General features: G+C 67.1%; 433 protein-coding genes, 5 tRNA genes, 2 other RNA genes, 2 pseudogenes and 2 riboswitches (2 of these 444 only partly in view). Of the genes and pseudogenes, 235 read left to right on the forward strand and 207 right to left on the reverse strand.

The features are described 5' to 3' along the window. Together PGN16_RS01780 and PGN16_RS01785 are read left to right on the forward strand one after the other, a co-directional pair. On the forward strand, window positions 1–1,824 hold the 3' portion of the coding sequence (locus PGN16_RS01780; protein ID WP_335307686.1) for an efflux RND transporter permease subunit. It extends 1,404 nt beyond the left edge of the window; the window shows 1,824 of its 3,228 coding nt (coding positions 1,405–3,228); its start codon lies beyond the left edge, outside the window; the stop codon is at window positions 1,822–1,824. Between the two features lie 140 nt (window positions 1,825–1,964). After that, window positions 1,965–3,872 carry a sensor histidine kinase gene (locus tag PGN16_RS01785; RefSeq protein ID WP_335307688.1) on the forward strand — a complete coding sequence of 636 codons (1,908 nt, stop codon included), beginning with the start codon at window positions 1,965–1,967 and terminating at the stop codon, window positions 3,870–3,872. Window positions 3,873–4,480: 608 nt separating this feature from the next. Here the strand turns inward: PGN16_RS01785 and PGN16_RS01790 are convergent. Further along, a complete protein-coding gene (locus PGN16_RS01790) occupies window positions 4,481–5,377 on the reverse strand; it encodes an AraC family transcriptional regulator (RefSeq protein ID WP_335307690.1) in 897 nt (298 codons plus the stop codon). Between the two features lie 149 nt (window positions 5,378–5,526). Here PGN16_RS01790 and PGN16_RS01795 point away from each other — a divergent pair, with 149 nt between their 5' ends. Next, window positions 5,527–6,252, forward strand: coding sequence for an SDR family oxidoreductase (locus tag PGN16_RS01795; RefSeq protein WP_335307691.1), 726 nt, complete (start codon window positions 5,527–5,529; stop codon window positions 6,250–6,252). Between the two features lie 47 nt (window positions 6,253–6,299). On the opposite strand, the gene PGN16_RS01800 is transcribed toward PGN16_RS01795, so the two are convergent. After that, entirely contained in the window at window positions 6,300–7,034 is a 735-nt protein-coding gene (locus PGN16_RS01800) for an SDR family oxidoreductase (protein WP_335307692.1), read from the reverse strand. Window positions 7,035–7,165: 131 nt separating this feature from the next. Here PGN16_RS01800 and PGN16_RS01805 point away from each other — a divergent pair, with 131 nt between their 5' ends. Next, complete coding sequence (locus PGN16_RS01805) at window positions 7,166–7,477, forward strand: ArsR/SmtB family transcription factor (protein ID WP_335307693.1); 312 nt, start codon at window positions 7,166–7,168, stop codon at window positions 7,475–7,477. Here PGN16_RS01805 and PGN16_RS01810 read toward each other — a convergent pair whose 3' ends face one another. Then, on the reverse strand, window positions 7,478–8,341 hold the full coding sequence (locus PGN16_RS01810) for an aldo/keto reductase family oxidoreductase (protein ID WP_335307694.1): 864 nt from the start codon (window positions 8,339–8,341) through the stop codon (window positions 7,478–7,480). 92 nt (window positions 8,342–8,433) lie between these two features. On the opposite strand from PGN16_RS01810, the gene PGN16_RS01815 reads away from it, so the two are divergent. From PGN16_RS01815 to PGN16_RS01840, 6 genes are all read left to right on the forward strand, one after another. Next, the gene (locus PGN16_RS01815; protein WP_335307695.1) at window positions 8,434–9,363 is read left to right on the forward strand and encodes a LysR family transcriptional regulator; all 930 of its coding nucleotides are present in this window, start codon (window positions 8,434–8,436) and stop codon (window positions 9,361–9,363) included. 79 nt (window positions 9,364–9,442) lie between these two features. Further along, complete coding sequence (locus PGN16_RS01820) at window positions 9,443–10,030, forward strand: RNA polymerase sigma factor (RefSeq protein WP_335307696.1); 588 nt, start codon at window positions 9,443–9,445, stop codon at window positions 10,028–10,030. Beyond that, window positions 10,027–10,965 carry a FecR family protein gene (locus tag PGN16_RS01825; RefSeq protein WP_335307697.1) on the forward strand — a complete coding sequence of 313 codons (939 nt, stop codon included), beginning with the start codon at window positions 10,027–10,029 and terminating at the stop codon, window positions 10,963–10,965. Before PGN16_RS01820 ends, PGN16_RS01825 begins: the two co-directional genes overlap by 4 nt. 80 nt (window positions 10,966–11,045) lie before the next feature. Then, a complete protein-coding gene (locus PGN16_RS01830; protein ID WP_335307698.1) occupies window positions 11,046–14,024 on the forward strand; it encodes a TonB-dependent receptor in 2,979 nt (992 codons plus the stop codon). After that, on the forward strand, window positions 14,024–15,136 hold the full coding sequence (locus PGN16_RS01835; RefSeq protein ID WP_335307700.1) for a glycoside hydrolase family 53 protein: 1,113 nt from the start codon (window positions 14,024–14,026) through the stop codon (window positions 15,134–15,136). Before PGN16_RS01830 ends, PGN16_RS01835 begins: the two co-directional genes overlap by 1 nt. Window positions 15,137–15,905: 769 nt before the next feature. Beyond that, window positions 15,906–19,073, forward strand: coding sequence for an alpha-L-rhamnosidase (locus PGN16_RS01840; RefSeq protein WP_335307701.1), 3,168 nt, complete (start codon window positions 15,906–15,908; stop codon window positions 19,071–19,073). A gap of 160 nt (window positions 19,074–19,233) precedes the next feature. Here the strand turns inward: PGN16_RS01840 and PGN16_RS01845 are convergent, their stop codons facing one another. Continuing rightward, the gene (locus tag PGN16_RS01845) at window positions 19,234–20,643 is read right to left on the reverse strand and encodes an ROK family transcriptional regulator (protein WP_335307702.1); all 1,410 of its coding nucleotides are present in this window, start codon (window positions 20,641–20,643) and stop codon (window positions 19,234–19,236) included. 185 nt (window positions 20,644–20,828) lie between these two features. After that, window positions 20,829–21,710 (reverse strand): DUF6528 family protein, encoded by an 882-nt coding sequence (locus tag PGN16_RS01850; RefSeq protein ID WP_335307703.1) that lies wholly within the window; start codon window positions 21,708–21,710, stop codon window positions 20,829–20,831. Window positions 21,711–21,817: 107 nt separating this feature from the next. On the opposite strand from PGN16_RS01850, the gene PGN16_RS01855 reads away from it, so the two are divergent. Further along, window positions 21,818–24,475, forward strand: a complete 2,658-nt coding sequence (locus PGN16_RS01855) for a TonB-dependent receptor (protein WP_335307704.1) — start codon at window positions 21,818–21,820, stop codon at window positions 24,473–24,475. A 219-nt stretch (window positions 24,476–24,694) separates the two neighbouring features. Here the strand turns inward: PGN16_RS01855 and PGN16_RS01860 are convergent, their stop codons facing one another. Further along, window positions 24,695–25,393, reverse strand: coding sequence for a FadR/GntR family transcriptional regulator (locus PGN16_RS01860; RefSeq protein ID WP_335307705.1), 699 nt, complete (start codon window positions 25,391–25,393; stop codon window positions 24,695–24,697). 106 nt (window positions 25,394–25,499) lie between these two features. Here PGN16_RS01860 and PGN16_RS01865 point away from each other — a divergent pair, with 106 nt between their 5' ends. From PGN16_RS01865 to PGN16_RS01880, 4 genes are read left to right on the forward strand one after another with little or no spacing between them, the layout of a single operon-like run. Next, entirely contained in the window at window positions 25,500–27,464 is a 1,965-nt protein-coding gene (locus tag PGN16_RS01865; protein ID WP_335307706.1) for an FUSC family protein, read from the forward strand. Further along, a complete protein-coding gene (locus tag PGN16_RS01870; protein WP_335307707.1) occupies window positions 27,458–27,652 on the forward strand; it encodes a DUF1656 domain-containing protein in 195 nt (64 codons plus the stop codon). The genes PGN16_RS01865 and PGN16_RS01870 overlap by 7 nt, the downstream gene beginning before the upstream one ends. An 8-nt stretch (window positions 27,653–27,660) precedes the next feature. Further along, window positions 27,661–28,578, forward strand: coding sequence for an efflux RND transporter periplasmic adaptor subunit (locus PGN16_RS01875; protein WP_335307709.1), 918 nt, complete (start codon window positions 27,661–27,663; stop codon window positions 28,576–28,578). After that, complete coding sequence (locus tag PGN16_RS01880; protein ID WP_335307710.1) at window positions 28,578–29,999, forward strand: efflux transporter outer membrane subunit; 1,422 nt, start codon at window positions 28,578–28,580, stop codon at window positions 29,997–29,999. The genes PGN16_RS01875 and PGN16_RS01880 overlap by 1 nt, the downstream gene beginning before the upstream one ends. A gap of 47 nt (window positions 30,000–30,046) precedes the next feature. On the opposite strand, the gene PGN16_RS01885 is transcribed toward PGN16_RS01880, so the two are convergent. Together PGN16_RS01885 and PGN16_RS01890 are read right to left on the reverse strand one after the other, a co-directional pair. Beyond that, window positions 30,047–30,205, reverse strand: coding sequence for a hypothetical protein (locus PGN16_RS01885; RefSeq protein WP_335307711.1), 159 nt, complete (start codon window positions 30,203–30,205; stop codon window positions 30,047–30,049). 94 nt (window positions 30,206–30,299) lie between these two features. After that, window positions 30,300–32,561 carry an endo-beta-N-acetylglucosaminidase gene (locus tag PGN16_RS01890; protein ID WP_335307712.1) on the reverse strand — a complete coding sequence of 754 codons (2,262 nt, stop codon included), beginning with the start codon at window positions 32,559–32,561 and terminating at the stop codon, window positions 30,300–30,302. A gap of 318 nt (window positions 32,562–32,879) precedes the next feature. Here PGN16_RS01890 and PGN16_RS01895 point away from each other — a divergent pair, with 318 nt between their 5' ends. The 8 genes from PGN16_RS01895 (at window position 32,880) to PGN16_RS01930 (ending at window position 44,180) form a co-directional block, all read left to right on the forward strand. Further along, a complete protein-coding gene (locus tag PGN16_RS01895) occupies window positions 32,880–33,869 on the forward strand; it encodes a LysR substrate-binding domain-containing protein (protein ID WP_335307713.1) in 990 nt (329 codons plus the stop codon). Between the two features lie 227 nt (window positions 33,870–34,096). Continuing rightward, window positions 34,097–36,385, forward strand: a complete 2,289-nt coding sequence (locus PGN16_RS01900; protein ID WP_335307714.1) for a TonB-dependent siderophore receptor — start codon at window positions 34,097–34,099, stop codon at window positions 36,383–36,385. Beyond that, the gene (locus PGN16_RS01905) at window positions 36,385–38,193 is read left to right on the forward strand and encodes an ABC transporter ATP-binding protein/permease (protein ID WP_335307715.1); all 1,809 of its coding nucleotides are present in this window, start codon (window positions 36,385–36,387) and stop codon (window positions 38,191–38,193) included. Before PGN16_RS01900 ends, PGN16_RS01905 begins: the two co-directional genes overlap by 1 nt. Before the next feature lies 1 nt (window position 38,194). Then, the gene (locus tag PGN16_RS01910; protein ID WP_335307716.1) at window positions 38,195–38,512 is read left to right on the forward strand and encodes a thioredoxin family protein; all 318 of its coding nucleotides are present in this window, start codon (window positions 38,195–38,197) and stop codon (window positions 38,510–38,512) included. After that, window positions 38,509–39,393 carry a hypothetical protein gene (locus tag PGN16_RS01915; RefSeq protein WP_335307718.1) on the forward strand — a complete coding sequence of 295 codons (885 nt, stop codon included), beginning with the start codon at window positions 38,509–38,511 and terminating at the stop codon, window positions 39,391–39,393. Before PGN16_RS01910 ends, PGN16_RS01915 begins: the two co-directional genes overlap by 4 nt. 20 nt (window positions 39,394–39,413) lie before the next feature. Continuing rightward, window positions 39,414–41,297, forward strand: a complete 1,884-nt coding sequence (locus PGN16_RS01920; RefSeq protein ID WP_335307719.1) for an Svx/AvrXca family virulence/avirulence protein — start codon at window positions 39,414–39,416, stop codon at window positions 41,295–41,297. Between the two features lie 100 nt (window positions 41,298–41,397). After that, the gene (locus PGN16_RS01925) at window positions 41,398–42,726 is read left to right on the forward strand and encodes a TldD/PmbA family protein (protein WP_335307720.1); all 1,329 of its coding nucleotides are present in this window, start codon (window positions 41,398–41,400) and stop codon (window positions 42,724–42,726) included. Beyond that, window positions 42,723–44,180, forward strand: a complete 1,458-nt coding sequence (locus tag PGN16_RS01930; RefSeq protein ID WP_335307721.1) for a metallopeptidase TldD-related protein — start codon at window positions 42,723–42,725, stop codon at window positions 44,178–44,180. Before PGN16_RS01925 ends, PGN16_RS01930 begins: the two co-directional genes overlap by 4 nt. Window positions 44,181–44,458: 278 nt before the next feature. On the opposite strand, the gene PGN16_RS01935 is transcribed toward PGN16_RS01930, so the two are convergent. Beyond that, entirely contained in the window at window positions 44,459–45,376 is a 918-nt protein-coding gene (locus tag PGN16_RS01935) for a LysR family transcriptional regulator (RefSeq protein ID WP_335307722.1), read from the reverse strand. 91 nt (window positions 45,377–45,467) lie between these two features. On the opposite strand from PGN16_RS01935, the gene PGN16_RS01940 reads away from it, so the two are divergent. After that, on the forward strand, window positions 45,468–46,502 hold the full coding sequence (locus PGN16_RS01940) for an aldo/keto reductase (RefSeq protein ID WP_335307723.1): 1,035 nt from the start codon (window positions 45,468–45,470) through the stop codon (window positions 46,500–46,502). A gap of 13 nt (window positions 46,503–46,515) precedes the next feature. Further along, the gene (locus tag PGN16_RS01945) at window positions 46,516–47,679 is read left to right on the forward strand and encodes an MFS transporter (protein ID WP_335307724.1); all 1,164 of its coding nucleotides are present in this window, start codon (window positions 46,516–46,518) and stop codon (window positions 47,677–47,679) included. Window positions 47,680–47,825: 146 nt separating this feature from the next. Here the strand turns inward: PGN16_RS01945 and PGN16_RS01950 are convergent, their stop codons facing one another. The 3 genes from PGN16_RS01950 to PGN16_RS01960 form a co-directional block, all read right to left on the reverse strand. After that, window positions 47,826–50,516, reverse strand: a complete 2,691-nt coding sequence (locus PGN16_RS01950; protein ID WP_335307725.1) for a TonB-dependent receptor — start codon at window positions 50,514–50,516, stop codon at window positions 47,826–47,828. A 101-nt stretch (window positions 50,517–50,617) separates the two neighbouring features. Beyond that, the gene (locus PGN16_RS01955) at window positions 50,618–51,715 is read right to left on the reverse strand and encodes an ABC transporter ATP-binding protein (protein ID WP_335307726.1); all 1,098 of its coding nucleotides are present in this window, start codon (window positions 51,713–51,715) and stop codon (window positions 50,618–50,620) included. Beyond that, a complete protein-coding gene (locus tag PGN16_RS01960; protein ID WP_335307727.1) occupies window positions 51,712–52,764 on the reverse strand; it encodes a LacI family DNA-binding transcriptional regulator in 1,053 nt (350 codons plus the stop codon). The genes PGN16_RS01955 and PGN16_RS01960 overlap by 4 nt, the downstream gene beginning before the upstream one ends. Before the next feature lie 153 nt (window positions 52,765–52,917). On the opposite strand from PGN16_RS01960, the gene PGN16_RS01965 reads away from it, so the two are divergent. From PGN16_RS01965 to PGN16_RS01990, 6 genes are read left to right on the forward strand one after another with little or no spacing between them, the layout of a single operon-like run. Then, the gene (locus PGN16_RS01965) at window positions 52,918–54,204 is read left to right on the forward strand and encodes a hypothetical protein (RefSeq protein WP_335307728.1); all 1,287 of its coding nucleotides are present in this window, start codon (window positions 52,918–52,920) and stop codon (window positions 54,202–54,204) included. Continuing rightward, window positions 54,201–55,484: an ABC transporter substrate-binding protein gene (locus PGN16_RS01970; RefSeq protein ID WP_335307729.1), complete on the forward strand. Its 1,284-nt coding sequence runs from the start codon at window positions 54,201–54,203 to the stop codon at window positions 55,482–55,484. Before PGN16_RS01965 ends, PGN16_RS01970 begins: the two co-directional genes overlap by 4 nt. After that, the gene (locus PGN16_RS01975) at window positions 55,481–56,374 is read left to right on the forward strand and encodes a carbohydrate ABC transporter permease (RefSeq protein ID WP_335307730.1); all 894 of its coding nucleotides are present in this window, start codon (window positions 55,481–55,483) and stop codon (window positions 56,372–56,374) included. The genes PGN16_RS01970 and PGN16_RS01975 overlap by 4 nt, the downstream gene beginning before the upstream one ends. Further along, window positions 56,371–57,222, forward strand: coding sequence for a carbohydrate ABC transporter permease (locus PGN16_RS01980; protein WP_335307731.1), 852 nt, complete (start codon window positions 56,371–56,373; stop codon window positions 57,220–57,222). Before PGN16_RS01975 ends, PGN16_RS01980 begins: the two co-directional genes overlap by 4 nt. A gap of 5 nt (window positions 57,223–57,227) precedes the next feature. Beyond that, complete coding sequence (locus tag PGN16_RS01985) at window positions 57,228–58,310, forward strand: glycoside hydrolase family 130 protein (protein WP_335307732.1); 1,083 nt, start codon at window positions 57,228–57,230, stop codon at window positions 58,308–58,310. A 34-nt stretch (window positions 58,311–58,344) separates the two neighbouring features. Then, on the forward strand, window positions 58,345–59,331 hold the full coding sequence (locus tag PGN16_RS01990; RefSeq protein ID WP_335307733.1) for a DUF1861 family protein: 987 nt from the start codon (window positions 58,345–58,347) through the stop codon (window positions 59,329–59,331). 280 nt (window positions 59,332–59,611) lie between these two features. On the opposite strand, the gene PGN16_RS01995 is transcribed toward PGN16_RS01990, so the two are convergent. From PGN16_RS01995 to PGN16_RS02010, 4 genes are all read right to left on the reverse strand, one after another. Then, window positions 59,612–60,082, reverse strand: a complete 471-nt coding sequence (locus PGN16_RS01995; RefSeq protein ID WP_335307734.1) for a class I SAM-dependent methyltransferase — start codon at window positions 60,080–60,082, stop codon at window positions 59,612–59,614. 250 nt (window positions 60,083–60,332) lie between these two features. Next, a complete protein-coding gene (locus tag PGN16_RS02000) occupies window positions 60,333–63,191 on the reverse strand; it encodes a TonB-dependent receptor (RefSeq protein WP_335307735.1) in 2,859 nt (952 codons plus the stop codon). Between the two features lie 79 nt (window positions 63,192–63,270). Beyond that, window positions 63,271–64,293 (reverse strand): ferritin-like domain-containing protein, encoded by a 1,023-nt coding sequence (locus PGN16_RS02005; protein WP_335307736.1) that lies wholly within the window; start codon window positions 64,291–64,293, stop codon window positions 63,271–63,273. Between the two features lie 23 nt (window positions 64,294–64,316). Then, complete coding sequence (locus tag PGN16_RS02010; RefSeq protein WP_335307737.1) at window positions 64,317–65,174, reverse strand: ferritin-like domain-containing protein; 858 nt, start codon at window positions 65,172–65,174, stop codon at window positions 64,317–64,319. Window positions 65,175–65,860: 686 nt separating this feature from the next. On the opposite strand from PGN16_RS02010, the gene PGN16_RS02015 reads away from it, so the two are divergent. Both PGN16_RS02015 and PGN16_RS02020 read left to right on the forward strand, forming a co-directional pair. Next, the gene (locus PGN16_RS02015; protein WP_335307738.1) at window positions 65,861–66,919 is read left to right on the forward strand and encodes an AAA family ATPase; all 1,059 of its coding nucleotides are present in this window, start codon (window positions 65,861–65,863) and stop codon (window positions 66,917–66,919) included. Then, window positions 66,828–69,347, forward strand: coding sequence for a S8 family peptidase (locus tag PGN16_RS02020; RefSeq protein WP_335307739.1), 2,520 nt, complete (start codon window positions 66,828–66,830; stop codon window positions 69,345–69,347). The genes PGN16_RS02015 and PGN16_RS02020 overlap by 92 nt, the downstream gene beginning before the upstream one ends. A gap of 355 nt (window positions 69,348–69,702) precedes the next feature. On the opposite strand, the gene PGN16_RS02025 is transcribed toward PGN16_RS02020, so the two are convergent. Then, the gene (locus tag PGN16_RS02025) at window positions 69,703–71,208 is read right to left on the reverse strand and encodes an MFS transporter (protein ID WP_335307740.1); all 1,506 of its coding nucleotides are present in this window, start codon (window positions 71,206–71,208) and stop codon (window positions 69,703–69,705) included. A gap of 131 nt (window positions 71,209–71,339) precedes the next feature. Here PGN16_RS02025 and PGN16_RS02030 point away from each other — a divergent pair, with 131 nt between their 5' ends. Then, entirely contained in the window at window positions 71,340–72,245 is a 906-nt protein-coding gene (locus PGN16_RS02030) for a LysR substrate-binding domain-containing protein (protein ID WP_335307741.1), read from the forward strand. 126 nt (window positions 72,246–72,371) lie between these two features. Further along, entirely contained in the window at window positions 72,372–74,438 is a 2,067-nt protein-coding gene (locus PGN16_RS02035; protein ID WP_335307742.1) for a DNA/RNA non-specific endonuclease, read from the forward strand. A gap of 389 nt (window positions 74,439–74,827) precedes the next feature. Here the strand turns inward: PGN16_RS02035 and PGN16_RS02040 are convergent, their stop codons facing one another. Next, window positions 74,828–75,679, reverse strand: coding sequence for a hypothetical protein (locus tag PGN16_RS02040; RefSeq protein ID WP_335307743.1), 852 nt, complete (start codon window positions 75,677–75,679; stop codon window positions 74,828–74,830). 304 nt (window positions 75,680–75,983) lie between these two features. Here PGN16_RS02040 and PGN16_RS02045 point away from each other — a divergent pair. After that, window positions 75,984–76,478, forward strand: a pseudogene (locus PGN16_RS02045) (DUF2493 domain-containing protein); the annotation flags it as partial. A gap of 757 nt (window positions 76,479–77,235) precedes the next feature. Here the strand turns inward: PGN16_RS02045 and PGN16_RS02050 are convergent. From PGN16_RS02050 to PGN16_RS02100, 11 genes are all read right to left on the reverse strand, one after another. Next, the gene (locus tag PGN16_RS02050) at window positions 77,236–77,733 is read right to left on the reverse strand and encodes a PIN domain-containing protein (RefSeq protein ID WP_335307744.1); all 498 of its coding nucleotides are present in this window, start codon (window positions 77,731–77,733) and stop codon (window positions 77,236–77,238) included. A 3-nt stretch (window positions 77,734–77,736) separates the two neighbouring features. Beyond that, a complete protein-coding gene (locus PGN16_RS02055) occupies window positions 77,737–78,228 on the reverse strand; it encodes a hypothetical protein (RefSeq protein ID WP_335307746.1) in 492 nt (163 codons plus the stop codon). 65 nt (window positions 78,229–78,293) lie between these two features. Next, window positions 78,294–78,965, reverse strand: a complete 672-nt coding sequence (locus PGN16_RS02060; protein WP_335307747.1) for a hypothetical protein — start codon at window positions 78,963–78,965, stop codon at window positions 78,294–78,296. Between the two features lie 105 nt (window positions 78,966–79,070). Next, window positions 79,071–80,246, reverse strand: a complete 1,176-nt coding sequence (locus PGN16_RS02065) for a DNA methyltransferase (RefSeq protein WP_335307748.1) — start codon at window positions 80,244–80,246, stop codon at window positions 79,071–79,073. Further along, a complete protein-coding gene (locus PGN16_RS02070; RefSeq protein ID WP_335307749.1) occupies window positions 80,243–80,785 on the reverse strand; it encodes a hypothetical protein in 543 nt (180 codons plus the stop codon). Before PGN16_RS02070 ends, PGN16_RS02065 begins: the two co-directional genes overlap by 4 nt. A 154-nt stretch (window positions 80,786–80,939) precedes the next feature. Beyond that, window positions 80,940–81,890, reverse strand: a complete 951-nt coding sequence (locus tag PGN16_RS02075) for a DNA/RNA non-specific endonuclease (protein ID WP_335307750.1) — start codon at window positions 81,888–81,890, stop codon at window positions 80,940–80,942. Continuing rightward, on the reverse strand, window positions 81,887–84,868 hold the full coding sequence (locus tag PGN16_RS02080) for a hypothetical protein (protein WP_335307751.1): 2,982 nt from the start codon (window positions 84,866–84,868) through the stop codon (window positions 81,887–81,889). Before PGN16_RS02080 ends, PGN16_RS02075 begins: the two co-directional genes overlap by 4 nt. Then, window positions 84,865–86,682, reverse strand: coding sequence for a serine protease (locus PGN16_RS02085; RefSeq protein ID WP_335307752.1), 1,818 nt, complete (start codon window positions 86,680–86,682; stop codon window positions 84,865–84,867). Before PGN16_RS02085 ends, PGN16_RS02080 begins: the two co-directional genes overlap by 4 nt. Then, window positions 86,679–89,396, reverse strand: coding sequence for a S8 family serine peptidase (locus tag PGN16_RS02090; RefSeq protein ID WP_335307753.1), 2,718 nt, complete (start codon window positions 89,394–89,396; stop codon window positions 86,679–86,681). The genes PGN16_RS02085 and PGN16_RS02090 overlap by 4 nt, the downstream gene beginning before the upstream one ends. A 62-nt stretch (window positions 89,397–89,458) precedes the next feature. Beyond that, window positions 89,459–91,141 carry a hypothetical protein gene (locus PGN16_RS02095; protein ID WP_335307754.1) on the reverse strand — a complete coding sequence of 561 codons (1,683 nt, stop codon included), beginning with the start codon at window positions 91,139–91,141 and terminating at the stop codon, window positions 89,459–89,461. Then, window positions 91,114–91,545, reverse strand: coding sequence for a hypothetical protein (locus PGN16_RS02100; protein ID WP_335307755.1), 432 nt, complete (start codon window positions 91,543–91,545; stop codon window positions 91,114–91,116). Before PGN16_RS02100 ends, PGN16_RS02095 begins: the two co-directional genes overlap by 28 nt. 109 nt (window positions 91,546–91,654) lie before the next feature. Between PGN16_RS02100 and PGN16_RS02105 the strand changes: the two genes are divergently transcribed. Together PGN16_RS02105 and PGN16_RS02110 are read left to right on the forward strand one after the other, a co-directional pair. Then, window positions 91,655–91,783 (forward strand): hypothetical protein, encoded by a 129-nt coding sequence (locus PGN16_RS02105; protein WP_335307756.1) that lies wholly within the window; start codon window positions 91,655–91,657, stop codon window positions 91,781–91,783. Between the two features lie 184 nt (window positions 91,784–91,967). Beyond that, on the forward strand, window positions 91,968–92,411 hold the full coding sequence (locus tag PGN16_RS02110) for an HNH endonuclease (protein ID WP_335307757.1): 444 nt from the start codon (window positions 91,968–91,970) through the stop codon (window positions 92,409–92,411). Between the two features lie 391 nt (window positions 92,412–92,802). Here PGN16_RS02110 and PGN16_RS02115 read toward each other — a convergent pair whose 3' ends face one another. Next, complete coding sequence (locus tag PGN16_RS02115; RefSeq protein WP_335307758.1) at window positions 92,803–93,084, reverse strand: hypothetical protein; 282 nt, start codon at window positions 93,082–93,084, stop codon at window positions 92,803–92,805. Window positions 93,085–93,749: 665 nt separating this feature from the next. Here PGN16_RS02115 and PGN16_RS02120 point away from each other — a divergent pair. From PGN16_RS02120 to PGN16_RS20175, 3 genes are all read left to right on the forward strand, one after another. After that, window positions 93,750–95,216 (forward strand): 5'-methylthioadenosine/S-adenosylhomocysteine nucleosidase family protein, encoded by a 1,467-nt coding sequence (locus tag PGN16_RS02120; protein ID WP_335307759.1) that lies wholly within the window; start codon window positions 93,750–93,752, stop codon window positions 95,214–95,216. 30 nt (window positions 95,217–95,246) lie between these two features. Beyond that, entirely contained in the window at window positions 95,247–95,726 is a 480-nt protein-coding gene (locus PGN16_RS02125) for a toll/interleukin-1 receptor domain-containing protein (protein WP_335307760.1), read from the forward strand. A 177-nt stretch (window positions 95,727–95,903) separates the two neighbouring features. Beyond that, the gene (locus tag PGN16_RS20175; RefSeq protein ID WP_443019564.1) at window positions 95,904–96,248 is read left to right on the forward strand and encodes an ATP-binding protein; all 345 of its coding nucleotides are present in this window, start codon (window positions 95,904–95,906) and stop codon (window positions 96,246–96,248) included. A gap of 53 nt (window positions 96,249–96,301) precedes the next feature. Here PGN16_RS20175 and PGN16_RS02130 read toward each other — a convergent pair whose 3' ends face one another. From PGN16_RS02130 to PGN16_RS02180, 11 genes are all read right to left on the reverse strand, one after another. Further along, window positions 96,302–96,886, reverse strand: coding sequence for a response regulator transcription factor (locus tag PGN16_RS02130; protein ID WP_335307761.1), 585 nt, complete (start codon window positions 96,884–96,886; stop codon window positions 96,302–96,304). Between the two features lie 153 nt (window positions 96,887–97,039). Further along, complete coding sequence (locus tag PGN16_RS02135) at window positions 97,040–98,029, reverse strand: aldo/keto reductase (protein ID WP_335307762.1); 990 nt, start codon at window positions 98,027–98,029, stop codon at window positions 97,040–97,042. Between the two features lie 2 nt (window positions 98,030–98,031). Further along, on the reverse strand, window positions 98,032–98,259 hold the full coding sequence (locus PGN16_RS02140; protein WP_335307763.1) for a hypothetical protein: 228 nt from the start codon (window positions 98,257–98,259) through the stop codon (window positions 98,032–98,034). A gap of 41 nt (window positions 98,260–98,300) precedes the next feature. Further along, window positions 98,301–98,789 carry a (R)-mandelonitrile lyase gene (locus tag PGN16_RS02145; protein WP_335307764.1) on the reverse strand — a complete coding sequence of 163 codons (489 nt, stop codon included), beginning with the start codon at window positions 98,787–98,789 and terminating at the stop codon, window positions 98,301–98,303. Next, on the reverse strand, window positions 98,789–100,012 hold the full coding sequence (locus PGN16_RS02150) for an MFS transporter (protein ID WP_335307765.1): 1,224 nt from the start codon (window positions 100,010–100,012) through the stop codon (window positions 98,789–98,791). Before PGN16_RS02150 ends, PGN16_RS02145 begins: the two co-directional genes overlap by 1 nt. A gap of 130 nt (window positions 100,013–100,142) precedes the next feature. After that, a complete protein-coding gene (locus tag PGN16_RS02155) occupies window positions 100,143–101,051 on the reverse strand; it encodes a LysR family transcriptional regulator (RefSeq protein WP_335307766.1) in 909 nt (302 codons plus the stop codon). Between the two features lie 287 nt (window positions 101,052–101,338). Beyond that, complete coding sequence (locus PGN16_RS02160; RefSeq protein ID WP_335307767.1) at window positions 101,339–102,100, reverse strand: SDR family NAD(P)-dependent oxidoreductase; 762 nt, start codon at window positions 102,098–102,100, stop codon at window positions 101,339–101,341. A gap of 82 nt (window positions 102,101–102,182) precedes the next feature. Continuing rightward, window positions 102,183–103,268 (reverse strand): catalase family protein, encoded by a 1,086-nt coding sequence (locus PGN16_RS02165; RefSeq protein WP_335307768.1) that lies wholly within the window; start codon window positions 103,266–103,268, stop codon window positions 102,183–102,185. An 11-nt stretch (window positions 103,269–103,279) separates the two neighbouring features. Beyond that, complete coding sequence (locus tag PGN16_RS02170) at window positions 103,280–105,310, reverse strand: L-dopachrome tautomerase-related protein (RefSeq protein WP_335307769.1); 2,031 nt, start codon at window positions 105,308–105,310, stop codon at window positions 103,280–103,282. 172 nt (window positions 105,311–105,482) lie between these two features. Continuing rightward, on the reverse strand, window positions 105,483–106,565 hold the full coding sequence (locus tag PGN16_RS02175; protein WP_335307770.1) for a catalase family protein: 1,083 nt from the start codon (window positions 106,563–106,565) through the stop codon (window positions 105,483–105,485). A 60-nt stretch (window positions 106,566–106,625) separates the two neighbouring features. Then, window positions 106,626–107,717 carry an alpha/beta hydrolase gene (locus PGN16_RS02180; protein ID WP_335307771.1) on the reverse strand — a complete coding sequence of 364 codons (1,092 nt, stop codon included), beginning with the start codon at window positions 107,715–107,717 and terminating at the stop codon, window positions 106,626–106,628. 117 nt (window positions 107,718–107,834) lie between these two features. Here PGN16_RS02180 and PGN16_RS02185 point away from each other — a divergent pair, with 117 nt between their 5' ends. From PGN16_RS02185 to PGN16_RS02195, 4 genes are all read left to right on the forward strand, one after another. Beyond that, entirely contained in the window at window positions 107,835–108,467 is a 633-nt protein-coding gene (locus PGN16_RS02185; protein ID WP_335307772.1) for a Crp/Fnr family transcriptional regulator, read from the forward strand. Beyond that, window positions 108,394–108,600 (forward strand): helix-turn-helix domain-containing protein, encoded by a 207-nt coding sequence (locus tag PGN16_RS20180; RefSeq protein ID WP_443019565.1) that lies wholly within the window; start codon window positions 108,394–108,396, stop codon window positions 108,598–108,600. The genes PGN16_RS02185 and PGN16_RS20180 overlap by 74 nt, the downstream gene beginning before the upstream one ends. A gap of 465 nt (window positions 108,601–109,065) precedes the next feature. Further along, window positions 109,066–109,428 (forward strand): hypothetical protein, encoded by a 363-nt coding sequence (locus tag PGN16_RS02190; protein WP_335307773.1) that lies wholly within the window; start codon window positions 109,066–109,068, stop codon window positions 109,426–109,428. Then, window positions 109,428–109,721 carry a hypothetical protein gene (locus tag PGN16_RS02195; protein WP_335307774.1) on the forward strand — a complete coding sequence of 98 codons (294 nt, stop codon included), beginning with the start codon at window positions 109,428–109,430 and terminating at the stop codon, window positions 109,719–109,721. Before PGN16_RS02190 ends, PGN16_RS02195 begins: the two co-directional genes overlap by 1 nt. Window positions 109,722–109,762: 41 nt before the next feature. On the opposite strand, the gene PGN16_RS02200 is transcribed toward PGN16_RS02195, so the two are convergent. The 4 genes from PGN16_RS02200 to recJ all read right to left on the reverse strand — a co-directional run bounded on the left by PGN16_RS02200 (window position 109,763) and on the right by recJ (window position 113,845). After that, complete coding sequence (locus PGN16_RS02200; RefSeq protein WP_335307775.1) at window positions 109,763–111,496, reverse strand: hypothetical protein; 1,734 nt, start codon at window positions 111,494–111,496, stop codon at window positions 109,763–109,765. Window positions 111,497–111,586: 90 nt separating this feature from the next. Beyond that, complete coding sequence (locus tag PGN16_RS02205) at window positions 111,587–111,886, reverse strand: DUF6538 domain-containing protein (protein ID WP_335307776.1); 300 nt, start codon at window positions 111,884–111,886, stop codon at window positions 111,587–111,589. Window positions 111,887–111,965: 79 nt separating this feature from the next. Continuing rightward, window positions 111,966–112,040 (reverse strand) — tRNA-Glu (locus PGN16_RS02210). Window positions 112,041–112,099: 59 nt separating this feature from the next. After that, the gene (recJ, locus tag PGN16_RS02215) at window positions 112,100–113,845 is read right to left on the reverse strand and encodes a single-stranded-DNA-specific exonuclease RecJ (protein ID WP_335307777.1); all 1,746 of its coding nucleotides are present in this window, start codon (window positions 113,843–113,845) and stop codon (window positions 112,100–112,102) included. A 96-nt stretch (window positions 113,846–113,941) separates the two neighbouring features. Between recJ and PGN16_RS02220 the strand changes: the two genes are divergently transcribed. The 12 genes from PGN16_RS02220 to PGN16_RS02275 all read left to right on the forward strand — a co-directional run bounded on the left by PGN16_RS02220 (window position 113,942) and on the right by PGN16_RS02275 (window position 123,431). After that, entirely contained in the window at window positions 113,942–114,331 is a 390-nt protein-coding gene (locus tag PGN16_RS02220) for a MerC domain-containing protein (RefSeq protein ID WP_335307778.1), read from the forward strand. Between the two features lie 168 nt (window positions 114,332–114,499). Then, window positions 114,500–114,994, forward strand: coding sequence for a Fur family transcriptional regulator (locus PGN16_RS02225; protein WP_335307779.1), 495 nt, complete (start codon window positions 114,500–114,502; stop codon window positions 114,992–114,994). A gap of 23 nt (window positions 114,995–115,017) precedes the next feature. Then, a complete protein-coding gene (gene dxs / locus PGN16_RS02230) occupies window positions 115,018–116,937 on the forward strand; it encodes a 1-deoxy-D-xylulose-5-phosphate synthase (RefSeq protein ID WP_335307780.1) in 1,920 nt (639 codons plus the stop codon). After that, window positions 116,934–117,323 (forward strand): hypothetical protein, encoded by a 390-nt coding sequence (locus tag PGN16_RS02235; RefSeq protein ID WP_335307781.1) that lies wholly within the window; start codon window positions 116,934–116,936, stop codon window positions 117,321–117,323. Before dxs ends, PGN16_RS02235 begins: the two co-directional genes overlap by 4 nt. Before the next feature lie 168 nt (window positions 117,324–117,491). Further along, window positions 117,492–117,728, forward strand: coding sequence for a ribbon-helix-helix protein, CopG family (locus tag PGN16_RS02240; protein ID WP_294197657.1), 237 nt, complete (start codon window positions 117,492–117,494; stop codon window positions 117,726–117,728). Further along, on the forward strand, window positions 117,719–118,069 hold the full coding sequence (locus tag PGN16_RS02245; RefSeq protein WP_335307782.1) for a type II toxin-antitoxin system PemK/MazF family toxin: 351 nt from the start codon (window positions 117,719–117,721) through the stop codon (window positions 118,067–118,069). The genes PGN16_RS02240 and PGN16_RS02245 overlap by 10 nt, the downstream gene beginning before the upstream one ends. Before the next feature lie 22 nt (window positions 118,070–118,091). Next, window positions 118,092–119,000, forward strand: a complete 909-nt coding sequence (locus PGN16_RS02250) for a class I fructose-bisphosphate aldolase (RefSeq protein ID WP_335307783.1) — start codon at window positions 118,092–118,094, stop codon at window positions 118,998–119,000. 325 nt (window positions 119,001–119,325) lie between these two features. Beyond that, on the forward strand, window positions 119,326–120,006 hold the full coding sequence (gene thiE, locus PGN16_RS02255; RefSeq protein WP_335307784.1) for a thiamine phosphate synthase: 681 nt from the start codon (window positions 119,326–119,328) through the stop codon (window positions 120,004–120,006). Between the two features lie 153 nt (window positions 120,007–120,159). Beyond that, a complete protein-coding gene (locus PGN16_RS02260; RefSeq protein WP_335307785.1) occupies window positions 120,160–121,161 on the forward strand; it encodes a L,D-transpeptidase family protein in 1,002 nt (333 codons plus the stop codon). A gap of 1 nt (window position 121,162) precedes the next feature. Then, window positions 121,163–121,750, forward strand: a complete 588-nt coding sequence (locus PGN16_RS02265; protein WP_335307786.1) for a M23 family metallopeptidase — start codon at window positions 121,163–121,165, stop codon at window positions 121,748–121,750. 66 nt (window positions 121,751–121,816) lie between these two features. Next, window positions 121,817–122,380: an elongation factor P gene (gene efp, locus PGN16_RS02270; protein WP_335307787.1), complete on the forward strand. Its 564-nt coding sequence runs from the start codon at window positions 121,817–121,819 to the stop codon at window positions 122,378–122,380. 238 nt (window positions 122,381–122,618) lie between these two features. Beyond that, window positions 122,619–123,431, forward strand: a complete 813-nt coding sequence (locus PGN16_RS02275) for an inositol monophosphatase family protein (protein ID WP_335307788.1) — start codon at window positions 122,619–122,621, stop codon at window positions 123,429–123,431. 103 nt (window positions 123,432–123,534) lie between these two features. On the opposite strand, the gene PGN16_RS02280 is transcribed toward PGN16_RS02275, so the two are convergent. The 4 genes from PGN16_RS02280 to PGN16_RS02295 all read right to left on the reverse strand — a co-directional run bounded on the left by PGN16_RS02280 (window position 123,535) and on the right by PGN16_RS02295 (window position 126,925). Continuing rightward, on the reverse strand, window positions 123,535–124,881 hold the full coding sequence (locus PGN16_RS02280) for a sensor histidine kinase (RefSeq protein ID WP_335307789.1): 1,347 nt from the start codon (window positions 124,879–124,881) through the stop codon (window positions 123,535–123,537). Between the two features lie 8 nt (window positions 124,882–124,889). Next, window positions 124,890–125,612 (reverse strand): response regulator, encoded by a 723-nt coding sequence (locus tag PGN16_RS02285; protein ID WP_028966399.1) that lies wholly within the window; start codon window positions 125,610–125,612, stop codon window positions 124,890–124,892. A 42-nt stretch (window positions 125,613–125,654) separates the two neighbouring features. Then, on the reverse strand, window positions 125,655–126,167 hold the full coding sequence (locus PGN16_RS02290; protein ID WP_335307790.1) for a ca2+ sensor protein: 513 nt from the start codon (window positions 126,165–126,167) through the stop codon (window positions 125,655–125,657). 119 nt (window positions 126,168–126,286) lie between these two features. After that, window positions 126,287–126,925 (reverse strand): glutathione S-transferase N-terminal domain-containing protein, encoded by a 639-nt coding sequence (locus tag PGN16_RS02295; RefSeq protein WP_335307791.1) that lies wholly within the window; start codon window positions 126,923–126,925, stop codon window positions 126,287–126,289. A 180-nt stretch (window positions 126,926–127,105) separates the two neighbouring features. On the opposite strand from PGN16_RS02295, the gene PGN16_RS02300 reads away from it, so the two are divergent. Further along, the gene (locus tag PGN16_RS02300; protein ID WP_335307792.1) at window positions 127,106–127,933 is read left to right on the forward strand and encodes a helix-turn-helix domain-containing protein; all 828 of its coding nucleotides are present in this window, start codon (window positions 127,106–127,108) and stop codon (window positions 127,931–127,933) included. A gap of 15 nt (window positions 127,934–127,948) precedes the next feature. Here the strand turns inward: PGN16_RS02300 and PGN16_RS02305 are convergent, their stop codons facing one another. Continuing rightward, window positions 127,949–129,184, reverse strand: coding sequence for a TetR/AcrR family transcriptional regulator (locus tag PGN16_RS02305; protein WP_335307793.1), 1,236 nt, complete (start codon window positions 129,182–129,184; stop codon window positions 127,949–127,951). Between the two features lie 135 nt (window positions 129,185–129,319). On the opposite strand from PGN16_RS02305, the gene PGN16_RS02310 reads away from it, so the two are divergent. The 4 genes from PGN16_RS02310 (at window position 129,320) to PGN16_RS02325 (ending at window position 133,609) form a co-directional block, all read left to right on the forward strand. Continuing rightward, entirely contained in the window at window positions 129,320–130,555 is a 1,236-nt protein-coding gene (locus tag PGN16_RS02310; protein ID WP_335307794.1) for an acyl-CoA dehydrogenase family protein, read from the forward strand. Further along, a complete protein-coding gene (locus PGN16_RS02315) occupies window positions 130,552–131,571 on the forward strand; it encodes a phosphotransferase family protein (RefSeq protein ID WP_335307795.1) in 1,020 nt (339 codons plus the stop codon). The genes PGN16_RS02310 and PGN16_RS02315 overlap by 4 nt, the downstream gene beginning before the upstream one ends. Further along, entirely contained in the window at window positions 131,568–132,368 is an 801-nt protein-coding gene (locus PGN16_RS02320; RefSeq protein WP_335307796.1) for an SDR family NAD(P)-dependent oxidoreductase, read from the forward strand. The genes PGN16_RS02315 and PGN16_RS02320 overlap by 4 nt, the downstream gene beginning before the upstream one ends. A 173-nt stretch (window positions 132,369–132,541) precedes the next feature. Beyond that, entirely contained in the window at window positions 132,542–133,609 is a 1,068-nt protein-coding gene (locus PGN16_RS02325) for a catalase family protein (RefSeq protein WP_335307797.1), read from the forward strand. A 6-nt stretch (window positions 133,610–133,615) separates the two neighbouring features. Here PGN16_RS02325 and PGN16_RS02330 read toward each other — a convergent pair whose 3' ends face one another. The 4 genes from PGN16_RS02330 to PGN16_RS02345 all read right to left on the reverse strand — a co-directional run bounded on the left by PGN16_RS02330 (window position 133,616) and on the right by PGN16_RS02345 (window position 139,080). Next, window positions 133,616–134,503 carry an acyl-CoA thioesterase gene (locus tag PGN16_RS02330; RefSeq protein WP_335307798.1) on the reverse strand — a complete coding sequence of 296 codons (888 nt, stop codon included), beginning with the start codon at window positions 134,501–134,503 and terminating at the stop codon, window positions 133,616–133,618. Then, complete coding sequence (locus PGN16_RS02335; RefSeq protein ID WP_335307799.1) at window positions 134,500–135,627, reverse strand: acyl-CoA dehydrogenase family protein; 1,128 nt, start codon at window positions 135,625–135,627, stop codon at window positions 134,500–134,502. The genes PGN16_RS02330 and PGN16_RS02335 overlap by 4 nt, the downstream gene beginning before the upstream one ends. A gap of 241 nt (window positions 135,628–135,868) precedes the next feature. After that, window positions 135,869–137,047: an acyl-CoA dehydrogenase family protein gene (locus tag PGN16_RS02340; protein WP_335307800.1), complete on the reverse strand. Its 1,179-nt coding sequence runs from the start codon at window positions 137,045–137,047 to the stop codon at window positions 135,869–135,871. Beyond that, on the reverse strand, window positions 137,044–139,080 hold the full coding sequence (locus tag PGN16_RS02345; protein WP_335307801.1) for a 3-hydroxyacyl-CoA dehydrogenase NAD-binding domain-containing protein: 2,037 nt from the start codon (window positions 139,078–139,080) through the stop codon (window positions 137,044–137,046). The genes PGN16_RS02340 and PGN16_RS02345 overlap by 4 nt, the downstream gene beginning before the upstream one ends. 219 nt (window positions 139,081–139,299) lie before the next feature. Here PGN16_RS02345 and PGN16_RS02350 point away from each other — a divergent pair, with 219 nt between their 5' ends. From PGN16_RS02350 to PGN16_RS02365, 4 genes are all read left to right on the forward strand, one after another. Then, window positions 139,300–140,034, forward strand: a complete 735-nt coding sequence (locus tag PGN16_RS02350) for a Crp/Fnr family transcriptional regulator (RefSeq protein ID WP_335307802.1) — start codon at window positions 139,300–139,302, stop codon at window positions 140,032–140,034. A gap of 53 nt (window positions 140,035–140,087) precedes the next feature. Continuing rightward, complete coding sequence (locus tag PGN16_RS02355; protein WP_335307803.1) at window positions 140,088–141,278, forward strand: AI-2E family transporter; 1,191 nt, start codon at window positions 140,088–140,090, stop codon at window positions 141,276–141,278. Window positions 141,279–141,324: 46 nt separating this feature from the next. Next, window positions 141,325–141,401 (forward strand) — tRNA-Asp (locus PGN16_RS02360). Window positions 141,402–141,497: 96 nt separating this feature from the next. Then, window positions 141,498–141,574, forward strand: a tRNA-Asp gene (locus PGN16_RS02365). Between the two features lie 19 nt (window positions 141,575–141,593). Here the strand turns inward: PGN16_RS02365 and PGN16_RS02370 are convergent. The 4 genes from PGN16_RS02370 to PGN16_RS02385 form a co-directional block, all read right to left on the reverse strand. Next, window positions 141,594–141,800, reverse strand: coding sequence for a DUF2842 domain-containing protein (locus PGN16_RS02370; protein WP_335307804.1), 207 nt, complete (start codon window positions 141,798–141,800; stop codon window positions 141,594–141,596). Further along, window positions 141,797–142,339, reverse strand: a complete 543-nt coding sequence (locus PGN16_RS02375; RefSeq protein ID WP_335307805.1) for a 5-formyltetrahydrofolate cyclo-ligase — start codon at window positions 142,337–142,339, stop codon at window positions 141,797–141,799. Before PGN16_RS02375 ends, PGN16_RS02370 begins: the two co-directional genes overlap by 4 nt. Before the next feature lie 186 nt (window positions 142,340–142,525). Beyond that, window positions 142,526–142,831 (reverse strand): cell division protein ZapA, encoded by a 306-nt coding sequence (locus PGN16_RS02380; protein ID WP_335307806.1) that lies wholly within the window; start codon window positions 142,829–142,831, stop codon window positions 142,526–142,528. Continuing rightward, window positions 142,831–143,019, reverse strand: coding sequence for a hypothetical protein (locus tag PGN16_RS02385; protein ID WP_335307807.1), 189 nt, complete (start codon window positions 143,017–143,019; stop codon window positions 142,831–142,833). Before PGN16_RS02385 ends, PGN16_RS02380 begins: the two co-directional genes overlap by 1 nt. 141 nt (window positions 143,020–143,160) lie before the next feature. Here PGN16_RS02385 and gap point away from each other — a divergent pair, with 141 nt between their 5' ends. Genes gap through PGN16_RS02400 form a run of 3 tightly spaced genes read left to right on the forward strand, consistent with a single transcriptional unit; the run spans window position 143,161 to window position 145,824 of the window. Continuing rightward, window positions 143,161–144,162 carry a type I glyceraldehyde-3-phosphate dehydrogenase gene (gap, locus tag PGN16_RS02390; protein ID WP_335307808.1) on the forward strand — a complete coding sequence of 334 codons (1,002 nt, stop codon included), beginning with the start codon at window positions 143,161–143,163 and terminating at the stop codon, window positions 144,160–144,162. Between the two features lie 16 nt (window positions 144,163–144,178). Further along, entirely contained in the window at window positions 144,179–144,637 is a 459-nt protein-coding gene (locus PGN16_RS02395; protein WP_335307809.1) for an MOSC domain-containing protein, read from the forward strand. After that, window positions 144,634–145,824 (forward strand): phosphoglycerate kinase, encoded by a 1,191-nt coding sequence (locus tag PGN16_RS02400; RefSeq protein ID WP_335307810.1) that lies wholly within the window; start codon window positions 144,634–144,636, stop codon window positions 145,822–145,824. The genes PGN16_RS02395 and PGN16_RS02400 overlap by 4 nt, the downstream gene beginning before the upstream one ends. 122 nt (window positions 145,825–145,946) lie before the next feature. Here the strand turns inward: PGN16_RS02400 and PGN16_RS02405 are convergent, their stop codons facing one another. Next, the gene (locus PGN16_RS02405) at window positions 145,947–146,609 is read right to left on the reverse strand and encodes an RBBP9/YdeN family alpha/beta hydrolase (RefSeq protein WP_335307811.1); all 663 of its coding nucleotides are present in this window, start codon (window positions 146,607–146,609) and stop codon (window positions 145,947–145,949) included. A 200-nt stretch (window positions 146,610–146,809) separates the two neighbouring features. Between PGN16_RS02405 and PGN16_RS02410 the strand changes: the two genes are divergently transcribed. From PGN16_RS02410 to PGN16_RS02430, 5 genes are all read left to right on the forward strand, one after another. Continuing rightward, entirely contained in the window at window positions 146,810–147,553 is a 744-nt protein-coding gene (locus tag PGN16_RS02410; protein WP_335307812.1) for a TlyA family RNA methyltransferase, read from the forward strand. A gap of 65 nt (window positions 147,554–147,618) precedes the next feature. Further along, a complete protein-coding gene (locus PGN16_RS02415; protein WP_335308371.1) occupies window positions 147,619–148,173 on the forward strand; it encodes a TspO/MBR family protein in 555 nt (184 codons plus the stop codon). Between the two features lie 28 nt (window positions 148,174–148,201). Beyond that, window positions 148,202–148,462 (forward strand): accessory factor UbiK family protein, encoded by a 261-nt coding sequence (locus PGN16_RS02420; protein WP_335307813.1) that lies wholly within the window; start codon window positions 148,202–148,204, stop codon window positions 148,460–148,462. A 64-nt stretch (window positions 148,463–148,526) separates the two neighbouring features. After that, window positions 148,527–149,033: a YbjN domain-containing protein gene (locus PGN16_RS02425; RefSeq protein WP_335307814.1), complete on the forward strand. Its 507-nt coding sequence runs from the start codon at window positions 148,527–148,529 to the stop codon at window positions 149,031–149,033. A 19-nt stretch (window positions 149,034–149,052) separates the two neighbouring features. After that, entirely contained in the window at window positions 149,053–149,826 is a 774-nt protein-coding gene (locus PGN16_RS02430; RefSeq protein WP_335308372.1) for a pyrroline-5-carboxylate reductase family protein, read from the forward strand. Between the two features lie 72 nt (window positions 149,827–149,898). Here PGN16_RS02430 and PGN16_RS02435 read toward each other — a convergent pair whose 3' ends face one another. Further along, entirely contained in the window at window positions 149,899–150,387 is a 489-nt protein-coding gene (locus PGN16_RS02435; RefSeq protein WP_335307815.1) for a MarR family transcriptional regulator, read from the reverse strand. A gap of 94 nt (window positions 150,388–150,481) precedes the next feature. Here PGN16_RS02435 and PGN16_RS02440 point away from each other — a divergent pair, with 94 nt between their 5' ends. Together PGN16_RS02440 and PGN16_RS02445 are read left to right on the forward strand one after the other, a co-directional pair. Next, window positions 150,482–151,561, forward strand: a complete 1,080-nt coding sequence (locus PGN16_RS02440) for a branched-chain amino acid aminotransferase (RefSeq protein ID WP_335307816.1) — start codon at window positions 150,482–150,484, stop codon at window positions 151,559–151,561. 36 nt (window positions 151,562–151,597) lie between these two features. Then, window positions 151,598–151,672 (forward strand) — tRNA-Gln (locus PGN16_RS02445). Between the two features lie 148 nt (window positions 151,673–151,820). On the opposite strand, the gene PGN16_RS02450 is transcribed toward PGN16_RS02445, so the two are convergent. Further along, window positions 151,821–152,423: a TetR/AcrR family transcriptional regulator gene (locus PGN16_RS02450; RefSeq protein ID WP_335307817.1), complete on the reverse strand. Its 603-nt coding sequence runs from the start codon at window positions 152,421–152,423 to the stop codon at window positions 151,821–151,823. A 96-nt stretch (window positions 152,424–152,519) separates the two neighbouring features. Between PGN16_RS02450 and PGN16_RS02455 the strand changes: the two genes are divergently transcribed. Continuing rightward, window positions 152,520–155,312 (forward strand): DUF2339 domain-containing protein, encoded by a 2,793-nt coding sequence (locus PGN16_RS02455; RefSeq protein WP_335307818.1) that lies wholly within the window; start codon window positions 152,520–152,522, stop codon window positions 155,310–155,312. Between the two features lie 43 nt (window positions 155,313–155,355). Here PGN16_RS02455 and rtcR read toward each other — a convergent pair whose 3' ends face one another. After that, the gene (gene rtcR / locus PGN16_RS02460) at window positions 155,356–156,978 is read right to left on the reverse strand and encodes an RNA repair transcriptional activator RtcR (RefSeq protein WP_335308373.1); all 1,623 of its coding nucleotides are present in this window, start codon (window positions 156,976–156,978) and stop codon (window positions 155,356–155,358) included. A 220-nt stretch (window positions 156,979–157,198) separates the two neighbouring features. Between rtcR and PGN16_RS02465 the strand changes: the two genes are divergently transcribed. The 4 genes from PGN16_RS02465 (at window position 157,199) to PGN16_RS02480 (ending at window position 162,501) form a co-directional block, all read left to right on the forward strand. Further along, window positions 157,199–158,425, forward strand: a complete 1,227-nt coding sequence (locus PGN16_RS02465; RefSeq protein ID WP_335307819.1) for an RtcB family protein — start codon at window positions 157,199–157,201, stop codon at window positions 158,423–158,425. 53 nt (window positions 158,426–158,478) lie between these two features. Beyond that, window positions 158,479–159,276: a nucleotidyltransferase domain-containing protein gene (locus tag PGN16_RS02470; RefSeq protein ID WP_335307820.1), complete on the forward strand. Its 798-nt coding sequence runs from the start codon at window positions 158,479–158,481 to the stop codon at window positions 159,274–159,276. Then, a complete protein-coding gene (gene rtcA, locus PGN16_RS02475; RefSeq protein ID WP_335307821.1) occupies window positions 159,273–160,286 on the forward strand; it encodes an RNA 3'-terminal phosphate cyclase in 1,014 nt (337 codons plus the stop codon). Before PGN16_RS02470 ends, rtcA begins: the two co-directional genes overlap by 4 nt. A gap of 256 nt (window positions 160,287–160,542) precedes the next feature. After that, window positions 160,543–162,501 (forward strand): AAA family ATPase, encoded by a 1,959-nt coding sequence (locus PGN16_RS02480; protein ID WP_335307822.1) that lies wholly within the window; start codon window positions 160,543–160,545, stop codon window positions 162,499–162,501. Between the two features lie 235 nt (window positions 162,502–162,736). Here the strand turns inward: PGN16_RS02480 and PGN16_RS02485 are convergent, their stop codons facing one another. Continuing rightward, window positions 162,737–163,516, reverse strand: coding sequence for a helix-turn-helix domain-containing protein (locus PGN16_RS02485; protein ID WP_335307823.1), 780 nt, complete (start codon window positions 163,514–163,516; stop codon window positions 162,737–162,739). Between the two features lie 87 nt (window positions 163,517–163,603). Next, window positions 163,604–164,779 carry a helix-turn-helix transcriptional regulator gene (locus PGN16_RS02490; protein ID WP_335307824.1) on the reverse strand — a complete coding sequence of 392 codons (1,176 nt, stop codon included), beginning with the start codon at window positions 164,777–164,779 and terminating at the stop codon, window positions 163,604–163,606. Window positions 164,780–165,101: 322 nt separating this feature from the next. On the opposite strand from PGN16_RS02490, the gene PGN16_RS02495 reads away from it, so the two are divergent. From PGN16_RS02495 to PGN16_RS02515, 5 genes are all read left to right on the forward strand, one after another. Next, a complete protein-coding gene (locus PGN16_RS02495; RefSeq protein ID WP_335307825.1) occupies window positions 165,102–166,625 on the forward strand; it encodes a beta strand repeat-containing protein in 1,524 nt (507 codons plus the stop codon). Between the two features lie 73 nt (window positions 166,626–166,698). Then, window positions 166,699–167,058 (forward strand): hypothetical protein, encoded by a 360-nt coding sequence (locus PGN16_RS02500; RefSeq protein ID WP_335307826.1) that lies wholly within the window; start codon window positions 166,699–166,701, stop codon window positions 167,056–167,058. 2 nt (window positions 167,059–167,060) lie between these two features. After that, the gene (locus tag PGN16_RS02505; RefSeq protein ID WP_335307827.1) at window positions 167,061–167,771 is read left to right on the forward strand and encodes a C39 family peptidase; all 711 of its coding nucleotides are present in this window, start codon (window positions 167,061–167,063) and stop codon (window positions 167,769–167,771) included. A gap of 1 nt (window position 167,772) precedes the next feature. Beyond that, a complete protein-coding gene (locus PGN16_RS02510) occupies window positions 167,773–168,465 on the forward strand; it encodes a hypothetical protein (RefSeq protein ID WP_335307828.1) in 693 nt (230 codons plus the stop codon). A 27-nt stretch (window positions 168,466–168,492) separates the two neighbouring features. Then, complete coding sequence (locus PGN16_RS02515; RefSeq protein WP_335307829.1) at window positions 168,493–169,824, forward strand: hypothetical protein; 1,332 nt, start codon at window positions 168,493–168,495, stop codon at window positions 169,822–169,824. A 78-nt stretch (window positions 169,825–169,902) separates the two neighbouring features. On the opposite strand, the gene PGN16_RS02520 is transcribed toward PGN16_RS02515, so the two are convergent. After that, window positions 169,903–170,664, reverse strand: coding sequence for an SDR family NAD(P)-dependent oxidoreductase (locus PGN16_RS02520; RefSeq protein ID WP_335307830.1), 762 nt, complete (start codon window positions 170,662–170,664; stop codon window positions 169,903–169,905). A 324-nt stretch (window positions 170,665–170,988) separates the two neighbouring features. Here PGN16_RS02520 and PGN16_RS02525 point away from each other — a divergent pair, with 324 nt between their 5' ends. Together PGN16_RS02525 and PGN16_RS02530 are read left to right on the forward strand one after the other, a co-directional pair. Continuing rightward, entirely contained in the window at window positions 170,989–172,185 is a 1,197-nt protein-coding gene (locus PGN16_RS02525) for a glycosyltransferase family 4 protein (RefSeq protein WP_335307831.1), read from the forward strand. Between the two features lie 35 nt (window positions 172,186–172,220). Further along, on the forward strand, window positions 172,221–172,499 hold the full coding sequence (locus tag PGN16_RS02530; RefSeq protein WP_335307832.1) for a UvrB/UvrC motif-containing protein: 279 nt from the start codon (window positions 172,221–172,223) through the stop codon (window positions 172,497–172,499). A gap of 103 nt (window positions 172,500–172,602) precedes the next feature. Here PGN16_RS02530 and PGN16_RS02535 read toward each other — a convergent pair whose 3' ends face one another. After that, entirely contained in the window at window positions 172,603–173,445 is an 843-nt protein-coding gene (locus PGN16_RS02535) for a LysR family transcriptional regulator (protein WP_335307833.1), read from the reverse strand. Between the two features lie 93 nt (window positions 173,446–173,538). Here PGN16_RS02535 and PGN16_RS02540 point away from each other — a divergent pair, with 93 nt between their 5' ends. The 7 genes from PGN16_RS02540 (at window position 173,539) to PGN16_RS02570 (ending at window position 181,383) form a co-directional block, all read left to right on the forward strand. Then, window positions 173,539–174,705, forward strand: coding sequence for an isovaleryl-CoA dehydrogenase (locus PGN16_RS02540; RefSeq protein ID WP_335307834.1), 1,167 nt, complete (start codon window positions 173,539–173,541; stop codon window positions 174,703–174,705). After that, complete coding sequence (locus PGN16_RS02545) at window positions 174,702–176,297, forward strand: carboxyl transferase domain-containing protein (RefSeq protein ID WP_335307835.1); 1,596 nt, start codon at window positions 174,702–174,704, stop codon at window positions 176,295–176,297. The genes PGN16_RS02540 and PGN16_RS02545 overlap by 4 nt, the downstream gene beginning before the upstream one ends. Window positions 176,298–176,314: 17 nt before the next feature. Next, the gene (locus PGN16_RS02550) at window positions 176,315–176,785 is read left to right on the forward strand and encodes a hypothetical protein (protein ID WP_335307836.1); all 471 of its coding nucleotides are present in this window, start codon (window positions 176,315–176,317) and stop codon (window positions 176,783–176,785) included. After that, window positions 176,782–178,635 carry an acetyl/propionyl/methylcrotonyl-CoA carboxylase subunit alpha gene (locus tag PGN16_RS02555; RefSeq protein WP_335307837.1) on the forward strand — a complete coding sequence of 618 codons (1,854 nt, stop codon included), beginning with the start codon at window positions 176,782–176,784 and terminating at the stop codon, window positions 178,633–178,635. The genes PGN16_RS02550 and PGN16_RS02555 overlap by 4 nt, the downstream gene beginning before the upstream one ends. Beyond that, on the forward strand, window positions 178,635–179,087 hold the full coding sequence (locus PGN16_RS02560) for a MaoC family dehydratase (RefSeq protein ID WP_335307838.1): 453 nt from the start codon (window positions 178,635–178,637) through the stop codon (window positions 179,085–179,087). The genes PGN16_RS02555 and PGN16_RS02560 overlap by 1 nt, the downstream gene beginning before the upstream one ends. Beyond that, window positions 179,084–179,923, forward strand: coding sequence for an HpcH/HpaI aldolase/citrate lyase family protein (locus PGN16_RS02565; RefSeq protein WP_335307839.1), 840 nt, complete (start codon window positions 179,084–179,086; stop codon window positions 179,921–179,923). The genes PGN16_RS02560 and PGN16_RS02565 overlap by 4 nt, the downstream gene beginning before the upstream one ends. A 131-nt stretch (window positions 179,924–180,054) precedes the next feature. Continuing rightward, complete coding sequence (locus tag PGN16_RS02570; protein WP_335307840.1) at window positions 180,055–181,383, forward strand: ABC1 kinase family protein; 1,329 nt, start codon at window positions 180,055–180,057, stop codon at window positions 181,381–181,383. Between the two features lie 108 nt (window positions 181,384–181,491). Here the strand turns inward: PGN16_RS02570 and rnhA are convergent, their stop codons facing one another. Genes rnhA through ispH form a run of 3 tightly spaced genes read right to left on the reverse strand, consistent with a single transcriptional unit; the run spans window position 181,492 to window position 183,891 of the window. Then, on the reverse strand, window positions 181,492–181,953 hold the full coding sequence (gene rnhA / locus PGN16_RS02575) for a ribonuclease HI (protein WP_335307841.1): 462 nt from the start codon (window positions 181,951–181,953) through the stop codon (window positions 181,492–181,494). Next, a complete protein-coding gene (thrB, locus tag PGN16_RS02580; protein ID WP_335307842.1) occupies window positions 181,950–182,903 on the reverse strand; it encodes a homoserine kinase in 954 nt (317 codons plus the stop codon). The genes rnhA and thrB overlap by 4 nt, the downstream gene beginning before the upstream one ends. A gap of 10 nt (window positions 182,904–182,913) precedes the next feature. Next, the gene (gene ispH / locus PGN16_RS02585; RefSeq protein ID WP_335307843.1) at window positions 182,914–183,891 is read right to left on the reverse strand and encodes a 4-hydroxy-3-methylbut-2-enyl diphosphate reductase; all 978 of its coding nucleotides are present in this window, start codon (window positions 183,889–183,891) and stop codon (window positions 182,914–182,916) included. Window positions 183,892–183,996: 105 nt separating this feature from the next. Here ispH and PGN16_RS02590 point away from each other — a divergent pair, with 105 nt between their 5' ends. The 3 genes from PGN16_RS02590 to ruvB all read left to right on the forward strand — a co-directional run bounded on the left by PGN16_RS02590 (window position 183,997) and on the right by ruvB (window position 186,143). After that, window positions 183,997–184,653: a hypothetical protein gene (locus PGN16_RS02590; RefSeq protein ID WP_443019579.1), complete on the forward strand. Its 657-nt coding sequence runs from the start codon at window positions 183,997–183,999 to the stop codon at window positions 184,651–184,653. Between the two features lie 175 nt (window positions 184,654–184,828). Then, on the forward strand, window positions 184,829–185,065 hold the full coding sequence (locus PGN16_RS02595; protein ID WP_335307845.1) for a hypothetical protein: 237 nt from the start codon (window positions 184,829–184,831) through the stop codon (window positions 185,063–185,065). A gap of 55 nt (window positions 185,066–185,120) precedes the next feature. Next, window positions 185,121–186,143: a Holliday junction branch migration DNA helicase RuvB gene (ruvB, locus tag PGN16_RS02600; RefSeq protein WP_335307846.1), complete on the forward strand. Its 1,023-nt coding sequence runs from the start codon at window positions 185,121–185,123 to the stop codon at window positions 186,141–186,143. 8 nt (window positions 186,144–186,151) lie between these two features. Here the strand turns inward: ruvB and PGN16_RS02605 are convergent, their stop codons facing one another. Further along, a complete protein-coding gene (locus tag PGN16_RS02605; RefSeq protein WP_335307847.1) occupies window positions 186,152–186,997 on the reverse strand; it encodes a PEPxxWA-CTERM sorting domain-containing protein in 846 nt (281 codons plus the stop codon). A 149-nt stretch (window positions 186,998–187,146) separates the two neighbouring features. Between PGN16_RS02605 and ptsP the strand changes: the two genes are divergently transcribed. From ptsP to ftsH, 5 genes are all read left to right on the forward strand, one after another. Next, the gene (ptsP, locus tag PGN16_RS02610) at window positions 187,147–189,414 is read left to right on the forward strand and encodes a phosphoenolpyruvate--protein phosphotransferase (RefSeq protein ID WP_335307848.1); all 2,268 of its coding nucleotides are present in this window, start codon (window positions 187,147–187,149) and stop codon (window positions 189,412–189,414) included. 110 nt (window positions 189,415–189,524) lie between these two features. Continuing rightward, window positions 189,525–190,412: a helix-turn-helix domain-containing protein gene (locus PGN16_RS02615; protein ID WP_335307849.1), complete on the forward strand. Its 888-nt coding sequence runs from the start codon at window positions 189,525–189,527 to the stop codon at window positions 190,410–190,412. An 85-nt stretch (window positions 190,413–190,497) separates the two neighbouring features. After that, the gene (locus PGN16_RS02620) at window positions 190,498–191,376 is read left to right on the forward strand and encodes a tetratricopeptide repeat protein (protein ID WP_335307850.1); all 879 of its coding nucleotides are present in this window, start codon (window positions 190,498–190,500) and stop codon (window positions 191,374–191,376) included. Beyond that, the gene (gene tilS / locus PGN16_RS02625; RefSeq protein ID WP_335307851.1) at window positions 191,339–192,385 is read left to right on the forward strand and encodes a tRNA lysidine(34) synthetase TilS; all 1,047 of its coding nucleotides are present in this window, start codon (window positions 191,339–191,341) and stop codon (window positions 192,383–192,385) included. The genes PGN16_RS02620 and tilS overlap by 38 nt, the downstream gene beginning before the upstream one ends. 64 nt (window positions 192,386–192,449) lie before the next feature. After that, window positions 192,450–194,432 carry an ATP-dependent zinc metalloprotease FtsH gene (gene ftsH, locus PGN16_RS02630; RefSeq protein ID WP_335307852.1) on the forward strand — a complete coding sequence of 661 codons (1,983 nt, stop codon included), beginning with the start codon at window positions 192,450–192,452 and terminating at the stop codon, window positions 194,430–194,432. Between the two features lie 306 nt (window positions 194,433–194,738). On the opposite strand, the gene ligA is transcribed toward ftsH, so the two are convergent. After that, window positions 194,739–196,880, reverse strand: coding sequence for an NAD-dependent DNA ligase LigA (gene ligA / locus PGN16_RS02635; protein ID WP_335307853.1), 2,142 nt, complete (start codon window positions 196,878–196,880; stop codon window positions 194,739–194,741). 40 nt (window positions 196,881–196,920) lie between these two features. Further along, complete coding sequence (locus PGN16_RS02640) at window positions 196,921–197,352, reverse strand: RrF2 family transcriptional regulator (protein WP_028966173.1); 432 nt, start codon at window positions 197,350–197,352, stop codon at window positions 196,921–196,923. 45 nt (window positions 197,353–197,397) lie between these two features. On the opposite strand from PGN16_RS02640, the gene ssrA reads away from it, so the two are divergent. After that, window positions 197,398–197,744, forward strand: a transfer-messenger RNA (tmRNA) gene (gene ssrA, locus PGN16_RS02645). A gap of 53 nt (window positions 197,745–197,797) precedes the next feature. Here ssrA and PGN16_RS02650 read toward each other — a convergent pair. The 3 genes from PGN16_RS02650 to PGN16_RS02660 form a co-directional block, all read right to left on the reverse strand. Then, window positions 197,798–197,962, reverse strand: coding sequence for a hypothetical protein (locus PGN16_RS02650; RefSeq protein WP_184504532.1), 165 nt, complete (start codon window positions 197,960–197,962; stop codon window positions 197,798–197,800). A gap of 225 nt (window positions 197,963–198,187) precedes the next feature. Beyond that, window positions 198,188–198,976, reverse strand: coding sequence for an SDR family oxidoreductase (locus PGN16_RS02655; protein ID WP_335307854.1), 789 nt, complete (start codon window positions 198,974–198,976; stop codon window positions 198,188–198,190). Window positions 198,977–198,990: 14 nt separating this feature from the next. Next, window positions 198,991–200,136, reverse strand: coding sequence for an acyl-CoA dehydrogenase family protein (locus PGN16_RS02660; RefSeq protein ID WP_335307855.1), 1,146 nt, complete (start codon window positions 200,134–200,136; stop codon window positions 198,991–198,993). A 411-nt stretch (window positions 200,137–200,547) separates the two neighbouring features. Between PGN16_RS02660 and PGN16_RS02665 the strand changes: the two genes are divergently transcribed. Next, window positions 200,548–201,045: a CHAP domain-containing protein gene (locus PGN16_RS02665; RefSeq protein ID WP_335307856.1), complete on the forward strand. Its 498-nt coding sequence runs from the start codon at window positions 200,548–200,550 to the stop codon at window positions 201,043–201,045. A gap of 7 nt (window positions 201,046–201,052) precedes the next feature. Here the strand turns inward: PGN16_RS02665 and msrB are convergent, their stop codons facing one another. Then, window positions 201,053–201,550: a peptide-methionine (R)-S-oxide reductase MsrB gene (msrB, locus tag PGN16_RS02670; RefSeq protein WP_335307857.1), complete on the reverse strand. Its 498-nt coding sequence runs from the start codon at window positions 201,548–201,550 to the stop codon at window positions 201,053–201,055. 77 nt (window positions 201,551–201,627) lie between these two features. Here msrB and PGN16_RS02675 point away from each other — a divergent pair, with 77 nt between their 5' ends. The 10 genes from PGN16_RS02675 to PGN16_RS02720 all read left to right on the forward strand — a co-directional run bounded on the left by PGN16_RS02675 (window position 201,628) and on the right by PGN16_RS02720 (window position 208,867). Beyond that, complete coding sequence (locus PGN16_RS02675) at window positions 201,628–201,900, forward strand: hypothetical protein (protein WP_335307858.1); 273 nt, start codon at window positions 201,628–201,630, stop codon at window positions 201,898–201,900. Window positions 201,901–201,943: 43 nt separating this feature from the next. Continuing rightward, window positions 201,944–203,200: a glutamate-5-semialdehyde dehydrogenase gene (locus tag PGN16_RS02680; RefSeq protein ID WP_335307859.1), complete on the forward strand. Its 1,257-nt coding sequence runs from the start codon at window positions 201,944–201,946 to the stop codon at window positions 203,198–203,200. Window positions 203,201–203,202: 2 nt separating this feature from the next. Further along, a complete protein-coding gene (locus tag PGN16_RS02685; protein WP_335308374.1) occupies window positions 203,203–203,847 on the forward strand; it encodes a nicotinate-nucleotide adenylyltransferase in 645 nt (214 codons plus the stop codon). Between the two features lie 2 nt (window positions 203,848–203,849). After that, window positions 203,850–204,242 (forward strand): ribosome silencing factor, encoded by a 393-nt coding sequence (gene rsfS / locus PGN16_RS02690; protein ID WP_335307860.1) that lies wholly within the window; start codon window positions 203,850–203,852, stop codon window positions 204,240–204,242. 179 nt (window positions 204,243–204,421) lie between these two features. After that, entirely contained in the window at window positions 204,422–204,844 is a 423-nt protein-coding gene (locus PGN16_RS02695; RefSeq protein WP_335307861.1) for a 23S rRNA (pseudouridine(1915)-N(3))-methyltransferase RlmH, read from the forward strand. Beyond that, window positions 204,844–205,914 carry a murein hydrolase activator EnvC family protein gene (locus PGN16_RS02700; protein WP_335307862.1) on the forward strand — a complete coding sequence of 357 codons (1,071 nt, stop codon included), beginning with the start codon at window positions 204,844–204,846 and terminating at the stop codon, window positions 205,912–205,914. Before PGN16_RS02695 ends, PGN16_RS02700 begins: the two co-directional genes overlap by 1 nt. 105 nt (window positions 205,915–206,019) lie before the next feature. Then, complete coding sequence (locus PGN16_RS02705) at window positions 206,020–207,396, forward strand: S41 family peptidase (RefSeq protein WP_335307863.1); 1,377 nt, start codon at window positions 206,020–206,022, stop codon at window positions 207,394–207,396. Then, a complete protein-coding gene (locus PGN16_RS02710; RefSeq protein ID WP_335307864.1) occupies window positions 207,393–207,878 on the forward strand; it encodes a disulfide bond formation protein B in 486 nt (161 codons plus the stop codon). The genes PGN16_RS02705 and PGN16_RS02710 overlap by 4 nt, the downstream gene beginning before the upstream one ends. After that, window positions 207,875–208,408 carry a demethoxyubiquinone hydroxylase family protein gene (locus PGN16_RS02715; protein WP_335307865.1) on the forward strand — a complete coding sequence of 178 codons (534 nt, stop codon included), beginning with the start codon at window positions 207,875–207,877 and terminating at the stop codon, window positions 208,406–208,408. The genes PGN16_RS02710 and PGN16_RS02715 overlap by 4 nt, the downstream gene beginning before the upstream one ends. A 12-nt stretch (window positions 208,409–208,420) precedes the next feature. Continuing rightward, window positions 208,421–208,867, forward strand: a complete 447-nt coding sequence (locus tag PGN16_RS02720; RefSeq protein ID WP_335307866.1) for a hypothetical protein — start codon at window positions 208,421–208,423, stop codon at window positions 208,865–208,867. Window positions 208,868–208,897: 30 nt separating this feature from the next. Here PGN16_RS02720 and PGN16_RS02725 read toward each other — a convergent pair whose 3' ends face one another. Continuing rightward, the gene (locus PGN16_RS02725; RefSeq protein WP_335307867.1) at window positions 208,898–209,530 is read right to left on the reverse strand and encodes a DedA family protein; all 633 of its coding nucleotides are present in this window, start codon (window positions 209,528–209,530) and stop codon (window positions 208,898–208,900) included. A gap of 80 nt (window positions 209,531–209,610) precedes the next feature. Here PGN16_RS02725 and PGN16_RS02730 point away from each other — a divergent pair, with 80 nt between their 5' ends. Further along, entirely contained in the window at window positions 209,611–210,405 is a 795-nt protein-coding gene (locus PGN16_RS02730) for an aldo/keto reductase (RefSeq protein WP_335307868.1), read from the forward strand. Between the two features lie 103 nt (window positions 210,406–210,508). Here PGN16_RS02730 and PGN16_RS02735 read toward each other — a convergent pair whose 3' ends face one another. From PGN16_RS02735 to PGN16_RS02745, 3 genes are all read right to left on the reverse strand, one after another. Continuing rightward, the gene (locus PGN16_RS02735) at window positions 210,509–211,906 is read right to left on the reverse strand and encodes a UdgX family uracil-DNA binding protein (protein ID WP_335307869.1); all 1,398 of its coding nucleotides are present in this window, start codon (window positions 211,904–211,906) and stop codon (window positions 210,509–210,511) included. Between the two features lie 9 nt (window positions 211,907–211,915). Continuing rightward, complete coding sequence (locus PGN16_RS02740; RefSeq protein ID WP_335307870.1) at window positions 211,916–212,401, reverse strand: hemerythrin domain-containing protein; 486 nt, start codon at window positions 212,399–212,401, stop codon at window positions 211,916–211,918. Window positions 212,402–212,462: 61 nt separating this feature from the next. Then, on the reverse strand, window positions 212,463–213,716 hold the full coding sequence (locus PGN16_RS02745) for a putative DNA modification/repair radical SAM protein (RefSeq protein ID WP_335307871.1): 1,254 nt from the start codon (window positions 213,714–213,716) through the stop codon (window positions 212,463–212,465). Between the two features lie 52 nt (window positions 213,717–213,768). On the opposite strand from PGN16_RS02745, the gene PGN16_RS02750 reads away from it, so the two are divergent. After that, the gene (locus PGN16_RS02750) at window positions 213,769–215,025 is read left to right on the forward strand and encodes a hypothetical protein (protein WP_335307872.1); all 1,257 of its coding nucleotides are present in this window, start codon (window positions 213,769–213,771) and stop codon (window positions 215,023–215,025) included. On the opposite strand, the gene PGN16_RS02755 is transcribed toward PGN16_RS02750, so the two are convergent. The 4 genes from PGN16_RS02755 to PGN16_RS02770 all read right to left on the reverse strand — a co-directional run bounded on the left by PGN16_RS02755 (window position 214,970) and on the right by PGN16_RS02770 (window position 220,450). Continuing rightward, the gene (locus tag PGN16_RS02755; protein WP_335307873.1) at window positions 214,970–218,362 is read right to left on the reverse strand and encodes a chromosome segregation SMC family protein; all 3,393 of its coding nucleotides are present in this window, start codon (window positions 218,360–218,362) and stop codon (window positions 214,970–214,972) included. The genes PGN16_RS02750 and PGN16_RS02755 overlap by 56 nt on opposite strands. A gap of 138 nt (window positions 218,363–218,500) precedes the next feature. Further along, window positions 218,501–219,259 carry a thioredoxin domain-containing protein gene (locus PGN16_RS02760; RefSeq protein ID WP_335307874.1) on the reverse strand — a complete coding sequence of 253 codons (759 nt, stop codon included), beginning with the start codon at window positions 219,257–219,259 and terminating at the stop codon, window positions 218,501–218,503. Window positions 219,260–219,275: 16 nt separating this feature from the next. Further along, window positions 219,276–219,938, reverse strand: coding sequence for a DsbA family protein (locus PGN16_RS02765; RefSeq protein ID WP_335307875.1), 663 nt, complete (start codon window positions 219,936–219,938; stop codon window positions 219,276–219,278). After that, on the reverse strand, window positions 219,935–220,450 hold the full coding sequence (locus tag PGN16_RS02770; protein WP_335307876.1) for a DUF721 domain-containing protein: 516 nt from the start codon (window positions 220,448–220,450) through the stop codon (window positions 219,935–219,937). The genes PGN16_RS02765 and PGN16_RS02770 overlap by 4 nt, the downstream gene beginning before the upstream one ends. 26 nt (window positions 220,451–220,476) lie before the next feature. On the opposite strand from PGN16_RS02770, the gene mutY reads away from it, so the two are divergent. The 3 genes from mutY to nudC are packed head-to-tail and all read left to right on the forward strand — an operon-like array spanning window position 220,477 to window position 223,732. Further along, window positions 220,477–221,517 carry an A/G-specific adenine glycosylase gene (mutY, locus tag PGN16_RS02775; protein ID WP_335307877.1) on the forward strand — a complete coding sequence of 347 codons (1,041 nt, stop codon included), beginning with the start codon at window positions 220,477–220,479 and terminating at the stop codon, window positions 221,515–221,517. Next, window positions 221,514–222,866, forward strand: coding sequence for a serine hydrolase domain-containing protein (locus tag PGN16_RS02780; protein ID WP_335307878.1), 1,353 nt, complete (start codon window positions 221,514–221,516; stop codon window positions 222,864–222,866). The genes mutY and PGN16_RS02780 overlap by 4 nt, the downstream gene beginning before the upstream one ends. Next, window positions 222,863–223,732 (forward strand): NAD(+) diphosphatase, encoded by an 870-nt coding sequence (nudC, locus tag PGN16_RS02785; RefSeq protein ID WP_335307879.1) that lies wholly within the window; start codon window positions 222,863–222,865, stop codon window positions 223,730–223,732. Before PGN16_RS02780 ends, nudC begins: the two co-directional genes overlap by 4 nt. A gap of 336 nt (window positions 223,733–224,068) precedes the next feature. On the opposite strand, the gene gyrB is transcribed toward nudC, so the two are convergent. The 4 genes from gyrB to recF all read right to left on the reverse strand — a co-directional run bounded on the left by gyrB (window position 224,069) and on the right by recF (window position 230,226). Further along, window positions 224,069–226,561 carry a DNA topoisomerase (ATP-hydrolyzing) subunit B gene (gene gyrB / locus PGN16_RS02790; protein WP_335307880.1) on the reverse strand — a complete coding sequence of 831 codons (2,493 nt, stop codon included), beginning with the start codon at window positions 226,559–226,561 and terminating at the stop codon, window positions 224,069–224,071. A 42-nt stretch (window positions 226,562–226,603) separates the two neighbouring features. Then, on the reverse strand, window positions 226,604–227,830 hold the full coding sequence (locus PGN16_RS02795) for an MFS transporter (protein ID WP_335307881.1): 1,227 nt from the start codon (window positions 227,828–227,830) through the stop codon (window positions 226,604–226,606). Window positions 227,831–227,840: 10 nt separating this feature from the next. Beyond that, entirely contained in the window at window positions 227,841–229,037 is a 1,197-nt protein-coding gene (locus PGN16_RS02800; protein WP_335307882.1) for an MFS transporter, read from the reverse strand. A 103-nt stretch (window positions 229,038–229,140) separates the two neighbouring features. Then, window positions 229,141–230,226 (reverse strand): DNA replication/repair protein RecF, encoded by a 1,086-nt coding sequence (gene recF, locus PGN16_RS02805; RefSeq protein WP_335307883.1) that lies wholly within the window; start codon window positions 230,224–230,226, stop codon window positions 229,141–229,143. Between the two features lie 114 nt (window positions 230,227–230,340). Here recF and rarD point away from each other — a divergent pair, with 114 nt between their 5' ends. Continuing rightward, entirely contained in the window at window positions 230,341–231,207 is an 867-nt protein-coding gene (rarD, locus tag PGN16_RS02810) for an EamA family transporter RarD (protein ID WP_335307884.1), read from the forward strand. Here the strand turns inward: rarD and PGN16_RS02815 are convergent. Beyond that, window positions 231,197–232,426, reverse strand: a complete 1,230-nt coding sequence (locus PGN16_RS02815; RefSeq protein ID WP_335307885.1) for a dicarboxylate/amino acid:cation symporter — start codon at window positions 232,424–232,426, stop codon at window positions 231,197–231,199. The two genes, rarD and PGN16_RS02815, sit on opposite strands and share 11 nt — an antisense overlap. Window positions 232,427–232,494: 68 nt before the next feature. Here PGN16_RS02815 and glmM point away from each other — a divergent pair, with 68 nt between their 5' ends. After that, the gene (gene glmM, locus PGN16_RS02820) at window positions 232,495–233,832 is read left to right on the forward strand and encodes a phosphoglucosamine mutase (protein WP_335307886.1); all 1,338 of its coding nucleotides are present in this window, start codon (window positions 232,495–232,497) and stop codon (window positions 233,830–233,832) included. A gap of 219 nt (window positions 233,833–234,051) precedes the next feature. Here glmM and gpmA read toward each other — a convergent pair whose 3' ends face one another. Beyond that, entirely contained in the window at window positions 234,052–234,738 is a 687-nt protein-coding gene (gpmA, locus tag PGN16_RS02825; RefSeq protein ID WP_335307887.1) for a 2,3-diphosphoglycerate-dependent phosphoglycerate mutase, read from the reverse strand. A 13-nt stretch (window positions 234,739–234,751) separates the two neighbouring features. Continuing rightward, complete coding sequence (locus PGN16_RS02830; RefSeq protein ID WP_335307888.1) at window positions 234,752–235,207, reverse strand: GNAT family N-acetyltransferase; 456 nt, start codon at window positions 235,205–235,207, stop codon at window positions 234,752–234,754. A gap of 74 nt (window positions 235,208–235,281) precedes the next feature. Here PGN16_RS02830 and PGN16_RS02835 point away from each other — a divergent pair, with 74 nt between their 5' ends. Together PGN16_RS02835 and PGN16_RS02840 are read left to right on the forward strand one after the other, a co-directional pair. Continuing rightward, window positions 235,282–236,037, forward strand: coding sequence for a dienelactone hydrolase family protein (locus PGN16_RS02835; protein WP_335307889.1), 756 nt, complete (start codon window positions 235,282–235,284; stop codon window positions 236,035–236,037). A gap of 83 nt (window positions 236,038–236,120) precedes the next feature. Further along, entirely contained in the window at window positions 236,121–236,648 is a 528-nt protein-coding gene (locus PGN16_RS02840; protein WP_335307890.1) for a GAF domain-containing protein, read from the forward strand. A gap of 4 nt (window positions 236,649–236,652) precedes the next feature. Here the strand turns inward: PGN16_RS02840 and PGN16_RS02845 are convergent, their stop codons facing one another. After that, the gene (locus tag PGN16_RS02845) at window positions 236,653–236,934 is read right to left on the reverse strand and encodes a chorismate mutase (protein WP_335307891.1); all 282 of its coding nucleotides are present in this window, start codon (window positions 236,932–236,934) and stop codon (window positions 236,653–236,655) included. A gap of 82 nt (window positions 236,935–237,016) precedes the next feature. On the opposite strand from PGN16_RS02845, the gene PGN16_RS02850 reads away from it, so the two are divergent. After that, window positions 237,017–238,027, forward strand: a complete 1,011-nt coding sequence (locus tag PGN16_RS02850) for a polyprenyl synthetase family protein (protein ID WP_335307892.1) — start codon at window positions 237,017–237,019, stop codon at window positions 238,025–238,027. A gap of 206 nt (window positions 238,028–238,233) precedes the next feature. Here PGN16_RS02850 and lepA read toward each other — a convergent pair whose 3' ends face one another. Beyond that, window positions 238,234–240,045, reverse strand: a complete 1,812-nt coding sequence (gene lepA / locus PGN16_RS02855) for a translation elongation factor 4 (RefSeq protein ID WP_335307893.1) — start codon at window positions 240,043–240,045, stop codon at window positions 238,234–238,236. Between the two features lie 260 nt (window positions 240,046–240,305). Between lepA and PGN16_RS02860 the strand changes: the two genes are divergently transcribed. Beyond that, on the forward strand, window positions 240,306–241,214 hold the full coding sequence (locus PGN16_RS02860; RefSeq protein ID WP_443019580.1) for a CsgG/HfaB family protein: 909 nt from the start codon (window positions 240,306–240,308) through the stop codon (window positions 241,212–241,214). A 160-nt stretch (window positions 241,215–241,374) separates the two neighbouring features. On the opposite strand, the gene PGN16_RS02865 is transcribed toward PGN16_RS02860, so the two are convergent. Together PGN16_RS02865 and pnuC are read right to left on the reverse strand one after the other, a co-directional pair. Next, window positions 241,375–241,890, reverse strand: a complete 516-nt coding sequence (locus PGN16_RS02865; RefSeq protein WP_335307895.1) for an AAA family ATPase — start codon at window positions 241,888–241,890, stop codon at window positions 241,375–241,377. Further along, window positions 241,887–242,465 carry a nicotinamide riboside transporter PnuC gene (gene pnuC, locus PGN16_RS02870; RefSeq protein ID WP_335307896.1) on the reverse strand — a complete coding sequence of 193 codons (579 nt, stop codon included), beginning with the start codon at window positions 242,463–242,465 and terminating at the stop codon, window positions 241,887–241,889. Before pnuC ends, PGN16_RS02865 begins: the two co-directional genes overlap by 4 nt. Before the next feature lie 118 nt (window positions 242,466–242,583). Between pnuC and PGN16_RS02875 the strand changes: the two genes are divergently transcribed. The 5 genes from PGN16_RS02875 (at window position 242,584) to PGN16_RS02895 (ending at window position 245,933) form a co-directional block, all read left to right on the forward strand. Beyond that, window positions 242,584–242,660: transfer RNA gene (locus PGN16_RS02875), tRNA-Pro, on the forward strand. 77 nt (window positions 242,661–242,737) lie between these two features. Next, window positions 242,738–243,859, forward strand: coding sequence for an NADH:flavin oxidoreductase/NADH oxidase (locus PGN16_RS02880; protein WP_335307897.1), 1,122 nt, complete (start codon window positions 242,738–242,740; stop codon window positions 243,857–243,859). 40 nt (window positions 243,860–243,899) lie between these two features. Further along, a complete protein-coding gene (modA, locus tag PGN16_RS02885; RefSeq protein WP_335308375.1) occupies window positions 243,900–244,658 on the forward strand; it encodes a molybdate ABC transporter substrate-binding protein in 759 nt (252 codons plus the stop codon). Further along, entirely contained in the window at window positions 244,655–245,338 is a 684-nt protein-coding gene (gene modB / locus PGN16_RS02890) for a molybdate ABC transporter permease subunit (RefSeq protein WP_443019567.1), read from the forward strand. The genes modA and modB overlap by 4 nt, the downstream gene beginning before the upstream one ends. Then, entirely contained in the window at window positions 245,328–245,933 is a 606-nt protein-coding gene (locus PGN16_RS02895) for an ATP-binding cassette domain-containing protein (protein ID WP_335307898.1), read from the forward strand. Before modB ends, PGN16_RS02895 begins: the two co-directional genes overlap by 11 nt. Window positions 245,934–246,026: 93 nt before the next feature. Here PGN16_RS02895 and mtgA read toward each other — a convergent pair whose 3' ends face one another. From mtgA to PGN16_RS02910, 3 genes are all read right to left on the reverse strand, one after another. Continuing rightward, window positions 246,027–246,701, reverse strand: a complete 675-nt coding sequence (gene mtgA, locus PGN16_RS02900) for a monofunctional biosynthetic peptidoglycan transglycosylase (protein WP_335307899.1) — start codon at window positions 246,699–246,701, stop codon at window positions 246,027–246,029. Between the two features lie 62 nt (window positions 246,702–246,763). Further along, complete coding sequence (rpoH, locus tag PGN16_RS02905) at window positions 246,764–247,666, reverse strand: RNA polymerase sigma factor RpoH (protein ID WP_335307900.1); 903 nt, start codon at window positions 247,664–247,666, stop codon at window positions 246,764–246,766. Between the two features lie 71 nt (window positions 247,667–247,737). Continuing rightward, on the reverse strand, window positions 247,738–248,685 hold the full coding sequence (locus tag PGN16_RS02910; RefSeq protein ID WP_335307901.1) for an RluA family pseudouridine synthase: 948 nt from the start codon (window positions 248,683–248,685) through the stop codon (window positions 247,738–247,740). An 11-nt stretch (window positions 248,686–248,696) separates the two neighbouring features. Between PGN16_RS02910 and PGN16_RS02915 the strand changes: the two genes are divergently transcribed. From PGN16_RS02915 to PGN16_RS02965, 11 genes are all read left to right on the forward strand, one after another. Beyond that, a complete protein-coding gene (locus tag PGN16_RS02915; RefSeq protein ID WP_443019568.1) occupies window positions 248,697–249,158 on the forward strand; it encodes a Mov34/MPN/PAD-1 family protein in 462 nt (153 codons plus the stop codon). Between the two features lie 8 nt (window positions 249,159–249,166). Continuing rightward, window positions 249,167–249,814 (forward strand): histidine phosphotransferase family protein, encoded by a 648-nt coding sequence (locus PGN16_RS02920; protein ID WP_335307902.1) that lies wholly within the window; start codon window positions 249,167–249,169, stop codon window positions 249,812–249,814. Window positions 249,815–250,086: 272 nt separating this feature from the next. Beyond that, window positions 250,087–252,375: a chemotaxis protein CheA gene (locus PGN16_RS02925; RefSeq protein WP_335307903.1), complete on the forward strand. Its 2,289-nt coding sequence runs from the start codon at window positions 250,087–250,089 to the stop codon at window positions 252,373–252,375. Continuing rightward, window positions 252,372–252,806: a chemotaxis protein CheW gene (locus PGN16_RS02930; RefSeq protein ID WP_335307904.1), complete on the forward strand. Its 435-nt coding sequence runs from the start codon at window positions 252,372–252,374 to the stop codon at window positions 252,804–252,806. Before PGN16_RS02925 ends, PGN16_RS02930 begins: the two co-directional genes overlap by 4 nt. Window positions 252,807–252,876: 70 nt before the next feature. Continuing rightward, window positions 252,877–253,242 carry a response regulator gene (locus tag PGN16_RS02935; RefSeq protein ID WP_028966122.1) on the forward strand — a complete coding sequence of 122 codons (366 nt, stop codon included), beginning with the start codon at window positions 252,877–252,879 and terminating at the stop codon, window positions 253,240–253,242. A 28-nt stretch (window positions 253,243–253,270) separates the two neighbouring features. Continuing rightward, window positions 253,271–254,332, forward strand: coding sequence for a chemotaxis protein CheB (locus tag PGN16_RS02940; RefSeq protein WP_335307905.1), 1,062 nt, complete (start codon window positions 253,271–253,273; stop codon window positions 254,330–254,332). Further along, window positions 254,329–255,156 (forward strand): CheR family methyltransferase, encoded by an 828-nt coding sequence (locus PGN16_RS02945; RefSeq protein WP_335307906.1) that lies wholly within the window; start codon window positions 254,329–254,331, stop codon window positions 255,154–255,156. The genes PGN16_RS02940 and PGN16_RS02945 overlap by 4 nt, the downstream gene beginning before the upstream one ends. 83 nt (window positions 255,157–255,239) lie before the next feature. Next, window positions 255,240–255,929 (forward strand): N-acetylmuramoyl-L-alanine amidase, encoded by a 690-nt coding sequence (locus PGN16_RS02950; protein ID WP_335307907.1) that lies wholly within the window; start codon window positions 255,240–255,242, stop codon window positions 255,927–255,929. Between the two features lie 147 nt (window positions 255,930–256,076). Next, window positions 256,077–256,472: RNase P RNA component class A (gene rnpB / locus PGN16_RS02955), an RNA gene on the forward strand. 55 nt (window positions 256,473–256,527) lie between these two features. Then, window positions 256,528–257,076 (forward strand): J domain-containing protein, encoded by a 549-nt coding sequence (locus PGN16_RS02960; RefSeq protein WP_335307908.1) that lies wholly within the window; start codon window positions 256,528–256,530, stop codon window positions 257,074–257,076. After that, window positions 257,052–257,387 carry a (2Fe-2S) ferredoxin domain-containing protein gene (locus tag PGN16_RS02965; RefSeq protein WP_335307909.1) on the forward strand — a complete coding sequence of 112 codons (336 nt, stop codon included), beginning with the start codon at window positions 257,052–257,054 and terminating at the stop codon, window positions 257,385–257,387. Before PGN16_RS02960 ends, PGN16_RS02965 begins: the two co-directional genes overlap by 25 nt. A gap of 99 nt (window positions 257,388–257,486) precedes the next feature. Here PGN16_RS02965 and paoC read toward each other — a convergent pair whose 3' ends face one another. Genes paoC through paoA form a run of 3 tightly spaced genes read right to left on the reverse strand, consistent with a single transcriptional unit; the run spans window position 257,487 to window position 261,267 of the window. Next, the gene (gene paoC / locus PGN16_RS02970; protein ID WP_335307910.1) at window positions 257,487–259,682 is read right to left on the reverse strand and encodes an aldehyde oxidoreductase molybdenum-binding subunit PaoC; all 2,196 of its coding nucleotides are present in this window, start codon (window positions 259,680–259,682) and stop codon (window positions 257,487–257,489) included. Continuing rightward, window positions 259,679–260,632: an FAD binding domain-containing protein gene (locus PGN16_RS02975; protein WP_335307911.1), complete on the reverse strand. Its 954-nt coding sequence runs from the start codon at window positions 260,630–260,632 to the stop codon at window positions 259,679–259,681. Before PGN16_RS02975 ends, paoC begins: the two co-directional genes overlap by 4 nt. Further along, the gene (paoA, locus tag PGN16_RS02980; protein WP_335307912.1) at window positions 260,629–261,267 is read right to left on the reverse strand and encodes an aldehyde dehydrogenase iron-sulfur subunit PaoA; all 639 of its coding nucleotides are present in this window, start codon (window positions 261,265–261,267) and stop codon (window positions 260,629–260,631) included. The genes PGN16_RS02975 and paoA overlap by 4 nt, the downstream gene beginning before the upstream one ends. A 157-nt stretch (window positions 261,268–261,424) precedes the next feature. Between paoA and PGN16_RS02985 the strand changes: the two genes are divergently transcribed. Then, window positions 261,425–262,195, forward strand: coding sequence for a class II aldolase/adducin family protein (locus PGN16_RS02985; protein WP_335307913.1), 771 nt, complete (start codon window positions 261,425–261,427; stop codon window positions 262,193–262,195). A gap of 30 nt (window positions 262,196–262,225) precedes the next feature. Then, the gene (locus PGN16_RS02990) at window positions 262,226–264,196 is read left to right on the forward strand and encodes a sialate O-acetylesterase (RefSeq protein WP_335307914.1); all 1,971 of its coding nucleotides are present in this window, start codon (window positions 262,226–262,228) and stop codon (window positions 264,194–264,196) included. A 48-nt stretch (window positions 264,197–264,244) separates the two neighbouring features. On the opposite strand, the gene PGN16_RS02995 is transcribed toward PGN16_RS02990, so the two are convergent. From PGN16_RS02995 to PGN16_RS03020, 6 genes are all read right to left on the reverse strand, one after another. Further along, window positions 264,245–265,648: a peroxidase family protein gene (locus PGN16_RS02995; RefSeq protein WP_335307915.1), complete on the reverse strand. Its 1,404-nt coding sequence runs from the start codon at window positions 265,646–265,648 to the stop codon at window positions 264,245–264,247. A 329-nt stretch (window positions 265,649–265,977) separates the two neighbouring features. Then, window positions 265,978–268,302, reverse strand: a complete 2,325-nt coding sequence (pnp, locus tag PGN16_RS03000) for a polyribonucleotide nucleotidyltransferase (protein WP_335307916.1) — start codon at window positions 268,300–268,302, stop codon at window positions 265,978–265,980. Window positions 268,303–268,502: 200 nt separating this feature from the next. Further along, window positions 268,503–268,772 carry a 30S ribosomal protein S15 gene (gene rpsO, locus PGN16_RS03005; protein ID WP_294195780.1) on the reverse strand — a complete coding sequence of 90 codons (270 nt, stop codon included), beginning with the start codon at window positions 268,770–268,772 and terminating at the stop codon, window positions 268,503–268,505. Between the two features lie 20 nt (window positions 268,773–268,792). Continuing rightward, window positions 268,793–269,725: a tRNA pseudouridine(55) synthase TruB gene (gene truB, locus PGN16_RS03010; RefSeq protein ID WP_335307917.1), complete on the reverse strand. Its 933-nt coding sequence runs from the start codon at window positions 269,723–269,725 to the stop codon at window positions 268,793–268,795. After that, window positions 269,689–270,381 carry a site-2 protease family protein gene (locus PGN16_RS03015; RefSeq protein WP_335307918.1) on the reverse strand — a complete coding sequence of 231 codons (693 nt, stop codon included), beginning with the start codon at window positions 270,379–270,381 and terminating at the stop codon, window positions 269,689–269,691. The genes truB and PGN16_RS03015 overlap by 37 nt, the downstream gene beginning before the upstream one ends. A gap of 155 nt (window positions 270,382–270,536) precedes the next feature. Next, window positions 270,537–271,121, reverse strand: a complete 585-nt coding sequence (locus PGN16_RS03020; RefSeq protein ID WP_335307919.1) for a thymidine kinase — start codon at window positions 271,119–271,121, stop codon at window positions 270,537–270,539. A 28-nt stretch (window positions 271,122–271,149) separates the two neighbouring features. Between PGN16_RS03020 and PGN16_RS03025 the strand changes: the two genes are divergently transcribed. Beyond that, entirely contained in the window at window positions 271,150–271,338 is a 189-nt protein-coding gene (locus PGN16_RS03025; RefSeq protein ID WP_335307920.1) for a hypothetical protein, read from the forward strand. Between the two features lie 205 nt (window positions 271,339–271,543). Here PGN16_RS03025 and PGN16_RS03030 read toward each other — a convergent pair whose 3' ends face one another. From PGN16_RS03030 to rimP, 7 genes are all read right to left on the reverse strand, one after another. Then, window positions 271,544–271,795 carry a hypothetical protein gene (locus tag PGN16_RS03030; RefSeq protein WP_335307921.1) on the reverse strand — a complete coding sequence of 84 codons (252 nt, stop codon included), beginning with the start codon at window positions 271,793–271,795 and terminating at the stop codon, window positions 271,544–271,546. Window positions 271,796–271,806: 11 nt separating this feature from the next. Then, window positions 271,807–272,193 carry a 30S ribosome-binding factor RbfA gene (rbfA, locus tag PGN16_RS03035; RefSeq protein WP_443019569.1) on the reverse strand — a complete coding sequence of 129 codons (387 nt, stop codon included), beginning with the start codon at window positions 272,191–272,193 and terminating at the stop codon, window positions 271,807–271,809. 126 nt (window positions 272,194–272,319) lie between these two features. Further along, complete coding sequence (gene infB / locus PGN16_RS03040; RefSeq protein ID WP_335307923.1) at window positions 272,320–275,124, reverse strand: translation initiation factor IF-2; 2,805 nt, start codon at window positions 275,122–275,124, stop codon at window positions 272,320–272,322. Further along, window positions 275,125–275,859, reverse strand: coding sequence for a DUF448 domain-containing protein (locus tag PGN16_RS03045; RefSeq protein ID WP_335307924.1), 735 nt, complete (start codon window positions 275,857–275,859; stop codon window positions 275,125–275,127). After that, the gene (locus PGN16_RS03050; RefSeq protein WP_184039508.1) at window positions 275,840–276,070 is read right to left on the reverse strand and encodes a tautomerase family protein; all 231 of its coding nucleotides are present in this window, start codon (window positions 276,068–276,070) and stop codon (window positions 275,840–275,842) included. Before PGN16_RS03050 ends, PGN16_RS03045 begins: the two co-directional genes overlap by 20 nt. Then, window positions 276,070–277,689, reverse strand: a complete 1,620-nt coding sequence (gene nusA, locus PGN16_RS03055) for a transcription termination factor NusA (protein ID WP_335307925.1) — start codon at window positions 277,687–277,689, stop codon at window positions 276,070–276,072. Before nusA ends, PGN16_RS03050 begins: the two co-directional genes overlap by 1 nt. Next, on the reverse strand, window positions 277,689–278,261 hold the full coding sequence (gene rimP, locus PGN16_RS03060; protein WP_335308378.1) for a ribosome maturation protein RimP: 573 nt from the start codon (window positions 278,259–278,261) through the stop codon (window positions 277,689–277,691). Before rimP ends, nusA begins: the two co-directional genes overlap by 1 nt. Window positions 278,262–278,593: 332 nt before the next feature. Here rimP and PGN16_RS03065 point away from each other — a divergent pair, with 332 nt between their 5' ends. Beyond that, window positions 278,594–279,655, forward strand: a complete 1,062-nt coding sequence (locus PGN16_RS03065; RefSeq protein WP_335308379.1) for a PQQ-dependent sugar dehydrogenase — start codon at window positions 278,594–278,596, stop codon at window positions 279,653–279,655. A 344-nt stretch (window positions 279,656–279,999) separates the two neighbouring features. After that, window positions 280,000–281,184: an MFS transporter gene (locus tag PGN16_RS03070; protein ID WP_335307926.1), complete on the forward strand. Its 1,185-nt coding sequence runs from the start codon at window positions 280,000–280,002 to the stop codon at window positions 281,182–281,184. Here PGN16_RS03070 and PGN16_RS03075 read toward each other — a convergent pair. After that, window positions 281,177–281,440: a hypothetical protein gene (locus PGN16_RS03075; protein WP_028966099.1), complete on the reverse strand. Its 264-nt coding sequence runs from the start codon at window positions 281,438–281,440 to the stop codon at window positions 281,177–281,179. The genes PGN16_RS03070 and PGN16_RS03075 overlap by 8 nt on opposite strands. Before the next feature lie 117 nt (window positions 281,441–281,557). After that, a riboswitch (glycine riboswitch) is annotated at window positions 281,558–281,660 on the forward strand. Continuing rightward, a riboswitch (glycine riboswitch) is annotated at window positions 281,661–281,764 on the forward strand. A 59-nt stretch (window positions 281,765–281,823) separates the two neighbouring features. On the opposite strand from PGN16_RS03075, the gene gcvT reads away from it, so the two are divergent. The 4 genes from gcvT to gcvPB all read left to right on the forward strand — a co-directional run bounded on the left by gcvT (window position 281,824) and on the right by gcvPB (window position 286,526). Then, window positions 281,824–282,972 carry a glycine cleavage system aminomethyltransferase GcvT gene (gene gcvT / locus PGN16_RS03080; RefSeq protein WP_335307927.1) on the forward strand — a complete coding sequence of 383 codons (1,149 nt, stop codon included), beginning with the start codon at window positions 281,824–281,826 and terminating at the stop codon, window positions 282,970–282,972. A 2-nt stretch (window positions 282,973–282,974) separates the two neighbouring features. Beyond that, a complete protein-coding gene (gene gcvH / locus PGN16_RS03085; protein ID WP_335307928.1) occupies window positions 282,975–283,346 on the forward strand; it encodes a glycine cleavage system protein GcvH in 372 nt (123 codons plus the stop codon). 148 nt (window positions 283,347–283,494) lie between these two features. Then, a complete protein-coding gene (gene gcvPA, locus PGN16_RS03090; protein WP_335307929.1) occupies window positions 283,495–284,853 on the forward strand; it encodes an aminomethyl-transferring glycine dehydrogenase subunit GcvPA in 1,359 nt (452 codons plus the stop codon). After that, window positions 284,850–286,526: an aminomethyl-transferring glycine dehydrogenase subunit GcvPB gene (gene gcvPB / locus PGN16_RS03095; protein ID WP_335307930.1), complete on the forward strand. Its 1,677-nt coding sequence runs from the start codon at window positions 284,850–284,852 to the stop codon at window positions 286,524–286,526. Before gcvPA ends, gcvPB begins: the two co-directional genes overlap by 4 nt. A gap of 94 nt (window positions 286,527–286,620) precedes the next feature. Here gcvPB and PGN16_RS03100 read toward each other — a convergent pair whose 3' ends face one another. Then, on the reverse strand, window positions 286,621–287,520 hold the full coding sequence (locus tag PGN16_RS03100) for a DMT family transporter (RefSeq protein ID WP_335307931.1): 900 nt from the start codon (window positions 287,518–287,520) through the stop codon (window positions 286,621–286,623). 88 nt (window positions 287,521–287,608) lie between these two features. On the opposite strand from PGN16_RS03100, the gene proS reads away from it, so the two are divergent. Next, window positions 287,609–289,138 carry a proline--tRNA ligase gene (gene proS, locus PGN16_RS03105; protein ID WP_335307932.1) on the forward strand — a complete coding sequence of 510 codons (1,530 nt, stop codon included), beginning with the start codon at window positions 287,609–287,611 and terminating at the stop codon, window positions 289,136–289,138. Window positions 289,139–289,278: 140 nt separating this feature from the next. Here proS and PGN16_RS03110 read toward each other — a convergent pair whose 3' ends face one another. The 4 genes and pseudogenes from PGN16_RS03110 to thrS all read right to left on the reverse strand — a co-directional run bounded on the left by PGN16_RS03110 (window position 289,279) and on the right by thrS (window position 295,412). After that, window positions 289,279–292,095, reverse strand: coding sequence for a TonB-dependent receptor (locus PGN16_RS03110; RefSeq protein ID WP_335307933.1), 2,817 nt, complete (start codon window positions 292,093–292,095; stop codon window positions 289,279–289,281). Window positions 292,096–292,290: 195 nt separating this feature from the next. After that, window positions 292,291–292,824, reverse strand: a complete 534-nt coding sequence (infC, locus tag PGN16_RS03115) for a translation initiation factor IF-3 (RefSeq protein ID WP_335308380.1) — start codon at window positions 292,822–292,824, stop codon at window positions 292,291–292,293. Window positions 292,825–293,046: 222 nt separating this feature from the next. Further along, window positions 293,047–293,319 carry a hypothetical protein gene (locus tag PGN16_RS03120; RefSeq protein WP_335307934.1) on the reverse strand — a complete coding sequence of 91 codons (273 nt, stop codon included), beginning with the start codon at window positions 293,317–293,319 and terminating at the stop codon, window positions 293,047–293,049. Between the two features lie 106 nt (window positions 293,320–293,425). Beyond that, window positions 293,426–295,412: pseudogene (thrS, locus tag PGN16_RS03125) on the reverse strand (threonine--tRNA ligase). A gap of 286 nt (window positions 295,413–295,698) precedes the next feature. On the opposite strand from thrS, the gene PGN16_RS03130 reads away from it, so the two are divergent. Then, window positions 295,699–296,346 (forward strand): retropepsin-like aspartic protease family protein, encoded by a 648-nt coding sequence (locus PGN16_RS03130; RefSeq protein WP_335307935.1) that lies wholly within the window; start codon window positions 295,699–295,701, stop codon window positions 296,344–296,346. Window positions 296,347–296,449: 103 nt separating this feature from the next. Here the strand turns inward: PGN16_RS03130 and PGN16_RS03135 are convergent, their stop codons facing one another. Further along, complete coding sequence (locus tag PGN16_RS03135; protein WP_335307936.1) at window positions 296,450–297,265, reverse strand: LD-carboxypeptidase; 816 nt, start codon at window positions 297,263–297,265, stop codon at window positions 296,450–296,452. Window positions 297,266–297,315: 50 nt separating this feature from the next. Here PGN16_RS03135 and PGN16_RS03140 point away from each other — a divergent pair, with 50 nt between their 5' ends. The 7 genes from PGN16_RS03140 (at window position 297,316) to PGN16_RS03170 (ending at window position 304,010) form a co-directional block, all read left to right on the forward strand. Next, entirely contained in the window at window positions 297,316–298,725 is a 1,410-nt protein-coding gene (locus tag PGN16_RS03140) for a glutamate ligase domain-containing protein (RefSeq protein WP_335307937.1), read from the forward strand. A 286-nt stretch (window positions 298,726–299,011) separates the two neighbouring features. Continuing rightward, the gene (locus tag PGN16_RS03145; protein ID WP_335307938.1) at window positions 299,012–299,737 is read left to right on the forward strand and encodes an alpha/beta hydrolase; all 726 of its coding nucleotides are present in this window, start codon (window positions 299,012–299,014) and stop codon (window positions 299,735–299,737) included. 17 nt (window positions 299,738–299,754) lie between these two features. Continuing rightward, entirely contained in the window at window positions 299,755–300,189 is a 435-nt protein-coding gene (locus tag PGN16_RS03150) for a VOC family protein (protein ID WP_335307939.1), read from the forward strand. A 1-nt stretch (window position 300,190) separates the two neighbouring features. Further along, entirely contained in the window at window positions 300,191–300,907 is a 717-nt protein-coding gene (gene gloB / locus PGN16_RS03155) for a hydroxyacylglutathione hydrolase (protein WP_335307940.1), read from the forward strand. Between the two features lie 57 nt (window positions 300,908–300,964). After that, entirely contained in the window at window positions 300,965–301,372 is a 408-nt protein-coding gene (locus tag PGN16_RS03160; RefSeq protein ID WP_335307941.1) for a hypothetical protein, read from the forward strand. 11 nt (window positions 301,373–301,383) lie between these two features. Continuing rightward, window positions 301,384–302,703, forward strand: coding sequence for a cystathionine gamma-synthase family protein (locus PGN16_RS03165; RefSeq protein ID WP_335307942.1), 1,320 nt, complete (start codon window positions 301,384–301,386; stop codon window positions 302,701–302,703). Window positions 302,704–302,846: 143 nt separating this feature from the next. After that, a complete protein-coding gene (locus tag PGN16_RS03170; protein ID WP_335307943.1) occupies window positions 302,847–304,010 on the forward strand; it encodes an NAD(P)/FAD-dependent oxidoreductase in 1,164 nt (387 codons plus the stop codon). 87 nt (window positions 304,011–304,097) lie between these two features. On the opposite strand, the gene PGN16_RS03175 is transcribed toward PGN16_RS03170, so the two are convergent. Further along, window positions 304,098–305,225 (reverse strand): zinc-binding dehydrogenase, encoded by a 1,128-nt coding sequence (locus PGN16_RS03175; RefSeq protein ID WP_335307944.1) that lies wholly within the window; start codon window positions 305,223–305,225, stop codon window positions 304,098–304,100. 95 nt (window positions 305,226–305,320) lie between these two features. On the opposite strand from PGN16_RS03175, the gene PGN16_RS03180 reads away from it, so the two are divergent. Continuing rightward, window positions 305,321–306,154 (forward strand): arylamine N-acetyltransferase family protein, encoded by an 834-nt coding sequence (locus tag PGN16_RS03180; RefSeq protein ID WP_335307945.1) that lies wholly within the window; start codon window positions 305,321–305,323, stop codon window positions 306,152–306,154. Window positions 306,155–306,265: 111 nt separating this feature from the next. On the opposite strand, the gene PGN16_RS03185 is transcribed toward PGN16_RS03180, so the two are convergent. Next, window positions 306,266–308,305 carry an amidohydrolase family protein gene (locus PGN16_RS03185; RefSeq protein ID WP_335307946.1) on the reverse strand — a complete coding sequence of 680 codons (2,040 nt, stop codon included), beginning with the start codon at window positions 308,303–308,305 and terminating at the stop codon, window positions 306,266–306,268. A gap of 263 nt (window positions 308,306–308,568) precedes the next feature. On the opposite strand from PGN16_RS03185, the gene PGN16_RS03190 reads away from it, so the two are divergent. The 3 genes from PGN16_RS03190 to PGN16_RS03200 all read left to right on the forward strand — a co-directional run bounded on the left by PGN16_RS03190 (window position 308,569) and on the right by PGN16_RS03200 (window position 313,908). After that, window positions 308,569–310,350, forward strand: coding sequence for a glycoside hydrolase family 127 protein (locus PGN16_RS03190; protein ID WP_335307947.1), 1,782 nt, complete (start codon window positions 308,569–308,571; stop codon window positions 310,348–310,350). A 181-nt stretch (window positions 310,351–310,531) separates the two neighbouring features. Continuing rightward, window positions 310,532–312,748, forward strand: coding sequence for a S9 family peptidase (locus tag PGN16_RS03195; RefSeq protein WP_335307948.1), 2,217 nt, complete (start codon window positions 310,532–310,534; stop codon window positions 312,746–312,748). A gap of 89 nt (window positions 312,749–312,837) precedes the next feature. After that, window positions 312,838–313,908: an aspartate-semialdehyde dehydrogenase gene (locus tag PGN16_RS03200; RefSeq protein ID WP_335307949.1), complete on the forward strand. Its 1,071-nt coding sequence runs from the start codon at window positions 312,838–312,840 to the stop codon at window positions 313,906–313,908. A 96-nt stretch (window positions 313,909–314,004) separates the two neighbouring features. On the opposite strand, the gene PGN16_RS03205 is transcribed toward PGN16_RS03200, so the two are convergent. After that, the gene (locus tag PGN16_RS03205; RefSeq protein WP_335307950.1) at window positions 314,005–314,613 is read right to left on the reverse strand and encodes a YitT family protein; all 609 of its coding nucleotides are present in this window, start codon (window positions 314,611–314,613) and stop codon (window positions 314,005–314,007) included. A gap of 82 nt (window positions 314,614–314,695) precedes the next feature. On the opposite strand from PGN16_RS03205, the gene PGN16_RS03210 reads away from it, so the two are divergent. Continuing rightward, a complete protein-coding gene (locus PGN16_RS03210; RefSeq protein WP_335307951.1) occupies window positions 314,696–315,142 on the forward strand; it encodes a GFA family protein in 447 nt (148 codons plus the stop codon). Beyond that, a complete protein-coding gene (locus PGN16_RS03215; RefSeq protein ID WP_335307952.1) occupies window positions 315,123–315,884 on the forward strand; it encodes an alpha/beta fold hydrolase in 762 nt (253 codons plus the stop codon). Before PGN16_RS03210 ends, PGN16_RS03215 begins: the two co-directional genes overlap by 20 nt. Window positions 315,885–315,937: 53 nt before the next feature. On the opposite strand, the gene PGN16_RS03220 is transcribed toward PGN16_RS03215, so the two are convergent. The 3 genes from PGN16_RS03220 to PGN16_RS03230 all read right to left on the reverse strand — a co-directional run bounded on the left by PGN16_RS03220 (window position 315,938) and on the right by PGN16_RS03230 (window position 318,469). Continuing rightward, the gene (locus tag PGN16_RS03220) at window positions 315,938–316,423 is read right to left on the reverse strand and encodes a hypothetical protein (protein ID WP_335307953.1); all 486 of its coding nucleotides are present in this window, start codon (window positions 316,421–316,423) and stop codon (window positions 315,938–315,940) included. A gap of 65 nt (window positions 316,424–316,488) precedes the next feature. Beyond that, window positions 316,489–317,919, reverse strand: a complete 1,431-nt coding sequence (locus PGN16_RS03225) for an AMP nucleosidase (protein WP_335307954.1) — start codon at window positions 317,917–317,919, stop codon at window positions 316,489–316,491. Window positions 317,920–317,989: 70 nt separating this feature from the next. After that, window positions 317,990–318,469 (reverse strand): peroxiredoxin, encoded by a 480-nt coding sequence (locus tag PGN16_RS03230; protein WP_335307955.1) that lies wholly within the window; start codon window positions 318,467–318,469, stop codon window positions 317,990–317,992. 97 nt (window positions 318,470–318,566) lie between these two features. Between PGN16_RS03230 and PGN16_RS03235 the strand changes: the two genes are divergently transcribed. The 10 genes from PGN16_RS03235 (at window position 318,567) to PGN16_RS03280 (ending at window position 332,737) form a co-directional block, all read left to right on the forward strand. Further along, window positions 318,567–319,127, forward strand: a complete 561-nt coding sequence (locus PGN16_RS03235; RefSeq protein ID WP_335307956.1) for a YqgE/AlgH family protein — start codon at window positions 318,567–318,569, stop codon at window positions 319,125–319,127. A gap of 185 nt (window positions 319,128–319,312) precedes the next feature. Further along, window positions 319,313–320,734: an adenosylhomocysteinase gene (gene ahcY / locus PGN16_RS03240; protein ID WP_335307957.1), complete on the forward strand. Its 1,422-nt coding sequence runs from the start codon at window positions 319,313–319,315 to the stop codon at window positions 320,732–320,734. 133 nt (window positions 320,735–320,867) lie between these two features. Then, complete coding sequence (locus PGN16_RS03245; protein ID WP_335307958.1) at window positions 320,868–323,204, forward strand: sensor histidine kinase; 2,337 nt, start codon at window positions 320,868–320,870, stop codon at window positions 323,202–323,204. Beyond that, window positions 323,201–323,656, forward strand: coding sequence for a tRNA (adenosine(37)-N6)-threonylcarbamoyltransferase complex ATPase subunit type 1 TsaE (gene tsaE, locus PGN16_RS03250; protein WP_335307959.1), 456 nt, complete (start codon window positions 323,201–323,203; stop codon window positions 323,654–323,656). Before PGN16_RS03245 ends, tsaE begins: the two co-directional genes overlap by 4 nt. Beyond that, a complete protein-coding gene (locus tag PGN16_RS03255; RefSeq protein ID WP_335308381.1) occupies window positions 323,653–324,636 on the forward strand; it encodes an aminoglycoside phosphotransferase family protein in 984 nt (327 codons plus the stop codon). Before tsaE ends, PGN16_RS03255 begins: the two co-directional genes overlap by 4 nt. Beyond that, window positions 324,633–325,388, forward strand: a complete 756-nt coding sequence (locus PGN16_RS03260) for a nucleotidyltransferase family protein (protein ID WP_335307960.1) — start codon at window positions 324,633–324,635, stop codon at window positions 325,386–325,388. The genes PGN16_RS03255 and PGN16_RS03260 overlap by 4 nt, the downstream gene beginning before the upstream one ends. Continuing rightward, a complete protein-coding gene (gene addB, locus PGN16_RS03265) occupies window positions 325,381–328,356 on the forward strand; it encodes a double-strand break repair protein AddB (protein ID WP_335307961.1) in 2,976 nt (991 codons plus the stop codon). The genes PGN16_RS03260 and addB overlap by 8 nt, the downstream gene beginning before the upstream one ends. Before the next feature lie 117 nt (window positions 328,357–328,473). Next, window positions 328,474–331,923 carry a double-strand break repair helicase AddA gene (gene addA, locus PGN16_RS03270; RefSeq protein WP_335307962.1) on the forward strand — a complete coding sequence of 1,150 codons (3,450 nt, stop codon included), beginning with the start codon at window positions 328,474–328,476 and terminating at the stop codon, window positions 331,921–331,923. A gap of 47 nt (window positions 331,924–331,970) precedes the next feature. After that, a complete protein-coding gene (trxA, locus tag PGN16_RS03275; RefSeq protein ID WP_335307963.1) occupies window positions 331,971–332,294 on the forward strand; it encodes a thioredoxin TrxA in 324 nt (107 codons plus the stop codon). Further along, window positions 332,294–332,737, forward strand: a complete 444-nt coding sequence (locus PGN16_RS03280; protein ID WP_335307964.1) for a hypothetical protein — start codon at window positions 332,294–332,296, stop codon at window positions 332,735–332,737. Before trxA ends, PGN16_RS03280 begins: the two co-directional genes overlap by 1 nt. Before the next feature lie 184 nt (window positions 332,738–332,921). Here PGN16_RS03280 and PGN16_RS03285 read toward each other — a convergent pair whose 3' ends face one another. Both PGN16_RS03285 and argJ read right to left on the reverse strand, forming a co-directional pair. Further along, complete coding sequence (locus tag PGN16_RS03285) at window positions 332,922–333,533, reverse strand: glutathione S-transferase family protein (protein ID WP_335307965.1); 612 nt, start codon at window positions 333,531–333,533, stop codon at window positions 332,922–332,924. Between the two features lie 8 nt (window positions 333,534–333,541). Then, window positions 333,542–334,768 (reverse strand): bifunctional glutamate N-acetyltransferase/amino-acid acetyltransferase ArgJ, encoded by a 1,227-nt coding sequence (gene argJ, locus PGN16_RS03290; RefSeq protein WP_335307966.1) that lies wholly within the window; start codon window positions 334,766–334,768, stop codon window positions 333,542–333,544. Window positions 334,769–334,819: 51 nt separating this feature from the next. Between argJ and PGN16_RS03295 the strand changes: the two genes are divergently transcribed. The 7 genes from PGN16_RS03295 to egtD all read left to right on the forward strand — a co-directional run bounded on the left by PGN16_RS03295 (window position 334,820) and on the right by egtD (window position 342,258). Next, a complete protein-coding gene (locus PGN16_RS03295) occupies window positions 334,820–335,683 on the forward strand; it encodes an energy transducer TonB (protein WP_335307967.1) in 864 nt (287 codons plus the stop codon). Window positions 335,684–335,741: 58 nt separating this feature from the next. Next, entirely contained in the window at window positions 335,742–335,996 is a 255-nt protein-coding gene (locus tag PGN16_RS03300; protein ID WP_335307968.1) for a hypothetical protein, read from the forward strand. A gap of 90 nt (window positions 335,997–336,086) precedes the next feature. Further along, on the forward strand, window positions 336,087–338,822 hold the full coding sequence (gene secA / locus PGN16_RS03305; protein ID WP_335307969.1) for a preprotein translocase subunit SecA: 2,736 nt from the start codon (window positions 336,087–336,089) through the stop codon (window positions 338,820–338,822). Between the two features lie 360 nt (window positions 338,823–339,182). Next, window positions 339,183–339,410 carry a twin transmembrane helix small protein gene (locus PGN16_RS03310; RefSeq protein ID WP_335307970.1) on the forward strand — a complete coding sequence of 76 codons (228 nt, stop codon included), beginning with the start codon at window positions 339,183–339,185 and terminating at the stop codon, window positions 339,408–339,410. Beyond that, window positions 339,410–339,967: a cob(I)yrinic acid a,c-diamide adenosyltransferase gene (locus PGN16_RS03315; protein ID WP_335307971.1), complete on the forward strand. Its 558-nt coding sequence runs from the start codon at window positions 339,410–339,412 to the stop codon at window positions 339,965–339,967. The genes PGN16_RS03310 and PGN16_RS03315 overlap by 1 nt, the downstream gene beginning before the upstream one ends. A 54-nt stretch (window positions 339,968–340,021) precedes the next feature. Continuing rightward, window positions 340,022–341,281, forward strand: coding sequence for an ergothioneine biosynthesis protein EgtB (gene egtB / locus PGN16_RS03320; protein WP_335307972.1), 1,260 nt, complete (start codon window positions 340,022–340,024; stop codon window positions 341,279–341,281). Further along, window positions 341,281–342,258, forward strand: a complete 978-nt coding sequence (egtD, locus tag PGN16_RS03325; protein WP_335307973.1) for an L-histidine N(alpha)-methyltransferase — start codon at window positions 341,281–341,283, stop codon at window positions 342,256–342,258. The genes egtB and egtD overlap by 1 nt, the downstream gene beginning before the upstream one ends. A gap of 190 nt (window positions 342,259–342,448) precedes the next feature. On the opposite strand, the gene PGN16_RS03330 is transcribed toward egtD, so the two are convergent. Both PGN16_RS03330 and sppA read right to left on the reverse strand, forming a co-directional pair. After that, the gene (locus PGN16_RS03330; RefSeq protein ID WP_335307974.1) at window positions 342,449–343,012 is read right to left on the reverse strand and encodes a GNAT family N-acetyltransferase; all 564 of its coding nucleotides are present in this window, start codon (window positions 343,010–343,012) and stop codon (window positions 342,449–342,451) included. Beyond that, window positions 343,012–344,880, reverse strand: coding sequence for a signal peptide peptidase SppA (sppA, locus tag PGN16_RS03335; RefSeq protein WP_335307975.1), 1,869 nt, complete (start codon window positions 344,878–344,880; stop codon window positions 343,012–343,014). The genes PGN16_RS03330 and sppA overlap by 1 nt, the downstream gene beginning before the upstream one ends. Window positions 344,881–345,374: 494 nt before the next feature. On the opposite strand from sppA, the gene PGN16_RS03340 reads away from it, so the two are divergent. The 5 genes from PGN16_RS03340 to PGN16_RS03360 all read left to right on the forward strand — a co-directional run bounded on the left by PGN16_RS03340 (window position 345,375) and on the right by PGN16_RS03360 (window position 350,141). Further along, entirely contained in the window at window positions 345,375–346,778 is a 1,404-nt protein-coding gene (locus PGN16_RS03340) for an MATE family efflux transporter (protein ID WP_335307976.1), read from the forward strand. Window positions 346,779–346,924: 146 nt separating this feature from the next. Then, a complete protein-coding gene (gene groES / locus PGN16_RS03345; RefSeq protein ID WP_028966046.1) occupies window positions 346,925–347,212 on the forward strand; it encodes a co-chaperone GroES in 288 nt (95 codons plus the stop codon). Between the two features lie 53 nt (window positions 347,213–347,265). Then, window positions 347,266–348,909 carry a chaperonin GroEL gene (gene groL, locus PGN16_RS03350; RefSeq protein WP_335307977.1) on the forward strand — a complete coding sequence of 548 codons (1,644 nt, stop codon included), beginning with the start codon at window positions 347,266–347,268 and terminating at the stop codon, window positions 348,907–348,909. Between the two features lie 100 nt (window positions 348,910–349,009). Next, a complete protein-coding gene (locus PGN16_RS03355) occupies window positions 349,010–349,663 on the forward strand; it encodes a Uma2 family endonuclease (protein ID WP_335307978.1) in 654 nt (217 codons plus the stop codon). A 25-nt stretch (window positions 349,664–349,688) separates the two neighbouring features. After that, window positions 349,689–350,141: a DUF3429 domain-containing protein gene (locus PGN16_RS03360; RefSeq protein WP_335307979.1), complete on the forward strand. Its 453-nt coding sequence runs from the start codon at window positions 349,689–349,691 to the stop codon at window positions 350,139–350,141. 151 nt (window positions 350,142–350,292) lie between these two features. Here the strand turns inward: PGN16_RS03360 and PGN16_RS03365 are convergent, their stop codons facing one another. Next, window positions 350,293–351,354, reverse strand: coding sequence for a mannose-1-phosphate guanylyltransferase/mannose-6-phosphate isomerase (locus PGN16_RS03365; protein ID WP_335307980.1), 1,062 nt, complete (start codon window positions 351,352–351,354; stop codon window positions 350,293–350,295). A 106-nt stretch (window positions 351,355–351,460) separates the two neighbouring features. On the opposite strand from PGN16_RS03365, the gene PGN16_RS03370 reads away from it, so the two are divergent. Continuing rightward, window positions 351,461–352,273, forward strand: coding sequence for a DUF815 domain-containing protein (locus PGN16_RS03370; protein WP_335307981.1), 813 nt, complete (start codon window positions 351,461–351,463; stop codon window positions 352,271–352,273). Window positions 352,274–352,283: 10 nt separating this feature from the next. Here PGN16_RS03370 and PGN16_RS03375 read toward each other — a convergent pair whose 3' ends face one another. From PGN16_RS03375 to PGN16_RS03385, 3 genes are all read right to left on the reverse strand, one after another. Continuing rightward, window positions 352,284–353,126, reverse strand: coding sequence for an alpha/beta hydrolase family protein (locus tag PGN16_RS03375; RefSeq protein ID WP_335307982.1), 843 nt, complete (start codon window positions 353,124–353,126; stop codon window positions 352,284–352,286). A 263-nt stretch (window positions 353,127–353,389) separates the two neighbouring features. Next, window positions 353,390–354,841: a globin-coupled sensor protein gene (locus PGN16_RS03380; protein ID WP_335307983.1), complete on the reverse strand. Its 1,452-nt coding sequence runs from the start codon at window positions 354,839–354,841 to the stop codon at window positions 353,390–353,392. 66 nt (window positions 354,842–354,907) lie between these two features. Further along, the gene (locus PGN16_RS03385; RefSeq protein ID WP_335307984.1) at window positions 354,908–356,689 is read right to left on the reverse strand and encodes an ABC-F family ATP-binding cassette domain-containing protein; all 1,782 of its coding nucleotides are present in this window, start codon (window positions 356,687–356,689) and stop codon (window positions 354,908–354,910) included. 115 nt (window positions 356,690–356,804) lie between these two features. Between PGN16_RS03385 and PGN16_RS03390 the strand changes: the two genes are divergently transcribed. The 3 genes from PGN16_RS03390 (at window position 356,805) to PGN16_RS03400 (ending at window position 359,228) form a co-directional block, all read left to right on the forward strand. Next, on the forward strand, window positions 356,805–357,098 hold the full coding sequence (locus tag PGN16_RS03390) for a hypothetical protein (RefSeq protein WP_335307985.1): 294 nt from the start codon (window positions 356,805–356,807) through the stop codon (window positions 357,096–357,098). A 98-nt stretch (window positions 357,099–357,196) separates the two neighbouring features. Then, window positions 357,197–357,862: a response regulator transcription factor gene (locus PGN16_RS03395; protein WP_028966034.1), complete on the forward strand. Its 666-nt coding sequence runs from the start codon at window positions 357,197–357,199 to the stop codon at window positions 357,860–357,862. 58 nt (window positions 357,863–357,920) lie between these two features. Then, window positions 357,921–359,228, forward strand: coding sequence for a sensor histidine kinase (locus PGN16_RS03400; protein WP_443019570.1), 1,308 nt, complete (start codon window positions 357,921–357,923; stop codon window positions 359,226–359,228). Window positions 359,229–359,346: 118 nt separating this feature from the next. On the opposite strand, the gene PGN16_RS03405 is transcribed toward PGN16_RS03400, so the two are convergent. The 9 genes from PGN16_RS03405 to PGN16_RS03445 all read right to left on the reverse strand — a co-directional run bounded on the left by PGN16_RS03405 (window position 359,347) and on the right by PGN16_RS03445 (window position 362,503). Further along, window positions 359,347–359,766: a SufE family protein gene (locus PGN16_RS03405; RefSeq protein WP_335307986.1), complete on the reverse strand. Its 420-nt coding sequence runs from the start codon at window positions 359,764–359,766 to the stop codon at window positions 359,347–359,349. 40 nt (window positions 359,767–359,806) lie between these two features. Beyond that, window positions 359,807–360,040 (reverse strand): hypothetical protein, encoded by a 234-nt coding sequence (locus PGN16_RS03410; RefSeq protein WP_335307987.1) that lies wholly within the window; start codon window positions 360,038–360,040, stop codon window positions 359,807–359,809. Window positions 360,041–360,069: 29 nt separating this feature from the next. Continuing rightward, entirely contained in the window at window positions 360,070–360,285 is a 216-nt protein-coding gene (locus PGN16_RS03415) for a hypothetical protein (protein ID WP_335307988.1), read from the reverse strand. Window positions 360,286–360,345: 60 nt separating this feature from the next. After that, window positions 360,346–360,627 (reverse strand): hypothetical protein, encoded by a 282-nt coding sequence (locus tag PGN16_RS03420; protein WP_335307989.1) that lies wholly within the window; start codon window positions 360,625–360,627, stop codon window positions 360,346–360,348. Between the two features lie 11 nt (window positions 360,628–360,638). Further along, complete coding sequence (locus tag PGN16_RS03425; RefSeq protein ID WP_335307990.1) at window positions 360,639–360,929, reverse strand: hypothetical protein; 291 nt, start codon at window positions 360,927–360,929, stop codon at window positions 360,639–360,641. A 24-nt stretch (window positions 360,930–360,953) separates the two neighbouring features. Then, complete coding sequence (gene pspC / locus PGN16_RS03430; protein ID WP_335307991.1) at window positions 360,954–361,334, reverse strand: envelope stress response membrane protein PspC; 381 nt, start codon at window positions 361,332–361,334, stop codon at window positions 360,954–360,956. Beyond that, window positions 361,334–361,615 carry an envelope stress response membrane protein PspB gene (gene pspB, locus PGN16_RS03435; RefSeq protein ID WP_159759638.1) on the reverse strand — a complete coding sequence of 94 codons (282 nt, stop codon included), beginning with the start codon at window positions 361,613–361,615 and terminating at the stop codon, window positions 361,334–361,336. The genes pspC and pspB overlap by 1 nt, the downstream gene beginning before the upstream one ends. 1 nt (window position 361,616) lies before the next feature. After that, window positions 361,617–362,279, reverse strand: a complete 663-nt coding sequence (gene pspA, locus PGN16_RS03440) for a phage shock protein PspA (RefSeq protein WP_335307992.1) — start codon at window positions 362,277–362,279, stop codon at window positions 361,617–361,619. An 86-nt stretch (window positions 362,280–362,365) separates the two neighbouring features. Next, entirely contained in the window at window positions 362,366–362,503 is a 138-nt protein-coding gene (locus tag PGN16_RS03445; protein ID WP_335307993.1) for a hypothetical protein, read from the reverse strand. A gap of 155 nt (window positions 362,504–362,658) precedes the next feature. Between PGN16_RS03445 and pspF the strand changes: the two genes are divergently transcribed. From pspF to PGN16_RS03470, 5 genes are all read left to right on the forward strand, one after another. Next, a complete protein-coding gene (pspF, locus tag PGN16_RS03450) occupies window positions 362,659–363,708 on the forward strand; it encodes a phage shock protein operon transcriptional activator (protein WP_335307994.1) in 1,050 nt (349 codons plus the stop codon). Window positions 363,709–363,769: 61 nt separating this feature from the next. After that, window positions 363,770–364,381 (forward strand): superoxide dismutase, encoded by a 612-nt coding sequence (locus PGN16_RS03455; RefSeq protein WP_335307995.1) that lies wholly within the window; start codon window positions 363,770–363,772, stop codon window positions 364,379–364,381. Window positions 364,382–364,607: 226 nt separating this feature from the next. Continuing rightward, window positions 364,608–366,731 (forward strand): TonB-dependent siderophore receptor, encoded by a 2,124-nt coding sequence (locus PGN16_RS03460; RefSeq protein WP_335308383.1) that lies wholly within the window; start codon window positions 364,608–364,610, stop codon window positions 366,729–366,731. 134 nt (window positions 366,732–366,865) lie between these two features. Next, window positions 366,866–367,288: a DUF2231 domain-containing protein gene (locus PGN16_RS03465; RefSeq protein WP_335307996.1), complete on the forward strand. Its 423-nt coding sequence runs from the start codon at window positions 366,866–366,868 to the stop codon at window positions 367,286–367,288. Continuing rightward, window positions 367,285–368,613 (forward strand): PQQ-dependent sugar dehydrogenase, encoded by a 1,329-nt coding sequence (locus PGN16_RS03470; RefSeq protein WP_335307997.1) that lies wholly within the window; start codon window positions 367,285–367,287, stop codon window positions 368,611–368,613. Before PGN16_RS03465 ends, PGN16_RS03470 begins: the two co-directional genes overlap by 4 nt. Window positions 368,614–368,716: 103 nt before the next feature. Here the strand turns inward: PGN16_RS03470 and PGN16_RS03475 are convergent, their stop codons facing one another. The 3 genes from PGN16_RS03475 to PGN16_RS03485 are packed head-to-tail and all read right to left on the reverse strand — an operon-like array spanning window position 368,717 to window position 371,525. Beyond that, complete coding sequence (locus PGN16_RS03475; RefSeq protein ID WP_335307998.1) at window positions 368,717–369,421, reverse strand: inner membrane-spanning protein YciB; 705 nt, start codon at window positions 369,419–369,421, stop codon at window positions 368,717–368,719. Further along, on the reverse strand, window positions 369,418–370,350 hold the full coding sequence (gene ftsY, locus PGN16_RS03480; protein WP_335307999.1) for a signal recognition particle-docking protein FtsY: 933 nt from the start codon (window positions 370,348–370,350) through the stop codon (window positions 369,418–369,420). Before ftsY ends, PGN16_RS03475 begins: the two co-directional genes overlap by 4 nt. Next, a complete protein-coding gene (locus PGN16_RS03485; protein ID WP_335308000.1) occupies window positions 370,347–371,525 on the reverse strand; it encodes a MiaB/RimO family radical SAM methylthiotransferase in 1,179 nt (392 codons plus the stop codon). Before PGN16_RS03485 ends, ftsY begins: the two co-directional genes overlap by 4 nt. Before the next feature lie 16 nt (window positions 371,526–371,541). Between PGN16_RS03485 and PGN16_RS03490 the strand changes: the two genes are divergently transcribed. The 5 genes from PGN16_RS03490 (at window position 371,542) to rimM (ending at window position 375,219) form a co-directional block, all read left to right on the forward strand. Beyond that, window positions 371,542–372,096, forward strand: coding sequence for a DUF924 family protein (locus PGN16_RS03490; protein ID WP_335308001.1), 555 nt, complete (start codon window positions 371,542–371,544; stop codon window positions 372,094–372,096). Between the two features lie 420 nt (window positions 372,097–372,516). Beyond that, window positions 372,517–374,025, forward strand: coding sequence for a signal recognition particle protein (gene ffh, locus PGN16_RS03495; protein WP_335308002.1), 1,509 nt, complete (start codon window positions 372,517–372,519; stop codon window positions 374,023–374,025). Window positions 374,026–374,147: 122 nt separating this feature from the next. Then, on the forward strand, window positions 374,148–374,561 hold the full coding sequence (rpsP, locus tag PGN16_RS03500; RefSeq protein WP_335308003.1) for a 30S ribosomal protein S16: 414 nt from the start codon (window positions 374,148–374,150) through the stop codon (window positions 374,559–374,561). Window positions 374,562–374,618: 57 nt separating this feature from the next. Next, window positions 374,619–374,756 (forward strand): hypothetical protein, encoded by a 138-nt coding sequence (locus tag PGN16_RS03505; RefSeq protein WP_335308004.1) that lies wholly within the window; start codon window positions 374,619–374,621, stop codon window positions 374,754–374,756. 1 nt (window position 374,757) lies between these two features. Further along, on the forward strand, window positions 374,758–375,219 hold the full coding sequence (gene rimM, locus PGN16_RS03510; protein WP_335308005.1) for a ribosome maturation factor RimM: 462 nt from the start codon (window positions 374,758–374,760) through the stop codon (window positions 375,217–375,219). A gap of 125 nt (window positions 375,220–375,344) precedes the next feature. Here the strand turns inward: rimM and PGN16_RS03515 are convergent, their stop codons facing one another. Beyond that, window positions 375,345–376,253, reverse strand: coding sequence for an NAD(P)/FAD-dependent oxidoreductase (locus PGN16_RS03515; RefSeq protein ID WP_335308006.1), 909 nt, complete (start codon window positions 376,251–376,253; stop codon window positions 375,345–375,347). A gap of 63 nt (window positions 376,254–376,316) precedes the next feature. Here PGN16_RS03515 and PGN16_RS03520 point away from each other — a divergent pair, with 63 nt between their 5' ends. The 5 genes from PGN16_RS03520 to rplS are packed head-to-tail and all read left to right on the forward strand — an operon-like array spanning window position 376,317 to window position 378,412. After that, window positions 376,317–376,604 (forward strand): AbrB/MazE/SpoVT family DNA-binding domain-containing protein, encoded by a 288-nt coding sequence (locus tag PGN16_RS03520; protein WP_335308007.1) that lies wholly within the window; start codon window positions 376,317–376,319, stop codon window positions 376,602–376,604. Between the two features lie 5 nt (window positions 376,605–376,609). Beyond that, window positions 376,610–376,978, forward strand: coding sequence for a type II toxin-antitoxin system VapC family toxin (locus PGN16_RS03525; protein ID WP_335308384.1), 369 nt, complete (start codon window positions 376,610–376,612; stop codon window positions 376,976–376,978). Continuing rightward, window positions 376,975–377,301 (forward strand): hypothetical protein, encoded by a 327-nt coding sequence (locus tag PGN16_RS03530; RefSeq protein ID WP_335308008.1) that lies wholly within the window; start codon window positions 376,975–376,977, stop codon window positions 377,299–377,301. The genes PGN16_RS03525 and PGN16_RS03530 overlap by 4 nt, the downstream gene beginning before the upstream one ends. Next, a complete protein-coding gene (gene trmD, locus PGN16_RS03535) occupies window positions 377,298–378,032 on the forward strand; it encodes a tRNA (guanosine(37)-N1)-methyltransferase TrmD (protein WP_335308009.1) in 735 nt (244 codons plus the stop codon). The genes PGN16_RS03530 and trmD overlap by 4 nt, the downstream gene beginning before the upstream one ends. Next, a complete protein-coding gene (rplS, locus tag PGN16_RS03540; protein ID WP_335308010.1) occupies window positions 378,029–378,412 on the forward strand; it encodes a 50S ribosomal protein L19 in 384 nt (127 codons plus the stop codon). Before trmD ends, rplS begins: the two co-directional genes overlap by 4 nt. 337 nt (window positions 378,413–378,749) lie before the next feature. Here rplS and PGN16_RS03545 read toward each other — a convergent pair whose 3' ends face one another. The 4 genes from PGN16_RS03545 to PGN16_RS03560 all read right to left on the reverse strand — a co-directional run bounded on the left by PGN16_RS03545 (window position 378,750) and on the right by PGN16_RS03560 (window position 382,999). Then, complete coding sequence (locus PGN16_RS03545) at window positions 378,750–379,826, reverse strand: NAD(P)/FAD-dependent oxidoreductase (protein WP_335308011.1); 1,077 nt, start codon at window positions 379,824–379,826, stop codon at window positions 378,750–378,752. Then, window positions 379,808–380,491, reverse strand: coding sequence for a methyltransferase domain-containing protein (locus PGN16_RS03550; RefSeq protein ID WP_443019571.1), 684 nt, complete (start codon window positions 380,489–380,491; stop codon window positions 379,808–379,810). The genes PGN16_RS03545 and PGN16_RS03550 overlap by 19 nt, the downstream gene beginning before the upstream one ends. Next, complete coding sequence (locus PGN16_RS03555; protein ID WP_335308013.1) at window positions 380,491–381,546, reverse strand: type III polyketide synthase; 1,056 nt, start codon at window positions 381,544–381,546, stop codon at window positions 380,491–380,493. Before PGN16_RS03555 ends, PGN16_RS03550 begins: the two co-directional genes overlap by 1 nt. A 124-nt stretch (window positions 381,547–381,670) precedes the next feature. Next, window positions 381,671–382,999 (reverse strand): replication-associated recombination protein A, encoded by a 1,329-nt coding sequence (locus PGN16_RS03560; protein WP_335308014.1) that lies wholly within the window; start codon window positions 382,997–382,999, stop codon window positions 381,671–381,673. 125 nt (window positions 383,000–383,124) lie between these two features. Here PGN16_RS03560 and PGN16_RS03565 point away from each other — a divergent pair, with 125 nt between their 5' ends. Together PGN16_RS03565 and PGN16_RS03570 are read left to right on the forward strand one after the other, a co-directional pair. After that, window positions 383,125–383,763 carry a PadR family transcriptional regulator gene (locus PGN16_RS03565; RefSeq protein WP_335308015.1) on the forward strand — a complete coding sequence of 213 codons (639 nt, stop codon included), beginning with the start codon at window positions 383,125–383,127 and terminating at the stop codon, window positions 383,761–383,763. Next, window positions 383,760–384,050: a DUF2218 domain-containing protein gene (locus tag PGN16_RS03570; protein ID WP_335308016.1), complete on the forward strand. Its 291-nt coding sequence runs from the start codon at window positions 383,760–383,762 to the stop codon at window positions 384,048–384,050. The genes PGN16_RS03565 and PGN16_RS03570 overlap by 4 nt, the downstream gene beginning before the upstream one ends. 68 nt (window positions 384,051–384,118) lie before the next feature. Here PGN16_RS03570 and PGN16_RS03575 read toward each other — a convergent pair whose 3' ends face one another. Together PGN16_RS03575 and PGN16_RS03580 are read right to left on the reverse strand one after the other, a co-directional pair. Further along, complete coding sequence (locus PGN16_RS03575) at window positions 384,119–385,270, reverse strand: glycosyltransferase family 4 protein (RefSeq protein ID WP_335308017.1); 1,152 nt, start codon at window positions 385,268–385,270, stop codon at window positions 384,119–384,121. Window positions 385,271–385,318: 48 nt separating this feature from the next. After that, window positions 385,319–387,100, reverse strand: a complete 1,782-nt coding sequence (locus PGN16_RS03580) for a cation:proton antiporter domain-containing protein (RefSeq protein ID WP_335308018.1) — start codon at window positions 387,098–387,100, stop codon at window positions 385,319–385,321. Between the two features lie 143 nt (window positions 387,101–387,243). On the opposite strand from PGN16_RS03580, the gene PGN16_RS03585 reads away from it, so the two are divergent. The 6 genes from PGN16_RS03585 (at window position 387,244) to PGN16_RS03610 (ending at window position 393,875) form a co-directional block, all read left to right on the forward strand. Further along, complete coding sequence (locus PGN16_RS03585; RefSeq protein WP_335308019.1) at window positions 387,244–389,055, forward strand: DUF885 domain-containing protein; 1,812 nt, start codon at window positions 387,244–387,246, stop codon at window positions 389,053–389,055. Window positions 389,056–389,195: 140 nt separating this feature from the next. Then, window positions 389,196–390,176 carry a zinc-binding alcohol dehydrogenase family protein gene (locus PGN16_RS03590; RefSeq protein WP_335308020.1) on the forward strand — a complete coding sequence of 327 codons (981 nt, stop codon included), beginning with the start codon at window positions 389,196–389,198 and terminating at the stop codon, window positions 390,174–390,176. A 49-nt stretch (window positions 390,177–390,225) separates the two neighbouring features. Continuing rightward, window positions 390,226–391,530 carry an L-fucose:H+ symporter permease gene (gene fucP / locus PGN16_RS03595; protein ID WP_335308021.1) on the forward strand — a complete coding sequence of 435 codons (1,305 nt, stop codon included), beginning with the start codon at window positions 390,226–390,228 and terminating at the stop codon, window positions 391,528–391,530. Between the two features lie 5 nt (window positions 391,531–391,535). Continuing rightward, the gene (locus PGN16_RS03600; protein WP_335308022.1) at window positions 391,536–392,354 is read left to right on the forward strand and encodes an IclR family transcriptional regulator; all 819 of its coding nucleotides are present in this window, start codon (window positions 391,536–391,538) and stop codon (window positions 392,352–392,354) included. A gap of 10 nt (window positions 392,355–392,364) precedes the next feature. Further along, entirely contained in the window at window positions 392,365–393,222 is an 858-nt protein-coding gene (locus PGN16_RS03605; protein ID WP_335308023.1) for an amidohydrolase family protein, read from the forward strand. A gap of 47 nt (window positions 393,223–393,269) precedes the next feature. Further along, a complete protein-coding gene (locus PGN16_RS03610) occupies window positions 393,270–393,875 on the forward strand; it encodes a DsbA family protein (RefSeq protein WP_335308024.1) in 606 nt (201 codons plus the stop codon). Between the two features lie 7 nt (window positions 393,876–393,882). Here PGN16_RS03610 and PGN16_RS03615 read toward each other — a convergent pair whose 3' ends face one another. After that, a complete protein-coding gene (locus PGN16_RS03615) occupies window positions 393,883–394,821 on the reverse strand; it encodes a cation diffusion facilitator family transporter (protein WP_335308025.1) in 939 nt (312 codons plus the stop codon). A 302-nt stretch (window positions 394,822–395,123) separates the two neighbouring features. Next, window positions 395,124–397,217, reverse strand: coding sequence for a hybrid sensor histidine kinase/response regulator (locus tag PGN16_RS03620; protein WP_335308026.1), 2,094 nt, complete (start codon window positions 397,215–397,217; stop codon window positions 395,124–395,126). A 221-nt stretch (window positions 397,218–397,438) separates the two neighbouring features. Between PGN16_RS03620 and PGN16_RS03625 the strand changes: the two genes are divergently transcribed. After that, window positions 397,439–398,212 (forward strand): SDR family oxidoreductase, encoded by a 774-nt coding sequence (locus tag PGN16_RS03625; RefSeq protein ID WP_335308027.1) that lies wholly within the window; start codon window positions 397,439–397,441, stop codon window positions 398,210–398,212. A 48-nt stretch (window positions 398,213–398,260) separates the two neighbouring features. Here PGN16_RS03625 and PGN16_RS03630 read toward each other — a convergent pair whose 3' ends face one another. After that, on the reverse strand, window positions 398,261–398,455 hold the full coding sequence (locus tag PGN16_RS03630) for a hypothetical protein (protein ID WP_335308028.1): 195 nt from the start codon (window positions 398,453–398,455) through the stop codon (window positions 398,261–398,263). Window positions 398,456–398,753: 298 nt separating this feature from the next. On the opposite strand from PGN16_RS03630, the gene PGN16_RS03635 reads away from it, so the two are divergent. The 4 genes from PGN16_RS03635 (at window position 398,754) to PGN16_RS03650 (ending at window position 401,943) form a co-directional block, all read left to right on the forward strand. Continuing rightward, a complete protein-coding gene (locus tag PGN16_RS03635) occupies window positions 398,754–399,311 on the forward strand; it encodes a gluconate 2-dehydrogenase subunit 3 family protein (RefSeq protein WP_335308029.1) in 558 nt (185 codons plus the stop codon). Between the two features lie 69 nt (window positions 399,312–399,380). Further along, complete coding sequence (locus PGN16_RS03640; RefSeq protein WP_335308030.1) at window positions 399,381–401,057, forward strand: GMC family oxidoreductase; 1,677 nt, start codon at window positions 399,381–399,383, stop codon at window positions 401,055–401,057. 578 nt (window positions 401,058–401,635) lie between these two features. Next, window positions 401,636–401,791, forward strand: coding sequence for a hypothetical protein (locus PGN16_RS03645; protein ID WP_335308031.1), 156 nt, complete (start codon window positions 401,636–401,638; stop codon window positions 401,789–401,791). Window positions 401,792–401,802: 11 nt separating this feature from the next. Beyond that, window positions 401,803–401,943 (forward strand): hypothetical protein, encoded by a 141-nt coding sequence (locus PGN16_RS03650; protein WP_335308032.1) that lies wholly within the window; start codon window positions 401,803–401,805, stop codon window positions 401,941–401,943. A gap of 30 nt (window positions 401,944–401,973) precedes the next feature. Here the strand turns inward: PGN16_RS03650 and PGN16_RS03655 are convergent, their stop codons facing one another. The 13 genes from PGN16_RS03655 to PGN16_RS03715 form a co-directional block, all read right to left on the reverse strand. Further along, window positions 401,974–402,522: a hypothetical protein gene (locus tag PGN16_RS03655; RefSeq protein ID WP_335308033.1), complete on the reverse strand. Its 549-nt coding sequence runs from the start codon at window positions 402,520–402,522 to the stop codon at window positions 401,974–401,976. 75 nt (window positions 402,523–402,597) lie between these two features. Next, on the reverse strand, window positions 402,598–402,948 hold the full coding sequence (locus tag PGN16_RS03660; protein ID WP_335308034.1) for a hypothetical protein: 351 nt from the start codon (window positions 402,946–402,948) through the stop codon (window positions 402,598–402,600). A gap of 1 nt (window position 402,949) precedes the next feature. After that, window positions 402,950–403,798 (reverse strand): hypothetical protein, encoded by an 849-nt coding sequence (locus PGN16_RS03665; protein WP_335308035.1) that lies wholly within the window; start codon window positions 403,796–403,798, stop codon window positions 402,950–402,952. A 113-nt stretch (window positions 403,799–403,911) separates the two neighbouring features. Continuing rightward, window positions 403,912–405,336, reverse strand: coding sequence for an SGNH/GDSL hydrolase family protein (locus PGN16_RS03670; RefSeq protein ID WP_335308036.1), 1,425 nt, complete (start codon window positions 405,334–405,336; stop codon window positions 403,912–403,914). A 2-nt stretch (window positions 405,337–405,338) separates the two neighbouring features. After that, the gene (locus tag PGN16_RS03675; RefSeq protein ID WP_335308037.1) at window positions 405,339–406,124 is read right to left on the reverse strand and encodes a hypothetical protein; all 786 of its coding nucleotides are present in this window, start codon (window positions 406,122–406,124) and stop codon (window positions 405,339–405,341) included. A gap of 184 nt (window positions 406,125–406,308) precedes the next feature. Next, on the reverse strand, window positions 406,309–406,758 hold the full coding sequence (locus tag PGN16_RS03680; protein WP_335308038.1) for a hypothetical protein: 450 nt from the start codon (window positions 406,756–406,758) through the stop codon (window positions 406,309–406,311). After that, entirely contained in the window at window positions 406,755–407,261 is a 507-nt protein-coding gene (locus tag PGN16_RS03685; protein WP_335308039.1) for a TIGR02594 family protein, read from the reverse strand. The genes PGN16_RS03680 and PGN16_RS03685 overlap by 4 nt, the downstream gene beginning before the upstream one ends. 17 nt (window positions 407,262–407,278) lie before the next feature. Continuing rightward, entirely contained in the window at window positions 407,279–407,731 is a 453-nt protein-coding gene (locus PGN16_RS03690) for a hypothetical protein (RefSeq protein WP_335308040.1), read from the reverse strand. Continuing rightward, the gene (locus tag PGN16_RS03695; RefSeq protein ID WP_335308041.1) at window positions 407,728–408,300 is read right to left on the reverse strand and encodes a hypothetical protein; all 573 of its coding nucleotides are present in this window, start codon (window positions 408,298–408,300) and stop codon (window positions 407,728–407,730) included. Before PGN16_RS03695 ends, PGN16_RS03690 begins: the two co-directional genes overlap by 4 nt. A 5-nt stretch (window positions 408,301–408,305) precedes the next feature. After that, window positions 408,306–408,461 (reverse strand): hypothetical protein, encoded by a 156-nt coding sequence (locus PGN16_RS03700; RefSeq protein ID WP_335308042.1) that lies wholly within the window; start codon window positions 408,459–408,461, stop codon window positions 408,306–408,308. An 18-nt stretch (window positions 408,462–408,479) separates the two neighbouring features. Beyond that, window positions 408,480–409,043, reverse strand: coding sequence for a hypothetical protein (locus tag PGN16_RS03705; RefSeq protein ID WP_335308043.1), 564 nt, complete (start codon window positions 409,041–409,043; stop codon window positions 408,480–408,482). Continuing rightward, window positions 409,040–413,014, reverse strand: a complete 3,975-nt coding sequence (locus tag PGN16_RS03710) for a hypothetical protein (protein WP_335308044.1) — start codon at window positions 413,012–413,014, stop codon at window positions 409,040–409,042. The genes PGN16_RS03705 and PGN16_RS03710 overlap by 4 nt, the downstream gene beginning before the upstream one ends. Further along, a complete protein-coding gene (locus PGN16_RS03715) occupies window positions 413,011–418,455 on the reverse strand; it encodes a phage tail length tape measure family protein (protein ID WP_335308045.1) in 5,445 nt (1,814 codons plus the stop codon). Before PGN16_RS03715 ends, PGN16_RS03710 begins: the two co-directional genes overlap by 4 nt. A gap of 78 nt (window positions 418,456–418,533) precedes the next feature. Here PGN16_RS03715 and PGN16_RS03720 point away from each other — a divergent pair, with 78 nt between their 5' ends. Beyond that, window positions 418,534–418,854 (forward strand): hypothetical protein, encoded by a 321-nt coding sequence (locus PGN16_RS03720; RefSeq protein ID WP_335308046.1) that lies wholly within the window; start codon window positions 418,534–418,536, stop codon window positions 418,852–418,854. A gap of 6 nt (window positions 418,855–418,860) precedes the next feature. Here PGN16_RS03720 and PGN16_RS03725 read toward each other — a convergent pair whose 3' ends face one another. From PGN16_RS03725 to PGN16_RS03860, 28 genes are all read right to left on the reverse strand, one after another. Further along, window positions 418,861–419,328, reverse strand: coding sequence for a phage tail assembly chaperone (locus PGN16_RS03725; RefSeq protein WP_335308047.1), 468 nt, complete (start codon window positions 419,326–419,328; stop codon window positions 418,861–418,863). Further along, window positions 419,292–419,732: a hypothetical protein gene (locus tag PGN16_RS03730; protein WP_335308048.1), complete on the reverse strand. Its 441-nt coding sequence runs from the start codon at window positions 419,730–419,732 to the stop codon at window positions 419,292–419,294. The genes PGN16_RS03725 and PGN16_RS03730 overlap by 37 nt, the downstream gene beginning before the upstream one ends. Window positions 419,733–419,842: 110 nt before the next feature. After that, on the reverse strand, window positions 419,843–420,292 hold the full coding sequence (locus PGN16_RS03735; RefSeq protein ID WP_335308049.1) for a phage tail tube protein: 450 nt from the start codon (window positions 420,290–420,292) through the stop codon (window positions 419,843–419,845). Window positions 420,293–420,355: 63 nt separating this feature from the next. After that, window positions 420,356–420,625 carry a hypothetical protein gene (locus PGN16_RS03740; protein ID WP_335308050.1) on the reverse strand — a complete coding sequence of 90 codons (270 nt, stop codon included), beginning with the start codon at window positions 420,623–420,625 and terminating at the stop codon, window positions 420,356–420,358. Window positions 420,626–420,646: 21 nt separating this feature from the next. Beyond that, a complete protein-coding gene (locus PGN16_RS03745; protein ID WP_335308051.1) occupies window positions 420,647–421,036 on the reverse strand; it encodes a hypothetical protein in 390 nt (129 codons plus the stop codon). Window positions 421,037–421,044: 8 nt separating this feature from the next. Next, entirely contained in the window at window positions 421,045–421,560 is a 516-nt protein-coding gene (locus PGN16_RS03750) for an HK97 gp10 family phage protein (RefSeq protein ID WP_335308052.1), read from the reverse strand. Then, window positions 421,560–421,919: a phage head closure protein gene (locus tag PGN16_RS03755; RefSeq protein ID WP_335308053.1), complete on the reverse strand. Its 360-nt coding sequence runs from the start codon at window positions 421,917–421,919 to the stop codon at window positions 421,560–421,562. The genes PGN16_RS03750 and PGN16_RS03755 overlap by 1 nt, the downstream gene beginning before the upstream one ends. Further along, entirely contained in the window at window positions 421,916–422,446 is a 531-nt protein-coding gene (locus PGN16_RS03760) for a phage head-tail connector protein (protein WP_335308054.1), read from the reverse strand. The genes PGN16_RS03755 and PGN16_RS03760 overlap by 4 nt, the downstream gene beginning before the upstream one ends. A gap of 64 nt (window positions 422,447–422,510) precedes the next feature. Further along, the gene (locus tag PGN16_RS03765) at window positions 422,511–422,807 is read right to left on the reverse strand and encodes a hypothetical protein (RefSeq protein WP_335308055.1); all 297 of its coding nucleotides are present in this window, start codon (window positions 422,805–422,807) and stop codon (window positions 422,511–422,513) included. Between the two features lie 46 nt (window positions 422,808–422,853). Beyond that, a complete protein-coding gene (locus tag PGN16_RS03770; RefSeq protein WP_335308056.1) occupies window positions 422,854–424,113 on the reverse strand; it encodes a phage major capsid protein in 1,260 nt (419 codons plus the stop codon). A 10-nt stretch (window positions 424,114–424,123) separates the two neighbouring features. Then, window positions 424,124–424,993, reverse strand: coding sequence for a head maturation protease, ClpP-related (locus PGN16_RS03775; RefSeq protein WP_335308057.1), 870 nt, complete (start codon window positions 424,991–424,993; stop codon window positions 424,124–424,126). Beyond that, window positions 424,983–426,323, reverse strand: a complete 1,341-nt coding sequence (locus tag PGN16_RS03780; protein ID WP_335308058.1) for a phage portal protein — start codon at window positions 426,321–426,323, stop codon at window positions 424,983–424,985. The genes PGN16_RS03775 and PGN16_RS03780 overlap by 11 nt, the downstream gene beginning before the upstream one ends. A 10-nt stretch (window positions 426,324–426,333) precedes the next feature. Further along, a complete protein-coding gene (locus PGN16_RS03785; protein ID WP_335308059.1) occupies window positions 426,334–428,151 on the reverse strand; it encodes a terminase large subunit in 1,818 nt (605 codons plus the stop codon). After that, the gene (locus tag PGN16_RS03790) at window positions 428,144–428,281 is read right to left on the reverse strand and encodes a hypothetical protein (RefSeq protein ID WP_335308060.1); all 138 of its coding nucleotides are present in this window, start codon (window positions 428,279–428,281) and stop codon (window positions 428,144–428,146) included. The genes PGN16_RS03785 and PGN16_RS03790 overlap by 8 nt, the downstream gene beginning before the upstream one ends. 71 nt (window positions 428,282–428,352) lie before the next feature. Beyond that, window positions 428,353–429,558, reverse strand: a complete 1,206-nt coding sequence (locus PGN16_RS03795) for a site-specific integrase (protein ID WP_335308061.1) — start codon at window positions 429,556–429,558, stop codon at window positions 428,353–428,355. A gap of 71 nt (window positions 429,559–429,629) precedes the next feature. Next, the gene (locus tag PGN16_RS03800; RefSeq protein WP_335308062.1) at window positions 429,630–429,818 is read right to left on the reverse strand and encodes a hypothetical protein; all 189 of its coding nucleotides are present in this window, start codon (window positions 429,816–429,818) and stop codon (window positions 429,630–429,632) included. Continuing rightward, window positions 429,815–430,081, reverse strand: coding sequence for a hypothetical protein (locus PGN16_RS03805; protein ID WP_335308063.1), 267 nt, complete (start codon window positions 430,079–430,081; stop codon window positions 429,815–429,817). The genes PGN16_RS03800 and PGN16_RS03805 overlap by 4 nt, the downstream gene beginning before the upstream one ends. Window positions 430,082–430,375: 294 nt before the next feature. Next, entirely contained in the window at window positions 430,376–434,293 is a 3,918-nt protein-coding gene (locus PGN16_RS03810; protein WP_335308064.1) for a hypothetical protein, read from the reverse strand. A gap of 129 nt (window positions 434,294–434,422) precedes the next feature. After that, window positions 434,423–435,643: a phage major capsid protein gene (locus PGN16_RS03815; RefSeq protein WP_335308065.1), complete on the reverse strand. Its 1,221-nt coding sequence runs from the start codon at window positions 435,641–435,643 to the stop codon at window positions 434,423–434,425. Between the two features lie 237 nt (window positions 435,644–435,880). After that, complete coding sequence (locus tag PGN16_RS03820) at window positions 435,881–436,135, reverse strand: hypothetical protein (protein WP_335308066.1); 255 nt, start codon at window positions 436,133–436,135, stop codon at window positions 435,881–435,883. Then, a complete protein-coding gene (locus PGN16_RS03825) occupies window positions 436,122–436,301 on the reverse strand; it encodes a hypothetical protein (protein ID WP_335308067.1) in 180 nt (59 codons plus the stop codon). Before PGN16_RS03825 ends, PGN16_RS03820 begins: the two co-directional genes overlap by 14 nt. A 186-nt stretch (window positions 436,302–436,487) precedes the next feature. Further along, entirely contained in the window at window positions 436,488–436,679 is a 192-nt protein-coding gene (locus PGN16_RS03830) for a hypothetical protein (RefSeq protein WP_335308068.1), read from the reverse strand. Then, window positions 436,676–437,395: a phage antirepressor gene (locus PGN16_RS03835; protein WP_335308069.1), complete on the reverse strand. Its 720-nt coding sequence runs from the start codon at window positions 437,393–437,395 to the stop codon at window positions 436,676–436,678. The genes PGN16_RS03830 and PGN16_RS03835 overlap by 4 nt, the downstream gene beginning before the upstream one ends. Before the next feature lie 362 nt (window positions 437,396–437,757). Next, window positions 437,758–438,099, reverse strand: coding sequence for a hypothetical protein (locus PGN16_RS03840; RefSeq protein ID WP_335308070.1), 342 nt, complete (start codon window positions 438,097–438,099; stop codon window positions 437,758–437,760). Beyond that, the gene (locus tag PGN16_RS03845; protein ID WP_335308071.1) at window positions 438,096–438,296 is read right to left on the reverse strand and encodes a hypothetical protein; all 201 of its coding nucleotides are present in this window, start codon (window positions 438,294–438,296) and stop codon (window positions 438,096–438,098) included. The genes PGN16_RS03840 and PGN16_RS03845 overlap by 4 nt, the downstream gene beginning before the upstream one ends. Beyond that, entirely contained in the window at window positions 438,293–438,520 is a 228-nt protein-coding gene (locus PGN16_RS03850; RefSeq protein WP_335308072.1) for a hypothetical protein, read from the reverse strand. The genes PGN16_RS03845 and PGN16_RS03850 overlap by 4 nt, the downstream gene beginning before the upstream one ends. Next, entirely contained in the window at window positions 438,513–438,722 is a 210-nt protein-coding gene (locus PGN16_RS03855; RefSeq protein WP_335308073.1) for a DNA-binding protein, read from the reverse strand. Before PGN16_RS03855 ends, PGN16_RS03850 begins: the two co-directional genes overlap by 8 nt. Before the next feature lie 163 nt (window positions 438,723–438,885). Next, window positions 438,886–439,167 carry a hypothetical protein gene (locus PGN16_RS03860; protein WP_335308074.1) on the reverse strand — a complete coding sequence of 94 codons (282 nt, stop codon included), beginning with the start codon at window positions 439,165–439,167 and terminating at the stop codon, window positions 438,886–438,888. A gap of 355 nt (window positions 439,168–439,522) precedes the next feature. On the opposite strand from PGN16_RS03860, the gene PGN16_RS20185 reads away from it, so the two are divergent. Further along, window positions 439,523–439,720 (forward strand): YodC family protein, encoded by a 198-nt coding sequence (locus tag PGN16_RS20185; RefSeq protein ID WP_443019573.1) that lies wholly within the window; start codon window positions 439,523–439,525, stop codon window positions 439,718–439,720. On the opposite strand, the gene PGN16_RS03865 is transcribed toward PGN16_RS20185, so the two are convergent. The 7 genes from PGN16_RS03865 to PGN16_RS03895 all read right to left on the reverse strand — a co-directional run bounded on the left by PGN16_RS03865 (window position 439,717) and on the right by PGN16_RS03895 (window position 443,449). Then, window positions 439,717–440,034, reverse strand: a complete 318-nt coding sequence (locus PGN16_RS03865) for an HNH endonuclease signature motif containing protein (protein WP_335308075.1) — start codon at window positions 440,032–440,034, stop codon at window positions 439,717–439,719. The genes PGN16_RS20185 and PGN16_RS03865 overlap by 4 nt on opposite strands. 99 nt (window positions 440,035–440,133) lie before the next feature. Continuing rightward, window positions 440,134–440,589, reverse strand: a complete 456-nt coding sequence (locus PGN16_RS03870) for a hypothetical protein (protein ID WP_335308076.1) — start codon at window positions 440,587–440,589, stop codon at window positions 440,134–440,136. Window positions 440,590–440,901: 312 nt separating this feature from the next. Beyond that, window positions 440,902–441,342, reverse strand: coding sequence for a hypothetical protein (locus PGN16_RS03875; RefSeq protein ID WP_335308077.1), 441 nt, complete (start codon window positions 441,340–441,342; stop codon window positions 440,902–440,904). A gap of 82 nt (window positions 441,343–441,424) precedes the next feature. Further along, window positions 441,425–442,180 carry a helix-turn-helix domain-containing protein gene (locus PGN16_RS03880; RefSeq protein ID WP_335308078.1) on the reverse strand — a complete coding sequence of 252 codons (756 nt, stop codon included), beginning with the start codon at window positions 442,178–442,180 and terminating at the stop codon, window positions 441,425–441,427. Continuing rightward, entirely contained in the window at window positions 442,177–442,503 is a 327-nt protein-coding gene (locus PGN16_RS03885; RefSeq protein ID WP_335308079.1) for a hypothetical protein, read from the reverse strand. The genes PGN16_RS03880 and PGN16_RS03885 overlap by 4 nt, the downstream gene beginning before the upstream one ends. Continuing rightward, entirely contained in the window at window positions 442,500–442,808 is a 309-nt protein-coding gene (locus PGN16_RS03890) for a hypothetical protein (RefSeq protein WP_335308080.1), read from the reverse strand. The genes PGN16_RS03885 and PGN16_RS03890 overlap by 4 nt, the downstream gene beginning before the upstream one ends. Continuing rightward, window positions 442,805–443,449 (reverse strand): hypothetical protein, encoded by a 645-nt coding sequence (locus PGN16_RS03895; protein WP_335308081.1) that lies wholly within the window; start codon window positions 443,447–443,449, stop codon window positions 442,805–442,807. Before PGN16_RS03895 ends, PGN16_RS03890 begins: the two co-directional genes overlap by 4 nt. A gap of 38 nt (window positions 443,450–443,487) precedes the next feature. On the opposite strand from PGN16_RS03895, the gene PGN16_RS03900 reads away from it, so the two are divergent. Further along, a complete protein-coding gene (locus PGN16_RS03900; protein ID WP_335308082.1) occupies window positions 443,488–443,664 on the forward strand; it encodes a hypothetical protein in 177 nt (58 codons plus the stop codon). 188 nt (window positions 443,665–443,852) lie between these two features. Here PGN16_RS03900 and PGN16_RS03905 read toward each other — a convergent pair whose 3' ends face one another. After that, entirely contained in the window at window positions 443,853–444,332 is a 480-nt protein-coding gene (locus tag PGN16_RS03905; protein WP_335308083.1) for a hypothetical protein, read from the reverse strand. A 338-nt stretch (window positions 444,333–444,670) separates the two neighbouring features. Here PGN16_RS03905 and PGN16_RS03910 point away from each other — a divergent pair, with 338 nt between their 5' ends. Beyond that, a complete protein-coding gene (locus PGN16_RS03910) occupies window positions 444,671–444,937 on the forward strand; it encodes a hypothetical protein (protein ID WP_335308084.1) in 267 nt (88 codons plus the stop codon). 81 nt (window positions 444,938–445,018) lie between these two features. On the opposite strand, the gene PGN16_RS03915 is transcribed toward PGN16_RS03910, so the two are convergent. After that, window positions 445,019–445,252, reverse strand: coding sequence for a helix-turn-helix domain-containing protein (locus PGN16_RS03915; RefSeq protein WP_335308085.1), 234 nt, complete (start codon window positions 445,250–445,252; stop codon window positions 445,019–445,021). 94 nt (window positions 445,253–445,346) lie between these two features. On the opposite strand from PGN16_RS03915, the gene PGN16_RS03920 reads away from it, so the two are divergent. The 11 genes from PGN16_RS03920 to PGN16_RS03970 all read left to right on the forward strand — a co-directional run. Continuing rightward, the gene (locus PGN16_RS03920) at window positions 445,347–445,685 is read left to right on the forward strand and encodes a helix-turn-helix domain-containing protein (RefSeq protein WP_335308086.1); all 339 of its coding nucleotides are present in this window, start codon (window positions 445,347–445,349) and stop codon (window positions 445,683–445,685) included. After that, window positions 445,682–446,200, forward strand: a complete 519-nt coding sequence (locus tag PGN16_RS03925; protein WP_335308087.1) for a hypothetical protein — start codon at window positions 445,682–445,684, stop codon at window positions 446,198–446,200. Before PGN16_RS03920 ends, PGN16_RS03925 begins: the two co-directional genes overlap by 4 nt. Before the next feature lie 317 nt (window positions 446,201–446,517). Continuing rightward, window positions 446,518–446,886, forward strand: coding sequence for a DUF968 domain-containing protein (locus PGN16_RS03930; RefSeq protein ID WP_335308088.1), 369 nt, complete (start codon window positions 446,518–446,520; stop codon window positions 446,884–446,886). Continuing rightward, on the forward strand, window positions 446,883–447,347 hold the full coding sequence (locus PGN16_RS03935; protein WP_335308089.1) for a hypothetical protein: 465 nt from the start codon (window positions 446,883–446,885) through the stop codon (window positions 447,345–447,347). The genes PGN16_RS03930 and PGN16_RS03935 overlap by 4 nt, the downstream gene beginning before the upstream one ends. Further along, window positions 447,334–447,753, forward strand: coding sequence for a hypothetical protein (locus tag PGN16_RS03940; protein WP_335308090.1), 420 nt, complete (start codon window positions 447,334–447,336; stop codon window positions 447,751–447,753). The genes PGN16_RS03935 and PGN16_RS03940 overlap by 14 nt, the downstream gene beginning before the upstream one ends. Continuing rightward, window positions 447,753–447,950 carry a hypothetical protein gene (locus tag PGN16_RS03945; RefSeq protein WP_335308091.1) on the forward strand — a complete coding sequence of 66 codons (198 nt, stop codon included), beginning with the start codon at window positions 447,753–447,755 and terminating at the stop codon, window positions 447,948–447,950. Before PGN16_RS03940 ends, PGN16_RS03945 begins: the two co-directional genes overlap by 1 nt. After that, window positions 447,947–448,135 (forward strand): hypothetical protein, encoded by a 189-nt coding sequence (locus PGN16_RS03950; protein WP_335308092.1) that lies wholly within the window; start codon window positions 447,947–447,949, stop codon window positions 448,133–448,135. The genes PGN16_RS03945 and PGN16_RS03950 overlap by 4 nt, the downstream gene beginning before the upstream one ends. Beyond that, the gene (locus PGN16_RS03955) at window positions 448,125–449,054 is read left to right on the forward strand and encodes a phosphoadenosine phosphosulfate reductase domain-containing protein (RefSeq protein WP_335308093.1); all 930 of its coding nucleotides are present in this window, start codon (window positions 448,125–448,127) and stop codon (window positions 449,052–449,054) included. Before PGN16_RS03950 ends, PGN16_RS03955 begins: the two co-directional genes overlap by 11 nt. A 29-nt stretch (window positions 449,055–449,083) precedes the next feature. After that, entirely contained in the window at window positions 449,084–449,803 is a 720-nt protein-coding gene (locus tag PGN16_RS03960; RefSeq protein WP_335308094.1) for a DNA methyltransferase, read from the forward strand. Beyond that, on the forward strand, window positions 449,800–450,222 hold the full coding sequence (locus tag PGN16_RS03965; RefSeq protein WP_335308095.1) for a DNA methyltransferase: 423 nt from the start codon (window positions 449,800–449,802) through the stop codon (window positions 450,220–450,222). The genes PGN16_RS03960 and PGN16_RS03965 overlap by 4 nt, the downstream gene beginning before the upstream one ends. A gap of 52 nt (window positions 450,223–450,274) precedes the next feature. Beyond that, window positions 450,275–450,557, forward strand: partial view of a DNA-methyltransferase gene (locus PGN16_RS03970; RefSeq protein ID WP_335308096.1) — the 5' end (the start) only. It continues 395 nt past the right edge of the window; only the first 283 of its 678 coding nucleotides appear in the window; its start codon is at window positions 450,275–450,277; the stop codon falls past the right edge of the window.

The following is a 450,557-nucleotide window of genomic DNA, read 5'->3' on the forward strand; positions in this document are numbered from 1 at the left end:
GAGATGATCCGCCCGTCCGTCTATGGGCAGGCAATCATCATCCTCGTCTACGCGCCGCTGCTCACCTTCTCCGGCGTCGAGGGCAAGATGTTCGAGCCGATGGCGCTCACCGTCATCATCGCGCTCGTGTTCGCCTTCATCCTCTCGCTCACCTTCGTGCCCGCGGCCATCGCGATTTGGCTCAGCAAGCGCATCGACGAGAAGGAAAGCCGGATCATCGGGTGGCTGCGGCGCCGCTATGCGCCGGGTCTTGGCAAGGCGATACGGCGCCCGACCATGACGGTGGGCGTCGCGATCGGGGCGCTGGCGCTGGCGGCAGCGGCCTTCACGACGCTCGGACAGGAGTTCCTGCCGCAGCTCGACGAGGGCAACATTCTCGTTCAGGCGGTGCGCATCCCCGGAACGTCGGTCGACCAGAGCCAGGCCATGCAGTTCCAGGTCGAGAAGATGCTGGCGCGGCAACCGGAGGTCCGGTTCGCCTTCTCACGGACCGGCACCTCGGAAATCGCCAGCGATCCGATGCCGGCGAACGCGACCGACACTTTCGTCATCATGAAGCCGAGGAGCGAATGGCCGAATCCGGGTCTGCCCAAGGAAGAGCTGATCGAGCGCATGGAGAAGCGTCTGTCGACGCTCCCGGGCAACGCCTACGAAATCACCCAGCCCATCCAGATGCGGTTCAACGAGCTGATCGCGGGCGTGCGCGGCGACATCGCCGTGAAGGTGTTCGGCGACGACTTCGGCGCCATGAACGCGACCGCCGATCGCATCGCCGACGTGTTGCGCAACACCGCAGGCGCGGCGGATGTGAGGGTCGAACAGACCGAAGGTCTGCCGATGCTCGATATCCGCCCCAATCGCATGGCGATGGCGCGGATCGGGGTCACGGCCGGCGACGTGCAGGACACCGTGGCGGCAGCGATCGGGGGCCGTGAGGCGGGCGTGATCTTCGAGGGCGACCGGCGCTTTCCCGTCGTGATCCGCCTTGCCGAAAGCGCGCGATCGGACCTGACGGAGGTGGCCCAGGTGCCGGTGCCGACATCGAGCGGCGCCTTCGTGCCCCTCTCGACGGTCGCGGACATCGCCGTTGTCGACGGCCCCAACCAGATCAGCCGGGAGAACGGCAAACGTCGTGTGGTGGTGCAGGCCAACGTGCGGGACCGCGACGTGGCGAGCGTCGTCGCCGATGCGCAGGCGACGATCGCGGCCAAGGTGAAGCTGTCGCCGGGCACCTATCTGGAATGGGGCGGCCAGTTCGAGAACCTGGCATCGGCACGCGACCGGCTCATGATCGTCGTGCCGATCTGCTTCGCGGTCATCATGCTCCTGCTCTACGGGGCACTGGGATCGGTCCGCGACGCGGCGCTGGTGTTCACGGGCGTTCCGCTGGCGCTGGTCGGCGGTGTGCTGGCACTGTTCCTGCGCGGCATGCCCTTTTCCATCTCCGCGGCAGTTGGCTTCATCGCTTTGTCGGGTATCGCCGTCCTCAACGGGCTGGTGATGGTGTCCTCCATCCATGACCTGATGCGTCAGGGCATGGACCGGGCGCGGGCGGCGCATGACGGGGCACTGGCACGCCTACGGCCGGTGGCCATGACGGCACTGGTCGCATCGCTCGGCTTCGTACCGATGGCGCTTGGCCACGGTGCCGGCGCCGAGGTGCAGAAGCCGCTGGCGACCGTCGTGATTGGCGGACTCATTTCAGCGACGTTGCTGACGCTGTTCGTCCTACCCACCCTCTATGCCCGCTTCGGCGGGTGGATACCGGCAGATGGGGAGCTGCCGGTATCGAATGACTCTCGGTTTCAGGACAAGCCAGCATGAGCAGACGCGATCACGCCCGCCGCAAGGATGGCACAAGCAATGTCGATCCAAGTCAGCGGCTTGAAGCTAATCCGCTCGACAATAGATGTGTATCATTGTGCCGGTCCACGCCGATTGAGTAGCGCGGGCCGAAGGGGGGCTTGACGTTCGAGATGAAGATTGCGGTCGCCGCGGACCGGCCGGGCGTGCCGGTGCCGGGACAGTCCAGCGCCGCATCGCGCTTGCACATCGTGGCCACGGTGGGGGCTATGCTGGCGGCCGCAATCGGCGCGACCGCGCTGATCGGCTGGGCGGTCGACCTTCCCACCCTCACCAGGGTTTATGCCGCCGGTAGCGCGATGCAACCCATCACCGCCCTGACGGCCATTCTGGCCGCGATGGGCATTCTGCTTGCCAACCATCGTGCGAGATTTGTCGGGGCGACGCGATCGATCGCCGCTCTCGTGCTCGCCATCGTGCTGCAAACCTTGCTCCAGCACTGGACCGGTCATGATCTCGGGACGGACCACCTCCTGTTCGGGGCCGCCGTCGACCGGCAGCCCGCCACCTATGCGCATCCCGGACGCATGGCGGAGCCGACCGCCTTTGCCTTCCTCCTGATTGCGATCGCGCTTCTGTCGTTGCGATCACCGAGCCGTGCCGCAGGTCGGGTTCTGTCCGCGTGCGCGACCACGGTCCTTCTCCTCGTCACGGTGACGCTGCTCAGTCATCTCTACGGTGTCGCGCCGCTGACGGGGGTCCTCGGCTTCACGCAGATGTCGATACCGACGGCGTGCGGCCTGGGCGGCTTGTCGGTCGCCGCCCTGGCGCTGCGGCCGGGGGGCGGTTGGGTCAGCCTGCTGATCGGCCGCAGCATTGCCGCTTCGGCCGCGCGCTGGCTTCTTCCCGTCGTCGTCGTCGTGCCGGTCGTCGTGGCCGCGCTCGCGCTGCGCGGCTCCGAGATCGGCCTGTATCCCGCAGATTTCCGTATCGCGTTTACCACAGCAGTAACGGTGGTGCTGCTCGCCGCGCTGGCGCTTTGGGGCACACGCCAGCTCGACGGCTTCGTCTCCGAGCGCGAAGCCGCCGAAGCATTGCGCGAGAGCGAGGCGACGCTCCGTGCGTTCTTCGACACCGAGGGCCTGTTCGCCTCGATCATCGAACGGCGCGAGCCTTCCTTCCGGTATGAGAATGCCAATGCCGCGCTCGCCCGGCTGCTGGGCCGCGCCGATCTGATCGGCGTGGACGTGCGCGACGCCTGGCCGACAAGTGCAAGCGAAGCCCTGATCGAACAGATCGCAATGGTCGAGAGGGGCGGCCGGCCGTCGAGCATGGAAATGGCGCTCGAAACGGCGAGCGGGACGCGATGGTTCATGGTCACGATCAGCCCGATCGCGGGCAGCCCGGCCGAGAGGCCGCGCTATGCGACCGCGTCACTCGACATCACCGACCGCAAACGCGCCGAGGCCCGCCAGCGCCTGATGCTGGATGAGCTTAACCACCGGGTGAAGAACACGCTCGCGGTGGTGCAGAGCCTGGCGCAACAATCCTTTCGCGGCGATCAGGCCACGCCCGAGGCGCGACAGGCGTTCGAATCGCGCCTAGCCGCCGTCGCGGCGGCACATCATCTGCTGGTCACCCAGGATTGGACGTCGGTGTCGTTGCCCGCGCTTGTCGCCGATGTCGCCGGACCGGGCTGCGGCGCCGATCGAGGCCGGATCGAGATCCACGGCCCGGACATCCTGCTCCCGCCCCCGATCGCGGTATCGCTGGCGCTCGCCCTGCACGAGCTGTGCACGAATGCCGTAAAGTACGGGGCACTTTCCAACGACACCGGGCGGGTGGCGATCCGGTGGGCGGCGGACGCGAGTGCCCCCGGCACGCTCCACATCGTGTGGATGGAACGTGATGGTCCGCCGGTGACCCTCCCGTCCCGACGCGGCTTCGGATCGAAGTTGATCGAGCGCGCGCTGTCGGCGGATCTCGGCGGCCCGGTGCAGCTCGATTTCGCGCCGGAAGGGCTGACGTGCACCATCACGGCAATCGTTCCGACGGAAAGCGCGCTATAGAGTGCTTGAAAGCGCGAGATTACGGCCTTCGAGAGGACTTATCTCTCTCGATTTTGACTCGGGAAAGGTGCTCCCGGTCGTTCCGATGATGGTTGCGGATTGGCTAAGGAGCGCTGGCAGGATAACCGATCGGAGCCGATCACGATAAGGCCCGGTGATAACCCAGCCGAAGGGTCATCATGAGGATCAGCGTGCGTAGCTAGATCGCAGCTTCCCGCCCACCGCGCCGCCAACACGATCGGCACGCAGGCCGAGCGCGGGCAGCTGCTGTTCAAGCCGTACGACACGATCCCGATACGCGTCATTGCCGACTTCGCCAATTTTCGGGCTTATTGCTGGAGCAGATTTGTCTGCGCACTGGCACCAGCTTGCGCGCCCAGTTCTCCTACTACATCCCTTCGCGACAGGACCAGTATAGCTGGGAACTGCGCCTGCACGAAGCGGTTGAGGGGGCGAGCGTAATCGCCTGAACAAACGCCTGGCCTAGGGAGGTCTGGCGACGGAATTGAAATGCGGTCTGATCGTTATGTCTGTTTTGGCGACGAACGCCAGCGGAGAGCCTCATTCGCGTCGCTAGCGCGATAAGCCAATGCCAGCGTTGGCGAAAATCAGAGGGCCATACTCTCCGAAGGGGCGGCGTGCAGCCGTTCGATGTCCTGGCGCGGTGGCGCACCGAAGAGGCGGCGATATTCGCGGCTGAACTGTGATGGGCTTTCATAGCCGACCGCGAACCCCGCTGTGCCCGCCGTAGCCCCGCCGACCAGCATCAATCGTCGTGCTTCCTGCAGACGCAACTGCTTCTGATATTCGAGCGGCGTCATGCGCGTGATCGCCTTGAAATGCGCGTGCAGCGAGGAGGAACTCATTCCTGCCTCGGCAGCGACCTCATCGATGCGGATCGGCGCGTCGAACCGGCGGCGGATCGCGGCGATGGCGCGGCTGATCTGGTTGAGGTGACTGCCTGCCGTGGCGAGGTGGCGTAGCATTGGTCCGTGCGGCCCCGTGAGCAGGCGGTAGAGGATCTCCCGCTCGATCAGTGGCGCAAGGACGCGGATCGTTTCCGGCCGGTCGAGCAGCCCGACCAGCCGACATGCGGCGTCGATCAGGTGGGGGTCGCTAGGACAGACGCCCAGTACCGGCAGGTCCGTGTTCGGCACAGCTCCACCCTCCGCCATCATCAGGTCGGACAGCATCGACGGGTCGAGGTCGATCTTGCAGCAGAGATATGGGCGATCGGGGCTGGCATCGATCACGTGACCGACCAGAGGCAGGTCGACCGACACCAGGAGATAATGCGCGGCGTCGTACACAACGCTATGATCGCCGATCGACACGCGCTTCGATCCCTGGGCGATCAGGCAAAGCGACGCCTCATAGACGGCCGGCGTCGGCGTGCTCGGTTGATCGGCGCGGATCAGCGACACATGCGGCATGGCGGTCGTGCAAATGCCCGATCCGATGACATGACGATCGATGGCGGCAGCAAGTTCGGTGATCCGGTCCATGCCGAACGTCATCCGTCAGCGCGTCGCCATGCGCAAGCGAGCAGTGCGGCTTCTGTAGGATCGTGCAAAGCGTTTGGACGATCACGCTACCGCTGGTGGACGCTGCGGCGCCATCTTGCTGGCTGTCACATCAAGGCAAGGAAAGCATCATGACAGCGAGCATCGACAAGGTCGTCCTCATCACTGGCGCTTCGAGCGGGATCGGCGAGGCGACGGCGCGCGAATTGGCAGCGACCGGCGCGCGCCTCTTCATCGGCGCGCGTCGCGGTGAACGGTTGCAGGCGTTGGCCGCGGAACTGGGCGACACGGTGGCGTGGCGCACGCTCGACGTGACGGACGGCGCCGACTTCGACGCCTTCGTGGAGGCCGCGGAGGCGCGGTTCGGTCGCATCGACGTGCTGGTCAACAATGCCGGGGTCATGCCGCTGTCGCCGCTCGCCGCGCTGAAGCGGGACGAATGGAAGCGGATGGTCGACGTCAATATTCACGGCGTCCTCAACGGCATCGCGGCCGTGTTGCCGCGGTTCGTGGCGCAGAAGGGTGGCCATATCGTCAATGTCGCCTCGGTCGCCGCGCACATGGTGATGCCCACCGCCGCGGTCTATTGCGGCACCAAACATGCGGTGCGCGCGATCACCGAGGGGTTGCGGCAGGAGCATGATGAGATTCGATCGACGCTGATCTCACCGGGTGTCGTCGCGACCGAACTGGGCCACGACATCACCGATCCCGACGTCGCGACGGCGCTGACCGGATGGCGGAAGAAGTCGCTGACCCCGGATGCGATCGCGCGGGCGGTCCGCTACGCGCTCGAGCAGCCCGGGGGCGTCGACATCAACGAGGTGATCGTCCGCCCGACCGCCGCGGACATGTAAAGGCACAGGCGTGCCGGCCCCTGTGGCCGGCACGTCCATGTCATCCGTCAGGCCGTCGCGCCGCCGTCGATGTTGAGCGTCGTGCCGGTGATGTAGCTCGCATCCGGCCCGGCGAGGAAGGCGACCGCGCCCGCGATCTCCTCGACCTTGCCATAGCGGCCGAGCGGAATTGCCTGCAGCACCTGTCCGGCGAAGTCGCTGTCGGCAGGATTCATGTCGGTGTCGATCGGCCCCGGCTGCACGGTATTGACCAGGATTTTGCGCGAAGCCAGATCCTTGGCCCAGCCGCGTGCCAGCGCGGCTACCGCGGCCTTGGTCGCGCTGTAGACCGTGGTCGCGGGGAAGGCCATTTCGCCCGAGATGCTGCCGATCAGGATGATCCGGCCGCCGTCGCGAAGATGCGGCAAGGCCGCGCGGGTGCCGACGTGCAGGCCCTTCACGTTGACGCCAAACTGGCGGTCGTAGGTCTCGTCGGTGTCGTCGGTGACGGTCGAGAATTCGGCCACGCCGGCATTGTGGACCAGAATGTCGATCCCGCCCAGAGCGGCGGCGGCCTGTTCGACGCCCGCCCGCTGCGAGTCGGGATCGGCGGCGTTTGCCTGAAAGGCGAAGGCGGCGCCGCCCGCGCGCTCGATCGCCGCCACGGTAGCGTCGGCGGCGGCTTTGTTGCCGGCATAGGTGATCGCCACGGTCGCGCCATCCGCCGCCAGCCGCTTGGCGATGGCCGAACCGATGCCGCGCGATCCGCCGGTGACGAGCGCTGTCCTGCCCTGAATCGACATAGATATTCTCCAAATATGCTGGCCCGCGATCACGCCGTCGTGCGCTGTCGGCAGGCGGTAAATGGGATGACGCTTCAAAAGTTCAAGAATGTCGAACTATTAAATCGAATGGCGTTCCCTATATCGCTCATATGCCCCGCTTCACTCATCCCCGGTTGGAGGACGTTCCGCTCGATCTGGCGCTGCACGCGCTGGCCGATCCCAATCGGCTGGCCATGGTGGCGCGCCTCGCCGCGACCGAACGGCTGAGTTGCAGCGATGCCGCGCCGTGCGAGACGATCCCGAAAAGCACGCTGTCCAACCATCTGAAGCTGCTGCGCGCGGCGGGGCTGATCGAGACGACGCAGGTCGGGCGTGAAATGATCAACACGCTGCGTCGCGCCGAATTCGACCAGCGCTTTCCCGGTCTGCTCGACGCGGTGCTCGCGAACCGACCAGCCTGATTACCGGTCGATCGCGTCGAGTTCGGCCACGGCATCCTCGGGCAGCATCAGCGAGGCTGCGGCAAGGTTCTCGTGGAGGTGCGCGACCGACGAGGTGCCGGGGATCAGCAAGATGTTGGGCGATCGCTGAAGCAGCCATGCCAGTGCCACCTGCATCGGCGTTGCCTCAAGTCGCGCGGCGACGTCGGACAATGTCGCCGACTGAAGCGGGCTGAACCCGCCGAGCGGGAAGAAGGGCACATAGGCGATGCCCTCCGCCGCCAGCGCATCGATGAAGCTATCGTCGCCGCGGTGGGCGAGGTTGTATTGGTTCTGCACGCAGACGATCGTGGCGATGTCGCGGGCTTCCTCCAGTTGCGTCGGCGTCACGTTGCTGAGGCCGATATGCCGCACCAGATCCTGACGCTGGAGATCCGCCACCGCCTTCAATGGCGCGACCAGCGACCCTTCCGCCGGCCCGTGGACATCGAACATCAGGCGCAGGTTGACGACATCGAGCGTCTCCAGCCCGAGGTTCGTCAGATTGGCCTCAACCGCACGGGCCAGTTCGCCCGGTGCGAACGCGGGGAGCCAGGATGCATCGTCGCCGCGCCGCGCGCCGATCTTGGTCACGATCATTAGATTGTCGGAATAGGGGGACAGCGCTTCGCGGATCAGCCGGTTGGTGACATGCGGGCCGTAGAAGTCGCTCGTGTCGATGTGATTGACCCCCGCCGCAATAGCGGCGCGCAGCACGGCGAGTGCCGCATCCCGGTCGCGCGGCGGGCCGAACACGCCGGGTCCGGCGAGTTGCATTGCGCCATAGCCGAGCCGCTTCACGTCGCGTCCGGCGAAGGAATAGGTGCCAGCCTGATCGATCGTCATCGTCTTGTCTCCTGTGTTGGCACCGAGATACGGCTTGCGGATCATGGCGATAAGCCGGAGTGATCCGCACGGGCTGTACGGAAAACCGAACGATGAAGGCTGACCTTGCCGATCTCAACGCGTTCCTGACGGTCGCACAGGCGCGGGGGTTCCGCGACGCTGCGCGCACCGTCGGGTCGAGCGCCTCGACGCTGAGCGAAGCGGTGCGGCGATTGGAGGCGCGGTTGGGCGTCCGGCTGCTCCACCGCACCACGCGCAGCGTCGTGCCGACCGAGGCGGGGACCCGGCTGATCGAACGTCTGGCGCCGGCGCTGGGCGAGGTGGAGGCGGCGCTCGATGTCGTGAACCTGTTCCGCGACCGGCCGGCGGGGACGCTCAAGCTCAACGTGCCGGTCAGCGCGGCGCGGCTGGTGCTGCCGGCGATCCTGCCCGGCTTCCTCGCTGCCTATCCGGACATTCAGGTCGAGATCGTCGCCGAGGACGGCTTCGTCGATATGGTGGCGTCGGGCTGCGATGCGGGCATCCGCTATGACGAGCGGCTGGAGCAGGACATGATCGCGGTGCCGATCGGCCCGCGCGTCCAGCGCTTCGCGACGGCGGCGGCACCGGCCTATCTCGATGCGCGCGGGCGGCCGGACCACCCGCGCGACCTGCTCGACCATGCCTGTCTGCGCGGCCGGTTCAGCAGCGGTGCGCTCACCAGTCCGTGGGAGTTCGAGCGTGACGGTGAGATCATGCGGATCGAGCCGCAGGGGCCGTTGATCGCCGGTGTTGCCGGCGCAGTGGACCTGCTGGTCGATGTGGCGGTCGCAGGCGGTGGGATCATTCACCTGTTCGAGGATTGGCTTCGGCCCTTGCTGGCCGAAAGCGCCCTGGAAGCGGTGCTGCCGACGTGGTGGCAGTCCTTTTCCGGCCCTTTTCTTTATTATTCCGGCCGTCGCCTCGTGCCCCCGCCGCTACGTGCCTTTCTCGATTTTATTCAAAGCTCGGATGCGGTCCCGGCTGCCTATCAAATCAGGTGAGGAAAGAAGGATTTCCGCTCGCCCGGTCTCTTGAATGGCAGACGTCGGTCGGGTTGGGGACGGCTTGGGGCAAATGGGTGTGAACGGACATCGAGACGCAGAGCGTCGCGCCGCGCTGGCAGGATGGGTGGCGCGCGAGGTGTTGCCCCACGAACCGCACGTCCGCCATTGGCTGCGGCGATCCGGTACGACGGCGGAGGATGCCGATGAGATCATTCAGGAAGCCTATTGCCGGATCGCAATGCTCGGCGATGTCGACCATATCGACAACGCCCATGCCTATTTCTTTTCGATCGTCCGCAACCTGCTGGTCCGCCGGCTGAAGCGGCAACGGATCGTGCCGCTGGAGACGATCGCCGAGGTGGATGCGTGGCACGACGATCGACCTTCCCCGGAGCAGGCGGCGGCGGGGCGGATGGCCTATGCCAAGGCGCTCGACATGATCGGGCAACTCCCCGAGCGCTGCCGACGGATCGTGCAGTTGCGCAAGATCGAAGGATGGTCGCAACGCCGGATCGCCGAGCATCTCGGCACCACCGAGAAGGCGGTCGAGAAGCAGGTGTGGCTCGGCGTGCGTGCGCTGCGCGAAGCATGGAGCCGCGCCGAGCAGGAGGCGGACACGCGCATGACCACCCCCGCGGAGCGCCATGGAGGACGTCGCTGGTGAGCAGGCAGGACGCAGCGGCGATCGCCGACGACGCGGCGGCATGGGTCGCACGGATGGACGCCGACGGCTGGTCCGACGCGGACGAGGTTGAACTGGAGCGCTGGATGGCCGCCGATCCGCGACGGCGCGGGGCATTGCTTCAGGCGCAGGCGGCATGGGTCTCGCTCGATCTGCCGCCGGCCGACATCCGCGCGCCCGTGCTGCTGAGGCGACGGACGATGATGAAAGTGGCAGGCGGCGCGCTGGCGGCGTCGCTGGCGGGCGGCGTGTTCCTGCTGACGCGCGGCACCGTCTATCGCACACAACTGGGCGAAATCCGGCGCGTGCCGCTGGCCGACGGATCGACCGCGACGATCAACACCGGCTCCGAGGTGCAGGTGACGCTTGCCGACCGGCGCCGGACGGTGACGATCGCGCAGGGCGAGGCGTGGTTCCGCGTCGCCAAGGATGCGACGCGCCCGTTCGTCGTCGAGGCGGGGCCCGTGGTGGTGCAGGCGGTCGGCACCGCCTTCTCGGTGCGGCGTCGCGATCATGGTGCCGACGTGGTGGTGACCGAGGGCGTGGTCGAGGTGTGGACCGCGCAAGCCGATGGCTATCGCACCAGCCTGTCGGCGGGGCAGAGCGCGTTCGTCGGCGACAATGCCGCGGTGCACGTCAACAAGGAGGAGCCTTCGGCGGTCGATCGCACGCTGGCGTGGCGGACCGGCGCGATCGACCTGAACGGGCAGACGCTGGCTGCGGCGATCGGCGAGTTCAACCGCTACAATCGCCGCAAGCTGGTGCTTGCCGACCAGCGACTGGCGGGCGAGCAGATCGACGGGCTGTTCCACACCGACGATCCCGAAGGGTTCGCACGCGCGATCCACACCAGCTTCGACGTCGAGGTCGACATGGCGGACGCGCAGGTCATACGGATCGGACGCGAAGAAAAATAAATTTACGTTGGGGAGGGAAATCGATTGCCGGCGTCTCTTCGATGGCAGGGCAATAGCCCGCCACAAAAGGGGAGAGGTTGATGAGGGGGTTGAATCGGCACGTGTTGCTGGCGACGGGGGCGGCCGTGCTGGTCGCGGGTCAGCCGGCGTCGGCGCAGGCCAAGCAGTTCGACATTCCGGCGCAGGCCGCCGAAACCGCGATCACCGCGCTGGCGCGGCAGGCGGGAATCCAGATCGTCGTGGCGCGATCGTTCAGCCAGGGCAAGCGCACCAATGCGGTGCGCGGCGCGATGACCGCGGACGTTGCGCTCACCCGTCTGCTCGAGGGCACCGGGCTGCACGCGCAGCGCAGCGGCCCGCAGACCTATGTCGTGCTCGGCACCTCTCCCTATCAGCCGGTCGCGCTGAGCCAGGTGACGGATAATACGGTTGGTGTTTCGCCCGCCGCAGAAACACCGCAGGACACCGCCGACGACGTGGTGGTCACCGGCATCCGCCAGTCGCTGCGCACCTCGATCAACCAGAAGCGCGCCGCCGATCGCGTGCAGGAGGTGCTGGCCGCCGAAGATATCGGCAAGCTGCCCGAGGCGAGCATCGCGGAATCGCTGGCGCGGCTGCCTGGGCTCGCCACCAATCGCGATCGGGGCAACGGGACGCAGATCTCGATCCGCGGACTGGGTCCGAACCTCGTCAACACGCTGCTGAACGGGCGCGAGATCGTCTCGGCGGAAGCGAGCCGCAACGTCCGCTACGAACAATATCCGGCCGAGCTGATCAACGGTGCGTCCGTCTTCAAGTCGCCGACCGCGTCGCAGGTCGAGGGCGCCATCGCCGGGCAGGTCGATCTGCGCACACTGAAGCCGCTCGACTATAAGGAAACCCGCGTCGTCCTGAACGCGCGTGCGATCTACAGCGATCTGGCCGAGGACGTGCAGGACACCAGTCCGTGGGGTTATATCGCCAGCGCGTCGCTGGTGACGCAGTTGTTCGACGACACGCTGGGGCTGGCGATCGGCTATTCGGGGCGGCGTCAGTCGGTCGCGACGGTGCGCACGAACATCTTCCGCTACACCAACAGCTTTGCCGACTTGACCGGCAATGGTCAGTCGAACGACAACATTCCTTACGGCGTCGAAGGGCTGGCGCGCGGCGGCGACGACATCCGCCACGGCGCTCTGGCGGCGCTGCAATGGCGGCCGAGCGACCGGTTCGAGGTGAACGGCGACTTCTTCTACAGCCACGTCAAGTTCGACGAGACGCAGCGTGGTTTCCGGGTCGAGAACCTGCCGTTCGGCAACAGGCTGACGGGCGGCACCGGCGTGACGCTCGATAACGACGGCACGCCGCGCGACTATGTCACCGGGATCACCACGACCAACGACAACACCAGTTTTGGCCAGGTCGTGCGCGGGGTGAACGAGGCGTTCTTCTTCAAGGACGATCTGTACGCCGGCGGGATCAACGCGGCGTGGCGGCCGGACGGCTGGACGATCGTCGGCGATCTTGGCTATTCGACGACGCACCGCGACCAGCAATTCCTGACGCTGCGCACTGAGCCGTTCGGAGTGGTACCGACCACCAGTTTCCAGTCGGGGCGCAATTCGGTGCCGCAGATGAGCGTCAGCGCCGATCTGTCCGACCCGTCGGTGTTCCGGATCGCCGACTTCCAGATCCCGTCGAACGGCGGCGGCGCGCCGCTGATCAATGACGAATTGTGGACCGGCAGCCTGGATGCGACGCGCGAGATCGGGCAGGGGCCGCTCGCCGCGCTGCGGTTCGGCGTGCGCTACACCGATCGTTCCAAGGATTACACGCAGCGCACGCAGTTCGGCTTCATCGATCCCGCGGCGCGCACCGCGACCCCGGCGGCGCTGTTGAACACGCCTTATACGTTCGCCGGCGCCTTCGCGGGGCTGCCGACGGTGCAGTCGATCGACATCACCAAGACGGTCGAGCAATTGTTCGGACCGATCGCGCCGACCACATCGGACGACGATCGTCGTTCGAGCTGGAAGGTCGGCGAGACGACCTATGCCGGCTATGCGCAACTCGATCTGGGCGGCAATCTGTTCGGGATGCCGTTCACCGGCAATCTCGGCCTGCGGGTGATCCGTACCGAGACGCTGTCGAAGAGCGTGGATCTGGCGCAGACGAGACAGCCGGACGGTTCGGTCGTCACCGTCGTCAATCCGATCGCGGTGAAGAACGAGTTCACCGACTGGCTGCCGAACCTGAACCTGACGTTCAAGCCGACCGACAAGCTGCAACTGCGCTTCGGCGCGAGCCAGGCGATTTCGCGCCCGCCGCTCGACGATCTGAGCGCGGGCGTCGGTCTGTTCACCTTCGGCGCGCCGGCGGCGTTCGGCGGCAATCCGCTGCTGGAGCCGTTCCGCGCCAAGCAGCTCGACGCCACCGTCGAATGGTATTTCGATCGCGACAGCGCGCTGACGATCTCGGGATTCTACAAGGACCTGAGCACCTTCATCGTTCAGCAGGTGACGCCGCTCACCGTACCGAACCCGGCGGGCGGGCCCGATCTGGAGGGGACGTTCCGGCAGCCGATCAACGGATCGGGCGGGACGATCAAGGGCGTCGAAGTGCTGTTCCAGAAGGCGCTGACCTTCCTTCCGGCGCCGTTCGACGGGCTCGGCGTCTATCTTAACTACAGCTATACCGACAGCAACATCACCGTGCGCGAGGACGACAATGCGATCGGCGCGATCCAGCTGCCGGGCTTGTCGAAGCATGTCGGCAATGCGACGCTCTATTACAGCAAGTCCGGGTTCGAAGCGCGCGTCGCGTTCCGGTATCGCTCCAGCTACGCCACCGAACTGGGCGACACCGATCGAATCCTGTTCACCGCGCCCGAGTCAGTGCTCGATTTCCAGACGAGCTACGAATTCGCCAAGGGCTCGCGGCTGGACGGGGTGAAGCTGCTGTTCCAGGCCAACAACCTGACCGACGAGCCGTTCGAGACCTATTATGGCGATCGTCGCTTGCAAGGCCGGTACGAGCGCTTCGGCCGGCGGTTCCTCTTCGGCGTAGGATATCAGTTCTGATGCGCAGGCTTGTTCTCGCGACGGCGCTTGCCGTCCTCCCCGCATCCCCTGCATTGGCGGGGGATCATGCGCCTCCGCCGACCGGCGGGCTCTATCTGGGTGCCGATCTGTCGTATGTGAACGAGATGGAGGATTGCGGCGCGGTGTATCGCAGCGCGGGCACGCCGGTCGATCCCTTCGCGTTGCTCGCGCGCAAAGGCGGCAACATCGTGCGCGTGCGGATCTGGAACGACGCGCGCTGGACGCGCTACTCGAACCTGACCGATGTGACGAAGACGATCCGCCGCGCCAAGGCGGCGGGGATGCAGGTGCTGCTCGACTTCCATTATTCGGATGACTGGGCCGATGGCGACAAGCAGCGCGCGCCCGTGGCATGGGCGGGCAAGCCCATCGCGGCGCAGGCCGAGGCGCTCTACGCCTATACGCGCGACGTGCTGGCGCGGCTGGATGCGCAGGGGCTGATGCCGGAGATGGTGCAGGTCGGCAACGAGACCAATCCCGAGCTGATGGGCGGGGTGAAGGAGCGGCCGATCGACTGGACGCGGAATGCGCGGCTGTTCGACGCCGGGCTGCGCGCGGTCCGCGATGCAGGCAAGGCGGCGAAGGTCGCGCCGCGGATCATGCTGCACATCGCGCAGCCCGAGAATGTCGAGCCGTGGTTCGACGCGGCGAGGAAGGCCGGCATCACCGACTTCGACGTGATCGGCATCAGTTATTACAAGAAGTGGTCGACCCGCTCCATGAAGCAGCTGGGGGCGACGATCGAGCGGGTGCGCCGCCGCTTCGGCAAGGACGTGATCGTGGTGGAGACCGCCTATCCGTTCACCAACGAGAATGCCGACGCCTCGCCCAATCTACTCGGCCCCGACACGTTGGTCGACGGCTATCCGGCCACACCGGACGGGCAGCGTCGGTACCTGATCGACCTGACGCAAACCGTTGTGGACGGCGGCGGCGTGGGCGTCGTCTATTGGGAGCCGAACTGGGTATCGACCCGCTGCGGCACCCGCTGGGGAAAGGGCTCGAACTGGGAGAATGCGGCGTGGTTCGACTATGATAGTACGGAGGCGCTTCCAGCTTTCGAGTTCTTAAGTCATCGATACAAGCATTAACAACGAACCCTTGTCGCGGCCGACTGCTGGTGAGCGTGGCGGGGATTGTTCGGCGCGGCTCGTTTTTAGCGGGGCTTTCGTTAGCCGATCCTATGTCGCACCCTCGTAAATCGGAATGAGTGGCAGGTTCCGCGCAGGGGAAATCCAGCCGCTTACCGGCATTGCATCATCTGAACGTATGAGTCACACCTTGAGGTTCTCGTTCCTTACATTGTGGACGGATGCTCATATAATGCTATAGCCGTCTCTATGTCGGCCACCACGCGAGCACGAACCGTCTTCCAGGAGAGGTTCTATGACCAGGTGGGTTCCCCGACGTCGCTTTTCGGTTCCGCAGCCATGCTGGTGCCGGGCATCTCGCTTCATGCCACGGCTTTTGCCCAAAACCTTGTCGCCCGCGCCGTCTGCAGCGACGATCGCCGAGGCGTCAGATCCGCAGCAGCAAGGCAATCCACTCTTCCGCATCGAAAATCGATCAAGAGGTCGCAACGTCCGCGATTGGGGACAACGTTGACGTCACTGGCACTTTCGTCCGAGGCATCGCGCCCGTCGGCACAAGCGTGCGCTTCGACGTTTCGTTGCCGGACCACTTCCGATTGGAACTCCGTGGAAGCCACGGCCGGGTCACCGAGCAGACGTTCAATGCGCAGCTCGAGACCGCGGGCTGTTTCTGCTCGGCCTGAGGAAGACGTTCTAATTAGCTCCGGGTGCGTCCCCCTTGCGCACCCGTACTCACGTGGAGAGGTGCAACATGCCAAACAGGCGTTCCGTGCTGGTCGGTGCCGGCCTCACCATGGCGACGTTGCCGGGCGGGATGAACGCCGCGGCCGCCCGTGGGCTGGACAATGCCTGGGCCGTGGACGGTCTGCTCGTGGACGGTCTCGTCAATCCACGGGGGCTGCATAGCGCCTCTCCACGTCTTTCTTGGCAATTGACGTCGAACCGCCGTGACGCGCGGCAATCGGCGTGGCGGGTAGGTGTCGCTTCCAGCCCGGCCGCTGCAGAGGCGGGTCGCTTTGATCTATGGGATAGCGGACGGGTGGATGGCGAGACGTGTTTCGACGTCACCTACGGCGGTGCGCCCTTGACGTCCCGGCGGCAGGCCTGGTGGCGCGTCACTTCATGGGACGACCGCGGCGTCGCAGCGACCTCTCGGATCGCTCATCTGGAGATGGGGTTGCTGGCGCCGGCGGACTGGTCGGCACAGTGGCTCTCGGCAGAGACGCCGACGCAGCGCGACGATCGCGAAGCCGGCCTCGGCTGGCGCCAAGGCGCGCTGGCAGACAAGGACGAAGCGCTGGGCTTTCGCCTCCGATTCACCTTACCGGCCGCTGCCGAGGTGGCGCTGATGAGCGCTTGCGATGCTTACGCGCGTATCTACCTCGATGGGCATTTGCTGATCGATCCGGCAAGGAACGGCTGGGGCGTGCCCGGGCCATGGAACGTCGCCTCGTCGCTTCCCGCAGGTGAGCATATTCTCGCCATTGAAACGCGCGGCGGTGGCGGCACGCCCGTGAAAGCGGCCGCTCTTATTCGCGCGACCTTACAGGATGGACGCGTGCTGCGCATCACCGGTGAGCGGATGCGGAGTGCAGCCAAGCCGGTGGCGGGTTGGCGCGAGCCCGATTTTCCGGATCGCGACTGGACCGTTACCACGGCGACCGGCGGCGCCTCGCCGATGCCGGCGCAGTCTGCGACATTGCTGCGGACGCAGTTCAGGGTCAGTGGGAGGGTTGCGTCCGCGCGTCTCTATACGACCGCGCTCGGCCTGTACGAGGCCGAGGTGAACGGTCGCCGCCTCGACGATGCGCTGCTGCGACCGGAATTCACCGACTACCGTGCCCATTGCCTCTACGGCGTGGATGATGTCGCTGAAGCGTTGGTGCAGGGCGACAACGTCCTGGGTCTCCACGTCGCTGATGGCTGGTACGGCAGCTACATCTCGCCCAACGGTCGCTTCTCCTTCGGTGACGCGCCTCTGCGCGTGCTCGCGCAATTGGAGGTCCGGTACGCGGACGGCCGTACGCAGATCGTCGGAACGGGCGATGGGTGGATGGTGTCGGCATCACCGATCGTCGAAGCGACAATCTATAACGGCGAGCACTATGATACGGGACGCGAGCAGCTCGGCTGGAGCCGGGCCGGCTTTAACCCCGACGCGCGCTGGAGCCCCGCCGTGTCGGCACCGCCCGCGAGCGGCGCCTTGGTTGCCGCAGTGGTGCCGCCGATCCGACGGCAGGAGCGGTTGCGTCCCGTCAGGATCACCGTCTTGCCCAATGGCGCGAGCGTGGTTGACTTCGGCCAGAACTTTGCCGGCTGGTCGCGGCTGACGGCGAAGGGCGAACGCGGACGGACGGTGTCCCTGCGGTACGCCGAGCTGCTCAATGCAGACGGCAGCGTGGACCAGACCAATCTGCGCGCAGCCAGGGCGACGGACGCCTACACCTTCCGCGGCGACACGGAAGCGGAGACTTATGAGCCGCGCTTCACGTACCATGGCTTCCGTTACGTTCAGGTGGAGGGGCTGGGGCGTCCGTTGCAAGTGGACGATATCACGGGCGTGCCCATCCGCACCGACCTGCGGGAAACCAGCGACCTGATGCTAGGCAGCTACGTTCCGCAGCGGCTTTGGATCAACAGCCGCTGGAGCCAGCGATCGAACTTCATGGGTATCCCGACCGATTGCCCGCAACGCGACGAGCGTCTGGGCTGGACGGGTGATGCGCATGTTTTCTGGGACGCCGCCAGCTTCAACATGGACACCGCTGCCTTCACGCAACGCTTCCTGCGTGATCTCCGCGATGCACAGCGCGGCGCCGGCGACTATCCCGATATTGCGCCTAACGCGAACAGGGAGAAGTTCAACGGCCCTGGCTCCTCACCCGGCTGGGGGGATGCGGGTGTGGCGCTGCCATGGACGATATGGCAGCGCTACGGCGATACGGCAGCCATCGATCAGCATTGGGCCTCGATGGACCGGTTTATGGAGTCCATTCGCGCCAGCAACCCCGACCTGATCTGGTCCCGGGCGCGGGGCGCGGACTACGGTGACTGGCTGGCGCTCGACGCGGTGCAGCCGGGCGATCCCACCACGCCCAAGGATTTGGTCGGCACCGCCATGTGGAAGGGAGCCGCCGATCAGATGGCGCAGATGGCGCACGCCTCCGGCCGCCAGGCAGAGGCCGGTCGCTACGAACGCATGGCGGCCGATCTCGCTCGAGCTTTCCGTCGTACCTTCGTGAAGGCGGATGGGGCGATCGGAAACGGATCGCAGACCGGCTACATTCTCGCGCTCAACTTCTCCTTGCTTGAATCGGCGCAGAGACCGGAGGCGGTTCGTCGGCTGGTTGCGGACATCCGGCGCCGTGGTACGCTGCTGTCAACAGGCTTCCTCGGCACGCCCTACAGTCTTGATGTCCTCGCCGACGCGGGAGAGGATAAGCTGGTCTATGATCTTCTTCTGCGCACCGAGTTTCCATCTTGGGGATATATGATCGCCAAGGGTGCCACGACGACGTGGGAACGATGGAACAGCGACGCAGGCGATCGTTCGATGAATTCTTTCAACCATTACGCTCTTGGAGCTGTCGTCGGCTTCATGTTTCGCCGTATCGCAGGCATCGCTCCGACGGGGCCTGGCTTTCGAAAGTTCACCGTGAAGCCGGTACTTGACCCGCGCCTTCCGTCTGCTGGTGCCACGTATCAATCTCGTCTCGGGCAAATCTCGACGAATTGGCGGCAGAAGCAAGGCGGTCGCTTTTCCCTTGAGCTGTCAGTGCCTGTGGGCAGTACCGCAACCGTACACCTTCCGAATGCTGGAGGAAGGCGAGTGATGGAAGGAGGAGTGGAAATCGCAGGTCGCTTCGGCGCGGTTTCCGTTGATAGCAGCATAATCCTCGCGGTGCGCTCCGGTCGTTATACGTTCGACGTTGCTTAACAGGGTCACCCGCTGCAAGCACTGGCCGCGCTACAACGACCTGCTCGGGGCGTGCCCAACCAACGACACGCCGCCATCGATCGCCTTCGTCCTGCATAGCTGCTCGGCGCGTCACGAGATGACTCACGGAATCACTATAATCGAGACGCGTACCTTACTCCTACTCCAGCCCACCCGCCGTCTTGTCCGCTCCGAAGAAGGCTGCGCGAAGGGGTAACGTCGCGGCCCCGATGGCGGTCGCGTCTCCGGTGATCGATGACGCCACGACTCTCGGCGCGGGGCGATGATGGCCACGACGTTCAGGGTTGGTGAAGGAGACACGTTCGATGATCCGGTCAGCCAGCCGAGCAGGCAGTCGGCCGCCGAGGACGATCAGCTCTGGATCGAGCGTCGCCGAAATGGCCGAGACGACGAGGTCGAGGGAAGGAATGCTCGTGTCCAGCCAGCGATCAACCGCGGGATGATCGGGGTCGAAGGCGGACAGCATCGTGTGGAGATCCGGGAAGGGCACGCCGGCATCCGCGAAGGCGAGGCGGAGCGCTTCCAGATTGGGCTGCGGCCAGTCGGAGGGCAGGACCGAGGCGAACTCGCCCGCATTGCCGTGCCGGCCGCGAAGGGACTGGCCCGCGGAGATCACTCCGCCGCCGAAGCCGGCGGAGAAATATAGGTACGCGAAGTCACGGACGATCCGACCATGGCCGAGCATCGCCTCGCCGATCGCGGCTACATTGCCGTCATTGTCGATCCACACCTTCCCGCCCAGCGCATCGGCAAGCATGGTGTCGAGCGGGACGAGCGCCCACGGATCGAGCAGCCGGGGCGGGTTGAGCCGCGCGCCGTCGCCGATGAAATAGCCGGTGACGCCCACGCCGATACCCACCAGCGCCCCACGGTCCCAGCCCGCTTCCGCGACGGCTGCGTCGATCAGGCGCCGGATCTGGCGGCAGGCTGCGGCGATGTCGGTGTCGATCAGCCGCTCGGTACGCTCCGCCGCTATTCCGCCGGCAAGGTCGAGAAGCGCGAGTGAAACCGCATCGGTCATTACCGACACGCCCGCCGAAAAGGCGGCGCTGCCGATCAGCGACAATTTGGCGGATGGCTTGCCGCGGCCAGCAGCGATGGGTGCGGCTTCGGTCAACAGATTGCGAGCGATCAGCGGCTCGACCAGCCGCGTGATCGAATGCGGGGCAAGGCCGGTCAGCCGCGCGAGGTCGGCGCGGCTCGCGGGGCCACCACGTGACAGCAAGCCCATGACGAGGCGCTCGTTCGCGGTGGCCGTGCGGCGTCCGTCCTCGCGGAGGAAGCGGGCGGGAAACTGTCCTGCAGTGATGCCGTTCATGCGGCCGGCAAGGGGCGCGCACGCCGCTCTGTCAAGCGCGGAGGGCGAATAGCGCAGTGACGAGAGAGGCAAGGGCGATCGTCTCGGCAAGGATCGGAAACGCGTTGGAGGCAAAGGCCGGCATGCGGCCCAGTCCGCCAGCGAGCGCGAGTCCGGCGGCACCCAGAGCGTAGTTCGACGCCATCGTATAGAGTCCATCGCCACGCGGGCGTCGGCAAGCGCCGGCAGCAACGCCCACCCGACAAGCGTCCCGGCCAGCAGCGCCCACGGCCCGTGTGCCACCGCCAGCCCTGCGAGGAACAGTCAGCAGGCGATGATCGGACCGACGCGATAGATCGTCAGCAGGTCGCGGGCGGTCCACAACAGGCTCTTGCCGACATGCGCCGCGCATCAGGCCATCCGCGCCCGTCGCCACGTCATGGAATCCAGCGGACCTTGTATAGCTTCAGGCCGGGCGTCTCGATCCGGCGCGGGTCACTGCCGTCGCGGGCGGCGAGGGTGAAGCCGTGCGCCCACCAGCTCTCTTCCGCCTGCACCCACGCCATCACCCCCTTCGACACGCTGACCGCCTTCACGCGCAGCTTCGGGTTCAGCGCGGGAATGGCCGTGAAGCGGCCGCTCTCCGCGTGGAAGGTCCAGACGCCGTCGTCGGTCGTCACCATATAGCCGCCATCGGGCGTGGGCGACAGGTCGTGGCCGTCGCGGCGACCCGGCAGCGTCCAGCGGGCGGTTTCGTTGAGGTGCGGGGTGCCGCCACGGGTGTCGAGCGCAAAGCTCTGGATCAAGTCGTGCGACAGCGCGAAGAGGCGCTCGCGTCGGGCGTCCCATACCGCTCCGTGACCTGACGGGAGCGGCAGGCTGGAGAGCGGGGCCTCATCGCGCGTGACCGAATAGAGCTGGAGTCGGTCGCCCCGCTGGTGGATCGACAGCGCCACCGCGACATAGCCGCCCGGGAGCAGGTCGGCCGAATGCGCCATCGGTGCGGTCGCACGGAAGCGGACCTTGCCCGTAGCGCGATCGATCAGCACGACCCCACCTGTCGAAGCGGTGACGAGGATCGCCTTGCCGCCCTCTACCGGCTTGCAGTCATCGATATGCGCGAGCAGCGTAGCCCGATAGGCCTCGGGCAGGTCCCTGGCTTCGGCCGCGGTCCAGCGCCACGTCTCGCGCGCGCCATCGCCATCCAGCCGATATTCGCGAATCTGATCGTCGCCACACGCGTAGAGCCGGTCGGCTGCGGCGGCGGGGGCCACCGTCATGATCGCCGCCGTCATCAGCACGCTTCTGAAAAGCCACATCTTTCAATCCTTCTCCGCGCTCGTCGCGGCGCCCATCGGCGCCGTCACCAATACGTCACCTATAGTGAATAATAGATCGGCATCACATTACGGGGAAGGGGTCTCAGATGAAATCGATAGCGCGTGCTGCCTTGTTGCTGTCCGCCGCATGGGCGCTACCGGTTCTGGCGCAGACGGCACCGGCGGCCTCTGCTCCTGACGGATCGGCCGGTGATGAGATCGTCGTCACCGGCGCGCGGTTGCAGGCGGTGCGGGAGATCGGGGCGAAGCGAGAGATCCCGATCATCGCCGACACGATCAGTTCGGACGAGATCGGCACGCTGCCCGACTTCGGGCTGGGAGAGGCATTGACCCGCGTGCCGGGCGTCTCGACCATCCAGAACAATGCGCGCGGCGAGGCGCAGTATCTGTCGATCCGTGGCCTCAGCGCCGACTATAACCTCGTCCAGATCGATGGCGTGACATTGCCGGCGAACGAAACCGCGCGACGCACCGTGTCGCTCGACGTGATCCCGTCATCGCTCGCCAGCCGGGTCGAGGTCTATAAGACGGTCACCGCCGCGATGAACGGCAATGCGATCGGCGGCACCGCCAATCTACGGACGCGGAGCGCATTCGACGGCGGCGGCCGCACCTTCGTTGCCGGCCGATTCGATGTCGGCAAATGGGATTTCCAGCGCACCCGCGGCCACGCAAGTCCCTCCGGTCAGGCCGAAGCAATCGTCTCCACCACCTTCGGTCCCGATCGCAAGTTCGGCGTGGTGCTGTCGGGCAGCTATTTCCGCCGCGACTCCGCCTCGCTCAACTCCGCCAGCGACAATTACCTCTATTTCGATCCCGCCACGGGAAACCGTCTGGTGTTGCCGACCAACGACGTGTCGAACGCGTTCGTCGCGCCCGACCGGCGGCGCTGGCTGCATTATGACAATGTGCGCGAGCGCTACGGCGTGTTCGGCAAGTTCGAATTCGATGACCACAGGATGTTCAAGGCGGCGCTGACGCTCGCCGATTTCCGCCATACCAATGACGAAGAGCGCCAGTCGAACCTGGTGGCGGCCAATACCGCCACGGTGAACAATCGCTATAGCAGCTTCGGCAATGTGACGGCGACCGGCGGCACGGTCGCCAGCGCCAACGCGCAGGTCGATCTGGTTAACTATCACCAAACCCGCCGCATGCGCTATGCCGACCTTGCCGGCACTCTGACGCCGAACGAGCGGGTGAAGGCGGATCTGGGCGTGAACGTAGCGGTCGCCACCTATCGTCAGGATGCGCGGCTCGCGACCTATCGCATCGCCAACACGACCAGCCTTGCCTACCGCTACGACATCGCGCCGGGCACTTTCACCCATTTCGCCTTCGTCAATCCGGCGTTCGTCACCACCGCCGCCAATTACCGCCAGTTCGAATATGGCACGAACAGCGATGATCAGCGCGAGCAGGCGTTGACCGCGCGCGCGAACATCGCGGTCGGCATGGAGGACGAAGGGCTGGGCGTCGCCGCCGGCGCCTATGCCCGCTTCCTCGACCGGCGCTACGACTACCAAGTCGACAATTACCGCAACACGACCGCCAGCACGCTGCTGCTGTCGGGCGCGCTCGCACCCGAAACCTATACGCCCTATAACGGACGCGGCCAGACGATGCTGCTGGTCGACCCGGTCGTCGCCAAGGCGGTGTTCGACGCGAGCGGAGCCAGCTTCGCGGCGAACGGCGCCAATGCGGGCGGCAGCCTGCAATCCGATTACGATCTGACCGAAGACATCTACGCCGCCTATGCGATGGCGCGCTTCGCCCGCGGGCCGGTGAGGCTGACCGGGGGCATCCGTTACGAGAATACTGCGCTGTCGACCGGATCGAACAGCCTGCGCGGTACGGCCTATCGCTATGGTCAGCAGCATCAGGCCTACCACGACTGGTTGCCCTCGGCGCAGGCGGACTGGGACGTCACATCGACGCTGCGCGTGCGTGCGGCCTATGCGAAGACGATCGGCCGGCCGAACTATGACGATCTGGCCGCGCGGGAGGTGGTGAACGTCAACAGCTCGACCGGGTCGGTCAGCATCACCGGCGGCAATCCCGAGCTCCGTCCGCGGCGGTCGGACAATCTGGACCTCAGCGTCGAATATTACGCCAATCGCGACACGCTGTTCTCCGCCGCGCTGTTTCAGAAGCGGATTTCCGACGAGATCCTCACCGTCCGCAATCAGGCGACCGAGCTGTTCGATGGCGTACAGCAGCTCGTGACCCGCATCCGCCCGGTCAACGCCAGCCGCTCGATCGTGCGCGGGCTGGAGCTGAATGCGGTCGTCGCACGGATGCCGTTCCTGCCGGGGCCGCTCGCCGGGCTGGGCGTTTCGGCCAACCTGACCCTGCTCGATCCGACGCCGCCATCGGTTACGCTGTCGGATAACGTCAGCCAGCGCCGGCTCTCAGGCCTGTTCGAGAGCGCGAACGTCGTCGCCAATGCCAAGCTGTTCTACACGCTCGGCCCGGTCACGGTGCAGGGTGCCTGGAACCATCTGTCGTCGACCCTCTATTCGGTCTCGACCACCGATCCGTTGGGCGACCGCCGCTACGCGCCGAGCGACCTGTTCGACGCGCAACTGCGGCTGAGGCTCAGCCGCCACTGGACGATCGTCGCGCAGGGCAAGAACCTGACCGACTACCGCCCGCAGCGGCTGTTCGGTCCCGGCTTCGGCCTGCTCCGCGAGGAAATCGACAACGGGCGCGCCTTCTATATCGGGGCGCTGGTCCGCTACTGACGCGCTGGTGTCGTCCTCCGGCCGTGCGGCACCCGTCCGCAACGTCGACGCCGGCCGGAGCGACCTTCCGGCCGGCAGCGACGATCGTCCCTCTACCCAAATTTGGTCAGGGCCTTCGGAGTGCCACAGGCAGCCCGGGCCACCGCCGCTGAGGCCGAGGCGCTTGCGCGTTATCTGCTCGGCGGTGGAAGGCTGTCCGACGGGGAGGCCTGAGGCCGGTTATGGGCGATCAAGCTCCGCCAGCGCTCCGATGAGCGGAGCGACCAGCGCGTGCGCGGCCTTGGCGGCGGCATCGCCATCGCCGGCCCGGATCGCGTCGACCACGCGACGGTGCGCCACGAAGCCCAGCTCAGGCAGATCGATCGTGCCGAACACCGCGGCGATATTCTGGCGCACCGAGACGGCGAAGAAGCGGTAGAGTTCGGCGAGCGCAGCATTGTGCGTTGCCTGCGCGATGGCGAGGTGGAAGGCGGCGTCGCGCTCGACGAAGCTATCGACGTCACCATCCGCCGGCACGTCGCCGCGGCGATCGAGCAGCTCGGTGAGCCGGGCCAGATCCTCGTCGGTGCGGCGCAGCGCCGCGGTGCGCGCGGCTTCGGTTTCGAGCATCGCGCGCAGCTCGAAATGGTCACGCAAACTGGCGTGGGTCACCCGCCGCATCACCTCGGCGGGATCGACGCTCAGCCGCACATAGGTGCCGTCGCCCTGGCGCACGTCGAGCACGCGCGCATGCGACAGCACCCGGACGGCCTCGCGCACGGTGTTGCGGCCAACCTTCAGCATCTCGGCCAGTTCGGCTTCCCTGGGGATGCGTTCGCCGACCTGCCAATGGCCCTCCTCGATCTGCGTGCGCATCAGTTCGATGGTGGTGTCGACGAGCGAGCGGCGGGGCGCGGAGGGGAGAACGGACGAAAGCATGGCCGGTCTTTAGCACGGAATCCGATTCATCCCATCTTTTCCCTCGCTCCCAGAAACAGGAATCTATACATAGGATGATATGATCTCATCATAAGAGCTGATTCGCATGACCAACATCCTCGCGCGCAGAACCGCCTCACCACTCTCGATGCTGTCGCGAGGTTTCACAGCGATCGACCTGATGACGCCGCAATGGCAGTTCGTCGCGCGTTCGGTGCTCGCCGCCGGTCTGGCGCTCGCCACCGCCTTCGCCTTGCAGGTCGAAGCGCCCTTCTCCGCCGCCTCGACCGTGCTGCTGGTGACCAACCCCAATCAGGGCGCGGTGCTGGCCAAGGGCAACTGGCGGCTGATCGGGACGCTGGTCGGCGAGATGGCGGCGACGCTGCTCATGGCCCTCTTCATCCAGACGCCCACGCTGTTCCTGCTCGGCTTCGGCCTGTGGCTGGGACTGTGCGCGGGCGCGGCGACGGTGCTGCGCCATTTCCGCGCCTCCGGTGCGGCGGTGGCGGGCTATACCGTGGGGCTCGCAACCTATGGCGCGCTCGAACGACCGGAGCGTGCGCTCGACGCGGTGCTCGGGCGCACCGCCACGGTCGCGCTGGGCGTGGTCTGCCTCGGCGTCGTCACCGCCCTGCTGACGAAACGCGCGACGCGCGGCCGGCTGGAGGCGGCCTATGCGGCGCAGCTCGGCAAGGTCGGTCGCGTGCTGACGGGCGTGGTGGCGGGTGACCGGGCGGCGGCGGACGCGGTGCCCGAGCTTGCGGCGGGCCTGTTCGCGATCGACGATCTGCTCGAACTGAGCCGCACCGAGTCGCCAGACGTCGCGATCCGGGCCGGAGCGGTACGCGAGGGACTGGCGGCGCTCTTCGCGGCCTTGCTCGGCGCGAACGAATGGGCGGTGCGGCAGCCGGATGATCCAGCGCTTGCCTCCGTCTGTGCCGAGATCACCCGGCGGCTGCCGATCGCGATCGCGGCGATCGAGCGCGATGCGCTGGAGGCCGCGCGCGTCGAGCTGGCGGCGTTGCGCCACCTGCTCCATGCCGCGACCGAGGCGGATCACCCGCCCGCCACGCTGATCGCCTTTGATCGCCTGCTGGAAGCGATCGAGGATTTCGAGAGCGCGCTACTCGGACTGATGCGGCTGCACGCGCGGACCGTCCATCGCGGCAACGCCTTCCGCTATCATCGCGACTGGGGCGGCGCATGGCGCAACGGCGTGCGCGCGCTGCTCGCCATCCTTGTCGGCGGAGCGATCCGGATCGCGACCGGCTGGAGCGAGTGGTCGCTGCTGCCGCTGATCCTCGCGCCCTATGTCGTCCTGCTCGCGATGACCGGCAATCCGGAGGCGGGCGCGGTCGCCTTCGTCAGGAGAACCGTGGCGGCGGTGCCGGCGGCGTGGCTGTGCGGCTTCGTACTGCTGCCGATGGTGACGGGGCTGCCGCTGCTGCTCGCGACGATCGCGCCCTTCTGGATCGCCGGTCTCTATCTGTTGACCATGCCAAAGCGCGCGCCGGCGGCGCTCGCCTATCTGGTCGCCTTCAACACGCTGGTCGGCGCGACCAATCCGATGGCGTGGGATGCGGCAGCGTTCCTCAACGCGGCGTTCGGCTGGGTCTTTGCGGTGCTGGTGACGTGGATCGTCTTCCGGCTGCTCCCGCACCAGCCTCATCGACAGGCGCGGCGGATCGCCGCGGCGCTGCGCCGCGACGTGTCCGCCGCGCTCCACGGCACGGTGCGCGGCGGGCGCAATCGCTGGGAGCATCTCCAGCATCATCGGCTGGTCCGCATCGCGCAGAGCGTCGCGGGCAACCCGCCCTTGCGAACGCGGCTGCTCGCGGAAGGACTGGACGACGTGCATCTCGGCCGCGCCGCGTTGCGGCTGCACGGCTCTGCAAGGATCGACGGGGCCGCGCGCGCCGCGCTGATGCTGGCGGCGACCTCGCCCGCGACCGCCGCGCCGGCCCTGCGCACCGCCGCGCGCGCCGGCGAGCTGCCGCACCGCGTCGCCGCGGGACTGACCGACATCGCCGATCTGCTCGACCAGCTCAGCGCGCGGGCGGCGTCATGCTGAGCGAGGTGTCGATCGGGGGCATCTATCTGCCGCCGCTGCTGCTCTACCTCGCCGCCGCGTTGCCGCTGTTCGCTGGCTTGCGCGCGCTGCTCACCCGCGCGGGCGTGCTGCGCTTCGTCTGGCACCCGGCGCTGTTCGAGTTCGCCGTCCTCATCGCGCTCGTCGCGCTCCTCATCCTCTTCGTCTGAGTGTGTCCATGTCGCTACCCTCCAGGCTCCGCGCCATCCTCCGCCCCGCCATGACGCTCGCGGTCAGCGCCGCGACCATCCTGCTGATCGTCGCGCTGTGGCGCGCCTATATGCTCGCCCCCTGGACGCGCGACGGACGAGTCGGCGCGGATGTCGTGCAGGTCATGCCCGACGTCTCCGGCCGGATCGCGGAGGTGCGCGTCGTTGACAACCAGCCGGTGCATCGCGGCGACATCCTCTATGTCATTGACCAGGCGCGCTTTCGGCTCGCGGTCGACGCCGCGGAGGCGACGCTGCGCGCGCGCCGCGCCGAACTCGCGCTCAAGACCGTGAACACGCACCGCCGCGCCGCGCTCGGGGCGGATATCGTCGCAGCGGAGACGATCGATCAGGCCGAAGGGGAGGTGCGGATGGCGCAGGCCGCCTATGACGCGGCGGCCGTCGCGCTCGCCACCGCGCGGCTCGACCTCGCGCGCGCCACCGTCACTGCACCCGTCGACGGCTATGCGACCAATGTGCGGCTCCGCCCGGGCGACTATGCCACCGTTGGCGCGACGCGCGTCGCGATCGTCGATGCGCAGCATTTGTGGATCACGGCCTATTTCGAGGAGACCAAGCTCGCCCACATTGCTACCGGCGCGCGCGCCGAGGTGCAGCTGATGGGCTATGACGCGCCGCTCGGCGGCCGTGTCGAGAGCATCGGCCACGGAATCGCCGACCGCAACGACAGTCCGGACGAACGCGGGCTGCCGAACGTCGATCCGGTCTTCACCTGGGTGCGGCTGGCACAGCGCATCCCGGTACGCATCCGCATCGACCGGGTGCCCGCGGGGGTCACGCTCGCCGCGGGCATGACGTGCAGCGTCGCGATCGGCGACGGCGCGACGCACGGGCGGCTGCTCGACGCAGTGCGGACGCTGCTGTGATGCGTGCGCGCACGTCCACGCTGCTCGCGCTGCTGCTCGCTGGCTGCGCCAACCCGCATGTTACCCCCTATGCCAGCCCCACGCCGGTGCTACCGTCGAGCTTTACCGCGCCGCAGCCTGTGGCCGCCGCAGAGACTGTCGAGCTGCGCCACTGGTGGAGCGGCTTCCACGATCCGGCGCTCGACCGGCTCGTCGAGCGTGCGATCGCGGGCAATCTCGACCTGCGCATCGCGTCGCAGCGCCTGCTCGCCGCGCGGGCCGAGCGAGACGCAGTGGCGGCGGCACGCTTTCCCGTCATCGGCGTCAGCGGCGGCGGCTCGCTGTCCCGATCGAGCACGCAGCTCGACTATCCGCCGGGGATCGGCCGCTCCGTCACGCTATCGGCGGGTCTTGATGCCAGCTGGGAGCCGGACCTGTTCGGCCGGCTCCGCCAGTCGGTCGACGCAGCCGATGCCGAGGCCTCCGTCGTCGAGCAAGACCGCCGCGCGATCCTCGTCAGCCTGATCGCCGAGATCGCGCTCGACTATATCGACCTGCGCTCGGCGCAGGAGCGCCGGACCATCGCCGCCCGCGACGTCGCGCGGCTGAAGACCACGCTCGACGCTACGGACCGACTGCACCGCGCCGGTCTCGCCAGCGGCGCAAGCGTTGCGGAGGCACGCGCCCACTGGCGGCTGGGGCAGGCGCGGCTCCCGGCCTTTGCCGAGCAGATCGCGCGCAACCGCCATGCGATCGCGACGCTGACCGGCGGCTTTCCGGGTGACGCCATTGCAGAACTCGACACGGTAGCGCCGCTCCCGGCCGCGCCCGAGCTGCCGGCCTCTGTGCCGTCGCAATTGCTGCGCGACCGCCCGGACATCCGCGCCGCCGAGCGTCGCCTCGCCGCCACCACCGCGCGCGCCAATGTCGCGGCGGCTGACTTGTTGCCGCGCTTCCGCATCCCGCTGACGCTCGGCACCGCGGCGAGCGGCCTCACCAGCCTGTTGTCGCCGGGCGCGCTCGTCTGGAGCCTTGCCGCCACCGGTTCGCAGACGCTGTCCGACAAGGGCCAGCGCGCCGCCCGACTGCGCGCCGCACAAGCGCTGACCGAAGCGCAGCGGCTCGATTACGAGCGCAGCATCCGCGCCGCGATGCGCGACGTCGAGGACGTGCTCGCCGCGCGCCACGAGGAAACGCTCCGCCACGATACCCTGACTGCGGCACTGGCGGCAAGCCGCGCCGCCGTCGCGCGTGCGACGCGCGAGCGCCGGGCCGGTACGATCGGCACGCTCGACCTGCTGACCACGCAGCGTTCGCTCTACGCGATCGAGGACGCGCTCGCCGTTAGCCGCGCCGACCGGCTGCGCCAGATCGTGACGCTCGCCAAATCGCTCGGCGGCGGCTGGCAGGACAGCTACCCGGACGTGCCATCGGCTAAGTGAGGTTGGGTTGGTGTTCGTTATCGTAGTGGAGCGAATACGGAAGGCTTTCAGAACACCAACCGGGCGTCGATCCCTACTGTCCTCGGCTCGTTGAAGATTGCCGCCACCCCGCTCGCCGAGTCGGTATTCCGGACGAAGGCATAGGCCCGATCGAACAGGTTGCGCGACCAGAGCGACAGTTGCAGTTCCGGCCCGTTGGCACCCATTCTTTTACCCAACCAGTCATGTGGTGCGGATTGCCACTCCGGCCCTAACCAAACGCCTTTTGGGAGCAACATGACGCCGCAACCCACAATCGTGTCAAACTGTCGTGTAGGCCGATCCTCCGCGGACACCTGCCTCGATCGCCTGAACCTCGACCATTGCCAGCCCGGTGCCGGCGGGAAGCGCGGTCGGGCTGTAGAATGCACTGCCGTCGATCCGGCCGATCCAGATCCGCGTTCGCTTTGAGCCATTCAGCGCGAATATGTCGAAGCGTCCTTCGCCCTGCCAACGCAGCGCGATGCCTATCGCCCCGGTGAGCGGATTTACGATCCGCCGATCCATCGTCACGCCCCGCGGCGCCGGCGGTGGCGCGGGCGGGGTGTCGAAAATGGCGAGGCGGCCGAAGTGAATGTCGATAGGAGAGGCGTCTTTGGGTGACGCCTCGAAGCCCAGCAGCAAGGCGACGATGCGCCTGTCAACGTGGTCGCCGAGGTCAATGCGTTCGATATGCCACATGTCGACGTCCGATGAGGGACCGGAACCGAGCGGAATCCAGGTCGCCGTCTCTGGCTGATCGGCAAAGATCAGGCCCAAGCGCGAGCGCTCCCGGTCCGAACCGCGTCCCCGGGTCGCCAGCTCGACATAGGCTCCGCCCGCTGCCGGCAAAGCGATGTCGGTCTTGAAGAGGTGGATGCGGGTGGCGTTGTGCTTGCCGAGCGGGCCATGGACATGGAGCGATGCGCCTCCGTCATAGGCGACGCTCTGATCGTATTCGACCTCCAGCAGACCGGCCGGTTCACGCCTTCGATCCGTGAGCCCCGCAAAGGGCGCGCGCCACCACTGCCAGGTCGGCAAGATGTCCTGGATACCCAGGTTGAACCATGGCCGGTGGCCGACTTGCTGCCCCTCGATGAAAAAGGCCTGACCCTCGCCGAGATTGAAGTGGGTGACGAAGGGCAGGGAGCCGATAACCGACCTTTCGGCAATGAGGTTGCTGAGGCCGTAGCTGATCGGCACATCGGCCTGGTCCGGATGCGTGCCCGCGGCCCGTCCTGAGGTCGTCGCGCGCTCCGAATATTGGCGCCCCCGGGCGTAGAGGGCGCGCTGGGCGGCAGACGGTGTGTTGTCGAGCGCCGGATTGCCCGTCCGGCCGCTGTAGACCAGTCGTTCGATCGCGGGCGGATCGGCGCTTGCCGGCAGAAAGGCGGCGCCGTTGCCCGCCTTTCGGGCGCGGTAGAGATTCAGGATGCCATCGTCGAGGGAGTAGGTTTGCAACCCGCCATAGGCGTATGCCCCGTCATTGGGGCTGACAACGGATGGTGCGGCGACGCCGACATATCCGGGGCCGGGATAGAGCTGAAGTCCATAATAGAGATCGAACCGACTGTGCCCGAGGGTCTCCGCCTGCCGCGCGGCCTCGCGCGGTTCGATCGCCGCGCCTGAGCAGCACATCCCGGGGCCGCCATAGCCGCTCCACCCTTGATCCAGCATCACGCTGTCGGCGGCCGGATCGCCGGCGAACAAGCCTGCTACGTCCGTAAAGCCATTATAATATTGGATCATGAAGTCCGGCATTCCGCCGGCAATCGCCGCCGCGCGGATGGCCGATATCAATTTCACGACCTTCGCCCGGGCTGCACGATCGCGGGTTTCATGATTGATGAAATAGCCGTCGAAACCGAAGTAACGGGCGAAACCGACGAGTTTGCGAGCCACCGCGCCCAACCGGGCGTCATCACCGGAATAGAAGCGGGCATCGGGCTGGAAAATGGTGCCCAGACACAGGGCGCCGTTGCGATGCGCGACATCGGTCAGCGCGGGATTTGGGATGATGCCGGTCCCGCTCCATTGGACGACGACATCGTTCACGCCGAGGAAGCGTGACACCTGAACGCCTCCCGCCGGCATCTCGGCCTGGCGAACGGCGCGCCAGTCATCCGCCGCGCGCCGCGAAATGGTGCGGTTGGTGGTAACGAGGGTCGCGAGGCCCGGACGCATCTCGAGCGCCGGATGAGCCTGGGTCGCAGCGAATGGCGCGATCCTCGCCGCCCGCGCGACGGTCGATCGAAAATACACGGCGTTGAGATCGGCCTGCGGATCGTAATCCATCAGTGCCGCAAAGCTGTCCGGAACAGGTCGGGAGAGCGGCGCGACCACGTCCCGAACCGCAACGTCCGGCTCGAGCGTCGCGGCGGGTGTGGATCGCGTTTCGGCAAGCGCCCGTCGAGCAGGGGCCATGCACATGAGCCACGCGGCGCCAAGTCCAGCGATCGCATCCCGCCTCGATGCTTGTGCCGGTGAGTATCGGGCAGTCATCTCGTCGCGCCCGTGGTCCATTTCCGGGGTGGCAGTCGCCATCTCCATCTGACTCCCTAAACGTCCCTATCGTCACCGATTTGTAATGGTGGCTGCCCATCCACAGATCGCGACGCCGTCCATTGCCCGGCTGCATCGACATGCGCCGGACCCGTCGGCTGAGGCTGCTCATGTTCTTCTCCTGCTGCTTGGGGCAGTCAGCAAAACTTCGGGTCGATGAGCAAAGATTATTCCTTGGCGCTGCCAAGGGCAGTTTCTCTGTAATTAGCGGCCAACAGCGGTCAAGATAATCTATTTAGGTTTGCCGATATCCTTCGTGTCATGTCTGGCAGAAGCAGGCGCAAGACATATGGAAACCGGATGGCAGATACGATCAAGGGCGATCTGAAACGCCTTAATCTCAATATGTTGTATTCGCTCGACGCCATTCTGAACTCGCGGACGCTGACGGAGGCGGGTCAACGCGTCTTGTTGACCCAGGCGGCGATGAGCATCGCCCTTCGCAAGCTGCGGGGGCAATTGCACGACGACATCGTTCAGTATCACGCCGGCGAGCACAGGTTCACGCCGTTGGCCGACGCGTTGCGGCCGCAAGTGCGCCAATTCCTCTGGGAAGCGCATCGCCTGTTCAACCTGTCGGTCAGCTTCGATCCGGCCACCGAAGAGCGAAGCATCCGGATCGCTGCGCCGGAATATCTGGAGACTATGTTCGTCAGCAAGCTGGTGCGTTCGCTGCGGGTGATCGCGCCGCGGGTCACGGTGCATCTGGTGCGCTGGGCCGCCGCTGCGCCGGGTAGCGTGTTCGAGCGTGCTGGCGCGGACCTGATGGTGGTGCCAGCTCCGCTGATCGACGACCGAATGGAGTCGGCCTATCTGTTCGACGACCAGATCGCCTGCATCGCTTGGACAGACAATGGGGTGGTCGGCGACGCGCTGTCGAGCCGGACCTATCTCGATCATCCTCATGCGATCGTGGAGGATGGCGACGTCGGCGCCTATGTCTCGGATCGCCGTCACGCTACGCTTCTGGCTCGGCGACGCATCGTCGCCTCGGCCGGCGGCCTCTCGGCTTTGCCCTTGCTCTTGATCGAAACCGATCTCGTCGCGACCACCAGCATGTGGCTGGCACAGCATTTTGCGTCGCTGCTTCCGGTCCGCGTGCTGGGCTCGCCTTTTGGGCAGGATGACATATCGATCCATGCGCAATGGCAGAAACATCGCAGCGGCGATCCGTTGATCCAGTGGATCATCGGAGAATTACGACGCATTTCCATGATCTTGCCCCATCGCGGGAAGAATGGCGGATCAGCAATCGGCATAAATACAATCTATGGCAAGGATAAGCGCTAATCGTTTGCGCCGGGTGCCACCCATCGACAACATTCCGCCGCGATAGAGACATACTCTATCAAACTAATAGAAATTGAACGCTTCTGCCAGGAAGCGGGGGACGTCGAAGTCTGCGGGGGCTGCTTATAAAGCCAGTTTGTTGCGCTGGCAAAGAAAAACTTTGCTTGTGAGAAGCCGTTGTCGACTTCCATCAATCGATGGGGGATTTCTTGCTAACTTTCAAAGAATTGAACTATGCTGCCGCTATTGTGGCAACGGGCGCTGCCGCGTCGCTGGTGACACCGGCGACGGCGTTGGCGCAGCAGGCGCGGATCAATGTCCCGGCGATGCCGCTGGACCAGGCGCTGGACCGGATCGCGACGCTGACGGGCGCGCGGATCACCTACGATCCTGAACAGACCGAGGGGCTCCGCTCGAAGGCGGTCATCAACGCCGCTTCCGCCGCGGATGCGATCGCCGCAGCGGTTGCCGGGCGCGACTTGACCGTCGACGATCTCGGCGGAAACCGCTTCGAGATCGCCAAAGCGATTACGGTGACGGCGAAGCGTGACGAGGCCGAAACAGGCCTGCTCGTCCGCCAGACCTCGACGTCGAGCCGCACCGGCCAGGCGCTCCGGGAACAGCCGCGCAACGCGCAGATCATCTCCGCCAAACTGTTGCAGGACCAGCAGGCACGCACGCTTAACGAGAGCCTTGCCTCGGCCGTCGGCGTGGTTGTCAACGGCACCAATGTGCAGAGCGGCGCAAGCTATACGATGCGCGGCTATGCCTCCAGCCCGCTCGTCAACGGGCTCGTGGCCGGCTCGCAAACGGCGGTGGCCAATATCGAGCGGATCGAGGTGTTGAAAGGGCCGGACGCGGTACTGGCAGGTGCCGACAATCAGGGAGGCTTCATCAACGTCGTGCTGAAAAAGCCTAGCGCGGATCCGTTTCGATCGGTTCGTCTCGAAACCGGGTCCTTCGGCGAGATCCGTGGCACGCTGGACTTCAACACGGCGATTACTCACGACCATCATCTGAGCGCGCGTTTGATCGCCGTCGGCTCGGGAGAAGATCACAACCCAGGCGGGTATCGCGGCGACCGAGACCGCGTGCTGACGCCATCGCTCCGTTTCAAAAACGACAGCAGCGATTTTATCCTGACCGGCGGCATCACCGATTCCCGGACCGGGCTGGCATCCTATGTGCCCTTCAATGTCCTGACCGGAAGGCCGTATGAGCGTCCCATCGGCAAGCCGCTGTTCGATCGCGATCAGTATCTGCGACAGAAGAACAAGTTCGTGTTAGTTGATGTAACGCAGCGTATCGCCGACTGGGTCACGTTCGTCGCGCGTGGTCAGGTCAGCAACGGTAAGTTGTCCCTCCACAATTACACCCCGATGGCAGTGATCGACGCCTCGCGCGGTATCATCGCCGCTTTCAACGGCGAAAGCGGGCAGGAGTTCGATAATCTTGGCGCCGACACGTTCCTGCGCTTCCGCTTCAAGGCGCTTGGCATCGAACATACGCTGGCTACGGGCTATAACTACGGCAAGAGCGATGTGAAAGGTTTCGGCGCCCAAAATGAGGAGCAGGTGCTGTATGATCTCACGAAAGAGCCGGGCGGACTGACTCCGATCGCTCCGGCCGATTTTACAGCCTTTCAATACGGCAGCATCAATCAGGGTGTTTTCGCTCAGGATACGTTGACATATGGAAAGGCCCATCTGAACGCCGGCATCCGGCGCACTCATTACGACAGCATTTACCGGGACTCGCAAAGCGGTGCCACCCTGGAGACGAGGCGGGCCAATGCCGTCACCTACAATTTCGGGCTCGTCTACGACCTGTTTACGAACATCTCCTTGTGGGGAACCTATGTTTCCGGTTTTCACCCGACCTTCCTGATCGACTATCGAACCCGGCAGCAACTGCATCATCAGGAGAATTGGAGCAAGGAAGGCGGGGTCAAGATCGACCTGTTCGGCAAGCGGGCCTTGCTGACTGTTTCCTATTTTGACTCGCGACAAAGCATCCGCATCCTGACCGATACCGAGCATCACGAGCCCGGCATGGGATATCTGTTCGGGCTGGAGCGTCCGGGGCAGGTGGCGCACGGGATCGACGCCAGCATCGCCGGACGAATCACGCGGGGATGGGATCTGCAGGCGGGGTATACCGGCATCACCTACAAGCAATTGCTGGTGCCGGGCGAGTCGCAGGCCGGATTGTTCGGACAGCCCGCGCGCAAATTCTCGGTCTACACCGCCTATCGTCGTCCGGTCGGGCAACGGACGGAGGCTGGCCTGGGGCTCGGCGTCTACGGACAGGACGGCGTCAAATTGTTCAGGCAGCGCAGCGCCCCGTCCAGCCTTGAGGTCAATACGAACGCGTTCCTGACGCGCGGGCCGCTCGACCTGAATGTCGGCGTGCGCAACCTGTTCAACCGCCGCAATTTCGAAGCGACGACGATCGACACCTATCTGCCGCTCAAGGTGCCGCGGACGTGGCGCCTTTCGCTCGGGTATCGCTTCTGATGACCGCGATCGTCGCAGATGCCGGCGGTGTTCGCGACGGGGAGCCGCGCCTGACCGCGCGGCTCGGCCGCCGGCGGACGTTCGCGCGCGCCGTCCGCCATGTCGGACGCCTGTTCACCAGCTTCTGGCTTTCGCGGCATTGGAAGTTCGCCTGGGCGGGGCTGATCGGGTTGATCGCGATCGACATGACCGCGGTCTACACCTTCGTCTGGTATAATGACTGGCAGAAAAGCCTGTTCGACAGCATCCAGGCGCGCGCCGCCGGTCAGTTTACGACGCTGGTCGCCAGTTTCGTCGGGCTGCTGTCGTTTCAGGTCGGCCTGACGCTCGCACGGCAGGCGCTCGGCATGGCCCTGCACCTGAAATGGCGCCTTCATCTGACCAGCCGCTATCTCGATCGCTGGCTGGCGGATGATCGCCACGTCGAGATCGAGCGGCGACAGTTGATCGACAACCCGGACCAGCGGATCGCGGAGGACATCCAGCGGCTGACCGGCACCAGCAACACTCGCGATCCGTCGCTGCTCGACCTGCTGCTCGGGCTGTTTTCGACCACCGTGTCCGCCGTCTCGTTCAGTCTGGTGCTGCTCAAAACGGCGGAACCCATCCGGTTCGCGTTGTTCGGCCACCACGTGGCACTGCCGGGCGATCTGGTCTGGTACGGGATCGGCTATGTAACGCTCAGTTCGCTGTTCATGGTCTGGATCGGACGGTGGTTCATCCGCGCCTCGTTCGGACAGCAACGGCGCGAGGGCGATTTCCGTACTGCCTTGCAGCATGTCCGTCGAAACGCCGGGCAGATCGGGCTGGCCGATGGCAACGGGGTGGAGCGGCAGCGACTGGCGCGCCTGCTCGACGCGATCCGTGTCAATTATCGCAGATTGATCCTCGGCTTTCTCGGCATCCAGCTGGGCCAGCATGTCCATGACCGGATGGGCTCGATCCTGCCGCTGTTCGTGGCGGTGCCTCGCTATTTCTCGGGTCGGATCAGCTTCGGCGACATCATGGCGACGCAGAACGCCTTCGGCCAACTGACCTCGTCGCTCTCCTATTTCGTTCAGGCTTACGGACAGATCGGCAGCCAGATCGCCAATCTGGAGCGGTTGCGCACGCTGGACGAGGCGTTGGACGCCCGGTGGTCGGGCGACATCTGCTATACGCTCGCGCCGCTGGGCGGGACGGCGTTGAAGGTCGAGGACCTGAACATCGACCGCCTCGACGGCACGCCGCTGGTGCGGATTGGCGGCTGGCGCGTCGCGCGCGGCGAGCGCTGGGCGATCCGCGGCGCATCCGGCGTGGGCAAGAGCACGCTGGTGCAGGCGCTCGCCGGGCTATGGTCCGACGGCAGCGGGACGATCCATGTGGACGGCGAATTGCGCCGGATGTTCGTGCCGCAGCGCCTCTACCTGCCGCTCGGCACGTTGCGCGACGCCTTGTGCTTCCCGCGCAGCGTGCATCGCGACGAAGACGAAGCGCTGATCGCGGTCCTGGAGCGCGCCGGGCTGAGTGGACATGCCGCCGCGCTCGATCAAGCGCAGCCCTGGCAGGAAACGCTGTCGCCGGGTGAGCAACAGCGGCTGGCGCTGGCGCGCATCCTGTTGCAGCGCCCGGACCTGCTGGTACTCGATGAGCCGACCAGCGCGCTCGACCCGGCCAGTGCCGATGCCTTTTTCGCGCGGCTTCGCCGGGAGTTGCCCGACGCCACGATCCTGCACGTCGTCCACGACGAGCGTTCGGACGATTTCCATCACGCCACATTGCGGCTTGGTGAAGACGGCGTCGCCTCCATCGAACGGCAGGAGGGCTGAGATGGGCTCTTCCTCCCATGAAGACGATCTCGAAGCGCAGATCGATGCGAGCGAACGCCCGCTGCTGCTCGAATTCACCGCACCATGGTGTGGGGCTTGCCGGGCGATGAAGCCCGTGTTGCGCGACATCGCCGAAGACGCCGGCGAGGGCACGTCCGTCATCGAGGTGGACGTGGAACAGCAGGAGGCGATCGCCCTGCGCTTCGGCGTGACGACCCTGCCGACCTATCTGCTCGTCGTGGACGGCGAGGAGAAGGCGCGGCTCAGTGGGGTGCAAACACGCGCACGCCTGTCGCGACTGCTCGGGATGCGGCCATGAGCGCGTTTCATGGTGACCCCGCTATCCAGGCGGCGCTTCTCACCCGGATCGATCAGGCATTGGCGACGAATGCGCTGTCGTTTGGCGTGACCCGCTGGGACGCTGCCACGGTGCAAGGGTCTGCGCTCGGTATCTCGGTCGAAGGCACGAATGCCGAACATTATGCGGAACGGTTCGGCTATCCGCTTGCGCTGGCGTCCTTGCTCGACCCGCTGGCAGAGCGCATGGCGGGAGAGCCGATAGCGGCCGGGGCGTTCATCCGCCGCTGGGTCGCCGATGTCGCGCCCGGCGCCCCGCTTGGCCGGGCGGCGGCCCGGTTGTTGCTGTGGATGCTCGAAACCCCCGACGTCGGGATGGACGACGATCCGCTCGGCCGGACATCGATCGCGTTGCATCGGCAGTGGCTCACCGACGATCCGCCATCCCCCAAGGACTGGTTCGCACTGCGCGAACAGATCCTGGATGCGGAGGTGCCTTTGCACGACTTCCGTCGCAAGGCGCGACTCGCATTGTGTGAGGCGGCAAGCTGGCCCGTGGATCAGGGTGGGTCGGTGCTGGTCGAAGCCATGCGCTACTGGCTCGATTTCGCCGCGCTTGAACCCGATGCCGACTGGTCGGACGAGGATGAACGCCAGAAGGAGGCGACGCTGGCGCAGCTCTGGAATGAACAGAGCGACGCACGCGCTGCCGGGCAACCAGTGTCCTACCCGGACCTGTTCGCCGCCGTCGCTCCCGATCTGGAGACGCGCTTTCGCGCGCATCTGACCCGCACCACCGCCCGCTTGCCGCGCCGCGCCGCTCTGCTCGGCGAGCAATGTCTCACGCTGCTTGGCGCGGCTCACGCCGCGTCCCCAGCTCCGACCGGACTGGACCTACGATGATCGCTTCCATGGAGTGTAAAATGCGTCACATGACAATCCTGCTGGCCGGCGCTGCGCTGGCCCTGAGCGGGTGTGGTGGGGGGGAGGGCAGTCAGGCGCAGGCCTCGACGTCTGCGGCCCCGACGCCAGCGGCAAGCACCAACGGTACGGCCTGCGTCGCCGGCACGTGGAAGACCCCGGCGACCACGCTGCATCCGAACATCCGCTACGAGAGCGACCATTTCGCCTTCCGCTGGGTCGGCGACCCGACCACCGTTGACAAGGCCAAGCAGGCGGCGAGCTTCCTGGAGGGGGTCTACGCCTTCTACGCCTCGACCGGCTTGCCCGAGCCGTTCTGCGCCAGCCCCGACAAGGCCAAGATCAATGTCGTGATTTCGACCGACGCTGTCGTCGAAACTGGCGGCGGCGACGATCAGGGGCTGCCACTGATCCGGTTCAACGCACCGACGCTGGATGAGAAGCAGGTGATGGCGCACGAATTGACGCACGTCTTCCAGCAATTCTCCGGTCATATGGCGGCGACGCCCTACACCTACTGGTTCTGGGAGAGCCACGCCAACTGGATGTCGAGCCAGGTCCCCGAACTGCGCGGCGACGTCAATTGCGGCGATCAGCTTACCCAGACCGCCCACCTGTCTCTGGGCTCCGCGCGAACCCGATACTGCACCTGGCAGATCTGGGAGTATCTGAAGGATCGCTACGGTTATGCCGCGGTGCAGGATATCTGGCGAAAGGCGCCGAAGATCGGCGAGGCGGGTCAGGCCACCGCCGATCCGTTCAGCGTGCTGATGTCCAATTTGGGCTGGTCGGTGTCGCAGCTGAACGACGAGATCGGCAACTGGGCCCTGCACAATGTCACCTGGGACTATACCAATCCCGACGGCAGCGATCAGGGGGCGGTGTATCGCGCGAACTTCGGTCCCTACACGAGCCAGTTCGGCAACGGCCCGCGCCGTATCGTCGAGATGCTGCCGATCGATCTCCCCAATCGCCGCTTCGCGGTCCCGGCAGCCTGGGCGCCGCAGCGCTTCGGCTATAACGTCATCCGCCTTGCGCCGGACGAAGGGGCGACGAGCGTCACCGTCGCGTTCCGTAGCGTGACGCAGACCGCGCCCGCGACGACGCGCTTCCCCGGCCTGCCGAACGAGCCCGCGACCATCCCCGCGCCGGCATCGGGCTGGCGCTGGTCGATCGTGGTGGTCGATCGCAATGGCAAGCCGCGCTACGGCGCGCTGCAACGCGGCGGCGACGAGCAGCTGACCGTCGCGCTGCAGCCCGGTGACCAGGGCGTCTATGTGGTCGTGGCCGGCACGCCGACCGAATATCAGAAGATCGTGTTCAACCAGCCGTATTACTCGATCTATCGCTACCCCTATATGATCCAGCTGACCGGAGCGCTGCCCTGGGGCTTCCAGCCGGGCGCGCCGACGCCAACCTATAAGGGCCATGCGCATCCGAACGGCGGCGGCTGGGTCGCAGACGGGGCAGAGGTGGACGCGAGCGCCTATGTCGGGCCCTATGCCAAGGTCATCGGCGGCAAGGTTCAGGGCAATGCGCGGCTGGAGGACAACGCCATATTGCTGAGCGGCACCGTGTCCGGCAACGCGGTGCTGGCGGGGCTCGCCACGGTCGATGGCGGCACCTTCAGCGACAGTGCAAGGGCCGACACCTGGTATGGCGTGATCGGCGGCTTCGGTCCCGTGACACTGTCGGGTACCGCCCAGCTTCGCGGCGACTTCACTCAAAGCGACGCGGGCTATTCAGGCAATCTCGCTTTCACCGCCAGCAAGGGGGTGTTCTTCGGCCCCAATCGGCCGGGCGATGCCAGCGCCGCGAACAAAGGTGCGAACCTAACCGAGGCTCCCGCCGAGGTGACGGCGACGCCTAACTACGTTTGGCGTTGACGTTGATGCTGTCCGACGGTGCCGGTCGCTCCAGCGACCGGCACCGGCATTACTACGGTGAACCGCCATCGCGGCCTGATATGCCGAGCGGGATCGAACGATGACTTATCTGACACAGGACGAGGCGCTGCTGCGCGCCGCGGCGGAGCGAGCCGTGACCCGCGGCCGCGCGCTGGGGGCGGAGGTGAGCGCGATCGCCAAAGCCCGTGGCGGGGCGGAGATCGTGGTGCGCGACGGCGAAACGGATATCGCGGTGCGCGACGGGCATGTCTCGCTCGCCGTGACGCTGTTCCGCGACGGGCGACGCGGATCGGCGACGACGACCAGCCTCGACGCAGCGGCCGTGGCCCGCGCGGTGGAGGAAGCCGCGGCGATCGCGGGCGCGGTCGAGCCCGATGCCGATGCCGGCCTCGCCGATCCTGCCTGGCTCGCCTTTGACGGCGAGAAGCCGATGCTGTTCGAGAGCGATGCCGCAGGCCCTGCGGGTCTGGTCGAGGCCGCCTTCGCGATCGAGGCGGCGGCGAAGGGGGCGGGGCGGCGTGTCACCGGCGCGGGTGCGGCGACCAGCGATGGATTGCGGGTGCTGGCCACCTCTGCCGGCTTCTGCCGCGCCAGCCAGTTTTCGCTGCACCAGCGCTGGTGCGCGGTGCTGGCGGAGGACGGGGCGGGCTTCGTTCAGGACGGCTACGACGTCACCGACCGCCGCGTCGGCGCGCTGCCGACGCCGGAGGCGATTGCTAGGATCGCGGTCGAGCGCGCGCTGGCGGCGCGGGGCGGGCAGCGGGTGGCGAGCGCGCGGGTGCCGGTGATGTTCGAGCCGCGGGTCGCGGCGATGCTCGCCCTCGAGCTCGTCGGCGCGCTGAGCGGCGGACGACAGGCGAGCGGGCAGACCTTCCTGCCCGATCCGCTCGGCCGGCCGGTCGCGGCGGCGCATCTTGAACTGAGCGAGGACCCGTTCGAGCCATGGGGCCTCGCCAGCAGTCCGTTCGATGACGAGGGTGTTGCCGGCATGCGCCGCGCGATCCTGTCGGCGGGCGAGGCGCAGGGGCTGTTCCTCGACGCGCGATCGGCGCGGAAGTTGGGCATGGCGTCCACCGGCAATGCCAATGGCTGCTACAATCTGCGGCTGACCGGCGCGGACGGCGGCGAACGGTCGGCGATGCTGCGCCGGCTGGGCACGGGGCTGGTCGTGTCAGAGCTGCTCGGCGGCGCGACCGATCCGGTGCGCGGCGGCTGGACGCGCGCGGTGGCCGGCTTCTGGGTGAGCGGCGGCGCGGTCGCGCATCCGGTGCGCGACATCACGCTGGCGGGTGAATTCCCGGCGATGCTGCGCGACATCGTCGCGGTCGGATCGGATGTGGAGCGGTTCGGCGCGGTGCGGACGGGATCGATCCTGATCGACGCGATGCAGATGGGGGGCGCGGCATGAACGGCGGCGCGGGCGCGATGGCGGTGGCAGAGCGCGAGATCCTCGCGGCCGCCGGGCTGAATGCGACCGTGATCGGACAGGCGCTGGGGCTGCTGGCGGCGGATACCGATCTGGCCGACCTCTATTTCCAGTCGCGGCGCGAGCGGAGCTGGCGGCTGGAGGACGGCAAGGTCTCGGCCGGCGGCTTCGCCATGTCGAGCGGGGTCGGCGCGCGGGCGGCGCGGGAGGGGCGGGTCGCCTTCGCCCATTCGGCCGATCTGCGACCCCACGCACTGATCGAGACGGCGCAGGCGGTGCGATCGATGCGCCGCCATGGCGATGCGGCGCGGACGCCCGCGGGCATCGCGCTGGACGCGCCCCGACCGGAGCATCGCCTCTACGGCCTCGACCCCGCGATCGGCGGGGAGAATGCGGCCGCGTGGATCGCGGTGCTGCGCCGGGTCGATACGCTGGCGCGGGAGAGCCATTGCGGCGTGATCCGGGTCGAGGCCGGGCTTCGTGCGGTCGACGACGTGATCCTGATCGCGGAAGCCGACCGGGGGCTGGCCGCCGATGTGCGTCCGCTGCTGCGCCTCTCGATCCGGGTGGTGGTGGAGCGGCTGGGCCGGCGGGCGGTGGGCGCGGCCGGCATTGGGGGGCGTCACGGTCTGAGCGGCCTGACGGACGCGGTGATAGCGGCGGCGGTCGCCCGCGCGGTCGGCATCGCGACGACGGGGTTGGACGCGCTCCCGGCGCCGGTCGGGACGATGCCGGTGGTGCTCGCGCCGGGCTATCCGGGCGTGCTGTTCCACGAAGCCGTCGGCCACGGGCTGGAGGGAGATTTCCACCGCAAGCGCCTCTCCGCCTTCGCCGGACGGATCGGCGAGCGGATCGCGCCGCCCGGCGTCACCGTGATCGACGATGGCAGCCTGCCGGGCCGGCTCGGCTCGGTCGGGATCGATGACGAGGGCACGCCGGGGGAACGCACCGTGCTGGTCGAGGACGGCATGCTCGCCGGAGTGATGCAGGATCGGTTGAACGCCGGGCTGATGAACGCCAGGTCGACGGGCAATGCGCGGCGGCAATCCTATGCGCAGCTGCCGCTGCCGCGCATGACCAATACCTTCCTCGCGGCCGGTACCGACGACCCGGCGGACATCCTCGCATCTGTCGATCGCGGCATCTACGCGGTCGAGATGGGTGGCGGGCAGGTCGATATCGTCACGGGCCGGTTCAACTTCACCACAACAGAGGCGTGGCTGATCGAGAAAGGCCGGCTGGTCCACCCGGTCGAGGGCGCGACGCTGATCGGCGTCGGGCACGAGGCGCTGCGCGGCATCACGATGGTGGGGAATGATCTGGCGCTTGATCCGGGCGTGGCGCTGTGCGGCAAGCATGGACAGCAACTCGACGTCAGCGTCGGCCAGCCGACGCTGCGCATCGACGGCATGATGGTCGGTGGCCGCGCCGCATGACCAGGCTCGATGAAGGCTTGGCGCACCATCGTGAACCATCGCAATTGCACGTCGCACAAAGGCGGAGGCTGCAAGACCTTGTTGATCGCAATTCCGGGGGGGCTATGCTTTCGCCTGTAGGCATCACATGAGAGCGATGCCTGATCTATCGATATCGGCGATCGATCCGCACTCTCGGCTTCGATGATCAACCTGATGTCCCTCCCACCGGGGTGGCAGCCGGTTTGTCATGCCATTGTCGGCCATACGCGTTTCTGGCATCAGCCGTGTCGCGCCCGTTATTCGGACCGGCTGGCTAAGCTCTCGACGAGGTAATCGACGAACACCCGCACCCGTGCGGGGGTTGTGGAGCCGCCGACGAAGACGGCATGGATCAACTCAACATCGCCCGGATTATAGTCTTCCAGCAACGATACCAATCGACCTTCGGCGATGTCGGCCGCCACGCTGAAGCGACCCACGCGCGTGATGCCGACACCGGCTACCGCCAATTGACCCAGCGTCTCGCCATTATTGGCGACGATGCCGCCCTCGATGCAAAGTGCGAAATCCCGGCCGTCGCGACGGAACGGCCAGATCGGCTCGGCACGGCGAAAGTTGAAGTTGAGGCAGTTATGCGCGTGCAGATCCTCGGGGACTCCCGGCACCCCCGCTCGCGCAAGATAATCGGGTGAGGCGACGATCACACGACGCGACTCGCCCAGCTTGCGCGCGGTCAGCCCGCTGTCGGCAAGCGGGCCGAAGCGGATCGCGACATCCGCCTGCCCGCCAGCGACGTCGACCAGCGTGTCGGTCAGCGCAATATCGATCAGAATGTGCGGATAGGCGCGCGCGAAGTCGCCGAGCAGCGGCACGATGCACAATCGGCCATGGGCCAGCGCCGCGCTGATCCGCAACCGCCCGCGCGGTGCGCCCTGGTCGGCGATCTGCTGCTCGGCATCGTCGAGATCGGCGAGGATGCGCCGCGCGGCCAGGAGGTAGGCCTGTCCCTCGGCGGTCAGCGTCAGCGCGCGGGTGGAACGCAACAATAGTCGCACGCCGAGCCGCGCCTCGATCCGATCGATCGCGCGTGCCACCGCCGAGGGCGTCAGCCCAAGCGTGCGGCCGGTAGCGGAGAAGCTCCCTTCCTCGACCACGCTTGCGAACAGGGCGAGCGACCGGGCACGATCACCATTGCTGGTTATCTTTGCGTCCAAAGCATAGATCCTTTGCACGGTCGGACGGTTCCGCCGCGGTCCCTCACCGGCCATCTATGCGCCTGACGATGACATTCGCAAAGGAGGTGTCATGGAATACCGGCAATTGGGATCGACCGGCCTGCGCGTTCCAGCGCTGTCGTTCGGGGCGGGTACGTTCGGCGGCAAGGGGCCGCTGTTCAGCGCCTGGGGCACAAGCGACGCTACGGAGGCGCGGCGGCTGGTCGATATCTGCCTCGACGCGGGTGTGACGCTGTTCGACACCGCCGATGTTTATTCGGACGGCGCATCGGAGCAGGTGCTGGGCGAGGCGATCAAAGGGCGGCGCGACGCCGTTCTGATCTCGACCAAGACCGGACTGCCGATGGGCGACGGCCCGCAGGATTGGGGCACATCGCGCGCACGGCTGATCGGCGCAGTCGACGCGGCCTTGCAGCGCCTCGGCACCGATCATATCGATCTGCTCCAGCTTCACGCCTTCGACGCCTCTACTCCGACGGAGGAGGTGATGGGCACGCTCGACCGTCTGATCGCGGCGGGCAAGGTTCGCTATGCCGGCGTCTCCAACTATCCCAGCTGGCAGATCATGAAGGCACAAGGCTTGGCTGACCGCCACGGCTGGCCGCGCCTCGTCGCGCATCAGGTCTATTACTCGCTGATCGGCCGTGCGTACGAATGGGATTTGATGCCGCTGGCGGCGGATCAGGGGGTCGGTGCACTGGTCTGGAGCCCGCTCGGCTGGGGGCGGCTGACCGGCAAGATCGGGCGCGGACGGCCGATCCCGGCGGGCAGCCGGTTGCACGAAACCGCGCAGTTCGCGCCGCCGGTCGAGGACGAGCATCTCTACCGCGTCGTCGATGCGCTCGAAGCGGTCGCGGCCGAAACCGGCAAAACCGTGCCCCAGGTCGCGATCAACTGGCTGTTGCAGCGGCCGACCGTGGCTTCGGTCATCATCGGCGCCCGCGATGAGGCACAATTGCGCGACAATCTGGGCGCGGTCGGCTGGACGCTGACGCCCAAGCAGGTGACCGCGCTCGACGCGGCGAGCGACGTGCTGCCGCCCTATCCGCACACGCCCTATCGGCAGCAGGAGGGTTTCGCCCGCCTAGCGCCGCCGATGGTTTGAGGGAGACACGATCGTGAAGTTCAACCTTGGATTGCTCGCGCTGGCGGTCGGAGCCTTCGGCATCGGCGTGACCGAGTTCGCGCCGATGGGCATGTTGCCGGTGATCGCGAGCGATCTGCATGTGTCGATCCCTGCCGCCGGGCTGTTGGTCAGCGCCTATGCGATGGGCGTGCTGATCGGCGCGCCGCTGATGACGCTGACCACCGGGCGGATCGACCGGCGGACATTGCTGATCGCGTTGATGGGCATATTCACGTTGGGCAATGCATTGTCCGCGCTGGCGGGCGGATACTGGATGCTGATGGCGGCACGGGTCGTCACCTCGTTCAACCATGGCGCGTTCTTCGGGGTCGGGTCGGTAGTGGCCGCCAGCCTCGTACCGCCGGACAAGCGCGCGGCCGCGGTGGCGGCGATGTTCACCGGGCTGACCGTCGCGACCATCGGCGGCGTGCCGGCGGCGACCTGGGTCAGCGAGGCGATTGGCTGGCGCACCGCCTTTGCCGGGATCGCGGGCGTGGGCGCGATCGCAATGCTGTCGCTGCGCCTCGCGCTGCCAGCGCTCCCCGCTGCCGAGGGCGGCGACATGCGCGCCGAGCTGCGCGTGCTGACGCGCGGGCCGGTGGTGATGGCGCTGGCCCTGACCACGATCGGCTTTGGCGGCGTCTTCACCGTCTTCACCTATATCGTGCCGATCCTGCGCGATGTGACGCATGGCTCGACCGGCTATGTCACCGCGATGCTGATGCTGTTCGGCGTCGGCGCGACGATCGGCAATGCGCTGGGCGGCAAGCTGGCCGATCGTTCGGTCGACCGGGCGCTGAAGTCCATGCTTGCGATCATGGCGCTGACGCTGCTCGCCTTCACCGTGCTGATGCAATGGCCGGTGACCGCCGCGATCGCCATCCTCATCTGGGGCATTGCCAGCTTCGCGATCGTGCCGCCCTTGCAAATGCGGGTGATGGACGCAGCCTCCGACGCGCCGAACCTGGCCTCGGCGATGAACATCGGTGCGTTCAACCTCGGCAATGCCATCGGCGCGGCGCTGGGTGGCGGCGTGATCGGGGCTGGGCTGGGCCTGCCTGTCGTCGCGGTGGCGGGCGCCGCGATGGCGGCTGTGGCGTTGGTAATGCTGATCGCAAGTCGGCGTCAGCCGCGCGCGACGGCCTGTCCGGTCTGACGGGCGGCAACGTCAGCCTCGAGCCGCAGCCGCTTTCGCATCCGGGTCAACGGCACGACCACGCCATCAATGTGCGTATCGGCGCGTTCGCGTGGCACCAAGCTCGTGCAGCGAACCTACACTAATCAAGCTAACATGCTGAGCCTCTAGAACGTGGCTCGAACACCGAGCGCGTAGCGTGGGCCGTAGGTTTCGTAGGTGATGACCCGTTCGGAAAAGACGGAGTAGTTGAAAGTCTTTTCGTTGAAGATGTTCAGCCCCTGCGCAAACAGCGTGACATTGGGCGTCAGCGCGAAATTAATGCTCGCATCCGCGATGCCGTAGGCCGCGACATTGACCGGCTGTCCGCGATTGCCGCGCTCGGTCAGCTCGTACGAGCCGCGGTAATTGTAGGCGAGGCGCATCTGCAGCGGCCCCTTTTCGTAGAAGCCGACCACGTTGTACGTGTTGCCCTCTTCACCGACAAGGCTGACGTTGCCCTGTACGCCCAGCCCGTCGAACGGCGCGGGCAGGCCGCTGAACGTGTATTGGCCGGAGAATTCCACGCCCCGGATGCGGTCGTTGCCGACGTTTTCCGGACGGGTACGCCGGAAATCCAAGCCGAGGATCTGGATATTGGTGGTGACTGACTCCGTCAGGTTCCGCAGGTCTTTCTGAAATCCGGCCACACTAAGATAGCTGGCCCGATCGATGTACCAGGTCAGCGCGACGTCGTAGTTCCAGCCGATCAGCGGCAATAGCCCCGGATTGCCGTCGGTGATGGCGCGCTCGCGCGGACGCGGGTTGATGTTGCGGATGAGCAGCAGGTCGCTGAGCGTCGGGCGCGTCAGCGTGCGCGCCACCGCCGCCTGGAAGATGACGTCCTGAACGACGTCGATCTTGGCATTCGCGCTGGGCAGAAACTGGCCGTAATTGCCCTTCTCCTCCAGCGGCTGCGCCGGCGAGAGGTTGACCACCGGATCGAGCCCCGGGCCCGGCTGGTCGATGCTGAGGATCTCCTGCCCGAAGCCGGTCGAGGTGACGTTGGTTCTGGTCCAGCGCAGGCCGACATTGCCCGACCAGTTGCGCGAACCCAGCTCGCCGCCGAACGACCCCTGGACGAAGGCGCTGATCGTCTTTTCGCGCGCGGTGCCGCTGTTGCTGGGCACCAGCACGACGTCGAGCGTGCCGCCGTTCGCCGCCAGCGCGGCGCGGGTCGCCGTGGGATCGCGCGTCTGGTTGATGGCGGCATCGGTCAACAGATAGGCCGCGACGTCGCCCGCGGCATAGGCGGGGAAGCCATCGGGGAACATGTCGAGGCCGAGGAAGTCACGCGCATCGGCCGATTTGCCGAACAGATTTTGCGGTACGCGGACGCCGCCGAAGACGCTTTGCAGCGCATCGGGCGTCTTGGTCGACTCGCGCCCCTTCGTTCGGTCCGAATAGTTCAGGCCCGCGCTGATCCCGCGCAGCAGGCCGCCCGCGCTTTCATACTTTGCCTGAGTGTTGACCTGGAAGATCTCATCATCGACGCTCACCCCCTCATAGGTGATGTAGCCCAGACGCGCGTTCGACGTGTCGGTGAAATCGCCGAGATTGCTGTAGACCGGCAGCCCCTTCGAGCTGAGGCTGAACTGCGTCGTCGCGGGCGAGTAATTGACACCGGACAGGTTAGACTCAAACCACGCCTGATTGCCGCCGGTGTCGTCGGAGGCGCGTGACCACGACACGTCGACGAACCCCGAAAATCCGTTGCCGGGCTTCCATTCCAGATTGCCGCCGATCTGGTACGTCTGCGCGAGCCGCGGACGGATCTGGTTGGTGATGAACGGGCCGGACGCAATTCCGGTGTAGCTGGTGACGGTGTTGTTTGCGTCGACCGTCGCGGCGGTGATGTCGCCGGGACCGCCGTAGACGAAGAACACCTTGTTGTCGTCGTTGACGTCAAGTTTCGAATAGAGCCCGTCGACGGTCAGCAGCAACGTGCTGGACGGGCGCCACTGGAGCGTGCCGATCCCGGAGAACCGCTTTCGCGACGTGCTGTTGACGCCATATTCGACATAGGTCGGCAGTGAGACGCCGGTGAATTCGTTACGGCCATCCTTGTTGAGATCGAGGCTCTGGTTCGCCTCCCACCCGTCCGTGAAGATGCGCTGCCCCGCGATCTTGCGATCGAGATAGGAGAAGGCGGCCAGCACGCCGAACGTGTCGTCGGCGAACGTCGTGCTGAACAGCCCCGACGCCTGCGGCGAAACCTGGCCGCGTAGCTTGTCGTAATTGCCCTGCACGGACAGCACCGCGCGCGTCTTGCCGAAGTCGAAGGGCCGTGCGGTGTACATATCGACGGTGGAGGCGATGCCGCCCTCGAACTGCGCCGCGGTCGGGGTCTTCGACACGTCGACGCGGTTGATCAACTCCGCGGGCAGGATGTCGAAGGAGAATTCGCGTCCCTGGTTCTCGGTCGCCAGCACGCGGCCGTTGTACAGCGCGGTGCTGAACGCCGGACCCAGACCGCGGACGGTGATGAACTGACCCTCGCCATTGTCGCGCGAGATGGTGACGCCGGGAATGCGCTGGATCGCCTCGGCGATGTTCTGGTCGGGCAGCTTTCCAATGTCATCGGCGACGATCGAGTCGACGATGTTCGGGGCGGCGCGCTTGATGTCGGTCGCGCGGCGCAGGCTTTCGCGCAGGCCCGTGACGACGATGTCCTCGGCACCCGCGTCGGTCGACGGTGTTGCGGGCTCGGTCTGGTCCGCCGCGGCTGGTTGATCCTTGATCCGGGCGTCTTCCGGGCCGGCGCGACGCTCCTGCGCCATTGCGCCGCTTGCACCAACCGCGACGAAGATCGTCGCCAACGCCGTCATGCACGCGCGTGACCAAGCCTTTGCCATCCTGCCCTCTCCCATATGTGTCCGGCCCATCTTAAGTGAGCGTCAGACATAATTATGATGTCTGTTTAACGATCAACCTGCCGCCGGGCAATGGCTTGACCGGCGCTATCGAACAACAACGCGCGCGCCGGATCGGCGAAGAGCGCAAGGGTGCCGGGCACCGCGACCGCGTGGTGTCCGTCGAACTTGGCGCGAAACTCACCCGCGCCCGGGATCGTGCCGTAGACGAAGGTCGAATGACCCAGCGCCTCGACCGCGTCGGCGCGCATTTCAAGCGCGATCCACTCGGCATTGGCTGTTAGGCCGAGATGTTCGGGGCGCAGACCAACCGTCAGCCTGTCGCCCGCCGCAACCCCGTCCGCCGCAGCCACGAAGCGCGTTCCGCCCGCCAGCTCGATCAATGCTTCGGTGCCGTCTTTGCTCAGAACGGTGGCGTCGAGCAGGTTGATGCGCGGGCTGCCGATGAAGCCGGCGGTGAAGACGTTCGCCGGGTGATGATACACGTCCAGCGGCGTCCCCACCTGCGCGATTTGGCCGCGATCCAGCACGACCAGCCGATCGGCCAATGTCATCGCCTCCACCTGGTCGTGGGTGACGTAGACCATGGTGGCGCCCAGCCGCTTGTGCAGGCTGGCGAGTTCGTGCCGCATCCGGACGCGCAGGTCGGCGTCGAGGTTCGACAAGGGTTCATCGAACAGGAACAGCGCGGGTTCGCGGACGATCGCGCGGCCGATCGCGACCCGCTGTCGCTGTCCTCCCGATAGTTGCGCGGGCAGGCGATCGAGCAGCGTGTCGAGTTCTAGGATCGTTGCGGCATGAGCGACCTGTTGCGCGATCCCGTCGCGCGGCGTGCGCATGTTGCGGAGGCCGAAGCTGAGGTTCTCGCGCACCGTCATGTGCGGATAGAGCGCGTAAGACTGGAAGACCATCGCAACGCCGCGCGAGGCGGCGGGAACGCGGGTGACGTCGCGGTTGCCGATGCGGATGGTCCCGGCGCTGACGTCCTCCAGCCCGGCGATCATGCGCAGGACGGTGGACTTGCCGCAGCCGGACGAGCCGACCAGCACGACGAACTCGCCGTCCGCGATCTCCAGATCGATGCCGTGGATCGTGTCTACGCCGCCATAGGATTTGCGAAGGTCGGAAAGGGTGAGGGCGCTCATTTTTTGCCAGTATCCGGTGCCGTAGCGGTGGTGTCGCCGATGACGAACTCGGCCTCGATCGCGATCGAAGTCGTGCCCTCCTTGTCGGGGCGCAGCAGGATTTCGGCCGCGCGTCGTCCTTTTTCGCAGGCGTTCTGGCGAACGGTGGTGAGCCGCAATCCCGGCGACATGCTGCCGGGCGGATCGATACCATCGAAGCCGGTGACAGAGAGCGTCGCGGGCACCTGCCGGCCAAGGGTGGCAGCGCCGGCGAGCGCACCATAGGCCAGCCGGTCGGAGAAGCAGACCAGCGCGGTCAATTCCGGCCGACAGCGCAGCAGCCACGCGGCGGCACGCTGTCCGCCGTCCTCGCAATTGGTGGTTTCGCAGACCAGTACGGCGCTGCGCGGGACGCCGGCGGCGTCCACGGCGTCGCGACACCCCTCCATTCGTTCATGCACGACATAGCTTTCGTCCGAGAAATCGTCCTCGAGCGAGCGGATGTCGCCGGTGCCTTCCTCGCGCGGGAAGGTCACGATGGCGAAATGGCGGTGCCCGAGCGCGAGCAGATGCGCGACCACGGCCTGCATCGCCGCGCGATCGTTGGTCAGGACGCTCGAAAGCTCGGGGGCGTCGAAGTCGACCACCACCGTCGGCAAGCCGCGCGCCAGCGCCTGCCGGATGGTCGGATGACTGCGATACGGTGCGTTGAGGATGAAGCCGTCGACGATCGCCGCAAGCTGGTCGCGCTGTTCCGGTCGCTTGTTCTGCAACGGGATCAGGACGATGTTCGCGCCCTCGTCCTCGCACACCGACGAGATGCCGCGCAGGAAGGCGATGTCGTGCGGATCGGTGAAGGCGTAGCTCAACTGGTCGTTGAACAGCACGCCGATCGCGCCGCAGCGACCGGTGCGCAGCGACCGCGCCGCGGGGTTGGGCCCCTCATAATTCACCGCGCGCGCGTGCGCGATGATCCGGTCGCGCAGCGCCTTCGATACTTTCGCCGGGTTGTTATAGGCGTTCGACACCGACGTATGCGTGACGCCCAGATCGGACGCGATCGATTTCAATGTGGCCCGTTTGGCCCGCGCCATAATCCTCTCCCGCGGTTCCGCCGCCGTTTGCCGGTCCTTAGCGGTCCGGGTTGACACCGACAACCGCCGATGTTTATCGATAAACTCAGCCGTCGGAAAGATCGGCATCTGGGAGGTGGATCGCACCTGATGACATGTCTGCGCGGGACCCTGTTCGGGATTGCCGTCGCGCTGGTCGCGACCGGTGCGCCGCCCGCCCATGCCCGGCCGCAAGCGGTGGCGCTCGACGTTCGCGCAACGTCTGCGGCCGCGCAGACGGTCGCTCTCGCCCATTTCGATCATCTGTCTGCCGAAACGGTGGTTGACGGCGAAAGGGTGGGCGTGCTGCGCATCTACAGCGAGGCGCCCGACTATCGCTTCGCGATCGAGCCGAACGAAGGCTATGCCTGTGTCGACGATGTCGCCCGCGGCATGGTGCTGCTGGCGGCGATGCCGGCCTTGACGCCGGCACGCGCCCGCCAACTCGACCTGATGACGCGCTTCGTGCTGAAGATGCAGGCCGAAAATGGCTATTTCCACAATTTCATCTGGGCCGGCGGGCGGATCAATCGCACGTATCGAACCTCTCTGGCCGAATTGAACTGGTGGTCGCTGCGCGCGCTCTGGGGGCTCGAGGCGGCGCTGCAGAAATTGCCGGCGGATTCGACGACGGCACGTCGCGCGCGGGCAGCGGCGGACCGGCTGGTCGCAAATCTCAAGCGCGACCTGCCGGTCGATCGCGCGGGGACGACGATGGTTGCCGGCGTGACGGCGCCCGACTGGCTGCCGTTCGGCTCGGGCGCGGATGCCGCCTCGACCGCGCTGCTCGGACTGATGCCGCATTACCGGCGGACCGGCGACGCTGGGACGCGCGCGTTGATCGCGCGGACCGGCGAGGGGCTGGTCGCGATGCAGGCGGGCGACAGGAACAGCTTCCCCTATGGTGCGCATCTCAGCTGGCGCAACCAATGGCATGCATGGGGCAATGCGCAGGCCTATGCCTTGCTGCGCGCCGGTGCGTTGCTCGACCGCCAGGATTTCACACGGAGCGCGCTGGTCGAGATCGACACTTTCTACCCATACCTGCTCCGCACCGGCATGCTGTCGAGCTTTGCGCTGCGGCGAACCGGTGATCGGACCGCGGCCTACGACGTCGCGCGCTTTCCCCAGATCGCTTACGGCATCAGCCCGATGGTACTGGCCGCGGACGAGGCGCATCGCGTCACGGGTGACACGCGCTACCGCGATCTCGCCCGCCGGCTTTCGGCGTGGTTCGCTGGCGACAATGAAGCGCGCCAGCGGATGTACGACCCGGCGACCGGCCGCGCCTTCGACGGAATCGTCGACGCGACGAAGGTCAACAGGAATGCCGGGGCGGAGTCGACCGTGGAGGCGCTGCTCGCGCTCACCGCGATGCAGGGCACGCCGCTGCCGTGATCGCGCGGCGCGACCTGCTCCGCTACGGCGCGGCGGCGTTGCTGGCCGGCTGCGCGCCGCGGACGAGCGAACGGCACGCCGATCGCATCCGGCTGTGGGTCGGCCCGAACGCGGCGGAGGAAGGCTTCTGGAAGATCGCGGTGGCGCGCTGGAACGTCCTCGGCCGCGGCCTGCCGGTGACGTTCACCACCATTCCGACCGCGGGCAATTCGGAGGACACCGTGCTGTCGGCGCTGGTCGCCGGCACCGAGCCCGATCTGTCGACCAACATCTTCTCCGGCTTCGCGGTGCAGCTGGCGACGCTCGGGCAGGTCGAGGATCTGGCCGCCATGCCCGGCTATGCCGAGCTGGTCGAACGCCGGCACATGAATGCGATCATGCCGGGCTGGACGCAGGGTGGCCGCGTCTTCGCGCTGCCGATCTATTCGAGTCCGACATTGCTGTGGTGGCGCGCCGATCTGCTGGAGGCGCACGGTCTGTCCGCGCCGCCCCGCACCTATGACGAGGTCTACCGCTTCTCCGATCGCTATGGAGGAACGAAGGGCCGGTCGCGCTACGGCATGCAGGTGATCGCGGGGCGTTCGTGGCAGGACCGCTGGTTCGACTTCATCTCCTTCTATTATGCCGCATCCCGCGGACAGCCCTATCTGGACGGCGCGCACGCGCTCTATGCGAACCCGGCCGGGCTTCAGGTCGCGACGTTTATCGACCGCATGTTTCGCGAACGCTGGACGGCGATGGACTTCGATGCGGAGGAGCCGCTTGTCACCGGCCTCGCCGCGGGCGCGGTCCGTGGCCCTTGGGATGTCGAGCGGTTCGCCAACCTCTATCCCGACACGTTGGCGCGGATCGTCGTCGGGCCGATGGTCGCCGCCACCCCGACCCCCGGTCCGGCCTCGACCTTTTCGGACAGCAAGGGCGTCGTCGTCTTCCGGAACAGCCGGGTCAAGCAGCAGGCGTTCGACTTCCTCGCCTGGGTGCTGGGCGACGAGGCGCTGAACCTGCTCTGGCTCGAGCGCACCGGACTGTCGCCGGCACGCGGCGATCTGCTTCAAAACCCGCGCTTCGCCGGCTACTATCGCAGCAGTGCAATCGGCCGCGCCTATGCCGAGCATGTCGCCAGCGCGCGTCCCCCGGCCTTGTCCGAGTACACGATCGACGTGCAGAAGATCATGGGGTCGCAATTGATCGAACCGCTGATGACCGGTCAGCAGCGGCCGCGCGTCGCGCTGACTGCCGCCGTGCAGCGGACCGATCGCATGCTGGAGGCGCAGGCATGATCCGTTGGCGAAACGATGGGCGCGGCCTGTCGCGCGAGGCGATCGTCGGGCTCTCGCTCGTCGGCGTCTATCTCGTGTTCACCGCGCTGTTCTGGGCCTATCCGTTCTTCTGGCTGGCCAAATTGTCCGTCACGCAGTGGCGCTTCTTCGACGAGCCGGTGTTCGTCGGCGCGCGCAACTTCGTCCGCACGGCGCAGGACCCGCAATTCCTCGGCGCGCTGTGGAATGTCGTGCGCTTCCTGGCGCTGTACCTGCCGATCGCGTTCGGCGGCGCGTTGCTGGTGGCGTTCGGGCTGCAGCATGTCGGGCGGGGGCGGGCGTTCGTGGCGCTGTGCTTCCTGCTTTCCAACGTGTCGTCCGGCGTCGCGCTGTCGCTGGTCTTTCTCAAGATCTTCAGTTCGACCGGTCCGCTCAACAATGCGCTCGACGCCGCGATCGGCGTCCGCATCCCATGGACCAACGACCCGACGCTGGCGATGCTGGCGATCGCGCTGGTCGTCGCATGGAAGTTCGTCGGCTATTACGGGCTGATCGTCTATTCGGGGCTGCTGACCGTGCCGCGCGAGCTTTACGACGCCGCGCGGCTCGATCACGCCGGGCGGTGGACACGGCTGGTCCGCATCACGCTGCCGATGCTCAACCCGCAGTTGATGATGGTGCTGACCTTCGCGATCCTGGTGGCGTTCGGGCTGTTCACCGAGCCGTATCTGATCACCGGCGGCGGTCCGGCCGACAGCACCGCGACGCCGCAGATGATCATCTACGAAACCGCCTTCCGCCGTCTGCAACCCAGCCACGCGGCGACCATGAGCATCGTCATCTCGCTCGGCTCGTACCTGTTGGTGGTGCTGGCGCGGCGACTGTTCGAGAAGAAGGTGGTGATCGCATGAGGATGCGGATGTCGGCGCTGTTCCGCGCCAAGACGCCCGGCGGCTGGCTGGCGACGGTGGCCATCTATGCGCTTGCGCTCACCTGGCTCTATCCCTTCGTCTGGATGGTGACCGCCGCGCTGAAGCCGACCGCCCAGATCTACACCACCGGGCTGTTCGCGGGCGACTGGACGCTCGACAACTTCCGCTTCCTGTTCGCGACCGCCGACAAGCTCGACCGACCGTTCCTCGCCGCGCTGGGGATCTCGGCGCTGGTGACGCTGAGCGTGACGGCGTCGGTGCTGGTCACTTCCGCGTTCATCGCCTTCGCGCTGGCGCGGCTGCGTTTCCCCGGGCGCAAGCTGTTCGGCGATTTCCTGCTGCTCCAGATGGTCATACCCACCACCATGTTCATCCTGCCGCTGTTCGTGCTCGTGAAGGAACTGGGGCTGCTTAACTCGCTGGCGGCGTTGATCCTGCCGTTCATGATGTCCGGTTGGGGCATCTACATGATGTCGCAGTCCTTCCGGTCGATGCCGGAGGAATATTTCGACGCGGCGCGCCTCGACCGGGCGAGCCTGTGGCAGACGGTCACGAAGATCGTCATGCCGCTCAACACCTCGATCATCGCGATCGTCGCGCTCTTCACCTTCACCGGCACATGGGACAATTTCCTGTGGCCGCTGATCGCGATCTCCGAAGCCGACCGGATGCCGCTGTCCGTGCTGCTGGCGACGTTCAGCAAGCAATATGGCGGCTATGCCGGGCCCGTGATGGCCGGTGCGGTGTTACAGACCTTGCCGCTCGCGCTGCTGTTCCTCCTCTTCCGCCGCCAGTTCCTTCAGGGCATGGCGCTGAGCCTCAAGTGAGTGTCATGACCTTCGACCGCCCGCACGACCTGCTGAAACGCTCGCCGGCCAATCCGCTGATCGTCCCCGAACAGGTGCGACCCAGCCGGCCCGACTGGCGGGTCGACTGCGCCTTCAACGCCGGCGTGGTGCAGGTCGGCGACGAGACGATCATGCTGGTGCGCGTCGCGGAGAGCGTCGCCGCATCCGCGCCGGGCGAGCTGCGCGTGCCGCTGCTGGCCGAGGACGGCGCTGGGTGGCGGTGCACGGTCGAAAGCCTCCGCCGCGACGATCCGGCGTATGATTTTGCCGATCCGCGCATGGTCGTGCTGCGGGCAGATCCGGCACAGGTGTACCTCACCTCCATGTCGCACCTGCGCCTCGCGCGGAGTACGAACGGCACCGATTTCACGATCGACGACGCACCGTTCCTGTTCCCGTCCACACGCTACGAGCGGTTCGGGTGCGAGGACGCGCGGATCACCGCCATCGAGGGGCGCTTTTACATCAACTACACCGCCGTGTCGGACCTCGGCATCGCCACCGGGCTCGCGGTCACCGACGATTTCCGGCGCGTCGAGCGGCTCGGCCTCATCTTCTCGCCCGACAATCGCGACGTGTGTTTGTTTCCCCGCCGGATCGGCGGCGAATATTGGTGCCTTCACCGCCCGGCACCGCGACACCTGGGCACACCGGAAATCTGGATCGCGCGCTCGCCCGACCTGCTGCACTGGGGGCGGCACGAGCGGCTCGCCGGGGCGGTGCCCGGCGGCTGGGAGGCCAGCAAGATCGGCGGGGGTGCGCCGATGCTGGAGACCGACAGGGGCTGGTTGCAGATCTACCACGGCGTCGATGCGCAGCAGCGTTACAGTCTGGGCGCGCTGCTGCTCGATCTGGACGACCCGCGGATCGTTCGCGCCCGGCTCGGCCGGCCGCTCGCCCGACCGGCCGAACCCTATGAGGTGACCGGCTTCTTCGACAATGTCCTGTTCACCTGCGGCGCGACGATCCGGGACGACGCGCTGTACGTCTATTACGGCGCGGCGGACCGCGTGATGGCGCTGGGCACGGTGGCCCTGCCCGAGCTGTGGGCGGCGATGGGCGTGTGACGCCGCAGATCATTCAGGATTTCAGGAGATCGTCGTGACCCGCGAGAGCATCATTCGCGTCAAGACACTGGCCGACGCCTTCGCCGCCGACACGGCGGGCCAGGCACCGGCCACGGGCAAGCTCCGCTTCACCGGGGTGGGGGAGTGCGACGTCTACAACATCTCCGCGCCGTTCCGCTCCGCCGGCCGGCGGGTGATCGCGGGGCGGGTGGAGCCGCGCGACAGCGAGGAGTCGACGGCCATCTTCTTCGAGGAAAAGGACGGCCTCTGGCACCCGATCAACGGTGCGCCGCGCTTCCGGCTACAGGACCCGTTCGTCACCGAGATCGCCGGTGAGCTGGTGTTCGGCGGCGTGGCGGTCGACCTGCGGCCGGCGCAACCGATCTGGCACACCGTCTTCTATCGCGGCGCGGACGTGTTCGATCTCCGTCCCTTCTTCGCCGGTCCGATCGGGATGAAGGACATCCGGCTTTGCGAACTCGCCGACGGGCGGGTCGCGATCTTCACCCGACCGCGCGGCGAAAAGGGCGGCCGCGGCACGATCGGCTACACGGAGGTCGCGGATCTGGATGCGCTGAGCATCGACGCGATCGAGGCGGCGCCGATGCTCGACGACATGTTCCATCCGCTCGACTGGGGCGGCGCGAACGAGGCGCATCTGCTGGCATCGGGCGAGATCGGCGTGATCGCGCACGCGGCCTATTTCGAGCAGGACATCCTCTACGGCAAGCGGCGCTATTATGCCGTATCCTTCATCTTCGATCCCGCGACCCATACATGGCGCGACTATAGGATTATCGCCACACGTGATCAATTCGCGGCAGGCCCGGCCAAGCGCCCGGACCTGATCGACGTCGTCTTCTCGTCCGGGATCGAACAGGCGGGCGGCACGACACTGCTCTACGCCGGCACGTCGGATGCGGAGGCGCAGTGGGTCGAGATCGCGTATCCGTTTGATGTGGATGAGCACCAATCAGCTGCGACGGTCTGTACAATCGACGTCTCAGGTATTGCCTTTTGACGCCAGTAGAAGCCCCCTTTGCTCGTTCATAGCTGAAGTTTGACTGCTGGCTTGGCCATGACTGTCGTGCGTTTAAGAATTGCGATGGTTCTATCGTCCGCCTGAAGCCTTGCGCCCTTTGCAGATGAACCGAGGCCTGCAGTTCGAAAGGCACACCTGTGTGATGAGTGTCCGAGTGTAATCTTTTTTCGAAACATCTGAGAAGACGTCGCGGCGCTGATCTCCTTCCAGGCGCCTAGTTTCATTTCGGCCGAGCAACGCTAAGACGATCACCCTGCGACTAAGAAGGGCAACACGCGAGGACGATCCAGCGCATCGTGCGTCGTACGCTTCTCACGTGCCAGCGTTGGCCTGTCTGAGCCAGAAATCGCAGCTGAATATGAGCTGCGTGCTGAGCAAAGCCATGGAAGTCGATCCGGTGGTGCGCAAGCACGAGCGTGCCGCCGGGGCGGAGTGCACGTGCGACGTCAGACGCTGTCTGGGTCATGGCGCGTGGCATTAGGTAGTAGAGCAACTCGGCCACCATCGCCGCGTCATAGGGTGCACGAGCAAAGCGGCCGGGCACCGCCAGCCGGACCGCACGCGTGCGCATGCCGTGACCAGCGAGCGCCGCGGCGACCAGCTGCGCCCCCGTTGCTGTCGCCTCGGTCGCGTCGAGCCGCAGCGCGCGAGTTGCGAGCGCGCGGCTCTTCGAGCCATTGCCTGCCGCCAGCTCGAGAACGCGGCCGTGCGCCCCGGCAATCTGGTTCATAGAATTCGGGTTGAATATCAGACCCGTTTGGCCCTGAAGCGCTGTCCGTTCAAGCCTACGATTCTCACTTGTCGAGCGTGGGCCATGCCGCACTCAGCCGCACTGCCAGCCCGAGCTGCCTCGCGCGCCGCGCCTGGGATCGTCAGCACCGCATCGCCCTTCTTTTCGGCATCGCGATCGAGGGGGGGGGCAAGCTGATCTCTTTGCCGAACCTGCATCAGATTGCTACGCTGACATTAATAAATTAGTCCTAGAAATTGTAGCGCACATTCAAACCATAAGTGCGCGCCATATAAACGACCGCATTCGGCTGATCCGGATATCCGTAAAAGGTCCGGCGCGCGCTAGCACCTAAGTTCTGTGCCTGCGCTCCGACACTTAAATTCTTCAGGGACCCCTTTGTAAAGCGATAGCTGACGTTCGCCTCCATCCAGGTAAATGGCAGGATGTAGTCGGAATTACGTAAAGGATTGCGGATCGTCGTGATGAATTTGTCGCGCCAATTCCAGATGAATCGACCGCTCATTCCGCCACGTTCGAACAATCCCATGATCGTTGCGGATTTCGGCGCCGTGCCGGCGATCGGAACGTTCCCTACTGGCAAGTTGAGCACGCCCTCTCGTGCCGGATAGTTCAGGTTCGATTCCACATAAGTAAAATTACCACTGACGCCGAAATTGGCGAGGATACCCGGCAGGAACGTGAAGAACGTTTGTCCTTGAACCTCGACGCCTCGGCGATATCCTGCACCCGCATTGATCGGACGGTTGACCGTGAAGGGGTTTGGATAATTATCAAGAAACTCCAGGCTCTGGAACGTGCCAATCAATCCCGACAATTTCCAGTAGAAAGGTGCGATCGTCAGAATACCCGTTCGGCCAAAGTAATATTCGAGCGAGGCATCGAACTTGGTTGTCTGCTGCGGCTTCAGATTCGGGTTGCCGCCGTCTGCTGCCCCGCCGCCTGACGCGGTGTCCGTGAAATTAAGATAAGGAGAAAGATCGTAGGAGCGCGGACGTACGATCGAGGATGTATAGCCAAGTCGAAGCTGCAAGTCCTTCAGAAAGTGGATGTTCATGCTGGCGCTGGGATTGACGTCAAGCGCGTTGGTGCGCCCCGCCGTGGGTTCGAAACCTACCAGCGTCGTATTAACGCCGTTCACAATCTGCGCGCGTGTGACTCGGTTGAACCCATTCAGGTTGAGCATTGTGTTCACGATACGAGCGCCGATGACACCGTCGATTGGGAACAACAATTCGAGGCTGTATCGCGTTTGCCCATAGAACGCGATCACATCCTCGGCGCCATTAAAGAAGTCGCTTTGGCTAAGTGGACCGAGTTGTTGAGCGAAAAGCGGCGCCTTCACCCCGCGCTGCTGCTCTATCCCGGCCAGATAGCTGTACAACAGCGGTAGGTTCGAACGGGCGACCTCACGATCATAACCAAGCCAGCGAGCATTGTTTTCGACCCCGGTTCCCTCGAAACCCTGCGCAATCGCAACGAGGTTGTTGTACCCGTCCGGCATCTGGTCCGCGGGGATCGACAGACCCGAGATCGAGCGGCTCCGGTTCTGCCGGTCGAAGGTGCGATGGGCGACCCGAAGGCCGATCTGGATGTTGTCGATCAACGGCATCTTGGGGCGCAGTGTCAGATCGACAAGCGCTTCCACCAAGCTACCTTTATTGACTCGCTTGCTCTCGTCGAACTGGAAAAAGCGGTATTGGTTCGGATCGAGCAGATCGAGATTGCGGAAATTCAGGTTCAACTGGGGGAACTTGAACCGATCGCTCGCAAATTCTACATCATAGACGGGTCTGTTGACAAACCGGTTGCGGATCGTCTGCTCGCTGACGGGGGAGCTTGCATAATTATAGTTTAATTTTGTGTTAAGCGAGAAGAAATCGGTATCGTAATCGACTCCGAAGCGGCCGTAATATTGATCGGTAAAAACATCCTGCGAGAAGTTGATTGGGCCGACCTGCGTCACGGGGGATGCGGTAACCGATCCTATGCGGTTGGTTCCGGGCACGAGAGAGATGTTGCTTAGAGCGGGGAGGGTGTTGGAAGAATTTGCCTGAGTCAGTATTGGCATATAAAGTTGGTTGACGGTCCGACGAACACGGATCGCGTTGTAATTGCCCTCCAATACGATCGATAACTCGTTGGTGGGCTTCCACTGCGCCGAGGCGGTGTAGGATTTGGTCGTTCGTGTGCCGACGTTATATTGGAAGGCGACTTGGTTTGGCGCGACTGTTGGAAATGGCAGAATCTGCGGGCCAGTCACTTGGCGGGTCTGCACCGTGCCGAGCGGATCGTTGAAGGCACGGGATTCGAGGAAAGGATTGCTATTATAGGTGACGTTGAGCAACAATCCCATTTGCCCGATCGGCGTATCCACCCGGTAATTGACAATCGCGGTGTAATTCTGGAAGTACTTCTTTGACTGATTGTTATAACGGCCGGTCGCGATTCCGAATACGCTTAGTCCCTTTTTGAAGTCGACCGGGCGACGCAGGTTGATGTTGATCGAACCACTGCCGGATCCTTCGACTTGAGATGGTGTCGACGTTTTATAGACTTCAATGCTCTTTACCAAGTCCGCGGGAAGATCCTGAATGAACGTGTTGCGATCAAGCGACGAGAACGATTCGGTGCCGTTGACCGTAGTTTGGACGCCGCCCAATCCGCGCAGCTGGATGTCGCTGACCTCACCCTCGTCGCGCCCTACCTGGATGCCTGGAATATAGGATACCACGTCGCCCACCGTATTGGCGGGCAATTTGCCGACATCCTCGGCCCTGATAACGTCGACGATCTGATCGGCATCCCGCTTTTGATTGCGCGCCTCGGCGAGACTGTCTTTGATGCCCCGGACGACGACGTCGCCGCCTGGATCATCGCCATTAGCAATTTCCGCTGCGCGTTCGGCCGCGCGCTCGCGCTGCTCGCGTTCGCTCTCCTTTTCCGCCTTCGCGCGAGCCCTGGCTGCGTCACGGTCCGCTGTCTTGGTCTGCCCTAAAGGCTTGGCTTGCGCGCCGTCGGCGCCTGTAAGGCATGTCGCGGCCGCCAGCACCATCAGCGACGTGCGCCCCAGCAATTGCATCTGCATGGTAAATCCCCTCACGCTTTTTGCTTCGCAGCGTCCCCTCCGCTGCGTTCGTCATCGTTTCTCGACAGGACCGCAGCCTTCAGGTGGCCGCGCTTGTCGCGATCGCGCCCGTCAGGCCGGACGGGAAGAAGCCGCCTGCTGTCGCAATCGCCCGGGTCAAATAGACAACGTTGACGGTCAATTGGGGCGGGCGCCCATAGATCAGGCCTTCGCCATCGGCGTTGGTAATGTTCGCGACGCTTGTCGGCGCCGTTGCGGTGCCACCGGATACGCCTTGATCGTCATCCAACGACGAATCGTAGCTGTCGCGCGCGTCGCTCAGCCGAATCGCGTTCTGGCGCAGCGTGCTGCCGCTCGTCAGGCCGCGCAGATAGATCTGCGTCCTCACCATCGCGGTATGTTGCGCAGATGTTCCCAGCAGGCCGCCGAGTGGAACGATGATCGCAGAGGCCTGACATAGGGGTAGGACGCCCTTATAGGCGCCGGTGGTGATATCCTCGAGAACGAAGGCACCGAGCAGGAAGAGATTCTCACTCGCATAGACGTCGAAAGTCGCGGAGCCAGTGACGATGGTGGCCGCGCGAGCGATCTGCGTGAAAGCGCCGCCATCGGTCACGTCGAGGTTCAACGCGGGCCGAGCCACGGCGGCAGCGCCGAGCAGGCCACGCAGGCGGGTGACCTGGTCGATCTTTTCGAAGGCGATCTCCCGGAACATGTCGCCCAACGCGTCCGTGGCGAAGGTGACCTGACGAGGTCCGTTCACCGTTCCTGCACCCGCGCCGACCAAAGTTGCCGGCAACGGCACGCCAAGCACGGCCCGCGAATAGAACTCGCCCTGGAGATAGGTTAACTGCAGCATCAGCACCAACAAGTCGTTGTCACTCAGTGCCTGGATCGTCGGGGTGCCGGTCGCAAACGGAGTAGACGTGCCAGTCGGTGTCGGCGTCGGCGTATTCGCCAGCGGCGACTGGTCGTCGTTTTTGCAGGCAGCCAGCGCCGCGAGCAGGCTGACGACGGCGCCACCGCTTCCCAGTTGCAGGACGCGGCGACGCGCCAGCATTTCGCGATCCGGGTTTCCCGGATCGACCTCATGCAGTCTCATAATATGCTCCTCCGTGTAGAGCGTCAGATGCTGGCGCTGGTGCGGAAAGTCCCGTTCACGCCAACGGGGAAGAACCCGCCCTGAGTGGCTGCGGTGCGGCTGAGATAGAGTTGCGCAAGTACCTGTTCCGGCGTGCACTGCCCGACTTCGCCGTTGTTATCAGCCGATGTGACGTTAGAGTGTTTCACCGTTGTCGCCGCGCCTGACGGGCCGGTATAGGTTCGCGTCGACCCGGAAATGCCGTATCCCGCCTTCTCGCCGCCGAGCATACGACGGAATGCAGCGATCTTGTCCGCGTTGGTCCGCATTTGCGCCGCCGTTGCACCTCGGGCATACAAAAGTCCGCGGATCACTGCGGCATGATGGGCCTCGGTCGCGATTAGCCCGCAAAAAAGTTGTACTACGACCCGATTAGTCAGCAAAGGTAGTAGTCCGCGATAGGCCGCGAGCGCGGTATCCTTCAGGTAGAAGGCTGAATACAGCATGTTTTCTTCGGATGCGTAGGGGTCGAAGCTCGCGCCCGTTGCGACTACACCCGCTTGCTGCATGACGGTTGCGAAAGGGCCGGTCGTGCCGCCGGTTATGTCCAGCGCGGGCTGCCCGATCGCCAACGCACCAATGATGACGCGCATCGGGGTCGCGACGTTGCGGGTGTCATTGCCGATCTCAGTGATAAGCGCGGTAGTCGCGTCGTCGAGCTTCACCTTGCGCCCGGGAGTAACGGCACCGATAGCTCCCGTGCCAATCTGCGCTGCCACAGCGCCGCCGGTCACGACATAACTAAAGAATTGTCCTTGAAGATACGAGAGGTTGAGCGCGAAATTAAGCGCTGAGATGTCCGATGTGGTCTGAGCCGCGGCAGGACCGATATATGACAACATCAAAGATGCTGTAACTGTCGTTGCGACCGCTGACCGAAATAGGTCGCGCCGATAAACTCCTGATACGAGCATCAGATCCCCTCCAATATTCTGCTCCCTTAGCCATTAATCGTACACGGTATTCATATGACGTCAAGATTTTATCATACAACTCCCTAAGTTGGCTTTGAAAGCGGTCGTTGTCTTCAGAGAAAAAGCTTAGATAGTAATAGGATGCGCAGCGGAGAGGGGCAGTAGACGGCTTGCGAATGCGGGTTCCGAGTATGGTCCCGATCAAAGTTGCCATACCAAAAACAACGGCGCTTACGGCTGGTCGGCATGAGACTAGTTGAATCTCTTGCGCTGCAAACCTGCTATAGTGGCCGTCCGCACTGGCTTCCGGCTGTCGAAGGACCGGTGTGCAGCTGACCGATCAAACTGGAAAGATGTTCGAGCTGCACGAGCCGACAGCCTTCAGCCTGCTGGCCTTGTTTCGAACGTCTCTATCTGTCCGATCGTCTGCTCTTTCCAGCTCGATCGCGCTACTCAGCGCGGTCGATGTCCGATAGGCGGGACGGGTCTCGATGAACGGGCTTGGCATACGGACGTTTAGCCTTCATTCGGCGTTTGTTCCGAAAATGATTCACAGTTCGGCACGCGCGTGTTAGTCTTCGCCCACAGGGCGAAAGGGTGGTGGTAAACGGTCGATGGCACGAAGTGATCTCCTTGTTTCCCTGATCAAGGCAGGCGCTTCCGGCGATCGATCCTCGTTGACCGCAACGGTCGAGGCGCTCGTGGCGGAGGAGCGTGCCAAGAGCCATAATGTGCTGGCTGACCGCCTCCACCGCGCACTCCAATCGGTGCCGGTCACCACGTCGAGCGAATTGCGACGTCCGAGTGCTGCGGGACGCGACTTCGTCATCGAAACCGAGCCGAGGGCGACGCTCGAGAGCCTGATCCTAACGCTGCCGGCTGAACAGCTCACGCGCCAGCTCATCGAGGAGCAGCGCCGCGCGGACCTGTTACGCGCGCAGGGGATGCAGCCCCGGCACCGAGTGCTGCTCTCTGGGCCGCCAGGAAACGGCAAGACGTCGATCGCGGAGGCGATCGCGGAGGCCGTTGCCGTTCCGCTCCTTACCGTGCGTTACGATGCGCTGGTCGGCGCCTATCTCGGTGAGACCAACGCGCGGCTCGCACGCCTCTTCGAATATGCGCGCGCGACGCCATGCGTATTGTTCTTCGATGAGTTCGACGCGGTCGGCAAGGAACGGGGCGACGTTCATGAGACCGGCGAGATCAAGAGGGTCGTGTCGTTCCTGCTCATGCAGCTCGATCAGTTGCCGAGCTATGTGATCGTGGTCGCTGCCACCAACCATGCCGAACTGCTCGACCGGGCGGTCTGGCGGCGCTTCCAGCTCCGGATCGATATGCCTTTGCCGACGCGCGACGGAATGGCGATCCTGATCGACCGCTTTTTTAGCGCGTGGCCGGAGAGTCCGGGCATGACGGCCAAGGCGGTTGCCACCCAAATGGGCCGAACGAGCTTTGCCGAGGTGTTTGAATTCTGTCAGAATATCCGGCGGCGGCATATTCTGTTGCAGGGGGGCGAGATGCTGAAAGGCATTCTCGCGCAGGAGCTTCGGCTCTGGAAAACGCGTGTAAGACCGGAGAGAGATGGCGAATCCACCGGAACAACCGCTGTTGCGCCTGGGGGCAGCAACAGCGATCGGGCGACGGACGGGCAACGGGATCCCGATTCCGCGTAAGCTCGAGCCCGGCGATCAGGCGCAGACGCCCGCCGGCCGGAAACTGACCCGCCTCAGCGAACAGCTGGAAGCGAACACGCCCGCACTGCAACTGCGCGCCGATCCCGATGCTCTCGCGCCCGAACGATTGCTCGTCTTCGAACTGACAGGCGGCATCCTGAAATTCGAACAGGCGGTCCGCCTCGTTCCAGGCCTGGAATTCCTCGGCGCGGAGGATCTGGAGGAGGACGAGTTTGATAAGGCCCCGGCCGCCTACCTCATGGTCCCCTCCGAGGGCGCGCTGCGGAACATCGTCACGCTATGGCGCGGCTGGCAGCGAGACGGCACCGTTCCACCACGGTTCAGCGCCTGGAAAGCGATGCTCTCCCAATTGCGTGACATCCGGCCCTGGGGGCCGCAGGATCGCATTGCGCCCGAAGACGTGGATGTCCTGACCGCAGAAGTCGAGGCAGGCCAGCCGACGGTACGGGTCGAAATCGAGCTGGTCTTCCGCGTGAACGCCGCCGTTGCCGAGCGTGAAGCACAGGCCGGCATCGCCGCCGTTCGCGGCGTGATCATCGCCCGCTCGCGTATCGACGGCGCCGGTTATCATGCGCTGCTCACCGACATTCCGACCGAGGCGTTACGCGACGCGCTTGCCCGCGATCCGGCCAGCCTGGCCGGCTCCCGAGCAATCCTGCAAATTCGTCCGCAAAGCATTTTCCAGTCGGTTTCGATGGAAGAGGTTGCCGGGTTTCCCGCCGGCGATGCGCCCGAACTCGTCGGCGATCCGATCGCGGCGATCTTCGATGCCGTTCCGCTTTCCGGGCATCCGCGCCTGGCTGGCACGCTCAGCGTCGACGATCCGTTCGAGCTCGAACCGCTCGCCGTCGGACCCCGCAAGCACGGCACGGCGATGGCGTCTGCGGTGGTCCATGGTGACCTGAACAATGCCTGGGACCGGCCGCTCGAACGGCCCGTCCATTTCGTCAACATGCTCTATGCGACGGCTGACCCGGCGCGTCCCGAGCGCTTCCCCGATCGGCTGCCGGCCGATATGTTCGAGGAAGCACTGGTGCGCATGCGCGAAGGGGCCGACGCGACAGCACCCCATGTGATCGTCATCAACGCTTCACTCGGCGATCCGAACAAGCCCTTTGCCAATCGCATGTCCGGGTGGGCACGCGTCGTCGACTATCTGGCGAGCAAATACGGTGTGCTGTTCGTCATCAGCGCCGGCAATCATCACGCCCACGTCGAAACCCGGGATATGACCGCTGGCGCGTTCGAAGCGCTGGACATGCCGCAGAAAATCCGCGTCTTGCTTCGCGCCAGTGCATCGCAGATCGCCACACGCCGCATCCTGGCGCCCGCCGAGGCGGTCAACGCGATCACCGTCGGCGCCCTGCATGCCGATCATTATGAACACCCTTACCCGGTCACGCCCCCCACGTTCGACCTTTGGAACGGGACCGGTCTCAGCACGATCTCGAGCGGCCTCGGGCCGGGTTATCGCGGGGCGACCAAGCCCGAAATCCTTGCACCTGGAGGCCGGCATCATGTGCGGGTGGATCCGGCCGGTGATCATCATCGGCTGCAGCCGCTCACCACCAACGCAGCCATTTTCGGAGGGATAGCCGTCGCCGCACCACCAACCGCCACCTCCCTCAGCCCCAATGTGGTCGCGCGAACCGTCGGCACCAGCGTCGCAGCTGCGTTGGCGACCGGTGTCGCTGCCAGGGCGCACGAAGCGCTGGAGGCGGCCTATCCTGATTTCGTCGCCCTCCCGAGCGCGCAACGCGCTGCGCTCCTCAAGGCCTTGCTTGTTCACGGGGCTCGCTGGACCGAGGCGCGCGACCTGTTGATCGAAATCCTGGGGCCGTCGGACAATCGCCAGCATTACAGGCAGAAGGATAATGTGCGCCGTTATATCGGCTTCGGCGCCTACGATCCCGAGCTGATCGTCAACTGCGCCGATGATCGTGCGACCTTATGGGCGGTCGGTACACTCAACTCCGACCAAGGCAAGCGTTTCCGGATCCCGTGGCCGGCCGCCATGAGCGGCAAGGCACAGCCGCACGGGCTATCCGCGACCCTCGCCTGGTTCACTCCGCCGAAGCCGGGAGCCGTAGCCTACCGGGGTGTCAGGATGAAGATCGTCGAGCCGGGCCAGCTTGGCGCCGCCGGCGTGAAGGCGTGTGGCACGCAGCCCGATCCTAAACAGGCCCACAAGGGAACTGTGGTGCATCGTCGTTGGGACGGCGAGAAGGCTGCCGCAATCGCCGGAGACGGCTTCTTCGAACTGGATGTCCAGCGTGAGGTCGACGATCTCGATGCCGCCGTCAATTTCGCGCTGGTTATAACACTGCAAATGGCTGGTGAAGCCGCGATCTATACGCAAGTCCTCAATCGCGTGGCAATCAAGCCGATCGTTCCGGTAGCTGCCTGACCTGATCCGAACAGCTGAGTACCGAGACAAGCTTAGAACTCTGATCCGGAAGCCGTGTGATACACGGAACGGCTTGGCAATTTGCTTGGCAGGCGACAACTGATCTTAAGCCTTGGTGGCAACATCGGAAACGGGATGCTCGTTCATCATAACGGCCGCTGCGATGCCGACGACTGGCACCACCAGCGTGGTGGCGAGCAGGAGCACGACAAAGCAGTCGCCATCGCGCCTTGGCGCCAGCCTAAGGCGCGGGTCAGATGCGCGGTGACGATGTCGAAGGTCGCGACGCCCGTGGTGGTCCCGCACAGCATCGAGGCGACGAGCGCAGGTGATCCTCGTTCACATCCTGCAACGGTTACGCCGGTAGCTCCTTCGCACCGAGGAAGAGGATGACGACGACCGCCGTCGTGGCAGTGACGCCTGCAAGCAGGACGAGGAGCCAGCCGAAGGCGTCGCCATAGGCGGTGATAATAGCGGCTGGCTCCGCTCCCGGCAGCAGTGCGCGCGCCCCGGCGAAGTCGCCGCCTGCGAGACGCTGTCCCGCCCTGTGCGCATCGCCGGACAATCCGGCCGCACCGATCCGCGCGGTGACGAGCATGGCGAGGACCGCACCGACAACCGCCAGCGCAATTCCTTCGCCGGCGACACGCACGGTCGAAAAGATACCCGTCGCCATACCGGCGCGCTCCTTCGGAACCACGCTGACCGCGAGCCCGTCCATCAGGCCCCAGGGCAGGCCGATCCCGCAGCCGATCACCAGCATCGGCAGGGCGGTGGCGAGTGAGGGCGCACCGACCGGCGTCATCGCCAGCCACACCAGTCCAGCCGCCGACACGAACAGCCCGGTGCCGCAGATCGCGGCGGCGGGGAACCAGCGCGTCAGCATCCCCGCCACCATCGGCAGGACGAGAAGCGGCGAGGACAGCGCGATCATCAGCCCGCCCGCCGCGACCTCGCTCATCCCCTCGATACCCACGAAGCGGATGGGAAGGAGGATGAGCAGGACCACGAACCCATAAGCTGGCGCGGCGGCGAGCAATTGGACCCCGACGAAGCGAGGATACCGGAACAGCGACAGGTCGAGCATCGGCCGGGCAATTCGTCGCTCGATACCGATGAACGCAGCGAGGCAGAGGACAGCCCCGGCGAGCGCACCGACCACCAGCCCGTCGCCCCAGCCGCGTTCCGGGACGAGCAACATGCCATAGGTGAAGAGCGCCAGCATGGCGGTGAAGCATACCGCCCCGGGCCGGTCGAGCCCGGTCGAGGCAGGGTCCCGGCTTTCCGCCAGCGTCGCGCTTCCGATCACGAGGGCGAGCGTCGCGAAGGCGACCACGGCAAGGAAGATCGACCGCCAGCCGAAAGTCTCGATCATCAGCCCGGAGACGATCGGCCCGAGTGACAGGCCCACGCCGAAGCTTGTCCCGACGAGGCTGAAGGCGCGCATTCGCGCCCGGCCATCGAATGCCTGCGCGATCGCTGCCGCACCGCCTGCATAGGCCGCCGCGGCCGCCAGTCCTTGCCCGCCACGCAGGAGATCGAAGAGGAGGATGTTCGGCGCGAAGACCAGCGCCAGCGACGTCACCGCGAAACCTGTTGCGCCGAACAGGAAGACACGCCGCCGCCCATGGCTGTCGGCAAGGGCGCCGGCCGCCATCAGTCCCGACCCGAAGGTCAGCATGAAGGCATTGGTCGCCCAGGCCATGGCGACCGGCGTACCGTCCAGCATACGGCCGATCGCGGGCAAGGCCACGGCGGTTCCCGTGAAGGTGAGCGGCATGGCGACGGCCGCGAGGCAGACGGCGAGCAAGGCGAGGGCTGGGCGACCGCCGTCCTGCGGCGCAGAGGTAAGTTCGGTCATGACGAGCCTGTATGTTCAGCATAAAGAAGCGGAGTGGTTCCGCGCTTCGTCTGGTATAATGAGGCTCGAATGATCGATAAGCGGGCCAAGCGTCCTCCTTGAATGGAAAGAAATGCTCGAATGGTGCTGTCTTGGATCGTCTGACCGGGCTGTCAGCCTTCGTCCGCACCGCGGATCTTGGTAGCTTCGTCGCGGCCGGGCGCGTGCTCGGCCTGTCGCCGTCTGCGGTCGGCAAGGCGGTGACGAAGCTGGAGAATCAGCTTGGAGTGCGGCTCATCCAGCGCTCGACCCGCAGCTTGCGGCTTACCGAGGAGGGGCGTGCCTTTCACGAGCGATGCCGGCGGGTCCTCGACGATCTCGACGATGCGCATGAAAGCCTGCTGCGCACACGCGAGGCGCCGCAGGGTCGTATTCGTCTATCCTGTCCCGTGATCGCCTATCATTTTCTGATGCCAGTCTTGCCCGAGTTCATGGCGCTGTATCCGGACATTGGTCTCGACCTCGACTTCTCCGATCGCATCGTGGATCTGGTCGAAGAGGGCGTCGACATCGCGATCCGCAGCGGGCAATTGCCCGATAGCCGGCTGATGGTACGGGCGTTGCGTCCGTTCCAACTGCTGCTCTGCGCATCGCCTGCCTATCTGGAACGCCATGGAACACCCCTTTGCCCGCGCGAATTGGCCGGCCATCGCGGCATCGCCTTCCGCTATCCAAACTCGGGCAAGCTTCAGGTCTGGCCGCTACGTCAGCCCGGTGGCGAGCCTGAGCCGCGGGTCGATCATGTCATGACGTGCAACAACATGGAGGCGCTGCGCGGCGCGGTGACGGGTGGTCTCGGCATCGGTTGCATGCCCGACTTCCTCGCGAAAGCTTCGTTCAAGGCGGGTACGCTCGTGCCGGTGCTCTTCGAGCATCTCGATGCACCGGGCCAGTTCAACCTGATCTGGCCATCGAGCCGTCATCTCTCGCCCAAGGTCCGCGTGCTGGTCGACTTCCTCGCGGAACGGCTGTTCGCCACGGAATGCGCGCCGATGTGAGAGTCTCCGGCGAACGCCGCCATACCGGACGCATCGACGATCGTTCGTCGGTCCCCGGTCAAAGAACCGCGATCTTTTGTCACGCAAGCGGTGTAGTATCGCCCCCATCGAGGGGGAGATGCGACGATGGCTTCCACCGCATTGTTCGATGACCGACGCCGCGCGGTGATGATCGCCGCCGCGCGACGTTGGCGCGATCAGCCGCCGGCAACGGCGCCGGTCACCCCATCGCAGCAGGCGCGCTTCGAAACGCGCCGCGCGAACCTCGAGAGGGCAGGGGAGCTGAAACTCGCCGGGCGCCTTCCCGTCTTCATCGAGCGCAAGATCGGCCCGACCCTCGGTTGGTTCGCGACCGCGCCGTCCGAGGCCGCGCGCGCTGCCGGACGTCCGGTCGCGCGGATCGTCGCCAACATCGATCCGAAAGTCGATCCGGCCGCTTTCGCCACCGGCTTCCTCGTGTCGCCGAATGTGCTGCTCACCAACTGGCATGTCTTTCCCGATGCCACGTCGGTGCGCGGGGCAGGGGCGAACTTCCTCCATGATCAGGGTGAGAATGGCGTGGCGCGCGGCGTGACCTTCGCGCTCGATCCCGACGCCCTGTTCCACGCTGACGAAACGCTCGACTTCGCCATCGTCGCGGTCAAACCTGCGGCTACGACCGGCGAGCTGCTCGCTCCACTCGACTTCCTCGCGATCAACGGATCCGTGGCCAAAATCCTGCCCGGAATGGCCTTGCGGATCATCGAATATCCCGATGGCGGCGCGAAGCGCTATGCGACCGAGAATTGCCGGCTGCTCGAACTGCGCGACGACGGCTTCCTGCGCTACGAAACCGACACCGCGGAAGGGTCGTCCGGCTCGCCCTGCTTCAGCGACGCGTGGGAGGTGTGCGCGCTGCATCACGCATCGATCCCGCGGATGCATGGTGACGATGTCCTCAACCGCGACGGATCGGTCTGGACGCCGGGGCAGCCCGATGACGGCATCGACTGGATCGCCAACGAGGGCGTGCGGATCAGCGCCGTCGTCAAGGCACTGGGCGCGGTTCGTGCCGCCACGCCGACGGCGCAGCGGCTGCTCGCCGAATTGCTGGCTGGGACGATCGATCCGGCGGACGATGTCGCCACGCTGGCCGCACGTGGCGAGGCCGAGGCGATGCCGGGCATGGGGCGGCGTCCATCACCAGCAACGGCGGGAACGACCATGAATGGCGTGACGATGACCTTTACCGGACCGGTGGCCATCCATGTCGGCGGCGGTGCGGCTCCCTCCTTGCTCGTGAACCTCGCGGCATCTGCCGTCACAGCTGCCGCACCCGAAAAATCACTGCGCTTCGACCCCGATTACGACCACCGCGAGGGCTATGACCCCGACTTTCTCGAGGGAGGCATCACCGTGCCGTTGCCGCGCATCGCGACTGAGCGCGAGGGCGAGATGTACCGCGAGGATGGGCAGATCGTCGTCCTGCCCTATCACCATTTCAGCCTCGCGATGAACGCGGCGCGCCGGATGCAGATGTGGTCCGCCGCCAATGTCGACTATGATCCGGGCAAGCGAACGGTGTCGGGCCGCGCCTTCTTCGGCACCGATCGCTGGATCGGCGATCCGCGCATCCCGGCCAAATTCCAGCTCGCCGATGCCGACGTCTATGGTCCCGCCGGTCAGATCGACCGCGGCCATATCGTCCGCCGCGAGGACAATGCCTGGGGCGCGACGCCGACCGAAACCGAGTTCGCGAATTCGGACACCTTTCACTGGACCAACTGCACGCCGCAACATGCCGCCTTCAATCGCGCGCAGCCTGGCCGGCAGTGGCCCGGCGCTGCGGGACTTTGGGGCGGTTTCGAGAACCACATCCAGCGCAACCTGCAATCGAACGATGCGCGCGCCTGCATCCTCGCCGGCCCGGTGCTCGCCACCGATGATCCGTCGGAGGATTTCGGCACGGGGCCGGTGCAATATCCGCTTACCTTCTGGAAGGTCGTGGCGGTGGCAGTCGAAGAGGCGGGGAACGGCCGCGTTCTGCGCACCTATGGCTTTCTCCTGTCGCAGAAGGATGTGGTCGACCGCTTTGGTGTTGAATTCGCACCCGGTGAATATGCACGGTATCAGGTGCCGCTGACCGAGATCGGGGAGCGAACCGGCATCGTGTTCGACGACCTTCTTCTACGCGGCGACACTGCCTCCAGCTGACGATCTGCCGGACCGTCTGATGCCGCTCGGAACGCCGATAAACGAGATCGGATGGCTCATTGAACAGGAGGGCCGCTGGATTCTACGGCCTGACGGCGGTGGCTGCTGGCGCCCTGATACCGGCTTCCGTGTCCGGTGGAGCGCACGCGGGCTTACCGGCCGGCGGATGCGGGTTCGTGGTTAGCGGGACGGCTTCGACATCATCGGTGTCGCCTCCATCACCGCGGTCGAAACAGACCAGTCGATGGTCGCAGCGGAACGAAGCGGCGCTAATCGTCCCGCATCACCTTCTCGCTGACATGGGCACAGTAGGAACACAGGCCTTCGTCGGCACCCGCGAGGTAATCGCTCAGGCTGATCCCGTTGCCGCAGCGTATGCACTCATCGTCCTAATCGACATTTTCGCCGCAGGCGGCGCACCGTTCCTCGCCCTCGACCAGCGTCGAGCGGTCGCATGAGGGACAGTCATGCACCGGACCATCCTCGCCGGTTTCCTTCGCCCGGATATAGACTTCGGCGCCATAGAGATCGTCGATGGCCCGTTCGACCAGCTCGGTCAGGTCGAGTTCGGCGCCGCAACTGCGGCATCGCACCTCCGCCTCAGCCTGCTTGTCGTTTTCAGGATAGACCTGCGCGACCAGTTCGTTCCCGCACTCGCTGCACTTCAGTGTCGCACCGGAAAGCGACGGCGAATACCAGTCGATCGATGCATAGGTGGCACAGGCAGCCTCCACCTCCTGATCGTACAGCTCCTTGGTCTCCAGCATCGTCGTCCATGCGTCGCCGAGACGATCCAGCGGATCCTCGTCGAGTTGACGGAACAGGGAGGCAACGACCGGAAACCCCTTGGCGATCGCCGCGCGGATCGCGGTCGCCGGCTCACTGGTATAGTCATGCTCCATGTCGTTGCGGATACGGTTGAGCGCACTGAGCGCCTTGTGATCGATCTGGACGCCGAAATCTGCCGCGCGCTGACCGATCTGCTGGAAGTCGATCGTCGTGTGTCCGATCTGCGCCATTGCGATGCCGCCGGCACCGTCGAGCACCGCCTTCAGCTTCGCCCCGATCACCAGCGCCGGGGCGGCGTTCGGTGCCTTGCGGATCAGCGCCTCCTTCGCCAGCAGCAACACGCCAGCGTAGAGATTGCGCGCCGCTGACACATCCCGGTCCGCGTCCTGCTGACGCAGATCCCCGACCCCCTTACGGATCGAAGACACGGCATTTTCGAACAGCGACGGCATCATTGCCTCTCCCTTGGGCACGAGATGGAAACGTCGAGCCCGGCGCGCAAGCTTGGCGGGCGCATGCAATTCACCCCCTCCATTCGGCCTTCAGACCACCGGCATGCAGCGCGGACGGTTGGATCGCGCGGGAGCCGGCGGGGCTGACGGTGGCGGGTGGGGCTGGTCGGAAAGAGGGGAGGGCAGCGGGCACCTCAAGCGTCGGCGCGGGGGGGGGGCGTGCGGGATCAGAGGAGAGGAGAGGAGGATCTGAGTTTGTGTCGCCGGGAATGAGCCTGAGAGCGACATGAATGGTGAAAGGTCGACCGGACGGCCATGGTCGGCACCGCGCGCGACGCTCGTGTCCGGCAAACGCACCGCATCAGTGGTGGACGCGACCAGCTTCCTCGCGGCCCGGCGTCAGCGGCGGATCGATGCGCATGCACCGCAGGGACCGGTGGTGATCTTCTCGGGCGGACAGGAGTGGCACGATCACGAGCTGATCTGGACACGGCTCGACGAGACGCGGGCGCGGGTGCCGGCCATGGTGCTGGTCACGACTGCGCAGGACCGGGGCTGCGACGCCATCGCGGCGGCGTGGGCAGCGAGCCGGGGCGTGACGTTGGTGGCGATGACGCTCGACCGGCGGATGGGCAAGCGGGCGGGGTTCTCACGCAACGAGCAGATGCTCAGGCTGCGGCCGGCCGAGGCACTGGTCTGCGAAGGCTCGGTGCTGCAATCGCATCTGCCGCGCGAGGTCCGGGCAAAGGGCGTACCGGCGCGGTTCCTGCGACGTTCGGACCAGCCCGCGGCGGCATGACGCGCATTTGTTGGGGCGGTCGGGCGAAGGCTCGACCGTCCCTCTTTTTGTCGACCGGGGCGAACCGCCCGCGCTCGGGAGACCGGACCTGGCGGCCCGGCTCCGTCGCGCGGTCGGTGCGACGGCAATTTCGTCGGCCTCCTGCGCGCGGCTCCGCCGTGCTCGTCGCAGGGCCATCCCTGCGGGGTGACGTTGGTGAGTGTTCTACCCGGGCGGGCGCGGCCCTTCGCCACTAGAGGAGAGGAGGATTGCGAAGGGCGCATGACAGCGGAGTTCAGAGCCATGACTACCCGGACCAAAACAACCGACGCCCGTAAGCAGTCCGTCTTCATCTCCGGTTCGATCGCGATCCGGCAGCTGTCGGGAGCAGTGACCGACCGCATCGAGAGGATTATCGACCGTCACCATTGTTTTCTTGCTGTGGGTGCGGCCATCGGGCGGGGCTCCTCAGGGCGGCGAACCTCGCGTATCTCCCACGAAACTCCCACGGCGACCGCGAAAGCCCAACCAGTTTAACCACTTAAGTGGTGAGCCAGATTGGACACGTCTCGAACTTTTTCAAACAGCCTTCTGCCGAAGCGCGGCGGATTATCGAGGCATTTAAAGCATTTCGGGATGAGGCGGCGTGATCGGCACTTTTCGGAAGCAGCAGTTGCGGTAGTCAAAAATGATGGTAGAAGCATAAAGCCACTCTGGGTGAGGGCATTTGCTGTGCAGGCGAAGTGACGCGGGACGCTTGCTCCACGCAGTATAACCGTCAGACAAGCTGCACGCGCAAGCCCTGTACGGCTGGAGCGATGACCTGCGTGAAATCTCTATCCGCAGTGAGAATTACATAGTTTCGCTCATATGCTTGTGCGGCGATCCAGAGGTCGTTCTCGTCGATCTGCAGCAGTTGGCCGGTGACCCGATCAGACCAGCCCTCGACCCAGCGGGGAAGTCGGCGATTGATGTCGATCCGTGCCAGCGCGACGCTCGACTTCACCGTAGCGAATGCTGCTGAGGTGTGTCGATTGATCTCTGCCAGAGGATGCATCTCGGTCTTGGCGATGCACGCTTCGATGTGACTGAGAACCCTCCCCGCTTCCCGCTCGAGTGCGAGACCAAAACACAGTTCGCCGATTGTCACGACCGACACGAGCTTCGCGGCTCGAGCGGGTAGGGCGGCAACCGCCTGCCGGACAGCGTCGTGGTTAGAGCGTTTGGTATCGTACAGGACGAACACCAAGTTCGTGTCGAGAAGGTAGGTGTCCATTCGCTATCGAACATACCGTCGGAGCCGTTCAGCTTCGTTAGGGGGAGCAGGCGTGAAGACGTCTAGCGGCCAGGTATCCCTGTTCTCGCGAATTAATGGTCCGATGAATTCGTGGAGAGGCAGGAAGGCGGTGAAGTCTTCCGGGAACCAGCCCCTGAAGGTGTGAGCAACGTGCCGCTCTGCTTCGTGACCACGAAATGTTTCGAGCAAGCGTCGCTCGAGTCGTGGTGGAAGATCATATGCTTTGAGGAGCTGGGCATCGATATCAATCAGCAGTGCCTCGAGCATCTCGTCTGCGGCCGGAGTCATTAGTGCGCTCGCCGCAGCCGCTTCCAACGCAACATGATAGCGCCGAACTGCGGCCACGACGTCGGTAAGCCCCGTTCGCTTCGGCAGTGGAAGCTGCTTCATGATTACATTCGTGAGATGTCGATCGGTGGCGTGCTCGAGGATGAAGGCGCTAGCGAGCGGGCTGTTGACCACTGCCTCGATCACCTCGAGCGGCAGGTCCGTCGATTTCGGCCAAATCCCGAAGAAGGCCTGTGACGGTACCAGGCCGCTTAGGTCCGAGGCTCCGTCCAACCGCCAGGGCCCGCGAGATCTCGGGGACACGTTGGCGAGAACTTTGGGCTTCCCCACGCACGCGAGAGCGGACCTTGGCGATATGCTGAGTCCTCGCGAACATCGACATATCCCGTCGCCGTTATGCCGAACTGGATCAGCGAGTCCGCCGGTTTCAACACACCGCGCGTGAAGCCGGAGCGTGGCGTGACGCTCCACCCTGCGGACTGATGTGGCCATTGGAGGCCGCGATGCACCTCCGCGCCGCTGCCCAAAACCGGATAGCCGGCGAGATACTCCCAGACTTCGTCGAGGGCTCCGATCCAAAGGTCGCCGCACTTCACGACCTTCGTACGCCAACGCTCAGCGGTGACTTTGCCAGTCGACAGGAAGTCGGTGCGGTCCCGAGCGGCGACGTCGGTGGCGTTCAACCGCGTCGGCAATGCCATGTGCCTCGACGAGTCCCGCTTGCTGGTCGCAATCATCACCGCGGTCTCGAAGCTGGCGTGGCGGAAGACACGCTGCGGTAGCGCCGTCAGTTCGATATGCTCGTATTTGTCGGCGAGGAGTTGACGAAGCTCTGCATATTGCTTCTGTCGAAGGAAGCCATGCGGCAGAACGATGCCCATCGCCTCAGGCTCTGCCGCGATCAGCTCGAACAGGACAGCCATCGGCTTGGAGACGGACTTCGTGGTAATATCGGGATAGCGTTCTCGGTCGCTGCGATCGAAATCTTCCCAAGGCGGATTGCGAAGGATGATCCGCTTGCCCGCCGCCTATAAGGAAAGCACGTCCTTTTCGAACAGGTCGGTGGGAGTAATTTTCCAGCCGTTGGCATTGGGATAATCAGCTAGGATCAGCGACAATGTCGCGACTTCGCACGCGAAGCTGTCGAGCTCCGCCCCGCTGATGCGCTCGACAAGAAAGTCGTGTCGCTCTTGGCGGGTTAATGTTTCTGGCAGTAAATCTCGGAGATGGCGTAGCGCCGCGACAAGAAACATGCCGGCGCCGGCGAACGGCTCGTAGATCGTGATGTCCTCCGGAGCGAAGCGACCGAGGTCAATCCGTCCCATGACATATTCGGCGACCTGGCGCGGCGTGCTATGCGTGCCGAATCGTTTTCGCGTGTCGGCAGTGACGAGGGTGTTCTCGTAAACGTAGGCGAGGCTGTCAGACGAAATGTTGCGGAAGTTGATCGCATCGCGGAGCATCCCCCATGCGGTCGCGACGGAGGCGCCCGGTACCGCCTCGGCCGCGGGACGAGGAAGGTGATCGAGATGATAATACGCCTCGATGCCTGCTAGCACCTTGCTTACCGGAGCATCGGACCAGAATGCCGCATCCGGGTGGCGTCGATCGATAAGGATCTTGGCTGCCAGAAGTCGGAAGGCCGTACGGAAAACCGCCTCCTCGCGATAGGGATCGTCGATGCCGGTCAGCAATTTCGCGATCACGTCGCTGAGCAACCGATCAAGTTTGACCTCGATCTGGTGCTCGATCGCAGGCATTAGCCCCAGGTCAACGAAGTCGAGCTGATAGGCGGCATGATTTTGACCGAGCGACTTCGCACGGTGGACGGCTCGTGGGTTCCAGGCACTCGCGTTGCGCGCGAACAGGGCGTCGATCTGATCAAGGGGTACACGCTCTGTCAGACGCGGCTTGCCCTCCGCACCGACCCGCCATACCCCTACTTCATCACGACCGATAGAAAGCAGAATAGGGGCGCCGAGCGCGCGGTGTCGCCCCAAGGCGTCGGCGTCATACGAGCCGGTAATCACCCCGAAAGCGGCTGACCGATAGGATTCAGGTGCCTGGGTAAAGGCAGCAAGCGCGACAGATTGTTCCTCGCCGGCGTCCGAAAGGACATCGGCGAAGCTATAGTCGAGAATGAGTGACTCGGCTTGATAACCGATGGTTCGCAAGCCGGCCTCAATTCGGGCGAGCGCCGTCATGCAGCACCGCTTTCAGCCGAGCGACGGATCGTCTTGTCCTTGGCCGCCGCTGGCGCGTCGTTGCGGCGCAGACCGACCGCTGGGAAAAGCGGCAACTGAGCGATCGGCTCCGAGACGCCAAATCCCTGTGACAGGGCTTCAAGGTGGGTGTTGAGGCCTAGCAGTATGACGTCTTCATCGGTCGTCATCATGTCCGCCGGGCCCAACAGTCGGCATCGATCAAGTCCGAGGATCGCTAATCGGTGTCCCCAAAGGCTTGGGAAGGAGCGTCCATTCAGCAGCAAGCGCGCTTGCGAAAGAAGATCGCGATGGACCTGCAGCTCGATGTGGATCCGCGCGCGCATGACAACCGCAAGGCGGAGCAGGAGCACAGTCTGCCATCCAAAGCGGGCCTGTTGTCCCTGGCGGGATGCCGGAACGTCGGGCTGAATAAGCGCGCGCCGAACGGTCCATTCACGAAGCTGATCGGCTGAAAGGCCGGTGACCTTCATAACGTCCCGAGAACCGATCAGCAGCACGAACTCCTCCAGATCGGGCATGATGCCCGAACCCTAATCGGGTATCATGCCCGATCTCGACGGTAAAGCGGGTTCGCGAGGTTAGGGAATCAGGCACCTCCAAGCGATCCGACCAGCTCGGACAAGATTTAGGCCAGCCTTTGACACCCGCTGAACTGGCACTCACACGCCATCCTCATACGCGGACATCGGCTGGCGAGCGCAACTCCGCCTCGATCCGCGTACCCGTCGCGTTTTCCTCGTTAGAGAAGCCATCGAACCGGGCGAGCGGGCTGAAATCGATGGAAGTCGCCTGAGCAATCGACTGCACACTGCGCTGGTACGTTTTGAACGCGCCGAATGCAGCTTCCAGTCCACCTAGCTCGGCGCGTTGATCGATCATGTACGCCGTGGCGGATGGCAAGTGCTCATCTGAAAGGAAGGCTACAACTTTCCAAAAAGCGGTTGGGATGCGCGCGCCACGATAAACCCGGTCGTCATCCTTAAATATAGGGCCAGAGAATACCGTCGCGCGCTCCTGCCACCGCCGAGTGTTAGCAAGGATATAAGTCTCAAGGCTTAACCAGGTTTTCTGGTTGAATCCTGCCATCTGTGGCGCGCAATTGGTGAAATGAAATGTATCCTCATTCGCCGTCGACGCATCCTCTCCCCAGTTCGGGTCCTCTCGCCGGACAAGATGCCCTCGATCAAGCGCGTTATCGGTGTAAAGCTCTTCGCCGAGCTGTGCGTCTAGCGCGATCCGGCCGTCGAGCGACCAGCGATCGTCGCTGCGCGGAATGGAGATCGAATTATTACCGTCGATGTTGACCCCGACGAATACTGCCATGCGCCGCGCGCGCGACATCGCTACCGAGAAGTGCGTATAGTCGAGGCGGTTTTGCCGACTGCTGGGCACCGCGAGCAGATCATCGACGGCGGAGCCGATCAGGGACGGCCAGCTGACATAAAAGTCGCCGAGAAAGTCCGCGGCATAGCCGGTCCGGTCTTTCAACGTCGCCGCATCGGTGACGCGCGGCCCACGGCGGCGTGCCTCGAGCAGTTGCGCACCGAGCGCTACCGGCGGCTCGTCTCCCAGCGACACCATGTCGGCGAGGCGTGGGCGGTAGTCGGGTGCGAAGCTCGTCATCGGTGCCCCCTGTCTGATTTGGCCAAGACGGTTGCGAAACGGTTAAACATATCGTGGGTGTCGCGGCTTAATCGCCCCGGAGCGCTGTCGCGCGCGACCGACACAAGCTTACCCAAGACTCCGCAGCGATCTGCGGTTTCCACGATCGTACCGATCCAGCGGCTATCGTCGCGGGGAAGGTTCTTGCGAAGCTCGGACGCGGTCAGCTCGCGCGGCCAGGTTCCCAGACTTCGCTCAAACTCCCAGGCGCAGTCCATAATATCGCTCCGGCTCATCTGCTCGACGGCGGCCTGAACCGGCGCATGAATATCGACGAGCATGCCGACCCGCAATCGGCCGGTGTGCGACCGGGTTGCGGTGTCGTCACCCAGCTCGATATAGGCGTCGCTCGCTGACCAAGGCTCGACATCGGCGATCGAGGGGCGGCGAGCCTTCGCCGCATCGTACAGGCGGTCGAGCCAATTGGCGGCGCCCGTGTGAATGAAGATGCCGGGATGAGCGTGGTGAGGCGCTTCCACCAGTGTGGCGAATTCGCGTGACAGATAGGGCAGCAGCCATATCGATACGCGCGCCGGACGACGTTCTGCGCCGTCCCAGCCGTTAAGCCGGCTGACCCTGAGCTCCTCCAAGCGATCGATTGGATCAGGCGCTCGGCTCCGATCCACCAGATACGCCAGTGGGTCGGGCCACGGCGTCTCGAAAAGCGCCAGGATTGCGCGGACCGCATCGGCCATGGTCAGGCTGCGCTTACGGTTGCCGGCGATCGGCGCACTCCATTCGGCCTTGAGCGAGCGGGAGATGATACGGTCACTGAGATAGTGGCCGAGCTTGGTACCGCGGGCAGTCCCCATTGTGGCAACGGCGACCCGCCACAGCGGCCACTGGATCAGACTGGAGGAGTCGCGCCGTCGGTAGTCGTTCAGATCGTGAACGAACTCGTCTATCACGCGTGCGCCGAGGTCCGAGACCATCTCGAGCTCGCCGCGGTTGAACGCGTCGTCGGCCAGCAGGCCGGGCGCGTCGCTCGCTGGATTGTATGATCCGACGTTGCGGCTGCGCCGATGGCTGAGGCTCTGCGCCTGCCGCTCCTGCTGTGGAGTGATCGATGGCGATGGCGCACCAGACCAGATGCCCTGCTTAAGCAGGCGCGCGCGCGCCTGCTCCCTTTCAGGAAGGTCGCTGATGTCGGCGCCGATCCGGTTCGCGAGGATCATCAGCTCATGATCCTCGAGCGCCTGAGCGGGATTGCAAAACGCGCGGTGATACAAAGCCTCGACGGATTGCTCGATCGCTCCGAGCGCTTCATCCTGACCGCGATCGTAATACAGCGCTGCGGCTCTATGGATGGCGAGAGCCGCCTCGGCCGCCACACCGTTCATCGCGCGGAACATCAACCGACGGACGTCGCGACGATGAACTAGCGACTGCGGCGTATCGCCGCGCTCGACCAACCAGATTTGGCCACGCAGGGCATCGAACAAGACCGACGCCCTCTCGACGCTCACCGGACCGAGCCCGCACGGCTCGGCGAGAACCTCGCGGATCAAATCCGGGGTGACGCGACGCAGGACAAGACCGGGATGCGCGAGCTTCACCAGATCAGGATCGTCTGTCCGAAGCCTGCTGATGATCCGACGATACAAAGCGTGTTGCGCATACTGCTTGTCGAAATCGGCACTGCCGGCTTCGCTCAGCAACTCGCGCGGCGCTGTCGCGTCCGCCGTCTTCAGGTAACGCGCGAGTATCGTCAACGTCAGCGGGTTGCCGCCGTAGCGCTTTACAAGCGAATAGATGTTGCCGCCGCCCACGGCATCTACACGTTCGCCGAGCAGGATACGCAAAAGTCTTGATCCTGCGGAATTATCGAGTTCGCCGACAAGGAGCGGTTCGGCGTCAAGACGTTGCGCTACCGCTTCAAGCTCGGATCCCGCACGGCCGCTTATGATGACCCGCGAGCCGATGAGCGCCGACGCTTTCAATTCGTCGAGCCAGTCGAACAACACTTCAGCCCGGCCATCTTCCTGGACGAGCAACTCCTCTATGGTATCGAGGATCATGATCGTCTGGCTGTCCCGGAGCAAGGTCGGCAGGCCGTGACGATTCCACAGCGCCCACAGAACCGAGCGTTCGGTTGCGGCTCCGCTAAACGCCTGCTCGGATATCTCGCGACCTGCGACGCCGCGCCTATCGACGTCATCACGAAACGCCACGAGGGCATCGCGATGCTGGGGGAGGGCGATTGACAACTGCCTCGCCAATTCGCCCATCAGATCGATGGGCTCGACCTGGAGCAAACTCGCGCTGTCGAAATCAAGCCAAATGATCGGGCGTGGTCGAGCCGCGGCGTGGTTGCGGCGCACGAACTCGGCGAGCAGCGCCGATTTTCCCGAACCACCGGCACCGCTGACCACGATCGAAGCACGGCCCTCGCCGGCGGCGAAGCGGTCGAGTTCCCCGAGCAGATCGTCCCGACCGATCAGGCCTAGCGGAACGAGGCTTTGGATAGCGGCATCGAGCTCTCGCGACGCCACAACACGCTCAAGTTCGCCCTGCTGCTCACTGACCGAAACCAAGGGTGCGGCGAACTGCAATGCCGACTTGATCGCTCCCAGCACGCCGAGCGTCGCGTCATGCGGTATCGAGAGGCCACCACGGAGCACTCCGGTCAGTGCCTTGCCGAAGTCGTCGGGTGGCGCGGCTTTGGCGATAGCGTCGGCGAGCTGCCCCTCCCCGTCTAGAGCCTTCAGGATCTGGCGTCGTGTGTCGGGCTTGAGCTGCCAGCGGGTATTCGCCGGATCGACGACCTCGGAGCACTCGTTGCCGAGCGCGCTGAGCGCCTCGATCTTGAAATCCTCATCGAGCCTTCCGACCAGCTCGATTGGGTTGAACGCGCCGAGCAGGGCGGCGCGCTTGCGAACGTCTGTCCACAAATCCCGGGCCGCGTCGGTAGTGAAGGCGGGAAATGACCTGTCGGTCACTGGTCGCCTCCGTCAATTGGCTGCAACCCCGAAGACACCGTCATCAGGAGCGCCGGGAGGAAGGGCAAAGGCAAGGACCGAGCGATGTTCATATAGGAGGCCGCGAGCGCTTCGACATCTTCGAGAGATTTGTTCACGCCCTTCGCAACAAACCGCAGGTTGATATACTCCTCTAATTCGCCCTGCGACAGCTCAGAAATATTATCCTCGGCGAGTCGGTTGAACGCTGCGCCGAGCGGTCGACCATGCTGACCGATCAGCACGATCCTCAGGAAGGGTATTGTCTGGATCTCCGCAAACAACCGTTCAAGCAGTGACGTGGTCGACGTTCCCGGCACCAGAGGATGGCGATCGAGATTGTCGATCACAAGCCATAGGGTACGGTCGCCGGCATGTGCCCCCAGACGCCTAACCAGCGCTGGAAGCAATAGATCGCGTAGCCACGCCGCGAGCGCAGTGTCGGTGTTGGCGAGCGCAGGGAGGTCATCCGCGTCGGCCTCGGCGCCGAGAATCTGGCGCAGCAGATTGAAAGCGAAGGTTGGCGCGTCGATCGATATTGCCGATGCATCATGCTCGACCACGACATGACTCGATTCATCGAGCATCGTGCGCAGGATCTGGATGCTGAAGCTCTTGCCACTGTCTTCCGGTCCCCGGACTACCAGAAGCTGGCGTTCGCCGGTCATCAGTGACAGAACCTGGTTTTGAAACCCACGGCGGCCGATCACCGGATGAGCATTCGACGTGATGCGCCGCAGTGGGTCAAGGCCAACCACCGTCGCGACATTATCCTGGCGCGCCGCGATGCGGGCGGTGGGAATAGCACCATTCACGCGGGCGAGGCCGTCATCGTCGATATAGCCGCACTGATGCATCGCGACGGGCTCGAAGCTGCGATCGACGATTAAACCGCCTGAAGTGCCCGGCAGCGAATTGGCCGAATGACGCAGGCGGGTCCGTATTGAATCTGGCCACAACGCCAACCCGCTGCCGACGGCCATATGCATCGCCCCGCCCATAGGATGCTGGAAGAGGCTCAGATTGGAGCCGGCGTCGCCAATCAAGGGCTCGCGCCGGGCGTCGAGCACGTAATAGCCACGCGCCTGGCCGACAGGGGCATCGAGGCGAAGTATCGCGTAATCAAGACAATCCTTGAAGCTATCGGGCGGAGCCCCCACCAACGCGGAAAACTGTGCCTCAGGCGCTTCAGAAGCGTGACATTCACTGCTCCCGATCAGCCACTCGGCGCTGACACCGCAAGTCCGCGGCCTCGCGAGCCGGCCTACATCGCCGAACACGATCTGAAGCGCTCTGTCAGTCCCGGGCCGCGGAGCGCCATCGGCATCGAGCAGCCCTTCGACGACGTGGCGCGCTGTAAGGATCGCCTGCGGGCCGACGAGAAAGCCAGTTCCGGTCACCCCGGAACCATCGAGCAACTCAACACGGCATACTCGCTTAACCGCGCAGATGCTGCCCTTGCTCAGATCGCCCATCGGAATCATGCCGAGATCTGGCTGAACGATCGCTTGTAGCTCGACCCGAAGATCGCTCGGTACCGCCGCGACGTCCGCCGCCGCCTTGAAGGCATCGACGGCGGTTAGTCGAAGCGCCAGGTCGTCGAACCATCCGCCGTCACGCGCGGTTTGCAGTGCATTCAGAAACGGCATCTCTGTCGGTGACAGCAGCGCAGTGATTTTGAACGGTCGCGCTGCTCGCGCCAGCGCAAATTCGTCGTAGATTTGCTCGAACTCCGCGCGCGCCAGAGTGACCGCTGCCGCGAACCGCTTCAAGGCGTCGTCGTCGGGTTGGCTCATCGCCGGACCCAGTTGAGGTCGGCAAAGCCGGGAAGGGCGGCCTCGTGGTAAAGTGTGGCTAGGCTATGCGCATAATTTTCGCGCATCCATTGGCCGCCGAAATGCAAGCCCACGGCCGCCTGGTCGCCCGTCATCGACAGCACCGCCGACCCGGAATTGCCCACCAGCGTCGTCGCATCATGGGTGAATATCCAGCGGCGACCGTCGAGCGGATGATGGCCCGGTGCAGCGGCGATCTCACCCGGTGCGACATATTTGGTACCATAGTCGGCTCGATAAAGTTCGGCGAGCCTCCGGACTACGGCATCATCGAACGCGCCGCTTGCATTGAGAGGCAACGACGGCGGGGGGGCAGGATAGCCACCGACGAGGATTGCACGCCCGGCGTCAGCTGCCGTCAACTTCGGGTCCAGGCAGAGCGGTTCCGGCAAACGCGTCCCCGAACCGTTCACGCTCTCCACTACCAGGAAAGCGGCGTCGAGATGCCCGAGGTCGATTCCCTCGAACTCGATCGGATCGGGGCCGGCGGCGGCAATATCGGTAATCACGAAGCGCGATGCCGGCGTCTCTGACGACGGTTCGTCGGCGAAGTCGATCGTCGCCTCTTCGGTCAGCACCCATCGGTCGGGGGACCGTCGGCGGGGCACCGGGGCCGCGATCATTTGCAGAACGTGCCGGTTGGTGAGGATCAGTCCAGACCCTACGAGGAAGCCGGTTCCGACATGCGAGCCGCCGGCGTCAATGCGTCCAACCCTAGCAAGATTGGTCTCCATCGTCTCGGAAGCAGCGAGAAGGTAAAGCCTGTGATGCCATTCGCCTGCCGCAGCTAGCTCGATGCGGCCGCCTCGCACGCGCAGCGCCGGACGGCCGGTCAGTTTGACGAGCGCTTCCGCCACGACGCGTTGCGCGTGCGCGACGGTCACGCCGGTTCGATCGGCAGCCAACGCCTGATCCACAGCCTTCATCAGCTTTTCATCGCTCTCAAGATCGCCCGGCTTGTCACGCAACAACAAAGCGACCTGATCGAGCTTCCGTTGATCATCCGCGGGGATCATCCCGCGTGTAGGCAGGATCGCCGGCGCGGGCATCGAGGGGCGGACGATGGCCGTCGCGGTGGAAGTGCCGAACCTGTGCAGCCGATCGTCGGAGCTTGCCTTCACCGCCGCATCGAGTTGCGGCGACGGTCGGGTTCCCGGCCATTTGGTGGATTCCTTGAGCGCCTCCGGTGCGGCGCCGAGGCTTGACTGGGCGAGCGCAATCGTGGCGATTTCCGCCTCGAAGCGCTCCGATGGGAAAGTCGCATCGCGAACGCCGGGTCCAATCTCTTCGGTCAGCAGCAAGCCTACCCGGTCGGCCGTCCCACGCGCTTCCGCTCCGGCCGCCGGTATTGCATCGAGCGGGCAATCGAGAAGAGCGCCGGCATCGATGATGCCAGGACCGAAATCGTCGCTGTCCCAGTTGTCCGGCGTTCGCGCCGTCGCCTTTACGGCGGAGCGGAACAGCGCCTGGACCGACACACTGCGCGACCGAGCCGCGGCAATTACCTGCGATCGGCCATGATGGGAAAGCCACAGAGCGGCGATTCCGGCGACAAGCGCGGTAGCGAACGACGTGCCTTGGCCCGGCTCCACCGCATCGACCGGATCCGACGCACGGGAGCGCTGAGCGCGCCAGACGAGTTCGGCGGGCGCCGCTATGTCGACTGCGTTACCGCGGCTGCTGCCTTTCCACGGCGTGTCGGCGATATTGGTGCCGGCGACAGCGATGACCTCGTCGTAATGGGCGGGCCACACCACCATGCGGACGCAGTTGCCGGCGGCGGCGACGACAATCATGTCCGCGGCGATCGCGTGCTTGATCGCCTTGTGCATCGCGCGGCTCGGTATGCCACCGAGGCTCATGGAGACGACATGAGCTTTCGCCTTTATAGCGTGCAGGATCGCAGCCGTGACCGGTGCCGCGTTGATCACCTTCACATCGGTGAGGCAACGGATCGGGATCAGTTCGGCCTCTGGCGCCGCCCCCGCCAACCGGCCGCTCTCACGGCTCGCCACCACGCTGGCCGTGCCCGTGCCGTGCCCGGGGTTTGCCGCCTTCGGATCGAGCGGGTCGGTAGGATCGGCATCGTTGTCGAGGACGTCGCGGGCAAGATCGAGCCGTAGCATGCCCTTGAGCTCAGTATGACGGGTGACGCCGCTATCAGGCTGAGCGACGAGGATATCCTTGCCACGGCTTCTGCTCCAGGCGGCGGGGACGCGCGCCGACGCGAGCGCCCAGCGAAGGTCAGCCGGCGGCGCGCTGTTGACCCAGCAAAGCGGCCCGATCGCACGCGCCGCTTCGATATTCGCCGTGGCTGACGCGGGGCGCGGCTCATCGAAGAACGATGTGGAGAAATCCGGCTCGACAGTACGCGCCGCAAGCGCGTCAGCAAGCGCATAGCCGATAGCGAACGCATCACGTTGAGGTATTGTAGACTCGACACCCGGAAAGCGCAGCAACAGAAAGTTCGGCAACGCGCCGTCGCTGAAAGGTTCTAAGATGAAACCCTGTTTGCCGAGCAGCGCGATCACTTGAGCCGCGACTACGGATCCGTCGGCGGGGCTGTCGAATTCAATGACGAAGCGCAGCTCGCCGATCGGCAACGTGCCAGCTGATGCCGAATCCGGCGACACATGTTCGGCAATGAGCAGTCGAAGCAGTGCCAACGGGTTCATGGGTCAGAACTCCTTTCGGTAGTGCAACACCCGCTGCACACGGCCTCTTCTCACCACGCCAATCACGCTCGCACCACCGCTGGTCCGCCACGAAGTGATACGTCGAGACGGCGCTCGCTGAGTGCCAGCGGTGCCGTCGTCATCACAGGATCATCGGCCCATCGAAAATTGCCTAGCGATTTCGAGAGATCGACGAGCTCACTACCGAACCAGACCGTCGAACGGCCTCTCGGCCACCGAGCGGTCTCGCGCTTGACCCAGTTTCGTGCATGACGGCTGAAATCCCAGAAATCCCGACCCTGTATGGCTGGATCGCCGACAAACACATAAGGAGGGCTGCCGGCGAAGTCGGCGTTGACCACCAGCATGTGAACGCAAATCCCCTCTTCCTGCGCCATGCTCAGCAGCTTCAGCACGGCGCTGCCGAGCCAACTGCGCGAGCTTCTGCCACTAAACAGCAGCGTCTTTTCGCCTTCGACCGTGTCGAGACTGCCTGGGACGATCGTGATGCGTGCGCTGGCGCGACGAGCATCGCGGCCGAGGCCGCCGATCTCGGTCGCGACGCGCCGCATGAAGTGCCAATTTCGATCACGCCAATTATGGGACTGCGGCGATCCCGCGTCTTTGTCTGCATCTGGGATGATCTCGAACCACAAAGCCTGCTCGAAAACTTCCGCCGGCGTCAAACGTGCGTAGCGACGCAGATCCTCTTCCGCCTTGGCCGCGACGATGTCTCCTCCAATGCGGTTGCGATCGATGAGGCGGAGGCCAAACCGATATGCGTCTTCTGGGGTTGGCAGGGGACTGTTGTCGCGGCAACGGCCGCGCAAATTATTGAGAGCGGTGTCATCCTCGTCGGGAGGCAGGTTCGCGGAAAGTTCGTCGAGGTAGGCGAGCACCTTCCTGCAGACCTGCTTAAACTTAGAGGCTTTGATCGAACCCCGGGCCAGAAGAGCCGAGACGATCGCAAGTTCCATACTGAACATACCGACTGCGATCCTGAGCGTGCGCTTAGCGAGATGCCCGAGATGCTGCTCGAACTGATGCCGCTCGTCGTCGTTAACCCGGGCAATCAGCGGCTTGATAATCACCTCCCACTCGGAGGCGGCCATGGCGCCGGTCACGCCGCCCTGCCGAAGCGCCTCGGCGCATTCGTTCATAATCACCAGCGGTTTGCCGCTGAAATAGCCGCACAATTTATAGCGCGCCGAGTTGAAGGCGCTGTAACCACCGCTCCGCGTCAGGGACTGCAGCGCTTCGGCGCAGCTCCGATTGCTCTGAAAATTCAACCGCCCCAAACGTTCCTTCTGATCGGCGAACCACCGATCGAAGATGACATACTCCGCTAGAACGGCGCCGGTGGTGTCGCGGGCCTGCGGGCATGTCATCAACAGCGTGAGATCGCCTTGTCCCAGCGGCGCACCGCCCTCACGCTGGGCGTTGAGCATCCCAATCAGAAGGCCCAGTTTATGAGCTTCGTGGCGTGAATTCTCTTGGAGGACGCCGGCACTGGGTTCGCTTCCGAGCTGATAGGCCTCGCCAACCCGCCTAAGCACGCCTTGCGACACGAGTTGGCGACTGAGCCAGCTTTCTTGATTATCGGCGAAAACGCTGGGCTCGTCGGGTGTCGTAGCGATCGCGCCGTGCCGATGGAATGCGATCCGAAGCACGGTCTTGCCCCCGTTTAGGCCGAAATGCGGGGTCAGGAATTTGCGATTTACGCCGACACGCTGCAATGCGACCAAAAGCTTTTCGAGCGTGAGGCGCGGAATGTTGGGTCGTCCGGCACCATCGAGAAACCCCTTTGCGATAAATAGGCGAGCGCCGCCTCGTTCTCCGCAAATAACGCATCCTCGCCATGACGATACGCCCTGAAAAAGGTACCGTCGCGGTCCGCAAGGATGGGGACGGCGACGCCTATGTCGATGAGCGCGTCGAGCATCAAGCTGAGCTGCATCGAGGGGAATGGCTTCTCGCTCTTTGCGCGCTTGGACAAGAAGTCGCTGACGACTCCCCAGGTTATGCCCATCTTCAAGCGATTGCAGCCCGGCGCCTCGTCGGCTGATGCCTCCTCGATGCGTGCGCCATAGGTATGGACCTCGCGGCGAGCGGGAATTTCCGCGTGTCCGCACGAAGAGCTCGCGGGCACGGTCCGCGAGCGCGATGATGGGGTGGATGTCGCCAGCGGCGAGCGCCGCCTTGGTAACTTTCTTCACCTCGCCCCTTGGCAGGCAGAAGGGGATCAGTGAGCGGTAGATGTGCTCGACGAGGGCATCCATGTCCGCTCCGTCGGCTCCGAAGAGCGGATGAAGGAAGTCGCCGTTCACCAGCGATCCGTCGGCAGGCCATGCGAAGGGAAGACGCCGGAAGTGGTCGTCGAAGCCTGAATGGTCGGAGCACAGCGCCTCAAGCGCCGTCTGGAGTACGGAAGGTGAAATGGCGGGGACGCTCATCGTCGGCACAGTGTAACAATCGCGAGATGGAAGGCCAGACCAATCAGACGTTCAATATTTCGGGCCAAGGTGTCGTTTTCGAACGGTTTGTTTATGGGGCCGCGGATAGCGAGGTCGCATGAGGATACCGCCGCCGACACCGCCCCAGCTGGCGCCGGCCCACCCGCTGGATGAAAGGCCCAACAATCTCCTGCGATATGTCAAGACGGATGCGGCAGGTACGCATCTGTATCGGGTCTACAACGAAAACGGCGATGTCCTGAAGCCGGAGGCGGGCCCCTACGTCGCCCTCGGAGAAGCCCAGAAGGCACATCCAGCCGGATGCTGGTATTGCGAAAGCTCGGATCAGCCTTTCGAATGGCATCGCGACCACGTCATCGCCTCGTTCCATGGCGGTCGCAACGAGTTGCATAATTTCGTCATCGCGTGCGCGGACCACAACACGAAGAAGGGCGCGACCTTGATCGTGGAGTTCGACGTCGCAGCAGCGCGGCGGTACATGGAGGCGCTACATGCGCACGTCGCCCTGGTCGCCCGAACTTTCACAGCGCTCCGACCTTGATCGCCCTGCGTCGTCGCCCATCATGGGCCCTCGACGTCCACCACTTCGCACACTCTGCCTCCTGATCGAGTCCAAAGGCGCGCTGGCCGTCGCATGCCCCTGCATCTGACGCATCTCGGCGGCGATAGCGACGTCGATCTCGATGTCGGAGAGAAGGAGAGAAGTGGTATGGAGCGCCGCTTAGGCGCGCGCCCCGGTCGGCCCTTGAACCGCCCCCTAATCGGTTCGGATCGTGATGTTCCGGATCACATCGGCCGGGGGAAGGGCATGACGTCTTCTACCCATCCCAGCGGATGGTTCGGTATGCTCGCTCTATCGATCCGAGCCGTAGTATCGAAGGGCCTGTTCCGCGGTGACGTAAGCATTTTGAATATCAGCCTCCAAGCGGGCTTCATCTCGCTTGGTTGGGTCCCTGTACCCCCGCAGTGGCTATAGCGGCGGCGCGGAGTCGCGTACTCCTCCATCCCAAGAACATGCGGACTGCGATCCGGCCCTTGGCGGCGATCACGTCCTTGCGTGCCTGCGCACTGGCGGCCTCTGCGCCCGAGAGCTCGAACGCCATCTCCTCGCGGCGACGGAGCAGTTCCCCGAGCAGCGCCTCGCGGTCTTCGGCCTCGTCCAGCTCGCTTCCGATCTCTTCAAGGGCCGCCTTGAGCTCTTCCGCGCTGATCACCTCGTCGTCCCTGCTACTCACTTGGTCCCGATGCGGTGTGGAGCACTGAGTGGATGTTTGCGAGTGGATTGTCAGCCTCGACACAGCCGTTCGGTATGTCGGCCTGGGTGCCGCGACGCCAAGCCTCGTCGACCGGCACCTTAACGAATGCCCGAACTTGGGAAGCGCTCAACGTCAGCTAAGTGTCGGCTTCGGGGTCCTGCCTTCGGCAGCTGTCGACCACCTTAAGCCGCTCTTCGGCGCACGTGTGAATAGCCGCTCCCACCGGATAACCGCCATTCCGTTGCGTTCGGAGGCTCGGTAGCAACGCGCCAACTCCGATTGAATGGCGGGTGCGGTCCCCGTCGCGATCAAGCCGCTCAGGACGGAACCGCAGCTCATTAGTAGCCTCGACTTCTCGTTGGTAGATGCACGAATCTGCGTGACCAATCACCTAGACTCGAGCGTCATTCGTTGCCGAACGCCGTTACGCAATTGAACGTGGAAACAGATCTCTTGGGGGGATGGGCGTCCACCGATAAACGGGCCACATAGTCATGCATGGTCGTCTATAGCGCGCGTTAGGGACGATTTGACCCGGGGTCCCGCTTGTTCTTTGTGAGGCGCGAAGGTGAGGTGGCGATTTCGCTAGTTCGAGACGAGCCGCGCCGGTATCTGGAATAGCCATGGAAGATTGCGTTGACATTCTGCTCTATGTGGCTCTCAGCGAAGAAGTCGACTCCGTGCTGGATCTGCTCGGAACGGGTTTTTCGCCGCAGGAGTTCGACGACGTCGCGCTGACGGGCTTCTTTGGATCCCTGCCCGCTCCGGCGCTGAAGCGCGACTTCAAGATTGCAGTCGTTCCCGCAGGGAAGATGGGAAACACGCACGCGGCCAACGTGGTCTCGCTGCTGATCGAGAAGCTCAAACCTGCCGACGTGGTCGTCATCGGTATTGCTGGTTCTTTGTCGAACGATATGGAGCCGGGCGACGTCTTCATTCCCGACAGCGTCAACGAATATCTCGCGAATGCGGCAGCGACCGGCGAGAATGGTCAGTGGGTTTTCACGACCTCAACCAACCATTTTCAGACCTCGGTGCGCTTGCTGAATCGTTTTCAGGTCTTCGCTCATACCCACAAAGCGCAACACCAAGCCTGGGAGGTTGACGCGCGCAACCTCCGGAGTGCGCTCATTTCGAGGGCGACCGAGGACGCGCTCGCGGCTGCCGAACTGAACATGCGGGGAAGCTGCAAGCTCTTCGCAGGCGACGACCGGAAATTAGCGAGTGGTCCCGCCGTCGGCAAAGGCAAGGCCTTCGTTGATTGGCTCACTCGAGAGGTCGACCGGAAGGTTGCGGCGATCGAGATGGAGTCTGCCGGCGTGTATGATGCCGCGCTTCTTAGAACACCGGCACCGCGGACCGTTGCGATCCGCGGCGTCTCGGACTTCGCGGACGCCCGAAAGGAAAAGATCGAGACGACCGCCAAGGGCCTGTTTCGGGCGCTGTCCGCCAAGAATGCAGTGGCGCTGTTCATCCGGGCGGTCGAGGCGGGCATTTTCTCTGATACGGCCGGGACTGCGGCACAGACTTCAGCTCAGCCACGGCTCGACCAGCTCGATGCTCGTGTAAAGTCGGTCTTTGTCATAGGCGGGCAGACTGGCGAGACCGCGGATGCGGATGCGGAGCTACCCCGCTTGCACCAAGCCTCATTGAGGCTGGGTACAGCCCTCGCTAAAGCGGGCGCGCAGCTCGTCGTCTGTAGCCCGTTTCCGGACTCGGCCGACTATTACACCGCCATGGGATACGCGGACGCGAGGGCCGGTGGGGTTATTCACTTTCACTGCCCCGCGAACCCGAAGGTCGATGAAAAGCGCCAGCTGCTTCGGCAAACCTTGGGTCGGCCGAACCTCGTTATCCAGGATTGGAATTACCCTGGTCCGGAAAAGGATGACGGAGATTCGTGGTTTCAAGCTTGGTTGCTGGCTCAGCTCCAAGCGCTTGAGCGCGCCGACATTGTAGTGGCTCTCGGCGGAAAGGTTTCGAAAACCGCGAACACACTTCTTCATCTCGCGGAAGCAAAGGGTCTGCCGATCGTTCCTTTCGCTTTTCTCGGGGGCGCGGCTCTCCGCGCGTTTCGACGGCGTGATTGAGCTCGTCTTCACCCAGGCTTCGACGTGTCGATGCTTAACGATGCCGAAGGGGTCGAGAGGACCGTCGAGATCGTCAATCGGCTTACGGTCGATCGAGTACTGCAGTCGACAAGCGGTGGCGGCCGACCGAAGACGATCTTCGTCAGCGTCGCACGGCAGGATGCTTCCTATGCCTCGGCTATCGCGGGCATCCTCAAAGGCCGGGGTCTTGAGGTCATCTTTGGGGACAACGAGATCGGACCAGACCGGATGGTGCCGGCCTCGATCGAACAGGCGATTGGCCGTAGCGATACCTTCGTCATAATGTGGAGCCGCTCCTACGCACAGAGTCCTTGGTGCTATGACGAACTCGATATTGCGCTCAGTCGAGAGGCGCTTGGCAAAACGAAGGTGTGGCTGTTCAATCTCGACGATTCACCGATCGTGCCCGCCCAGGCGCGGAAGCTCCCGGCCGTGTCGGTTCGAAACGTTCACAGCCTCCAAAGTGCGATTGCTGACCTGCTAAGCTAGGCGTTCGATCATCCGATTTGGCAGTGAACGGGACGCCTTTGCAAGGTGAACGAACGGCAGAAATCCGGAAATGGCAAGGCCATGCTGAATGACCGGAAGTGGGTCGTTGGGCGAGAAGTGCTGGTCGAGCGCTAGGGGTGGGCATCAGCCGCGATGGCGAGGCAGTGCTAGTTTCCATTGGATACCTGCACCGCGAAGGGCAAAGCCGACGACGGAAGCGATCACCGATGCCCAACTACACTCGCTCTCGTAGTAAACGAGCTGACCACGAACGCGATCAAGCATGCATTTCGGGAGGGCGGTTCGGGGATCATACGGGTAATGATCAGTAGAACTGGCGCTGGCGATCTGGTCATCATCGTGGAAGACGATGGAGTGCCGTTTGCCGGGGCGGTGGATAGCAACACGGGACTGGGTATGGGGCTGTCGAAGCGGTTGATGGCCTCCATCGGTGGGCTTTTCATCCCGCCCCCACCAGGATCGAAGGCGTTCGAGCTACGGATGCCAATTATCTCATATTGAGAAAAGGTATCAGAGCGCGTCTGGCCCAAAGAAGCATACGCCGTCCGGGCTTATCAGTAAGGGGCAGGCTCACCCTGCGAGGTCGGCACAATCCCCGCAGCTAGCGCGATCTGCAGCAGTTCGCTCAATGTCCGGGCGTTGACACGGTTCATAACCTGCGCGCGGTGCAATTCGACGGTCCGCCGGCTGATCCCGAGCTTCTGCCCGATGACCTTGTTGGTGCCCCCGTCCACAAGACCGACCAGAACTTCGCGCTCGCGCGGTGACAGGCGTGCGACGCGGGCACCGGCGTTCTCGTCGCGCGTTGGCGGACGCATCGCACCGTGGCATTCGGTCATCGCGATCTCGAGTGCGGTGTGGAAGGCGGCATCGTCCGTGACGGCAACATAGTCCAGGGCGCCGGCCTTCATGGCAGCGACGCCCGCGGCGGCACTCATAGCGGGTGCATCCAGCACGATCGTAGGCAGCGTGATCGAGCGCGCTTTCAGTTCGCGGGGTATGGCCAAGCCATCGTCCTTGCTCTTGCGGACGTCCACAAGCACGCAACCAGGCGAGAGGACCGCGGCGATGTCGAGAATGGCGGAAGCATCGTCGAAGGTGCGCACGCGATAGCCGAGGCTCCGGACGAAGCCGGCCAACTTGCGAACCGCACCCGCCTGGGCTCCAACGATATAGGCTTGTCGAACGTCCTCGCGCGTCAGGTCCTCAGTGATGCCGCCGATCCGGGTGATCGACCGGCCACACGTGCTGCGCGAGATGATCTTCGTCTGGCCGTCGCTTCTTTTCGCACGTCACCAAGCGTAAGCGACGGGTGCCTCACCGCCCGGCCCGGGCCAGATCTCGTCCAACTTCGCGAGCGTCTCTTCGGCGAGCTTTACCTCCGGCGCCTTGAGGTTGGCCCGAAGCTGCTCGACGGTACGCGGGCCGCTGATCGCCGCCGTGACGACCGGATTGTGGAGCAGCCAAGCGAGCGCCACGTTGGCCGGAGTTTCCCCGATCTGGTCGCACAGGCTCTCATAGGCTTCGAGCTGCGAACGCTTGGCCTCGATCTGCTGCTGCAACGCTGGCGAGCCGCGGCGCCCCCCCTCGGCCTTCTTTAGGACGCCGCCGAGCAGGCCCATGCCGATCGGGCTCCACGGGATCAGACCGATGCCGAAGTGGCGAAGCGCCGGGATCACCTCCAGCTCGACCGTGCGCTGGGTGAGGTTGTAAAGGCTCTGCTCGGAAGCGAGGCCGAGACCGTTCCGGTGGGCGGCCGTCATCTGCGCCGTCGCGATATCCCACCCGGCGAAGTTGCTCGAGCCGACATAGGTGATTTTCCCCTCGCGGATGAGCTGCTCCATCGCCTGCCACACCTCTTCCCAAGGAGTCGCCCGGTCGACGTGGTGCATCTGGTAGAGGTCGATGTGATCGGTCTGCAGCCGCTTCAGGCTCGCCTCGCAGGCGCGGCGGATATGGTAGGCGGACAGGTACTTGTCGTTTGGCCCGGTCTCCATCGGCTGGTAGACCTTGGTCGCGAGCGCGATGCGATCGCGCCGGCCGCCGCCCTGCGCTAACCAGCGACCGATGATCTCCTCCGAGATGCCGTAGCCCTTCGCCCTGTCCGGCTTCTGCGGGCCGCCATAGACGTCGGCGGTGTCGAATATGTTGATGCCGGCGTCGAGCGCCTCGTCCATGATCACGAAGCTGGTGGCTTCGTCGGTTAGCTCGCCGAAGTTCATCGTGCCGAGCACGAGGCGGCTGACCCGAAGGCCGGTCCGGCCGAGATGGGTATAGTCCATGTTCACTTCTCCATGATTGCAGGCTCGGCCTGTCGTTTCGCGCCCGGGTCGTAGCCCGGCAGCTTGGTGAGCTCGGCCCAGCGGTCCTGGATGTCGGGGCCGTAGACGCGGGCGGACCATTCGCCCGCCGGCACCTCCTCGAACCTGACCGACACGGCGTCGTTGCCGTAGCCGAGGGTGTCGGTGACGCCGCGGACGATGGCGTCGGACAGCGCGCTTCTGCGCCGCACTCTTCCCCGGCCAGAGCTTGACGATCACGTGCGGTACGGGGTCACTCCTTGCCGAGCGGGGCGAGGTACTCCTCGTCCGTCACCTTCTCCATCCAGGTGACTGGCGAGCCGTTCACCGTCTCCTGAATGGCGATGTGGGTCATGGCTTCGTGCGGCGTGGCACCATGCCAGTGCTTCCGATCGGCCGGGCACCACAGCACGTCGCCGGCGTGGAACTCGAGCTTGGGGCCGCCCGCGACCTGGGTCCAGCCGACGCCGTCGGTGACGATCAGCGTCTGGCCGGCGGGATGAGCGTGCCAGGCGGTGCGCGCGCCCGGCTCGAACCGGGCGATCGCGCCGCTGACGCGCGACGGGTCGGGTCGCTGGAACTGGCCGGTGATGGTGACCTTTCCGGTGAAATAGTCGGCGGTCCCGTCAACCGTCTGCATGTCGGCCTTGCGGGTGATCTCCATGACGTCGGTCCTCTGGTAGATGGGAGCGGGCGTGGAACTGTCGGCAGCCGTCAGCGCGAGAACTGCGAGCAGGAGCATCACGGGGTCTCTCCAGGTGTGGTCGCCACAACCCGGCCGTCCAGCACCGCCAGCAGCGCGGCCACGGCGAGCACGGCCGCGCTGGCAAGGAAGGTCGCGCGATGGCCGCCGGCGTCGAACAGCAGACCTCCGCCTGCCGCACCCGCCGTGACGGCGAGCTGGACTACTGCGACCAGCATTCCGCCGCCTGCCTCTGCGTCGTCTGGGAAACGGCGCGCGACCCAGGTCCACCAGGCCACCGGCGCGCCGGTGCCGACCACGCCCCACAAGGTGAGCAGGATCGCAGTGGGGAGAGCGAAGGTACCCAGCGCTACCAATGCGCAGGCGAGGACGGCGAGCACGGCGGGCGCGAGGATCAACGTAGCCGACAGGCTACGCGCCGCGAGGCGGCCGAACAGCCAGGTACCGGCGAGGCCGCCCGCACCCATCAGCAGCAGGACGAGCGATAGAGTGGAGACGCCGAGGTGCGTCGTGCTCTCCAGGAATGGCCGCACATAGGTGAACAGCGCGAACTGCCCGGCGAACAGCAGCGCCACCGCCGCGGCGCCGATCCGCGCGGTCGGGCGGCGCAGCACGCCCAGCGCGCTCGCTCCGTCGGACGCGCGGTCCGACGGCATCGTCGGCAGCGTCAGCCACTGCCACGCGAAGGTGATCGCGGCGAGCGGCACCACGACGAAGAACGCGCCGCGCCAGCCGATATACTGTCCGAGAAAGCTGCCGAGCGGCGCCGCGATCGTGGTGGCGAGTGCGTTGCCGCCATTGAGGAAGCCGAGCGCGCGCGGCACTTGGTCCTCAGGCACCAGCCGCATGACCGTGGCGGCCGACATTGACCAGAAGCCGCCGATGACGACGCCGATCAAGGCGCGGCCGGTCATGAACACGAGGTAGTTGGGAGCGAGCGCGACCGTCAGGCCCGATGCGAGCATGACGAGGGTAAGGCCGAGCAGCAGCGTGCGGCGGTCGATGCCGCGGGTGAGCGTCGCGATCGACAGACTGGTCAGCACCGCAAACAGGCCGGAGATGGCGATCGCCTGGCCAGCTGCGCCCTCCGTCAGGTGGAGGCCGGACGCGATCGGGGTAAGGAGGCTGACCGGCATGAACTCCGATGCGATCAGCGTCGACACGCACAGCGTCAACGCGAAGACCGCGCTCCAGCCTTGGGTCGCTGCGGCGGGATGCGCCGCAGGTGCGCTTGCGGGTTGGGAGATGGCCTTGGTCGCCATGGGTCGCTCCGTGATCGGGTGCCACGGGCAGGGCCCGTGTTGGATAACCCCGATGTAGGCCGCGTGGAGCGCCGCTATTATCCCCGATCGGTGCGATGCGGCGGTGAGCCGCGTTCAACGATCGCGTGGGCTACAGGCCGAGCGGCTGCATCTCCCGGATCAGATCGATCAACAGGCGCAGCCCCGTCGGGAGCTGGCGCCGACCGGGGTAGTAGATATGGAAGCCCGCACCCAGCGCCGCCCAGTCGCCCAGCACCAGGCGCAGCCGGCCGTCCGCCACCAGCGGCGCTACTATGGGCTCGGGCAGATAGGCCAACGCCGCCCCGCCGATTGCTAGCATCAGCGCGAATTGGGTCTCGTCGAGCGTGATCGCGCCGGGCACGTCCACCGCGATCTCCTCGCCATCGCGCTCGAACTCCCAATGGTAGGTGCTGCCGTCGCCGAGCCGCAGCCGCAGGCAGCGGTGGGCGGCGAGGTCACGCGGGTGCGACGGTGCGCCGTGCTGCTCGAGGTAGGCGGGTGAGCCCACCACTACCCAGCGCACATCGGCGGACAGGCGCTGCGCCACCATATCCTCCGGCACCGTCCCGCCCCAACGTATGCCAGCGTCGGCGCCGTGCGCCACGACGTCGACGAGGTGGTTGGAGGTGGCTACGTCGATCTCAATGCCGGGGTAACGGTTCACGAACACCGGCAGCACGGGAGCGAGCAGCAGCGCGCTCGCCTGGTCCATGATGTTGAGGCGGATGCGGCCGGCGGGCTCGTCGCGGTAGCGGCCGAGCTGCTCCATCGCATCGTCGATCGCGTCGAACGGTCCGGTCAGAGACGCACGCAGCTCCTCGCCCGCCACAGTCAGCGTGACGCTGCGGCTGGTGCGATTGAGCAGCCGAACACCGATCCGTGCCTCAAGTCCCTTAAGCGAATGGCTGAGTGCGGAGGCGCTGACCCCCAGCTCCAGCCCGGCCCGTCGAAAGCTACGGTGACGCGCCAAAGCCAAGAAGTAGGCGATGTCCGCGAGGTTGGCTCGGCCGGTCGGCATAGTGGGATACTGACGGTGAAACGCAATTAGCGCAAATCGCGAAAGGTTCACTCCAAAAGCACGGCCACCCGCGACCGCCTGTCGGAAGCGGTCAATTCACTTGATCTTGGAGATGAACGCCCGGCAGTTTTTGGAAGGCGCAAAGTCAGCCGCGAATGGCTGAAAGTGGGTCAAAATTGCTGCGACGGACTCCATCGGCTTGAGCAATTTGGCTGAGGTAAATCTGGCACCAGCGGCATAGTCCAATCCCGAATAGCGGGCGGGCGCAAGGGCCCGCCTCACATTCATCATGACAGCGGCGGTTGCCCGTTTGAGGCAGTAAGGCCGCCATCGACCGGCAGGTTCACGCCCGTCACAAAATTCGCATCCTCGCTCGCCAGGAACGCGATCGCCCCCGAGATGTCGGCGGGCTCGGCGCCGCGGCCCAACGGGATGCGTTCCTCGAACTTGGCGATGAGCTCAGGCTGTTCCTTCATGCCCGCGGTCAGCGCGGTGTAGGTGAGCGACGGGTTGACCGCGTTCACGCGGACGCCGTGCTTCGCCTCGTCCATCGCCAGCGCACGGGTGAAGTTGCTCACCGCCCCCTTTGCCGCGCAATAGAAGCTGTGGTTCCAGTCGCCGCCCAGCCCGGACACCGATGAGACGTTGACAATGCAGCCTTTCGACTGGCGCAGATAGGGGATCGCAGCCCGGCTCATGTGAACGACGCCGTATAGGTCGGTCTCGATCACCTTGGTGAATTCGGCGAAGTCGCCCTCGTCGACCTTGCCCAGATGATCGACGCCGGCGTCGTTGACCAGCACGTCGATCCGACTAAAGCGATCGACCGCAGCCTGGACGAGCGCCTCGCATGTCGCGCGGTCCGACACGTCGGTCTCGCGGGTTTCGACTGTGCCGTGCAGCTCGCCCGCCAACTTGTCGAGCGCGGCCTTGTCGATGTCGCCTAACACCAGCGTTGCGCCTTCCTCAGCGAAGCGGCGCGCGGCGCTTTCACCGATCCCCGAGGCGGCACCAGTGATGACGATGACCTTGTTGGAAAAGCGCGCCATTACGCGTTCTCCGCCTGAGCGTCGTGGTTGCCTTCCAGCTTCATGATTGTCCTCTCACTCTGATCAGCACTGGCGTCCCAGCTCAGGCTGGGATGTCCCGGATGTTGCGGGTGTTGGCGGCCGCGATGCCGTTTTCATGATGGCGGAAGTCACTTAGCGCCTGGTAGACCTGCATGCGTGCGCGCATCACGCCGCCCAGCGGGCGATGCACTTCCAGGCTATGGGCCGGGCGGAACGTCATCACCTCGTCGAAGTAGCGGACGCGATCGGGACTATATGCCGACTGCCGCGGCAGTCGGATCGTGGCGACGGTGCGGTACGCGCTTTCGTTCGTCGGCCAGTCGACGGAGGTGTCTTCGATGGGCTGCGTCCCGGCATCGGTCCATAACTGCGCCCGAAGCTCGAACACCGCATCGTTGCCCTCGAAGTAATCGACCGCGGCATGGCGAAAGCCATCCTCATCCTGATGCGGGTCGAGCTGCCAATCGGCGAGCGCCCGCTGCTCGGTTGAAACGGGAAAGGCCCCGATCTTGGCGACATGGTCGCCGAAGCGCACCGGGCACTGGCTGAAATATGCCTCGACCAACGGGTGGCTGAAGGGGTGGCCATAGAAGTCCAGCGTCGGGCTTGGACCCGCGCCGACCGCATCCAGTACCTTGTTGATGTTGCGGGCGACAGAGGCGGCCGCGCTCTTCACGCCCTCGTGCATGGGAACCGCCAAGCCTATCTTCTTGGCTTGCGAGAGAAAACCCGCGGCGGTCCCCGCAGGGAAGGTCGTGCCACTGGCGAGGACGAAGTTCTGCGTCGGTGCATCATGGCCGGGCAGCTTCGCGCCCTCGACGCCGAACACCTTGATCGACATGCCACGATGGGTCGAGACGCGATCGCCGAGCTTTTCACCGGGTCCTTGCGCGAAGCGGACGGCAACATCGAACGCGCCGGGTTCCGCGAATAGGCCCTGTGCGAGTTCGGGCGGCAACCCGGGCGCGACGATGAGCTGGCCGATCACGCAAGCCGTGCTCTTGGCATGGCTCGCCCGCACGGCGTGCCCGTCACGCTTTTCGACCGTCTGGCTCTCCTGGGTCATGCCCTGGATGATGCCGTCGATGTTCTCCTGTTCGTCGGGCTCTGGTGTTTCGATGTCGGGCGAATAGCGCAGGTAGGTCATGGGATGTCCGATCACTTGGCGGGCGCGAAGGAGAACAGTTGCGTCCTGATCGACGGCGGTGCGCCGGGCGTGAACCAGTTCGTGTCCTGGATATGACTGGCGGTGACGTACATCGTCCCGTCGCGCCCTTCGGAAAAGGTGTCGGGCCAGCGCAGGCGGCGATCGGTCAGCACCGTCTCGACGGTCGTGCCGTTCAGCCGCTTGATGGCATAGTCAGTGGGCGAGGTTAGGTAGAGCACGCCTGCCTTGCTCATCCATAGGCCATCAGCGACGTGGGTCTGCGCGACCGTCTTCACAGCTGCCGCCCTGTCGGCCTCACTGATGTCCGACCCCAGCTTGGCGGTGTCGATCGCGTACAGCGTCTTTCCGGTCAGCGCCTGGTAGTACAGCGTCTTGCCGTCTTTGGAGATCGCGATGCCATCGGCGGCGAAGGCTGGCTGGCGGCCATCGGGACGGACGAGCGGCTTGCCGTCGAGCGTGACCTTCACCGTCTTGTCGATCTGCGTCGAGGCGTGCCCGTCGAGCGCGCGGTGGCTCTTGCCGCTTTCCAGGTCGACGACGATGATCGCGCCGCGCGTGCCGCTGTCGGTGATGTAGCCGGTCTTGCCGTCAGGCGAGAAGCGGATGTCGTTGAGGTAGGTGCCCTGCAGGGCGACGTCGCCGGGGACCAGGATCGTCTTCGTCACCGTGTTCGATGCCAGATCGATGCGGACGAGTTTCGGGGCACCTTCGAGGATCTTCTCGTTGCCCGGCGCACCGGGATCCAGCACCCAGAGGTTGCCATGGCCATCGGGGACGATCGACTGCACGCAGACGAAATAGTCGCCGACTGGCAGTTCGTTGGCGCGGGCGTTGCGCCAACTGTTCCACTTGGCGTTGGGATAAGGGCGCAAGCTGCCGTCCTTCATTACCTCGGCAACCGAGATCGGTGCGTCGTCGGTCCAGCGGGGGAAGTTGACGAAACGACGGCCATCCTCGGTCACGGCGACGCCGGTCGCCTGATGGTCGAACTGCGCCACCTGCGTCAGCTGTGCGCTGCGTCCTTGGGCATGGGCGACGCCGGCTGCGGCAGCGGCAACCAGGCCGATGGCGGCAATCCCGGCGGCATAAGGTGCGGCTTTTTTAATGGTCAGGCTCCTGTCGATCGTATCGGTGAGCGCGGCGGGATCGCCGGCGAAGAGGGTAAGGAGGTGGCGCACCACCGCTTGTGGGTTCTCGCGCTGCGGAAAATGGCCGACCCCGGTCATGGTCATGCGCGCGAACGGGCCGGCGAATTTCGAGGGTACGTCTTCAGCAGTCGAGGGCGGATTCACGCCATCGGCATCGCCATGGATGTAGAGCGTCGGCAGCGACAAGGTCTTGGTCGCCTTGACCTTGTCCTCCAGCCAGGCGCTTCGTGGATCGGGTTCCGCTTCGTCCCAGCGTGCACGATAGCTATGGAGCGTCACGTCGACCCAGTCGAGATTGTCGAACGACCGGGCGACACGGTCGAATGTCACCTCGTCGAACCATCCCGGTGGCGACCAATTGACCCAATGCAGATGGGTGAACCCGCGCCGGTCTGCACGTATCGCTTCTGCCCCGCGCGCGGTCGCCATGAACCAGTGATACCATTGCCGCTGAGTCTGCTCGAATGGTGGCGTCGGCATGCCGCCGAGCCGGGGCGGGGTCGACAGCATCGCCATCCGCTCCACCCGATCGGGCCACCCGACCGCAAGCGCCTCGGCGGTGTTCGATCCCCAGTCGTGCCCGGCGACCATGAAGCAGTCGATGCCGAGCGCGTCGAGCAGCGCGATCATGTCGGTCGCCAGCATCGCGCTGTTGCCGGTGCGGGGGATATCGTCGTCAAGGAAGCGGGTGGCGCCGAACCCACGCAACGTAGGGACGATGACGCGGAACCCTTCCGCCGCCAGAGCGGACGCCACCTGATCCCACGTCGACGCATCATCCGGCCAGCCATGGATGAGGAGCAATGGTTGTCCCTGCTCCGCACCGTGAAGCGACACCTCCATGTTGAGGTCGCCAGCGGTAATCATCGGCATTCGTCAGCCTCCTGGCGGTTCAAACCTTTGCGGACGTTTCGTCGGCTCCGCCGCTTCACCTCTGGTGTGCAAACATCGACGCGACGGCGTTCAGAACGACCAAGCGCCCAATTCGCCTCCCAGCCGATCTGCCCACGGTCAGCGTCAAGGGACCGAACGCCACCTTCGCCGGTCAGGCGCGACCGCCAACTGGCTCGTGGTAGGGGCAGCCGTTTACGCGAGCGCGGAAGTCGGCGGAGTGGCGGTAGGTCTCGTTGCGTGCCCGATTGATGTTGCCGAGCGGCTGGTGCGCGGCAAGACCGGTCCAGATAGAGAAGCGCATTTCCTCGTTGATCTGCTGGAACTTGTCCTCAGTTAAACTGTCCTGCTTGGCCGCTCGGATCGTCGCTACGGTCTGGAATGGCGCATCTTCCTGCTTCCACTCGGTGGTGGGGTCCTCGATCGGCTGCTTGTCGAGGTCGCGGCACAGCTGCACACGCAGTTCCCACTCCATATCAAACACCTGCGTCTCGGAGCGGATCACGTCCCGGAGGGCGTCCGGGCGGCCGGCCGCGTCGATCGTGGTGTCGGTCTGATCGGTCAGATCCTTGGACACGGGGAAGACCGCGAATTTGCCGATGTAGTCGCCGTAGCGGAACGGCGTGACGCTGAAGTAGGTCTCTCCGAGCGGATCTGAGTTGGGCGCCCCGCCGAGCGTCTGTACCTTCGGGCTCTCGATACCGACCGCGCTCAGCACAGTGTTCACGCCGCGCAGCACCTTCGACATCGCCTCCTTGGTGCCCTCGAGCTTATCGGTCGTGCCTGCCAGGAGCTTCAGGTTGCCCAGGAACTGGTCTGCGGTCTTGTTCTGGAAGACCGGGCCGTTCACCATGACGAAGTCCTGCGTCTGTCCGTCGGCACCGGGCAGGCGCTCGCCTTCGACGTCTATGACCTTCAGTGCCAGACCACGCGGCAGGCTGATGGTGTCCGGCAGAGTGTCGCCGGCGTTGGTCGAGAAGCGCATGACGATCTTGTGCTCGCCCGGGGTGGCGAACATGCCTTGGGTCAGCTCAGGGGGAAGGCCGTCACGGACGGTGAGCGTCCCCTCGAGGAAGCCGTGCGCTTTGGCGTGGACCGAGCGGACGGCGTGATCATAGTCCTCCGCCGTCTTTTCGAGGATCTTGTCGAACGTCTGGTTGAGCTGCGCGATCGTCTCGGCCTCTTCCGACTTCACGTTCTCGACGTCGGTGGAGTAGCGGACTGGTGCTTGGGTCATGGTCGCAAATCCTATCGAACAGAGGAGGGGCGGCGACCGATAGGCCGCCGCTCCGTGGGCTCAACGCCGGGGCGCGGGCGTCGCGAACGCTGCTCGCAGTCGAGCAACCGCAAGGTCGTTCGCCTGCTTGGCGCCGTTCACGACCTTGGCCATGCCGAAGAACTCATGGGTCACGCCTGGATAAGTCTTGTGCTCGACCTTATCGCCCGCCGCCCGCAGCGCGGCCGCCAACGTCTCGCCATCCGAGCGCAGCGGATCGATCTGCGCGTTGATGATCGTCGTCGGTGGCAGACCACGCAGATCCGCGGCAACCAGGTTCAGGCGCGGATCCTGCGCATCGGCCTTGCTCGTCTGATAGTAATAGCCGAACCACGGCAGCATCGCGGCATTAAGCGGCTTCGCGTTCGCCGAATCCTTACGCGAGGGCAGCGTCATGCTGCTGTTCGCGATCGGATAGACCGAGACGATGTGTCGCGGCAGCGTCAGGCCGTTGTCGCGCGCGTAGATCGCGGTCGCGACCGCAAGGTTGCCGCCGGCGCTTTCGCCTACCGTGGCGATCCGCGCAGGGTCGCCGCCCCAGCTCGCCGCATTCTGCAGCGTCCAGCGATAGGCAGCGGCCGCATCGTCATGCTGCGCCGGAAACTTGAATTCGGGCGCATGGCGGTACTCGACCGACACGACGATCGCGTTGAGCGCCTTGGCCATGGCCCGCGGCGCAGCATCGTAGGTGCCGACATCGGCGATGACCCAACCACCACCATGGTAGTAGACGATGACCGGCATGGGTTTACCACCCGTTGGCGCACCGGCCGGCTTGTAGATGCGGGCGAACTGCTTGGGGTCGCTGCCGTACGGCAGGTCCTGCGTCGTGACCGAGGGATCGGGCGCGGTCGACATCCCCTTCTTCTGCATCGCCGCCTTGGCTCCGTCCGCAGCCGAGGGCTGCATGCGGGCATCCGCAGGCGTGAGCGTCTCGATCGGCTTGCCGCCGAGCGACGCAAGTGCGTCCAAGACCGACTGCATGTCGGGTGCGGCCTTCGGGGGCTGCACGGATGACGCGGGCGGCGGTGGCGGAGGAGGGGCGGTAACCGAGCGTGTCGACTGCGCCAAAGCTGGAACACCTGCGATCACGGTCGACGCAGCGATCAGCATGGAAATGTTTCTGCGCAAATATCCCTCCTGCAACTATCCGTTTCCCAACCATTGGGCGACCTTCAGCGTTTCGGTACGAAAGTAGACCCAAGCGTTTGGGCAGCGAGGTTGTGCAGTATGGGCAGCGGCATGGATGACATGGCTTCGATGGTGGATGGCACGCGCAGGTCAAACGCGCTACCGTTTCAAGGAAATGCCCTGCTACGTCTTTTAGACGAGGCTGACCGCACCGCCCTTGTGCCGCATCTGGAAGTGGTGCCGTTTCGCAACGGCGACATGATCGCGCGCGCCGGCGATACGGCAGACAGCATCTGCTTCCCGTTGACCGGGATCGCTGCGATACTCGACTCGCTCGAGGGCGACCGCCGCTACGCGGTCGCGCTAGTCGGAAGCGAGGGGTTCATCGGTTGGCAGTTGCTACTTGGCAACGAGCGCTGGTCGCATGACGTGGTGATGAGGGCCGAACACGGCACGGCGATGAGGTTGCCGGCCGCAGCATTGCACGGAATACTGATCGAATGTCCGACGATTCGAACCGTCCTGCTCCGCTTCGTCGACGTGGTCATGACCCAGATGTCCAGAACGATCGTCTCGTCGCTCGCGCATTCGATTCGAGCGGCGAATGGCGCGATGGATCCTGCTCTACCACGACCGAGTACGCGAGGACGACATCTGCATGACGCACGAGGAGTTCAGGCTCATGCTCGGTGTCCGTCGCAGCAGCGTAACCGACGCCCTGCACAAGCTTGAAGAGGATGAGGCTGTCCGCTCCGTACGCGGGCGTGTGATCGTGCGTGATAGGGAGCGGCTGCTGAGACTAGCTGGCGACACCTACGGGTTCGCCGAGTCGGAATATCGGCGCCTACTTGGCCTCTCATCCTAGATTTGTGAACGATGGCGCCTCCGGCGACCTCAGTGGCTGCTTGAACAGTCCGCATGGCCATTGGTTCGTCCTCAAACTTGGGTGAGCAGTAGAGATTGAGATGAACGAATGGCCGCAGCTGGGAAGCGATAAATATGTCGCGAATGGCCGGGATTGGGTCCTCGCAGCTCAAAGTCGCCGGTCGGCTCTCGACCAACTCAAGCCGTTCCGGCGAGCGCGTGTGAATGGCCGGCTGTGCCGAAACCCGCCATTCCTTCCCCATTTGGTCCGGCAGCGCCGCCTCTCGGCACGGCGGTCGAACAAGAGGGTCTTTTGCGGGTGCGGAGCCACGATTCCCATCAGAGGAATAGCCCAGATACGATGCAACTCGCCCTTTCCTGGCGATCGATTGGTTAGTAGAAAATCACGACCGAAGGAGAGCGTTATGCAGTCCGACAGCTTGGCGTATGAAGATCCAGACCGACTTTGCTCGATCTTGAGAACCAGATCGCTCGTAACGCAGCTTATGAGTATGATTTAGAAGAAGCCGGAGAATCGCTGCGAGCTCAGTCGCTTTATTGGAACTTAGCTACTGCGTTTTGTTTGTCGGTCGCCGTAGCTCTGGCGGTCGTCGCGTTCGCTCGTCTTCGGTCCGAGTATCCAAGCATCCGAGACTATGTCGGGCTAACGATTTTTACCACAACGATTGCACTGCTATCGGCTGCGGCAGCAGCCTGCTTCGTGCATTTCATGGCTTTGCGGCGGCTCGCAAGCGAAGCGTTCCGGATCAATCGCATCAACAGGCACATGGTCACGGATGCGCGCGAGTTCATGGAAAAGCTCCGCTGATGCCGACGATCCGCTCCAAGATCGTCGACCTCGTCGGCGTAGCCGGCAAGGCCGAAAAGACCCTCAAGACAATCTCCCGCGCGTCGACAAACGCCACCAAGCTGCGAACGGGCGCCATTTATGGTTCACTAGGCTTTGGAGTTGGCGCTGGCGGCACTTTCGCGGCGCTCGCCGCAGCATCTACACTCATCTATGCCCCATTCGCCGTACCGCTCGTCGGCATGCCTGCCGCGACTTGCTTGCGGAAAGAATGTTGGGTCGTGCGGACATCGTCGAATGGGCGCCTGTCCTGATTTCGGCGCAGGACGATCCGACCTCTGAAAGACCGCAGGCGTCAGGACTTGGAGCGCGCTTCCCGGATGCGCAGGAACTGGCAGAGGCTCTGATCCCGCGGGTGGAAATGCCGGCCATGGAAACGGGCGGGCTTCCGGTGCCGGGCGGTGTTCGCCATCCGCTGCTGCAATGGTCCCCCGTGCTGCAATTCGCCCGGCTGCGTGCGGGCGATGGCAGGGTAGGCGGCCGGGTGATCGAAGAGCTGCCGCGCAGCTTTTCCATGCTGGCGGCATGGTTGGAGCGCAGCATGGGGCTGATGCCGAACGCGGGAACGCAAGGACGTGATTTTGATCGTGAATCTATAGCAGCGTGTTTCCGCAAGCGCTTCACCTTCGCCGTCGACGAGATCGCGCACTGGTTGATCGGGCTGCGGCGCAGTGATCCGGTATTGTACGTGCTTCTTCTGTCCCGTGAGTACCGACTGGCGCTGCGGCACCGTCCCGCGCTTGGCGATGCGCCTGCTGCGGGCTCGGCCGCCGCCATGGCGATGCCGGGGCTGAAGTTGCCCCCGATTCTCGCGGTCATGACGATCGGCGAGATTCAACGCATGGCCGCGTTGACGCATGATCTGGCGCAACGCACGGGACAAACCGTCAGCAAGGTCGGAGAGGAAGTCGGGGACCACGATACACCCATCGCCGTCCGTGGCCTCCGAATGGCCGAAGCGATCCGTTCCAGAGACGGAGCGGGTTTCGTGTACGGCGTCCTTCAGCGCGCTCACGTAGCGCTCGAAGCCGAGCGTCAGGACATGCTCGTGGATCGGGATGATCCGCCGCGAGCCCGTGGTTTTTACGCTCTTCTCGGGCAGGTTTGGATCGGCCTCGGCATCCATCAGGTCGTCGATGTCGATGTAGAGGATCCCACCATCGGCCTTCACGTCCTGGACGCGCGCTTGTCCGACTTCCTCGAGTCGCGCGCCCGACGTGAGCCCGAGCAGGAACAGCCAGTAGAGTGTCACGTCGCTGACGTCGGTACGCCGGTCGAGCAGGCGATCCGGCCGCAGGAACAGGTCGGAGGCGAACAGCTGCGCCAGTTCGCCGGGCATGAAGCTGCGGCGACCCCGCGCCACCCGGCTGAAGCCGGTGATCTTCACCCCGGTGCCGGCATTCTGCGAAATCCAGCGCTGCTGATGCGCGAAGCTGAGCAGCGACTGGATCGATCCGACCCGCTTCTTCAACGTCGGCGGACTGACGCGCGGCGTGCCGCTATGCGCATGGCGCGCCAGGCGCTCGTTGAAGGGCAGGGCGCGGTCCGCGCGCGGCATGGTCGCGGGCAGATTCTTTGCCTCGTCGCGATAATCCATCAGCATGTCGGAGGTAAAGGATTCGACCGGGATGTCGCCGAGATAGTCGATCAGATCTTCGGTCGCGCGCTCCACCTTGACATAGGACTGCGGCCTCGGCGCGTTCTCCTTGTTCCACAGCTGCAGCAGCTCGCGGAAGCGGAGGTCCGGTCGCAGCCGCGGCTTGACGGCGGTGCGGCGGGGTGCAGCGATGTCGGCGCGCAGGCGCTCATTGTCCTCGAGGACGCGGGCGTTCCACGCCTGCATGATGAGGAGTTCGTTGGCCGGGATGCTCTTGATCGGCGGGTTCTGGTCCTCGAACACATCGACCAGAACCATGCCGCTGGCTTTCAGCCATTCCGCCGGCGGGTACATACGGACGACGTCGAGCCAGCAGTCGCCGGGCACGGGCTCCCCACGCTTCGCAGCCAGTGCTTCCGGACTGTCGTCCATCGGCAGGCCGGCGAGGGGGAAGTCGGTTTTGAAGACGCGGCGGGCGGTGTCCTCCAGCCACCAGACGAGGCCCAGCGTGGGCCAGCGTGACTATCGACCCGACGAATGCCGGTCGCGGATGAAGTCGTCGACGATGATCTTGGCCCGCTCGGGCGAGATTTCGTCGGCAACCTTCTGTGCGGCGATCCGCGCTTCGGCGGCGGCCATCTCCTGTTCGAGCTCGGCATGGGCCAGAACGAAAAGCCGCTTGGCCTCCGCCGGATCGCGCGTCTTGAGCGAGCGGCGGACCTGACGCCGGCCCATCTCGCCCCGCAGATGCGGCGGCAGTTCCTTGTAGAGATAGTAGATGCCGGTCTGGGGATGTTTCCAGGGTGTGATCATCTGCACCATGCGCTTCTATACCCGTTCGCTATACCTGCGGACGGTGAAGCTGGCGTAAATCCTGGATTTCCGCGCCTCGATGCGAGGATGGTGACCCCTACGGGAATCGAACCCGTGCTTCAGCCGTGAAAGGGCCGCGTCCTAACCGCTAGACGAAGGGGCCTCGTTGCGGTGCCGAGCCGCCTAGGCGGATTGTGTCGGGCGGTCAAGCGTCTGGCGCGATCAATTTGCCCAGGCGGCGTCGTCGAGGTGCAGTTCGGCCACATCGCGCCCGCTCCAGTCGTCGCGCTTGGCGCGGCCCGCCAGCCACAGCCGCCGCGTCGGACCTGCCGCCAGCAACGCCTGCCCGAGCGCGGTGTCGGCGGCGCGGAACGCCATTGCCTTGAGGCTGCGGCCGTCGTCGCCGGCGACGATCGCGCGAACATGGCCGTTGCCGACCACGTCGACCTTGACCGCACGCACCGGGCCGACCGCGACGCGCGGCGCGGGCCAGCCGGTGCCATAGGGGCCGCCAGCCTCCAGCGCGTCGACCAGCGACGGCGTCACGCCACCGGGCGCGACCACCGAGTCGAACAGCAAGGCACGCGCCGCCATCGCCTCCGCCACCGCGCCGGCCAGCCGCGCGTCCAGCCAGTCGGCGAAGGTGCCGACCTGATCGGCGGCGATCGTCAGCCCCGCCGCCATCGCATGACCGCCGCCCGCGATCAGCAAGCCCTGTTCGCGCGCCGCCAGCACCGCCGCGCCGATATCGACACCGGTGATCGATCGGCCCGAGCCCTTGCCGATGCCGTCCTCATCCACCGCGATCACGATCGCGGGCCGGCCGAGCTTTTCCTTGAGCCGCCCGGCGACGATCCCGATCACGCCCGCGTGCCAGCCCGCGCCCGCCACCACGCACACCGCACGGTCGTGACACAGCATCGCCTCCGCGCCCTCCTGCACCATCGCCTCGATCGCGCGGCGTTCTTCGTTCAGCCGGTCCAACTCGGTGGCGATCGCGCGCGCCTCGACAGGGTCGGTGGTGGTGAGCAGCCGCACGCCGAGATCGGCGCGCCCGACCCGCCCGCCGGCATTGATCCGCGGCCCGAGCGCGAAGCCCAGATCGCTGGCGGTCGGCGCACGCGTCAGCCGCGCCGCCTCCGCAAGTGCGGTCAGCCCGATGTTGCGGCGCTGCGCCATCACCTTCAGCCCCTGCGCGACGAAGGCACGGTTGAGCCCGCGCAACTGCGCGACGTCGGCAACCGTGCCCAGCGCGACCAGATCGAGCAGGTCGAGCAGCTTCGGCTCGGCGCGGTCGGCGAAATAGCCGCGCGTCCGCAAGGCGCGCAGCAGTGCCGCGCCGAGCAGGAAGCAGACGCCTACCGCGGCGAGATGCCCGTGGAGCGCGCCGTCGCCCTCGTCGCGGCGGTTGGGATTGACGACCGCGACCGCGCGTGGGAGCTGCGTCGCGCATTGGTGATGGTCCGCGACGATCACGTCACAACGCGCCGCATCGAGCGCCTCGAACGCCTGCGCCCCGCAGTCGACGGTGACGATCAACGTCGCCCCTTCGTCGGCGAGCCGCGTCAGCGCGGCGGCATTGGGGCCATAACCCTCGGTCAGCCGGTCGGGGATATAGACGCGCGCCTCGCGCCCCAGCGCGCGCAGCAATAGCACCAGCAGCGCAGAGGAAGTCGCACCATCGACGTCGTAATCGCCGAAGATCGCGATCCATTCCTCGCGTTCCACCGCGTCGGCAAGCCGTGCGGCAGCGGTGTCCATGTCGCGGAAGATCGACGGATCGGGCATGAAGCTGCGGATCGACGGCAGCTTGTGCGCGTCGAGCGCCTCGCGCGGGCAACCGCGGGCGAGCAGCAATTGGGTGAGCAGATCGTCGGGCACGAACCCCTCGCGCTGGTCCGCGGCCAGCGCCCGCCAGCGCCAGGGCTGGCCGAGGATCGAGCGCTCGACATCGAGTACGTGGCGCATCCGCGCGCCTTAAACGACTGCCCGCGTTCCGTCACGCGACAAGAAAATGCAGAATGAGATATTGTAACATCGCGGCGATCCGCCTAACTTGCCGGCATGATGGCCCGCAACCTCAGCGACGATAGCAAGATCGGTCGGCTCGACCGTTTCGCCATGTGGCTGTCGGCAGCGTGCGTCGTGCATTGTCTGGCGACCGCGATCCTCGTTGCGGTGCTGTCGACCGCAGGCGGTATCCTCGGCAGCCCGGTGATCCATGAAGCCGGGCTGGTGCTGGCGATTGCGTTGGGGTGCGTCGCCTTCGGGCGCGGGATCGTCGCGCATCGTCGCGTGCTGCCGATCGTGCTCGGAGCGATCGGATTGTCGCTGATGATGGCGGCGCTGTTCGTCGCCCATGCCGGTGGGCATCTGGCCGAATCGGCGCTGACGATCGTCGGCGTCGCGGTGCTGGCCGCGGGACATGCGATCAACCGACACGCGCATCGCTAGGACCGATCGACGTTTTCGCTCCGTCGCCCCGGACTTGATCCGGGGCCCCGCTTTTCGCGACCGAAGTAAGAAGCGGGATCCCGGATCAAGTCCGGGATGACAGGTTGGGGGAGTTGCCCGCCCGCTCCCGAACTTGCCGCGGCCTGGCGCGACGCCTAGATCGCATCCATGGCGCGACATGCACATCACGAACCGCACGGCGACGATCTGCTCGCCGCGGCCAAGGCGACGCTGGAGCGTTCGGGCGAGCAATGGACTGCGATGCGCGCCAACGTCTATGCGGCGCTGTCGGGGTTCGCCAAGCCCGCCTCCGCCTATGATATCGCCGAGGCCCTGTCGCGGAGCGAGGGGCGGCGGATCGCGGCCAACAGCATCTACCGCATCCTCGATCTGTTCGTGACCGCCAACCTGGCGCTGCGCGTCGAGAGCGCCAACGCCTATGTCGCCAACGCGCATCCCGGCTGCCGACACGATTGCATCTTCCTGGTCTGTGACGGCTGCGGGAGCACGACGCACTTCGACGACGACTCGCTGACCGGCGGGTTGCGCGCCGCCGCCAGCGCGGCCGGGTTCGAGGCGGAGCGGCCGGTGATAGAGGTGCGCGGGCGTTGCGCCGACTGTGCCGCGACGGCACGCGCGCAAAGCGGGCAATCGACACACTGATCCTGCTCAGCTATTCGGGTCAGATGGTTGAAGTCCCGAACACGCCGTTGCTCGACACCGTCGATACACCCGCCGATCTCCGCCGACTGAAGCCGGAACAGCTACGCCAGCTCGCCGACGAGTTGCGTCAGGAGACGATCTCGGCGGTCGGCGTCACCGGCGGCCATCTCGGCTCGGGGCTTGGGGTGGTCGAACTGACCGTCGCGATCCATTATGTCTTCGACACCCCGACCGACCGGCTGATCTGGGACGTCGGCCATCAATGCTATCCGCACAAGATCCTGACCGGGCGGCGCGATCGCATCCGCACGCTGCGGCAGGGCGGGGGGCTGTCGGGCTTCACCAAGCGCAGCGAGAGCGAATACGACCCGTTCGGCGCGGCGCACAGCTCGACCTCGATTTCCGCCGCGCTCGGCTTCGCGACCGCCAGCAAGCTCGCCGACAAGCCGGGCAAAGGCATCGCGGTGATCGGCGACGGCGCGATGTCGGCGGGCATGGCCTATGAGGCGATGAACAACGCCGAGGCGGCGGGCAACCGGCTGGTCGTGATCCTCAACGACAACGACATGTCGATCGCGCCGCCGGTCGGCGGGCTGTCGGCCTATCTGTCGCGGATGGTGTCGAGCCGCGAGTTCCTGGGCGTGCGCGAGATCATGAAGCGCGTCGCCAAGCGGTTGCCGCGCCGCTTCCAGTCGGCAGCGCGCAAGACGGATGAATATGCGCGCGGGATGACGATGGGCGGCACGCTCTTCGAAGAGCTGGGCCTTTATTATGTCGGCCCGATTGACGGGCACAATCTCGACCATCTGATCCCGGTGCTCGAGAACGTTCGCGACGCGGAGGAGGGCCCGATCCTCGTCCATGTCGTGACCAAGAAGGGCAAGGGCTATGCCCCGGCTGAAAATGCCGCCGACAAATATCACGGCGTGCAGAAGTTCGACGTCATCACCGGTGCGCAGGCCAAGGCGCCGCCGGGACCGCCAGCCTATCAGAAGGTCTTCGGCGAGGCGCTGAGCAAGGCTGCCGACGCCGACGATCGCATCTGCGCGATCACCGCGGCGATGCCGTCGGGCACCGGGCTCGACAAGTTCGCGACCGCACACCCCGAGCGGTTCTTCGACGTCGGCATCGCCGAACAGCACGCCGTCACGTTCGCGGCGGGGCTCGCGGCGCAGGGGATGCGGCCGTTCTGCGCGATCTACTCGACCTTCCTGCAGCGCGCTTACGATCAGGTCGTGCACGACGTCGCGATCCAGAACCTGCCGGTGCGCTTCGCGATCGACCGCGCCGGGCTGGTCGGCGCGGACGGTGCGACCCACGCCGGCAGCTTCGACGTCACCTATCTGGCGACGCTCCCCAATTTCGTCGTGATGGCCGCCGCCGACGAGGCCGAACTGGTCCATATGGTCCAGACCTGTGTCGAGCATGATTCGGGGCCGATCGCGGTCCGCTACCCGCGCGGCAACGGCACCGGTGTCGCTTTGCCCGAGACGCCGAAGGCGCTGGAGATCGGCAAGGGTCGGATCGTCCGCGAGGGCAAGAAGGTCGCGATCCTGTCGCTCGGCACGCGGCTGACCGAGGCGCTCAAGGCCGCCGACACGCTCGACGCCAAGGGGCTGAGCACCACCGTCGCCGACCTGCGCTTCGCCAAGCCGCTCGACGAGGCGCTGATCCGCCGCCTGCTCACCACGCACGAGGTCGCGATCACGATCGAGGAGAATGCGATCGGCGGGCTCGGCGCGCATGTGCTGACGATGGCGTCGGACGAGGGGCTGACCGATGCCGGTCTGCGGATCCGCACGATGCGCTTGCCCGATCTGTTCCAGGATCAGGACAAGCCGGAGGTGCAATATGCGCAGGCGCGGCTCGATGCCGAGGCGATCGTCGACACGGTGCTGAAGGCGCTGCGCTACAACGAAGCGGGCGTCATCGCGCGAGCGTGACCGGCTGGCAGAAGGTCGCCGCGCTGACGGCGCTCTACGTCGTCGGCATGTTGTGGGTGAACTGGACGATGGTCCGCCGCGTCCGCGGCGCGGTCGCGGCGCGCGCGGCATGGACCGCCGACGACTTCGACGCGGTGTTCGCCGACCTCGACCCGCGCCTCGCCCCGGCGGTGCGCGCGGCGATCGCGCCATGGTACGGGGAGGGGGTGGTGCCGCGCCCCGAGGACACGCTGCGGCGTTTCCTCAAGATGGATCGCGGCGAGGTGGACGATCTTGTCACCGACGTTGCGGCAAGGGCGGGACTTCCGCCGCCCGGCCCGGCGCTGCCCGACCTGCCGGATGTCGCGGCAGTGGTTCGGTATCTCTCTTCGTCATCCCGGACTTGATCCGGGATCCCGCTTTTTCTTGCACCGTTGGAAAAGAAGCGGGGCCCCGGATCAAGTCCGGGACGACGGCTGGGTGTCGCTGACGATCACCTCCACACCCCCGACCATAATCCCGCTTGCGCAATCATCAGACAAGCCCTACGTTGAACGTGTTAAACGGAGGGGCAGGTGCTCGGCGTCAGGCTCGATACGGAACTCGAAGAACGGCTCGCCAATGTCGCGCGCACGCAGGGGCGCAGCAAGAGCGACATCGCTCGCGAAGCGGTGCGTCGTTACGTCGAGCTGCACGACGAGGCATTCCGCCGCGAGGCGCGCCGCCAGTCGCAGCGCGCCTCGCGCCGCGACACGCAGGAAGATTACGCCTTCTGGGAACGGGCCGAGCGCGAGGATGCGGCATGGCGGTGAGCGATGCGCCCGAAATCCACCACGGCGCGATCGTGCTGGTCGATGCGCCCGAGGGGGCGAGCGGCGGCCCGCGCGCGTGCGTCGTGGTGCAGGCCGATCTGTTCAACGACAGCCATGCCACCGTCACCTTGTGCCCGCTGACCACCGTCGTCGGCGGCGAGGTGCTGTTCCGCGTCACGATCTCGCCGCAGGAACATACCGGCCTCACCGTCGAATGCGAGGTGCAGGTCGACCGCATCACCAGCATCCGCCGTCATCGCATCGTCAAGGTGATCGGCCATGCCTCCGCCACCCGCATGGAGCAGGTCGATCAGGCGCTGCGCCGCTGGCTCGCTTTGTAAGTCAACAGGACAGGAACAAACCATGACGCCGATCGTGAAGTCGATTCTGGACAAGTATGAAGCCACCAGCCCGGCGGTGAAGGCCAATCTGGCGCGCATCCTGATGCAGGGGAAGCTGGGCGGCACCGGCAAGCTCATCATCCTGCCGGTCGACCAGGGCTTCGAGCATGGCCCGGCGCGTAGCTTCGCGGTCAACCCGCCGGCCTATGACCCGCATTACCATTACCAGCTCGCGATCGACGCCGGGCTGTCGGCCTATGCCGCGCCGCTCGGCGCGCTCGAGGCGGGGGCGGATACGTTCGCGGGGCAGATCCCGACGATCCTGAAGGTCAACAGTTCGAACAGCTGGGCGACGCAGATCGCGCAGGCGCAGACTGGCAGCGTCGAGGACGCGCTGCGGCTCGGCTGCGCGGCGATCGGCTTCACCATCTATCCCGGCGCCGACGACATCTTCGCGTCGATGGAGCAGATCCGCGCGCTGCGCGAGGAAGCCGCGGCCGCAGGCCTCGCGACCGTGATCTGGAGCTATCCGCGCGGTGGCAAGCTCAGCAAGGACGGCGAACTGGCGCTGGACGTCGGCGCCTATGCCGCGCACATGGCGGCGCTGCTCGGGGCGCACATCATCAAGGTGAAGCTGCCCAGCGCGCACATCGAACAGCCCGAGGCGCAGAAGAGCTACGAGGGCACCGACTGGTCGAACCAGGCCGATCGCGTCCGCCACGTCGTCCAGTCGAGCTTCGCGGGTCGCCGGATCGTCGTCTTCTCGGGCGGCGCGGCCAAGGGCACCGATGCGGTTTATCAGGACGCGCGCGACATCCGCGACGGCGGCGGCAACGGCTCGATCATCGGCCGCAACACCTTCCAGCGCGAGCGCGGCGAGGCGCTGGCGATGCTCGACAAGCTGGTGTCGATCTACAAGGGCGAAGAATAAGGCCGCCGACACTCCCTCTCCCCTCTGGGGAGAGGGCCGGGGTGAGGGGCAGTGAGGCACGGTCTCCGAGCCGCGTTCGCAACAAGTCGAGGCCGCACCGTCCCGATCCGTCATTGCGAGCGTAGCGAAGCAATCCAGGGCCGGACCAGGACGCCCTGGATTGCTTCGCTACGCTCGCAATGACGACCCGGGGGGGGGGGGCGCGATCATGTTCAGGCGCGCCTTTGCTTTGCACCTCCCCGTCCCACCGCAGAACAATCCTTCTGCGTCCTGCTTTGCGTGAACCAACCTTCCACCACCCCCTCAAACCCGCTACGCGCCCCGCATGACTGAAGACCCGCTCGGCCCGCTCGACCCCGATTTCGGCGCCAATTTCAAGCGCGACGATCGCCGCCCGCCCTGCCAGCTCTACCTGATCTCGCCGCTCGACGTGACCGGCGGCTTCCCCGATCGCCTCAAGAGCGCGCTCGACGCCGGCCCGGTCGCGGCGTTCCAGTTTCGCGTCAAGGACGTCGACCAGCACACCGCCGCGCGCCTCGCCGAGCCGCTCCAGCGGATCTGCGCCGACCGCGAGGTCGCGTTCATCGTCAACGATTCGGTCAGCCTGGCCAAGCGGCTCGGCGCGGACGGCGTGCACCTCGGGCAGGAGGACGGCGACCCGCGCGAGGCGCGCGAAGCGCTCGGCCCGGCGGTGCAGATCGGCGTCACCTGTCACGACAGCCGCCACCTCGCGATGGAGGCGGGTGAGGCGGGCGCTGACTATGTTGCGTTCGGCAGCTTCTATCCGACCACCACCAAGGACGTGAAGCATCAACCCGAGCCGGTGATCCTGTCGTGGTGGCACGCCTTGTTCGAGCTGCCCTCGGTCGCGATCGGTGGGATCACGCCGGACAATGCCGCGCCGCTGATCGCCGCCGGCGCCGACTTCATCGCGGCCAGCCATGCGGTGTGGGGCGGCGACGAGGCGGCGGCGATCCGCGCCTTCGATGCGGTGCTGAGGGGGTAAGCGTTTTCCCGTCGTCATTGCGAGCGTAGCGAAGCAATCCAGAGCGTCCTGAGTGTGGCCCTGGATTGCTTCGCTACGCTCGCGATGACGAGGAGGCAGGGACCCGCACGCCCCTATCCGCGTTGTTACGGCACCGAAATACGAGAGGTGCCCGTGAAGCGTATCGCCCCCGTCGTCGCCAGCCTCATCGGCCTGACGCTCACCGCCGCCGCCCCGGCGCAACAGGGCGCGACCCCGCCGCTCGACCCCGCGGTGCTGCGGATGCAGGTCGTGCTCGACAAGCTCGGCTTCGGCCCCGGCGTGATCGACGGGCGCGGCGGGCAGTCGCTGACCAACGCGCTGAAAGGCTTCCAGGAAAGCCGCGGCCTCCGCGTGACCGGCAAGCCCGATGCCGCGACGCTCGACGCACTGCGCCGCTTCGGCAACGTCCAGCCGACGATGCAGGTGACGCTCGACGCCGCCGCGATGCGCGGGCCCTATGTCCCGAAGATGCCGGACGATTATGCAGAAAAGGCCAAGCTGCCGTCGATGGCGTACAGCCGTCCGCTCGAAAAGCTTGCCGAGCGCTTCCATACTACGCCCAAGGTGCTGGCCGAGCTGAACCCCGGCGTGACGACGATCGGCGTCGGCTCGAAGATCACTGTCCCCAACACCTTCCCGACCTCGCGCGCCTATCCCGCCGATGCGACGCCGGCATGGCGTGCGACTCTCGCCTCGCTCAACGTCGAGGCGGCGGTGCCGCAGGCCGCGAAGATCGTCGTCGACAAGTCGGACGGCATCCTGCGCGTCCTCGACGACAACGGGCATTTGGTCGCGCAATATACCGCGACGATCGGCTCGTCGCGCGATCCGCTGCCGCTCGGCAACTGGAAGGTGCTGCACGTCTCGCCCAACCCCGACTGGAAGATGAACCCGAAGATTCTCAAGGGCGTCCCCGACAGCAAGCAGGCGCAGATCATCCCGCCCGGCCCGAACAACCCGGTCGGCGTCGTGTGGATCGATCTCAGCAAGGAGCATTACGGCATCCACGGCACCAGTGAGCCCGAACAGATCGGCCGTGCGCAGTCGAACGGTTGCGTCCGCCTCACCAACTGGGATGCGGCGCGCGTGGCGTTGATGGTGAAGGGCGGAACCCCGGTGCTGTTCCAGGCCTGAGATGACCAAGCTCGGCTGGTCGATCCTCGCGCTCATCGTGCTGCTCGGCGCGGGCTTCGCATCGATGGTATCGATTGGGTCGCGCGCACCCGTCGCTGCGCCGACGCCGCTCCCCGCGGCGTCCGCCCCGCCAGCGGCAATCGGCGGGCAGCTGCTGGTGCCGGTGGCCGGCGTGTCGCGCGACGCGCTGGTCGACACCTTCGGCCAGCCGCGCGACGGCGGTGCGCGCCACCACGAGGCGATCGACATCATGGCGCCGCGCGGCACCCCCGTGGTCGCCGCCGCCGACGGCCGCGTCGACAAATTGTTCGACAGCGCGGCGGGTGGCCGCACGATCTACATTCGCTCCACGGACGGCGCGACCATGTATTATTACGCGCATCTCGACGGCTATCGCGACGGCCTGAGCGAGGGACAGGTGGTCCGGCGCGGCGAGCCGATCGCGACGGTCGGCGCGACCGGCAACGCCGATGCCGCCGCGCCGCACCTGCATTTCTCGGTCTTGCGCACCACGCCAGCGCAGGGCTGGTCCGAGGGGGAGGCGGTGGATCCCTTTCCGCTGCTTGCCGAACCGCGCGCCAACCGCTAAGCCGCCGCGATCGGCGCCCGCGGATCACCGCCGGCGCCGCGGCTCTTTTTACACAGGCGAAGCCCCATGAAGATCAGCGGCGTGGACATCCGTCCCGGCAATATCATCGAGTACGAAGGCGGCATCTGGCGCGCGGTCAAGATCCAGCACACGCAGCCCGGCAAGGGCGGCGCGTACATGCAGGTCGAGCTGAAGAACCTGCGCGACGGCCGCAAGAACAACGTCCGCTTCCGCTCCGCCGAGACGGTCGAGCGCGTCCGCCTCGACACCAAGGACTTTCAGTTCCTGTTCGCCGACGGCGACGGGCTGGTCTTCATGGACAAGGAAACCTACGATCAGGTGACGCTGCCGCGCGACCTGCTCGGCGACGCTGCCGCCTTCCTGCAGGACGGCATGGACGTCGTCATGGAACTCTATGACGAAGAGCCGATCAGCGTGCAGCTGCCCGACACGATCGAGGCGACGATCGTCGAGGCCGATGCGGTGGTGAAGGGGCAGACCGCCTCGTCGAGCTACAAGCCCGCGATTCTCGACAATGGCGTGCGCGTGATGGTGCCGCCGCATATCGCTGCCGGCGTGCGGATCGTCGTCGACGTGTACGAGCAGACGTACGTTCGGCGCGCAGACTGAGACGAATAGCGAAAGCTATTCGCACAGGCGGCCGCCCGGCCGGCGCGCGACGCGCGTCCGACGACGCGGGCTTTGCCCGCGGCGGGCCAGCCAGAAACTCCCTCTCCTCTCCGGGGAGAGGGCTGGGGTGAGGGGTAGCGTGCTCGTGATGCGGGCTCCGTCTCCGGGACGACAACCGTATCACCCTGACGCCACCCACCCCCATCCCCTCCCTTGAAAGGGAGGGGGGAGAATGCAAATGCCATCCCATTCCGGCCTGTTCACCGTCATCGAACGCGCGGCACGCAAGGCCGCGCCGCGGCTGCGTCGCGACTTCAACGAGGTCCAGCACCTGCAGGTCAGCCGCAAGGGCCCGGCCGATTTCGTCAGCCAGGCCGACCAGCGCTGCGAACGGACGCTGTACGACGAACTGTCGAAGGCGCGCCCCGACTGGGGCTTCGTCATGGAAGAAGGCGGCACGATCGAGGGCGATCCGAACAAGCCGCGCTTCATCATCGACCCGCTCGACGGCACGTCGAACTTCCTCCACGGCATCCCGCATTTCTGCATCTCGATCGCGGTCGAGGAGCCGATGCCGAACGGCAAGCGCGAGATCACCACCGCGCTCGTCTATCAGCCGCTGACCGACGAGAGCTTCTGGGCCGAAAAGGGCCGCGGCGCATGGTTGCAGGACCAGCGCTTGCGCGTGTCGTCGCGGCGCGAGCCGTCCGAGGCACTGATCGCGACCGGCATCCCGTTCATGGGGCACGGCGATTTCGTGCAATGGACGCGCATCTTCGGCGCGGTCGCGCCGCAGGTCGCGGGCATCCGCCGGCTCGGCGCGGCGGCGCTCGACCTCGCCTGGGTCGCGGCGGGGCGGTTCGACGGCTATTGGGAGAGCGACCTGAAGCTGTGGGACGTCGCGGCGGGGATGCTGCTGGTCAAGGAAGCCGGCGGCTACGTCACCGACTTCCGCGGCGGCGACCGCGCGATCGAACGCAACGAGTTCCTCGCCGCCAACGACGCGCTCCACAACAAGCTGCACAAGATGGTCGCGCAGGCGCTGCGCTGATCGTTCACCCCGTCGCCCCGGACTTGATCCGGGGCCCCGCTTCTTTTCGCATCCCGGAAGAAGAAGCGGGATCCCGGATCAGGTCCGGGATGACGAGCAGGTCCTAGGCGCGCGGCAAGGTGATCGTCGCTACCAGCCCGCCGCCCTCCCGCGCCGCCAGCACGATGCGCCCGCCGGCTTCCTCGACGATCGCCCGCGACAGCGCGAGCCCCAGCCCGATCCCGCCGGTATGCCGGTTGCGCGAGCTTTCCAGCCGAAAGAACGGATCGAACACTTGATCGAGCCGCTCGGGCGGGATGCCCGGCCCGCGATCGGCGACCATGATCGCGGCCATCCGCGCGTTCGACGCCAACGACACCTCCGCCGCCCCGGCATATTTGACCGCATTCTCGATCAGGTTGCGCACCGCGCGCCGGATCAGCGACGGCCGCAAGCGCATCCGCAGCCGCTCGGCCTCCTCGAACGTCACCGCTTCGCCGAGATCGCGAAAGTCCTCGACCACCGCATCGACCAGCGCGGCGAGATCGACCTCGGTTTCCGGCTCGCTCGGCCGTCCGAGCCGCGCCAGTGAGAGGATGTCGTCGAGCGTGCGGTTCATCTCGGCGATCGTGTCCGCCATCCGCAGGCGGTCCTGATCGTCCTCCACCGATTCGATCCGCACCCGCAGCGCGGCGAGCGGGGTGCGCAGGTCGTGGCCGATCGCACCGAGCATCCGGTCCTTCTCGTCGAGCATCGCGGTGACGCGCAGCCGCAGCGCGTTGAACGCCGCGATCACCGCGCAGACGTCCGGCGGCCCGCTTTCTTCCAGCGGCTCGGGCGTCGCGGCGGGGGAGTAGCCGCGCGCGGCCGCCGCCAGTTCGCGCAGCGGGCGCGAGATGCGCCGCGCCACCCACAGCACCGGCACCAGCACCACGACGTACAGGATCAACGTCTGCCCGAGCAGCCGCCAGAACAGGCGAAGGTCGTCGCGCGGCAGCCCGCCCGCCAGCGCCATCCAGCGTCCGTCGGTACGCTTCACCGCGATGACGATCGAGTCGCGCGGCCCATCGTCGCGCGCGGCGCGCATCGCCATCCGGCGCTCGAAGCGGCTGAGCGGGATGACATATTGCCACGGCTTGGCGATCGCGACATCGACGGCCGCGACCCGCACGCCCATGTCCGCAAGCTGACTCGCCAACTCGCGCGCCATCGCCGGCTGGGCCTGCATCGCGGCGGTGATCGGATCGCGCGGCACCAGCCGCACGCGGCCGCGATCGCTCACCACCGGCCGCCCGGCGGCTTCCTGATCGAGCGCGTCGGCGATGCGATAGGCGGCCGGGCGCGTGATCTGCGCCATCCGCACCGCGCCGCGCTCACGCAACAGCAGCGCGAGGTTGATCGCCTGCGCCATGAACAGCGCCAGCGCGACCAGCAACGCCATCTGCCCCGCCAGGCTGCGTGGCCAGGGCATCCGCCACTTCACAGCCGCGTCACGTCCGTCGACAGCGCATAGCCGCCGCCCCACACCGTCTTGATGATCTCGGGGTTCTTGGGATCGGGCTCGATCTTGCGGCGCAATCGGCTCACCTGATTGTCGATCGCGCGGTCGAATGCGGCGGCTTCGCGTCCCTGCGTCAGGTCGAGCAACTGATCGCGCGTCAAAACCTGCCGCGGCCGCTGCACCAGCGCCAGAAGAAGATTGTATTCTCCGGTCGACAGCGGCACCGAAACGCCCTCGCGGTCGACCAGTGCACGCTCGCCGGTCTTCAGCACCCATCCGGCAAAGGCATAGGAACCGCTTTCCGGCGCATGGTGCCGCACCCCGCCGCCACCCGCGGTACGCCGCAGCACGGTCTTGATCCGCGCCGCCAGCTCGCGCGGGGAGAAGGGCTTCACGACATAATCGTCCGCGCCCATCTCCAGCCCGACGATCCGGTCGGTTTCCTCGCTCTTCGCCGTCAGCAGGATCACCGGCGTCTCGCCGGTCGCGCGAACATGCCGACACAGCGACAGCCCGTCCTCGCCCGGCATCATGATGTCCAGCACGATCAGGTCGATCGCATAGGCCGCCAGCCGGGTGCGCGCCGCCTCCGCATCTCCCGCCTGGGTGACGCGAAAGCCCTGCTTGGTCAGATAGCTGGCCAGTGGCTCGCGGATCGACCGCTCGTCATCGACCAGCAGGAGGTGCGGCATTTCGCCCATGGTCACGGCACCTGACACAATCGTCGTCCTGCGGGAAGGGGGTCAGCCGGTCGGCCCGGCATCGTCGGCCGGCGGCATCGGGCCATCATGTGGGCGGCCGTGACCGATGCCCCGGGCGCGCATCATCAGCATCATCGCCTCGCGCTCCTTCGCGTCGATGCGCCCGTCGTGGTTGGTGTCGATCCGGTCGAAGCGCTTGAGCGCCCGGTCGCGGAACTCGGCCTGGGTCTGGTCCACGTCGCGGCGCGGGCGGCGCTCCGGGCCACCCATCCGGTCGCCGGGCGGCGGCGCACGGCGCTGTTCACGCCACGCGCGCCGCTCGTCGCGGGTCAGCTTGCCGTCGTGGTTGGCGTCCATCGCCGCGAACCTTCGGTCGGCATCCGCCGCCGCCTCGTCGCGGGTGACCAATCCGTCGCTGTCGCCGTCGGGCATCTGCATCGGGGCAGGGGGCGAGCCGGCGGGGGGCGCCGGCATCGACTGCGCCTGCACGCTGGCGGCGCCGAGCCCGCCCAGGACAGCGGCGCCCAAGGCAGCGGCGGTGATCCACGTCTTCATCGCAATTCCCCTTCATCCCCATGAGGCGAGCAGCGCCCCGGCCGGCGTGTTGTCCGCCCGGGGCGTCGCGCGAAGATGTCGGTGGGAGAGCAAATCTGTCGCGGTTTGTATCAACGCGGCTATTTGGCGGCCGCCACCGCCTTGCCGCGTTCATAGGCGCGCGCCACCGCCGGCCGCGCCGCGAGCGTCGCGTGCCACCGGGCGACATTGGGGAAGTTCGTCATGTCTTGACCCTGCGCCTCGGGCAGGATCCATGGATGGCAGGCCATGTCCGCGACGGTAAAATCCTCTCCGGTCACGAACGTCCGCCCTTCGAGCTGCCGGTCGAGCACGCCATACAGACGCGTCGTTTCCTTGACGTAGCGGTCGATCGCATAAGGCACCTTCTCGGGCGCGAAGCGCGTGAAATGGTGATTCTGCCCCAGCATCGGGCCGAGCCCGCCCATCTGCCACATCAGCCATTGCAGCACGTCGACATGCCCGCGCGGGTCGCGTCCGCCGAATTGTCCGGTCTTGTGCGCGAGATACAACAGGATCGCGCCGCTTTCGAACACGCTGATCGGCGCCCCGCCGTCGGTGGGGTCGTGATCGACGATCGCCGGCATCCGGTTGTTGGGGGCGATCTTCAGGAATTCGGGCCTGAATTGCTCGCCGGCCCCGATGTTGACGGGATGTATCTGATGATCCAGCCCCGCTTCCTCAAGGAAGATCAGCACTTTGTGTCCGTTCGGCGTCGGCCAGTAATGAAGGTCGATCATCGCGTTCAGCTCCTGTGACGATGCGACGCCAATCGCATCGGCCTTTCGGTCCGTTCCCCAGATCGCGTCCAAACGATGCTGGAAAGCGACACATGCTTGCAGCGCCGCAACAAAAGATTATGAGGCCGTGCTAAGCAGTTGCTGGGGGGCGACGTGACGGGGAAAGATAACGGGGCGGCTATGGTCGACGTGCGCTATGTTCCGCCTGGGGAGCGGCTGGCGCGCTACGTCACGGGTTACCACAGGTTCGCCGCGCCGGTGTGCCCGACGCGCGAGCTGCGCGACGCGTTCTTTCCCAGCGTGGCGACGATCCGCGTCTCGCTGCGCAACAGCCCGTCCTGGTCGCTCAGGATCGGCAGTCGCCTGATCGATCCGATGCCGACGGTCGCGCTGACCGGGCCGACCAGCTATGCCGGCTACCTGACCTGCCACGGCGGGGAACTGGTCGGCGTCGGACTGCTTCCGCTCGGCTGGGCGCAGATTTTCGGCGGCGACGTGTCGCGCCTCGCCAACCGCGTCATCGCGCTCGACGACATCGATCCCGGGGCGGACATGCTGCGGGATGCGCTGGAAGGCGATCAGCCCTTCGACGCCGTGTTCGAGGCCTGGCTGGAGGCACGCCTCGATCGTCGTCCGCCTGCCGATCCGCGGATCGAGACCTTGTGCGAGATGTTGCGCGATCCCGCCACCACCCGGATCGAAGCGGTCGCGGAGGCGCTCGACATGTCACCGCGCGCGCTGGCGGCGATGACGCGCTTCAACTTCGGCTTCACGCCCAAGCTGTTGCTTCGCCGCACGCGGTTCCTGCGCGCGGTGACGACGGTCCTGACCGAGCCGGAGGCGGGGCCGGCGGCGCTGGAGGCAGCGGGCTATTGGGACCGGTCGCATTTCCTGCGTGACAGCCATTTGTTCCTCGGCTGTTCGGTGCGCGAATTCACCCGCCGCCGTGGGCCGCACAACCAGGTCGCGATCACGGCGCGCGTGCAGGCGTTCGGCACGCCGGTCTGACGCGCGCCGTTCGGCTCACCCCGCCAGCGCGCGGTCGTCGAACATCCCGAACATCAGCGTCGAGGCGTAGAAACGGATCGCGCGGTCGCGCTCCATGCTCCACGCCCATTTGCGCATGTCGAATGCGGCGTTGAGCATCCCCATCAACGCCTGCGAGGCGATCAGGCTGTCGACCGGGCGCACCGTGCCCTGGGCGATCCCGTCCATCATCGTCCCCGCGAAGCGCCGCGCGATCCGCGTCGAGCGGTCGATCATCTGCTGCCGCTCGCCCGCCGGCAGCCCGCTCAGCGCGGTGGTGCGCAACAGCGACTCGCGCTCCGAGAATTGCACTGCCACCAGCGTCGCGACCGTGTCGCACAGCCGCTGCCAATAACTCCCGCCACGCTCGTCGGCCAGCCGCTGCGCCGCCGCGATCGTGTCGAAGCTGCGGCGGTAGCAGGCGACGACCAGATCGTCCTTGGCGTCGAGATGGTGGTAGAAGCTGCCTTTGGTGACGTTCAGCTCCGACGCGATCCGCTGCACCGACGCACCGCGATACCCCAGCTCGTTGATGAGCCGCGTCGCCGCGAGCAGGAACGCCTCGCGCCCCGGCACCGGATCGTCGTGCGGCAGCGCCACCGCCGCCGGGTGCCAGCTTGCGCCGTCCACCGCCAGCCCGTCGCGCAGCAAGGCGATCAGCCGTGCCGCCGCGCGCGGATATTGATCGACCTCGTAGCGCGGCAGCCACAAGGGCAGCCAGAAGATGTTCTCGAGCAGCACATGCGCGCGCGCACCGGCCAGATCGGTCGCCGCGCGTGACAGCCCGCTGCCCCACAAGGCGCGCGTCCGCCGGAACACCTCGCGCCAGCGGTTCATCAGCGTCGCGCGCATCGGCTCGTCCATCGCGCGCAGGTCGGACAGCACCGCCAGCGCGCGCTCCTCGCCGCGTTCGATCCGCATCAGTCGCTCGACGTTGAGCGTCACCATCCGCGCGACCCGCGCCTGCGGCGTCGCCTTGCGCGCGGCATCGTCGAGCATCGCCATCAGGCTGTCGAGCGTCTGCTCGAACGCGGCGGCAGCCAGATCCTCCTTGCGTTTGAAATAATAGGTCACGCTCGTCGTGTTCAGCCCGACGCGGCGCGCTACATCGGCGAAGGTCATGCCCTTCGCGCTCTGCTCGTTGATCGCATCGGCGGCGGCGGCGAGGATCGCCTGGCGCTTCTCGCGAAAGCGCCGCGTGCTGCCGGTGTCTTCGGTCGTGATTTCCCCCATGACGTAGCGTTAGCATGGCTCGTTTCGAAGATGCAGTCCTTTTTCGCGCAGAGCGTGGATCGCGTGATCGGCCGCTTTACCGAACATCCGGTATGGCTTACACCGCCTAGCCGACAGCTATGGAGAGGAAGCGCGGTGGATTTCACCCTCAGCGAGCGCGAGACGCATTTCCGCGATCGGGTACGCGAATTCGTCGCCCGCGAGATCGCGCCGCGCCGTGCCGAGCACGATCGCCAGCATCACGACGGCGATCCGTGGAAGGTGCTGCCCGTGATCGAGGACGTGAAGGCGCGGGCGAAGGCTGCCGGGCTGTGGAACTTCTTCATGCCCCCGCACTCAGGTCAGACCCATGTCGACGACACGTTCGAGTTCGAGGGCACGCAACTGTCGAACCTCGAATATGCGCTGTGCGCCGAAGAGATGGGCCGCATCGACTGGGCGAGCGAATGCTTTAACTGCTCCGCGCCCGATACCGGCAACATGGAGGTGCTCCATCGCTACGGCACGCTGGCGCAAAAGGAGGAATGGCTGCGTCCGTTGATGAACGGCGAGATTCGTTCGGTCTTCCTGATGACCGAACCCGCGGTCGCCTCCTCCGACGCGACGAATATCGAGACACGCATCGACCGCGACGGCGACCATTATGTCATCAACGGCCGCAAATGGTGGTCGTCGGGGATCGGCGACCCTCGGTGCCGGATCGGTATCCTGATGGGCAAGACCGACACCGGCGCGGCGCGGCACAAGCAACAGAGCATGGTGCTGGTCCCCCTCGACACGCCGGGCGTGCGGATCGAGCGTATGCTGTCGGTGTACGGCTACGATCACGCCCCGCACGGCCATGGTGAGGTCAGCTTCACCGACGTGCGGGTGCCGGTCGAGAACATGCTGCTCGGCGAGGGCAGGGGATTCGAGATCGCGCAGGGCCGGCTCGGGCCGGGGCGCATCCACCATTGCATGCGCACGATCGGCGTCGCGGAAAGTGCGATTGAGGCGATGGCGCGCCGGCTCGTTTCGCGCGCCGCGTTCGGCAAGCGCATTGCCGATCACAGCGTCTGGGAAGAACGGATCGCCCGCGCGCGGATCGACATCGAGATGACGCGGCTGCTCTGCCTCAAGGCCGCCGACATGATGGACAAGGCCGGCAACAAGGCCGCGCAACAGGAAATCGCGATGATCAAGGTGCAGGCGCCCAACATGGCGCTCCGCATCCTCGACGATGCGGTGCAGGCGCATGGCGGCGCGGGCGTGTCGAGCGACTTCGATCTCGCGCATGCCTGGGCGTCGATGCGGACGCTGCGCTTCGCCGACGGTCCGGACGAGGTCCACGCCCGCGCGATCGCGCGCCACGAGTTCGGCAAATACGCATGAGCGACCTCGATACCGCGCGGCTCGGCGACTGGCTGGCCGCGCACGTCCCCGGCGCCGGCGCGATCACCGGAGCGCACCGACTGGAGGGTGGCCAGTCCAACCCGACCTATCGCATCGACACCGACCGGGGCAGCTACGTGTTGCGTCGCAAGCCGGTCGGCGCGCTGCTGCCGTCCGCGCATCAGGTCGATCGCGAATATCGCATGATCGCCGCGCTTCATCCCACCGGCTTTCCGGTGCCGCGCCCATACGGCCTGTGCATGGACGATGCGGTGATCGGCTCGGCCTTCTACGTGATGGCGATGGTCGAGGGGCGGACGATCTGGGACGGCACGATGCCCGATCTCGCCCCCGATCAGCGCCGCCCGCATTACGAGGCGATGATCGATACGCTCGCCGATCTCCACAACACCGACCATGTTGCGATCGGGCTCGCGGATTACGGCCGCCCCGGCAATTATTTCGAGCGGCAGGTCGCGCGCTGGACGAAGCAATATCGCGGCGCCGAAACCGAGCCGATGCCGGCGATGGAGCGGCTCATCGACTTCCTGCCGCGCACCGTCCCCCCGCAGGAGCGGACCAGCATCGTGCATGGCGATTACCGCGTCGACAATCTCCGCTTCGCGCCGGGTACCGAGCCGCGCGTCGCGGCGGTGCTCGACTGGGAATTGTCGACGCTCGGCGATCCGGTCGCCGATCTCACCTATTTCCTGATGAGCTGGGTGACCGAGCCCGAAGGTCGCTCGGGCGTGCTCGGCCGCACTGGTCCCACAACCGGTATCCCGGAGATGTCCGAGATGCTGGCGCGCTATTGCGCGCGCACCGGGCGCAGCGCGCCGATCGCGCTCGACTGGTATTTCACGTTCAACCTCTTCCGCCTCGCCGGGATCGTGCAGGGCATCAAGAAGCGCATCGTCACCGGCACCGCCGCCAACCCGCGCGCCCACGAAACGGCGGCGCGAATGGGCGGGCTGGTCGATGCCGCATGGCATTTTGCCGAGCGGGCAGGCGCATGATGCGCTTCGCGGGCAAGTCGATCGTCGTCACCGGCGCCGGCTCGGGGATCGGTCGCGCGGCGGCCTTGCTGTTCGCGGTCGAGGGCGGGCAGATGGTCGTCGCCGACGTCACCGATCAGGCGGAGGAGACGGCACAGACGATCGTCGCCGCGGGTGGCGTGGCGGTGGCGATCCGCATGGATGCGGGCGACGAAGGCGATGTTGCGCGCACCGTCGCGCTTGCGGTCGATCGCTTCGGCGGTCTCGACGTGATGTTCGCCAACGCCGGCATCTCGGGCGGAATGGCGAACATCTTCGACACCGATGTCGCGCTGTTCGCCGAGGTGCTGCGCGTCAATCTGATCGGCCCGTGGCTGGCGGTGAAGCACGCCGCGCCACTGATCGCCGCGCGCGGCGGCGGCGCGATCGTGCTGACCGCCAGTGTCGCCGGGCTGCGCTCGGGCGCGGGGTCGCCGGCCTATTCGGCGTCAAAGGCCGGCGTCATCAACCTCGCCACGACCGCCGCGCAGCAACTGTCCGGCTCGGGGGTGCGGGTGAACGCGCTTTGCCCGGGACTGACCGAGACCGGCATGACCCGGCCGACCTTCGACTACGCCCGCGAGGCCGGCAAGCTGGACCGCATCGGCCGCCTCAACCCGTTGCGCCGCGGCGCGAAAGCGGAGGAACTGGCGCGTGTCGCGCTGTTCCTCGCCAGCGACGACGCCAGCTATGTCAACGGGCAGGCGCTCGCTGCGGACGGCGGCCTTTCGTCGAGCCACCCGGTGACCCGGCAGGACTACGGCAAGACCGCGGTCTGAACACAATGCCGTCATTGCGAGCGGAGCGAAGCAATCCAGGGCGTCCCGATCCGACTCTGGATTGCTTCGCTACGCTCGCAATGACGGATAAGGTTGAACGGCACTTGCCCACGGCCGTGGGAACGCCCGCAGCTAACCTGTGTTGACCCTCCAACCCACAGGAGAGTCGCCCGATGCCCGCCCCCGTCCGCTACACCCCCGACATCGAGCAGCCGCAGCCTGACGAGGCCGCAACGATCGCTCAGCTCAACGAACAATTCGACATCGTCCTCGACACCACCGCCGAGGATTACGGCCACGCAGTCCGCGCGGTCCATGCCAAGGCGCACGCGATCCTCGAAGGCACGCTGACCATCGACGCCGACCTCCCTCCCGAGCTGGCGCAGGGCCTGTTCGCCACGCCGGGCGAGCACAAGGTGCTCATGCGCTTCTCCACCAACCCCGGCGACATCCTCGACGACGCGATCTCGCTCCCGCGCGGCCTCGCGATCAAGGTCTTCGACGTCGACGGCGAGCGGCTGCCCGGCGCGGAGGGCCGTTCGCAGGACTTCATCATGGTCAACGCCACCGCCTTCCAGGCCAAGACCGCCGACAAGTTCCTCGGCAACCTCAAGCTGCTGGCGCGCACCACCGACAAGGCGGAGGGCGGCAAGAAAGCGCTGTCCGCGGTGCTGCGCGGCGTCAGCAGCGCGCTGGGCGCGGTCGGCATCGAAAGCGCGACGATCAACACGCTCGGCGGCGCGCCCAACGTCGATCCGATCGGCGAAACCTATCACAGCGCCACCCCGTTCCGCTACGGCGACTATGTCGCCAAGTTCAGCCTTGCGCCCGTCACGCCCGGCCTGACCGAGCGCACCGGCGCGATCATCGACACCTCCGACGACCGCGACGCGATCCGCCACACCGTCCGCGAAGAGCTTCGCTCAATTCCCGGTGAATGGGAGTTCCGCGTCCAGCTCGCCCGCGATCTCGCGCGCCAGCCGGTCGAGGACGCGACGGTCGAGTGGGACGAGGCGGAAGCCCCCTTCGTCCGCGTTGCCACGCTCCGCACCGCCGCGCAGGACAGCTGGGACGATGCGCGTGTCGTGCAGGTCAACGAGCAACTGCGCTTCAGCGTCTGGACCGGACTCGCCGCGCACCAGCCACTCGGCAACATCAACCGCGCGCGCCGCGACACCTATCGCCACTCCGCCGACTACCGCCAGCGCGTCAACCGCTGCCCGATCCACGAACCGGGCTGAGGCGGGTCAGCGCCGCTCGCGCATCCGCGCCAGCCCTTCCTGCGCGACGCTCGCCACCAGCCGCCCATCGGCGGTGAAGATCCGACCACGGTTCATGCCGCGGCCGTGCCCGGCCCACGGGCTGTCCATCGTGTAGAGCAGCCAGTCGTCGGTCCGCGCCGGCTCGTGCAGCCACAACGCATGATCGAGGCTGGCGGTCTGCATCCCCGGCGTGATCCACGTCACGCCATGCGGCAACATGCATGTCCCCAGCAGCATCATGTCGCTGGCATAAGCGAGCACCGCGCGGTGCATCGCCGCATCGTCGCCGACCGGCGCGACCGCCCGGAACCAATAGTGATGCACCGGCGGTGCAGGGGTCGGCTCTGTCCAGTGCCGGGGCGTCACCGGGCGATATTCGATCGCGCGCGGGCGGAGCAGTTGCTCGCGAAGCTGCGGCGGGATCTTGTCCGCCACCGCCGCGCGCAACGCCTGCTCGTCCTGCAACGCTTGCGGAGGCGGCACGTCGGGCATCGCGTCCTGATGCGACAGCCCCTCCTCGGCACGCTGGAACGACGCGGCCATGTTGAGGATCGGCGTGCCCTTCTGCATCGCGATCACGCGCCGCGTGGCGAAGCTGCGCCCCTCGAAATCGCGCACCACGCGGTAGATGATCGGATGCTCCTCCGATCCCGCGCGCATGAAATAGGCGTGGAGCGAATGCGCGACCTTGTCAGTTTCGCCCGCCGAGCGCTGCGCCGCCTGCAATGCCTGCGCGATCACCTGTCCGCCGAACACGCGCCCGACCCCGCCCGTCGAGCGGCGCCCGCGATATAGATCGGTGTCGATCTCCTCGACGTCGAGCAGATCGACCAGATCGGCCACCAGCGCGGCAGGGGAGGGTGCGTCGCTCAATAGCCGCGCCCGCGCGCCACGCGATCGGCGTGGAAGTTGGTATCGCCGAACATCTCGGCGAGGACCCGCGCGCGCTTCATGAAGAAGCCGATGTCATATTCGTCGGTCATCCCGATTCCGCCGTGCATCTGAACGCCTTCCTGCACCGACAGCGTCGTGGCAAGCCCCGTCATCGCCTTGGCCACCGACACCGCCTGATCCGCCGCCGCATCGCCCGCGTCGAGCGATTGCTGCGCCTTGAGCACCGCCGCGCGCGCCACCTCCATCTCGGCATAGAGATGCGCGGCGCGATGCTGGAGCGCCTGGAAGCTGCCGATCAGCGCCCCGAACTGCTTGCGCTGCTTCAGATACGAAACCGTCATGTCCATCGCGCCGCCACCGACGCCGAGCAACTCCGCCGACGCCCCCGTCCGCCCAGCGCGCAACAACCGGTCGAGCGGCGCGAGCCCGGCATCGACCTCGCCGATCACCGCATCCGCATCGACCGCCACCCCCTCGAAGGTCAGCCGCGCCGCGATGCTGCTGTCGGCGAGCCGCTCGGGCGTCGCGGTGAGACCGGCCGCATCGGCGGGCACCGCGAACAGCGTTACCCCCTCCGCATCGTCGTCGCCGCCGGCGGTCCGCGCCGCGACGATCAGCAGATCGGCGACATGGCCGTGCGTTACGAACTGCTTGGCGCCGCTCAGGCGAAAGCCGTTACCGGCCCGCTCCGCGCGCAAGGCGATCCGGTCGCGATGCTTCGACCCCTCGTCGATCGCCAGCGCCGCAACCGTCTCGCCCGACAGGATGCCGGGAAACCAGCGTTCCGCCTGCGCGGTACCCTCGAGCGCCGCCACCGCCACCACCGCCGTGGTGAGGAACGGCGAGGGCGACAGGTTGCGCCCGATCTCCTCCAGCACCACCCCCGCCTCGACATGCCCGAGCCCGAGCCCGCCGGCATCCTCGCCGATCAGGATGCCGGTGAAGCCCATCTCGGCGAACTGCCGCCACAATGCGCGATCGAACCCGGTCTTGTCGTCGGCATCGCGCAACCGTCGCAGGTGCGCAACCGGCGCATTCTCGCTGACGAAATCACGTGCGGTGTCGCGCAGCATCGTCTGCTCGTCATTCAGGAAAAGCGGCATCGCATCCTCCGTTCAGGCCCATGTGGGAGGGCTCTATCGTCTACACACCCGTCATCCCGGACTTGATCCGGGATCCCGCTTCTTCCTTCGTCGGTGCGGCTGAAAAGAAGCGGGACCCCGGATCAAGTCCGGGGCGACGAAGGAAATGCGCATGACGTATCCATCAGGATCGACCGCGCCACCTCCACCGTCGCCCGTGCGCAGGCAGGGCCGACGGCATTTCGCCCGACCGTCCGCGCGATCACCCCGGCAATTCCAAAATCCGCTTCGCCACGATGTTGAGCTGGATCTCGCTCGTTCCGCCCTCGATCGAGTTCGCCTTGGTCCGCAGCCACGCCCGCGCCGCGCGCCCGCCGCCCGAGCGCTCGCTCTCCCATTCGGCCGCTTCCGACCCGCCCGCCGCCATCGCCAGTTCGTGGCGCGCCTTGTTCAGCTCGGTGCCGTAATATTTCATCATGCTCGGCTGCGCAGGATGCGCCTGTCCGGCCTTCAATTCGTCGATGAACCGCTCGCTCTGCGCCGCGAACGCCAGCGCGCGCACCTCGTACAACGCGATCTGCGCGCGCAACAAGGGATCGGCCAACCGCCCCTCCGCATCCACGCCGACCGTCGCCAGCGCCCCCTCGACCAAAGCATCGCCCCCGCCCGACAGCCCCATGCCCGAGATCATCTCGCGCTCATGCCCGAGCAGGTATTTCGCGACGTCCCAGCCCTTGTTCAGTTCGCCGACCAGATTGGCCTTGGGCACCTTCACATCGTCGAAGAACGTCTCGCAGAACGGCGAATAGCCGCTGATCAGCAGGATCGGCCTGGTCGAGACGCCGGGCGACGCCATGTCGAACAGCACGAAGCTGATCCCGCCCTGCTTCGTCGTCTTGTCGGTGCGCACCAGACAGAAGATCCAGTCGGCCTGATCGGCATAGCTGGTCCATACCTTCTGCCCGTTGACGACGAAATGGTCGCCGGCATCCTCGGCGCTGGTCGCGAGGCTCGCGAGGTCGGATCCCGCATTGGGCTCCGAATAGCCCTGACACCAGCGGATCTCGCCGCGCGCGATCTTGGGCAGATGCTCCAGCTTCTGCGCCTCGGTCCCGTATTTCAGCAGCGCCGGCCCGAGCATCGAAATCCCGAAGCTGTTGAGCGGATTGCGCGCCTTGATCCGCGCCATTTCCTCGCGCAGCACCTTGGTTTCCGCCGCGCTCAGCCCGCCGCCGCCATACTCCTTCGGCCAGTCGGGCACCGTCCAGCCGCGCGCCGCCATCCGGTCGAGCCACAGCTTCTGCGGCGCGGTCAGCCGCGATTGGTCCCGCCCGCCCCACACCACGTCCTTCTCGGACACGATCGGCGCGCGCATCTCGGGCGGGCAGTTCGCCTCCAGCCACACGCGGGTCTCTTCGCGAAAGGTGTCGAGATCGCTCACTTGAACGCCTCCCCGGTCTTCAGGCCCTTGGCGACCGGAAATCCGTAGCGCTCCAGCCCGGCGACGACCTTGTCGGCGCCCTCGCTCTGCGCCCAGAACATCGGGCCGCCGCGATAGACCGGCCAGCCGTAGCCGTAGACCCACACAACATCGATATCCGACGCGCGCTGCGCCATGCCTTCCTCGAGGATCAGCGCGCCCTCATTGACCATCGTGTAGAGCGTGCGCGCGACGATCTCCTCGTCGCTGATCGCGCGCGGGGTCGCGCCTTCCTTGGCGCGGAAGTCATCGATGATCGCGGCCACGCGCGGCGACGGGGTCGGGTTTCGCTTCTCGTCGTAATCGTAGAAGCCCGCACCCTTCTTCTGTCCCCAGCGCCCCTCGGCGGCGAGCGCGTCGCGGATGTTCTCGATCCGGGTCGGGTCACGGTGCCAGCCGATATCGACCCCGGCGAGGTCGGCCATCTGGAACGGCCCCATCGGCATCCCGAACGCGACGTGCACGCGGTCGATCTGCTCGGGGGTCGCGCCTTCCATCAACAGCTTGTTGGCCTCGACCTGCCGCGGCATCAGCATCCGGTTGCCGATGAACCCGTCGCACACGCCCGCGACCACCGCGACCTTGCGGATCTTCTTGGCGAGCGCCATCACCGTCGCCAGCACGTCGGGCGCGGTCTGCCTGCCGCGCACCACCTCCAGCAACTTCATGACATTAGCCGGCGAGAAGAAGTGCATCCCCAGCACGTCGCCGGGGCGCTTCGTCACCGCGGCGATCTCGTCGATATTGAGATAGCTGGTGTTGCTCGCGAGGATCGCGCCCGGCTTGGCGATCGCATCCAGTTTCGTGAAGATGTCCTTCTTGACCGTCATGTCCTCATAGACCGCCTCGATGATCAGGTCGCAGTCGCCGAGATCGTCGAGCGACAGGGTGGGGGAGAGCAATCCCATCGCCTTGCCGGGCGCATCGGCGGGCAGCCGGCCCTTGGCGGCGCTCGCCTCGTAATTGCGCCGCATCACCCCGGTGCCGCGATCGAGCGCCTCCTGCTGCATCTCGACGATCGTCACCGGCACGCCCGCCGACAGGAAGTTCATCGCGATCCCGCCGCCCATCGTCCCCGCGCCGATCACCCCGACGCGGCTGATAACGCGCAGCGGGGTGGCCGGATCGATGTCGTCGATCTTCGCGGCCTTGCGCTCGGCGAAGAACAGGTGCCGTTGCGCCGCCGATTGCGTGCCGTTCATCAGCGCCATGAACTGTTCGCGCTCGACCGCCAGCCCGTCCTCGAACGGCTGTTCGGTGGCGGCGACGACGCAGGTGATGCATGCCTCGGGCGCATCGAACCCGCGCAGCTTGCGGCCATGCGTCTTGCGGAACGCCTCGACCGCTGCCGAGTCGGGCGCGACGATGCGGTCGCGGACGCGCGGGATCGGGCGCTTGCCCGCGACCTCGCGCGCGAAGGCGATCGCATCGGCGGCCAGCGTGTCCTCACCGACTACCTTATCGACCAATCCCATCTCCGCCGCGGCCTTCGCCGACACCGGATTGCCGAGCACGATCATCTCCAGCGCGGCTTTGACCCCGACGAGCCGCGGCAGCCGCTGCGTCCCGCCAGCGCCGGGCAGCAGCCCCAGCTTCACCTCGGGGGTGCCCAGCTTCGCCGATGGCACCGCGACCCGGTAATGACAGCCGAGCGCCACCTCGCACCCGCCGCCCAGCGCGGTGCCGTGGATCGCCGCGACGACCGGCTTGGGGCTCGCCTCGATCATGTCGACCAGCGTCGGTAGCGGAATGCCCTGCAGGGGCTTGCCGAATTCGCTGATGTCGGCGCCCGCGAAGAAGGTGCGCCCGTCGCAGCGGAGCACGATCGCGGCGATGCTCGAATCCGCGACACCGGCCTTCACCGCGGCCTCCAGACCGTCGCGCACTGCCGCGCCCAGCGCGTTCACGGGCGGCGAATCGCTGGTAATCTGGAGGATGTCGCCGTCCCGCTCGATACGGATGGGTCCCGACTGTTCGATGCTCTGCGACGTCATGATCGGCGACTCTCCTGCGTTCGGGCATACCGTTATTTCGAATGGACCTTCTGTCTATCGCGTTGACGGAGAGAAACGCAATCGGCCTTCTGCGGACCGTCACGACGATCGTGCGATATAATCCGGCGCGATCAGGGGCATTCGGGTCGGGCTTGTCCCTGTGACGTTTCCGCGCCTAATCCTGCTGCTCGAAAAGAGACGAACGGGGACGGCAGCTTGATGCGCGTGACGAAGGACTTTCTACGCGGGCGTGGCCGCGCCGGATTGACCGAGACCGAAAAGGACGTGCTCGAAAGTGCGGTCGAACGGGTCGAGCAATTGCCGGCGCGCCGGATCGTCACCCGCCGCGGTGAGGCAGTGTCGTATAGCACGCTGCTCCTGGACGGCGTGATGTGCCGCTACATGGACGCACGCGACGGTTTCCGGCAGCTCGTGGCCCTGCAACTGACCGGTGATTTCGTCGATCTGCACGGTTACCCGCTGCGCCGGCTCGATCACGATGTCGGCACGCTGACCGAGGCGCGTGTCGCGATCATCCCCCATGCGCGCATCGACAAGATCCTGATCGACCACCCGCATCTCGCGCGGCTGCTCTGGCGCTCGACCCTGCTCGACGCCGCACTGCACCGGGAATGGATTTTCCGCATCGGACGGCTCGACGCCGCGGGACGGCTCGCGCATTTCTTGCTCGAAACCTATCACCGGCTACATGCGGTCGGGGCGGCAGACGGCGGCGCGTTCGATTTCGCCCTGACCCAGCAGGATTTGGGCGAGGCGCTTGGCCTCACCAGCGTGCACGTCAATCGCATGTTGCGGCGCCTGCGCGAGGGCGGGATGGCCGAGTTCGCACGCGGTGTCGTCCGCATCACCGATCACGACCGGCTGGCGCGGCTCGGGGAGTTCGATCCCGACTATCTCTATCTCGAGACCGGTGTCTGGCAACGCGACGAGTGAGTTCCGCGCGAAGGCGCTTGGCCGCGGATGGTAAATGGCCGTAGGTGACGGATATGTCCGATCCGTCTCTGCCCGCCGAGCCCTTCATCCCGGCACCCACTGCGGCGGGGATCGACCCGCCGCTGCGCCGCGATCGCCTGCTCGCCGGGCTGACCCTGACCGCCGGGATCGGACTGATGTTGGGGCTGCCGTTCGCGTTGCAGGCGGGCGCGGAATTTTTCATGCCGACCGCGATCGCGCTGGTCGTGTCGCTGGCGCTGATCCCGCTGCTCGAATGGCTGGAGCGGCGGCGGCTGCCGTCGCCGATCGCGGCGCTGCTCTGCGTGATCCTGTTTCTGGTGATCGCCAATGTCGCGCTGGCTGCGATCGTCGTGCCTGCAACCGAGTTCTTCCGGCTGCTGCCCAGCCGCATCCACCGGATCCAGGCGAACCTCGCCCCGATCCTCGATCTTTATTCCAGCCTCGAACGCTACGCCAACCGCACGCTGCGCCAGATCGCGACCACCCCGGTCAAGCCGTCGGCGAGCGCCGCGGTGGCGCCGCCCAGTTCGATCGTCGAACTGGCCGCGACCTCGGCGCCGGCGGTCATCGTTCAGACCTTCTATGCGATCCTCGTCGCTTTCTTCTTCCTGTCCGGCTGGACGCGGATGCGCGAGAGGATGATCACCGGGCGCGCCAGCTTCGGCGGCGCGATGACGACCGCGCGCGTGTTGCAGGAGATGGTGGACGCGGTGTCCTCGTATCTCGGCACGATCACGATCATCAACATCGCGCTGGGGGCGGTGGTCGCGGGCGCGCTCCATCTGCTCGGAATGCCGTTCCCGCTGATGTGGGGCGGGATCGTCACCCTGCTCAACTATGTGCCCTATTTCGGGCCAGTCGTCGCGGCGCTGCTGCTCGCGATCGGCGGGTTGATGACCTTTTCCGACGTGTGGACCGCGCTTTCGGCGCCCGCGATCATGTATGGCGCGCATCTGATCGAGGCGAATGTCGTGACGCCGCTGATCGTCGGGCATCGTCTGACCATCAATCCGGTCATGATCCTCATTTCGATCAGCTTCTGGGGCTGGGTGTGGGGCACGGTCGGCGCGTTGCTGGCGGTGCCGATCCTCATCATCGCCCAGACAATCCTGTCTGCCGCTGGCCGCCCTGACATTGCCGGTTTCCTGTTCGAGGACGGCACGCTGATGCGCGGTCAGGAGGAGCAGGTCGCCGTCGTCGAAAAAGTCGCCGATAGTCGTTGACAGGGTGGGGCGTGCCGCCTAGTTGGCGCGCCTCACGCTTCTACAAGCGGGTGTAGCTCAGTTGGTTAGAGCGCCGGCCTGTCACGCCGGAGGTCGCGGGTTCGAGCCCCGTCACTCGCGCCATCCCTGTCGGGACTGGCGTATCGTCGTTGCGGGATGACGCGAAACATGCGGTTGTGCGGGTGCGATGCCTGTCGATCCATGTGACGTCGATGGAATGCGGGTGTAGCTCAGTTGGTTAGAGCGCCGGCCTGTCACGCCGGAGGTCGCGGGTTCGAGCCCCGTCACTCGCGCCACTTCATCGTGGCCGAAAACTCAGCGCCAGCGACCTGTCTCCATCCAGCGGAGCAACGGCTTCAGCGGTGCGATCCAGATGATCCCGGTCACCACGTAGAACAGCAGCTGCACCGAGCCGTGCCAGCGGCCGATCGTCGCCGAAAGCGACGCGACGGCGACGCACCACACCAGGATCAGCAGCAGGATGATGAGCATCCCGGCGGGCTTGCGCCATGAAGGTGTCATGCGGTGATCCATTCCTGTTCGGTTGCAACCGCGTGCAGCGGCACGTCCCATGGGTCGGCAGTCAGTCCGTCGATCATCTGAACGCTCCACGCCACCCCGATCCGCCGCGCAGCGGGGAAGGCCGCGAATGCGCGATCGTAATGGCCGGCACCCTGGCCGAGGCGGTTGAGCGCGCGGTCGAAGGCGACCAGCGGCGTCAGCACCACGTCGGGTGCGACCGGCGCGCCGTCATGCGTCGGCTGGCGCAACCCGAAAGGGCCGCTCTGCAAGGTGCCGCCCGGCGTCCATCGCAGGAAAGACAATGGCGTCGCCCGGTCCACGACATGCGGCAAGGCAAGCGTGCACCCGGCGTCCAGCGCAGCCTGCTCCAGCGGTGCGGGATCGGCCTCGCCACCGATCGGCACATAGCTCGCCACGATCATCCCCGGCGCCAGTAGCGCCACGAATTGCTCATCCACCCGGATCGGGGCGTGCGGCGCGGCGACGAAGGCGGCACGCGCGGCGCGCGCGATGGCGCGCAAGCTGGTCTTGTCGCTCATGAAAGCACCGAAAGGCGGGTGGCGGGACCGCCATGGTCGTTTGCCGGATTATCCACTGACGCCCAGTACGTCAGGTGGGGATCATGTGCGTCGGGCCAGGACCCGGGCAGGGACAACCCCCATGGATGATGAATAGCCTCAGGGATTTCTCTAGGCTCGTACCGGGCAGAACCCGCCACCGCCAACCTAGGCGCTCGGCAGCGTTTGCTCAAGGGCCGCGGCGATCGATTCGAGCCGTTCGGACAAGGCATCCAGCGCGACGCCCTCCGGCGTCTCGGGCGGCGGGGCGTTGCGGGCGTCGATCAGCGCGTCGGCGACCATCAGCGCGGCGAGCAGCATCTGGCGGTTGGTGCCGCCCGCCCCGGCGGCGCGGCGCGCCATTTCCCAGCGTTCGTCGATCAGCGCGGCGGCTTCCTGAAGCCGTGCCTCGCCGCCGTCGCGGCAGGCGAGGTCGTAATTCGTGTCGCCGATACGCAGCGTTACGATCGCCATCAGCCCTTCACCTCCGGCTCGGCAGTGTTGGCGATGATCGTGTCGAGTGCCGCGACGGCCTGCGCCATCGTCGCCTTCAGCGTGGCGTGTCGCCGCTCCAGCAACGCGTCGGCCGCGCGGCGGGCGGCGATCGCGTTTTCGACGCGGGTGATGGCGGCGTCCAGCCGGGCGATCGCGGGATTGTCCATAGCGGCAAAGCGATAGGATCGCGCGCGCGGCGCGACAAGTAGCTTGCGCGCCGGACGGTCGCTGCAGCGGGGCGGTTGACGGGTGCGCATCCACCTGCGCAAAAGCCGCCGCATCTGGACGGAATTGGCGGAGGACTGACGATGACGAAGGTTGCGATCAACGGCTTCGGGCGCATCGGCCGGCTGGTGGCGCGCGCCCTGCTGGAGCGCGGCAGCGAGCTGGAGCTGGTGGCGATCAACGATCTGGCCGACACCAAGTCCAATGCGTGGCTGTTCAGCCGCGACAGCGTCCACGGCAAGTACGCCGGCACCGTCGAGGCGGACGGGCAGGACATGGTGATCGACGGCAAGCGCATCCGCGTCACCGCCGAGCGCGATCCCGCCAACCTGCCGCACAAGGAGCTGGGCGTCGACATCGTGCTGGAATGCACCGGCTTCTTCACCGACCGCGCCAGCGCGCAGAAGCATATCGATGCGGGGGCGAAGAAGGTGCTGATCTCCGCGCCGGCCAAGGGCGTCGACATCACCGTCGTCTACGGCGTCAACGACGACAAGCTGGAGGCGGGTCACACGATCGTCTCGAACGCGTCGTGCACCACCAATTGCCTCGCGCCCGTCGCCAAGGTGCTGAACGATGCGATCGGGATCGAGCGCGGCCTGATGACCACGATCCACGCCTATACCAACGACCAGAAGATCCTTGACCAGATCCACCCGGACCTGCGTCGCGCCCGTGCGGCGGCGATGAGCATGATCCCGACCACCACCGGTGCGGCGCGCGCGGTCGGCGAGGTGCTGCCGGAGCTGAAGGGCAAGCTGGACGGCTCGGCGGTGCGCGTGCCGGTGCCGGACGGCAGCCTGGTCGACCTGACCTTCATGCCGGGCCGCGAGACGACCAAGGACGAGGTCAACGCGCTGCTCAAGGCGGCGGCGGAGGGCCCGATGAAGGGCGTGCTGCACTTCTCCGACGAGCCGTTGGTGTCAATCGACATCGTCCACACGCCCTATTCGTCGACGGTCGACAGCCTGGAGACCGCGGTGCTCGACGGCAAGCTGGTGCGCGTGGTCAGCTGGTACGACAATGAATGGGGCTTCTCGAACCGCATGGTCGACACCGCGTCGGCGATGGCGAAGCTCGGCTGACGGCGGGAGGCGCGCGATGGCGGGGGTGTTGCTCGGGATCGCGCGACACGCCAGGTCGCGCGCGCCGATGGAGCTGGTCGACCATGTCGAGGTCACCGTGGAGGGCGGCATCCATGGTGACTTTCGCGGCGCGATGCGCGGCAAGCCCTACAAGCGGCAGGTCACGCTGATCGAGCGCGGCGACTGGACGGCGGCGATGAACGAGGTCGGGCATACGATCGGCTGGGAAGAGCGTCGCGCCAACCTGCTGGTCGACGGGTTCGATCTGCCGCAGACCGCCGGCGTGCGCGTGCGGATCGGCGCCGAGGTCGTGCTCGAAATTACGCGCGAATGCGATCCGTGCGAGCGGATGGAAGCGCTGGCCGAAGGGCTGCGTGCCGCGATGACGCCCGACTGGCGCGGCGGCGCGTGCGCGATGGTGATAAGCGGCGGCCGGATCGCGGTCGGCGACGAGATCAGGATGGAGGAAGCATGACCAAGTCGTTCCGGACGCTCGACGATATCGGCGACGTCACCGGCAAGCGCGTGCTGGTGCGCGAGGATTTGAACGTACCGCTCCACGACGGGCAGGTCAGCGACGACACGCGGCTGCGCGCCACGGTCGCAACGGTCGCCGAACTGGCCGACAAGGGCGCGATCGTGCTGGTGCTGGCGCATTTCGGCCGGCCGAAGGGCGTTCCCTCGCCCGAATTGTCGCTGGCGCAGATCGTCAAACCCTATGAGGCGGTGCTCGGTCGCCCGGTGCGCTACATCGACTGGGAGGGCGCGGCCGATGCGATCGCGACGCTCCAGCCTGGCGACATCGGCGTGCTGGAGAACACGCGCTTCTTCGGCGGCGAAGAGAAGAACGATCCGGCGGTGGTCGAGCGGTTCGCGGCGCTCGGCGACCTGTACGTCAACGACGCCTTCTCCGCGGCGCACCGCGCGCACGCCTCGACCGAGGGGCTGGCGCACAAGCTGCCCGCGTTCGCCGGTCGCGCGATGGAGGCGGAGCTGGACGCGCTCGAAAAGGCGCTCGGCAAGCCCGAGCATCCGGTCGCCGCGGTGGTCGGGGGCGCGAAGGTCTCGACCAAGCTGGCGGTGCTCAAGCATCTGGTCACGCGCGTCGATCACCTGATCATCGGCGGCGGGATGGCCAACACCTTCCTCGCGGCGCGCGGCGTGGATGTGGGCAAGAGCCTGTGCGAGCATGAGCTGACCGGCACCGCCGACGAAATCTTCGACGCTGCCGAGGCGGCGGGCTGCACGATCCACCTGCCGTATGACGTTGTGGTCGCGAAAGAGTTCAAGCCGAACCCGGCGACGCGGACCGTCAATGTTCACGAAGTTGCCGCAGACGAGATGATTCTCGACGTCGGCCCGGCGGCGACCGAGTCGCTGGGCGACGTGCTCAAGAATTGCCGGACGCTGGTGTGGAACGGGCCGCTCGGCGCGTTCGAGACGCCGCCGTTCGATACCGCGACCGTCGCGCTGGCGCGGACCGCGGCGGCGCTGACCAAGGAAGGCGGGCTGGTGTCGGTGGCCGGCGGCGGCGACACGGTCGCTGCGCTGAATCAAGCCGGTGCGAGCGATTCCTTCACCTTCGTCTCAACTGCCGGCGGTGCGTTCCTGGAATGGATGGAAGGTCGCGAACTGCCGGGGGTCGCGGCGCTGACGCGCTGAGTTCTTACCGTCGCCCCGGACTTGATCCGGGGCCCCGCTTCAATCTGAAGTACCGGGAAGAAAGCGGGGCCCCGGGTCGAGCCCGGGGCGACGAGCTGGTCATGGCGGTTCGGCTGGGCCCGTCAGGCGTGCGGGCGACGCTCGTCGGCGGTCCCGCGCGACAGGATCGCGCGGGCGTCGCCGGGCGAGCGGACCTCGCCATGGGGGCCGCCCGCCGCGGCGATGACGCGGTCGAGCAGTTCCAGCCCCTCCGGCCATTGTCCCAACCCGCTGGCGGCGTTGATGTGGCCATGCGCGCCATAATCGATGAAGTGGCTGCCCCAGTCGACCGCAAGGCTGTGCGCGCGTTCGACCGACACCCATGGATCGTCGGTCGAGGCGACGAGGATTGAGGGGAAGGGTAGCGCCAGCTTCGGCGTCGGGGCGAAGGGCGCCAGTTCCGCCGCCACGCCGGGGCGATCGACGTCGGCAGGCGCGACGAGCAAGGCGCCCGCCACGGGCCAGCCATAGGGCTGCGGGCTCATCGACGCCCACCAGGCGATTGCGATACACCCCAGGCTGTGGCCGACGAGGATCACCGGTGCGCGCGCCGAGGCGACCGCCTGATCGATCTTCGTCACCCAGCTGTTGCGATGCGGGCGATCCCACATGCCCAGCTCGATTCGCGACGTATCCGGGCGGCTCCGCTCCCACAACGTCTGCCAATGTGCCGGGCCCGATCCACCGAGCCCAGGGACGGTCAGCACGGTCGGCTGTACCGAAAGATCATAGTTGGCATGTCCCACGACGTACCTCCTGTTCGCAGCTCGGCGAGGCCGCGGCGCAGTCTAGGGGTCGGGCAGACCGCGGCCTCTGTCCCGATACGTAATCCCTATTAACTTGATCGGCAATCGTGCAGCGCAGCAAATCGCATGGGGCGAGCGCTTGCCGCGATGGAGCGTTGCGCGGCTTGCGGCGCGCCATCGCCCGCGCGATAGCGATATGGATGGCAGCACCGCGCAAACAACGGATCGACCAATTGCTCGTCGATCGTGGCTTGGCCGAGTCGCGCACCCGGGCGCAGGCGCTGGTGATGGCCGGGCTGGTCTTCGCCGGCGACCGCAAGATCGAGAAGCCCGGCCAGCCGGTGGCGTTCGATACGCAACTGGATGTGCGCGGCCGCGACCATCCATGGGTGTCGCGCGGCGGGATCAAGTTGGCGCATGGGCTGGATTATTTCGGCTGGGACGTGACCGGCGACGTCGCGATCGACGTGGGGTCCTCGACCGGCGGCTTCACCGATGTGCTGCTCACCCGCGGCGCGGCGCGGGTCTATGCGGTGGACAGCGGCACCAACCAGCTGGCGTGGAAGCTGCGGCAGGACGATCGCGTGATCGTCCACGAACAGACCAGCGCGCGCATCCTGACTCCGGCGCATGTCCCCGAGCCGATCGACCTGGTTGTTTGCGATGCGAGCTTCATCAGTTTGTCGAAGGTGCTCGACGTGCCGTTGCAGTTCGTTCGCCCGGGCGGCCGCGCGCTGGTGCTGGTCAAGCCGCAGTTCGAGGCTGGCCGCACGGAGGTCGGGAAGGGCGGGGTGGTGCGCGATCCGACGATCCATGCCCGCGTGTGCGACGAGGTCTCGGCATGGTTCGCCGCCAAGGGCTGGCAGGTCGAGGGTGTGGTCGAAAGTCCGATCACCGGACCGGAGGGCAATGTCGAATTCCTGCTGGCGGCGCGGCGCGGATGAAACCGTCACGCCCGTCGGCGCTTTGCTGCAGATCTGGGTAGATGATGGTGGCCGAGGGAGCGAGCATGGGCGAGGTGGCGTCGAGAGAACAATTGCGGATGTCGTTCCTGCGCCATGCGGCGGTGGCGGTCCCGGCGGTGCTGCTGCTCGGCTTCCTGTCGGGCCGGACGGTCCCGTCGGGGGATCAGAATGGCTGGTATGCGGCGCTCGCCAAGCCGGAATTGACCCCGCCCGGTTGGGCGTTTCCGGTCGTCTGGTCGCTGCTCTACGTCATGCTGGGACTGGCGCTGGCGCTGGTGGTCAGCGCGCGGGGCGCGCGGCTGCGCGGGCTGGGGATCGCGCTGTTCGTCGCACAGCTGGCGGGCAATCTCGCCTGGACGCCGCTGTTTTTCGGCGCGCACCGCGTCGACGCCGCCTTTCTGTTGATCGTCGCGATTCTGGGGCTGTCGATCCTCACCACCTTCGTCTTCGCGCAGATCCGCCGCGTCGCCGCATGGTTGATGGTGCCCTATATGGCCTGGCTGTGCGTGGCCGGCGCGCTCAACTGGCAGATCGGGCAGCTCAATCCGGATGCGGAACGGGTTGTGCAAGCGCCCGTGGCGTCCCAAGTGTTTCGTTGACCCTATTGCTCTCGCAGGACGATTCGCCATGCAATCCGAAAACCATCTGTTCGGTGACGTCGCCAAGCTGTTCAACGGCGCCGCCGGTACGATCGCCGGCATGGGCCGCGAGGCGGAAGCCAATGCACGGGCGCGTGCGCGCGAGTGGATCGGCGGGCTGGATTTCATCGCGCGCGACGAGTTCGAGGCGGTGAAGGCGATGGCCGTGGCGGCGCGTGACGAGAATGACGCATTGCGCGCGCGCATCGAGAAGCTGGAAGCCGCGCTGGCCGAGCGGCCTGCCGCCTGACGGATCGGTTGCCGACCATGATGCCGAGGATGACGTGCGACGGCGGTCGTGCGATAAGATCGTGATGCTCGACGAAGCCGACCAATTCTCCGAACCCGAAGCGCCGCTCGACATGCTCGAATCCTATTTCCTCGCGCACGGTTGGCCGTGCGAGCGGAACGAGGACGAGATCACCGCGACGGTGAAGGGAAGCTGGACCGAATATGAACTCCGCGCGCTGTGGCGCGAGGAGGATGGCGTCGTGCAACTGCTCGCCTTTCCCGACGTGAAGGTCGCGGAAGGGCGGCGCGGCAAGATCTACGAGACGCTCGGCCTGATCAACGAGCAGCTGTGGCTGGGCCATTTCGAGATGTGGTCGTCGAGCGGCATCCTGCTGTATCGCTGCGCCACCGCGATCGAGACGCGCGAGGGCGAGGCGACGATGTCGCTGGCGACCGCCGAATTGCTGATCGACTCGGCGATCGACGAGTGCGAGCGCTTCTATCCGGTCTTCCAGTTCGTGCTGTGGGGCGGCAAGTCTCCGGCGGAGGCGATCGCCGCGGCGATGGTCGAAACGCAGGGCGAGGCCTGAACCCGCGATGCGATTGTGGATGATCGGTTGCGGCAACATGGCCTCGGCGATGTTGCGGCGCTGGCTGGAGAGCGGCGTGGTGGCGGCGGGCGACGTCGATGTCGTGAACCGCGCTGACCGGAAGCTGCCCGGTGACGTGCGACAGGCGCGCGCGCTGCCGGACGGCCCGCCGCCCGACGTCGTCGTGCTGGGGATCAAGCCGCAGCAACTCGACGACGTCGCCGCCGTCCATCGCGAGCGGGTGCGCGCGGCGCCGCTGCTCGTGTCGATGCTCGCCGGTCCTGATCCGGCGCGGCTGTCGGCGGCGTTTCCGGGGCCGGTTGCGATCCAGACGATGCCGAACCTGCCCGTCGAACTGGGGCGCGGCGTGGTCGCGATCCATGCGCCTGCCGCCCCGGCGGCGGCACGCGCGACGGTCGACCGGCTGATGGCGCCGCTCGGGTTGATCGAATGGTTCGACGATCCGGCGCGTTTCGCCGCGGCAGGTACGCTGTCCGGGTGTGGACCGGCGTTCCTGTTCCGCTTCGTCGATGCGATGGCGGCCGGTGGAGAAGCGATCGGGCTCGATCCGCAGCAGGCCGCCGCGGTCGCGCTGGCGACCGTGGAGGGCGCGGCGGCGATGGTGGCGGCGAGCGATCGCACACCGTCAGCGCTGGCCGATGCGGTGGCGAGCCCCGGTGGGATGACCCGCGCGGGGCTGAACGTGCTGGATGAGGGCGAGGGGCTTGTCGCGTTGCTGGAGCGCACGCTTGCCGCCTCGGCGCGGCGCGGCGCGGAGATGGCGAAGGGGTAGGTCGCGGTCTTCGACAAGCTCGGTGCGAACGGGTTGGGTTTGAAGCTCGCCGCTACGGTCGCAATGACGAATCTAGCCGCGCAATCCCTCGACGCGCGCGATCTCGTCGTCGGGGATCAATCCCTCCAGCACCGCCCAGAAGCCGGTCACCGCGCCCTGACCGGCGCGCGAATAGGCGGCGGAGAGCTTCTCGCGCAGCGCCTCGTACAGGCTGCCTTCCAGCGCCACGCCCTCCGGCGTCAGCCGCAGCAGCCGCTGGCGGCGGTCGCGATCGCCGGCGCGCGTCTCGACAAGCCCGCGCTCCATCAGTTCGTTGAGCACGCGCCCCAGCGATTGTTTGGTGATCGCCAGCAATGCCAGCAGGTCGCTGACCGGCATGTCGGGCTTTCGCGCGATGAAATACAGCGCGCGGTGGTGCGCGCGGCCCAGCCCCTGTTTTGCCAGGCCGCGGTCGATCGAACGCGTGATATGGGCGTTGCCGAAGTACAGCAGCTCAAGCCCACGACGAATCTCGGTTTCGCGAAGGAAAAGCGGCGAGGCGGAGTGGGTTGGGGCAGCCATGTTGACCGGCTTTGCCATCCGCCCTAGGCCACCGCAACCCCGGCGCGGCGAGTTGTCGTTCCGCGCCCTCAGTGATCCTTGGAGGCCACATCCCGTGAACTTCGCGTTCGAACCGCATCCGTCCCCCGTTTCCGCCAGCGATCGCGCGGCGCGGCTGGTCGATCCCGGTTTCGGTCGCGTGTTCACCGATCACATGGTGGTGCTGCATTATTCCGAAGGTCGCGGATGGCACGACGGTCGCATCAGCCAGCGCGTGCCGCTCACCATGGATCCGGCATCGTCGGTGCTCCACTACGCGCAGGAGATTTTCGAGGGGCTGAAGGCGTATCGGCTGGAGGATGGCGGGCTGGCGCTGTTCCGGCCCGAGGCCAATGCGCGCCGCTTCAACGCCTCCGCACGGCGGATGGCGATGCCCGACCTGCCCGAGGAACTGTTCCTCGAATCGGTCGAGCAACTGGTGCTGACCGAGCGTGAGTGGATGCCGACGGTCGAGGGAGGATCGCTATACCTGCGCCCCTTCATGATCGCCTCGGAAGCGTTCCTGGGCGTGAAGCCGTCGGCCGAATATCTTTATATGGTCCTCGCGTCCTCGGTTGGCGCCTATTGGAAGGGCGGCGCGCGCGCCGTGTCCTTGTGGGTAAGCCACGATTATACGCGCGCGGCACCGGGCGGCACCGGCGCGGCCAAGTGCGGCGGCAATTATGCCACCAGCCTGATCGCGCAGCAGGAGGCGATTCGTCGCGGTTACGACCAGGTGGTGTTCCTCGACGCGGCGGAGCGGCGCTGGATCGAGGAACTCGGCGGCATGAACATCTTCTTCGTGTTCGAGGATGGTTCGCTGCGCACCCCGCCGCTGACGGGGACGATCCTGCCGGGCATCACCCGCGATTCGATCCTGCAAATCGCGCGCGACCAGGGGCTTGTCGTGCAGGAAGAGCCCTATGCGATCGAAGAGTGGCGCGCCGATGCGGCGAGCGGCCGGCTGGTGGAGAGTTTCGCGTGCGGCACGGCGGCGGTGGTGACGCCGATCGGCCGCGTCGCGGGGCCGGACTATGAGTTCACGATCGGCAGCGGCGGCACCGGCCAACTGACCGCGCACTTCCTCGAGCGCCTGAGCGCGATCCAGCGCGGGCGGGCGGAGGATTCGCACGGCTGGTTGCATCGTATCGGTTGAGCTTTCCCGCGCGCCGGTCTAAGGCGCGCGGCTCGTTGGGGCGTCGCCAAGCGGTAAGGCACCGGTTTTTGGTACCGGCATTCGCAGGTTCGAATCCTGCCGCCCCAGCCAGAGTGCTATTCAAGTCATCGCTCAAGCCTTTCACCTACGCCTCAGCCTTCCAGCAACCTCCCGGGCGGTGGCGCGCAGCGTTGGCTGTTCGATGACCTTCGGCCAGGACGGCCGAGCCGCACGTTTGACCGCCGTCCAGTAGGAAAAATCAGCGCGCCGATCGGGCGGCGAGTGCCTCCCTCACGCGTGCCAGAGCCGCCGCTTCCGGCGCCGCTTCGCCCATCAAAGCCCACGCACCGCTGATCGCAAAGGCGCAGTGGCCATGGACCGTCGCGATCAGGGAACGCGCGAGAGTGGCGAGACTATCGTCGACGTCGCCACCGACAGCATGTGCGATCTCCTCGACGACGATGTGGGTCAGCAGGCTGCGACCGGTTTCGTCGGCCTCGGTCAGTCCGCTGTCGGGGGGCAGGCGGTGGTCGAAAATCGCGGTCCAGAGATGCGGATGTTCACGCGCGAACCCGAAATAGCCGTCGACCAGCGCCGCGATGCGATCGCCGTCCGGTCCGGCGGCATCCAGCCGTTCGCGCAGCGATTTCGCCCAAGCGGCGAAACTGCGTGTGTTGATGGCGGCAATCAGACGGTCGGCCGTGCCGAAGACGTTGTGGATCGTGCCGATCGAGTAATCGATCCGTCGCGCCACCTCGCGCGCGGAAAATCCGCCAAGGCCGGACTCCGCAATCAGCGCCGACCCTGTCGAAAGGATCAGCTCCTCAAGCTCGGCGCGGCTGTGATCGGATCGACGTCCCATGGAGCGGCGATAGACCTATAATTGAGCATTGTCCAATTTATATATTGAGCACTGCTTTATTTATGATAGCGTGTCGGCGAATCGAGGAGGTCGGCGATGTCGCTGCTGCTGTTGATCATCGGGTGCGTGGCTCTTGGGCTGGTGTGGCAGGAGGTGCAGCGGCTGCGCGAGCGCGTCGAAATGCTGGAGGCATGGTTCACGACCCCGTCGATCCCCGAAGCGGTGGAGGCGCCACCCACCGCCTATGTTCCGCCTGAGCCGTTCCCCGATGTGGATCATGCCGCCTATCGCCTGTCGGAGCCGACTGCCGAACCGGCGGTCTTGTCGCCAGCGCCGTTCGTCGACTCGCCACAGGAGGCAGACGTTGCAGAGCAGGCAGCGTCCCAGGCACCACCACCTTCATCGCGCTTCGAGGATGTGTTCGGGCGGCGGCTGCCGATCTGGGCGGGCGGGCTGACGCTGGCGGTCGCGGGGGTGCTGGTCGTCCGCTACTCGATTGAGGCCGGCCTCCTCTCGCCGTGGGTGCGGGTGATGTTCGGGTTGATCTTCGGCGCCGGACTGATCGGTGGCGCGGAAGTGGCCATGCGTCGCGATGCGGTGGTGCGTGATCCGCGGGTTCGCCAGTCACTGGCGGGCGCGGGCATTGCCACGCTTTATGCGGTGACGCTGGCGGCGACGCATCTTTACGACCTGATCGGGCCGGGCACGGCCTTCGTCGCGATGGCAGTGGTAACGGTGTTGGCCGGCGCGCTGGCGCTGCGCTTCGGTGCACCAAGCGCGCTGCTCGGGCTGGCGGGCGGTCTGGCGGCACCGGCATTGGTCGGTGCCGGTGAGCCGAACGTGCCGCTGCTGACGCTGTATCTGGCGCTGACCGTCGGCGGGCTGTGTGCGCTGGGCCGTCAGCAGCGCTGGTGGTGGCTGGGTGCGCTGGCGCTGGCCGGGGGCTTCGGCTGGGGGGCGCTGCTGATCCTTGGCGGGGGGCTCGATCTGGCAGCGGCGCTGTCGATCGGTTTCTACACGTTGGCGCTCGCTATCGCGCTGCCGCTGCTGCTGGCCGGAGACCGTGCCGCGCTCCTGCGGGTGGCGGCGGCCGTACTCGGCTGCGCGCAGTTGGCCGCGCTGGTCGCGCTGGGCGGGTTCGCGCCGCTTGACTGGGGCTTGTTCGGGTTGATCTCGCTGGCGATCCTGTGGCTGTCGCGACGGGAGCCGTTGTTCGCCGACCTTCCGGCACTGGCGCTGACCGTGGCGATCCTGCTCGGCGTCGCCTGGCCAGCACCGACCGTCGCGGAGATGGCGGCGCTGCTGACGGCGCTGGTCGCCATCCACGCGGTTCCCGCTGCCCTGCGCGTATGGCGAAACGATGCCCGGCCGGTCGACGCGCCCATGGTGGCGGCGGTCGCGGCTGCATGCGGCGTGCTGCCGGCCTTGCGCTTCGATCATGCCGGTATTGCTGCCGCGATCGGTGCGATGCTGGCGGCGGGCGTGGCGGCGCGGGGATGGCGCGTGTCCGGTCGGGCCGACGATGCTCGCTTTGCGACGCTGGCGATCACGGCGGCGGTTTCGCTGGCGCTGGCCGCGGCGCAAGTGCTGCCCTTCGCGGGATGGGCGTCGGCGGCGGCCCTGCTGTGCGCTGCAATGATGACGCTCGCCGATCTGGCCGGGGACCGGCGGATCGAGCGGTCCGCTTGGACCTTCGGTGCCGCGACGATTGCGTTTCTGGGCGTCGATGAGGGCATGGGCCGGCTTTTCGGCGCGGCGGGAAGCGGGCAGTTCGCTGCGTGGATCGTGCCCGCCGCGGCGGGGCTGGGTCTGGCGATCCGCGCGACGGGGGCGCGCGCGACGACGATGGAGCCGGCAGCGGTGTTGCTCGGCTATGGCGCGATCGCGCAGGTCATGCCGGAGAGCGTATTGCCGCTCATACCCGTCGCCATGCTGTTTGCGCTTGCTGTTTCGCGTCATGCGGCCGTTCAACCAGCCGCGCTGGCGGCCGGTGCCATCGCCACGGGCTGGACCATCGCACCGCTGCTGGCGTTTGGATCCGCGGCCATGGTTGCCGCTACCGGCGCCTTCGTGCCCGTCGACGCCTGGCCGAGCCTGGGTAGCGCCCTCCTGCGATTGGCGCTGCCGGGTGGGGCGGTGCTGGTCGCGCTATCGCTCCTGCCCTTCCCGCGTGCCGTTCGGCGCGGCGCCGCCATCGGCGCGGGTGTGCTGCTGATGGTGGCGGGGCATGTCGCGCTGATGCGGGCGATCGGGATCGACAGCCATGCGGCGTTTCTGGCTCGCTCGATGATGGAGCGGGCGCTGTGGGAGGGGCTGCTGGCGATCGCCGCGGTCGTGGCCTGGAAATGGGGACGTGAGCGCGCCGCCATCGCCCTTGGCGCGGCCGCGCTGGCGCATGGCCTGTGGTTCACGGGGATCGTGCTCAATCCGCTGATCGAGGCGCAACAGGCAGGGCCATGGCTGACGCTCTCCTATGCAACCGCCGGCGGGCTGCTCTGGGCGGCGCCGCGCCTGCTGCCCGCCGCCGTCCGACAGCGTGATGGTGCGCTGATGCTGCTGATCGTCGTCGCCGCCTTCACGCTGTTGCGTCAGGTCAGTCATGCGCCGATGCCGCTCTGGACCGGCACCGGTGCGGATGAGCAGATCGCGCGTTCGATCCTGGCGCTGGTGCTGGCGGGCACGTTCCTGTGCGTCGGCATCGTCCGCCACGCCCGCGACTGGCGATTGGCCAGTCTGGCGCTGATGCTGGGCGCGGTGATGAAGGTGTTCCTGTTCGATGCCGCCGGCCTCGACGGCCTCGCGCGCATCGCGTCCTTCGCCGCACTCGGCTTCAGCCTGATCGGCGTCGGCTGGCTCTACAGCCGCTACCTGCCCGACGAAGCCCGTTAAATTCCGCAAGCCGGGAAAGATCGAGGGCTGTGAGGTGCAGGTTTCAGCCGGAAACGTCCGCCCAGCTCAGATCGAATCGGGCGAGATATTTGCGCAGGCGATCGGCGTCGTTGGTCGAGGTACGCTGGCGACGGGAGGCGGCAAACAGGGTGCGACCGGCGTCGGACAGCGAACGACTGGCACGGCAGGTTTCGATGACATGCGCCAGTTGAACACGGTCAAATGGATCGAGCGCGTCCCGCTGCTCGGCGGTCATCAGCGTCGACAAGGCGTCCGCTTCCGCTTTTCCGCGTCGCCACAGCCGCCGCAGGCGTGCGATCTCGGCGGTGACGCAGTCGAGATTGATCCTCCCGGCCGGGCTGAACGTCGCCATCCGAGTCACGCTGGCGGCGAGGTCGCGAAAATTACCGGGCCAGCGCGCCTCCGCGCTCGTCGCAAAACTCAGGTAGCGGTCGCGCGCCTCCTTATTGAAAGTGATGCGGTCGCCCTCGCGCTCGGCATGGCGGTCGAGCTCATAGTCGAGATTGGGTGCGATATCCTCCCGCCGTTCGGCGAGGCCGGGGAGGGCGAAGGTCCAAAGGTTGAGGCGCGCATAGAGGTCGTCGCGAAAGGTGCCGTCCGCCACACAAGCGGCAAGATCGCGATTGGTGCCTGCGATCAGCTGGAAGTCACTTTCCACTTCCCGGTCGGCACCGACCGGCAGGAAGCGTTTGTCCTCGATCGCGCGCAGGATCATTGCCTGTTCGTCGAGGCCAAGCTCACCGATCTCGTCGAGGAACAGGACGCCGGTGTCGGCGGTGCGCAGCAGGCCCGCACGATCGGCGGCCGCGCCGGTGAACGCGCCCTTGCGATGGCCGAACAGCGCAGACATAGCGCCGTCACCCTTCAGGGTCGCGCAATTGACCTCGACCAGCAGGCCTTTCACCTGTCGCTTGAGCCGCTTCAATTCATAAATACGCCGCGCAAGCTGGCTTTTTCCCGCGCCGGTCGGTCCCATCAGCAGCAGCGGCGCGCGGCTGCGGATCGCGACCTGCTCAATCTCGTCGATCATTGCGTTGAAGGCGCCGTTGCGGGTGTCGATACCCGATTTGAGGAAGCTGGTACTTTCGGCGCTGTCCGCGGCGAAACGCGTGGCTATGCTGTCATAGCGCGACAGGTCGAGGTCGATCGCGTTCCAGCGACCTGCTGCACTGCCGCTGCCCCGGCTCGGCTGCGTCTGGAGCAGGCGACCGGGAAGATAATGCGCCTCGCTCAGCAGGAACAGACAGATCTGCGCGACGTGCGTCCCGGTGGTGATGTGGACGAGGTAATCCTCGGCCTCCGGATCGAAGGGATAGGCGCGCGCGAAGTCGAGCAGCTTGCCGTACACCTCCTCGAAATCCCACGGATCGGCGAAATCAAGAACGTGCGGCTCGACCAGCGTTTCTGGCGACACGGAGGCGATGTCCTCCGCCACATAGTGGGCGAGCCGCTGATGCTGGGTCCCGTGCAGCAGCACGAGCCGATCGACGCGTAGGTCTTCGTGCATCGTCAGGCCGACCGTCGGCCGCCACTTCGACCAGCGCGACGGGCCGAACTTGCTCGCATCAAGGGTTGAACCGAGGAAGCCTATGACAATGGTTGGGCGCGTAGCGATACAATAGGATAAAAGGCGATCTCTGTCGATCGTAGATCGCTCCTATGCAGCTATGTCAGTGCGCCACCGACTGGGTAGAAAATGACCTATTTTCATAGGGATAAGATGATATTTCCGCCGAATAGATGCATTTGGCACGCTCCTCGCAGAGTTATTCCCGTTGGATCGCGTGGTATCGAACGATCCGACACGCGGCAGGGGCGGCCGGAATAGGCCGGCCGCCTCACAGGTAAGTCCGAGGAGTCGAACGATGACCGCCACCGCTTACGAATACACTGACGTCCCCGGCGGCGTGCCGATCAAGGCCTGGACGCGGGGCGTACCGGTCGAGGACGGCGCGCGGGCACAATTGGCGCGCGCGGCGCAGATGCCGTTCATCTTCCGCCACGTCGCCGCGATGCCCGACGTTCATATCGGAATTGGCGCGACCGTGGGTTCGGTGATCCCGACCAAGGGCGCGGTTATCCCGGCGGCGGTCGGGGTGGATATCGGCTGCGGCGTGATGGCGGCGCGTACCTCGCTGACGGCGAGCGACCTGCCCGATCATCTCGAAGGCGTGCGCTCGGCGATTGAACAGGCGGTGCCGCACGGGCGCAGCGTCGGTCGGGGCAAGCGCGACAATGGCAGCTGGGGCTCGCCCCCGCCCGCGATCGTCGCGGCCTGGACGACGCTGGTGCAGCGCTTCGACCGAATTTGCGAGAAGCACCCGCGGCTAAAGAACACGAATAATCTCGTGCATCTGGGGACGCTGGGCACCGGCAACCACTTCATTGAGCTGTGCCTCGACGAAGAGGCGCGAGTGTGGGTGATGCTCCACTCGGGCTCGCGTGGCGTCGGCAATGCGATCGGCACCTTCTTCATCGAACTGGCCAAGCAGGACATGCGCAAGTGGCACCTTAACCTGCCCGACGAGGATCTGGCGTACTTCCCGGAAGGGACCGACCATTTCGACGATTATGTCGAGGCGGTCGGCTGGGCGCAGGACTATGCGGCGCTCAACCGGCGGATGATGATGACCAACGTCATCGCCGCCCTGCGCAAGGTCATCGCCAAGCCGTTCGAGGCGGAGCTGGAGGCGGTCAACTGCCACCACAATTACGTCACGCGCGAAAACCACTTCGGCGAGAATGTGCTGGTGACCCGCAAGGGCGCGGTGCGGGCGGCAAAGGGCGTGATGGGGATCATTCCGGGGTCGATGGGCGCCAAGTCGTTCATCGTCCGCGGCCTGGGCAATCCGGACTCGTTCGACAGCTGCTCGCACGGTGCCGGACGGGTGATGAGCCGGACGCAGGCGAAGAAGCTGGTGACGCTCGACGAGCACATCGCCGACACCGCCGGCGTAGAATGCCGCAAGGACGAGGGCGTGATCGACGAGACGCCCAAGGCCTACAAGCCGATCGAAGCCGTGATGGCCGCGCAGGCCGACCTGGTCGAGATCGTCCATACGCTGAAACAGGTGGTGTGCGTGAAAGGATGAGGTGGCGGTAGCGCCGCCTCATCCAGGGCGCTGCCGCCCCGAGGAATTCTTCAATGACCATCCTGCAAGACGACCCGATCGCCCCGGCGGTTCGAAGCGACATCGAGAGCCGATTGGCCGCCGTCGAGGCGAACGAGGGCGTGCGCCTGCTGCTCACGGTCGAATCCGGTTCGCGGGCGTGGGGCTTCCCTTCTCCCGACAGCGATTACGATGTGCGCTTCATCTATGTCCGGCCGCGCGACTGGTATCTGTCGCTGACGCCGGGCCGCGACGTGATCGAGGCGCCGATCGTCGATGACATCGATCTGAGCGGATGGGATATCCGCAAGGCGCTGGGCCTGTTGCTGAAGTCGAACGCCGTGATCAGCGAATGGATCGAAAGCCCGATCCGCTATCGCGCCGACGACGAGATCGTTGGCGATCTCGCGGCCCTTGCCGACAGCGTGATCGACGCTCGCTCGCTGGCCTATCACTATGTCAGCCTGGGGCGGAACGCCGCCGATCGGTGGCTGGACAGCGATGGCGCGGTGTCGGTCAAGAAGTACTTCTACGCGCTGCGTCCGGCTCTTGTGATCCGCTGGTTGCGGCGTGAGGGTGTACGCCGTCCGCCGATGGATCTGCAGTCGCTGGTCGACGCCGTCGGCTTGTCGGATGGCGTGACGGACGACATTGCTGCCCTGGTGGCGGCGAAGCGGCGGAGCAACGAGCGGAGCAATACCGCTCGTATGCCGGCAGTTGATGCCTTGATCCGCGACGAGCTGGCCCGCATCGACGAGGTGCAGGGCGGCATCGTCGATCCGTGCTCGCGCGAGCGGGCCGAGGCGCTGTTCCTGCATCTGGTGAACACATGATCGAGATCGATGGCAGCGAAGGCGAGGGCGGGGGACAGGTCGTGCGCAATGCGTGCGCGCTGTCGCTCGTCACCGGAGAGCCAGTCCGCATCACCAATGTCCGCGCCAAGCGGTCGAAGCCGGGATTGATGCGCCAGCACGTCACGGCGATCGAGGCGGCGTGCGCGATCGGCAGCGCGACATGCGAGGGGCTGGTCGTCGGGTCGTCCGAGCTGACCTTTCGTCCCGGCCGGGTGACGGCGGGCGACTACCGCTTTTCGGTCGGAACGGCGGGATCGACGGGGCTGGTGTTGCAGACGATACTGATGCCGCTGCTGCTCGCCGATGGTCCGTCGCGGCTGGTGCTGGAGGGCGGCACCCACAACATGCTTGCCCCGCCGTTCGACTTCATCCAGCGCTGCTTCCTGCCTATTATCCGCCGGATGGGTGGGCAGGTCGAGGCGCGGCTGATCCGGCATGGCTTCTACCCGCGCGGCGGCGGGCGGATCGAGGTGGATATCACCCCCGGCCCGCTACAGCCGATCGAGTGTATGGCGCGCGGCGGGGCGGTGGGCGTGTCGGCCTGTGCCTTGATCGCCGGGCTACCCATGTCGATCGCCGAACGCGAGATCGCCGTGGTCCGCAAAGCGTTCGACTGGTCGGAGCGCGAATGCTTCATGCGCGAATTGCCCGTCGATCAGGGGCCGGGCAACATCCTGCTGCTGGAGGCGCAATTCGAGCATGTCACCGAGATCGTCAGCGGTTTCGCGCAACTGGGCGTAACGGCGGAGCGTGTCGCGAAGACGGCGGTCGGCCGGATGCGCGGCTATCTGGCGTGCGAGGCGTTTGCCGGGCCGTACCTGGCCGATCAATTGCTGTTGCCGATGGCGCTGGCGGGCGGCGGTATGTTCACGACCGTCAAGCCGAGCGAACATGCCCGCACGGCGGCGAGGGTGATCGAGCGCTTCACCGGACGGTGTAGCCGGTTCGAGCAGCAGGCGGGAGGGGCGCACGTGGTGAAGATCGCCTGACGCATTGCGAGCGTAACGACTTTCTGTTATCCGCCCTACGGTCCGCACCGATTGGCGGGCCACACGGAGACATGCCTTGTTCGACCTTGCCGCCCATCGCGGTGCATGGGTCGGCGGTCTCCGGCCTTTCGCGTAAACGTCCCACGACGTTGGCGGCGGGCCGGCACCCGCCCCCGCCGCACCTCACCCATTCGACAGGAATGACGTCGACGCGCGCGCTTTCGCACCGTCGGCCTGAGAGACTCGTGGATACGACATGGATGAACTGGATATCGTTCGGGGCCTGATGCTCCGGACGGCGGGCGCGTTGCCCGCCACGGCACCGCTTGCCAAGGCGCTGCTGGAATGGGCCGCGCCGCACCGACCCTGGCTGCTGCCCGACGTAGAGGGCGAATGCAGTTGGGAAACCTTGCTTGCCGGTCTTGCTGCTCCGCGTCACGAGGCGGTGCGGGCGGAGGCGCTCGAACTCGCGGGTACGTTGGCGCGGTTGCTGGGCTTGTCGCCCGTCGACGCGGCGCTGCTGCGCCTGATGGTCGCGTGCGATCGCTTGCCCCGCGTCGGTGCCCTGACCCGGTTGCTGAGCCGTCACGGACATGACCTGCCGCAACTGTTCGGCACGATGGCCGGGGCAGGGGTGGAAGAGGCCGAACGTGCGGCGCGCCGAGGGGCGGTCACGCGGCTGGGTCTCGCCTGCTTCACGGCGACCCGTGAGGGAGAGACGGATGTCGAGATCCGCTGGACGTTGCAACGTCTGCTCGACCGCGCTCCGGCGAGCGAGGAGGCGATGCTCGACACGTTGGTCGGTCGGCGGCAGGCGGCGACCCTCGACCTCGATGCCTTCGCGCACGTCAAGCCGATCGACTTCCTCGTTCGCCTCCTGCGCGGCGCGCTTGGTGAGGGGGCCGCTGGAGTCAACATCCTGATCTACGGCCCGCCCGGCACCGGCAAGACCGAGCTTGCGCGTACGCTGGGGGCGACGGCAGGCGCGGTGCTGCATGGCGTCGGCGAGGCGGATGAGGACGGCGAGGAACCGCGCCGGTGGGAGCGTGTCGCGGCGCTGTCCCTGGCGCAGCGTCTGCTCGGCGGACGGGAGCCGGCGGTGCTGCTGTTCGACGAGATGGAGGACCTGATCGGCGACGCCAGCCCGTCCGCGGGCGGCGACTGGTTCAGTCGGCGCGAGGGCAGCAAGGTCTTCGTCAACCGGCTGCTGGAGGGCAATCCGGTGCCCGTGATCTGGACGACCAATGCGATCGGCAATGTCGATGCGGCGATCCTGCGGCGGATGAGCTTCGTCCTGCGGCTCGACCTGCCGTCGCGCGCGGCCGCGGCTGCGATGCTCGACCGGGTGGCGCGCGAGGAGCGGGTGACGCCCGGCCCCGCTTTCGCCACCTTGCTCGACATCGCACCGGAGGCCGCGACGGTCCTGCGAATGGCGGCGCGCGCCGGCAAGCTGGCCGGTGAAGAGGACGGCGGCGCCGTCCCGGCCGAGGCATTGGTGCGCGCGCTGCGTGGCGGCACGTTGCCGCCGCCTGCTCCAGCGGCGTTCGACCTCGACCTGTTCGAAACCGATCGACCGGTCGATCGCCTGTTCGCTGCGATGGCGGGCGGCGACGCGACCGATGTGTCGCTGCTGCTGACCGGGCCGCCCGGCACCGGCAAGACGGCGTTCGCGCATCATCTGGCACGGGCGCTCGATCGGCCGCTGCTGGTCAAGCGTGCGTCCGACCTGCTGTCCAAATGGGTCGGCGAAACCGAGGCGCAGATCGCCGAAACCTTCGCCGAGGCGCGGCGGCGGGAGGCGGTGCTGTTGTTCGACGAAGCGGACTCGCTGTTGTTCGACCGCAGCACGGCGCGGACCAGTTGGGAAGTCGGACAGGTCAACGAGCTGCTGACATGGCTCGACCTGCACCCGCTGCCGGTGGTCGCGGCGACGAACCACGGGGCCGCGCTGGATCCTGCCACATTGCGGCGGTTCGTCTTCAAGCTGCGACTGAAACCGCTTGGCGCCGAGCGCGCCGCCGCCGCCTTCCAGCGTTTCTTCGGGGAGCCGGCGCCGGCCTGCCTTGGCACCGTAGAAGGGCTGACGCCCGGCGACTTCGCGGTGGTCGCGCGTCAGCTACGGCATTGGCCCGCCGCCGACCCGGCGGACCTTGTGGCGCGATTGAGGGCGGAGGTGGCAGCGCGGCCCGGCACGTCGGTCAGGCTGGGCTTTTGATTGACCGGCGCATGGCCGCCGTAACGTGTCGGCATACCGGCCGGCCTGGGTTGGTCGGAGCCGCCGGGACGGCGGCCGCAGAGAGGTGCGTCATTCGGTAGACAGGCATTGCGACCCGCGATCGCTGCGGTGATCCAGGACGCCACGATCAACCGGCTGATGGTCATGAAGCATCGGCTTAAGGGCATCCAGGACGAAGTCGGCATCTGCTGTCCTGCTGCTTGGCCGCCCGGCATCACCAGCGGCACAGCGGGTCGCCGCCGTCGTCAAGGCGCTGGCGAATGCCGTGCAGGCTGGAATCGAGGAAGCGGCGGCAATCCTTGGCGAAATGCGAGTGATCGACATAGCCGGCCTCCCACAGCACCCGGCCGGCACCGCGCGTATCGGGGAGCAGACGCCGCAGCACGCGCAGGAAGCGCCGCAGCATCAGCAAGCGCTTGGGCGGCAGTCCGAACACCCGCAGACAGATCGCCGACAGGTGCCGCGGCGCGATGTCGAGCGTCGCGCAGACGTCCGCGACGCTGGTGCGCGGGCTGGCGTCGATCAGGGCTATGATCTGCTGCGCCACGCCGTCGCGCGGGCGGCCGGCGGCACGCTGCGCGGCGAGCCACGGTGCGAACGCCGCCGCCGCCCCGCCGTCTGGATCGAAGACGCCGGGCGTGGCCTCGGGGTCGATGCTCGAAAGCGGCACGACGCGGTCGGTGAATCGCGACAGATCGCGATCGGACAGCGTCGGCCAGGCGGTCGTGCGCAGCCGCAGCCCGAGCAGCGTCGCACCGCCGTGATCCAGTTGCGCGATCTTGGTCGTGGGTCCGATGAACCCGATCCGCGGCAGCGGCTCGCTCGTCCGGCGGCGGATCGTCAGCCGCGCGCCCGCCTCGCCGCCGAGCAGCATGTACAGCCGCGGCCCGCCCGGCAGCACGATCGTCCCGCACGCGCCCGCTACCGGCGTCCGCACGACATAGCCGGCGACGAGATCGTCGGGCGCGGCGAGGGCGGCGCGCCGCCCGGGCATTGGCGATGATCTCTCCACTTGCGTCTCCGCCGTGCGTTTCGCGAAGATACGTGGTCGGGCGGCCAGCGGATGCACCGCGACCAAGCCTCAGCGGCGTTGCAGATGGTCGTGGGTCGAGGCGCGGATCAGGTTGCTGAAGATCAGCCGCACCAGATCGACCTGCCGGTTGCTGCCGGTCTTGACGAACACCTGCTTCAGATAGCCGCGCGCGGTGCCGAGCTTGACGTGCAGCGCCTGCGCCGCGGCCGCCAGCGTCTGACCCGACGCCAGCAGGCAGGTCAGCTCGGTTTCGACCCGCGACAGCCGGAACAGCTTGCACACCGGCTCGGCGAGCTGGTGGATGTCGAGCCCCGGGTCGACGAAGAACAGCAGCGCCCCGTCGCCATGACCGTCCCCGTCCGCGGACCGCGGCATCGCCGCGAAGGAGGTGACCAGCGGCGGCCCGCTCTCCCGCCGCAACATCAGCAACGGCAGCCGGTCGACCGCGCCGTCCGCGCCGCTTTGCGCCAGCACATAGCCGATCGCGGTGGAGAGCGCCGCGGCATCGGCGCGGTCGGTCGCCTGCACCTGTCCGCGATGCTCGCGAATGCCGTCATGCCGGTCCAGCAGCTGACGCGCGGTGTCGTTGGCGAAGGCGATATGCCCGTCGCCCGACAGCAGCACGACGCCGATCGCCACCAGGTTCAGCCCGGTTTCGACCCCGGCGGTACGCCGCTGCGCCAGCCGCGCCGCTTCCCATAGCCGGAAATAGGCCGAGACGCTGGGCCACTCGCGCCGGCACTGCGCCTCGATGGCGCGGCGTGCCGCCTCGTCGGCCGAGCGGAAGACGAGGTTGACGAATGCGCCGGGCTGTCCCGGCGTCCGCTGGACCGGGATCACCAATGCCGCGGCGGGGAAGGCAGTCGACACGCGCTCGCACCAGACGGGTTCGGGCGCATGATGGCCGCAGCCGGCTTCGATCCGGTCGGCGATCTGCGCCAGCGCCGCGCCGGTGCGATCATCCAGACCCTGCGAGACGAGGCAGCGCGACGCCCCCTGCTCGTGCGTGCTGGTCAGCGCCCATGCCTCCGCGCCCAGCGTGCCGGCGAAATGGCCGGTGACCAGCGCGACGTCGTCGGCGACCGTGATCGCGTCGTCGTGAATGTCGTGGAAGGTGACCCGCGCATCGCGCGCCGGTGGCCGCCCCTGAACCAAATGCCGCACGCTCCCGCCATCGTGCTCCGCCACCAGACTGGCGCGCGCAACGGCTCCGCGGAAGAGCATGGGCAGATCATTGTCTGCCAGCAATGCACTACCTCTCCACCTTCGGTTCCCGATTCCCTGTGTCGGGATTTCCTCTTCTACGCCAACCGGCCGCCACGTCATTCGATCCGCTGCATCCCATTTTGAAACAAGGGAAAGTGCAGTGATTTGTACCCCCTCATTTGAGGGTGGCGGGCATGGCGGAACGGGAGGAACGGTCGCCCGCAAAGGGGGGGAATGGTGAATGAATGATTAACGGTATCTCCCGATTCGGCTCGGTCCGCAGGATTGCCGGGCTGGAAAAACACCGCCGGCTGAACCGGCCAACAAGGGATGCCTCACCATGAAATCGCGTCTTCTGATCGCCGCATCGATCCCCGTCCTGGCGTGGACCGCACCCGTCTGCGCCCAGACCACCGAGCCCGGGAACACCTACACCACCACCAACACGAACAACGGCAACGCAGCCGGCGGCGACGTCGCGAGCAGCGCCTACAACACGGACAACACCAACAGCTCCACGAACACCAACAGTTCGACCAACGACAGCAACAACACGGCGACGAACACGCAGACCGACTCGTCGGATCGTTCGTGGACCGACAATTCAAACCGGTCGACGACCGACAATTCCAATAACTCGCGCACCAACAATTCCACGAACGACAGCAACAACACCGCCACCTCGACGTGGACCGATCAGTCGAACCGTTCGACCACCGACAATTCGAACAACTCCCGCACGAACACCACCACGAACACCGATAGCAGCGGCGCATCGGGCGCACAGGTCGCGGCCAACAACGGCAGCAACGCGACCGACAGCCGCAATCAGTCGGTGACCAACACCGACAACGCCGATCGGTCGACGACCGACAATTCGAACCGCTCGACGGCGACCACCACCAATACGACCAACTCCTCGGCCAATGGCGCGCAGGTGGCGGCCAACAATGGCAGCACCGCCAGCGACAACCGCAATCAATCGGTGACCAACACCGACAATGCCGACCGGTCGTACACCTATAACGACAATGCGGACCGCTCGACGGTGAACACCGACAATTCGGACCGTTCGACCACCAGCACCTCGACCACCACCTCCGCCTCGGGCGCGCAGGTCGCGAACAACGGCGGTGGATCGGCGACCGACAGCCGCGACCAGTCGAACAACTCGCAAATGACGACCACCACCACCGACAATTCGGCGAGCGGCGCACAGGTCGCGGCCAGTGGTGGCGGCAACGCCAGCGACAGTCGCAACCAGTCGACCAACACGAGCACGACGACCACGTCGGCGTCGGGCGCACAGGTCGCCTCGAACGGCAGCGGGTCGGCCACCGACAGCCGCAACCAGTCGACCACCGACAATTCGGACAATTCGAACCGCTCGCGGACCAGCTCGGCCAGCGGCGCACAGGTCGCGGCGAACAACGGCGACGCCACCGACAGCCGCGATATGTCAACCAACGACAATTCGGATCGGCGCAACACCGCCAGCAACTCGGGCCGCGGCTCGGTCGCGACCAATGGCGACGCCAGCTATTCCGACAGCTCGATGCGCAGCACCGGGATGGCGTCTGCCGGAACCGGAGCGGCGTCGACCTCGAACGTCTTCGGGGCCAGCGCGGTGGTCTCGTCGGCGACGCTCGCCAGCTACGTCACCGGCGTGCGGGTCGATTACAACCAGACCCCGGGCGGTGCCAACGCGGCGGTCAACAACAGCCTGACCACCGGTGACGGCGCGTTCCAGAACCTCGCCGGGCTGCAATCGCTCAACATGAACACCGGCGCCGGTGCATCGCAGAATTCGGCGGTGAACGTCAGCGTCGCGGCCGGCACGATCAACCTCGGCGGCGGTCAATAAGACCAAGGGGGTGGGGGAGGGGTGGCGATGCCGCCCCTCCTTCTATTCTTTCGTTCGATCGGGAGATCGGGACATGCGTATCCTCTTCATCGGCCCGGCGCTGCTCGCCGCCGCCGTGCCGGTTTCGGCTGTTGCGCAGACCGTGCCGGCCGCGCCGCCGGTTCAGGCCAGTCCGTTCGGTGCCACCGCACCGGTCGACAATGCGCAGCTCGGCGCGGTCACCGGCCAGTCGGATCTGTCGCAGGTGATCCGCGCGCAGAACACCAGCACGGTCAGCGGCAACAGCGTCAACGGCCATTCGGAAACCGGGACGATCAGCTTCGACCCCAATTCCTTCCAGAACCTCAACGGCCTGTCGTTGCTCAGCGCGAATACCGGAAACAATGTTTCCATCAATTCGTCGCTGAACGTGAACGTCGCGATCAACCAGTAACGATGCGCGCGCCGTTCCGCCTTGTCCGGTGGCTGCCGGCGGCGTTGCTGGCGACCGCCGGCTGTACCGCGATGCCGCTGCCCGAGGGCGGGAATGTCGCCAACTTCTCGCCGACGCTCAATTTCGCCGTTCCCGTCACCAGCCTGATCGGGCGCCGGTTCGAGACGGTGGTGCGGCAGCAATATGATTTCAGCTGCGGATCGGCGGCGCTGGCGACGCTGCTGCGCTTCCATTACGACGATCCGCAGAACGAGCAGAGCGTGTTCCTCGGCATGTTCCGCGACGGCGACCAGGCGCAGATCCGCCGGCTCGGTTTCTCGCTGCTCGACATGAAGCGCTATCTGGCGGCGCGCGGCATCGCCGCCGACGGCTTCAAGGTCAGCGTCGCGCAGATCGCGCAGGCGCGCGTGCCCGGCATCGCGCTGATCGACTTCGACGGTTATCGCCACTTCGTCGTCGTCAAGGGGATCGACGATCAGACCTTGCTGCTCGGCGACCCGTCGCTGGGGCTGCGGCGCGAGACGATCGGGCGCTTCGCCAAGCAATGGAACGGCGTGTTCTTCGTCATCAGCGGGCGCGACGCGGTCGGGCAGTCGCATTTCAACATGCCCGGCGACCTTGCGCGCGCGCCGCATGGTCGTCCGTTCCTGCCCGCCGATCCGCTGGAAAGCGCGCAACTCGCGCTCACCCGCCCGCGTCTGGGAGAGTTCTGACATGTCGATCGCCTTGCTGATCGCCGCTTCACTGGCCGCGCCCGGCGACGCACCGGCGCCGGTCCCCGACCGCGAGCTGGCGACGATGCGCGGCGGGCTGTTGCTGCCCAACGGGCTCAACGTCGCGATCGGTATCGACATCCAGACGCGCATCGACGGCGTGCTGGCGCTGCACACGATCTTCTCGAGCGAGGCGCAGGGCGTGCGCGTCTTCACCGATGGCCGGACCAGCCCCAGTGAAGTGCCCGGCACCGTCACCGTGGAGACGGGCGATCCGAGCTGGCCGACCGTCTCGGTGTCGCGCACGCCGACCGGCACCACCGTGACGGCACCCGCCGCCGACGCACCCGCCAGCGTCAACATCGTGTCCGGCCCGACCACCGGCTGGCTCGACGCGTCGGGGCAGACGCCCGTGCCGGCGGTCGCCAACGGTCCGGCGGTCGACGCCAGTTCGGGCAGCATCCGGCTGACCAGCGACGATCGCGGCAGCCAGGTGCAATTGGTGACGCCGACGACCGAGATCCGCCATCTGGTCGGGCAGGCGACCGGCGCGGTGATCTCGAACACCGCCAACGACCGCGTCATCGACACCGTCAGCACCGTCAACGTCAATCTGGTCGGGCTGCCCGCCGGGCTGATGAACGGGATGCTGCTGGTCAACCGGATCGCGACCGAAGCGGCCGGGCCGCGCTGAGCCAATCGGGAAAGGGGATAATCATCGATGCGACCTGCGGCCTCCAGCGCATTTCTTTCTTTTGGCCTGATCGCCGCACCGGCCGCGGCGCAGCAGCCGGTGTCGCCCGCGACCGCGGCGGTGCCGGCCGCGGCGGATGATCGCGACGAGCTGCGCCGCACGCTCGCCGTCGAGCGGCAGGAACTGGACCGGCAGCAACGCGCCCTCGACGAACAACGCGCGCGGATCGACCGGCTGGAGGCGCGGCTGTCCGGGCGTGGCGATGCGGGGACGCAGGTCGCGCAGACCGCCTTGCCGCCGGGCGGCGTGCCGCTCCCATCCTCGCCGCCGCCTGCGCCCCCGTCGGCCACTGCGCAGGTGCAGACCGTCGGCGAGGCGCCCTCCGATCAGCGGCAGGTGCAGGTCGCGGTGCTGTCCGAACAGGGCGGGATCATCACCAAGGCGGGGCGCGCGACGGTCGAGGTCAATTTCGAATATGCGCGCGCCGACCGCAATCAGGTGGTGTTCCGCGGCGTGCAGATCCCCGAGGCGGTGCTGATCGGCGTCTTCGACATCAACCAGAGCCGGCAGGACGTGCTCACGGTCGGCGCGGTCGGGCGGCTCGGGCTGACCAGCCGGCTCGAGATCAACGGGCGGCTGCCGTTCGTCTACCGGTCCGACAAATCGGTGCTCGCGCCGGTCGCCAATCCGACCGAACCGAACGCCGGGCAGCTCGACCGCCCGGTCAGCGGCGCGAACATCGGCGATATCGATTTCGGACTGCGCTATCAGTTCACCGACGGCAACAATGGCGCGCCATATCTGATCGCGGGCGTGCAGGCGGTGGCACCGACCGGCACCGATCCGTTCCGTGTGCCGCGCGATGCGCTCGGAAACGCGCTCAAAGGCGCTACGGGGGCGGGATTCTGGGGCGTTACACCAAACCTGACCGCGATTTTACCGAGCGATCCGGCGGTTTTATTCGCGACATTGGGCTACACCTACAACTTCGCGCGCACCATCAACCGCCAGATCGGCGCCGCTTTCATCGAACGCGTTGCGCCGGGCAGCCAGCCCTCGGCCAGCGCGGGCATCGCTATCGCCTTGAATCCGCGCACGTCGCTCAGCTTCGGCTATGCCCAGACCTGGGCGCTGGGCACCAAAACCCGCGTCCGCGCGCTCAACCAGACCACGCAGGAACTGGGAGATTCGGTCACCGCCCAAAGCCGCGACCTCCAGATCGGCCGTTTGCTGTTCGGCGTCAGCTACCGCACCTCGCCGACGACGACGCTCAACTGGAACGTGGAAGTCGGCGCCACCGACGATGCCGCGGACGTGCGCACTACGCTGCGCATCCCATTCACCTTCAACGCTTATTGATCATCCATCCCATCGACATGCACGCGTAGATCGATCGGTAGCCGCCGGAAGCGCCTGTAAGTGGCGCCCGCCCTGCCGCTATTGCAGGTTCACGAAGGCGCCGCCGTCGACCAGCAACGCCGCACCCGTGACGTAGCGCGCCATGTCGGACGCAAGGAAGACCGCCGGCCCGACCATATCCTCGGGGACGCCCAGCCGGCCAAGCGGGATGCGTGCCTCCATCCGTGCGCACTTTTCGCGATCGGCGAGATCGTCCTTGTTGATGTCGGTGCGGATCGTGCCGGGAAGCAGCGAGTTGCACCGGATATTGTGTCGTCCCAAGGCGATGGCGGCCGATTGCATGAGAGAGTGTAATCCGGCTTTCGTCGGCGTGTAGTGGGTCTGGTATTCGCCACCCACCAGCGCCGAGATCGACGATATCGCGATCAACGCACCGCCACGGCCCTGACGAACCATTTGCCGCGCGGCGGCCTGACACATGAAATAACCGCCGTGCAGATTTACCTGCTGCGTTCGGGTGAAGGTTTCAACCGGCATGTCGAGGAAGCTGTGGAACGGGCATATACCCGCGTTGGAGACCAGCACGTCGACACTTCCCAACAGCTCGGCAGCGCGGTCGACGAAGGTCACGGCGGTGTTCGGATCGGCTACGTCGCCGTGCACCGCGATGGCGCGTCGACCCAGCGCCTCGATTTCGGCGACACATGATTTCGCGCCGGCCGCATTGTCGTGATAGTTGATCGCAACATCAGCGCCTTGCGCCGCCGCGCCGATGGCGATCGCGCGGCCGATCCCGGCAGCGGCGCCGGTCACCAACACACATCGGCCTTCAAGCAGCATATCGATCTCCCATGGTGTTCTTACGTCTGAGGGCTTCTGCTGCTAGGCCTTTTGCCAGGACAGACAAGCAAGCGGCAGCGATGATGCCATTTGGCTTGCCCGTGTTGAAGATGTTCTTGGCTCAATTTCGCGGCGTCGCGAAGTCCTTCGATAGCGACATGCTGTTGGTCCGGCTCCGCTTGGTGCTGTCGCATCGCGGACGACGGTAGGTTAGGAAGAACGCGACGATTTCCGCGCCGGTCGGCGGCGGCATGGTTTGACGCAGGCGCGCGCAGCGACGATGGACGGTTGCGGCGCGATGCGTCGTTGCTGAGGGGGCGGGTGGTGTCGCGGCAGGGTAAGGCGAAGATCGGCTATATCAGCGGCCCCGTCGACGCGCGGGTGGTGCACGATAGCTGGCGAAGCGGCGTGCCGCTCGGCTATTTCGGCACCAGCTATCTGCTGCAGTTCTTCGACGTCGCCGACGAGCTGGGGCGCGACCTGATCGTCACCACCAGCGCCGCGCAGCCGCGCTACGACGACGTACGTCCCGGCGTTCACATCATGAACCGGCCGCGGCGTGCGGCGAGCGGGCTGGGCTATCATCTCGCCGAGGTCGCGTGGTTGTGGGGCAGGGTGCGTGAGACCGTGGCGGCGGGCGCGCGGGTGATCGTGCTGACCGATGCGATGTATCATTGGTGGGCGCTGGTGCCATGGCGATGGCGCGGCGTACGGTTCGTCAATGCGTTGCATTGTTCGATCCAGCGCCCGGCGGCGCGCGAGCCGCTAACCCGGCGGGTGCTGGCGCGGTTGCTGGGGTGGTTCCACTATCGCTTCGCCGATCCGACGCTGGCCGCGTCGCCGCTGATCGTGAAGCAGGTCACGGCGCTGTCCGGCGGGCGGATCCAGTCGGTCCTGTTCCTGCCCACCTATACGCCCGCGCAGTTCGCCGCGATCGCGCCGCCGGATGCGGTGCCGCGGGTGCGCGACGACTTCCATGTGCTGTTCGCGGGGCGGGTCGAGCACAACAAGGGCGTGTTCGACATGCTGGAGGCGTGCCGGCGGCTGCGCGACGAAGGCGGCCCGCGGATCGTGTTCCACATCTGTGGCGAGGGAACCGCGAGCGACGCCTTGCAGGAGGCGGTGGAGCGGAGCGGGACGGGCGATCGCTTTCTGCTTCACGGTTTCTGCGACCGCGACGCGCTGTCGCAGCGGTTGGACGAGAGCGACGCGGTGGTGGTGCCGACGCGCAGCGATTTCGAGGAAGGCTTTGCGATGATCGTCGCCGAGGGCGTGATCGCACGCCGGCCGGTGGTGACGTCGCGCGTCTGCCCGGCGCTGGAATTGGTGCACGCGGCGGCGATCGAGGTCGAGCCTGACGATGTCGCGGGTTACGTCGCGGCGTTGCGTGCGCTGTCGACCGATCCGGCGCTGTATGCGCGCAAGGTGGCGGCGGCGGAGCCGCTGCGCGCCGCGTTCTTCGATGAGGCCAATGGCTATGGCGCGAAGCTGCGGCAGGTGTTGCGCGGTTTGATCGACTGAGCGGAACGCGCGGCGGAGCGGCCGGTTGGTTCGGCATGGATGACGGTGAAATACAGGCGGGGCTTATCCGCACGCTACGGGCGCAGATGGACGCGGCGGCTGCAGCGCTCGACTTCGAGGAAGCACGGCGGTTGCGAGATCGGATCAGCCTATTGGAAGGCGGAGCCTCGGTGGCGGAAGCGGTGGCAGCGGATGGGCTGACGCGGCAACGGCCGGGCGCGATGGGGCTGGGAACCAGCCGTCAGCAGGTGGTGCCGCCGGAGGGTTGGAAGCCGCCGCCCAAGCCGGATCTGATGACGCGAGGGAAACGGTGATGTTTACGTCACCCCGGACTTGATCCGGGGTCCCGCTTCTTCCTCATCGCTGCTGAAATGGAGAAGAAGCGGGATTCCGGATCAAGTCCGGGGTGACTGATCATTAGCTCAGCGCTTCCCTCAAGCCGGTGATTAAAGCGGCGTCGGGCGGCAGATGCGCGGCGAAGACCAGACCGACGTCGCGGGTGGCGTCGAAGTCCTCCAGCGGCACGCGCGCGACGCCGTCGGCGTGAAAGCTCTCCGGCATCACCGTGATCCCCAGCCGCGCGCGAACGTGCGACAGTGCGCGGTCGTCGCTGGTGGTGCGTGCCGGGAAGAACGGGCGGACGCCGCGCGCGGTGAAGAAGCGGCTGGTTTCAGAAAGCATCTCGCAATGACGGCGGACGATCATCGGTTCGTGCGCGATCTCTTCGGCGCTGAGGAAGGTGCGTCCGGCGAGCGGATGCGTCGCGCCGATCGCGAGCGCATAGCCCTCGGTGAGCAGATGCTGGCCGGCGCCGCGATCGTCACCGTCGCGCAGGATCGTCAGCGCGGCGTCGATCCGCCCGCGCGCGAGCCGCGCGCGGAGGTCGCGCTCATTGCCCTCGACCAGCTCGACGCGGTCGCCGCTGCGCGCCGCCAGCCAGCGCTCGGTCGCGTGGCGCGGGATCGTGGTGAGCACACCGAGCCGCAGCAGCGGCGCGGCCGCGGCGCCGGTCACCGCGCGCTCGGCGGCGGCGAAGCCACTTTCGATCGCGCGGGCGTGGGCGAGCAGCCCGGCCCCGGCCTCGGTGAGCGCGACGCGGCGGTTGGTGCGGTTGAAGAGCGTGCGGCCGAGCGACGCCTCGAGCCGGGCGATGCCGACCGACAGCGTGGGCTGGGCGACGTTGCACGCCGCGGCGGCGCGCGAGAAATTGCCGGTGTCGACCACCGCGAGGAAGTAGCGCAGATGATAGCGGTCGATCATAGACGGCATCTATACCCAGCTTCGGCGCGTTTCAATTTTGCCGGGGGGCCGCGACGCTCTAGGATGACGGGCAACGACGCATAGGAGAGAGCGATGGACCTCGATTTCGGTCTGGGCGAGATGGCGGACACGATCCGCGACACGGTGCGACGCTTCGCGACCGACCGGATCGCGCCGATCGCGGCCGAAGTCGATGCCAAGGATCGCTTCGCGCGCGAACTGTGGCCCGAGATGGGCGCGCTCGGGCTCCACGGGATCACCGTCGAGGAAGCCGATGGCGGGCTGGGGTTCGGCTATCTCGAGCATGTGATCGCGTGCGAGGAGGTCAGCCGCGCCTCGGCGGCGATCGGGCTCAGCTATGGCGCGCATTCCAACCTGTGCGTCAACCAGATCCGGCGCTGGGGCTCTGCCGAGCAGAAGGCCAAATATCTGCCGAAGCTGATCTCGGGCGAGCATGTCGGCAGCCTTGCGATGTCGGAGGCGGGCGCTGGGTCGGACGTCGTGTCGATGAAGCTGCGCGCGACCAAGGTCGACGGCGGATGGCGGCTGAACGGCACCAAGTTCTGGATCACCAACGCGGCCTATGCCGATACGCTCGTCGTCTATGCCAAGACCGATGCCGAGGCGGGGTCGAAGGGGATCACCGCCTTCCTGATCGAGAAGGGCTTCGACGGTTTCTCGATCGGGCAGAAGATCGACAAGCTGGGGATGCGCGGCTCGCCGACCGCCGAACTGGTGTTCGACGATTGCTTCGTCGCCGACGCACAGGTGATGGGGCCGCTGAACGGCGGGGTGAAGGTGTTGATGTCCGGGCTCGACTACGAGCGCGTCGTGCTGTCGGGCATCCAGCTGGGCATCATGCAGGCGTGTATCGATACGGTGCTGCCTTATGTCCGCGAGCGCAAACAGTTCGGGCGCGCGATCGGCGAGTTCCAGCTGATGCAGGCGAAGGTCGCCGACATGTATGTCGCGCTTAATTCGGCGCGGGCCTACGTCTATGCGGTGGCGAAGGCGTGCGACGCGGGGCGGACGACGCGCTTCGATGCGGCGGGGTGCATCCTGCTCGCGTCGGAGAGCGCGGTGAAGGTCGCGGGCGAGGCGATCCAGGCGCTGGGCGGCGCGGGCTATACCAAGGATTGGCCGGTCGAGCGCTACTGGCGCGACGCCAAGTTGCTCGACATCGGCGCGGGGACCAACGAGGTGCGGCGGATGCTGATCGGGCGCGAGCTGATCGGGCATGACGCGCCGAGGGCGCAATGACCGCGATCCGCTCGCTGGTCGACGCGGGGTCGGACGCGTTCGCGGCGAATGACGCGCACAACCGCGCACTGGCGGCGGCGTTGCGCGCGAAGGCGGCGGAGAGCGGGCTGGGCGGGTCGGAACAGCATCGTGCGCGGCATGTCGCGCGCGGCAAGCTGCTGCCGCGCGCGCGGGTCGACCGGCTGCTCGATCCGGGCGCGCCGTTTCTGGAGATCGGCGCACTGGCGGCGAACGGCATGTACGACGATGCCGCGCCGGGCGCGGGGATGATCACCGGCATCGGGCGGGTGTCGGGGCGCGAGTGCATGATCGTCGCCAACGACCCGACCGTGAAGGGCGGCGCGTACTTCCCAATGACCGTGAAAAAGCATCTGCGCGCGCAGGAGATCGCGCGCGAGAACCGGCTGCCGTGCGTGTATCTGGTCGACAGCGGCGGCGCGAACCTGCCGCATCAGGCCGAGGTGTTCCCCGATCGCGAGCATTTCGGGCGGATCTTCTTTAATCAGGCGCAGATGTCGGCGGAGGGGATCGCGCAGATCGCGTGCGTGATGGGGAGCTGCACCGCGGGCGGCGCCTATGTGCCCGCGATGTCCGACGAGAGCGTGATCGTGCGTAATCAGGGGACAATCTTTCTCGCGGGGCCGCCGCTGGTGAAGGCGGCGACCGGGGAGGTGATCTCCGCCGAGGAACTGGGCGGGGCGGAGACGCACGGGCGGCGCTCGGGGGTGGTCGACCATGTCGCCGAGAATGACGAACATGCGTTGCTGATCGTGCGCGACATCGTCGCGACGCTGGGGAAGGTGCGGGTGCCCGATGTGACGCTGGCGGAACCGCGTGCGCCGTTGCTCGACCCGCAGGAGCTGTACGGGATCGTGCCGCAGGACGTGCGCGCGCCCTATGATGTCCGCGAGGTGATCGGGCGGATCGTCGACGGCTCCGAGTTCCATGAGTTCAAGGCGCTGTATGGCACGACCTTGGTGTGCGGCTTTGCGCATATCTGGGGGATGCCGGTCGCGATTCTCGCCAATAACGGCGTGTTGTTCAGCGAATCCGCGCTGAAGGGCGCGCATTTCATCGAGCTGGCGTGTCAGCGGCGCATCCCCTTGCTGTTCCTCCAGAACATTTCCGGCTTCATGGTCGGCGGGAAATATGAGGCCGAGGGGATCGCGAAGAACGGCGCCAAGCTGGTGACGGCGGTCGCGACCGCCTCGGTGCCGAAGATCACCGTCCTGATCGGCGGCAGCTTCGGCGCCGGCAATTACGGGATGTGCGGGCGCGCGTACTCGCCGCGCTTCCTGTTCAGCTGGCCGAATGCGCGCATCTCGGTGATGGGCGGCGAGCAGGCGGCGAGCGTGCTGGCGACCGTCCACCGTGATGCCGAGACATGGACGCCGGAGGAAGCCGAACGCTTCAAGGCACCGATCCGTCAAAAGTATGAGGATGAGGGCAATCCCTATTATGCGACCGCGCGGCTGTGGGACGACGGGATCATCGACCCGGTGCAGACCCGCGACGTGCTGGGGCTCGCCTTCGCCGCGACGCTGAACGCGCCGGTGCCCGAGCGTGCGCAGTTCGGCCTGTTCCGGATGTGACCCCAGGGGAGACGATGATGATCCTGCTGATGCTGTTGGCGCAGACCACGCCCGTCGCCCCGATCGTCAAGGGCACCGCCTTGCCGCCGCCGGGCAGCGAAGAGGCGCAGGTGATGGTGCCGGTCGAGGCGCTGCTGCGCGCGATCGAGGCGAGCGACCGCGCTGCCGCCCTCGCCGCGACCTTGCCCGAGGGCACGATCACGGCGACGCGTACCGGGCCGGACGGCACGGCGCAGCGGCGGACGTTGCGCTGGGTGGAGTGGGCGGCGCAGCTGACTCCCGAGGCGGGGCCGGTCGTCGAGAAGCAGGGCACACCGGCGATCGAGGTCGACGACAATGTCGCGATGGTCTGGGCGCCCTACACCGTCACCGTAGCGGGCAAGCCGGTGCAGTGCGGCTACAATCTTTTCGACGTGGTGCGCGGGGCGGCGGGGTGGAAGATCCTCAACGTCACCTATTCCGCACGCACCGAGGGCTGCACATCGTGATCGCCTCGCTGCTGATCGCCAACCGTGGCGAGATCGCGCGGCGGATCATCCGCACCGCGCGCACGCTCGGCATCCGCACGATCGCGGTCCATTCCGATGTCGATGCCGACATGCCGTTCGTGCGCGAGGCCGACGCGGCGGTGTGCATCGGGACGGCGGCGGCGGCCGACAGCTATCTGCGGCAGGATCGCCTGCTCGACGCGGCACGCGCGACCGGCGCGGAGGCGATTCACCCGGGCTACGGCTTCCTGTCCGAGAATGCCGAATTCGCCGAGGCGGTGGTCGCGGCGGGGCTGGTGTGGGTCGGCGCGCCGCCCGCGGCGATTCGCGCGATGGGGCTGAAGGATGCCGCCAAGGCGCGGATGATCGCGGCGGGGGTGCCGGTGACGCCGGGCTATCTCGGCGAGGATCAGTCGCCCCAGCGGTTGCAGGCCGAGGCGGACGCGATCGGCTATCCGGTGCTCATCAAGGCGGTCGCGGGCGGCGGCGGCAAGGGGATGCGGCAGGTCGACGCGCCCGCCGACTTCGCTGAGGCGCTGGCGAGCTGCCAGCGCGAGGCGGCGGCGTCGTTCGGCGACGATCGCGTGCTGATCGAGAAGTACATCCTCTCGCCGCGCCATATCGAGGTGCAGGTGTTCGGCGACACGCACGGGCAGGTCGTGCATCTATTCGAGCGCGATTGCTCGCTCCAGCGGCGGCACCAGAAGGTGATCGAGGAAGCGCCCGCGCCGGGGATGGATCCGGCGACGCGCGCTGCGGTGTGCGACGCGGCGGTGCGCGCAGCCAAGGCGGTCGATTATGTCGGGGCGGGGACAATCGAGTTCATCGCCGACGCGTCCGAAGGGCTGCGCGCCGACCGCATCTGGTTCATGGAAATGAACACGCGGCTGCAGGTCGAGCATCCGGTCACCGAGGCGATCACCGGGCAGGATCTGGTCGAATGGCAGTTGCGCGTCGCGAGCGGCGAGCCGCTGCCCAAAACGCAGGACGAATTGGCGATCCATGGCTGGGCGATGGAGGCGCGGCTGTATGCCGAGAATCCGTCGACCGGGTTCCTGCCGTCGACCGGGCCGCTGGAGCGGCTGCGCTTTCCTGAGGGCGTGCGCGTCGACAGCGGGGTCGAGGAGGGCGGGGCGGTGACGCCTTTCTATGACCCGATGATCGCCAAGCTGATCGTCCATGGCGCGACGCGCGCGCAGGCGGCGCAGCGGCTTTCGGCGGCGGCGGCGGGGACGCAGGTGTGGCCGGTGCGCACCAACGCCGCGTTTCTGGCGCGCGCGGCGGCGCATCCCGACTTCGTGGCGGGGCGCGTCGATACCGGGTTTATCGCGCGTCATGCCGATACGCTGATTCCCGAGACCGAGCCGTCTGCGGCTGTGGTCGCGGCGGCGGCAGAGGCGTTGTTGCCGGTCTTGGGCACGACGCCGTGGACCGCACTGCGTGGTTTCCGGGCCAATGCTGCGCCGGTGATGCAGGTGGCGGTCGAGGTGGCGGGGCAGCCGTATGTTGCGGAGCCGGCATCGTTGCCGGGCGCCGAGGTCGCAGGCGGCGTGCTGTTCGCGGATGGCGAGGCGTGGCCGTTCGGCGCGCGACGCGCGGACCGGCTCGGCGGGGCGAGCGAGGGCGATGGCGCGCTGCTCGCGCCGATGCCGGGACGCGTGATCGCGGTGGTGGTCGCGCAGGGGCAGCGTGTTTCGCGCGGCGAACGGTTGCTGGTGCTGGAAGCGATGAAGATGGAGCAGGCGTTGCTCGCGCCGTTCGACGGGGTGGTCGCCGAGCTGAAGGTCGTCGAGGGTGCGCAGGTGACCGAGGGCATGTTGCTGGCGCGGATCAGCGCGGGAGACGAATGATGGCCGGGCGACATTTTGACGAATGGCAGGTCGGCGACCGGATCGTCCACGCGATCCGCCGCACCGTGACCGAGACCGACAATCTGCTGTTCACGACGATGACGCACAATCCGCAGCCGCTCCACCTTGATGCCGAGGCGGCGAAGGCGAGCGAGTTCGGGCAGATCCTCGTCAACGGCACCTTCACCTTCGCGCTGATGGTCGGGCTCTCGGTCGGGGACACGACCTTGGGGACGCTGGTCGCCAATCTCGGCTATGACAAACTGGTGATGCCGAGGCCGGTGTTCATCGGCGATACTTTGCGCGCTGAGACCGAGGTGCAGGAGCTGAAGGACAGCCGCTCGCGACCCGAGGCGGGGATCGTCACCTTCGCGCATCGGCTGCTCAACCAGCGCGATGAAGTGGTGTGCCAGTGCCTGCGCACCGCCTTGCTCAAGCGGCGCGCGGCATGAGGCTGCGCTCGCTGCTGTTCGTGCCGGGCGACCGGCCGGAGCGGTTCGACAAGGCCGCGGCGAGCGGGGCGGATGCGCTGATCCTCGACCTGGAGGATGCGGTCGCGCCGGCCGCCAAGGCGGCGGCGCGCACTTCGGTCGCGGCGCGGTTGCGGACGGATCGCGGCGATGTGGCGATGTTCGTGCGGGTCAATCCGCTGGGGACGGCGTTGCTCGACGAGGATCTGGCGGCGCTCGGCGGGCTGTCGCCGGATGCGGTCGTGCTGCCGAAGGCGGAGGGGGCGGCGAGCGTCCGCGATCTCGCGGCACGGTTGACGGCGGCGGGGATCGATGCGCCGATCGTGCCGATCGCGACCGAGACGCCCGCCGCGCTCTTCCAGCTCGGCAGCTATGCGGGGTGCGGGGTGCCGCTCGCGGGGTTGACGTGGGGGGCGGAGGATCTGCCTGCGGCGATCGGGGCGGCGACCAGTCGCGAGGAGGACGGGCGGTTCACCGCGCCTTACGAGCTGGCGCGGTCGCTGGCATTGTTCGCGGCGCATGCCGCGGGAGTGGCGGCGATCGAGACCGTCTATCCGGCGTTTCGCAATGACGCGGGGCTGACGGCCTATGCGGCGCGCGCGGCGCGTGACGGGTTCACGGGAATGATGGCGATCCACCCGGCGCAGGTCGCGACGATCAACGCTGCTTTCACGCCGACCGACGCGCAGGTCGCGCACGCGCGGGCGGTGGTCGCGGCATTTGAGGCGAGCCCGGGTGCGGGGGTGTTGCAGCTCGACGGCAAGATGATCGACGCGCCGCATCTGGTGCAGGCGCGGCGGTTGCTAGCGCGGGTGTGAGCCGCATCCGTCATTGCGAGCGTAGCGAAGCAATACAGGGCGTCCTGGTCCAACTCTGGATTGCTTCGCTACGCTCGCAATGACGGCGGGAGCATGGGGAACCGCGCCCCATTCTCCCGCGCTCTGTCGCCATGCAGGATGATGATTTTTCCAAGGCCCGCCACCGCGCGGTGCCGAGCGGGCGGCTGGCGCGGCTCGGCGGGTTCGGGCGGCTGGCGGGCGGGGTCGCGGGCGGGATGCTCGCGGAGGGCGCGCGGCGGCTCGCGGCGGGCGAGCGGCCGAAGGTCGGCGACCTGATCCTCACCCCCGGCAATGCCGCGCGGGTCGCCGACCGGCTGTCGCACCTGCGCGGCGCGGCGATGAAGCTGGGGCAGATGATCTCGATGGATGCGGGCGACGTGCTGCCGCCCGAGTTGCAGTCGATCCTCGCGCAGCTCCGCAACCAGGCGTACCGGATGCCGCCGCAACAGCTCGACCGTGTGCTGCGCGAGGAATGGGGCGCGGACTGGCGACGACGCTTCCGGCATTTCGAGGCGTCGCCGGTCGCCGCCGCGTCGATCGGGCAGGTGCATCGCGCGACCTTGCCCGACGGGCGGGTGCTGGCGATCAAGGTGCAATATCCCGGCGTCGCCGACAGCATCGGCGCCGATGTCGACAATGTCGCGACGTTGCTGCGCGTCTCGGGGCTGTTGCCCGCGACGCTCGATCTCAAGCCGTTGCTGGAAGAGGCCAAGCGGCAGCTCGCCGAGGAGGCGGATTATGTCCGCGAGGGGGCGGAGCTGCGTGCCTATCGCGAGCGACTGGCGGGGGACGCGCGCTACGTCGTCCCGGCGCTGGAAGAGGCGCTGACCACGAGGCGCGTGCTGGCGATGGAGTTCGTCGCCGGGCGACCGATCGAGGCGCTCGCCGAGGCGTCGCAGGACGAGCGCGATGCGGCGATGACGTCGCTCATCACGCTGGTGCTGCGCGAATTGTTCGAGTTCGGGGTGATGCAGACCGACCCGAATTTCGCCAATTACCGGTGGCAGCCGGAAACCGGCGCGCTGGTGTTGCTTGATTTCGGCGCGGCGCGGCGGGTGCCCGACGAGACCGCGGCGGGGTATCGGCGGCTGATCGCGGCCGGACTGGCGCGCGACCGCGATGCGATCCGCGAGAAGGCGGTGGAGGTCGGGTTCCTTGGTGCAGCGGCGGCGGCGGCGCATCGGCCCGCGATCGACCGGATCATCGCGGCGATCGACGCGGCGCTAAACCGGCCGGGGCCGTTCGACTTCGGCGACCGCGCGTTCGTGCCGGTGGTGCGTGAGGAGGCCAAGGCGCTGGTCGCGGACCGCGCGACATGGCACGTCCCGCATGTCGAGACGCTGTTCGTCCAGCGCAAGGTGAGCGGGACGGCATTGCTCGCGGCGCGGCTGAAGGCGCGGGTCGATGTGCGCGGGCTGGCGGCGGCGGCGGTCGAATAGATCGTCACCCCGGACTTGATCCGGGGTCCCGCTTTAAGTCGCCGGTGGGAAGAAGCGGGGTCCCGGATCAAGTCCGGGACGACGATGATGCTTGGTTCGGGTGTCGGATCAAACTGTCGCCTTGGTCCGCCCCGCTTCCACCGCCGCATCGCTCGCAAGGCGATCGGCGCGCTCGTTCTCGGGGTGCCCGGCGTGGCCCTTAACCCATTTCCACTCGACCCGGTGCGGCCGTGCCGCCTCGAGCAGCGCCTGCCAGAGGTCAGCGTTCTTGACCGGCTTCTTGTCGGCGGTTTTCCAGCCGTTCTTCTGCCAGCCGTGGATCCACTTGGTCAGCCCGTCCATGACGTAGCGGCTGTCGGTCGACAGCGTCACGCGGCACGGGCGGGTCAGCGCGTTGAGCCCCTGGATCGCCGCGGTCAGCTCCATGCGGTTGTTGGTGGTGAGCGGCTCGCCGCCGGCCAGCTCCTTCTCGTGCTTGCCCGAACGGATCACCGCGCCCCAGCCGCCGGGACCGGGATTGCCCTTGCACGCGCCGTCGGTGAACAGCTCGACCTGCGTCAGCTCGGTCATGCGAACGCCTCGGGATGCGCCTCGTACCAGTCGAGCCGGCGGAGATAGGCGAGCGGGTCCTTGCGCATCACCAGCGCATCGGCCGGCGTGTGGAGCCAGTCCCATGCGCGGCTGAGCAGGAAGCGGATGCATGCGCCGCGCGCGAGCAGCGGCAGCGCCGCGCGCTCGGCGTCGCTCAGCCCGAAGACGGCGGTGTAGCCGGCCATTAGTGCTGCGCCGACCTCTGCATCCGGGTTCTCGCCACGCGCGTCGAACGTCCATGCCGAATGCATCACCGCGAGGTCGTACGCGCGGACGTCGGTGCAGGCGAAATAGAAGTCGATCAGCCCGGTGACGCTGTCGCCGTGCATCAGGACGTTGTCGGGGAACAGGTCGGCGTGGATCGCGCTGACCGGCAGGTCGAGCGGCCATGCCTGTTCGACGCTCTGGAGCGCGGCGTCGACGCGATCGAACAGGCCGGGCTGGATCGTGTCGAGGTCGCGCCCGCATTTCCCGAGCAGCGGCCGCCAGGTCGCGATGCCCATCGAGTTGACGCGTGTCTGGCGGAAGTCGGCGAGCGCGGCGTGCATTTCGCCCATCGCGGTCGCCGCAGCCTGTGCCTGCGCGGGGGTGGGGTGCGACACCGAGACACCGGTCAGGAAGCGGATCAGACACGCCGGGCGGCCCTCCAGCGTCTGGATGACCGCGCCGTCGCGATCGGGGATCGCCGGGGGCACCGCCAGCCCGCGCGCGGCGAGATGGTCGAGCAGTGCCATGAAGAATGGCAGATCGTCCGCCGCGACGCGCTTTTCGTAGAGCGTCAGGATGAAGCGCGCCGACGTGGTGTCGACGAGGTAGTTGGAATTCTCCACCCCCTCGGCGATGCCCTTGACGGAAACCAGCGCGCCGACATCGTAGCGGCGAAGGAAAGCGGCGAGCGCCTCGGCGGAGACGTGCGTGTAGACGGCCATGGTGCGTGCGTCAGGCGGCGGCGTCGAGCCCGCGCGGCAACTTGAACGCGATCGTCTCGCGCGTCGTCTCTTCCTCGCGCTCGGTCACGTCGAAGCGGGTCGCCAGCCGGTCGACCAGCTCGCGCACCAGCAATTCGGGCGCGGAGGCGCCGGCGGTGATGCCGAGCGTACCGACGCCGTCGAGGAACGACCAGTCGAGATCGGCGGCGCGCTGGATCAGCGCGGCGCGGATGCCCTGCCGCTCGGCGACCTCGACCAGCCGCAGCGAGTTCGACGAATTGGGCGCGCCGATCACCAGCACCGCATCGCAGGCGTCGGCGATCGCCTTGACCGCTGCCTGACGGTTGGAGGTGGCGTAACAGATGTCCTCGCCGCGCGGCGCCTGGATGGCAGGGAAGCGGCGATGGATCGCGGCGACGATCGCGGCGGTATCGTCGACCGACAGCGTCGTCTGGGTCAGGAACGAGAGGTTTTGCGGATCGGGGACGACCAAGGTGTCGACGTCCTCGACCGTCTCGACCAGCGACATCGCGCCTTCGGGCACCTGCCCGAAGGTGCCGATCACCTCCGGATGGCCGGCGTGGCCGATGAAGAGGATGTGACGGCCGGCTTCGACGAGCCGCTCGGCCTGGCGATGCACCTTCGACACCAGCGGGCAGGTCGCGTCCAAATAGGCAAGTCCGCGGTTCTGCGCCTCGGCAGGCACCGACTTGGGCACGCCGTGCGCGGAGAAGACGACCGGCGCGCCGTCGGGCACCGCGTCCAGTTCCTCGACGAACACCGCGCCCTTGGCCTTCAGCGAATCGACCACGAACTTGTTGTGGACGATCTCATGCCGGACATAGACCGGTGCACCGTGCTTCTCGATCGCCAGCTCGACGATGCGGATCGCGCGATCGACGCCGGCGCAGAAGCCGCGCGGGGCGGCGATCAGCAATTCCAGCGGGCGGCGGGGCGTGGCGGCGGGGTCGGTGACGGGATCGGCCATGCGGCGGCTCTACGCGAATGCTTGCTCCGGCGATAGACGGTTCCTATGCTGGCGACGACCCGGGGCCGTTTCGCGGCGCCGTATCATCTGTGCCCATTGCCCGGGATTGTGTTTGTGAACGCTCGCCATATCGCCGCTCCGCTGATCCTCCTGCTCGTGGGTGGATGCGCGAAGAGCGGGGAGATCGATGTCTCCGGCGGCGGTGCCGGCATCACCGCGGTCCGCAGCGCCTGCCCGACGGTCGGCGTCCCCGCGGGCACCGGCGACGTGACGTTGTTCGACCCGTCGAACAGCCGCGCCGCCAGCGCGATCGACGTGGTCGCGACGATCAGCAACGTCCGCTCGACCTGCGACGACCAGGGTGCTGACGTGACCACCCGCGTCACCTTCGACGTGCGGGCGCGGCGCACCCGCACCGAAGGCGCGCGCGACGTGACCTTGCCCTATTTCATCGTCGTCACCCGCGGTGGTAGCCAGGTGGTTGCCAAGCGCGTCTCGCAGGTCGGTCTGCATTTCGATGCGGGGCAGGGGCTTGCCACGACCAGCGCCGAGGCGAGCAGCGCGGTGGCGCGAAGCGCCGCGACGCTGCCGCAGGAAGTGCGTGACCGGCTCACGCGTCGCCGCAAGGCGGGCGACGAGGATGCGGCGGTCGATCCGCTTGCCGATCCCAAGGTGCGTCAGGCCGTCGCCTCCGCGACGTTCGAGGCGCTGGTCGGTTTCCAGCTCACGCAGGATCAACTGCGCTATAACGCCACCCGCTGAGCACCGGGGCGCCAATTATTTCCGCACATGTTGCGGATTGTTTCGGCCGCTCAATCTTTGTGCAAGGTTCGGGTGGTTATGACGTGCCCGAACGGCAGCAAGGGACTGCTGCCCAAGGAACGTGGACGTGACCAGCTTGTCGCCGATTGCCAGCCCTTTGCCGAGCGTGAGGCCGATGCCGGTTGCGCGCGCGCAGACGGCGCCGATCGTCCAGGCGGCCCCCCCGACGCCCGCGCCGAAGGAGCCGGCCGCCGAATCGACCGGCAGCCTGATCCGCACTGCCAGCGAGCAGCTCGATCAGTTCGATCGCGTCATGGAGAAGCTGCGCACCAGCATGGCCGCCGGAACGGTGACCTATGGCGGGCGGCCGAGCGTCGGTCAGTCCGGGCAGATCGTCGACCGGCTGGCCTGACGCGGCGGTCGCGCGGGGACTTGCCCCCGCCGCCGGCTTCGCTACGGAACGAAGCGTGACCGAAGACGATCGCCTGATCTCGCCTGCGCGCCGCGTCGAGGACGTCGACGCAGCGCTGCGCCCGAAGACGCTCGACGATTTCGTCGGGCAGAAGGCCGCGCGCGAGAACCTGCGCGTGTTCATCGAAGCGGCGAAGGGGCGTGGCGATGCGCTGGACCATGTGCTGTTCTTCGGTCCGCCGGGGCTCGGCAAGACGACGCTGGCGCAGATCGTCGCGCGCGAGATGGGGGTGGGATTCCGCGCGACCTCGGGGCCGGTCATCGCGAAATCGGGCGATCTGGCGGCGCTGCTCACCAATCTCGAGGACGGCGATGTGCTGTTCATCGACGAGATCCACCGGCTGCAACCGGCGGTCGAGGAAGTGCTCTATCCGGCGATGGAGGATCGCGCGCTCGACCTGATGATCGGGGAGGGGCCGTCTGCGCGCAGCGTACGGATCGATCTGCCACGCTTTACGCTGGTGGGGGCGACGACGCGGCAGGGCCTGCTGACCACGCCGCTGCGCGACCGGTTCGGCATCCCGGTACGGCTGCAATTCTATACCGTCGAGGAACTGGAACGCGTGGTGTCGCGGGCGGCGCAGCTGCTCGACCTCGGCATCGCGCGGGACGGCGCAATGGAGATCGCGCGGCGCGCGCGCGGGACGCCGCGGATCGCCGGGCGGCTGCTGCGGCGGGTGCGCGACTTCGCCAATGTCGCGGGCGCGGCGGTGGTTGACGCGACCGTCGCGGATCGCGCGCTCAACCGACTGGAGGTCGACAAGCTCGGGCTCGACGCGATGGACCGCCGCTATCTGACGATGATCGCGGACATCTACCGTGGCGGACCGGTTGGCGTGGAAACATTGGCGGCCGGGCTGAGCGAGCCGCGCGATACGATCGAGGAAGTGATCGAGCCGTACCTGATCCAGCTCGGGCTGGTCGCGCGCACCGCGCGCGGGCGCGTGCTCAACCCGGGCGGGTGGAAGCATCTGGGGCTCAACCCGCCCGCGGGGTCGCAGGACGGGTTGTTCGACTGAGCCACCGGTCAGGCTGCGCGTCGTTGCGCCGTTGATCCGCGACGCAGCGTCACGCCGACCGCGCCGAACCCGGCGATCAGCATCATCCACGTCGACGGTTCGGGCACCGCCTGGACTTCCATGGAAATGCTGGTGATCGCACCCCCGGCATGGTCGAGGTGCGACGACCAGCGCGACACGTTGCGGCTCAGTATTTGCCCGTCCGGCGAGTCCGCCGTCACATCGTCGGCGACGAAGCGATGCGCGATATAGGCGGAGGTGAAGGCGCCGCCGACGATCTTGCCGAAATCGGGAACCGACACGCCGTCGATCTGCAGCAGCGGCAGATCATTGTCCCAGAACAAGGCGTTGGCAAAGGTGTCGCTGCCGATCTCGCGATGGACCGCGGAGGTGCCGTCGCCGCGGTCGATCGCATCGGCGACGACGGTGTCGGTGCGCTTGCTGGCCATCAGCATCCCGTAATTCGGGCCGGAAACCGGAAACGACAGCAACGAGTCGCCGGCCGTTGTCGGCGCGGCGGGGTTGCCCGACGAGGCGAAGGTGCTGCCGACGAAGCCGGGCACGGGTGCCTCGGTCTGATAGACATATTGGCCGAACGAATATTCGTAAGGGTCGAACGCGGGCAATTTGCTGGTATCGATCGTGAAGCTGCCGCTCACCTGATCGTCGTAGACCGGCCCGCGAGTGTAGGTCGTGGTTCCCTTGAGGAAATCCTGTTCGCGGACATAGGCACCCTCTGCGGTGGAGGTGATGCCGGTGTACCGGACGATAACGATTGCCGCATTCGCCGCGGTGGACGTCGATGCCGCGAGCAGGGCGGCGATTATCCGCGAGATCACATGCCGTTGGAACATGGCGCATCTCCCTGACAGCGCCAGTGGAGAATGTTCCTCAACGTGTTGAACGGCAAGCGGATCTTTGCGACTTGGTTCACCAAAGGCTGCTTGCATAAAAGAAAATTGCTGCGTGGCACCCAAGCCACAGGTCTGATAGCCACACGTCCATGCCCGTGTCCGCCGCCCGCTCCGCCCGCGAAATCCTGGTCAATCTGCACGACGTGATGGCCGCGCGCTCGAACGCGCAGGCCAAGCTCAACTCGGTGGTCGAGATCATCGGCGAGGCGCTCGATAGCGAGGTCTGCTCGATCTATCTGCTGCGCGAGGGCGTGCTGGAGCTGTTCGCGACGCGCGGGCTCGATCCGGCGGCGGTGCACGTCACCAAGCTGGCGATGGGCGAGGGGCTGGTGGGCACGATCGCGCAGCATAACGAGGTGCTCAACCTCGACGAGGCCGCCAGCCATCCAGACTTCGCGTACAAGCCCGAAACCGGCGAGGATCGCTACCACAGCTTTGCAGGCGTGCCGATCATCCGGCGCGAGCGCGCGGTCGGGGTGCTGGCGGTGCAGCATGCCGACCCGCGCCGCTACGAGGATGTCGAGATCGAGGCGTTGCAGACGGTGGCGATGGTGCTGAGCGAGTTGATCGCCAATGCCGGGCTGATCGATCAGGCGAGCCCGCGCGACCGGCCGCAGAGCACCGCCTCGACCCGGATCCCCGGCCAGAAGCTGGTCGACGGCATGGCGGTCGGCTGTGCGGTCTTCCACCAGCCGCGCATCCATATCGAGCACACCGTGGCGGAGGACACCGAGGCCGAGCGCCACCGCGTCTATGCCGCGTTCGACAAGATGCGCGAGCAGATCGACCGGATCGCACGCGAGGCGGAGTTCGGCGTCGGCGACGAGCATCAGGAGGTGATCGCCACCTACAAGATGTTCGCCTATGACGAGGGCTGGGCACGGCGCATCAACGAGGCGATCGACAGCGGGCTGACCGCCGAGGCGGCGATCGAGCGCGTCCAGCAGCGCACCCGCCAGCGGATGCGCGAGATCGACGATCCATTGCTCGCCGACCGGATGCACGATCTGGAGGATCTGTCGAACCGGCTGTTGCGGATCGTGTCGGGCCAGATGGGGACCGCCGCGCAGATGGGGCTGCGGCAGGACACGATCCTGATCGCGCGCAACCTCGGCCCTGCGGAATTGCTGGAATATGATCGCCGCCGCCTGAAGGGCGTGGTGCTGGAAGAGGGGTCGTTGACCGCGCACGTCACGATCGTCGCGCGCGCGATGGGCGTGCCGGTGCTGGGTCGCGTGCGGGACGTGCGGCGGCTGATCGCCGAGGGCGACCTGCTGTTGCTCGACGTGACCGAAGGGACGCTGACCGTTCGCCCGACCGGCGCGATGGAAGAGGCGTTCGAGGCCAAGCTGGCGGCGCGGCAGAAGCGCAAGGCCGCCTATGCCGCGCTGCGCGACGTCGCGCCGGAGACGAAGGACGGCTACCGGCTGACGATCATGGTCAACGCCGGGCTGCGCGACGATGTCGCGGCGCTCGACGTGACCGGTGCGGACGGGATCGGGCTGTTCCGCACCGAATTCCAGTTCCTTGTCTCCGCGACGCTGCCGCAGCGCGAGCGCCAGCAGCGGCTGTACCGCGAGGTGCTGGATGCCGCGGGCGCGCGCCCGGTGATCTTCCGCACCGTCGACATCGGCGGCGACAAGGCATTGCCGTACCTGATCCATGCCGAGGATGAGGAAAATCCGGCGATGGGTTGGCGGGCGCTGCGGCTCGCGCTCGAGCGCGACGGGCTGATGAAGGCGCAGGCGCGCGCGTTGCTGGAGGCGGCGGCGGGGCGGACGCTCAACGTCATGTTCCCGATGGTGTCGGAGGCGTGGGAGTTCGACGAGGCACGCGCCCTGTTCGAGAAGCAGCGCGATTTCCTGGCGTCGCGCGGCAAGCGGCTGCCACTGGAGGTCCGCTACGGCGCGATGCTGGAGGTGCCGGCGCTGGCGTACCAGCTCGATCTGTTGCTGCCGTCGATCGATTTCCTGTCGATCGGCACCAACGATCTGACGCAATTCCTGTTCGCCGCCGACCGCGCCAATCCCAAGTTGGCCGAGCGGTACGACTGGCTGTCGACCTCGATCCTCCGCTTCCTGCGCCGCGTCGCGGTGCCGGCGGCGCAGGCGGGGGTGCCGGTCGGCGTCTGCGGCGAAATGGGCGGCCGCCCGCTTGAGGCGATGGCCTTGATCGGGATCGGTATCGACCGGCTGTCGATTACCCCGGCGGCGGTGGGACCGGTCAAGGCGATGATCCGCTCGCTCGATCGCGGCGCGCTGATCGCGTTCATGGAGGAACTGCTGTCGCATCCGCCACGCGATCTGCGCGGGGCGCTGGCGCGCTGGGCGGCGGAGCAGGGGGTCGAATTGGCGTAGCGATCCGACGAATCGAGTCAGCGTCTGACGGTGCGGCGTGTTGACACGTCCGTGACGCTTTGAAAGACGATGGTGACGCATCGCGGTAAACGCAGGGGTCGGAGACAGGAATGAGCGAAGGCGAGCATCCGGCGCAGGCGACGTCGCCGAGCGGCGCTCCGCAGCCCGGCACGGTCGGTGCCCGTCTGCGCGCCGCTCGCGAGGCGCAGGGGCTGTCGGTGGCCGAGGTGGCGGCGCGGACCCGTGTGACGCAGCGCTTCCTGGAGGCGCTGGAGGACGACCGGCTCGATCTGCTGCCTTCGCCGACTTATGCCTCGGGATTTGCGCGCGCTTATGCCCGCGCGGTCGGGCTCGACCAGGCCGAGATCGGGCGCGGCATCCGCGGTGAACTGGCGCGTGGCGCGATGCCGATGCGACAGCATCATATCGAGGAGATCGCCGACCCGTCGCGCGGGCCGTCGCGCGGGACGGTGATCGTCGCGGCGGGGGTCGCGCTGGCGGTGTTGATCCTCGGCGTGCTGTGGCTGTCCACCGGCATGTTCCGCGGCACGCAGGAGTCACCAGAAGCCGCAGCGAGCCCGACGACCGTGGCGCGCAGCGCGCCGGTTCCGCCGCCCAGCCCGACACCCGCGACCGGCAAGGTGGTGCTGACCGCGAAGAACGAGGTATGGATGCGCGTCTACGACGGCGCGAACAAGACGCTGTTCACCGGCACGTTGCAGCCCGGCCAGACCTTCGAAGTGCCCGCAGGCACCGACCGTCCGATGCTCAACATCGGGCGTCCCGACCAGTTGCAGGTAACGGTCGATGGTCGCGCGTTGCCGCCGCTGGGCGACGGCAAGCGGGCGATGAAGGACGTCGGCGTCAGCGCCGAGGCGCTGGCGGCACGCTTTGCCGGCGCGCCCGCCCCTGCGGCGCCTCCGTCGGCCGGCGCAAGCCCGTCCGCGGCCGCCAGCGGCTCGGCGGTACCGCCCGCTTTCCAGAACAACGGTGAATGACGCGATCCTGCCGCCCGCTTAAGGTTGGCGACAGCAGTGATATTCCAGAACATTATCCGGTGCCGATGCATCGGGGGACGAGAAGATGACCAAGTTTCTAGCGGGTGCTGCGATCGCCCTCACTCTTGCCAGCCCGGCGCTCGCACAGCGCGACGCGCCGGTCGAGGCGCGCGTCGACAAGCTCGAAAGCGAGATGCGCGCGGTACAGCGCAAGGTGTTCCCGGGCGGCGCGGGCATGATGGTCGAGCCGCAGATCGCGCCGAGCGCGCCGTCGTCGGTCGAGGCCGCGGGCATGCCCGCCTCGGGCGCGATCACCGACCTGACCGCGCGCGTTACGTCGCTTGAGCAGCAACTGGCGTCGATGACCGGGCAGATCGAGCAGAACGAATATCGGCTGCGCCAGTTGGAAGGGCAGTTCGCGGACTATCGCAAGGCGACCGACGCCAAGCTCGCCGCGCCACCGGTAGCGACCCCGGTTGCGCCGGTCGGCGGCCCCGACGTCACCGTGCCCGAGGCACCTGCGCCGGCCGACAAGCCCGCCAGCACCGCCGGGGTCACCAAGCCGAGCACGGGTGATGCGGCCGAGGACGGCTATCTCTACGGCTATCGGCTGTGGGAGGCGAAGCGTTATGGCGAGGCGGTGACGGCGCTCAAGAAAGTCGTCGCCGATTATCCCAAATCCCGTCGTGCCAGCTATGCGCAGAATCTGATCGGGCGCGCCTATCTCGATGACGGCAAGCCGAGCCTCGCCTCGATCGCTTTCTATGACAATTACAAGAAGTTCCCGGATGGTGAGCGCGCGCCGGACAGCCTCTATTATCTCGGCAGCGCGCTGGTGAAGCTCGACAAGGCGGCCGACGCCTGCAAGGTTTATGGCGAGCTGACCGACGTTTACGGCGCGACCATCTCCGCCAAGATGAAGGCCGATGTCGCCAAAGCCCGCACCGCCGCCAAGTGCAAGTGAGGTGATGCTGCGCCCGCTGCCCGGGGCGGCGGTTGCGCGGTTTCGGGGCGATGTCGAGCGGCTGGTGTCGCGCGCGCTGGATGGCGCGACCCTGACGGGATCGGGGCGGCTGGCGCTCGGGGTATCGGGCGGGGCGGACAGTATGGCGATGCTCCGCTTAGGCGTGGCAGCCTTTCCGGGGCGGATCGTCGCCGCGACCTTCGATCATCGGCTGCGCCCGGGATCGGCAGAAGAGGCGGCGATGGTCGGGCGGGTCTGCGCCGCACTTGACGTGCCGCATTATAGTCTTGCCCCGTCCGAGCCGATCACCGGCAATAGCAAGCAGATGCGGGCGCGGGAGGCGCGGTACGCGGCGCTGGGCGAATGGGCGCGTGCGAAAGACGTGTCGTTCCTGCTGACCGCGCATCATGCCGACGATCAGGCCGAGACATTGCTGATGCGGCTGCAGCGCGGCTGTGGGCTGTCGGGGCTCTCGGCGATCCGCGCGGTGCGCTTCGACGACTTCGGCGTCGTGTTGCGTCCGTTGCTCGGCTGGCGACGCGCCGAATTGAGGGCGATCGCCGAGGAAAGCGCGACGCCCTTCGCCGACGATCCGTCGAACCTCGACCATCGGCACGACCGGACGCGGATCCGCGCGCTGCTCGCCGCCACACCGGCGCTGGACCCGGTCGCGCTGGCGGCATCGGCGGGGTATCTCGCCGAGGCGGAGGACGTGCTGGCGCGCCAGGCCGACCTGATGTGGTCCGAGCGATGGCAGGGACCGGATCGGGGCTTTCCGATCGCCGATGCGCCGCGCGATCTTCGCCGCCGGCTGGTGCGACGCGCACTGACGGACTCGCGCGCGCGACTCGGGGTGGTGCTGCCGCCGTTCGCGGGCGACTCGGCCAATGTCGAGGCGCTGCTCGACGCGCTGGAGGCGGGGCGAAGCGCGACGCAGGGCGGAATTCTGGTGCGCAGCCGCCCGACCGGCTGGATCTTTTCTACAGCACCGCCGCGTCGATCACTCTGACCGACGTTGTTCCATTGCCATTAACCTGTCCGAGCCTACATTATAGCCGACGGAAAGGTAGCCGATGAACGACAACGACAGGCAGCCCGGAAACGGCGGCAACGACAATGGCGGTTCGGGCGGTCCGAACCCGTGGATGAAGAGCCTGCTGATCTGGGTCGGCGTGCTGCTCTCGCTCGCGGTGGTGGTGACGCTGTTCGACGGCCGGACGAGCACCGCGCAGGGCAATACGATCGCGTATTCCACCTTCCTCGACAAGGTCGACGAAGGCACGGTGAAGAGCGTCAACGTCAGCCGCGACATGATCTCCGGCTCATTCTCCAGCGGCGACAAGTTCCGCACCTATCCGGTGCAGGACTCGGGGCTGATCGACCGGCTGCGCAAGTCGGGCGTCGAGGTCGCGGGCAAGCCGGAGGAAGGGCCGTCGGTGTGGATGGTGCTGCTGTACCAGTCGCTGCCGTTCCTGCTGTTCCTCGGCATCGCGTTCTTCGTGCTGCGCCAGATGCAGAAGGGCGGCGGTGCGGGCGGCGCAATGGGCTTCGGCAAGAGCCGCGCGCGGATGCTGACGCAGAAGGAAGGCAAGGTCACCTTCGACGATGTCGCGGGCATCGACGAGGCGCGCGCCGAGCTGACCGAGATCGTCGACTTCCTGAAGGATCCGACGAAGTTCGCGCGGCTGGGCGGCAAGATCCCGAAGGGCGCGTTGCTGGTCGGGTCGCCGGGCACCGGCAAGACGCTGCTGGCGCGCGCGATCGCGGGCGAGGCGGGCGTGCCGTTCTTCACCATCTCGGGTTCGGACTTCGTCGAGATGTTCGTCGGCGTCGGCGCGAGCCGTGTCCGCGACATGTTCGAACAGGCCAAGAAGAGCGCGCCGTGCATCGTCTTCATCGACGAAATCGATGCGGTCGGCCGTCATCGTGGCGCCGGGCTGGGCAACGGCAATGACGAGCGCGAGCAGACGCTCAACCAGTTGCTGGTTGAGATGGACGGCTTCGAGGCCAATGAGGGCATCATCATCGTCGCGGCGACCAACCGCCCCGACGTGCTCGATCCTGCGCTGTTGCGTCCGGGGCGCTTCGACCGGCAGGTGGTGGTGCCGCGGCCGGACATCGACGGTCGGGTCAAGATCCTCGAAGTGCATATGAAGAAGGTGCCGCTGGCGCCGGACGTCGATGCACGGACGATCGCGCGCGGCACGCCGGGCTTCTCGGGTGCCGATCTCGCCAATCTCGTCAACGAGGCGGCGCTGATGGCGGCGCGCAAGGGCAAGCGTCTGGTTGCGAACGCCGAGTTCGAAGAGGCCAAGGACAAGGTCATGATGGGCGCCGAGCGACGTTCCATGGTCATGACCGAGGACGAGAAGCGGATGACCGCCTATCACGAGGCGGGCCACGCGATCGTCGCGCTGCACGAGCCGGCGTCGGACCCGATCCACAAGGCGACGATCATCCCGCGTGGTCGCGCGCTGGGCATGGTCATGCGGCTGCCGGAGCGGGACAGCTACAGCTATCACCGCGACAAGATGTATGCGAACCTCGCGGTGGCGATGGGCGGTCGGATCGCCGAGGAAGTGATCTTCGGCTATGACAAGGTGTCGAGCGGCGCGAGCGGCGACATCCAGTATGCCACCGGGCTGGCGCGCGACATGGTCACGAAATGGGGCATGTCGGACAAGGTCGGTCCGGTCGAATATGCGCAGCCCGAAGGCGAGAGCTTCCTCGGCTATTCGTCGAGCCAGCCGGTGCGGATGTCGAACGCCACCGCGCAGCTGATCGACGACGAGATCAAGGCGATCGTGGAGGGCGGGCTGCACCGCGCCAAGCAGGTGCTGACCGAGCATCTCGACCAGCTCCACACGCTGGCCGGGGCGCTGCTCGAATATGAGACGCTGAGCGGCGACGAGATCAAGCGGTTGATCGCGGGCGAGGAACTCGACCGCCGCGATCAGGGGCCGAAGACGCCGTCGGTCCCCTCGGTCGGAACGTCCATCCCGAAGACCAAGCGTCCGTCGGGGCCTTTCGGGAATCCGTCGCCGGCCGGGGCGTGATGCTTAGGTCCTGGTAAGGTGGAAAGAGAGGCGGCCTGCGGGTCGCCTCTTTTTGGTGCCGTGGCGTTGTGTGGGGCGTCATTGCGAGCGTAGCGAAGCAGTCCAGGGCGTCCGGGTCCGGCCCTGGATTTCTTCGCTACGCTCGCAATGACGGTGAGGACTGAGGCAGGGGGCCATCGGCTTCCGTGATGGTGCGATCCGCCTACCGCAAACGTCGCCCCGGACCTTGATCCGGGGCCCCCTTCTCTTTTCGGGGGGCAAGAAGCGGGATCCCGGATCAGGTCGGGGATGACGTTTCGGCCAGCGCTACTCTCCCGCGCCGGCGACGATCGCATTCCACGCGGCTTCGTCGATCACAGTGATCCCCAGTTCGGCCGCCTTGGTCGCCTTCGATCCCGCGCCCGGGCCGGCGACGAGCAGGTCGGTCTTCTTCGACACCGATCCCGCGACATGCGCGCCGAGGCGTTCGGCCTGTGCCTTCGCCTCGTCGCGGCTGAGCGTTTCGAGCTTGCCGGTGAAGACCACTGTCTTGCCCGTCACTTCCGACCCGCGCGTCTCGACCACGAACGGTGGCGGGGACACCTGCGCGAGCAGATCGTCCCATACGGTCTGGTTGTGCGGCTCGTGGAAGAAGTCCGCAAGGGCGTGGCCGACGGCTGCGCCGACATTTTCGACCCCGATCAGCTCGGAAATCGCCTTGTCGAGGCGGGTGCGGTGCCGCTCCGGTGTCTCGCCGAGCACCGCCGGTAACGTATCGCGAAGCAAAATAACCTCGTGCGCCTTGTCGGCGAGCGCGTCGAGAGTGACATAACGCTTGAGCAAATCACGCGCGGTGACAATCCCGACGTGGCGGATGCCGAGCCCGAACAGCAGCCGCGCCGCATCGGGTGCGCGGCGCGCCTCGATCGCGTCGAGTAGCGCGTCGACCGAGCGCGCCTGCCAACCCTCGCGTCCGACCAGTTCGTCGCGGTGCGTGGCGAGGCGGAAGATGTCGGCGGGCTCCGTGATCCAGCCGAGGTCGAGCAGTTCGACCAGCGTCTTCTCGCCCAGCCCGTCGATGTCGAGCGCGCCGCGGCTGACGAAATGCTTGAGCCGTTCGAGCCGCTGTGCCGGGCAGACCAGCCCGCCGGTGCAGCGCACGTCGACCTCACCCTCTTCGGCGACCGCCTCGCTGTGGCAGATCGGGCAGTGATCGGGAAAGGCGAACGGCGGCAGCTCGGCGGTGCGCGGGAGCACCGCGACGATCTGCGGGATGACGTCGCCGGCGCGTTGCAGGATCACGCGGTCGCCCTCGCGTGCATCGAGCCGCGCGATTTCGTCGCGGTTGTGGAGCGTGGCGTTGGTGACGACCACGCCGCCGACGGTGACCGGCGTCAGCCGCGCGACCGGGGTAAGCTTGCCAGTGCGGCCGACCTGGATGTCGATCCGCTCCAGCGTGGTCTGCGCCTGTTCGGCGGGAAATTTGTGCGCGATCGCCCAGCGCGGCGCGCGGCCGACGCTGCCCAGCCGCTCCTGCCAGTCGAGGCGGTCGAGCTTATAGACGACGCCGTCGATGTCGAAGGGCAGATCGGCGCGCTGTGCCTCAATCGCGCGATACACCGCGAGCGCGCCCGCCGCATCGTCGCAGCGCGCGAAGGCGTCGGCGATCGGGAAGCGCCAGTCGCGCAGCGCTGCGACGACCGCCGCCTGCGTGTCACCGGGGATCGCGCTCGCCTCGCCCCAGCCGTGCGCGAGGAAGCGGAGCGGGCGGGCGCGTGTGACCTCCGGATCCTTCTGGCGCAGCGAGCCGGCCGCGGCGTTACGCGGGTTGGCGAATTGGCGCGCCTCCTTGCCGGCGGCTGCGGCTTCTTCGGCGAGCCGGCGGTTGAGCGCCGCGAACGCCGCTTTCTCCATATAGACCTCGCCGCGCACCTCGAACACGTCGGGCGCGGCGGCGGGGAGGGTCGCGGGGATGTCGGCGATCGTGCGGACATTGGCGGTCACATCCTCGCCGACCGCGCCGTCGCCGCGGGTCAGCGCCTGCACCAGGCGGCGGTCCTCGTAGCGGAGCGAGCAGGACAGGCCGTCGATCTTGGGCTCGGCGGTCAACGCAACCGGCTCTTCGCCACCGAGCCGCAGGAAGCGGCGGACGCGCGCGACGAACTCCATAACCTCTTCGTCGGAGAAGGCATTGTCGAGGCTCATCATCGCGCGGGCGTGCGCGACCTTGGCGAGATGCGCGGCGGGGGCAGCGCCGACCTGCCGGCTCGGCGAGTCGTTGCGGACCAGCGCCGGAAAAGCCTGTTCGATCGCGTGGTTGCGCCGGACCAGCGCGTCGTAAGCGGCGTCGCTGATCTCGGGCGCGTCCTCGGCATGATAACGCTGGTTGTGGTAGGCGATCTCGGTAGCCAGCCGCGCCAATTCGGCAGCGGCGGCAGTGTCGTTGTCGGGCAGCGGCGCATCGGTCATCGCACCGGGTTAGAAAACCCGCGCGGCAGCGTCCATCACTTCACGCTGCGGCGAGCTTCTCCGCGGTTGCATCGGCGAGGCTGGTGCCGTCGAGGATGCGCGCGGTTTCGTCACGCACGCGCATCATCGCCAGCCGAATCGCGCACTCGGCCTCGCTCTTGCAATCCTTGCACGGGCGATAGGCGGTGCGGCTGACGCAGGGGACGAGCGCGAGCGGCCCCTCAATCACGCGGATCACCTCGCCCAGCGAGATCAGATGCGCGGGACGCGACAGGACATAACCGCCCATCTTGCCGCGATAGCTGTGCAGCAGCCCGGCGTCGCGCAGGTCGGCGAGGATCAACTCCAGGAATTTGCGCGGAACATTCGCCTCCGCCGCGATGCGCGTCATGGGCGTCGGCGGTGCCCCGGCCGGCGCGGTGGCCAGGAACAGCATCGAACGCAGGGCATAACGGGAGCGCTGGGTAAGCATGACCCACTATATACAGGGATATTGTGGCGGGCAAATGGCCGATCGGCTCTTTTCCAAACGCTTCGAACGCCCTATATCGCGTGGCGTCGGGTTCTACCCGGCTATGGCGATAAACTGCGGCGTAGAATAGACGCAGCGGACCCGGGGGCAGTACCCGGCGGCTCCACCATAAGTGGTGGTGTTCTGGACACCGTTTCTGACGGGGCCGAACCAGGATCGACGTGTGTTGAAAGGCGCTGTTTTCGCTCGGAATGGGACCACCGCAACGGCCCATTACACAAGTGCCAACGATAACGAAGCACTCGCGATTGCGGCGTAACTGATGGCCTAACGGCCTGACGTTACACCAAAATAGCGCGGTTGGACCCCACCGGGCAACAGAAGGGGATTCCAGCGGTACGGGGAGCACCGGGCAACAGAAGCTCCCCACTTACCATCGAAGAGGTCAGTCGTCGCCGAGCAGCGATGATTTGCGCGGGATCGTCTCTTCGCTGGGCTGACCCTTGTCGAGCTGGTCGGAGGGGCGGCGCGCGTCGCCGTCCTGCTGGTGTTCGGTCGACAGGTTGGGGCGTTTGGTCTCGGTGGTAGGGCGGATCGCGTCGTCGGTCATCGGATCGTCTCCTCTACGCTGACCAACGGACCGCGTTACGCGGCCGTTCCCGTGGGTGGGGTGGGACTGGTTCGTCATTTCGAGCGTAGCGAAGCAATCCAGGGCGTCCTGGTCCGGCTCTGGATTGCTTCGCTTCGCTCGCAATGACGGGCGAGAGCGTTCGTTTTTGCGACGGACACAGGAAGCGGGATCCCGGATCAAGTCCGGGATGACGGGGAGGGCCGCCTAGCCGTCGATGCTGCCGCCCAGCGCGGCATGGACGAGGCCGCCGTCGACCGCGATCGTCTCGCCGACGACATAGTCGCCCGCACGGCTGGCGAGATAGATGGCGGTGCCGGCCATATCCTCGTCGGTGCCGATGCGGCGCGCCGGGATTGCCTTGGCCACCGCCTCGCCATGGTCGCGCGCGGCGCGGTTCATCTCGCTGGCGAACGCGCCGGGGGCGATCGACGTGACGTTGATGCCGTCGCGGATCAGCCGCGCCGCCAGTCGCTTGGTCAGATAGATCAGCGCCGATTTCGAGGCGTGATAGCTGTACGTCTCCCACGGGTTGAGCCGCAGCCCGTCGATCGAGGTGATGTTGATGACCTTGGCGGGACGGTGCGCGCTTGCGCCGGCCTTGAGCAGCGGGTGGAGCGCCTGCGTCAGGAAGAACGGTGACTTGACGTTGAGGTCCATGACCTTGTCCCAGCCAGCCTCCGGGAACTCCTCGAAGGCGACGCCCCAGGCCGCGCCGGCATTGTTGACGAGGATGTCGAGTTTGTCCTCGCGTTCCGCCAACGCGGCGGCGAGCGCGCGACAGCCATCGACGGTCGCGATATCCTGCGGAAGCGCGATGCAATTTTCGCCAAGTTCCGCGGCGGTTTCGGCGCAGGCATCGGCCTTGCGGCTCGAGACGTAGACGCGCGCGCCCTGCGCGACGAAGCCGGCGGCGATCATCCTGCCGATCCCGCGGCTGCCGCCCGTGACCAGCGCGACGCGGCCGTCGAGCCGGAACAGCTTGCCGATGTCCATGTGCATCCTCTCCCTTATCCGCCGCGCTTCAGCGTCTCGCGTGCGATGATCAATTGCTGGATCTGGCTGGTGCCTTCGTAGATGCGGAACAGCCGCACGTCGCGGTACAGCCGCTCGACCCCGTAGTCGGCGATATAGCCGGCCCCGCCGAGGATCTGCACCGCGCGATCGGCGACGCGGCCGACCATCTCGCTGGCATAATATTTGGCGGCGGCGCTCTCGAGGATCACGTCGTCGCCGGCGTCCTTCTTCGCGGCGGTGTCGAGCACCAGCGCGCGCGCGGCGAGCGCCTCTGTCTTCGAATCGGCGATCATCGCCTGGATGAGCTGATGCTCGGCGATCGGCTTGCCGAACTGGCGGCGACCGGCGGCATAGCCGACCGCGTCGGCGATCAGCCGCTCGGCGACCCCGACGCACACCGCGGCGATGTGCAACCGCCCGCGATCGAGCACCTGCATCGCGATGCGGAAGCCGTCGCCCTCCGCACCCAGCCGGTTGGCGACCGGGACGGGCACGTCGTCGAACATGACGTCGGCGACCTTGGCGCCCTTCTGCCCCATCTTCTTCTCGGGGGTGCCGACCGTCACGCCCGGTAGGTCGCGCGGCACGAGGAACGCCGAAACGCCGCGCCCGCCCTGCTCCTCGCCGGTGCGTGCCATCACCGTGAACAGGTCGGCGCGGTCGGCATTGGTGATATAGCGTTTGGTGCCGCTGAGCCGATAGACGTCGCCGTCGCGCACCGCGCGGGTCGTGACGCTGCCCGAATCGCTGCCGACATCGGGTTCGGTGAGCGCGAAGCTGGTGATGATCGCGCCGCTGGCGATGCGCGGCAGCCACGCGGCTTTCTGTTCGGCGCTGCCGGCGATCACCAGCCCCTGGCTGCCGATCCCGACGTTGGTGCCGAAGGCGGAGCGGAACGCCGGGGTGGTGCGCCCGAGTTCGATCGCGACGCGTACTTCCTCGTCCATCGTCAGGCCGAGACCACCGTAATCGGGTGCGATCGACAGCCCGAACAGGCCCAGATCGCGCATCTCGGCAATGATCGCATCCGGCACGGCGTCATCGGCCTCCACCTGCGCCTCGAGCGGCCGCAGCCGTTCGGCGACGAAGCGTCGAACCGTCGCGATCAATGCATCAAAGGTGTCGGAATCCAGCGCCATAGCGGCCTTCTCTTCCTCTCCACGTAGGTGGATTGGATTAGAGCGCGGGAAGCGGGTCGGCAAGCATCGAACGGTACTCGTCGTTCGAAAGTGATGTTTGGTAACAGCATTCGTCGCGTACTTGATGCCCGAAATCCGCTCTTCGTTGCCCGGCGAATCGTCGTTAAGCGGCGATCAGGGCCGAATTTAACCTGCGGGTAAGACTCAAGGGCAGCATCGCTGCCGCACTTTTCGGTGCGACGTTCAATTCGTCGTCAGTCATCTTCGGTTCATCCGAAAAGGTTCCCGCCGCATTTGTTCATTCAGATCTTTCTGGTTAGCCGAGGGTCATCAATCCTGTTGACCGGGGGGTCACCCGTGAACGCCAAGGTATGGACAGCGCGATTTGCGCTGGTGGTTTCGTGCGCCCTGATGGGCATTGCTCCGGCGCAGGCGCGCTCGCTGCAGTGTGCGCCATTCGCGCGTGAAGTCTCGGGGATCGACATCCACGGCAATGCCAATACCTGGTGGGGGCAGGCGGCGGGCCGCTACGACCGTGGCACTGCGCCCGAGGTCGGCGCGGTGATGGCGTTCAAGGCGACGCGCGCGATGCCGGTCGGGCACGTCGCGATGGTCAGCAAGATCGTCAGCGCCCGTGAAGTGCTGCTCACCCACGCCAATTGGTCGCGCCGCGGCGGGATCGAGCGCGACGTTCGCGCGGTCGACGTCTCGGCAGCGGGTGACTGGAGCGAAGTGCGCGTATGGTTCGCCGGGATCGGCGATCTGGGCACGAGCAGCTATCCGCTGGCCGGGTTCATCTATGCCGGCAAGGCGCCGGTAACGGTCGAGAGCGAGGCGCCGCTTGCGCCGCTGACGATCGCGACCTCGGCGGTGGTGCCGGTCGGCGGCGCGATCCCCGCCGCGCGTTGATTTCGGGTCAGGCGGGACGGAAGGTCATCGCCACGCCGTTCATGCAATAACGTTTGCCGGTCGGGCGTGGCCCGTCGTCGAAGACATGGCCGAGATGCCCGCCACAGCGGCTGCAATGTACCTCGGTCCGCACCATCCCCAGGGTCGAATCGCGGTGATAGCCAACCGCGCGGGGCAGCGGCGCAGTGAAGCTGGGCCAGCCGGTGCCGCTTTCGAACTTCGTTCTGGACGAGAACAGCGGCTGGCTGCAGCCCTTGCAGGCGAACGTCCCATTGCGGTGCTCGTTGTTGAGCGGGCTGCTGTACGGGCGTTCGGTTCCTTCGCGGCGCAGCACGTCGAAGGCGGCAGGGCCGAGCTGCGCCTGCCATTGAGCGTCGGTGCGCGTGACGGGGAAACGCTCCGCCGCGTCCGCCGTGCGCGATCCGCACGCGAGCAAGGTCGTGGCAATCACCCCGCTGCCGGCAACGGCGAGGAAGCGGCGGCGGTCCAGAGCTGAATCGGTCATCCTGCGCATATGGTGACGGACGCGTGATCCGCCAGCACCGGAACCTATCGTGACCCAAGTTTGTTTTCTGGGTTACTATGTCCTTCCAGCAACTTGATCCGCCGCTTCCGGTCCATGTCCTCGACAAGGGCGCCGGCTATGCTTTCGCCGTGATCGATTATGGGCAGGAGCATAATCTTATCTGGGTCACGGCGATCAACGACACCGGCGAAATCTGGTGCGCGCCGAACCCGCGCGTGCGGCTGCAAGCCAATTGGACGATGGGGCGGGCGCGTCCTCCGGCGGTGTCGAAGCCGGTCGGTGACGATTGTGCGCCGCTAGTCGGGGAGCCGGTCGACAAGCCCAATTGATCGATGGTTGGGAGTTGGCGCCTGTGCGTGCTACGGCACGCGCATGTCGGACGATCCTGTCAAACTCATCGCCAGCCTCGCCGCGCGCGCACGCGCCGCGGCTCGTCATGTCGCAGGGCTGACTGACGAGAAAAAGGCGACCGCGCTGCGGTTCGCGGCGCAGGCGCTCCGTGACGGCGCGAGCGATATCCTGAGCGCCAATGCGGTCGATCTGGCACGCGGGCAGGGCAATGGCATGTCCGGCGCGATGCTCGATCGGCTGCGGCTGGACGAGGCGCGGGTCGAGGGCATTGCCGCGGCGGTCGCGACCGTTGCCGATCTTGCCGATCCCGTCGGGCAGGTGATCGACGCGCGCGAACGCCCCAACGGTCTGGCCCTGAGCCGCGTCCGGGTGCCGATCGGGGTGATCGGGATCATCTACGAAAGTCGTCCCAACGTCACCGCCGATGCCGCGGCGCTGTGCGTGCGATCGGGGAATGCGGTGATTCTGCGCGGCGGTTCGGAGGCGGTGGAGAGCAATCGGGCGATCCACGCCGCGATGGTGCGCGGTCTGCAGGAGGCAGGGGTGCCGGGCGACGCGGTGCAACTGGTGCCGACCACCGATCGCGGGGCAGTCGGCGCGCTGCTCACCGCGTCGGGAGCGATCGACCTCATCATCCCGCGTGGCGGGCGCAGCCTGGTCGAGCGGGTGCAGAACGAGGCGCGCGTGCCGGTGCTCGCGCATCTCGACGGGATCAACCATGTGTTCGTGCATCGCTCCGCCGATCGCGACATGGCGACGCGGATCGTGCTGGATGCCAAGATGCGCCGGACCGGCATCTGCGGCGCGATGGAGACGTTGCTGATCGACCGCGAGTGGCCGCACGCCGCGGCGCTCATCAGCGCGCTGGTCGAGCGGGGCTGTGCGGTGCGTGGCGACGACGCGGCGCGCGCGCTGGTGCCGTCGATCGACGTGGCCGAGGCGGCGGATTGGGACACCGAGTATCTCGACGCGATCGCCTCGGTCGCGATCGTCGACGGCGTGGATGCCGCGTTGGCGCATATCGCCGCCCATGGCTCGCACCATACGGATGCGATCGTTGCCGAGGACGAGACGGTCGCGGAGCGGTTTTTGCGCGAGGTCGATTCGGCGATCGTGCTGTGGAACGCCTCGACGCAATTCGCCGACGGCGGCGAGTTCGGGCTGGGCGCGGAGATCGGCATCGCCACCGGTCGGCTCCACGCGCGCGGGCCGGTCGCGCTCGAAGGGCTGACCACCTATAAATGGCTGGGGCGCGGCAGCGGGCAGATCCGCGTTTGACGATCCGGCGCGTCGGGCTGCTCGGCGGCTCGTTCAATCCCGCGCATCGCGGGCACCGGCACGTCACGCTGGAGGCGATCCGGCTGCTCGGGCTGGACGAGGCGTGGTGGCTGGTGTCGCCGGGCAATCCGCTGAAGCCGCGCGCGGGGATGGCGCCGCTCGCCGCGCGGCTGGCCTCGGCACGCGCGATGGCGCGGCGCGCGCCGATCCGCGCGACCGATCTGGAGGCGCGGCTGCGCACCCGCTACACGGTCGATACGCTGCGGACGATCGTGCGCCGCTATCCGCGCAACCGCTTCATCTGGATCATGGGCGCGGACAATCTCGCGCAATTTCATGCGTGGCGACACTGGCGGACGATCGCGCGCACGATGCCGATTGCGGTTTTGACGCGTCCGGGCTATGACGACGATGCTCTCGCGGCTCCCGCGATGGGCTGGCTGCGGCGCTATCGGCGGCCCGCGCGCCAGGCGACGAACTGGGCCGAGTGGAGTGTGCCAGCCCTGGTGCTGCTGCGTTTCCGCCCCGACCGGACATCCGCGACGCAATTGCGCGCCGTCGATCCCGACTGGCATGTTCGCTACGCCAATCCGATATCTGTGACCACAACCCCCGCCGCGTCGTCGTCGCGGCAACCCCAGGAGTAACCTTGCCCGCCACCGAACCCGCCCGCCGCTCGCCCGATTCCACGGATGTCGAGGCGCTGCATCGTCTGGTCCTGCAATCGCTGGACGACGATCAGGCGGTGGACACGATCTCGATCCCGCTCGCGGGCAAGTCGTCGATCGCCGACTATATGGTCATCGCCAGCGGGCGATCGACCCGGCAGGTCGCGTCGATGGCGCAGAAGCTGGCCGAGCGGATCAAGGGCGAGACCGGTCGTCCGGCGCGGATCGAAGGGCTGCCCAATGCCGATTGGGTGCTGATCGATGGCGGCGACGTGATCGTCCACCTGTTCCGGCCCGAGGTGCGCAGCTTCTACAATCTGGAGCGAATGTGGTCGTTCGGCGACGCGCCTGCGCCGAGCGTCGCGCCGAACTGAGGTTCGGTCGATAGATAGCGATCTCTCTGTCGAACCGTAATCCCGGACTTGATCGGGGATCCCGCTTCCCGCCGCAATCGCCGAAGGGAAGCGGGGCCCCGGATCAAGTCCGGGGCGACGATCGAAGCGGCTGGTCTGATCGGCCCAGAAATCCTCGGTCTTTCCCATAGAGGGCGCACATGTTGCTGCACATCGTCGCGCGGGGCCGGATCGGGCGGTCGCCCGAGGCCGAGCTGGTCGATCGCTATCTCAAGCGGATCGTGTGGCCGACGCGGATCAGCGAGCTTCCCGATCGTGGCGGGCGCGAGCCTGACCGCCCCGCGCAGGGCCGCCGCATCCTGCTCGACGAGAAGGGGGAGGTGCTCGGCTCGACCGCCTTGGCCGAGCGGATCGGGCGGTGGCGCGACGATGGCGTGCGTGAATCGCGGTTCCTGATCGGGGCGGCGGACGGCTTTACCGACGCGGAGCGCGGCGAGGCCGATATGCTGTTGTCGTTCGGCCGCGCGACCTGGCCGCATCTGCTCGCGCGCGCGATGCTCGCCGAGCAATTGTTCCGCGCGACCAGCATTCTGGCGAACCACCCCTATCATCGCGAAGGATGATGCGGCGGCGGTGGTCATCGGCGGCGGTCGCGGCGCTTGCGGTGGTCGGCGGCGCGGCCCTGGCGGTGGCACAACCCGGCGCAGACGCAAAGCGCCGTGCGCAATGGCTCGAGGACCGCGCCGACACGATCGCCGACCCGGCGCAGCGCGCCCGGTTGCGCGAGGCGGCGGTCGCGGCGCGGGTGACCGCTGCCGAGGCCGATCTCGCCGCGCTCCAGGCGCAGGCGGCGATGATCGACCGGCGACTGGCGACGCAGCGCGCGCTGCTCGCCGCGCGTGAGGCGCCGGTCGCGCGGCTGCTGGCGACCCTGACCGCGCTGGCGCGGCGGCCCGCGGTCGTGACGCTCGTGCAACCGGGCAGCGTCGCGGACCTCGTCCATGCGCGCGCGGTGTCGGCGGCGATCCTGCCGGTGCTGCGCGCTCGCTCGGCGGCGTTGCGGCGTGCGGTGGCGCACGGCCGGGTGATGCAGGCGAGCGCGGCGACGGCGCAGCGGAGATTGCGCGCCGCACGGGCGCGGCTGGTCGAGGCGCGCGAGCAACTCGCGGCGGTGACCGGCGGCGACGACGAACGCGCGCTGGCGATGGAGGAGGCGGTGCGCGACACCGCCGAGCGGCTGACCACGTTGGGCAGCGAGCAAGCGGTGCTCGCCGACGTTATGGCGTTGCCGCTGCCGGCGGTGCCGCGCGGGAGCCCGGTCGCGAGGAAGCCGGCCTACCGCCTGCCGGTGATCGGGCGGTTGGTGACCGGCATGGGCGAAGTGTCGGGCAACGGCGTGCGCGCGCGCGGGCTGACGCTGGCGGTGCCTGCTGGTGCCGCGATCGTCGCGCCGGCCGGCGGGCGCGTGCGCTTCGCCGGGCCGTTCCGCAGCTTCGGACGGATCGTGATCGTCGATCATGGCGCGGGCTGGACGTCGCTGATCGCCGGGCTCGGCAACGTCGCAGTCGAGAGCGGGGCGAGCGTCGCGCCGGGCGCGCCGCTCGGCAATGCGCCGAAGGTCGATGGCGCGCGCGTGACGGTCGAGCTGCGTCGACAGGGGCGGCCGGTCGACATCGCGCAGCTCGTGGGATGAAGGCTGCGTCGCTCAGCCGCCATTCAGCCGCGCGGGTGCTTTGATCGTCCCGGCAATTCCGCTACACCACGGGATCGTCCATCCGCAGGAACAGTTTCGCCCGTCATGAAGTCAAAGCTGCTCCCGGCCGTCGCGCTGGTCACCACCATCGCCACCGTGCCGGTCGCCACCGGGGCGATGGCCGCGTCGGACACCGCCACCTATCGCCAGCTCGACAAGTTCCTCGACGTCTACAATCGCGTAAAGGCCGATTACGTCGACAAGGTCACCGACGATCAGCTCATGAAGGGCGCGATCGACGGGATGCTCGCGGCGCTCGACCCGCACAGCAGCTATGTCGACGCGTCCGACTTCGACAATCTGCGCATCCAGACCGAGGGCAATTACGGCGGGCTGGGCCTGACCGTCTCGATGGAAGACGGCGCGGTCAAGGTGATCGCGCCGCAGGAAGATACGCCGGCCGGGCGCGCCGGGATCAAGTCCGGCGACTTCATCACGCATATTGATGGCAAGCTGATCTACGGCGGCACGCTCGACGAAGCGACGGCGCAGATGCGCGGCAAGCCGGGCACCAAGGTGACGCTGACGCTGATCCGTCCCGGCCGCGACAAGCCGATCGTCGTGACGCTGGTGCGCGAGGTGATCGTGCAGCGCCCGGTGAAGTGGGAAGTGAAGGGCGATGTCGGCTATATCAACATCAACACCTTCTCCGAACAGACCGGCGCCGACACGCGCGCCGCGATCATGGCGATCGACAAGTCGCTCGGGCACCGTCCGCTCGGCTATGTCGTCGACCTGCGCGAGAATGGCGGCGGGCTGCTAACGCAGGCGATCGAGGTGTCGGACGCCTTCCTCAACCGCGGTGAGATCGTCAGCCAGCGCGGGCGCGAGAAGGACGATATCGAGCGCTATTTCGCCCGGCCGGGTGACGATGCGCACGGACTGCCGGTGATCGTGCTGACCGATTCGGGCACTGCCTCGGCCAGCGAGATCGTCGCGGGTGCGTTGCAGGATCATCACCGCGCGCTGGTGATGGGCGAGCGGACGTTCGGCAAGGGCTCGGTGCAGACGCTGTTGCAACTCGGCCCGCGCACCGCGTTGCGGCTGACGACCGCGCGGTATTTTACCCCGTCCGGGCGGAGCGTGCAGGAGGGCGGCATCGAGCCCGACATCCGCGTTCCGCAAATCTCCGACCCCGATTACAAGTCGCGTCCCGTCTTCCGCGAGGCCGATCTGCGCCGGCACCTGATCAACGAGATCAAGTCGCCCGACAATGCGGTGCTTGAGGAGGATGTGAAGGACGATCCGCGCTTTGCGACCTCGCCTGACGCGCTCAAGAAGCAGGGGATCGAGGACTTCCAGCTCTGGTACGCACTCAAGACGATCGCGCGGCTGGGTGGCGCGACGCAGGTCGCGGCGGTGACGCAGGCGATGACGGTCAAGCCGACCGCCAGCGCCACGCCGGCGCCGGTGAAGAAGTGATCGGGACCGGCCTGCGCAACGCGCGCTTGCTGGCGCTGTTGATCCCGGCGGCATTGCTCGGCGGGGCATGGGCGTTCCAGCTGATCGGCGGGCTGTATCCGTGCGAGATGTGCCATTGGCAGCGCTGGCCGCATTACGGCGCGCTGGCGATGGCGGTGCTGGCGTTCGTGACCGGAGGGCCAAGGGTCAAGGCGACGCTGGTCGCGGGCGCGGCGGCGTTGATCGCGGTGTCCGGGCTGATCGGGGTCTTCCACGCCGGGGTCGAATATCATTGGTGGCAGGGGATCACCGCCTGCACGCAGACCACCAACCTGTCGGGCCTGTCGACCGATCAGGCCTTGAAGGACCTGCTCGCCGCCCCCATCGTCCGGTGCGATGCGCCGCAATGGTCGCTGCTCGGAGTGTCGCTAGCGGGATGGAATGCGGTGATCTCGCTGGTCGGCGCGGGGCTGATCGCGGCGCAACTGAGGAGGCGTGGATGACTTGGAAGCCCGGTGACCGGCCGCATCCGACCGCGTCGATGATCCGCGTGGATCAGGCCGGCGAGTTCGGCGCGATCCGCATCTATGCGGGGCAGCTCGCGATCATGGGGCAGCGTTCGCCGATGGCGCGCAAGATCTCGGCGATGGCGTTGCAGGAGGAAAAGCATCGCGCCTTCTTCGACCGGATGATCGTCGAGCGTGGCGTGCGACCGACCTTGTTCCAGCCGTTCTGGGATGTCGCGGGCTTCGCGCTCGGCGCGGTGACCGCAGCGATCGGGCCGGAGGCGGCCATGGCGTGCACCGCCGCGGTCGAGACCGAGATCGACAAACATTATGAGGAGCAGCTCATCGCGCTGGGCGACAGCGATCCCGAACTGTCGGACGCGATCCGCGAGTTCCAGGCCGAGGAGCTGGAGCATCGCGACACCGCGCTTGCTCATGGCGCCGAGAATGCGCCGGCCTATCCGTTGCTGTCGGCGGCGATCCGGCTCGGGTGCCGTGTCGCGATCGCCACCGCCAAACGTCTATAGAAGGTCCGTTCGATGCGTCGTCGCCTTTCGCCGATCCTCTTGACGCTCTGTGCCGCGCCCGCGGTGGCGCAGGTCGGCCCGCCCGCCAGCACGACCCGCGTGCCGAAGATCACGGTGGCGGAGGGCGTGTCGCGTAGTGCGCCGGTGAACGGCGTGATTGTCCTCTACGGTAACGAACGCTGCCCGACCGACAACAACGGCAACGAAGTGGTCGTCTGCACCCGCCGCCCGGCTGAGGAGCAGTTCCGCATCCCCAAGGAGTTGCGCAACTTCGAGGTGACGCCCGAGAATGAAAATTGGGCGGCGCGCGAACAGGCGAACCGCGATGTCGGGACGGTCGGCGTCGGAAGCTGCTCGACGGTCGGCGCGGCGAGCGCGACCGGCTGCGTCACGCAGAATGCGACGCGCTGGAAGAAGGAACGCCGCGCCGAAGTGAAGCGGGACACGCCGGAGCTATAGAAGTCTCCGCCATTCCGGCCGCGAGTGAGGTCAGCGCTTCGCCTTCATCCCGTTGACGCGATGCCAGATGTAGAAGGCGATCGCGGCGACCAATACGACGCCGATCGCGGCATCGGCACGGTGGAAGAACGCCTTCAGCCGCGGATCGCTGTTCCACTTGTCGCCGAGCGTCATGCCGATCCACGCCAGCAGCAGGCAGAACGGCCACGAGCCGATGAACGTGTAGAGGTGGAACGGGATCAGCTTCATCCGCGCGACGCCGGCGGGGAAGGCGATGAACGTGCGGATCACCGGCAGCATGCGTCCGATCAGGATCGCCCACGCGCCCCAGCGATTGAAGAAGCGGTCGGCGAGATCGAGCTCGCCCGGCCCGAGCAGCACGTAGCGCCCGAACTTCTCCGCCATCGGCCGCCCGCCGCGCCGCCCGATCTCGTACGCGACGATCGAGCCGAGATTGCACCCGAGCGCCCCCGCGGTCGCGGCGAGGAACAGGTTCAACTCGCCGGTCGACACCAGATAGCCGGCGAACGGCATGATGATCTCGCTGGGCAGCGGGATGCAGGCGCTCTCGATCGCCATCAACAGCGCGATACCCCAGTAACCGCCGGCAGAGATGACGGCGATGGCAAAGCCCGCGAGGGCGGCAAGGATCTTCTCGACCATCCTGCGCGCTTGCGGCACTGCGGCAAGAAAGGGAAGCGAGAATCCGGGAACCGTGTCGGGACAGCAATGGTTCGTCGCAGATGACAGACCTGACCCTGAACGACGGCCGCGCCATGCCGCAGCTCGGCCTTGGCACCTATCAGATCCCCGATGCGCAGGTCGCGCCGGTGGTGCGCGCCGGGCTGGACCTCGGCTTTCGCCTCGTCGACACGGCCGCACTGTACCATAATGAGCGGGGCGTCGGTGAGGGCCTTGGGCATGACGACGTCTGGGTGACCACCAAATTGTGGCACGACCAGCATGACGATGCTGCCGCGGCGCTCGACGCCAGCCTGGCGCTGCTCGGGCGCGAGCGTGTCGATCTGTACCTGATCCACTGGCCGCATCCCGCGGGCGGACGGTTCGTCGATGCGTGGAAGACGCTGATAGAATTGCGCGAGCGCGGGCTGGCGCGGTCGATCGGCGTATCGAACTTCCTGCCCGAGCATCTCGACGCAATCATCGACGCGACCGGGGTGGTGCCTGCGGTCAACCAGATCGAATTGCACCCGACCTTCCAGCAGCGCGACGTGCAGGACGCCAATCGTGCGCACGGGATCGTGACGCAGAGTTGGAGCCCGCTGGGGCAGGGCGCGACGCTCAAGGACGAGCGGATCGTGCGGATCGCTGGGGATGTGGGGGCGACGCCGGCACAGGTGATCATCGCCTGGCATCTCGCCAAGGGCTTGTCGGTGATCCCCAAGGCGGGCGATCTGGACCATCTCGCGAGCAACTGGGGTGCGCAGGAGGTGCGGTTGTCGGACGAGCAGATCGCGGCGATCGATGCGATGGACGATCCCGACGGGCGAATGGGGCCTGACCCGCGCGAGATGTGAGGGGCGGAGCCGGCATCCTGTTCGTCATTGCGAGCGCAGCGAAGCAATCCAGGGCGACCTGATCCGGCCCTGGATTGCTTCGCTGCGCTCGCAATGACGAGCGTCAGCCTAGCGCCGCATGCGCCAGCTTCAGGTCCTCGACGAAGCGCGCGAATTCGGTGGTGCGCGCGTCCTCGTCGGGCAGCCGCAGCAGATAGCTGGGATGCACCGTGATCCATGCCGCGCCGCCATCGGGTAGCCGTTGCTCGCGTCCACGCTCGCGGCCGATCGTCATCACCTTGCCGAACAGGCTGCGCGCAGCAGTCGCGCCGAGCGCCACCGTCACCTTGGGGCGGAGCAGCAACTGCTCCTGCTCGATCCACCAGCGGCACGCCTCGATCTCGCCCGCGTCGGGCTTGGCGTGGATGCGGCGCTTGCCGCGCGGCTCGAACTTGAAGTGTTTCACCGCGTTGGTGACATAGGTCTGCTCGCGGGTGATCCCGGCGGCAGCGAGCGCGCGGTTGAAGACCTGTCCGGCGGGGCCGACGAACGGATGACCGGCGAGATCCTCCTGATCGCCGGGCTGCTCGCCGACGAACATCATCGGCGCCGACACCGGCCCTTCGCCGAACACCGTCTGCGTCGCATGTTTGTGGAGGTGGCAGCGCGTGCAGGCGGCGGCTTCGTCGCGCAGCGCCTCCCAGGCGAGTTGCGCATTGCCGCCGATTTCCTCGCGACCGCGGGCCCGCTCGATCATTCCGCTCTCCCGTGCCTGCGCACTGGCCAGCAATTGCGGGACCAGCGCGGTTTCCGGCATATTCTTCCAGTATTTGCGCGGCATCTCCTTGAGCATCGCGTTCACCTTGACGCGCGCCGGGTTGAAGATGCTGGCGTAATAGGTCTTCCACACTTCCTCGACCGGGTCGCCCTCCGGCGCGTCGCCACGTATCGCTGGCGGCCCTTCGCTGAGCCGCGCGCCGTCCCAGTGGATCGATAGCTCGGGCGTGAGGATCGACCAGCGCATCGACGCGAAGCGGTTGACGAAGAAGGCGGCATTGGCGCGGACGATATGATGTTCGGGCTCGAACCACGCGACATAGCGGTCACCATCGTCGTCGGTGACGCTGCGGAAGCGGACGAAGGCGCGCATCTTGTGGATGTCGCGCCGCACCGCCTTCGCCAGTCCTTCGAGACGGCGGACGAGCGGATCGGCATGATCCTCGACCAGCCGCGGCATGTCGCGCAGCCGCCACAAGAGCGTGTAGAGCAGCGCGAACCGCTCCGGATCGTGGTGGAGAATCGCATCGCCCGCCAGCGCGATGAACGCCCGCGACACGCGCAGCGGTGAGGCGGTGGCGAGCGGCGTTCCGGCGGGCGTCGCCGCGGTCGCGAACAAATCCTCGGCCGCCGCGCCGACCTGCCAGACGACACGGTCGGGCGGTACGTCCGCGGCGATCAGCGCGCGCGCCGCCTCGCGCCAGGCGTCCATGTCATCGGGCGCGGGAAGCGTGGCGACGCGCATCAAGCGTGATTACTCGCGCTCGTCGCCGCCGGGCGGGTTGTCGCGCGCCAGCTCCAGCTCGGCGGGCTTGCGCTCCTCATAGGTGTCGGCGAGCCGTTCCTCGGTCGCGTCGTCGAGCTTCTCTTCGGCGGCGGGGAACATCTCTTCCTCTTCCTCGTCGATGTGATGCTCGTAGCGGTGGCGCATGTGCGCGAACTTCTGCTCCCACGCATCGGAGCCGAACTCCATGTCGAGCAGTTCGCCGATCAGATCGTCGACTTCCTTATGCTCGGCGACCGAATGGCGGGCGTCGTCGCGCAGGTCGGGGCGGCCCAGCATCGTCGCGTAGAGCGATTCTTCCTCGGCAGCGGCATGGCTCTGCACTTCCAGCCGGAACGCCTCGAACAGCTCGCGGCGTTCGGCGCTGTCGCCCTTCCGGTCGTCCAGTCGCTTGAGCATGTCGCGCTGCTTGTCGTGGTCGCGCTTGAGGTCGGCGTAGATGTCTGCGTGCGCCATATCGATCTCCTTCGAGGCCGTAGCGCACGACGCAGCGCACCGTTTCACCCGCGATTCATTCTCACGCGCCGAACAATTCCAGCTGCTGGCGGGCAGGGCGTGGCGCGACGAGCGGCTTGAGTTCGGCGCGGTCGGTGAGCGTCATCGGACGCCAATCCTCGGCGACGATGAACGGGCGGATGCGTGCGATCGAAACGGTCAATCGTGCGACGTCGTCGAGCCGCAAGCGTCGCCAGCGGCGCGCGGCGAGGATGCTTTTGACCGCTTTCGTGCCCAGACCGGGCACGCGCCAGAGCAATTCGCGCGGCGCGCGGTTCACGTCGACCGGGAATTGGTCGCGAAACTTGAGCGCCCACGCCAGTTTGGGGTCGATGTCGAGCGGCAACATGCCGGTTGCGTCGTCAGTTGCGGCCACGACTTCGCGCGGTTGGAAGCCGTAAAAACGCATCAACCAGTCGGATTGATACAGTCGGTGCTCACGCATGAGCGGTGGACGCTGCAACGGGAGCACGCTGGACGCGTCGGGGATCGGGCTGAACGCAGAATAATAGACGCGACGCAGCCCAAAGCGATCGTAGAGCGTCGACGCCTTGGTGACGATGTCGCCATCGGTCGCGGCGTCGGCGCCGACGATCATCTGGGTCGACTGGCCGGCGGGGGCGAAGCGCGGCGCGGACTTGTATTTGGTGCGCGCCTCAGCGGTGTCGACAATCGCCGCCTTCATCTCGCCCATCGCGCCTTCGATGCGGACATTGTCCTTTTCGGGGGCGAGTCGCTTCAGGCCGCCGACGGTAGGCAGTTCGACGTTGATCGAGACGCGGTCGGCATAGAGCCCGGCCTGATGCACCAGCTCGGGATCGGCGTCGGGGATCGTCTTGAGGTGAATATAGCCGCGGAAGTGATAATCCTCGCGCAGGCTGCGCGCGACCTCGACCAGCTGCTCCATCGTGTAGTTCGAGGATTTGATGATCCCCGACGACAGGAACAGCCCCTCGATATAGTTACGGCGGTAGAAGGAGAGCGTGAGGTTGACGACCTCCTGCGCGGTGAAGCGCGCGCGGTGGACGTTCGAGCTCTTGCGGTTGATGCAATAATGGCAGTCGAAAATGCAGCTATTCGTCAGCAGGATCTTTAGCAGCGAGATGCAGCGACCATCGGGCGCGTAAGCGTGGCAGATGCCCATGCCCTCGGTCGAGCCGATGCCCTTGCCGTCGGCGGAGTTGCGCTTCGCAGTTCCTGAAGAAGCGCAAGAGGCATCATATTTCGCCGCGTCCGCAAGGATTTCCAGCTTCTGTCGGACATCCAGTTGCGCCATGTGTTCGATGTATGTTCGACATGCCGGCTTGTCGAGGGCACATCGCTTTGCCATGGATCAGCCCGTGCAGAAGCTGATCGACCGGCTCGGCCCCAACGGCCCGTATCTCGCGCTGGCGCTGACGTGCCTGTTCGGCTGGGGGTTCAAGGCGCATTGCGGCGCAGGGTGGAGCGGGTCGGAGCAATATATCACCGGCTGCTACAGCGATGCGGTGCCGTTCTGGGGGCTGCGCGGCGTCGCGGCGGGCCAGGTGCCGTATTTCGAGGCGCGGATGGAATATCCGGTGCTGACCGGCGCGCTGATCTGGATCGAGGGGCTGGTCGCGCGCGTGATCGGCGGGCGCGGCGCGGATGCGGCCGATTTCCTCAACGCGGTGACGCTGGGGAATGCGATCCTCGCCTTCGTGGTGCTGGAGTTCATGCGCAACGCGGGCGTCGGGCTGCGGCGGCAATATACATGGGCGCTCGCGCCGCCGCTGGTGCTGTATCTGGGGCATAATTGGGACCTGCTGGCGGTGACGTTCGCGGTCGCGGCGTTGCTGGCCGCACGCCGCGGGGCCGAGCGCAAGGCCACGGCGCTGGCAGCGCTGGGGGGCGCGGCAAAGCTGTTCCCGGTGCTGATGCTGCCGCTGCTGGGGCTCGGCGCGCTATTGCGTCGTGGCTGGAGCTGGGGGCAGCGGATCGGGGCAGCGGTGGTGCTGGTGGCGGTCGCGGTGGCGGCATGGGGTGCCGTCAACCTGCCCGTGGCGGCGCTGGCGTTCGAGAACTGGCGCGAATTCTATGCCTTCTCCAGCGAACGGAGCGGGACGGCGGCGAGCGTCTGGGAGTTGATGGCGCAGTTCGGCTGGTGGACCACCGACATCCCGACGCGCAATTTCTGGTCGTTCGTGCTGTTCGCGGGCGGCGCGGCGACGATCGTCGCAATGGGGTGGCGCAAACATGGCGCGCGGCCGTGGCTGTTGTTCATGCCGGTGCTGGCGTGGTTCCTGCTGACCAACAAGGTCTATTCGCCGCAGTTCGATTTGTGGCTGTGGCCGATGATCGTGCTGACCGGCACGCGGATGCGAGCGGTGGTGCTGTTCCTGCTCGGCGATTTGCTCGCCTATTTCGCCGAATTCTGGCTGTTCGCGGGGATGGAGGGTGCGTGGCCGTCGGCGACGTCGTCGGACATCCTCGCCGCTGCGATCGTGCGCGGGGTGGCGTTGCTGTGGCTGATCCACGGGGCGGTGCGCGACGACGCCCCGGCGTGGACGCTCATTCCGCCGCCAGCAGCTCCGCCGCCTGAAGATCGACCGACACCAGCCGGCTGACGCCTTTCTCGATCATCGTAACGCCGAACAGGCGGTGCATCCGGCTCATCGTCACCGCATTGTGGGTGACGATCAGATAGCGGGTCTCGGTTTCGCGGGCCATGCGGTCGAGCAGGTCGCAGAAGCGCTCGATATTGGCGTCGTCGAGCGGCGCGTCGACCTCGTCGAGCACGCAGATCGGCGCGGGGTTGGTCAGGAACAGGCCGAAGATCAGCGCGATCGCGGTGAGCGCCTGCTCGCCCCCCGACAACAGGGTCAGCGATTGCAGCCGCTTGCCGGGCGGTTGCGCCATGATCTCCAGCCCGGCCTCGAGCGGATCGTCGGAGTCAACCAGCGCGAGATGCGCCTGCCCACCGTCGAACAGCGTGGTGAACAGCCGCCGGAAGTGGCCGTCGACCGCCTCGAACGCCGCGAGCAGCCGCTGGCGGCCCTCACGGTTGAGCGTGCCGATCGACCCGCGCAGCCGATTGACCGCCTGACCCAGTTCGTCGCGTTCGGCGGCGGTGGCGGTGCCGGCGGCCTCCAGTTCGGCGAGTTCCTGTTCGGCGACGAGGTTGACCGGGCCGAGCCGTTCCCGGTCCATGACCAGCCGCTCGTGCGCGGCGGATTCGTCGGCAGGGCTCGCGACCGTGTCGCCGTCGAACCCGACCCGCGACGGCAGGGTCGGGGCAGGGCATTCGAACCGCTCGCCCGAGACGCGCCCCATCTCGACGCGGCGCAGTTCATGACCTTCGAGCCGCGCGGTCGCGCCGGCCCGCCGCTCGCGCGCCTCGGCCAGCGTTTCGGCGGCACGCGTCAGCGCGGCTTCGGCGACCCTGAGCGCGACATCGGACTCGCGTTCGGCCTCGTGCGTGGCATCGGCATCGGCTCGGGTGGCGACGTGTTGCGCCTCGAGCGTCGCGATCTCGGCCGCCAGCGCCGCCGGGCGCCCGGCCAGATCGGCCAGTTCGGCGTCGAGCGCGGCGGCGCGTGCGGTCATGTCCTCGATCCGCCGCGCCGCTTCGCCCGCGCGGGCGCGCCAGCCCAGCGCTTCGTCGTTGGCGCCGGACGCGCGGGCGCGCGCCTCTTCGAGCATCCGGTCGTGCGTGCTGCGATCGGCGCGGGCGAGCGCGACATGCGCGCGCGCCGTCTCCGCCTCCGCGCGCAACCGGGCGGTCGCCGCAGCCGCCGCAGTGCCGTCGGGCAGCGCGGCGACCGCCGCTGCGGCCTGCGCCTGTTCGATATCGGCCGCTTCCGCCTCGGCGGTGACGCGTGCGGCACGGCCCGCGAGGTCGGTCTGTTGCGCCACGAGCCGCTCGATCAACGCGGTGGCGCGATCCTCGTCGCGCTGCGCCGCGCGGTGGGCCGCCTCGGCTTCGCTGAGCAACGTCCGCGAGGATTGCGCCGCAGCGCGTGCGCGCGCGATCCGTTCGTCGAGCTTGGTGCGGCGCGTGGTGGTGGCCGCGACCGCCTGCTCGGCGGCGGGGCGTTGCGCCTCCAGCGCGCTGATCCGGTTGAGCCGCTGCAACCGCTCGGCCGCGGCCACGCCGCCGATGTCGCTGACATAGCCGTCCCAACGTCGGACATGCCCGGTGCGGGTGACGAGCCGCTGGCCGACCTGAAGGACCTGACCGGAATCGCCCTCGACCAGAAACACCTGCGACAGCCGCCGTTCGAGTGCGGGCGGTGCGGTGACGCGCGCCGACAGCGGCAGCGTGCCGACCGGGGCGGGGGGATCGGTCGGGTCGAGCGTGGCGCCGGTCCAGTCGGCAAGCGCCGTCTCCAGTTCGTCCCCGAGCACCGCCGCCAGCGCGCGTTCGAACCCCGGCTCGGCGCGCACCGCGTCGATCAAGCGATCGCCATCGCGTGCGGTCGACCGACGCAGCGCGGCAAGTTCCCCGTCGAGCGCTGCCAGTGCGGCGATCGCGGCGGCGCGGCTCGCCTCGGCGGGGTCGCGCTCCTCGCGCGCCTCGGTCTCGCTGGCCTCCGCCCAGGTCAGCGCGGCGGCGGCCTTCTCGGCCTGTTCCTGCGCGGTGGCCAGCGCGGCCTGTGCCGCAGTGCGCTGTTCTTCCAGAACGGCAGGATCGTCGAGCGCCTCGATCGCTTCGGCGAGTTGGACCGCCTCGCGACGGGCCCGGTCGTAGCGTGCCGCGGCTGCGGCCTGCGCGGCGAGCGCCACGCGGCGTTCGGCGGCTTCGGCAGCCTCGGCCGACATCGCCTGCGCCAGCGCGACCTCTGCGTCGCGCGCGCGACGCTCGGCATCGGTGAGTGCGGCGTCGAGCGCCGGACGCGCGGCGGCTCCCTGGGCGATCCGCTGCTTCAATGCTTCGCGTTCGTCGGCCAAGCGCGCCATGGCCGCCGCCGCGTCATGCGCGAGCGCATCCTCGCGCGTGCGATCCTCGTCGATCCGGGCGCGTGCGGCACGCGTATCGGACAGGCGGCGTTCGAGGCCGACACGCTGCTCCTGAAGCCGGGTGAGCTGGTGCGCGACCTCGGCGGCGGCGTCGCGCGCGGCGAGCGCGGCGTCGCGCGCGGCGACGTGGCGTTCGGCTGCCGCCTGCTGGGTGGCCTGTGCGCTGGTGACGTCGGTGGTCGCGGCGGACAGCGCCTGTTCGGCGGCATCGGCCTCGGCCTTGGCCTCGGTCGCGGCGGCGGCGGCATCGCGCCAGCGCGCGAAGATCATCCGTGCCTCGGCGAGCCGGATCTGCTCGGAGAGCAGGCGATAGCGCTCGGCGGCGCGGGCCTGTCGCCTGAGCGCGGTGATCCGCGTCGTCTGCTCGGCGAGCAGTTCGTCGAGCCGCGCGAGATTGGCCTCGGTGGCGCGCAGGCGCGTCTCGGCATCCTTGCGCCGGACGTGGAGCCCGGCGATCCCGGCGGCTTCCTCCAGCATCGCGCGCCGTTCGACCGGGCGCGCTGCGATCACCGCGCCGATGCGGTTCTGGCTGACCAGCGCGGGCGAGTGCGCGCCGGTCGCGGCATCCGCGAACAGCAATTGCACGTCGCGCGCGCGGACATCGCGGCCGTCGATCCGGTAGGCGGAGCCTGCGCCGCGCTCGATGCGGCGGACGATCTCGCTCTCCTCGGGGCCGTCGGGACCGTCGCGCTCGGCGAGCAGGGCGACCTCCGCGAAGTCGCGCGGCGGACGCGACGCGGTGCCCGCGAAGATCACGTCCTCCATGCCCGCGCCGCGCATCGAGCGGGCGCTGTTCTCGCCCATCGTCCAGCGGAGCGCTTCGAGGAGGTTGGACTTGCCGCAGCCGTTAGGGCCGACGACGCCGGTGAGGCCCGGCTCGATGCGGAGATCGGCCGGGTCGACGAAGCTCTTGAAGCCGGTGAGGCGGAGGCGCTTTATCCGCATGGCGTCAGGCGGTCTTGCCCGTCATTCCCGCGGAGACGGGATGACGGCATGGGCGCGGGCCCGACGCGTGGGGGGCGGGGCGGGCGCGACCGGCACCCGCCCGGCACAGGCGTCCGTGGCGACGGACGCCCGCCGGCATCACGCGCCCGCGTTCTTCAGCGCCGTCTCGACCTGCGCCCAGGTGACGCCGTCGACCTTGGCGCCGTTGAGGATGAAGGTCGGGGTGCCGGTGACACCGTTCTTGTCGGTGCCGTCCTGCATCATCTTGGTGAGCTGATCGATCGCCTTGGCATCGGTCAGGCAGGCGCGCGCCTGCGCCTCGGGCACGCCGCGCTGCTTGATGAACTCCAGATACCCCATCTTCTCGGCCCAGGCGGTGGCGACCTGCGCCGGGGCGGCGTTCTGCGTCTGTTGCAGGAACGCCTGATCCTGCGCGATCTTCATCTGCGTATCGAGGAACTTGGGCTGATCGATATACATCTGTTCGAGGATCGGGAAGAACGGCTGCGGCCCCGCGCAGCGCCCGAGCAGCGCCGCGGCGAGATCGGGCGGGCCGTGAACCAGGAAGTCGCGGAATTCATACGAGACCTTGCCGGTCTTGACGTAATTGTCCTCGAGCGGGCGCATCCCGGTCTGACCGAACGCACCGCACGTCGGGCAGGTGCGCGAGCCATATTCGACCAGCTTCAGCTTGGCATCGGGGTTGCCGACGACATAGCCGCCCGCTGGCGTCGCGGAGACGACCTGCGTCCAGTCCTGTCCGGCCGGCGCGGCGACCGCCTTCACCGAACCCGCGGGGGCGGTCGGCGTGCTGCTGTTGCCGCCGCCACCAGCGCCGCTGCCGCAGCCGGCGAGCAGCGTCACCGCCGCCAGCAAGGGGGTTGCAATACGCTTCATCGTGTCACTCCGTCGCTCATTTCGCACCTGCTGCGCGCAATTGCGGCTGCAACTGCGCCCAGCCGACATTCTGGATCAGCCGCCCGTTGATCTCGAAAGCGGGCGTGCCCTGCACCTTCGACGTGCCTTCCGAGACCGCAATCGTCTTTTTCACTGCGGCATCGGTCGCGAAGCACGCGCTGATCGCGGCTTGCGGGGCACCGGCCGCGCGCGCGATCGCCGTCAGCCCGGCACCCTCGGCAATCGCGGAGAGTTGCGCGAGTTGCGGCCAGCTTGCGATGCGCGCCTGGTTGGCCTGCGCCCAGTCGCTCGCGCGGTCGAGCCATTCCTCCTGCATCTGGAAGAAGGCGGCATGGACGCGCGGGAAGGCCGCCGCGCCCGAACAGCGCGCCAGCGTCGCGGCGGCGAGGTCGAAGCCGTCATGGACCTGATTGCGCAGCTCGATGCTGGTCGAGCCGGAGCGAACCATCGCGCCCAGCGCCGCATCCGACTCGTGCGTGAAGTGCGCGCAATGCGGACAGGTGTAGCTGACATATTCGACCAGCTTCACGCGCGCCTTCGGATTGCCGATCAGGTAGCTGCCGTTCGCCACCGGCGTCGCGACCGCGGTCCACGGGCGCGGCGCGGTGGCCGCGGTCAGCGCGGCGGCGGCGAGCAGGGGGAGGAGAAAGCGCGTCATCGGACCTTCGGCAAGACAGGGCGGGGGGCGGCGACGCCGGAGGCGAGCGCCTCCAGCACCGCCTTCAGTTCGGGATCGGCGATCGTGCGCAGGCTCTGCCCCATTTCGGGCGGGGCGGGGGCGAGCGACGGCGGCGCGCGGCGTTCGGGGCGGCGCGTGACCTCGCCATGCCGGATCGCGACGCGCACCACCGCCGCATAGCCGAAGAAACGGTTCACCCGCTCGATAATCTCGGCCGTCAAATGGCTCATCATCGCAGCATGAGCGCCGCGCACCGTCAGCGTCAACACGCCGTCCTGCTTCTTTCCCGCGGGAAAGCGGATCGATTCGGGGGTGCTGGCGGCGGCGAGACGTTCGCCGACGATCTCCGGCCAACGCGTGACGATCGCCGATTGCACGAAGCCAAAGCGGCGGAATGCCGCGCCGCCGACGGCGGGCAACAGCTCGGCAACCTGTCGCGACCGGTTGTGGCGCGGGGATTCGGAAGGGGGATCGCCGGCGCGCTTGCTCATTCTGCCGCCCATGCCATAGCCGGGGCATGGACGCCAAGCACCGGATCGACATCGCGACACCGTTGCTCGACTGGTATGATCGCCACCGCCGGGATCTGCCGTGGCGTGCCAAGCCCGGCGAAACCCCCGATCCCTATCGCGTGTGGCTGAGCGAAGTCATGCTCCAGCAGACCACGGTGGCGACGGTGCGACCGCGCTTCACGGAATGGACGCGCCGTTGGCCGACGTTCGCCGATCTTGCGGCGGCTGACGAGGGCGAGGTGATGGCCGCCTGGGCGGGGCTCGGTTATTATGCCCGCGCGCGCAATCTGCTCGCGGCGGCGCGGACGATCGCTGTGGAGCATGGCGGCAGGCTGCCCGACAACGAGGCGGCGCTGCGTGCACTGCCGGGCTTTGGCGACTATACCGCCGCGGCGGTGGCGGCGATCGCCTTCGGACGGCGAGCGGTGGTGGTCGATGCCAATGTCGAGCGCGTCGTCGCGCGGCTGTTCGCGATCGATACGCCGCTACCCGCCGCGCGCAAGGCGATCCGGGCGGCGGCGGACACAATCACGCCCGAGCGACGCGCGGGCGACTTCGCGCAGGCGATGATGGACCTCGGCTCGGCGATCTGCACGCCGCGCCGGCCGCGGTGCCTGCTCTGCCCGCTGAACCATGCGTGCGCGGCGCAGGCGGCGGGGACGCCCGAGGCTTACCCGGTCAAGAAGCCCAAGGCGGCGCGTCCGCATCGGCATGGGACTTTGTTCTGGTTGCAGCGGGGCGATACGGTGTTGCTGGTGCGGCGACCCGACAAGGGGTTGCTTGGCGGGATGCGCGCGCTGCCGACCGGGCCGTGGAGCGACATGCCGCCGCTGCTCGCCGATGCCCCGGCCGACGCCGACTGGCGGATGCTGGACGAGGCGGTGAGTCACGGCTTCACGCATTTCACGATCGACCTGGCGATCGCGGTGGCGCACACGGATGCCGCGAGCAACAAAGGTGAGTGGTGGCCGGTCGACCGGCTCGACGAAGCAGGATTGCCGACGGTGTTCGCGAAAGCGGCGGATGTGGTGAGGAGACGGGCATGATGACGAAGCGGTGGACGATGAAGCCGGTCAAGGCTGCCGGGCTGGGCGCGGCGCTGTTGGCGACGGTCGCGGCATCGGCGCAGCAACCGCAGCCGCAGATGCGCGCGCCCGTGCCCGCGCCGCGGGCGCCGGATGCCGCGGCGGCGGCGACGCTGCTGCCCGCGACCCAGGCGCTGTACGATGGCTATGTCGCCGCGGGAAAGATGCCGGGGATCGTCGGCGCATTCGGGTTGGGCGAGCTGCCGACGGTGTTCGTCAGCGCCGGCAAGATCTCGCTCGACCCCGGCGCGGCGGCGGCCGGCCCCGACTCGTTGTGGCGCGTCTATTCGATGACCAAGCCGATCACGGGCATGGCGGCGATGCTGCTGGTCGAGGACGGCAAACTGTCGCTGGACGATCCGCTGTCGAAGTATTTTCCGGCGTTCGCGAAGATGCGGGTGCTGACCAGCCCCAACACCTCGCTGGAGACACGCGCGGCGACCAGGCCGATCACGATCCGCGAATTGATGACCCATACCTCGGGGATCGGTTATCAGATCAACGCCAAGGGGCCGCTGCTCAAGGAGTTCGAGCGGCTCGGGCTGGTGCCGGCGACGGTCAACGCGCAGATCGAGGCGCAGGCGCGCCTCACCCGCCCGGCCTCGCTCGCCGCCTTCGCCGAGCGGGTGGCTCAGGCGCCGCTGGTCGCCGAGCCGGGCACGACGTGGCATTATTCGATGGGGCTCGACGTGCTGGCGGCGGTGGTCGAGAAGGCCAGCGGCATGTCGTTCGAGCGCTTCGTCCAGACGCGGTTGCTGGGTCCGCTCGGGATGAACTCGACCTTTTGGCAGGTGCCGCAGCGCGATGTCGGGCGGTTCGCGAGCAATTACGCGTTCGTCGGCGAGAACCTCACCCCGCTCGACCCGGCGGCGCGCTCGCCGTGGTTGCAGCCGCCGAGCTTTCCTTATGGCGGCGCGGGGTTGGTGAGCAGCGCGCGCGATTATGATCGCTTCCTCCATATGCTCCAGAATTACGGCGTATTGCAGGGCACGCGCGTGATGAAGGAGCAGACCGCGCGGCTGGCGATGTCGAACCTGATGCCAGCGGGTGTGTTCTTCGACAATGACGGGCAGCAGCGCGGGTTCGGCGCGGGCGGGGTCGTCTATCTCAACGACGATCCGAACGGCGCGTCGAAGGGCAGCTATGGCTGGGCGGGCGCGGCGGGGACGCTGGCGCTGGTCGATCCGGCCAAGCGTTTCCGCAGCACGATCATGGTCAACTACTTCCCGGCCGAGAAATGGCCGCTGGGCAAGGAAACCTATGCCGCGATCCGGCGTGACGCGGCGCGGCTGCATGGGGGACAATGGTGATCGAAACCGGGTTCACCGGCGGCACGCTGGATCGTGCCGACGCGTTGCGGCACGATGCGCCGGCGGTGGCGGCGTTGCTCGCCGATCCGGCGTCGCGGCTGTTGCGGCTCGATGCGTTCGAGCCGGTGGTGGCGGACGACGGTGCATTGTTATGGGGGACGATCGCGGACGCGCCGGACGGGGCCGAGTTCGTGCTGCTGGGGCTGGGTGAGGGGCGCGCGCATTTCGCGGCGGTGATCCCGGGCGAGGCGCCGCCGCCGCCCTATCGTTCGCCGACCTTGTTCGCGTTGCTCGACCGGCTGCGGGGCGGCGAGGCGGCGACCTTCGCGGCGGCACGCGCGCTGATCGACTGGCACGCGCGGCATCCGTTTTGCGCGCGCTGCGGCCATGCAACGACGCCGTTCCGAGCCGGCTGGGGGCGCAGCTGCCCGAACTGCAAGGCCGAGCATTTCCCGCGCGTCGACCCGGTGGTGATCATGATCGCCGAGCATGACGGACGCGCGCTGATCGGGCGGCAGGCGGCGTGGCCCGCGGGGCGCTATTCGGCGCTGGCCGGGTTTCTGGAGCCGGGCGAGTCGATCGAGGAGGCGGTGGCGCGCGAAATTTTCGAGGAGGCGGGCGTGCGGGTCGGGGCGGTGCGCTATGTCGCGAGCCAGCCGTGGCCGTTCCCGTCGCAACTGATGATCGCGTGCGTGGCGGAAGCCGAGGATGAGGCGATCACGCTCGACACCAACGAGCTGGAGCATGCGCGCTGGGTGACGCGCGACGAGGTGCGGGCGGCGCTGGCGGGGGAGGCAGGGGCGTTCGGTGCGCCGCCGCCGTACGCGATCGCGCATTCGTTGTTGCGGGCTTGGGTGGAGGGATAGCGCTTGCCGTCTTTGCGATCGTAGCGAAGCGATCCAGGGCGTCCGGGTCCGGCACTGGATTGCTTCGCTACGCTCGCAATGACGGGGGCAATTCGGCTGTGAGCCACCTTGACCTATCGTCATTCCCGCGAAGGCGGGAATCCAGAACCTTTGGCGCTTGTGGCTTTTACGAGAACCTGCGTGTCTGGATCCCCGCCTGCGCGGGGATGACGTTCGTGGAAAGCGTCAAAGCTACGTCGTCCCGGGCTTGACCCAGGACCCCGCTTCTTCTTCTCGCTGCCGACACGAAGCGGGGCCCCGGATCAAGTCCGGGGCGACGGATGAAAGCTTAGCGCCTTAAACGTCGAGGTTCGCGACGCTCAGCGCGTTCTCCTGGATGAACTCGCGGCGCGGTTCGACGACATCGCCCATCAGGCGCGTGAAGATCTCGTCCGCGATATCGGCCTGCTCGATCGCCACCTTGAGCATCGAGCGATTCGACGGGTCGAGCGTGGTTTCCCACAGCTGTTCGGCGTTCATCTCGCCCAGCCCCTTGTAGCGCTGGATCGCCAGTCCCTTGCGGCCCGAGGCGAGGATCGCCTCCAGCAGCTGCGACGGGCGCGCCACCAGCGACTCGCCGCGACCGACCGAGACGGTTTCCTCGCCCTCCTCGTCGGTGGCGACCGCATCGACCGGCGTCTCGACCGCGGCGGTCTTCACCGGCACCAGCTTCGCGGCGTGCGCGAAGGTCTCGGCCTGTTCGGCGGCGAGCGTGTGGAGCTTGCGCGCCTCCGCCGAGCCGAGGAACGCCGCCTCGACGATGTGGTGATCGGTCACGCCGCGCCACAGCCGTTCGAAGTGAATGCCGCCGTCCTCGGTGATGCGCGCGCTCCATGTCGCCTCGCTGTCGCCCTGATCGAGCCGCCGGACGACCTCGGTCACCGCCGCAGCGCGCGCGTCGCGCGGGGCGTCGGGATCAAGCGCGCCGCCCAGCGCCAGCCCCTCGATAATGACCGGATCGTAGCGACGTGGGACGTAGCGCATCAGCGTCCGCATCCGCCGCGCATGTTCGACCAGCGGGCGCAGGTGGACACCGGTCAACTTCTCGTCGCCGCGCTCCAGCGCCATCGCGTTCAGTCCGGCGTCGACGAGATAATCGTCGAGCGCGTGATCGTCCTTGAGGTACACCTCCGAACGGCCCTTGGTCGCCTTATAGAGCGGCGGCTGCGCGATATAGAGGTGCCCGGCCTCGATGATCTCGGGCATCTGGCGATAGAAGAACGTCAGCAGCAAGGTGCGGATATGCGCGCCGTCGACGTCGGCGTCGGTCATGATGACGATCTTGTGGTAGCGCAATTTGTCGAGCTTGAAGTCGTCGCGCCCGATCCCGGTGCCCATCGCCTGAATGAGCGTGCCGATCTCCTTCGAGCCGAGCATCCGGTCGAAGCGCGCGCGCTCGACGTTGAGGATCTTGCCGCGCAAGGGAAGGATCGCCTGGAAGTGCCGGTCGCGGCCCTGCTTGGCCGAGCCGCCGGCCGAATCACCCTCGACGAGGAACAGCTCGGACTTGGCCGGATCGCGCTCCTGACAGTCGGCGAGCTTGCCGGGCAGGCTGGCGATGTCCATGACGCCCTTGCGCCGCGTCAGTTCGCGCGCGCGCTTCGCCGCCTCGCGCGCGGCGGCGGCGTCGATGATCTTGCCGACGATCGCGCGGGCGTGCTGCGGGTTTTCCTCCAGCCATTCGGCCATCTTGTCGGCCATCAGGCTTTCGAGCGGCTGGCGCACCTCCGACGAGACGAGCTTGTCCTTGGTCTGCGAGCTGAACTTCGGGTCGGGCAGCTTGACCGAGACGATCGCGGTCAGCCCCTCGCGCATGTCGTCGCCGGTCAGCGAGACCTTCTCCTTCTTCAGGAGCCCCGACTTCTCGGCGTAATTGTTGAGCGTGCGGGTCAGCGCGGCGCGGAAGGCCGCGATGTGCGTGCCGCCGTCGCGTTGCGGGATGTTGTTGGTGAACGCGAGGACGTTCTCGTAATAGCTGTCGTTCCACTCCAGCGCGACCTCGATCGTGACGTGATCGCGGGTGCCCGCGACCGAGATCGGATCGGGGAACAACGGCTGCTTGTTGCGGTCCAGCCACTTCACGAACGCGGCGATCCCGCCCTCGTAGAACAGCTCGATCGACTTTGGTTCCTCGTGGCGCGCGTCGTTGAGGAACAGGCGGACGCCGGAGTTGAGGAACGCCAGCTCGCGATAGCGATGCTCCAGCTTCTCGAAGTCGAACTCGGTGATCTTGAACGTCTCGGGCGAGGGCAGGAAGGTGACCCGCGTTCCCTTCTTGCCGTTCGCCGGGCCGACGACCTTGAGCGGGGCGACCGCGTCGCCATGCGCGAAGCGCATGTAATGCTCCTCGCCGTCACGCCAGATCGTCAGGTCGAGGAATTCGGACAGCGCGTTGACTACCGAGACGCCGACGCCGTGCAGGCCGCCCGACACCTTATAGGCATTGTCGTCGCTGGTGTTCTCGAACTTACCGCCGGCATGGAGCTGGGTCATGATGACCTCGGCCGCCGACACGCCTTCCTCGGGGTGGATGCCGGTCGGGATGCCGCGGCCATTGTCGGTCACCGACACCGATCCGTCGGCGTTCAGCGTGATGTCGATCCGGTCGCAATGCCCGGCCAGCGCCTCGTCGATCGCATTGTCGCTCACCTCGAACACCATGTGGTGGAGGCCCGAGCCGTCGTCGGTGTCGCCGATGTACATGCCCGGACGCTTGCGGACGGCGTCGAGGCCCTTCAGCACCTTGATGGAGGAGGCGCCGTATTCGCTGGTATTCTGAGGTTCTGCCATGGCGATCATATAGGCAGCCGGACGGTGTAGCGAAAGCGAAACCTAGCCGTGCGCGGGGCGGTCACGCAGCCCCGCGAAGAGCAGCCCGGCGGTCGCCAGCGCGGCGCTCGCCACCGCCAGCCCGGCGGCGTCGCCACCGGTCAGGTCGTGGAGCGCGCCGAAGCCGATGATCCCCGCGCCGCTGCCGATCAGCGCGACGACGATCAGCGTGCCGTAGATCTCGCCATACGCCCGCAGCCCGAATAGCCGGGCGGCGAAGAAGGGGAAGAGATCGTTCTCGGCCCCGTTCATCAGCCCCGCGCAGAACACGCCCAGCGATAGCGGGACGAGCGACAGATCCGCCACCTGGAGGAAGGCGAACCCGAGCGCGGAGATCATCGCGACGGTGGCGGCGATCCGCTGCGGGGTGAAGCGGTCGATCAGCGCGCCGAAGGTAATCCGCGCCGCGACCTGCGATGCGCCGAAGGCGGTGAGCAGCAGCGCCGCCTCCGCCGGGGTCAGGCCGCGGTCGATCCCGAACGGCACCAGTTGCGTGACGAAGCCGATCGTTCCCAGGTTGACGAAGAAGCCGGTCAGACCCAGCCGCCAGAGCCGCGGATCGCGGCGTGCCGCCGTCGCGGTGACGCCATCGATCGGACGCGACGACGCCGTCACGTCGGCGGCGGGACGATCGACGGGGGCGATGCCGCGGATCGCGATCAGCGCGACCGGCAACGCGATCATCGCCGAATAGATCGCCAATGCCACGAAACCGCCGCGCCAGCCGAAGCCGTCGATCACCTGCGCCAGCACGATCGGCAGCAGCAAGGTGGTGAGCGGCAGGCCGGAGGTGGCGATGCCCAGCGCCAGTCCGCGATGTTCGACGAAGCGTGCCGCGATCAGCTTTCCATAGGCCAGCGCACTGGTGCCCGGCACGGTCATCGCCAGCACCAGCACCAGAAGGTAATAATGCCAGAGCCGCCCCGGCATCGCCGCCATGCCGAGATAGGCGGCGGCGAGCGCGAGCATACAGCCGGCGATCATCGGGCGCACGCCGATGCGATCGACGATGCGGCCGAGCAGCGGCACCGCGAAGCTGCCCGCGAACCCCAATCCGCTGGCGGTGGCGAGTGCGCTGCGGCTCCAGCCCAGCTCCGCGGTCATGCCGGGCACGAACATGCTCGACAGATTCTGAAAGAGCGCCGGCCCTGCGCCGCTGCCGACGACCGCCCCGAGCACGATTGGCCAGCCGGTGCGCCATTCGTGACGATTCGGAGCGGTGCCGTGCATTGCTCTGGCGCTAGCTTGCGGCGCGGTTCCCGTCATCCCCCGCACGGTCCGGAAGGATCAGGAAGCACAGCGCCGCCAGCAACAAGGCGCCACAGCCGAGCGTCAGCGCGCCGGTATAGCCACCGGTCAGATCGTGAAGCCGCCCGAAGCCGATGATGCCGACCGCGGTGCCCGACAAGGCGATCGGCATCGCAGTGCCATAGATTTCGGCATAGGCGCGCAAGCCGAACAGCCGTGCGGCGAAGAACGGCAGCAGATCGTTTTCCGCGCCGTTCATCAGCCCGGCGAGGAAGACGAGCACCAGCAGCAGCGCCAACCCCGAGGGCGCGAACGCCAACGCGACGAAGGCGGCGGCGGAGAGGATCGCGAAGGCCGCCGCGACCGGCTGCGGTCGCAGGCGGTCTACCAGCCAGCCGACCAGCAACCGGCCGGCGATCGCGCTGGAGGCGAAGCTGGTGAGCAGCAGCGCCGCCTGCGCCGGGCGCAGCCCGAGTTCGAGCCCGATCGGCACGAGTTGCGTCACGAAGCCGGTCGTGGCGGCATTGATGAGCCACGCAGAGGCGACCATGATCCAGAAGCGCCGGTCGCGCCGCGCCACCGCGGCGCTGGTGCCTGGCAGGTTGGCGCGCGCGGCGGCACGCACGGCGGGCAGTGCCTCGGCGCGCAGGCTGAGCAGGATGAGCGGCAGCGCGAGCAGCGCGGAGCCGGCCGCCAGCGCGACGAACCCCGCGCGCCAGCCGAAGTTGGCGATGGTGGCGCCCAGCGCCGGTGCGGCGACGATCGTCGCCAGTGCGAGCCCCGACGTACCAAGCGCCAGCGCCATGCCGCGTCCGCGCACGAAGCGCGCCGCGATCAGCTTGCCATAGGCAAGGCTGCTCGTCCCCGGCAGCGCCAGCACCAGCAGCACGACCCCCAACTGATAGCGCCAGATCGCACGACCGCCGTTCATCCCCATCGCGGCCAGCCAGAGATAGGCGGCACCCAGCAGCAGCATCGAGGCGACGATCACCGGGCGCACCCCGAAGCGGTCGGCGGCGCGCCCGATCAGCGGTGCGGCGATGGCGCCGCCCAGCGCCAGACCGGCGGCCGTGGCGATGTCGCCGCGCGACCAGCCGAACGTCGCCTCCAGTCCCGGTGTGAACAGGCTGGAGAGGTTCTGGTACAGCCCCGGCCCGAACCCCGCCCCCAGCATCGCCGCGACCACCACCGGCCAGCCGTGCCGCCATTCGGTCAGCGTGCGCGGGGCTTCGGCAGGAGCGGCGATATCGGTCAGCGGAATATATCCCAGAAGAGGAGCGGCTTTTCAGCGCTCAACGCGGCGAAGGCAAAATGGTTGTGGGCGTAACGACATCGTGCAGCGCAACCCAGGTGGCGGCGTCGATGCCGTCGAACAGCGCGCGCTCGGTGCCGGTCATCCACACCTGACCGAGCGGCGCGAGGCGCGCGAACAACGCCGCGCGGCGGACCGGATCGAGATGCGCCGCCACCTCGTCCAGCAACAGCACCGGCGCGCGCGCCGTGAGCCGCGCGACCAACTCGGCATGGGCGAGGACGATGCCGAGCAGCAGCGCCTTCTGCTCGCCGGTCGAGGCGGTGGCGGCGGGGCGCGCCTTGTCGACATGGGTGACGATCAGGTCGGCGCGGTGCGGGCCGACCAGCGTGCGCCCGGCAGCGGCGTCGCGCGCGCGGCCTGAGCGTAGTGCCTCGGCCAATGCTCCGGCATTGCCGCTCCAGCCATCGAGCGCGATCCGGGCGCGCGCGATCTCGCCTGCGGGCTGGGCGGCGAGCGCCGTGTCGAGCGCGATGACGGTGCGGCGGCGCGCGGCGTCGAGCGCGGCACCGTGCTGTGCCATCTGCGCCTCCAGCGCCGCCAGCCAGTCGGGGTCGGGGAGCGGATCGGCGAGCAAGCGGTTGCGGTCGCGCATCGCCGCCTCGTAGCGGGCACCGTCACGGGCATGGCCGGGCTCGATCGCCAACGTCAGCCGGTCGAGGAAGCGCCGTCGCCCGCCCGCCGCCTCGGTGAACAGCCGGTCCATCGCCGGGGTAAGCCACAACACCGCCACTCGTTCCGCGAGCGCGGTCGCGGGGGCGGCGGCGCCGTTGATGCGCACCACCCGCCGTTCGGGCGCGGCGGCCAGCGCGCCCGTCGCGAGCGTGACGCCATCGTCGAGCGTCGCCGCGACCCCGAACCCGCCCGGCCCGTCGCTGCGCGCGACCTCCGACAAAGCGGCGCGGCGCAGCCCGCGACCGGGCGCGAGCAGCGACACCGCCTCCAGCACGTTGGTCTTGCCCGCGCCGTTCGGCCCGTACAGCACGACGAAGCCGGGCGCGCCATCGGGTGCGATCGACAGCGCTTCGTGGTTGCGGACATCGGTGAGGACGAGGCGGGACAGCATGATGGCCCGACGCTGGTACGGCCAAAGCGCGGGCAGGGCGACTGTTTGTTGCGTGCGGGCGCGATGGGTCGGCGCGGCCTTGCATCGCGGCGCGTCTCGCGCGACGGGGCGGGGATGACCGCCACCTCGCATCGTTCCGGCCTGCTCTTCGGCGTCGGCGCCTACGTTTCATGGGGACTGCTCCCGCTCTATCTGCACCTGCTGACCGGCGTGCCGGCGTTGCAGGTGCTGGCGCATCGCGTCGTGTGGTCGTTGCTGCTGCTTGCGGCAATCGTGCTGGTCATGCGGCGTGGTCGGGCGATCGTGGCGGCGGCGCGGGGGCGGACGCTGTTGCTGCTGTGCGCGTCGGCGGCGCTGATCGCGGTCAACTGGCTGGTTTATATCTTCGCGGTGCAGAGCGGGCATGTGCTGGAGGCGAGCCTCGGCTATTTCATCAACCCGCTGCTCAACGTCGCGCTGGGGATGATCGTGCTCGGCGAGCGGATCGGCGCGGTCCAGAGGGCGGCGGTCGCGGTGGCGGCGCTCGGCGTCGCGGTGCTGGCGATCGCGGGGGGCGGGGCGTTGTGGATCTCGCTGACGCTCGCGTTCAGCTTCGGCGTCTACGGGCTGATCCGCAAGGTGGCGGCGATCGATGCGCTGGGCGGGCTGACCGTCGAGACGGCGCTGCTGGTCTGGCCGGCGCTGGCGGTGCTGTGGCTCAGCCCTGAGCCGGTGTTCGGGCGTGGAACCACCGACCTGTTGCTGGTGCTGGCGGGGGCGGTGACCGCCGCGCCGCTGCTGATGTTCGCCGCCGCTGCGCGCCGGCTGCGCTATTCGACGCTGGGGCTGCTGCAATATCTTGCGCCGACGCTGCAATTCCTGCTGGCGGTGCTGGTGTTCCATGAGCCGCTGCGCGGGGTGCATATCGTCACCTTCGCGCTGATCTGGAGCGGGTGCGCGCTCTATGCCTTCGGCAGCCGGCCGCGGCGCGCTATTCCCTAGGTTCGCGCCGGCCCAGCCAGGCGGTGGTCGCGAGGTCCATGGTGACGTTGCCGACGGTGCGGATGATGTCGGGGATCGTCTCGACCGCGACCAGCAAGCCGAGCGGCGCGATCGGGGCGCCGATCGTGCCCGCGATCGGCGCGATCGCGCTGACATAGCTGACCGTGCCGGGCAGGCTGACAGAACCGAGTGAGGTCAGCGTCGCCACCACCACGCCGATCGCCAGCGTCGTCGGCGAGAGCGAGACGCCGAACCACGTCGCGACATAGATCGCCACCGCAAGGTTCATCGCCGGGCCGGTGGTGCGGAAGATCGCCACCGCCAGCGGCAGCGTCACGCCGGCGGTGCGTACCGGTACGCCCAGCCTGCGCGCGCCCTCCAGCATCGCCGGCACCGAGGCGAGCGAGGATTGCGTGCTGATCGCGACCGCCTGTGACGGCAGTGCGGCGCGCGCGAAATCCGCAAGGTTGAGCCGCGCGCCCGCCCAGGCGACCGGGTAGGCGAGCAAGGTGACGATCACCCCGACGCTGACCACGACCAGAATGTAGTGTGCGAGCGCGCCGAACGCGCCGGAGCCCGCGCGCGCGCCGACCACCAATGCCAGCGCGAACACACCGAGCGGCGCGATCCATAACACCCAGTCGATCACCACCAGCATCGTGTCGCGGAGCGCCGTGAAGAACCGAACCAGAAGCGCGCGCCCCTCGGGGTCGATCCGCGCGATCGCAAAGGCGAAGACGAGCGTGAAGATGATGAGCGAGAGGAAGGCGTCGTTCGCGGCGGCGCTGACGATGTTGGTGGGGACGATGCCGGCGAAGAATTCGCCGAGCGGCGGCACCGCGGGCACCTTGCCTGCGCCGACCAGCGCGGCCCGCAACGCCTGCGCCGAGGCGGCGGGGAGCGGGGCAATGGCGAGGATCAGCGGCGTGGCGATGGCGGCGATCGTCGCCGACAGGAACAGGAAGGTGACGTAGAGCGCGATCGCCCGCCCGGCGAGCCGCCCGGCGCGCGCGGCCTCGGCGGTCGAGGCGACTCCGGTGACGAGCAGCGACACGACGAGCGGGACGATCGTCATCTGCAGCCCGTGCAACCACGCCGCCCCGACCGGTTCCGCGATCGCGATCGTGCCGGGAACGGCGTCGCGCGCGAAATGCGCGAGTGCGACGCCACCCGCCAGCCCGAGCAGGAGCGACAGCAGGATACGGGTTGCTTGCGACATGCGGTGTCTTCGCCTTTTGCTCGTCCGCGATTATGGGACTTGTCTGGGCCAAGCGAACGGAAGGCACGATGGCAAGGAAATATTTCGGCACCGACGGCATTCGCGGCCTGACCAACGCGGGCGCGATGACCGCGGAAATGGCGATGAAGGTCGGCATGGCGGCCGGGCGACACTTCCTGCGCGGGCAGCATCGCCATCGCGTCGTGATCGGCAAGGACACGCGGCTGTCGGGCTATATGCTGGAGAGCGCGCTGCAGGCCGGGTTCACCAGCGTTGGGATGGACGTGACGCTGGTCGGCCCGATGCCGACTCCGGCGGTGGCGATGCTGACCAAATCGATGCGCGCCGATATGGGCGTGATGATCTCCGCCAGCCACAATCCGTTTTTCGACAATGGGATCAAGCTGTTCGGGCCGGATGGCTACAAATTGTCGGATGAGGACGAACTGGCGATCGAGGCCGCGATCGACGGCGAGGTCGCGCTGGCGCCGGCCGGCGAGATCGGCCGCGCCAAGCGGATCGACGACGCGCGCGGCCGCTACATTCACTTCGCCAAATCCACCTTCCCCAACGACCTGCGGCTCGACGGGATGAAGGTGGTGGTCGATTGCGCGAACGGCGCCGCCTATCAGGTCGCGCCCGAGGCGCTGTGGGAGTTGGGCGCGGACCTGATCCAGATCGGGGTGCAGCCGAACGGCCTGAACATCAACGACAAGATCGGCTCGACCCACCCGGAGGCGCTGTCGGCAGCGGTCATCGAGCATAACGCCGACATCGGCATCGCATTGGACGGCGACGCGGACCGGCTGATTGTGGTCGACGAAAAGGGCCGGGTGATCGACGGCGACCAGTTGATGGCGACGATCGCCGCCGGTTGGGCGCGCGCCGGGCGGCTGGCCGGTGGCGGTCTGGTGGCGACGGTGATGTCGAACCTCGGGCTGGAGCGGCACCTGAAGGCGCAGGGGCTGGGGCTGATCCGCACCGCGGTCGGCGACCGGCACGTGCTGGAGGCGATGCGCCGCCGCGGCTACAATGTCGGCGGCGAGCAGTCGGGGCATATCATCCTCAGCGACTATGCGACGACCGGCGACGGGCTGGTCGCGGCGTTGCAGGTGCTGGCGGAGATCTGCCGCGCGGGCGCACCGGCGAGCGAGGTGCTGCATCGGTTCGAACCATTGCCGCAGTTGCTGAAGAACGTGCGGTTCTCGGGCGGCAAGCCGTTGGAAACCGACACGGTGAAGGCGGTGATCGCCGACGCCGAGGCGGCGTTGGCGGGACGCGGGCGGCTGGTGATCCGCCCGTCGGGGACCGAGCCGGTGATCCGCGTGATGGCCGAGGGCGACGATCCGGCGCAGGTGGAGCAGGTGGTGGACCGCATCTGCAACGCGGTGCGCGCAGCGGTGTGAGGATTATCCCCGCCTGTTCCCCGGCGAGGGCCGGGGGCCAGTTGCGGGGCGTTGGTGACGAAGCGCGGCGCGGCGTTGCGACGGCCTTCCCGGCTGGGACCCGCCCTTCGCCGGGGAACGGGTATATTCGTCAGCCCGGGCTTGACCCGGGGTCCCGCTTCTTACGACGGTTGCGATAAGAAGCGGGGGTCCCGGATCAAGTCCGGGGTGACGGTGTGATTATCGTTCGTTGAGGTAATAACGGTCGGTCGCGTTGAGCGCGTCGTCGAGTTCGTACACGATCGGCTGGCCGGTCGGGATCTCCAGCCCGGTGATCTCGTCGTCGGAAATCCCCGACAGATGCTTGACCAGCGCGCGGAGCGAATTGCCGTGCGCCGAGATCAGCACGCGCCGCCCGTCCTTGAGCGCAGGCGCGATGCGCCCTTCCCAATAGGGCAGGACGCGCGCGATCGTGTCCTTCAGGCTCTCGGTCGCGGGAACGTCGATCCCGGCGTAGCGGCGGTCGGCCGACAGGTCGAACTCGCTGCCCGGCTCGATCGGGGGCGGGGGCACGTCGAAGCTGCGGCGCCAGATGTGGACCTGCTCGTCGCCGTGCTTCGCCGCCGTCTCGGCCTTGTCGAGCCCGGTCAGCCCGCCGTAGTGCCGCTCGTTGAGCCGCCAGTCCTTCTCGACCGGCAGCCACAGCCGCCCCATCGCCTCGAGCGCGAGGTTGAGCGTCTTGATCGCGCGGGTCTGGAGCGAGGTGAAGGTCTGGTCGAAATCCAGCCCCTTGGCCGCCATCAGCTCACCCGCGGCGCGCGCCTCGGCCGCACCCTTTTCGGTGACGTCGACGTCCCACCAGCCGGTGAAGCGATTCTCGAGGTTCCAGGCGGACTGGCCGTGGCGGATGAGGACGAGCGTCGGCAATCGGGTTCTCCCGTTAGAGGATCAGGGTCAGGAACTGGTTGTGCGGGCTGGGTTCGTAGTCGCCGAAAGGGTCACAAGAGGTGAAGCCGGCGCTGCGGTAAAGAGTGACCGCCGGCCGGTGTAGTTCGGCCGTGCCGGTTTCCAGGCTGAGCCGATCATAGCCGCGCGCGCGTGCCGTCGTGATGACGTGCGTCAGCAACGCGCGGCCGACGCCGGTGCCGCGTGCCTCGGGCGCGGCGCGCATCGATTTGACCTCGCCGTGGCGCGGATCAAGCTGCTTGAGCGCGACGAACCCGACCAGCGATTCCTCGCGCCATCCGGTCCAGAAGGTCACCTCGGGCGCCGACAGGCCCGTCGCGTCGAGCGCGAAGGCGAATTCCGCCATATGGCCGCGCAACTCCGCGAGATGATGCGCCAGCAGTGCGGCGACATGCGGGGCGGCGGGATCGTCCTTCCTGATCTGCATCATGCGCCCCGCTGCTTGTCCGCCGAATGGCTCCGATCTAGCGAAAGGCACGACCGACACAACAGGAGAGCGCGCCCATGACGATCCGCCGCCGCACTGTCGTCCACGACGGGCCGGGTGGGCCGTTCGAGGGCGTCTTCGCCTGGGACGATGCGCAGCACGATGCACGGCCGGGGGTGCTGGTGATCCCCAACGTGCTGGGGCAAAAGGAATCGGACAACCTGAAGGCGGAGGCGCTGGCGGCGCTCGGCTACGCCGCCTTCGCTTGCGACCTGTTCGGACAGGGCAAGCGCACGCAGCGCGGCGAGGGCGCCAGCCGCTACATGGACGAACTCAACGCCGACCGGGCGCTGCTGCGCGAGCGGTTGCGCGCGTCGCTGGAGGCGTTGACGGCGCAGCCCGAGGTGGATGCCGGGAACGTCGCGGCGATCGGCTTCTGCTTCGGCGGCAAATGCGTGCTCGATATGGCGCGGGCCGGGTTGCCGATCCGGGGCGGGGTGAGCTTCCACGGCGTCTACGATCGGCCGGACTGGGAGACGGTCACGCCGATCACCGCGTCGCTGCTGATCTGCCACGGCTGGGACGATCCGCTGGGGCCGCCATCGGCGGTGGTCGCACTGGGCGAGGAACTTACCGCCGCGCGCGCCGACTGGCAGATCCACGCCTACGGCCATGCCGGTCACGCCTTCACCGATGCCAACATGCCGGCCGGCCACGTCGGTTTCGGATATAACGCGAAGGCGGACGCGCGTAGCTGGCAAACTATGCGTCAATTCTTACAAAACGTCTTGGAAAACAAGCCGATCGTTGCTGCCGACACTATAATATTGTAGCTGCATTGTCTCAAACGACGAGTGAGACGCAATCACAGACGTCGTTTCAAGACCGAAACGAAGGCTCGGGGACGTCGGCGGCTATGAGTATCACGATCTATGCGCCGGCGCCCACGCCCAATGACGAAGCGGCACGCGAACGCGCGGTGATCGCGTCCGGCGCGCTGGACGCGCGTGACGACGCCGTGTTGGTGGACTTGGTGGGGCAGGCGCGGGAGAAGCTGGGCACCGGCATGGCGGCGGTGTCGATCCTGTCGCGCGACTGGCAATATCTGATCGCGGTCAGCGGCGTCAGCTCGCGTACGTACAGCCGCCGCATGTCGTTGTGCGGACATGCGATCATCACGCCGCGCGCGGTGTTTTGCGTCGAGGATGCGCGCGCGGACCCGCGCTTTGCGGACAATCCGGTGCTGATCGACGGCGGGCAAGTGCGATTTTATGCCGGCGCGCCCTTGGTCGATTCCGACCATTTTCCGATCGGCACCTTCTGCGTGTTCGATCGTACCCCGCGCAGCGATTTCGGGGCGTATGAGCAGATGCACCTGAAGCAGATGGCCGATGCGGTGATTGCGCGACTGACGGCGCGCCGCGACGCGCCGCTGGCGCGCTGACGAATCAGCCCGCCGCCGCGGCGCGGTGGTGGCGGATGACCTCGTCGATGATGAAGCGCAGGAATTTTTCGGAGAATTCCGGGTCCAGTTCGGCGTCCTCGCTCAACTGGCGCAGCCGCGCGATCTGCGCCTCCTCGCGGCCGGGATCGGCGGCGGGCAGCCCAGTCTGCGCCTTGTAGGTGCCGACCGCCTGTGTGATCTTGAACCGCTCGGCGAGCAGGCACACCAGCGCCGCGTCGATATTGTCGATGCTCTTGCGATAGCCCTTCAGAACGTCGTCGGTCACCACGGCTTCCCCGTCAAAGCGATAATGGTCATGCAGCCCGCGCTTGCGTTGCGCGCGTGCCTCCCCCTAAGGGCAGGAACAGATGAGCGCTACCTTGCACCGACTTCCCGGGCACACGCCCTCGCTCGATCCGATGATCGGGCTGGTCGCCGCCGACATGGATCACGTCAATGCCGTGATCGTCGAGCGGATGCGATCGGAGATTCCCTTGATCCCGGAGCTGGCCGGGCATCTGATCGCGGGCGGGGGCAAAAGGATGCGCCCGATGCTGACGCTCGCGGGCGCGCAGCTGGTCGGCTATGGCGGTGACCGGCACCACCTCCTCGCCGCCGCGGTGGAGTTCATCCACACCGCGACGCTGCTCCACGACGATGTCGTCGATGGCTCGGACCTGCGCCGGGGCAAGCGCACCGCCAATATCATCTGGGGCAATCCCGCCAGCGTGCTGGTCGGCGATTTCCTGTTCTCGCGCTCGTTCGAGCTGATGGTGGCGGGCGGGAACATGCGGGCGCTCGAAATTCTCTCGAACGCCTCGGCGGTGATCGCGGAGGGCGAGGTCAACCAGTTGACCGCGGCGCGGCGCGTCGACCTGCCCGAGGAACGTTACCTCGACATCATCCATGCGAAGACCGCGGCGCTGTTCGCCGCCGCGTGCCGGATCGCGGCGGTGGTCGCCGAACGGCCGGCGGTGGAGGAGCAGGCGCTCGACTCTTACGGCCGTAATCTCGGCATCGCGTTCCAGCTGGTCGACGATGCGATCGACTATACCAGCGATGCCGGGACGATGGGCAAGGATGCCGGCGACGATTTCCGCGAAGGCAAGATGACGCTGCCCGTCATCCTCGCCTATGCGCGAGGTGGCGACGAGGACCGCACCTTCTGGCGCGACGCGGTCGAGGGACGGCGGGCGAGCGATGCCGATTTCGCGCATTCGATCGATCTGGTCCGCCGCACCCGTGCGGTCGACGATACGCTGGCGCGGGCGCGGCATTATGGGCAGCGCGCGATCGAGTCGCTGGCGATCTTCGCCGACAGCGCGATCAAGGAGGCGATGGTCGAGGCGGTCGAGTTCGCGGTGGCGCGGGCGTATTGATACTGGCCGGTTTGTCGTCATTGCGAGTGTAGCGAAGCAATCCAGCGCGTCTTGATCCGGCTCTGGATTGCTTCGCTACGCTCGCAATGACGGGGGGGGGGCGTGCCGCATCGTCATCCCGGACTTGATCCGGGATCCCGCTTCTTGGCGACGCGGGCGAAGAAAAAGCGGGGCCCCGGATCAAGTCCGGGGCGACGGTGGATGGCTCAGTTTTCGTCGCCCATGCGCAGCGCGGCGATGAAGGCTTCCTGCGGGATGCTGACGCTGCCGTATTCGCGCATCTTCGCCTTGCCCTTCTTCTGCTTCTCCAGCAGCTTGCGCTTACGTGTTGCGTCGCCGCCGTAGCATTTGGCGGTAACGTCCTTGCGCATCGCGCTGATCGTCTCGCGCGCGATCACCTTGCCGCCGATCGCCGCCTGGATCGGGATCTTGAACAGGTGGCGCGGGATCAGTTCCTTGAGCCGCTCGCACATCCCGCGCCCGCGCGTCTCGGCGGTGCCGCGGTGGACGATCATCGACAGCGCGTCGACCGGCTCCTCGTTGACGAGGATGCTCATCTTGACGAGATCGCCCTCGCGATAGCCGATCTGGTGATAGTCGAAGCTGGCATAGCCCTTCGATAGCGACTTGAGCCGGTCGTAGAAGTCGAACACGACTTCGTTGAGCGGCAGTTCATACGTCGCCTGAGCACGTCCGCCTACGTAGGTCAGATTCTTCTGGATACCGCGGCGGTCCTGACACAGTTTCAGGATGCTGCCGAGATATTCGTCGGGGACGTAGATCACCGCCTCGATCCACGGCTCGCTGATCGACTCGATCTTGTTGGGATCGGGCATGTCGGCGGGATTGTGCAGGTCGATCTGGCCGCCGCCGTGCGTCAGTTCGATCTGATAGACGACGCTCGGCGCGGTGGTGATGAGGTCGAGGTCGTATTCGCGGGTCAGCCGCTCCTGGATGATCTCCAGATGCAGCAGCCCGAGGAAGCCGCAGCGGAAGCCGAAGCCGAGCGCGGCCGAGGTTTCCATCTCGAAACTGAACGACGCATCATTGAGCCGCAGCTTCGAAATGCTCTCACGCAGCTTCTCGAAGTCGTTGGCATCGACCGGGAAAAGCCCGCAGAATACGACCGGCTGGACTTCCTTGAACCCCGGCAGCGCCTCGGCGGCGGGCTTCTTGGCGTCGGTCAGCGTGTCGCCGACGCGGGCCTGCGCCACGTCCTTGATCTGCGCGGTGATGAAGCCGATTTCGCCCGGTCCGAGGTCGGTCAGTTGCTCGATCTTGGGGCGGAAACAGCCGACGCGATCGATCAGGTGCGTCGTTCCGGCCTGCATGAAGGTGACTTGCTGCCCCTTGCGGAGCGTTCCGTCCACCACCCGGACCAGAATCATCACGCCCAGATACGGATCGTACCACGAATCGACGAGCATCGCCTTGAGCGGTGCATCGGCATCGCCCTTCGGTGCCGGAATCTTCTGCACGATCGCTTCCAGAATGTCCGGAATGCCGATTCCCGACTTGGCGCTGGCGAGCACCGCGTCGGAGGCGTCGATGCCGATCACGTCCTCGATCTCTGTCCGGACCTTTTCGGGTTCGGCGGCGGGCAGGTCGATCTTGTTGATGACCGGCACGATCTCGTGATCGTGCTCGATCGACTGGTAGACGTTGGCGAGCGTCTGCGCCTCCACGCCCTGCGCGGCGTCCACCACCAGCAACGCGCCCTCGCACGCCGCCAGCGAACGCGACACTTCATAGGCGAAGTCGACGTGGCCGGGCGTGTCCATCAGGTTGAGGGTGTAGGTCTCACCGTCATGCGCCTTGTAGGACAGCCGCACGGTCTGCGCCTTGATGGTGATCCCGCGCTCCTTCTCGATCTCCATATTGTCGAGCACCTGCTCGCTCATCTCACGGTCGGACAGGCCGCCGGTCGCCTGGATCAGGCGGTCGGCGAGCGTCGACTTGCCATGGTCGATATGCGCGATGATCGAGAAATTGCGGATCTTGTTGAGCGGGGTCGTCATGATCCTCGCGCGCCTAGCGCAGCCTTCGCCCGAGCGATAGGGGGCGGGCGATTTCGCCGCGCCGAACCCGTCCGCCAATATGGGCCGCCTCTCGACTTTTTCGTGACACATCCGCAACGTACATTTGCCGGCCGTTGTGGTCGCAAGAGCGTCGCGGGGCTGACGCGGTAATCGAGGGGAAACACGTGGAACGTCGTGCATTCGTCGCGCTGCTGGCGGGGGCCAGCCTGTTCGTCACCGGGCCTGCGCAAGCGCAGAAGCTGGCTGGTGCCTCGTCGGGGCAGAAGCTGCAGGAGAAGACCGCCGCCGACATCCCGCATTGCGCGCGCAAGCTGGGCACGCTGTCGATCGTCGACGGCGACAATTCCTCCTATTGGACCGCATGGAACCTGGCGGCGCCGTCGAAGCTGCTGAAGGTGCTGGTGCAGCGCTCGGGCTGCTTCAACCTGGTCGATCGCGGCAGCGGGCTGAACGCCGCGGAGAAGGAGCGCGCGATCGGCGGCAATCTGGGGCTGCAACGCGGCGCGAACGTCGGACAGGGACAGATCAAGGCAGCCGATTACGTGTTGGTCGCCGAAATTCAGGGCGCCAACAACAATGTGAGCGGCAGCGGGGTGGCCGGGGGGATCGGCGGTCTGCTGGGTGGTCGCGTCGGCGGGCTGCTGGGCGGGATCAAGAGCAAGAAGCTGGAGGCCAATACCGTCCTGTCGTTGACCAACGTCCGCACCACCGAGACGCTGGCGACCGAGGAAGGCTATGCCGCCAAGAACAACCTGTCGCTGGGCGGCGGCGGCTTCTTCGCCGTCGCGGGTGCGGCGGGCGGCGGCTATGACAATACCGAGATCGGCCGGATCGTGACGCTCAGCTTCATTCAGGCGTATAGCAAGCTGGTGACCGGGCTGGGGCTGGTGACGCCGGGCGATGCGGGCACTGCGCAGGCGGCCCCGGCCAAGACCTTCACGGCACAGGCGCCGGTGGCGCTGCGCGCTTCGGCGGCGGCGAGTGCCGCGACGCTGCGCACGCTGCCGGTCGGCGCGATCGTCTATCCGACCGGCAACAAGAACGGCCTGTGGTGGGAGGTCGCGGACGAGAACGACAATGTCGGCTGGGTGTTGAATACCAAGCTGGCGCCGTCACAGGTTTCGGCGAACGCGCCCGAAATTCACTGACGGCAAGCGGCCCCCGCGTCATCGGCACGGGGGCTGTACCGAGGGTGGTGACGTCAGCGTTATTTCGTCATTGCGAGCGTAGCGAAGCAATCCAGGGCGTCCTGGTCCGGCCCTGGATTGCTTCGCTACGCTCGCAATGACGGAAAGCGCTTTGACCTGGTCAAAGGGCGGCGCGGATCGCGGTGAGCGCGTTGAGATAGCGGCGCGAGCCTTCGCCCTGGATCAGCACCCAGGGCACGCGGCGGCGTTCGAGTTCGCGCCGCGACAGGTCGAAGAAGCGCTGGCGATCGCGGTGCGAGCCGAACATGCGGGTGCCATCCTCGACCCATGGCAGGTCGATGTCGAACAGCAGGTAGAGATCGGCGGTGCCCTGCCAGCGATCGAACCACGGATCGCGCCGCCCGAACATCATGTCCGCCCACACCGCGCTCATCAGCGGATCGGTGTCGAGGATTACCGGCCGCCCGCCGCTGTCCACCGCCTTGCGCGCCTTGGCATCCTGCGTCTGCGCGATCACGACGAGGTCGGACATGGTCAGGTCGGTGCCGTAGGTCTCGCAATAGGTGCGGCCGAATTCGGCGACGCAGACCGAGTCGAACTGCTGCGCCAGTCGCGGCGCCATCGTCGACTTGCCGGTGCTCTCCGGCCCATGGAGGCAGACGGTGCGCAACGTCATGCCGGCACCATCCGCCAGCCGGCGCCGAGCGCGCGTCGCCAATCGATCAGTCCCCAGACCGCGAGCGCGAGATAGACGAGGTAGAGCCCGGCGAAGGGATAGAGCCCCTTGGCGAGATACAGCGGCACCGAGGCGAGATCGACCGCGATCCACAGCCACCAATTCTCGATCGCGCGCCGGGCCATCAGCAATTGCGCCGCGACGCTGGCGGCGGCGATCCCGGCATCCCACCACGGCAAGGCGGCGTCGGTCAGCCGGTGCATCGCGCTGCCCCATGCCAGCCAGCAGACGAGGATACCGGCCAGCCATGCGGTCCGCGCGCGGGTGTCGAGCGTGCGCACGGGGACGTCGCCGGTGCGTGCCTGCGCACGCCGCCAGTCGATCCAGCCGTATAGGTTCGCGGCGGCGAAGAAGAGCTGGAGCAACGCGTCCGAATAGAGCCGCGCGCGGAACACCACGAGCCCCAGCAGCGCGACCGAGACGATGGCGGTCGGAAAGGTCCAGATGCTGCGCCGCGCGGCCAATGCGACACAGGCGATCCCGAGGGCGGTGGCGATCCATTCGGCAAGCGACATCGTCGTGAAACCTAGCCGCGCGCCGATGTAAAAACAGCTGTGATTCCCCGCTTGCGCTCCGAATTTCCGCTGATATAAGCCGCGCCCTGTCGACGGTACATCCGACCGGCACCCTGGTCGGGGAATAGCTCAGCCTGGTAGAGCACTGCCTTCGGGAGGCAGGGGCCGGAGGTTCGAATCCTCTTTCCCCGACCACTTCATCCGCCGCGGCCGCGCGGCACCAATCTTCCGCTGATGCGTAGGGACGGCTCACCTTCAGGAGCGTGTTTCCGATGAGCGGACCCCGGTTATTCCAGCCACTTGCGATCGGCGGCCTGACGCTCGCCAACCGCATCGTCATTGCGCCGATGTGCCAATATTCGGCGGTCGACGGGTGCATGACCGATTGGCACACGATCCACCTGGGCCACTTGGCGCTGTCGGGTGCGGGCGTGCTGACGATCGAGGCCACCGCGGTCGAGCCGGCAGGTCGAATCAGCTATGCCGATGTCGGGCTGTGGGACGATGCGACCGAGGCGGCAATGGCGCGGGTGCTCGAATCGGTGCGGCGTCACTCGGACATGCCGATCGCGATCCAGTTGGCGCACGCCGGGCGCAAGGCGTCGACCGACCTGCCGTGGAAGGGCGAGCGCCAAGTCCCGGCGAGCGATCCGCATGGCTGGGAGACGGTCGCGCCGTCGGCGCTCCCCTATGATCCCAAGAACCCGCCGCCGGTGGCGCTCGATCGCGAGGGGCTGGCGCGCATTCGCGATGCGTTTGCCGAATCGGCACGGCGGGCGGCGCGGCTCGGGCTCGACCTGATCCAGATCCATGCCGCGCACGGCTATCTGCTCCACCAGTTCCTGTCGCCGCTCTCCAACCGGCGCGCCGACGACTACGGCGGGTCGCTGGAGAACCGGATACGTTTTCCGCTGGAGGTGTATGACGCGGTGCGCGCGGCGTTCCCGGCGGAGCGGCCGGTGACGGTGCGCGTGTCGGGGAGCGACTGGGTCGAGGGCGGCTGGGACGCCGAACAGACCGTCGCCTTCGCCACGGCGCTGGAGGCGCGGGGATGCGCGGCGATCCATGTGTCGAGCGGGGGCCTCGATCCGCGCCAGCAGATTCCGGTCGGACCGAGCTATCAGGTGCCGCTGGCGCGGGCGGTGAAGCAGGCGGTGTCGGTGCCGGTCGTCGCGGTCGGCCTCATCACCGAGCCGCAGCAGGCCGAGGCGATCGTCGCGACCGGCGATGCCGATCTGATCGCGCTGGCGCGGACCATCCTCTACGATCCGCGCTGGCCGTGGCATGCCGCCGCCGAGCTGGGCGCGCGGGTGAAGGCACCCGACCAATATCTCCGCTCGCAGCCGCGCCAGTACAAGCATCTGTTCGACGTGAATGGGTCGGCGGAGGATTGAGGCTGCGCGATTGTCTTCGCGGGGGGCGGGTGCCATGAGCATGGTCATGCGCTTCCTGCTTTCGTTGCTCGCTCTCGTCACCATGGCCATGCCCACGGCGGCGCAGGAGCGCGCGCCGTTGGTGCTGGCGGCGGCGAGCATGCAGGAGGCGCTGACCGACGCTGGTGACGCATGGGCGAAGGCAGGGCACGCGCGGCCGCGGCTGTCGTTCGCGGCGTCGTCGGCGCTCGCGCGGCAGATCGCTGCGGGCGGGCGCGCCGATCTGTTCGTCTCCGCGGACAGCGACTGGATGGACGATGTCGCCAAGCGCGGGTTGGTCGTGGCGGGGACGCGCGCGGTGCTGGTGCGCAATCAGCTGGTGGTGGTGTCGCGACCCGGCTTGCCGCGGGTGGTCGCGACCAAGGGCGCGGCGCTCGGCAGGCTGCTGGGCGGCGGGGCCTTGGCGATGGCCGACCCCGACAGCGTTCCGGCGGGCAAATACGGGCGCGAGGCGCTGACCCGGCTCGGGGCGTGGGAGGCGGTCGCGCCGCGCGTCGTTCGCGCGGAGAATGTCCGCGCGGCGCTGGCGCTCGTCGAGCGCGGGGTGGCGCCTTACGGGATCGTCTATGCGACCGACGCGCGGGCGGCGACCGGCGTGCAGGTCGCGGGCGTCTTCCCGCCGCGCAGCCATGCGCCGATCGTCTATCCGATCGCGCGGCTGACCGCCGGCGAGAGCCCGGAGGCGGAGGGCTTCCGCCGCTTCCTGTTGTCGCGCGCCGGGCAGGCGATCCTCGCGCGGCGCGGCTTCACGACGCGTTGAGCGAGCTGCTGCCGATCGTCCGGCTGACCCTGCTGGTCGGCGGGACCGCGACGCTGGGCGCACTGCCGGTCGCGTTCGCGCTGGCGTGGGTGCTGGCGCGGTGGCGGTTTCCGGGCAAGGTGCTGCTCGACGGGCTGGTGCATCTGCCATTGGTGGTGCCGCCGGTGGTGACGGGCTGGGTGCTGTTGCTCGCGTTCGCGCCGGCCGGGCCGATCGGGCGCGTGCTGGAGGCGGGGTTCGGGGTCAGCGTGCTGTTCCGCTGGACCGGCGCGGCGATCGCGGCCGGGGTGATGGCCTTGCCGCTGATGGTGCGCGCGATGCGGCTGTCGATCGAGGCGGTCGACCGGCGGCTGGAGCAGGCGGCGCGGACGCTGGGGGCGACGCGCTGGCGGGCCTATGCGACCGTCACGCTGCCGCTCGCCGCGCCGGGGATTGCGGCGGCGCTGGTGCTGGGGCTGGCGCGCGCGATCGGCGAGTTCGGGGCGACGATCACCTTCGTCTCGAACGTGCCGGGCGAGACGCAGACGCTGCCGCTCGCCATCTACGCGGCGCTCCAGCGGCCCGGTGGCGAGGCGGAGGTGTGGCGACTGGCGGGGGTGTCGGTGGCGCTGTCGCTGTTGGCGCTGATCGTGTCCGAGGCGCTGGTGCGGCGCGCGGGGCGGGGCGTGCATGTCCTTTGACGTCGATGTCGCCGCGCGGCGCGGGGATGCGACGGTAGGGGCGCGCTTCGTGGCCGGCGAGGGGCTGACGGTGCTGGTCGGCGCGTCGGGGGCGGGGAAGACCAGCCTGCTCGACATGATCGCCGGGCTGCTGCGGCCGATGCGCGGGCATGTGCGGGTCGGCGGGCGGACGTTGTTCGATGCCGATGCCGGCGTCGACTTGCCGCCCGAGCAGCGGCGGGCGGGCTATGTGTTTCAGGATGCGCGGCTGTTCCCGCACCGGCGCGTGCAGGCGAATTTGCTGTACGGCGCGCGCGATGCCTCGCGGCTGGCGGAGATGGCGGCGACGCTCGACATCGCGCCGCTACTGCGGCGTTGGCCGCGGACCTTGTCGGGGGGTGAGGCGCGGCGCGTGGCGATCGGGCGGGCGTTGCTGAGCGATCCGGCGTTCCTGCTGCTGGATGAGCCGCTGTCGTCGCTCGATCTGGCGCGGCGCGAGGAGGCGATGCGCGCGATCGAGCGCGTGCGGGATGCGCGCGCGGTGCCGATCCTGATGGTGACGCACGATATGCGCGAGGCGGAACGGCTGGGGGATCGGGTGATTACGATCGGGTAGAGCGTCTGTCCGTCATTGCGAGCAAAGCGAAGCAATCCAGTGACGGACCAGGACGCCCTGGATTGCTTCGCTACGCTCGCAATGACGGGCGGGTTAGCGAAGGCAGCTATCCAGCCCCGAGCGGCGCACAATCCCGACATAGCGCGCGATCTGGTTGCCGCGGCGACGGACGAAGCCGGTCGGGGCCACCGCCTCGCGCTTCTTTGGCAGCGGCAGCACCGCGGCGATGCGCGCAGCCTCGACCGGCGTCAGGGTCGCGGCGCTGTGGTGGAAATAGCGCTGCGCCGCCGCCTCCACGCCATAGGTGCCGATCCCGGTTTCGGCGATGTTGAGATAGACTTCCATGATCCGCTGCTTGCCCCAGATCGTCTCGATCAGCAGCGTGAACCATGCCTCCAGCGCCTTGCGGAGATAGCCGCCGCCCTGAAACAGAAAGGTGTTTTTCGCGGTCTGCTGGCTGATCGTCGAACCGCCGCGGATCCGCCGGCCCTCGGCATTGTGCGCGGCCGCGCCGGCGATCGCGCGCCAGTCGAAGCCGTGATGGCTGCAGAAGTGCGCGTCCTCGCCCGCGATCGCGGCGCGCGCCATGTCGGGGTCGATGCGCGACAGCGGCGTCCAGTCCTTGGTCACCGAGTGGCCACCGATCAGGTCGCCCGCCATCGTCATTGTGAACGGGACGGGGACAATCGCGTACACGCCGACCCAGACGAGCGACAGCACGACGAAGCCGAGGACGATCTTGAAGAGCAGGCGCAGCGCGGTGAACATGCGCTGCGTCGTACCGGCACCGGGCGGGATCGCTCAACCCCTTCCCGGTGCCCGGCAGTGTGTCAGGCGGTCAGCAGCCGCTGATCGCCCGCCAGCCGCATCATCGCGCGCTGGAGCTTCTCGAACGCGCGCACCTCGATTTGGCGAACGCGCTCGCGCGAGACGCCATAGACCTGGCTGAGTTCCTCCAACGTCTTGGGGTCGTCGGTCAGGCGGCGCTCCGTAAGGATGTGCTTCTCGCGATCGTTAAGATCGTCCATCGCGTTCATCAGCATGTCGTGGCGGACGTCCGCCTCCTGCTGGTCGGCGACGACGCTGTCCTGCAGCGGCGCATCGTCCTGCAGCCAGTCCTGCCACTGACCCTCGCCGTCCTCGCGCATCGAGACGTTGAGCGACGTGTCGCCGCCCATCGCCATGCGGCGGTTCATGCTGACCACGTCCGCCTCGGTGACGCCGAGATCGGTGGCGATCTTCTGGACGTTCTCGGGCGTCAGGTCGCCGTCCTCGAACGCGTCGAGCCGCGCCTTCATCCGGCGGAGGTTGAAGAACAGCTTCTTCTGCGCCGCGGTGGTGCCCATCTTCACGAGGCTCCACGACCGCAGGATGAACTCCTGGATCGAGGCGCGAATCCACCACATCGCATAGGTGGCGAGGCGGAAGCCGCGATCGGGCTCGAACTTCTTCACGCCCTGCATCAGCCCGATGTTGCCCTCGGAGATCAGCTCGCTGACCGGCAGGCCATAGCCGCGATAGCCCATCGCTATCTTGGCGACGAGCCGGAGGTGGCTGGTGACGAGCTGCGCCGCGGCATCGGTGTCGCCATGCTCCTGAAAACGCTTGGCAAGCATATATTCCTGCTCGGGCGCGAGGATCGGAAACTTCTTGATCTCCGCCAGGTAGCGATTGAGGCTCTGCTCCCCGCCGAGCGCAGGAATCGTCGCGGGGACGTTGCTGCGGGTTGCCATGATCCTAAGTCTCCCTTCCTTGCGGAATACGCGCGACGTGCCCGCTGGCGACGCCGACCCGCGTTCCGTTTCTATACGATAAGCTGACTGAACAGTTCCTGCATGTCCGGCGGTATCGCGCTGTCGAAACCCAGCGTTTCGCCGGTGATCGGATGCACGAACCCCAGATGCGCCGCATGAAGCGCCTGTCGCCGGAAATTCAGCGTGTCCAGCACCTGCTTGTGAGCATGTTTTGTTCTACCATAGACCGGGTCGCCCAGCAAGGCGTGGCCGATCGACGCCATATGGACGCGCACCTGATGGGTGCGCCCGGTTTCGAGCCGGCATTCGACCAGCGTCGCATCGCGGAGCAGCTCAAGCGTGCGGTAATGCGTCACTGCGCGCTTGCCGCCCTGTACGATCGCGACCTTCTTGCGGTTGTTCGGCGAGCGCGCGAGCGGGGCGTCGACCGACCCCGCCGCCGGCATCGGACGCCCGCCGACGATCGCGCGGTAGCGACGGTCGATGCTGTGCGCGGCGAATTGCTTGGCCAGCCCTTCGTGGGTGCGGTCGGTCTTGGCGGCGACCATCAGCCCGGAGGTGTCCTTGTCGATCCGGTGGACGATGCCCGGCCGCGCGACCCCGCCGATCCCGGACAGCGAGCCATGGCAATGGTGGAGCAGCGCGTTGACCAGCGTCCCGTCGAGATTGCCGGCAGCGGGGTGGACGACCAGCCCGGCCGGCTTGTCGATGACGATCAGATGCTCGTCCTCGAAGGCGATGACGAGCGGAATGTCCTGCGCCTCGTTATGGGCGGGCGTCGGGGCGGGGACGGCGACTGCAAATTGCTCGCCGCCGCGTGCCTTACGCGACGGATCGCGCATCGCCGTTCCGGCTTGCGTGACCTGCCCGGCGTTGATGAGCACCTTCAGCCGTTCGCGCGACAGCGTCGGCACCGCCTCGGCGAGCGCACGGTCCACCCGCCAGCCATCCGCGGTCGGTGCGATCGTCGCTTCGAGAATGATGACCCCCCGGTCCATTGCTTTGCTAGATGGCGATGATGGTCAGGATTACAATCGCCCAGCGAAACGAACTGTGCGCATGGGCAGCCGCAGATGATGACGAGATTTGCGGACTGGTGCTCGGTGCGGACCACGACATCACCCGGTTGGTGCCGTGCCGTAACGTCGCCGACCACCCTGCGGTGCGCTTCGAGATCGATCCAGGCGCCTTGATCGCCGCGCATCGTGCCGCGCGGAATGGTGGCGAGCAGGTGATGGGGCATTATCATTCGCATCCTTCCGGCGTGGCGATGCCATCGCCGCGCGACGCCGCGGATGCGGCGCCCGACGGGAGCATCTGGCTGATCGTTGCGGGCGCGGCAGTCACCGCGTGGCGCGCGGTGGCGGACGGGGCGGTACATGGCCGCTTCGATCCGCTGACGCTGGACGTAAGCGGTTGCGCAGACTCCGGCGACTCGCCACAAGGCCGTAACGCCCCTACGTCGAGGTAGCCTTACCGATGACCATCAGCCCGGTCGATTTCGCTTCGCTCCTCTGTTCGCGGCTGTGCCACGACCTGTTGTCGCCGGTCGGCGCGCTGAACAACGGGCTGGAGCTGCTGAACGACGAAACCGACCCCGAAATGCGCGCGCGCTGCCTGGAGCTGCTCAACGAGAGCGCGCGGACCTCGGCGAACAAGCTGAAGTTCTTCCGGCTGGCGTTCGGCGCGGCGGGCGGGTTCGGCGAGCGGGTCGACGTGCGCGAGGCGCGGCAGGCGGTGGAAGCGCTGCTGGGCGACAACAAGCGGCTGAACCTGCAATGGATGGTCGAGGCGACCGAACTGCCCAAGGCGGCGGTCAAGGTGCTGCTCAACCTTGCGTTGATCGCGGGCGACACGCTGGTGCGCGGCGGGACGGTGACGATCGGCACCGAGGAAAGCGCCGAGGCGACCGAGATCGTGCTGCGCGCCGAAGGGCCGCGCATCGTGCTCGATCCCGACCTGCGCACCACGCTGACCGAGGGGCCGGCGGACGACAGCGCGGTCGCGCCGCGTGCCGCCGCGGCGTTCCTCGTCCACCAACTGGTCGGTGAGGCGGGTGGATCGGTGGTGGTCAGCGAGCCGGTGGACGGCGCCTTGCTGTTCGGGGCGGCGCTGCCGCATCGGTAGAGCGGGATGACGCGGGTTCATCCGTCATTGCTGGCGTAACGCAGCAATCCAGAACCGGATCAGGACGCGCTGGATTGCTTCGCTACGCTCGCAATGACGAGACATTCCGTCGGTTTCGGTAAGGTCGGGCGCGAAGAAGAAGCGGGGCCCCGGATCAGGTCCGGGGCGACCGGAGCAGGTAGACCCTGAGCGCCACGCTGCCGTGGCGCGGTAAAGACCCTTTTAACGCCTGTCGTGCGATGCCGCCCCCATAGCCAGGGCCACGGGACCGCATGGACGACCTTCTGCAGGAATTCATTGCCGAAACGCGCGAGACGCTGGAAGCGATCTCGGGCGAGATCGTGGGGTGGGAGGCCGACCCCAGCGACCGGTCGCGGCTGGATGCGATCTTCCGCTTCGTCCACACGATCAAGGGAAGCTGCGGCTTTCTCGATCTGCCGCGGCTGGCGCGGCTGAGCCACGCCGCGGAGGATGCGCTGGCGGCGGTGCGCGCCGGCGAGCGCGCGCCCGATCAGGCGCTGGTCACCGTGATCCTGGCGATCATCGACCGCATCGGCGAGATCGTGGAGGCGATCGATGCGGGCGAGGCGCTGTCCGAATCGGGCGAGGCGATGTTGATCGCCGCGCTGGACGGCGCGATCGCGGGTGAGACTGCGGCGACGCCCGAGGCGGCGGATACGGCTTCGGTGGCGCAGGCGACGCGGGTGACGCCGAAGCGCTCGGTGCGGCTGTCGGTGGACCTGCTCGACCGGATGATGAGCGGCGTGTCCGACATGGTGCTGGCGCGCAACCAGCTGGCGCGACACCTGCGGATGATCGACGATCCGCGGCTCGAGTCGATGCTGGAACGGCTGAGCATCTCGGTCGACGAACTGCGCGACACGGTGACTCGGACGCGGATGCAGCGGGTCGAGTCGCTGTTCTCGGCACTGCCGCGGCTCGCACGCGATTCGGCGGCGGCACTCGACAAGTCGGTGACGCTGACGATCGAGGGCGGCGACGTCGAACTGGACCGCGAGATGATCGAGCTGTTGCGCGATCCGTTGGTGCATCTGGTCCGCAACGCGGTCGATCACGGGATCGAAGATCGCGCAGGGCGGATGCGTGCGGGCAAGCCGGCGGCAGGGCAGTTGCGGATCGTCGCGCGCCAGGCCGGCAATCTGATCATCATCGAGATCAGCGACGACGGACGCGGTATCGACAGCGAGCGGTTGCTGGCCAAGGCGCTGCGCGAGCAGCCCGAGCGCGCGGCCGAACTGGCGGCACTGGACGAGGACGGGCGGCTGAAGTTGATCTTCGAGGCCGGGCTGTCGTCGCGCGACGAGGTGACCGCACTGTCGGGCCGCGGCGTGGGCATGGACGTGGTGAAGGCCAATGTCGAACAGGCCGGCGGGCGAATTTCTTTGCTCAGCCGGCCGGGGCAGGGGCTGACGATCGCGCTTGAGGTGCCGCTGACGCTGGCGATCCTGAACGCCGTGCTGGTCGATGCGGCCGGCACGCGCTTCGCGATCCCGCGCCAGTCGGTCGACGAGATCGTGGCGGTCGACGGCGGCGCTGTGCGCGTCGACCGCGTCGCGGCGGGCGCGGTGGTGCTGCTGCGCGGGCAGCGGCTGCCGATGGTATCGCTGCCGACGCTGCTCGGACAGGGCGAGGCGAAGGCGGTGCCGGGGTTCCTGGCGATCGTGTCGCTGCGCGAGGGGCGGTTCGCGCTGGCACTGGACGGGGTGAACGATACGCAGGAGCTGGTGGTGAAGCCCGCCGCGCCGGCGGTGATGTGCGCGGGCATCTATGCCGGGCAGATGCTCCCCGACGATGGCGCGCCGATCCTGCTCCTCGATTGCTCGGCGATCGCGGCGCGCGCGGCGCTGGCGTTCGAGCGCCCTGACGAAGCGGTCGCCGAGGCCGAGGCGGTCGAGCCGGTCCGCGCCCTGCTGTTCGACGATATCGATGGCGTGCGCCGCATGATCGTGTCTGACGCGGTCGACCGGATCGAGGGGGTCGCGGCGGGCGCGGTGCGTGCGCTGGCGGGCGGGCTGTGGCTGACGATCGGTGATCGGTCGATCCCGGTCTGGGCGGGAACCGGCGCGATCGCGAACGAGGTGCGCAAGGTGCTGCGCCTCCAGCTCGACGATCAGGAACTTGCCTATCCGATCGCCGATCCGGTCGAGATCGTCCCGCTGCCGCAGGATATCGCCCCGGCCGCCGATCCGCATGGCGTGATCGCCGGGCTGGCGGTGATCGACGGCGAGCCGATCGAGCTGGTCGATCCGCTGGCGCTGTTCGCCGACGCGCCGGTCGCGGCCGAGCGCCCGGTCTGCCTGCTGCACGGCGCGGAGAGCGGCTGGATGGAGGCGTTCCTGAAACCCGCGATCGAACAGGCCGGTTACCGCGTGGTGCGTCGCGCGCCGCCGGGTACCCCGGTCGCGCTGGCGCTGGCGATGGAGGACGATGCGGATGCGCCGCCGGTGCCCGCGCTGCGACTGAGCCGCGAGCGCGGCAAGCCGCTGTACCGCTTCGACCGCGCCGCGCTGATCGCCGCGCTGAAGGGATATGCCGCATGAGCCGCTCGCTGCATCTGGTCGCGCGCGTCGGCGACCGCGGCCTGTTGTTCGATGCCGAGCGGGTCGACTCGGTGGTCGAGGTGCACAGCACCGTGCCCGCGCCCGGCGCGGCGCCCGCGGTGGTCGGGCTGGCTGCGATGCGCAGCCGGGTCGCCACCGTCATCGACGTGCGGGAGTTGTTCGGCGGCACGCCGATGCTGCGCGATGGCAAGGGCGGACGCGCGGTCGCGACGCTGGTCGACGGGCACCTTTATGCCATCGCGGTCGATGCGCTGGAGGATGTCGCGACCTTCACGCTCGCGCCTGCACCGATCGCGCAGGGCAATGCGGGCGAGTGGGACTTCGTCACCGGCGTCGCCGAGGGCGAGGGCGAGACGTTGATGGCGGTCGACATCGACCGGCTGGTCGCCCGGGCAAGCGCGCTCGGCTGAGCGCGCCATTAACGCGATCCTTACTGCACCGCGCCCAAGATGCGGCAGCACCAGAAATATCGGAAAACTCATGAAGACCTGCCTGATCGTCGATGATTCGAAGGTGATCCGCAAGGTGGCGCGGCACATCCTTGAAGCGCTGGACTTCTCGGTGTCCGAGGCGGGCGACGGGCGCGAGGCGCTGACGCATTGCCGGCAGACGGTGCCGGACGTGATCCTGCTCGACTGGAACATGCCGGTGATGAGCGGGATGGAATTCCTGCGCGCGCTGGGCGAGGAGCCGATGCCGCGTCGCCCGAAGGTGGTGTTCTGCACCACCGAGAACGGCATGGCGCACATCCGCGCCGCGATCGAGGCCGGTGCGGACGAATATGTGATGAAGCCGTTCGACCGGGAGACGCTGCACAGCAAGCTCCAGATCGTCGGCGTCGCCTGACCCGGCCGCGCAGGTGGCGGAACCGGCCATGATTCGGCGCACCGATTCCGCCCTGGCGGACCGTCGCGTGCCGCGCGTGCTGATCGTCGACGATTCGGCGGTCGCGCGCGCGGCGATGTCGCGGTTCATCACGGGCAGCGGACGGTTCGAGCTGGCCGGCGCCTTGCCCGATGCGCTGCGCGCGCTGGCGTTCCTGCGCAAGGAAGCGGTCGACTTCATCCTGCTCGATCTGGTCATGCCGCACCAAAGCGGCATCGATGCCCTGCCAGAGTTGCTGAAGGCCGGCGCGGGGGCGCGGGTGCTGGTGGTGTCCAGCTCGGCGGCCGAAGGCGCGGCGGTGACGCTGCGCGCGCTGGCATTGGGGGCGGCGGACACGCTGGTGAAGCCGAGCATCGGCGCGTTTGCCTCCCGCTTCGGCGAGACGTTGCTGGCGCGGCTCGATCTGCTCGCCGCGCATGGCGAGAACCGCGCGCTGCCGCGGCGCGCGACGGTGATCACGCCGCCGCCGTTCGACGCGATCGCGATCGGCGCGTCGACCGGCGGCATCCACGCGCTCGCCTCGCTGCTGGAGCAGGTGCCGGCATCGGTGACGCAGCCGATTTTCGTGACGCAGCATCTGCCGCCCTCCTTCTCGCCGTTCTTTGCCGCGCAGGTCGGGGTCTTCGCCAAGCGGCCGTGCGCGATCGCGCACGAGCGGCGGCGCGTGGTAGAGGGCGAGGTGCTGATCGCGCCGGGCGACGCGCATCTGCTCACCGCCATGCAGGCGGACGGGCACATCGCCACCCACCTGTCGCAGGCCCCCAGCCCGACGGGCAATTTGCCGTCGGTCGATCCGATGTTCACGAGCCTGGCGCAGACCTATGGCTCGCGCCTGCTGGCGGTCGTGCTGACCGGCATGGGGCGCGACGGGCTGGAGGGCGCGCGCGCGGTGCGCGCCGCCGGCGGCACGATCGTGGTGCAGGATCGCGATTCGTCGGTCGTCTGGGGAATGCCGGGGGCGGTGGCGGAGGCCGGGCTCGCGGATGCGGTGCTCGCCCCGCGCGAGATCGGCGCGATGATCGCGGCGCGTCGCCCGGGCCTGCGCGCGTGACCGCGGAGATCGATTCCGGTTCGGCACGCGTGTTCGCCGCTTTGCTGGAGGCGCGCACCGGGCAACGCATCGCGGTGGGGCGCAGTTGGCGGTTCGAGGCGGCGCTCGGCCCGTTGCTGCAGGCGCATGGGCTCGACCGCGTCGACCAGCTCGCGGCGCGGCTGATCGAGGGCAAAGACAAGCAATTGGCCGACCGGATCGTCGATGCGCTGCTCAATCAGGAGACGTCGTTCTTCCGCGATGCCGGCGTCATCGAGGGCGCTTCCGAGGCCGTCGCCGGGCGCGAGCCGCTGCGCGTGTGGTGCGCGGCGTGCGCGACCGGGCAGGAGCCGCTGTCGCTGGCGATGCTGTTCGCGGAGGCGGGCGGCACGATGCCGGAGATCGTCGCGACCGATGTGTCCACCGCGGCGATCACCCGCGCGCGGGAAGGCACATACTCGCAGTTCGAGATCCAGCGCGGGTTGCCGGTGCGACGGATGGTCAGCTGGTTCGAACCCGCCGCCGGCAACAACTGGCGCGCGTCGGCGACGTTGCTGGGCGCGATCCATTATCGCCGCCACAATTTGATCGCCGACGTGCCGCCGATCGGCGAATTCGACCTGATCCTGTGCCGCAACCTGTTGTTCTACTTCGCGCCGCATCAGCGCGAACAGGTGCTGGCGCGGCTGGCGGGGGCGCTGAAGCCCGACGGTTTCCTGTTGCTCGGTGCCGGTGAGACGGTGATCGGGCAATCGGAACGGCTCCGTCCCAGTGCGCGGGCGCGCGGTCTTTACGAGCGCGTTCCCGACCCGGCCGACAGCAACCGGGTTTACACCGGGCGCTGATTTCGCGAACGACGGTGGCATCGGGTAACGATGGCGAGGTCGATGGTGACAGGCGGGGAGCGTCGGACGGGCGGATCGGGCGCATGAGGTGTCGCGAGGTGCCGTCGCCGAACTTCAACGAGCGGTCGCTGCCGATCTCGATGATCGTGCTGCACTATACCGGCATGAAGACCGCGCAGGAGGCGCTGGACCGGCTCTGCGATCCTGCTGCGGAGGTGTCGTGTCATTATTTCGTCGATGAGGACGGCACGATCACGCGGCTGGTCGCCGACGACAAGCGCGCGTGGCACGCGGGGGCATCGCATTGGCGCGGCGTGACCGACGTCAATTCGGCGTCGATCGGCATCGAGATCGTCAACCCCGGCCACGACCATGGCTATCGCGCCTTCCCGGAACCGCAGGTCGAGGCGGTGATCCGGCTCGTCGCGCATCTGAAGGACAGGTATGAGATCACGCGCGGCAATATCGTCGGCCATTCCGACGTCGCGCCGCTGCGCAAACGCGATCCGGGCGAGCTGTTCCCGTGGCATCGGCTCGCGCGGCTGAGGCTGGCGCTGCCGCGGCCGACCAAGAACCTCGTCGATCCGATGTGGGGCGAGGCGGCGTTCTGCCTCGCGCTGGAGCGCTTCGGTTATGACGTCAGCGACCGGATGGCGGCGATCATGGCGTTCCAGCGCCGTTTTCGCCCCGAACTGATCGACGGCGAGATGGATGCGGAATGCCGGATGATCCTGCTGGCGCTGCTGCTGCCCAAGCCGCAGGGGGATGATTAGAACACATCCGTCACCCCGGACTTGATCCGGGATCCCGCTTCTTCTTTGCGACAGAAGAAGGAAGCGGGATCCCGGATCAAGTCCGGGGTGACGAAAGCCTGATTGCACCGCTTCCCTAACGCCCTCCGCCACGCTACGGCGGCCCCGCCAGAGGGCCGGGCGGCCGCGTCGCGCGCAAGCGTGCCGAGGAAAGTCCGGGCTCCACGGGACAACGGTGGCGGGTAACGCCCGCCGGCTCGGGCTTCGGCCCGCAGTCAGGGACAGTGCAACAGAGAGCAGACGGCCTGGGCCTCGGCCCGGTCATGGTGAAAGGGTGCGGTAAGAGCGCACCGCGCGGCCGGTAACGGTCGTGGCACGGTAAACCCCACCGGGAGCAAGACCGAATAGGGGCGGCATGGCGGCGTTCGCGTCGCCGGGGTGTGTTCCCACCCGCTGCCCGGGTTGGTTGCTGGAGCGCGTCGGCAACGGCGCGCCGAGAGGAATGGTCGCCTATCCTCCGTTCGCGGAGGTGGACAGAACCCGGCTTACAGGCCCTCTGGCAAATTCGCCGCCGCTAGTCGGTTGGCGCGGGCGCGACGCGTCCTTATGTGCCGGACGAATGGCACGTACTCCCACCCGATCGAACGACTGGGGCTTTCCCCGCTGGCGCGGCTATGGCACCAATCGCGAGGCGGCGACCGTGCGGCTGTGCGACCGTCACGGCTGCACCGAGCCGGGGACCTGCCCCGCGCCCAAGTCGCCGAACAGCCCCGAGCGCTGGTATTTCTGTCAGGCGCATGCCGCCGAATACAATCGCGGGTGGAATTATTTCGAGGGCCTGTCCGCCGAGGAAGCGGCGCAGCGCGAGGCGAACGAGCGCCGCGACGCCGGGGGCTTCTCGCAGTCGAAGCATCAGGCGTGGGCGGGGTCGGGCGACGGCTCGCGCTCGCGCGACGAACTGCGCGCGCTGGAGGTGCTGGAGCTGGAGGTCGATGCGTCGTTCGACGACGTGCGGCTGGCGTGGCGGCGGCTGGCGAAGTCGAACCATCCCGACGTGCGGCCCGGCGACAAGGACGCCGCGACGCGCTTTCAGGCGATCCAGGCCGCCTATGACGTGCTGCGCGTCGCCGAGGAGGCGCGGACGTGGAAGCCGCGCGCCGAGCCGTGAAGGATCAGGTGCGCGCCGGCTGGACCGGCGCGGTGCTGGTGTGCGGCAAATGCTCGAAGAAGCTGGGCGGCGGGTTCGGCGCGAAGGGCAGAACGCCGCTCGCCAAGGCGCTGCGCGGTGAGCCGGGGTTCGGCAAGGGGCGCAAGGCGGCGGTCGGGGTGGTCGAGGTGAAGTGCCTCGGGATTTGCCCGAAGGGGGCGGTGACGGTCGTCGACAGTCGCGCGCCGGGGTGCTGGCGGATCGTGCCGGCGGGGGCGGATGTCGAGACGTTGGCGGGTCAGTTGAGCCTTCCGCCGTCGTCCCGGACTTGATCCGGGACCCCGCTTCTTTTTCGAGCCGTTGGGTAGAAGCGGGGTCCCGGGTCAAGCCCGGGACGACGGTTTGGTGTGGGGGGACAGCCGCTCCCGCCCTCACGCCATCGGCAAGCCTTCCAGCACCTTGTCGAGCGTCAGTGGATAGTCGCGGATGCGGACGCCGCAGGCGTTGTAGACCGCGTTGGCGACCGCCGCCGCCGCGCCGCACAGCCCTAGCTCGCCGACCCCCTTGGCCTTCATCGGCGAGGTCTTGTCGTCGAGCGTGTCGAGGAACACCACCTCCTGATGCGGCACGTCGAGGTGCACCGGGACGTGATATTCGGCCAGATCGTGGTTCACGAAATAGCCGAAGCGCGGATCGACCACCGCATCCTCCATCAGCGCCGCGCCGATCCCCATCGTCATACCGCCGATCACCTGGCTGCGCGCCGACTTGGGGTTGAGGATGCGTCCGGCATCATAGACGCCGGACATGCGCCGCACGCGGATCTCGCCGGTATAGACGTTGACCGCTGCCTCGACGAAATGCGCGCCGAAGGTCGCCTGCGCGTAATCCTTCTCAAGCGTGCCGTACTCCATCGTGTCTTCGCCGCTGATCCCCTCGTCGCCCGCCGCCTTGGCGAGATCGACCGCGCGGTTGCCGCTCGACACCTTGCCGTCGGCGAAGGTTACGTCGTCGGAGTTGAAGCCGAGCTTCTGCGCGATGCGGCGGCGCAGGTCGACGCAGGCGGCATAGACACCCGCCGTCGAGCTGTTGCCGCCCCATTGTCCGCCCGAGCCGGCCGACACCGGGAAGCGGCTGTCGCCAAGCAGCACGACGACCTTGTCGAGCGGCACGCCGAGCATTTCGGCGGCAGTCTGCGCGATGATCGTGTAGCTGCCGGTGCCGATGTCGGTCATGTCGGTGGCGACCGTCACCACGCCCTTGCGATCAACCCCGACGCGCGCGCCCGATTTCATGTTCATGTTGTTGCGGAACGCTGCCGCCATGCCCATGCCGACCAGCCAGTCGCCGTCACGTACCTGCGCCGGCTTCGGGTTGCGGCGGTCCCAGCCGAAGTTTTTCGCACCTTCCTCAAGACAGCGGACGAGGTTGCGATCGGAGAATTTCCGCTCGGGCTTCTCGGGATCGACCAGCGTGTCGTTGACGATGCGGAAGCGTACCGGGTCCATGCCCAGCTTCTCGGCCATCTCGTCCATCGCGACCTCGAGCGCCATCATGCCGGGCGCTTCGCCGGGTGCGCGCATCGCATTGGCTTCGGGGAGGTCGAGCACCGCGAGATGCGTTTCGGTAAGGCGATTGTCGCCGGCGTAAAGCAGCTGGGTCTGGTTGGCCGCGGTCTCCGGGCCGCCGCCGGGCAGGTCGCCCGACCATGTCTGGTGCGCGATCGCGGTGATCTTGCCGGCCTTGTCCGCACCGATCCGGATACGCTGGATCGTCGCCGGCCGATGGGTGGTGTTGTTCATCAGCTGCGGCCGGGCGAGCGCGACCTTGACCGGCCGCCCCGCCGCCTTCGCCGCGAGCGCCGCCATCACCGCGTCGGAGCGCACCCACAATTTGCCGCCGAACCCGCCGCCGACATAAGGCGAGACGACGCGGATCTTCTCCTTGGGGATCAGCAGCGTCTCGCTCATGTCCCGCACCGCCCAGGCGATCATCTGGTTGCTGGTCCACAGCGTCAGCTCGTCGCCGTTCCACGCCGCGATCGTGGCGTGCGGCTCCATCATCATGTGGCTCTGGTCGGGCGTGGTATAGGTGGCGTCGAGCTTGACCGGGGCGCTCGCGAAGGCACCCGCGAAGTCGCCACGCGCGGTCTTCATCTTATCGCCCTTGGCGATCGGCGCGCCGTCCTTCGCGGCCTTCAGCTCATATTTGCCCTTGGCGCGCGCGTAATCGACGCGAACGCGCTTGGCGGCGTCGCGCGCCTGCTCGAAGGTGTCGGCGACGACGATCGCGACCGCCTGATCGTAATGCTCGACCTCCGGCCCGGCGAGCATCGTCGCGGTGTGCGCCCTGGCCTTGCCGAGCTTGCCGGCATTCTCATACGTCACGACCGACAGTACGCCGGGCGCGCGCTGCGCATCGGCGGTATCGATCCGGGTGATCCGGCCTTTCGCGACCCCTGCGCCGACGATCACGCCATAGGCATGGTTGGGCGCGACATCGTTGCGCTCGAACGCATAAGGCGCGGTGCCTGTGACCTTGAGCGGGCCGTCGATGCGGTCGGTAGGCCGGCCGATGACCTTCTGCTGGTCGATCGGGTTGCGGCCGGCGGGGGTGTCGAACTTCATGCTGCGCGTCCTTCGGCGAGCACCGCGGCCAGCGTGCGCTCGACCAGCGGGATTTTATAGGCGTTCTGCGACGTCGGCGTGGCACCGGCGAGTGCGGCGGCGGCGATCGCCTTCGCGCCGCCGTCGGCCTTCGTCTCGGCGGCGGCGACCCGCCACGGCTTGTGCGCGAGGCCACCGAAGGCGAAGCGCGGCGTGCCGCTTTCGGGCAGGATCGCCGCGATCGAGATCGTCGCGAACGCGTAGGAGGCGCGGTCGCGGACCTTGCGGTAGATGTGCGTGCCGCGCACCGGTGCGGGGAGCGTCACCGCCGTGATCATCTCGCCGGGGGTGAGCGCGGTTTCGATCCACGGCGTGCTGCCGGGCAGGCGGTGGAAGTCGGCGATCGGGATCGTGCGGGTGCGGCCGCTACCGTCGACCGTCTCGACGGTCGCGTCGAGCGCGCGCATCGCCACCGCCATGTCGCTGGGATGGGTCGCGATGCAATCCTTGCTGGTGCCGATCACCGCCAGCGCACGGCTGTAGCCGCCCAGCGCCGCGCAGCCTGAACCCGGCTTGCGCTTGTTGCACGCCTGATTGGTGTCGTAGAAATACGGGCAGCGGGTGCGCTGGAGCAGGTTGCCGGCGGTCGTCGCCTTGTTGCGCAACTGCCCCGACGCGCCCGACAGCAACGCGCGGCTGAGCACGCCATAGTCGCGGCGCACGCGCGGATCGGCGGCGAGCGCGGTGTTGCGGACCAGTGCGCCGACGCGCAAGCCCCCGTCCGGGGTCGCCTCGATCGTGTCGAGCCCGAGCCGGTTGACGTCGACCAGATGCGTCGGCGCCTCGATCTGCAGCTTCATCAAATCGAGCAGATTGGTGCCGCCCGCGACGAACTTCGCGCCCGGCTTCGCGGCGACCGCGGCGGCGGCAGCGGCGGGGGAGGTGGCGCGTTCATAGGTGAAGGGCTTCATGCGACGTCCTCCGCACCCGCGACATCGGCGATCGCGGCGACGATGTTCGAATAAGCGGCGCAACGGCAGATGTTGCCGCTCATCCGCTCGCGCACTTCCTGCGCGTCGATGCGGCCGGCGGCGGTGAGATCGGGCGAGACGTAGCTTGGGACGCCGTCCTTCACCTCCTGCAACATCGCTACCGCGGCCATGATCTGGCCCGGCGTGCAATAACCGCACTGGTAGCCGTCGTGCTTGACGAACGCGGCCTGCATCGGGTGGAGGTCACCCGGCTTGCCGAGCCCTTCGATCGTGGTGATCTCGTCGCCGTCGTGCATCACCGCGAGCGTCAGGCACGAATTGATGCGCTTGCCCTCGACCATCACCGTGCACGCGCCGCACTGACCGTGGTCGCAGCCCTTCTTGCTGCCCGTCAGGTGCAGATGCTCGCGCAGCGCGTCGAGCAACGTCACGCGCGGGTCGAGGTCGAGCGTGCGCTTCTTGCCGTTGACGGTGAAGGACACCGGGACGGTGGCGGCGGGCGTCTCCGCGGGCAGCGGCTGCGCGTCGAGCGGCAGCGCGGTGGTGGAGGCGGCGGCGGCCCCGCTGACGAGCGCGCCGCGCCGCGTAAGGCTGAATCCGTTCGTATCGGTCATGTCGGTCCTGCTGCGGGAACGGGCAGGAGAGCCGCTCCCTTCGATGAAACGCGCCCGATCCATGTTATATCCGGCTGCAACACAAGGATACACGCACCGCTGGCGGGCGGCCAGCGCCTGTATTAACATCCATGTCAAAAGCATGGAGAGGAAGCGCATGGCGACGGCGGCGATGGTGGAGCCCATGACGATGGCACCGGGCGAGTGGGAGGCGCGAGTCGATCTCGCCGCCGCCTATCGGCTGGTGGCGCTTTATGGCTGGGACGATCTGATCTTCACGCATCTGTCGGCGCGGGTGCCGGGGCCGGAGCATCATTTCCTCATCAATCCCTATGACATGATGTTCGAGGAGATCACCGCCTCCTCGCTCGTCAAGATCGATGTCGACGGTCAGCCGGTGGGCGCGAGCGCGCATCCGGTCAATCCGGCCGGCTTCACGATCCACTCCGCAATCCACATGGCGCGCGACGATGCGCAGGCGGTGATGCATCTCCACACGCCGCACGGGCAGGCGGTGTCGGCGATGGCGTGCGGGCTGTTGCCGCATACGCAGACCGCGATGATCGCGGCGCACGATGTCGCCTATCATGAATATGAGGGGATCGCGACCGACCTGGAGGAGCGCGAACGGCTGGTCGCCGATCTCGGTCCGCGTCACGCGATGATCCTGCGCAATCACGGGACGCTGACCGTCGGCGACTCGGTCGCGTCCTGTTTCCTGCGGCTCTATTTCCTCGAACGCGCGTGCGAGGCGCAGGTGTTGATGCTCGCCGCGGGCACGGACGGGCTGCACACGCCGCCGCAGGGCGTCGAGGACAAGGTCGCGCGGCAATCGCCACCGGCCGGGGTCGGGATGCTGGCGCGCGGGCTGGCGTGGCCGGCGTTGCTCCGCAAGCTCGACCGGATCGACCCGTCCTATCGCGATTGACGCTTGGCGTGCCCCCGGCGGGTGCGATACGTGAGCGCTAACAAGGCGATGGAGGGGATGATGGCGACGTGGCGCGTGTTGATGGCGGGTTCGGCAATGGCGCTCGCGGCGCCGGCGATGGCGCAGGAGGCGACGCCGCGCTTCGCGCATATCTTCGCCGATCATGCCGTGCTCCAGCGCGACCGGCCGATCGCGGTGTGGGGGCAGGGCGCGCCGAACGCCGCGGTGACGGTGCGGCTCGGCCAGCAGAGCGCGACCGCGACCGCCGATGCGCAGGGGCGGTGGCGTGCGACGCTGCCGGCGCAGGCGGCGGGCGGGCCGTACACGCTGGCCGTCGAGGGCGGGCAGACGCTGAGCGACATCATGGTCGGCGACGTCTTCCTGTGCGGCGGCCAGTCGAACATGGAGTTCATGGTCAAACAGTCGACCAATGCCTGGGGCGCGTTGCAGACCCCGGCCGACCCCGACCTGCGCTATGCCACGATCCCCGACACCAGCCGCGCGCGGCCGCTCGCCGATCTGGAAGCGCCCGCCAAATGGCAGCGTGTCGGGCCGGAGACGGTCGGCGACGCCTCGGCGGTCTGCTATTACATGGCGCGTTCGCTGCGGCAGAGCGAGAAGGTGCCGATCGGCTTCATCAATTCCGAATGGGGCGGGACGCGGATCGAGAGCTGGATCAGCCCGACGTCGCTCGCGACCCTCTCACGGCTGAAGGACGGGATCGCGGCGGTCGATCTCTACGGGCGCGATCCGGCCAAAGCGCTGGCGCAGGACGGCGCGCGGCGCGAGGCATGGTGGAAGGCGCACGATCCCGCCGCCGCGCGGCAGGCGGCGTTCCGGCGCGCCGACTTCGACGACGGCAAATGGGCGACGATCCCGACCTCGGCGTGGAAGGAGGCGGGCGTACCCGCGCTCGCGGCGTTCGAGGGGGTGATGTGGCTGCGCGGCACGATCGACCTGACCGCCGAGCAGGTGGCCGCGGCCAAGACGCTGCAACTCGGGCCGATCGATCAATATGAGGAGACATGGGTCAATGGCCGCTATGTCGGCGGCGGCAGCGTCAATTGGGCGTGGCGCCATTACGATGCGCCCGCGGGAACGTGGAAGGTCGGTCGCAATGTCGTGGCGATGCGCGTGCTGGGCGGCGCGAATGGCGGCGGGCTGACCGGGGCGGCGCCGCGTGGGCTTGAACTGGCCGACGGGACGTTGGTGCCGTTCGCGGGGCCGTGGCGCTATCAACAGGGCCGTGCGCTGAGCGGGGAGAAGATCGCACCCGCGCCGTGGGACGTGCCGAACAGCCTTGCGACGCTGCACAATGGCATGATCGCGCCGTTCGCCGGCTACGGGCTGAAGCTCGCCGCCTGGTATCAAGGCGAGTCGAACGCGGGGGAGGCGTCGACCTATCGCGAGCTGATGACGCTGTTGATGGCCGACTGGCGGCGGACCTTCGCCGCGCCGGAGCTGCCGTTCTTCGTCGTCCAGCTCACCTCCTATGGCAAGCCGTCGACCGCGCCGCTCCAGTCGGGCTGGGCGGAACTGCGCGAGGCGCAGGCGCAGGCGGTGGCGCAGGACGCGCATGCCGGGCTGGCGGTGACGCTGGATGTCGGCGACCGGTTCGACATCCATCCGACGCAGAAGACGGTGGTCGGCGAGCGGCTGGCGCGGCTGGCGCGCGTGATCGCCTACGGCCAGCCGGGCTTGCGCAGCGGGCCGGAGGTCGCGGGCGTGTCGCGGAGCGGCAGCGATCTGGTGGTGCGCTATCGCAACGTCACCGGCGGGCTGCACACCTATAGCGCGGGACAGGCGATCGGGTTCGAGGCGTGCGCGGCCGATGCGTGCCGCTACGTGCCGGCGGAGGCGCGCGGCGACACGGTGGTGCTGCCGGGCGCAAATGCCGCCGGGGTGACGAAGGTGCGCTATGCATGGAGCGATGCGCCGTTCACGAACCTGTTCGACGGCGCCGACCTGCCGGCCGCGCCGTTCGAACGGGCGGTGGAATAAGCGGGCGACCGGTCCGCGGCCTGCGAGGCTGCGGACCGGCACCGTCGATCAGGCCACGCCGGCGAACCGGAGCAGGTCGACCATCGCGAACTGGTTCTTGGCATGGGTCGGGTCGATCGTGGGCAGGAATGGCTGCCATTCCGGGTCCTGCGAAAGATAGGAGGATCGATCGCCTTGCAGCAGTCCGATGAAGACCTCCGCCACGATCCGCGCACCGACCGGGCCGAGCCGCAGGCCATTCTCCACAACCGACGCCTCGCGCAGGATGTAGAACCACAAAGGCGTGCGATCGTCGAGGCCGTAGGGCTGGAGATCGGCGAGGTCAGCCGTCGAGAGCACGTCCATCTTCATCGCCCGCGCGACGCGTTGCCCGGCGGGCAAGGCGAAGGTGAGGTGGCGCAGCAGGTTGCGCTGCGCCAGTGACGCCGGATTGCTCTTCGCATCGGGCTTGCCGACCACCGATCCGGGCAGATGGAACAGCGCGGTCGATAGCGTGGTGTCGATCTTCTTGTTGGGCCGCACATTGCTATCGCCGAAGTCGAAGAAGGTCGGCCAGTCGATGAAGCGGCGCGGCGCGCGACATCCGCCCGACAGATCGTCGGGGTCTGTGGGGCTGTAGGGCGTGGGCTTGAAGATCATCGCAAAGAACGGCTGCCCGCCGGGCTCGCCGGTGAAGTTCAGCCGGTAGGATGGCCGGATCTGGCTGTGCCCGAAGCGATAGGCGGCGACAGAGAATTCCACCGGGATGAACGGCTCATTGTGCCAGGCGTAGAAGCGCCGGCCGTTCGTCAGCACGTCGTCCACCACTTCGTCGCCGCAGGTCCGTCGCAGGAATTCGTGCACGACGATCCATTGATAATGCCAGCGGACGATCCGTTGCGCCTCGGCGAAGATCTGGTCCGGGGCCTTCAACTTGATCTTCGTCTTCACATAATCGGCGACGCGATTGTGGAATTGCAGGAAGGCAAGTTGCAACTGGTTGATGATGGCGTTTTCGTCGTCGCGCGGATCGCCGATCAACGCGACGTTCTGGCTGTTGCGGGGCACGTCGAACTTGCCGGGCGTCCCCATCGGTTCGACGAGGAAATGATAGCCGGTCGTGTGATCGTACAGATGCGGGCTGGCGGCCGGGCCGGCGCCATAGACGTTGTCGAGGCCCAGGCTGGGCGTGCGGAAGTTGGAGACCTGTTCCGGGTCGGCCTGTCGCTCCAGGCTCGAGGTCGGGTCGAAGGTGATGTCGTGATCGAGGAACTGGCCGAGAAAGGTGAAGCCGGCGGTCAGGTTCGGATTGTCGCTGTTCTTCATCGACAGCGACGGATTGACGATCAGTTCCTTGGGCGTCTTCGTCAGGTCGTCTTTCGCATCCATGACGCCGCCTGCCTTGCCGATCTCCAGCAAGGCGGCGCGCACGTCCGGCGTGTCGGACGCGAAAGGTGGCAATTTGCCGAACATCCTGCCGAAACCCCCGGCATCGGCATAACGCGAACGTGGCGGAACGATGTTGGGTGGATAAGTGCCGTGTCGGGGCATGTCGGACCTCCATCTATCATGAGATGACGATAGGTGGCGTCGCTGCGTATCTATGTACGCATGGGAAGCCGGCGGCCCTCATCATGAACGTAGCTGTCGCGATCATCGCTCGCCAGCGATCTGCGACGAAATGATCGTGCGAAGACTTACAACGCCGTTCCGGCATTGCTCTGGCGCGATGTGACGACAAACGAAAATGGCCCCGGCATTGCTGCCGGGGCCATTCGCTTGCTGCACGCAAAGCGAAGCGTTTAGTCGCGATCGCCGGTCAGGAAAGCCGGGGCGAAGGCGGGGGCGTCGCCCTCGTCCTTGCCGCCGCCTTCGCCGCGCTCGCGACGCGGGCCACGGCCCTCGCGACGCGGACCACGGTCGCCGCCGCGATCGCCGCCACGGCCACCGCCGTCACGGCGCGGGCCACGGTCGCCACGGCCACCGCCGTCACGATCGCCGCGCGGCTCGCGCGCCGGGCGGGTGTCTTCCAGCTCGGCGCCGGTTTCCTGATCGACGACGCGCATCGACAGGCGGACCTTGCCGCGCGGATCGATCTCGAGGACCTTGACCTTGACTTCCTGGCCTTCGGTCACGACGTCGCCCGGCTTCTCGACGCGCTCGTTCTTCATCTCGCTGACGTGGACGAGACCGTCCTTGCCGCCCATGAAGTTCACGAACGCCCCGAAGTCGACGATGTTGACGACCTTGCCGTTGTAGATCTTGCCGACCTCGGCCTCTTCGACCAGGCCCTTGATCCAGTTGATCGCGGCCTCGATCTGCTTGGCGTCCGACGACGACACCTTGATGACGCCCTCGTCGTCGATGTCGACCTTCGCGCCGGTGGTGGCGACGATCTCGCGGATCACCTTGCCGCCGGTGCCGATCACTTCGCGGATCTTCGACTTGTCGATCGTGAAGGTCTCGATGCGCGGCGCGTGCGCCGACAGCTCGGTACGCGTCGAGTCGAGCGCCTTGGCCATTTCGCCCAGGATGTGCGCGCGGCCCTCATGCGCCTGCGCCAGCGCGACCTTCATGATCTCCTCGGTAATGCCGGCGATCTTGATGTCCATCTGCAGGCTGGTGATGCCCTCGCTGGTGCCCGCGACCTTGAAGTCCATGTCGCCGAGGTGATCCTCGTCGCCCAGGATGTCCGACAGGACCGCGAAGTCCTTGCCCTCGAGGATCAGCCCCATCGCGATGCCCGACACCGGGCGCTTCAGCGGCACGCCCGCATCCATCATCGACAGCGAGCCGCCGCACACCGTCGCCATCGACGACGAGCCGTTCGACTCGGTGATGTCGCTGGTGACGCGGATCGTGTACGGGAACTCCTCCTTCGACGGCAGCACCGGGTGCAGCGCACGCCACGCCAGCTTGCCGTGGCCGACCTCGCGACGACCCGGCGCGCCGAAGCGGCCCACTTCGCCGACCGAATAGGGCGGGAAGTTATAGTGCAGCATGAAGTGCTGGTACGACAGGCCGTTCAGGCCGTCGATCATCTGCTCCGCATCGCGCGTGCCCAGCGTCGTGGTCGCGATCGTCTGCGTCTCGCCGCGCGTGAACAGCGCCGAGCCGTGCGCGCGCGGCAGGAAGTGGACTTCCGCCTCGATCGGCCGGATCTGCGTCGTGGTGCGGCCGTCGATGCGGCGGCCGTCCTTCAGGATCGCGGTGCGGACGATCTCGGCTTCCAGCTTCTTGACGAGCTTGGCGGCGGCGAGCTGCTCCTGCGGCGTGCGATCGGCCATCGCCGTCTTGGCCTTGGCGCGCGCCTCGCCCAGCGCGGTCTGGCGCTGCTGCTTGTCGGTCAGCTTGTAGGCGGCGGTGATGTCCTTGCCGATCAGCTTCTTCAGCTCGGCCTTGACCGCCTTCTGGTCGTCGGCCTGCTTCAGTTCCCACGGATCCTTCGCGGCCTGCTCGGCGAGGTCGATGATCGCGTCGATGATCTGGCGCGACGCCTTGTGCGCGAACACCACGGCACCCAGCATCACCTCTTCCGACAGCTCCTTTGCCTCGGATTCGACCATCATCACCGCGTCGTGCGTCGCGGCGACGACCAGGTCGAGATCGCCTTCGAGCACTTCGGCGTCGGTCGGGTTGAGCTGGTATTCGCCGTCCTTGTAACCGACGCGCGCCGCGCCGATCGGGCCCATGAACGGCACGCCCGAGATCGTCAGCGCCGCCGACGCCGCGACCATCGCGACGATGTCCGGCTCATTCTCGCCGTCATACGACAGCACCTGACAGATGCAGTTGATCTCGTTGTAGAACCCTTCCGGGAACAGCGGACGGATCGGGCGGTCGATCAGGCGGCTGACCAGCGTCTCACGCTCGGTCGCGCCCCGCTCGCGCTTGAAGAAGCCGCCGGGGATGCGGCCGCTGGCGGAGAATTTCTCCTGATAGTGAACGGTGAGCGGGAAGAAATCCTGCCCTTCCTTCACGTTCTTGGCGGCGGTCACGGCGCACAGCACCACCGTTTCGCCGAGCGTCGCGATCACCGCGCCGTCGGCCTGGCGGGCGACCTTGCCCGTTTCCAGGGTCAGCGTCTTGCCGCCCCAATGGATTTCCACCTTCTTGGTATCGAACATCTGATTTCCTTCACTCCCCGCGCCCGATGCGCGGGGGGCCTGCATGCGGACCGAAAGTGGTCCGGGAAGATCGGGCCGTATTGCCGTCTCTTCCGTCTCGGCTCCAGCACGCCAGGGAGAGGGCTTGCGCCCCGATAGGCTGGACCCCGATTGGGTCGGGGGAATGACAAAAGGGGCGGCCTTGCGGGCCGCCCCTGATGTTACTTGCGGAGGCCGAGCTTGGCGATGAGCGCCAGATAACGCTCACCGTCCTTCTTGCGGAGATAGTCGAGCAGCGAGCGCCGCTTGTTGACCATCATCAGCAGACCGCGGCGGGAGTGGTTGTCCTTGGCGTGGCCCTTGAAGTGCTCGGTCAGGTTCTTGATCCGCTCCGTCAGGATCGCGACCTGGACCTCGGGCGAACCGGTGTCGCCTTCGGCGCGGGCATTGTCCTTGATGACTTCCTGACGGCGTTCTGCGGTAATCGACATATATGTTCCTACGACATCTTCTACAGGTTGAAGCCACGGACGACGCGAACGGAGCCTTGCTCCACCTCGACCAGTGCGACGGGCAATTCCCCCAGCATGGCAAAGGCCTGACCGTCGTCGGCGGCGATCCCGGCCAGTACACGCCCCTGACGGAGCGCCCCTGCCTGGTCGGGTGTGAGTGCGAGAGCCGGGATGTCGTCCAGCCCTGCGCTCAATGGCAGGAGAGAGTGTTCAAGGCTGCGCGCCTTAGCGATTTCGTCCAGTTTGTCCAGCGTAATCGCCCGATCGAGCGAGAACGGCCCCGCCTTGGTCCGACGCAGATAGGTGACATGCCCGACCGTGCCGAGCGCCAGCGCGATGTCGCGCGCGAGGCTGCGGATGTACGTGCCCTTCGAGACATGCGCGGTGAGCGTCGCCTGTTCGAGCGGGCCGTCGCCGGGCGCGGTCGCCAGCGTCAGCGCGTGGATCGTCACGTCGCGCGTCGCCAGCACCACCTCCTCGCCGGCGCGGGCGAGTTCATAGGCGCGCTGGCCGTCGACCTTAAGCGCAGAATAGGCCGGCGGCACCTGCGCGATCGGGCCGGTGAAGCGCGGCAGGATCGCCGCCAGCGCGGCGGCGGTGGGCCGCACGTCGCTGGTCGCGAACACCGGGCCTTCGGCGTCCAGCGTGTCGGTCTGCTCGCCGAAGCGGATCGTGAAGTCATAGACCTTGTCGCTGTCGAGCATCCGCCCGGCCAGCTTGGTCGCCTCGCCGATCGCGATCGGCAGCACGCCGGTCGCGAGCGGATCGAGCGTGCCGCCATGCCCGACCTTGGCCTTGCCATAGCCGCCGGTCCGCAGCGCGCGCTTCGCCGCCGAGACGCCCTGCGTCGAGCCGAGTTCGAGCGGCTTGTCGAGGATCAGCCATCCGTGCAGCGTCACGCCCCGATCGCTCCCGCCAGCGCCAGATACCATTCGGCGAGCGCCTGCGCGGGCGGCTGGACCAGCCGCTGGACGATGTTCGCGCCCGGCACCAGCGAGGGGAGGACGAGCAGCAGGACGATCAGCAACGGAAAGCCGAACCGCGCGAGGCGGTCCCAGCGCTGCGCGAGCGGCTCGGGCAGCAGCCCGGCGACGACATGCCCGCCGTCGAACGGCGGCAGCGGGATCAGGTTGAAGATCGCGAGGAAGACGTTGATGAGCACGAAGTTGAGCAGGTTGGCGGCAACGAACGCGGTGAGGCTGCCCGGCGCGACGCCATAGATGTCGCGCGTGAACAGCCCCAGCAGCACCGCGCCGACCAGCGCCAGCACGAGGTTCGACCCCGGCCCGGCGAGCGCGACCAGCATCATGTCGCGGCGCGGGTGGGGGAGGCGGCGCGAGTCGACCGGCACCGGCTTCGCCCAGCCGAACACCGGCGCCTTGGCGATCGCGAGCATCAGCGGCAGGGCGACCGTGCCGATCGGATCGACGTGGCGCAGCGGGTTGAGCGACAGCCGCCGCTGCTCCTCGGCGGTCGGATCGCCGAGCGCGCGCGCGGCCATTCCATGCGCGACCTCGTGGAAGACGATCGCGATGACGAGCGGGATGATCCAGATCGCCGCCGACCAGATGATGCCGTTCGGGTTCATGCCCGCGCAGATAGGGCGGGGGCGGGGGGATGGCTAGGATGATCGATCATCGTCGCCCCGGACTTGATCCGGGGTCCCGCTTTTGTTTCTAGCCGTAGGGAGCGGGATCCCGGGTCAAGCCCGGGATGACGACAATGGCGGCAAGCCGAAAGGCTTTAGTCGGCGTGGCCCAGCGCCTCGTAGAAATGCCGTCGGCACAGCGCGACATACCGATCGTTGCCGCCGATCTCGGTCTGCCGCCCCTCGGCGATCGCGCGGCCGTCGGCATCGACGCGCAGGTTCATCGTCGCCTTGCGCCCGCAGGCGCACACCGATTTGATCTCGACCAGCGAGTCCGCCAGCGCCAGCAGCCGCGCCGATCCCTCGAACAATGCGCCGCGGAAATCGGTGCGCAGTCCGTAGGCGAGCACCGGTATCCCCGCGCGATCCGCCAGCGCGGCGAGTTGATCGACCTGCGCCGCCGTGAGGAACTGCGCCTCGTCGACCAGCACGCACGCGAGCGGCGTCTCGGCGTGGCGTCGTAGTGCGTAGGCGACGATGTCCGTCGTCGTGTCGAACATCGTCGCGGGCGCCGAAAGGCCAATCCGCGAGGCGATCGTCCCCGCCGCAAAGCGATCGTCGACCGCTGCGGTGAACAGCATCGTCGCCATCCCGCGCTCGCGATAGTTGAAGTCGGCTTGCAGCAGGTTGGTCGACTTGCCGGCGTTCATGCTGGCGTAGTAGAAATAGAGCTTGGCCATGCACCCGTCAGACCGGATGATGACAATCATGTCCAGCACCGTGCCGCCTGATCTCTACCCGATCATCGTCGTGCAGGATCGTTATCAGGGCGCATATTCGGGAGGGGCATGGCTGGCTATCGCGCAGGCTGACCGACCCTTGAACGGTACGACGCGCGTCGCATGGGTCATGGTCGACGGTCCCGGCGGTGGCGATGTGCGGGCGTCGGATTTCTGAAGCGATGCCCCTTCGTGGATCGCGAGCGCAAACTCGGCCGATGACGCCATCGCCCGACTGATTGGTCGGAACAGCATCGTCGAGGCTGACAGACTCTTCGTCGTCGGTGAAGAACTTACGGTGGATAAGGACTTTGATCCGTCTGCCTTGTCGCGTCAGGCACTTGGCGGTTGGGAGATGCGGAGCACCCGCGACCCGCGCCAAGCTAGTTGCGATAGGCGACGTTCACGAAGGCCCTGACCGGCGCCTCGCAAAGCTCTGGCGGCAAGTCGATCGAGCGACCGCCGGTATCCTGCACCAACCCGTCGATCGGGATGGTCAGCGTTCCGGGGTGCCGTAGCCTGCATGAAAAGACGATTGTCCACGATCTCCAGATCGGCGGGGCCATCGACAGCGGGAGTTCATCGCAGCACGGCTCGATCCACACCGTGAGCGCTGCCGAAGCAGCGTTGCTCACGGAGATGGATATCATTCCCCGTCAAGATCGCGCGCCACCTCGGGACGGCGTAGCAGCGAGTCGATATGGCTGCCCTCGTCGAAGCTCTCGTCGGCCAGAAACTTGAGCCGCGCGGCATATTTCATCTTCACGCGCGTCGCGACCTCGCGTTGCAGATAAGCGGTGTTGGTGCGCAGCGCCTTCAGCACCGCTTCCTCGTCCTTGCCGAGCAGCGGCTTCACGAACACCGTCGCATGGCGCAGGTCGGGCGACATCCGCACCTCGGTGACGCTGACCATATGGCTGGCGAGCGTCTCGTCGTGCACGTCGCCGCGCTGCAGGATTTCGGACAGGATATGGCGAACCTGCTCGCCGACGCGCAGCGTGCGAACGGATTTTTCTGGTTTGTCGGTCATCATGGATAACTCCCTCTCCCCTCTGGGGAGAGGGGCGGGGTGAGGGGAGGGTGTCTCACCGAGACCAGCGTTCGTGTCGGCCCCTCACCCAACCCTCTCCCCACAGGGGAGAGGGCTATTTACAGTCGATTACAGCGTGCGCTCGCGCAGCTCGACCTCGAAGGTTTCGAGATAATCCCCGGCCTTGATGTCGACGAAGTTCTGCGTGAACGTGACGCCGCACTCCAGACCGGCGCGCACTTCCGGCACATCGTCCTTGAAGCGGCGCAGCGACGCGATCTCACCATTGTAGATGATGACGTCGTTGCGTGTGATGCGCGCCTTGAGCGCCTTGCGGATGACGCCTTCGGTGACGAGCAGACCGGCGGCCTTGCCATGCTTGCCCGCCGAGAAGACCTCGCGGATTTCCGCACGACCGACGACGGTTTCGAACGCCTCCGGCCCAAGCTCGCCCGCCATGCCGGCGCGGATCTCGTCGATCAGGTCGTAGATGACGTCATAGTATTTCAACGCCACCTTCTGCCGCTCGGCGATCTCGCGTGCCTTGGCATTGGCGCGGACGTGGAAGCCGATGATCGGCGCGCCGCTGGCACCCGCCAGCGTCACGTCGCTCTCGGTGATCCCGCCGACGCCCGAGTGCAGCACGCGCGCGCGGATCAGATCGGTCGAGATCTTGTTGATCGACGCGACGATCGCCTCGACCGTGCCCTGCGTATCGGCCTTCACGACCAGCGGATACTCGATCGCGGCGTTCGCGCGCAGCGCCGAGAACATGTTCTCGAGGCTGGTCGGCGCCGAGGTCGTGCGCTTCTGCGTGAGCACGCTCTGGCGATATTCCGCGACTTCGCGGGCGCGCTGCTCGTTTTCGACGACCTGCAACTGGTCGCCCGCCGACGGCGTGCCCGACAGGCCGAGCACCTCGACCGGCATCGACGGACCCGCCGCCTTGAGCTGACGCCCCTTGTCGTCGACCAGCGCGCGGACCTTGCCGCTCTCCGCGCCGACGACGAACACGTCGCCGACCCGCAGCGTGCCGCGCGTCACCAGTACGGTCGCGACCGGACCACGGCCCTTGTCGAGCTTGGCCTCAATCACGCTGCCCTCGGCGGCGCGATCCGGGTTCGCCTTCAGGTCGAGCAGTTCGGCCTGGAGCTGGATCTTCTCGATCAGCTCGTCGAGCCCGATCTTCTTGAGCGCGGAGACTTCGACGTCCTGCGTCTCGCCGCCCATCATCTCGACCTGGATGTCATGCTCGAGCAGCCGCTCGCGGACGCGCTGCGCGTTCGCCTCATGCTTGTCGATCTTGTTGATCGCCACGATCATCGGCTTGCCCGACGCCTTGGTGTGGTTGATCGCCTCGATCGTCTGCGGCATCAGCCCGTCGTCGGCGGCGACCACCAGCACCACGATGTCGGTGACATCGGCACCGCGCGCACGCATGGCGGTGAACGCCTCGTGGCCCGGCGTGTCGAGGAAGGTGATCTTCGACTTGTCCTTCAGCGTGACCTGATAGGCGCCGATATGCTGGGTGATGCCACCGGCCTCGCCGCGCACGACGTCGGTGCCGCGCAGCGCGTCGAGCAGCGAGGTCTTGCCGTGGTCGACGTGGCCCATGATCGTCACGACCGGCGGGCGCGTCTGCAGCGTCTCGGGCGCATCCTCGGTGGTGTCGATCGCGAGATCGACGTCCGAATCCGACACGCGGACGATGTTGTGGCCGAATTCGGTCACCAGCAGCTCGGCGGTGTCCTGGTCGATCGTCTGCGTCATCGTGACGGGCATGCCCATCTTGAACAGCGTCTTGACCAGATCGGCCCCGCGCTCCGCCATGCGGTTCGCGAGTTCCTGCACCGTGATCGCCTCGGGCACCTGCACGTCGCGGACCTGCTTGGCCTGCGGCTCGCGCGGGCCGCCGAAGCCACGCTTTTCCTTCTCGCGGGCGCGCTTCAGCGCCGCGAGGCTGCGGGCGCGCGCGCCGTCCTCGTTGAGCGCACGATTGACGGTCAGCTTGCCGCCGCGGCGCTCGTCACCCTTGCGATCACGCTGCTGCGGACGCGCCGGCGTGTTGTTGCGCGGGGTCGCCTGACCACTGGGCAGGCTGCGCGGCGCGTTGCTGCTGCCGCCACCCGCCGCGTTCGACGCTGCCGGGGTCGGCGTGGGGGTGGGCGCCGGAGCCGGCTTGGGCTGCGGCTTGGGAATTTCGGGACGCGCGACCGGCGAGAAGCGGCGCGGCGCGGGCATCGACGGGTCGCGACCCAACGCCAGCGTCGGCGCGGGGGCCGGCGTCGGCGCGGGGCGCGGCGCAGGAGCCGGCGTCGGTGCTGCGGCGGCCGGCGCCGGGGTCGGTGCCGGCGTCGCCTCGGCTGCCGGAGCAGGGGCGGGGGTCGGCGCGGGCGCAGGCTCCGGCGCGGCCGCCTCGACCGGCGCGGGAGCCGGCGTCGGCGCGGGCTGTGCCGCTACCGGCTCCGGCGCGGGGGTGGGGGCAGGCGTCGGCTCGGCGGCCTTGGCGGCGGCTTCCGCCTCGGCACGCGCACGCTCTTCGGCGCGACGACGCTCTTCCTCGGCGGCGCGCTGACGCTCGGCGTCCTCGCGGCGGCGGGTTTCCTCCAGCGTGTGCATCCGCTGGTCCTCGGCCTCGCGCAGCAGACGCGCCTGGCGCTCCTGCGGAGTCTCATTCGAGACCGGCGGGCGCGGGGCGGGGCGCGCGGGCGCGACCGGCGCCGCGGGGGCGGGCGTCGGCTCGGGTGCCGGGGTCGCCGCTTCGGGCGCACCGCCTTGCGGACCGAGCACGCGGCGACGCTTCACCTCGACCACCACCGTATTGCTACGGCCGTGGCTGAAGCTCTGCTTCACCTTGCCGGTCTCGACCGTGCGCTTGAGCCCCAGCGGCTGGCGCATTCCGAGTTTCGGCTTGTCGTTGTCGGTCTCGCTCACTCAAATTCCTCGTGCAGTCTCACGGCCGGTAGCGGTCGCCCTGGCAATGCCGGGCGCCGATGCGCCTTGCGCGGCCGTAGCGCAAGGTGCTGTATTCAGATCAGGGCCGATAAAGTGCAGCCAACGATCGAGCGCTTCGCTGAGTCGTTTGGCCGCAGCGCGGTCGATGACGCCGATGTGTACCACATTTTCGCGGCCCAGCGCCAACGACAATATGGGGCGCGCGACCGGCAGTGCCAAGCCCCTGACGTCGGAACCTTCGCGATCCGAGCCGACCCTCCACGCCTGCGCCAGCTTGCGGCAGCCGTCCTCGGCCGCATCGGCGGCATGGTAGAGCGCGTGGAGCTTGCCCGCGCGCGCGGCGGTCTCGATCCGCTCCGCGCCGGTCAGCACCGTGCCGCCGCGTGACTCCAGCCCGAGCCGGTCGAGCGCGTTGCGTTCCAGCGCGGCGGCGATCAGCGCAGGCAGGTCGTCGGGGATCGTCACCTCGCCGGTCTTGAACGCCCGCGCGAGCGCGCCGCGCAGCTTGCCCTTGGCGATCGCCTGTTCCAGTTCGGCGCGGTCGACCCCGATCCACGCGCCACGCCCGGGCGCCCTGGCGCGCACGTCCGGCAGCACCCGCCCGTCAGGGGCGAGCGCCAGCCGGATCAGCGCCGCGGGGGATGCGCGCTCGCGCGTGAGGATGCAGGAGCGTTCGGGGGTGCCGTCTAGCGTCTCATTGTCGGGGGTCCGCATGTGCGTCTCCCTTGGCAACGGGCGCGTCGCGGTCGGCCAGCAACTGGCCGCCCGCACCGTAATTCTCGGTCGACACTTCCTCGATCACGATCTGCACCGCGGCCGGGTTCTTGCCCAGCCGCGTGACCAGCGACGTCGTGACGTCCGCCACGATCGCCGCTTTCTGCTCGCGCGTCGCCGCGCCGGCCAGTCGGATCGATACGAACGGCATCAGGCGTCCTGATCCTCCGAAGCAGTCTCGGCCGCCGGCTCGTCGTCGAACCAGTGCGCGCGCGCGGCCATGATGATCTCATTGCCCTGCTCTTCGGTCAGGCCATATTCGCCGAGCACGCCGCCCTTGTTCTCCGGGCGATCGGTGCGGCGCGGCGCATCGTCGTTGCGGCGGCGCGGCTCGGCGCGCTTCTTCTCGACCAGCTCGTCGGTCGCCAGATCGGCGAGATCGTCGAGCGTCTTGATCCCGGCCTTGCCGAGCGTGACCAGCATCGCCTCGGTCAGATACGGCAGCTCGGCCAGCGCATCCTCGACGCCCAGCGCCTGCCGCTCCTCGCGATTGGCCTGTTCGCGACGATCGAGCGCTTCCTGCGCACGGCTCTGCAGCTCCTGCGCGAGATCCTCGTCGAAGCCCTCGATCCCGGCCAGCTCGTCCAGCTCGACATAAGCGACCTCTTCCAGCGCGCCGAAGCCTTCGGCGACCAGCAGCTGCGCCAGCGTCTCGTCGACGTCCAGCTCGTTCTGGAAGGTCTCGGAATTCTTGACGAACTCCTGCTGGCGCTTCTCGCTGGCGTCGGTCTCGGTCAGAATGTCGATCGCCTTGGCGGTCAACTGGCTGGCGAGGCGAACGTTCTGGCCGCGACGACCGATCGCGAGGCTCAGCTGATCGTCGGGGACGACCACCTCGATGCGATCCTCTTCCTCGTCGATCACCACGCGCGCGACGTTCGCCGGCTGCAACGCATTGACGACGAAGGTCGCGGTGTCGGGCGACCAGGGGATGATGTCGATCTTCTCGCCCTGCATCTCCTGCACGACGGCCTGCACGCGGCTGCCCTTCATGCCGACGCACGCGCCGACCGGATCGATGCTCGAATCGTGCGAGATGACGCCGATCTTGGCGCGGCTGCCCGGATCGCGCGCCGCGGCCTTGATCTCGATGATGCCGTCGTAGATTTCCGGCACTTCCTGCGCGAACAGCTTCTTCATGAAGTCGGGATGCGCGCGGCTCAGGAAGATCTGCGGGCCGCGGTTCTCGCGCACCACCTTCAGGATCAGCGAGCGGATGCGGTCGTTGACGCGCACCACCTCGCGCGGGATCTGCTGGTCGCGGCGGATGACGCCCTCGGCGCGGCCGAGATCGACGACGATATGGCCGAACTCGACGCGCTTGACGACGCCGGTGATGATCTCGCCGGCGCGTTCCTTGAACTCTTCATACTGGCGCTCGCGCTCGGCGTCGCGGACCTTCTGGAAGATCGTCTGCTTGGCGGCCTGCGCCTGGATGCGACCGAACTCGATCGGGGGCAGCGGATCGACCAGATAGTCGCCGACGCTCGCGCCCGGCTGCAGCTTCTGCGCGCCGTTGACGTCGACCTGCTTGTAGATGTCGTCGACCAGCTCGACCACCTCGACGACGCGCCACAAGCGCAGGTCGCCGTTGTTCGGGTCCAGCTTCGCGCGAATGTCCATTTCCTGGCCATAGCGCGTGCGCGCGGCGCGCTGGATCGCGTCCTCCATCGCCTCGATGACGATCGCCTTGTCGATCATCTTCTCCGAAGCGACCGAGTTGGCGATCGCGATCAGCTCCGCACGATTGGCGGTGACGCCGGTGGCCATCAGTGGGTTTCCTCTTCTTCGTCCGTGGACGTTATCTGAATTTCTTCTTCCGCACCCTCCATCGAGAGCGGGACGGTGGCCTCGATCAGGCGATCGGTCAGCACCAGCTTGGCATCGGCGATCAGCGCGAACGGCACCTGCTCCAGCACGCCGGTACGCGGGTGGCGGATCGCGATCATCCCGTCGGCGCCGATGCCTTCGAGGTCGCCCTTGAACTGCTTCTGCCCGTCGACCGCCTCGGTCAGCACGATGCGCGCCTCATGCCCGGCCCAGTCGATGAAGTCCTGCTTGCGGGTCAGCGGGCGGTCGATGCCCGGCGACGACACTTCCAGCCGGTACGCGCCCTCGATCGGGTCCTTGCCGGCTTCCTCCAGCGCGTCGAGCTTGTCCGAGATGCGGCGCGACAGTTCGGCGCAATCGTCGATGTTCAGCTGCCGCGTGTCGGGCCGCTCGGCCATGATCTGCAACGTGCGCTCGTCGTCCTTGCCGAACAGCCGGACGCGCACCAGCGCGAAGCCGAGCGCCTCGGCTTCTGGCTCGATCAACCGGACGAGGGGAGTGATGTCGTTCAAAAGCACCTACCGCACATGCGTTTCTTGCCGCCGCGGAGCGAGCCCCGCAGCCCCTTATCACCTGACGATGTAAGAGAAAGCACGGTCCATATAGCGCCACTTCGTCACCGTCGCAAGCACCTGACCCAAGGGGGTGGAACAATGCCGGGAACGCGGGTTTGTTGGGTGAAATCTGCGTGAAAAGGAGAAGAGGGTTGCTGTATCGTCTCGCGTTCGCTGCCGTCGCGCTGAGCGCCGCAGCCGCCTGCAATGGTGAGGATTCGGCCGCGGTGCAGCCGATCGCCGATGCCCCGGTCGCGCCCGCCCCGACGCCGAGCCCGTCGCCCTCGCCATTGCCCAGCGGCACGCCGGTGGCCGGGACGCCGTTCGCCCGCGCGGTGGTGGCCGATTTCGACGCGCCCTGGGCCATGACCTTCCTTCCCGATCGCCGGATGCTCGTCACCGAGAAGAAGGGTGACCTGCTGCTCGTCGCTGCCGATGGATCGTCGCGACGCACGATCGCGACCATCGACGTCGACTCGGCTGGGCAGGGCGGGTTGATGGACGTGGTGCTCGCCCCCGATTTCGCGACAAGCAAGCGGGTCTATTTCAGCTATTCGGCCGGTGGCCAGGGTGGCAGGGGCGTGGTGCTTGCGCGCGGCGTGCTCTCGGGTGACGCCGGGGCCGAACGGCTGGCGTCGATCGAAACATTGTACCGCGCCACGCCGCTCGTGACGGGCGATGGCCATTATTCGGGGCGCATCGCTTTCTCACCCGACGGCCAATATCTGTTCTTCACCAACGGCGACCGGCAGAAGTTCACGCCCGCGCAGGATAAAGGCGGCTCGCTGGGCAAGGTGCTGCGGCTCACCCCCGACGGCAAACCGGCGGCGAACAACCCGCTCGCGGCGCAGGGATTTCTTCCCGAAGTGTGGAGCTATGGCCACCGCAACCTGCTCGGCCTCGCTTTCGATGCACAGGGCAATCTGTGGGAGCAGGAGATGGGGCCGAAAGGCGGGGATGAGGTCAATCTGATCCTGCCGGGCCGCAATTACGGCTGGCCGAACGTCTCGAACGGGTCGAACTACGACGGCAGCGACATCCCGGATCACGCGCCCGGCGATGGCTTCGAAGCGCCGAAGGTGTGGTGGAATCCGGTGATCTCGCCGGGCGGGCTGATGATCTATTCGGGCGACCTGTTCCCGCAATACAAGGGCGACGCCTTCATCGGCGGGCTGTCGTCGCAGTCGCTGGTGCGGGTCGATCTGAACGGCACGAACGCCAGCAAGGGCGATCAATGGTCGCTGGGGGCACGGATCCGCGAGGTGGAGCAAGGGCCGGATGGCGCGATCTATGTGCTGGAGGATGGCGGCGACTCGCAGGGGCGGTTGCTGCGGTTGACGCCGGTGGCGTGAACCGCCACGCACTTGCTTGGTAGAAGGAAGACACTTGCTTGGTAGAAGGAAGAAGCGGGATCCCGGATCAAGTCCGGGATGACGACGGGGGGGGCAGGTGACGGCCCCACCCGAACCGTCGCCCCTGCGCAGGCAGGGGCCCATGTCTGTCGATTGTCGCGTAACGCCAGACACAGTCCCCGTTCGCTTGTGTGTCAGATGCGTCGCGCCTCCACGAACAGCCATAGGCTCCTGCCTCCGCAGGAGCGACGGCTGGGTTGGAACGACCGACGCGCCTCTTGACGCTGCACCGCAGCATCACCAGCTATGCGCTTCACCAGAATAGCCGAAATCGGGGAACTCGCATGGCCACCGCCATCGCCGACGTGCGCACCGCACCCGTCGGCATTATCCATTTGTCGCTCGCGGTTGGCGGGTTCGCGATCGGCACCACCGAATTCGCGACGATGAGCCTGCTCCCCGATATGGCGCGCGATCTCGGTGTCGACGCGCCCACCGCCGGGCACGTCATCAGCGCCTATGCGCTGGGCGTGGTGGTGGGTGCGCCGCTGCTCGCGGTGCTCGGCGCGCGGATGGCGCGGCGGCACCTGCTGATCGCGCTGATGACGCTGTTCGCGCTCGGCAACGGCCTTTCCGCGCTGGCGCCCAGTTATGGCTGGATGATGCTGTTCCGCTTCATGGCCGGGCTGCCGCACGGCGCCTATTTCGGGATCGCGATGCTCGTCGCGGCGTCGCTGGTCGATGCGGGCAGGCGGACGCAGGCGGTGGCGCGCGTCATGCTGGGGTTGACGGTCGCGACGATCGTCGGCGTGCCGCTCGCCAATTTCATGGGGCAATTGCTCGGCTGGCGGTCGTGCTTCATCGTCGTCGCGGGGCTGGCGGCGCTCACCGCTGCGCTGGTCGCGATCTTCGCGCCACGCGATCGTGGCGATCCGGCGGCGAGCCCGCTGTCGGAACTGCGCGCGCTCAAGCGTCCGCAGGTGTGGCTGACGCTCGGCATCGGCGCGATCGGCTTCGGCGGATTGTTCGCGGTCTACACCTATCTGGCGGACACGATGGCCGACGTGACGCAGGTCGGCCCGCGCATGGTGCCGTTCGCGCTTGCCGCGTTCGGCGTCGGCATGACCGCGGGCAATCTGATCGTGCCCAAATTCGCCGACCGCGCCTTGCTGCCGACCGCGGCTGCGGTGCTGGTATGGAGCATCGTCGCGCTGCTGCTCTGGCCGGTGGCGGCGCAGCATTTCGCGACCGTGCTGGTGGCGATGGTCGCGATCGGGATCGGCGGGTCGCTCGGCACCGTGCTGCAGACCCGGCTGATGGACGTGGCGGGCGATGCTCAGGCGCTGGCGGCGGCGCTCAATCATTCGGCGTTCAACACCGCCAATGCGCTGGGGCCGTGGCTGGGCGGGATGGCGATCGCCGCCGGTTGGGGCTGGACGTCGACCGGACCGGTCGGCGCGGCGCTCGCCGTCGCGGGGCTGATCGTGCTTGCCGTGTCCTGGGCCGTGGACCGTCGCGCCGCTACATGACGATCCCGGGCTTCGCCTCCGCGATCGCCGCCAGCACCATCCGCTCCCAAACGGCAACATCGCCGGCCGCCGCCATCGCGGGGCTTGGCGCGCGCATCGTGTGCAGCACCGCGATCGCATCGTCGCGGTGATCCTTCCACTGCGCATCGACCAGCGCGCTGGGCGACTCGACGGTGCCGTGACCGTTGGCGCTGAGGTGTTGCGCGGCGAGCACGCGCGCGATCCGCTCGACGACCGGGGAGGTAGCAGTGTCCATCAGCGATCTCCTTCTCCTGCGTGATGAACGTGCCGCGCGCGTAACGGCTCCACTCCGCGATTGACTCGTGCCACGGCGGGCGTAGAGGGCGCTTCAGTCGATGCCGCGCAAGGGGCATGGGCAGGCGCGGGAGAGCGCGGCCGGCCTTTCAGGTCATCAGCCGCCGCCGAAGGAGCAACCACCCCGGAATCTCTCAGGCAGAAGGGACCGCGCCGGCCGATCGACACTCTGGAAAGCGGTATGCGGGCGTGCCCGCACACCCACCGAAGGGGTAACCCGGCGCGTCCGGGGAAAGCTCTCAGGTTCCGTGACAGAGGGGGACATTCGGATTGCCAGCGGGCTTCGGCCCCGCGCGACCGGCCTCTTGCGACGGAAGACCTGTGATGAGCGATACGCCCGTTACCCATGAAGACGACGGTTTCGAACCGCTGGAGATCCTGACGCTCCCGCTCGACGCCTGGCACCGCGCGAAGGGCGGCCGGATGGTCGAGTTCGCCGGCTATCACATGCCCGTCCAGTACGAAGGCATCATGGCCGAGCACCTGTGGACGCGCGAGAACGCCGGGCTGTTCGACGTCAGCCACATGGGCCAGCTGTCGATCACCGGCGAGGGCGTCGCGACCGCGCTCGAGGCATTGATGCCCGCCGCGATCAGCGACGCACCGCTCAACAAGGCGCGCTATTCGCTGCTCCTCAATGAGGAGGGCGGGGTGCTCGACGATCTGATGCTGACGCCGCAGGCGCCGGATCGCATCTACATGGTCGTCAACGGCGCGACCAAGTACGACGACGTCGCGCACATGATCGAGCATCTGCCCGACGACATCACGCTCAACATGATGGAAGACCACGCGCTGCTCGCGGTGCAGGGCCCGAAGGCGGTCGAGGCGGTCGCGCGGCTGGTGCCCGGCGTCGCGGCGCTGACCTTCATGCAGGCCGGCGCGTTCGAGTGGAACGGCCATGCGCTGTGGATCAGCCGCTCGGGCTATACCGGCGAGGACGGCGTCGAGATGTCGGTGCCCGCCGAGGCCGCCGAGGCGTTCGCCGATGCGCTGGTCGCGCAGCCCGAAATCAAGCCGATCGGGCTCGGCGCGCGGGACTCGCTGCGGCTCGAGGCCGGACTGCCGCTCTACGGCCACGATCTCGATCCCGCGATCACCCCGGTGCAGGCCGATCTCGGCTTTGCCTTGTTCAAGCGCCGCCGCGAGGCCGCCGACTTTCCCGGCGCGGCGCGCATCCTCGCCGAGCGCGAGAATGGCCCCGCCACCAAGCGCGTCGGGCTGCTGGTCGAGGGGCGTCAGCCGGTCCGCGAGGGCGCCGACGTGCTCGACGCCGCAGGCACGGTCGTCGGCCGTGTCACCAGCGGCGGCTTCGCCCCGACGGTCGGCGCGCCGATCGCGATGGCTTATGTCCCGCTCGCCGATGCCGTGCCCGGCACCGTCGTCACCTTGTCGCAGCGTGGCAAGGCGCACCGCGCCACCGTCACCGCCATGCCCTTTGTTCCCCACCGCTACTTCCGAGGAGTGAAGTAAAGATGAGCCGTTATTTCACCGAGGATCACGAGTGGATCGACGTCGATGGCGACACCGGCACGGTCGGCATCAGCGACTATGCGCAGGGCCAGCTCGGCGACATCGTGTTCGTCGAAGTGCCTGACGCGGGCCGCTCGCTGGCGAAGGGCGACGAGGCCGCGGTGGTCGAGAGCGTCAAGGCCGCGTCGGACGTCTATTCGCCGGTTTCGGGTACGGTGCTCGAAGGCAATCCGGCGCTGACTGACGAGCCGGCGCTGGTTAACAGCGACCCGGAGGGCGAGGGCTGGTTCTTCAAGATCACGCTGTCGGACGCGTCCGAGCTCGACGCGCTGATGGACGAAACCGCCTACGCCGCCTTCGTCGCGAAGCTGTGACGTAACATAGCCCCCTGCCCATCGGGGAGGGGGTTGGGGAGGGGCGCGTGCTCGCGGAACGTCAGCCGTTCCGTCCGCTGCTGCCCGTACCCCCGGACGCTACCCCTCCCCCGACCCCTCCCCGCCGGGGAGGGGGGAGAATGACAAAATGCGCTACCTGCCCCTGACCCCCACCGACCGCCAGGACATGCTGGCCGTGATCGGCGCATCGTCGATCGACGCGCTGTTCGCCGACGTGCCCGAGGCCGCGCGGCTCGACGGCCCGATCCACGATCTGCCCAACCACGCCAGCGAGCTGGCGGTCGAGCGCCACATGGCCGCTCTCGCGCGCAAGAACACGGTGGCGGGCGAGGTGCCGTTCTTCCTGGGGGCCGGGGCGTATCGCCATCACGTTCCCGCCAGCGTCGATCACCTGATCCAGCGCGGCGAGTTCCTGACCGCCTATACGCCGTATCAGCCGGAGATCGCGCAGGGCACGCTCCAGATGCTGTTCGAGTTCCAGACGCAGGTCGCCGCCTTGCTCGGCACCGATGTCGCGAACGCCAGCATGTACGACGGCTCGACCGCGTGCTGGGAAGCGATCGGCATGGCGCGCCGCATCACGCGGCGCGGCAAGGCGATCCTGTCGGGCGGGCTGCACCCGCATTACGTCTCGGTCGCGAAGACGATGGCCAAGTACACCGGCGACGTACTCGACACCGCGCTGCCGGCGCTCTCCGCCGACACCGATCTCGACGCGCTGATCGCCAAGATCGACGACGACACGTCGTGCGTCGTCGTCCAATATCCCGACATCCTCGGCCGCATCGCCGACCTGACCCCGCTGGCCGATGCCTGCCATGCGAAGAAGGCGCTGCTGATCGCGGTCGTCACCGAGCCGGTCGCGCTCGGCGCGTTGCGCGCCCCCGGCGAGATGGACGCCGACATCGTCGTCGGCGAAGGCCAGTCGCTCGGCGTCGGGCTCCAGTTCGGCGGTCCGTATGTCGGTCTGTTCGGCTGCAAGGAAAAATACGTCCGCCAGATGCCGGGCCGGCTGTGCGGGCAGACCGTCGATGCCGATGGCCGTCGCGGCTTCGTGCTGACGCTCTCCACCCGCGAGCAGCACATCCGCCGCGAAAAGGCGACCAGCAACATCTGCACCAATTCCGGGCTGTGTGCGCTGGCGTTCTCGATCCATATGACCTTGCTGGGCGAGGCGGGGCTGCGACAACTGGCGGCGCTCAACCACGCGGGTGCGTGCCGTGCGGCGGACCGGCTGGCCAAGGTGCCGGGCGTGCGCGTCGTCAACGACACGTTCTTCAACGAATTCACGCTCGATATCGGACGGGAGGCGCGACCGGTCGTGCGCGCGCTCGCCGACAAGGGCGTGCTGGCAGGCGTGTCGCTCGGCCGGCTGTACCCGGGCGAGGACGCGCTGGCGAACGGGCTGATCGTCGCGGTCACCGAGACCGCGACCGACGAGGATATCGAGGCGCTGGCGACCGCGCTTGAGGAGGCACTGGCATGAGCATCAACGCAAGCGGCTGGAAGCCGACCGCCCCCGTCAAGGGCGAGGGCGCTGCGCCCACCTTCACCGGCAACAAGGCGCTGATGCTCGAAGAGCCGCTGATCTTCGAGATCGGCTCGACCGAGACGACGGGGGTAGATTTTGCCACTGCTCCCTCTCCCCTCCGGGGAGAGGGCAGGGGTGAGGGGCCGGTGTCTCACGGAGAGGTCGGTCTCGGTGAGACATCAGCCCCTCACCCAACCCTCTCCCCAGAGGGGAGAGGGCTTAACAAGCTCGGAACCCTCCAACGCACTACCCCGATCGGCCTCCCCGGCCTGTCGGAGCAGGAGACGGTGCGCCACTACACCCGCCTCAGCCGCCAGAATTACGCGATCGACCTCGGGCTGTTCCCGCTTGGTTCGTGCACGATGAAGCACAATCCGCGCCTGAACGAGAAGGTCGCGCGGATGCCGGGCTTCGCCGACATCCACCCGCTCCAGCCGGTCGACACCGTGCAGGGCGCGCTGGGCGTCATCAACGAACTGGCGGTGTGGCTGATCAAGCTGACCGGCATGTACGGCGTCGCGATGAGCCCCAAGGCCGGCGCGCACGGCGAGCTGTGCGGCATCCTGTGCATCAAGGCGGCGCTGGAGAAGCGCGGCGAGGGCCACCGCAAGGTCGTGCTGGTGCCCGAAAGCGCACACGGCACCAACCCGGCGACCGCGGCCTTCGCGGGCTTCACGGTCGAGGACATCCCCGCGACCGCCGACGGCCGCGTCGACACCGCAGCGCTCAAAGCGCGGCTCGGACCGGACGTCGCGGCGGTGATGATCACCAACCCGAACACCTGCGGACTGTTCGAGCGCGATCTCAAGGAGATCAGCGACGCGGTCCACGCCGCGGGCGGCTACGTCTATTGCGACGGCGCGAACTTTAACGCGATCGTCGGGCGCGTGCGGCCCGGCGACCTCGGCGTCGATGCGATGCACATCAACCTGCACAAGACCTTCTCGACCCCGCACGGCGGGGGCGGGCCGGGCTCGGGGCCGGTGGTGCTGTCGGAGGCGCTCGCGCCGTTCGGCCCGCTGCCGTTCACCGCGCGGATGGCCGACGGGCACATCCAGCTGATCGAAGAAGAGACCGCCGGCGACGACCACCCCGACACGTTCGGGCGCATGGTCGCCTTCCACGGCCAGATGGGCATGTTCACCCGCGCGCTGGCGTACATCCTCAGCCACGGCGCGGACGGGTTGAAGCAGGTCGCCGAGGACGCGGTGCTCAACGCCAATTACGTGCTGCGCTCGCTGGAGGACGTGCTCGACGCACCGTTCGCCGGGTCGGGGCCGTGCATGCACGAGGCGATCTTCTCGGATAAGGGCTTTGCGGCCGGCTTCTCGACGATCGACGCCGCCAAGGCGCTGATCGACGAGGGCTTCCACCCGATGACCATGTATTTCCCGCTGGTCGTCCACGGTGCGATGCTGATCGAGCCGACCGAGACGGAAAGCCGCGCCGCGCTCGACCAGTTCATCGCCGCGCTGCGTTCAGTGGCCGAGCGGGCGAAGGCGGGCGACCCGTCGCTCAAGACCGCCCCGCACTTCGCCCCGCGTGCACGCCTCGACGAGACGCTCGCGGCGCGCAAGCCGGTGCTGACGTGGAAGCCGCCGGTCGAGGTGGCAGAGGCGGCGGAGTAGGTCGATACCGTCATTGCGAGCGTAGCGAAGCAATCCAGAGCCGGACCAAGACGCCCTGGATTGCTTCGCTACGCTCGCAGTGACGTAGCGCCGCTCAATCCTCCGGCGCCGCCGTCACCGTCTGCTGCTTCCCCAGCCGCTGCTCGCGCCACACGATGAACAGCCCGCTCGCGATAATCACCGGCGCGCCCACCCATGTCATCGTGCTCGGCAGCACCCCGAACAGCAGCCAGCCGTACAGCGTCGCCCAGATCAGCCCCGAATAGTCCATCGGCACCACCGTCGTCACCGGCGCCAGCTTCGCCGCGCCGGTCAGCGCCAGTTGCCCGCACCCGCCGACCACGCCGATCGCCGCGAGGTTCAGCCACGTCAGCGGATCATGCGCCTTGAGGTGGAAGGCATAAGGCACCGCGATCAGCGGCAGCGTCAATATCGAGAACCAGAACACCGTCGTCCCCGACGGCTCGTCGCGCAATTGCCGCAGCAGGATCGCGACCAACGCGACGAACAACGCTGCCAGCAACCCGACGATCGCCCCGAACAGCGGGACATGCGTGCCGCCGCCCGGCTGCGCGACGATCAGCACGCCCGCGAACCCGACCAGCACCGCACCCCAGCGCTGCACGCCGGTCCGCTCGCCCAGCACCAGCGCGCCGAGGATCGTCGCGAAGATCGGCACCGTGAATTGGAACGTCGTCGCCTCGGCGAGCGGCAGCAGCAGCACCGCGCCGAACGTGAACACCATCCCCACCACGCCAACCAGTGACCTCGCCAGATGCCCTTTGATCCGCGCGGTGCGCAGCGACCCCAACCCCCGCGTCGCCGCGACGAACCCCAGCACCACCGGCAGCGCGCACGCCTGTCGCCAGAACATCGTCTCGGGCAGCGACGCGCCGCGCGTCTCGGCCAGCTTCACCAGCGCCGACATCGTGGAGAGGAAGAAAATCGCCAACAGGCGCAGGGCGATGCCCTTCAGGACGCGATCACCCGACATAGGTCGTCCCTAACCGCCGCACTCCGTCAAAGGAACCCCGTGCGTTGCCGCTTGGCGAGCGGGCGCTTTTGCCGCTATCGCCGCGCGCATGAAACATGCGCTCCCCGTCACCCGCGAGGCCGACTTCGCCGCCTGGTATCAATCCGTCATCACCGAGGCCGACATGGCCGAGGAATCGGGCGTGCGCGGCTGCATGGTCATCCGGCCATGGGGCTATGGCATCTGGGAGCGGTTCCAGCGCCTGCTCGACGATCGCATCAAGGCGACCGGCCACGAGAATTGCTATTTCCCGGTCTTCATCCCGCTCAGCTATTTCGAGCAGGAAGCCAGCCATGTTGAAGGCTTCGCCAAGGAGATGGCGGTCGTAACGCATCACCGGCTGATCGCCGACGGGAAGGGCGGGCTGGTCCCCGATCCCGCCGCCAAGCTGGAGGAGCCGCTCGTCGTCCGCCCGACCAGCGAGACGGTGATCGGCCACGCCTTCGCGCGTTGGGTGCAATCGTGGCGCGATTTGCCGGTGCTGATCAACCAATGGGCGAACGTCGTTCGCTGGGAAATGCGGACGCGCATGTTCCTGCGCACCGCCGAATTCCTGTGGCAGGAGGGCCATACCGCGCACGCCACCGCCGACGAGGCGCGCGAGGAAACGCTCAAGATGCTCGAAGTCTATCGCGACTTCGCCGAGAATTGCGTCGCCGTGCCGGTGATCGCGGGCGAGAAGCCCGAGAACGAGCGCTTCCCCGGCGCGGTCGGCACCTGGTCGATCGAGGCGATGATGCAGGACGGCAAGGCGCTGCAGGCCGGCACGTCGCACTTCCTCGGCACCAATTTTGCAAAGGCGCAGAACATCCGCTTTCAGAATGCCGAGGGGCAGCTGGAACATGCGCAGACGACCAGCTGGGGCGTGTCGACGCGGATGATCGGCGCGCTCATCATGGTCCACGGCGACGACGACGGGCTGCGCGTGCCGCCGCGCGTCGCGCCGTGGCAGGTGGTGATCGTCCCGATGCTCCGCGACACGCCCGAGGACGAGGCGCTGGTGAGCTATTGCCGCGAGTTGCAGCAGGCGCTGGCGGCGGAAAGCGCGTTCGGCGAGCCGGTACGCGCGCTGCTCGACCTCAAGCCGGTCAAGGCGACGAACAAGCGCTGGGGCTGGATCAAGAAGGGCGCGCCGCTCGTGATCGAGGTCGGCGGGCGCGACATGGCGGCGGGCAACATTTCGGTGATCCGCCGCGATCGCCTGTACCGCGAAGACGGCAAGCTCGACAGCACGGCGGTGGCGCGCGACGGCTTTGCGGGCGGGGTCGCGGCGCTGCTCGCCGACATCCAGCAGGCACTGTTCGATCAGGCGAAGGCACGGCTGGAGGCGAACATCGCGCCCGCCAGCGACTGGGCGCAGGTCGAGGCACATTTCGCCGAGGGCGCGAAGAACCCCGGCTGGCTGGAAGTGCAATGGTCGCGCCCGACCGGCGCGGCGCTCGACGCGGTGGTCGAGCGGCTGAAGGCGCTCAAGCTGACTCTGCGCAACGCGCCGATGGGACAGGCGGCGGCGGACAGCGCGTGCATCTTCACCGGCGATGCCGCCGTGGAGCGCGTGCTGGTCGGGCGGGCGTACTGACCTTTGCGGCCGTCGCCCCGGACTTGATCCGGGTCCCCGCTTCTTCGTGGAAACGGAAGGAAGAAGCGGGATCCCGTATCAAGTCCGGGATGACGGGAACTGGCGGTTAGCGGTCGGCGCCCTTCGGGCTGAAGCTCACTTCAGAACCGCGTCCGCAGCGTCAACCCATACGTCCGCGGCTCGGCGAGGAACGACGCGAACAGCTGGTTGCCGACCCCGCCGAACGCCTGCACCTGCTGGAGGCTGCCCGCACCTTGGAACGGCGCGTTGAACGCCACCTGCTGGTAATTGGTGTCGAGCAGATTTTGCGCCCACACCTCGACCGCCCAGCGATCCTGATTGCCGCGCAACCCGACGCGCGCATTGAGCAACGTGAAGCCGTCCTGCTCCTTCTCGATGAACAGGTCCGAACCGGTATTGTAATCCGACACCGTGCGCTGGTCGACGTAGAACAGCGCCGACATGCCGGAGCTGCCGATCGGCGGGTTCCAGCTCACCGACGTGGTGATGACGTTGCGCGGCGCGTTCGACATCTGCGATCCCGATAGCAGGAACAGCGCCGGATCGAGCGCCGCGCCCGCGTCCGAACCGACCAGATTGCGGCGGTACTTCGTGTCGGCGAACGTATAGCCCATGTTGATCGCCAGATGTTCGGCCGGATAGAATCCCGCCTCCGCCTCGAACCCCTGGCTGACCACGCCATAGCGGACGTCGCCGGTGCACGCACCGGTCGCCAGCGAATTGTCGCGATCCGCCCCGTTCAACCCGTCCGAGCACGAGCCGATATTCTCTACGACATAATTGGTGCCATTGAAGGTATTGAGCTGGAAGTTCTTGAACTCCGACCGGAAGCCGGCGAGGTTGAAGGTGAACTGCCGGCTCGAATATTTCAGCCCGACCTCATAGGCATTAACCGTCTCGGGATCGAAGCGCAGCCGGCTGGCATCGATATTGGCGATCGTCGCGGGATTGTAGGCGTCGCCGAGATCCGACCGATCGAGATTATACCCACCTGCCTTGTAGCCGCGCGAATAGCTGGCATAGGTCATCAACCGGTCGGTCGGTTTCCAGCTCAGCACCGCCGTCCCGGTCACCTGATTCTCGCGCAGCTTGTCATTGATCGTCCGGCCGTTGAGCGCGCTGGACGAATTGCCCGTGCAGGCCAGCGTCGCGATGCCACGGGTCAGTGCGGCCAGCTGCGGATTGTTGAACAAATTGCCGGCCTGGGGCGTGGCACTCAGCAGCGATTGCACCTGCGGACAGACGGTATTGTTATTGCCGAAGGTGGCGTCGAAATCCTTCTGCTCGCGGGTCCAGCGCAGGCCGGCGGTCAGCGACAGCTTGTCGGTCAGCCGGAAGATGTTGTGCGTAAAGACCGCAAAGCTCTTGCTGTTCTGGTTGTAGACGTCGCGCGTCGTGCCGAGATCGTTGAGCGTCGAGAGCAGGCGAATGCTACCCAGCACGATCGGGGTCGCGGCACCAAAGGCCGCGGTCGTGCCCGGCACCTGCCCCTGCAGGATCGCCGACCCCGCCGCACTCAGGCAGCCCGGATTGGCCGGGTTGCGCAGCGCCGCATTGGGATTGATCGTCGCGACGATCCGGCAGGCGGCGAACGCGCCGTAATCACGCCCGAACTTCAGATTGTCGACGACCTGCAGATCCTCGTTGCTGAAGAAGCCGCCGATCAACCAGTTGAGTCGGTCGCCGAACGCCTCGCCGTTCAGCCGCAATTCCTGCGTGAAGGTATGGAATCGCCGGTAGTTGTTTCCGTCATCCGGGCGATAGCCGATGTCGAGGACATTGGCGTCGATGTCGTTCGCGCCGTCGGACTTGTACTCGCGATACGCAGTGATTGAGGTCAGCGCGGCGCTGCCCAGATTCCAGTCGATCTGCCCCGAGCCGCCATAATCCTTGGTGACGTTCGAATAGGCACGGCCCGGCGTGAAGGCGATGCGGCGGCTGTACGGATCGTTGCCGGCCGGGAAGACGCTGCCCGCCGAATAGCCGCGCAGCGCCGCGACCTGCTGCATCACGCTGACGATGCGATTGCCCGCCGGGTTGATCGCATAGTCGCCCGGCGTGCCCGGGGTCGGATCGGTCTTCTCGCGCGTGTCGACATAGACGGCGCCGCAGCATTTCTCGTTGCGCCACGTATAATCGCCGATCAGCCGCACCGAGAAGTCCGGCGAGGGTTCGAGCAGCAATTGCCCGCGCACGAACCAGCGGTTGCGGTCGTTGTAATCGGTGTCGTTGACGACGTCGCGATAGAAGCCGTCGCGCTTCGAGGCGACGCCGTCGATTCGGAACGCCAGCAGATCCTTGACGATCGGTCCGGTGATCGCGCCTGCGACGCGGTAGAAATCGTAGTTGCCGTACGTCCCCTCGGCATAGCCGCCGAAGTCGAACGACGGCGCCTTGGTATAGATGTTGATCGCGCCCGCCGAGGAATTGCGGCCCGACAACGTCCCCTGCGGCCCGCGCAGCACCTCGACGCGGTCGACTTCGCCGAGATCGTTGAGCCCCGAGCCGGTCCGGCTGCGGTACACGCCGTCGATGAACACCGTCACCGAGCTTTCGAGCCCGGGATTGTCGCCGACCGTGCCGATGCCGCGGACGCGCGCCGAGGCATTCGCCTCCGATCCGGTCGACGAGACGTTGAGCGACGGCGCGAGCTGCGCGAGCTGGCGGATGTCGGTGGCGCCGGAGTTCTGCAAGGCGGCCTGGCTGACCGCGTTGATCGAGATCGGCACGTCGGCGAGCCGCTCGGCGCGCCGCGTCGCGGTCACGACGATGTCACCGGCATTGAGCTGGCCGGTGTCGCCGGCTTGCGCGGCGGCGGTGTCGCTTTGTCCGGCGACCGCGGCGTTGGTGGTGACGGGGCTCGTCTGGTCCTGCGCCAGGGCCGGCATCGCCAGCACCGCGGCGGCGGTGGACAGAAGGGTGGCGGTAAGACGCATGGCGCTATCTCTCTCCCAATGTCATCCGAACTCTTTGAAGGTTCGGTATTGGGTGAGCGTAACGCAGAAGCCGCCTACGTCCAGCCATTTTAGAAGGTCGGCCGGTGATTTTGGAAAACACTGTCCGACAAATACAACGCCGCCGCGCGGATCAGGCGCGGCGGACGTTACGGCAGGCTGGAAAATCCGCCGCGCTTACTTGGGCGCGAGCACCATCAGCATCTGGCGGCCTTCCATGCGCGGATAGGCTTCCACCTTGGCGATTTCCTGCACCTGCTCGGCGACTCGCTGCAGCACGTTCATGCCGAGCTGGCCATGGCTCAGCTCGCGACCGCGGAAGCGCATCGTGACCTTCACCTTATCGCCTTCCTCGATGAATTCGGCGACCTTCTTCATCTTGGTGTCGTAATCGTGATCGTCGATGTTCGGACGCATTTTGATCTCCTTGATCTCCTGCGTCTTCTGCGACTTGCGGGCGAGGTTCGCCTTCTTCTGCGCCTCGTACTTGAACTTGCCGACGTCGAGGAACTTGGCGACGGGCGGATCGGCGTTGGGCGACACTTCGACCAGGTCGAGCCCGACCTCGCGCGCCTGCTCCATCGCCTCGCGCGTGTACATCACGCCAAGGTTCTCTCCCTCGTGATCGATCACGCGGACCTTTGGGCTCTGGATCCACTCATTGAACCGCGGGCCGTTCATCGGAGGCGCCTGCATCGGACGGCGCATCATGGGAGGACGTATGGGTATTTCTCCTGTATCGGTTACCCTCTCAATATAGGGCATCGTACGAGCGAAGGGAAGCGGGTGCGCCGTCAAAGCCCTCTCCCCCTTGGGGAGAGGGTTGGGAGAGGGGTTTGGGCCTCGCAGAGAGGGCGGTCTCGGTGAGACTCCGGCCTCTCACCCAAACCCTCTCCCCGGCGGGGAGAGGGCTTAGGAACACAGATTCGCCCCTCAGCGCTTCGGCCCGTTCCGGGCCGGTGCGTTGAGGATGCTCTGCATCGCATTGTTGCGGTTCGTGATCTCGGCTTGCTCGGCATCGGTCATCCGCCCGTCGCTGCCATAACGCTGCGCCAGATCGTCGGTGATGCCATTCTCGGCCTTCGCGCGCCGGGCATCGCTGCGCGACAGCCGCCCGGCGGCACGCTCGCGATCGATACGCCCGTTATTGTCGTGGACGCTCGTTCCGGCCCCGCCGATCTGTCCGTTGATGCCGGTCTGCGCCATGGCGGAAAGGGGCGCCGACAGTATCAGAGTAGCAAGCAAGATACGCATCGTTCCGCTCCCCTATATGTCCGGGCAACATAAGGGAGCGGGTCGATGCCGTCGAGCGTCAGCGCAGATCCGGCGCGCGCGCCTCGTCGCGCAGCATCTGCACCGCTTCGTCGAGCGTCAGGAAGGTCTGCGCCTGGCTGCCCAGCCGGCGCAGCGCGACCTTGCCTTCCTCGGCCTCGCGCTTGCCGACCACCAGCAGGTTCGGGACCTTGGCGACCGAATGTTCGCGGACCTTGTAGTTGATCTTCTCGTTGCGCAGGTCGGTCTCGACGCGGATGCCCGCCGCGCGCAGCTTGGCCGCCACCTCATGCGCATAATCGTCGGCGTCGGAGACGATCGTCGCCACCACCGCCTGCACCGGGCTCAGCCACAGCGGGAAGCGCCCGGCGTGATGCTCGATCAGAATGCCGATGAAGCGCTCGAACGTGCCGAGGATCGCGCGGTGGAGCATCACCGGACGATGCCGGTTGCCGTCCTCGCCGACATAGCTCGCGTCGAGCCGGTCGGGCAGCACGCGATCCGACTGGATCGTGCCGACCTGCCACGTCCGCCCGATCGCATCGGTCAGGTGGAATTCCAGCTTCGGCGCGTAGAAGGCGCCTTCGCCGGGCAGTTCCTCGAACTTGTCCTTGATCTCCTGCGGCAGGTTCGACGCCTGCACCGCGTCGCGCAATTCCTGCTCGGAGCGGTCCCACATCTCGTCAGAACCGAAGCGCTTCTCGGGACGCAGCGCCAGCTTCACCGCATAATCGGTGAAGCCCAGATCCTGATAGACCGAGTGGAGCAATTCGCAGAACTTGCGCACTTCCTCGACCAGCTGATCCTCGCGCACGAAGATATGCGCGTCGTCCTGCGTGAACTGGCGGACGCGCATGATGCCGTGCAGCGCGCCATGCGGCTCGTTGCGGTGGCAGCAGCCGAATTCGGCCATGCGGATCGGCAGGTCGCGGTACGATTTGATCCCCTGCTTGAAGATCAGCACGTGCGCCGGACAATTCATCGGCTTGAGCGCCATCATATCGGCATCGCCCGAGATGACCGCGCCCTCGTCCTCGGTATTGGGGATTTCGTCGGGAACGACGAACATGTTCTCGCGATACTTGCCCCAGTGGCCCGATTGCTCCCACTGCCGCGCGTCCATCAGCTGCGGGGTCTTCACCTCGGCATAATCGGCCGCGTCGAGCCGGCGGCGCATATACGCCTCCATCTGGCGCCACAGGATATAACCCTTGGGGTGCCAGAACACCGAGCCCTGCGCTTCGGGCTGGAGGTGGAACAGGTCCATCTCCGCGCCGATCTTGCGGTGGTCGCGCTTGGCGGCTTCCTCCAGCATCGTCAGATGCGCGTCGAGCTGCTTCTTGTTGAGCCAGCCGGTGCCATAGACGCGGCTGAGCATCGCGTTCTTCTGGTCGCCGCGCCAATAGGCGCCCGACACGCGCGTCAGCTTGAAGGCGTTGGGGTCGAGCCGCCCGGTCGAGGGCATGTGCGGCCCGCGGCACATGTCGAGCCATGCGCCCTGACGATAGATCGTCAGCTCCTCGCCATCGGGCAGCTCGGCGGCCCATTCGGCCTTGAACGTCTCGCCCTGCTTCTGCCACGTTTCGATCAACTGCTCGCGCGACCAGACCTCGCGCGTGAACGGCTCGTTCTTGGCGATGATGCGGCGCATCTCGGCCTCGATCGCGGGAAGGTCCTCGTCGGTGAACGGGCGATCCTTGGGCGCGAAGTCGTAATAGAAGCCGTCCTCGGTCGCCGGGCCGAAGGTGATCTGCGTGCCGGGGAACAGATGCTGCACCGCCTCGGCCATGACATGCGCGAAGTCGTGGCGCGCCAGCTCCAGCGCGTCCGCCTCGTCCTTCTGCGTCACCAGCGCCAGCCGCGCATCCTGCGTCAGCGGGCGCGACAGGTCGCGCAACTCGCCGTCCACGCGCGCGGCGATCGCCGCCTTGGCGAGCCCCGGCCCGATCGCGGCGGCGATGTCGGCGGGGGGTGGTGCCGGACGCGACCTCGCGGACCGAACCGTCGGGCAGCGTGATCGAGAGCATTTCCATCGAGAGGTCTTCCTGCACAAAGTCGTGACAACGGCCTAGCGATGCCGTGCCCCGACGAAAAGAGCGGCGTGGGTGATCGTCAGGATGGAAAGCCGCCGCACCGCCTCCACCCGGTCCGGGCGGGCGGGGCCGCAGCGTCAGGCGATGACGCGGGCGCCGGCCCCCGGACACGGCCGGGTCGTGGTGGTAGTCTGCATCGTCATCACGCCACCGACATAGCGCGCCGACAGCGCCTGCGCCAGCCATTCTCCAGCAAGCTTGCCGTCCCTATATCGTCGTCATGCCCGCCTGGATCTCGGCCAACCCGCATTTCTACCTGCTGCTCGGCGCGCTGTTCGTCGCGGCGCTGGTGGCGCGACGCATCCCGATCCTGCGTACGTTGGTGAGCCTCGCGCTGTGGGTCGGTGCGGGACTGCTGCTGTACGCGACGATCGCCGAGCGCGGCCGCTTCGACCCGTGGCTCGGCCGCGCGGCGTCGGCGCTCGATCTCGACGAACAGAAGGTCGCGGGCGAGGAAACCCGCATCCGCATGAGCCGCGACGGCCATTTCTATGTCCGCGCGAAGATCGGCGGGGTCGAGCGCCGCCTGCTGGTCGACAGCGGGGCGACGATCACCGCGCTGTCTCCAGCCACCGCCGCCGCCGCCGGGGTCGAGGTGAAGCCCGCGGTCTTCCCGGTGCTGCTCAAAACCGCCAACGGCACGATCCGCGCCGACACCGGCGAGGTGCCCGAGCTGCGCTTCGGCAACGTCGTCGCGCGCGATCTGGCGGTGGTCGTGTCGCCCGCGTTCGGCGACGTCGACGTGCTGGGGATGAACTTCCTGTCGCGGCTGAAGAGCTGGCGGGTCGAGGGGCGCACGCTGATCCTGACGCCGCACCATCCGCAGGAGGCGGAGACCACCACCGCCTCATCGTCGTCCCGGACTTGATCCGGGACCCGCTTCTTTGCAACGGTAGAAGTTAAAGCAAGGCCCCGGATCAAGGCTCTCCTGAGCTTGTCGAAGGGTCCGGGGCGACGGCAAAAGGTCAGGCTCAAGCCACCCCGAACGGCACCACATGGTTCGCCTGCGTATGCCCGATCTGCGCGCGTCCGAGATACGGCACCCCCAGATCGCGGCACCAGCGCACCATCATCGCCTCGATCGGCTCGCCCCAGTCGGGTTCGTTGTCCTTCACCGCCGTCACCGCGCCCAGCCGCACCCCGGCGATGCTGCGGAGCTGCGTGGCGTTGCCGAGCGTGAACAGCATCCGGTCGATCGCGTACATCGCCTCCGACACTTCCTCGACGATCAGCACATGGTCGGCGAGGTCGGGCAGGTACGGCGTCCCGATCAGCGCCGCGAGGATCGACAGATTGAACGCCGCCGCCGGTCGCCCGTCGAGCCCCGGCTCCAGCCCGGCGCGATCGCCGCGCGCCAGCCACCCCAGCGACCGGGCCACGGTCGCGTCACCGCCCCGCCGCCGGATGTCGCTCGCCATCGGTCCGTGCACCGCGCGCCCGATCCGCCGCGCGTACAACGCGCCCAGCAGGAACCCGACATCGGAATAGCCGAGGTAGCTTTTGGTCCGCGCCGCCGGCCCGAGCTGCGGCATGATCGTCGCCAGCAGCCGGTTCGATCCATAGCCGCCGCGCAGGAACCAGATCGCGTCGAACGCCGGATCGTTGGCGTACTCAAGGAATGCCGCCGCGCGCACCGCGTCAGATCCGGCGAAATGCCCGTCCTGCGCATAGCATTGCGGGTGAAAGACGAGGTCGATCTCGGGATAGGCGACCGCCGCGAAGGCGGACACCGGCGCGATCACGTCCGGGTTGGCGACGCTGCTCGCCGCCAGCACTCCGATCCGCATCGCCACCTCCTGCTTGTCACGCCCGCGCAAAGCGCCGATAGCCCGCCGCCATGCATGACGGCAACGTATCGGGCCAGCGCTTCTTTCTGGTCGGAATCGGCGGATCGGGGATGATGCCGCTGGCGATGATCCTTCGCGGACGCGGCGCGATCGTCGCGGGCAGCGACCGCGGGCTCGATCAGGGCCGCGTCCCCGCCAAGTTCGACGGCCTGCGCGCGCTCGGCATCGAACTGTTCGCGCAGGACGGCAGCGGCGTGACATCGCCCGAGCAGATCGTCGTCGCCTCCGCCGCCGTCGAGGACACCGTGGCCGACATCGTCGCCGCCACAAGGCTCGGCTGCCGCCGCCTGTCGCGCGCGGAGCTGAACGCCGCGCTGTTCAACGCCGCCACCCAACCGATCGGCGTCGCGGGGACCAGCGGCAAATCGACCGTCACCGGCATGATCGCGACGATCCTCCACGCCGCCGGGCGCGACCCGACCGTCATGAACGGCGCGGTGATGAAGGACTTCGCCAGCGCCGACCGCCCGTTCGCCAGCGCATTGGTCGGGCAGGGCGCTCCATACGTCAGCGAGGTCGACGAGAGCGATGGCTCGATCGCGCTCTACCGCCCGCAGGTCGCGGTGCTCAACAACGTCAGCCTCGATCACAAGTCGCTCGACGAGTTGAACCGGCTGTTCGGCGACTTCATCGGTCACGCGCGTACTGCGGTGGTCAATGCCGACAATATGGACGCCGCGCGGCTCGCGATGGCGCTCCCGCCGGCGCGGGTGACGCGCTTCTCGCTGGTCGATCAAAGCGCTGACCTGTTCGCAACCGACATGACCGCCGAGCCGTTCGCGATCCGCTTCAGGCTGGTCGCTGGCGACACGCGCGTAGCGGTGGCGCTGAAGGTGCCCGGCCGTCACAATGTCGCCAACGCGCTCGCCGCGATCGGCGCGACGCTCGCCGCCGGCCTGACGCTCGAACAGGCCGTTGCGGGGGTCGAGGTCTTCACCGGCCTGCGCCGCCGCTTCGATCTGGTGGGAGAGGCGAACGGCGTCGCGGTGATCGACGACTTCGGCCACAACCCCGACAAGATCGCCGCGACCCTCGACACGCTCCACGCCTTCCCCGGCCGCGTGATCGCGCTGTTCCAGCCGCACGGCTATGGCCCGCTCAAGGTGATGCGCGCCGAACTCGCCGCGATGTTCGCGACGCATCTGCGCGCCGACGACCTGCTCGTGTTGCCCGATCCGGTCTATCAGGGCGGCACCGTCAGCCGCGAGGTGACCAGCGCCGACATCGTCCATGACGTGGGCGTTGCGGGCGGCACCGCACTCCACATCCCCGACCGCGCGGCGGCGGCGGCGCATTGCGTCGCACAGGCGCGCCCCGGCGACCGCATCGTCGTGATGGGCGCACGCGACGACACGCTGTCGCTGCTCGCGGCCGAGATGGTGCGGATGCTGGGCGGCTGACCACTCCTTTCGTCGCCCCGGACCTGATCCGGGGCCCCGCTTCTTCCCGCCGTCCAAAAAGCGGGATCCCGGATCAGGTCCGAGATGACGGCAACTCTCTCGTCATTGCGAGCGTAGCGAAGCAATCCAGGGCGTCCTGATCCGGCCCTGGATTGCTTCGCCACGCTCGCAATGACGGATGAACCATCCACCCCACGTCATCCCGCCCTTCAGCGCGGTTGAGACCGAGGGCCGCGACCACCGCCACCCTTCCGCTCGCCCGTCTCTTCCCGCTAAAGCCGGGCGCATGAGCATCGTCACATCGCAACCGCCGCGCCCGCGGCTCGCCTATCATCACACGCAAGGCACCACGCCGACGATCGTCTTCCTGCCCGGCTATGCCTCCGACATGACCGGCAGCAAGGCGGTCGCGCTCGAGGAATGGGCCAAGGCGCAAGGCCGCGCCTACCTCCGCTTCGATTACGGCGGCTGCGGCGCGAGCGAGGGCAAGTTCGAGGACCAGTCGCTCGCCGACTGGCGCGACGATGCGCTGGCGATGATCGACCACCTCGACGGCCCGGTGGTGCTGGTCGGCTCGTCGATGGGCGGCTGGATCGCGCTGCTCGCCGCGCTGGCGCGGCCGGAGCGCGTCGCGGCGCTGGTCGGCATCGCCCCCGCGCCCGACTTCACCGACTGGGGCTTCTCGCAGGACGAGAAGATGTACCTGCTCCAGCACGGCCGCCTCGAACGTCCCAACCCCTACGGCCCGGAGCCAACCGTCTACACGCGCCGTTTCTGGCAATCGGGCGAGGCGAACCGGCTGATGGGCGGCGCGATCGCCTTCGACGGGCCGGTGCGCTTCCTTCAGGGGCAACAGGATGCCGACGTGCCGTGGCATCGCACGTGCCGGCTCGCCGAACTGATCCGCTCGCCGCACGTTCAGACATGGTTGGTCAAGGACGGCGACCACCGGCTCTCGCGCGAAGACGACATCGCGCTGCTGGTGCGTGCGGTCGAAGACGTGGTGCCCTGACGGGCGGGAGCAAGACGTTGAAATATCTGCATACGATGATCCGGGTCAGCGATCCCGACGCGACGATCGCCTTCTTCGAGCTGCTCGGGCTGAAAGAGGTGCGCCGCATCGAGAACGAGAAGGGCCGCTTCACGCTGATCTTCCTCGCCACGCCCGAGGACATGAACGCGCCCGGCGAGCGCGCCAATGCCGAGGTCGAGCTGACCCACAATTGGGACCCGGAGGAATATACCGGCGGGCGCAACTTCGGGCATCTCGCCTATCGCGTCGACAATATCTACGAGACCTGCCAGCGGCTGCTCGACCACGGCTATACGATCCACCGCCCGCCGCGTGACGGGCATATGGCGTTCGTGAAGACTCCCGACGGCATCTCGATCGAGCTGTTGCAGGACGGCACGCTCGCACCCGCCGAGCCATGGGCGTCGATGCCCAACACCGGGACGTGGTGAAATGCTGGAGATCGTCCGCGTCCCCGTGTTGAGCGACAATTATGCGTGGCTGCTTCACGACGGCGCGCGGACCGTCGCGCTCGATCCGGGCGAGGCGCAGCCGCTGCTGGACGCGGCGGCGGCGCGGGGCTGGACGATCGGTGAAGTCTGGTTGACGCACTGGCACCCCGACCATGTCGGCGGCGCGGCGGCGATCAGGCAGGCGACCGGAGCCCGCGTGATCGGCCCGGAAGCGGAGCGCGCCAAGATCGACGCGCTCGACGACGGCGTCGGGGAGGGGGACGTCGTGTCACTCGGCGAGCACCGCGCCGACGTCTGGCACGTCCCGGGCCACACCGCCGGGCATATCGCCTTCCACTTCGCCGACGATGGTGTGATCTTCACCGGCGACACCTTGTTCGCGATGGGCTGCGGCCGGCTGTTCGAGGGCACCCCCACCGAGATGTTCGCGAACATGCAGCGCTATGCCGCGCTCGACGATGCCACCCGCGTTTATTGCGGGCACGAATACACGCAATCGAACGGTCGCTTTGCGCGCACCGTCGAGCCGGATAACCAAGCGCTCGTGCAACGAATGGTCGAAATAGACCGTCTCCGCGCGTCCCGGGAGGCGACGATCCCGACCACGATCGGCCTCGAACGGGCGACGAACCCGTTCCTGCGTGCGCCCGATGTCGCCACCTTCGCCGAACGCCGCTTGCGCAAGGATCAGAGCTGACGATATGGTATCGCACGTAACCATGCCGGTAACGTGCGGATAGAAGGAGAGAAAGCGATGCGTTTCCTCATCACCTTCGCCGCTGCGGCGGCGCTCGGCGCGGCCGCGGTGGTCGCTGCCCCGGCCCAGAAGCCCGACCGGCAGGAAAAGAGCCGGATCGCCTACGAGAAGCTGCTGGCGGGCAAGACTCCCGGCAAGCCGCAGGATTGCATCGACACGCGCTGGACCCGCCCGCAGCTGACCGCCTACGACGGCAAGCTGCTGTACCGCGTCAGCCGCAGGCTGGTCTATGTCACCGAAACCGGCGGCGGCTGCGAGGCGGTGGCGCGCGGCGATACGATCATCACGCGCCAGTTCCAGACGCAATTGTGCCGCGGCGACATCGCCCGCACCGTGAACCTGCCGGCCGGCATTCCCAGCGGTAGCTGCGCGATGGGCCAGTTCGTTCCCTATCGTTCCCAATAGGTGAGACTGTCATGACCAAGCCGACCGAAGACGACCTGACCGGCGTCGAGACGCGCCGCTCGCCCAAGGCCGAGATCGATTCGATCGGCGGGCGCAAGCTCAAGCCGGCGACGCTGATGATGGGCCACGGCTACGATCCCGCGCTGTCCGAAGGCGCGCTCAAGCCGCCGGTGTTCCTCACCTCGACCTTCGTCTTCCCCAATGCCGCGGCCGGCAAGCGCCACTTCGAGGGCGTCACCGGCAAGCGCCCCGGCGGCGCGGAAGGGCTGGTCTATTCGCGCTTCAACGGCCCCAATCAGGAAATCCTCGAGGACCGGCTCGGCATCTGGGAGGGCGCGGAGGATGCGCTGACCTTCTCCAGCGGCATGTCGGCGATCGCGACCCTGTTCCTGTCGCTGGTGCGGCCCGGTGACACGATCGTCCACTCCGGCCCGCTCTATGCCGCGACCGAGACGCTGATCGCGCGCGTGCTCGGCCGCTTCGGGGTCAATTGGCTCGACTTCCCGGCGGGCGCGACCCGCGAGGAGATCGACGCGGTCATGCAGAAGGCGAACGACGCCGGTCGCGTCGCGCTGATCTATCTCGAAAGCCCCGCCAACCCGACCAACGCGCTGGTCGACGTCGAGGCGGTTCGCGCCAGCCGCGACGCGATCTTCGCGGGCGCCGAGGAGCTGCCGCCGATCGCGATCGACAACACCTTCCTCGGCCCGCTGTGGTCGCAACCGCTCCAGCACGGTGCCGATGCGGTGGTGTACAGCCTGACCAAATATGCCGGCGGCCATTCCGATCTGGTCGCGGGCGCGGTGCTGGGCGCCAAGCCGCTCATCAACACGATCCGCGCGATGCGCAACACGATCGGCACGATCTGCGATCCCAACACCGCATGGATGCTGATGCGCAGCCTCGAAACGCTGGAATTGCGCATGAGCCGTGCGGGCGAGAACGCGGCCAAGGTCTGCGCCTTCCTGCGCGATCATGAGAAGGTCGAGCGTGTCGGCTATCTCGGCTTCCTCGCCGAGGCCGAGGGGCGGCAGGCCGACATCTATCGCCGCCATTGCACCGGCGGCGGCTCGACCTTCTCGCTCTACCTCAAGGGTGGCGAGCCCGAGGCGTTCCGCTTCCTCGACGCGCTCAAGATCGCCAAGCTCGCGGTCAGCCTCGGCGGCACCGAGACGCTCGCCAGCCATCCGGCGGGCATGACGCATCTGTCGGTCGCCGACGAGCGCAAGCAGGCGCTGGGCATCACCGACAATCTCGTCCGCATCTCGATCGGCGTCGAGGATGCCGACGATCTGGTCGCCGACATGGAACAGGCGCTGGCGGCGATCTAGAGTTAACCGTCACCCCGGACTTGATCCGGGGTCCCGCTTCTTCCTTGGCCGGGCAGGGAGCGGGGCCCCGGCTCAAGGCCGGGGCGACGGTGGTAATCCGCTCCGCCCTCGCCATTACCGACGATCTATGACACGGCCGCGCGATGGAAACATTCGACGCGATCGTGCTGGGCGCGGGCGGGGCAGGGTTGATGGCGGCGGCGGTCGCCGGGCAGCGCGGGCGGCGCGTCGTCGTGCTCGACCATGCCGAGGCACCGGGCAAGAAGATCCTGATCTCCGGCGGCGGCCGCTGCAACTTCACCAACCTGCACACCGCGCCCGACCGCTATCTGTCCGCCAACCCACATTTCGCCAAGTCCGCACTCGGCCGCTACACCGCGCGTGATTTCCTCGACATGGTCGAGCGTCACGGCATCGCGTGGCACGAGAAGACGCTCGGGCAATTGTTCTGCGACGGCTCGGCACGCGCGATCGTCGACATGCTGCTCGGCGAATGCGCGCTGGGCGGGGTGACGATCCGTCTCGGCCAGCCGCTCGGCGAGATCGGCCACGCCGACGGGCGCTTCACCGTCGCGCACGGTGAGCGCCGCTATACTGCCCCCGCACTGGTGATCGCGACCGGCGGCCCGTCGATCCCGAAGATGGGTGCGACCGGCGTGGCCTATGACATCGCACGCCGCTTCGGCCTGAAGGTCGTCGAACCGCGTCCCGCGCTGGTGCCGCTGACCCTGCCCGGCGACGAAGCGCTGTTCCGCGCGCTCTCCGGCGTGGCGACGCCCGTCGTCGCGCGCGCGGGCAAGGCGGCGTTCGCGGAGGCGGCGCTATTCACCCATCGCGGCCTCTCCGGCCCCGCGATCCTTCAGGTGTCGAGCTATTGGCGGCACGGGGAGCCGATCGCGATCGACTTCCGCCCCGATGCCGCTCCGGGCTGGCTCACCGCCGCCAAGCGCAGCCGCCCCCGCAGCACGCTGGCGCAATCGCTCGCCCTGCCCACCCGGCTCGCCGAGGTGCTGGCCGAGCGGGTCGGCATCGGCGAACTCGGCGGTGCGACCGACCGCGCGCTCGCCGATGCCGAACGCCGCCTCGCCGACTGGCGCTTTCATCCCAACGGCACCGAGGGCTATGCCAAGGCGGAAGTCACCGTCGGCGGTGTCGCCACCGACGCCTTGTCATCGAAGACGATGGAGGCGCGCAAGGTGCCCGGCCTGTACGCGATCGGCGAGGCGGTCGACGTCACCGGTTGGCTGGGCGGCTATAACTTCCAATGGGCCTGGGCCAGCGGCTGGGCGGCGGGTCAGGCGATTTAGGAGCTGCCGTCATTGCGAGCGAAGCGAAGCAATCCAGTGGTCCGCGCGGCACCCTGGATTGCTTCGCTTCGCTCGCAATGACGTTCTTCAGCGCGTCGGATCAATCAGATACTTCTCTCCCGTCGCCTTGCGCTCATAGGCGCGCAGCACGTCGGCATGGAGCGCCTCCTTCAACCCGATCGTCGCGGTGTAATTGCTCGCGAAGGTCGTGGTCAGCTCGTCGGCGATCCGCTGCCGCATCCGCCCCGCCGTCTCCGCACCCGTCTTCTTCAGCCACGGCGTCAGCAGGAAGCCCGACACGCTCCACTGGAAGCCGAACGCCAGCCGGTTGAGCGTCGTCGCGCCGGTGTCGAGCGCACCATAGATGTACAGCTGCTTGAACGTGTCCGAGCCATAGCGGCTGTATTCCCCGGCCGTGCGGTTGGCGGCCTGTTCCATCGCCTGGACGATGTCGCTGCCCAGCGTCCCGCCGCCGATTGCGTCGAAGGCGATCGTCGCCCCCGTCTCCGCACAGGCATCCGCCAATTGCCCGCGGAAATCGTCATCCTGACTGTTGAGCACATAGGTCGCGCCGATTGCGCGCAGGATCGCTGCCTGCTCGGGCTTGCGGACGATGTTCACCAGCGGCACGCCATCGGCGAGGCAGATCTTCTGGAGCATCTGCCCCAGGTTCGACGCCGCCGCGGTATGGACGATCGCCTTGTGCCCCTCGGCGCGCATTGTCTCTACGAAGGCCAGCGAGGTCAGCGGGTTGACGAACATCGCCGCCCCGTCTGCCGCGCTCGCGCCCTCGGGCAGCGGCACCACCTCGCGCAGCTTGGCGAGGCGGTATTGTGCGAACATCGCGCCGCCGATCATCCCGACCTTGCGCCCGACCAGTTCCTGCCCCTGCGCGCCCGCTGCCACGACGGTGCCCGCGCCCTCGTTCCCGACCGGCAGCGACTGGCCGATCCGCGCGCGCAGCCCGCCCATTCGCCCGCGCGGCACCGCAAAGCGCAGCGCGGGTGCGTCGGGCGTCCCCACCTCTTCCAGCGACCCGACATCGGCCGGCCCGAGCAGCAGCCCGAGATCGGAAGGATTGATCGGCGCGGCCTCGATACGCACCAGCACTTCGTCGTCGGCGGGTGCTGAATAGGTGACCTCTTCCAGCCGCAACGTCAGCGAACCTTCGGCGTCGACGATCGATCGCAGCTCCAAACCCTTGATGTCGCTCAACTTGGCCTCCTCTCTTGGGGCCTCCGGCATGAGCCTGTGCGCCGGGACGGTCAAACCCGTTCTCATCGCCGTGCAACCGCGCTACCGCAGGCGGCATGTTCGACCTCGACGCCTATCTCGCCCGCATCGACCTTCCCGCGCGCCCGACCCGCGATGCCGCCGGCCTGTCGCGCATCCAGCACGCGCACCGGCTCGCGATCCCGTTCGAGAATCTCGACGTGCGGCTCGGCCGCGCGATCGCGATCGACGGGGCGAGCGTCGCCGCCAAACTGGTCACCGCGCGGCGCGGCGGCTATTGTTTCGAGCAGAACCGGCTGTTGCTCGATGCGCTCGCCGCGCTCGATTTCAGCGCGCGGCCGCTGCTCGCGCGCGTCTGGCTCGGCGCGACCGCGACCCCGCCGCTGACCCACACGCTGTCTCTGGTGACGATCGACGGCCAGCACTGGATCGCCGACGCCGGGTTCGGCGGCAGCTACGCCCCGGTCCTGCCGCTCGCCGATGGCGCGCAGGGCGAGGCGCCTGATGGCGCGCGCTTCCTGCTGGTGCGCGACGACGAGCGCGCCGGGGAGGGCGGCTGGCTGCTGCTGCGCGACGGCGACCCGACCACCACCGACGGCCGCGGGGCGGGGCCGGGCTGGCAGCCGCAATACAGCTTCACCACCGCCGAGGTGCACGACAGCGACCTGGCGATGGGCAACCATTGGTCGATGAGCGCGCCGGCCAGCCGCTTCACCAACGTGACCGTGACCAGCATCATCCTGCCGCGCGGCTTCGCCTCGCTGACCGACCGCCAGTACCGCCGCCGCGCCTCGGAGACGACCGCCGAGGCGGAGATCACCGATCCGCGCGTCTATCGGATGCGGCTGAGCATGATGTTCGGAATCGACCTGAGTGCGAATGAGGTGGCAGAGCTGGGGCTGTTCGGGTGACGATCGCTCATCCTTGACCGTCGCCCCGGGCTTGACACCGGGGCCCCGCTTCTTTTTCGCGAGCGCAGTTAAGAAGCGGGGCTCCGGATCAAGTCCGGGGCGACGAGAAGGTCACTCCGGCATCCCGCTCATCCCGCTCGCACTCCGCAGCGCATCCCCGTCGAGCCGGTAGCCATCCAGAAACACCGTCCGCACATGGCGCAGGTTGCCCAGATCCTGCGACACATCGCCGTCGACCAGAATGACGTCGGCCGTCTTCCCCGCCGCGACCGATCCCAGCCGGTCGCCCATGCCGACCAGCTTCGCCGGCACGATCGTCGCGGTCTGCAACGCCTGCGCATTGCTCAGCCCGGCCTGCTGGTACAACTCCAGCTCGCGGACCAGTTCGACGCCCCAGCCGTCGGTCCCCGCGACGATCGGCACGCCCGCCTTGTGCAGCCGCCCGACCAGCTCGACCATCTTGCCGAAGCTCTTACGATAATCCTCCCGGGTCAAACCGTCCTTCAGCGGATAACCCGCGATCCGCCAGCCGCGCGCCACCGCCGGCGGCGCGACCTTCGCGAAGGCGGCATATTCGGGCGGGATCGCGGTGCCGTCGCTGGTCATCAGCGGCTCCCACACGGTCAATGTCGGATCGATCACCGTCCCGCGCTTCGCCAGTTCCGCGTAGAAGGCCCGCATCGCCGCGCTGTCGAGATCGACGTCCTTGCCATACCGCGCCGGGCCTTCCAGCCGCGCGGCGGTGTTGGCCTTGTCGACCACTTCCTGCGGCATCGCCTGCATCATGATGAAGTTGATGTGCGTGACCTCGTCATAACCGGCGCGCACCGCGTCCAGCGGTCGCATGCCGGCCGGGACATGGCCATGGACGTGCAGCCCCAGCCGATGCGCTTCCGCCGCGGCCGGCGCGATCCATGCCGGGGTCATCGAGGTGTAGAACTTCACCCCCCACATGCCTGCCGCCTTGATCCTGCGCACCGCCGCGATCGCTTCCTCCGCCGACGACACGGTCAGCGCCATCTGTGCGGCGAGCGGGTCCTTGCGGTCGACGATCACCGATACGCGTCCGTCCGGCGCGAGCAGGTCGCCCGCGGCGCGGCGCTTCACGATGCTCTGCGCCTCCTCGATCAACGAGCCGGGGCTGCGATAATTGGTCATGCCCGTCGCGACATTCTGGAGCAGCGACCAGTCCTCGCCGACGTGCTGGTGCGCGTCCCACAGCCCGGGCAGCAGCGTCTTGCCGCGGCCGTCGAGTGTCGTCGCTCCCTCGGGTGCGCGCAGCGACCCGCCCGCGCCGACCGCGGCGACCTTGCCGTCGGCGATCAACACCGCACGATCCGGCAGGTACGTGCCCTTGACCGAGTCGAACAGCAGCACATGGTCGACCAGCGTCGGGGTGCGATTGGCGGGGGTCAGGAAGGTCCGCGCCACGTCGCGCACCATCGCGGCGGTCGCCTTGTCCTGCACCGCCTTCAGCTTCGGCCCGGCCGCCTCATAGCCTTCGGGCAGCATCGAGGCGACCCCGGCATAGCCGAACAGCCGATTGTCCCTGTCGAGCCACAACGGCGACGGCGAGAAACCATAGCCGCGGATGAACGCCAGCCGCACCGGGATCTTGCCCTGCGGCCCGTCGATCTCGGTGACGTCGCCGAGTGTCAGCGTCGCATGGCCGCCGGGCAGCAGGTCGATCCCCTTCGCCCCCGCCGCCACCAGTGCGGCGATGTCCTGCTCGGTGGCGAGCGGCGGACCGCCATAGGTGTTGTAGCGTCGCCCGGCATAGGGTGCCGATCCGCTGTCGACGCTGGTCTTCCATGTCGCGGTGCCATCCGGCGCGACGCTGAAATTTTCGGTGGCGTCGCCGGAGTCGGTGAAGCCGCGGATCGCGATCGCGGTCGGGCGTTGATCGGGACCATTGGTGATGACCTCGTCGGTTTCGGTGATCCAGCCACGCAGCGACATCGACATGCGATACGCGGTCTTGCCGTCGCTGGTACGCCACGACCAGATATCGCCGTGCTTGCCGGCCTCCGAGCTGATGACGAAGTGCCGCGCGCCCGCTGGCGGCGTCAGCAACTGCTCCTTGGCGATCGGATCGGCCGCGGCGATCGGCGTTGCGCCGGCCAGCAGCGCAGTAAGAATCAGTCGGCGCATCAATCGTCTCCCCCCGGATGTGCGGGCAAGGTGACAAGACGGGGAGCGTAAGGCAACGCTGGTATTTGACGGAGTAATGGCTATGATCGATGCGCGCGGCAACGATCCGCGTACCTCAGGAGAGTTTCGTGGCCACCGCCTGTTGCAACCCGCTGTCGCGTCGACGTTTCCTTTCCGGTGTTGCCGGTAGCGCCCTGATCGCCGGCCTTGCTCCCCCGGCATCGGCGCAGGCGGTTGCGCCCTCCAGACTCCAACCATTCGACATGCGCGACGTGTCGCTGCTCGACAGCCCGTTCCTCCATGCGCAGCACCAGACCGAGGCGTATCTGCTGCGGCTCCAGCCCGATCGCCTGCTGCACAACTTCCGCGTCAACGCCGGGCTGAAGCCCAAGGCGCCGGTCTATGGCGGCTGGGAGTCCGAGCCGATGTGGGCGGACATCAATTGCCACGGCCACACGCTCGGCCATTATCTCTCCGCCTGCGCGCTGGCGTATCGCGCCACCGGCAAGCCGGAATATCGCAAGCGGATCGACTATATCGCCGGTGAGTTGGCGGCCTGCCAGAAGGCGGCGAACAGCGGCCTCGTCTGCGCCTTCCCGAAAGGCGCGGCGCTGGTGTCGGCGCATCTGCGCGGCGAGCCGATCACCGGCGTGCCGTGGTACACGCTCCACAAGGTCTATGCCGGCCTGCGCGACGCGACGCTGCTCGCGGACAGCGCGCCGGCGAAGGCGGTGCTGCTGCGGCTCGCCGACTGGGGCGTGGTCGCTACCCGCCCCTTGAGCGACGCGCAGTTCGAGGAGATGCTCAAGACCGAATATGGCGGCATGAACGAAGTCTATGCCGACCTGTTCGTGATGACCGGAAACGCCGATTATCAACGCCTTGCCGAGCGTTTCTCGCAAAAGGCGGTCCTCGCGCCGCTGGTCAAGGCGCAGGACCAGCTCGACGGGATGCACGCCAACACGCAGATTCCGAAGATCATCGGCTTCCAGCGCGTTCACGAAGCCGGCGGCGACGCCAGCTACCACGCCGCCGCGCAATTCTTCTGGAAGACGGTGGCGCGCACCCGCGCCTTCGCGACCGGCGGGCACGGCGACAACGAACATTTCTTCGCGATGGCCGATTTCGACAAGCACGTCTTCTCGGCCAAGGGCTCGGAGACGTGCTGCCAGCACAACATACTCAAGCTGACGCGGCAATTGTTCCTGCAGGACCCGCGCGCCGATTACGCAGACTATTACGAGCGCACGCTCTACAACGGCATCCTCGCCTCGCAGGACCCCGACAGCGGGATGGCGACCTATTTCCAGGGCGCGCGTCCCGGCTACATGAAGCTGTACCACACCCCGGAGGATAGCTTCTGGTGCTGCACCGGCACGGGCATGGAGAACCACGTCAAATATCGCGACTCGATCTATTTCCACGACGGGCGCGCGCTTTACGTCAACCTCTTCATCCCGTCTTCGCTGAACTGGCGCGATCAAGGCGTGGTGGTGACGCAGGAGACATCCTTCCCCGCGCAGGCAAGCACGCGGCTGCGGATTGCCGCGAAGCGCCCGGCCTCGCTCGCGCTCAAGCTGCGTCACCCGCGCTGGAGCCGAAGCGCGACGTTGCTGGTCAACGGCCGTGAGGCGGCGACCTCCGCCGAGCCGGGCAGCTATGTCACCCTCGACCGGACGTGGAACGACGGCGACACGGTCGAACTGCGGCTGGTCATGGAGCCCGCCGCCGAACAGGCCCCCGCCGCGCCGCAAATCGTCGCCTTCACCTACGGTCCGCTGGTGCTGGCCGGCGCGCTTGGCAAACAGGGGCTCGCCCCCGGCGCGGACATCATCGTCAACGAGCGCAAATATGGCGAGTATAACGACGCACCCGTCGCGGTGCCGGTGCTCGCGGGCGACCCAGAGGCGCTGGCAAGCAGCATCCGCCCGACCGGCAATCCGCTGGAATTCACGATCGCCGCGCAGGACGGCGCGCCGGTGCGGCTGATCCCCTACCACCGCATCGCGCACGAACGCTACGCAACCTATTGGCAGCTCGCCTGAATCGGATCGTAGGTTTGAGCCGAACGAACCCCTCTTCGTCGCCCCGGACCTGATCCGGGGCCTCGCTTCCTCGCGATAGCAGCAAGAAAGAGGGCAGGTGATCGGCGCACGTCGATCGCAAGATTCCGCTGTCTTCACGCGGTGATCTTTGCCACCAGCACTCTCGTGACGGAGGGTCTGAATGCACAAGTGGTTTATCGCCGCCGCGCTGGCGACGACGGGGGTTGCGGCCGTGGCTGAAGCTCAGGCGCAGACGGCGCCTGCGCTGCCGTTGGAGCGGGTGTTCGCGACACCCGATCTCGCCGGACCGCAGCCGCGCGCGCTCAAATTGTCGCCCGACGGCAAGTTGCTCACCTTCCTGCGCGCGCGTCCCGACGACAAGGACCGGCTCGACCTCTGGGCGCGCGACACCACCACCGGCGCCGAGCGGATGCTGGTCGACAGTTTGAAGATCGGCACCGGCGCCGAATTGTCGGAAGCCGAGAAGATGCAGCGCGAACGTGCCCGCATCGGCGCACTCAAGGGCATCGTCGCCTATGACTGGGCGGCCGACGGGCGCAGCCTGCTCGTGCCGATCGACGGCAACCTCTATCTCGCGGGAGTCGACGGACAGGTCCGCCGCATCACCGACGTGCCCGGCGGCGTGCTCAACGCCAACGTTTCCCCGCGCGGCGGCTTCGTCAGCTACGTCCGCGACCAGAACGTCTGGGTTCAGCCGCTCGGCGACGGGGCCGCACGCGCGCTGACCAGCGAGGGCAAGGGCCTCGTCCACTTCGGCGAGGCGGAGTTCGTCGCGCAGGAGGAAATGCACCGCACCGACGGCTATTGGTGGAGCCCCGACGATCGCTACCTCGCGGTCGAACGGTTCGACGAGACGCCGGTCAAGGTCTTCACCCGCGCGTCGATCGGCGCGACCGGCACCAGCATCTACGAACAGCGCTATCCGGCGGCGGGCACCCCCAACGTGCTGGTCGACCTGTACGTCATGCGCGCCGATGGCTCGGGCAAGGTGAAGGTCGATCTCGGCAGCGATCCCGACATCTATCTGGCGCGGGTCGACTGGCTGCCGGACGGCTCGGCGCTGCTCGTTCAGCGCGAGAACCGCGCGCAGACGAAGCTCGACATGCTCCGCGTCGATCCGGCGACCGGCAAGGCGACGATCCTCTTCACCGAGAGCGCGCGCGCGAAGAGCTGGATCAACCTCTCCGACAGCTATCGCGCGATGGAGGACGGCAGCCTGCTGTGGCATTCCGAACGCGACGGCTACGGGCATCTGTGGCGGCTGAAGGACGGCCGCTGGACGCAGCTGACCAGGGGCGACTGGGTCGTCACCGGGCTGGTCGCGGTCGACGAGGCGAAGGGGCGCGTCTATTTCACCGCCAACAAGGACGACGTCCTCGAACAGCATCTCTACGCGCTCGATCTGAAGCGCGGCGGGATCACGCGGCTCACAGAGCGCGGCTGGAACAACAGCGTCACCGCCGACGGCAATGCGCAGCGCTTCCTCGTCACGCGCTCCAACCCCGATCAGCCGCCGCAGACCTATCTTGCCGATGCCAGCGGCAAGCGGCTCTCGTGGATCAACGAGAATCGCGTCGAGGGCACGCACCCCTATGCGCCTTATGTCGCCAGCCATGAGCCGGTGCGGTTCGGCACCATCAAGGCCGCCGATGGCACCACCGACCTCCACTGGCAGATGGTCACGCCGCGGCTGGAGCCGGGCAAGCGCTATCCGGTGTTTTTCCAGCATTATGGCGGACCCGGCCCGCAATATGTGACGCGCAGCTGGAAGAACCCGCTGATCCAGCATCTGGTGGACAAGGGCTGGATCTATTTCGAGGTCGACAATCGCGGCTCGGCCAACCGCGGCGTCGCGTTCGAAAGCGCGATCTGGCACGCGATGGGCACGGTCGAGGTCGACGATCAGCGCAAGGGCGCCGACTATCTGAAGACGCTCGCCTTCGTCGATCCGGCGCGGATCGCCACCTTCGGCTGGTCCTATGGCGGCTATATGTCGCTGAAGATGATCGAGGCCGATCAGAACCTCTATGCCGCCGCCATCTCGGGCGCGCCGGTCACCGACTGGCATCTTTACGACACGCATTATACCGAGCGCTACATGGGCGATCCGCGCGTCGACGGCGTCGCCTATGACGCATCGCGCGCGGTGATCGATCCGAAGAAGATCACCACGCCGCTGCTGCTGATGCACGGCATGGCCGACGACAACGTCTTCCTCGACAATTCCACCAAGGTGGCCGCCGAATTGCAGGCGGCCGACATGCCGTTCGACATGATGCTCTATCCCGGCAAGACGCATTCGGCATCGCGCGACATCCACGTGTGGACCACGATCGAGCGCTTCCTGGACCAGCACGTTGGTAGCGGTCCCAAGTAGAGCTTTCTGGCTTTTCGAAAATTGCGGCGCTACGGGCAGCCGCGACATGATGTGAAAGCGCCGATAGTTGGCGCGTTGGAAGGACGGATATGGGGTACCGGGTGGTGGTGGCGGGAGCCACGGGCAATGTCGGGCGCGAGATGGTCAACATCCTCGCCGAGCGGCAGTTTCCGGCAGACGAGATCGCGGTGCTCGCCTCGTCGCGCTCGGTAGGCGACCAGATCGAATATGGCGACACCGGCCGGATGCTGAAGGTGCAGAATATCGAGCATTTCGATCCTGCCGGCTGGGACATGGCGTTGTTCGCGATCGGCAGCGAGGCGACCGCCGTCTATGCGCCGAAGTTCGCCGCGGCGGGCTGCACGGTGATCGACAATTCGTCGCTCTACCGGATGGACCCGGACGTGCCGCTGATCGTGCCGGAGGTGAATGCCGCGGCGATCGACGGCTACAAGGCGAAGAACATCATCGCCAACCCGAATTGCTCGACCGCGCAGATGGTCGTCGCGCTCAAGCCGCTGCATGATGCGGCGAAGATCAAGCGCGTCGTGGTCGCGACCTATCAGTCGGTGTCGGGCGCGGGCAAGATCGGCATGGACGAACTGTTCGAGCAGAGCCGCAACATCTTCGTCGGCGACCCCGCCGAGCCGAAGAAGTTCACCAAGCAGATCGCGTTCAACGTCATCCCGCACATCGACAGCTTCCTCGACGACGGCTCGACCAAGGAAGAGTGGAAGATGGTCGTCGAGACCAAGAAGATCCTCGACCCCAAGATCAAGCTGACCGCCACCTGCGTGCGCGTGCCGGTGTTCGTCGGCCATAGCGAGGCGCTCAACATCGAGTTCGAGAACGAGCTGTCGGCCGAGGACGCGCAGAACATCCTCCGCGAGGCGCCCGGCGTGATGCTCGTCGACAAGCGCGAGGACGGTGGCTACGTCACCCCGATCGAGAGCGCGGGCGACGACGCCACCTATGTCAGCCGCGTCCGCGAGGACCCGACCGTCGAGAACGGTCTGGTGCTGTGGTGCGTCAGCGACAATCTCCGCAAGGGCGCCGCGCTCAACGCGGTGCAGATCGCCGAACTGCTCGGCCGCCGCCATCTCAAGAAGGCGGATGAGACCGGTGCGGACGACTTCCAGGCGGTGCTGACCGCGGAGTAAGCGCGGTCCGTCCACCAAACTGTCATCCCGGACTTGATCCGGGATCCCGCTTCTTCTTTTATCAGAAAGACGAGTGGGGTCCCGGGACGGGGAAGCTCAATACCCCCGATACCGCCCCGGCCGATGCCATGCGATCAGGATGCCGCTGATCGCCGCCGACGAGATCGCCGACCAGCCGACCCGCTCGGCCGGCAGGAACGCCAGCGCGGTCAGCAGGATCAGCGCGTCGATCGCCATCTGCGTCCGCCCGGCGTTCCATCCGCGCGTCTTCTGCAGCCACAGCGTCACCACGCCCGTCCCGCCGATCCCGGCATGGTGCCGCGCCAGCGCCAGCGCGCCGAACCCGATCACCGACCCGCCCGCCAGCGCCGCGAACGCCGGATCGATATGCGCGATCGTCAACCCGATGCGCGTCCATGTCCCCAGCGCCGCCACGCCCGCGCCGACCAGCACGGTACGCAGCGTGAACCGCCGCCCCATCGCCTTCCACGCCAGCCACATGAAGGGCAGGTTGATCAGCGTGAACAGCACGCCGGTCGGCAGCGGCACCGCATAGGAGATCAGCAGCGCGATCCCCGCCGTCCCGCCCGTCACCAGCCCGGCGGCATGGAGCAGCGCGAGCCCGAGCACGACCAGGATGGAGCCGAGCGTCAGCGCATAGGCGTCCTCGATCGCGGAATGGGGCACGGGTTCGTCTGTCGTCACCCGGCCTTCCTATCCGCGCCGCCGATGTGCTGCAATGCAGCATCGGTGGACGCGACGTGGCCCGGTGCGTACAGCCGCGCGGATGAGCCGCATCATGACCGGTGGCTGCCAGTGCGGCAGCGTGCGCTACAGCGTCGAGGTGACTGACGACGACGCCTACCTATGCCATTGCCGGATGTGCCAGCGCGCGACCGGCGGGGTGTTCGCGGCGCTCAAACAGGTCCCGCGGACGGCCGTGACATGGACGACCCGCGAACCTGACCGGCGTGCTTCGTCCGAAATCGCGCACCGGGGTTTCTGCGCCGCGTGCGGAACGCCGCTCACCTATGAAGGCAATGCGTCCGACAACATGGATTTGACCGTCGGTAGCTTCGATGATGCGCACCAATTGCGCCCGATCGGCCATTTCGGTGTCGAAAGCCGCCACGAAGCGTGGCGGAAGACTGCCGATTTGCCCGATAAGCGGACACAGGACCTCCCGAACATCGTCAGCCAATGGATGGAAACGCGTGGCCATGTCCCCGACTGAGACCCGGTATTTCGACAGTTTCGACGGTCAGCGGATCGCCTGGCGCGAACTGGGGGAGGGGCGCCCGGTGGTGCTGATCCACGGCTTCTTCTCGGATGCGCAGACCAACTGGTTGAAATACGGTCATGCCGCCGCGATCGCTGCGGCCGGCTTCCGCGTCATCATGCCCGATCTGCGCGCCCACGGCGCCAGCGCCCGCCCGCACGATGCCGCCGCCTATCCGCCCGATGCCTTGGCGCGGGACGGCCATGCATTGATCGCCCATCTCGGCCTAAGTGATTATGATCTCGGCGGTTACTCCTTGGGTGCGCGCACGACGGTACGGATGCTCGCGACCGGCGCGACGCCGCGGCGGGTGGTGATCGCCGGCATGGGCCTTGACGGCATCACCCGCGCCGACCGCCGCGCGGGGCACTTCCGCAACATCCTGGCCAACCTCGGAAAACACGAGCGCGGCAGCCCCGAATGGCTCGCCGAGGCGTTTCTCAAGACCACCGGCGGCGACCCGGTCGCGCTGCTCGGGATCATCGACACGTTCGTCGGCACGCCGGAGGCGATGCTAGATGAAATCGTCCAGCCGGTACTGGTGGTTAGCGGCAAGGACGACGACGACAACGGCTCCGCCCCCGCTCTCGCCGACGCCTTGCCACAGGCGCGCTATGTCGAGGTGCCCGGCAATCACATGAGCGCGGTGACCAAGTCCGAACTCGGACAGGCAATCGCAAGCTTTCTCAAAGCGTAAGCAACATCTCGGCGCTTCATCCCGGATCGCCTCCGGGATGAAGCGCGGACCGCTTACGCTTTCTCCGGGATCGTATTTTCGTCGGCGATCTTCGCCTCGAACGACTTGGACGAATCCTTGCCATCCGGCTGGTGCGCCTTGCTTTTCTTCGGCTCATCCGGCGCGGGCAGCCGCGGCGACTTTGGCGTCGAACCACGCAGCGTCAGCAGCGCAGCGGTGGCCGCCGCGCCGATCGCCGCGACCCCACCGGCGATCGCCGCCGCACCCCACTTGCCGCCGACCCTCTCGATCGCCGCCTCACCGCGGGACGCCGGCTTGCGGCTCGCCGCCGAGCGCGATTTCGCCGGAGTCGCGCGCGTCCGCTTGGTCGCCGGCTTCTTCGCGGTCGTCGCGCCACCATCCGCGGGCTTGCTCGCCTTCGTCTTGGTCGCGCGCGGCGATGCAGCCTTGGGCGCGGCAGCCTTGCGCGGCGCGCGGCGGCGCGGGGTGGCGGGCTTCGACGCCGCCGGGGTCGGCGTATCGCTGGTGTCGTCGGCCATGATCTGCTCCCGTATCGGTGATTTCGGGAGCGCAACGCACGGGCGGCGCGGTGTTTCCGAGTCGATCAGCGGAACGGCGGCTCGTTGAACGCGCGCAGCTTGCGGCTGTGCAGCTTCGCGCCCTCGCGCCGCAGCTCCTCGCACGTCTCGATCCCGATCCGCATATGCTCGCTGATCGCGCGCTCGTAGAAGCGATTGGCCTGCCCCGGCAGTTTCAGCTCACCGTGCAACGGCTTGTCTGACACGCACAGCAACGTCCCGTACGGCACGCGGAAGCGATAGCCCTGCGCCGCGATCGTCGCGGATTCCATATCAATCGCCACCGCGCGGCTGAGCGAGAAGCGCAGCGCCGAGCGCGCGTACCGCAGTTCCCAGTTGCGATCGTCGGTGGTGACGATCGTGCCGGTGCGCAGCCGCCGCTTCAGCTCGTCCCCCGACTGGCCCGACACGGTTTCGGCGGCGCGCGCCAGCGCCTGCTGCACCTCGGCGATCGCCGGCACCGGGATTTCGGGCGGCAGCATATCGTCGAGCACATGGTCGTCGCGCAGATAGGCATGTGCCAGCACATAGTCGCCGATCCGCTGCGACGGCCGCAGCCCGCCGCAATGCCCGATCATCACCCACGCCTCCGGCCGCATCACCGCGAGATGGTCGCAGATCGTCTTGGCGTTAGACGGGCCGACGCCGATGTTGACGAGCGTGATGCCCGTGCGATCGTCGGCCATCAGGTGATAGGCGGGCATCTGCAACCGTCGCCACGCGCTGTCGTCGAGCATCGCGGGATCGTCGCCGGCCTTGAACAGCACGCCGCCCGGCCCCGACAAAGCGGTGAAACGCCCGCCCTCGCTTACCTGCTGCGCGCCCCAGCGAACGAATTCGTCGACATAACGGTGATAGTTGGTGAACAGCACATAGCGCTGGACATGCTCCGGCGGCGTGCCGGTGTAATGGCGCAGCCGCGCGAGGCTGAAGTCGGTGCGCAAGCCATCGAACAAGGCGAGCGGCCGCGTCCCGTCGATCGACGCCCACAAGCCGTCCGCAATCTCGTCGCCGATGAACGCCAGTTCGGTGGTCGGGAAGTAGCGCGCCAGCTCGGCGGCCGACGTCGCATCCAGGCTCAGCGCATGGTTGGCGTCGATGACGTAAGGGTACGGGATTTCCTGCGTCCCCGGCACCGCATCGACCTGAACGTCGTAATCCTCGATCAACAGAGTCAGCTGCTCGACGAGATAGTCGGCGAAGACAGCCGGCTTGGTGACGCTGATGCGATAGTCGCCCGGGCTCACCAGCCGCCCGAACGAGCGCATCGGGGTCGGACGTCCGTCACTTCCAGCGAAGCGCAGCCGGATCTCGGGATAGGCGAACGAGCCATCGTTGCGCGCGGTGCGATCGGGCACGGAGCCGTCGGCGATATAGGCGGTGATCGCTGCCTTCAATCGATCGACGGAGGCGGTGTAGAGCCGGTCGAGTTCCCGGACGAGGTCGTTCGCTGTCATGTCGGACGGTTACATAGTCCGTATGACCGCGGCAAGTCGCCCCGCCGACAAACGACGGGGCGTCCGGAACTTACAGCGTTGCGAGCAGATGATCGGCCGAACTCACCCGGAATTCGCCCGGTGCCTCGACGTGCAGCGACTCGATCTTGCCGTCGTCGACGATCATCGCATAGCGCTGGCTGCGGCGGCCCATGCCGAACTTGGTGCCATCCATGTCGAGGCCCAATGCGGTCGCGAAATCGGCATTGCCGTCCGCCAGCATCGTGACGCCCTGCGCATCGTTCGCCTTCGCCCAAGCCTCCAGCACGAACGGATCGTTGACCGCGGTGCAGGCGATCTCGTCGATCCCCTTCTCCTTCAGCGCGTCGGCCTTCTCGACGAAGCCGGGCAGATGCTTGGCGGAGCAGGTCGGCGTATAGGCACCCGGCACCGCGAACAGCGCGACGCGCCGGCCTTTGAAAAATTCAGCGGTATCAACGGGCTCGCGGCCGTCGGGGGTCAGCTTGGTGAGCTGCACGGAGGGAAGGGGATCGCCGACGCCGATAGCCATGAAGGGTAACTCCGGTTGAATTGCAGCGCAGCGATGGCGAGTGCGCGGCGTGATTTCAAGCTTTGGCAAGCGCGCTCCGAGCGCCTAGATCACGGGGATGGAGCAAGCGACCTATCTTACCGGCCAGTTCCTGCTCGCGATGCCGGGCATCGGGGATGCACGATTCGATCATTCGGTGATCGCGATGTGCAGTCATGACGAGCAGGGGGCGCTGGGGATCGGCATCGGTTCGGTCGTCAACGGGCTCGGGTTGCACGAGGTGCTCGAACAATTGGAGATCGCGCCGGGTGCGGCGCCGAATGCACCGGTGCATTTCGGTGGCCCGGTCGAGCCGCGGCGCGGGTTCGTGCTGCATTCGGCCGATTGGGGCGGGCAGGACACGCTCGACGTGGCCGCACGGTGGCGACTGTCGGGCACGCTCGACGTGTTGCGCGCGATCGCCGCGGGCACCGGTCCGTCGCAGTGGCTGGTCGCGCTCGGCTATGCGGGCTGGGGGCCGGGGCAGTTGGAAGCGGAATTGACGCGGCACGGCTGGCTGAACGTCGAAGACGATACCGATATGCTGTTCGCGACGCCGGTCGACGGGCGCTGGGCGCGCGGGTTCGCTGCCGCCGGGGTCGATCCGCGGCTGTTGTCCAGCCAGAGCGGACATAGCTGAGCACGCCTCTCCGTTCCTTCCGTCTCTGCGCGCCGACGGCAGGGCCGGGTACCATGAACGCCGCGCTCACCACATATAAAGATACCTTTATATTTGATCCGCGCCGCCATCGCGGCTAAGGCGCGGGGATGCCGATCGGTGTGCGCGCATACCTTGGTCGGCCTCATCTGAGTGGAGACAACGCCGTGGCAACCGCCCCCGTGCTCGAAAAGAACGACTACGTCATCAAGGACATCGGCCTCGCCGACTTCGGCCGCGCCGAGATCAACATCGCCGAGACGGAGATGCCCGGCCTGATGGCGCTGCGCGAAGAGTATGGCGCGTCGCAGCCGCTGAAGGGCGCGCGGATCACCGGGTCGCTGCACATGACGATCCAGACCGCGGTGCTGATCGAGACGCTGGTCGCGCTGGGCGCGGACGTGCGCTGGGCGACCTGCAACATCTTCTCGACGCAGGATCACGCTGCGGCGGCGATCGCGGCCGCCGGCATCCCGGTGTTCGCGGTGAAGGGCGAGACGCTCGCCGAATATTGGGACTATGTCGGCGACATCTTCAACTGGGGCGCCGACACCGACGGCACCACCGCCAACATCATCCTCGACGATGGCGGCGACGCGACGATGTTCGCGCTGTGGGGCGCGAAGCTCGAGGCGGGCGCGACCTTCGGCGAGCCGGAGAATGACGAAGAGGTCGAATTCCAGCGCTCGGTCAAGGCGTTCGTCGCCAAGTATCCGGGTTACCTGACCGAGACGGTCAAGAACCTGAAGGGCGTGTCGGAAGAGACCACCACCGGCGTGCACCGTCTGTACGAGATCGCGAAGAAGGGCGAACTGCCGTTCCCGGCGATCAACGTCAACGACTCGGTCACCAAGTCGAAGTTCGACAATCTCTATGGCTGCAAGGAGTCGCTGGTCGACGCGATCCGCCGCGCCACCGACGTGATGCTGGCCGGCAAGATCGCCTGCGTCGCGGGCTTCGGCGACGTTGGCAAGGGCTCGGCGCAGTCGCTGCGCAACGGCGGCGCGCGCGTGCTCGTCACCGAAATCGATCCGATCTGCGCGCTGCAGGCGGCGATGGAGGGCTTCGAGGTCGTCACGATGGACGAGGCCGTGAAGCGCGCCGACATCTTCGTCACCGCGACCGGCAACGCCGACGTCATCACCGCCGATCACATGAAGGCGATGAAGCCGATGTCGATCGTGTGCAACATCGGCCACTTCGACAGCGAGATCCAGATCGCGGCACTCAGCAACTATGAGTGGACCGAAGTGAAGCCGGGCACCGATCTGGTGAAGTTCCCGGACGGCAAGCAGATCATCATCCTCGCCAAGGGGCGTCTGGTGAACCTGGGCTGCGCGACCGGCCACCCGTCGTTCGTAATGTCGGCGTCGTTCACCAACCAGACGCTGGCGCAGATCGAGCTGTGGACCAAGTTCGAGAACTACAAGAACGAAGTCTACGTGCTGCCGAAGCACCTCGACGAGAAGGTGGCCGCGCTGCACCTGGAAAAGCTGGGCGTCCAGCTGTCGAAGCTGACCCCGAAGCAGGCCGGTTACATCGGCGTGCCGGTCGAGGGGCCGTTCAAGCCGGATCACTATCGCTACTGATCCAGCGACACGGTTTGCGGAAAGGAGGGCGGGGCCATGGGCCTCGCCCTTTTTCGTGAGCGCACGCCGCGCCGCTTGCCCGTGAGGAACGCCGACCCTAGACAAGCCGCATGTCGCGGATGTCCCACGTTCTATGACGCAGGTGTCGCCGAGCATCGCGGTCGCGATCGGTGCGGTCGTGCTGTTGCTCGTGCTGGTCGGTGCCGTGCTGATCGCGCTGGGGCTGCGAGCGCGCGCCGGGGCGGTCGAGGCGGTGCGGGAGCGCGAGACGATCGAGACGCTGCTGGCCGCCGCCCCAATGCAGCCGATGGTGGTGCTGCCGGACGGCCGGGTCGAAATGGCGCGCCGCGTTGCCGACTGGCTGGGGTTCAGCGACATTCCAGCCTATCTCCAGGAGGTTGAGGCAGCCGGCTGGGGATTGCACGCCAGCGAGGCGCAGGCGCTGTCGAACGGGCTTGCCGCCTGTCAACGCTCGGCCCGCAGTTTCACACACACCATTCACGCGCGCGACGGCGGACGGACGCTGACCGTGCAGGGGGACCGGCGCGGCGATGCGGTCATCATGTGGTTCTACGATTCGACCGCCAGCGAGGGCGAGATGCGCCGGCTGCGGGCCGATTGCGAGGACCTGTCCGACGCCTTCGACGCATTGACCGGGCTGGTCGAGGCTGCCCCGCTGCCGATGTGGTATCGCGATGGTGACCTGCAACTCGCGATGGTCAATTCCGCCTATGTCACCGCGGTCGAGGGCAGCGACGCCGCCGACGTGGTCGGGCGCGGGCTGGAGCTGGTCGACGGATCGGGGCAGGGCAGCCCGACCGCCGGCGCGGAGCGCGCGCGCGACGAGGGTCGGCCGCAGCAGCGTGTGCTGCCCGCGACGATCGGCGGCGCGCGGCGCTCGCTGCGCATCCACGACGTGCCGCTGCCGGTTGGCGGTGTCGCGGGCTATGCGATCGACATCGAGGAACTGGAACAGAGCCACTTGCGGGAGCGGCGCTTCGCCGACGCGCAGCGCGCGATGCTCGACCGGCTCTCGGCGGGCGTGGCGCAGTTCGGCGGCGACCGCAGCCTCGTCTTCTGCAACCAGCCGTTCCGGCGCATGTTCGCGATGCGGCTGGAATGGCTGGCCGATCGCCCGGAATTCGACCGCGTGCTGGAGCGGATGCGCGAGGCCAACCGCGTGCCCGAGGTGCGCGATTTCCCCGGCTGGAAGGCGGAACGGCGCGGCTGGTTCGTCAACGCCGATACCGCGGTCGAGGAAAATTGGCATCTGCCCGGTGGCACGCATTTGCGCGTCGTGGCGCAGCCGATCCCCGACGGCGGATTGATGGTGTTCTTCGAGGACCGTACCGAGCAGGTGCAGCTGGCCAGCGCGCGTGACACGTTGCTGCGGGTGCGGACCGCGACGTTCGACAATCTGTTCGAGGCGCTCGGCGTCTTTTCGGGGGACGGACGTCTGCAGCTCTGGAACAACCGGTTCCGCGCCTTGTGGGATCTGGAGGAGGAATTCCTCACCGGCCATCCACGCGTCGACGTGATCGCGGAGAAGGTCGCGCCGAAACTGTCGAACCCGCGCCGCGCCCGCTCGATCGCCGAACTGGTGCGCACCGCCACGATCGAGCGCCAGCAGCGTGCCGGTCACATCGCGCTGGCGGACGGGCGGCAGTTCGAATTCGCCGCGGTGCCGCTGCCGGACGGCAATGCGCTGTTCACGATGCTCGACATCAGCGACAGCCGCGCGATGGAGCAGGCGCTGCGCGAACGCAACGACGCGCTGGAGGCCGCGGATCAGGTGAAGACGGCGTTCGTCGCCAACATGAGCTACGAATTGCGGACGCCGCTGACCTCGATCAGCGGCTTCGCGGAGATGCTTCATGGCGGCTATGCGGGCGAATTGTCGCCGGATGCGATCGCCTATCTCGATGCCATCCTCGACTCGGTCGACCGGCTCGGGCTGTTGATCGACGACGTGCTCGATCTGACCTCGACCGACAGCGGCGCGCGCCCGCTGGAGCGCGCCGACATCGACGTGGCAGCGGTGGCACGCGCGGCCGTCGATGCGCTCCGTGCGACGGCGCGGCGGCACCATATCGACCTTGCGGTGGAGGTGCAGCGCTCGGCCGGGCGGCTGACCGGCGATGCGCGCCGCATCCGCGAGGTGGTGGAGCATCTGTTACGTCGCGCGATCGGTGCCGCGCCGGAACATGGCCGCGTCGCGCTGTCGGTCGACGGCAATGCGCGCGGCGCGCGGATCGTGGTGACCGATAACGGCCCCGGCATGACCACCGAACAATTGGCGCGCGCCTTCGATCGCTTCGCGGGCGATGGCACTGCCGCGGCGGGCGAGCGCGCGCTCGGGCTCGGCCTGCCGCTCGCCAAGCAGTTCGTCGAGGCGCATGGCGGCACGATCGCGCTGCAAAGCACGCCAGAGACCGGCACGATCGTCACCGTGGACCTGCCGCGGCGATGACGCGCGGCGAGGAGCGATTGGCGGACGTCGCTGCCACCTCGGCGGTCGGCGCGCGACTGGCGGCGGTGTTGCGGCCGGGCGATGTCGTGACGCTGACCGGCGGATTGGGCGCAGGCAAGACGAGCCTGGCGCGCGGGGTGCTCGCCGCATTGGGGCTGGCCGAGGAAGCGCCGAGTCCGACCTTCGCGATCGTCCAGCCCTATGACCCGCCCGAGGTGCGGCTGCCGGTCCTGCATATCGATCTTTACCGGCTCGACGATGCGGGCGAGGTCGACGAACTCGGGCTGGAGGAGGCGCGGCTCGACGCGGCGTTGCTGGTCGAATGGCCGGAGCGTGCGGGGGCGGGGCGCTGGCCCGATGCGCTGGCGCTGAACATTGCGGTGACCCCGGATGGCGCGCGTCGCTTGACTTGGGAGGCGCCCGACGCTTGGGACGGGCGATGGCCACGATGATTCCGCCGGCGGATGCGCCGGCCTTTCTCGACGCACACGGATGGGGCGGCGCGCGGATCGAACCGCTGGCCGGCGATGCCTCGTTCCGGCGTTATTTCCGCGTCCATGCCGGTGCGCGCCGCGCGATCCTGATGGACGCGCCCCCGCCGCAGGAAGACCCGCGGCCGTTCCTCGCGGTCGCCGCGTGGCTCGCCGAGCATCGCTTCGCCGCGCCCGCGATCCACGCGGTCGATCTCGACCGCGGCCTCGTGCTGCTGGAGGATTTCGGCGACGTCCGGCTGCGCGAAACCGCCGATGCGGATGCCGATGCGGCGGTGGCGCTGTACGAGGCGGCGATCGATCTGCTGGTGGCGCTTCGCGCCAGGCCGGCGGGGCCGTGGCGGGCCTATGATCGGGCCGAATTGCAGCGCGAGGCCGGCTTGCTGGTCGAATGGTATTGCCCGGCGGTCGGGGCGGGCGTCGATGCCGAGGGGTATCGCGCGGCGTGGGACGCGGTGCTCCACCACGTCGAGGGCGCAACCCCGGTCACGGTGCTGCGCGACTATCATGCCGAAAATCTGATGCTGGTCGGGGCCGATCGGACGCTGGGGCTGCTCGACTTCCAGGACGCGCTGGCGGGGCATCCCGCCTATGATCTCGTCTCACTGCTTCAGGATGCGCGCCGCGACGTCGATCCGGCGATCGAGGAGGCGATGCTCGCCCGCTACCGCGCGTCGACCGGCGAGGGCGATGATTTCCTGCGCGCCTATCACGTGCTCGGCGCGCAGCGGAACGCCAAGATCCTGGGCATCTTCGCGCGGTTGTGGAAGCGCGACGGCAAGCCGCGTTACGCGGCGCTCTGCCCGCGCGTCTGGGCCTATCTGGAGCGCGACCTGACCGATCCGGCGCTGGCGCCGGTCGCGCGCTGGTTCGACGACAATCTGCCGCCGGAATGGCGCGGCGATCCGTTGCTGCTCGCCGAAGCGCGGGGGGCGGCATGACACGCCCGCGCTACATCCGCCCGGACCTGGGCTCACGCGTACCGCGTACCGCGATGGTGATGGCGGCGGGCGTCGGCAAACGGATGCGCCCGCTGACCGCCACGCGCCCCAAGCCGCTGGTCGAGGTGCGCGGGCGCGCGCTGATTGACCATGTCTTCGATCGGTTGCGCGCGGCGGGTGTCGAGCGCGCGGTGGTCAACGTCCATTATCTCGCCGACGCGCTGGAGGCGCATCTGCGCCACCGCGTGCACGACATCGAGGTGATCGTCTCCGACGAGCGCGCGCAACTGCTGGAAACCGGCGGCGGGATCGTCCGTGCGCTGCCGTTGCTCGGCGATGAGCCGTTCATCGTCGTCAACGGCGACAATCTGTGGCTTGACGGTCCCACGGATGCGATCCGGCAACTCGCCGATCGCTGGGACGATGCGACGATGGACGCGCTGCTGCTGATGGTTCCCTATGCGCGCGCGCACAACCACAACGGGCAGGGCGATTTCCACCTCGCTCCCGATGGGCGGATCATCGGCCGGCGCAAACCGGGTCGCGTCGCGCCCTTCGTGTTCACCGGCGTGCAGATCGTTTCGCCACGGCTGATCCGCGACTGGCCGGAAGGGCCGTTCTCGACGAACGTCTTCTGGGACCGCGCGATTGAGGCGGGCCGCGCCTACGGGCTCGTCCATCAGGGGTTGTGGTCGGAGGTGAACGTGCCGGGCGCGATCGCGCGGACCGAGGCGCTGCTCGCGGATGGCTGACGCCGCCCCGCCGGCCGAGCGGGGTCTGCGGCTCTACACGATCCCCGCGCATCGCGCCTTCGCCGATGCGCTCGTCGCGGGGCTGCTGCGGCGGTTCGGCGGCGATCGGCTGGCGCTGGCGCGCGGAACGGTGCTGGTGCCCAACAATCGCGGCGGGCTCGCGGTGCGCGAGGCGTTCGTGCGCGCGAGCGGCGGGGCGCTGCTGTTGCCGCGCATCGTCGCGCTGGGCGGCGAGGAACTGGACGCCAGCGTGGGTGCGGCGCTCGACCCCGCCGATGCGCAACCCCCGCTGCCGCCGGCGATCGACCCGCTGCAACGCCGGATGATCCTCGCCCGGCTGGTTGAGGAGGAGCGTGCCGCCGCGGGGCGACCGGTGGATGCCGCCGAGGCGGTGCGGCTGGCGGGCGATCTCGCCGCGACGCTCGACCAGTTGATCGTGGAGGAAGTGCCCCCGGCGCGGCTTGCGACGATCGACCCGGGCGAGGGGCTGTCGGACCATTGGGAAACGGCGCTTCGCCTGTTCCGCATCCTGCTCGACCGCTGGCCGGCCGAGCGCGACCGGCTGGGCGCGATCGACGCCGCCGATCGGCGCATCCGGCTGCTGGACCAGCAAGCGGCGCGGTGGCGCGCAGCCCCGCCCGACAGCTTCGTCTGCGCCGCCGGGATCACCGATCCCGCGCCCGCGGTCGCGCGGCTGCTGCGCACGGTGGCGGAACTGCCGCGCGGGATGGTGGTGTTCGCCGATCTCGATCTGACGCTGCCGGATGAGCAATGGGCGGCGCTCGGCCCGCACGATCCCGATCCGGTCACCGGGCTGCGCGCGCGATCGATCGAGGTCCATCCGCAATTCCACCTCAAGCTGCTGCTGGAGCGGATCGGCGCGGCGCGTGACGAGGTGTCGCGCTGGACCGGCGGCAGCGAGCATGACGCGACCGCCGCGCGCGGGCGTGCGATCGCCAATGCGCTGGCCCCGGCGCGTTTCACCGCTAAATGGACGCGGCTCGATGCGGCCGATCGGCGTCTGACGGGGGTGACCGCGGTGGAACTGGCCACCCCGGCCGAGGAAGCGCAGGCGATCGCGCTCAAGCTGCGCGAGGCGGTCGAGACGCCCGGCCTCACCGCCGCGCTGGTCACGCCCGACCGGATGCTCGCACGGCGTGTCGCGGCGCATTGCCGGCGCTGGAACATCGAGGTCGACGACAGCGCCGGGCGTGCGCTCGCGATCCTGCCGCCGGGCACGCTGCTGACCGCGATCGTCGAGGCGGCGGCGCAGGATTTCGCGCCAATGGCGCTGCTCACCTTGCTCAAGCATCCGCTGGTGCGGCTCGGCGACGGGCGCGGCGAGTGGCTGGACGGGGTGCGTCGCCTCGACCGTGCCCTGCGCGGGCCGCGCCCGGCACCGGGGCTGGACGGGATCGACCGCCATCTCGTCGCGCACCCGGCCCATGCCCGCGCCGCCGAATGGTGGCGGGCGGCGCGTCCGCTGCTAGAGCCGGTTGCGCGCGGGTTCGGCATGTCGATGGCGACCCTGCCGGGGCTAGTCGCGTGCCTGCGCGAGGCCGCCAATCTGCTGGCCGGCGAAGAGGCATGGCGTGGTCCCGCCGGGCGCGCCGCGGCCGACCTGCTGACCGGGTTGGAGACGCAGGCGCCGCTCGCCCCGCAACACATCGCACCCGCCGGCTTTGCGCCGCTGCTGCGGATGCTGATGGACGAGATTGCGATCCGGCTTCTCCCGCGTGAGCGCCATCCGCGGCTTGCGATCTACGGTCTGATGGAGGCGCGGCTACAACGCGCCGACCTGATGATCCTCTCGGGGCTCAACGAGGGGACATGGCCGGGGCTGCCCGCGCCCGATCCGTGGCTCGCGCCGCGCGTGCGCGCCGAACTCGGACTGCCGGGGCTGGAACGCGGGATCGGCGTCGCGGCGCATGATTTCGGGCAGGCGCTGGGCGCGAAGCAGGTCGTGCTGACCCGCGCGCGCCGCGACGCGCGCTCGCCCGCGCTCGCCTCGCGCTTCTGGCTGCGGCTGGAGGCGATGACCGGCGAACGTTTTCCGCGAGACGGTACGCTGGCGGCCTGGGCGCGTGCGCTCGACGGCACCCGCGTGCCGACGCCCGCCGATCGGCCCGAGCCGCTACCGCCCAAGCGACTGCGTCCGCGGCAGATTTCGGTGACCGAGGTCGACCGGTTGAAGGCCGACCCTTACGCTTTCTACGCGCGACGCATCCTGAAGCTGGCGGCGCTCGATCCGGTCGATGCCGATCCCAGTGCGGCCTGGCGCGGTACGGCGGTTCACGCGGTGCTGGAGGCATGGGCGCGCGAGGATGGATGCGACCCCGAAAAGCTGCTCCCGCGCGCGGTGACGCTGCTTGCCGACCCGGCGACGCACCCGCTGTTGCGCGCCCTCTGGCAACCGCGGCTGGTCGCAGCGTTCGAATGGGTGACGGCCAAGACGCTGTCGGATCGCCTTGCCGGGCGAAAGGTGCTGGCGGTCGAGGGGCGCGGCAAGGCGGAACTGTCCGGGATCGAACTGACCGGACGCTTCGACCGGATCGACCGGATGCCCGACGGCGGGCTGGGGATCGTCGATTACAAGACCGGCAAGGCACCCTCGGTCGCGGCGGTGCGCGGCGGCTTCAACCTGCAACTCGGGCTGCTTGGCGCGATCGCCGAGACGGGTGGATTCGACGGAGTGACGGGCGCAGCGACGGCGTTCGAATATTGGTCGCTCGCGAAAAAGGGCGACACCTTCGGTTCGGTCTCGAGCCCGGCCGACCCGGCAGGCAAGGGCGGGCGGATCATCACCGACGACTTCGTGCGCGTGGCGCGCGACAGTTTCGCGGAGGCGGCGGCGCGCTGGCTGACCGGCGAGGAGGCGTTCACGGCCAAGCTCCATCCAGAATTCGCTCCCTATGCGGAATACGACCAGTTGATGCGCCGCGATGAATGGTATGGCCGCGATGCTTAGCCACCAACGTCATTCCCGCGAAAACGGGAATCCAGACACGCCGACGTTTCGCTTCTGTCGCGAAGGTCAGAGGTTCTGGCTCCCCGCCTCCGCGGGAATGACGGAAGAATTGCCGTCATGACCCTCCGCGCCGTCACCCCGCTCCCGCAGCTCAAGGATGCGCAGCTCCGCGCCAGCCGGCCGGAGGCGCACGTCTGGCTCTCCGCCTCGGCCGGCACCGGCAAGACACAGGTGCTCGCCGCGCGCGTATTCCGGCTGCTGCTGCGCGACGTCGAGCCGTCCGCGATCCTGTGCCTCACCTTCACCAAGGCGGGCGCGGCGGAGATGGCGGCGCGGGTCAATCGTCAGCTCGCGGCGTGGGTGCGGATGCCCGACACCGATCTGGCCGCCGATCTCGCCGCGCTGGGCGAACGGGTGACGCCGCCGATGATCGCCCGCGCGCGGACGCTCTTCGCGCGCGTGCTTGACGCGCCCGGTGGCGGTCTGCGCATCCAGACGATCCACGGCTTCTGCCAGGGATTGCTCGCCGCCTTTCCGATCGAAGCCGGGCTGGTCCCCGGTTTCCGCCCGATCGAGCCGCGCGAGGAAGCGCTGCTGCGGCGGCAGGCACTGTCGGCCCTGCTGGTGCAGGCCGAGCGGGAGGGGCGCACCCGTCCGGTCGAAACGATCGGTGCGCTCAGCGTCCGGCTCGGCGAACAGGGCGCGGAGCAATTCCTTGCTGACTGCGCGCGCGCGCATGATGCGCTCCAATCGCTCCCGAGCGGGATCGCGCCGTTCATTCGCACGCAACTTGGGCTCCCGCTCGGCGATATTGCCGCACATATTCGTGACGCTTGCGGCACCGAGGCGATCGATCTTGCGACGCTGGACACGATCGCGGCGCTCAATCGCGGCTGGGGAACGAAGAGCGGCATCGACCGCGCCGAGACGATCGGTGCATGGCTTTCGGCGGACGTCGAGGAACGTGCCGCGACGCTCGACCGGTTACACGGCGTCTGGGCGAAAAAGGACGGCGATCCGCTATCTTACGGCAAGGGGCGCGCGCCCGCCGACCCCGATTATGCCGACCACGCCATGCGGATGCACGGTTGGTGCGGGGAATTGCTGTCGCTGCGCACGCGGGCTGCCTATGCGGACAAGCTGGCCGCGGCGCTCGAGGTCGGTCGCGACTATGCGCGCGGCTATGCGGCGGCAAAACGGCATAGCGGCGCGGTCGATTTCAACGACTTGATCGATGCCGCGGTGTCGCTGCTGCGTCAGGAAGGGATCGGCGAGTGGATCCGCTACAAGCTCGATCAGATCACCGAACATGTGTTGGTCGATGAGGCGCAGGACACCAATGTCGCGCAATGGACGATCATCCGCGCGCTGGTGGACGAATATTTCGTCGGGCGCGGCGTCTATGCGCCGTCAGTGCGCACCCTGTTCACGGTCGGTGACCTGAAACAGGCGATTTTCGGCTTCCAGGGCACCGACCCGATCTTCTTCCAAGCGGCAGAACGACACTTTGAGCGGCTGGCGCAACAGGTCGCGGGCGACGACATGATGCCCGACCACGAACGCGGACTGCCGTTCGATCGGCTGTCGCTGACCGACTCGTTCCGTTCGACCGCGCCGGTGCTGGAATTCGTCGATCAGGCGATCGCAACGGTTGGCGCGGCCGGGCTTGGCGCGGCGGAGGACATCCCGCCGCACGCTAGCCGCGTCACCGGTCCCGGCGCGGTCGTGCTGTGGCCGCCGGTCGCGGCGGGGGCGACCGATGCCGAGGACGGCGGCGAGGAAGGCTGGATCGACGATGCGGTCCGCGCCAACGCCACCCGGATCGCGCAGGCGGTGAAGCGCTGGCTGGGTCCGCTCGAACAGGGCGGGCTGATGCTGGAGAGCAAGGGGCGGCGGCTGCGTCCCGAAGACGTGATGATCCTGGTCAAGCGACGCGGCGAGTTGGCGCAGTTGCTGGTCGCGCGGCTCTATGCGGAGGGCGTGCCCGTCGCCGGGGTCGACCGGCTGCGGCTGTCCGCGCCGCTGGCGGTGCAGGACCTGCTCGCCGCGGTGCGCTTCGTGCTTCAGCCCGACGACGACCTCAGCCTCGCCAGCCTGCTCGTCTCGCCGTTGATCGGTTGGACGCAGGACGAGTTGATGATGCGCGCGGTCGAGCGGCAGGGATCGTTGTGGCGGCATTTGTCGCGGCACTTCGCCGACCATGTTGCGGCGCTGGCCGGGCTGCTCGCCAGTGCCGACTATGACACCCCCTATCGCTTTCTCGAAATGCTGTTGTCCGGGCCGCTCGACGGCCGGCGAAAGCTGCTCGCGCGGCTGGGAGAGGAAGCGCGCGATCCGATCGAGGAATTGCTCAACGCCGCACTCGATTTCGAAACCGGCTCGACACCCTCGCTGCAACGCTTCCTCGACTGGTTCGAGCGCGACGAGGTCGAAATCGTCCGCGACGCCGCCGCACCGCTCGATGCGGTGCGCGTGATGACCGCGCACGGCGCGAAGGGCTTGCAGGCGCCGCTGGTGATCCTCGCCGATGCCACCGCCGATCCCGACGCCAGTCCACGCTCGACGCTGATGTGGATTCCGGAGGGAATGGAGAAGCCGATCCCCGTGTTCCGACCACGCTCGGCCGAGCGCGCCGGGGCGATCGACGCCGCGCTGGCGCAGGTCGAGGAGCGCGAGCGGCAGGAGCATTGGCGGCTCTTCTATGTCGCCGCGACGCGCGCGGAGGAACGGCTGGTGATCGCCGGCTCGCTCAGCGCCAAGTGGCAGGGCGTGCCGCCCGAGGCGAGCTGGTACGCGGCCGCCGCGCGAACGCTCGACGCATTGGGCGTGGGCGGCGAGGGCGAGCGCACCTTCACCGGTCGGGAGCCCGCCAGGCCGGTCGCTCCGAAGGCCAGCGGTGCCGATGAAGGCGATGTGATGGTCGCACTCCCGGACTGGGCACGCCGCCCCGCGCCCGAGGACGCGAAGCCGCCGCGCCCGTTGACCCCGTCGTCGGTCGGCGACGATGCGGTCAGCGACGCGCCGCCCGCACCTGCCGCCCGCGTCGCTGCGGAGCGGGGCACGCTGATGCACGCGCTGTTCGAGCGGCTGCCGCCGTTGGCGCCCGCAGCACGTGAGGCCGCGGCGCTGCGTTGGCTCAGCGCGCGGGGGGTCGCCGATCCGCAGGCGATCGTCGCGCCGGTGCTGGCGGTACTCGACGATCCTGCTTACGCCGCGCTCTTCGGTCCTGCGGCGCTCGCCGAGGCGCCGATCGCGGCAACGCTGCCCTCCGGGCGCGTGATCTCGGGCACGATCGACCGGCTGCTGATCGGCGACGGCGTGGTGCGCGCGATCGACTATAAGACCGGGCGTAGCGTGCCCGCCGACGTGGCTGACGTGCCCGACTATCACCTGCGCCAGATGGCCGCCTATCATGCCGCGCTGGAGGTGATCTTTCCGGGCACCCGCGTCGAGGTGGCGTTGCTCTACACCGCCGGCCCACGCCTGATCGACCTGCCGGCCGCGCTGCTCGATCCCGTCAAGCGCCGCTTCTCCGGTCCGGAGCAAAGCTTGGCCACCGGTGGTTGAGCGCACGCACCGCGCACCCTAGTTTGATGGCATCCAAGGAGAATGACATGGCCACCAAGAAGATCACCGACGCCAGCTTCCAGACCGACGTGCTGTCCGCGGACAAGCCGGTGCTGGTGGATTTCTGGGCGGAATGGTGCGGCCCGTGCAAGATGATCGGCCCGTCGCTGGAGGAGATAAGCGAAGAACTGGGCGAGCAGGTGACGATCGCCAAGCTGAACATCGATGAGAACCCCGACGCGCCGGGTCAATATGGCGTGCGCGGCATTCCGACGATGATCCTGTTCAAGGGCGGCGTGCCGGCGGCGACCAAGGTCGGTGCCGAGCCCAAGGGACGGATCAAGGCATGGCTCGAGGGTGAGCTGGGCTGATGCTTTGGGCGGCGCTTCTGCTGATGCAGGGCGCCGCCGCTGTTCCGCCGTCCGCCGACGCGTCGGCTTGTCGGCGCGAGGAACGATATCGCGAATGCCGCCGCTTTCGCGACGCCCGATCCTATGAGGGCGTGTGGATCGACGAGTTCGAGGGTTCGCGGTTCATCGAGGGAGCGCGAAGCTATGACGAGGCGCGGCGACGACTGGCGTCGGATGCCGCGGTCTATTGGCTCGATCTCGACGCGAAGAGCGAGATCGCCAAGGTCATTCCGCGACGGTACGGCACCGCTTACCGCATCCGGCTGACCGCGCGCGAGATGCTGCCCCAGGAGCAGCGATCGCGTTTCAGTCTGCCCGGGTTCGGGCACATGGGGATGTGGCATCGGAGCCTGTTGCTCGACGCGATTCAGTCCGCCGAGGTGATCCGCGTCGCGCCTGAGTGAGTCGTCCCTTAGTGAACAACGCGTCATTGCGAGCGAAGCGAAGCAATCCAGAGCGTCCTGATCCGGCAATGGATAGCTTCGCTTCGCTCGCCATGACGATGAAGGTGATCGGTCGGAACGGTTTAAACACGCCGGAGTGAATACCCCTGCTCGTCAACTTCGGTGACGGAGATGGGCGGTGCCTCTACGTCAACGGGATCATGACGTTCGCGGCAAAGCCTGGTCGCGTCTTCAGCCGCTCGTACCAAGACGAAGCGTGCGGAAGCGGCTCACGCGCCAGCCCCAGCGCGAAGAATGTGTGGGCGTACACGCCCATCGGAATGTCGCCCAGGCCGAATTCGGCTCCCGACAGCCAAGGCTGCAGCGACAGTGCGGCGTCGAGCACCTTCATCATCCGGTTGCACGTCACCGTTGCCTGCTCGATCGCCGCGGGGTCGCGCTGCTCGGGCGATCGTCGGACAAGCCCGTGGAACGCCGGCCGCTGCGCCTCGGCATAGCCGAACTGCCAGTCCATCCAGCGATCCGCCAGCGCGCGCTGCACTGGATCGGCGGGCCATAGCGCGTCGCCGCCGTGCCGCGCCGCCAGAAAGCGCAGGATCGCATTCGACTCCCACAGCACGACGTCGCCATCCTCGATCGTCGGGATCAGCGCATTGGGGTTCTTCGCCGAATAGGCATCGTCCATCCCGAACGCGCAACCGACGTCGTGACGCTGGTAGTTCAGCCTCAGCTCCTCGGCGAGCCACACGACCTTCTTGACGTTGTGCGAGTTCAGCCGCCCCCAGATCGTCAGCATCGCGCGGCTCAGCTCCGGTAATCGGCGTTGATCGAAATATAGCCGTGCGTCAGGTCGCAGGTCCACACCGTCGCCCGCCCGTCGCCGAGGCCAAGGTCGACCCCGATCTCCACTTCCTGCCCCTTCAGATGTGCGGCGACGGGTGCCTCGTCATAGCCGGTGACGGCCAGCCCACCTTCGGCCACCTGGGTCGCGCCGAAGCGGATCGCCAGACGGTCGCGCTCGGCGGGTTCGCCGGCCTTGCCGACCGCCATCACGACGCGACCCCAATTCGCATCCTCGCCCGCGATCGCAGTCTTGACCAGCGGCGAGTTGGCGATCGACATCGCGATCCGATGTGCCGAACGGTCGCTCTCCGCACCTTCGACGGTCACCTCGATCAGCTTGCTCGCGCCCTCGCCATCGCGCACGACCAGCAAGGCGAGCTGGCGGCACACATCGGCCAAGGCGGCGCGGAACGCGTCCGCGCCGTCGCTTTCGTCGTCGGCAAGCGGCGTGTTGCCCGCCGCGCCGGTCGCGAACGCCAGCACCGTGTCGCTGGTCGAAGTGTCGCCGTCGACGGTGATGCACGAGAAGGTCCGCGTGTTCGCCGCCGACAGCGCCGCTTGGAGGAAAGGTGCCTCGACCGCGGCGTCGGTGAAGATGAAGCCGAGCATCGTTGCCATGTCCGGCGCGATCATCCCCGAGCCCTTGATGATCGCTGCGATCGTGATCGTGCGGCCGTCGACCACCGCGGTCGCGCTCGCGCCCTTGGGATAGGTGTCGGTGGTGCCGATCGTCTCGGCCGCCGTGCGCCAGTCAGCCTCCGGCGCGACGAAGGCCGCGGCGAGCCCCGCCTGCGCCTTGTCGATCGGCAGCGGCACGCCGATGACCCCCGTCGAGGCGACGAACACGTCCGAGGGGCGGCAGCCGAGCGCCTGCGCGGTCTGCGCCGCGATCGCCTCGACCGCCTCACGCCCGCGGTTTCCCGTGAAGGCGTTGGAATTGCCGGCGTTCACCACCAACGCCCGCGCCTCGCCGAGCACCAGCGCCTTGCGGCACCATTCGACCTCTGGCGAAGGGCATTTGGATTGCGTCAGCACGCCCGCGACGGTCGTGCCCGGCGCTAGTTCCGCGAAGGTCAGATCGGTGCGGTCCCATTCCTTGTAGCGCGCGCGGGCGACGCGCAGCGTGACACCGGCGATGGTCGCCATTTCGGGGAACGGCGCGGCGAGCGGAGAGATGGACGTCGACATGGCGTCGCCTTAGCTTTGCGACCGGGGCACGCAAAGGGGGATGGTGACGTGATGCGGTTCAAGGGGTGGTTGGCTGCGATGGTCGTAGCGGCGGTAGCGATGCCGGCGATAGGCAAGGGCTCACCTCGCGTTGTAAAGGAAGCCGCGCCGCTGGACGTCAGCGACTGGATCGGTGCCGACAGTTATCCGCTGGCGGCAATCCGCGCCGGGGAGCAGGGGCGGGTGGTCGCGATCGTCGCGGTGGACGCAACCGGACATCCGACTAGGTGCCGGATCGACGTCTCGCTCGGATCACCGACGCTGGAAGAGGGCACGTGCGCTTTGATCCTGGCAAGGGGTCGGTTCACACCCGCCCGCGATGCAAAGGATCGCGCGATCGCGAGTGAGGTAACCTTCCCGATCCATTGGGTGCTGCCGGAAGACGGCGACAATCGACAGTCGTCTGGACCGGTGGATGCCGCCACGATCATGACGATCGCCTCGGACGATACCATCGCCGGCTGCGAGATTGTCGTCGATGGCAAACCGCAAGCGACCGATCTGACCAGATGTGGCGGCCCCGGCTTCAACCCGGCGGCGTTGCGCGCGAACCTGAAGGTGGTCGGGAGCTTCCGGATGCGATTGGATTTCATGATCCGCAACGGCGACACCCCGCCGCCGACGCCTGTCGTGCCGGTCGGGAGCCGCCTGCTGTCGATGCGGGAGGCGCGGCAGACGGTCGGCGCGAATGGCGTGCCGACGAACTGTACGGTGGCGATAAGCGGTGAGTGGGCGGAAGAAGCGAAGGAGTATCCGAGGCCCACGGTGTGCGATTCTGGCCAACACTTCATCCCGGCGCGAGACAAGGATGGCGTGAACAAGGCGGCGCAGGTCCTTGTGGCCGAGTGGACGACCTTGCTTCCCCCTGCAAATTGATGGTTTACCCGCGCGGCGGCGGTGGACGTGCCCGCGCGGTCATCCTATGTCCGGCGTCGTGAATCTGCTGCTCATCCTTTCCGCCTTGCTTTCCGCGCTGACTGGCGTCGGGGCAGCGGCGCGTCAGCCGCAGGTTGCTCAGGCGGTGGCGCAGCAGGTGAAGGCCGCTGCGATCTCCTCCGCCGCGCGCCGCCTTGCCACCCGTCCGGCGCAGCCGCGCGCCATGCTCGTAGACAGCAGCGGTGCGCCGCTATCTCGAATTCTGGCGCTGGTCGCGGCCGAGCCGATCTTTGCGGGCCGCCGGCGCGAATAGCGCGTCGCACGCTTCGTCACGCCATTTTCTTCCCGTGCGGCCGCCCGGCACCGGCGCCGCCGCACCGCTTCCAGATACAGGATCACGCCCATGTTCGGCGGTATTGCCAAGTCGCTCTTCGGTTCGTCCAACGACCGTTACGTCAAGTCGCTCAACCCGACTCTCGCGAAGATCGCCTCCTACGAGCCGACACTTCAGGCGATGGATGACGACACGCTGGCGCATCAGACCGTGGTGTTCCGCGAGCGGCTGGCGAACGGTGAGACGCTCGACCAGTTGCTGCCCGAGGCGTTCGCGACCGTTCGCGAGGCGGCAAAGCGCGTGCTGGGGCAGCGTCACTATGACGTGCAGATGATCGGCGGCATCGTGCTCCACCGGGGCGAGATCGCCGAGATGCGCACCGGCGAGGGCAAGACGCTGGTCGCGACGCTCGCCACCTATCTGAATGCGCTGCCGGGCGAGGGCGTTCACGTCATCACCGTCAACGACTATCTCGCCAGCCGCGACGCCGACTGGATGGGCCGCGTCTATCGCTTCCTGGGGCTGACGACCGGCGTGATCGTGCCGAACCTGTCGGACGAGGAGCGCCGCAACGCCTACGCCGCCGACATCACTTATGGCACGAACAACGAGTTCGGCTTCGACTATCTGCGCGACAATATGAAGTATGAGCGCAGCCAGATGGTGCAGCGCCCGTTCGCGATGGCGATCGTCGACGAGGTCGACTCGGTGCTGATCGACGAGGCGCGCACGCCGCTGATCATCTCCGGCCCGACCGACGACAAATCCGAGCTGTACATCGGCGTCGACGCGATCGTGAAGCAACTTGCGGAAGAGGATTACGAGAAGGACGAGAAGCAGAAGTCGATCGTCCTGACCGAAGACGGCACCGAGCGCGCCGAGCGGATGCTCGAGGCGGCGGGGCTGTTGCAGGGTGCGAACCTGTACGATTTCGAGAACACGCAGGTCGTCCACCATCTGAACCAGGCGCTGCGCGCGAACGCGATGTTCAAGCGCGACACCGATTACATCGTCAAGGACGGCAAGGTCGTCATCATCGACGAGTTCACCGGGCGCATGATGGACGGCCGCCGCTGGTCTGACGGACTTCACCAGGCGGTCGAGGCGAAGGAGGGCGTGCAGATCGAGCCCGAAAACCAGACGATGGCCTCGATCACCTTCCAGAATTACTTCCGCATGTACCCGAAGCTGGCGGGCATGACCGGCACCGCCGCGACCGAAGCGGCCGAATTCTACGACATCTACAAGATGAACGTCGTCACGATCCCGACCAACCGCGCGGTCAACCGCGTCGACGAAGAGGATGAGTTCTACAAGGACACGCAGGACAAGTTCCGCGCGATCGCCAAGAAGATCCGCGAACATGCCGAAACCGGTCAGCCGGTGCTGGTCGGCACGGTGTCGATCGAGAAGTCCGAAATGCTGAGCGAATTCCTGCGGCAGGAAGGCGTCGACCATTCGGTGCTGAACGCGCGCTACCACGAGCGCGAGGCGCATATCGTCGCGCAGGCCGGGCGGCTGGGCGCGGTGACGATCGCCACCAACATGGCGGGCCGCGGCACCGACATCCAATTGGGCGGTAACCTCGAGATGCGCGTCGAGGACGAACTCGCCGGGATGCCCGAAGGACCGGAGCGCGACGCCGCGATCGAGCAGATCCGCGCCGAGATTGCCGCCGAAAAGCAGAAGGTGCTGGAGGCGGGCGGACTGTTCGTACTCGGCACCGAGCGTCACGAAAGCCGCCGCATCGACAACCAGCTTCGCGGTCGCGCGGGGCGTCAGGGCGACCCTGGGCTCAGCCGCTTCTATCTGTCGCTCGACGACGATCTGCTGCGTATCTTCGGCCCGGACACGCTGTTCGCCAAAATGATGCGCAACAACATCAACGATGGCGAGGCGATCGGCAGCAAGTGGCTGACCAAGGCGATCGAAACCGCGCAGAAGAAGGTCGAGGCGCGCAACTACGACATCCGCAAGCAGGTCGTCGAATATGACGACGTGATGAACGATCAGCGCAAGGTGATCTACGAACAGCGCGCCGACATCATGGATGCCGACACGGTCGGCGACGTGGTGACCGACATGCGTGCCGAAACGGTCAATGCGATCGTCGGTGAAGCGTGCCCGCCCAATTCCTATCCCGAGCAATGGGATGTCGAGGGGATGAAGACGCGGCTGGCCGAGGTGCTGAACGTCGCGCCCCCGATCGACGACTGGTTGAACGAGGACGCGCTCGATCCCGAGATCGTCACCGAGCGCGTACAGGCCGAAGCCGATGCGATGGTCGAGGCGAAGGCGGCCGAACTCGATCCGGCGACGTGGACGCAGGTCGAAAAGTCGATCCTGCTCCAGAACCTCGATCACCACTGGAAGGAGCATCTCGCGATGCTCGACGCGCTGCGGCAGGTCGTCCACCTGCGCGCCTATGCGCAGAAGACGCCGATCAACGAGTACAAGCAGGAGGCGTTCAACCTCTTCCAGCGGATGCTGGACGCGATCCGCGAGGACGTGACGCGGACGATCGCCTTCGCGCAGTTCCAGATGCAGGCCCCGCCGCCGCTGCCGGATCTGCCCGACTTCATCACCACCCACTTCGACCCGTTCACCGGCGAGGACAATTCCAACGACATCGACGCCGGCACGCGCGGGCTGGTGACGACGACAATCCCGCCGCTCCAGATCCCGCAGCCGACCGCCGCCGATCTGGGCGACGATCCGGCGAGCTGGGAAGGCGTGGTCAGCCGCAATGCGCCGTGTCCGTGCGGCTCCGGGCGCAAGTACAAGCACTGCCACGGCGCGGCGTAAGGGGCGGGGGCTTCACCGCCCTTTCCTCGTCATCCCGGGCTTGACCCGGGATCCCGCTTTCAATGGTGGATGGGTTTGAGATGGGGCCGCGACTCCGGCGCGGTGGACCCGCTTCATTCCTTGTCGGAGACGGTCGGCTCCGCGATCGCCGGGTGCCGCACACCGGCCAACTGTGACGAGAAGCCAAGGCAGCCTCCGCACAGTTCGTCACCCCGGACTTGTTCCGGGGTCTGAGGTCAGGCCAAATCGAAGGTCGGAGAATTTACCGAACGGTGGATGCCGCAACACGTCCGGCATGACGGGGGGTATGGGACCCCGACAGCCATTGCCGTTTGCGCTTCCGCGTCTTAGCTTCGGTTCATGAACACGTTTTTCGTCATCCTGCTGGTCGCGGCGATGATCGCCACGGTGGTCGCGCTGGTGCGCGGCATCGTCTCCTTTCTCCAGAGCGCGTCGGCCGAGGCGCGCGGGGAGGGGCCCACCGCGGCGCAGCTCAAATCCAACCGGATGATGCAGATGCGCATCTTTTATCAGACACTGGCGGTGCTGATCGTCGTCGTGATCCTGTTCGCCGCCGGGCGTAATTGATGGTCCGGCTCAACCGTATCTACACGCGCACCGGGGACGAGGGCACGACCGGGCTGTCGGACGGCAGCCGGATCGCGAAGACCGATGGGCGGATGCAGGCGATCGGCGATGTCGACGAGGCGAACAGCGCGATCGGGGTCGCGATTGCCGGGCTGGGTGACGATGCGTTGGTCGAGCAACTGACGCGCGTTCAGAACGATCTGTTCGACCTTGGCGCCGATCTCGCGACACCCGGCGACGATTACGAACCCGGCGAGATGACGCTCAGGATCGTACCGGCGCAAGTCGCGCGATTGGAGGCGGAGATCGACGCGCTTAACGAACATGTCCCGCCGCTGACCAGCTTCGTGCTGCCCGGCGGCGCGGCGGCGTCGCTGCATCTGGCGCGCGCGATCGTGCGGCGTGCGGAGCGGTCAGCGGTGGCACTGGCGCCGCACGCGAACCCACAGGCGTTGATTTATCTGAACCGTCTGTCGGATTTTCTTTTCGTCGCCTGCCGGTCGGTGAACCTTAATGCAGGTGGGGACGTTTTGTGGGTAGCAGGGGCAAACCGATAACATAGGACAGTCCCGTGCGCGCCCGATCTCCCGGGCGGCTGCAGGAGGACGACCATGGAAGCGCTCCCCCGGCGTGATGTCGGGACCGACCCGCTGGCGCGGCGCTATGCGCAGGTGCGGCGGCTGAGCGAGGCGCTGGTCGCCCCGCTGTCCGATGCCGATGCAACCATCCAGTCGATGGACGACGCCTCGCCGGCGAAATGGCATCTGGCGCATACGACCTGGTTCTTCGAGACCTTCGTGCTGCGCGATCATGTGCCCGGCTATGCGCTGCACGACGCGCGCTTTCCGTTCCTGTTCAACAGTTACTATGAGGCCGAAGGGCGGCGGCATGCGCGCGGGCGGCGGGGGATGATTACCCGACCGACGCTTGATGAGGTGCTGGCGTATCGCCACGCCGTGGATATGGCGTTGCTGGAGGCATTTGCCGCGCTTCCCGCGGCAGCGCTGGAGCTGGTTGCGCTCGGATGTCATCACGAGGAGCAGCATCAGGAGTTGCTCGTCACCGACGTGCTGCATCTTTTTTCGGAGAATCCGCTGGAGCCAGCGGTGTGGTCGCCGGGGCGCAAGGTGCCGGTCGCGATGCCGGGGCCGATCGCGTGGATCGAGAGCGGCGAGCGCGTCGTCGAGGTCGGGCACAACGGCAGCGGCTTTGCGTTTGACTGCGAGGGGCCGCGGCATCGCACGCTGCTGCTTCCCCATGCGATCGCCGACCGCACCGTCACCAACGGCGAATGGGCGGCGTTCATCGCCGATGGCGGCTATCGCGACGCGCGTCTGTGGCTGTCGGACGGCTGGGCATGGGTGCAGCGCGAGCGCGTCGGCGCGCCGCTCTATTGGGAGCATCGCGAGGGGGCGTGGACGCGCTTCGGGCTCGACGGGCGGCGTGCGGTCGATCCGGCAGCACCGGTGACGCATGTCAGCTTCTACGAGGCGGACGCCTATGCGACTTGGGCGAGCGCGCGGCTGCCGACCGAGTTCGAATGGGAGGCGGCCGCCGCTGCCCATGACCCGAGCGCGGGCAACCAGCTCGACGGCGCGGGCGCGATCGAGCCGCGGCCGTCCGACGGCGGGCCGGCGTTCTTCGGCGACGTGTGGGAGTGGACCGGCTCGGCCTATCGCCCCTATCCCGGTTTCCACCCGGTCGAGGGCGCGGTCGGCGAATATAACGGCAAGTTCATGAACGGGCAGTTCGTGCTGCGCGGCGGGAGCTGCGCGACCCCGCGCGGCCATGCGCGCGCCTGCTATCGCAACTTCTTCTACCCGCACCAGCGCTGGCAGTTCACCGGCGTGCGGCTGGCAAAGGACCTTTGATGCTGAAGCCTGAGATCGAGGACGGGCAGGTGACGCTCGCCGACCCGCAGTTCCGCGCCGACGTGCTCGCCGGGCTGGAGCGCCGCCCGCGCGCGATCCCGGCACGGTGGTTCTACGATCACCGCGGCTCGGAATTGTTCGAGCAGATCACCGATTTGCCCGAATATTATCCGACGCGGACCGAAACCGCGCTGCTGGAAGGATTGTGCCCCGAGTTGCGGGAGATCGTCGGCGAGGGTCGCGCGGTGGTCGAGTTCGGCTCCGGCTCTTCGACCAAGACGCCGATCGTGCTGCGCTGCGTGAAGCCGTCGTCCTACGTGCCGATCGACATTTCGGGTGACTTCCTTCGCCAGTCGGCGCGCGAGCTGTCGGATGCGTTCCCCGAGTTGCTGGTGCTGCCGTTCGAGGCTGATTTCACGCGCCCGCTGACGCTGCCGCACACGATCAGCGATTCGCCCAAGCTGGGGTTCTTTCCCGGCTCAACGATCGGCAACCTGATTCCGCTGGCGGCGATCGACCTGCTGCGCGCGATGCGCGCGTCGCTCGGCGAGGGCGCGATGCTGTTGATCGGGATGGACCGGATCAAGGACCCGGCGGTGCTGGTCCCGGCCTATGACGATGCGCAGGGCGTGACCGCGGCGTTCAACCGCAACCTGCTCGAGCGGATCAACCGCGAGCTGGACGGGACGGTGCCGGTCGACGCCTTCGCGCACGAGGCGCGCTGGAACGACGATCGCGCGCGGATCGAGATGCATCTGGTCGCGACGCGCGATGTCGCGTTCACGGTCGAGGGGCGCGACTTTTCGGTCGCGGCGGGCGAGTCGATCCATACCGAGAACAGCCACAAATATGGCGAGCGCGACGCACGCATCCTGCTGCGCGCGGGCGGGTGGACGCCGGTGCGCGAATGGACCGATGCCGAGGGCAAGTTCGCGGTGATCCTCGCCGAAGCGCAGGCGGAGCGGCCGGCGCCGTAACGCGACGCCGCCGGGGCGACGGTCGAGGACACACATTTGGTCGCCCCTGCGCAGGCAGGGGCCTATGTCTGCCTCGGCCTGATGAGACATTCGACACAGGCACGTCGCTCATGTGTCAGTTGGCGCGACGTACGATACAGACATGGGCCCCTGCCTCCGCAGGGGCGACGGCTTAATCGTAGGGGCGACGTCAGTCGCGGCGCACGCCCGTCACGCTGAACGGCTTCGGCTCGACCGGCGGGATCGCGCTGTCGTTCAGCTCGCACTGCCAGAAGCCGACGTCGATCCAGCGGCCCTGTTTGTAGCCGACTTCGCGATACACGCCCGCGCGGCGGAAGCCGACCGCTTCGTGGAGCGTGATCGAGGCGTCGTTGGGGAGGGTGATGACCCCGATCGCCTGCGTGAACCCCTGCGCACGCAACGTGTCGACCAGCGCCTCGTAGAGCAGCCGCCCGACCCCCTGACCATGCGTGGCGCCGCCGACATAGATCGAAGTCTCGACCACGTAGCGATAGGCCGGACGGTCGCGTAAGCGCGTGGCATAGGCATAGGCCAGCACCGCATCGCCGCTGGCCGCGACCAGCCACGGATAATAACCATCCGACCCCTCGATCCGCGCGCGCATCGCGGCGGCGTCAGGGGCCTCGTTCTCGAACGAGACGGTGCCCGACAGGACGAACGGCGCGTAGATCGCGGCGATCGCCGCGGCGTCGTCGCCGGTCGCGGCGCGGATCGTAATCGGGCCCTGCGGCATCACAGCCCGATCCGTGCAACGACGAGCTGCCACAGGTTGCGGTCCTCGGCGCGCGCTGCGATCGGGCCGAGCCCGACGCATTCCAGGCATTGCGCGCGCACCGCCGCGCCGCCCAGCATCCGCTTCGCATCACCCAGCGCGGCGGCGAACGCCTGCTGGCGCTGCCACGTCAGCCGCGACAGCGCATCCGGAGCGCTGGCGTCGTCGTCGTCTTCCTGACTAGCGACCTGCTGCGCGATTTGCGCGGCGAAGCCGGGCTTCTTCTCCAGCCACACGGCCTGCGCATCGTCGAGCTTCGCGCGCTTCGCGGCCTCGGCGACCGCATCGTCGAGCCCGCCGAAGCGGTCGACCAGCTTCAGCTGCTGCGCGATCCCGCCGACCCAGACGCGACCCTGGCCGATCTCGTTGACGCGCTCGACCGGCAACTTGCGCGACTGCGAGACGCGGGTGAGGAATTGCAGATAGCCATGCTCGATCCCGGCCTGGACGATCCGGTCCAGCTCCGGCGTGGTGCCGCCGAGCACGTCCGGCTGGCCGGACAGCGGCGTGGTCTTCACGCCGTCGGTCGACAGGCCGATCTTCTTGAGCGTGTTTTCGAAGGTCGGGATGATCCCGAAGATGCCGATCGAACCGGTGATCGTGCCCGGCTCGGCGAAGATCACGTCGGCCGGCGTCGACACCCAATAGCCGCCCGAGGCGGCGAGCCCGCCCATCGAGACGACCACCGGCAGCCCGCGGCGCTTGGCCTCCATGATCGCGAGCCGGATCTTCTCCGACGCCAGTACCGACCCGCCCGGCGAGTCGACGCGCACCACCAGCGCCTTGAGGTCGTTGTCGACGAGCCCGTCGTAGAGCAGCTTCGACACGGTATCGCCGGCTGCCTTGCCGGGACCGGCCTCGCCGTCGACAATCTCGCCGGCGATCGTCAGCACGCCGACCTTGCCCTTCTTCGGCAGCGGATTGGCAGCGACATAGGCGGCGTAGTTGATCGTCTTGAACCAACCGGCGACCTTCTTGTCGTCGCCGCCGGCCAGCTGCGCGACGCGGCGGCCGAACGCGACGCGATCGCCGAGCTTGTCGACCAGCCCGGTCGCGAGATTGGCGCGCGACACATCGCCCTGCGCCTGCGTGACGAGCTGGGCGGGGTTGCCGAGCCATGGCGCGAGCTGCGCCTTGGGCCGCGCGGCCGCCACCGCCTCGCGCCATTGATCGAAGAGCGTGCCGTAGAGGGCCTGCGAGGCCTCGCGCGCCTCGGGGCTCTGGTCGGTGCGGGTATAGGGCTCGACCGCCGACTTGAACTTGCCGACGCGATAGACGTGCGCGTTGACCCCGAGCTTGTCGATCAACCCCTTGTAGAACAACTGGTTGCCGCCGGGGCCGGCGAAGAAGGTGCCGCCGAGCGGGTCCATCCAGATCTCGCTCGCCGCCGAGGCGAGGCGGTAGCCGCCGTCGGTATAGGCGGTGGCATAGGCGAGCACCGGCTTGCCCGCGGTACGCGCGCGGAGCAACGCGGCCTGCACCTCGCCGAGCACCGCCGGATAGGCGCCGCCGAACCGATCGAGGTCGAGGACGATCGCCTTGACGCGGTCGTCGGTGCGCGCGGCGTCGATCGTGCGCAGCACGTCGCGGAGCCGGTATTGCTTGCCGACCTGCTGCCCGCTGAGCAGCGCGGTGAGCGGCACTTCCTCGGGCTGTTCGACGATCGGGCCGTCGAACTTGAGCACCAGCGCGCCGTCGCCGATCGCGGCCGGGCGCTGCCGCGCGTTGAGCGCGGCGAAGATCACCGCGAAGAACAGCAGCATCGCGACGAGCACCAGCGCGTCCTTGATCCCGACCAGCAGCTTCCAGGCGCCGCGTACCAGCTTCATCGTCTCTGCCACCTTCGTTACGTGGCGGCGATCGTAGCGCGGCGTGTATGACCGGGGCAATACGCTTTGCGGGTAAATGGTGGAGGACGAGTTTCCACGCTCGCGGGGAGGATGGTCAGGAGCGCTTGATGGTCCGACCGGGCATGAAAGATCGTCGTCCCCTTGGTCCCGCCATCCGCCTTTTTCGTCGCCCCGGACTTGATCCGGGGTCCCGCTTCGTTTCGGCCGGGACAGAAGCGGGATCCCGGATCAAGTCCGGGATGACGGCATGAGGCGCGAACCCAGCACCTCGGACCTCGGCAAGCCGTACCCCGGCGGAGGCCGCGGCCCAGTCGAGGGAAGCCGCGCTAAGTCGCAGACGTTTCCCAACTGGGCCCCGGCCTTCGCCGGGGTACAAGAAGGGGGAATTTTGCAGGGGTCTCGCCTGCGCTGGGATGACGGTGGGGGGGGGGCGGGGTCGCCATGACGAACCGGCTCGGCTAGGGGCTCCACCCATGAACCCGCACGCCACCCTCGCGCCGCTGACGCAGGCGCCGCCGCCGACTTGGGCGGCGGAGCTGCGCGCGCTCGCCGCGCTGGCGGGGCCGCTGATCGGGGCGAATTTGCTCCAGATGGCGGTGTTCGCGGTCGACGTGGTGTTCGTCGCACGGCTCGGGCCGGTCGAGTTCGCCGCCGCGACGCTCGGGGTGTTCTTCTTCCATATCCTCGCCTTCGGGCTGATCGGGATGGTCGGCGCGGCCGAGCCGCTGATCGCCGCCGCGCTCGGGCGGCGGATCGGTGCGGTGCGGCAGGTGCGGCGGTCGTTCCGGATGGCGATGTGGCTGGCGGTGCTCGGGTCACTGATGGTGATCGCGGTACTCAATTGCGCCGCGCCGTTGCTGCGGCTCGCCGGGCAGGACCCGGCGGTAGCGGCGCGCGCTGGATCGTTCTGCCGCGTGCTGTCGCTCGCCGTGCTGCCGGCGGTGTTCGCGGCGCTGATCCGGCTGACCGCGGCGGCGCTGGGGCGGCCGGGCTGGGCGCTGATGGTCACCGCGCTGGCGCTCGGCGTCGCATTGCTCGGCAATTGGTGTCTGGTGTTCGGCAATGCCGGCTTTCCCGCGCTGGGTCTGGAGGGCTCCGCCTTGTCGAGCGTGATCGTCTCGACCGCGACCTGTGCCGCTTATGTGGTGATCCTGCTGACCGATCGCCGGTTGCGCCGCTATCGCCTGCTCGGCAAATGGTGGCGCGCCGAATGGTCGCGGATGGCGGAGATCGCGCGGCTCGGCGCGCCGATCGCGCTTGGCTGGATGGCGGAGGGCGGATTGTTCGGCGGCGCGGGGCTGCTGATGGGGCTGATCTCGGTCGCGGCGATCGACGCACATGCGGTGGCGCTCAACATCGCCGCGATCGCCTTCCAGATCCCGTTCGGGCTCGCGCAGGCGGCGACGATCCGCGTCGGCTTCGCCTTCGGCGCGGGCGACCGGGCGTGGGTGGCGCGCGCCGGCAACGTCGCGATCGTGACCGGGATCGCGGTGATGGCACTGAGCGCGATGGTGTTCTGGGCGGTGCCACACTGGCTGGTGCGGCTGTACGTCGATCCGGCGCGCGAGGGCGCGGTGGCGGCGCTGGCGGTAGCGTTGCTGGGGATCGCGGCGATCTTCCAGCTCGTCGACGGCGCGCAGGCGGTGGCGGCCGGCGTGCTGCGCGGGGTGCAAGACACGCGCGTGCCGATGCTGATCCAGATCGCCGGCTATTGGGGCGCGGGGTTCGGGACCGCGCTGCTGCTCGGCTTCGGGCTGGGCTGGGGCGCGGCGGGGATCTGGTGGGGGCTGGCGGTCGGGCTCGGCGTCGTCTCCGCGCTGCTGATCTGGCGGTGGAGCGCGCGCGAGCGGCTGCGCCTGTCGCCACGCGCGACCTGATCGCACGCACGGCCCGTCCGGCGGTTCCCAAAAATTTGCGCGCGGGCGTTGACCCCGGCGGGGGGCACCCACATATGCGACCGGCTGGCACTCGGCTGGGTTGAGTGCCAAAGAACTGTCACATACCTTCAGAGGGGTACTGAGCAATGAACTTTCGTCCGTTGCACGACCGCGTTCTCGTCCGCCGCGTCGAGGCGGAAGAGAAGACGGCCGGCGGGATCATCATCCCCGACACCGCCAAGGAAAAGCCGCAGGAAGGCGAAGTCGTCGCCGCCGGTGCGGGCGCCAAGAACGACAAGGGCGAGGTCGCCCCGCTCGACGTCAAGGCCGGTGATCGCATCCTGTTCGGCAAGTGGTCGGGCACCGAGGTCAAGGTCGACGGTGAAGACCTGCTCATCATGAAGGAATCGGACATCCTCGGCATCATCGCCTGAGCGTTCGACCGCCTCAACTTTCTCAACATTCGTTCATCTGAAAGGGTAGCCACATGGCAGCCAAGGACGTGAAATTCGGTCGCGACGCGCGCGAGCGCATCCTGCGCGGCGTCGACATCCTCGCCGATGCGGTGAAGGTCACGCTGGGGCCGAAGGGCCGCAACGTCGTGATCGACAAGAGCTTCGGCGCGCCCCGCATCACCAAGGACGGTGTGTCGGTCGCCAAGGAAATCGAGCTCAAGGACAAGTTCGAGAACATGGGCGCGCAGATGGTGCGCGAAGTGGCCTCGAAGACCAACGACATCGCGGGTGACGGCACCACCACCGCCACCGTGCTGGCGCAGGCGATCGTCCGCGAGGGCATGAAGTCGGTCGCGGCCGGCATGAACCCGATGGACCTGAAGCGCGGCATCGATCTGGCGGTGACCAAGGTCGTCGCCGACATCCAGGCGCGCTCCAAGCCCGTCTCGGGCTCGCAGGAAGTCGCGCAGGTCGGCATCATCTCCGCCAACGGCGACCGTGAGGTCGGCGAGAAGATCGCGGAAGCGATGGAGAAGGTCGGCAAGGAAGGCGTCATCACCGTCGAGGAGGCCAAGGGCCTCGAGTTCGAGCTGGACGTCGTCGAGGGTATGCAGTTCGACCGCGGCTATCTGTCGCCGTACTTCATCACCAACCCGGAGAAGATGCAGGTCGAGCTGAATGACCCGTACATCCTGATTCACGAGAAGAAGCTGTCGTCGCTGCAGGCGATGCTGCCGATCCTCGAGGCGGTGGTGCAGTCGGGCCGTCCGCTGCTGATCATCGCCGAGGACATCGAGGGCGAGGCGCTCGCCACGCTCGTCGTGAACAAGCTGCGCGGCGGCCTGAAGGTCGCAGCGGTCAAGGCGCCGGGCTTCGGCGATCGCCGCAAGGCGATGCTCGAGGACATCGCGATCCTGACCAAGGGCGAAGTCGTCAGCGAGGACCTCGGCATTAAGCTCGAGGGCGTGACGCTCGGCATGCTCGGCACCGCCAAGCGCGTGACGATCGACAAGGACAACACCACCATCGTCGACGGTGCGGGTGATGCGGAGTCGATCAAGGGCCGCACCGAGGCGATCCGCCAGCAGATCGAGGTGACCACCTCCGACTACGACCGCGAGAAGCTCCAGGAGCGTCTGGCGAAGCTCGCGGGCGGCGTGGCGGTCATCAAGGTCGGCGGGTCGACCGAGGTCGAGGTGAAGGAGCGCAAGGATCGCGTCGACGACGCGTTGCACGCGACCCGCGCCGCGGTCGAGGAAGGCATCGTCCCGGGCGGCGGCACCGCGCTGCTGTACGCGTCGAAGGCGCTCGACGGTCTGACCGGCGAGAACGACGACCAGACCCGCGGCATCGACATCGTCCGCAAGTCGCTGACCTCGCTGGTCCGCCAGATCGCGCAGAACGCCGGTCACGACGGTGCGGTGGTGTCGGGCAAGCTGCTCGACGGCAACGACACCTCGCTCGGCTTCAACGCCGCGACCGACACCTACGAGAACCTGGTGCAGGCCGGCGTGATCGACCCGACCAAGGTCGTGCGCACCGCGCTCCAGAACGCTGCGTCGGTGGCGGGTCTGCTCATCACCACCGAGGCGACCGTCTCGGAGCTGCCCGAGGACAAGGCTCCGGCCATGCCCGCCGGCGGCGGCATGGGCGGCATGGGCGGCATGGACTTCTAAGCCGAAGGCGGCCTGCGCCAGCGTGGCTGGCGCAGGACTCGCCGCGGCGCGGACAGCCGGTCGGCAACGCCGATCCGGTCTGACGTCCTGGGCAGCGGCTTTGCCGCTGCCGTCCAAGCGTACAGCAAAGGGCCGACGGAGCGATCCGGCGGCCCTTTGTTTGCGTGCGGCATGTCGCTATATTCCCGCCATGCGCCATGATCCCCTCTACGAGCCAATCACGGCGGAGCAGTTCCTCGCGATCGATTTCGGCAGCGATCGCAAGTTCGAGCTGGTCGATGGGGTCATCCACATGATGACTGGCGGGACGCCGGCGCATTCGCGCGTGGCGACCAACATCCTGAGCTATCTCGGGCCCCGACTGCGCGGGACCGGATGCCGGGCCTATAATTCAGATATGGGCATCCAGCTGGCAGACGATATGGTCCGCTATCCGGACGTAAGCGTATTTTGCGGCAATCCTGCCACGCGGGAACGCGAGGAGCAGCGCGTCTACAGCGATCCGGTCGTGATCTTCGAGGTCCTTTCGGCATCCACGGCGAAGGTCGATGCAGGAAGCAAGCTGGCGGCCTATCGCAACCTGCCATCCGTCAGCACGATCGTGCTCGTCGACCCGGACAACGAACTGACCCGGGTTGTCCAGCGGCTTGGTCCGGAATCGTGGCGCGACGATCTGTTCGCGCAACCGCATGACGTTTCCCTCCCGACGCTCAACCTCTCCATCCCGCACGAGGAAATCTTCGCACGCGACTGAAGCGGCGGCCGCGCGTTCGGCGGACATGAACCAGCGTGCCCGCATTCCCACCGACAGCATCGTCTTCGGCTACGGCCCGATGCTCCCGCTCGTCGCCGCCGGGATCGGCGCGTGGGTGCTCGCACCCGGCTGGGGATTGATAGCGGTGCGGCTGGCGATCGTCTGGGGCGCGTTGATCCTGTCGTTCATCGGCGGCGTGCGGCGCGGGTTCGGGTTCGCGACGCCGGGCGCGTCGACGCCGGTCGAGATCGTCGCGGCGGTCGGCTATTTCACGATCGCCGGGCTGGCGCTGGTGGTGCCGTTCGTCAGCACCTCGCTGGCGCTGCTGGCGGCCGGCTATGCGCTGGCGGCGCTGCTCGACCGGCGCGCGGCGCTGGCGGGGAATGCGCCGGCGCATTTCGCGCGGTTGCGTCCGCCGCAATTGCTGCTGGGCTGCGCGGGGCTAGCGGCGTGCTGGGCGTGGGTGATGCTGGGATAGGGCGAGACGGCCTTCACGGACTTTATCTCGTCGTCCCGGACTTGATCCGGGATCCCGCTTCCTTCTGAAGTTTCGCTTGAAAAGGAAGCGGGGCCCCGGATCAGGTCCGGGGCGACGGCGAAGGTGATGGCATCCCGCGCCACCCCAACGTTCAGCCCTTCATCGCCTCCAGCAACAGCTTGACGTCCTGGCTGCGCCCGCGCGGCAGGATCAGCACGTCGTTGCCGCTGGCGACGACAATCAGGTCCTCGACCCCGACCATCGCGATCCGCGCGCCGTCGCTGCGCGCCAGGCAGTTGCTGCTGTCGAGCATGATGACCTCGCCGTTGACGACATTGCCGCGTTCATCGCCCTCGCTGATCGCGTGGAGCGCGTCCCAGCTGCCGACGTCGCTCCAGCCCATCGCCACTGGCACGACAGCGACGCGATCGGCCTTTTCCATCACGGCATAGTCGATCGAGTCGGACGGCGACGCCGCAAAGGCGTCAGCATCCGGATAGACCCGCACGCCCTCGCGCCGCGCGCCCGCGCAGGCCTTGCGCACCGAATCGACGATCTCGGGCGCGAATTGCTCGAGCGCCGCCAGATAGGCATCGGCGCGGAACAGGAAGATCCCGCCGTTCCACGCATGGTCGCCGGAGGCGATCATCGCCTCCGCGATGTCGCGCTTCGGCTTCTCGACGAAGCGCGCGACGCGGTGGACCCCGGCGGCGATCTCCTCGCCGACCTTAATATAGCCGTAGCCGGTCTCCGGCGCGTCGGGCGTGATCCCGAAGGTGACGAGCCAGCCCTGCTCGACCAGCGGCAGCGCGGCATGGATCGCGGCGTGGAACGCCTCGCGGTCGGCGATGACGTGATCCGACGGCATCACCAGCATTGCCTGATCCGCCGCGGCGCTGAGCGCGGCGAGTGCGATCGCAGGCGCGGTGTTGCGTCCGGCCGGTTCGAGGATCAGCGCGCTGGGCAGCGTGCCGATTGCGCCGAGCTGTTCCTCGACCGCATCGGCATGCGCGGCATTGGCGACGACGATCGGCGCGGCGAAGGCGTCGCCGTGCGCGCGCGCCGCAGTGAGCTGCAACATCGTCTCGCTCGCGGTCAACGCGAGCATCTGTTTGGGCTTTTCCGGCCGCGACATCGGCCACAAGCGAGTACCTGATCCGCCTGAAAGGATCACCGGCACGATTTCGGTCAATTGCTGCTCCTGTTCCCCCATGGGAGCGCAACTACGCCCCCGACGCCTCAACACGCCTGATCGTGCAAGGTTTCCTTATGCACGATCTTCCGTTGCGGCAACGTGACGAGCGGATTAGCCGGTGCGCATGACCGACGCCCTCGACCGGATCGCCGCCGCGCTGGAGCGGCTCGCCCCGCCGCCGCCCGCCAGCGCCGATCCGCTGGCGCACCCGGCCTATATTTGGCGCGACGGCGCGCTGGCGGCGGCGCGCGCGTTTGCCCCGCTGCCGCTGGCGCTGTTGCAGGGGGCGGAGGCGCAGAAGGCGGCGCTGCTCGCCAATCTCGAACGGCTGGCGGAAGGGCTGCCGGCGCAGGATGCCTTGCTGTGGGGCGCGCGGGGGACGGGCAAGTCGGCGCTGGTGAAGGCGGCGGTCGGCGCGGTGCAGGCGGCGGGCGGTGCGCTGGCGCTGGTCGAGGTCGCGGCGGACCGGCTCGAGACGCTGCCGCGATTGTTCGACGTGGTCGCCGGACAGGAGCGGGCGTTCGCGATCTTCCTCGACGATCTCGGCTTCGACGTCGCGGCGGAGGCGCGGGTGCTACGCTCGCTGCTGGAGGGCGGGGCGGAGGCGCGGCCGGCAAACGCACGGCTGATCGTCACCTCCAACCGCCGGCATCTGGTGACGCGCGACATCAGGGAACAGGAAAGCGCGATCAACCCGCGCGATTCGATCGACGACCAGATGGCGCTTGCGGATCGCTTCGGACTGAGCCTCGGCTTTCATGTCGTCGATCAGGACGGCTATCTGGCGATCGTGCGTGGCTATGCGGAACGTTACGCGCTGCCGTTCGATGCGGCGGACGCGGTGCAATGGGCGACCCGGCGGGGGAGCCGGTCGGGGCGCGTGGCGTGGCAATATGTCGTCGAGGTCGCCGGACGAGAGGGAAGGCGGCTGGAGTAATCGCTGACGTTCAGCGTTTCGTCGCCGCGGCCGTGCGGACGATCAGTGCTACCGTCCCCGCGCCTTCGGGTTCAGTCGGGTTGATGATCCTGAAATGCGAGGGGCGCTGCGTCCGATAGACTTCCAGCCGATCGCCCGCGCGGCGGACGCGCGCGATATAGGGCGTCATCAGCTCGGCGAACGCGCCCATCGCGACGGCCTGCGGGATGCCGAGCGGAAGATGGTCCTGTGCCGAGGCATCGCGATAGCGCTGCGGTACCTGTTCCGGTGTGCCGCCCATCAACGGGACGATGACGGGTTTGTCGTAGATTTCCTTATCCTTGCCGATGAACTCGGCCAGGCTGCTCGGCCCGTCGATCGCGACGACGGCGGCGGGCCTAACCGGGGCGGGGGCATAGATGTCGCTCGTGGGTGCGAGGCGCGGGCGGACCGCGCTCCACGTCGCAAGCAGCGCACCCGCCGAATGGCCGATGACGATCACGCGCGACAGGTCGAGCGGATAGCGTCTGGCGAGCGGCCTTAATGTGTCGATAGCGGCGCCAGTATCGCGGAAGGTGCCCGGCCAACCGCCGCCCGGCTGACCAAGCTGGCGATACTCGACGTTGAGCGAAGCGATGCCGCGTTGCGTCAGTGCGTCCGCCAGCGCGGCGATGCCGCGCGCCGTGCCACCGATCGACGCATCCCAACAGCCGCCGTGAACGACCACCGCGACCGGGAAAGGCCCGTCGCCCTTCGGCAGCCGCAACTCCTCCACCTGTTGAGGAGCCGAACCATAATGGAGGATCGCAACAGGCTTGCTGACCGGCAGACGTTCAAGTGCCGGCGGACCGTGCCAATAAACCATCCAAAGCATGTAGGCGAATGGGCCGGCAAACCAGAGTGCGGCACCAGCCAACACCACGCCACCAACGATCAGCCACCGCCGCTTCGTCGTGTTCGGTCCCCCCAAAGGGGAAGCTAGAACTTAACCCAGGACAAGTCGAGAGATTGGCGGCGAACTGTAAGTTTATCCATTGCTTGAGCGAAGAACCGGGCAACGTCTCGCCTGCAAGACCCTGCGCAGTCCGTCTTCGATACGATCCGGGAACCCCGGATCGTACCTGTCGTAGATCAGCCTTACGCCGCCGCCAGCCGCTTCTGCATCCGATGGACCGGATTGCCGTCCGTTTCACCCAGGCGGAACCGGGCGACTTCGCGCGACAGGGTTTCGGCTTCGGCGGCGAGGTTGCGCGCAGCGGCAGTGGCCTGTTCGACCATCGCGGCGTTGCGCTGGGTCACATTGTCCATCTCCGACACCGCGGTATTCACCTGGCCCAGCCCGACCGACTGCTGGCTGGCCGAGGTCGCGATGCGCGAGACGAGATCGCTGATCTCACCGATGCGGCCGATGATCCGCTGGAGCGCCTGACCGGCTTCGTTGACGAGATCGACACCGACGCCGACCTGCTCCGAGGAGGCGAGAATGCGGGTCTTCACGTCCTTGGCCGCGTCCGCCGACCGCTGCGCCAGCGCGCGGACCTCGGAAGCGACGACCGCAAAGCCCTTGCCGGCCTCGCCCGCACGCGCCGCCTCGACGCCCGCGTTCAGGGCGAGCAGGTTGGTCTGGAACGAGATGCCGTCGATGACGGTGATGATCTCGCTGATCTCCGCCGACGAGCGCTCGATCCCGCCCATCGCTTCGACGGCGCGGCGGACGATCTGGCCCGATTCCTCCGCCTCGCCGCGCGCTTCGCCGACGATCCGGTTGGCCTGACTGGCGCCATCCGCGGTCTGGCGGACGGTCGAGGTGATCTCGTCCATCGCCGCGGCGGTTTCCTCCAGGGAAGCAGCCTGCTGCTCGGTACGCTGCGACAGATCGTCGGACGCCTGGCGGATGTCGCCCGAGCCGTTGCGGATTTGCTGGCTGGAACGGGTCACCACGCCGAGCGTCGTCGACATCTGCGTGCGCATCGCCTCGAAACTGTCGGCGAGTGCCTGATATTCGGCTGGAAGACCGTCGAGCGTCTCGGTCAGGTCGCCCTGCGCCATCCGATCGAACACCTGCCCGCAGCGCTCGATAACGGCACGGCGGCCGGCCTGCTCGGCCTCAAAATAGGCGGCGAGCGCGATGTCCATGTCGATCAGCGACGCCTTGACCAGCGCGGTCGCGGCGCGCGCGCGGCGACGGGCGCCGAACGGCGACAACAGGCGGCCGAGCATGACCTTGGGCAGCACATGCTCCAGCATCCGCGCATAGCCGCTGATGTACCAGGTCGGTGCGAGGCCGATCCGCGCGTGGATTTGCCCGATGTGCGAGGCGGCAGCGGCATAATTACGATCGATCGGCCCCGAGAAGAGCTTGCGCCAATGTTCGAGCTGCTTGTCGCGGGCGTGATCCATCCGCGCCTGCGACTGGAACATGCGTGCGATCGCGGGAGTGCCGGCGATATGCTTGTACAGCGACACCAGCGCGGTCGGCGCATGACGCTCAATCGCGCGGCGCACCACGGGAAAGGTCGCATAGCTGCGTTCGCTATAACCAAACGCGGCCAGCCGTTGCTCGAAGTCGATTGGTTCCGATCCGCTCACAGCATTTCCTCCATGCCGTTGGCAATAATCGGAAACGGTTAAAGCCGCGTAATCCGGTCTCCTACATCAAGCGGGATTATCTATGATCTCTGCTAATTCGAGCCAGCGAAGTTCGGCGGCGTCCTTTTCTTCGCGCAGTGCGGCGATGTTGCGGCTCAGCCGATCGAACGCCGCGGCATCGCGCGCGTAAAGCGCCGGATCCGCGAGGGCTGTCTCGTCCGCCGCGATGCGGGCGTCCAGTTCCTCGATTCGCGCCGGCAGCAGATCATAGTCGCGCTGGTCCTTGTAACTCAGCTTGACCCGGCTGGGTGGTGGGGGCGGAGGGGCGGCGGTCCTGGGCGTCGCCTTCTTGGTCGCCTCCACGCGCGGCCGGCGCTTGCGCTCCCAATCCTCGTAGCCGCCTGCCACGACATCGACATGTCCGCTCCCGTCGAGGCCCAGCGTGATCGTGACGGTACGATCGAGGAAGTCGCGGTCGTGGCTGACGATCAGCACGGTGCCGCCGTAATCCGCGATTACCTCCTGCAACAGGTCGAGCGTCTCCAGATCGAGATCGTTGGTCGGCTCGTCGAGGATCAACAGGTTCGATTCGCGCGCAAATTCGCGGGCGAGCAGCAGCCGCGAGCGCTCGCCGCCCGAGAGCGTGCCGACCTTCGCCTCGGTCAGCGAAGGATCGAACAGGAATTCCTTCAGATAGCCGTGGATGTGCTTGCGCGACCCGAGCACGTCGATCCATTCGCCGCCATCGGCCAGCACGTCGCGCACCGTCTTGTCCGGGGCCATCAGGCTGCGCTGCTGGTCGATGACGATGCCGTCGAGCGTCTTCGCGCGCCGGATCGTGCCGGCGTCTGGCTCCAGCTCGCCGGTCAGCAACTTCAACAGCGTCGTCTTGCCCGCGCCGTTGCGGCCGACGATCCCGATCCGGTCGCCGCGCGCGACGCGCAAGGTCAGGTCGCGGATGATTGCGCGATCGCCAAAGCTCTTCGACACATGTTCGGCATCGATGACGATCTTGGTCTTGTTGTCGTCGCTGGCGACCTGCAACGCGGCGGCGCCCTGCGGTCCCATCATCGCCGCGCGTTCGGCGCGCATCTCCTTCAGCTTGGCGAGACGCCCCTGGTTGCGGCGGCGGCGGCCGGTGACGCCGCGTTGCAGCCAATGTTCCTCGATCTTCAGCTTGGCGTCGAGCCGCTGCGCGTTGCGTTCCTCCTCGGCATAGACCTGCTCGGTCCAGGCATCGAAGCCCCCGAAGCCGACCTCGGCGCGGCGCAACTCGCCGCGATCGAGCCACAGGGTCTGCTTCGTCAGCCGAGTCAAAAAGGTGCGATCATGGCTGATGACGACGAACGCGCCGGTGAACCGCTTCAGCCAATCCTCGAGCCACTCGATCGCGGCGATGTCGAGATGGTTGGTCGGCTCGTCGAGCAGCAGCACGTCCGGGTCCATCGCCAGCGCGCGGACGATCGCGGCGCGGCGACGCTCGCCTCCCGACGCGGACTTCGCTTCGCGCGACAGGTCGATGCCGAGCTGGTCGGCGATCGCATCGGCCTCATAATGTTCGGGCGCGTCGTTCCCTGCCAGCGCATAGTCGCGCAATGTCGCGAAGCTGCTGACGTCCGGGTCCTGTTCCAGCATCACGACCTTCGTGCCGGGCACGATCGCGCGCCGGCCTTCGTCGCAGTCGATCACACCGGCGATCAGTTTCAGCAGCGTCGATTTGCCCGCCCCGTTTCGCCCGATCAGCGCGAGGCGATCCCGCTCCCCGATATACAGATCCAGATGGCGGAACAGCCATCCGGCCCCCTGAACGAGCCCAAGGTCTTCATACGACAATATAGGTGCGGCCATGGCGTGGGACCTAGGGAACCACGAAGCGAGGAGCAAGTTGCGCGAAGGACACATGCGCCGCTTTCCTTATTCACAGGCTGTTCAAGCCGTCCTCGCTATGCCAGCACCGGTGAGAATGCTTCCTTCGCTCCTCCTGTGCGGGCTGGCCGCGACGGCGATCGCCCAGCCGCTGCCCGATCAGGTGCGCGACGGCTCGGTGGCGTTGCAGGCGCGTCGGCAGGGTCGGTTGCTGCCATTGCCGGAGATCGAGCGGCGCGTGGTGCCGACGATGCGCGATGCGCAATATATCGGCTTCGATCTCGAGATGCCGAGTGGCATCTACACGCTCAAGTTCCTGAAGAAGGGCGCGGTGATCTGGGTCGATGTCGATGGGCGCACCGGACAGATTTTGGGACGCACCGGCCGCTGAGCGTGTTCAGCGCGCGGAAAGCCGCAATTCCATAGCGCGAGGCTTTCGTGCTAGCGCCACCGCCAGACACTTCGTTTTTCATGGGAGCCCCACCACCGATGCGCGTGCTGATCGTCGAGGATGAGCCCAATCTGGGGCAGCAGCTAAAATCAACGCTGGAAGGCGCGGGCTATGCCATCGATCTGGCAACCGATGGCGAGGAGGGGCATTTCCTCGGTTCGACCGAGAGCTATGACGCGATCGTGCTCGACCTCGGCCTGCCCGAGATCGACGGGCTGACGGTGCTCGACCGCTGGCGCAAGGAAGGCAAGACCACGCCGGTGCTGGTGCTGACCGCGCGCGACAGCTGGTCCGACAAGGTCGCCGGGCTCGACGCGGGCGCGGACGATTATGTCGCCAAGCCGTTCCAGACCGAGGAACTGATCGCGCGACTGCGCGCGCTGATCCGTCGTGCCTCGGGCAATGCCTCGTCGGAGCTGATCGCGGGTGACGTGCGGCTCGACACGCGCTCGGGCAAGGTGACGCGCGCCGGCGAGCCGGTGAAGCTGACCGCCCAGGAATACAAGCTGCTCAGCTATCTGCTTCACCACAAGGGCAAGGTGGTCAGCCGCACCGAGTTGATCGAACATATCTACGATCAGGATTTCGATCGTGATTCCAATACCATCGAGGTGTTTGTGACCCGGATCCGCAAGAAGCTGGGCCAGGACGTGATCACCACGATCCGCGGCCTCGGCTACAGCCTGGAAGATCCGGACGCCTGACGCCGTGACCGAGGGCGAGCCCAGCAAGCCGCGGGCGAGCGGGTCGCTCTCGCGGCGAATGATCCTGATCGCTTTCGCGTGGATTTCGGCGCTGCTGGTCGGCGGCGGGTTCGCGCTCGACCGCGTTTTGGTCGGCGCGGTGACCGCCAACGCCGACGACCAGCTGCAATATGTGCTGCGCTCGTTGCTGGCGTCGGCGGAGATTGATCCGATTGGGGAGGTGCGGTTTAATCGACAGCCGGCGGATCAGAGCTTTCTTGAGCCCTATTCGGGGCAATATTGGCAGGTGTCCGCGCCGGGGCATGAGACTTTTCCGTCGCGATCTCTGTGGGATAGGGAGCTGGCGTACGGGAAGCCGCACAGCGGTTCCGAGGTGCGCAAATACGACAGCAGCCAGTTTCCCGACGAGAAATTGCGCGTGATCGAGCGCGACGTGACGTTGCCGGGATCGAATGTTCGCTGGCGGTTCCAGGTTGCGAGCCGTGGGGACGCGCTGGAGGCGCAAATTACGGTGCTCCGGCGCACGTTGGTGCGCAGTTTCGTGCTACTGGGCGTGGGACTGGCGGTTTTGGCGACGCTCCAGACCTTCTATGGCCTGTTGCCGTTGCGGCGCTTGCGGCTGGAGATCGCCAAGATGCGTGCCGGGCGGTCGAACCGGATCGACGGGGCGATGCCGCTCGAACTGCTGCCGATGGTCGAGGAGCTGAACGCGCTGGTCGCGCATAACGAGACGCAGGCCGAGGAAGCGCGCCGCCACGCCGGCAATCTCGCCCATGCGCTCAAGACGCCGCTGACCGTCATCATGAATGCCGCGACGGCGCAGTCCGACGATCTCGCCGATACGGTGATCCGCGAGGCGCGGACGATGCGGCGGCAGGTCGACCACCATCTGGCGCGCGCGCGCGCGGTCGGACGGCGCGGGTCGGCGCACAGCCGCGCGCAGGTGTGGCCGAGCGTCGAATCGGTCGAGCGCGCGGTGCAGCGGCTGTACCCGCATGTGCGGATCGATATGAGCGGGCCGAAGGACCTTGTTGCCCATATCGAGCGGCAGGACCTCGACGAGATCATGGGCAATCTGGTCGAGAACGCCGCGAAATACGGCGGCGGCAGCGTGTTCGTGACCGTCGGCGCGCAGGCCGGGTTCGTCGAGATCCAGGTCGAGGACGACGGGATGGGCATCCCCGAGGCGGATCGCATCCGCATCTTCGACCGCGGGGTGCGGCTGGATACCGGCAAGCCGGGGACCGGGCTGGGGCTGGCGATCGTGCGCGACGTTGCGGAGATCTACGACGGGACGGTGACGCTGGAGGAGAGCGAGGATCTCGGCGGGTTGCTGGTGCGGTTGCGGCTGCCGATGGCGGGGTGAGGGGCGTTCGACAAGTTATCTTTCAGGCGTCACCCCGGGCTTGACCCGGGGCCCGCTTTGATCCCGGCCGTTGAAGAAGAAGCGGGGTCCCGGGTCAAGCCCGGGACGACGTAGGAAGTCAGCCGGCGTAGCGCGCCGCGGTTTCGCGGATCAGCGCGATCATGTTCGGGATGCCCTGCGTGCGGTTCGAGCTGAGCTGCGCCTTCAGGTCGAACGACGCCAGCTCGCCTTCGATGTCGGTCGCGAGAATCTCGGCCGGCGTGCGGTCCTGCACCGTCAGCAGTACCAGCGCGATGATGCCCTTGGTGATGTGCGCGTTGCTGTCGGCGAGGAAGTGGAGCCGGCCGTCCTCGCGAACCGCGGGATAGACCCAGACCGAGGCGGAGCAGCCGCGCACCAAGGTCGCATCGGTCTTGAGGACCTCGGGCATCGGCTCCAGCGCGCGGCCGAGATCGACGAGGAGGCGGTAGCGGTCGTCGCCTTCGAGGAAGGCATATTCGTCGCGGACGTCGTCGAGCGTGGCAGCGGCTTCGGTCATGCCGGGCGCGCTACCGCCCCGGCGCGCCGCCCGCAACCGTTCAGAGATCGACGCCCGCCGCGATCGCCTCGAGCTTGCGGATGCGTTCCTTCAGATCGGCGATCTCGATCCGCGCGCCGGCGCTGGGCGTCGGGGCGGGTTCGCTGGCCAGCCGCAACTCCTGGCTCTTGAGCTGGAGCCAGCCGCGCCAGCCGTTCAGCGCGGCGACGATCAGCATCGCCAGCCCGGCAAGCGACGCGACGGCGAGGGTAAGGGTGATCTGGGGATCGGACATGGCTGCCTTCTCCTGTGCTGGCGTTGGGGTCAGCGACCGCGCAGCTCTTCGATCTGGCGTTCCAGATCGCTGCGGCCGTGTTGATCGGTGATGACGCGCTCCAGAACCGCGATACGTTCCTTGAGCTGACGAATCTCGTCATAGGCGCGCGGGTCTGCGCCGGTTTCGGGAAGCCGCGACTGTACGCGCTCGGCCCGATATTTCTCCCGGCTGACGCGCCCGATGGTGACGATCATCACGATCATGACCACCATTATCGCTACGGACCACGGCACGATATTTCCTCCCTCTTTCTTCTACGATGTTCAGTTCAGTGGACGCTGGTCGGGAACGGTGCGCAGCGCGTCGATCTCGTCGGCGAGCGCGACACCCTTGTCGGTGGCGATCCGTTCGAGGACGCGGACGCGCGCCTCGAGCCGCTCGGTCTGCGCCGCATATTGCGCGGCCTTCTCGGCGGTACGCTCTGCGTCGATCTCCAGCTTGCGGCGCTGGATATCGAGCCACGGTGCGACGATCAGCTTGGCGACGATCGCCGTGATCGGGATCAGCAGCGCGAGGATGGGGATGAGAAACGGGCTGATATGCATGTCGTCCTCCTTCAGCGGTCGCGCAGCGCTTCGATCTCGCGGGCGGTGCGCTCGGCGGGATCGGTGGCGATGCGTTCGAGGACCGCGATCCGCTCCTCCAGCCGGCCGACCTGTCCAGCCAGCCGCTCGTTCTCGCTGGTCAGCAAGTGCATCCGGCGCTCGGCCTGCGGATCGCTGCGTTCGATGTTGCGGCCCCAATCGTCGCTGATCGAATAGCCGTGCCGGGCACGGATGAGATTGTTGACCACCCAGGCGGTCAGGCTGATCGCGATGATCGAAAGGACGAACCACGGTCCGTGCATCGGACGTCTCCCTCTTGCGGCCGCTCAGCGCAGGCTGTCGATTTCCTTGGCCAGCGACGAATTGCGGCTGGTGTAGTGCAGCTCGATGTCGGCGAGCCGGCGGTCGATGTCGCGGAACTTGGCGCGGACCTCGGCGGTCGACCGCTTCGGATTGGCGCGGACGCCCTGCCAGAATTTTTGGTCGTCATGATCCTGATAGAGACCGGTCGGCTTGGGTTCGACGATCCAGGCCACGACCATGTAGGCGAGCAGGATCCACCATTGCTGGGCGACGATCGTCAGCCCGGCGATCCCGAGACGGACCCAGAGGACATCGATCCCGACGTAATCGGAGATCCCGGCGCAAACGCCCTTCCACTTGCCGTTCTGCGGATCGAGATAGAATTGGGTGCGGCTGTCGGACATCAGTTCCTCCGCTGCGACGTGGGGTGATCGAGGCGATAGTCGGGTGCCGAGCGATAGTCGGCGACGCCGGGGCGAAAGTCGGGATTGTCGGCAGCGACGATCCGTTCGACCGTGTTGACGCGGTCCTCAAGCCGACGGGCGAGATTGTACATCTCGTCGAGCAATTGCTCGTCCTCGCCGGTCATCTTGGGCGCGGTCTTCCACTTGGTCACATAGTGCAGGATCAGCCACGGCAATCCGATCATGAATGCCAGAATGGCGATGACGCCCGTCAAATCCATCTCAACCCTCCTTGTTCAGGCGCTTTTTCAGCGCTTCGAGCTCGGCGTCGATCTTGTCGCTCGATCGCAGCTCGTTGAATTCATCCTCCAGCGACCGGGGGGTGAGCCCCATCGCCTCGGCGCGTCCCTCCGCCTCGTCGGCGCGGCGCTCCAGGATCTCGAAGCGACTGAACGCCTCGTGCGTCTTGGGGCCGTTCCACATCTCGCGCAGCCGCGCCTTGGTATTGGCGCTTTCCAGCCGCGTCGCGATGGCGTTCTGCTTGGCGCGTGCCTCTCGTAACTTGTTCTGAAGCTTTGCAATATCCTCTTCCGAGGAGCGCAGTGCCTCGTCCAGTCCGGCAACTTCCTCCCGAAGCTGCGCGCCCATGTCGGCGGCCTTGCGGCGCTCGACCAGAGCGGCCTTGGCGAGATCCTCGCGGTCCTTCGAAAGCGCCAGCTCGGCCTTTTCGGTCCAGCTCGCCTCCAGTTCCGCCAGCTTGGCGATGTGGCGGCGCATCTCCTTCTGATCGGCGATGGTGCGGGCGGCGGAGGCGCGAACCTCCACCAGCGTATCTTCCATCTCCGCGATGATGATGCGGACCATCTTGGCGGGATCGTCCGCACGGTCGAGCAACTCGGCCATGTTGGCGGCGACGATGTCGCGAGTGCGGGAGAAAATGCCCATTCGATACGGACTCCTTGGGTATTCGCGCCTTCTTAGCGGATTGGACGGGGTACGGGGAGGGTCTGTTCCCGCACCCCGTCCTCCGCTCACGCCGTCGCGTGCGCGGAAGCGGTGGGGGTGTTCGCCATTGCCGTGGCTGGGCCGACCGCGCCGAGCACCATCGTGGCGCTGACGAGGACGGTGAGGGCGAGGGCGGCGAGCTTGTTGGTGATGGTGGCGGTCATGGTGGAAACTCCCTGAATGCGTTGTTGCCTGAAGCATTGCAGGAGGCGTGCCAATTTCGAAAATCCGCAGAAAAGCTGACTTTTTCGCCCTTTAAGCGGCAATTGCAAAAACTGATGGTTGCTATCGTCTGGCAAAATGCGCCAATCCTTGGTGCATGAAGCGCAGCACGCAGGTGATCGGTCAATCGGGCGTCTTCCTCGACGCGCTGGAGCGCGCGAGCCGTGCCGCCGCGCTCGATCGTCCGGTGCTGGTGATCGGCGAGCGCGGGACCGGCAAGGAACTGGTCGCTGAGCGACTCCACCACCTGAGCCCGCGCTGGGACCAGCCGCTGGTGACGATGAACTGCGCGGCCCTGCCCGAGACACTGATCGAGGCGGAATTGTTCGGGCATGAGGCGGGGGCCTTCACCGGTGCCTCCAAGGCGCGCGCCGGGCGCTTCGAGGAGGCCGACGGGGGCACGCTATTCCTCGATGAACTCGGTACGCTGTCGATGGGCGCGCAGGAGCGGTTGCTGCGCGCGGTCGAATATGGCGAGGTGACGCGGATCGGCGCGTCGCGGCCGCTGCGCGTCGACGTGCGGATCGTCGCGGCGACCAACGAGCATCTGCCCGATCGCGTCGAGGACAATACGTTTCGTGCCGACCTGCTGGACCGGCTGTGTTTCGAGGTGGTGACGCTGCCGCCGCTGCGCGCGCGCAAGAGCGACATTCCGGTGCTCGCCGATTTCTTCGGGCGGCGGATGTCGTCGGAACTGGGACGCGACGAATGGGCGGGCTTCACCCCGGAGGTCGAGGAGGCGATGCGCGACTATCGCTGGCCGGGCAATGTGCGCGAATTGCGCAACGTCGTCGAACGTGCGGTGTACCGCTGGGAGCGGCCGGGGCCGGTGGGGGCGATCGAGTTCGATCCGTTCGCCTCGCCCTATCGTCCTTCGGGCGCGAACGGGAAGCGTGCGGCGCCGACGCCTGCACCTGCATCTTCCGCGCCGCCGCCCGCCGAGCAGGAGGACGAGGAAGTCGCGGCGTGCGAGGTCGGGCCGTCCGACTTCAAGAGCCGCGTCGCGCTGTTCGAGCGCGAACTGCTGACGAAGTCGCTTGCCGAGCATCGCTTCAACCAGCGTGCCACGGCCGAGGCGCTGGGGCTCAGCTACGACCAGTTGCGTCACGCGCTGCGGCGACACGATCTGATCGGAGCGGTTGCGTAACGAGTGCGGCGGAGCCATTTGGGGCGCATCGCGTTGCCGACGCGAACCTTGAGGAGGATTTATGGCTTTCGAACTGCCGCCGCTGCCTTACGCCTATGACGCGCTGGAGCCGGTCATCTCCAAGGAGACGATGACCTTCCACCACGACAAGCATCATGCGGCGTACACCGCCAAGCTGAACGAGGGCGTCGCTGCCGATCCGTCGCTGGAGGGGCTGTCGATCGAGGACATCCTGGCGCGCGTCTCGTCGCTGCCGCCGCTGATCCGCAACAATGGCGGCGGGTTCTGGAACCACGATTTCTTCTGGAAGATCCTGGCGCCGAAGGGCTCGACGCAGCCGTCGGGCAAGCTGGCCGAGGCGATCGACGCTTATGGTGGGCTCGACAAGCTGAAGGAAGATTTTAACGGCAAGGGCGCGGGCCAGTTCGGTTCGGGCTGGGCGTGGGTGATCGCGGATTCGTCGGGGGCGCTGAAGGTCACCTCGACCCCGAACCAGGACAATCCGCTGATGGACGATGCCAAGGAGAAGGGCACGCCGATCCTGGGCAACGACGTGTGGGAACACGCTTATTACCTGACCTATATGAACGACCGCCCCGGCTATCTGAAGGCGTGGTGGGACGTGGTGAACTGGGACGAGGCAGGGCGCCGCTACGAAGCCGCGGTCGGCTGAAGCCCCGCGCAGCGCTGACGAACGAGGCCCGGGGGACGCTCCCCCGGGCCTTTTTCATGCGCGTCGACGATCGTGGTTGATGCGGCGTTAACGATCTTTTGAGGGCGAGCCGTTATCATCATCGATGTGACAAGATATCCTTTACAATGATATATTGTCACCTGCATGGAGCGCTGCGAACGCAAGGGGGGAAGAGATCGTGCGTAGTTTGAAGCGCCCGGCGGCGATGTTCGGTGGCCTGCCCGTGGCATTGGCGCTGTCGATCGCGCCGGCCCCGGCGGCTGCGGAAGACGAGCCGCTGACGGATCACGACGAGGTGACGGTCGAGGCGGTGCGGCAACCGTATCGTGGCAGCTTTACCTTGCGCGAGATCCCGCAGGCGATCACCACGATCGATGCAGGCACCTTGCAGGAGAACAACATCCTGCGGCTCACCGATGCGCTCGACCTGAACGCCTCGGTGGCGCGGCAGAACACGTTGGGCGGGCTGTGGGACAGTTTCGCGGTGCGTGGTTTCGCCGGGGACGAGAATCTGCCCAGCGGGTATCTGGTCAACGGTTTCAACGCCGGGCGCGGGTTCAGCGGGCAGCGCGACGTGGCGGGGATCGAACGCGTGGAGGTGCTGAAAGGCCCGGCCGCGGCGGTGCTGGGGCGCGGCGAGCCGGGCGGATCGATCAATCTGGTGACGAAACAGGCCGAGCTGGGACGCACGTTCGGTACCGTCGGTCTGCAATATCGCAGCTTCGATACCGTGCGGGCGGAGGGCGACGCGAACGTCGCGCTGACCGGTAACCTGACCGCGCGCTTGATCGGCTATGCCGAAGCGGGCGACACGTTCCGCGATACGATCAGCCAGCGACGCTGGGGGTTCCTGCCGTCGATCGCGTTGGGCGTCGGGGACCATACGCGGCTCATCTATGACATGGAATGGACGCGCGTCGCGGTGCCGTTCGACCGCGGGATCGTGGTGCTGAACAACGATTTCCGCACCGTGCCGCGGTCGCGCTTCCTTGGCGAACCGGGTGACGGCGATACGGTCGCGCGCGCGTTCGGGCACCAGCTCCGGCTCCAGCATGATTTCGGGAGCGGGTGGAGCCTGTTGCTCGGCGCCAGCCACCGCGACACCAGGCTGACCGGCGCGTCGTCGGATGCCGAGACCGCCACCGCGCGACAAAAGTTGTTCGTCGACGGGCGAACGCTGTCGCGGCAGCGGCGGACGCGCCGCTATACCTCCGCGCATGACGTGTTCCGCGCCGAACTGGCGGGCGAGTTCATGACCGGCAACCTGCGGCACCGGGTGCTGATCGGCGGCGATGTCGACTATTTCGACACCGACCAGTTCTTTACGCGCTTCCGCGGTCCGGTCGTCACCGCAGCCACGACCGACCGGCAGAGCTATGCGATCGATCTTCGGGCCCCCGTCTATGGGCGCTGGCCGGTGCCGACGGGGGTGCCGACCACGAACCGGCGCGACGTGCAGCGGACGCTGGGCGGATATGTGCAGGATCAGATCAGCCTGACCGACCGCCTTCAGGTGCGGATCGGCGGCCGCGTCGACAGTTTCCTGCTGCGCGTCGACAACCGCTTGCTGAACACCGAAGGCCGCCGCAGCCGGGCGCGGTTCAGCCCGCAGGCAGGCATCGTGTACGATCTCGCCGCGCCGCTGTCGCTCTATGCCGCCTATGGCGAGGGGTATCGGGCCAATATCGGCACCGATGCGCGCGGCAATGTCTTCGAGCCCGAGACGAGCAAGTCGATCGAGGCTGGCGTCAAACTGACGGCGTTCGGCGGGCGGCTGAACGGGACGCTGGCGGTATATCAACTCGACAAGGCAAACGTGCTGGCGACCGATACGATCAACCCCGGCTTCTCCGTGGCGATCGGCAAGGCGCGCAGCCGCGGCGTCGAGCTGGACGTGAGCGGCCAATTGCCCGGGCGCGTCGATCTGCTGCTCAGCTATGCCTATACCGATGCCGAGGCGCGGTCGCGGGTGCTCGATCCCAATTTCTCGTTCCAGATCCTGCCCGGCGATCCCCTCATCAACATACCCAGGCACAATGCCAATGCGCAGATCGGCAAGCATATGACCATCGGCGCGCGCGAGGCGTTGCTGGGTGTCGGGGTGCAACATGTCGGCGTGCGCAGCGGGGAGACCGGCACCGGTTTCATGCTGCCCGCGCACACGCTGGCGCGCGTGTTCGGCGAAATCGACCTGACCCCGGAGACGACGCTGTTCGCTTCGGTAAGCAACCTGTTCGACGCGCGATGGTACGCGAACAGCTATTCCCCGGTGTGGGTGCAGCCGGGCGCGCCGCGAACCGCGACGATCGGGGTGCGCGCGCGTTTCTAGACGCGCGTCCGCAGCGTGACACGGCGCGCTTCGTCAGGTTCGGCACGAACGGCGCCGATGAGGCGCCCAGCAACCATGCGGGGCTGAAATCATTGTCCCTTCGAGCGCCCGCCGTCGGGCGCGCGGAGGTCCTCATGCTTGCACCCACCGCCGCGCCATGGCGCATCCATCCGCTGCACGGGCTGTTGCTCGCCTTTCCGGTCGCGTTGTTCCCGGCCGCGCTGGCGGCGGACCTGACCTATCTGGGCAGCGCCGAGATGCAATGGTCGAACATGGCGGCATGGGCGATCACCGGCGCTCTGGTGTTCGGTGCACCGGCGTTGACATGGAGCGTGTGGACGTCGCTGCGGCGGCGCACGTCCTGGCTGTACCCGCTGCTGCTTGGGCTGGCGTGGGTTGCCGGGCTGGTCAACGCCTTCCAGCATAGTCAGGACGCCTGGGCGTCGGTCGGGGTCGGCGGACTGTTGCTGTCGCTGGTGTCGAGCGGCGCGGTGCTGGCGGCGGGGTGGCTGGCGCTCGGCGCGCGTAGCGTCGTGGTGCGGGAGACGGTGCGATGATCCGCGTCGCCGCCACCTTCGCAACGCTGGCGCTGCTCGCCGCGTGTGGGAGCCAGCCAAACGACGTCCGCCAGACCGGGCCGAACCCGCAATTGCCCGACCAGCAACCGTCGCTGATCCCGGCGATGAAGATCGCCAAGCCGACCGGCTGGGGCGATACCCGCCCGACGGTGCCGAAGGGCTTTGCGATCACCGCGGTCGCGACCGACCTGAAGGTGCCGCGCCAGATGCTGGTGCTCCCCAACGGCGACCTGCTGGTGGCGGAGGGCAAGGGCGGCCATGCGCCGAAGCTGCGCCCGAAGGACGTGATCGCGGGCTATATCAAGAGCCTCGGCACGACCAGCGTCAAGGGCGGTGACCGCATCACCCTGTTGCGCGACGCCGATGGCGACGGTCGGCCGGAGCTGCGCACGACCTTCATCGACAAGCTCGACGCGCCGTACGGCATGGCGCTGGTCGGCAACGAATTGTTCGTCGCGGAGCAGGGTTCGCTCAAGCGCTTCGCCTATGTGCCGGGTGCCACCAGCATCACCACGCCGGGGACGGAGGTGACGAGGCTGCCGTCGCGGATCAACCATCACTGGACCAAGTCGCTCGCGGCGAGTGCCGACGGGTCGAAACTGTATGTCGGGATCGGCTCGAACAGCAATGTCGGCGAGCGCGGGATGGAGGTCGAGCAGGACCGTGCCGTCGTGTGGGAGATCGATCGCCAGACCGGCGCGCATCGCGCGATTGCGACCGGCATCCGCAACCCGACCGCGCTGGCGATCGAGCCGACCACCAATGCGCTGTGGAGCGTCGTCAACGAGCGCGACGAACTCGGCCCGCGGCTGGTGCCCGACTATCTGACGCAGGTGCGTGACGGCGCCTTCTATGGCTGGCCGTACAGTTATTATGGGCGCAACGTCGATCCGCGCGCGCATCCCCAACGCCCCGATCTGGTCGCGACCGCGGTGGCGCCGGATTATGCGCTTGGCTCGCATGTCGCAGCGCTCGGGCTGTCGTTCGTGACCGGCGGCGGCTGGGGCGGGGCGTTCAGCGAGGGTGCTTTCGTCGGCGAACACGGCAGCTGGAACCGGCAGGATCTGGCGGGATACAAAGTGACGTGGGTGCCGTTCGCGGGCGGACGCCCGGCCGGCGAGCCGCGCGATCTGGTCACCGGGTTCATCGGCGCGGACGGCAAGGCGCGCGGGCGGCCGGTCGGGGTGCTCTACGATGCGCCGCGCCGGGCGTTGTTCATCGCCGACGATCTGTCGAACACGGTGTGGCGCGTGACGCCGGCGGTGACCAGCGCGGCGGTGGGAAGGGACCGGCCGCGCGGGTGACGCCGGATTGTGCACGTCACCCCGGACTTGATCCGGGGTCCCGCTTTCTTTCTACACGCGGGCAAGAAGCGGGGTCCCGGATCACGTCCGGGACGACGGGGTGTTACCCCTCCGGCGGGACCGGCGGGGCGTCGTCGCCGAGCGTCAGGCCGTGGCGCATCAGCATCGGCACGTTGGCGATCGCGAACAGCATCGTCGCGGGGATCACCACCCAGACCTTGTAGATCGCCCAAAGGTCCCAGCCGCGTTGCAGGCCGACCGCGACCGCCGCGCCGCGCCACACCGCTTCGTTGAGGAACGCCATCACGACGAAGAACCACACCCAGTTGAGCGTCAGCCGTCGCCAGCCGCTCTCGCGCAGGCCGGGATAGCTGCTGCCCATCAATTGCTGGAGCAACGGCCGCCCGGTCGCGACGCCGAAGCCGAGCACCGCGGCGAGCAGGGCGTAGACGATCGTCGGCTTCATCTGGATGAAGCGTGGGTCGCGAAAATACATCGTCAGCCCGCCGAACACGATCACCAGCCCGGCCGAGATCAGCAGCATCGGCGGCACGCGCCCGAGCTTCACCTTGGCGATCACCAAAGCGACGATGCTGGCCAGCACGAACACCGCCGTGGCGAGGATCACGCGCGCGAGCAGCAGCGCCTCGACCTGCTTGAGCGTCGAGAGCATCGGGGTGAAATGCGCGACGATCGCGCGCGCCGTCTCGGCGGGAACGAGGAAGTTGGCGGCGAAGAACAGCGCGAGCGGGCCGTAATCGACCAGCGCGCGAACGCCGCCATGGCTGTCGTTCTGCGGCGTGGTCATCGTTGCTTGCCCCCGTCGACCCCGGCGATGATCCGGCTGACCTCGCGCGCGTCGAACGGGCGCAGGTCGTCCATCTGCTCGCCGACGCCGATCGCGTGGATCGGGAGGCCGTAGCGCTCGGCCGCGGCGACCAGCACGCCGCCGCGCGCGGTGCCGTCGAGCTTGGTCATGACGAGCCCGGTGACGCCCGCGACTTCCTTGAAGACCTCGATCTGGCTCAGCGCATTCTGCCCGGTGGTGGCGTCGAGCACCAGCAGCACGTCGTGCGGGGCGGCGGGGTTGAGGCGGCCGAGCACGCGGCGGATCTTCGCCAGCTCGTCCATCAGCTCGCGCTTGTTCTGGAGGCGGCCCGCGGTGTCGACGATCAAAACGTCGGTGCCGATCGCGGTCGCCTGCTTGACCGCGTCCCAGACGATCCCGGCGGCGTCGCCGCCCTCCGGCCCGGTGACGATCGGCACGCCGATCCGCTCCGCCCAGGTCTTGAGCTGGCCGATCGCGGCGGCGCGGAACGTGTCGCCCGCGGCGAGCATCACCGCATAATCCTGTTCGAGGAACAGATGCGCGAGCTTGGCGATCGTGGTGGTCTTGCCCGAGCCGTTGACGCCGATGACGAGGATCACCTGCGGGCGCGGGAAGGCGTCGATGCCGATCGGCTTGGCGACGTCGCGCAGCACCTTCTCGACCTCCTCGGCGACGACGAGCCGGATGCCGAGTTCCTCCATGTTGCGCTCGAACGTGCCCTCGGCCAGCCGGTCGCGGACCTTGGCGGCGGTGGCGGGGCCGAGGTCGGAGGCGATCAGCGCTTCCTCGACGGTGTCGAGCGTTTCCGCGTCGAGCCGCGCGCCGCCCAGCCCGGCGAGGTTGCCGACCAGCCGGTCGGAGGTGCGGCGGAAACCGCCCAGCAGCTTGTCGTGCCAGCTCGTGCTCATGCGATATGTCCGGTCAGATGGTCGGGGGTGGCGGCGGTGATTTGTACCGCGACGATGCCGCCGATGGGAGAAGGGGCGGGCAGGCGCACCGCGGTGAAATCGGGCGCATGGCCGCGGTCGCCGGGCTTTTCGACCAGCACCGGCTGGACGGTGCCGACCTGCGCGGCGAGGCGGCGGGCGAGGCGTGTCGTGGCGGCGGCGCGTAGCTGCGCGGCCCGCTCGCGCGCGACGGCGGGGGCGACCTGCGGCATCCGCGCCGCGGGCGTTCCGCTGCGCGGCGAATAGGGGAAGACGTGCGCGTGGGTGATGTCGGCTTCGTCGATCAGCGCGCGCGTGTTGGCGAACATCGCGTCATCCTCGGTCGGGAAGCCGGCGATCAGGTCGGCGCCGATCGCGATGTCGCGCGCCGCCTTGAGTCGCTCGACCAGCCGCAGCACGTCGCCGCGCGTGTGGCGGCGGCGCATCCGCTTGAGGATCATGTCGTCGCCGGCCTGCACGGACAGATGAACGTGCGGCATCACGCGCGGCTCCTGCGTGAGCAGCGCGAGGAGGTGGTCGTCGATCGCGGCGGGGTCGAGCGAGGACAGGCGCAGGCGTTCGAGCGTCGGCACCTCGGCCAGCAACCGCTCGACCAGCACGCCGAGCCGCGCGCCGCGATCGTCGTAGCTGGCGAGATCGACCCCGCTCAACACCACTTCGCGCTGTCCGCGGTCGACCAGCGCGGCGATCTGGGGGATCAGTGCCGCGATCGGCTCGGCGCGATTGCGGCCGCGGCCCTGCGGGATCGCGCAGAAGGTGCAGTGATGGTCGCAGCCGTTCTGGACGCCGACGAACGCGCGGGTCTGCGGGATCGGGCGCGGCGCGTTCGGGCGTGCGCCCCAGGTGGCGGGGAGCAGCTTGGCGGCATTGCCGATCACGCGGTCGACCTCGGGCATCGCCGCGAAGCCGTCGCGGTCCATCTCGGAGGCGCAGCCGGTGACGATCAGCTCGGCATCGGGGCGCGCGCGGCGCAGCCGGCGGATCGCGGTGCGGGTGTCCTTGACCGCCTGATTGGTGACACCGCAGCCGTTCACCACCACCTGCCCGCGACCCGCCAACTGGCGGATCGCCGCGCTTTCGGCGATGTTGAGGCGGCAGCCGAGCGTCACGACCTCTGGCTGGGTGGAGAAGGACATGGCGGGCGATCTAGTTATGACGAGGGATGAAGTCGACTCCGCCGCGCGCGAAGTGCGCGACTTCTGGTTCGGGCTGACCAGCGAGCAGCAGTTTGCCAAGGACGATGCGCTGGATGCGGCGATCCGGGAGCGGTTCGGCGCGCTGCGCGAGCGGGTGCTGGCGAGCGGGGCGGCGGCGTGGCGGGACGATCCGCGCACATTGCTGGCGGCGGTGATCGTGCTCGACCAGTTTTCGCGCAACCTGTTCCGGGGTGAGAGCGAGGCGTTCAGGGCCGACCCGCTGGCGCGTGAGCTGACGGAGCTGGCGATCGCGCGTGGGTGGGACGCGGAGCTGTCGAAGGAGGAGCGGGTGTTCCTCTACATGCCGTTGATGCACGCCGAAGACGCGGAGGGGCAGGCGAAGAGCGTCGCGATGTTCGAGGCGCTCGGGATCGAGGAGAATATCCGGTTTGCGCGAGACCATGCCGAAGTGATCGCGCGCTTTGGACGCTTCCCGTCGCGCAATGCGGCGCTGGGGCGTGAAACGACCACTGCGGAGCAGGCGTATCTGGAGGCGGGCGGGGGCTGGTAGCGGGTTGGTTCACGCGGAGGCGCGGAGGCGCGGAGAAGAAGGTTGGTTTCGCGCAGAGCACGCTGAGGACGCAGAGGGCGATCGGCGCAATGTCGCAAGCCGGCCTCGCCGGCTCAGAAATCGGCGATCATAAGTGTCTCCCGATCGCCACCGTCGAACACCTCTGCGTCCTCGGCGTGCTCTGCGCGAATCCCCATCTCTTTCTTCTCCGCGCCTCCGCGCCTCCGCGTGAACCCAAAAACCGTCGCGTCTGCGCGGCTTCGCGTCAACCAACTTGCCTCCGCAACCACATTCGTCTAACGGCGCATCCAAGTTCCGTTGCGGAACGCGAAGGATCAAGCGCTCTTGTGGCGCACGCTGGCCGGCGAGGTTTCGCCCGCCGGCGTATTTTGCGTTTCGCGGCGGGTGAAAGGAGTTTCGATGTTCGATAGCCTCAGCGATCGTCTTGGCGGCGTCTTCGACCGGCTGCGGGGGCGTGGTGCGCTCACCGAAGCCGACGTGCGTCAGGCGATGCGCGAGGTGCGCGTCGCGCTGCTCGAGGCGGACGTGGCGCTGCCGGTCGCGCGGCAGTTCGTCGACGAGGTCACCGAAGAGGCGATCGGGCAGAACGTGCTCCGCTCGGTCACGCCGGGGCAGCAGGTCGTCAAGATCGTCAACGACGCACTCGTGCAGATGCTGGGCGGCGACGATCCCGAGGCCGCCGAGCTGAACCTCGCGGTGACGCCCCCGGCGATCGTGATGATGGTCGGCCTGCAGGGCTCGGGCAAGACCACCACCACCGCCAAGATCGCCAAGCGGCTGTCGAGCAGCTCGATGACCGGGCGCTCGGCCAAGAAGGTGCTGATGGCGTCGCTCGACGTCAATCGCCCGGCGGCGCAGGAGCAGCTGGCGACGCTCGGCACGCAGGTCGAGGTCGCGACGCTGCCGATCATCGCCGGGCAGCAACCGGTCGAGATCGCGCGCCGTGCGGTGCAGGCCGCGAAGCTGCAGGGCTTCGACGTACTGATGCTCGACACCGCCGGTCGCCTGCACGTCGATCAGGCGCTGATGGACGAGATGAAGGCGGTTGCCGAGGTCGCGAAGCCGCAGGAAATCCTGCTGGTCGTCGACTCGCTGACCGGTCAAGACGCGGTCAACGTCGCGACCAACTTCTCCGAGCAGGTGCCGCTGACCGGCGTCGTGCTGACCCGGATGGACGGTGATGCGCGCGGCGGCGCGGCGCTGTCGATGCGCGCGGTCACCGGCAAGCCGATCAAGTTCGCAGGTGTCGGTGAGAAGCTCGACCAGCTCGAGGCGTTCCACCCGTCGCGGGTCGCCGGGCGCATCCTCGGCATGGGCGACGTCGTCTCGCTGGTCGAGCGCGCCGCGGAGTCGATCCAGCAGGAAGACGCCGAGCGGATGGCGAACCGGCTCGCCAAGGGCCAGTTCGACATGAACGACCTGCGCAGCCAGCTCGCGCAGATGAAGCGCATGGGCGGGCTCGGCGCGCTGGCCGGGATGCTGCCGGGGATGAAGAAGGCGCAGGCCGCGATGGACGCGACGCCGGGCAGCGACAAGATGCTGGTGCATCTCGACGCGATGATTGGCTCGATGACCGTCAAGGAGCGCGCCAAGCCCGAGCTGATCAACGCCAAGCGCAAGATCCGCATCGCCAAGGGTTCCGGCACCACGGTGCAGGAGGTCAACAAGCTGCTGAAGATGCACCTCGAGATGTCGACCGCCATGAAGAAGATCAAGAAGATGGGCGGCCTGAAGGGCATGATGGCGATGCTCGGCAAGGGCGGGCTCGGCGGGCTCGGCAATGCGATCGGTGGCGCCGACATGGGCGACATGATGGGCAAGCTGGGCGGGCCGGGCGGTGGACCGGGGCTCCCCGGATTGCCCGGCAACCTTCCGGGTGGCCCCGGCGGGTTCAAGTTCAAGAGATAGCGATCGTCGCTCCTGCGGAGGCAGGGGCTTGAGGTCTCTCCACGACGAGGGGCGCCGATTGTTGAAGCAGAGATAGGCCCCTGCCTCCGCAGGGGCGACGGATTAGAAGGCAAGGAAGAACAATGGCACTCAGCATTCGCCTGTCGCGTGGCGGCTCGAAGAAGCGTCCGTATTACCGCATCGTCGTTGCCGATGCGCGCAGCCCGCGTGACGGCAAGTTCATCGAGAAGATCGGCAACTACAACCCGCTGCTCGCCAAGGACGACGAGAAGCGCATCGTGCTCGACGCGGAGCGCGCGAAGCACTGGCTGGGCGTCGGCGCGCAGCCGACCGATCGCGTGGCCCGCTTCCTCGACGCGGCCGGCGTGAAGGAGCGCGCCGCGCGCAACAACCCGAAGAAGGCCGAGCCGGGCGAGAAGGCCAAAGAGCGCGCCGAGGAGCGTGCCGAGAAGCAGAAGGCGGCCGAGGAAGCCGCGGCAGAGGCAGCGAACGCTCCGGCGCCCGAGGCCGCCGAGGCTGAAGCGACCGCCGAATAAGCATCCGATCGTGGTCGTCATGCGTTGGCCCCGTTCACTCGAACAGGAGAGCGCATGATGACCGCCGATCCCGATCCGCGCACCGCACCCGAGGACCATGAAGACGCGACCAACCAAGGCGTCTCCGCCGACGACCCCGCCGAAGGGCGCGACGACGCCCCCGGCGGCGACGGCGACTCGCCCGACCGCGAGTGAGGTGCCGCCCGGCGCGATCGTGCTCGCCGCGGTGACCGGCGCACATGGCGTCGCGGGCGAGGTGCGGTTGAAGGTGTTCGCCGACGATCTGGCGGCGCATCGCTCGTTCAACGACGGTGCGCTGAATCTGGTGAAGTTGCGGGACGGCACGATCGCGCGCTTTGCCGAGGTCACAGATCGCACCGCGGCGGAGGCGTTGCGCGGAACGGTGCTGACCGTACCGCGCGATGCACTGCCGCCGCTGGGCGAAGGCGAATATTATCACGCCGATCTGCTCGGACTCGCCGCGGTTTCGACGACCGGCGAGGATCTGGGTGTCGTTGCCGCGGTCGAAAACTTCGGCGCAGGCGACGTGGTCGAAGTCCGGCGCGCGAGCGGCAAGACCTTCATGGTGCCGATCTCGGCGGTGCCGGAATGGAATAGCGAACGGCTGGTGATCGAAGCCGATTTCGTCGAGCCGTAAGCGTTTTCACCTCTTCTCCGTTCGCCCTGAGGAGAGGCTGAGCTTGTCGAAGCCTCGTCTCCAAGGGCCGGTGCTTCGAGACAGCATTTCGACTTCGCTCAATGCTTCCTCAGCACGAACGGAATTCAGCGGCGCAGCGGCCTTCGCTCCGCCAGCAGGTTGCGGATCGCGGTCGCCGCGACTCCCGCTTCGCCCATCGCGTGGCTGATCTGGTCGAGCCCCTTCACGACATCGCCCGCCGCGAACAGGCCGGGCACGCTGGTACGCTGGTGGTCGTCGACCTCCAGACAGCCTTCGTCGCTGGCGCGCGCGCCGGCCTCGACCGCGAGCCGCGAGCGGATCCGCGAGCCGAGCGCGGGATAGACGCTGTCGAACGCCAGCCGCCCGCGCGCGGTGTCGAAGGCGAGCTGATCGCCCTCGATCGCATAGCCGCCGCACGGTCCCTCGATCCGCACCACCCCGGCGTCGTCGAGCGCCCGCGCGCATGCCGGGTCGAGCGCATGTTCGGCCTCGGGGGAGACGAGCGTCACGTCGCGGGTGAAACCGCGCAGGAACAATGCCTCGCGCATCCCGTGATCGCCGGTGCCGATGACGGCGACGCGCCGGTCGGTGACCTCGTAGCCGTCGCAGACCGGGCAATAGCGCAGCAGTCCGCGTGCGAGCGCCGGGTCATGCACCTCGGGCAGCAGGTGCGAGGGGCGATGGTTCACCACCCCGGTGGCGAGCAGGACGGTACGCGCTTGATGCGTGCCGTGGTCGGTGCGGACAGTGAAGTCGTCGCCTTCTTGCGCCAGACCGGTGACCTTCACCTGCTCGCGCCGCGCGCCGTACTTTTCCGCCTGTGCCTGCATCAGCGCGAGCAGGTCCTTGCCCGCGATTCCCTCGGGGTAGCCGGCATGATTGTGGGTGCACGGGATCATCGCCGCGCGGCTCGATCCGCTGTCGAACAGCCGAATGTCGAGATGGTAGCGCGCCAGGTAGATGGCGGCGGTCAGCCCGGCCGGACCGGCGCCGATGATGATGCAATCGTCCACGAACCCTCCGCCTTGCACGCTTGGCCGCCCGTATATACATGCCGTGCATACAGGAGGCTGGCGATGGGTAACGAATATCGCGCCAAGGTGTTCAAGTCCGGCAATTCGGTGGCGTTGCGGCTGCCGAAGGCGCTCGGCTTTGAGGCGGGGCAGGAGGTTCGAGTCCGCGAGGAGGCCGGGAAGTTCTCCTTCGAATCGGTTGATGATGACGGACGGATTGACCTCACCGGTTTGTGGGGCGCCTGTCCTGATCTTAAACCGCTGACTTCGGAGGAGCGTGAACTTCACCATTCTCCGCGTATCTGGGACGATCCCGATTGGTCGGGCTGGGGTGAGGATCCTAGCGCGTGACGTTCATGCTCGACGCAAATGTCGTCATTGCGCTTCTTGGTGGTGGCCCCGAGGTATTGCGCGAGCGGGTCGAGGCTTGTCGACCCGGCGACGTCGTGATCTCTTCTATTGCATTTGCGGAGGTCGCGTTGGGGAGCTGGAACGGCAAACGACCATCGCTCATCGTGCTGGATCAGCTTCCGAGATTATTCGAAATCTTGCCCTTCGATCTGCTGGCAGCTCGGATCTATGCACGGCTGAAATTCCGGCGGCGTAGTTTCGACATGCTGATCGCAGCGCATGCGCTGTCGCTCGATCTGACCCTCGTCACCAACAACGAACGCGACTTCGCCGACATTCCCGATCTGAGGATCGAGAACTGGACCCAGCCATGATGACGGCGAGCGACCTGCTGTGGCTGGTCGGCTTCCCCGCGGCAATGGCGGCGGTGCTGGCGGGCGTGTTGCTGATGCGCCTCGGCCGGGGCTGGTCGCGGCGCCGGGTGATCCTGACCGCGTCCGTGCCGCTGCCGCTGCTCGGCGCGCTGTTGTGCGTAGGGGTATTCGCCAGCGCGATGCTGGCGTCTCCGGAGCGGTGCGGCGTCGATGCCTGCGGGATGGCGATGGCGTTCGCGATCTTCGGGCTGGCCTATGCGGCGGGCGCGTTTCTCCTCGGTGCGGCGGCGGCCGGCATCGTCTATTCACTGGGACGTCGATGACCTTTCGCGCCACGATCCTTACGCTCTATCCCGAGATGTTTCCCGGGCCGCTCGGCAGCTCGCTGGCCGGGCGGGCGCTGGGTGAGGGGAAATGGTCGCTGGAGGCGGTCAATATCCGCGACTTCACCACCGACCGGCATCGCACCGTCGATGACACGCCGGCAGGGGGCGGGGCGGGGATGGTGCTGCGCGCCGACATTCTCGCGCGGGCGGTCGATGCGCAGGCCGATGGCCGGCCGTTGCTCGCGATGACGCCGCGTGGCACGCCGCTGCGGCAGGCGCGGGTGCGCGAGTTGGCGGCCGGGCCGGGCGCGGTGATCCTGTGCGGGCGCTTCGAGGGCTTCGACGAACGGCTGCTGGAGGCGCGCGGCGTCGAGCAGGTCTCAATCGGCGATTACATTCTGTCGGGCGGCGAGATGGCGACGCTGGTGCTGCTCGACGCTTGCGTTCGGCTGCTTCCCGGCGTAATGGGCGCGGCTTCCAGCGGAGTCGAGGAAAGCTTCGAAAGCGACCTCCTCGAATATCCGCATTATACCCGACCGGTCGAATGGGAGGGGCGCACGATTCCCGAAGTGCTGCGATCGGGGGATCATGCGAAGATCGCGGCCTGGCGGCAACGCCAAGCGGAGATCGACACACGGCTACGGCGGCCGGACCTTTGGGAGCGTCATGAGGGCGCTCGGGTCGGCTCGCCCTCTGGCGCGCGGCAACGGACTGAGGACGAACAATGAACCTGATCCAGACGCTCGAAGCCGAGCAGATCGCCAAGTTCAACGAAACCAAGAAGATCCCCGACTTCCGCCCCGGCGACACGCTGAAGGTCGGCGTGAAGGTGGTCGAGGGTGAGCGCACCCGCGTCCAGAATTACGAGGGCGTGTGCATCGCGCGCTCGAACAAGGGCATGGGCTCGTCGTTCACCGTCCGCAAGATCAGCTTCGGCGAGGGCGTGGAGCGCGTCTTCCCGCTGTATTCGCCGAACGTCGATTCGATCGAGGTGGTGCGCAAGGGCGCGGTGCGTCGCGCCAAGCTGTATTACCTGCGTGGTCGCACCGGCAAGTCGGCGCGTATCGCCGAGCGTCGCGACACGCGTCCGGCCGCCGCGGCCGAGTAATCGGTTCGGCCCCACGGGGTTGCGAAGGGGCGTGGCGGGTGACCGCCGCGCCCTTTTTCGTTTGTGGCGTTGAGCCGTCATTGCGGGCGGAGTGGAGCAATTCAGGAGCGGTGGGTTGCTTCGCTACGCTCGCAAAGACGACGAAGATGGAGCGGTCGGGTCAAGCTCGGTCGCTGTCCCAATCTCAGGATGCATCGTCGGATTAGGACCTGGACAGGTGCGGTTCGTCGCCCCGGACTTGATCCGGGGCCCCGCTTCTTCTCAGCGAGGCACGTAAGAAGAAGCGGGATCCCGGATCAAGTTCGGGATGACGAGAGGAGGTCGTCACCTCGTCCGGCTAGTCCTTGGCGATCCGCGTCGCTGCGGCCACGGCGTCGACCAGCCCGAGGCGCGCCGCAAGAGGAAGGAGCGGCGCGACCATCGGTGGGCGTTCGGCCATCGCGCGGACCGCGCCGGCGAGCATGACGGGGCGGGCGGTTTGGCGGGCGAAGCGCATTTGCCATACCCCGGCCCGCTCACCCGTCAGCCACGCCTGTGCCGCCGACACGCCGCTCGCCAGCGCGATCCCCATGCCTTCGCCCGCCAGCGACGGGATCACCGCGGCCTGATCGCCGAGCCGGTAGCAGCCATCGGTCCCGGCGAGCGCACGCCAGCCATAAGGTACGTTGGCGATCGCCTCGATCGGTGCCGCGTCCCCCGCCAGTCGATCCGCGAAGGCGGGCAGCTCTTGCGCCAGAGCGGTGAGCAGCGTCTCGAGATTGCCCGCCTCGGTAAGTCGCGAGCGGCGGATCGCGAGGCAGATGTTGGCGCTGCCATCCTCCTGCAGCACGACGCCGGCATAGCCGCGGTCGAACAGATGCAGCTCGATCGCCTCCCCGACGCACCGCGCGACGTCAGCCCCGCGGCGGCGGGTACGCAAGCCGAGCGTCGGATCGTCGCCGCGCGCGGCAGCGGGACGCCCTGCGCCGCGCACGTCATGCTTGCCGCTGGCGAGGAACAGCGCGCCGCTCGCCAGTCGCGCGCCGTCACCGGTGCGGATCGCCCCATCCTCGATCGCGCGCGCAACGACGCCGCGTTCGACGGCGGCGCCGCTTGCCCTCGCCTGATCCAGCAACAGCGCGTCGAGGCGCGCACGCGACACGCCGATCGCGGGGGCGGGCAGCGCCGTCTCGATCACGCGCCTGTTCGCGAAGATGCGCACCCGCGTCACCCGCGCCTGGTTGAGCGCGTCCGACGCGATGCCGAGCCGCGCAAGCGTCTCCAGCGTGCGCCAGCTCAGGAAACCGCCGCACAGCGCGTCGCCGGTTTCGCGCGTCCGCTCGATCACCAACGGTCGCGCACCGCCCCTAGAGAGCATGATCGCCGCGGCGCTGCCCGCGGGACCGCCGCCGAGGATCAGCGGCTCGCGACGCATAGCCGGAACGGGAAAGCGCGGAACACGCGTGCATCGCTGACCCCGGCCTCGGCGAGCAACGGCTGCCACTCACGCGGGCGGTAGCTGCGCGCGATCGACAGTCGCCCGTCATGCCGCACGATCTGGTGCCACCGGAACAGCGCGGCGAGCAGCGGCCAGCCGTGATAGGCGAAACCGTGCCGGTGCAGATCGTTGACCAGCCAGCCGACCCGCGCCTCCCTGCCCATGAAGCGCAGGAAGGCGATCAATTGCTGCTGCGTCATGTGATGCGCGACGAGACTGGAGATGACGAAATCCCAGCCTTGCCCGGCGAGATCGGCATAGTCGCCGGTGCGCCAGTCGATCGCGAGCCCCGCAGGGGTATGCGCGCGCGCCGCGGCTTCGCTACGTGGGTTGAGGTCGATACCGACGAGATCGAAGCCGATGCCGCGCCGCTCCCCCCAGCGCGCGATCCGCCGCAGCATGTCGCCATCGCCATAACCGACGTCGAGCAGGCGGTAGCGCTCGCCGGGCGTCGTCCGGCGGACGAGGAACGCCAGCGTCGGGCGCGCGGCCATCGTCACGACGTTGACGCGCGCGAGATCGGCAACCACCGCGGCATAGACGTCCGCCGGCAGGTCGTCGGCGTCCATCAGCTCCTCGGCGGTGGCGCGCTGGTCGAGCATCACCTCGCGCTCGCGAACGCCAAGCCTTCGGCGGCGAGGCCGGGGCCGAAGGCGAGCGCGATGCCATGCTCGACCGCAGCGCCTGACAGGACGCGCGCCAGTACGAACATCAGCGTCGCCGACGACATGTTGCCGTTGGCGGCGAGCACCGCGCGGGAGTCCGCCAGCGCGTCGGGGGGCAGCGCCAGCGCGTGTTCGACCGCGTCGAGGATCGAGCGTCCGCCGGCGTGGATCGCCCAGCGATCGACCGCCCGCCCGCCGGTCAGCGTCGCGACCAGCGCCGAATCGCGCAGCGCGGCGCTGATCCGCCCCGGCACCTCGCCCGACAGATGCATCGCGAAGCCGCGGTCGGTGATGTCCCAGCGGATCAGCGCGGCGGCCTCGGGCAAGGTGGCGCTGAACGGCTGGCCGATCGCCAGCCCCTGCGGCGCGGCGGTGACCAGCGCCGCTGCCGCGCCGTCGCCGAATTGCAGCATCGCGAGCAGCGGCTCGAGCGTACGCTCGGCCTGAAGATGGAGCGTCGAGAGTTCGACGGTGACGACCAGCACCCGCGCCGCTGGTTCGGAGCGGACGATATGCCGCGCGGTCCGCAGCGCGGCGACCGCGGCGTAACAGCCCATGAAGCCGATCAGCACGCGCTCGACGCTGCCCGGCAGGTCGAGCGCACGCGCGAGGATCTGGTCGACGCCGGGCGCGACGAAGCCGGTACAACTCGCGACCACGAGATGGGTGATGCCGTCGACTTCGACCTGCGCGCGCACGTCGGCGATCGCCGCCAGCGCCAGTGCGGGCGCCGCCTGCGCATAGAGCGCCATTCGCGCGCCCGTGCCGGGATGCGGCTCGGCAGCGTAGAAGCCGGTCGCGCCGACCGGCGAGCCATGTTCCGCGGGGAGCACCGACCAGCGATGCGCGATCCCGGCGCGTGCCGACATGCGGGCGAACAGGCGTGCCTCCCGCTCGGGCAACCGTTGCGCGGCCCAATCGACGAAGGCGGAGTGGATGTCGTGCGCGGGGACGGCGGTGCCGATCGCGGCGATATGGGGTGTGACACGCATTACGCGCGCTCAACGCCTGTGCACGGATTTCGGCCCGGCGGTTGCGGGTTGGCGGTAACGAGGCGGGTGCGGCTCACCCGCTGCGCCTTATCCGCTTCCTGCCGCGAGGCAATCGTGTGCGCGCTCAATCCTCGCGGCGTTCGCGCGCCGCCGCCCAGAAGGCGAGCCGCTTGCGGATCTCGCGCTCGTAACCGCGCTCGTTCGGCTGGTAGAACCGATGGTCGTCGCCGATCTCCGCCGGGAAGAAATCCTGCCCGGCATAGGCATCGGGGTAATCGTGGTCGTAGCGATAGCCCTCGTGATAGCCGAGTTCCTTCATCAGCTTCGTCGGCGCGTTGAGGATATGCTTGGGCGGCGGCAGCGAGCCGGTATCGCGCGCCAGTGCGCTCGCCCGGTCGAACGCGATATAGGAGGCGTTCGACTTGGGCGCGGTCGCGACATAGTTGATCGCCTGCGCGAGGAACAGCCGGCCCTCGGGCATCCCGACGCGCTCGAACGCCTGCCAGGCGGTCATCACCTGCACCAGCGCCTGCGGATCGGCCATGCCGACATCCTCGGACGCTGCGCAGCACAGGCGGCGGAAGATCACGCCGGCATCCTCGCCGCCACGCACCATCCGCGCCGCCCAGTAGAGTGCTGCGTCGGCATCGCTGCCGCGCAGGCTCTTGTGGAAGCAGCTCAGCAGGTTGAAATGTTCTTCCTGCCCGCGATCGTAGAGCGGCGCGCGCTTCTGGACGATCGCCGCCAGCGCCGCGGTGTCGATCGGCGTGTCGGACTCGATCAGGAACAACGTCTCGCACAGGCCGAGCAGATAGCGCGCGTCGCCATCGGCCATCGCGATCAGCGCGGTGCGTGCGTCGGGGGCGAGCGGTAGCGTGCGCTGCTGCTGCGCCTCGGCGCGCGTGACGACGGTGTCGAGTTCGGCGGCGGACAGCCGGTCGAGCGTGAAGACCTTGGCGCGCGACAGCAAGGCGGCGACGAGGCTGAAGCTCGGGTTTTCGGTGGTCGCGCCGATCAGCACGATCGTGCCGTCCTCGACCGCGGGGAGCAGCGCATCCTGCACCGGGCGCGAGAAGCGGTGCAACTCGTCGATGAACAAAGCGGTCGGCTTGCCCGCGGCGCGCAGGTCGCGCGCGGTGGCGAGCGTGCGACGGAGGTCGGCGATCCCGGTCGACACCGCGGAGAGCTGGACGAAGGCATAGCCGGCCTCGGCCGCGATCAGCCGCGCGATCGTCGTCTTGCCGACGCCCGGCGGCCCCCACAGCACGAACGACGACAGTCGCCGCGAGCGGATCATCATCGCCAGCGGCGCGTCGGGGCCGAGCAGGTGGCGCTGGCCGATCACCTCGGCGAGCGCGCGCGGGCGCAATTGGTCGGCAAGCGGGGCATGGGCGTCGGAGGGAGCGGGGCTGGGGGGATCGACGGGATCGAACCCGGCAAACAGGTCGGCCATGCGCTCCCATGTAGGACGCTGCCCGCGCTACGTCATGCAGAAGCGAAAATATATCTTGAACACTCTTGCGTAGGGCTGACGAAGATATATCTTGCTGCATCATGATACAGGATGGAGTCGACCGGATGTTCAGTTTTTCCCACGGTGGCCGCGGCCGCCATCATCATCACTTCGGACAGCGCGGCGGCGGCGGTGGCGGGTTCGATCCCGAGCGCTTCTTCCACTGGATCGAACGGCTCAACGACGGTGAGCATCGTCGCGGCGGCGGGTTCGGCGGCGGTGGCGGCGGGCGCAGCCGGCGCATGTTCGACGGATCGGAGCTGCGGCTCGTGTTGCTCCGGCTGATCGCCGACACGCCCCGTCACGGCTATGAGCTCATCAAGGCGATCGAGACGCTCACCGGGGGAGCCTATGCGCCCAGCCCGGGGGTAGTTTATCCGACATTGACCTTGCTCGACGAGATGGAGCTGATCGCCGAGCAGGCCAGCGAGGGGGCGCGCAAGCGCTTCGCGGTCACCGATGCCGGGCGTGCGCATCTCGACGAGCAGGCCGAGACGGTTGCGACGCTGATGGCGCGGCTGGAGGCGCTGGCGGCGCAGCGCGCGCAGGGCGAAGGCGAGGGCGCGCCGGTGCGCCGCGCGATGCACAACCTCCGCCACGCGGTCATGGATCGCGTCAAGCGCGCCGACGCCTCGCCGGAACTCCTCCACGAGATCGCCGCGCTGATCGACGAGGTGGCGCAGAAAGTGGAGCGGCTCAAGTGACGGTGCGCGTGGCGCGCGTGCCGACGCATTCGGCGAGCCGCTATCTCCAGCAGCTCGCCAAGCACTGGAGCCACAAGATGGAGGTCAGCTTCTCCGAACAGGAGGCGACGATCGCCTTTCCGAACGGCGCGACGCTCGACCTGCGTGCCGACAGCGAGACGCTCGACGTGCGGCTGGCGGTGCCGGAGGACGGCGACGTGGCGCGGATGGAGGAGGTGGTGGCGAGTCACCTCGATCGCTTCGCGTTCCGCGAGGCGCCGCTGACCTTCGACTGGCAGGCGGTGTGATGTCGTCGTCCCGGACTTGATCCGGGACCCCGCTTCTTCCTTCGGTCGACAAAAAGCGGGGCCCCGGATCACGTCCGGGGCGACGAAAGTAGCTCGCGGTACGCCTGCAACACCGCGCCATTGGCGCTGTCCCAGCGAAATCCCTGCGCATGTTCGTGCGCGGCCTTGCCCATGGCTGCGCGCAATGCCGGATCGCCCACCAACCGCGCGATCGCGGCGGCATAGCCGTCGAGATCCGCCGGCGACACGAGGAAGCCGGTGCGCCCGTCCTCCAGCAGGTCGACCGCGCCGGTCGCGCGCGCCGCGACCACGGGCACCCCGGCCGCCATCGCCTCCGACGTCACCTGTCCCCACGTCTCGGTGACGCTGGGGTTGAACAGCAGGTCCATCGCCGCGACCGCGCGACCGAGATCGTCGCCGCTCTGGAAGCCGGCGAATGCCGCCTGCGGCACGCGCTCGGCGAACCAGTCGCGGGCGGGCCCCTTGCCGACCACCAGCACGCGGTGGCGGACGCCGAGCGCGTCGAGCCGCGCCAGTACGTCGGCGAACACGCCCAGCCCTTTTTCGAGCACCAGCCGGCCGAGGAAGCCGATCGTCACCTCGTCATCGGCGATCCCGAGCGAGCGACGCCACGCAAGGTCGCGCGCGTCAGGGTGGAAGCGGCGGTGGTTCACGCCGCGCCCCCATAGCGAGATCGGCGTCGTGACCCCGAAGTCGCGGATCACCGTCGCCATCGACGGCGTCGGCACCAGCACGCGGTCGGCGCGATTGTAGAAGCGGCGCAGGATTGCGACGATCAGCGGCTGGACCAGCGACAGACCGTAATATTGAAAGTAGGTTTCGAAGCGGGTGTGGACGGTCGCGACGACCGGCACCCCGCGCCGCCGCGCCCAGGTGACCGCGGCATGGCCGAGGAATTCGGGCGCGGAGACATGCACCAGATGCGGGTCGAACGCCTCCAGATCGCGGCGCGGCCTGGTCGGCAATCCGCGGCCGAGCTTATATTCACCGCGCCCGCCCGGCATCGGGATCGCCGGCACGTCGACCACGGTGCCGCGCGCCTCGAACGCCGGGGTCGGGGTGGTCGGCGAATAGACGCGCACCTGCACGCCCTTATCAAGGAGGTAGCCGACCAGCAGATTCTGCGCCTGATTGGCGCCGTCGCGCACGTAATTGTAGTTGCCGCTGAAGAAGGCGACGCGCAGCTCGGACGGGTTCATGTTCCGCCCGCTAGCCGCGATGTGCGGCAAAATCGCGACCGTCCGGCCTCAAGCGGGTCGGATTTCATCGGTGCGCCGGATGCGGCGGATGCGCGGCTGGCGTTCGAGCATCGCGGTGCGGCGGATCGTCTCGCGCAATTCCTCGCGCTTGTCGTGGATCGAGGCGATCACCGGTCCCATCGCGACGCCGAGATCGACCAGCACCGCCTCCGACAATTGCAGCGAGCTTTCGAGCGTTTCCGGCACCGCGTCGGTCACCCCGGCCTTGTAGAGTTCGGCGGCATGCGCGGTGTCGCGCGCGCGGGCGATGATCGGCAGCGCCGGGAAAGCGGCGCGCAGCCGCTTGGTCAGCCGCACGGTGAGCACCGGATCGTCCATCGTCAGGATCAGCGCGCGCGCATGGGTGAGGTCGAGCCGGTCGAGCAGTTCGGCGCGCGCGACATCGCCGAAGATGATCGGATAGCCGCCGGCGCGCGCCTGCGTCACCGCGTCGATATCGGCCTCGACCGCGACATAGGGCTGGTCGTGGCGCGCCAGCATGTCGGCGACCAGCCGCCCGACGCGGCCGAAGCCGAACACCACCGCGCGCTGCCCCTCGGCATGGTCGAGCATGTCGGGGCGCGCGCCGTCGCGCTTCTCGATCCGCCGCGCGATCACGCGGCCGAGCAGCGCGAGCAACGGGGTGATCGTCAGCCCGATCGCGGTGACGGTCTGCCAGAAGCTGGCGGTGGCGGCGGTGATGAGCTGCGCCTGCGCGGCGGTCGCCAGCACGATCAGCGTCGTCTCCGACGGGCTGCCCATCAGCATTCCGGTCTCGGCGGCGATGCCCGGGCGCGCATTGGCGACACGCAGCAGCAGATAGGTGACCACCGCCTTGACCGTGACCACGCCGAGCACCGCGGCGAGCAGCGGCATCCAGTTGCGCGCGATCGCACCGAGATCGAGGCTCATGCCCACCGTGATGAGGAACACGCCGAGCGCGAGCCCTTTGAACGGCGCGGTCATCACCTCGACCTCGGTATGATATTCGGTTTCGGCGATCAGCAGCCCGGCGAGCAGCGCGCCGACGATCGGCGACAGCCCGGCGGCGGTGGTGGCCACGCTGGCGACGATCACCACCAGCAGCGAGGCGGCGAGGAACAGCTCGGGGCTCTTGGTGCGCGCCGCCTGCGCGAACAGCCGCGGCAGCACCAGCCGCCCGCCGACGTACATCGCCACCACGGTCAGCCCGCCGCGCAGCGCGACCCCGGCGATCCCGACCCAGCCTTCGTCGCTGGCGGTTGGCGCCATCGCACCCAGTGCAAAGATGATCGGGACGAGCGCGAGGTCCTGGAAGAGCAGGATCGCGAACGCGCCGCGCCCGACCGGGCTGGTGGTCCCGACCAGCGGCAGCACCAGCGCGGTCGACGACAGTGCGAGCGCGAGCCCGAGCCCGGCCGAACCGCCCCAGCTCTGCCCCATCAGGTGCAATGCGACCCCGACCAGCGCCGCGCAGCCGACCAGCGCTGCCGGCCCGGTGCCGAACACCAGTTGCCGCATTGCCCATAATCGCCGGAACGACAGCTCCAGCCCAATCGAGAACAGCAGCAGCACGATCCCGAATTCGGCGAACGGCTCGATCGATTCCGGGTCGGAGATCGTGAAGTAGTAAAGCCACGGCGCGCGCGGCACGAGCGCGCCGAGCCCGGCCGGGCCGACCAGCGCGCCGACGAGAATGAAGCCGATCACCGGGCTGATCCGGAAACGTGCGAACGCCGGGATCACCAGCCCTGCGGCACCCAGCACCACCAATGCGTCCGAGAAGCCTTCGTTGTGCAGTCCGATCGCCATGGCAGGGACTGTACGCAGGCGGAATGTGGTTTGTCGCCCTTCGTGACCCGAAAAATGCAGATTGCCGGTCAAGTGCCTGCCGATGCTCGACAAAGCTGCGGGTGAACGTCAGTCTGCCTGCCATAACCAGATCGGGAGTTCGCATGCGTCGTCGCCAGTTTCTCGCCTCTGCCAGCGCCGCGGCGGCGCTTGCCAGCCTGCCTCGTGCGGCCACTGCCGCCGCGAAGACCGGCGCGCATGATGCCAAGCTGCGCGCGTTGCTCGACCGCTTCTTCTACGCACGGCTCGACGCGAGCCCGGAACAGGCGACCTCGCTGGGGCTCGACACCGGCGCGCGCGCGCCGCTCAAGTCGCGGCTGTCGGATGCGAGCCGTGCCGGGGAGCTACGCGACTTCGCCCGCGCGCGCGCTGAACGCGCGGCGTTGCGGGCGATCCCGCGCGACGCGCTCGGCGATGCGGCGCGGCTCGACTATGACATCGTCGCCTACAGCCTCGACCGGATGCTGGCGGGCGAACGCTATGATTATGGCGCGAGTGCAGGCCGCTACGCACCCTATGTGCTGACGCAGCTGACCGGCGCGTATCGCGACGTGCCCGACTTCCTCGCCAACCAGCACCGCGTGCGTGACGCCGCCGACGCCGATGCCTATGTCGCGCGCGTCGCCGCCTGGGGGCCGGTGGTCGACGCCGAGACCGAGCGCCAGCGCGTCGATGCGGGCAAGGGCGTGTTCGCGCCCGACTATATCCTCGACACGACGCTGAAGCAGCTCGCGGCGGTGCGCGACAAGGCGGCCGATGCGACCGGCCCGGCCACCGACCTCGCCGCCAAGCTGAAGGCCGCGAACCTGCCCGCCGAGCGCGCGGCGGCAGTCGTGAAGCTGATGACCGAGCGCGTCTTTCCGGCGCTCGACCGCCAGCGCGCTCTGGTCACCGAGCTGCGCGGGCGCGCGGTGCACGACGCCGGCGTGTGGCGGCTCCCCGACGGCGAGGCCTATTATGCCGCGGCGGCGAGCGCGGCGACCACCACCGACATGAGCGGCGACGAAATTCACCGGCTCGGGCTCGCACAGGTCGCCGAGATCGGCGCGCGGATCGACGGCATCCTGCGCCAGCAGGGAATGGCGCAGGGAACGGTCGGCGAGCGGCTGGTGGCGCTCAACAAGCGCCCGGATCAGCTCTACCCGAACACCGATCCGGGGCGCGAGGCGCTGCTCGAACAACTCCGCGCGCAGGTCGCGGCGATGACGAAGCGACTGCCCGAACAATTCGCAATCCTGCCGCGCGCGCCGGTCGAGGTCCGCCGCGTCCCCGAAGCGATACAGGCCGGCGCGCCGGGCGGCTATTATCAGTCGGCGTCGCTCGACGGGTCGCGGCCAGCGATCTATTTCATCAACCTGCGCGACACGTTCGACCGGCCGAAGTTCGGGCTGGCGACACTCAGCTATCACGAGGCGGTGCCGGGGCATCATCTGCAGGTCATGTCGGCGCTGGAGAGTCAGGACATTCCGCTGATCCGGCGGCGCGGCTTCTATTCGGGTTACTCGGAGGGCTGGGCGCTCTATTCGGAACAGCTGGCCGACGAGATGGGGATGTACGACGGCGATCCGATCGGGCAGGTCGGCTATCTGCAATCTTTGCTGTTCCGCGCGACGCGGCTGGTGGTCGATTCCGGGATGCACGCCAAACGCTGGAGCCGCGAGAAAGCGACCGATTACCTGATCGCCACCACGGGTATCGCGCGCGGGCGCAGCCAGGGCGAGATCGATCGCTACACGGTCTGGCCGGGGCAGGCGTGCAGCTACAAGATCGGCCACACCGTCTGGACGCGACTGCGCGACGAGGCGAAGCGCAAGGCGGGGGCGGCATGGGATCCGAAGGAATTCCACCGGGTGCTGACGCTGGGCGCGATGCCGCTGACGGTGCTGGAGCAGGTGGTGCGCGAGCGGATGGGGTAAGCTGCGTTTTCCGATGCGACGGACGGTTTCGGCCAATCTGCCATCTTCATATTGCCTGACGGTGAACAAGGTCTCATATATGAAAGCAGATTAGGAAGAGGACTTTGGCCATTCGCGCGATCATGTGCCGCGAACCGTTTGTGCTCGAGCGTGTCGAGCGTAGCGCGCCGACCGCTGCGCCGGGAAAGGTGCTGGTGCGGATGCGCCGTGTCGGGCTGTGCGGCACCGATTACCACATCTTCGCGGGCAATCAGCCGTTTCTCTCCTATCCGCGGGTAATGGGCCACGAACTGGCGGGCGAGATCGCGGCGGTGCCCGACGGGTCGGCGCTGCGCGTCGGGCAAAGGGTGACGATCAACCCCTATCTGGCGTGCGGCAGCTGCGTGGCGTGCCGCAAGGGCAAGCCCAATTGCTGCGCGCGGATCGCGGTGCTCGGCGTGCATACGGATGGCGGGATGCAGGACGTGATCGCGGTGCCCGAACGCGCGGTGATCCCCGCTGACGACCTGACGCTCGAACAGGCGGCGATGGTCGAGTTTCTCGCGATCGGCGCACATGCGGTGGCGCGCGCGAAACTGTCGGCGGGCGACCGCGTGCTGGTGGCGGGGGCGGGGCCGATCGGCATTGCGGTGTCGCTATTCGCGCGGCTCGACGGCGCGCGGGTGACGATCATCGACACGCGCGCCTCGCGGCTCGACTATGCGCGCACCCGGCTGGGGTTCGATGATGTCGTGACGGTCGATGACGGCATCCGCGACGCGCTGACGGCCCGCACCGATGGCGACTTCTTCGACTGCGTGTTCGATGCCACCGGCAACATCCATGCGATGCGCGCCGGGCTCGGTTATGTCGCGAACGGCGGCAGCTATGTGCTGGTCAGCGTCGTCCCGGACGATCTGATCTTCGCCGATCCCGAATTCCATCGCCGCGAGACGACGCTGATCGCCAGCCGCAACGCGCTGGCGAGCGACTTCGCGCGCGTACTCGCCGCGATCCGCAGCGGCGACATCCCGACCGATGCGCTCCACACCCACAGCGTCGACGCCGACGACCTGCCCGAGCGTATGCCGCGGTTGATCGCCGAGGCGGACCATGTTCTGAAGGCGATCGTGACGTTCTGACGAAGCGCGGGCGCGACGACCCGGCTCAGGAAAAAGAGGATGACGGCAAATGGCGTGGCAAGGCTCCCCTCCGCTGGAGGATATTCCCCGCGCGACCGATGCGCCTGCGGCGGGCGGGGCGGGGCGGTGGGCGCCGGCGCTCGTCATCACCACCTCGCTGTTCTTCCTGTGGGGGATGGCGAACAATCTCAACGACATCCTGATCGCGCAGTTCAAGAAGGCGTTCACGCTGTCGGATTTCGGCACCAGCTTCGTGCAGCAGGTGTTCTATCTCGGTTACTTCGTATTCGCGATCCCGGCGTCGATCGTGCTGCGGCGGTTCGGGTATAAGGCGGCGATCGTCACCGGTTTGTCGCTTTATGGTGTGGGCGCGTTGCTCTTCTATCCGGCGGCCGCGATCAGCGCCTATCAGCTGTTCCTGTTCGCCTTGTTCGTGATCGCCGCCGGGCTGGCGTTCCTCGAAACCTCCGCCAATCCGCTGATGACCGAACTCGGCGATCCCGCAACCGCGACGCGGCGGCTCAACTGGGCGCAGGCCGCCAATCCGTTCGGCGCGATCACCGGCATCCTGATCGGACGCAACTTCATCCTGTCGGGGATCGAGCATGACGAGGCGACGCTCGCCGGGATGAACGCCGCCGCGCGCGAAGCCTTCTACCGCAACGAGGTGCAGGCGGTCGCCACCCCCTATCTGGCGATCGCGGCGATCGTGCTGCTGTTCGCCTTCGCCGCCGCGCTGACCGCCTTCCCGCGCAACACCGCGGTGCGCGACTTGGCGGAAGACGCGCAGACGCAGCGCTTCGCCGACCTGCTGCACCACCCGCGGCTGGTCGGCGCGGTGATCGCGCAATTCTTCTACGTCGGCGCGCAGGTCGGGCTGTGGAGCTATACGATCCGCTATGCGCAGGGCGCGCTCGGCTGGAACGAGCGGCAGGGCGCCGACATGCTGTTCGTCGCGCTGCTGCTGTTCGCGGGCGGGCGGTTCATCGGCACGACGCTGATGACGTGGATCGCACCGGCGCGGTTGCTGGCGATCTTCGCCACCATCTCGGCGCTGCTCGCGACCACCGCGGCGCTGGTCGGTGGGACGATCGGGCTCTACGCGCTGGTGGCGACCAGCTTCTTCATGTCGATCCAGTTTCCGACGATCTTCGCGCTCGGGGTGGAGACGCTCGGGCCGCTGCGCCGACTCGGCTCGTCGCTGATCATCATGGCGATCATCGGGGGGGCGGTGCTGACCGGGGTGATCGGCTTCGTCTCGGATCGCGCGGGAATCGCGGCGGCGATGCTAGTGCCGGCGGCGTGCTTCCTCGTGGTGCTGACCTATGCGGTCCGCGCCCCCGCGCGGGGCTGACGACGGTGGCGCGGGTCCGCAAACAGGCCGACGCGGACGGCGAGGCGCGGCCGAAACAGACGACCTATGCCGCGCCCGCGTTGGAGAAAGCGTTCGAAATCCTCGACTTGCTCTCTGCCTATCCGCAGGGTGCGCTGGTGACCGACATGGCGGCGGCGCTCGGCCGCTCGGTGGGCGAGCTGTTCCGGATCGTCGTCGTCATGGAGCAGATCGGCTATCTGCACCGCTCGCCGGTCAACGACCGCTATACGGTGTCTTACAAGATCCTCGACCTGGCGTATCGCGCGACCCCGGCGCAGAATTTGACCCGCGCGGCGACGCCCGAGATGCAGCAACTCGCCGCCGAAACCGAGCAATCCTGCCACTTCGTCGTTCCCAACGGCGCCCATGGACTGGTGATCGCACGCGAGGAAAACCCGGGAATGCGGGGTTTTTCGCTACGACTGGGCGCTGCGATCGACATGATCGCTAGTTGTTCGGGACAGGTGTTGCTCGCCTTCTCCTCCCCGCAGCGCGTGGAGCGGATCGTCGCGCAGGCGGCGGCGACGCGGGGCAAGCCGGTCGACAGGGACTGGCTGGAGGAACGGCTGGCGATCGTGCGGCGGCAGGGGTTCGATCGTCGACAAAGCCCCGTGACTCAGGGGGTTACCGATGTCAGTTATCCCGTATTCGCGTTCAGTGGCGAGATCGTCGGCGCGCTGACCGTGCCGTATCTGGAGCTGATCGATGGGTCGCAGCGTGTGAAGCTGGATGCGGTCGCCGGGCTGCTACAGGGGGCGGCGGCGCGTATCTCGTTGACGCTAGGGCATCATCCGGCGGCCTGAAGGATAAGCCATGAGCCAAACGCCGCGCATCGACGCGCATCATCACCTCTGGCGGTACGATGCCGAGGCGTTCGGCTGGATCGATCCGGCCAGCGTGATCGCGCGCGATTATGACACGGAATCGCTCGCCGGTGCGCTTGCGTCGCGCAAAATAGCGGCCGCCATCGCGGTCCAGGCGCGGCAGGTGCCCGAAGAGACGCAGATGCTGCTCGATGCGGCGGCACGCGGTACCGCGATCTGCGGCGTGGTCGGCTGGATCGACCTGCGCGCCGATGACATCGCGGAGCGGCTGGCGGCGGAGGCCGCGCCGATGCTGGTCGGCTATCGTCATATCGTGCAGGACGAGCCCGATGCCGACTTCCTGCTGGGCGACGCGTTCGTCCGCGGCGTGCGCGCGGTCGCCGCGCGCGGGCTTACCTACGATCTGTTGATCGACCACCGGCAACTGGCGACGGTGCCGGCGTTCCTCGACCGGGTCGGGACGGGGCGCTTCGTGATCGACCATGCCGCCAAACCCGCGATCGCATCGGGCGGGTGGCAGCCGTGGGCGGAGCGGCTGGCGGCGGCGGCCGCCTGTCCGGGGGTGATGTGCAAGGTATCGGGGCTCGTCACGGAGGCCGACCATCGGCACTGGACCGCCGACGATCTGGCGCGGTACCTCGACCATGTCTTCACCGTTTTCGGACCCGAGCGCGTGATGTGGGGATCGGACTGGCCGGTCTGCCTGCTCGCGGCGGAATATGGCGCGGTGTACGACGTGATCGACGCCTATGTCGCGCGTCACTGTCCAGAGGCGCGAGACGGCATCTTCGGTGGTCATGCGCTCGCTTTCTACAAACCGGTGACGGGGGCGGCAGCATCGCCCTGACCGACCCCGCCTCGCGCCTGGATCGTCGCGCACTGCTGACGCTCGGCGTGGCGGGCGGCGCGGGTTGGGCGCTGGGCCATTTACTCGCCCGAACCGCACCGGCCGGGCGTGACGTGCGCGCGTCGGGGGCGGTGGCGGCGATCCTCGACGATCCCGATGCGCCCGCGATCGGGCCGGCGAGCGCATCGCTGCGGCTGGCGGTGTTCAGCGACTATCGGTGCCCGGCATGTCGTCAGGGCTTCCCGGCACTGACCGATGCGGTCGCGGACGACGGAGACGTGCGGCTGTTGTTCAAGGACTGGCCGATTTTCGGTGGAGCCTCGGTGCAAGCGGCGCGCATCGCGCTCGCCAGCGTGTCGCAAGGCATCTACCCGGAGGTGCATCGTCGGCTGATGACCACCGGCGGCGCGCTTGGCGCCGCACAATTGCGTGCCGCCGTCATGGCGTCCGGCGGTGATTGGATGCGCCTTCTGGCGGATCTGTCGACGCATGGCATCGATATCGACGCGCGGCTTCGTCGCCACGCGGCCGAGGCGGCGTCGATCGCCTTGCCGGGCACGCCGGGCTATCTTGCCGGATCGTTGCTCGTGGTCGGCAAGATCGACGCGGCGGCCTTCGCGCGGCTGTTCGCGGGGGCGCGGAAAGGCGGGTGAGCCAGCGTCAGAACGTCACCGCATCCGCCTGCTTTTCGGGGCGGATGTAGATCGACTTCAACTGCGGCAGCGCAGTGCGCAATTCGGTCTCGATCGTCTCGATCAGCGTCTCTGCCGCAGCCATCGACAGATGATCGTCGAAGTCGGCGCTGATCGCGGCGAACACCATGTCTGGTGCGGTGTGGATGGTGCGAACGTGGTTGACCGCGCTGATCCCGGGATGCGCCGCCACGATCGCCCGCGCGCGCTCGATCACCGCCGGGTCCGCGCGCTCCCCGATCAGCAGCCCTTTCGCCTCGCGCGCCAGCAGCACCGCCACCGCAGCGAGCAACGCGCCGATCACGATCGAGGCGACGCCGTCCAGCCGCGGGTCGTTAAAATAGTGGCTGCACCACACGCCAATCGCTGCCACCACCAGCCCGATCAGCGCGGCGCTGTCCTCGAACAACACCATGAACCCGGCGGGATCCTTCGATTCGTGGATCGCCTGCCACCAGCCCATCTCGCCGCGGGTTTGATCGAATTCACGCATGGCGATCGTCCACGACGCGCCCTCCATCAGCGCGGCAATGCCGAGCACGAGGTAATTGACGAGCGGATCGGCAAGCGGCTCAGGCTCGATGATGTGCAGATAACCTTCGTAGATCGACACGCCGGCACCGATCGCGAAGATCAGGATCGCGACCACGAACGCCCAGAAATACAGTTCACGCCCGTAGCCGAACGGATGCGCGGCATCGGCGGGGCGGCGCGCGCGGCGCTGTCCGTAGAGCAGCAGGAGCTGATTGCCGCTATCGACCACCGAGTGCACCCCCTCGGTCAGCATCGACGACGATCCGGTGATCGCCGCCGCAACGAACTTGGCGACTGCGATCCCGAGGTTGGCGGCCAGCGCGCCGAACAGCACGATATTGTCGCGCCAGCTTTTTGGTTTCGTTTCGCTCACGCCGTCTCCCTCGTCGGATAGCGAGACGCGAGGGGCGGGGCAGGGTTCCGCGTGGGGCGGGGAACAGCTTGCGGCGGCCCGTTCGCCCGCGATGTCGGTCGACCGATCGCCGGGGGCGGGATGACGTCATCTTTATCTGTCGTGGCGAGCGGAGCGAAACGGTTCAGGGCCGGATCAGGACGCCCTGGATTGCTTCGCTACGCTCGCAATGACGATCGAAAGGTTCGAACCTATGCATCGTCATTGCCCTCTGGGCGACCGTTGCACGGCGGAGCGATGATCCAAGCTGATGCGGTGTCGCTCTAATCGCGCCGCCAGCGTGCGCTGCGCGCCACGGCACGGCGCAGGACGCGCGACAATTGCTCGATCGAATAGGGCTTGTGGAGCAATTCGAACCCGTGCTGCCAGTTTTCGGCGAGCACATGCGCGTAACCGCTGGTCAGCACGATCGGCAGCGAGGGATGGTTCTGGCGGATGCGCGTCGCGCATTCGACCCCGTTCATTCCCGGCATCACCACGTCGGAGAAGACGATGTCGAACCGCGCGGCATCGGCCTCCAGCATCGCCAGCGCATCCTGCGCATTGGTCGCCAACATGCTGCGATACCCGAGTTCGTTGAGCGCGGTGGTGGCGAAGCGTCCGACTTCGTCATTGTCCTCGATCAGCAGCACATAGGCGCCCTGGCCGTCCGCCGGGCCGTCGTCCTCGATCGGCTCGGCGACCGCGCGCCCTTCGGCGACGCGCGGGAGGTAGAGCGTGAACGTCGTGCCGCGACCGGCCTCGCTGGTCACGCTGATGTCGCCGCCGGATTGCTTGGCGAATCCGATCACCTGACTGAGCCCCAGCCCGGTGCCTTTGCCGACCCCCTTGGTGGTGAAGAACGGTTCGAAGATATGCGGCAGCGCCTCGGGCGCGATGCCCGCGCCGTCATCGGTCACCGCGACCGACAGGAAATCGCCGCTGATGCCGTGGTGCCCGCGCAACGACGGGATCTCGCCGACCGGTGCGACCGCGATGCGCAGCGTGCCCTGACCGTCCATCGCGTCGCGCGCGTTGATGGCGAGGTTGACCAGCGCGGTTTCGAACTGGCTGCGATCCACCTCCGCGAGGCACGGGGTTTCGGGCGGCTCGACATGCAGCGCCACGCGCGCGCCGATCAGCGTCTGCACCATCTCCGCGATCTCGCCGACCGCGTCGCCGACGTCGAGCAATTCCGGGGTCAGTGCCTGCCGCCGCGCGAAGGCGAGCAACTGCCCGGTCAGCTTGGCGGCGCGCGTCGCGGTTTCGCTGATCGCCTCGACATAGCGCTCCCGCTTCTCGGGCGAGAGGTTCGGACGGCGCAGCAGCTCGACCGAGCCGCGGATGATCGTCAGCAGATTGTTGAAATCGTGCGCCACTCCGCCGGTAAGCTGGCCGATCGCCTCCATCTTCTGCGCCTGGGTCAGTTGTTCGGTGGTGCGCTTCAACTGCTCGGCGGCTTCCTTCGCCTCGGTGATGTGGCGGCCGATCGCGAACACTTCGGTCTCGCCGGGCGCCGCGACCCATTGCAGCCAGCGATAGCTGCCGTCGCGGTGGCGGAAACGAGTCTCGAAGGTCGGCATCGTCCCGGCCTGTGCCGCGGCCAACGCCTCGACCGCAGCGGGCAGATCGTCGGGATGGACCAGCGACAAAGCATCGATCCCGATCAGTTCATCGGCGCGGTAGCCGAGGATTTCGCTCCACGCCGGATTGACCGACAGGTATCGGCCGTCGGGCGACACCACGACCATCAGGTCGGGCGAGGCGTTCCACATCCGGTCGCGCTCGGCAGTGCGCTGTGCGACCTGTCGCGCGAGATCGGCGTTGAGCGCCACCAGCTCGGCGCGGCTTTCGGTCAGCGCGCGATCGGCGAGCACGCGCTGGGTCGTCTCGTTGGTGAAGATGAACAGTCCGGCGTTTTCACCCTGTTCGTCGAGGATGCGCGAGTAGGAAAAGCTCCACCACGTATCCGCGGCGCCGCGATCGGTCGCGAGCTTCCACGGCAGGTCGACGAACCGCTGGCTGCGCCCGGCGAAAGCATCCTCGACGATCGGGCGCGCCTGTTCCCAGGCATCGGCCCACACCTCCCGCATCGGCGTGCCCATCGCCCAGTCGATCCGTGGGCCGAGCAGCGGAAAATAGGTTTCGTTGAAGAAGAAGAACAGCGCGTCCGCGTCCCAGCACAGGATCATCGATTCCGGCGAGTTGAGCACCAGGCTGAGCGCGGCCTTGAACGGCGCCGGCCAGCCTTCGGGCGGGCCGAGCGGATGGTCGCGCCAGTCGCGCGCCAGGATCAGCCGCGTCGCCGCGCCACCGCCGGCGAGGAAGCCGAGCGCCGGCGGAAGATCGTCGGGCGGGGTCGGTGTAAGGTCGGTCATCGATTCCGGGCGGCAGGCGGGCAGGTGAAGGCGACCTAGCCTGCTGACATCGATCAAGGAAGGGCCGACCGTTGGATCCGGGCGGGCGACGTCGGCCGATCGGGGCGTGGCGTGCGACGAACCGCGTGGCTCCGGGAAACCGCCTGCGTCTTCATGACGTTGGCAGCGGCGACACGAACAGAGGCGGCACGGGACGTCGTCGACAGGCGGAGCAGGCAGCGATGAAGACGAGCGGCAACACGATCCTGATGACCGGCGGCGGCAGCGGCATCGGCGAGGCACTGGCGCACCGTTTCCACGATCGCGGCGACACGGTCATCATTGCCGGGCGTCGCCGCGACGCGCTGGAGAAAGCCGCGGCGGGGCGCGAGCGGATGCACGTCAGGACGCTGGATGTCGAAGACGCCGGTGCGGTCGACGCCTTCGCCGCGCAGGTGGTGGCGGACTTTCCGGCGCTGAACGTCTTGTTCAACAACGCCGGGATCATGAAGTACGAGGACGTGACGCAGCGGCGTGATCTGGCCGATGCGGAGGCGACGGTGGCGATCAACATCCTCGGCCCGATCCGGCTGACCAATGCGCTGACCGATCATCTGGTGTCGCAGCCCGATGCCGCGATCGTCACGGTGACCTCGGGGCTCGCCTATGTGCCGCTCGTCATGGCGCCGACCTATTCGGCGACGAAGGCCGCGATCCATTCCTATACGGTGTCGCTGCGCACCCAGTTGGCGGGCAAGGTCGAGGTGATCGAGCTGGCGCCGCCCGGCGTGCAGACCGACCTGACGCCGGGGCAGGCGCACCGGCCGGGCTATATGCCGCTCGAGGCGTTCGCCGACGCGGTGGCGGCGCAATTCCTCCAGCAGCCGACGCCGCGCGAGATCCTTGTCGACGAGGTGCAGTTCCTTCGTCAGGCCGAGCGGGAAGGTCGGTTCGACGAAACGCTGAAAACGCTGACCGAACGCGCCGCACAGCAGCGCTCAGCGGGCGGCGAGTGAGTGCGGCGCGCCTGCCGATGAGCGATATGTCCGCGTAATCGGTGCCGCTTAGCGCGCGGAGGCGCTATGGCGCTTGATCAGCCAGGGCGCAGATCGCTCGGGCGAGGTCGCGGCAGGCGCTGCTTGCGACGTCGGTGCGGCGGCGGCCGGCAGACCGAACCAATGCGGCCGCTCGACGGCGACGAGGATGGCCAGAAGGCTGGAACCCAGTCCGAACCAGACCGAAAGGCCGCGCTTCGTCATCAAGAACCTCCTTCCCGGATGAATGAAGACCGATCGGGATCGACCGGAGTAGGGGCATGTAAAGCCGCCACGCGAGCCGGGTGTAGCTCCCTCATGACAAATGCTTGCTGAGATAAGGTTAATGGCCGGGGCCTTCGGGAAACGGGCCGGCTGATGTCGATCACGATCCTGGCCCGCGCCCTAGACCATTGGCGCATTGACGCGACCGGCGGCTGCGGCATAACTTTGTCCGAGAAATAAGCGGGTTGGGAAGAGGTATGAGGCAGGCTCACGCAGGTCGCGGGCGCGAGGCGTCGCGATGATCGATCGTCGCGGTGCGCTGGCCGGGATGGTCGCCGCTTTCGGAGCGAGCGTTTTTGCGCCGCTGGCACGGGCCGTCGCCTATCAGCCCAATCCGGTCATCAACACCGGCCCGCCGGCGCCCGTTTTCACCGCGGCGCAGCGCGCGTTGGTCGCGGCGCTCAGCGAGCGGGTGATCCCGACCACCGACACGCCGGGCGCGATCGCCGCGGGCGTGCCGGAATATATCGAACATATGCTGGGCGACTGGGCGATCGACGACGAGCGTGGGACGATCCTGGGCGGCCTCGCGGCGATCGACGCCCGCAGCATGGCCGATAACCGCGTGCCCGCGGTCAAGGCCACGGCGGCGCAGCAGGATGCGCTGCTGACGCTGGCGATGAACGACAAACTGCCCGGCGCGACCGATTTCTTCCCTGCGTTCAAGCAGCTGGTACTAACCGGCTATTATACGTCGGAGGTCGGGATCACGAAGGAGCGCGAATATCTGCCCGTCCCCGGCGATTATGACGGCGCTTATCCCTATGCGAAAGTGAAGCGCATCTTCTCGTCCTGACGCGCTCGCGGCGCGCACGGCCGCGCCGCCGCTTTTCCCCGAACATCCATCCGGCGGATTTCCAAGATCATGGCAGCTACAGATCGTTTCGACGCAATCGTCATCGGCTCCGGCATCAGCGGCGGTTGGGCCGCCAAGGAGTTGACCGAAAAGGGCCTTCGCGTGCTGATGGTCGATCGTGGCCGGATGGTCGAACATGGCGAGGATTATCCGTTCGACGGCAAGTCGGTCTATGAAACCCCTGCGCGCGACCGGATGCCCGCGGCGCTGGCCAAGCGCGACTATTTCGCGCTCAACGGCTGGGTGTCGCCCGCGACGCAGCCATTCTTCATCAACGACCGGCTCAACCCGTATGATTACGACGCGCCCAACAAGTTCAACTGGGTGCGCCCGTCGGTGGTCGGCGGCAAGTCGCTGACCTGGGGACGGTGGAGCTTCCGCTGGGCGCCGACCGATTACGAGGCGAACAAGCGCGAGGGCGTCGGGGTCGACTGGCCGATCCGCTATGACGACGTCGCGCCATGGTACAGCTATGTCGAGAAGTACATCGGCGTGTCGGGGGGCAAGGAAAACCTCGACTATCTGCCCGACAGCGAGTTCATGCCGCCGTTCCCGATGAACGTCGCCGAGAAGTGGCTGAAGGGGCGGCTGGAAGGCGAGTTCCCCGGTCGCAAGCTGATCAACGCCCGGCTCAGCAACATCACCGAAGACAAGCCCGAGCAGAACCGCACGCGCTGCCAGAAGCGGTCGCAGTGCAGCCATGGGTGCAGCTTCGGCGCCTATTTCTCGACCCAGGCGGTGACGCTGCCGGCGGCGCGCGCGACCGGGCGGCTGACGCTGCGGTCGGATACGTGGGTGACCAACCTCGAATATGATCCGGCGAAGAAGCGCGTCACCGGCGTTCGCATGGTCGACGCCAAGACCGGCCGCGCCGAGGTGGTGCAGGCGCGGATGGTGTTCCTGTGCGCCTCGGCGATGAGTTCGCTCCACGTCCTGCTCAACTCGCGGCCGAAGGACAGCGAGCGGAGCTGGTTCCACTCCAACGGCGCACTGGGCAGCCAGGTGATGGACCATATCTTCCGCGTCGGCGTGTCGGGCGACATCCCGGGCATGACCGACCTGATCGAATATGGCCGGCGACCGGGCGGAGTCTATGTTCCGCGCTTCCGCAACCTCGTGTCCGAGGAGCTGCCGTTCAAGCGCGGTTATGGCTATCAGGGGCAGGCGTTCCGTCAGCCGGCGATGGTCGACGGCTTCGGCGCCGAGATGAAGCACAAGATGCGCGAATATGGCCCATGGCGCTTTTCGATGGGCGCGTTCGGCGAGTGCCTGCCCTATGACGACAACAAGGTGATGCTGAACTTCAGCAAGACCGATCGTTTCGGCACCCCGCTGCTCCGCTTCGACGTGACGTTCCGCGATAATGAGATCAAGATGATGGACGATGCGCTGGAGCAAGGCCAGCTGATGCTGCGCCGCGCCGGGTTGACCAACGTCACCGGCGGGCGCGGCAAGCACGTTCCCGGCGAAGCGATCCACGAGATGGGCGGCGCGCGCATGGGGCGCGATCCGAACAGCTCGGTGCTCAACGGCTGGAACCAGGCGCATGATGCGGCGAACCTGTTCGTCACCGACGGCGCGCAGATGGCGTCGGTATCGTGCGTGAACCCGTCGCTGACCTTCATGGCGATGACCGCGCGGGCGGCGGATCACGCAGTGAAGCAGATGAAGGCGGGGGTGATCTGAGGCACGCCCGCGCCCGGATGATGGTGGCGTGAGGTCGGATTCGCCGTTCGTCATCGCGTCGCTACGGAGGCAGTGACGGATCAAGTTGAGGATATCACGCTTTGGACGCGATCGGCATTCAGAGCAGAGCCCCACGTCGCTGTCGTTCTCGGTCCATCATTCCTCCCTCGTCGCCCCGGACTTGATCCGGGGCCCTGCTTCCTTTTTTGGCGAGCGGGCGGAAGCGAGAGTCCGGGTCTGAACTCTCGAACTTGCCGAGAGCGTTGGATGGCGAAATCTGGCGGAATGCGGTGAATGTCGCTCGCCTCTATGGCGGCGCTGAACGGCGAACAGGATCTCGCGCGTGTTGAATCCGGGCCTAAACCGGCTGCCGAGGTCGAGCTTGGAGCGATCGAAAAGGTGGTCGGGGAGACAGGATTCGAACCTGCGACATCCTGCTCCCAAAGCACATCGTAATGGCTGATTTTAGAGGCGTTGATTTGTAAACCAGCGCCAGAACGGTCTCCTAGAATCAATAACTTGGCAATGAGGTGTAAACCGGAATGGCGCGCCCGGCGGCGCCGGGATACGCTGCTGAGATGACCGAGTCGCAGCCGCCGCTCACCCCCGAGGCTCTCGCCACCTGGACCGACCAGGAACTCATCACCGAATGGATGAAGACGACGTGGGAGAGCGGCGATCCGCAGATGGATGCGTTGAGCGATGAGATCGAGCGGCGCGGGCTCGACTTTTGATGGAGGAAGCCATGAACGACAACGCAGCAAACACGCTTAACATGCACCTACAGCAGATGCGGAATGAGCAGCGCAAGCAGACCGCCGCGCTCGAGCAGATCGCTTCCGCTCTCACCGAACTCGCCGCCACAGTGAAACATTTACCACGCTGATCGTGCTTTCGGGCGGGAAAGGCTGGTCGGCTATCTCACCCGGAACTCAGCCCAGACCGAGTGACCCTGCTTCACCAGCGCCTGCACGATCCAGCCATGAGCGAAGTGCACCTCATTCGCCGGCACGTTGATGGCAGCCTGTCCTTCATTCCAGAACCGGACGAGCAGCGATTGATCGGGAAGGAACGGCCGGAGCACGCGAAGGGCTAGGCGGACGGCGGGAGTGTCGACGCCGATCTGCTGCGCGCGGGCCGTCGAGTCCTTCAAGACAGCCAACGCTAGGTTCATGATCAGCATCTCGGCGCGCCGCGCGCGCAGCTCGCGGTCGTTGGCGGCATAGGGGACGATGGCGACCCGCGTCTCGGTGCGATCCGGACAGTGCCAACACGGCATCTCGCGCACCACGATCTCCCAATCCGTCGATAGCCGCTGAAACGTCCGCGACTTGATTAGCTCCTCGAGATCGTAGAGCCGCGACTTGCCGCACGCCTTGCAGGTGACGTTGACCGCTCCCTCCACCTTGCGGAGGTCGTAGAGGGATTTCGGCTGCCCGACCATGCGACCGATATGCCGGAACATTCATAGAACAAAAAGCCTTGAAGCGACGGCTTTGCTATGCCATTCCGATGTCAGCCCGCGGCGCTGACGACTCTCTCACTCTGACGACGCCGCGGGCGACAGCCGCAATTCCCAGCCGAAGTTGCGCCGACTTGCGATCTCAACGGCCGCGCCGGCAGCGCGCAATTTCGCGCGTATGCGACATATCCGATTGTGCGCCAGGCACTCGTCGTTGCCGTCTTCAGCTAGGGGCGCGAGCAGGCAAATCCGCTCGATCGATATTTGCCCCCAGCGCACCAACTCGAACGCGACACGCGCCTCGGACGCGTAGAGCGGAACACGCTCCCCCTTCCAGAAGAGTGTGTACGGCTCGTCGATCGCCACCAGCGCCCCGCGCTCGACCCGCTTCTGCTGCGGCGCGCCGCAGCAATCGCAGACGCCGCTCACATCAGAGCTTCGCTACTGCGGCAGCAATCTTGGGCAGCCGCCCGCCAGTGATGCGGCAGTCGACCACCTGCCAGTCGTTCCACCACGAGATGAAGGCACAGCCGCTCGGCGCGTTGGCTACGTCGGCCAGCCACATCACCACGTCGGCCGCGAAGTCGTCGCTGTCGGCCCCGGTCTCGGCGAGGCCGAACGGCTTGCCCTTCTCATAGGCGAAGGCGCGCAGCGCGAGCAGCGGCGCACGGAACCAGCCGCCGGTATAGTCCCCCGGCTTATGGCCGAAGGTGCGCGCGACGTAGAGATCAGGCGCGATGATGTCGACGAACTCGACGCCTGGCCATGCTTTGATCGGATCGACCACGCTGGCGGAAGGATGCTCGATGCTCGGCGACCAGACCAGCTGAAAGCGCGGCGACCGCGCGCGGAACAGGCCCGCGATCCGGCGCCATGCCAGGAGACCCAGCGAATGGTTCGGCTTGCCCGCCTTGTCGACGAACAGGTTCTCCGGGTTGCCCTTGAGGTTGAACTCCCACGGAAGGCGAACGAGGATGCGGCCAGTGCCGGGAATTGCCCGCACGAGCTGGTCGGTGATCGACCGATAGAGATCGTCATGGCGGCCCTCGTTGACCGCCTCAAGTTGCCGCGCGCCGGGGAACGGCACGGACCATAGAACCTCGCGTCCGCGAGCAAGGGCTTTCTGCCCCAGCTCGATCGCCCATGGCGCGCTGCTGAGAAGCTCGGCCGGGCTGGTCTGATTGAGGTTGATGCCGACAATCGCGGCGCGCGGGAAGTCCGCGGCGAAATCGTCCGCCGGGATCATGCTGTAGTGCGGGTGAACGCTGAGAATGGTCATGCGATTTCTCCGCCGGCCCGCGCGTACAGGAGCGGGCTAGGCCCAAGCACAGGAGGCATAGGGGTGGGGAAGGCGCGCCGAGACGCCGCGCCTTCCCCCGATAGGGATGCCTGTCAGACGGCCGACTTGCGCTTGCGAAGCTCCACCCGGCGAACGTTGATCGTCGCAGAGCCCGCTCCGTTGAACCGGAACCGTGTTCCGGCGACGACATCCGTCGCGTCCGCGGCGAGAGTGACGGTCGGCGTCATGAGGATCTGACTATAGGCGGTCGCAGGCCCGGCTCCCGGCGTGCCGGCAGACACGTTGTTCGACCCGAACAAGAGATTGCCACTGGCCGTGGACGGGCTGGCGCACTCCGCCTCCACGCCAAGGAAGGCCGACGAACCAGCCGCCACGTCCACCTCGGCGGAAAAGCGAACGGGTTTGCCGCGAAGGTCCGGGTTTTGGGAGGCCCGGCCGGCTGCATTGACGCCCTGCCGCAGATACACCGATCCCGCCTGAGTTGCGGTGATCGACACCACGAGATCGTTGCCGTACTTGCCCGCCACGGTGCTGAGGGTGACTGTCGTGCCCGCATCCATCTCGACCTTCCAGCCCGGCGGGACGACGCTGCCGGATGCGAGAGCACCAGCACCGCTCGACGACCCCACGCCTTGGTACGATGGGCCGGCATCAGCCTCGACGAACAAGCTGTTCCATAGCGAGTTCGTGAACAACGTGTTGTCCTTCCCGGTGAGCGGCCCATCTACGCGGGCGGCGACGCGCTGATTATCCACGACCGGCACGAAGTGGCGGATTGCCGCATCGATCTTTTCGGAGATGGCCATGGCACCGGCCATGTTCTGGTGCTGGATGACGCCCTCCACCTGAAAAAGGGCCGTGTTGAGCAGCGTGGAGAACGAGTTGTTGGTCGGGTTGACCATGACCGGCCAAGTGTCGATCAGGGTGACCATCGGATTGCGCGCGGCGATGTCCATCAGCCCGCTATTGTAATCGATGGTCTGGAAGACCTTGGCCTCGGTCGTGCTGTGCTGCGGCCAGTCGGTGAAGACGACCACTCGCTTGCCCGCGGTGGTCAGCTTGTCGATTGCGCCGGCGATGCCGCCGATCGCGCGGCTATCCCCGGGCGCTCCGCTCGACCCGTTGGCCGTCATCAGGTAGCCGCTAAGAACCTGAGCCGCAGTGTAACCTGCTCCGATGTCGTTGATGACGCCGAAGAGGAACACGATGTTCGACGATGAGTCGTACACGCTCTGGAAATAGGCCTGAAGGTACTCGGCCGACGTATAGCCGGCCCGCGCGCCGTAGACGTTGCGCCGCAGGCGGTTGTTGAACGACGGCCGCATATTCAGCTGCTCGACGAAGCTTGCCGCGGACCGACGGATGATGCTTGCGCTCGTGGAAGTCGTCTCGAGCGCAAGGCGACTGTCGCCCAGCAAGTCGTAGAAAGTCGGCATGGCGAGCGACCGCGCATCGACAGTCGGGGTGAGGCCAAGCCCACGGAACTGGGCAGCGGTGAGGGTTTCGATCGCGGTCATGTTCAGGCTCCGTAGGTGAGAGGGTTGTTGTCGAAGGTGAGCGGCTCACCGGCATAGGTGAGGGCGTTGGCCGGGGTTGAGTTGGCGGTCACAGTGACACCGCTGCTGGTGGCAGTGGTCGAGCCTCCGGTGCCGGTAGCCGTCACCTCTCGGACCAGTGTGCCAGCCGCGTTGGGAGTGACGGTCGCGCCCGTGCCGATGGCGGTTCCATTCAGAAGCCAACGGGCGGTGTAGGTTGTGGCGTTTGATGCCGAGCCGTCGTTGGCCGTGAACGTCGTGCCAACGGCTCCGTTCGTCGGCGAAATTGAAGGCTGAACCGCAAACACCGGAGCGGGCGGCGCGCCCGCCGGCACCTTGATGACCGGCGTGTTGATCTCGAGCACCGGCGCAGCGGTGATCATGGAATTTGCGGCGCCGATCGTTTCCGGCATCCCGAACACGCGAACCTGAAAGTATCGCAGCGACCCATCAGGCTTCGTCACGCGGACGGCGTAAAGGCCTCGGTTATCGGGCGCCGCCGCGGCAGCCAGCAACGCCTGGCCTGCATCCGCGTCATCCAGCGCGATCGTCGGGTTCAGCGCGCCGAAGTTCGTCGGCCCCTTATGCTTCTGCTGAGCGCCCTTGAGGGGCTGGAAGCTGGTCACCTCAGTCGTCGGACCGAAGCCGCCGAGCTGTTCGACGTTTCCTACTTCGGTGTACGATAGGGCGCTGTACCCGCCCGCACTCTGCGTCGCTGGAACACCAGCTGAAATTGCGAGGCCGGTACCGGCAGCAGTCGTCGAAGGCATAGTCTTTCTCCCCGGTGAGCCGGTCGGGCTGGCAGAAGTGTCGGTTGATGGTGGTCAGCGGGTGCGCGGCGTTGCCGCGCTTGAACGAGGCCACGCGTCGATCAGGAGGCGACGCTTGTCGTCGCAGCTCTTCAGGTCGAAGCGCCCGTCGCGGATTGTCGCGTCATCGTCGCTGGCGGACGCGCTACCGTCTGGCTGTCGATGCTGCGGCGTTGGCGCGCAGGGTGCCATCGCCGCGCTGGGCGGCGCCGGTACTTCGATCGGCGAGATCGGCATCAAGCGAGTCGATTTCGCGCACCCGGTCAGCGCCACGACACATGACGCGGCCAGCAGCAGTCTGAGCATATTCCCTCACGGTGTTCGTGGATCGAAGGATGATCGGCTCGCGCGCGGCGAGGCGGTCGGCGAAGGAAGTGGCAGCGGCTGCGATCTGCTGGGCAAAGCCGCGCTCCTGATCGGCGCGCGCGCGGTCCGCGCGATCGAGCGATGCGGTCCACGCCTGCCGCTCGTTACGAAGCGTCTGGCGCGCGTCGTCGCGCTGGGCACGGAACAGCATGGCCAGCGCGACTGCGGCGATGATCGGAATAGCCGGCCAGAAGCGGCTCAAAAGCCGCGCCATCGCCGCGCCGGTCACGCCTCGTTGCTCGACAGCGGCACGCCCGAGGCGGCGATCTGCACCGGCTTGCCGGACAGCGGCACGCCGAGCGGCCAGCGCCGGGCGACGCAGCGCTTCTTCTCGATCCACGCCTGCGTGACCGCGTCGCCCTGATTGCCGCCCAGCACGCGGTATGCGGTCGCATTCTCGCCGACGTAGAAGCCGACGTGCCCGCCGCCGGGACGCTCAAACACCAGCACCGCGCCCGGCGCGAGATCAGCGGGAGCGACCGGGCTGCCCCAGGTCGCCCAAGCCTTCGCGCGCACTGCGATCGACACCGGCTTGATGCCGACCTCGTCGAAGCAGGTGGCGACGAACAGCCCGCACCACGGCACGCTGTCCGCGTTGTAGACCATCCCCAGCACCTTGGTGCCGAGGCGCTTGGCCCAGCCCATGATCGTCGGATTGTTGGCGGCGCCGGGCGCTTCACGCGTGCCGAGCTTCGCCCGCGCGGCTGCGAGCCACGCTGGTTCCTTTGCCATACATGCTTCCTTGTCGGTTAGGGTTCGCGGCGTTCCGCGTCGGGTTGCTGATCGAGCTTGGTCATCGCCCGATCGATCGCCCCGCTGTTGCCGCCAGCGAGCGCGGTCAGCATCGCCTGCGCACCGGTGCGGATCGCGCTGCCGACCTGGCCCTTCGCGATCCCGATGATGCCGATGCCGATCGCGGCGACACCGATGCCGGTCAACCCGGCCTGCAACAGGTCAAGGCTATGCGCCTGCGTCCAGAGCGCCGCGACCAGCGCGCAGAGCATGGACACCATGACGTCGAGGATGACCTGCCGGCGACCGGTGGTCTGGAGGAACACAATGGCGCGGGTAATCGCGACCGCGAGGGCGGAGATCAGCACCGGGCCGGGATGATAGGCGTAGCCGAGGAAGTCCCACGTCACAGGACTCGCGGTTACCGGGAGCGTGGCAGCGGCCGCCCCTGCCGCGACCGCCAGCCTCACCGGAAGACGACGGCTACGAGCGCCGCGGCGAAACTGAGGATGATGACGAGCAGCGCGCGGACCAGCACCGGCCACCGCGACCACATATCGACGGGGAGTGGTGCCTTGCGCAGCTGGTGCTCGATGCCGGGCTCGCCGAGAAGAACGATCGCCATCCAGATGAACCCACATGCGAGAGAGACGGGGTCGATGATCCGCTTCGCCATCATGGCGCGCGCTGCTGTCACCGGATCGGCTGGGTTCCAGCCCCACAGGCTGAGTGCCTCGGCACCGCACCTGAGTGTCAGCGCCGCGCCCGCGAACAGCGTGACAGCCCGGTAGAGGCTGACCGGGTGAACCGGGTGGTCATAGCGGCGCTGATGCCAGACGCGGGTCGCCTGGCGCCCGACCATCATCAGCCCGAGGAAGAAGCCGGCCGTCATCAGGAACAGGTTCCAGAGGAACAGGCTCGGGTTGTTGTTGAAGCTCGGCGGCGCTGGGGTGGGAACGCTCTCCACCATCACCGCCGACAGGCTCTTGGCCGCGTCAGCCGCTTGCGCGGCGACGGTTGCGATGGAGAGCGCGAGCACTGCGATTACCGCCGATCGCCGGGGTACGGGGCGGTCTCGACGATGACGCCGTTTGACTCGTCGGTGAGATTGGTCGTGGGCGGCGGTGCCGGCCGATCGTCCTGGCAGGCAGCCAGCAACACCGACGCGAGCAGGGCGCTCGCGATCGCGATCTTCTTCATGGTCGTTCTCCTTGGTGGTTAAGCTGGCCAGCTGACCGCGGCGGCTGCCGTGCGTTTGGCGGCTGCGGTGGTCGCCGCCTTGATCGCTGCGCAGGCCCTCGCTTCGGCCGCGGCGATGGCCGGCACCTTGTCGGAGCCGGCCATGCCCGCGCGGAAGCGCTCGATAGCGGGCGTGATGGTCGGCTCTCCGAAAGCCGCGGCGTCCGCCAGCGCATAGCCGAACTTCGCGCGGCGCTGCGCCGCCGTGAGGGCATTGAGCGCCGCAAGGATCGTGGTCAGCGATCCGCCGAGGCTATCGTAGAAGGACACCTCTGCCGCCTTCTGCGCATACTCCGCTTTCTTTGCGCCGCCGGCAGACAGGAAGCCCATCTTGCGACGCTCTGCCTCGGCCTTGATCGACGGCAGCAGGATCGCTTCGACCTTCACGGGATCCTCGACCCATGCGCCCGAGACGAGCACCAGCAGGTTCGGATCGTTGGCGGCGGGCAGCGGCGGGCCGATCTGAGCCCAGTCAGTGCCGTAACCGCGCAAGCCCTCGACGAACTGGATCTCGCCGCTCTTGCCGTGCTTAATCGCGATCACTGCACGCGCTCCGCATAAAGGCTCAGCCCGACGGCGCTGCTCCCGTTGGCGCTCGTCCGGTACGTCATGGCGCGCACCTCATAGGCCGCGTCCGCCGTCAGTCCCGTGATGGTATAAGGCCCGGTCCCGTTCACGGAGGCGCGGACGATCCTGACAGGCCCGCTGTCACCGACCGTCGTAGTGCCGCCTTCGGTGCTGGTCGCCTCCGAGCCGGCCACGTCGGTCCATGTGCCGCCCGCGACGCGGTATTGCAGCTTCGACACGAACCGCATCACGTAATCAGCCGCCGGGTCGCCGGTGACCAAGCCCGTCAGGTTGACCGAGAGCTTACCGGTCGTCGAGGCGTTGATGCCGATGCTGTTGCCGTGCTGGGTATAGCCAGTCCACGTCAGCTGCGGCGCGTTGATGGCGATCCGGGTGGATACGCCGCCATCCGCGCCGTCGCGGTTGATCGTGGCGCTGATCTGGACGCGCTGGGTCTGGCCGGCCGCTGAGACATCGATCACGGCATAGGCGTCGGTCTTCGACACGGCGGTGACCCGAAGCGGGTTCAGCGACAGCGTCATGCCGTCCGCCGAAATGATCGCAATGCCGGTGACAGGTGTACTGCTGCCCGCCTGCGCGGCGGTCACGCCGATGTTGAACGGGAACTGCCCGCCATAGGGCGTGCCGTTCGACAGGGTTTGCACGACGATTGAGGGCGGCTGGAGCGACACCGCAATCGGCGAAACGCCGTTTGTCCCGTTTGTGCCGTCTGCCCCTTTGATCAGGCTCCAAGCATAGACGGCTGGGTTCGGGCTGTCGGCTTCGATCTGGTCCGTGTAGGTGCCGAGATACTTTCGTCCAGTTGGGTCGCTCAGATGGAAGTCAATGCTGCCATCCGCGCTGTTCGCATAGGCGAGGTGGACATAGCCGCCAGGGCCAGCGAGCCCGTTCTTGCCATCCGCGCCCTTGATGAGCGTCCAGCCGTAGGCGGCGGGGTTCTCGCTGTCGGCGCCGGGGTTCTGGTCGGTATAGACGCCGATGTAGGCGCGCGTCCCACCGGGTCCGGTGGTGAAGTTGACCGTTCCGTCTGCGCTGTCGGCGAACGCAATGTGGATGCTCTGCCCGTTCGTGCCGTTGATCCCATCGGTTCCATTCAGGCCGTCTTTCCCGTTTAGACCGTCCTTGCCCGGATCGCCTTTGCGGCCGGTGATCTGCGCACGAAAATCATTGATGCGCTGGTAAGCGTTCGTCCAATTCGACGACCAATCCGCGGATACGATCGGTGTGTCAGTACTGATCTGGTTCCATGGCGGGTTAAGGTTGCCGAGGTACGACCCGAGCGTCGTGCGGGCTGCCGAGGCGGCGTTGAGCCCGGCGGTCAGATCCGACGGCGACCCGAGCTGGACATACTTCGCGTACAGCGACTCAAGGTCTTGGTAGAGCGTATTCCAGTCAATGACCGTCTGTTGCTTTTCCGACCCAGCCGACAGCACGTTGTCCGACCCGATTGCGACCGCGCGGTCGAGCGCCAATTTCGCACGGTCCCGAACGAAGGCCGAGTTGGCCGAAACGAGCTGATTGGCGGTGCCTTGCGCATTCGCGAAAAGGCCACGTAGACGGGGGCCGTCGACCGTACTGTCGATCGTCGGGTCGCTCCAGCGGCTCACTTCGTTGAGAAGGTAGCTTTCCAGCGCACCCATCGCTGAATTGCGCGCTATGCGCTCTGTCAGCGTCGGATCGCCGCCGTAAGTTGCTCCCAGCGCTACACTGGCATCGTGTGCGCGGGTCGAGAGGTCATAGACCTGCGCGTACAGCTGGATGATCTGGTTCTTCTCACCACCGGCAGCGATGATGTTATCGGAGGTGATATTGAAGATCGCGGTTTGGACCTTGGCGAAGTCCGACGCCTGTGCAGACGTCATGCCGACGGTCGCGAACAGCTGCTCGACCGAGAAGGTCGCGTCGGTCATCGGCTCGATCGATGGGCGCGCGAACAGCGACGCCGCGCCGGTGCGGCGATAATATTGGAACGCGCGGTGCCGCAACAGCGTGGCGCCGACCTTCTGTCGCCAATCGCCGCCCGGCAAGACGCGCGTGCCCGTCACCGGATCGTAGACGCCGCTCTGCCCGGTGTCGCCGCCGGTGTAGCCCGAGCCGTGCAGGATGCCGACGATCAGGAACCACCGATCGTTGGCTGGCAGATTGCCGGCCCAGAGATACGGATTGCTATCTTCGCCACCGACAAGCCGGACGCTGGTCGGCCCGGTGCCGAGATATAGCCCGCCCCGGTCGCGCTCACCCGACTGCCGCGCCCACACCATGAGCCGGTAGGATTTGCGGTGATCGAACTCGTCCGCGGTCAGGTCGTAATTCCAGCCGCCGTCCGGCGCGCCGGGCGCGTCGGTGAACACATCGTCGGCAGACAGCGCCTGCCACACCGGCTCGCTCGCCCCGGTCGGCCCCTGCTCCACGAGGATGACCGAACTCTCGCCAACCGGCGCCTCGACCGACGCGAAGCGGCCGATGGTGCTGGACGCGCCGGGAACCCAGACCGACGTGTCCATCAGGTTCGCACTATCATTCCAGCGGCGCGCATAGAGCCGCCAGAAGCCGTTTTCCGTGGTCGGCAGCGAAGGCGGCACATAGCCCGATGCGGGGGCTGCGGCGATGTAGAGCCAGGACGAACCCTGATACTGGACGACCGCGCCAGCGGCATAGATCGTGGTCGGGCTGAAGTCGCCGCGCTGAACGATCTGCGCCGGCACGGTCGCGATCGGCGCGGCCTTCGTCAGCCCCTCCACGGTCAGCGACAGCTTGCTGACCGCGGTGCCGACCTCGATCTCGAAGTCTTTGACGAAGCCGTAGACGGTGATGGCGTCGACACCAGACTGGCCAATCCAGAGCGACGGGCGGGCGCGAACCGATGCCATCCGATCAGCGACGATGTCGACCGCGTCCGTGCGGATCAGCGCGCGGGCGGTCATGCGCTTCAGATAGCCGCGCTCGACAACGCTCACCGCCCCGAAGTCGTCTGTCTCCTTGCGGCTGAAGTCGGTGATGCCCGCGGTCGGCGCGGCCTCGGTCACGCCGAGCCCAACCATGCGGCCGATCAAGAGTGTGCCGACAGCCGCCTGCGCGCCATTGACGTTCACGATCACCTGACCGGTGCCGGGCAAGCCGGTGAAGGTCATCGCGCCGGGCCGCACCGCCTGCGTCTGATCGTACCCGTTTGCGCGGACACGAACGGTGTCGCCCACCAGGTCGATCAGCGACACGGCGTTCGCGGCCCCGCCGTTCAGCGTCACCTCAACGCCGCCGTTGCGGGTCGTGGCGGTGCCGAGCGCCTGGTCGAACATCGCCCAGCGGTTCGTCGGCCCGAGATCGAGCCACCAAGCCGGTTCGGCCTCCGGGGTCTTGCCGGTATTGCCGGTGATCAGGCTCTCGTAGATCCGGTGCGTGCTCGCGCGGATGACGCGCGCGCCCTTCGCATAGCCGGTGCCGCTCACCCACTCTGGCGCATCGTTCTCGGCGACGAGGCTGCCGACCAGCGTGGCGTCGGTCACCGGCGTGGGCTGTAGCAGCTGGAGCGTCGATGACTGACCGAGTGCCGGGTCGGCGCCGTTGTCGGTTACGCCGCCGGTCTCGGCCAGCCCGTCGATCGACAGGGTGCAGCGGCTGAGCGGCGGGTTAGCGAGATCGAGATCGAAGTCTTTGTAGAAGCCGTACAGGCTCAGCCACACGAACCGATCGTCTGCGACCCACAGCGCGGGCGCCGCGCGCAGGTCGGACAGGCGGCGCTGGACGGCATCGACCGTGTCGAACGGCAGCCCCAGCTTGACCGACATTCGGCGCGAGAAGCCGCGCTCGACGACGGTCGTCACGCCGAAGTCGTCGGTCACCCGCCGGCTGAAGTCGGTCAGCCCGATCGTCGGCGTCGTCTCGGTGGTACCGAGATCGAACTCGCCGTTGCCGGTGACGACCTTCATGCGGCCTGCACCACGCTGATCGCGTCCGCGCCGTTGCTCGTCACCGTGTCCATGGTCTTCGCCACCCGCCCGGTGTTGTTCTTCACGTCAGCCAGGAGGCCGACCACCTCACGCCGGAGCGAGGCAATCTCGTCGCCAATTGCTTCCACCCGGTTCTGCTGCTCGCCGGCATCGCTCGCCGCGCCGGGCGCCATCTGCATGGCTTCCAGCATCCGGTCTGCGCTGGCCGCGCCCGAGGTCGATGCCACCTTCTCGATCATGGCGAGGGTCGCCTCAAGAGACGCCGCGGTCTGCGCCTGCACGCGGTCGAGCTCCTGCCGGCTGGTCGCTGTGTCGGCGGCAGCCTTCAGCAGCGCCTGCGACAGCCCGGGCAGCGACTTGGCGGCGTTCTGGTCGCCCGCGCGCGCCATCTCGGTCGTGGCGTTGAACTGGCCGAGCAGTGAGGCGTAGCTGCCGCCCGCGTCCGCGCCGTTCAGGCCGCGGATGCGCTTGACCTCTTCCATGATGCTATCGCCGACCGACGACCACGCGTTGCGCAGCTCTTCCGCCGCCTTGGCCGCCGCCTGCGCATCCTGCACCGCCCAGACCTGCTGTTGCAGTGCCCGATTGCTCGCATCCAGCTTCGCCAGATCAAGTTCGCGGATCGCCGCGGTGTTACCGGCCAGTTCGAGCAGCTGACGCTCCAGCCCCTGCCGCTCGGCGAGGATGTCGGCCGCCGACTTGGCGCCGTCCATCTCCTGCTTCAGCTCGGCGAAGGCGGGAGCGAGCTGGATCAGGGTCGCATAGATCGCGCGGCCCGCAGCGGTATTCAGATCCTGCGCTTCGACGAGCGCGCGGAAGTTCGCGAGCGTGTCGGGCATCTTCACGCCCAGCCCGGTGATGACCGTGCCTAGCTGCGCCAGCTTTGCCGCATTGCGCTCGGCCGGCGTGTAGAAGGCATCGGCATAGGCGCTGATCGCCGACGTCATCGCCGACAGGCTTTCGAACTGAGCCGCCAGCCCAACCTTGGCATCGATCCCGAGCGTCTTCGCCGAGCTGCCCAGCTGCGCCAGTGAGCCGCTGACCTGCTCGACGGTTGACGAGACGCGCACGACGGTCTCGAACAGGCCCTCGCCGACCTTCTGGAACCGCTCGAAGCCGGGGAACGCGCCGGACGCCATGCGATCGGCGGTCGCGCCAAACACCGCGGTCAGCTTCTCCTGGATCTGCTCGCCCGATAGCCCCTTGAGGTCGATCTTGCCGATGTCGACGACCATGCCGTTGAGCCGCGACGTGATGTCGCCGGTCGCTACGCCGAGCGGCCCGGCCGCCGCGATGATCGCGTTGTTGAACTCGCGCAGGATCTGCGTGAACTGGTTCTCCAGCCCCGCGTCGGCTCCGGTGTACTGCGTGCTGTACTTTGTCCCCGTCGTGATCCCGAGGAACTTGGACGTCTTCTTGACGTCGGAATAGTAGGACGCGTCGAAACCGCTGTTGAGGATCGTGCCGAGCGACTGCGCCTTGCCGTAGAGCCCGCCGCCGATAGTCTCGGTCTTCGACCCGAACAGCCCGCCGAGAACGCCGCCGATCAGCGGGATCTTGCTTAGCACCGAGCCGATGAGGTTCTTTTGGAACCCCTCGTTGACCTTCACGTCAGCGTTGACGTTGCCAGCCCGCACGACGAGCGACGCCACGCCACCGATCTGATCCTCGATCGAACGCAACGACGCCGCCATCTGGCGTGACGTGCCCAGCATCAGCAGGTCGACTTCCTTGAGCCCGTCCAGCGCGCGGCGGATGCTCTCGCTCTGCGCGTCGGGGCTGCCGAGCACGGTACCGGTGCCGTTGTTCGCCTTCGTCAGGTTGTTCTTGCCGCCGCCCAGGCTGCCCGCGATCGACACGCCGATCGCCGCGAGCGCGCCGACCGTTGCCGCGCCAGCCGCGATGTTCGCTGGGAACGGTAGCGAGGCGATCGCCTTCGTGACCGCCTCGACAGCGTTCGCCGCGGTACGCGCCGCGCTGCTCGCCAGCTTCGAGCCTGTTTCGATGGCGTCCTGCGCGATTGAGCGCACCGACAGCGCGAACTCAACCGCGCGCGCCGCCTTCTCAGCGGTCGACACTGCCTTCCAGCCCGCCGAGCCTTCCTTGAAGAAGCCCTTTGCGGCGTTGGTCATGTCGCCGAACGCCGCAACGCGCGCGCCGGACGAGCGGAGCGCGAAACGGGTGTTTTCCTGAGCAATCAGCTTCTCGATGTTCCCCGCCTTCAGCAGGGCAGCGGTGTGCTGTTCTTCAGCCCGGCTGCGGTCGGCCTGGTAGTTAGCAAAGATCGAGGCGAGCCCGCCGATTGCTTGGCCAGCTTCACCAAACGCGTCCGCCATACCCCGGCCGGCGTCCGATACCTTGCTGGCGATGATGTTCCATTTGTCGGCGGTCTCGGTCAGCGAGGCGTTGTAAGCGTCCGTGCCGAGCTGGAGTTGATACTGGCCGTCGGCGATCGCGACCTGCGTAGCGATCCACTTTGCTCCGGCCGGCCCCTCCATCTTCTCCCGCGATGCCTGCTGCGTGGCATTGAAAAGCGCCATCGAGTGGACCCGCGCGGCGTCCGTCGCGCCGATCAGCCGAATCTCTTCCTGGAGCGAGGCGAGACGATCGTCAGCGTTCTCCTGAGCGAGCTGCACGGCAGCCTTCCGCTGCGCGTCCGTCAGCCGATCGCGCGCCGAGCGATTGGCTTCCAGGGCAGCGGTCGCCCGCTTCACGGCGCGGGTTCCATCCTCGCCCTTGAGCGTCCGGGCGGCCTCGAGCGCGTTCAGGAGAGGCAGGTCGGCAATCTGGTCCTTGAGCAATTCGGCCGCATGTGCCGCAGGGATGAGCCCAGAGCTGACGGCGCGGTTGACCTTTTCCTGCTCCGCCGCCTGATCGGCCATGGCGGCCGTTGAGGCGCTTGCATCGCGCACGCGCTGCGCCACGGCCAAGCGGATCTGGCGTCCGACGAACTCGTCTGCTTCCCCGCGCTTGAGGATTGCACTCGTCTCGGCGCGCGCGCGCGCCTCAGCGATCAGCGCGGCCGACCCCGAGACGCCGTACGCATCGGCGACGTCATAAAGGCCGTCAATCTGCGCCTCCATCGCCTTGGCCTGGCGAAGCAAATCGTCGGCGTGATGATCGACTTTCGGCTTGGTGTAGCGGCTGGCGACGCGCTGATAGGCGTCTTCGGCCTGCGTCTGACGCTCCTGCTGCGTTAGCACCTGGTTGCCGAGCTGAAGACGGGTCAACTGCTGCTGCGCAGCAGCCTTGTCGGCCTTCGTGCGTGCGCCCGCCAGCTTCGCCTGCGCCTGGGCGACCAGATGCGCTCGCTCCTGCGTCGTGATCCATGCGCCCGTCGCGGAGCGGTTGGCCGCGATCGTGTCGGTCACCGCACGGTAATCGTGCTGCAACGCCTGCACCTGCCCGGCGGTAAGCCCGGTCGTGTCAGCCAACCCCTTTTGCAGGACGCGCTGCTGTGCAAGCAGATCGTTGAACTGCTTCATGCCGGTCGTGTTCAGCGACTGCGAAGCGTTCAGGGCGGCGATCTGATCCTGGTTGCGACTGGCGTTCGCGTTCGGCCCCTTCGGCAGCTTGTTGCCGGTGCCGAACAGGTCGACGGCCAGACCGCCGACGTTCTTCTTCAGCCATTCGTCGTAAGCAGCGCCTGCGTTTCGGATGCGCTGATCAAGGCGTCCGAACATAGTGGCGACGCCCGCGACAGCGCTGCCGAGCCCGTCCATAACCTTGGCGAGGCCGGTGGTCTGGTTGGCGTTTGCAGCCAAATCGCCCGTCAGGATGCGGGTCAGCTCAGCCGTCGCCTGCTCACCATCGCCCTGCGCCGCCAGCTGGCGAATATGCTCGTACTGCGCGCCGTTCAGCAGCCCGAGTTGCTGGGTGAATGTGTCGGCCGCGCGCGCCGGATCGGACATGGCTTCAGCCAGTGCCGTCTGCGCCTGCGCGGCATCCGTGCCGGTCAGCTTCGCATAGCGTTCGACGTTCGCCGAGAGCAACGTGAGCGTCTGCGTGCCTTGGATGCCGGCGGTAGTAAATGCGTTCACGCTGTCGCGCGCCGCGGTCAGTGAGCGATCGCCGGTCATCGCCGCAGCTTCGGCAATGGCCTCCATCTGCTGCGCGGTCTGCCCCGAGGTGCGGCCTAGACCCGCCGCGGTCGCTTCGAAGCGACGCATCTCCTCGCCGTAGCGACCTAGCTCGCGCACAACGAGCACGGTCGCGACCGCCGTGGTACCGAGCAGCACGTTGGCAGGCGTGAGGACGGTAGCGAGCTTGCTGAAACCCGTGACGCCATAGGTCACGACATCCTTGCCCATCTGGGTAAGGGCGGCCCCCGCGCTGACGCCGCGAGCCTTCGCCTGCTCGAGCACGTCGTATATCTGCGGACCCTGCTGAACCAGGATCATCAGCGGGTTCATGCCCATCGCAGCTGTGACGCCGACGTCCTGCAGCTGACGCGAGATGTTCAACGTCTCGCTCGCGGTAAAGCGCTGCACGACCGCGCGCTGCCGGTGTGCCTCAGTCGATCGATCAAGCGCCGCCTGCTCGATGCGCAGCTTGGCGACATAATCGTCGATCCCAAGGGCACCTGCGCTTACCAGCTGGCGCGCGCGACCCATCTCGTCGTCGAAGCGACGCTGAGCGGCATAGGCCGGGTCCATTGACCGCTTCATCTGGTCGGCCGCGGCGGCAAGGCGCTGGTTTTCGGCCGCGACAGCAGCGGCGGCCTTTTCCTGCTGGTGATACGCGGCCAGCATCTGTCGCCCATAGGCGATGTTCATGTTGTACGCCTGCGCCGACGAGCGCAGCGATTGCTCCTCCTGCTCGCGGGAGGCGATGAGACGGCGCTCGGCGTCAATCTGCTCCTCGGCAGCGTTCGCCATCGCCTGCGCCTTGGCGCGCGCCGCCATCTGTAGGCGCTCGGCGCCGTCGGTGTTGCCCTGCTGCGCGGCGGTCACCGCGAGGATGGCGATCCGCTCCTGCTGACGCGCCTCCTTGCTCTTGCCGATCGCAGCGGTCTCACGCTCAAGGCGAGCGATCATAAGCTCGACCTCTCGCGCAGTCGCTTTGCGCTCTCGGGCAACGTTGACCTCGGCACGCGTGGCCGCGCTGCCGTACGCCTCGACCTTGGCGGTTGCGCCGGAGAGACCCGCGCCAATCTGCGCCATGGCGTCGCCGGTGCGGCTAGCTTGGTCGGCGACCGACGACAGCTTGCGTGACGCCGTCGCAGAAAACGCGTCAACGTCAGCGGCTGCGCTGCCGAGCTTGACCATGTTCGACGTCGAGCGCTCGATCAGCGCAGCCTGACTGCTGATCGAGCGCTCAGCGCGGTCCATCGTGGTCGCGAGCCGGTCGACCTGCGTCTCGGACGCGCCAGTGTTGATGAGGAAGCCGACCTCGAGATGAGGCGCGTCGTATTCATCCATGGAACGGCCTCCTCCTCAGGGGTTGCGGTGTTGCCGGCGCGCGAGGCATCAGACGTCGAGCGAGGTCGGAGAATCAGAATGCTGTGGATGCTGTTGGCGGCCAGTGCGCCGATCTATCTCTCGTGCGAGGTGCCTTCGGGACCAAATCCGAATCCGGTCGAGATGACGCTGGATGAGACGCAGGGAAGGGCGACGATCTACGTCGTCTCCACTGGCGTGGCTTATAAAGCCCCGGCGGCATTCACTTCCGAGAAAGTGATCGTTCGAGAGGAACAGAGCGTCTGGACGATCGATCGAACTACTCTCGCCGCTGAGCGATCTTACAACTTCGGACGTCAGCCGAATTTCGACACCGGAAAATGCGTGGTCAAACCTGCCCCGGCTAATCGAGCATTCTAACGGGCATCAGCCGAGGATCGCGTCAAGCAGATGCATTTCTGCCGCTATCATGACTTCGCTGGCAGGGGCGAGCCATGGAGGAGGGCAGGTCTCCGACTCAGCCTTTCGACTTTCGGCCAGATAGTCGGTCGACAGCCGCCGGATCAGGCGGGCCTCCCATGGCAGCAGGTCAACGCCAGTGCGGTCGCACCAGGCGTTGATCTCCTTCCATGACAGCGGCACCGCGCTCATACCCGCCGCTTCGGTCAGCCCCATCTCGACAAGCCAGTCGGTGACCTTGGGCGCAGGATTGTTCGGCATTGGGGGCGACTTCACGCCCTGCCGGCGCAGCCCCTCGATGCGGCTGAAGAGCTCGATATCCTGTTGCTGCCCGCGCTTCGTCTTCGGGTCCGGCTTAGGCGTGGCAGAGAGCCACGCCAGATACCGGACCCAGATGCTCAGCTGGTCGCCGAGGCGGGCTTGAAGTTTCCCCACGAGGAGACGAACCGCACCGCCTGGTTGACGATGTGGCCGAGGTCGACGTCATTGTAGAGCGCCTTGAACAACTCCTCGCCCTGCGCCTCGCCGGCGGGCGGATACGTCAGGTTCTCGAAACGCGCGGTCACTGCGGCAATATCCTCGGCGGTCTCGTTGCGGCGGACCTCCGGCGTTGCCGGTGTCGGCTGCCCGTCGTTGTCGCGCGCACGCTTCAGCGCCCGCTCGGTCGCGCGGTGCTCGGCCGCTGCCTGCTGCTTCGAGCCCGGGCTGTAGAAGTGGATGCGGACGGGCTTGTCCATGTCCGGCTTGCCGTCGGCGCCAGTGTCATAGAGCAGTTGGCCGTCGAGGCCGCGCAGGTGAAGGGGAGCCGTCTGGGCGGCGCGCTGGGTCGTCATATCCATGGTGGTAGTGTCCTCTCGCGGGAAGGATGGGTGCACCGACCCGCCCCGCAATCCCGCGAAGAGCGGGGCGGGCCGATGCCAGGTCTCCGGCTGGGCCGGAAGGTCGTGGATTAGGTGCCGGCGTCCTTCAGGACGGGCGTGTTGATCTCCAGCACGGGCGCATAGGTGATCATGCTGTTCGCCGCGCCGATCGTCTCGGGCATACCGAACACGCGGATCTGGAAGAACCGCAGCGAGCCGTCCGGCTTCGTGACGCGCGCCGCATAGAGCGCGTTGTTGTCGGGCGCGGCGGCCGCAGCGAGCAGGATTTGCCCAGCATCGGCATCGTCGGCTGCGATCGTCGGGTTGAGGGAGCCGTAATTGGTCGGCCCCTTGTGCTTCTGCTGGGCGCCCTTAAGCGGCTGGAAGGTGACCACCTCGGTGGTTGCGCCGAAGCCGCCGAGCTGCTCGACGTTGCTGACCTCGGTGTAGGTCAGCGCCTTGTAGGCGGTGACGGTCTGGCTGGCGGGAATGCCCGCGGAAATGGCGAGCCCGGTGCCCGCCGCAGTCGTAGTTGCCATGTCTTCTCTCCAATGGCGAGCCGGCCGGGCCGGCGGGGATTATCCTGCGCGGGCAGGAAGGCGTCAGTTCAGCTTGGAGGCTGTCGACTTCGTTGTGCTGCGCTTGGCAGCCGTGCGCCGTGCCGGCTTGGTGGCGGCGGCCGGCGCGTCATCGGCAGCCGGTGCCGGATCAGCGGCGATCTTGTCGCTGTCGTTCGGTTCGCGGATGAGGCCGGCGGCGAGATAGTTGGCGAGCACGCCCGCATCGACGTCGTCGGGCATCAGTCCGGCCGCAAACTCGCGCTCGGTGCCACTATCCTTGAAATCGCGCGTGGCGATGTACTTGGGTTTCATGGTGCTTCTCCTTGGGGAACGTCACGCCGGGACGGTGTATGCGACGCGGAAATCCTGCGTTTTCTCGAAGCTGCCACCTGGGCCGCGTAGATCAGGCCCGCGTCCGTCAGTGCGGATCGAAATTGCCGTGGCATCGAGCAGCGCGCCGGTGAAACCGTGGCACGATTGGCGCACCAGCCTGAGAATGGCCTCCTGCGGCCGGTACTTGCTGGTGCGGACCGCCACCGACACGCGTTCGGAGCACTGGTAGACCGATCCGACCGACAGGAACTGGCGCTCGATCAGACTGACGCTGCGGATCAGGATCGCGTCCATGGGCGCGTCTTCCGGCAGCTCTGCGATCTTGATCCATTCCTCAGGAATGATCTCGATCAGCGTGGTGTTGGCGCGCAACAGCGTGCCGACGATCATCGTGCCGCTCATTCGCCACCTCCGCCGCGGCGCAATGCCGGCACCTGCGCGTTCACGAAGCTCTGCGCGGCCTCCAGTGCTTCGGCGCCTTTCCGATCAAGCGACACGCGCAGGAATGGATGTGCCTCGCTGCCGGGGTGCCAGACCTGCCGCCCGACCGGCGTGCCGCCAATGACGAGCGTCCCGGCCTTCACCTGTTCATTCGTCCGGCTGATGCTGCGCCCGCCGCTGTCTCGCGGATCGACCGTGATGAAGTGACCGACGGTCCCATATTCCAGCCAATTGGCGATGCTGCGCGCGAAGCCATCTTTGACCGTCAGCCTTGCGACGAGCACATCCTCGCGCTTGCGGACGTTCGTCTCCAGCGCAACGCGAACCCGGTCAGACGTAACCTCCCGGGCAGCTTCGGCAGAAATCACGTCGATCGCGGCCTGCGCCGCGCCGCGCAACGCGCGCTTCTCGATCCGTGCCGGCAGGGATCGCATGAAGGCGAGCGTCTGCGCCTTGCCCGTGGTGGTCGGCATCAGTCGGCCTTCGGGCTGGGTGAATAATCCTCGACGACAAACTCGATCGCCTCACGTCGCCCCAGAGTCGCGGGGGGCGACACGATCTGCGTCACCCGTACGTCGCGGTTGCCCTCGACCAGCACGACCCGCATCGCCGCGGTGACATCGGTGCGATATGGCATGATAACGCGCGCCGCGCGGGTCGCCGAGGTGGTGCCGTTCGCGATGCGCTCGGTCTTGCCCGGCCGCGCGTCCTGGAACTCCGCCCATGACATGGTGACGTTCTGCCAGGTCTTCTCACCGCCCCCGTCGAGCGCCGTGTCGGCGACCATCCGCTCGATGCGGATGCGGTCCTTGTAGCGCCCCTTCGCGATCACAGCCGGTTGCCCCGCAGATCGCCGCAGATCCGACGCGCCGCGTCTTCGGCCTTGGCGAGAATGTCCCCGCCCTCCCGGTCGCCGTCATAGGCGCCGATCAGGACCAGCATGGCGCGGCGGATCGTGCCCGGCGCGGCCTCGTCGGCCTCGTAGCCGGCGCGGATGGTGACGGTGAACAGCTGCTGGGCATCGCGGAACGGCCAGAATTGGCTGGGCGGAAGCACGCGCGCCGGGCGGCGGGTCAGGTCAAGGCGAGCGCCGGTCAGCGCGATCGGCGTGTTCGTCACGTCGATATAGGCGACGGCAGGCACTGCGTCGGGCTTGATCGGCCACGCCCGCAGCGCCACGGGTCCGAGGCCGCGGAATGTCTCGGTAATGTCGCGGGCGTCGAGGATCTGCCCGGTGTAATTTTCCACCCAAGCGGCAGCGTCAGCGATGAACGTCTTCAGATCGTCGTCGCGCGACGTATCATCGGCCTCCATCCGCAGTTGACGGCGCGCATCCTCCAGAGTGACGGGGGTCGCCATAGGTCACCTCGCACGCTGGAGGATGGCGGCGCCGGACAAGGGGGCAGCCCGGCGCCGACGGAGGTCAGACGTCGCCGGACGCCTTCAGGTTGGCCGCGACCGCTTCCTCGTTGCCGAGATGCGGATCGTTGAAGTCAATCTGGTTGGCGATCTTCGGCTGACCCTTGCGCGGGTTGTTGTCGACCGCGGGGTGATCGGTGTCGATCCGCTCCACGATCTCGCGCTCGATGAACGCGCCGCTGGCGGCAACGTCCGTCGCCGGGGTCAGGGTGTCCTCGGTCATGCCGGCGGTGTCGGAGATGCCGGGGATGTCGGACGGCTTGATGTCGGTCGTGTCGACCGTCTTCTTGGTGGCAGTCATGATGGTCTCCCATGGTTGGGGCTGGCCGGAGCCAGCCCCGTCAGGATCAGGCGCCGATCTTCAGCGCGCGCATGGCGGTCGGGTTCTTGACGCCGCCGCCCACACGCTTGGTCGTGTAGAAGAGGACGAACGGCTTGGCGGTGTACGGGTCGCGCAGCACGCGCACGCCCGTGCGATCGACGACCTGATAGGTCTCGACCATGTCGCCGTAGAGCGCCGCGATGTTGCCCGCCGCGACGTTCGCCATGCCCGGCATGTCGACGACCGGCTCGCCCGCCAGCGTAGGCGGCACGCCCAGTGCCAGCGACGGCTGCCACAGATAGGCACCATCCGAGGTCTTCAGCTTGCGGAAAGCCGCCTGCGCCGCCCGGTTCATGAAGAACTTGGCGTTGGGCAGGAACTCCGCCGGCAGATCGGCCTGAAGGTCGAACAGCGCGTCGGCGGTGACGGCCGCGGCGGCGCCCGACGCCAGCGCGAGGATCGCACCGTAGGGGTGCTTCGCCGCATTGGTGCCGCCGGTGACGTAGGTCAGCACGCCGTCCGGCTTGTTCGAGCCATCGCCCGACAGGAAGGCGACGCCCTCCTGCTTGTCGAACTCGAGCGACACCTCGTCGGCGAGCCATGCCTCGACGTCGATCTCGGCGTCGTCCAGCAGCCCCTGCGAGGCGGCCGGGTTGGCGTAGATCTCGCCGATCGTGAAGCCGAGCGAGGTCAGACCGGGCGTGGTGGTCTGCGGGCGCGCCGCGGTCTCGCCGACCCAGCCCGACCCGACGATGCCGTCGGAATAGACCTTCTTGAAGCCGGCGCCGCTGATCGTGATGACCGAGCTGTTCTGGCGCATCGGCGAGATGATCTTCTGCCGCTTGCTGATCGAGCGGTCCCACTCGATCGGGGCCAGGAACCCGCCCTCGCCGTCGGTCTTGGTCGCGGCGGCGCGCAGCTCGGTCATCTTCGCGGACGGTTCCGAGCCCTTGAAATAGGCGTGAAACTGTCCCGAATATTCGGGGTCGCGCGGCTGCTCGTTGTCGTCGCCGCCGCCGAGCGACGCGCGCAGGTTCACCGCCTCGACGGTCGCCTGAAGGCGGTCGAGATCGGCTTCGATCTTGCCGAGCTTGTCGGCGGTCACGACATCGGTCTTGCCCGCCTTGATCTCGTCGAGCGAGTCAGTGTGGACCTTCTTGAACGCCTCGAAGGCAGTCGCGAGGGCTTCGATGCTGTCGGGCTTCTTGGGCTGGGCTTCGGCGCGCACGGCGATGAGGCCCCGGCCCGTCGCGGCGATGCCGCGCAGGGTGGTGATGGTCTTCATGTCTGGTCCTTCAGACGGTGAGGGCGGCAAAGAGGCGCGACAGGTCGGCCCCCGGTTCATCGCCAGCGCGAGGCGTGGCAGGGTCGGCAGCGTTCTGCGTGCCTATCGCGCGATACAGATCGCGCCGCGCGGAGCGGGGCACGTTGTGTTTCGCGAGAAATCGATCGAGCGACGCCTTGTCGGTCGGCTGGTCGTCCGCCGACGCATAGACCGGCATCTGCGCTTCGCGCTCGAGCAACGTGTCGGCCAGACCGGCTTCGATCGCCTCCTGACCGCGGAAATAGACATCCTTCCCGGCGATCATGGCCGAGAAGTCAGCCGCCGGGCGACCGGAGCGGGCGGCGTAGGTCTCGACCATCGACTGGTCGATGTGGCCGAGCACCGCCATGGCGTCCGCCATCTCCGACTTCGTGCCGAAGAACAGCCCGCGCGCCTCGTGGATCATGATCTCGGAGTTGATCGCCATCGCGATCGTGTCGCCTGCCATGGCGATGACCGACGCCGCCGAGGCAGCCTGCCCGAGCACCTGCACCTCGACGTTGCCGTCGTGCCGGCGCAGCAGGTTGTAGATGGCGACGCCGTCGAAATAGTTGCCGCCGGGCGAGTTGATCTCGACGACGATATCCTGCCCGGCGAGCGCGCGCAGCGCGCCGGCGACCCGCTTGGCGCTGACGCCGCCGCCGTCGCCGTCATCCCCGATGTAATCGAAGATCGACAGCGTCGGCTTGCGGTCGGCATCGCCTGCGAGCGCCTCGAACCGGCGGAAGTCGTCCGCCAGCGCGACCGTCTCGAATTTCCACCCGGTATCGTCACCGATGCCGGTGATCTCAGGCGGGCGCTGGGCGGCGGCGAACACGCCGCGGAGGCCGTTACGCTTCATTCTGATCCTCCACGATGTCGGCGGCGGTGGTGCCCGGTCGCGGCGCCTGCGCGCCGACCGGGGTCAGCCCGCCGCCTTCCGGGTGCGGGTTCATGTCGAGCGCCTCACGCGCCTCGTTCGGCTCCATGAACGGCTTGCCGCCGCCCGAGCCGAGCGCTTTCGCGAGGAACTCGGCCTGATCCTTCATCGAGCCGCGCAGCAGCGCGCGCTCGTTGAACTTGGCATAAAGCACCGTGCCGTCGCGCGATTGCTTCTCCTGCCGGCTGAGCAGCCGCCAGATCGCCTCTTCCCAGATGACGAACCACGGCAGCAGGCAGTAGACGACGAAGTAGAGACCGAGCTGCTCGATGCCGCTGCCCCATGCGGTCTCGTCGAACATGAGCAGCGGACGCGGCACGCCGGTGAAGCGAGATCCTTTCTCGGCCTCCATCTTCAGCATCTCGACGAACTGGTTGTCCTTCGCCGACCCGGAGAACGGCTTCGCCTCCATGCCTTCTTCGAGCAGCATCCAGTCGCCGGCATTGTCGGTGCCGCGGTAATCCTCCGCCAAGCTCTCCTTCAGCCGGGCGAAGGCGGTGTCGCTGAGCGCGTTTGGCGCCTGAAGCGCGCCGCCGGCCATCACGCCCTTCGTCAGCAGGTTCGTCATCGCCTTTTCGGCGAGGTGTGCCAGGCCGATCGTGTCGGCCGCGACGTCGAGCAGCCCGAGACCGTTCAGGCCGTCAAGCGACACCGGCGCGCGAAAGTGGAACACGTCCGCTGCGGCGAAATACTCCTGTCGGCCGGTCTTTGGCTGATACTTGAACCGGAGCGTCCCGCCGTCCCATTCCTTGGTGACGGTCTTTCGTGGGAAAGGCACAATCGCTTGGATCCGCCCGTCAAGGCGAATGACCCGGGCATAGACGTTGCCGTCGAGCAACGCGGCGAGCTGCATGTAGCTCTTGAACTCGCTCGGCGACATGGCGCCATTGCCGAGTGGGTCGAGCTTAAACACCGAATAGAGCGGGTGATCGACCGCCTTCTCGGTCGTGCCGTCCGGCTTTCGCCGGTACAGCGACAGCGGGAGCATTCCCATCGATCCAGCGATCAGCGACGAGCCGCGGTAGAACACCGAGTTGCGCATCGCCATGCGGTCGCTGACCGTGACACCCGCGACCCCCTCGCGACCGCCGCGCAGGAAAGCGCCGAGCACCGGGTCGTCACCGTTGGCGATGTCGTGCACCGAATAGGCGTAGACCGGGCGCGCGCCGATGTTTGGCCGAACCACGCCGGACGCTGTCGAGAAGCGACCGCCGGCGTTGCGCCGATAGTCGCTGGGCGAAAGTGCTGCCATTCGCCCTCCTTCAGAGCCGGCGGATGCCGCGGCTCTCGTAGATCGATTTCTTGGCCGGCTTGGCCGCGGCGGTCGCAGCCCCGACCGCCATGGCGATCGTGACCATCCCGTCCATTCGTCCGCGCTGCTTCTTCTTGTTGAACATGCGGTTGCCGACGCCATCGGCCTCGATCACCGCATTTGCCGCGCAGCTGTAGGTCACGGGCGAGTCGTCGATCAGCAGCTTGCCGTCGAGGATGCGATCCTCGGTGCGCGTGATCGAGTGCGGCATACACAGCTGCCGATCCTCGAACATGATGCGCTGTCCCTGCGCGTGCTTCACGATCTTCAGGCCGCTGCCCTCGGGCTTCCCCGGACCTTCCCAGATCCACCAGAGCAGCCCGACCTGATCGCACGCGTCGGTGAACGCCGTCAGGAAGGCCGGGTCGACGACCAGCGCTTCGATCTCATGCTCGGCGTGCAGCTGGTTCACCTGCTGGGCCACGAAGGTGTAATCGATCGTCGCGCCGGGCGTGGCGGTCAGATACTTGTCCTCGACCCAGTCGACATACGGGGCTTTGTCGCGATCGGCGCGATCTTCCAGCCCCTCGCGGGTCGTCCAATACCAGTTCTTGACCGCGATCAGGTCGGCCGACACTTCCCATGCCGCCGAAAGCGCGGTGAGGTCGTTCTTCTGCGAGAGGTCGAGAGCCAGCCAAGCCTTGCGGCCACGCATCGCGCGCGCATCGACCACGCCCTGCACCGCCGACCACTTCTCCTCGTTGATCCAGAAGTCGGCCGCGGCACTGTCGATGCCGAAATAGAGGCGCTTGACGCTCGACTTCGTGGATGGGCGCAGCTTGGCGGAATTGACCGTCTCGCGGATGTTCTCGATCGGGAAGGTCTCGCCGAGCGCGGGCAGCGACTTTTGCCAGACCTTCTCGTTCTCAAGGACTGTGTCCTTGTCGCCCTTGTCGATCCGGGCGATGAACGCGAACGCGGTGTCGTCGCGAGCCTCGCCCTTAACGATCTGCTGGTAGGTGTCGGAATACGACGTGCCGACGTGCTGCGTCGAGCGCGAGGGCGTGTTCGTGCCCAGCAGCATCAGCGCGTTGCCCGCGACCTTGTCGATCGCGGCCTTCCACGTCAGAAGCGCCGCTTCCGATTTCAGCTCGTGGATTTCGTCGGCCGCGACCAGTGACGGGCGAGGGCCCGACTGCGACTCGCCGCTGGCGATCGGCATGAAGAACGACCCGCTATCCGGGTGCTCGATCTTCCACGCATTCTCAAGCTCTCCGCGGATGATGACCTCGCCGAGCCCCTCAAGGCTCTCGCCCTCTTCCTCGGCGCCGGGCACGTCGGCGCGGCACATGGCGACCGCATCACGGAACAGGACGTTGGCGGTCGCCTTGTCCTCGCCGATCGCGTAGCACTGGGCGCGCGGAATATCGCACCAGCCCATGATATAGACGCCGATCGCGCCCATCAGCGGCGACTTGGCCTGCCCCTTGCCGGTCTCCAGCCAGCCCGTGCGGAACCGCCAGCGGTTCGTTGCGGTGCGCCAGCCGAACAGGCTGCCGCCGACGAACGTGTGATATTCGAGCGGGTAGAACGGCTCCCCCGCTGCCGGTCCGTCCGTCACCTGGAACACCGAGGGCAGGAAGTTCAGGAAGTGTGCCGCCGCATCGGGCCGCCAGAAGATGCCGCGGCGCTCGCCGTCCTTGATGTCGCGCAGGTGTCGCTCGGCCGCGTGCCGCACCAGCTCGCCGCAGGTGAACAGCTTGCCGTCGACCGCCGCCTTTGCCCATGCCGTCGTCGGATCCGGCTCCGACAGGAAGCGGTTAGCCACGGTTCTTCAAATAGCCGCCGCCGGTGGTGCGCCGAGCCTTGCGCTCGACCTTCGCGCCGGAGCCGCGCTCGCGCGGGCTGACGCAGAGCGCCTTCTCCAGCGCTGCCGCCTGGCTGTCGGCGTTGCTCATGGTGGTCCACCACGGGTTATAGGTTGGACAATATTAAAGGGGTGATTTCCGCGGTTTCCAGCCCTCTTGCGTCACCCATGCGTCATTGAGCTAAGCCGCGGTGCGTCACTTACGAGCATATCCGCTGTCGCCTGCATCGCAGAAACGTCCTGTCCGCGCTGCTCAAGCGCATGGGTGTACACCGACAAGGTCATATCGACTTTGCTGTGTCCGAGCGACTTTGCGACGTCGGGCAGGCTCCAGCCGCAACTGATCCACCAGCTTGCCGCAAAGTGCCGAAGCGCATGGAAGTGATGGCTTGGCGAGTGCCGATCCGCCGACAGCCCGGCCCGGAAGAGCAATGGTCCCCACGTACCGCGATGAAAATTATTCTGCCGGATCGAGCGGCCATCCGATTGCGTGAAGAGCAAGCCCCGCTCGTTGGTCACATGGTAATCGCGCAGGTACATCGACAGCAGCGCCGCGACGTGCGCCGGGATCGCGACCGTGCGGTTGCCAGCCGCCGTCTTCGGACCCTTCAATTCGTCCCAATCGGTCAGGCTGTGCCGGACGCGGAGCACCTGCCGGTCGAAGTCGATGCTATCAAGCGTCAGGCCGCGAATTTCGCCGATCCGGAGCCCGCAGAAGGTAGCGAGGTGCACCGCGCACCGTAGGAAGGCGTTGGCGCGAGGATGGATGCCCTTGTAGCTCGACCGCTGCAATTCCAGCAGGACCGCGCGTATCTGCTCGACTGAAAACTGCTCGACCGGGGCCACCGCGATCCCGCGAATGTCAGCCACCAAATCCGGCACTGGATTGAGGTGGAGCCAACGTCGACGCCGCCCATGCTCAAACGCCTCCCCTAGCACCTTGACGTGCTTACGAGCAGTCTGCGGAGCGATCTTGCGGACCTGCATCATCTTAACGCGCCATTGCTCTAGGTCATGAAGACCCACGCTGGCGACCTTCATATTCCCGATGTGCGGCAGGATATGAAGGCGGATTGAAGTGTCTAAGTCCTTGATCCGCGCATTGCCTATGCGACCGTCCGCGAGTCGCTCATGATTGTGATCCATGAACTTCGCGCACAAGTCAGCGATCGTCATCCGCTCCGCGTCCGGCCGATGAATGCCCGCATTCATTTCAGCCTCGACTTGGGTGCGGTACTTGTCCGCCTCTTTCTTCCGCTCAAACGTCTTTTGCCGATAGACCCCGCCGCCGTCCTTATAGCGAACGATCCAAGCGCGGCCTTTCGTGCCGTCAGGCTTCTTCCACTCGCGAGGCGTCACGCTCGCCATAGTCTCTTCTCCATGTGGAAAGGCCCCGCCGCTGGTGCGTCAGGTTGACGCGGCAGCGGCGGGGCAGGGTGTCAGGCGCGCTCGTGCGCTTTCAGGATCGCACGCACCTTATCGAGGCTGGCGTCGACAAGCTCATATGCGCCGCGAACCGCCTCGATGTTCTCGCCGTTGTCATGTTCGAGGATCAGGCGAAGCACGCCCTCTGCGCCGCGAAGCTGGTCTTTGACGGCCCCGAGGGCGTCTTGATCGTCGATCGTCATGCCGCAGCCTTTCCGGGGGCGCTCTCACGCTCCCATTCGAGACCGATTGCGGCGAGATGGGTCAGGGTCTGTATCGCGACCGCTACCGAGGCCAGCAGCTCGTTAGTCAGAGGCATCTCGCCCTCTGCTGCCGTTTGAAGCGCACATGACACGGCGTGCGCCTGCTCTAGGTAACGATCGGGGTCGTCGATGAAAAACGAGACGCCATTGATCTTCGGGAAGTTGACGCGGGCCGCTGGTGCGGTACGGGCGCTGGTAGCCATGTTCGATCCTCATGCGATCGTTGGTGGTTAGAGCCGGCGCGAGGCTGCTACCTTGCGTCGGCTCGTAATATCTGGCACCGTCTATTAACCATGTCAATTGATAGCGCCAGAAAAAGAGGACGCGGGCGTCCGCCCATAGGATCCACCCCAATCAATCTGCGCTTGCCGCCAGATCAGCTATCCGCACTTGACGCGTGGATCGCAGAGCAGCCCGGACCGCAGCCGACGCGTCCCGAGGCGGTGCGTACGATCCTGCGCGATCGACTAGGCCCGCGCACCTAACATCCGGCTCACCTACCTGACATTGGCCACCGCGATGCGATCGCCGCCGGTCGGGCCGGTCACGTTGTCCAGCACTCGGGCCGTTCGCGTCGTGGCGGTCTTCACGTCGCTCAACAGGCTGCGCAACTCCTGCCGCATCGCTGCCACCTCTTCGCGGAGGTCGGCGGCTTCCGACGACGCTGCGCTGCTATCCGGCGTCGTGCCGCTGGCCAGCTTGGCCGCGTCGGCGAACGCCTGCACGCTCTTCGCCTGCGCGATTGCATCGGCGAACGCCTGAAGCTCCGCTGCCGTCTGCGATGCGATGCGGTCATATTCCTGCCGGCTGGTCGCGGTGTCCGCCGCCGCCTTGAGCAGTGACTGCGACAGGCCCGGCAGGGTCTTCGCCACGTCCATGTCAGTGCGTCCGCCGAGCAGCGCCGCATTGAACTGCCCCTGCAACATGGCAAAGCTTGCGCCGGTGTCGGTGGCGCTCAATCCCCGGATGCGGCGCACCTCGTCCATGATCGTATCGCCAACGCTCGACCATGCGGTGCGAAGCTCGTCCGCCGCCTTCGCCGCGTCCTGCGCCGCTTGCAGCCCCCAGATTTCCAACTGCAAGGCGCGATTGCTGGCGTCGAGCTTAGCCAGGTCGAGCTCGCGAATGGCGGCGGTGTCTCCGCGCACCTCGAGCAGCTTGCGCTGCAAGTCCTGCCGCTCGGCAAGCACGTCCGCCGCCGTGCGCGCGCCGTCCATCACCTTCTTCAAGTCGGCGAACGCGGGGGCGAGCTGTAGCAGGGTCGCGTACATGGATTGGCCGGACAGGGTCGTCAGATCCTGCGCCTCCACCAGCTTGCGGAAGCCGTCGAGCGTGTCCGGCATGGCCGCGCCGAGCTTCACGAACACGCCGCCCAGCTGCGCCAGCTTAGCCGCGTTCTGTTCGGCCGGCGTGTAGTACGCCTCGAAATAGCCCTTTGCCGCGCTGGTGAAGTCGCCGACGCTATCGAACTGCGCCGCCAGCCCGAGCTTGGCGTCGATCCCCAGCGCCTTCGCCGCCGTGCCGAGCATGTCTAGCGATCCCGTGACAGCCTCGACCGTCGTTGCCACGCGGGTCAGCGTCTCGAATGCGCCTTCGCCCGCCTTCTGGAACCGCTGCACCGATGGGAACGCCGCCGCCGCCATGCCGTCCGCAGCTGCGCCGAAGACCGCAGTCAACTTCTCCTCAATCTGAGTGCCGGTGAGGCCCTTGAGGTCGATCCGCCCGATGTTGACGATGAAACCGTTAAGCCTGCTCTGAATATCGCCGGTCGCCTCGCCGAGCGGTCCAGCGGCGGCGGCGACTGCCGTGTTGAACTCCCGCAGGATCAGAGTGAACTGATTTTCCAGCCCAGCATCGGCGGCGCTGTACTGCGTGCTGTACTTGGTCCCGGTCGTGATCCCGAGGAACTTGCTCGTCTTCTTGACGTCCGAATAGTACGAGGCATCGAAGCCGCTGCTGAGGATCGACCCGACAGACTGCGCCTTGCCGTAGAGCCCGTTGCCGACCACCTCCGTTTTCGACCCGAACAGACTGGCCAGCGCGCCGCCGAAGATCGGCACCACCGCCTTGAGCACCGACCCGATGGCGTTCGTCTTGAAACCCTGCGTCACCATGTCGTCGGCGTTGACGTTGCCCGTCCGAACCACCTGCGCCGCGAAGCCGCCGATGCTGCTCTCGATCGCCCTCAACGAACTGGCCATCTCCCGCGACGTGCCGAGCATCAGCGTGTCGACCTCGCGCAAGGCGTCGAGCGCCCGCCTGATCGACTCCGACTGCGCCGTGCTGTCGCCGAACACAGTTCCCGTCCCGGTGTTGGTCGTCGGTGCCTTCGCAGTGCCGCCGCCCCGGCTGAAACCGAGCGTTGCCATCACGCCCAGCATGGCGGCCACCGCCGGGAAGCCCGCCGGCCCGAGGCTGGCGAACATATTGGCCGCGCCGTTCGCCACGGCGACCGCTGTGCGCGCCGCCTGCACGATCGCCAGCGCCTTCTCGCCAGCCGCCATGATCGCATAGCCCTTGCTGTTCTCGGCAAAGAGCGACTTGGACGTGCCGAGCAGCGCCGCCGTGTGCGACAGGCGCAGCTTGCCCATCTCGCTCAATTCCTGCTCGCGCGTCAGCCCGGCGCGCGCGATCCGATCCTGTTGCGAGCCATAGTCGCCGAGGATCGCCAGCGCGTCGCCGATCGAGCTACCAGCCTGCCCGAACGCCCGAGACATGGCATTGCCCGCCGCATCTGCATCCCGGCTGATCGTGTCGAAAACGTTGAGCGTGGTTCCGAGCATCTTGTCGAGGTTCGTGACGCCCAGATCGGCCGGGTCGAGCTTCAGGTCGTCCAGCTGGAGCTTCACCTCCTTGATCGCCGCCGCGGCCTTGTCCGCTGCCGATCGCGACGCCTCGAACCCCCACGCGTCGGCGGTGCCCTCGTCGATCAACCCCGCCTTCTTGAACTTGGCGATCTCGTCCATGTCCTTGCGGAACTGGCGGCTTGCCGAGCCGGCCACGTCAAATCGACCCTCCATGCCCTCGAATGCGGATTGCAACGCCTTGGCGGCAGCCTCCGCTTCGCGCATGGCTTTGGCCTGCTCGCGGATTTCCTTGGCGTGCGCCTTCCGGGCCTCGCTGCCCGCTGCCTTATCGGCCTTCTCCGCGTCGCTGATCGCCTTCTGAGCCGCCGTATAGGCTCGACCTTCGCCCATCAGCTGCGCCTGATACTGCGCCGCGCTGATCTTGCCGGCCTCGTACTGGCGTTGCAACTTGTCGACGGCGCGATCGTGCTTCTGCGTGGCAGCTGTGGCGGCGTCCAGCGCGCCGGCCACGTCCATGCGGATTAGCGCGCCCCGTCCCTTGATGACGGCATTCTGCGCTTCGATCATGCGGGTGCCGTTCGCCTTCAGCGCGGCTTCGGTCGCCCTGATCTCCCGCTCCATGCTGGCAACACCGCGCCCGATAGGGCCGGCGCCGGGGACTGTGCCGCCGCTGTTCGCCTCCGTTGCGCGGGCGTTGCCGAGGCGCACTTGCTGCTCGCGCAACAGCACGTCGAGCAGCCCGCGCTTGCGGATTTCCAGCTGCCGGGTCGCTTCCGACGCCGCGATCTCGCCAGCGATGCCGATCTGCGTCGTGCGGTTGAGCGCCGCCGACGAACCGTTGAGCCGGTCGACCGCGTCCTTAAGCCCTTCCTTGGCCTTCTTGCTGCCATCCGCCGCCTTGGCGCTGCTCCATAGTGACTCGGCCAGACCAGCGCCCAGCGTCGTCGCCAGCGTCAGGGCGATGCCCCACGGCCCCGCGAGGAAACCGCCGACCTTGCCGAGCGTCCCCCCGAAGCCGTTGAGCGCGCCGGCCGCCTGCGGTGCCTGCATGGCGAACGCGCGCAGAGCCGACGTGCCGCCGACCACCTGCACCGAAAAGTCCTGTAGCTGAAACCCGAGGTTCTGCATCGAGGCGCGTTGCTGTCCCGTCGCGCCCGTGACAGCCCGGCTGCCAGCCTCGAGCTTCCTGATCTGCGCGTCAGCGTTGCGGATGCGGTTGGCAAGCTCGGTCATTCCCTGCGCGTCCGCCGCCGCCGCTTTAAGCTCGGCGCGCATCGACCGAATTTCCGACGTCGACTTGCCGAAGACCTCAGCCTGCCGCTCCATCTGGCGCACCATGCCCTCGCCAGATTTCTCGATCAGCCGCTGCTCGCGTGCGATGTTCTGCGCGGCGCGGGTGCTGGCGTTGCCGAACGCCGTGAACTCAGCGACCCCGCCGCCGAGCTTTACCATGCTCCCCGTCGCCTTCTCGATCAGCTCGGCGTCACGGGTCACGCGCTTCTCAGCGGCGTCCATCATCGTGACGAGGCTGCCGACCTGCTCCTCGGAGTCGCCAGTCCTGATCGCAAACCCAACGGATAGGGTTGGGGAGTCGTCAACGTCCGTCATGCCAGCGTCCTTGATTGTGGCGGCGTTGCCCGATTGAGCTTCTCTGAAGGCCGGGTGAGCACCGGCATCCGCCCAAGCATCGGGCTTTCCGTTATCGGCCGCGCCGCGTCAGCCTCTGCCTTGGGCGGATTAGCTCGCTGCGATTTTCAGCAGCCGGATCGCGCGCGGGTCTTTCACGCCGCCGCCGACCCGCTTGGTCGTGTAGAACAGCACGAACGGCTTGGCCGTGTACGGATCACGCAGAACACGGGTGCCGACCCGATCGTTGATGACGTAGCCCGCCTGAAAGTCGCCGAACGCAATGGCAAGATTACCCGCCGCGATTGACGGCATCCCTTCATCGATCTCGACCGGGCGCCCCAGCAAGGTCGACGGCTGGTCTTCGGCCAGTCCTTCACGCCACAGGAACGCGCCCGTGCTGTCCTTCATCTTCGCAATGGCCGCCGCCGTCTGGCTGTTCATCAGCCACGACGCATTCTGCCGATAGGGAGCCGGCAGGCCATACTTGAAGTCGATCAGCGTGTCGGCGCTGGCGATCGTGGCGGCTGCCCCGCTCGGCACCACCGTCAGCGTGCCGCCCGGGTGCTGCGTTGCCGCCGCACCGCCGGTCACATACTGGAGCATCCCGAACGGCTTGTTGTTGCCGTCGCCCGAGAGGAACGCGACACCCTCCTGGCGATCGAAGGTATCCGACACCTCGCCGGCCAGCCACGTCTCGACGTCGAACTGCGCATCGTCCAGCAGCCGCTGGGTGACGGCCGGGTTTGCATAGATTTCGCCATGCCCGAACGTCACCACCGAGAGAGTGGGCGTGGTCGTCTGCGGGCGCGCCGCGGTCTCGCCGACCCAGCCGGTCCCCCACGCATCATCATTCCAGATGGAGACGTAGGCACCGACAGTGGTCTGCACGACCTGCGCGAGCCGGCGCATCGGCGAGCGATCGCGCTGCGCCTTCGACACGGTGCGATCCCATTCGACTGGCGCGAGGAACCCGCCCGACGAATTGTCGCCCGAACTCATGCTCGCCTGAATGGCGGCACGGTCCCCCTCGGCGTTGGCGTCGCGGAGCTTGCCCGTAGCCTCGCCCGCGCGGTCGCCGACACGCATGTGCGCCTCGAAGGCGTTGGAATAGTCGCGGTCGATGCCCGGAGCGGTGCCGTGGTGATTGCCCAACGCGGCCGACAGGTTCACGGCCTCGATGGTTTCCTGAAGCCGGTCGACCTTGCCGTTGTAGTGCGCCTTGAACTGCTCGAAGGCAGCGCCGAGCGCTTCGGGGCTGTCGTACTTCTTGGGCGGCGCAGATGCGCGCACGGCGAGCAAGCTGGACGGCATACGGATGGCGGGCGTCATGATGTGGTTCCGGCGCATAAGGCGCACTCCTGCTGCATGTAGAAACGGGGAGGTTGAGGCCCGGCGACGCTAGGTCTGCCGGCATCGCGACCGTCTCGATGGCTCGATACGCCATCAGCGGCACTTCCCCTTGCTCGACACGCTTGGGGTGCGCGGCCCGGATTGTCCGCCGGGTTCGGGTGGGCGCAGCGCGAGGCTTGCGACCGAGACAGATCATGAACGAAGCCGAGTCAGTCGTCAATCCGGCGCGGCCTGTCCCTCCATCAACTGCCGCTCCATGACGTCGGCGGTGTCGCGGATCCAGCTAATCGCCAGCGTGGGCGAGCCGTGGACGGCCTTGGCGAGGTGGAAGGCAGACCATGTCGCTGCAATCAGCACGTCGATCGGCTGCACGCCCTTCTCGACTAGCTGGTGCTGTAGGGAGATGTGCAGGCGCTGCCCCATCTCGATTACCGGCTTGATCCGGGCATATTCGTCGTCATGCATCGGCATTGGCCTTCTCCTGCTTGGCCGCGGCGCGTCGCCGGGCCTTCCATCGGGATCGTTGGGCGCGCAGCTGGCAGAGCTGCGAGCAAAAGCGCTTCGGCGGCACGCCATTGCGGGGCGCGCGAGTGAGCACGACCGGCGCGCCGCACCGTTCACAGGCCGGGAGGGCCATGATCGGCCTCCTTTCGGAAAGGGTGGGGGGTGAAAAGCAGGTCGCGCTGCGCACGAAGGGCAGTGATCGGTACTGGCTGGCGAGCCCCCCAGAGTTTCGACCGGGGGGGCGGGTCGCGACCGATCCGGCCCGGCCAGCGGCTGCCTCGGCGATGCTCGATGCAGTGCATCAGGGATGCGTCATGCATCAGTGCCGCGCCTTGCTGACGGCCTCTCGCACGGTGCCTAGGATAGCTTCGCCAGCCTCTCGGTCCCCGATCGCATTGCCGAGCACTACCGAAGCAGCCGCGAGCAGGACCGACGTTGCCCACATCGCGTCTGGTGTCTCGTTCAGCGCCGCAGCGGCGAGAAAGTCGCGCAACTCAAGGTCGGGCCTCATACACCAGCCTTCTTTTCGGCGAGGTGCGTCAGGCCCTTGGGTGTGACCAGCACTTGCTCGCGCAGCTTGTCGGGGCCGAAGCGCTGAACCTGCCGGTGCACCTTCGCCTCGATCACTCGCGTCTCGATCTTGGCCTGCGTCGCCTTCCACGGCCCGTCATTCGTTCGGCGATAGATCCAGCCGTGCGCCTCCATCCATGCGAACAGCCGGCGCGGCGGGACGCCTAGCGCCTTTGCCGCATCGGTGATGCACAGCGAGCCCTCAGCGTTGGCAATACGATCCAGCGCGTCCGCCTTGGGCTGAAGCGCAATCACGTCATCCACCTTGCCGAGCAGCAGCGCGCGCAAAGCGTGGTTGTCGAGCTTCGCCGGATCGACAGGCGCCGCCGTGCCGTAGCCGCCCGTTCGCATGATGGTCGGTACCACCTCAGCCGTGATCCACTTGCGCACCCGATAGGGCACCGTGCCCGGCTTCATCGCGCCACGGCAGCGAAGCATCAGGGTGAGCAGGCCGGCGAGACTGACGATTGTGGCGTCGGACCCCGACCCTAGGTTTAACCGAGCCTTCTCGGTTTCATCCAGTCGGCTCGCCGCATCGCTAGGATTGCGGATGCCGAGCAGCGCGCAGGCATCGGCCAGCACAAACCACGGCTGTCCATCGCAGTCGGTGACGCGCACCGCCTGATCCTCGAATTGAAAGGGCACAATCGCGTTCATGGCGTCTCTCCATGGCTCAACGGGATAGGGGTGCAGCGTCTGCGGGGCGCAGGGCCTGCGGGGCGCAGCGGATGCGGGGGTCGGATGCGTAACGATCTCGCGGGGCGTGACTGTCACGTGACAGGTCACGGGACATGCGACGTTGCAGCGACGTTGCAGCAGCGTCGCTTTCGGGACGCTCGCGCGGATGCCTCGCAGAGACCAGCCGCCGCCAAGCTGATCGGTCTCGATCCCCATTACGCGCCTACCGCTTCGCTACGGCGCGTCGGCTTGGCGTGGAGGTGCTTTTTGCGAGCGGCGCTGCTCCCGCCTTCCAGCCCCTATTTCTTATACTAAGGTTCCGTGTCCCTGTGGGAGACCCTTTAGGCGGCCGAAAGGATGGTGCTGAGGGACTCTTTGGCATCGGGCAAAGGGTGTCCGCCAGACACCCTTTCGCTATCGAACGCGAGCCGCCAGACCTTGATCTGTCGCGTCTTGCCCATGCGTTGCCCGCTATCCTCGATCACCCCCAGCGCGGTCAGACGGGCGAGGCTCGCGAGCACTACCTTGCGCTGCCAGCCGGTGAACTCGACGATGGCCGCAACGGACGGATATGCACACTTCTTGTGCCGGTTGTGAGCGTGCGCCAGTGCCCAGAGCACCGACTTGTCGGCGGGATGGGGCGGCCTGAAGTCCGCGGCCCACTCGGTAGCTTCGCGGCTCACGCCTGCACCTCGCCGGGATACTCTTCCTCGATCGCCCAGCCATGGCACTGATGCATGACGATCGCGAACGTCCGCGCTGAAGCCATGTTCGGGAGCCACCGCACGGACGGCACCGGCGGCCGCTCCATGCCCTCGAACCGCATCCATGCACCGTCAATGCCTTCAGCCAGGACGATGCGGCCGCCGCCGGCGGTCACGTCCGCACCGCCAACAGGTCGAGCCGATCGGCAAGCCGGATAGCTGCCTCGTGCGCCTCGATCTCTGTCGCGTACACGACAAGGTCGCGCTCGATCGCGCCCACGGTGAGCGCGCCCGTCCCGACGCGCCAGTTACCGCGCCCGCGCTGCATCAGCACGGCGCGCATCCTCAGCCGGTCGGGAAGCGGCTGGAGCGGCTTAGCGCCGGGCAGCACCTCAGCCATTGCGCGCCGCCGCCTCTTGCTCGGCGAAATGCTTCGCCAGCGTCGAGCGGCGAGCATAGACCTTGCCGCCCATCTTGAAGGTCGGCAGCTCGCCAGTCTCGTGCAGATGATAGGCCTGCCGCTTCGTGATCCCGATCGCATCGGCGATCGCCTGAATGCCCGTCAGCAGGTCCGTTTCTCTATTCGGCGGTGCGTCTGTCATGCGTCACTCCATGCGTCACGGACGCGCCGCGCCCGGTTGAAAAATGGCGGAAATGCGTGGGTTTTGATGGAAGCGGTTGTAACCCTGCCACCCAAAAAAAGGGGGCGCGGACGCCCCCGAAAACGGCGGATTTCTGCGGTTTTCTACCCGCTTTTCCGCTCCACTAAGGTAGTAAGGTTGGCACGCCGGTCTTCTTGGCCTTGATGACCGGCCCCATCTTCAGCACCTCGCGGGCGCTGATGTCATAGGTCACGTAAGCGACCACGAGCCGCTTGATGGTGTGCGCGTTCGCCACCGCCAGCTTCTCGGCGCCGCGCATCTCGCTGATGATCGACTTCCAGTAGGCGGAAGCGGCCTCGCGATCGGGTGCGCGCCCGAAGATGGTGCGCCAGTTCGGCTCGGGCGGGATGCCGTCACCGCCGGCGATCTCGACGACGTCGGCCATCCGGCCTCCTCGGCGGGCCGGGCCGAAACCCTCCCCCCTGAAAATGTGATCTCGGTGCGTATGATCGGCGTGGTCGGTACTGGCCGGCGGCCCCCTCCAGCCTTTCGATAGGGGGGTGGGTCAGCCGATCGGACGCAGACAGACGGCAGGCAGGACTGATCGCTGACCATCTCCAGTCAGCCACGACACCGACGCGACATCATCACGGCACGCCGTGACCAAGCCCAATGGACTCCCGCTCGCGAGCCGCACAAAGTCACCGACGATGACCGGCTCGTGAGTCGCTTGCTCGACCACCACGAGATCAACCATCCGAAATGCTGCACGCCGCGGCATAGGCTACTCCGGAGCAAGTATGGAAGAATTTGCGGTAGGCGACACGGTCAAGCTAAAGTCCGGCGGACCAACCATGACCGTGACTGTCGTCGGTGATCGCTATGGTACACCCACGGTGTGGACGACTTGGTTCGACGGCACGAAGAAATTCGATGGCGATTTTCCCCCAGCCGCTTTGATCGCTGCTGAAACACGATCACCTATCCGCCGAGTTTAGTTGCGGTTCCACGGGTGATCGGCGCTCGTCGGTCGCCCGTCTCGCCCGACGCCGCCACTACGGCGCGCCGTCTGCCCCTTGTCCGCCAGTGTCTTGGCGTCCGAGCAGTCCTGACAGAGCAGCTGGTAGTTCGAGCGGTCGCCCGTGCCGCCCTGCGCCAGCGGCTTGATGTGGTCGGCGATGGTGCCCAGCGTCTCGCGCCCCCGCCGGGCGCATTCCTCGCAGGTGATGACGGTAGCCAGCAGATGCGCCCGCATCTTGTCGTGCGCGGTGCCGTAGCCGCGCGCGTGGCGGCTAGTGGTTGGCCAAGCCATCAGTGTTCTTGCAGCCTTCGGCCTGACCCTGCCGCACCCATCGGCGCGGCCCGTCTGACGACGGAGGCGGTCGTGACCGATCTCTAACCCGTCTGCCGGTCATGCCGGCTCGCTCACGCGGAGCTTGTTCCCGCTCTGTATCACCTCCGAATCGAGAAGGTAAGTGGCAATCGACACAACGAGGCCACGACCGAAATTGACCACGGCCTCCTTGCCGTTCTTGCCTTTGCAACGCTCGACGATGCCGGTCATGCCGGCGAACGCGCCCTCGGTCGGAGCAATCGTCGAGCCGGGCTCAACGACGCGACGTGTAGTCTTCAAGTGGCGGACGCGCCTGCGATCCTCTTCGGTTCTCAAGGCGCGCAAACCTGCATCCGACACGATCGCATTGCCATAGTCGGGTCGCTTGAGGATTGAGAAAGCAGGGTGCGGGCTGATCGGGAGCGAGCGGATGCGGATCAGGTCCGCAATCCGGTCAGCGCGCGCGAACACGAAGGTCGGCGTGATAGGTGCAGGCCGCAGCTCCTCGACCTTCCGTTGCTTGCCGCGCCCCATGCGGCGCTGCGTCTCGGTCGGCGTCCACGCATCGAACCCAGCGTCGGCCAGCGACGCGGCAAGCGTCAGGGTCCGCGCCGCCGAGCACCGCAGGATGCACCAGCCATCCGCACCATTGTCTCGCCCCATCACGCTCTCACTCCCGTCATGCTCTGTTCTGATCGATCACGGGCGACCGCAGGCGGCACCCATTGTTCTGCTGTCCCGGTGCGGCATGACCAGCACGCGAGGGTCGCCGGGGCGTTGCCGGTGACCTCGTCGCGGCCGCCGCACGGGCATCGGTAGAAGGTGCGGCCATCGTGCCACGACACGTCACGAGACCACGCCGCTAGCGTCCAGTACCGATGGAGACACGCCCATGCGAATATAGTCCTCGCGCGTGGGCACACGGCTGGGGCGCTTGTCATCGCGGATAGAACCGGCTGGAGCTGGCTCACTCGGATCGCGACCAACATCATGCGACGAGAAACGGCCGACAGCGAACCGCCGACAGATTGCCTCAACTTCGTTGCTCGTTGGCCTCTCAGCGCCGGGCGCGGGGAGCGCTGCCTCGCTCGCTGGGTGGGGCGCGGCTTGCCGGCGGCGCCACGCCATGTCGGGCTCCGCCGCCGCAATGACGCACGGGACAATCTTGCTCGGATGATCTGCCGTGAGGCGCGCGCGATCTGCTGCCTTCTCGATGGCATCAATCGGCAGATGCCGCAGCGCGCTGAATGCCGCCTCCATCCAGACGCGCCGCTCCGTCTGCGCCATGCCCGTCGGGGCCACCAAGGCCAGGCAACCACCCATTGCCTTAGCGAAGCGACCGCGATCGTTGTCGGTGCTCGGCGACGTTTCAGTCGACAGGACCACCTGAGACGAAGTCCTGCATCGCCCCCAAGGTCCGGTCACCACCGCTCCCGTTTCCGCCCACACGTCCGTTGCCCGATCGCCCATCTCGTTTGTCCTGTTCGATGATCCACTTCGCCAGCGCGGCCTGCCAATCGAGCTTGCGACCCACTCCGTCTTTGTCGTCGGCGTTGGCCGCCCAGAGCCGGAAGCTCTCGACCGCGGCTCGGGACCAGTCGCGACCGCGGCGGTCGGCCACCTCGCGGGCCACCGTGCCGTCAGGGAAGCGCGTCGGCCTCCAGTCAGCGGGCAATCGAAAGGGTTTGAGCTTGGGTTCGGTCGAGCGCGCGCGCTTCGGAGAAGGCGAAGCCTTCGGAGAAGTAGGTTCCCTAACAGTATCCGTGTCCCGTTTTTGGGACTGTTCGGCGGCTGTTTTCGGTACTGTTCCGCTTTCGGTACGGTTCCGTTTGTGGGACGGTTCCGCTTTCGGGATGCTTTCCAAATCGATGCGGTAGACCTTGATCTGCTTGGTGTTGCCCTGGCGATCGCCGGTGTCCGTCAGGAATCCTGCGGCCTCCAGTCGGGCCACCGCCGCGATCACGGTCTTGCGGTTCAGGCTTCCGAACTCGCAGAGCCACGCCAGCGACGGGTAAGCGCAGCCGGTCTCCTCGTTGTGCCGATCAGCATAGGCGAGCGCGATAAGCTTCTCCGCCGCCGAGCCGGCCCGCATCTTCGACACGGCTGCGAGGGCGGCGAAGCTCACGCGACGCGCTGCATGTTAAGAGCTGCGGGATAGACCGGCGTCCACACGATCGCCGAGCGGCCCGAACCGTTTTTGCGGCGCACCCCGCTGTCACGCAGCTTGCCCGCGCGCGAAAGCTCGGTGACGCGCGGGCGCACCGAGAGGATGCTCAGGCCGAGGCGACCAGCTGCTTCGTCGGCGGTCAGGCCTTTCGATCGCTCAAAGAGCGATAAAACGCGATCGCGCAGCGCTGACGCAGTCGGTGCGATGGCCGCCGCCGCTGCGCGCGAGGTGTCGCGGTCCTGTGCGCCAGGTGCGGCCGGATAATGGAACAGGTCGGTCATAGAGGCTCCGATCCCGCGCTTTCCGCCGCATGGGCTTCCTCGCGTAGCTTGAAGGAATGATCCGCGATCTTCCTGATGCGCTCATCCAGCGCGTCGGCGGTGGCGATCAGATCGTCGTTCGAGATGCCGCGCTCGGCTGACAGCTTGGCCCGGAGGCTGCGAGGCTGTATGGACAGCGCATCTGCCAGCCGGTCCTGCCCACCAAGCATCCCGGCGGCGGTTGTCAGCCCCATCATCCGCGCCATCGACACGGTGGAAGCCTGAGCCTGTTTACCGGCTCGTGCGGTGTGCTCAGGCGCGCTCATAGGTAGCTGCTCGCGACGCCGCCAAGCGTCATGTCGGGTTCGATCCGGCGGATCGGGCGCACTTCGATCAGCTTCGCGCCAGCGGCGACGCGTGCGAGCTGGCGCTCGAACGGCGTCAGGGCAGCGTCCTTCGCCCGTTCATCGGCGGCGACCTGCTCTGCGATCATGCGCTTGCGGTCGTCCAGACGGATACCATCCCGCGCCAATTTGGCATTGAGCGGCCAGTATGCCTCGGGGCACCATGCCATGCGGGTCCGGCGAGTTGCCGCCCCTGACTTCGCGCGGGCCTCGGCGGTGCGGGTATGGGCGAGATTGAACTTGCCGAACGCTCGGCCGGCTTCGCGCTGGCGCTCGCGGACCGCAGGATCCATGCGCTCCTGCGCGGCCATGCAGGCGGCGTAATGCCGCTCCCTGACCTCGGGACGCTGGAAGGTCTCTTTCCCCTTGGCAGATCGCTTGGCCACGATCGCGGGATCAGCGCTGAGGGCGCGGGCGGCTGCGGCGCGGCGCGCGCGCTGCTCAGGGCTCAGCTGACCCTTCTTCGCGCGAACCGCGGGGTCGGCACAGGAGCAGCCGTGGCAAAGCCCCTTCTTGGACTTGCGGGTGATCGACTTGCCGCAACTGGTGCAGGAGCGGGTCACCGACGCTTCTCCCACTTCGAGCGACAGGGAGTGCAGCGGTGCAGACCGCCGACGCCGCGGACCATCACGTCCTCATCGCAGCAAGCCTCGCAGTCGCCGCGCACGGGGTCAGGCAGCGCCGCCGCGGCGCGGGCGCGATCGATGAACCGCTGCGCGTGCTGCTCGGCGATGCCGTTCGCCTCGTCGACCTGATCAGCCACGGGCTTCGATCCTGACGACGGGCACCGAGGCCGCCGGGGTCACCGGCAAGAACCAGAACCGGCCAGCGTCACAGGCGATCACCGCCGTCGGCAGCCCCGCGCGCGCCGAACGCACTTTTCCGTTCGCCCCGAACACACGCCGGGTCGCCTTTTGTTTCGGCATTGTCGTTACTCCTGGCCGCTCGCTGGCGGCGTTCAGATCCTCAAGATTGTCCGATGCGGCGCATCCGCTGCGCGCGTTCCGAGCGGAGCCGGTCGATGTGGGCGCTCACCGCCTCGATCTCCGGCCACATGTCGTCGACCTCGTCGTCGGTGATGACGCCGTCCTCCAACGCCTCCGCCTTCTTGCCGATCAGCGCGCCCAGAACCTTTATGGCCGAGCGGCCGTCGCAGGCGGCGCTGCCGTCAATCGGCGCGAGGCGCATACCCACCAACGCCAGCACGTCATTGGCGAACCGGCCATCCCACTCGCGGCAGCCGCGCAGGAACGCGACGACAGGCATTTCGGCAAGCCCGGTGCGATAGCGCGCGGCAGTGTCATCGCTCTTACCGAGCACCGCGCCCAGGTCGCCGTCGGTCGCGCCATCCTGCGCCTTGATCCGCTCCAAGCTCTCGCCGAGCGTGGTAAGCATCTTCGACGCGGGAATGGTGCGGTAGCGGTTGTGGATGTGCGGATCGCTCACAGCGTATCGCCTCCGGAATGAATACGGACACACTGCGCACCGCCGGCAAGGCTATCCGCCTCGCTGTCGCACGCGCGCTCGTTGAAGGGGTTGCTGCCGGTGACGGGGGTCACAGGATTGCCACCGGCAGCACCGCGGCGGGGCAGGGAGTTGGGGAACCCAGCCGCGGTATCGGAAGAAGGATCAGGTACAACGCCAGCAAAGATGGCGTCGGGATGGGCGCACATGGCGCACCCGCAGGAGGCGCAGGTCATGCGCAGTAACCTTCCGGGGTCAGGCTGGACGCCCGACCCCTTCCGGTCCACCGTGTGGCTGCAACATCACCACGGAGAACGCGAATGCCGCTGCCAAGCATCCAGATCATGCGCGACAAGGCCATTTCGGAAGCCACCTTCCGGGGCTTCATCGTCTTCCTCGCCCACGCCCAAAGCACGGTGCCCCAAGAGGCCATCAAGGCTTCGCTCGATGCCATCTTCAGCAACTTCCCGCCTCTGTCAGATGAGCTTTCGACAGCCCTCGCCCGCAATTTCCCGTGGTGGACAGCGCCAGAGAACAGTTACAGCCGCCCCCCTGCTGACGCGCCCAATCCATCTCCGATGGGCTGACGCTCGACGAGCAGAGCGGGCCGGCAAACGCGATCGGCCGCGCGGCCCGCTCTGCTCGGAAACGGCGAAAAAGAAAGCGGATCATGCTGCCACCTGCTCGGCCGGGGCGGCGCGCCAAGGCTCTACAGCTTCCAGCGTGTCGATCTGCTCTGGGGTCAGCGCCTTGATGCTGTCGTGCTTCCAGCCAGTGCGGCGCAGGATGCGAATTGCAAGGGGGCGCGACGGGCTTCGCGCACCACTCAACACCTCGCTGGCATAGGAGAGGCTAATGCCGACCGATTTGGCCAAGGCGGATGGGCGAAGATCACTATCCATAGCCCAACATTCGCATATTGCGATTGTCTTCGCAAGCGCCGAATATCGCAATATCGGGAACGCATCGGATCAAGTATGTTCGCATAATGCGAGCATGGATGATGACGTAGACAAGAACGGCGGACCAAACCACTTGCGAGCGTGGATGCGCTTCAGAGGTGTCAATGGTGCACAGCTCGCCACAGCGCTAGGCGGAAACGTCACACCCGGCATGGTTAGCGATTTGGTTAATAGCAAGCGTCAGTTGTCAGCGAAGTGGTTGCGCCGCCTCGCACCGATCCTGCACACAACCCCTGGGCATCTACTTGACCATGATCCCACTGACTTACCGACCGACATTGCCGAAGTGTGGTTCGCAGCAGACCCTGACCAGAAGAAGAAAATTATCGAGCTTGCTAAGGTGATTGTCCCGAGCACCGGTACACATGGGTGAGTATGCTGAAGTGGTTTAATCCGGCAATTGCAATGCTGGCTATCTCCGGATGCGGCGCTGACGAACCGCCCTTCACGTTTCGAACAATCGATGTCACCACGACCTTGCTGTCCGCGAAGAAGGTTGGCTTGGTAAGTGACTGCAACACAAAGGCGGGAAGCGGCACTTGCTCGTTGATTGGCGAGCCAATTTCCGGAGCGGCGACTGCCGAGCAGACCTTGGACTTCACTGATGGTCGCTTCTCGCGCTTAGCAATTCAGTTTCCCATAGAGAATGCGGGTGCTGTTAGGGATAATCTGGTCGCCGCATATGGGGAACCTTGCGGGCGGGAAATAGGGGATGTTGAGAGTACGGCGGGCCCGATCGCGGACAATAAGCGCGAGTTTTGGTGCTTCAAAGAGGGTCGGCTTGTTTTTGAGCGCTACCCATATGGCATCTCCGTAGGAAAGTCGCTGATCGAGTTCCCCTACCAAGGCCGCAATGTGGCGACGGCGCAAGGGCCGGGTGACCTATAATTCGCAGAACGCGAATAATGTTGTTGATCTGACATTCGCAATATGCGAATAACCCTCATCACCTGATCGCAGCGCGGTGCTGCCGAAGACGGTGATGAGGAGATCATCGTGGCGCTTGCGAGCGTACCTTCAGCAGAGTGGATCGAGTGGGCAGGGGGCCTTTGCCCGCTCCCGATCGGTCGCCGGTTCCACCTCCGATATCGTGACGGGGTAGAGTCCAGCCGCCCGCGGATCGCGGAAGGTGTGTGGGCGTCCGTCTGCGTTTGGCTGCACAAGGGCGATCAGAGCGACATCGTCGCCTATCGCGAGGTGCTGGCGTGATCCGCGTCGACACGCGCCCGCGCAAGCGGAACAGCCACCGCGCCGACGCCGAGCGCCGATTCCCTCAACACCTGCAATGGTTGCGTGGCCGGCCGTGCCTGATTGAGGGCAGGGCGGGGCACGTTTGCACCGGCCGCATGGAGGCGTCGCATAGCGATGCCGACGGCTCGAAGGGCATGGGTCTTAAGGCCCATGATTTCACCGCTGTGCCGCTCTGCCGCGGCGCGCACGAAGAGAAGGATCGCATCGGGCTCCTGACTTGGCAGGCGAAGTATGGTGTCAACCATGCCGAGGCTGGCCGGGAGTACGGCCGCAAGTCTCCGCACCGCGCGCGCTGGGCCGACATCGACGGGGCGCCGCGATGAAGCCGGTGACCGTCGCCGAGCTGGACCCGGAGCTTGATGCTGCGCTCGAGGCGTTGCAGTTCGTCATCCCGCTCTACCGCCGCGTGGGACGCGACTTCCTGACCGCGCAGACTGATCCTGAGAAGTATCAGTCCCTCGGGGCAATCCAGCACCGTCACGCCGACTTGGTCGACGCGATCGCCGCGCACGCCGCCCGCGTGGGGGTCACCACCGAGACCCTCGTCCGCTTAGTCGAGAGTGCGGAGCCGATCACCAAGAAGGTGCGCGGACAGCGGAAATCGCCAGCGGTGAATGCGCTGCTCGCGAACGTCCGCACCGCTGAGGGCTACGCTGAGAAGGCCGCTGAAGAGGCGAGGGTCAACTTCGCCTTCGCCAAGCACGTCGCCCGACAGGCCGTCGACACGCTGGCCGCCTATGGCGCCGGCCGTGAGTATCTGGAGGCCAGCCTTGGCACGTCCTGAGCACAACCCCGACACGCCCCCTATCGGCCGTCAAGGCCATCACTGCCACTGGACGCCCAGCGGCAACGCACCGTCGCCGTGGTTCGGGACCATCATCAACGGCACCAAGAACCGGGCGGCGCAGGAAGGCGGCGAGCGCTTCACCCAGGAGCAGCTCTACGAACTCAACGCGCGCGGGCTCGACCCGGAGACGGTCGAGACAATGACGGTCAAGCGTCAGGCGACGCAGGACGAGGTCTGGTTTCCGCGCACGAGCATGCCGCCCGTCTTCGCCTTCGACTGCCCGGTGATCGGCAAGGGCACGGAAGGCCGCATCCGCGTGATCGCCCCCGGCGGTCCCTCAAAGCTCGTCCAGCCCGACGGCTGGGCCAAGGCTCCCCGCACTCGTCCCGAGAGGATCTGGTAATGGCTCGTCCAACCGTTCAGCGGTCGTCCGACTGGCTGCGACCGACACGCCCGCTCATTCGTCAGGTCGAGGCCCGACCTGACCTGTTGCCGCTCATCACCACGCTGAACGATCGGGAACTGCACTGGACCACTATGTTCGGCGCGATCCTGGGCGCGATCTTCGGCCTCAGCATCGTGTTGGCGATCGCCTCGTGAGCGGCACCTTCGGAACGCGTCCGCATACCGGCGGGCCGGCGCGCACCGCCGATCGCGGCGCGCTGATCGCTGAACGGGAGCGCCTGCTCGCCGCGCCAGCCTCCGCCGCGCGCACCGCGGACCTGCGCCGCATCCGCAGCCGGCTCTTCAACCTCTCCAATCGGAGCGACTGCAATGGCGCCTGACGCCTCTACCTCTCCCGTCGGACAGTCGGAGGCCAATCCGTACCTGATCGAAGGTCCGGCGCTGATCTCGTTCTCGGGCGGGCGCACGTCAGCCTACATGCTCAAGATGATGCTGGATGCCGCCGGGGGAGCTTTTGCACCGGATATCCACGTCACGTTCGCGAACACCGGGAAGGAGCGCGAGGAAACTCTGCGGTTTGTCCATGAATGCCAGGTGCGCTGGGGCGTTCCGATCCATTGGCTGGAATGGCGTACCCGGCGAACGAAGGATGACGATGGTAATGTCATTGCCTTCGATCAGCGCTTCGAGGAAGTCGGATACAATAGCGCCTCGCGCGACGGTCGTCCCTTCGCCGATCTGATCACGGTCAAGGGGTATACCCCGAACGCTGTCACCCGCTTCTGCACCTCCGAGCTGAAGGTGCGGGTCATGAAGTGGTTCATGCAGTCGCGCGGCTATGACCGTTGGACCAATGTCGTCGGGCTGCGACACGACGAGCAGCACCGCGTCGCCAAGTCGCGCGCGCCGAACAAAGAGCGTTGGACTGTGGCGCTGCCACTCGACGATGCTCGTGTGTCCAATCAAGACGTGCGGGCGTTCTGGGCCGCGCAGGATTTCGACCTCCAGCTGCTGCCTTTTGAGGGTAACTGCGACGGATGCTTCTTAAAGGCGCGTCCGAAGCTGTGGGAGGTGGAGCGCACCAAGCCCGGCACGCTGCAATGGTGGGCCGACCAAGAAGCTGAACTCGACCGCCGCGTCGACGTAAAGTGCGCGTCTAACCGCTTCGTGACCGAGTACAGCTACGCCGAGCTGATCAGCGACGTGCGCCGCCAGCCCGATCTGTTCGCCGGGGGCTTCTTCGACAACGACCCGGAGATGGATGCCGAGTGCGGGCTCTGGTGCGGAGAGGTGCCATGAACGCTCAGACTCCACCCCGGAGGTGTCCCATGTCGGGTAACTCTCCCCTCGACCAAGATGGGGGTGGGACTTGGCAGCGGCGTGAGGTCATCGGCAACGCGACGTTGTATCTGGGTGACTGTCGCGAGGTGCTGCCTGCGCTTGGTGGATTCGACCTGATAGATACCGATCCGCCTTACGGGATCGGAGCTGATCGCGGGGCTGGTGGTGGCGGCACCGACGCGAGCGGCCGCTATGCCCGCCGGCCGAAGCAATATGCGGGCGGCTGGGACGGTGAGCGCCCTGACGCTGCGACCTTCCAGTCGATCGTGAACGCCGGCAAGCACGCGATCATCTGGGGCGGAAACTATTTTGCGGACCTTCTTCCGCAGGGTGGTCGCTGGCTGTTCTGGGACAAGCTCAACTCCATGCCCTCGTATTCTGATGGAGAGATGGCTTGGACCAATATTCCCGGCGCATCTGTCAAGAAGTTTGCGCAGTGCAACAACGGGTTGGCTTCGCTTCGCGATGGCGAGCGCGTCCACCCGACACAGAAGCCGGTCAACGTCATGCTCTGGAGCCTGACCTTCGCACCGAAAGCGCGGACCGTCTGTGACCCTTTCATGGGTTCTGGATCAACCGGAGTGGCAGCCGTGCAGGACGGTCGCCTGTTCACCGGAATCGAGCGCGACCCCGCATTCTTCGACATCGCCTGCCGCCGCATCGAAGACGCCCAGCGACAGGGCAACCTCTTCGGAGATGCCGCATGACCTCCTCTGATACGAACTCGTCTGGGATGATGGGTGGGGGGCTCATTCGTCTGATCGAGGGCGACGCTCGCGAGATGCTGGCGACGCTGCCCGACCAAAGCGTGCATTGCTGCGTCACGTCGCCGCCGTACTTTGGCCTGCGCGACTATGGCGTGGCGGGGCAGATGGGGCTGGAGGAAACCCCAGAGGCGTTCGTCGCCGGTATGGTGGCGGTATTCCGCGAGGTGCGCCGCGTCCTGCGCGACGACGGCACGCTCTGGCTCAACATCGGCGACAGCTACGCAGGCGCGCGTGCCGGCCCTCAAGGATCGTCTGGCCAGATGGCTGACCGATCGGTAGCGGCTGCGCGCTGTCGGGAGGCCGGGCCTGAGGCAATTGCTCGCGGTAAGCGCGACGCGAAGCGCTGGGGCGGGGGGTAACAACCCGCACGGCGATGGCATCAAGCCGAAAGACCTGATCGGCATTCCGTGGATGCTGGCTTTCGCCCTGCGCGCTGACGGCTGGTATCTGCGTCAAGACATCATCTGGTCGAAGCCGAACCCCATGCCGGAGAGCGTGCAGGACCGCTGCACGAAGGCGCACGAGTACCTGTTCCTCCTGAGCAAGGGGCCGCGCTACTTCTTTGACCAAGCGGCAATAGCCGAACCGATCTCAGCAGCTTCGGAGGCCCGCCTATCGCAGAACGTCGATCTGCAGCGCGGCTCTGACCGCGTACCTGGGAAAACCAACGGCCCCATGAAGGCGGTCGGAAAGG

The sequence above is a fragment of the Sphingomonas phyllosphaerae genome (assembly GCF_036946485.1).
Taxonomy (GTDB): domain Bacteria; phylum Pseudomonadota; class Alphaproteobacteria; order Sphingomonadales; family Sphingomonadaceae; genus Sphingomonas; species Sphingomonas phyllosphaerae_E.

Excerpts from the sequence above, each read along its gene's own strand:
- PGN16_RS01790 (WP_335307690.1), bottom strand. The coding sequence starts at position 5,377 with ATGGACCGGATCACCGAACTTGCTGCCGCCATCGATCGTCATGTCATC.
- PGN16_RS01795 (WP_335307691.1), top strand. The coding sequence starts at position 5,527 with ATGACAGCGAGCATCGACAAGGTCGTCCTCATCACTGGCGCTTCGAGC.
- PGN16_RS01800 (WP_335307692.1), bottom strand. The coding sequence starts at position 7,034 with ATGTCGATTCAGGGCAGGACAGCGCTCGTCACCGGCGGATCGCGCGGC.
- PGN16_RS01805 (WP_335307693.1), top strand. The coding sequence starts at position 7,166 with ATGCCCCGCTTCACTCATCCCCGGTTGGAGGACGTTCCGCTCGATCTG.
- PGN16_RS01810 (WP_335307694.1), bottom strand. The coding sequence starts at position 8,341 with ATGACGATCGATCAGGCTGGCACCTATTCCTTCGCCGGACGCGACGTG.
- PGN16_RS01815 (WP_335307695.1), top strand. The coding sequence starts at position 8,434 with ATGAAGGCTGACCTTGCCGATCTCAACGCGTTCCTGACGGTCGCACAG.
- PGN16_RS01830 (WP_335307698.1), top strand. The coding sequence starts at position 11,046 with ATGAGGGGGTTGAATCGGCACGTGTTGCTGGCGACGGGGGCGGCCGTG.
- PGN16_RS01835 (WP_335307700.1), top strand. The coding sequence starts at position 14,024 with ATGCGCAGGCTTGTTCTCGCGACGGCGCTTGCCGTCCTCCCCGCATCC.
- PGN16_RS01850 (WP_335307703.1), bottom strand. The coding sequence starts at position 21,710 with ATGTGGCTTTTCAGAAGCGTGCTGATGACGGCGGCGATCATGACGGTG.
- PGN16_RS01855 (WP_335307704.1), top strand. The coding sequence starts at position 21,818 with ATGAAATCGATAGCGCGTGCTGCCTTGTTGCTGTCCGCCGCATGGGCG.
- PGN16_RS01860 (WP_335307705.1), bottom strand. The coding sequence starts at position 25,393 with ATGCTTTCGTCCGTTCTCCCCTCCGCGCCCCGCCGCTCGCTCGTCGAC.
- PGN16_RS01865 (WP_335307706.1), top strand. The coding sequence starts at position 25,500 with ATGACCAACATCCTCGCGCGCAGAACCGCCTCACCACTCTCGATGCTG.
- PGN16_RS01870 (WP_335307707.1), top strand. The coding sequence starts at position 27,458 with ATGCTGAGCGAGGTGTCGATCGGGGGCATCTATCTGCCGCCGCTGCTG.
- PGN16_RS01875 (WP_335307709.1), top strand. The coding sequence starts at position 27,661 with ATGTCGCTACCCTCCAGGCTCCGCGCCATCCTCCGCCCCGCCATGACG.
- PGN16_RS01880 (WP_335307710.1), top strand. The coding sequence starts at position 28,578 with ATGCGTGCGCGCACGTCCACGCTGCTCGCGCTGCTGCTCGCTGGCTGC.
- PGN16_RS01885 (WP_335307711.1), bottom strand. The coding sequence starts at position 30,205 with ATGGGTGCCAACGGGCCGGAACTGCAACTGTCGCTCTGGTCGCGCAAC.
- PGN16_RS01890 (WP_335307712.1), bottom strand. The coding sequence starts at position 32,561 with ATGGCGACTGCCACCCCGGAAATGGACCACGGGCGCGACGAGATGACT.
- PGN16_RS01895 (WP_335307713.1), top strand. The coding sequence starts at position 32,880 with ATGGCAGATACGATCAAGGGCGATCTGAAACGCCTTAATCTCAATATG.
- PGN16_RS01905 (WP_335307715.1), top strand. The coding sequence starts at position 36,385 with ATGACCGCGATCGTCGCAGATGCCGGCGGTGTTCGCGACGGGGAGCCG.
- PGN16_RS01910 (WP_335307716.1), top strand. The coding sequence starts at position 38,195 with ATGGGCTCTTCCTCCCATGAAGACGATCTCGAAGCGCAGATCGATGCG.
- PGN16_RS01915 (WP_335307718.1), top strand. The coding sequence starts at position 38,509 with ATGAGCGCGTTTCATGGTGACCCCGCTATCCAGGCGGCGCTTCTCACC.
- PGN16_RS01920 (WP_335307719.1), top strand. The coding sequence starts at position 39,414 with ATGCGTCACATGACAATCCTGCTGGCCGGCGCTGCGCTGGCCCTGAGC.
- PGN16_RS01925 (WP_335307720.1), top strand. The coding sequence starts at position 41,398 with ATGACTTATCTGACACAGGACGAGGCGCTGCTGCGCGCCGCGGCGGAG.
- PGN16_RS01930 (WP_335307721.1), top strand. The coding sequence starts at position 42,723 with ATGAACGGCGGCGCGGGCGCGATGGCGGTGGCAGAGCGCGAGATCCTC.
- PGN16_RS01940 (WP_335307723.1), top strand. The coding sequence starts at position 45,468 with ATGGAATACCGGCAATTGGGATCGACCGGCCTGCGCGTTCCAGCGCTG.
- PGN16_RS01955 (WP_335307726.1), bottom strand. The coding sequence starts at position 51,715 with ATGAGCGCCCTCACCCTTTCCGACCTTCGCAAATCCTATGGCGGCGTA.
- PGN16_RS01965 (WP_335307728.1), top strand. The coding sequence starts at position 52,918 with ATGACATGTCTGCGCGGGACCCTGTTCGGGATTGCCGTCGCGCTGGTC.
- PGN16_RS01975 (WP_335307730.1), top strand. The coding sequence starts at position 55,481 with ATGATCCGTTGGCGAAACGATGGGCGCGGCCTGTCGCGCGAGGCGATC.
- PGN16_RS01980 (WP_335307731.1), top strand. The coding sequence starts at position 56,371 with ATGAGGATGCGGATGTCGGCGCTGTTCCGCGCCAAGACGCCCGGCGGC.
- PGN16_RS01985 (WP_335307732.1), top strand. The coding sequence starts at position 57,228 with ATGACCTTCGACCGCCCGCACGACCTGCTGAAACGCTCGCCGGCCAAT.
- PGN16_RS01995 (WP_335307734.1), bottom strand. The coding sequence starts at position 60,082 with ATGAACCAGATTGCCGGGGCGCACGGCCGCGTTCTCGAGCTGGCGGCA.
- PGN16_RS02000 (WP_335307735.1), bottom strand. The coding sequence starts at position 63,191 with ATGCAGATGCAATTGCTGGGGCGCACGTCGCTGATGGTGCTGGCGGCC.
- PGN16_RS02005 (WP_335307736.1), bottom strand. The coding sequence starts at position 64,293 with ATGAGACTGCATGAGGTCGATCCGGGAAACCCGGATCGCGAAATGCTG.
- PGN16_RS02010 (WP_335307737.1), bottom strand. The coding sequence starts at position 65,174 with ATGTTGTCATATATCGGTCCTGCCGCGGCTCAGACCACATCGGACATC.
- PGN16_RS02015 (WP_335307738.1), top strand. The coding sequence starts at position 65,861 with ATGGCACGAAGTGATCTCCTTGTTTCCCTGATCAAGGCAGGCGCTTCC.
- PGN16_RS02020 (WP_335307739.1), top strand. The coding sequence starts at position 66,828 with ATGGCGAATCCACCGGAACAACCGCTGTTGCGCCTGGGGGCAGCAACA.
- PGN16_RS02025 (WP_335307740.1), bottom strand. The coding sequence starts at position 71,208 with ATGACCGAACTTACCTCTGCGCCGCAGGACGGCGGTCGCCCAGCCCTC.
- PGN16_RS02035 (WP_335307742.1), top strand. The coding sequence starts at position 72,372 with ATGGCTTCCACCGCATTGTTCGATGACCGACGCCGCGCGGTGATGATC.
- PGN16_RS02040 (WP_335307743.1), bottom strand. The coding sequence starts at position 75,679 with ATGCCGTCGCTGTTCGAAAATGCCGTGTCTTCGATCCGTAAGGGGGTC.
- PGN16_RS02050 (WP_335307744.1), bottom strand. The coding sequence starts at position 77,733 with ATGGACACCTACCTTCTCGACACGAACTTGGTGTTCGTCCTGTACGAT.
- PGN16_RS02060 (WP_335307747.1), bottom strand. The coding sequence starts at position 78,965 with ATGGCTGTCCTGTTCGAGCTGATCGCGGCAGAGCCTGAGGCGATGGGC.
- PGN16_RS02065 (WP_335307748.1), bottom strand. The coding sequence starts at position 80,246 with ATGACGGCGCTCGCCCGAATTGAGGCCGGCTTGCGAACCATCGGTTAT.
- PGN16_RS02070 (WP_335307749.1), bottom strand. The coding sequence starts at position 80,785 with ATGCCCGATCTGGAGGAGTTCGTGCTGCTGATCGGTTCTCGGGACGTT.
- PGN16_RS02075 (WP_335307750.1), bottom strand. The coding sequence starts at position 81,890 with ATGACGAGCTTCGCACCCGACTACCGCCCACGCCTCGCCGACATGGTG.
- PGN16_RS02085 (WP_335307752.1), bottom strand. The coding sequence starts at position 86,682 with ATGAGCCAACCCGACGACGACGCCTTGAAGCGGTTCGCGGCAGCGGTC.
- PGN16_RS02090 (WP_335307753.1), bottom strand. The coding sequence starts at position 89,396 with ATGAACCCGTTGGCACTGCTTCGACTGCTCATTGCCGAACATGTGTCG.
- PGN16_RS02110 (WP_335307757.1), top strand. The coding sequence starts at position 91,968 with ATGAGGATACCGCCGCCGACACCGCCCCAGCTGGCGCCGGCCCACCCG.
- PGN16_RS02120 (WP_335307759.1), top strand. The coding sequence starts at position 93,750 with ATGGAAGATTGCGTTGACATTCTGCTCTATGTGGCTCTCAGCGAAGAA.
- PGN16_RS02125 (WP_335307760.1), top strand. The coding sequence starts at position 95,247 with ATGCTTAACGATGCCGAAGGGGTCGAGAGGACCGTCGAGATCGTCAAT.
- PGN16_RS02135 (WP_335307762.1), bottom strand. The coding sequence starts at position 98,029 with ATGGACTATACCCATCTCGGCCGGACCGGCCTTCGGGTCAGCCGCCTC.
- PGN16_RS02145 (WP_335307764.1), bottom strand. The coding sequence starts at position 98,789 with ATGCTCCTGCTCGCAGTTCTCGCGCTGACGGCTGCCGACAGTTCCACG.
- PGN16_RS02150 (WP_335307765.1), bottom strand. The coding sequence starts at position 100,012 with ATGGCGACCAAGGCCATCTCCCAACCCGCAAGCGCACCTGCGGCGCAT.
- PGN16_RS02155 (WP_335307766.1), bottom strand. The coding sequence starts at position 101,051 with ATGCCGACCGGCCGAGCCAACCTCGCGGACATCGCCTACTTCTTGGCT.
- PGN16_RS02160 (WP_335307767.1), bottom strand. The coding sequence starts at position 102,100 with ATGGCGCGCTTTTCCAACAAGGTCATCGTCATCACTGGTGCCGCCTCG.
- PGN16_RS02165 (WP_335307768.1), bottom strand. The coding sequence starts at position 103,268 with ATGACCTACCTGCGCTATTCGCCCGACATCGAAACACCAGAGCCCGAC.
- PGN16_RS02170 (WP_335307769.1), bottom strand. The coding sequence starts at position 105,310 with ATGCCGATGATTACCGCTGGCGACCTCAACATGGAGGTGTCGCTTCAC.
- PGN16_RS02175 (WP_335307770.1), bottom strand. The coding sequence starts at position 106,565 with ATGACCCAAGCACCAGTCCGCTACTCCACCGACGTCGAGAACGTGAAG.
- PGN16_RS02180 (WP_335307771.1), bottom strand. The coding sequence starts at position 107,717 with ATGCTGATCGCTGCGTCGACCGTGATCGCAGGTGTTCCAGCTTTGGCG.
- PGN16_RS02185 (WP_335307772.1), top strand. The coding sequence starts at position 107,835 with ATGGGCAGCGGCATGGATGACATGGCTTCGATGGTGGATGGCACGCGC.
- PGN16_RS20180 (WP_443019565.1), top strand. The coding sequence starts at position 108,394 with ATGACGCACGAGGAGTTCAGGCTCATGCTCGGTGTCCGTCGCAGCAGC.
- PGN16_RS02195 (WP_335307774.1), top strand. The coding sequence starts at position 109,428 with ATGCCGACGATCCGCTCCAAGATCGTCGACCTCGTCGGCGTAGCCGGC.
- PGN16_RS02200 (WP_335307775.1), bottom strand. The coding sequence starts at position 111,496 with ATGGACGACAGTCCGGAAGCACTGGCTGCGAAGCGTGGGGAGCCCGTG.
- PGN16_RS02205 (WP_335307776.1), bottom strand. The coding sequence starts at position 111,886 with ATGGTGCAGATGATCACACCCTGGAAACATCCCCAGACCGGCATCTAC.
- recJ (WP_335307777.1), bottom strand. The coding sequence starts at position 113,845 with ATGCGCCACGTACTCGATGTCGAGCGCTCGATCCTCGGCCAGCCCTGG.
- PGN16_RS02220 (WP_335307778.1), top strand. The coding sequence starts at position 113,942 with ATGATGGCCCGCAACCTCAGCGACGATAGCAAGATCGGTCGGCTCGAC.
- PGN16_RS02225 (WP_335307779.1), top strand. The coding sequence starts at position 114,500 with ATGGCGCGACATGCACATCACGAACCGCACGGCGACGATCTGCTCGCC.
- dxs (WP_335307780.1), top strand. The coding sequence starts at position 115,018 with ATGGTTGAAGTCCCGAACACGCCGTTGCTCGACACCGTCGATACACCC.
- PGN16_RS02245 (WP_335307782.1), top strand. The coding sequence starts at position 117,719 with ATGGCGGTGAGCGATGCGCCCGAAATCCACCACGGCGCGATCGTGCTG.
- PGN16_RS02250 (WP_335307783.1), top strand. The coding sequence starts at position 118,092 with ATGACGCCGATCGTGAAGTCGATTCTGGACAAGTATGAAGCCACCAGC.
- thiE (WP_335307784.1), top strand. The coding sequence starts at position 119,326 with ATGACTGAAGACCCGCTCGGCCCGCTCGACCCCGATTTCGGCGCCAAT.
- PGN16_RS02265 (WP_335307786.1), top strand. The coding sequence starts at position 121,163 with ATGACCAAGCTCGGCTGGTCGATCCTCGCGCTCATCGTGCTGCTCGGC.
- efp (WP_335307787.1), top strand. The coding sequence starts at position 121,817 with ATGAAGATCAGCGGCGTGGACATCCGTCCCGGCAATATCATCGAGTAC.
- PGN16_RS02275 (WP_335307788.1), top strand. The coding sequence starts at position 122,619 with ATGCCATCCCATTCCGGCCTGTTCACCGTCATCGAACGCGCGGCACGC.
- PGN16_RS02280 (WP_335307789.1), bottom strand. The coding sequence starts at position 124,881 with ATGCCCTGGCCACGCAGCCTGGCGGGGCAGATGGCGTTGCTGGTCGCG.
- PGN16_RS02285 (WP_028966399.1), bottom strand. The coding sequence starts at position 125,612 with ATGGGCGAAATGCCGCACCTCCTGCTGGTCGATGACGAGCGGTCGATC.
- PGN16_RS02290 (WP_335307790.1), bottom strand. The coding sequence starts at position 126,167 with ATGAAGACGTGGATCACCGCCGCTGCCTTGGGCGCCGCTGTCCTGGGC.
- PGN16_RS02295 (WP_335307791.1), bottom strand. The coding sequence starts at position 126,925 with ATGATCGACCTTCATTACTGGCCGACGCCGAACGGACACAAAGTGCTG.
- PGN16_RS02300 (WP_335307792.1), top strand. The coding sequence starts at position 127,106 with ATGGTCGACGTGCGCTATGTTCCGCCTGGGGAGCGGCTGGCGCGCTAC.
- PGN16_RS02305 (WP_335307793.1), bottom strand. The coding sequence starts at position 129,184 with ATGGGGGAAATCACGACCGAAGACACCGGCAGCACGCGGCGCTTTCGC.
- PGN16_RS02315 (WP_335307795.1), top strand. The coding sequence starts at position 130,552 with ATGAGCGACCTCGATACCGCGCGGCTCGGCGACTGGCTGGCCGCGCAC.
- PGN16_RS02320 (WP_335307796.1), top strand. The coding sequence starts at position 131,568 with ATGATGCGCTTCGCGGGCAAGTCGATCGTCGTCACCGGCGCCGGCTCG.
- PGN16_RS02325 (WP_335307797.1), top strand. The coding sequence starts at position 132,542 with ATGCCCGCCCCCGTCCGCTACACCCCCGACATCGAGCAGCCGCAGCCT.
- PGN16_RS02335 (WP_335307799.1), bottom strand. The coding sequence starts at position 135,627 with ATGCCGCTTTTCCTGAATGACGAGCAGACGATGCTGCGCGACACCGCA.
- PGN16_RS02345 (WP_335307801.1), bottom strand. The coding sequence starts at position 139,080 with ATGACGTCGCAGAGCATCGAACAGTCGGGACCCATCCGTATCGAGCGG.
- PGN16_RS02350 (WP_335307802.1), top strand. The coding sequence starts at position 139,300 with ATGCGCGTGACGAAGGACTTTCTACGCGGGCGTGGCCGCGCCGGATTG.
- PGN16_RS02355 (WP_335307803.1), top strand. The coding sequence starts at position 140,088 with ATGTCCGATCCGTCTCTGCCCGCCGAGCCCTTCATCCCGGCACCCACT.
- PGN16_RS02370 (WP_335307804.1), bottom strand. The coding sequence starts at position 141,800 with ATGACACCTTCATGGCGCAAGCCCGCCGGGATGCTCATCATCCTGCTG.
- PGN16_RS02375 (WP_335307805.1), bottom strand. The coding sequence starts at position 142,339 with ATGAGCGACAAGACCAGCTTGCGCGCCATCGCGCGCGCCGCGCGTGCC.
- PGN16_RS02380 (WP_335307806.1), bottom strand. The coding sequence starts at position 142,831 with ATGGCGATCGTAACGCTGCGTATCGGCGACACGAATTACGACCTCGCC.
- PGN16_RS02385 (WP_335307807.1), bottom strand. The coding sequence starts at position 143,019 with ATGGACAATCCCGCGATCGCCCGGCTGGACGCCGCCATCACCCGCGTC.
- gap (WP_335307808.1), top strand. The coding sequence starts at position 143,161 with ATGACGAAGGTTGCGATCAACGGCTTCGGGCGCATCGGCCGGCTGGTG.
- PGN16_RS02395 (WP_335307809.1), top strand. The coding sequence starts at position 144,179 with ATGGCGGGGGTGTTGCTCGGGATCGCGCGACACGCCAGGTCGCGCGCG.
- PGN16_RS02400 (WP_335307810.1), top strand. The coding sequence starts at position 144,634 with ATGACCAAGTCGTTCCGGACGCTCGACGATATCGGCGACGTCACCGGC.
- PGN16_RS02410 (WP_335307812.1), top strand. The coding sequence starts at position 146,810 with ATGGCAGCACCGCGCAAACAACGGATCGACCAATTGCTCGTCGATCGT.
- PGN16_RS02415 (WP_335308371.1), top strand. The coding sequence starts at position 147,619 with ATGGGCGAGGTGGCGTCGAGAGAACAATTGCGGATGTCGTTCCTGCGC.
- PGN16_RS02420 (WP_335307813.1), top strand. The coding sequence starts at position 148,202 with ATGCAATCCGAAAACCATCTGTTCGGTGACGTCGCCAAGCTGTTCAAC.
- PGN16_RS02425 (WP_335307814.1), top strand. The coding sequence starts at position 148,527 with ATGCTCGACGAAGCCGACCAATTCTCCGAACCCGAAGCGCCGCTCGAC.
- PGN16_RS02430 (WP_335308372.1), top strand. The coding sequence starts at position 149,053 with ATGATCGGTTGCGGCAACATGGCCTCGGCGATGTTGCGGCGCTGGCTG.
- PGN16_RS02435 (WP_335307815.1), bottom strand. The coding sequence starts at position 150,387 with ATGGCTGCCCCAACCCACTCCGCCTCGCCGCTTTTCCTTCGCGAAACC.
- PGN16_RS02450 (WP_335307817.1), bottom strand. The coding sequence starts at position 152,423 with ATGGGACGTCGATCCGATCACAGCCGCGCCGAGCTTGAGGAGCTGATC.
- PGN16_RS02455 (WP_335307818.1), top strand. The coding sequence starts at position 152,520 with ATGTCGCTGCTGCTGTTGATCATCGGGTGCGTGGCTCTTGGGCTGGTG.
- PGN16_RS02465 (WP_335307819.1), top strand. The coding sequence starts at position 157,199 with ATGACCGCCACCGCTTACGAATACACTGACGTCCCCGGCGGCGTGCCG.
- PGN16_RS02470 (WP_335307820.1), top strand. The coding sequence starts at position 158,479 with ATGACCATCCTGCAAGACGACCCGATCGCCCCGGCGGTTCGAAGCGAC.
- rtcA (WP_335307821.1), top strand. The coding sequence starts at position 159,273 with ATGATCGAGATCGATGGCAGCGAAGGCGAGGGCGGGGGACAGGTCGTG.
- PGN16_RS02480 (WP_335307822.1), top strand. The coding sequence starts at position 160,543 with ATGGATGAACTGGATATCGTTCGGGGCCTGATGCTCCGGACGGCGGGC.
- PGN16_RS02485 (WP_335307823.1), bottom strand. The coding sequence starts at position 163,516 with ATGCCCGGGCGGCGCGCCGCCCTCGCCGCGCCCGACGATCTCGTCGCC.
- PGN16_RS02490 (WP_335307824.1), bottom strand. The coding sequence starts at position 164,779 with ATGCTCTTCCGCGGAGCCGTTGCGCGCGCCAGTCTGGTGGCGGAGCAC.
- PGN16_RS02495 (WP_335307825.1), top strand. The coding sequence starts at position 165,102 with ATGAAATCGCGTCTTCTGATCGCCGCATCGATCCCCGTCCTGGCGTGG.
- PGN16_RS02500 (WP_335307826.1), top strand. The coding sequence starts at position 166,699 with ATGCGTATCCTCTTCATCGGCCCGGCGCTGCTCGCCGCCGCCGTGCCG.
- PGN16_RS02505 (WP_335307827.1), top strand. The coding sequence starts at position 167,061 with ATGCGCGCGCCGTTCCGCCTTGTCCGGTGGCTGCCGGCGGCGTTGCTG.
- PGN16_RS02510 (WP_335307828.1), top strand. The coding sequence starts at position 167,773 with ATGTCGATCGCCTTGCTGATCGCCGCTTCACTGGCCGCGCCCGGCGAC.
- PGN16_RS02515 (WP_335307829.1), top strand. The coding sequence starts at position 168,493 with ATGCGACCTGCGGCCTCCAGCGCATTTCTTTCTTTTGGCCTGATCGCC.
- PGN16_RS02520 (WP_335307830.1), bottom strand. The coding sequence starts at position 170,664 with ATGCTGCTTGAAGGCCGATGTGTGTTGGTGACCGGCGCCGCTGCCGGG.
- PGN16_RS02530 (WP_335307832.1), top strand. The coding sequence starts at position 172,221 with ATGGATGACGGTGAAATACAGGCGGGGCTTATCCGCACGCTACGGGCG.
- PGN16_RS02535 (WP_335307833.1), bottom strand. The coding sequence starts at position 173,445 with ATGATCGACCGCTATCATCTGCGCTACTTCCTCGCGGTGGTCGACACC.
- PGN16_RS02540 (WP_335307834.1), top strand. The coding sequence starts at position 173,539 with ATGGACCTCGATTTCGGTCTGGGCGAGATGGCGGACACGATCCGCGAC.
- PGN16_RS02545 (WP_335307835.1), top strand. The coding sequence starts at position 174,702 with ATGACCGCGATCCGCTCGCTGGTCGACGCGGGGTCGGACGCGTTCGCG.
- PGN16_RS02550 (WP_335307836.1), top strand. The coding sequence starts at position 176,315 with ATGATCCTGCTGATGCTGTTGGCGCAGACCACGCCCGTCGCCCCGATC.
- PGN16_RS02560 (WP_335307838.1), top strand. The coding sequence starts at position 178,635 with ATGGCCGGGCGACATTTTGACGAATGGCAGGTCGGCGACCGGATCGTC.
- PGN16_RS02565 (WP_335307839.1), top strand. The coding sequence starts at position 179,084 with ATGAGGCTGCGCTCGCTGCTGTTCGTGCCGGGCGACCGGCCGGAGCGG.
- PGN16_RS02570 (WP_335307840.1), top strand. The coding sequence starts at position 180,055 with ATGCAGGATGATGATTTTTCCAAGGCCCGCCACCGCGCGGTGCCGAGC.
- rnhA (WP_335307841.1), bottom strand. The coding sequence starts at position 181,953 with ATGACCGAGCTGACGCAGGTCGAGCTGTTCACCGACGGCGCGTGCAAG.
- thrB (WP_335307842.1), bottom strand. The coding sequence starts at position 182,903 with ATGGCCGTCTACACGCACGTCTCCGCCGAGGCGCTCGCCGCTTTCCTT.
- ispH (WP_335307843.1), bottom strand. The coding sequence starts at position 183,891 with ATGGCCGATCCCGTCACCGACCCCGCCGCCACGCCCCGCCGCCCGCTG.
- PGN16_RS02595 (WP_335307845.1), top strand. The coding sequence starts at position 184,829 with ATGCCGGTTGCGCGCGCGCAGACGGCGCCGATCGTCCAGGCGGCCCCC.
- PGN16_RS02605 (WP_335307847.1), bottom strand. The coding sequence starts at position 186,997 with ATGTTCCAACGGCATGTGATCTCGCGGATAATCGCCGCCCTGCTCGCG.
- ptsP (WP_335307848.1), top strand. The coding sequence starts at position 187,147 with ATGCCCGTGTCCGCCGCCCGCTCCGCCCGCGAAATCCTGGTCAATCTG.
- PGN16_RS02615 (WP_335307849.1), top strand. The coding sequence starts at position 189,525 with ATGAGCGAAGGCGAGCATCCGGCGCAGGCGACGTCGCCGAGCGGCGCT.
- PGN16_RS02620 (WP_335307850.1), top strand. The coding sequence starts at position 190,498 with ATGACCAAGTTTCTAGCGGGTGCTGCGATCGCCCTCACTCTTGCCAGC.
- tilS (WP_335307851.1), top strand. The coding sequence starts at position 191,339 with ATGTCGCCAAAGCCCGCACCGCCGCCAAGTGCAAGTGAGGTGATGCTG.
- ftsH (WP_335307852.1), top strand. The coding sequence starts at position 192,450 with ATGAACGACAACGACAGGCAGCCCGGAAACGGCGGCAACGACAATGGC.
- ligA (WP_335307853.1), bottom strand. The coding sequence starts at position 196,880 with ATGACCGATGCGCCGCTGCCCGACAACGACACTGCCGCCGCTGCCGAA.
- PGN16_RS02640 (WP_028966173.1), bottom strand. The coding sequence starts at position 197,352 with ATGCTTACCCAGCGCTCCCGTTATGCCCTGCGTTCGATGCTGTTCCTG.
- PGN16_RS02650 (WP_184504532.1), bottom strand. The coding sequence starts at position 197,962 with ATGACCGACGACGCGATCCGCCCTACCACCGAGACCAAACGCCCCAAC.
- PGN16_RS02655 (WP_335307854.1), bottom strand. The coding sequence starts at position 198,976 with ATGGACATCGGCAAGCTGTTCCGGCTCGACGGCCGCGTCGCGCTGGTC.
- PGN16_RS02660 (WP_335307855.1), bottom strand. The coding sequence starts at position 200,136 with ATGGCGCTGGATTCCGACACCTTTGATGCATTGATCGCGACGGTTCGA.
- PGN16_RS02665 (WP_335307856.1), top strand. The coding sequence starts at position 200,548 with ATGGGCATTGCTCCGGCGCAGGCGCGCTCGCTGCAGTGTGCGCCATTC.
- msrB (WP_335307857.1), bottom strand. The coding sequence starts at position 201,550 with ATGACCGATTCAGCTCTGGACCGCCGCCGCTTCCTCGCCGTTGCCGGC.
- PGN16_RS02675 (WP_335307858.1), top strand. The coding sequence starts at position 201,628 with ATGTCCTTCCAGCAACTTGATCCGCCGCTTCCGGTCCATGTCCTCGAC.
- PGN16_RS02680 (WP_335307859.1), top strand. The coding sequence starts at position 201,944 with ATGTCGGACGATCCTGTCAAACTCATCGCCAGCCTCGCCGCGCGCGCA.
- PGN16_RS02695 (WP_335307861.1), top strand. The coding sequence starts at position 204,422 with ATGTTGCTGCACATCGTCGCGCGGGGCCGGATCGGGCGGTCGCCCGAG.
- PGN16_RS02700 (WP_335307862.1), top strand. The coding sequence starts at position 204,844 with ATGCGGCGGCGGTGGTCATCGGCGGCGGTCGCGGCGCTTGCGGTGGTC.
- PGN16_RS02705 (WP_335307863.1), top strand. The coding sequence starts at position 206,020 with ATGAAGTCAAAGCTGCTCCCGGCCGTCGCGCTGGTCACCACCATCGCC.
- PGN16_RS02715 (WP_335307865.1), top strand. The coding sequence starts at position 207,875 with ATGACTTGGAAGCCCGGTGACCGGCCGCATCCGACCGCGTCGATGATC.
- PGN16_RS02720 (WP_335307866.1), top strand. The coding sequence starts at position 208,421 with ATGCGTCGTCGCCTTTCGCCGATCCTCTTGACGCTCTGTGCCGCGCCC.
- PGN16_RS02725 (WP_335307867.1), bottom strand. The coding sequence starts at position 209,530 with ATGGTCGAGAAGATCCTTGCCGCCCTCGCGGGCTTTGCCATCGCCGTC.
- PGN16_RS02730 (WP_335307868.1), top strand. The coding sequence starts at position 209,611 with ATGACAGACCTGACCCTGAACGACGGCCGCGCCATGCCGCAGCTCGGC.
- PGN16_RS02735 (WP_335307869.1), bottom strand. The coding sequence starts at position 211,906 with ATGCGCGTCGCCACGCTTCCCGCGCCCGATGACATGGACGCCTGGCGC.
- PGN16_RS02740 (WP_335307870.1), bottom strand. The coding sequence starts at position 212,401 with ATGGCGCACGCAGACATCTACGCCGACCTCAAGCGCGACCACGACAAG.
- PGN16_RS02745 (WP_335307871.1), bottom strand. The coding sequence starts at position 213,716 with ATGGCGCAACTGGATGTCCGACAGAAGCTGGAAATCCTTGCGGACGCG.
- PGN16_RS02750 (WP_335307872.1), top strand. The coding sequence starts at position 213,769 with ATGGATCAGCCCGTGCAGAAGCTGATCGACCGGCTCGGCCCCAACGGC.
- PGN16_RS02755 (WP_335307873.1), bottom strand. The coding sequence starts at position 218,362 with ATGCGGATAAAGCGCCTCCGCCTCACCGGCTTCAAGAGCTTCGTCGAC.
- PGN16_RS02760 (WP_335307874.1), bottom strand. The coding sequence starts at position 219,259 with ATGAAGCGTATTGCAACCCCCTTGCTGGCGGCGGTGACGCTGCTCGCC.
- PGN16_RS02765 (WP_335307875.1), bottom strand. The coding sequence starts at position 219,938 with ATGACGCGCTTTCTCCTCCCCCTGCTCGCCGCCGCCGCGCTGACCGCG.
- PGN16_RS02770 (WP_335307876.1), bottom strand. The coding sequence starts at position 220,450 with ATGAGCAAGCGCGCCGGCGATCCCCCTTCCGAATCCCCGCGCCACAAC.
- mutY (WP_335307877.1), top strand. The coding sequence starts at position 220,477 with ATGGACGCCAAGCACCGGATCGACATCGCGACACCGTTGCTCGACTGG.
- PGN16_RS02780 (WP_335307878.1), top strand. The coding sequence starts at position 221,514 with ATGATGACGAAGCGGTGGACGATGAAGCCGGTCAAGGCTGCCGGGCTG.
- gyrB (WP_335307880.1), bottom strand. The coding sequence starts at position 226,561 with ATGGCAGAACCTCAGAATACCAGCGAATACGGCGCCTCCTCCATCAAG.
- PGN16_RS02795 (WP_335307881.1), bottom strand. The coding sequence starts at position 227,830 with ATGCACGGCACCGCTCCGAATCGTCACGAATGGCGCACCGGCTGGCCA.
- recF (WP_335307883.1), bottom strand. The coding sequence starts at position 230,226 with ATGCTGTCCCGCCTCGTCCTCACCGATGTCCGCAACCACGAAGCGCTG.
- rarD (WP_335307884.1), top strand. The coding sequence starts at position 230,341 with ATGACCGCCACCTCGCATCGTTCCGGCCTGCTCTTCGGCGTCGGCGCC.
- PGN16_RS02815 (WP_335307885.1), bottom strand. The coding sequence starts at position 232,426 with ATGTCGCAAGCAACCCGTATCCTGCTGTCGCTCCTGCTCGGGCTGGCG.
- glmM (WP_335307886.1), top strand. The coding sequence starts at position 232,495 with ATGGCAAGGAAATATTTCGGCACCGACGGCATTCGCGGCCTGACCAAC.
- PGN16_RS02830 (WP_335307888.1), bottom strand. The coding sequence starts at position 235,207 with ATGATGCAGATCAGGAAGGACGATCCCGCCGCCCCGCATGTCGCCGCA.
- PGN16_RS02835 (WP_335307889.1), top strand. The coding sequence starts at position 235,282 with ATGACGATCCGCCGCCGCACTGTCGTCCACGACGGGCCGGGTGGGCCG.
- PGN16_RS02840 (WP_335307890.1), top strand. The coding sequence starts at position 236,121 with ATGAGTATCACGATCTATGCGCCGGCGCCCACGCCCAATGACGAAGCG.
- PGN16_RS02850 (WP_335307892.1), top strand. The coding sequence starts at position 237,017 with ATGAGCGCTACCTTGCACCGACTTCCCGGGCACACGCCCTCGCTCGAT.
- lepA (WP_335307893.1), bottom strand. The coding sequence starts at position 240,045 with ATGACGACCCCGCTCAACAAGATCCGCAATTTCTCGATCATCGCGCAT.
- PGN16_RS02865 (WP_335307895.1), bottom strand. The coding sequence starts at position 241,890 with ATGACGTTGCGCACCGTCTGCCTCCATGGGCCGGAGAGCACCGGCAAG.
- pnuC (WP_335307896.1), bottom strand. The coding sequence starts at position 242,465 with ATGTCGCTTGCCGAATGGATCGCCACCGCCCTCGGGATCGCCTGTGTC.
- PGN16_RS02880 (WP_335307897.1), top strand. The coding sequence starts at position 242,738 with ATGAGCGGACCCCGGTTATTCCAGCCACTTGCGATCGGCGGCCTGACG.
- modA (WP_335308375.1), top strand. The coding sequence starts at position 243,900 with ATGGTCATGCGCTTCCTGCTTTCGTTGCTCGCTCTCGTCACCATGGCC.
- PGN16_RS02895 (WP_335307898.1), top strand. The coding sequence starts at position 245,328 with ATGTCCTTTGACGTCGATGTCGCCGCGCGGCGCGGGGATGCGACGGTA.
- mtgA (WP_335307899.1), bottom strand. The coding sequence starts at position 246,701 with ATGTTCACCGCGCTGCGCCTGCTCTTCAAGATCGTCCTCGGCTTCGTC.
- rpoH (WP_335307900.1), bottom strand. The coding sequence starts at position 247,666 with ATGGCAACCCGCAGCAACGTCCCCGCGACGATTCCTGCGCTCGGCGGG.
- PGN16_RS02910 (WP_335307901.1), bottom strand. The coding sequence starts at position 248,685 with ATGGACCGGGGGGTCATCATTCTCGAAGCGACGATCGCACCGACCGCG.
- PGN16_RS02915 (WP_443019568.1), top strand. The coding sequence starts at position 248,697 with ATGGCGATGATGGTCAGGATTACAATCGCCCAGCGAAACGAACTGTGC.
- PGN16_RS02920 (WP_335307902.1), top strand. The coding sequence starts at position 249,167 with ATGACCATCAGCCCGGTCGATTTCGCTTCGCTCCTCTGTTCGCGGCTG.
- PGN16_RS02925 (WP_335307903.1), top strand. The coding sequence starts at position 250,087 with ATGGACGACCTTCTGCAGGAATTCATTGCCGAAACGCGCGAGACGCTG.
- PGN16_RS02930 (WP_335307904.1), top strand. The coding sequence starts at position 252,372 with ATGAGCCGCTCGCTGCATCTGGTCGCGCGCGTCGGCGACCGCGGCCTG.
- PGN16_RS02935 (WP_028966122.1), top strand. The coding sequence starts at position 252,877 with ATGAAGACCTGCCTGATCGTCGATGATTCGAAGGTGATCCGCAAGGTG.
- PGN16_RS02940 (WP_335307905.1), top strand. The coding sequence starts at position 253,271 with ATGATTCGGCGCACCGATTCCGCCCTGGCGGACCGTCGCGTGCCGCGC.
- PGN16_RS02950 (WP_335307907.1), top strand. The coding sequence starts at position 255,240 with ATGAGGTGTCGCGAGGTGCCGTCGCCGAACTTCAACGAGCGGTCGCTG.
- PGN16_RS02960 (WP_335307908.1), top strand. The coding sequence starts at position 256,528 with ATGGCACGTACTCCCACCCGATCGAACGACTGGGGCTTTCCCCGCTGG.
- paoC (WP_335307910.1), bottom strand. The coding sequence starts at position 259,682 with ATGAAGTTCGACACCCCCGCCGGCCGCAACCCGATCGACCAGCAGAAG.
- PGN16_RS02975 (WP_335307911.1), bottom strand. The coding sequence starts at position 260,632 with ATGAAGCCCTTCACCTATGAACGCGCCACCTCCCCCGCCGCTGCCGCC.
- paoA (WP_335307912.1), bottom strand. The coding sequence starts at position 261,267 with ATGACCGATACGAACGGATTCAGCCTTACGCGGCGCGGCGCGCTCGTC.
- PGN16_RS02985 (WP_335307913.1), top strand. The coding sequence starts at position 261,425 with ATGGCGACGGCGGCGATGGTGGAGCCCATGACGATGGCACCGGGCGAG.
- PGN16_RS02995 (WP_335307915.1), bottom strand. The coding sequence starts at position 265,648 with ATGTTCGGCAAATTGCCACCTTTCGCGTCCGACACGCCGGACGTGCGC.
- pnp (WP_335307916.1), bottom strand. The coding sequence starts at position 268,302 with ATGTTCGATACCAAGAAGGTGGAAATCCATTGGGGCGGCAAGACGCTG.
- rpsO (WP_294195780.1), bottom strand. The coding sequence starts at position 268,772 with ATGTCGATTACCGCAGAACGCCGTCAGGAAGTCATCAAGGACAATGCC.
- truB (WP_335307917.1), bottom strand. The coding sequence starts at position 269,725 with ATGGTATCTGGCGCTGGCGGGAGCGATCGGGGCGTGACGCTGCACGGA.
- PGN16_RS03015 (WP_335307918.1), bottom strand. The coding sequence starts at position 270,381 with ATGAACCCGAACGGCATCATCTGGTCGGCGGCGATCTGGATCATCCCG.
- PGN16_RS03020 (WP_335307919.1), bottom strand. The coding sequence starts at position 271,121 with ATGGCCAAGCTCTATTTCTACTACGCCAGCATGAACGCCGGCAAGTCG.
- PGN16_RS03025 (WP_335307920.1), top strand. The coding sequence starts at position 271,150 with ATGTCCAGCACCGTGCCGCCTGATCTCTACCCGATCATCGTCGTGCAG.
- rbfA (WP_443019569.1), bottom strand. The coding sequence starts at position 272,193 with ATGATGACCGACAAACCAGAAAAATCCGTTCGCACGCTGCGCGTCGGC.
- PGN16_RS03045 (WP_335307924.1), bottom strand. The coding sequence starts at position 275,859 with ATGCGGACCCCCGACAATGAGACGCTAGACGGCACCCCCGAACGCTCC.
- PGN16_RS03050 (WP_184039508.1), bottom strand. The coding sequence starts at position 276,070 with ATGCCGTTCGTATCGATCCGACTGGCCGGCGCGGCGACGCGCGAGCAG.
- nusA (WP_335307925.1), bottom strand. The coding sequence starts at position 277,689 with ATGGCCACCGGCGTCACCGCCAATCGTGCGGAGCTGATCGCGATCGCC.
- PGN16_RS03070 (WP_335307926.1), top strand. The coding sequence starts at position 280,000 with ATGGCCACCGCCATCGCCGACGTGCGCACCGCACCCGTCGGCATTATC.
- PGN16_RS03075 (WP_028966099.1), bottom strand. The coding sequence starts at position 281,440 with ATGGACACTGCTACCTCCCCGGTCGTCGAGCGGATCGCGCGCGTGCTC.
- gcvT (WP_335307927.1), top strand. The coding sequence starts at position 281,824 with ATGAGCGATACGCCCGTTACCCATGAAGACGACGGTTTCGAACCGCTG.
- gcvH (WP_335307928.1), top strand. The coding sequence starts at position 282,975 with ATGAGCCGTTATTTCACCGAGGATCACGAGTGGATCGACGTCGATGGC.
- gcvPA (WP_335307929.1), top strand. The coding sequence starts at position 283,495 with ATGCGCTACCTGCCCCTGACCCCCACCGACCGCCAGGACATGCTGGCC.
- gcvPB (WP_335307930.1), top strand. The coding sequence starts at position 284,850 with ATGAGCATCAACGCAAGCGGCTGGAAGCCGACCGCCCCCGTCAAGGGC.
- PGN16_RS03100 (WP_335307931.1), bottom strand. The coding sequence starts at position 287,520 with ATGTCGGGTGATCGCGTCCTGAAGGGCATCGCCCTGCGCCTGTTGGCG.
- proS (WP_335307932.1), top strand. The coding sequence starts at position 287,609 with ATGAAACATGCGCTCCCCGTCACCCGCGAGGCCGACTTCGCCGCCTGG.
- PGN16_RS03110 (WP_335307933.1), bottom strand. The coding sequence starts at position 292,095 with ATGCGTCTTACCGCCACCCTTCTGTCCACCGCCGCCGCGGTGCTGGCG.
- infC (WP_335308380.1), bottom strand. The coding sequence starts at position 292,824 with ATGATGCGCCGTCCGATGCAGGCGCCTCCGATGAACGGCCCGCGGTTC.
- PGN16_RS03120 (WP_335307934.1), bottom strand. The coding sequence starts at position 293,319 with ATGGCGCAGACCGGCATCAACGGACAGATCGGCGGGGCCGGAACGAGC.
- PGN16_RS03130 (WP_335307935.1), top strand. The coding sequence starts at position 295,699 with ATGCCCGCCTGGATCTCGGCCAACCCGCATTTCTACCTGCTGCTCGGC.
- PGN16_RS03135 (WP_335307936.1), bottom strand. The coding sequence starts at position 297,265 with ATGCGGATCGGAGTGCTGGCGGCGAGCAGCGTCGCCAACCCGGACGTG.
- PGN16_RS03140 (WP_335307937.1), top strand. The coding sequence starts at position 297,316 with ATGCATGACGGCAACGTATCGGGCCAGCGCTTCTTTCTGGTCGGAATC.
- PGN16_RS03145 (WP_335307938.1), top strand. The coding sequence starts at position 299,012 with ATGAGCATCGTCACATCGCAACCGCCGCGCCCGCGGCTCGCCTATCAT.
- gloB (WP_335307940.1), top strand. The coding sequence starts at position 300,191 with ATGCTGGAGATCGTCCGCGTCCCCGTGTTGAGCGACAATTATGCGTGG.
- PGN16_RS03160 (WP_335307941.1), top strand. The coding sequence starts at position 300,965 with ATGCGTTTCCTCATCACCTTCGCCGCTGCGGCGGCGCTCGGCGCGGCC.
- PGN16_RS03165 (WP_335307942.1), top strand. The coding sequence starts at position 301,384 with ATGACCAAGCCGACCGAAGACGACCTGACCGGCGTCGAGACGCGCCGC.
- PGN16_RS03170 (WP_335307943.1), top strand. The coding sequence starts at position 302,847 with ATGGAAACATTCGACGCGATCGTGCTGGGCGCGGGCGGGGCAGGGTTG.
- PGN16_RS03180 (WP_335307945.1), top strand. The coding sequence starts at position 305,321 with ATGTTCGACCTCGACGCCTATCTCGCCCGCATCGACCTTCCCGCGCGC.
- PGN16_RS03185 (WP_335307946.1), bottom strand. The coding sequence starts at position 308,305 with ATGCGCCGACTGATTCTTACTGCGCTGCTGGCCGGCGCAACGCCGATC.
- PGN16_RS03190 (WP_335307947.1), top strand. The coding sequence starts at position 308,569 with ATGCGCGACGTGTCGCTGCTCGACAGCCCGTTCCTCCATGCGCAGCAC.
- PGN16_RS03195 (WP_335307948.1), top strand. The coding sequence starts at position 310,532 with ATGCACAAGTGGTTTATCGCCGCCGCGCTGGCGACGACGGGGGTTGCG.
- PGN16_RS03200 (WP_335307949.1), top strand. The coding sequence starts at position 312,838 with ATGGGGTACCGGGTGGTGGTGGCGGGAGCCACGGGCAATGTCGGGCGC.
- PGN16_RS03210 (WP_335307951.1), top strand. The coding sequence starts at position 314,696 with ATGAGCCGCATCATGACCGGTGGCTGCCAGTGCGGCAGCGTGCGCTAC.
- PGN16_RS03220 (WP_335307953.1), bottom strand. The coding sequence starts at position 316,423 with ATGGCCGACGACACCAGCGATACGCCGACCCCGGCGGCGTCGAAGCCC.
- PGN16_RS03225 (WP_335307954.1), bottom strand. The coding sequence starts at position 317,919 with ATGACAGCGAACGACCTCGTCCGGGAACTCGACCGGCTCTACACCGCC.
- PGN16_RS03230 (WP_335307955.1), bottom strand. The coding sequence starts at position 318,469 with ATGGCTATCGGCGTCGGCGATCCCCTTCCCTCCGTGCAGCTCACCAAG.
- PGN16_RS03235 (WP_335307956.1), top strand. The coding sequence starts at position 318,567 with ATGGAGCAAGCGACCTATCTTACCGGCCAGTTCCTGCTCGCGATGCCG.
- PGN16_RS03245 (WP_335307958.1), top strand. The coding sequence starts at position 320,868 with ATGACGCAGGTGTCGCCGAGCATCGCGGTCGCGATCGGTGCGGTCGTG.
- tsaE (WP_335307959.1), top strand. The coding sequence starts at position 323,201 with ATGACGCGCGGCGAGGAGCGATTGGCGGACGTCGCTGCCACCTCGGCG.
- PGN16_RS03255 (WP_335308381.1), top strand. The coding sequence starts at position 323,653 with ATGATTCCGCCGGCGGATGCGCCGGCCTTTCTCGACGCACACGGATGG.
- PGN16_RS03260 (WP_335307960.1), top strand. The coding sequence starts at position 324,633 with ATGACACGCCCGCGCTACATCCGCCCGGACCTGGGCTCACGCGTACCG.
- addB (WP_335307961.1), top strand. The coding sequence starts at position 325,381 with ATGGCTGACGCCGCCCCGCCGGCCGAGCGGGGTCTGCGGCTCTACACG.
- addA (WP_335307962.1), top strand. The coding sequence starts at position 328,474 with ATGACCCTCCGCGCCGTCACCCCGCTCCCGCAGCTCAAGGATGCGCAG.
- trxA (WP_335307963.1), top strand. The coding sequence starts at position 331,971 with ATGGCCACCAAGAAGATCACCGACGCCAGCTTCCAGACCGACGTGCTG.
- PGN16_RS03280 (WP_335307964.1), top strand. The coding sequence starts at position 332,294 with ATGCTTTGGGCGGCGCTTCTGCTGATGCAGGGCGCCGCCGCTGTTCCG.
- PGN16_RS03285 (WP_335307965.1), bottom strand. The coding sequence starts at position 333,533 with ATGCTGACGATCTGGGGGCGGCTGAACTCGCACAACGTCAAGAAGGTC.
- argJ (WP_335307966.1), bottom strand. The coding sequence starts at position 334,768 with ATGTCGACGTCCATCTCTCCGCTCGCCGCGCCGTTCCCCGAAATGGCG.
- PGN16_RS03295 (WP_335307967.1), top strand. The coding sequence starts at position 334,820 with ATGCGGTTCAAGGGGTGGTTGGCTGCGATGGTCGTAGCGGCGGTAGCG.
- secA (WP_335307969.1), top strand. The coding sequence starts at position 336,087 with ATGTTCGGCGGTATTGCCAAGTCGCTCTTCGGTTCGTCCAACGACCGT.
- PGN16_RS03310 (WP_335307970.1), top strand. The coding sequence starts at position 339,183 with ATGAACACGTTTTTCGTCATCCTGCTGGTCGCGGCGATGATCGCCACG.
- PGN16_RS03315 (WP_335307971.1), top strand. The coding sequence starts at position 339,410 with ATGGTCCGGCTCAACCGTATCTACACGCGCACCGGGGACGAGGGCACG.
- egtB (WP_335307972.1), top strand. The coding sequence starts at position 340,022 with ATGGAAGCGCTCCCCCGGCGTGATGTCGGGACCGACCCGCTGGCGCGG.
- egtD (WP_335307973.1), top strand. The coding sequence starts at position 341,281 with ATGCTGAAGCCTGAGATCGAGGACGGGCAGGTGACGCTCGCCGACCCG.
- PGN16_RS03330 (WP_335307974.1), bottom strand. The coding sequence starts at position 343,012 with ATGCCGCAGGGCCCGATTACGATCCGCGCCGCGACCGGCGACGACGCC.
- sppA (WP_335307975.1), bottom strand. The coding sequence starts at position 344,880 with ATGAAGCTGGTACGCGGCGCCTGGAAGCTGCTGGTCGGGATCAAGGAC.
- PGN16_RS03340 (WP_335307976.1), top strand. The coding sequence starts at position 345,375 with ATGAACCCGCACGCCACCCTCGCGCCGCTGACGCAGGCGCCGCCGCCG.
- groES (WP_028966046.1), top strand. The coding sequence starts at position 346,925 with ATGAACTTTCGTCCGTTGCACGACCGCGTTCTCGTCCGCCGCGTCGAG.
- groL (WP_335307977.1), top strand. The coding sequence starts at position 347,266 with ATGGCAGCCAAGGACGTGAAATTCGGTCGCGACGCGCGCGAGCGCATC.
- PGN16_RS03360 (WP_335307979.1), top strand. The coding sequence starts at position 349,689 with ATGAACCAGCGTGCCCGCATTCCCACCGACAGCATCGTCTTCGGCTAC.
- PGN16_RS03365 (WP_335307980.1), bottom strand. The coding sequence starts at position 351,354 with ATGGGGGAACAGGAGCAGCAATTGACCGAAATCGTGCCGGTGATCCTT.
- PGN16_RS03370 (WP_335307981.1), top strand. The coding sequence starts at position 351,461 with ATGACCGACGCCCTCGACCGGATCGCCGCCGCGCTGGAGCGGCTCGCC.
- PGN16_RS03375 (WP_335307982.1), bottom strand. The coding sequence starts at position 353,126 with ATGCTTTGGATGGTTTATTGGCACGGTCCGCCGGCACTTGAACGTCTG.
- PGN16_RS03385 (WP_335307984.1), bottom strand. The coding sequence starts at position 356,689 with ATGGCCGCACCTATATTGTCGTATGAAGACCTTGGGCTCGTTCAGGGG.
- PGN16_RS03390 (WP_335307985.1), top strand. The coding sequence starts at position 356,805 with ATGCTTCCTTCGCTCCTCCTGTGCGGGCTGGCCGCGACGGCGATCGCC.
- PGN16_RS03395 (WP_028966034.1), top strand. The coding sequence starts at position 357,197 with ATGCGCGTGCTGATCGTCGAGGATGAGCCCAATCTGGGGCAGCAGCTA.
- PGN16_RS03400 (WP_443019570.1), top strand. The coding sequence starts at position 357,921 with ATGATCCTGATCGCTTTCGCGTGGATTTCGGCGCTGCTGGTCGGCGGC.
- PGN16_RS03405 (WP_335307986.1), bottom strand. The coding sequence starts at position 359,766 with ATGACCGAAGCCGCTGCCACGCTCGACGACGTCCGCGACGAATATGCC.
- PGN16_RS03410 (WP_335307987.1), bottom strand. The coding sequence starts at position 360,040 with ATGTCCGATCCCCAGATCACCCTTACCCTCGCCGTCGCGTCGCTTGCC.
- PGN16_RS03415 (WP_335307988.1), bottom strand. The coding sequence starts at position 360,285 with ATGATCGTGATGATCGTCACCATCGGGCGCGTCAGCCGGGAGAAATAT.
- PGN16_RS03420 (WP_335307989.1), bottom strand. The coding sequence starts at position 360,627 with ATGCATATCAGCCCGTTTCTCATCCCCATCCTCGCGCTGCTGATCCCG.
- PGN16_RS03425 (WP_335307990.1), bottom strand. The coding sequence starts at position 360,929 with ATGCACGGACCGTGGTTCGTCCTTTCGATCATCGCGATCAGCCTGACC.
- pspC (WP_335307991.1), bottom strand. The coding sequence starts at position 361,334 with ATGTCCGACAGCCGCACCCAATTCTATCTCGATCCGCAGAACGGCAAG.
- pspB (WP_159759638.1), bottom strand. The coding sequence starts at position 361,615 with ATGGATTTGACGGGCGTCATCGCCATTCTGGCATTCATGATCGGATTG.
- pspA (WP_335307992.1), bottom strand. The coding sequence starts at position 362,279 with ATGGGCATTTTCTCCCGCACTCGCGACATCGTCGCCGCCAACATGGCC.
- PGN16_RS03445 (WP_335307993.1), bottom strand. The coding sequence starts at position 362,503 with ATGACCGCCACCATCACCAACAAGCTCGCCGCCCTCGCCCTCACCGTC.
- pspF (WP_335307994.1), top strand. The coding sequence starts at position 362,659 with ATGAAGCGCAGCACGCAGGTGATCGGTCAATCGGGCGTCTTCCTCGAC.
- PGN16_RS03455 (WP_335307995.1), top strand. The coding sequence starts at position 363,770 with ATGGCTTTCGAACTGCCGCCGCTGCCTTACGCCTATGACGCGCTGGAG.
- PGN16_RS03460 (WP_335308383.1), top strand. The coding sequence starts at position 364,608 with ATGTTCGGTGGCCTGCCCGTGGCATTGGCGCTGTCGATCGCGCCGGCC.
- PGN16_RS03465 (WP_335307996.1), top strand. The coding sequence starts at position 366,866 with ATGCTTGCACCCACCGCCGCGCCATGGCGCATCCATCCGCTGCACGGG.
- PGN16_RS03470 (WP_335307997.1), top strand. The coding sequence starts at position 367,285 with ATGATCCGCGTCGCCGCCACCTTCGCAACGCTGGCGCTGCTCGCCGCG.
- PGN16_RS03475 (WP_335307998.1), bottom strand. The coding sequence starts at position 369,421 with ATGACCACGCCGCAGAACGACAGCCATGGCGGCGTTCGCGCGCTGGTC.
- ftsY (WP_335307999.1), bottom strand. The coding sequence starts at position 370,350 with ATGAGCACGAGCTGGCACGACAAGCTGCTGGGCGGTTTCCGCCGCACC.
- PGN16_RS03485 (WP_335308000.1), bottom strand. The coding sequence starts at position 371,525 with ATGTCCTTCTCCACCCAGCCAGAGGTCGTGACGCTCGGCTGCCGCCTC.
- PGN16_RS03490 (WP_335308001.1), top strand. The coding sequence starts at position 371,542 with ATGACGAGGGATGAAGTCGACTCCGCCGCGCGCGAAGTGCGCGACTTC.
- ffh (WP_335308002.1), top strand. The coding sequence starts at position 372,517 with ATGTTCGATAGCCTCAGCGATCGTCTTGGCGGCGTCTTCGACCGGCTG.
- rpsP (WP_335308003.1), top strand. The coding sequence starts at position 374,148 with ATGGCACTCAGCATTCGCCTGTCGCGTGGCGGCTCGAAGAAGCGTCCG.
- PGN16_RS03505 (WP_335308004.1), top strand. The coding sequence starts at position 374,619 with ATGACCGCCGATCCCGATCCGCGCACCGCACCCGAGGACCATGAAGAC.
- PGN16_RS03520 (WP_335308007.1), top strand. The coding sequence starts at position 376,317 with ATGGGTAACGAATATCGCGCCAAGGTGTTCAAGTCCGGCAATTCGGTG.
- PGN16_RS03525 (WP_335308384.1), top strand. The coding sequence starts at position 376,610 with ATGCTCGACGCAAATGTCGTCATTGCGCTTCTTGGTGGTGGCCCCGAG.
- PGN16_RS03530 (WP_335308008.1), top strand. The coding sequence starts at position 376,975 with ATGATGACGGCGAGCGACCTGCTGTGGCTGGTCGGCTTCCCCGCGGCA.
- trmD (WP_335308009.1), top strand. The coding sequence starts at position 377,298 with ATGACCTTTCGCGCCACGATCCTTACGCTCTATCCCGAGATGTTTCCC.
- rplS (WP_335308010.1), top strand. The coding sequence starts at position 378,029 with ATGAACCTGATCCAGACGCTCGAAGCCGAGCAGATCGCCAAGTTCAAC.
- PGN16_RS03545 (WP_335308011.1), bottom strand. The coding sequence starts at position 379,826 with ATGCGTCGCGAGCCGCTGATCCTCGGCGGCGGTCCCGCGGGCAGCGCC.
- PGN16_RS03550 (WP_443019571.1), bottom strand. The coding sequence starts at position 380,491 with ATGCTCGACCAGCGCGCCACCGCCGAGGAGCTGATGGACGCCGACGAC.
- PGN16_RS03555 (WP_335308013.1), bottom strand. The coding sequence starts at position 381,546 with ATGCGTGTCACACCCCATATCGCCGCGATCGGCACCGCCGTCCCCGCG.
- PGN16_RS03560 (WP_335308014.1), bottom strand. The coding sequence starts at position 382,999 with ATGGCCGACCTGTTTGCCGGGTTCGATCCCGTCGATCCCCCCAGCCCC.
- PGN16_RS03565 (WP_335308015.1), top strand. The coding sequence starts at position 383,125 with ATGTTCAGTTTTTCCCACGGTGGCCGCGGCCGCCATCATCATCACTTC.
- PGN16_RS03575 (WP_335308017.1), bottom strand. The coding sequence starts at position 385,270 with ATGAACCCGTCCGAGCTGCGCGTCGCCTTCTTCAGCGGCAACTACAAT.
- PGN16_RS03580 (WP_335308018.1), bottom strand. The coding sequence starts at position 387,100 with ATGGCGATCGGACTGCACAACGAAGGCTTCTCGGACGCATTGGTGGTG.
- PGN16_RS03585 (WP_335308019.1), top strand. The coding sequence starts at position 387,244 with ATGCGTCGTCGCCAGTTTCTCGCCTCTGCCAGCGCCGCGGCGGCGCTT.
- fucP (WP_335308021.1), top strand. The coding sequence starts at position 390,226 with ATGGCGTGGCAAGGCTCCCCTCCGCTGGAGGATATTCCCCGCGCGACC.
- PGN16_RS03605 (WP_335308023.1), top strand. The coding sequence starts at position 392,365 with ATGAGCCAAACGCCGCGCATCGACGCGCATCATCACCTCTGGCGGTAC.
- PGN16_RS03620 (WP_335308026.1), bottom strand. The coding sequence starts at position 397,217 with ATGACCGACCTTACACCGACCCCGCCCGACGATCTTCCGCCGGCGCTC.
- PGN16_RS03625 (WP_335308027.1), top strand. The coding sequence starts at position 397,439 with ATGAAGACGAGCGGCAACACGATCCTGATGACCGGCGGCGGCAGCGGC.
- PGN16_RS03630 (WP_335308028.1), bottom strand. The coding sequence starts at position 398,455 with ATGACGAAGCGCGGCCTTTCGGTCTGGTTCGGACTGGGTTCCAGCCTT.
- PGN16_RS03635 (WP_335308029.1), top strand. The coding sequence starts at position 398,754 with ATGATCGATCGTCGCGGTGCGCTGGCCGGGATGGTCGCCGCTTTCGGA.
- PGN16_RS03640 (WP_335308030.1), top strand. The coding sequence starts at position 399,381 with ATGGCAGCTACAGATCGTTTCGACGCAATCGTCATCGGCTCCGGCATC.
- PGN16_RS03645 (WP_335308031.1), top strand. The coding sequence starts at position 401,636 with ATGACCGAGTCGCAGCCGCCGCTCACCCCCGAGGCTCTCGCCACCTGG.
- PGN16_RS03650 (WP_335308032.1), top strand. The coding sequence starts at position 401,803 with ATGAACGACAACGCAGCAAACACGCTTAACATGCACCTACAGCAGATG.
- PGN16_RS03655 (WP_335308033.1), bottom strand. The coding sequence starts at position 402,522 with ATGTTCCGGCATATCGGTCGCATGGTCGGGCAGCCGAAATCCCTCTAC.
- PGN16_RS03665 (WP_335308035.1), bottom strand. The coding sequence starts at position 403,798 with ATGACCATTCTCAGCGTTCACCCGCACTACAGCATGATCCCGGCGGAC.
- PGN16_RS03670 (WP_335308036.1), bottom strand. The coding sequence starts at position 405,336 with ATGACCGCGATCGAAACCCTCACCGCTGCCCAGTTCCGTGGGCTTGGC.
- PGN16_RS03675 (WP_335308037.1), bottom strand. The coding sequence starts at position 406,124 with ATGCCTTCGACGACTGCTGCCGGTACCGGCCTCGCAATTTCAGCTGGT.
- PGN16_RS03685 (WP_335308039.1), bottom strand. The coding sequence starts at position 407,261 with ATGGCAAAGGAACCAGCGTGGCTCGCAGCCGCGCGGGCGAAGCTCGGC.
- PGN16_RS03700 (WP_335308042.1), bottom strand. The coding sequence starts at position 408,461 with ATGAAGAAGATCGCGATCGCGAGCGCCCTGCTCGCGTCGGTGTTGCTG.
- PGN16_RS03710 (WP_335308044.1), bottom strand. The coding sequence starts at position 413,014 with ATGAAGGTCGTCACCGGCAACGGCGAGTTCGATCTCGGTACCACCGAG.
- PGN16_RS03715 (WP_335308045.1), bottom strand. The coding sequence starts at position 418,455 with ATGGATGAATACGACGCGCCTCATCTCGAGGTCGGCTTCCTCATCAAC.
- PGN16_RS03720 (WP_335308046.1), top strand. The coding sequence starts at position 418,534 with ATGCTGTGGATGCTGTTGGCGGCCAGTGCGCCGATCTATCTCTCGTGC.
- PGN16_RS03730 (WP_335308048.1), bottom strand. The coding sequence starts at position 419,732 with ATGGATATGACGACCCAGCGCGCCGCCCAGACGGCTCCCCTTCACCTG.
- PGN16_RS03735 (WP_335308049.1), bottom strand. The coding sequence starts at position 420,292 with ATGGCAACTACGACTGCGGCGGGCACCGGGCTCGCCATTTCCGCGGGC.
- PGN16_RS03740 (WP_335308050.1), bottom strand. The coding sequence starts at position 420,625 with ATGAAACCCAAGTACATCGCCACGCGCGATTTCAAGGATAGTGGCACC.
- PGN16_RS03745 (WP_335308051.1), bottom strand. The coding sequence starts at position 421,036 with ATGATCGTCGGCACGCTGTTGCGCGCCAACACCACGCTGATCGAGATC.
- PGN16_RS03750 (WP_335308052.1), bottom strand. The coding sequence starts at position 421,560 with ATGCCGACCACCACGGGCAAGGCGCAGACGCTCGCCTTCATGCGATCC.
- PGN16_RS03760 (WP_335308054.1), bottom strand. The coding sequence starts at position 422,446 with ATGGCGACCCCCGTCACTCTGGAGGATGCGCGCCGTCAACTGCGGATG.
- PGN16_RS03765 (WP_335308055.1), bottom strand. The coding sequence starts at position 422,807 with ATGACTGCCACCAAGAAGACGGTCGACACGACCGACATCAAGCCGTCC.
- PGN16_RS03770 (WP_335308056.1), bottom strand. The coding sequence starts at position 424,113 with ATGAAGACCATCACCACCCTGCGCGGCATCGCCGCGACGGGCCGGGGC.
- PGN16_RS03775 (WP_335308057.1), bottom strand. The coding sequence starts at position 424,993 with ATGAAGCGTAACGGCCTCCGCGGCGTGTTCGCCGCCGCCCAGCGCCCG.
- PGN16_RS03780 (WP_335308058.1), bottom strand. The coding sequence starts at position 426,323 with ATGGCAGCACTTTCGCCCAGCGACTATCGGCGCAACGCCGGCGGTCGC.
- PGN16_RS03790 (WP_335308060.1), bottom strand. The coding sequence starts at position 428,281 with ATGAGCAACGCCGACAGCCAGGCGGCAGCGCTGGAGAAGGCGCTCTGC.
- PGN16_RS03795 (WP_335308061.1), bottom strand. The coding sequence starts at position 429,558 with ATGGCGAGCGTGACGCCTCGCGAGTGGAAGAAGCCTGACGGCACGAAA.
- PGN16_RS03800 (WP_335308062.1), bottom strand. The coding sequence starts at position 429,818 with ATGACGATCGACGATCAAGACGCCCTCGGGGCCGTCAAAGACCAGCTT.
- PGN16_RS03805 (WP_335308063.1), bottom strand. The coding sequence starts at position 430,081 with ATGGCTACCAGCGCCCGTACCGCACCAGCGGCCCGCGTCAACTTCCCG.
- PGN16_RS03810 (WP_335308064.1), bottom strand. The coding sequence starts at position 434,293 with ATGACGGACGTTGACGACTCCCCAACCCTATCCGTTGGGTTTGCGATC.
- PGN16_RS03815 (WP_335308065.1), bottom strand. The coding sequence starts at position 435,643 with ATGACGCCCGCCATCCGTATGCCGTCCAGCTTGCTCGCCGTGCGCGCA.
- PGN16_RS03820 (WP_335308066.1), bottom strand. The coding sequence starts at position 436,135 with ATGCCGATGCATGACGACGAATATGCCCGGATCAAGCCGGTAATCGAG.
- PGN16_RS03825 (WP_335308067.1), bottom strand. The coding sequence starts at position 436,301 with ATGGCCCTCCCGGCCTGTGAACGGTGCGGCGCGCCGGTCGTGCTCACT.
- PGN16_RS03830 (WP_335308068.1), bottom strand. The coding sequence starts at position 436,679 with ATGAGGCCCGACCTTGAGTTGCGCGACTTTCTCGCCGCTGCGGCGCTG.
- PGN16_RS03835 (WP_335308069.1), bottom strand. The coding sequence starts at position 437,395 with ATGAACGCGATTGTGCCCTTTCAATTCGAGGATCAGGCGGTGCGCGTC.
- PGN16_RS03850 (WP_335308072.1), bottom strand. The coding sequence starts at position 438,520 with ATGGCTGAGGTGCTGCCCGGCGCTAAGCCGCTCCAGCCGCTTCCCGAC.
- PGN16_RS03855 (WP_335308073.1), bottom strand. The coding sequence starts at position 438,722 with ATGACAGACGCACCGCCGAATAGAGAAACGGACCTGCTGACGGGCATT.
- PGN16_RS03860 (WP_335308074.1), bottom strand. The coding sequence starts at position 439,167 with ATGGCCGACGTCGTCGAGATCGCCGGCGGTGACGGCATCCCGCCCGAG.
- PGN16_RS20185 (WP_443019573.1), top strand. The coding sequence starts at position 439,523 with ATGGAAGAATTTGCGGTAGGCGACACGGTCAAGCTAAAGTCCGGCGGA.
- PGN16_RS03865 (WP_335308075.1), bottom strand. The coding sequence starts at position 440,034 with ATGGCTTGGCCAACCACTAGCCGCCACGCGCGCGGCTACGGCACCGCG.
- PGN16_RS03870 (WP_335308076.1), bottom strand. The coding sequence starts at position 440,589 with ATGGGGCGCGGCAAGCAACGGAAGGTCGAGGAGCTGCGGCCTGCACCT.
- PGN16_RS03875 (WP_335308077.1), bottom strand. The coding sequence starts at position 441,342 with ATGGCGCAGACGGAGCGGCGCGTCTGGATGGAGGCGGCATTCAGCGCG.
- PGN16_RS03885 (WP_335308079.1), bottom strand. The coding sequence starts at position 442,503 with ATGACCGACCTGTTCCATTATCCGGCCGCACCTGGCGCACAGGACCGC.
- PGN16_RS03890 (WP_335308080.1), bottom strand. The coding sequence starts at position 442,808 with ATGAGCGCGCCTGAGCACACCGCACGAGCCGGTAAACAGGCTCAGGCT.
- PGN16_RS03910 (WP_335308084.1), top strand. The coding sequence starts at position 444,671 with ATGCCGCTGCCAAGCATCCAGATCATGCGCGACAAGGCCATTTCGGAA.
- PGN16_RS03915 (WP_335308085.1), bottom strand. The coding sequence starts at position 445,252 with ATGGATAGTGATCTTCGCCCATCCGCCTTGGCCAAATCGGTCGGCATT.
- PGN16_RS03920 (WP_335308086.1), top strand. The coding sequence starts at position 445,347 with ATGGATGATGACGTAGACAAGAACGGCGGACCAAACCACTTGCGAGCG.
- PGN16_RS03935 (WP_335308089.1), top strand. The coding sequence starts at position 446,883 with ATGAAGCCGGTGACCGTCGCCGAGCTGGACCCGGAGCTTGATGCTGCG.
- PGN16_RS03945 (WP_335308091.1), top strand. The coding sequence starts at position 447,753 with ATGGCTCGTCCAACCGTTCAGCGGTCGTCCGACTGGCTGCGACCGACA.
- PGN16_RS03955 (WP_335308093.1), top strand. The coding sequence starts at position 448,125 with ATGGCGCCTGACGCCTCTACCTCTCCCGTCGGACAGTCGGAGGCCAAT.
- PGN16_RS03960 (WP_335308094.1), top strand. The coding sequence starts at position 449,084 with ATGTCGGGTAACTCTCCCCTCGACCAAGATGGGGGTGGGACTTGGCAG.
- PGN16_RS03965 (WP_335308095.1), top strand. The coding sequence starts at position 449,800 with ATGACCTCCTCTGATACGAACTCGTCTGGGATGATGGGTGGGGGGCTC.